This window comes from Acidicapsa acidisoli (assembly GCF_025685625.1).
GTDB lineage: Bacteria > Acidobacteriota > Terriglobia > Terriglobales > Acidobacteriaceae > Acidicapsa > Acidicapsa acidisoli.
Window position 1 is genome coordinate 1,211,102 of sequence record NZ_JAGSYI010000002.1, and the last position, 461,373, is coordinate 1,672,474.

The window sequence follows — 461,373 nt, forward strand, 5'->3', positions numbered from 1 at the left end:
GCGCTGTTGCTGTAGCCGCTAGCCGCAGCAATGGCTTCAATCGTCTCTGAAGAGGAGACCGTGATGGGTCCGGAGTAGACGGTGGAGCTTGTCGTTGGCGTTGTTCCGTTCGTGGTGTAGTAGATCGTCGCGCCATCCGTCGCATCGCTGATGGTCACCGTCTGGATCGAGGTATACGTCCCGGCGGCGGGTGAAAGCACCGGCGCGGCTGCTGAAATGTTGATCGTGTATGTTGCGGAGGCTACGGCGCTGTTGCTGTAGCCGCTGGCCGCTGCAATCGCCTCAATCGCCTCCGAAGAAGAGACCGTGATGGGCCCGGAGTAGACGGTGGAGTTTGTTGTCGGCGTAGTTCCGTCGGTGGTGTAGTAGATCGTAGCGCCAGTCGTTGCATCGCTGATGGTCACCGTCTGGACCGAGGTATACGTCCCGGCAGCAGGCGAGAACGTCGGCGTCGCCGCAGCCGGTAGCGTGGTGTACTCCCAGAGGTCATTCAGAAGGCCGGAGTTGCCGTTCGCGTAATAGGCCTGGCCACCCAAAAGCCAGAGATTGCCGGCTTTATCGGTCCAACCGACTGGAATATTTCGTGCTCCAGGCTCGTTGCCAGCAGCGGGATCGCCAAGTACACCATATACGCCGAGTTGACCGGGAGTGTCACTGCCGTTCATCCAGGCCCACTCCCCGGTCGACGGCACGTACTCCCAGAGGTCATTTAAGTAGCCGTTCAAGACCCGGTAATCCGCGCCGCCAAAGAGCCAGAGATTGCCACTCGTGTCTATCCAACCGAATCCGTACGCGCGGCCGCTCGGCATATTACTGGCGTTGGGCACCCCAAGCGTTCCATAAACGCCGGCTTGATCCTGAGTGTCGCTGCCGTCCATCCAGGTCCACTCCCCGGTCGTCGGAGTGTACTCCCAGAGGTCATTCAGTTCGCCCTCGTTGCTGTTCGCATCGGAACCGTCGCCACCAAAGAGCCACAGATTGCCGTTCGGGTCCGTCCAAGCGACAGCGCCAGTTCGCGCTCCCGGTTCGCCTGCACTGCCCAGAGCTCGATAGGAGCCGGGCTCGCCCACCGTATTGCTGCCGCCGACCCAGGTCCACTCCCCAGTCGGCGGGGCATTTGGATTGGTCGATGGAGTGTACTCCCAGAGGTCATTCAGTCCGCCCTCATTGCTGTTCACATCAAAACCGTTGCCACCAAAGAGCCACAGATTGCCGCTCGCGTCCCTCCATCCGACCGCGGCCATCCGCGCTCCCGGTTCGCCCCCAGCGCCCAGGGCTCCGTAGGAGCCGGGTTGATTTCCCGCACTGGTGCCGCCGACCCATGTCCACTCCCCGATCGATGGAGTGTACTCCCAAAGGTCGTTCAAACGGCCACCACCGGTGCCTCCGGAGAGGCCGAAGCCCCCGAAAAGCCAGAAGTTACCACTCGCGTCCGTCCAACCGACCGCCCATTCACGCCCTCCCGGCATATTGCTGGGCCAGGGTCCGTCCTTCAAATAGTAGACGCCCTGTTGACCCGCTGTATTGCTGCCGCTAATCCAGGTCCACTCTCCGGTAGATGGCGTGTACTTCCAGAGATCATTCAGATACCCGGCGCGCCCGTTCACATCAAAGCCCTCGCCACCAAAGAGCCAGACATTACCGTTCGAATCCATCGATGTGACGGCACCAGCGCGAGCCCCCGGGAAGTTACCGGCAGCGGGCACGCCCAGCGTTCCATAGACGCCGGGTTGACTCGCCGAGTTGCTGCCACCCATCCAGGCCCAGGCTCGTGATTGCGCTTGTACTGTATGACAGAGGCTCAGCAAGCTGATGACAAGAAGTGTCATACCTAGCCCAATGACATGTTGGCCCCGTTGCCCGCCACGGCTTTTCATGGATATGTACCTTTCCACCGATCTGAATACGCAGCCTCGCGGGCGTCATTCGAATCGTTGTAGGCATAAGGTAGCGATCTTTAAGATGATGCGCATCTCCCATTTGGGAGATACTTTGTGGTGGAACGCCTAATCGCCGGGCTGACCGAGCACAGGAATGTATCTCACTGGGCCTCTCTCTCCAACTTGAGCACATCGAGGCTGTCAGGGCATCGATGAGTGTGAGCCGGATAGACGGTCAAGCCCCCGACCTCTTCGCCGCGTCTCAGAGGGTAGGGCAAAACATCTTTATCATTTTTCTGCAACGTGGGATTGTCGGCAGAACCAGTGTTTTTGATCTTCCAAGTGCATGTGTCGTTGTTTACTTGCGAGAAACTGACGGCGACCATCCCGTCGCCGATAGTCTGACCACGGTTCCCATTCTGCATCCGCAGCGATGGCCGCGAAACTGAGAACAGATGCTGCCGTAATTGCGAGTAGCGCCCTATTTTTCATAGCTCTCTCCTCTTCCTATTGACCTAGTGCTGGAAGACAAGACCAAATAATCCACTCGGATTATCTCGGAAACAGGCGCGATACTCCTGGATAACAGGGGGATTGTGCATCTGACCGTGCATCAAAGAATCCGCTGCCAATGTTCCGAAATAGAGCTTTGCGTTAGGGTCGCTGGCGCTCTGTCCCTGCGTCCAATACCGCTTCGCATCTGATACGCTCGATCCGTTCGCACCCGCCTGCCAGTCAATATTCTTGTCCGCATCGGCTAGATCGCACGCTCTCCCCGGAGCTGCCGTTACAATGGCTCTCATCATGGCATGAATTGAAGGCAGGGATTTCCGGCAGTCTGTATAGGTTCTCTGCGCGCTCGCATTATGCCGTTGACCGACACCGAGCGTCGCCATGATCGACTGCTCCGGGTCTGGATTATTCGCGATCAAGCCATGCTGCAGATCATAACGAAACGATCGCCAATAAATATCGAGGGCATAGGCAGGAGATGAGTCATACGCTTTCTTCTGAGGTGGGGAGTTTTCTGTCCATTGCCAGTCAAGGTTTACTGACGCATCGGCGCAAGGGCTCTGCGCGAAGGATTCTGAGGTCGGAATCAGCCCAAGGATGATTAACACAGTGACCACAGCGACGTTTGAGAGCGGACGATTTACAGTACCCCCTTTCGGTCCGATAAGACTTCGGCTATTGTGGCTTGGCGAATGGATCGTTCGGATCGGAATGGGACTGTTTGTACTGCTGCTGTAGAAGCGCAAGCAAATGTGAGAAGGCACGTGCTAGGCGTTGCCCTTTGTCTTCATCAACCGCAAATTTCATGCCAAAGCCGTGAAAGGTCAGAGCCGTCGTCCAACTCCCGTCATCGCGTTGAACATTGGCGGTGACGCAATCACCCGCAACGGTGCAAGGCACATTCACTACATAATTGATCCCGCGCTCGCCGACTGCATGGCAGTCAACGTTATAGCTTGCAAAACTGACTTGTGTTGGGGCTGACTGATCGGATCGATATTTCCAGGATTTACCATATGTTGTGAGATATGACAGCGTGACTTGACTACCTGATATTGTAAGTGAGTAGCCGTTATCTGTCTGATCTCCAGAGCCGTTGTCGGTAAATGACTGGGAGCCGAGGGCATCATTGATATATCTCAGTGTGTCCGCGATTGACGGCCCATCAAGCGGGCAGGGCGTGGCCTGTGGCTGGTTCTGCGCGAAAAGCGACGCGTTCCAGACAAGCCCACATAGCACAATAAAGACCCGCAGAGTAAATCTCAACATTCTCGACAGATTCATTCATCACCTCAATGTCACCAAGGTCAATAACGCTTGCAAAAGTCAAATACGGTCAAAACGGCTGAGCATTGGCACACAACTCCACAGCATGACGGAGTGCATTCACCGCCCGCTCAGCACCGGTCTGGTCAGAGAAGTACCCCAGTGTTACCCCAGAGGCTCTTTGGTCATAGTTGATACCTGTCGTATGAATCATTTTTGCCCTATTTCGTGTCATCAAATCGACTCTTACACCGGAAAGATGCGGTTGGTCGGAAGGTTCCGAGATTGATATAGACGAAGGATCAATGTCAGATAAAGTAAAAACTGAGTGAAGCTCGCTGTGTATATCTTCCGTTTCGCTCGCTAGGTGGATCATCGTAAATTATTCGTTATATCGACCTCACAGTCATTCACAACGCTAAATGATGTAACTTCTTTCTGACCGAAAACGCTACCGTTGGTTCCTGGATAAGGCACCACTGCTCCAGTTGCAGTGGGTAGGAAATTTGCAAGCCATTTCAGCGTTTCATCGAGCGACGGAGAGTTCTTCGCCGGAGAAACTGCTTGCGGCGTAACATTCTTCGTCGCTTTGGTCTGCGTATGGAGGGGCGCGACGCCACCCATGCCCGGAACTGTTGCGAACAGAGCGAGCAGAATCGCTGATTTCATCATTCTTAATCCTTTCATTGAGGCATTTCTCGCCTCGATCTAGCCCGACTTGTGATGCCTTGATGACGTTCACCGGCACTTTCGTGAATACGCCCGAAGTAAAGAGAATCTCCAGTCGGCTCCGATTTGAGCGGGGCTATCTGCAGTTTGCAGCCACGTCCTTAATCCCCTGAAGAACTCTCCGCGCTTGAAATTCTCCGTCAGGTCCGAAAGAAAAGTATCCTGGCAAGAAACTCGATAGGCCACGGATTGCCCAGACATTCTGTCTACCGGGCGTCACGATTTGCTGTACGCTCAACTGATTGACATTTTCAATTAACGGTCCAATGAAATAAGACTTTCTCGAAACATAGTCACTCCAACTGCCTCCGCCTGTCTCTTTGGAGTCAATGTCCACTCCGCACGAGTCAACTGAAGCTCGGTAGCTGACAGTAAACGGAATCCAGCCGGCCCCTTCGTCGTTGGAATAAGTGAATTCATATTCATCAATTAGGTCTGCGAGCTTCTTGACATCGGTATTTTGAGTGGCCGCTTGGCGCTGCGTTGCCAACGACGCCGTTGTGACAGGGGTGTCTGATGCTGGCGATGGGCTAGTTGAATCTGAAAGTGGAATTACAGTTATTTCGCCAGCATAGGTCCATGGACCCGAAAAATCGCCTGGCACTTTCCATTGCAGCCACTGGCCAGTTGTCAGTTGATCGGGAACGAAGGCTATAAGCGTTTTGTCGTCCTTCTCGATGACAGTTCCACTCACTGAGACCCGCTGGCCATTTTGAAAAATGGTGAGATGAATTCCTTTGGCAAGCAGAGTAAAATGTCCCTGAATTCCGTTGGGATATATCTCGCGCCATCCTCCGTCCGCTTCTTCGAACCAGTCTCGTCGATTCTGTCCGGCAGAATCTTTTGTGTTCATGTAGTACCAAGAGAAATGACGGAGTTGCTGAGCCAGCAGAAATCCTGCGGAATGCAGAAGTAACAACCCCAAGGCAAAAGAACGAACGAATTTAATCATGCTTGACTCCAAATGATAACTTTCGATGCGCTCGCTTCTCATTAGCCATAGCTGTCCTCAGCCTACCGGCACTTTCTTGAATATGGTGCCGAAACGAAGAAAGTCTCCGTAAGGGTTGTATTGTCTGACGAGATAACGTTGCGTATGTGCTGGGCTCGGTGTTGGTCCGTGGCCGCCTGAGTGTCCGATATATACCCTTCCAGGAAGCCGAGAAATGAGAGGTTTCCGCCTCGGCACTTGTTCTCTGCCGCCTGGTCAGAATTGCGCTGCTGAGCTTCGGCTATAGCCACTGAGTTGGTCTCGCTCTCGCAGATGGCATAGACCTGCGAGAACGTAACTACCTTATAGCTTTTTCGGGCGGCCCCTTCCCCGACTCGGCATGAGTACGTGCCGTCAACATATACCCACCGGAAAGTCTCCGCATGCGAATATTGGGTTGCCAGAAAGACCATTAAAGCCACGATTAGCAATCGCGACCAACGCTTGTTCATGTGGAATCCCCTTTCAGTAAGTTGCTAGATTGCGACAGTCACACCAACTGCTCCTTCAGCGAAAATTCGGCTCGCCGTGGTTTTGTGATTCGTTGAATGAACAGATGCAGATGCTTCGACATACATCTGACGATCTCAGTTAGCTTGACCTGCAATGCCTCCTGTCGAACAGATCACGTCATTCGAGTTCGATTGCGGCGATTTATTGGTTCCTCGGATGATTGGCACACTTGGCGAAGCGCAAGCCCAATAGTGTGGCGTTCCTTCGGTCGTCGTGCCTGCTGTATGGGAATCATTGGGTTGCAATCCGAAGGTCTCAGCCCCATTGGGCTGGCCATTAGGATATGGCTGTCCCGCAGCAACCTGAATCAAATACGCGCACTTGTTTGTGAATCGGTAGGTTCCGTTCGTCGCGCTGACGTTGAGACAGTAGTTCACGAGCACGCCTTTCGGACCATTCTGTTGCGCTATGGAGTGATTGAAACAAACACCCGCGAAAAGTGCTGAGATTGCGATTGCTCGATACCATTTACCCATCGTGCTTCTCCTTTGTGATGAAATACTCGCGTTCCCGAAGGCCCGCCAATCCGCCAAAACGGAGTTGTTGTGAAGGATCATGATGCCGTTGGCGGGTTGCCCGAACGCCCCGCCCCGTTCATCTCCGGCGCAGCTAGATGAACTTCCCGAGATAAGTCCACTGGGAATCGTCCGGGTTCATAAAGCGGAGCCAGTTGGGGTCTTTGCCTTGGACAAATGGGTCGGGGATAAACACCAGTATGTCCTTGCCTTCGTTTTCAACCACGAGGCCGCTATTCCCATCCACATTTACAGCGGCATTCATAACCGTGAAGTATGTCTGCTGACCGGATTCATAAAGCTCCACCCAGTTGGAAGGGCCGATCTGAGTCCACGTTCTACCTTGCTGGCCGGGAGGGTCAGACTCATAATTCCAGCAGAACTGTCGCGCTGGTTGAGCGGCAATGAACTGCGCAAGAGGAGCCCATTCCGTATCGCCGGGGTGCATCAAGCGAAGCCAGTCCGGATCGGTTCCGTTTGCCGTTGTGTCAGGAATGAAAACCGATATGTCCTTTCCATCGCTCTCAACCACTTGGCCGCTATTTCCTTCCAAGTTCGCATTGGCTTCTATCGCTGCAAAATGAGTATGTTGTCCAGCTTCATACAGCTCTATCCAATCGCAGTCCCCGATCTGCGTCCAGATTCTGCCCTGCTTGCCTACCGGGTCGAATTGATACTTCCATGTGAACTGCCGCGGTGATGAATTAACTCCATGCATGATTTTCTCCTGTGCTTGCTTTCTGATAGCGAATGTGTCGACGAATCAGCATTAAAACGCTGCCTTCTTCCCGCCGCAAAGGGTAATCGCATGGCTGAGGGCGTTGATAAGGTGAGTTGCATTATCCGTATTGTCAACCGGCAATGCCAAGCCTATCCCTCCCGCTTGAGCTTGCACTGTCACATCGAGGCCCTGATCGGGGAATGATCCATCGTCAGAGTGGATGTCGGGCTGAGTCTTCGCACTTGTGGGATCGAGGAGTTGAAGGTTAACGGTCCACTGTCTCAGCTTAGGAATTGGCGTCGTCGTCAGCTCTCTTGTTGGCGTTAGGACTAGCTTTGATTCGACCTCAACGCTGCAATTGTCTGCATTACTAAGCGAACTGCAGCTCTGCTTATGAAAATTGGTCGTGTCATATTCAGTACAACCATGACTAGCGAGAAAGGCCGTTATATAATTTATCGTCTCTGCCAGAGGCGGTGCATTTTGAGCCGTCTGTGCTTGAGTTCCGGTGGGCGCCGCGTTGATTGCGATGAACACGGCGAGTATCAATCCAAGCAAAATCTGTTTATGCATCGTTTCTTCTCCGGCGTCATCCAGAATTTCTGGTGTAGGGTACAGGTGCAAGTTTCCCCCACATGCGCAACTGCCGCATCTCCCATTTGGGAGTTATTTTTGGGCAAGCAGATTGCGCCCAATGCCTCGACAATTCGTTTTGGGAAGGGGTGCCTTCCCTCGCTTCAGCCGAGCTTGCCGTCTTCCGCTACCCATCCCTGCGGGCCTGTTCCTGCCCGCAACGCCGCCCCTGATGTGCTGAAACGCAAGAACAACGGCAACAGCAAAAACGGCTAGGGGGGCCAGCCCCACCCGCGCCCGCAAGCCGTCTCCCCAATCTTCCGCGCTGCGTCACCCACCGGGCACAGCACGCCCGTCGGGACCCCGTCTCCGCTTGTGCAGACCTCCGCTGCGCTTCGCCCTTTCCACTTCCGCTGCCGCTCTCGTTGCAAGAGTGGGGATACCCCTCGGCTTGCAGTTGCTACCCCCCGCCTTCGCCAGGAGGCGTTCGGCATGTAGGTACATGCCACGCATGGCATGAAAAGCAACGGCCTAAGCCAAGGAGGAAATACCCCATGAACACCATCGCCACTACAGCCACCGCCACCCCGTCCACGCAAAACCCCAAACAGGCGCAGCAAAAGCAGACCGCAAAAGAGGCCATTGCGGCCAACGTACAAGCGCTTATCGAGCAGTTGGAGCAAGGACACTCGGAAGCTCTTACCGCCTATCTCACAGCGATGGGGCGATTCAGGACGTATAGTTTTGGCAATATTTTGGAGATCGTGAGACAAAAGCCGGACGCCCAAAGAGTAGCGGGGCTGTATGCGTGGAACCAGCTAGGCCGCAGGGTCAAGAAGGGAGAACGCGGCATCCGCATTCTTGCTCCGGTGATCGGCGTTCGCCGCAAGAAGGACGGAGAGGCCGAGAAGGACATCCGCACCCAGAATGAAGCCGTGCTGGTCGGATTTCGTTCGGCATATATCTTCGACGTGAGCCAGACCGAAGGCAAGGAGCTTCCCGAACTGTCGGAGCGCGTCACCGGCAGCGTCGGCGAATACCGGGAGCGTCTGGTCGATTTCATCCTTGCTCAAGGCATCGAGCTTGAGTTCAAGGAGAGCATCGCCCCGGCCTTGGGGGTGAGCTATGGAGGCAAGATCGTCATGCTTCCCGGCCAGTCGCCAGCGGAGGAATTTTCAACTCTGGTTCATGAGGCGAGCCACGAGCTTTTGCATCGGTCCGAGCGACGCATCGCTACCACCAAGACGGTACGCGAGACCGAGGCCGAGGCAATCGCCTTTGTCGTAGGGAAAGCTATTGGCCTGAATACGGGGCGGGCGGCGGCTGACTACATTCACCTATATTTTGGCAACGCGGCGCTCCTCACCGAAAGCCTTGAGGTCATCCAGAAGACCTCCGCCCTCATCCTCGCCGCGCTCGAAAGCCCCGCAGCGGAAGCCTCAGCCGAAACAGAACCCGAACTGGCGCAAGCCAGCTAACCAGCTCTCCGTCTACGGGCGGGCGATGCCAGTTTGCCCGCTCATTGACCCAACGTGTGCCCAATCGCTCGAAAGGAGCAACTTGTCATGAATACCACTATCGTCAATGCCACCGAGTACCGCGATCTTCCGCTTGCAATGCTTACCGAGTCAACCACCAACCCCCGCCGTGCTTTTGCGGAGGATGCCTTGAAAGAGTTGGCAGCCAGTATCCGCACCCAGGGCGTTCTCTCGCCTCTGCTGGTACGGCCTTTGAATGAGCGCATCTTTGAGATCGTGGCCGGAGCACGGCGTTACCGCGCCGCACAGATGGCCGAAGTTGCTACGGTGCCCGTCCGCATCGTCAACCTCACCGACGCCGAAGCGATGGAAGCCGCTCTGGTCGAGAACCTGATTCGCGCCGATGTGCATCCGATGGAGGAGGCCACCGGCTTCGCCCGGTTGCTGGCTCTGGACGAGCCAAAGTATTCCATCGAACAACTGTCCGCGCGTACCGGGAAAAATCCCGCCTACGTTGCGGCTCGCCTCAAGTTGGTAGACCTCGTTCCCATCGTGGTCGAAACCTTTTATCGCGATGAGATCGGCGTCGGTCATGCGCTCCTGTTGGCAAAGCTCCAGCCCGATCAGCAAGAACGGGCGCTCGTGGCTTGCTTCAAAGAGGATTGGAGCGCGGGAGGGCAGAAGGCGAAACGCATTCTTCTCCCTGTCCGCAGTCTCCAGTTCTGGATTGAGTCGAACATCCTGCTCGTCCTGAAAGAGGCTCCTTTCGACAAGCGGGACGCACAGCTTGTGCCAGCAGCGGGAAGTTGCGTGGACTGCCCGAAGCGGACGGGACACAACAAGCTACTCTTCTCCGAACTAGGCAAGCAGGATTCGTGCAGCGACCCGAGTTGCTACCAATCGAAGGTCTCAGCACACCTTGCCAAGACGATTGCAGCGAAGCCGCAACTCGTACAGATCAGCACGGCTTACGGCGTACAGAAGGAGGGCAGCACCACGCTTCCGCGCAACAAGTACACCGCCATCCGCGACGACAAACCGAAGTCGAAAGAAGAGGCTACGCGCCCGGAGTTCAAGGTGTGCAAGTTCACTGCCGAAGCCATCATCACCGAAGGCAGCGACGTTGGCACCGTCCATAAAGTCTGTGCCAATTTCGCCTGCCCGGTGCATCATCCGAAGAAGCAAGCCGGCGCGGACGATGCGAAGTCGAAGGCTGAACAGGAGAAGCAACGCAAAGAGGCCGCGATTGCCAACACCACCGGCGTCCGCGTACTCGCTGCCATCGCCGCCGCCGTCCCGGTGCGGCTGATGAAGCGCGACCTGCTGTTTGTGGCCGAGCGGTTGGCCAGGCTGGTAGACGAGCCGCGTTTGGAAATCATCGCCCGTCAGCACGGCATCAAGAAGGCGAAGGACAGCGACTACATTACCAAGTTGTTTGCTGCCTACCTCCGCTGCGCGGAAGAAAGTGTGCTGGGCAGTGTGTTGGTCGAACTGACGATCCTGCTGTCCGCCACCCGCAACAACTCCGCTCAAACCCTACGTGATGCTGCCACGGCGTATAAGGTGGACGCCGAAGCCATCGCCCTCAAGGTCAAGCAGGAGTTCGCCGCGAAGGACCAGGCGAAAGCAGCGAAAAAAGATGCGCCAAAGCAGCCAGCCAAGCAACAGGCGAAGGCAGCGAAGAAGCCCGCAGCGGCCTAAACCTCAATCCAACCGAAGCATCAGAGCGGGGTCTGCAATTACAGGCCCCGCAATTTTTGTGTGCCTGCCCGTCTACCCGCCCTCTTTCGTGGCTCCTGCCATCTGGCAGGAGCGCCATTATGGTCCCGCCCGACGGGCATGAGCGCGCCTCCTAACGGCGCGCCGCTATTCATCAGATTGGGAATTGATACAGCGGATCTTTGCAGTTCTGGCCCTCTGCAAATTGGCTTGGAACCCGCTCCTTCCCCCAAATCTCTTGTCCTGCTTTCTTAGGGTGAGTGGCAAAGTATTCGTTCCTTCGGCCGAAGTATCGATCAATGGCCTCCATCGCAGCCTCTACGGACTGGTAATCGCTGTTGTGGATGATGGCTCTCGCCATTCCACTGAATACCGACTCAATCACATTCAGAAACTGCGCGCAGGCGGGAAGAGGCGCGGTCTTGACTATTGGGAAGCCTTCCAGCGCGGCCTTCTGATTGATCTCATCCAAATATGCGCCCAAGTCCTTCGACACATGCCAAGAGGCGGCGTCCCATGACAAATAGATTGTGCTGCACGTGCGGTATTCATTCCGCAGAAGATCAGCCATCTTGATCATCTCAGCGGTATTTTTCTTTCGAGAGTATAAGTGGGTGACCTGGTTTCTCGATAACTCAAGTGCCGCAGTAAGGATTGTCCATCCCTTTGATTTCTGCCACTGTGGAACTACATACTGTTCGTCAGGGGCAACTTGTTTCACTCCGCCTTTTTGCTTAATGGCGAACGGGCCGTATTCGTCAATTGAGAAAAATGCCTCATCTGGCTTCAGCTCCGAGAGGATTTTCTTGATGGCGTCCACCTTAACTCGGTACTCAGGATCATTGCTGGTGAGAACTACGCGCGCGTGCCGCCACTTCCAACCAGCCTCTTTGATGATTGTGTGAATAACCTCACAGCACATCGGATGTCCTTCCTCGGCGAGTACGCTACGGAGATCAGCCATTCTCCATGTAGTGCGGTTGATGCCGTAAGCAGCGGGCGGCGAGTGCAACAGGGAGAACACCGCGCTTTTGTTGGAATCTATTTCAGATTTTTTGTCGCTCCGCGTCGTTCTTGCAAAGAGGCCTTTGGTGCCGCCTCGTTGAAACAAGCTCCAATAGCGAAACCAAGTTCCACTTGAGATTTGAAGGAAGGAGCAGGCTGGCCCCCAACTGATTCCACGCAGATGACAAAGAACTGCCAACGCTTTGTTTCGCATTGGCAGTCCTTCCTTGGGGGCCGTCGCTAGCAGAACCTCCAATTCCCGCAGGGATACTTTGTTCAGTTCCTTCGCCAGTACTTCTACAGGTATGGCTCGTCTCAGCACGCCTCTAATCCATTCGGCCACTTGTTCCTCTGTATTGCCAGTCCACCGAGGACGGTCGCCGGAGGATGCCATTGCCGAAATCGTCCGGTGCGTTAGCTCCTTGTTGCTTTGACGTATCGAGGGCGCGATTACCATTCCGACGCTGGGTTTCGAAACCTGAAGAACTGCTCGGGGCTTCTCCAGTTCTTCTGATCGTGGTTGCCGGCCTGGACTAGTATTGAGTCTCGACATAATGCGCGCCTGACACACATATGCGTTGACAGTCGAAAAGCTGCCTTTGAACCCGCGCTCCTCCGTCAGATACTGCCAAATCATCCTGGCGGAAACCTGAGTGCCCTTTGGTCGCATTTCGTTCTCTCTGACGATGCGATCGACCGTTGAAATCCACGGTCCCAGAGGGAGCGTTCCAGCAGGTTGCATCCGGTTGCCTGGCGGTGATACCAAGCTCAACATCCTCTGCAACATCTTTCTGGAAATCATCAGTTGCAACGCGATTTGTCCTTGCGATCCACTTTTCTTCGAAGGTCGCTGGCGGGCAATGCTCCACTGAACCGTGTCTTTGTACATTTGTTACCTCCTGATGGGGCTTAACCTGAAACTCACTGCGCTTTTTTTGATTTCGCCGCATGTCGCTTTTGGTCAAAGGCGTGAGCGGACCACTACAACAATCGGCGGCGCGGGTTGAAGCCGGCGTCTTCGAGCTTTCGCCAACTTACGCCGCAACAGTGTCGCGGGGTATCCTAGCTGGGACAGCCAGCCGCACTTCAGCGGCGTTTCAAATGGGCCGCAACACAACTCAAGATTATGGACCTGTCCAGATGACAGACGACAAGATTGTTGGCACGATGACCATCCGCGAAGCCGCCGCCCTCTGGTCAGACCCGCGGAGGCAGCATCTGAAGCGTTGGGCTGAAACGTTTGGAGTCCCGCTTCAGGATTTGCACCCTGGTCATGTCGTCACCTTCCAAAAGGACCGCGGGGAAGAAACCACGTCAGCACAGGTTGACACGGAAGTCGCAGCACTCCTAACACTCCTCAAGCAGATTGGCCTAGGTGGGGAGATCGAGCGCCGTAATCGGCCGCTCAGTGAAACCGGGGAGTTAACGCCTGCCGAAATCAGGGCGCTGCCCGAGCCTGCTCAGAGATATATTGAGAGCCTTAAGCAGGAGATTTCAGACCTTGAGTCCGCCAACGACCGAATGGAGAATCGAATTCGAAGAACCAACTGGGGCCGAAGCAGATAGAGGAATCGATTCTCTTTAAGATGGCTTATCGCGTCCGGTTCATCGCATTCCCAGTATTCATCACGCCACGGACTGCACCGACCAATGCGACCGACATCGTTATGACACCCTTTATTTCCAGCCCAGGCAGGTCTTTCATCTCCCGCGTAGCATCAACGCCGCTTCTTTTCTAAGAACTTTCCATACTCTGTTAGAGGCCTATGCTGCGCACCCATGTGCAGAACGATGGAATCGATGTCATTCTCGGGAATATCCTTGGCATTCCGGAAATATAATACGCGTTTGCGAATCGCCAAATGCGGAGCAACTTGCAGATTCGACCCATCAGGTTTGCAAGTAGCCGGAACAAGCAGATACTCGCCATGCTTTGTGTAGGACTCCTTGAACCGTGCCAGATACGGTGAGTCACTTGCAGGAGTCATCCGATTCATGCGAGTTGCAGTAAAGAATGAGGCGTCACCCAGTTGTAAACCTGCCTTTTCGTACCGCTTGATGACGTTCTCCAGTTCTATCGTGATATGGACCGTATATCTCGGATCCTCGCCAACGATATCCCCTTCGATAATTGAGATTCGAAGTTCCTCAAATTCATCCCGCAAACCATAGCGCTGGAGCCATTGCTTGAAAATCTCTTCAGCTGGCTCGGGGTTTAGAAATGCAATCCCTAACGCTGGAGGTGAGTTCTCCCATCCACGAAAAGCTGTCGCTCGCCATTCAGCTTTTTCCCAGAGTGGAATGTCGATCGGATTCTCAATGAAAGTAACGAAGTCAGTTTTCACTTCTTTCTTCGGCATTGCTTTATGCTCACCAAGTGGCGGCTTCTCTGCTTGCGGCACTCCCAGCAGGCGCCTGTGAAGTCGCTTGTATCCTTCGTCCGTTTCGATGTTGAAGAAGCTGGCCCCTTGCAAAGGAACTGGAATGAAATTGCGGTCAGAATTTCGCATCACGACTGGAACAAACTTTTGGTTGTCCGCGCCTTGGTTGTAAAGGTGCTGGTAGATGAGATTGCCCTCCCATTTGACGCCCAAGCCTTTGTCGGGACTTTCTCTACCCATCACGCGATTCAAGAATGTTTCGGTGCAGACAACCAGCACTAAGCTCGCGCCTGCAATCTTGCGATCCATCCACCGCGGCCATCCCTCAGGCGGTGACACCTCGTATTGATCGAGAACACAGTCGATGCCATCGGCGCGAAGGCGATTTGAAAGCGCAAGTACCTCCTTTATGTGTTCTTCGCTATCCCAGCTATAGCTGACGAAGACTTCGCCGACCTCAGTTATCTTTGCGTCATTCATAGAGGCCCATCCAGCGCTTGTTGGTTATGTCGTCTTGCTCCGATAGATTGCAGCAATCAGAGGAGGTATCGGTCGTCCACTTGACGTGTCTGGCCGAGTGCCGTCAACGTTTGCAAAATCTCGTGAACGCGGGTGCGACTGGCTGGCTTGAAACCCGATGCAATCTGCTGCGGTGTCTGGAATGGCGTCGCACGCAGCGCATCTTTGATGACGCGGAATTGATCGGTGAGAGTCGCAGGCCAGGGTTGCTTGCTTCGCGCGGCCGTCGGGACTTCGATGGGGATGAAGCCGCCGAGCGCCTGCTGAATGGCCGGAGCGTTGGGCACCTGAAACTCAGGACGGAGCCAGCGAACGATGCCGGATGACTCCTCGGTCCGGCGCTGAGCGTTGAGGGCTACGACGTTGGAAAGAATCTGTTCGGTGCTCAGGTTGGGCGACCAACCGTAAGCAGCAAAGACGGCCTCATCCAACTCGTCATGAATCTGGCGGAGAATTCCAATCAGGCCCATCTCGTAAGTAGCGTGATCCTCGACGGTCAATTCCTTGTTGCCCCGGAGCTTTTCAAGGACGTTGTACATCTCTGTGAGCGTGAGTGTGGGGTGAAGTTGCTGCTGGCGCTTGCGGTGCGCGTCAAGGCGCTCGGCTATTTCGCCGATGCTCTGTTGCTGAGTTTCGCTCGCGGCGGGAAATGGGAACGGGTCGAAACAAGTTGTCTTCACATATACCGGTCGGTCTTCGAGTGTACTTCCAGCGGCAAGAGCCCATGACAGATGAATTCGACTGGACAATACACCAAGCGAATGGGCGGCTGAAAGAGCGATATTGACGAGTTTGTTGTCTGGAAGAACACTCGCATCGAGGAATACGAAGATACGGTGTTTTGCAGTCTCGACTGTGGAGATATAGCGAGGCAGTCCCTTGAGTGCGGGGCGAAACGCTGATCGAGGCTCCCCGAAAATCCACCATTTCTCTTTGTAACTAGCCCGTCGATTCTGATCCCTCTCCGGCTTTACCAAGTCATAGACACGTTGATACACCTCTGGAAAATGCCTTCGAACCTGCTCGCTGCTGAGACCGAAAAGATCGATCACCATTACATTTCGCGAAACGCCAGTAAGATCACGCCCATTTAGGTATGGGCGAATGTGCTTTTCAAGACCGGAAATACGGCCAAGTCCGATCGCTTGCGCCTCTTCAGTAGTGACTATGAATCCGCTCCCGTGCAATGACACTCCCCTGGAACTAAGATCTGCGTTAGCATCAAGCGGCATTGCACTCGATACGTTGACGAAGATTGTTAGGTCCGCGAAGATACGTCCGGTTTCCTCCGTCAGTTCCACGTCAGTACCCTCTGCGCTTGTGTCTCCTTCTCTCTTGACGCGGTAAAGATGGCCGAGGTGTTCGCCTCTCTCTCCCACGGTCATAGCAATGCGGACGGCCGCGTGATCAGTTGCCGCTTGTCCATCGCTGAGAGCGGACTTGAGCCAAGGGTGATCAGGAATCGCAAAGATCAATGAGAGCGGTGCGAGCTTTTCGTCGGAAGCCGCGCTGAGATTCTGTGCGACCACTTTTCGATTAAAGACCTGGGGAAGGCTGTTGGTGGTGATAAATCCAAAGCGGCGAATCTTTCCGGCGCGAGCAAGCTCGGCGGCGCGCTGCCACCAATACATGACAAAGTCCGCACTGTCGGGAACCAAGTCGTAAGCTTTGCGCAGCGCCTTGACGTAGCCGTCGCCGAGTTCTGCGCGAATATCTTTTCCGCCAATAAAGGGCGGATTTCCGACGATGAAATCCGCTTCCGGCCACTTGGCTTGTTTCACGTCGGTATATTCATAAACCGCGATGCGAGCTTCCTCATCGGGGATGTCCTGCCCGGTCGCCGGATGTCTCTTGGTTGTGACGCCATCCCACTGGGTTACCGCGTTGCCCTGCTTATCAAGCAACGTCACCCTTTTCTTCCAGGTGAGAAGTGCGTCAGCTTCCACGATGTTGTGAAAGTTGCTGATGACGGGGATGGGCGGCTGTGCGTCGCCGCGCGTGCGGAAGTGCCATTGCAGATAGCCTATCCAGAGAACGAGATCGGCAACGACGGCTGCGCGGGGATTGAGTTCGAGACCGAGGAGTTGGTGCGGGTCCACGGTGAGGCCGGTGTGTTCGAGCGACTGCTGCGTGTCACCAAGCGCGTGGAGGGTTTCAAGAATCTCGCCTTCCAGACGCTTCATGTGTTCAAGCGAGACATAGAGGAAGTTGCCGGAGCCGCACGCGGGATCGAGGACGCGGGTGGAGCAGAGTTGGCGGTGAAATGCGCGCGCGGTTTCAATGGCCGCATCTCTGTCACCTGCGTTAACCTGTTCGGTGATGACTGCCTGGCTGCTGCGCCAGTCGTCCCGGAGCGGCTCTACGAGTGTTGGAATGACGAGCCGCTCGACATAGGCGCGCGGGGTGTAGTGGGCTCCGAGCGCATGGCGCTCATCGGCATCAAGTGCGCGTTCGAGCAGCGTGCCAAAGATGGCCGGCTCGACATCGCGCCAGCGCGAGTCGGCGGCTTCAATGAGCAGGCCGAACTGATCACGTGTGAGTGGCAGGGCTTTGGTGGATTCGAACAGCCCGCCATTGAATTTGAGGATGTGCGCCCGGAGAATTGGAGAGAACCCGCCCTCGTTCATGGTTTGCCAGAGAGCCTCAGCCATGGGAGGAAAGTTGCCGACATCATCTCGGAGACTTTCAAGCAAATTCAGCCAGCTGCGCTCCGGAAGCAATTTCACATCTTCCGCAAACGACGTAAAGATACAGCGGGTGAGGAACTCCGCAACCTGCTTCGGAGGATGTTGAAGTTCGAGGTTGCGTGCGAGGACGGCCAGCTTGCCGGCGACCTCGCGAGTGACTTTGGCCGTTTCGCGCGACGGGTCCAGGGAAAGCGGATCGAGCCAAACGACACGAAGGCGCTCCTTTGTTTCTACCTGCTCCAATTGCTCATGGAGAATGCGGAAGGTGCGGGGATCGGGGAAGGGCAGATACGCTTTGCCCGTTAGAGAGAAGTCGGCATAGAGTTCGATGGAGTAGCCAACATCGACAACCACTAGAAAGGGGGCCAACCTTCCGAAACCGGCAGTGCTTTTGCGTACCGTTCGGCCTGGCCGCGGGCTGCAAGCATGGCCTCATCCCAGCCGTGCGTTCCACGAATGGCCGTGCCGCGCTTCATTCGACGGGGCTCCTTGACGGAAGCCAGCGGTGGTGCAGAATTTGACAGGGGGGTTGCTGCCCTGCTTGGCTTCGAGGACGAAACAATTGCGCTTGTACAGGTCGATATAGTTTGTGGTCGAGGAACCATCCAGGTTCTGAAAGTAAACGGCCTTGTCGATCACATAGGAGTTGGCATCCTCGTCTGCTTGACTGGGGTCCGGACGAGGCAGGTCCAGATAGTCGCAGAGTTCGGAGAGGAACAACGTATAGTTGGCGCGCTCCGCAGCCGATGACTGCTGCCAACGAGTGATGAAGTTACCGGGGTTGAGTGGCAAGGCATTTCCCATTCATTTTTCAAGTAAACGTATTGTAGTCTGCGGAAAGGTTACGTGTGCATTGGCGATACGTATACCATTGAATTCAATTACGTAGATGCCATGGCGACGCTTCAACAGGCACTCCAAAGAGCCCGCAAAATGGTCAAATTGCAAAGGTATCGCTTGCGTCAATATCATTCCATAATGGAACTATATTGACACTTATGGCCTTGCACCTCATACTTGATCCATGCCGAGTACTCGCATGGACGAGTTGTTTGCTCTTGCCGAAGTGCAGGACGGTTTGTTTACGTCCAAGGAGGCTCGCTCTCTCGGAATTCAGGATTCCGTCCTAGTCAGATTGAGGCAGCGCGGTCGGTTAGAGAGAATGAGCAGGGGGGTCTACCGGATCGCGCACTATCCGGCAGAGCGGTTTGCCCAGTACCGTGAGGCAATCCTGTGGGGGCAGGCAAGTAACGGACCTGAGCGCATCGCTTTGTCTCATGAGACAGCATTATTATTGTATGGAATCTCGGACGTGAATCCTTCCCGTGTGAACCTCACAGTTCCTGTGTCGGCTCGAATGCGCCGGGTTCACCCAAAGTGGATCGCCATTCATCGCGCCAACCTCGCAACGGAGGACATCCAACAGTATGAAGGGATGCCGGTCACCACGGTAGAACGCTCGATCCTGGATGTTCTGACGACCACTCGCCGGACAGACGTTGCACACCAGGCAATCACCGATGCTCTCCGAAAAGGACTGCTTAATACGACTCAGGCGAGAGTCCTTCGGCAGCGGATCAATCGTTCGTCACACTCTGCGTCCCTTTCAACAAACGCAAACAAGGTGAAGGTGAATGAGCCCTCGACCACCTGAGCGCCTTGAAAAAACGTTGGCGCGAGTCGCACGCGAGCAGGGATTGGCGCAAGAACGCCTTCGCAGGTGGGTCTCCTTTCTGGCCCTATGTGGCGTGCTGGAAAGAGCAGTCCATGAGGGCTTCCTGGACAACTACTACCTTAAGGGCGGCGTTGCCATGGAACTCCGCTTTGCAGAGGGAGCGCGCGCTACAAAGGATGTAGACATCGGCCTCGCCGGTGAACGGACAGAACGCCTTCAAGCCTTCCGTGACGCGCTGGCGTTGGGATTCGATGAATTCAGTTTTCAACTGAAGGGTAAGCCGCTGAACATGGACAATGCAGACGCGCTTCGCCTCGAACTAGGTGTTCTATACCGCACCCGCGCCTGGCAAACCATTGACGTTGATCTCGGCCCCGCAGGATCGGGCGCAGTCGACTTTGTGGAGCCGACTATTCCTGGCCTTAGCGCCATGGGTCTCAGAATCCCATCGCCGGTTCGCTGCCTAAACCTGAGCGAGCAGATCGCGCAGAAATTGCACGCTTGCACTGGGCCTTATTCGAAAGGGCGGGCTCGTGATGTTTTGGACATTCTGCTAATTGATCTTCTGGGCAAGATGGACGCGAAGGCTGTACTGACCGCCGCCGAGCACGTGTTTGCGCAGCGAGCGACCCACAATTTTCCACCGGCAATCGAGATTCCAGCAGACTGGAGGCCAGAGCTCGAAGCCCTGGCGAAAGAGCTTGGCTATCTGGTAACCTCTGCGGCAGAGATCGAAGCCCGATTCCGCATATGTGTGGACAGAATAGTGAGCGCCAACTAAGGCGCTGGAATTCAAGTTGAAAGTGTTATCCTCAACGGCATGATGCGGCACAGTGAGCCCCGATTGCGGATTCCGCAGGAATGGCCTGGTGGCGACCAGCCTGTTTCAGGCGCTTCACAAAAGTTCTGACAAACTCACTGACCAGCATTGAGCCATTCTCTGCGCGGGCCACAAGATGCGTGGCCAAGGAAAGATCCTCTTCCAGCAGGGTACAAAGGGCCACGCCGTCCTTTGCGGCGCTCGCTGGCACCGCGAGGAGACAGGAAGGCTGCGCCACCAACTCGGCACACCATCTCGCACGCTTCTTCCGCGTTCGCGACGTGGTGAATGCGTTCCGGCCCAATTCCAAGGTCTCGGGCGCGATTCTCAAACGCGTCATATAGTGCCGGGTGAACTTGCCGTTCAAGGAAAATCCATGGCGTCGAACTCAAATGGCTCAGCTTGATGACTTTGTCGTTCGCGCATCTGTGCCCTTCAGGCAGCACGACAGCGAATGGCGAACTACTGAGAGGCGTGGTAGTAAGGTCCTGATCTTTGGGAGGGTTTGTGATGACCGCGAGATCACATTCGCCGGAGCGTACACATGCTGGCAACTCGCCTGCATATCTTGTTGACAGATCAACACGCAGGTTGGGGTAAAGCGGAAGTTCCATTGAGCGGAGGATATCGACCAACAGCCGGTCCGCATACGGTGATCTTCCCACCACAATCCGGTGGTCTCTCCCCTGCATGGTTTCGCGGGCATCAAGGACGGCGATGTCCGAGTGCGCGAGGGCCAGTCGGGCCTGTGCGACATAAGATCTGCCAGCATCGGTTGGAAAAACGCTCTGGCGCTTGCTGTGACTGCGCTCAAAAAGACAAGTGCCGACATGCCGTTCAACTTTTGCCAGGACGCGGGTCACGCCGGGTTGGCTCAACCCGACCTTCCGGGCGGCACGATGAAAGTTCAGCTCTTCGGCAAGAGCAACTACTGCGCGGAGATCGTCAAAATGCAGCGAAGGACGGTGTCGCATAGGAAGATTGCCTCAATTGAACAATTGGAACCAGGCTTTACAAATCTTCCAAGAACGTCCAGGTTTTCCACTAAAGCGTCCTCTTTTCCACAATTCTCCAGAGATCGCAGCCTATTGTCAAGTTTGATTCCTCCTGCGAAATGGCTTCTCAATCGATGTGATGCGTTTTGGTTATCACCTCCCATCGAATTGGCATTGGACAGCCAGGCCGAAACAAAGGCAGAGTTGCCACAAGGCTCGCCCACCGAGCTGGATGGAGATACAGCCATGCGAAATACGACCAGGCCCCGCCATACCGCCGCTCCCTCTACAGCACAGGCTCCAAACAAAGCCACGAGCTTCTCGGGGAATCCGCAGGCGGAGGCGCCGGAGATGTTCAACATTCTGCTCGCTCTCGAATCGGCCCGCGGCCTGCTTTCGGTTCGCGATGTGGCAAGGCTTCTTGGCAAGTCCATCTTCACCGTTTACCGGTTAGCGGAGCAGCGGAAGATTCCGTCCCTGGTGATCGGTGGCTCCCGCTGTTTCGATCCATCGGTGCTGGCGTTGTGGCTCTCAAAGAAGGAGCCTTCGCTTGCGACAGCAGCTAGACGTTTCAAGACAGCTTGAAGGATTGAAGAAGCCTTAACCAGGGTTCTGCCCGATCCGGTGTGCGTTGGTACTGCAAACGCACCGACCTGGTCGCGCGGCGGTAGCACTGGGCTCGAGACCCTGCCATCACGACTTAGGGTTGGCGTGGGCGGGATTTCCTACTAAGTTTCTTCAACCTCGTCTGATTCGGCGACAGGGAAGAACCCGCACCGCTGCAACATTGGATCACCCGTGAAATGGTGGAAGACGATCAGCGGTTGTATGTCTTCAGCCGGTTCTTCGTTTTCAAAGATGATCACCTGCTGCTCTAGGACGCGCGTTGCCAGATCTCTGTAGAATCTATCCTTCAACCGAAGACGGACGTCAGGCGTCAAATCGGCATCCGCCTGTGCATGATCCTTGTCTCTGAATGTAATGAGGGGAGAATCAAGAACCACCAGCCCGGGATGCGGTAGACCAACTGATGCGCAATAGCTCAAGAGAGCTATGGTGAACGCAGCGTGCGTGAGCGCACGGGATCCTTTGCCCTGTTCGCGGCGGCGTCTGATCCCAATGAAGAAATCCTCCGCCTGCGTATCAAACGATACCGGGCCTTTCACAGGAAACTGCCATGCTTCGAGTATCTTTGAGAACTCTCCTGTAAATGCGGTGATAGCGGCAGTCGGGAGGTCTGCCACCGCTCGCTTACCAGGTTTTATCCCGCTGAGCTGATTTGTGGCGGTCTCATACCGACTTTCCAGTGCGGCAATTCGATTGTATGTTTCGATCTTCTTCTTGACGTCGAAGCGCAAGTCGCTGAGTCGGCTGTATTCGCTCTCCGATTCCTTGACCGATAGCCTCAGTACATCGTCAATTTGACGGTTAGTCTCATTCCATAATTCGCGCCTCTCCTTCATGTCCTTGCGCAACCCTACCGCCTCGCGAGAGAGATCTTCTATCGTCGAAATGAGTTCCTTGCGAAGCAGTTCAATCTTGGCCTTCTCAACTTCGCATGATTGTCGAATGGCCTTAACGTCGAGACTCAGAACACGCGTTTCCTCATGAACGTGTGAATTCTGGGATGCACCGCAGAGTGGACAGGTCTCCGTGCTGAGCGGCGGGAAAAGTGACCCCGCCTCCCAGAGGGCATCCAACCGCGATATGTCCGACTGGTAATGCTTGTCCAAGAGTTGAAAACGTGCTATCTGAGTTCTTAGTTCATCAGACCTGGCACGATCGATCGCTTGAGCATCTAGCAGAGCCCTCTTCTCCTGAAGCTGTTGATCTAGAGCCGAGCGATTCGCATTCCATAATTCCTTTGCAGCTGCCAGAGCCGTATTGAGCCGCTCAAGTTGTTCAGACAATTCGTCTGCTGCCGCCGGATTCTCTCCCAGATCGTCGCGATATTCCTCCATCAATTTTTCCAGCAGCGCGAGTTGCCCTTGTAGCTCAGCTTTCGCGACGGCCAGCTTCTTCTGTCGGACTAAGGCTGCGTCATCGTGGCCGGTTAAGAACAGCTTGAACGTATTTGACTCGGCGGTTTTCTGGATGTTGTCTCCGCTATGGATTGGCGAAAGTCGTTTTATGATTTCTTCTTCGTTAACCGCCACAAATCGAGCGAGATTTCGGAACGAGAGGTTCTGAAGCTCATTCTCGACATTCTTCCGGATCTTCTTGCCATCCAGTCCGGACAACCTCATTAGAAAAGCGCTAATGTTGTCTGGAGCGCTCGAGTTCAGTCGATCGCCCAAAGCCTTGGGTGTGGCCCCTAGGTCACCTTCACGGAGCTCGAATTCGCCCCCCTGCAGGTTCCTGCTCAAAAAGAAACGTCCCTCTGCGGACTCGATTTCGAGTTCGACTGAGCTGTATGCGCGTGCTTCTGGTATGAGGTCCAGGCCTGCCGCGCCAAACATGTAGTCAATCGTCTGAAAGAGAAACGACTTGCCCGTGTCCGAGGCACCTGAGACTACGTTCAAGCCCGGCCCAAAGGTGATCTCGGCGGGTGGCAGGCCCAGGCCCGTAATTCGCATGGTGCGAAGCTGGAATCCGATCATTGTTCCGCACCCATCGCATCAGGGAAGTGGAACTCCGTCGTCCATTCCGCAAATCGCGTCCTAACGAATGCCCGCAAGTCATCATTGCTCATGTCGCCAAAAGTAGTGGCGATCCAATCTGCTCGTTCACGAAGTGCCTGCACATAGGGCGAGCCAAGCTGGTCTAAGAACGGCTGTGCTGAGTCTCCCGCGCAATATTCGATGCCATTTTCGGTCGCCAAGCGGTCAATCAGATTGCGGCTGAGTAAGAGAAATAGGCCATTCTGCACGATCGTGTGACGAACCAATAATTCGCCATTCCTCTGTGGAACTCCCGGATGGAGACTGTCTGGACCGCCGGCATCCGCAGAATGAACGAGCAGATAGTCGTATGCCATCAGCCGTTGGAGATCAGCGGGCACAGGATACGTGGCAGTCAGCACTGAGAGTGCTCGCAGGCCAGTTTCAAGAGCACTGTTGAAGGGGCTAGTCGCCATCGTCCCCTCCTTTCTCTTGCACCCATATCAATCTCTCGGCATTCGCGAGCTGGTGGCAAATGCCGTGTAAATCCCGTACTTCGGTTTTACCAATTAGCGGAGAGCTAGTTATCGAGAGCTCGGCGGAACGGTTCGTGGTGGCGACTAACCTCGTGAACCCGCATGTGTGGGTGGATTCGCAGGTATCCACCACACCGGCATAGACTTGATCCTGCAACTCTTCAAACTCTCTGCCTGGGAGCTTGTCACGGGAAAAATTGCGTAATGCCTCCGCCGAATAGAAAGCTTCGCGTGATCGGTGATAATGCCTCAAAAGATTCTGCGGGAGTTCATCTGTTTGAGTCAGCAACTCCTTCCGGTTGTCACTGTACGCTTCGAACAGTTGTTCGACGTATCTTGTCTCGTCTGTCGTGGGCTTTTCGGGAGGAGGTGCCGCAGCAGGCCGAGGCGGAAGGCCGAGCCCAAAGCGAGCTGTGAAGTAAGGGGTCTTCAAATGCTGGTTGATCGCGTCGAGCACGGGCAAGTATCCGAAAATTGAAAAATCAATTCCCTCGATGTGAGAGAGCAGCGCACCGCTCAAGGGAACCGGCGTCTCAGTAATGAAGTTCGCGCAATATGTAGCCCACGCCTTGAGAAGTTCCTGCTTCAAGACAACTGGCCTACGAAGAAGCGAAGCCAGCTTGGTTCCAACATCCCTTGGCGCTACGAACCTATACCTTCGCGGAAGCGAGTATTCCCCGACCATTGTGTAGTAGCTTAATTTCCCCAATTCGCCCCATACATCGGTCGGAGTGAGGGGCTTGTCATAATGTTTGCATTGATAGTTGTCCCAAATTGCTCCGCCCTCTTCGACGATTCCAATGACGTCGCAGCCCTTATCGCCCGAGCCGCTTGCGTGCTCGACCTTGGCGTATCCCGGGAGACTGCTCGCCCACTCATTGATGAAATCTTCCCACTGGTCAGCAGAAAATAGCGCCACTCGTTCGATGGGAGGAATCGGCTGCCCAGTGGCGACCACAAATGGATCGAGTTTTGCAAGAGGCGGATGCAGCTCAATTGGGGCTGAGCCAGGAACGTTTGCCATGTGGTTTGTTGTGGACTTCCGTGATAAACGATCTTACGGGCCCGAGGTCCCTGACGGCAAGCCATTTAGTTTGAGTCCGCTTCGATGATTCTCCGATCCAGGGACTGTAGCGGGACTGGTCCCGGGATACGGGCCGGGCCTAGCAATTGAGGAGCCGCCATAACGATGAGCACATAATCGGCCAACTATAAAAATAGCTCGTGATTAAGTGAGCGGAAACCGACGAAAGCACTTCTGGTTTCGAATAGCTCAAGGGAGCAATTCACCTGTTGGCAGAGAAGCGCGAAATGTTCGACCCCGGGCAACCGGTGGCTACTCGCTAAAGCATCGCCGCCAGCGTTGACGATTCGACCTTCTGGCGCAGATCGTCGAGACGCAGCGACTTGAGGTACTTCTCTGTGGTGGCGATGTTCTTGTGTCCGAGAAGTGTTTGCAGCGTCTTGATGTCGATGCCGGACTGGAGAATCTGCGTGGCGAATGTGTGACGCCACTTGTGCAGATAGAACTTCTGGCAATACGGCCCGTCACTGCACTTGCCCTGTCGGGTCTTGCAGCGTTTGCAATTCAACTTCGCGCGGTAGGCAATCTCCTTGCCAAGTTCGAGCAGGTGCGCGTCGGGCTTATCGCCGCCGTAGTTTGGCCGCTTCGGATGTTTCGGTGTGGGGAAGATCAGCACGGAGTCCGGCTGTTTCTTCTTATGCTTGCTGAGCGACTCCAGAAGCGCATGTGGAATGGGGACACTTCGCTCCTCGTAGCTCTTGGGAGTGAACCCGAATTCGGGCCTGGGGCGGACGCTCAGTGTGCCGGCCTGCCAGTTCACATCTTCCCAGGCCAGGCAGGAGAGCTCGCGAGATCGAAACCCGGAGCAAAGGAAGACCTGAAAGACGAGCCGTTCCTCGGGAGTGCACGCTTCGAAAAAGCGAGTCAGCTCCTCGCGTTCGTAAATCTCAACGCGCTTGTCGATGGTCCGCGGCCAGTCGCCCTTGCGAAGCTGGATGTTCGCGCCGGCATGGCGCATCGCCTGAAGCATGACGATGACGCGCTTGTTGATGGTCTTTTGATTGAGATCCTCGCCGCGGCCGGCGGCGAAGAGCGCCATCGCGTCCGAGCGCCCGAGCCGATCGACATAATGCTTCTTGCATACCTTTTGGAACCAGGCAAGATCGCCGGAATAGGCGCGGAAGGTAGCATCGCCCTTGGTGGCCTTCACCTCAGCCAGGTAGGCTTCGACGGCAGCACGAATCGTCGTTGATGAGGAGGCGGCGACAGGCTCTTCTTCCGGCGCCTCGATCTCGCCGGAGAGGATTCCAGAGTGGAGCTGCCAGGCGTCCAGCGCTTCACGCGGCGATGTCCCGACCGGACGGGTGCGGCGTTTGCCGTCCTCCCGCCAGTCGAGGTAGAAGGTGCCACCGGTCGAGCGCCGTGGCGTGCCGTCGATCAGAACGAGCTCCGGCTTTGGCCTCCCATTGACCTTGACCACCGGGAAAAATTGCCATTTGCCGTCGTGTGCGAGATACTTCTTGAGGTTGGCTTTGCGTCCAGGTTTACTATCCATGTTTACTATCCACCACGCAATCGAGATGGCGCCGGAATGGCAAATTGGGGACCGTCGGGGAACCCTGTTTTCGAGTTCCAGTATAGCAAGATGGATAGTAAGTTGGATAGTAAGCGACCGCTAGCAGCGTAAGTCATTGATTTTAAAGGGCGGGAGTAGTTCAGTGGCAGAACGTCAGCTTCCCAAGCTGAATGTCGCCGGTTCGATCCCGGTCTCCCGCTCCATAAGAATCAATGACATACAACGAAGCTATATAGATCTCTGCTCCAATTACATCCGGAAGAGGCTTTATTCGTTGATCGGCTGCCGGCAGCCTGTTCTCCACCCGCGTCTGCGCGTACACGTTCTGGTTTAAATCGAGGGTGAGTAGGCAGCGGTCAGAACTCATTGAATGATCAGGCGAAAGCCGGATGCAATGATATAAACGCGGGCTTCCATTGATTGCCAGAAGACTGCGCTTCAGCCGCGACAGTTGACATATTCCCTGAGCATATGGCTGAATACAAACAGATGCAGAAGCTCACTCACTATTTGGCGAAGCTTGTGTTCTCCTCCGAGCCGATCTCCTGTTGTTCGTGTTGTTGTTGACTTCTTGTCTCTATCCTCCAAATCAAAATTGATTGCGTGAGCGCGTAAGGTGCTCAGTCTCGGTTTCTGTTAAGCCAACAGGCCTTAGCTGAACGCTCGGGACTGCTCCATCTCTATCGCGCGATCTTTCTCGTGCACAGCGAGTCAGTGCCCGCGCAGTCGGACCCAAATAATTAAACGAGAAAGCCGGTTAAGACCATGAATCGACAAATTGCATTTGAACAAGGTCGTTGTTGTCCTATAACTCAGTTCGCTGAATGAAGAGGATACGCTCTGCCTCATAGACATGCGGGCGTAGTCATCCCAAAAAAAATTTGACCGCAGACGTTTGCATCGAAGCGGTCTATGACAGAGCTTCGCGAGCTACTGTCTTCTCTCGCAATCTGGAGGCAATGAATGTTTGTTATACGTTTCGCAATTTTTCCTAAATCCAAGGGGAAACACTTCTTCCTGTGTGCCGTGTTAATTGCTGCTTTGATGACCACAACTGTCTCTGCTCAGGTTGAAAAAGGGATCATTACTGGCTTGGTAAGAGACAGTTCCGGAGCCGTCATCCACAACGCGCAGGTGACACTCCGCAACAGCGCGAGCGAATTGACCACTATCACCTCGACCGATGGAGAAGGCCTGTATGTTTCTCCACCGCTCGATCCCGGCAACTACGATGTCAAGATCGAGGCGCCAGGCTTCCAGGGTGTGCTCAAACACGTAAGGCTTGAAGTCGCGCAACGCATCTCTGTCGACGCCGCACTGGCTCCGGGAGCAGCTTTGGAGACCGTGCAGGTAGATTCGACAACCGTGCAGTTCGATACGGATACATCAACTGTGTCGAACATTCGCACGGAGCAGGCCGTTCATGATCTTCCATTGAATGGCCGTAATTTCGCTGAACTTCTGGGTTTGGGGGCGGGAGTCGTTCCAGGGCAATCACAATTGTCTGGCAGCATTCCCTACGTGCAGCAGCGAGGACCATCCTCGTATGCCATCAACGGGCAACGCATGACGGATAATCGCTTTCTACTGGACGGTATAGGAGACAACGAAAACAACAACGGTCTGGGGATTATTGTCTTTCCGCCGATCGACGCAGTCGAAGAGTTCCGCGAAGAAACTACCGATGCCGACGCGCGTTATGGACGCGCCTCCGGAGGCGTCGTCAACCTGGTCTACCGCTCGGGTACCAGCCAGTATCACGGCGAAGTGTTTAACTTCTTTCGCAATTCCGCACTCGATGCCAAGAACTATTTCGATACAGGAGTCAAGCCGGGGTTCCGTATGAATTCATTTGGCGCTACCTTCGGCGGCCCACTCATACACAGAAGCAATCCGAAGACTTTCTTCTTCGCCGATTACGCTGGCCAGCGCACCAGCCAGGGCCTGACGAACGTGGACACCGTACCGGCATGGGGTCCGCTGGGCGTGGGAGATTTCTCCCGCTACTCGCAGGTGGTTCGTGATCCCATCACGCAAAGTCCATTTCCTGGCAATGTGATCCCCTCTGCTTATCTGGCAACACAGCAGGCCCAGGTCGGTCAGAACGTTCTGGCCTTATTTTCGAAAAACAGCGTTAGTCCCAACCTCGCTAACACCACGACCGCCAACAACTTTCTATATAGCCCTCAGCGTGTGGATAACTCGGATGCCTTTGACGCGAAGGTAGACCATCAGTTTACGGAGGCTGACGGCGCCTTTCTGCGTTACAGTCAGTCCAATGACAACATCCTTCAGCCTGGAATTCTGCCTGCGCCGCTCGTAGGCGCAAACACCAGCGGCCCAGCGCAGCAGCCGGCCCATCAGGCGGTGCTGAGCGAAGCCCATGTCTTTTCGCCGACCACTCTCAACACGGCGCGTTTCGGATGGTCGCGCATCTTTATTGGCGTTCATAATTTCGATGCCGGACTGAACCTTCCAACCGAACTTGGCATTCCCGGTGTTATCGTTCCCAGCGATCTACAGGATAGCGATGGATTGCCGGTATTCAGTATCTCCGGTGCATCTTCGATCGGAGATGCAGCCAACAGCCCCGCACAGATTGGCACCAATAACTACCAGGTGGATGACAATGTCACTCTGGTGCGCGGCAGGCACTCGATTGACGTGGGCGCCGAAGTGGTTCGCCTGCAATACAACATGTATCAGACTTCAGCAGAGCATGGAACACTGAGCTTCACTGGAAACTACACAGGCCTGGGACTGGCCGACCTGCTGCTCGGCGCGCCTACCTCGGGAACCTACGCGTACCAGGCCGGAACCCGCGGTTTCCGTCAGCTTGATCTGGCTTTCTATGTGCAGGACAACTACAAGATCAGCAGCCGTCTGACGCTGAATTTAGGCCTTCGTTACGACAATTTTCTGGGCTGGCCTTGGACCGAAGTACGCAATCGCATGTACCAGTTCGATCCCACTCTATCGACAACGCAGGTCTTTCAGGTCGGCACCAACGGCATTTCAAGAAGCGCCGTCAACGGCAACAATACTAACTTCGAACCACGCATCGGATTTGCCTACAAGCTCACAGCGAAAACGGTCTTCCATGCCGGCTACGGCATCTACTACGCAGCGCCCGATGTGAACAGCGTCTCTGGCTTGTCCATCAACGCGCCTGATATCAACTACTGGGCATTCAACAACACAGCCTATGGTGCGACTGGCTTCAATTGGCTCTCGGATGGTTTTGTTCATTCCGCACCAACCACTAACGCTCCTAAGGGCGCTCCCTTGTACTCAGTGAATCCCAAGGCCAGAACTCCGTATAGCGAGCAGTGGCACGCCAACTTGCAGCAGGAAATCGGGTCCGCGAGCCGAATCACTCTTGCCTATGTTGGAAACGTCGGCATTCATCTGGATGGGCTATTGGACATCAACCAGGCGACACCTGGAACTACGCCCATCGCCTCACGCCGTCCATACCCATACTTCGCGCAGATCAATCAGCTTCAAACCAGCCTGATCTCAAATTACAACAGCCTGCAGGTGACAGCCGAGCGGCGCACCAAGGATTTGTCCTTCCTGGTTTCCTACACCTACAGTCACGCTCTGGACGAGAACTCCGGCAGTCCCGGCAGCATCGTGAACTCTTACAACAAACATGCAGACTATGGAAATTCAGATCAAGACATTCCGAATCGTTTCGTCGGCAGCGTGAATTACTCGTTGCCGTTCCAGGGATCAGGCTGGTTGCGTCCTGCCATTCAAGGATGGCAATTAAACGCTATTCTGTCCTACTCCGACGGCATTCCGTTCTCCGTGCTGGCAGGCTCGAACTCACTGGGCGTCGCCGACAGCATCACGCCGCGAGCCGAACTCGTCGGCCCGGGCAATGGATCGCTTTCTCCAAGCCAGCGCACATTGAAACAGTGGTTCAACACCGCAGCCTTTACGAATCCCAGCACGCAGCAGTGGGGCAACTCCGGACGCAACATTCTGGAAGGTCCGGGAACCAAGGATGTGGACTTCTCGGTATTCAAGAACTTCACCTTGCACGAAGCGAAGACCCTGCAACTGCGTTCGGAGTTCTTCAACCTGTTCAATACTCCGCAATTCAACAACCCGAACGCCACAGTCGGTAACGGCTTTGGAACCATTAGCTCGGCAGGATCTCCCACAACCCTTCAACGGATCTCGCGCGAGATCCAACTAGCCGCAAAAATCAACTTCTAGAACCTATACACAAAAAGGAGCAGACTTACTTTCCATGCCCATCCATCGAAGATCCTTATTGCAGGGACTCGCGCTTGTTCCTCTGGCGAGCGCCGCAGGAATCCCCGTTTATTCTCAGTCAAAGCTGCCGAAGCTAACCGTACAGGATGTCGAAGTCTTTCGCGTGAAGGTGAACAAGCGAGGCAACTGGACCATCGCGCGATTGCAGACGAGCGGTGGTGTAACAGGTCTCGGCGACGCTTCGCAGAGCGGCAAGGACGATCAAACCCTGATCTATATCAAGCAGTTTGTCAATCTCCTGAGAGGACAATCCATCTTCGCTGTCGAATGGTTTCGCAAGGTTACTGTTCCGGCGATTGCACAGTATGGCAGACCCGCAGCGGTGGCCGCGAGCGCGCTCGAACAATGCCTTTGGGACATTCAGGGAAAGGCCTTTTCTGTCCCAACTTACGATCTGTTCGGCGGCCGTATTCAGGATCGCATTCGTCTCTACGCCAACATCAATCGTTCCACGGAAGAACGAACCCCGGACGGCTTCGCGCGCATGGCGGAGAAGGCGACGGCTGCTAGTTTCGATGCCGTCAAGCTGGCGCCGTGGGATGAAATGCCTATCGGTCTGACCGATAAAGATCAGATCGAGCAGTTTCTAGCTCGTGGCATCGCATGCGGAGCAGCGGTTCGCGATGCGATCGGTCCCAAGCGCGATCTTCTGATGGACGTCCACAGCCGATGCAGCCTGGAAGATGGATTGGATCTGACCAGGCGGCTCGATCCGTTAAAACTCTTTTGGCTGGAAGAGGTCACACCGGCGAAGCCCGTTGAAAATCTTGCACAGATCAACAAAGCGGCGAAGATGCAGACAGCAGGCGGCGAATCCATTGTCGGAATCGAGGGTTTTTATCCTTACATCAAAGCCGAGGCTGTTGGCATCGTTATGCCCGACGTCAAGGTATGCGGAGGAATGCTCGAACTGAAGAAAATCGCAGCAATGGCAGAAGGAGCAGGACTGATCGCTTCTCCACACGGACCGGCAAGTCCTGTTGGGAATCTGACGGCCGCTCACGTGGTTGCCACGGTGTCTAACTTCAACATTCTTGAGTTCTCTTATGGAGAAGTTCCCTGGCGATCTGAGTTGATCGATCCACCCGAGCAGGTGGTCGACGGCGCACTAGCGCTGTCCAATCGTCCGGGACTCGGCGTCGTCTTGAACGAAAGGACCGCCGCGAACTACGCCATTTCTTAAATTCCAAGCGGACTTTTCGTCACAATCCATTAAAGCGGCAGCGCTCGCCCGACGCGCCGCTCCAATGGATTGCTATCATCGCAACGGGCAATTGTTCGGTTTCCCTACTTTTATCAGCTTGAGATCGGCTGAATTGGAATGTCCATCAATCTGCCGGCAGGTTCTCTTTGATAATCTGAGCTACTTCATCGATCGATGTCTGTTCGCTGAGTTGCGCGACTTCCTGGTCAGATGCAACATGCTCCAGACCCATGGTTTCAGCCATCTGCCGGTCCACGCCGAGTACGGCTGTTATCTCCCTCTCCGTGAGCAACAGAAGCTGCAGCATAAGTTGATTGCGCTCTTCGGCCCGGCGGCTCATGCGCGATTGACGCATCAGAATAAAGCTGGCCACAAGAATCGCCTCAAATGCGAACAGAACATCGAGCAGAGGAAATGGGGAAGGATCGAAATGCGGAAGCGCGCGGATCGGGAGCGTGTTCCAGGCGATCCATGCGGCGAAGATAACAATATGGGCAACAACGTAGGTAAGACTCCCTATGAATGAAGCCATGCTGTCGCCCAGCTTTTCCGAATGTTTGCGTTGGTCCAGAAACTCCTGCTCATGCTTGGCAATGAGATCGACGTGCTGCTGAAGATGGCCCAGTGCGGGAGGCGTCTGTTTGCTCTCTAACATTCGTCGGCGATCTCCTCCGGTCTGGTGAATGGACGGCTCGGTCGAAGATTTGGCAGGCACGAGAATCAACCGCCGCCTCACAGATACCCCGGAACTTCCTCGACCATTCAAATCTCGCATTTTCTCTCTCGTCTCAGACTTGCATTTCTCAGGTATCGAGTTCTGTGCGCTTCTGAGCAGTTCCCAGAACAATTTCCCAATCCGGAACATCTGAAGTCCCAGCAAATCTCGACTGAAGAAGAGCTGCTGAGAACAAAACGTCACTCACCGTCGTAATTCCTATTGCCTTCCCATAGGAATTTGTGACAGCATTCCTATGGGTTTCTCATAGGAATGTTTCGGGAGACACATATGGGAGAACGGGCAGACGTCTGGCAGGGAACGCTGGCATTAATGGTCTTAAAAACAATTGAAATGATGGGGCCGCAGCACGGCTACGGAATAGCGCGGCGGATCGAGCAGACAAGCGGAAACCTGCTGACCTTGAATTACGGCACGCTCTACCCTGCGCTGCTGAAGCTGGAACAGGAAGGCTGGATCACATCGGAGTGGGGAGTCTCCGAAAACAATCGCAAAGCCAAGTTCTACAAACTCACCCGTGCCGGACGCAAGCAACTGGAAAAGGAAGCGAAGAACTGGCAGCAGACAACTGCCATTCTGGACCGGTTCCTTACCCCCGTTGAGGAGCAGTCATGAAGCCTTTCAGACAAGTCAGGGCGTTTCTTCTGCGCGTCTCCGGAATCTTTGGTGGAGAACGTCGACAGCGTAGCTTTGCAGACGAGATTGATTGCCATCTGCAACTGCATATCGATGACAATGTCCGCCTTGGAATGCCCCCTGGACAGGCGCGCCGCGAGGCCATCTTGAAACTGGGAGGCATCGAACGGGCGCGGCAGAGCTATCGCGAAAGGAGCACTCTTCCCATGATGGATGATTTACTCCGGGATCTCCGGTTTGCACTGCGCCAACTGCGGCGGAGTCCCGGGTTTGCTATTACCGCGATCCTGATGTTGGCGCTTGGAATTGGCGCGAGCGCAGCGATCTTTGCCTTTGTGGATGCGGCTTTACTGAAACCGCTTCCCTATCGCGATCCCACGAAGCTTGTCGCGGTTACGGAACGAGTGAAGCTTTTTCCGCGGGCAAATCTGTCTTATCCGGACTATCTGGATTGGAAGAAGCTTAACACCGTCTTCAGTTCGTTCGATGTGTATAACAGGAATGGCTATATGTTAGGCACATCCTCCGGCGCGGAACCCGTCGCTGGCGCCCGCGTCAGCGACGGGTTCTTTCGCACTCTGGGGGTAAAGCCACTTCTCGGACGCGACTTCTATGCAGGAGAAGATCTGCCGGGCGTGGCGCCCACAGTGCTTCTGACTTATTCGGCCTGGAAGCTACGCTTTTCCTCCCGGCAGGACATTGTCGGTCAGACAATCAATCTAAGTGGAGTTCCAACTACGGTAATCGGTGTACTGCCTGAGAAATTTCAATTTGCACCGCACGGAGCCGCTGAGTTCTACACCCCATTTCAAGGCAAGAAGGGATGCGATCTGAATCGAGGGTGTCACTCCCTTTACGGCATCGCCAGGCTAAAGGATGGAGTCTCGATCAGCAGCGCGCTGGCAGAGATGAAAGCAATTGCGGCACAGCTCGAACGACAATATCCAGATACAAATCGCGGACAGGGTGCAACCGTTGAGCCCCTTGCGGACGTGATTGTTGGCGACATTCGCCCGATTTTGTTGATGCTGCTCACAGGCGCGGGTTTGCTGCTGATGATCGCGTGTGTGAACGTGGCCAGCCTGCTGCTGGTGCGCTCAGAGAGCCGGAGACGTGAAATCGCGGTTCGCGGAGCGCTGGGAGCTTCGCGATTGCGGCTTGCGCGGCAGTTCGTAACGGAAGGAATGGTGCTGGTTCTCATAGGTTGCGTCCTTGGGATTGGCTTGTCCGATGGCGCGATGCAATCGCTGCTGGGACTTATCCCGAAGGCAATGCTGCTCAACATGCCGTATCTGGTCGGGCTCAAACTTAATCGCGACGTACTTCTCTTCAGTGCGGGTGTGGCTTTTCTTGTGGTGATATTGCTTACCGTCATTCCGATGCTACGCGTAGCGCTTCATGGAGATCGTGAGGGACTCACGGATGGAAGACGCGGCGCATCGGGAACCCTTTGGCGTCACTTTGGCGCCAACCTTGTCGTACTGGAACTCACCATTGCCGTCATCCTGCTGGTAAGCGCAGGACTGCTCGGCAAGAGTCTTTATCGGCTGCTTCATGTAGATGTGAACTTTGAGGTAAGTCACCTCGCGACCATAGAGGTTATGGCGCCGCAGGCTCTCTATCCAAAAGACGAACAGTTGGTGCGACTTGGCCGGGAAGTTGTTCGGCGCGTCTCGGCTTTGCCTGGAGTGGAATCCGCGGGGATCACGAGTGTGCTGCCGGTTACATGCAACTGCAATACAGACTGGATACGTTTTGTGGGCAAGCCATACAATGGCGAGCACAACGAAGTAAACCTGCGTGACGTGAGTGCTGATTTCTTCAAAGTACTGCATGCGAAGCTCCTCAGCGGCCGTTACTTCACGGATGCGGAAGACGCGAGCAGGCCAAAGGTTGTCATCATCAACGAATCGCTGGCGCGGCAGTACTTTCCTGGCGAAGATCCAATTGGAAAGAAGATTGGCGGAGTTACACTGGCGCCGGATTCATTGAAAGAGATTGTGGGCGTCGTGGACGATATTCACGAGGGATCGCTGGAGTCACCAATCTGGCCCGCAGTCTACTACCCAATCAACCAGGATACCGACAATGCTTTTTCAGTCGTGGTCAGAACATCGCAGTCCGAGACATCGTTGCTACCGCAGTTGGTGCGCGCAGTTCGCTCGATTGATCCCGGAATTGGGACCGCCTTCGAGTCAACGATGGAGCAACTCGTCGAGGACTCGCAGTCAGCGTACATCCACCGCTCATCGGCATGGCTGGTAAGTGGATTCGCTGCGCTGGCGCTTGTGCTGAGCGTGGTCGGCCTGTATGGCGTGATCGCCTACTCCGTGAGCCAGCGGACACGAGAGATCGGCGTACGCATGGCTCTCGGAGCGCAGCGCAGCTCTGTCTACCGGCTCGTCATGCGCGAAGCCGGTCGCCTGACGTTTGCAGGTATTGGCCTGGGATTGGTTTCTTCCGTCGGCACTGCGACGCTCATGCGTAAGCTGCTATTTGGCACCGCTGCATGGGATACGGCGACACTGGCTTCGGTGGGCGCCGTGCTCGGGGTAAGCGCGATGCTCGCTAGCTATATTCCTGCGCGCCGCGCGGCTTCTGTGAATCCAGTGGAGGCTCTTCGCGCAGAGTAGAACTCCACATCATTCACACCTCAAAACGATCTGCGGATTGACTCTTGCTGCGCGGCGCGCCGGAAGCCAGCACGCAAATAGCGCAACCATGGCAAGGAACAGCGGTACGAGAGTGAACGTGACAGGATCATTGCTCCGAATGCCATAGAGAACACTCGTAAATAGCTTTGAGAGGGCAAAGGCCGCAGGCAATCCAATGACTACGGCAATCGCAGCGAGCAACATACCCTGACGAAGGATCAGTTGCTGAACCTGTGCGGCCTGCGCGCCCAGCGCCATGCGTATGCCGATTTCGCGAGTACGGCGACCGACGGAATAGCTGATGACTCCGTATAGACCGACGGTTGCAAGAATCAATCCGATCGCGCCGAAGACTCCAAAAAGTGTGGCCGCAAGACGAGGCAGAAAGAATGCATCGCGCAGATGCTCCTGGATGGTTTGGATGTTATAGACGGCGATGCCCGGATCAAGAGCGCGAATCTGACTGCGCACGACGTTCACAATCTGCGCTGGATTGCCTTCGGAACGAACGAGGATACAGTACCCCATGAAGGCTGGATCGTAAGCAACGGTTTGATCCAGAGAGCGGAATAGAACAGGCCGAGTTTCTTCACCCAGCGTGCGCGACTTGATGTTACCCACCACGCCGATAATTTGATAAGTAATACCACCGCCAGACACGCTCTGACCGATCGGATTCTCAGACCCAAATATCTTTTGCGCAAAGGCCTGGTTGACGATGGCGGACCTGAGGCCAGCCGTCTCAGCTTCGTTGGTGAAATCGCGTCCAGCGAGGCGAGGTATGCCCATGGTCTCAAAATAGCCAGGTGTGATCATGTACAACTCCACAATCGGGGCGCCTTGTGAATCTGCCGAATCAGATTTGGGCTTGACCACAGCATGGAAGCCATCACGTCGGCCGCCTCCTGTGAGCGGGACAGTATCCGTGACGACCGCGGATGTGACTCCCGGCTGGGACGCGATCTTCTCGCGGATCTGGTTGAGAAACTGCACGGTCCGCTCTGGGGAGTAGCCGTTCAAGCGCGGATCAACAGATACGCTGACTATTCCACTGGAACGAAAGCCAATATCGATGCTCGCAGCTTGTTGCAGGCTGCGCAGAAAGAGGCCAGTAGCACTCAGAAGAACCACGCACATGGCGATCTGAATAACAATGAGCACATTGCGCAATGGAAATCGTCCGCCCGGGCGAGCAAAGGGATCCTCCCCCTTCAGCGCGTTCGAAAGCAGAGGACGAGAGGCTGCCCACGCCGGGATAACTCCGAAGAGAAAACCAGCGCCAACACTGAGCGCGAACGTATAGGCGAGGACGCGCCAATCCACGCTCAAAGTAAGATCGAGCGGCACCGGTGCGGGAAGCCGGAATCTCGAAAGCGCCTGAGTAGCCCAGAGCGAAAGCACGATGCCAAGTACTCCGCCACCGAGAGCGAGAAGCACGGATTCGAGGATCATCTGCCGAAGTATGCGCACCCGCATTGCTCCAAGAGCGAGCCGCACCGCCATCTCCCGTTGGCGGCCGACAGTCTGTGCAAGCAGAAGATTGGCCACATTGGCGCACGCTATGCAAAGCACAAGGAGCACAACGACGCAGAGTGTCGTCAGAAAGAGCAGCACCGAGGACTTGTCGCGAGGCGGCAACGAGCCTGCCTGCTCAAAGCGGAAGTTGTTGCCCTTGTCCGTCGCAGGATAAGCAACAGCCAAGCGCCGAGCAAGTGTGTCGAGTTCCGCAGCGGCTTGCGTTCGGCTCACTCCGGGCTTGAGTCTCGCAATTACTTGCAGCCAATGCATGTTACGCAAGGCACGGTCAGACAAATTAGGGACGAGGTCGGTGACATGACCGAGCGGCACCCAAAACTCGGAATCGAGAATCAGATCAATTCCGCGAAATCCCACTGGCGCAACGCCAACGACGGTGTACGGACGGCCTGAGAGTGTTACCGGCTTGCCTGCAATTGCAGGGTCTGAGGCAAAGCGCTGCTGCCAGAGGCGATAGCTCAGCACGATGACCTGACGATCCTCTTCCTCGCGCACAAAGCCTCGGCCAAGCGTCATCGGAATCTGCAGCACATCGAAGAAATTTGCCGACGTAGCCTGTCCCCAAACGCGTTCTGGCTCGCCGTTCCCGCCAATCGACGCAGGCACTAACTCGTTGTAAGCAGCGACTCCTGAGAATGACCGGGCCTGGTCGCGGACATCTTTGAAAAGCGGCTCAGGGAAGTTGTTGCAGCACCGGTCGCCATCATGCAGGGTATGCAAGGTGAGCAGCGATGAGGGATCTCCGACCGGCGCGGGGCGAAGAACGAACCGGCTGACCATGGAAAAGATCGTGGCGTTGGCTGCGATGCCAAGACCGATGGATACGATAACCGCTATGGCAAATCCCGGCGACCGCGATATCCGCCGGAAGGTGTAGGCGAGGTCTTGCTGCAGGATTGTCATGGGCGCACTCCGAGATGATCGAGATACGCCCGTGAGAGATGTTTTGTTCCGTGAAGCGAAGAGAAAATTAAGACAGAGCCAGCAATGACGCTCGCCGCCGTGGCAACCCCATCCCTGGTTGTTAGTTATTGCGAAGGGCAACCATCGGGTCGATGCGCGACGCTCTTCGCGCCGGTAGATAACCCGCGATCAAAGCCACCAGTCCTAACACAAGAATCATTCCTCCGAAAGTCGCGGGATCCGTGGGAGCTGTACCAAAGAGCAGCGCGGCGATGCCTTTGGCTACTCCAACTGAAGCTGCGGTGCCAGCCGCGATGCCGATTAGCGCCAGGCGGATTGTCTTGCCAACAACTCCAAGCTGTACACGGCCAACGGATGCTCCAAGAGCCATGCGAATGCCGATCTCCTGAGTACGTTGCGTGACCGAGTACGAGATAACGCCGTAGATGCCAAGCGCGGCAAGAATCACGCCGAAAACTGCGAAAGAGACGACCAGCAGAACGAAGAATCTTCGTGGTGAGACAGCGTGGTCGACGATGGTCTGAATCATTCGAAATTCAGCAGCGGGCTGATTGGGATTCAGTTGTCGCAGCTTAGTCATCACACTTGCGGCGAGAGTCTCCGGCGGCAGCTTCGTGCGCACCACAAGTTCCGCGCCGACCGGCTTTTGTTGCAAGGAAGAGAAATACACCTGCCAACCGGGCTTTCCTTCGACATTGGCCTCGTGTACATCATCAATGACGCCGACAATGCGGAGATCCATGCCATTCATGAAGACCATACGCCCAATCGCATCCTGATTTGGAAACAGCGCTCGTGCCACAGTCTGATTGACAACGATGACTTGCTCGCCTTTTGGGTCGTCGGCCCAGGTAAAATCCCTGCCGTGAAGGCGCATACCCATTGCCTGGAAGTAACCGGGTGTAATCATGTAGACGAAGGCTCCGGGAAGTTCACCGGGAGCATAGTGCTTTCCCTTAATCTGCGGGCTCCCCCAGCTTCGATTGCGTTCCAATGGTAGGTAATCCACGATTCCCGCCCGTTCAACTCCAGGAATCGCACCCACTTCAGCAAGTATCTGCTGAAATATGACGCTCACTTTCTCGGGAGTGCTACCGTCGTAGTCCACTTTGATCGCTGCAGCATGGCTTGGCTCAAAGCCTAAATCGACGTCGAGCACGCGCAGAAAACTGCGCAGCAGCAGGCCCGCTCCCACCAGCAGGACACATGCCAGTGCGACCTCCGAGATCACCAAAAGCGATCGCATTCTTTCGTGCTTGGTACCTTCGCTCACACCCGGACCTGAGTCCTTAAGCGCCTCCTGCACATTGTTCCGTGAGACCTTGAGCCCAGGGACACTGCCGAACAAGACCGCCGCGAAGACTGCTATGCCGACTGTCCAGGCGAGCACTGCGCCATCTACACGCACGCTGTTCAGCATAGGCAGCGCGATAGAACCTTGATGCGCCAGGAAATATGTAATTCCGAACGCGAGAGCCAGGCCCAGCACCGCACCAGCGCCCGAAAGCACCATGCTCTCTGTAAGCAACTGACGAAGCAGTCGAATGCGCCCAGCTCCGAGAGCCAGCCGCAGGGCAAACTCCTTGGTGCGAGTAGCCGCACGCGCCAACATCAGATTCGCAAGGTTCACACATACGATCAAGAGGATCGCGCCCACGGCGCACCATAGCACGATCAGCGGAGGCCGCAGTTTGCCGCTGACATACTCCTTCAGAGTCATGAGCTTCATCGGGCGATCTTTGTACGCACCAAGCGATTCGGGATACTTGGGGCTGAAGTACAAACGCGGCGTGACAATGTTTGCATCCGCCTGCGCCTGCGCCACGGTCACTGAAGGCTTGATACGGCCCACGAGCGCGAGCGTATTGCCCCATGGGCGTATTTGATCCAGAATCACCGGAGTAAAAAGATCGACTTTCGCGCCAGGAGAAAACACGGAACCGAAATCGAAATTCTCCGGCAATACTCCGACGACAGTTACAGGCGTTCCGTCCATGTCGATCGCTTTTCCTACAATCGATGGGTCCGCTGCATACTGACTGCGCCAGAAGGCATTGGAAAGCAGCGTGACGGGCCGCGCACCGATGCGGGTTTCGTCTTCCTCAAAGAGTCTGCCCATTGTCGGCTCGATACCGAGCATCTGAAAGAAGTTGCCGGTTACCATGATGCTGGTTGCGGGCTTGGGCTGACCATGACCAGTGAGTTTCACATTGTCGCTCGACGAAAATGCGAAGTAACCCGCGACATTCTGAAACGCATGATTCTGCTCACTAAACTCCTCATACGCATCCGCCGTGTAGGTCTCGCACGAAAAGCCGCATTTGCTCGCAGCAGGCGCCATCCAAAGCAACTGCTGCGGGTCGCGAAATGGAAGAGGGCGCAGCAATATGGTGTTGACCACACTGAAGACCGCGATGTTCGCTCCGATACCAAGAGCAAGAATTAATACGGCAATGATTGTAAACGAGTGCTCGCGCCGAAGAGTGCGAAGCGTGAAGATCAAATCCTGCATAAGAATGTCGAGGCCGGGCAGGCCACGGGCTTCGCGCTGAAGTTCTTTTGCTTGCATAACTCCTCCAAAACGGATCATCGCCTGGCGGCGTGCCTCTTCCGCGGACATGCCGCGGCGTACGTTTTCCTCGATCGCAAAGCCCAGGTGGGCTTCCAACTCTTCATTCAGATCGCAGTCGAGCGGTCTTTTGAGGAAGAACGCACGGAAGCGATTGAATGCGCGGCGAATTGAAGCAGGCAGTGACTTTGGTTGATCACCCGAGCGTTGATCGATCACCGGTCACCGCCTTCAGCTTCCATGGTGAGCACGCGGCCCATTAAATCAGAGAGCCGCTGCCAGTAGGCCGCGTCTTTGGCCAACTGCTTTTTTCCCGCGCGCGTGATCGAGTAAAACTTGGCTTTACGATTGTTGTCAGAAACGCCCCATTCGGCGGCAATCCATCCCCGGTGCTGAAGCCGGACAAGCGATGCGTAGATGGTTCCCTGATTCAGCAAGACCGCATCATCGCTGATCTGCTCAATGCGACGGGCGATACCATACCCATGCTGCGACCCCATCACAGAAAGTGTTTGCAGAACCATCAGGTCCAGCGTTCCCTGGAGTAAATCCAACTTGGATTCCGTCATCCATCGCTCCTGTGCTTTGACCACACGAGTATGACATATTTCCTGTGCGTATACCACAGGAAATATGTGACAATACCACACGAATGACTTTTAGATGTCGGAACGGATGGCAGTGAAGAGAGGAAGACGAAAACAGGCCTTGCATCCATGAGTATCCGTCCGATTGATCAGTTGCACCGAACCGGAGTGGGCCAGAGCTATCTGTTGCGCAAGTACAAGACCGATGCCTGTACCATCTGGCTTTGTCGTGTAAAACGGAACAAATAGATTACTGGCATTGGTCAAGCCCGGTCCATTATCGAGAATCGTGATCACGGCCTCGTCCTGGCCTATCTCCCAGCTTATTTCCACGCAAGGCGCAGCTTGCGATGTCTCGGAGCTGGCACCATTGCGATTGCCGGTCATCATACTCGCGTCGGGGCTGAGCGACGCCTCGGCAGCATTGCGAACAAGATTGATGAGCGCCTGCGCAAGCTGATCGGGATCGGCCAGCAAAGACACATCCGAGGTACCCCGAACACCTACAACGAGGCGCGTTTCAAGCTTAGCCACACGTCTGACAATCGAGGCCAGCGAGACAGATTCGAGCCTTGGTGCCGGCAGTCCCATCAGTTCGCGATATGCTTGCAGAAATCTGTTCAACGACTCCGCGCGATCCTCAATCACCTCAAGCCCGCGTGCGAAATCGTCATCCACGTCAGAGTTATCCCCCCCCCCCGTCAAACGGCTGCGCAGGCTCCCCGCAATCGATTTAATCGGTGTCAGCGAATTATTGATTTCATGCCCAAGCACGCGAATGAGCCTCTCCCACGCAAGCCGCTCCTCCTCGCGCAAAGCTTCGCTGACATCGGAGAGTACAAAGAGCGCGTGAGGAACGCCCCGCAATCGAAAGCTCGTACGCTTGACGACCCAGCGCGCCGACTGCTGCGAGTTCGACAAAGAGAGAAGATCGTTGTCTTGCGCGCGCAGCAACCGGTCGAGGTCGTGCTTGCTCGAGTTCTGTTTTGCGGCGGGTCGGCCTTCGCCTACGGGAGGCCGAAGGTTAAAAGCTCGTTCAGCTGCTGCATTCAGGAGCTTGAGTCTTCCATCCGGATCGAATGCCAGCACCGGTGACTGCATAGACTTCATCACGCGCTCAACCAGTGCCATGGCTTCCATTGCACCTACTCGCTGTGCCTGCAACATGCCAGCCAGGGCATTGATTTCCAGCGCCAGATCACCCATCGCATCGTTACGCCGCCCGCCTCGAGCACGGAACGAATAATCGTTTTCGCGCAATGCTGCGATCACGTTCGCTAGCGTCTGCAAGGGGCGAATAATGTGCTCCAGCAAAAGCGAGACGACGAACAGCCAGGCAATCACAATGGTCGGTAGAGCGATCCATTGGATCGACGCATCGACATGGTGCTCATTCAACTCAAGAGCAATCAGGCCGAGGTTCGGAATGCCCATCAGGTAAAGCCAAAGGCGAAGCCGCCGCTCAAAGCTGAGCCGTTGCCGCGAACGGCTTAAAGGAAGCCGCTTGCGCTGCGTGGCGGACGACGCGATTGGCAGATGGTCGTCGAGTTCCTGATAGGCCGGAGGGTCGTTATAGACCATATTTTTCGATACGCCGATAAAGCGCCCCACGACTGAGTCCGAGCGCTTCGGCGGCCTGGCTCACATTACCACCGGCACGCGCTAGCGCTTTGCGAATCAGAATTGCCTCGACTGCCTCAAGGCTCATGTCGTCCATCGTCTGCGCACCTGCGACGCGCGGCGTGTGCAATGCAAGATCGGGAGCGTCAATACGCTCGCCGCGAGCCATCAGCACGGCCCGCTCGATGGTGTGGTCGAGCTCACGGACATTCCCGGGCCACGCATACTGCAGCATCAATTGCAAAGCCGCTGGTTCGATGCCATGAATGGCGCGGCGATATCGAGTGGCATGGCGGGCAAGGAAATGGCCTGCAAGCGCGGGGATATCTTCGCGACGGTCTCGCAGCGGAGGCAGACATATCTCAACCGTATTCAGGCGAAAGAGCAAATCCTCGCGAAAGCGCCCTTCCGCACTATCCTGGCGAAGATTGGCGTTGGTCGCCGAAAGGATGCGGACATCCACCTGCTGCGTTCGCGAAGATCCGACACGCTCCAGTTCGCCGGTCTCAAGCACACGTAGAATCTTTGCCTGTTGCCGGATGGGAATGTTGGCAATTTCGTCGAGGAAAAGCGTGCCGCCATTGGCTAGTTCGAAGCGCCCGATGCGGTCGGTGCGGGCGTCGGTAAACGCGCCTTTGACGTGGCCAAAGAGTTCGCTCTCGAAGGTGCCTTCCGGCAGTGCGCCGGTATTCACTGCGACCAGCATCCGCGGTGCACGCGCCGAAAGGCGATGAAGCAACTGTGCAATCACCTCTTTGCCCGTCCCGTGCTCGCCGGTAATGAGCACGTTGGCATCCGAAGGACCAACGCGCGACATCGTATCCAGCACCTGGCGCATCGATTCTGCAGTCGCAATGAACTCCGGAGCGCCAGGCGCGCGTAGAATGCGATTTTCCGCTTCCAGCCACTGCGTGCGTCGCTGGCTGCGATGCAACTCCATCTGGGTCCGCAGAATACTGAGCAGACGATGATTCTCCCACGGCTTCTGAATAAAATCACTGGCGCCACGGCGCATCGCTTCCACTGCGAGATCGATGTTGCCCCAGGCAGTCATGACGACAACGGGCAGCTGCGGATCAATCTCCTTGATGCGAACGACAAGATCCATACCCTCCTGACCGGAGGTGGTATCCCGCGTGTAATTCAGGTCAATGAGAACGCCGTCGAAGCTCTCATGAATGAGAGCTTCGAGCAGCAGAGCGGGAGTGCGCACCATCTCCAGTTGGTAGCCCTCCGGTTTGAGCAGCAGACGAAGAGCCTCAAGGATTTGAGGCTGATCGTCGGCGATGAGAAGCTTATAGGGCTTTTCGATTCCGTCACTCGTTCTGTTACCGCTTGCCATATTTATCGCCAGTGTTTCAGCCCGCATCTGCTACTGTCCAGTTGGGCCGGGAGCAGCCGGGTTTGTAGGGGCCGGAGTCGAGTTAGCTCTCTTGGCCTCTTCGATGGAGATACCATAGGCTTCGAGTGTTGTCCCTGTTGCGCGGAGCATCTCGACGCGAGCCTTCGCGTAGTCGGTCTCCGCCGTAACCAGCGCATTTTCCGCAACTGCAAGGTCGTGTTCCGCCGAGAGTGTCTGCTGGTTGGAACCGGCTCCCAACTGTTGCTCTTTTTGATAGATATCGAGCGTCTTTTGCGCCAGGTCACGTGCTTCACGAGCTGCCTCTACGCGGCTGGCTCCCTGCTCCAGAGCGAAACGGGCATTGCGCACTTCGATGCGCACGCTCTTCTTTTGCTCTTCCAGATAGAGTTGTGACTGCCGATACTCGAGCTCGGTGCGATACTGGTCGGCCTTCGCGATGCGGTTACGAATCGGAATGCCAAGCTGAAAGCCAACTTGATACTCGGGAGACGAGTAATTAAACGCATCTTGCCACGCCCCGGGAAAACCAGTACCGGGGGTGGTATATCCCGCAGTTGAGCTCAGGCTAGGATTCAGAGGCCCGGATAGTCCGGTACCACTCAGAAAGCCGTATACATTTAGCGAAGGCAGCAGGTTGTTGCGCGCGGTCTTGCGGCTCAGCTCACTGCTTCGCAACTGAATAGCCGACTCCTGCACTTCAGGCCGTTCCTTGAGCGCTTCGGCGATCAGATCCTGCACACTCTCATTCGTCTCTACCGTGTCGGCCGCGATGTGGTCCGTGGGAATCACCGGCATATCTTCAAGGACCGGATCGTCGAGACTACGCGTGATGGCGTTCTTCATGTAAAGCTCTTGCTGCTCCAGATTCGTGCGGGCGACGGTCAAGTCCTGTTTGCGAGTAGCCACATCCCCCTGGGCCTTGAGCACATCCATCTCAGGGATGGCCTGCAGTTCGAACTGTTTGCGGCTCTTGTCCAGCGTCTGCTGGGCGAAAGCAACCGATCGCTCATTGACCTGCTCGGTATCGTAGGCCGCTACCAGATTCCAGTAGAGATTGCATATCTGGGTAACTGTCGCAATCACCTGGGCACGAAAGGCAATGTCCGTTACTTTGTTGGTGTTCTTGGCAATGCGCAGATAGCGAAGATTCGGGCCGAACCCAAAACCTGCCAGAAGCGGCTGTTGCGCATAGATTTCTGCAACAGACGTGAACTGAGGGTTGAAAGTATTGTTGGGGCTGTTCGTTGATTGGCGGTTGTTGTTCCACGTCGCCTGAATGCTTCCGCCAGTCGGAAATGCCTGCGAATAGGAGAAATTTGCAGTGATGGTATTCAGGTGAATCAAAGGCACGCCATAGACAATCCGGTTCGCCAGCAACTGAGTTGTGTGATCTACATCCGATGTTACAGATATGAACGGATCGTAGCTCGAAACGTTAGTACCAACTCCAAGTGCCGACTGCACGAGACCACCCGCACCGGCACCTGCTCCGCCGGCGCCGCCCGTAGTGCCTCCGGCTCCGCCCCCAGTGCCAGCGCCAGCGCCGGTACTGACACCAGCTCCTCCCGGCGTCCCCGAAACAACGCCGGTATTCACACCGCGCGCCAATCCGCCTGCGGCTGTACGCAGGACATCCATCTGTGCGATCGGCAGGTTATAACGGGCGATCACCATGTCGAGATTGTCATCAAGCGCTAGGTCAATGGCATCGCGCAGCGTAAGGTAAATCTTTCCGTCGCGAATCATCGAATTGAGTTGGGCCGAATTGGCCATATTGGTTGGAGGAACGGTCTTTCCTCGATAGGAATCAAAGGGATTCCGGGACCTTTTCAAAAAAAGATCGAAGGGGACAGTGACGGTCGAGTTCGCTGGTTGGCTGGCTGGTGCATTCTGCGAAGCAGGTGCGCTGGGGACCGCACCCTGGGGATTCTGCGCCAGTGCCGGAGTCACCATCTGCGCCACAAGAGACGCGCAGGAGATAAGGGCTACCGCCCGTGCGAGAGATGTAGAAGCGCGCCTGATTTCGAGCGACTTCATCGATTGATTCTTCCCTTTTCGGATGGATTCCCTCACGATTGCACCCCTGTTGCCGCGGTCTGCGCGAGCCCCGCCGTATCGGAGTAGAGCCATCCGTCGCGGAGTTCAATGATGCGCGAGCCGTATTTAGCATTCTCTTCCGAGTGCGTCACCTGGATGATGGTCGTGCCTTCTTCGTTCAGCTTCTTGAATAACTCCATGATCTCCTTTGCCTGTCCGGAATGCAGGTTGCCCGTCGGCTCGTCGGCGAGCAGCAAACTGGGCTTGTGAATAACAGCACGCGCAATTCCAACGAGCTGCTGCTGGCCGCCTGAAAGCTGACTGGGGAACAGATCCTTCTTGCCCACGATATTGAAACGGTCGAGAGTATCGGCCACTAGCGCCTGGCGCTCAAGCCGGGGAATGTCTTTGTACGAGAGCGGCAGATCGATGTTTTCTGCAACACTCAGGTCGTCCAGCAGATGATAGCTCTGGAAGACCATGCCGGTGCGCTTCCGCGCGAGATCGGCGCGCTGTTTACGATTCATGCGATGCACAGCTTCACCTTCGAAATAAAACTCGCCGCGCCACTGATCGTCGAGCATTGCGAGCACGTTGAGCAGTGAGGACTTCCCTGCCCCGGATGGTCCCATGACTGTGACGAACTCGCCGGGTCGAATGATCAGGTTCACATGCCGCAGCACCCATGTTTCGGTGTGTCCGGTCTTATAACTGCGCTCTATCTTGTTCAGTTCAATCATGATGTTGTATAACTCCCGTTCTTTGGTTGCTGTCGGCTTGAGATTATTCGGATCGAAGTGCTTCCATGGGATCGACAGAGGCTGCCCTGCGCGCCGGAATGGCAGCTGCAAGGATCAGCATCAGCGCGCAGATCAGGATACATGCGAGCAAAGTTAGCGGGTCTCCGGGCTGGACGCCATAAAGCTGACTTACCACCAGCCTGGAGAGCCCGAAAGCTGCCGGGAGAGCTACCGCGACACCGATAATCGCCGTCAGAGCCATCTCGCGCAGGACCAGTACGATGACATTGCTGCGCTGTGCGCCAAGAGCCATGCGGACGCCTATTTCGCGAGTGCGCTGTGCAGTCGCAAATGCCAGAACACCATAGAGCCCGACCGACGTCATCAGCAAAGCTAGCGCTGAGAAACTCGCCGCCAGCAGAGCCAGCGCGCGCTGATCGGAAACACTGCGATCCACTTGTTCCTGCATGGTGCGCATTCCATCGACGACCAGCTTGGGGTCGAGGCCATGAATGCGATTGCGAATCGCGCTCTCAATCAACTCCGGCCGCTGAGCCGTGAAGGCGTAGATGCGCAGACCACCCGGATGATCTTGTTGAAGGTAGGGCTGGTATACGGTGCCGCGGGGCGCATCCCGCAGATTCTGGTGCTTGATATCGCCCACCACGCCAACAATCGTTATTTCCAGCTTCGTCTTGTTTCCCTGACCTTCGCCGAGCAGACGTCCCATCGCATTTTGCGGCGATCCGTAAAATCGTTTGGCAAAGGTTAGATTGACGACCGCAACCTTCGTGCTGCCCTTCACGTCGGCAGTTGAAAACTCGCGGCCCGCCAGCAGCGGTTGTTGAAGCGTCGCGAAGTAATCCGGCGTAATCCTCGGAGATTCAAAGTTCATGTCCTCTTCTTCCGGGGCGACATGTCCCTGCACGGTAAAGTTGGAGCCAGTTGAATCTCCGGAGATCTCGGGATCGGATGTTCCCGCGACATGCTGCACTCCGGGAACTTCGCGTAGAGCATCGAGGGCGCTCGTCTCCACCTGAACGACACGATCTTCGCCATATCCGGCAATCGAGGGATCAAGACCGAAGTTGATCAAATGCGTAATCTCAAATCCAATATTTTGCGCGCGGAGATTGGTAAGTGTTCGCAGGAACAGTCCCGCACCTCCCAAAAGAAGAACAGTGAGTGTTATCTGAAAGCCAACGGCGACCTTGCGAAAGAGCTGCGTCTTCCTCGAAGCAGTGCCCGTGTTTTGCCGAAGCGTTTCGGCCAGCCTGGGACGAAGGAACTGCAACGCCGGTGCCGCGCTGAAAGCGAGAGTTACAAGGATCGAAAGCACCAGCGTAAAGCCCAGAATTCGCCCATCCACGGCCGTAGAATAAGGCGCATCCGTGATATCATCGCTTCCGGTCATCAGCCTGACTAAAGTTCGCGCGATCAGAGGCGAGAGCGCGACACCAGCGATTGCGCCACACGCTCCCAACACGCCGCCCTCAACGAGTAATTGCGAGATAATCCGAGTGCGAGCTGCGCCTAGCGCGTATCGCATCGAGATCTCACGGACACGTCCAGCGGCCCGCAGCAGGAGCAGTGTCGCAACATTGACGGCGCACATCGCCGCCAGCACGCCCACCATACCCATCAGCACAAGCAAGGGCGTCCGCAAATCGTCGCGCCCAGGCATGAAACCAGTGGAGTCGTCCACCACAGAGAGATGCGTCTGGTTGAGAAACCTGTCCTTGAAGTGCGCAGATGCTGATTGGTAGCCAGTCAGCTCTTGCGCACGCAGTGCATACCAGAGCGGAGACAAACTCGACTCTGCCTGTTGACGGGTCACACCCGGCTTCAAACGCGCAATCAGAGTCAACCAAACGGACTTGTGGTTGTTGAGATCATCGCGCGGCGCAACCCATGGCATGGCAACTTCCACCATGCTGATCGGAAGAAATACTCCAGGCTTGTTGCCCTCGAAAGCGCTGTTAAATCCGTCCGGCGCGACACCGACAATGGTGAATGGATGACCGTTGATCAGCAGCGTCTTCCCCGCAACATCCGGGGACGCATTGAAGTGAATGCGCCAATAGTCGTATCCGAGAACAACGACCGGATCGGCGTTCTTTGCGGTATCATCCGCATCCGTAAACAGCCTTCCTACGGCAGGCTTGAGATCGAGCAGGCTAAAGTAGTTGCCACTAACGACTTCTGCATCCTTGTTCTCAGCCTGATCGTGCCAGGAGACACCCACACTGGCTGCCACCCCCGCCGATATGCCCGTAAAAACCGAGTTCCGGTCGCGGAGATCCTTGTACATCGGATAAGAAAAATAGTTGTGGATGTCTCCACCGAAGCTGCTGGCTGAACCCGAAAAGCCTCCCTTCCATTCGAAGCGCACCAGTTCCTTGGGATTCTGCACAGGCAGCATACGCAGCAAGACTTGATCGAAGATCGTAAAGATCGCTGTATTCGCTCCTATGCCGAGCGCCAACGTGATGACGACCGTAGCCGCGAATCCAGGGGCGCGGATGAGCTGTCGCATTGCGTACCGAATGTCGTGAAGGAACGAGTTCATAGTCAATCTCCTGCCTATCCTTTGCGTTTGCTACTCAATGCGAAGTGCTTTCATCGGTTCGATGGAGGCCGCCCTGCGCGCCGGTATGAAGCCCGCTGTAATCGCGCAAAGAGCGAGCAAAATAGTTGCAGCAGTCAGCGCAATTGGGTCATAGGAACTTACACCGTAGAGTTGGCTCTTCATGAAGTAACCAGCCGCAAGAGCGGACGGGATGCCGAGCGCCAGCCCCATTCCGATCTGCACTAGGACGCTCCGCAACACAAGAGAAACAACGCCGGGCCGCGTAGCTCCCAGAGCCATGCGAATACCGATCTCACCAGTGCGGCGCGCAACGAAATAGGAAGTTACGCCGTAGAGTCCGACCGAGGCCAGAATCAATGCGAGAACTCCGAAGAGCGTAGTGAGACGCGCGATCAGGCGATCCTGATTGAAGTTTCCCGCAACCTGAGCATCCAGCGAACGAAGATCGATCACAGTGAGATTGGGATCGATCGCCGCAAGTGTTTTGCGAACGATCGACTCGACGTCTTCCTGTGGCCGGTCGAAGCGAAGCACGATTGAGTCGATAAACATCGACTGCACTTCGCCGCCAATCATCCCCGGCTCTTTATAGGCGGTCAACTGCTGCGTCAAAGGGCGCAGATACACTGGCCGAACCTTCTCTCGCGGGTTATTCATCTTGAAGTCCTTGAACACCCCGACAATCTCCCAACTACCCGAGTACGGCACAAAATCTATTCCGAAATGTTTGCCGACGGGGTCCTGGTTGGGATAGAAACGATTGACAAATGTCTGATTCACGATAGCGACGGGTTGCGACGACGCTGTGTCCTGCTCGGTAAACTCGCGTCCGCGCACCATCGGCACTCCAATGGTTTTGAGATATCCGGCATTCACTCGGTCCCATGTGGAACCGCAGCGTTCGCCGGGCCGCGGTGCTGGATGGCCCTGTTGAATAACACACTCGCCCCAGTTATCGCCTTCCAGCGGACTGTAAAGCGCCAAGCCCACGCCGGATATGCCCGGCAGCGCTGAAAAGCGCGACTCCATCTCGCGATACAGTGCTGGCAAGCGATCGATCGTATAGCCTGCGCCAGAGGGATCGAGGTGCAGCACGTAACGGTTGGTGGTGGCTATGCCGAAGTCCTGATGCTCAAGATTGGTGAGTGACTTCGTCATCAGCACTGCCCCAACCAGAAGTACCAGCGACAGCGCGGCCTGGAAAACCACCAGCGTCTTTTGCGGCAACGAGGATCGGTCGCTCGTGGAGCGATTCGAGCCGCGCAAAGCCTCGGCCGGCTGCGCATGGGATGATAGCCACGCAGGCGCGGTGCCGAACAGAAGACCCGTGATCAGTGAAATCAGGAATGCGAATCCGAGGACCATCGGAGATGGACTGGCCTCAATCGGCAGATTCTTCGCATCCGGAAACGCGAGCGTGAGAATCAGGTGCGAACCCGCGTAAGCGACCGCAAGTCCTGCCAGTCCACCGATGCAACTCAGCAATACGCTTTCCGTGAAGATCTGGCGGATGAGGCGGGAGCGTCCCGATCCCAGCGCCATGCGAATCGTAATCTCCGTACGCCGCGCCGTAGCTCGCGCCAACAGCAGATTGGCGATATTGGCGCAGGCAATCAGCAGAACCACCGTGGAGAGAATCATCAGCATCTTCAGGCCGGTTCCGGTCTCCTGCTGCAGGCTCTGAATCCCCCCACCGCCGGGAACAATCGTGACATGCTGTTTGGGAATCTCCGCCGAGCCGCCATTGTCGGTATACGCAGGACGAGTCGTAAGCCACTGTCGCAGCGCCGCAGACAGTTTCTGCTGCAGTGGGACAATCACCGTTCCAGGACGTACTCTGCCGATCGGGTAGAGCCAGTTCGAATCAGGATGATGCAGAATCGCGCCTGGTCCAGAAACAAGAGGCTCAGTCGACAACGGAAGCCACAGAGCCGGCGGATTGTCCGTAATCCGATCGCCAAAGAAGCCGCGTGGCGCAACGCCGATTACGCTGAACGGATGGGCCTGGATCGTGATCGTCGAGCCTACGATGGAAGGGTCGCCGGCAAATTCACTCTGCCACGCCTGATAGCTCAGCACGGCGGTAGCATTGGCTGCCGGAGTGTCGTCGCTTTCCAGAAGTGTTCGGCCCAGATATGGGCCAACGCCAAGAGTCGTGAAGTAGTTGCCGGAAACATACTCGCCGACCAGCGCTTTCGAAGTGCTGTTTCCACGACGTACGCTGTATATATTTCGTCCGGCCTGCATGGCGGCAAGTTGTTCAAACTCCGGCGCGGAGCTCTTCAAGTGCAGATATAGATCGTACGAGTAGATATCGAAGTCGCCATTATCCCCGACAAATCCACCATTGACACAGCAGTCATCGGTATCGCCGATGCGATAGAGTTGCTTGGGATCGGATACAGGAAGTGACTTGAGCAGAATTCCCTGCACCAGCGTGAAGATCGCCGCGTTGGCGCCGATGCCAAGGGCCAGCGTGATCACCGCGGTGATGGTAAACCCGGGCGATTTACGCAACTGGCGCAATGCATAGCGGAGATCCTGCAAAAGTCGATTCATGTATGCTCCTCTAGCTTGTTACTCAGTGCGCAAAGCCTGCATTGGTTCAACGGAAGCCGCGCGGCGCGCCGGTAGCCAGCTTGCCGCGATAGTTGCAATCAGAATCGCTGCGACGGCAAATACAGTAGCTTGCGTGCCATTCATGATCACGTTGGCCGAATGCACGGAAGCATCGATTCCAGCGTCGGCCAGCAGTTCGCTCACCACTGGCCTCAAGAGCCAGCTTGCTGCTCCACCGACAACTACGCCCACGGATGCAAGCATCAGGCCACGGCTTAGAAATGTCAGCAGGATGCGCGCGCGATCCGCGCCGAGCGCCATACGCACACCAATCTCGCGCGTCCTCTGCGTGACCTGATAACTCAGCAACCCAAAGAGGCCAATCACCGTCAGCACCAGCGCAAATCCGGAGAAGCCCCCAGCCAGCAGCGAGAAAAAGCGCGGTTCCTGAACAGTGTCGTCAATCACCGCCTGCATCGTAGTCAACTTCGCTACGGGAATTTCCGGATCGGCTCGTGTCACTGCCTGCTGCGCGAGCTGCGCCAGATTCACGCGGGCAGCAGTGCGCACAGCAAAGGTCGTAGGAAACCATCCATTGAGTACGCCGGTGAACTCGTCGGTAAGCTGGACCATGGGCGCATATACCATGACGCCCTGCGCCTCCACCAGAGAACGACTGCGCACATCGGCCACCACTCCAACGATGCGCCAATTCTTTTCTTTGCCAATACGAATGTACTGGCCAATCGGCGAGCGTCCCGGCCACCACTTTTTAGCGGTCATCTCGCCGACTACAACTACGAGATCTCCATCGGCGCGGTCGCTATCCGCAATATCGCGTCCAGCGAGCAATGAAACGCCCATCGTCTCGAAATAATGCGGAGTTACTGCGCGAAATTCAATAGTCTGGCCCAATTCAGGATGGCCCGCGGGAAATCCGCTTGTATTAAGGCCGCGATCCAGAGGCAGTCCGTTCACAGCGGCAACTCGGTCCACGCCAGGCCTATGGCTCAGTTGATCGAGCACGGAGGCCACAAACTGCGTCGTCTTGCGCGTACTGGCATAGCGTTCCCCACGCAGCGTTACCTGAAAGACCGTCAGTTGTTTGGGCTCGACGCCCGAAGGCAATGAACGCAGGTTGGCGAATGTTCCAAGCAGTACGGAAGCCATCGAAACCAGAACCATTGCAAGCGCGACCTGCGCCACCATCAAGCCGCGTGAGAGGCGCGCATGAGAGACAGTCTCGCCAATCGACATTCCGCCAAGGCGCATCTCGCGGCTCCGGCCACGCAGCAGGATCCATGCGGGAAGTATCGAAAAGAAGGTCGTCGAAGCGAGCGCCACAAGCATCACCACTGCTGAAGTCAGCCACTGGCTTGGCTCTCCATGCAACGCAGGAATGGCAAGCGGCGCGGCATGGAGCAGCACATAAGTGGCGGCGTGAGTCACGAACAGCGCTAGCACTCCTCCGCCGATTGCCAGCAGAATTCCCTCGCAGGCCAGCAGACGCAACAATTGCGCCTGCGTTGCGCCCAGCGCCGCACGCAGCGCAATCTCGCGCGAGCGGCGCAGCGAGCGAGCGATCATCAGACCGGCCAGATTGAGGCACGCCAACAGCAATACGGCTGCTACAGCGCCCATCAGCGTAAGCAGGCTTCGGCGCACTTCGCTCACGACAACATCCTGTAGCTTCCACGCGCGAAGCTCATGCAACTCGTTACCGCGATCCAGCCACTTCCTATAGCCGGGATATCGCTGGTAGAAGGGTTGCTGCAACGCATTCAACTGCTGCTGCACCTGGTCAAGCGTCACACTGTTGCGTAGCCGCGCGATCATCATGTAGTTGTCGCCTTCATATCCCGGCTCTTTCGAACTCAGCTGCAACGGCTGCCAGAGATCAGGCGACCCCGTGATGCCCAGTGCGGATTCGCTGCTGGCAACAAAACGAGCGGGCGTCACGCCAATGACTGCAAAGCTCTCCTGATTCAAACGAATCGTCCGTCCAACAACAGATGGATCGCCATTGAAGACTCTTATCCAAAGGCTGTAACTCAACACAGCGGCCTTCGCGCCGCCAGACCGATCCTCCTCGGACGAAAAGCCTCGCCCGATGGCGGGTGTTATGCCAAGCGTGCGGAAGTAGCCTTCGGACACGCGCAGAGCATTGACCTGAACCGCACGGCCACCATTGACAGAGAGGTTGGCCGCATACATGCTATCGTCCATCACCGTCGAAGAGGAGAATGCCCCACTGTTTTCGCGCACGAAATCCGCCGCACTGCCGGCCTGCTCGGCGTTCGGCTTCTCATGCGGAAAGGTCCACGCCACGCCCACAAGCCTGTCCTGATCGGGATACGGCAACGGCTCCAGCAACACCATCTGCACCACGCTGTAAACCGCCGCTGTAACGCCGATGCCCAGCGCAAGCGTGAGCAGCGCAGTGAGCGTAAAGCCCGGCGCCTTGATCAACTGGCGCAGCGCGTAGCGAAGATCCTGAAGAAATCCCGTCATGTAAGTTATCTCCCCTTCTCCGTTTCTATGAATTGCTCGCCAGTTTCATTCGCCTTGTTCACTCACCACGAAGCGCCAGCATCGGTTCCACCGAAGCCGCGCGCCGCGCCGGGATCCAACTGGCGAGCAGCGCCGCGCCAAAGAGCACCGCAGCCACGAGTCCGACTGCAGTGAAGTCAATAGAGCCTACCCCATATAGCGTGCTGTGCATGGCCTTGCCGACGAAGTAGGCGCCGATAAGACCGAGTCCAAGGCCAATCAATGCCAGCACGGTGCCTTCTCGCAGGATCAGACCAACTACGTTGCCGCGGCTTGCGCCAAGCGCCATCCGCAGCCCTATCTCGTGCTCGCGCTGCGCCACCGTAAACGCCATGACGCCGTAAATTCCGACTGCGGCCAGAACCAGCGCAACGCAGGCAAAGCTGCCATACAGGACCATAGTGAATCGGTCGCCAGCCAGCGTCCGGCTCTTCACCTCTTCCATCGTGTGCATCTCAGCCAATGCGATCTCCGGATCGACAGAATGCACAGCATCCTCCAGGCTTCTGGTCATCAGGAGAGGATCGCCCGCTGTGAGTACACCAAACGTGGCAGCATCCCAGGGAATCTGCCAGAAAGGGATCTCGATTTCGGGGCGTCCGTCGCGCAAACCACCACCTTTTACATCGTGAAAAACTCCCACGATCTGCCATGGAACCGCCGCTCCCAGCTTTGTCACGCCAGGAATCAACTCTTCCACCATCAGTCGCTGCTGAAGCGGATCCTTATCCGGGAAGTACTTCTTGACAAAACTCTCGCTGACCATCGCCACGCGCACACTGCCCGCGATATCGTGATCGGTAAAGCTGCGACCGCGAATCACCTGAATCCCAAAAGTCTTGAAGTAGTCAGGAGTGACCATACCGAAGGCCGCGCCGGGCCGTTGCGATGGATCGGCAATATCCGGTGCGCCCGCAATGGTGAACGGCATCCCGAATCCCGCGCCTTCAAGTGGCAAGCCGGTTGAAACAGAAGCATCCAGAACACCCGGAACGGCCATGATCCGACTCAGCATCTGGCGATAGTAAGCAGTGATCCGCACGGGATCTTTGGATCGCGCTTCGGGAACCGGCAAAAAGAATGTCTGAATGTGAACCGTGCTTACGCCAAGGTCAACCTGGGTAAGATTCCAGAAGCTGTGAATGGCAAGTCCCGCTCCTGTAAGCAGCGCCAATGCAAGCGCTATTTCGCCGACTACGAGTATCCGGCGCACTCCGCGACGGCCTGCACTGGTTCCCGTTCGTCCGCCTTCTTTCAGCGCTTCGCCAGGATCGACGCGGGTCGCATGCCACGCCGGACCGCAGCCAAAGAGCAAGCCAGCCAGCGTGGAAACGCCAAACGAAAACAGCAGAATCGGAACATTCAAAGTCAGGTCCGCCTCCGAAGGAAGCGTGCCCTGCGGCATGATCGCCACGAGTCCGCGTAACGCAAGCCACCCCACGCCTACGCCGAGCACACCACCGATCAATGCCAGCAGGAGATTCTCCGTGAGAAACTGAGCAAAGATAGCGCCGCTCTTTGCTCCCAAAGCAATGCGCACCGCAACTTCCTTCTGTCGCGTGGTGCCTTTGGCGAGCAGGAGATTTGCCACGTTAACACAGGCAATCAACAGCACAAAGCCAACCGCACCCAATAGGAACCAAAGCATCTGAATGCGTTCCTTGGGTAGAAAATCATTCTTCAATGGCTCGACAAACGAGCCCCAGCCCTGATTGCTCTTGGGATATGCCTTCGCTATGTTTGCCGTAACCGCGTCCATATTGGCCTGCGCCTGTTTGATCGTGACGCCCGGCTTCAAGCGGCCCATCACCAGCAGCCAGTGAAAATCATGATTCAACTGCTCCGGCTTAAAGACCAGAGGTACAACAAGGCTCGCGTTCAGGCGATCCGGCTGACCGGCCGCCATCACACCCACGACCGCATACGGCTCGCCATCGATCTTCATCTGCTTGCCTATGATGTTCGGATCGGAGCCGAGTTTCTTCCAAAGCTTGTTGACCAATACGACGACGTGCTCGTTGCCCAGCTTGCCTTCATCGGGCAGAAGGTCCCGGCCATACAGAAAATTAACGCCCATCATCTTGTAGAACCCGGGCGTAGTCTTCTGGCCCTCGACATATTCGGGCTGATCTTTCGTAGCCAGGTTGAAGCTACCGCCGGTAAAGGCATTCAAAGACTGAAAGGCAGTGCTCTGATTGGCCCAGTCGGTATAGTCACCCGCCGAAACACCGTTATGAAATGTTTGAATTTTGGACCAAACCATCACCAGTTGATCCGGCTCGGGATAGGGCATGGGCGCAATAATTGTGGCATAGACCGTGGTGAAGATAGCCGTGTTGGCTCCGATGCCCAGCGCCAGTGTAATCACAGCGGTGATCGTGAAGCCCTTCGATTTCAGCAATTGGCGCACGGCATAGCGAATATTCTGCCACAGACTTGTCATATGCATCGGCTCCCTTCCACGTGCACGAATTTCCTATTCGCTTCTCAGGGCCACGATCGGTTCAATCGAAGCAGCATGGCGTGCTGGCATCCAGGCGGCAAGGAACGATGCGGCAGCCAGAACCGCCGTGACCGTTCCAAACGTCAGACCGTCGTGCACTTGCACTCCGTACACGTAGCTGCGCGCCAATGACACGGCAAACCAGGCCATCACCATTCCGCAAACAAGGCCTGCGCCAACCAGCAGCAACGCACGGCGTAGAACGAGCTTAAGAATATTCGCCTTCTGCGCTCCAAGCGCAAGGCGAACTCCAATCTCTCGTGTTCGCTGCGCAACTGCAAACGCGAGCAACCCGTAAAGCCCGACCGAAGCGATCAGCAACGCCAGTCCTGCAAAGCCTTCCAGCAGATAACTGGTCAACGTCTGGCTTCCAAACGAGTCTTCCACCGCTTCATGAATAGTCTTCACATCAGTCGTTGTCGCGTCGGGAGCAACTTCATGCAGCGCCTTATCAAACCGCGCTCGCAAAACCTCCGCGGGAACACGAGCGCGAATCGCCACCTGCATGAATGCCGTCGCGAGATTGTATAGAGGCGCTCCGGGAGTCATCTGAGCAAGGCAAAAATACATCTCGGGAGTCGTGGCCTTCGTAACATTACGTTGCTTCACATCGCCGATGACACCGACAATATGCGCATCTCCAAAGCGCCCCTTGCTGATCGAGACGGAATGCCCGATAGCGTCCTGCCCACTCATGTATCGATTCACAAAAGCTTGATTCACAACTACAACGACGGGCGATGTCGCAGTGTCATCCTCAGAAAAGAACCTACCCCTCAACATCGGAATTCCCAACGCTTCCGTCACTCCCGCCGATGCCAGTCGACCATCCGCACGCGGCATCTGCGATTGAGGGACCTCCTTATGATCGAGGGTCGCCCCAAGGCTAATCATGAATTCGCCGCGCATTGGAAGTACAGAGCTCAACGCCGCGACTTGCACTCCGGGAATTGCGCGCAGCTTGTTTAGCAATGGAATATAGGACGTTTGGACGATATTGATGCTGCCTTCGGTATCCTTCTCTTCCAACCCTCCCGCGGTAGGATTCAGAATAATTCCGCCCGTGAGCACATTCTGTTGAGTGAAGCCCAACGGAACCTGCCGCAGCGCGTTAATGGTTCGCAGAAATAGGCCAGCACCCGACAGGAATACCAGTGTCAATGCGAGCTGAGCTACGACCAGAGCCTCGCGTGTCCGGTTGTGACTTGTGGAAGCCGTGCTGTTGACACCATGAAGTTGTTCTTGAACGTTAGCGGAGGTTGCGCGCAGCGCCGGAAAAATCCCCACAAGTAGGGCTGTAAATATTGTCAGCAGTCCCAATCCAGCGACTACTCGCCACTCAAGGTGAACATGGTTCGTCATCGGCAGGCTTTGCTTGATCTGGTGCCACAACAGCTTGAGAGTGACCTGACCGGCTAGAAGTCCAAGAGCGCTTCCCATCATGCTCAGTAACAGGCTCTCCACAATCGATTGCTGCAGCAGACGCGACTTGCTGGCTCCCAGCGCTGCGCGGACAGCCTGTTCTCGTGTTCGGGAAACCGCACGCGCCAGCATCAGGCTGGTAACATTCAGGCACGCTAAAGCCCAGACTCCGAGCACAACGGTATACAGCAGCCCTAATGGCTTGCGCGCACTTTCATTGAGCGAGTTCTGGTAATCCTTGACCTGCACATTGGCAGGTATTCCGCCTTCAGGGACTTCCTTTGCAATCAACGTCTGAGCACGATTCAAATTTGCAGCCAATTGCGCCATCGTCATTCCGTCAGGTAGACGAGCGAACAGGTCTCCCCATCGTTGATGCGATCCGCTCATCGCAGCGCGCTCAGCCGCATTAATTGCCGCGGGAGACCATACCTGCATCGCTTCCCCAAAAGGAAAGGAGAATCCCTTCGGCATGACGCCAACGATGGTGTACGGATGGCTCTTGATGGCAAGAGTCTTGCCGACGATCATCGGATCGGCTCCAAAGAGTTTGCGCCAGACATCTTCGCCGAGCAGCACTACATGCTCTCTCCCAGGATCGTTCTCATCCGGTCGAAAGCTGCGACCCAGCATTGGCTGCACACCAAGCATCCTCGTCAGCCCCGCAGTGACATCCACTTTCTCCACCTGAAAACGACCACCCGGACCGACAACACTGGCCATCTTCTGGTCCAACACCACGCCCGTTTGCACCGTCGAACCAGCAGCGTCACTGAGCTGCTGAAGGTTCGCGTAGCTCAGTTCCATCTCGAATCCCTGATTGACCGGCCCTTGAATAGCTACAATTCGGCCAGGCTGCGCATACGGCAATGGCCGCAGCAGAATCCCATCAATCAGCGTGAAGACCGCAATATTTGCACCCAGCCCGAGCGCCAGCACCGTAATCGCCGTGAAGGTAAACCCCGGCGATTTGCGCAACTGGCGCAGTGCATAGCGAATGTCCTGCATGAGCGAAGCAAGCATGGCAACAACCTCGGGCTGAATTCAGAAGGGGGAGGGCTCTGAATTGGCGGTTAAACTTCCGCGAGCAACTGGTTCAACTCCCCTTCGGCGACAACCTTGCCGTCGAAGAGATGAATCTGGCGCTCGGCGTGCGCGGCAAATCGCGGATCGTGCGTCACCATGCAGATCGTCGCGCCTTCGGCGTGCAGCTCCTGCAACAGCTTCATCACCGCTTCGCCGTTCTTCGAGTCCAGGTTTCCGGTAGGCTCGTCCGCCAGCAGGATCGACGGCGAACCAGCCAGCGCGCGGGCTACAGCGACACGCTGCTGCTGACCGCCCGAGAGCTGCGCGGGATAATGCCGCATCCGATGCGCCATATTCACGCGCTCCAGCGACTCCTGCACCTTCTTCTTGCGCTCGGCTGAGGGCATTCCGGTGCGATAAGTCAGAGGTAACTCAACATTTTCCGCGACCGTAAGATCGCCGATAAGATTGAAGCTCTGAAAGATAAAGCCTATCTCCTGATTGCGAATGCGCGAACGGTCCGCAAAATTGAGATTCGCAACCGCTTTGCCGTTCAGCGTGTAGCTGCCAGCGGTAGGCGTATCGAGGAGTCCGATAATAGAGAGCAGCGTCGATTTGCCGCAGCCCGAGGGCCCCGACATGGCGACATATTCGCCGCGCGCGATGCTAAGGTGAACGCCGGACAGAGCATGGGTCTCAATCTCGTCCGTATAAAACACCTTCGTCAGGTGCTCGATTTCAATGATGGTCTGGCTCATGCTGTCAGTTCCTCTCTTTTCCGAATTTGCTCTAAATCAATTCCTTGGGGGTTACTCCAGGCGAATTCTGTCGACGGCGTCCTGCCTGCTCATATCCGAGAGGATGACGGTGTCGCCCGCCTGCAATCCCTCAATCACCTGGATCACATTGACCGAAGCCCGGCCCACCTTCACCGGGACTCGCACTGCTGTCTTACCGTCCTGACCGAGCTTGAAGAGGCTGATCGTACTGTTTTCGTTGCCGAAAGCGGGCCGCCCTACATAAAGCACGTCATTCAGCCGATCCAGATCCACCGTCCCATCCACGCTCAACTGCGGAACCGCTCCCGCGGGCAGCGGTCCTTCCAGCGTTACGTCAACGACGCGCGTTCCGTTCAATACCGAGGGATCGATTCTTGTTACGTGGCCCTTGACGATGCCGTTATGGGTATCGACCTCAGCCGGCTGGCCTATCGCGATATCGTGTGCCTGGGTCTCGGCGATGTTCAAAGCAGCCTTGAGCTTGGCCGGTTGCACAACCTCGGCGACGGAGGTTCCTGCTGTTACATGCTGGCCCACCGTCACCGGCGTCGCGAGCGTGGAAAGCACTCCGCTGATGCCGGCGCGCACCTGCAGCTCATCCTCCTGCTTCTTATAGAGATCGTAGAGAGCCTGGGCCTGGTCGACCTTAGCCTGAGACGAGGCCAGCTGAACTTCAATCGCCTTGGTATTCACGTCCAGCTGCTGCTCGCTGATCTCCCGCTGGGCCGTGAGTTGATCGGCCTTGTTCTTGGAGGCATTGGCAACCAAGCCGGAGACCACGCCCAGTTCAAACAGCTTCTTGTCCGTCTGCGCCTGCAACTGGTCTTGGGTAAAATCTGAATTCACCTGGGCCGCAGTCGCCTTTTTGTCCATCAAAGTGCTCTGCAGCGTCGCCTGCAAGGCCTTGTAGTCGGCCTTGGCGCCTTTCAATGCCTGCTCCGCACTCAGAAGCTGCTGTTGCAGCTGAGGATCAGCCAGATCCATGAGAATGGTGTCCGGCGTAACCTGCGTGCCAGGAAGCACGCGGATGTGGACCACCGTCGCGTCCGTCTGCGCGGGAATCAGCTGGATACTGTCTTCACGCGGAACCAGCGTACCCGGACCACGCACCTGGCGCTCGAATGAACCCCGCTTGACGGTGTCGGTCCAGACCGTCGCCCGGTCCACCGAGGGAGCGGCGGGCTTGAGGCGGTATACAAAAAATGCGATTGCGGCTACTACAACCACCGTCACTGCCGCCCAGATCCACTGTTGACGACGCTTCTTCTGCTTTATGTCAGGTCTTGAAATATCCATCGCGGCAACAGTAGATGCACGTCTGTGGCCATCTAATATCTCGTAATATCAATAACTTGCACCCCAAGGTGGGCGTCTCGATGTCCGTGTGCGGATTCAAGTGTCCATTTTCGGACAGACCCCGGCGCATCGCAGACACGCCCCCGAACCGGGCGGCCCGGTCACAGCCGCCCGTAAATTCCTCCCAAAAAACAAATCCTCCACCCCAGAAGCTCTTTCGCCTCTGGAATGGAGGATACTTTCCGCGTCAGGTCAGCAACCCAACGCCGCTTAACTTGGTTGCAGCCTAGCGGTTCACCTGAACAATCATGTTGAGGTCCACCGGAATTGCCTGATTGTCCAGCTTGGCGGGACGGAAGTGAGCCTGGCTTACACCCTCAACAACGCGGGCATCCAGATCCGGATCGGCCGACTTCACCACGCGAATATGCTCCGCGTTACCTTTCTCATCGACCCTGAGAGCAAGTACTACCTCGGCGCCATTGCCATCGTTTCGCAGCAATGTGCTGGGCGGGATATGAATGTCCCCTGAGCCGATGACTGCCGGTTCAATGACACCCGTTGAGACGCGCCGCCCCTGCGGTGCGTCGGTGGCGTCGGTCTTTGGCTGGCTGGCGACTGCCGATGCGCTGTACAGCATCGGGGAAAGCAAAAGAGTAGCTGCAAGAATAGAACGCATATGATTCCTCCCCAGGATCAAATATGACCGGATAAGTACCCGTCACCATTGTGTTACTAAAACAGAACAACTGTCAACAAAAAATAAAAATGCATATTATTTTCAACATTTTACGTATTTACAAGCCTATCGAAAACAAAAATCTCCTGATTTGGAAGAGGCTATCCCGAATCACCCCAGACTCCTGTCAGCAGACTGAAGTCGGCGACGCGTGACTCAGATGCTCGCCCCACGCCAGAATCACACCTGGAATTGTCATGAATTGAATTGCAGTGAATTGCCATGCGCGAACCGAAGACGGGAGTAATATTTATGCATGAGGCGCTTCCCTGCTGCCGTGATGTGGCTTTTTGCAGTCGCATTCCCCGTCTGCGCACTCGGCGCGAGTTCCCATGGCGGCTTTGGAGGACACGCAGGCGCGAGCCACGCCGCATCTGGATTTCGAGGATCGGGATTTTCCGGCCAGTCATTCCATGGCCCGGCATTCCGTGGTGGATCATTCCAGGGCAGATCTCAGGCTGGACCGCGGTATGCCGCTCCTTCCGGACCTTACCGGTTTACCACCGGGTCCCGCTTCTCGGGAAATAGACAGGGAGTCTATCCCGCCTCGCGCTTCGGCAACCGGGCTGGGATGAACGGCCGGTCAACATACGCATCCGGACAATATCGCCGCTCGCGTTACCGCGAGCCTTACCGCTCGGCCTTCGCATTTGGAGGTCTGCCGTGGTACGGCCCGTGGCTGAATCTCTGGGGACCGGATTTCCTCGATGATCCGGATGACTCCGCTTACGACAATGGGGCAATCACACCCTATGCGCCGGATTACGGCGGCCAGGGCTATGACTATCCGCCGTCCGATCAGGACCAGATGGCGCCGCCGACAAACTATCAGCCCTTCTACGGCACGCAGCAGCCAGATCCCCGATCAAACGCGCCAGTTAACGAAGAGGCTGTGACGCTCATATTCAAGGATCACCGGCCGAACCAGGTTATTCACAACTATCTACTCACCGGGACCACTCTCACCGTCTGGGACCGGAATCCCCGGAATATTCCAGTCAATGAAATCGACATCGCCGCGACAGAAAAAACAAATCGCGAAGCAGGAGTCGATTTCTATCTCCCCGGCGACTTTAAGCCGTAGCCGATTTCCCGACTATGGCTCGTCGCGGTAGATCCCGACCTGCGGCGTTCTGCCTTCCGAGAGCTTTGCGCGAAACATGCCCGGCGTGTTGAAGCTCCAGGCAAGCTGGCCATCCGGAGTGATCGCAATCACCCCGCCGTCCCCATGAACCGCAACCAACTGCTTCTGGACCACCTCATCCACCGCGGCCTGCAAGGGCATGTGTTCATACTGCACCAAGGCGCAAATGGTTCGTGCAACCGTGAGGCGAATGAAGTACTCTCCCACGCCCGTCCCTGAAACCGCGCAGGACTGATTCGAGGCATAGGTTCCAGCGCCGATAATCGGCGAATCTCCCACACGGTTCCAGCGCTTGGCTGTTGTTCCGCCAGTCGAAGTACCTGCCGCGACATTGCCGTTACGATCCAGCGCAACCACGCCGACCGTGCCATATTTGTGGTTATCGGGAGTCTCGATAAAAGCCACAGGCTTTGCCGGAGGCGCAGGCGCTCCTTCTGGCCGTTCCGGCACGGGCACGCCCTGCTTCTTCAACTCCTCCACAAGCTGTTGCCAGCGATGTTCGGTGAAGAAAAAGCTCGGCGGAACCTGTTCAAGATGGACCTGCGCGGCGAAATCATCCGCGCCTGCTCCCACCAGCATCACATGCGGCGATTTCTCCATGACAGCGCGAGCGAGCGAAATGGGATGGCGCGTGCGCCGCACGTCGGCGACCGCACCCGCCTGCATCGTTTTGCCGTCCATGATGGCAGCGTCAAGCTGGTTGGTGCCGTCCGCCGCAAAGACCGCCCCGCGCCCCGCATTGAAGAGCGGATTGTCTTCAAGCAGCTTGATCGCAGCCTCAACAGCATCGAGCGACGACCCACCCCGGTCGAGCACCGCGCCAGCAGCGTTGATAGCTTCCGTAATGCCCGCGCGGTAATTAGCCTCAGCCTCAGGCGTCATGGATGACCGTTCGATCACTCCAGCCCCGCCGTGCACCACCACCGCCCATTTGTGCTGGCCCGGCGCAGTCTGGCTCGGCCCAGACTGTCCTTGAACAGCAATGGAACAGCCAACCAGAGCCACGCAAGCCACCAAACCTCTCAGTACAAAACGCATTCGCCGCAACATAGAGACTCCATAGAACTCGCAGAAACCCTATCTTCGATAAACAACGCCGTCCTTCATCACAAACCGGACCGATTTGAGCACTGAGATATTCTCCAGCGGATTCCCCGGCACCGCGATCACGTCCGCAAAAAATCCTGCCTTGAGCTGGCCAATCTGGCCCTCCCAGTCGAGCAGCCGCGCGCCGTTGATCAGGTCGGCCTTCAGCACATCGGCAGCGGGCATCCCATCCTGCACCATCAGCTCCAACTCGCGAGCCTGCGTGCCATGTGGAAACGGCCCCACATCCGAACCCACAGCAAACGGCACGCCCGCAGCCATCTGCCGTTTGAACTGCTCCGCATGAAACTTCTGCAGCGACCCCTCAGCCCACTCCGCTGGACCACCCGCACCATGCTGCTGAAAGTATTCGCTGATCGTAAACGTAGGCACCGCGTAGATCTGCTTCTCCTTCATCATGCGCATCGTCTCGTCGCTCAGATAAAACGCATGATCGATCGACGCGACACCGGCTCTGGCCGCATACAACGCGCCCGGCTCGCCCGTGCAATGCACACCTACGCGCGTCCCCAGGCGAGCCGTCTCGGCAACCGCAGCCTCCAGTTCGGCTGCGTGTACTGATACGGCGTGGTGAACTTTCCCTCACTCAGCCGATCCGTTCCGGTCTCGTAAATCTTGGCAAAATCCGACCCCTCCTTGTGCTGCTCGCGAATCACCGCCACCAGTTGCGTGGCATTGTTCGCGTAGTCGGCGTTCGAGGAGACATGCTCCGCAGGATTGAAGTGATTCGCATCCTCATGGCCGCCGAGAATGTCGATCGCATTGCCGCTGACGCGCATCCGCGGCCCCGGAATGAGACCTGCATTGATGGCATTGCGCACAGCGGTATCGGCAGACCCAGCGCCCTCGGTGCCCATATCGCGCTCAGCCGTAAAGCCGGCCATCAGATCATCGCGCGCCGCCAGTTCCGCCAGAATTGTCCGCTCCGGAACAGATTCCTCCACCGTTTGCAGGTCTTCTGCGCCAGGATGGAGGAAGAGATGTACGTGCGCATCGATCAAACCAGGCATCAGCGTCGTGTCGCCCAGATCGAGCACCTCCGCGCCCGCCGGATGAGACACCGACGCCCCAGCTTCTGCAACCTTGTTGCCGCGAACCAGAACTTCCCCCGGAGTGATCAGCGAGCCATGTTCGACATCGAGCAGATGAGCCGCGTGTAGAACGATGGTCTTTTCCGGAGCAGCCTGGGCATTGGCCAGCGCCGTTAAGCCGCCAAAAAGCGCAAACAAAAACGCAAAAAAAGAGAATGCGCGTCGGACCTTGAACGTGGACATGCAAGCGATACTAGCACGCTTCCAATGAGCCTCCTGCACACCGGCTCACGGGCTACGTTTTGATCCCCGCCAGCTCCCGCGCGCGGGCAAATATCTTGAAAAACATCGGCGCTGTGAGCTTGCCGGTATTGGTGTTCTGCAACGAAGGATGATACGTCGCGAGCAGATGCACACCGTTGGGGAGCTTGTACTCAGCCCCGTGGCTGAACTCAATTCCCTTGCGCGACGCAAGCGCGCTGGTTCGGATGAGATGCGCAACGAAGGCATCGAAACCGATCTTGCCCAGGCAGACGACCACTCGCAAGCGAGTCAGCAGCGCGATCTCCTCATCCAGCCAGTGAGCGCAATTGCGCTGCTCCTCCGGCGTAGGCTTGTTATCCGGCGGAGCGCAGCGGACAGCCGCAGTAATCCACATATCCTTCAGCCTGAGCCCATCCTCGCGGCTATAGGCATTCGGTTGGGAGGCAAAGCCAGTCTCATACAGCACCGGAAACATGAAATCTCCTGAACCGTCGCCGGTAAACGGCCTTCCCGTTCGATTGGAGCCGTGCGCGCCCGGAGCAAGACCCAGCACCAGCACCCGCGCCTCCGGATCGCCAAAGGACGGCACCGGACGGCCCCAGTAGCTCCAATCGCGCCATTGCCGGCGGCGAACCCGGGCAATCTCCGTGCAGTACTCACGCAATCGCGGACAACTTTCGCAGGCGACGATCTGGGCATTCAGAACTTCAAGATTGGCAGCGGAAGACATCTGCACATTGTAGTTTCCGGCCCGGAAAAGCGAAGAAATGACTAGATAGAGGGGGAGGTTGGTGCCGATTTGTTGGCGGGACGGCGCGACCCGTTCCGTCTGCATCTTAATTCTTCAGGAGGATCAGCCAATGGAGAACCATATTCGTTTCAAGGGCGGAAAGAAGCCGCCGACCACCGGGTTCGCTACTCCGCACGTTCGTGGTGTCGCCGAGGATGAGCCTGACGAAGAGGTGAACGATTCCTTCGGCTCCATCCATCCTGCCGATACGATGGACACCGATCCGGACAAGGACCCGGAAGCCGGCGGCAAAGGGATTGGGGAGAAGGCGGCAGAATAGGAATCATCCTGTTTGGGCTGTTTTTGGTCGATTGCCTAGCTCTCATTGCTCGTTATCAAGCTCCGATGTGGACACCCCGCAATACCCACGCAACCTCGGACAGCTTCCACAACTATCTGGTGATTCAGGATTTCAAGACTCGCAGCGCCGGGAATTCGTCCATTTTGGTAGCCTGCCAATCCCAGAAAGCGCAATCGCCGTGATCTGTCGTAAAATGGCTCCGTTTTGAGAAAACCTTTCCCAGCAACTCCCAGCTATTCCTTGCTGCCCAGGGAGATTTCCATCCGCCCACGCCAGAATGCGCGAATTCGAACAGTACAGGGGACCAAAAACATGAAGCAAGCGACTCGCCCAGCAACCCGATCGGTTTTTGTAACCGGCCTCGCCCTCCTCGCCGGTATATTTGCTCCAGGCATTTCAGAGATGACCATGCAAGCCCAACAGGCAAAACTCCCCGAAGTCAACGGCATGGCTGCCGTCACCATCACCCGCAAGCCCACGCCGGGCGCAACCAAGCCGGAATTCACTTCCGTCACCCTTCTGCCTGGCCGTGGTCTTCTCGTTCAGCAGATTACCGCCTACTTCCCCGGCAAGGGCGAAGTGAACGTGCTGGCCGCACCCCTCGGCGATCTCGACCAGGCCGCCGCAATCTTGAACGACAAAGACACGCCCAACGGCGACCTCTCCTACCGCCTCGGTGCGGCATTCCTGTTCCCCTATCCCAATCGCATTCGCGGCAAGCTCTCAGCAGACGGCAAGACGATCACCACAGAGTGGCACGGCCACACGCTCACCTTGCCGGCCAACAGCAGCGGCACCCTGCCCGGAGCCGAGCGCCACGCCATGCATGGCCTGATCCTGAAGACCAAAGTCGAAGACCTCAAGGTAAATCAGACAGCGGACGGCGGCAGCGTCTCCGGCGTCATTCATGGAGGCGATTTCAACGGACACTGGCTCTCGAAGAGCGATCTGGTTATCAAGGTCACTCTCACCGCCGACGGTGTCGACGCCTCGATCGTCGCCCACAACGTCGGCAGCGAATCCGAACCGGTGGCCATCGCGTGGCATCCGTACTTCAACCTGCCCAGCAACGACCGCAAACAGGTCCACATTCAGATCCCGGCCAGCGCCATGGCCGCCGTCGACAATTACGACAATGTATTTCCCACCGGCAAAATCGTCCCGGTCGCCGGAACAGCCTATGACTTCCAGGCTGCTGGCGGAAAGGCGCTCGGCGGTCAGTTCCTCGACGACAACTTCAGCCATCTGGAAAACAATGGCGGCCCGGTCGTGGTCACCATCACCGACCCGGCAGCCCATTACGGGGTCAAGATTGAAGGGTTGACACCAAATATCAAGACGATTCAAGTCTACGCACCGCCAACCAAAAACTTTGTCGCCGTGGAACACCAGTTCAACTTCGGCGATCCTTTTGGCAAGGAGTGGGGAAACATGGACACCGGCATGGTGACCCTGGCTCCCGGCAAAAGCACGCAATGGCATGTTCGCCTGAAGGTCTTCGTACCGTAGAAAATACTGCGTCGAAGAGAATTCCGGCCAGTTTCTCGGTGCACTCCGGCCTTGACGAATCCCCCGTCGAGACCGGAGCAGCCTCCTGTCGTCCTGTCCTGAGTTTTTGCGTCTTTTCTATGCAGGATGATTACCGCTACATTTCGCTGTCTTTGCTGTGGCGCGCGTACGCTTTCGTTGCCTGACTCCATGGAACTTTGCCCGGTTTGCTGGTGGGAGGACGACGGCCAGGATTCCGACGACGCTTCTGAGGTCCGGTCCACCGTAAACGGCGAGTTGAGCCTGAGCGAAGCCCGCCAAAACTACAAGCTTTGCGGAGCTGCCCATCCACGCTTCGTCCGCTACGTCCGCCCTGCGCTGCCCGAGGAAGAATAGGCTATTTACGCTGACCGGGCCAATTCTCCGGTCGCCGGTTTGACCGTCCCGGCGAACCCTCTTACCATTATCTAGAACGCCCTCTGCCCGCAGCCGTCGTTTCGCGGACATGCAACAGTCGTCAGGATTCGCACCTGACTGATTGAATGCTGTTTCGTCCGGCAGTTCCCAGCAGGCAATGAGGCCCAAGTATCTGGAAGGCAAAATTTTGAGCTCCGCAGAGACAATCGAAAATACCCCCCAATCCGTCGCCGAAACCTCCCTCCTGTCCCCGGAAGGCGAAAACACCGAGCACACCCACCACGATCACGACGGTCATGATCACAGCCACGACGGACACACCCACGGCCCGGTCCTGAACCCTGAATGTGTCCGCGAAGTCAAGATCGAAGCCCCCGTCGAAGAAGTGGACAAAGCCTTTGCCCGCGTGTTGAAGGAGTATAAGAGACACGCCAGGATTCCCGGCTTCCGCGCTGGAAAAGTGCCGGAAAGCGTCGTGCGCCGCCGTTTCGCCGAACAGATCAAGAAGGACGTCGTCGAGTCCCTGCTGCCTGAACGCTTCCAGGCCGCCATCGCAGCCGCCGGAATCGTTCCAGTTTCGCAGCCCCAGTTGACCGGCCTGACCCTCGAAGAGGGCAAAGCCCTGGACGGAACTGCGGTCTTTGAGGTTGTTCCCGCATTCTCTCTCGATGGCTACCAGGACGTGACCGTTCCCAAACCAACCGTCGAAGCCACCGAAGAAGAATTCCAGCAGGAACTGAAGCAGCTCCGCGAATCCCGCGCCACGGTCGAACCGGTTGAAGAGGACCGTCCTCTGGTCGATGGAGACTGGGCCCAGATCAGCTACAACGGTCAGGTGCAGGTGGGCGAAGGCGAAACCGCTCCGCCGCTGGCAGGTCAGGATGCTCTGGTCGAAATCGGAGGCGCAGAGACGCTGACGGCGTTCACCGAAGCGCTGCGCGGCTCCAAGGTAGGCCAGGAGTTGCAGGTCGAAGTGACCTACCCCGCCGAATACACCGAAAACAACCTTGCCGGCAAGACCGTCGCCTACACCGTCGAAGTCAAGGCGATCAAAAAGCGGAATCTTCCCGAACTGAACGACGAGTTCGCCACCGAACTGGGCGATTACGAGAACCTGGCCGCCCTCGAAACGCGTATCCGCGAACACTTGCTGGCCGCCAAGCAACGCCGCTCCGAGCAGGAAGTCCGCGAAGCTCTCTTCGCGGCGCTGAATGAGAAGTTCGCCTTCCCCGTACCGGAATCCCTGGTCCAGCAGCAGGTGGATGCCCGCCTCGACCGCGGTCTGCGCGCCCTTGCCTCTCAAGGTATGGACACGGAGATGATGCGCAAGCTGGACTTTACCCGCCTTCGTGCCGCACAGCGGGATTCTGCGGTCAACGAAGTCAAGACTTCGCTAATTCTCGACCGAATCGCCGATACAGAAGATATAGCTGTGACCGACGAGGAGGTCGATCACGAGATCTACATGGCCGCATTGCAATCGCGCGAGCCGGTCGAGACGCTTCGTGCCCGTTTGACGGAAGATGGTGGCCTCGCTAGAATCCGGGAACAATTGCGGCGCGAAAAAACAGCAAGTCTGCTGTACAACCGGCTTCCCGCAGCTTAGTTCTGCGGGATTTCTTCCTCCCCCGGGAAATATGGGCGGGGCTTTTTGAAAGAACCGGCAAGTTACTGAATAATTAGCCGGGAAAGATAATCTTGAGCGGGGTAGCACCGCGCCCCGGCGCAAAAAGTGAGAGAATAGCGCAATGGCATTAGTCCCCATGGTGGTCGAGCAGACGAGCCGAGGCGAGCGCGCCTACGACATATACTCCCGTCTGCTCCGCGATAACATCATCTTTCTAGGAACACCGATTGACGATCAGATTGCCAACCTTATCGTTGCGCAAATGCTGTTTCTCTCCGGCGAAGACCCAGAAAAAGACATCCAGCTCTACATCAACTCTCCCGGCGGCTCCATCACAGCCGGTCTTGCCATCTATGACACGATGCAATTTATCCGCAATAACGTCGTGACTTATTGCATCGGCCAGGCTGCCAGCATGGGCGCTTTCCTGCTTCTGGCGGGAACCAAGGGCAAGCGGTTTGCCTTGCCTAACTCGCGTATCCTTATTCACCAGCCCTCGATGGGCGGGTTGAGCGGTCAGGCCACGGACATCGACATTCATGCCCGCGAGATTCTCCGCATTCGCGAAATCACCAACACGCTGATGGCCAAGCACACCGGCCAAAGCCTCGACCGGATCGAACGCGATGTTGAGCGCGATTTCATCATGACCGCGCATCAGGCCAAAGAATATGGCATCATTGACGAAATCATCGACCGGCCCCGCACTTGAAGCTTTAGAAAGACTCGCTCTGGAGGTAGTAGTCCAATGAAAACGCGCACGGGACCCGAAGATACACTGCGCTGCTCGTTCTGCCATAAGTCGCAGGACGCCGTGGCCAAGCTGATCTCATCACCGAGTGACTATCCGCGCGCCTATATCTGCGACGAGTGCGTAGGCGTCTGCAATTCGATCCTCGAGGATGACCGTGGCGAAGCTCATCCGACTACCTCTCCGGCACACCTGCCCAAGCCGCAGGATGTGAAGACCTTTCTCGACGAATACGTCATCGGGCAGGATCAAACCAAGAAGAAACTCGCCGTCGCTGTCTACAACCACTACAAGCGGATTCAAATGAATCACGCCCGCAACAACGAAATCGAGCTTTCTAAATCCAACATCCTGCTGATCGGGCCGACCGGCTCGGGCAAGACCCTCCTGGCGCACACCCTGGCCAAGATGCTCGATGTTCCCTTCGCCATCGTCGACGCCACCACCCTCACCGAGGCTGGCTATGTCGGCGAGGACGTTGAAAACATTATCCTGAAGCTGCTCCAGGCCGCTGACGGGGATGTGGCCCGCGCCCAGACCGGCATCATTTACATCGACGAAATCGACAAGATCGGCCGCAAAGACGAAAACCCCTCGATCACCCGCGATGTCTCCGGCGAAGGCGTCCAGCAGGCTCTGCTGAAGATTCTTGAAGGCACGGTAGCCAACGTTCCCCCGCAGGGAGGCCGTAAGCATCCCCACCAGGAATTTACCGCTGTTGATACCACCAACATTCTTTTCATCTGCGGCGGCGCGTTCGTCGGCATTGAACGCATCATCGGACGCCGCGTCGGCAAGAAGGCTCTCGGCTTCAAAGTCACCACTGACGCCGAGACCGAAGCTGCATTCGCCATCCGCTCCCAGCGCGATACCGAGTTGCTGCGCCAGACTGAACCACAGGACCTCATCAAATTCGGCCTCATTCCCGAGTTCGTCGGCCGCCTGCCAGTCATGGGCGTGCTCGATGAGTTGGACGAGTCCGCGCTGGTGGAGATTCTCACCAAGCCGCGTAACGCAATCCTCAAGCAGTACCAGCGGCTCTTCGAGTACGAAAACGTCCATCTGCACTTCACACCTGAGGCCACCAGCGCCGTAGCTCGCGAAGCTTTGCACCGCAAGGTGGGAGCGCGCGGCCTGCGCATGATCCTGGAAGAATTGATGCTCGACCTGATGTATCACCTTCCCAGCAACAAGCGTGTGCGAGACCTCGAAATCACCAAGGATATGGTCGAGCGCAGGGATCTTTCGCTGTCGCTGCTGGAAAAAGCCGGCTGATCCACTTATCACTAAGCTAGCTTTTGTTGAAGCTGCTGAATCTGAAAATCAAAAGAGGTTGCCACAAATCTGGTAACCTCTTTTGATTTTTCTGAAAGCTCCGGGGTTTCCCAACGTTTCGCAAGAAGATCAACAACCCGGGTCGCTGTACAATCGATTTGTGTTGGCAAACTCGGCGTGCGACCGTTCGCCAGTTCTGGCATCCGATCTACTAAGAGGTTTGAATGACTAATTCCCCGCGGGAAAAGCTCGAATCGCGCAAACTGCCCATGATGCCCATTCGGGACATGGTGATCTTCCCGTATATGGTGACTCCCTTCGTTGTGGGGCGCGAATCGAGCGTCCGTTCGTTGGAAGAGGCATTGAACGGTGACCGAAAGATCTTTCTGGCCACGCAGCACGACGCCAGCGTGGACGAACCCAAGGCGAAGGAAATCTACCAGGTCGGCACCATCTGCAACATTGTCCAGTCGGTGAAAATGCCCGACGGCAATATCAAGGTGCTGGTGGAAGGCGTAGAGCGCGCCAAATCCACCGATGTCACCGACGCTGATGGCTTCTTCGTCGCCACCGTGCGCAAGGGCAAGAGCAACTTCGAGATGACACCCGGCCTTGAGCAGCTCATGCAGCGCGTCACCACGCTCTTTGAGAGCTACGTCAAGCTTCAGCAATCGCTCAACTACGAAACCATGATCGCGAGCGTGCGCATGGATGAGCCGGCCAAGCTTTCCGACGTCATCGCCGCCAATCTGCAGCTCGGAATTGAAGAAAAGCAGGAACTCCTCGGCATTTTCGATCCAGCCGCCCGCCTGGCCCGCATCGCCGACGTGCTCGACGTCGAAATCGAGAAGCTCGACCTCGACCGCAACATCCAGTCCCGCGTCAAGCGCCAGATGGAGCGCGCCCAAAAAGAGTACTACCTCAACGAAAAGATCAAGGCCATCCAGAAAGAGCTTGGCCGCGGCGAAAAGAGCGAATTCGACGAACTGCGCAAGAAAATCGAAACATCGGGCATGCCCAAGGAAGTGATGGAAAAGGCCAACCAGGAGCTGGCGAAGCTGGAAGCCATGCCACCCATGTCCGCCGAATCCACCGTGAGCCGCAATTACCTCGACTGGCTGCTCGCGGTGCCGTGGAAGAAGAAATCCAAGGAGACTCGCAGCGTCGACAAGGCCGAAAAAGTGCTCAACGAAGACCACTACGGCCTCGAAAAGATCAAAGAGCGTATCCTCGAGTTCCTCGCCGTGCGCCAGCTCGTCAAAAATCCCAAAGGCTCGATCCTCTGTTTCGCCGGACCTCCAGGTGTCGGCAAGACCTCGCTCGGCATGTCGATCGCCAAGGCCACCGGTCGCAAATTCGTACGGCTTTCCCTCGGCGGCGTGCGCGACGAAGCCGAGATTCGCGGCCATCGCCGCACCTACATCGGAGCGCTGCCCGGGCAGATCATCCAGTCCATGAAGCGCGCCGGCACCAAAAACCCCGTCTTCCTGCTCGACGAAGTAGACAAGATGGCCAACGATTTCCGCGGCGACCCAGCCTCGGCCCTGCTCGAAGTCCTCGACCCGGAACAGAACACCACCTTCCAGGACCACTACCTAGACGTCGACTACGACCTCTCCGAAGTCCTCTTTGTGGCGACGGCCAACGTCCTCCACACCATTCCCGCGCCGCTCCAGGACCGCATGGAAATCCTGCGCCTGCACGGCTACACCGAGATGGAAAAGCTCGAAATCGCCCGCAATTACCTGCTCAAAAAGCAGCGCGAAGCCACCGGCCTGACCGAGCAGAACCTGACCTTCCACGACGACGCCATCGTTTCCATCATCCGCGACTATACCCGCGAAGCCGGCGTCCGCAACCTCGAGCGCGAAATCGGCAACGTCTGCCGCAAGGTCGCCCGCCGCGTCGTCAAAAATGGCCTCAAGCACAAGGAAGAAATCTCTGCGGCCAACATTTCGGAGTTCCTCGGCGTAGCGCGCTTCCGCGACTCCGAAGTGCACGACAGTCCCGAAGTCGGCCTAGTAACCGGCCTCGCCTGGACCGAAGTCGGCGGCAGCATTCTCACCACCGAAGTCCAGGTGCTCGACGGCAAAGGCAAGCTCACCATCACCGGCCAGCTCGGCGACGTCATGCAGGAGTCGGCGCAGGCCGCGCTCTCCTACATCCGCGGCAAATCCAACGCGCTCGGCCTGCCACGCGACTTCTATCGCAATCTCGACATTCACCTGCACGTTCCAGAAGGCGCAATTCCCAAGGACGGCCCATCCGCCGGCATCACCATCGGCACCGCCCTGGCCAGCGCCCTGGCCAAGATCCCGGTTCGCCGCGATATCGCCATGACAGGCGAAATCACCCTGCGCGGCAAGGTCCTGCCCATCGGCGGCCTCAAGGAAAAACTGCTCGCAGCACAGCGCGCAGGAGTCTTCGAAGTGATTCTGCCCAAGGCCAACGAAAAGGACATTCCCGATCTTCCGGAAGCTCTGAAGTCCGCCATGAAGCTCCACTTCGTCGATCAGATGGATGAAGTCCTGAAGATCGCGCTGCAATCTCCGCTCACCGCCTTGGTCGAGCCGGATGCGGCGGCCATGGCAGCCATTCCGCCCGGAGAATTGGCGACCGGACAGACCGCGCGCCAGTAAGGCAGTAAGAAACATCTCCTCCGCTTTTGCCAAACCAGATCCAGTAAGGCGAGGGCGGAGGAGATAATAGATATCGAATTGTTTCCCTGATTTCCGAAGTCTCCGAGACCGTCGAAATGCTTGACTTCCGCGCCTGGATCATCGCCGGCCTGATTCTTCTCTCGGCCGTCGGAGCGTACGTCATCTGGATAACCCGGCCCCGCGCCGTCTACAACGCACGCTCGCTCTCCGCCTCCGGACACAGCGCAAACTCCCCAAGCCAGCCCGCGACCACCAGCCTGCATGTCGAGGGCTGCAAGGAAGACTTCATCGTCAGCCCCGGTGAACTCGTCGAGCCGACAGTAATTCCCGGCGCGTCTCTCGACCAGTTCCGAACCGCCTACGGACCCGAAACCAAGCGGCAGGCCCAGGGCATCTGGTCATGGAAGCAGGAGGCTTTCTGGCTGACGGACGGCGACTTCGGCCCGCAGAATCCCTCGAATTTCGTGCAAATCTCCATGAATTCCAGCCACGTCGTCGAGACACTGGACGGAGTTGAACTGGGCCTGGACTCCTTCGGCACCATCTTTCGCAAAATGCAGGACAAAAAAGTTGAGATACACGAGCGAATCGCGCACGGCGATGGCAAATGGACCTTTATCGTGACGATTTATTCAGCCTGCGGCCACAACTTCCGAAGCGAGTACACCCGCACTATTTCCAGCGACCCCAGAGTAGACCGCCAGATCTCCCCACTCGCTCCCGTTACCGGAGCCAACGGACAAAGCGCACAACCCGGCCTCTGGCGATCCGATGTCTTCATGAACAAAGTGGTCTATGACTACGCAATGAAACCATCCGGCGGCACCGATAACTCCACCGAAGGCACCCCATCCGAACACGACTGAGCCGATTCCGTATGCGGAGAGCCGGGTCCTCGGTAGAATTGGTCCAATGCCCTACTGGTACCGGCGAGTTTTCCTTCTCGCCATTCCCCTGATCCTCTCGAATCTGACCCAGCCACTGCTCTCCACCGTGGATACCATCCTCTCCGGCCATCTACCGGGACCTGCCGCGCTAGGCGGAGTTGCCGTGGGCGGCATCTTTTTTAACTCCATCTTCTGGACCTTCGGCTTCCTCCGCATGGCGACGACGGGCCTCATCGCGCAATCCCACGGCGCAGGAGACGAAGACCGACTGCTGCATCACTTCGGGCGCGCCTTTCTTACGGCTCTCGCAATTGGAGCCTTGATTTTGCTGTTCCAGAGTCCGCTCATTTCGGTCTCGCTCAACCTGCTGGGAGCCAGTCCCGACGTACGCCAAAATGCCCAGATTTATTGCGCAATTCGCATCTGGTCTGCCCCCGCGTCACTCGCCAACTACACCATCCTCGGCTACCTCCTGGGCCGCCAGCGCGCCCGAACAGCATTGCTACTTCAGGCAGCTATCAACCTGGTCAACGTCGCCGTCGCGCTCCTGTTGGTCGTAGGCTGGCACTGGGGTATCGCCGGAATCGCAACGGCAACTCTGACCGCTGAGTGGACCGGCTGCCTGCTCGGCCTCGGCATCATGTTTGCGAGCGGCGTTCACCCCAAGCATCACCGCTGGAGCGAAATCATGCACGGCCCCAGCCTGCGTCACCTTTTTGCCCTCAACCGCGACATCCTGCTGCGTACCTTAAGTCTGGTGGCCGCTTATGTATGGTTCACTCGCACCGGCGCGCGTTCCGGTGACGCTATTTTGGCCGCCAACGCCGTCCTCTTGAACTTTCACATGATCGCAGCCTACGCGCTGGACGGCTTCGCCAATGCCACGGAAGCCCTGGTTGGCGAAGCCATCGGCGCAGGACGACGCGCGGATTATCGCGCCATTTTGAAGGCCTCATCCTCTTCAGCCTTCGTTGTCGCCGTGTTGATTTCCCTCGCATATCTTGTCTTCGGAAAGCAGATCATCGCCGTTTACACGAACCAGGAGCCGGTTCGCGTGCTGGCCGCGCAATTCCTGCCCTGGGCAATCATCCTTCCCATCATCGCCGTCTGGAGCTTTCTGCTGGACGGCGTCTTTATCGGCGCCACCCGCGCTCCCGAGTTGCGCGACAGTATGTTGATTTCATTCGCCGGGTTTCTGGTCCTGGCCATGGTGCTGAGTTCGCGCTTTGGCAATCACGGCTTGTGGTGCGCCATGCTGGCATTTATGGCGCTTCGGGCAATCACGCTCGGCCTGCGGCTGCCACGAATCGAACGAAAAGCCTTCGCTGCCGAAGAAGCCCCGGCTCGGGTATGAACAGCGCGCCTTCTCGCTTCAATGCGCGGCAATTGCCGCAACTCCTGTATTCTGAAGCAGGTTGACTGGACACTCTCCGGCTTCCCGGAGATGCTCAGTTCGCGATGCGCTACCAGACACAATTCCTTCTCTCGGCGATGGATGCCGCCCAGTTCCCCACCTCGACTACCCCGGAGATTGCTTTCCTGGGACGGTCGAATGTCGGCAAGTCCAGTCTGCTCAATGCTTTAGTGGGCGAAAAGGCGGCCAAAGTCTCGTCGACCCCGGGCCGAACGCGCGCCATCAACTTCTTCGCGCTTGGAGAAGAAGGCTCGGCAGGACGCCACAAGCTGGTCTTCGCTGATCTTCCCGGTTATGGCTACGCTAAGATATCTAAATCGATCTCGGCGGGATGGCCCGCGTTCATCGAGCCCTATCTTGCTCTGCGCGAACAACTTAAGCTGTGCATCTGCCTGGTGGATTCGAATATCCCGGCGCAGGAGAGCGATCTGCAACTGATCGAGTGGCTGCGTCATGCAGGGCGCAACTTTGCTGTTGTCGGCACCAAGGTCGATAAGCAAAGCGGCAACGAACGAACCCGGAATCTCGCAACTCTGAAGCGCGCCCTCGGCATAGATGAGTTGATTTTCCTGTCATCAAAGACAGGGTATGGGCTCAAAGATCTCTGGAAGAGGATCGAAGACGCTGCGGAAATCGGCGTCGCATAGGCGGGACCGCCTATGTAAGCCGACGGATTTCTTACGTAGAGTGCTTGATCTCCAGCATCAATCGTCAAACTTATTACATAGAACGCCGGTCTTTTTACGTTAAACCTGCTGCTCGCGCAATGCTCGTTGTCCAAAAGCTCTGAAGGCTCTCAGGAACCTCCGTCCGCGATCGTCACTTGCATCGTCTCGTCGCCTTGCATGGCGACCAACCGCTCAACCTCCACTTCAAACCGGACTTTTTCTTCGGCAGTGAAAACGACACCGTGCTGTTTCTGCATCCGTCTTCCCAGGTAGCGCGGCGCGAGCCGAAGCCATCGCCGGCGCAGCACGTCCTCGGCGGGCAATGCGGCCAGGGCGCAGGCGTCGATGCGCGGCAGCCAACGGGCGGCGTTATGCGGCGCGGAGGTTGAGGGAGTGATCGACCAGGTAACGAAGTTGCCCGAAAACTTGCCTGAATCAGTTCCGGTTTCCGGAAACGCGATTTCCGTTGATCCCTGGGCAACAAACCGCTCAGCCTGCGGACGATCGAGGGCGGCTCCGTCATCGCAGGACGGCCACGGAAGAAGATCGGGCAGAACTCCCCGTTCAAGCATCTGCTCTGCCAACAGGCTAGGTTCCACAGCAACTCCAACCGAAACCGTCTGACGTTTGCGGATTTCATTCTTAAGGATACGCAGCGCCTCGTCGAGGGAGGTCACCAGGAAGTCGATGACGCCATCGCGCATTGCCTGACGTAGCGCGGCAGGATCAGCCGACGCTCCGAGCGAAGCCGCACCGGCGATGTTTGCCGCGTACAGCAAGTTGCGGCCAGTCGAGTGATCGCCGATCTGATTGCCGAGTTGGCCCGCATAGAGGAGTTTTCCGCCCATACCGGACTGCGCCTCCAGCGGGAACGCGAAGGCAAGGATGGCGTAGAGACGAAAGACTTCTTTGACCTTGCTTTGCTCGCTGGTCAAAGTCGGCAGTGTCAAGTCTGGCGGTGTCAGGTCTGGCAGTCTGGAGATGTGAGAGGAATCCGGAGGCATTTCCCTAAGTCTATAGGCGCTATCACTTCGGAGGCACGGTCCTGTGCGATTCGGCTCGAAACCCCTTTTTACCAGGTTGAATAGGGCTGGCCGTCGCTGCCATTTTCCTGGTCGCCGGAGTGCACATCGTCAATTCCAGGATCGCTCTGGTCGATGGAATGCAGAGCGTCACTTTGATCCACTACCCAACTGTCGGTAGCCCGTGTCATCGGGTCCGTAGGAATCGATTTCAGGTAGCCGTTGTCCACCAGATCCTGCAGCGACTGCGGGGCCTTCTGCTTATCCATCGTGTAGGAATCGATGGCGTTCCGCATGATGTGCAAATCTTCCTTGAGCACCGCTTCCTTAGCGGCCTTGACCGCGGCGATGTAGTTGGGCACAGCAATGGCCATCAGCACGCCAATGATGAGCATCACCACCATCAGCTCGATCAGCGTAAATCCGGACTCCGTTGCCTTTCTTCTGCGCATCGCCCTTTGCCTCACCACTCGATACCTTACCAATCCGAGTATTTCGTCCCGTCGAGTGCCGTTCCGGTTGATTTCGAGTAGACATCGAAAACGCTCTGCCCGCCGTAGGAGTCGCTCTTCGGGTCGTCCTGCATGGAGTGCAATCCCCACTCCGCCTTGCCCGTCATGGGATCGACTGGAATTCTTCGTAGGAACTTTACTTTCTTGCCCTGAATATCCACGCCTTTGACCAGCTCTTCGAGATCAGGCGGGTAATTTTGGCTGTCCACCTTGGTCTGGAACGCGCCTTTGTCTGCGGCATCCTTGTAATGGTCAATTGCGTCCCGCATCTGCCAGAGATCGTAGCGCAATTCGCGTTCCTTATCCCGCTGCACTTTGAAGCGGGCGATGGGCACAGCCGCCGAAGCCAGAATCCCGAGAATCGCAACGGTCACGATCAGTTCGACGAGCGTCAGACCCCTCTCGCCGCTCCGGCTTGACTTCCCTGCACCGCGTTGGAAGAACCTCAACATTGGCTAAGACCACTTCTCTGTATGAGCCTCTGTTAGTGAATGACGATATGGGCGTTCTGAGCGCTCGTCGCAATTGGATGTTGGGCCGAATCCAGCGCTCCTGGCCGTGTGATGACCAGATCGCTCTGTCCCGCCTGCTTGGCCTGGAATGTCAGCACACAAACCGAGCCGGAGCCGCTGATTCCCGCCGCTCCCGGCGGTCGCGATGCAGCGATCGTGATCAGCCCTGGTCCGTCATCGCGATGCACCAGCGCCACGGCCTGGCCGTCCTTGCCCAGCAACTCTCCACTATCCACATTGATGAGGGTCAGTTGGGATGCATCGTATTGAATCTGAAGCGGAACGGAAGCAACATCCTTACCGCCGTTTAACATCACCGGGACCTGAAAATTTGTCCCAGCCGCAGGACTTGCAGGCGGCGTAATCACAAAGCTGACCGAGCCGGTTGGACTGACAGGGGTGGCTGGATTGCCCGCAGCCATGGGCGGACCGCCGGGAGCCAGCGGCAAGGTGGCCGCCTTTTGCATTGCTTGGTCGATGGTTGCGCCCGCTCCGGCCCTGGCTGGCGCGGAGCTGCCAGACAATGTGGGCACATCCGACGCATTCTGCTGGCGAAGCTGCGCCAGCGCCGACGGAATTGCTGCTTCCGCTGTCTGCCCCTTCAGCGGAGCGACATTGGACACCGAACGGCTCGGACGCATACCTGGGGTTTGTTGCGCTGCGGCATTGGAAGCGATGCCGCCGGCCCCAGGAGCCTGTCCGGGCCTGGGCGCGCCATCGTCGAGGTGTCGAAGCTCGATGGTCTGGCCGGCGCCGGTGTCAATACGCCGCAGATTGAGCGGCGAAAGCTCCTGGCCACGGACGACGTGCGGAATCAGCACGAAGACGATCTCATCGTCGATGACCTCGTGCTGCTTGGAGCCGAAGACGTACTTGAGAAGTGGCAGCTCGCCTATGCCGGGAATGGCGCTAATGCTAATGAGATCCTGCTTTTGAAGAATGCCGCCCAGAATGGTCGCTTCCCCCTCACGCATCCGTATCGTCTGCTCCGAGGTCTTTTGTGCGATGATCGGCTCGGTTACGCCGCTGATCGTCACATTGTTGGCCTCGGAGCTATCCTCGATCTTCAACTTCAAGGTGACGTCGTGATCGAAATGGACGGTGGGAGTCATCTCGATATTCACGCCTACGTCGATGTACTGGAACTGGGTGTTGACGAGCGAACTGGTGATGGCTGTGGTGGCGCCGGTCTGGTAGGAGCCGGTGGCTATCGGGATACGCTCGCCGATCTTCATCGTGGCCTTCTGCCCGTCGGTGGCGCGGATACGCGGATTCTGCAGAATTCTGCTATTGGAATCGGTCATGAGCAGGTTAGCAGTGGCCGCTCCGACCGTAATTCCGAAGCTGTTTGCATTGAGATTGGCCAGGTTATCCAACGTCAGCCCGGCGGTTGTGCCGCCCGTGGTATTGGTCGTTGTGGTTGTGGTGGTAGTAGTGGAGGTTGAGGAGGTCGGCGGCTGCAATGCGAAGCTGATGCTGCCCGGCCATGTCAGACCAATGTTGCGCAGCTTATCCTTGTCCACTTCCATGATTGCGACATCGACTACGACTTCGGGCCGCGCCTTGTCCAGATCGCTGATGATCTTCTGCGCCAGCGTCAGTTCATCCGGAGTGGCGCGCATCACGATCGCGTTCTGGCTGGGCACGCCATAGACCTTGGCGTTGGCCATTACGTTCCGCAGCGCTGTCTGGACATCGTTCAGATCGTTCTGCTGCCAGGCGTTCGAGAGGTAAAAGGTTTGAACGGCCTGCTCGTCGAGCTCCGTGTGCTTGGAGCGGTTGTTCTGGGCCACAAAAATGGTGTTGTCCGTGACGGGACGCCAAAATGTGTTCGAGAGAGTGCCCACTATGCGCAGCGCATCCATGAGCGAAACGTTCGTCAGGTCCACCTGAATGCGCTTGCCGTTGTAGTCCGGATCGAAAAGCACGTTGATGCCGGCTGCCTTGCCCACGGCCTGATAGACAACCTTGCTGTCTTCGGTCATGTGAAGCGTGAGCGGCTCATTGGAGACTGGTTTTAGCCGCGCCGGAGCTCCCGCGTCTTCGATCTCCTCCGCAGCCGGCTCGCTCAGGCTGGTTTCACTGCGAACCGGCAAGCCCGACTGCTTGGCACGAATCTTGGCGACCTCTTGAATGGCTGCTTCATTTCCCGGATCGATCTCCGCAGAGCGCAGAAACTCGGCGAGAGCACCCTGCTCGTCGCCCTTTTCGAAGAGCTTGCGGCCCTGGGTGACATGCACCGAAGAAGCGGACTGACGAAGCCGATAGTAAGCGGCGCGCATGCGCAGGTCATTAGGGGCCTTCGCATAGGCTTTGCGAAATGCTTCATACGCCGCGTCGTAGTCCTCGCGTGACTCGGCTGCCTGGCCCGCTGCATAGAGCTTCTTTGCCGATTCCTTGGCGAAAACCGGGCCGGGCACAGTGCTGCAGACCAGGGCTACACTGAGCCCGACAGCAATGACGTTTCTGCAAACTTTGAGCGGAATAGCGAGGCGATTCATCAAACTCCCATGCAACTTCACAGAACCTGATTCGCGGGGGTCGATCAGGAACGAAATCCGTTTTCCATGCTGGTCCCTATGGACTATACCGCATAAAAGGCTTGCGGTTCCCCGCTTCTCATCGTCAACCTGACCAGAACCATGAATCCCGATAGAACCCCAGAGACCTTCTCTGGCTTGGGCTCTGGCTAGAACCAGGGCTCGTTGCAGAACGCAGGTTGCCGAAAAAATCGGGTTAGTAAACGCGCTACTCCAGCGATGCCTCATTCTAGCAAAGCTCCGCTCGGCAAGGCGTTAAATCCAAGCCAGTGCTAGGATTAAGAGGCAACGAGTTGTATAACAGGAATTCCTCAGAATGTCGCGCCAGTCCAGCCACGTGATCGTTCCCGCAGCCAAGCCGGCCGCGAAGGCCGCCAAGCCTCGCGACCCGGTCGCCAGCGGGCAGCGGGACGCAGCTTTCAATCGCAGCGCGAGTTTCAACTACTTTCTGGTGGAAAAGATCGAGGCTGGCGTATCCCTGCGCGGGACTGAAGTGAAGTCCATCCGGGATGGTCAGGCCAACCTGAAGGACGCTTACGGCCTCATCAAGGACGGAGAGGCGTTTCTGCTCAACGTCCATATCGGCCCCTATTCCCACGGAAATATCGCAAATCACGACGCACTCCGGACCCGTAAATTGCTGATGCACAAAGAAGAGGTGCGCAAGCTACAGATCAAGACGCAGATCAAGGGACATACGCTCATCCCAGTGCGCCTCTATTTCCGCAATGGCCGGGTGAAGTGCGAACTGGCTGTCGCCAAGGGCAAGCAGGACTGGGACAAGCGAGAGACGGAGAAGCGCCGCGAGGCCGACCGCGAATCCCGGGCGGCGATCAATGAGAGCAAGCACAAGATGGGCCGGTAGACTCTGCCGGGCTGAAATGCACGCCGATTTTTCCTTCTGCCGTGCTTAAAACCTTGATCTCGATCATCCTCATCCCTCGTCCGGCAGTGGAATAATGTTGGTTATGAAGACACATCTGGTTTTTACGAATCCGGCTGCAATTGAGACTGAAGTGCTGGCTGTTGTGGCCGGCGACGCACAAACCGCAAAGGGACCTGATGCCAAGCCCGATCTGGCGCTGCTCACCGGCGACGCCGGCGTCAAGGCCGCGGCGGCAGCGGTGCTGGCATCGGGCGAATTCAAGGGCGGCGCGAACGAGACGCTGCTGATTCACGCGCCTGCGGGCCTCGCGGCAAAACGCCTGCTCCTTGTCGGCGTCGGCAAGCTGGGTAAGGCGAACGCGCATTCGGTACGCAGCGCCGCCGGAACGGCGATCCGTTTCGTCAAGCCGCGCGGCATTCGCGATGTGACCTTTGTTCTGCCCGAAGCTGCGGAGCTGGCGCCGGGGCCCTGCGCGCGAGCTACCGTCGAAGGAGCGCTGCTGGCCGACTACGATCCGGATACCTACCGTTCCGACCGTAAGGACCAGAGCGTTTCCACATTCACCGTCGCGGCCCATGCAGGCCATCCTGCGGATGATGTAGAACGGGGCTTCGCCGAAGGCAGGATCATCGCTGAAAGTCAGAATTTTGCCCGCGAACTGGTCAATGAGCCGGGCAACAAGCTGACGCCCACTATTCTCGGACAGCGCGCGGCGGCCATGGCGGCGGCCAATGGATTGAAGGCCGAGGTCTACTCGACCGAAAAGCTGCACGAGCTGAAGATGGGGGCTTTCTGGAGCGTTTCTCAAGGTTCGGAGGAGCCTCCTGCGCTGATTGTGCTGACTTATGAGCCCGAGGGCTACGATGCCAAAACCTACTCCGGGCCGGTGCTTGGGCTGGTAGGCAAGGGTATCACCTTCGATACGGGTGGTATCTCGATCAAGCCTGCGGACAAGATGGAACTGATGAAGTATGATATGGCCGGTTCGGCGGCGATGCTGGGCGCGATGGCCGCTATCGGACGGCTCAAGCCAGCGGTCAAGGTGATCAGCGTCGTCTGCTCGGCGGAAAACATGCCCGACGGCAAGGCGCAGAAGCCGGGCGATGTACAGACCGCGATGCCCTTCAAAGACGGCGAGCCGGGACACACGATCGAGATTATCAATACCGATGCCGAGGGTCGGCTCGTTCTGGCCGATGGACTCACGTATGCTCGCCAGCTTGGCTGCACGCACCTGATCGACGCGGCGACGCTGACCGGGGCCTGCGTGGTCGCTCTCGGGCCGGTCAATGCCGGTGGCTTCTCCAATGACGAGGAGACTTACGGGAAGTTTCACGCGGCGCTGGAGATCTCCGGCGAAAAGGTGTGGCGGCTGCCGCTGGGCGATGAGTACATGGAACAGATCAAGTCCGATATCGCCGACATCAAGAACACCGGTGGACGCTGGGGTGGGGCGATTACCGCGGCTGAGTTCCTGCATGTCTTCGCGGATGAGACGCCGTGGATTCACCTGGATATCGCAGGCATGGCCTGGTACGAGGACACCAAGCCGTATATTGCGAAAGGCCCGAGCGGCTTCGGCGTGCGCAGCATTCTGGAGTGGGTGCGGAGTTACGCGAAGTAACTACAACTTATAGTCACGAAACGCGGGGAGCTATCCGTTTTGGATAGCTCCTCGTGTTTTCGACCACGGATTGAAACTACTTCGCTCCGGTCCCCTTGTAAACTACGCCGGCTTTCATCACGAATTTCACATCCTGCAATAGCTTCACATCCGCTAGCGGGTTGCCATCCACCGCGATAATGTCGGCCCACTTTCCTGCGTCAAGCGAACCGGCGCGGTCTGTCCAGCCCATCAGATCCGCGCCGTTCAATGTTGCGGACTGGATCGCCGCGAGTGGAGTCATTCCCAGGTCGCGCACGTAGACTTCTACCTCATGCGCATTGAGTCCATGGGGATAGACGGCGGCATCGGTGCCGAGCGCGATCTTCACTCCTGCTTCGTAGGCGCGGCGGATGTTTGGCTTGGCTACGGCGATGGCGTCCTTCATCTTCTGCTGGTAGAAGACTGGCAGATGGCCGGATTCCATCATCCAGTCTTCGAGATAGAGGGTAGGCACGAGATACGTGCCGTCCTTCTTCATTTCGGCGATGCCTGCTGCGTCGATGAAGCTGCCGTGCTCGATGGAATCAATCCCGGCCTCGGAAGCCCAGAGAATGCCCTGTGCGCCGTGGGCATGGGCGGCGACTTTGAGGCCGAGACGATGCGCGTCCGCCGCGATGGCCTTCATCTCCTCCAGCGTGTACTGCGAGGCTTGCAGGCTGTCGCCCTTGGAGAGCACGCCGCCGGTGGCGCAGATCTTGATGACATCGACACCGTACTTGATGTTCTGGCGCACTTTTTGCTGTACGGCGGCGATGCCGTCGGCGACTCCGTCTCCGGTGAGGTGATAGCGGATCGGCAGCAGGTTTTCGTCGCAATGGCCGCCGGTAATGCCCAGCGGAGGCCCGCTGACCTGCATATGCGGTCCCGGCACCTGGCCTGCATTGATGGCGTCGCGCAGGTCCACGTCCACATATCCGCTTGCGCCTACGTTGCGAATGGTGGTGAAGCCCGCCATCAGCGTGGTACGCGCATTGACCACTCCATTGATGGCGTCCTTGGCGTCGGTCCCGGTGAGTTCTCTGTATGGATCAAAGTCAGGGTTTCCGGTGATGTGGGTATGCACGTCGATCAGTCCAGGCAAAACCGTGAGCGAACCGAGGTCGATGACCGTGTCGCCGGTGCTGGCCGGGGTGGAGGCTGTCGACGAAATTGCGGTAATCCGGTCGCCGGTGACAATGATCGTCTGCGAGTCCAGCAGCTTGCCGGTGTGAACATCGAGCAGATGACCGGCGCGAATGAGCGTCCGCCCGGCGGGGGCACTGGACGACTGTGCGAAAGCAGCCGATGTCAGGCCCAAAACAACAAGGCTCAGAACAGTCAGGCTCAAAATCAGAGATAGGGACGGGCGAATGCGCAAGCGGAACCCCCTTCGAATGGTGTGCAATGGAATGGGCAAAGTGTAGCAAGTCGAATGCGGGCTGGCTAGCTGCCCATTTCTTTGCTAATTCGAAAGGGTGGTCAGGTAGGCGGCGAGTTGGTCGAATGTTCCGTTCCAGCCCTCGGCCATTTCGTCGTGCATGGTATCGAAGACCCTCTGCTCGCGTGGAGTGGGATTGATCGGCAGCCACACGATCTTAACCAGCGTCTTACCATCCTGCTCGGCGAAGGTAATGGTGGTGAGCAGCTCCAGCGGCCAATCGGGAACGTAAGGATGGCGGGTGATGTTGCCATGCTTATTGGAAAAGGTGTTGATCAGAACGAGCCATTGCGGCGTCTCGATCTCCTTAAAGACCCACTTGCCCCACATCTCGGAGCCACCGGGCGCCCTCATGCAGTAGTGAAAGGCCCCGCCTGGAACCAGATTCAGGTAGCTGACCGGAATCTTAAAGCCGCTCGGCCCAAACCAGTGCTTCAGGTGTTCCGCCTCGGTCCACATGCGGAAGACCAGTTCGCGTGGCGCGTCGAAGATGCGAGAGATTACGAATTCGGTGCCATCCGCAGGCTGCTTCGTGCCAAAACGCGCGCTGGTGCTCTCATTGCTGGGGGACATGATCGCTCTCCTTGAGTTTGCATCCATCATAATCAACGGATGGCGCTTTGCGGCGTTCCAAACGGGTCAGCTATGCGGGGATTGGCACGACCCAGCCGACGGCCTGTAGCATCCAGAGAGTGTCAGCTCCTCCGTCCAAACTCGATACTCCCATAACCTACGTGCGCGGCGTTGGCCCGCGCGTGGCTAAGACGCTTGAAGAAAAGGGCATTCTGGTCGCGGAAGACCTGCTCTATCACCTGCCCTTCCGCTACGAGGACCGCCAGCATCCGCGCAGCCTGGACGAACTGAAGCCCGGCGAGATGGCCTCGGTGATTGCCGAGATTCGCGGCACGGCGCTGCTCCGGACCAAGCGGATGCCGATCTTCGAGATGACCGTGGGCCAGGGCAATCTGGCGATGAAGTGCATGTGGTTCAACGGAACCTATCTGCAAGGGCGCTTTCACGCCGGGCAGACCATCGCTCTCTTCGGCAAGGTCGAGCCTTCGCGCTCCACGCGAAATATGAAGATGATTCAGCCGCAGTTTGAGCTGCTGCCCGGCGCGGGCGAGGACGAAGAGACTCGGCTGCTCGAAGTGGGCCGCATTACGCCGGTTTATGAGTCGCTCGGCGGCAGCATTCTGGCTTCGCGCTGGCAGCGGAAGGTCATCTTCCGCCTGCTGGAGAGTATTCGCGGCGCGGTTCCTGAATGCCTGCCCCATGCCATACTCGACCGGCTGGGCCTGCCCGACCGCGGAACGGCGCTCGCCCACGCGCATTTCCCGCCCGACGGCACCACACAGACGGCCCTGATGGAAGCGCGTACCCCGGCGCAGCGGCGGCTCATCTTTGAGGAACTGTTCTACCTCGAACTGGGCCTTGAACTCAAGCGCCGCAAAGGCCACAAGCAGCCCGGAGTCGCCTTTGCCACCACCGATCAGGTCCGAGGAGCCATTCGCGAGGTGCTTCCTTTTCATCCCACAGCGGCGCAGAAACGGGCGCTGGGTGAGATTGTCGCCGACATGCGCGAGCCGCATCCGATGCGGCGTCTGCTGCAGGGCGATGTCGGCTCGGGCAAGACGATTGTGGCATTGCAGGCGATGCTCGTGGCAATCGAAAACGGCTATCAGGCGGCGATGATGGCTCCCACGGAAATCCTGGCCACGCAGCATTATCTGGCCGCGAGAAAGCTGCTCAGCCGCTCCTCGAAGGACTATAAAGTCGTGCTGCTGACTGGCTCGCTCGACCAGGATCGCAAGCGGCAAGTGCGGGGGCAGATCTATCGCGGCGAAGCGCAACTGGTGATCGGCACGCACGCGCTTATCGAAGAGAAGGTCGAGTTTGCCCGCCTCGGCCTCGTCGTTGTCGATGAACAGCACAGGTTCGGTGTTCTGCAGCGCTTCCGGCTGATGAAGAAGCCGAATGAGGCGGAGCCGGATGTGCTGGTTATGACGGCTACACCGATTCCGCGCACTCTGGCGCTGACCTTATATGGAGACCTCGACGCCAGCGTGCTGGACGAGCTGCCGCCGGGCCGGACGCCCATTGTCACGCGTCGCGTGGCCGGAGAGCGTCAGGAGGATGTCTGGGAGTTTGTGCGCAAGCAGGTTGCGCAGCAGCGACAGGCGTATATCGTCTACCCCATCATTGAGGGCGCGAAGGACGATCAGCCAGAGTTGGATTTTGCCGCCGCCGATGCCGATGCTGAAGTTGCATCCACGCCGCTCCCGGCGAAAAAGGCGCGCAAATCGGCGAAAGGTAAAAAGGCCCTCCTATTTCCCGGAGCCGAGGAGCCGGCAGCGGCGAAGCAGGATCTGCGTTCCGCCACGGAGATGTATGACCAGCTTCGCGGCGGCGCGCTACGCGACCTGCGCGTCGGTCTGCTGCATGGCCGCCTCGACGCGGATGAAAAGGATGTCGTGATGCGCCGATTCCAGCGCGGCGAGATTGATGTTTTGGTTGCTACCACGGTGATCGAGGTCGGGGTCGACGTGCCGAATGCAACCGTGATGGTTGTCGACCACGCCGAGCGATTCGGTCTGGCGCAGTTACATCAGTTGCGCGGGCGTGTAGGCCGTGGAGCGGCTAAAAGCTACTGCATTCTCATGACGGGAAAGCGAGTCTCGGAACAGGCCGAGGAACGGCTGGCTGCGATGGTGCGAACGCAGAATGGCTTTGAACTGGCCGAACTCGATCTGGCTATGCGCGGGCCGGGCGAGTTTTTTGGAACACGCCAGGCTGGATTGCCCGGGTTTCGCGTGGCGAATCTCGTTCGGGATCGCGATTTGCTAGAACTGGCCAAGCAGGAGGCTTCGCGGTTTGCCTCGGCTCCTGAAGACTCCATCACGGAAGCGGAACGTAAACGGGTCTGGGATCACCTGCGCAACGCATGGCAGCGTCGTTACGGGTTGATGGAAGCAGGCTAAGCGCATCGCGGGTCTGTTTGGAGAAAGCTAGCCCTCGGGGGCTAAAGCCCGCGTCGATTGTTTGGACTTTATGTACGGGCCGAAGCCCGTACCCTTCAAACTGACCTACAAGCCAAACTTACCTACAAGCGGTTCGGGCGTATCGTGTTGCAGCCCCGATCCGGCCCCCAGCCGGGTCTGGACCCGATGACACGCCTAGGCCGCTTCGGAAGCGCCGCGCCTTGCCGCGTTCGCTTCAACTGAATTGCTCTGAATCTCAAGGTCTACGCTGATGATCTCTTCGCCGCAGTCTTCAAAGTGGCTGCGGGTGCACTGGCAAAGCTCGGTAAAGCGCAAATGCGCCAGATGGCTGAGTTCTAACCCCACGGCGATGAGAATGGTGTACATCTCGACGCAGTGTTGCCGTTCAAATTCGAAGAGAATATTGATCGTGCCTGAGTCATCCGCCCCACGGCTGAGCACCCAGCCTCCGCAGCCGAGAATGGCTCCGGTGAGGGTCTGGATCAGCCGCGCCGGTTCTTCCATCGTCCTGGCCCGCATCATCATAGCCCAGGGCGAATTCGGTTTTGGTCCGGCTTTGGGTAGACGTATCGGATTCATCCCTGCGTTTATCGGATCACTCCCGCGAGTCTTGACCCTCTGTACTGGGTTGCGACGTTGATGGCCCGTTTTGGAACAAGTCACGATTGTGTTAGCCTCCAGGCAAGATGCTTGTCGGCACGGGAATTGACCTCACTGACATACACCGGATTCAGAAGTCGATCGATCGCTTCGGCAGCCGATTTCTGGATCGCATATTTACGACCCGCGAAAAGGCCTATTGCCTGCGCAAACGCAATCATGCAGAGAGTTTTGCCGCGCGCTTCGCAGCCAAGGAAGCCGCCGCCAAAGCCCTCGGCACCGGCATCAACTATGGCGTGAACTGGCTGGAGATTGAAGTGACCCGCGAGCCGAGCGGCCGTCCGGGCCTCGAATTTCATGGCCGCGCCGCCCAAATCGCAGCCCGCCTGGGAGTCACCAACGCGGTTCTCTCCCTGACCCATTCCGACGCACTTGCGATGGCTAGCGTCGCGCTGGAAGGCTCATCGGCGCGGCCTGCCGATCTCTTCAATTCATGATGTCTTCACAGATCTAATTTTTGTTCTGGTTTTTGCTCTGGGTTCTTGCTTCGGGTTCTTGCTCCGGGCGGCGAACTTGTTGAAGAACATAAGTATTTTAGGTATGCGGACTTCCGGTGCAGGTCTGGTATTCTCACTCAATTGAGGAACGATAGCGATGCCGAGCCAGAAAGAACTCCGTTGGTCGCAGCTGAAGGTGGGTATTCTGACCCTTTTCGCGCTGGCCGCCCTCACCGCCATCATATTCATCCTCTCTCGTTCGACCGGCGGGCTCTTTACGCGCAAGCTCAACCTGCGGGCGTACTTTGAAAACGCCAATGGGCTCAAGGTGGGGGCTCCCGTGACCCTGGACGGCGTCACCATTGGCAATGTGGTCGGCGTGCGCATCGTTCCCCACCATGACCCGGATGCCGTCGAAGTGGTCTGCCGGGTTGGAACGACTTACCTGCCGTCGCTGCATACCGACTCCACGGTAGCGATCAATCAGGCCGGGGTGCTGGGCGATGCGTTCATCGACATCTCCTCCGTGCACGCCACGGGTCCTGAGCCCAAAGACAACGCAACCCTGAGCACCAACCCCATTCCCGGTATTCAGGACGTGATTCGGACCAGCCAGGATTCAATTCAATCCATCAATAAAGTAGTCGCCAAGGTCGGCGTCCTGCTCGACACGCTCAATTCCGGAAAGGGAACCGCCGGGATGCTGCTGAACGATCCGGAAGTGGCCAAGAAGATCTCTCGCACAATCGATCAATTGCAGATTCTTTCGGCAAATATCTCCAGTGGAAAAGGCACTGTCGGCAAGCTCATCAACGACGACGATCTCTATAATCGTCTCGACTCCACCGTCGCCAAGCTGGATAACATCACGACCCGCCTCGACAACGGCGAGGGCTCGGCGGGCAAGCTGCTGAAAGACGAAGCTCTTTACAAGAACCTCAACTCCGCCATCGCCAATGCGAACGAACTGCTTGCCAACATCAACTCCGGCAAAGGCTCTCTGGGCAAACTGGCGAAGGACCCGGCGCTGGCCAATAAGGTTGAGGAGACGCTTACGCACCTCAACGGCGTCCTGCAGGGAATGCAAGAGGGCAAAGGCACCTTGGGTCAACTGGCGCAGAATCGTTCGCTCTATGACAATCTGGACAAGACGCTGAACGATACTGGCCAGTTGATCACAGCTATCCGCAAGGACCCGAAAACCTATCTGACGATCCACGTCAAGGTTTTCTAGAGAATCTTCATCAGCGGTTTTGAGCGTATCGGCTCATAGAAAAACAACACGAGCGACTACGTGTCTGCTCCGTGTTAATTTTCTATGGAGCAGTTCCTGCCAGATCGGCTGCCATATCTAACGCGGACGGCCCTGCCCGATTCGGCTGCTCCCACCTCTGAGGAATCCGATGAAACCTTCGTGCGTCTCCCGCTCCCGCCACGTTTTCGTTCTGCCTGCCTCAGCCTTGCTCGCAGCATTGTGTCTTTCGCCTGCCTCCGTCCACGCCCAGATCAGCCTGACCGATTTGAGCTTTGCTCCCGCAGATAACTCGGCTCCAACGCCGCCTCAGTCTGTGAAGAGCCTGGACCTCAGCGCCATCGACAAAACGGCCGATCCCTGCACCGACTTCTACCAATACGCCTGCGGCAACTGGGTCAAGAACAACCCGGTGCCCTCGGACCAGATACGCTGGGCGCGTTCCTTTTCTCTGCTTCAGGAGCGCAACCGCTATCTGCTCTGGCAAGAACTCGACAACGCCGCCAAATCTCCCAAGACTCCCTTGGAGAAGAAGTTTGGCGATTACTTTGCCGCGTGCATGAATACCGACCTTGTGGAAACAAAGGGTCTTGCGCCGTTGACGCCCGCTCTGGACAAGGTCGCCGCCTTCTCGAACGCCAAAGAGCTTGCGGCGCTGATGGGAGAACTGCTCGCCGCCGGCAGTCCTGCTCCGCTTTTCCAGTTCGGAGTAGCCCAGGACGAGAAGGACTCCAGCAAGCAGATCGCGCAAGCCTCGCAGGGCGGGCTCTCGCTTCCCGACCGCGATTACTACATCAAGGACGACCAACGCTTTGTCACGATCCGCGAACAGTATGTGGCCCATCTGAAGAAGATGTTCACCCTGGCTGGCGATTCGCCCGAGAAGGCCGCCGCGGAAGCCGCCGCTGTGCTGCGCATCGAAACAGCTCTCGCCAAAGGCTCGACCAGCAGAACCGAGATGCGGCAGCCCGAGAATCGTTATCACATCTACACCATCGCAAAACTGGAAGAACTGTCGCCCAGCTTCGATTGGCCGGTGTATTGGAAGTCGATCAGCATCGGCAAATTCGATACGCTCAATGTCGCTACGCCTGAATTCTTCAAAACCGTCAACCAGCTTATCGAAACCGAGCCTGCGGATGCCTGGCGGGCTTACTTCCGCTGGCAGGTCCTGCACGTAGCGGCTGCCAATCTTCCCAAAGCCTTCTTCGACGAGAATTTCGACTTCTTCGGCAAGACGCTTGCCGGACAAAAGGAGCCGACTCCGCGCTGGAAGCAGTGCACTGCGATGACCGACCAGGCTCTCGGCGAAGCGGTCGGCCAGGATTGGGTCAAGGAAAACTTTCCTCCCGCGGCCAAGGCCAGCATGGACAAGCTCGTCGCAGCTCTCGAGAAGTCGCTGGGCGACGACATCAAGACTCTGCCCTGGATGGGCGACGAAACCAAGAAGGCAGCCGAGGAAAAGCTCAGCCTCATCCGAAACAAGATCGGCTATCCGGAAAAATGGCGCGACTACTCCGCTCTGGAGGTTGAGCGCAACGACCTGCTTGGCAACCTGCGGCGAGAGGCGGTCTTCAACCGCAATTACCGTCTGGCCAAGCTGGGCAAGCCCGTCGATGAAAAGGAGTGGGGCATGACGCCGCCGACGGTCAACGCCTACTACTCTCCTTCGATGAACGACATCAACTTCCCTGCCGGTATTCTGCAGCCGCCCTTCTTCGACTTCACCATCGATCCGGCGGTGAACTTCGGCGGCATCGGCGTCGTTATCGGTCATGAGATGACGCACGGCTTCGACGACCAGGGCAGCAAATACGACGGCCATGGCAATCTGCGCGAGTGGCAGACCGCCGAAGACCGCAAGGCCTTTACCGAACGCACAGACTGCGAAGCCACTGAGTACAGCGGCTTCGATGCCTCGCCCGCACACGATGGCCTGCCCGCGCAAAAGCTCAACGGCAAGCTCACCCTCGGCGAAAACACCGCAGACAACGGTGGCCTGCGCATTGCCTATATGGCGCTGCTCGACACGCTGGCCTCGGAGGGCAAGAGCATCGACGACAAGATCGACGGATACACGGAGGCGCAACGCTACTTCCTCGGCTTCGCGCAGGTCTGGTGCCAGAATCAGACCGACCAGTCAGCCCGCCAATCGGCCCTCACCGACCCGCACTCGCCCGGCCAATGGCGAACCAACGGCTCCGTTCAGAACTTCGAAGAATTCGGCAAAGCCTTCGGCTGCAAGAAAGGCCAGCCCATGTATCCTGAACATTCCTGCCGCGTCTGGTAAGCCTTCCCGGACGCTGCGTTCGTTGATGCGGAGTTGTCCGTCCTGATTTCAAACAAGTCTCGCTCAGGTCTCGAAATCGAGACCTGAGCCGCATTCCAACACGACTTCAAACGCCTGCCGATTTTCGCGATACCGGATTTTTCTCTGAAACGTCCAAAGCACAAGTAACTCCATGGGGTGACCGTTTTCAGGGCTTTCGTATCACCCCGCAACTATGCACAATGGCCCCGCACCTTCTACAATGCAGCGAGGGACCCCATACCCACCCAGCTCTGCTGCGGAACATGAAACCTGACGGTACGGGCGGAAAAGCTTGGGCTGGATCAGGACGAAGGAATCGCATGACGTTCAGGAAATTCGGCAAGACAGTGCTGACCGCTGCCCTTAGCTCGGCCATCGTATTCAGCCTTAGCTCTTGCGTTCGTAGTTTTACAGTTGGCTATCTGTATGTAACGGGTACGAGCACAGCCCAACCCTCCAGCGCAGGAATCATCAGCGGCTTCAAAATCAATAACAATAATGGCAAATTGACTGCCTTGGATGGCCTGCCGGTCGCCAGCGGCGGAGCCAATCCCGTTCGCGCCGTCCTCCTGAGTGGCGGAAACTTCGTCTATGTCCTGAATCGCGGCACAAATTCGAGTGGTGGTTCGGTCTGCACAGCGACCGACCCATGCGGAAGCCCGAACATCACCGAATTCGCTGTCGGCGGCAACGGAATCCTGACTCCTCAAAACACCTTCTACACCCAGGGATTCAATCCCGTCCGTCTTATCTCGGATTCGACCGGAGCCTTTCTGCTGGCACTCGACCAGAACGCGCCCGGCACCAATCCGGCCGCTCCCAGCAGCGCTCTCAATCCGAATCCGTACTGCGTGTCGCAACTGGGAACCCCGACCTGCGGCGATATCACCATCTTCTCGATCAACTCGACCACGGGACGCCTTTCGCTGGTCACCAATGCGCAGCTGACCTCTTCAAGCGGCAGCCAGGTCACCTACTTCCCTGTTCCGGCGAATCCGATCGACTTCACCATGGCTTCGGGCTATGTGATGACGCTGGCCGGCGCGCCCAGCCCAAGTCCCACCTCTGTTGTCACCACTCCCACGCTCGGACAGACGGTTTACCCCTACACCTACAACTCCACCAACGGTCAGTTGTCGGAGAGCCAGAGCACGGTTCAATACATCACCAACGGCCTGGGTAACCCGGTTGGCCAGGGCACTGCGATTGTTTTTGCCGGCAGCAAAGTCTACGTTCTGGACAACGAAGTTCTCGCCAACGGCGTGCCCGGACAGATTCTTCCATACACAGTCGGCACCAACGGCGCTCTCCAGTCGCTGGTCGGCGGCGCGGTGGCAGACGACGCCAGCGAGACCAACCCCGTTTACCTGATGGTGGAATCCAAGGCCAAGTATCTCTATGTAGCCAACCAGCAGGGCGCCAATATCAACGACGGGGCCGGCATCGTTGCCTACGTTATCGACCCAACCTCCAGCCAGCTCAGCGAGGATTCCGGTTCTCCCTTCCTCGTTGAGCAAACAGGCGTCAGCTCACCGTCTGGCACTGGCGCTTCGCCTCAATGCATCTTGGAAGATCCTTCGAACCAGTACGTTTACACGGCAAACGCAGGCGACTCAACGGTCACGGGCAAGGTTCTGGACCCGAACTCGGGTGCATTGACTCAGATGCAGGGCTGGTCCGGTCAAATCGGTATCAACGGACCCGCCACCTGGTGCATCGTAACCGGCCGCACAAACTAGCCTGGTCCGTTTGTGCCTCACCTCACGGAAGGGCCCGCCCATACGCGGGCCTTTCTGCTAAACCTCAAACCTGGCAATCAGTCCGGACTCAGCAAAACGGGAACTGAAGTGCCAAAGTCTAACAACGAAGGAAACACATGAAGTTCGGCAAAGTCGGCCAGGTCGTACTGGTCTCCGCCATCGCACTCTCAGTGGCCACCTTATTTACCGCCTGCAGCACTCTGACCGTAGGTTTTTTGTATGTTCCCACTACCCTACAAAACCCGGGGCAGATCGAAGTGTACGAGGTCAACTCGGAGTCCGGCGTCCTGCGTACCATCCCTACTTCGCCTTTTCCTTCCGGCGGAAGAAATCCCCTTGCGGAAGCCGTATCGCCAGACTTCAACAATCTCTATGTTGCCAATAACGAAGACAACAATATCGTCCAGTTCGGAATCGGAAACGACGGCAAACTTTATCCGCAAAGCACCGTGAATACTCCGGGCACCTTCCCAGTCGCTTTGGGCGTCAACGGCACCTATGCTTACGTTGTGGACAACCTCGGTCCAACCGCCGGATGCAGCCTCACCAACCCCTGCCCCGGTTTGATCGCCGGCTATACCATCGCACCGCAGACCTCCACTGTGAACCCCGGCTCTCTGGGCCTTGCGCCGGCGAGTTGCGCTACCGTTCCGGCCCCGTCGCCGCTGCCTGACTGCACCGACGGCAATCCGATCACGAACAGCAACGGCCTGCCCTACGTGTCGTTGCAGCTAAGCGCCAACGATCAGACAGTGCTCACTCCAGCAGCGATCAACATCACGGCCAACGGCAACTACGTGTATGTGACAGCCTATAACCCCGCGACCAGCCCGTTTCAGGGATATCTCTTTGCGTTCTCCGTGGGTGCAGGCGGCAGCCTCACGCCGGTTCCGCTCGGCGCGAACTATCTGCTCAACGGGCAGTCCACGCAGATGATTCCCCTTCCGGTGGGGTCTGAGCCAATCACCCTCACGAGTGATTCCGCCAGCCAGTACCTCTATGTCGTCGACGAATTGAAGAACCAGATTGACACATTCTCCCTGCAATCCGGAGGTTCGCTGACGCTTCTCGGAACCACTCCGACGGGAAACAAGCCCTCCGCAGCCGCCATGTTCAAGGACAGCTTTCTGTATGTCACCAATTCGCTCGACTCCACCGTCTCCGCATACTCCATTGCTTCGGGGAGCCTGACGCAAATTGCGAATTATGCCTCGTCGCTCAATCCTGTGGCGATTACAGTCGATCCGAAGAACATCGGATTTCTCTACACGGTGAACTATCTCGGCAACTCATTGAGTGGATATCAGATCAACCCCGCTACCGGAGTACTCATCAATACCCAGGCAACTCCCTACCTGTCGTCAGCCCAGCCGTCTACCATCACCGGCATCCCTCACGGCGGAACTGCTACCAGCGGAACTGCCAAGTGATGCGCGCGAACCAAGCGGGTCCAACCTTTCATCGCGGAGATGACTCCTGCCGAAAGCGCGCGTCCAATCAGAGACTTATGGATTGGACCGCATTCGGCCAGCCGCCTGGTCGGGGGCCCGCGGGGACAGCAGGCAGCTAGCCCGGCAGGTCACTAGCCGAACGCCGTCTTGAGCTTTTACAATCGAGACGGACAACACCTAACCCAGTTTGCATACGGCCAGGCGACAAATGGCCCACGATGAAGGAAACAGATGAAGTTCAACAAAGTCGGCCAAGTATCACTGGTCTCAGCCATCGCACTTATACTGGCCAGCACATTTACAGCGTGCAATCCTGTCACGATTGATTACGTATTCGCTGCCGGCAACAAGGAGAATCCCGGGCAGATACAGACATTCCTTGTCGACCGCGTCTCCGGCGCCCTGAGCGTTCAGGGCTCTACGATCTCCTCCGGCGGCGTTGATCCGGTCTCCATGGCTGTTTCGACGGATTTCGCGAATCTCTACGTCGCCAACCAGGGCGACAGTTCCCTGGTGCAATTCAGCATCTCGAGCAGCGCTGCGCTCGCATCGGTAAGTACCATCACGCTAAGCAGCGAAGGAAATACTCCGGTTGCAATCTCCATGAATGCCGCTGGAACCCTGCTCTACGTTGTCAATAAGTACCAGCCGGGCTGCAGCACCGCTGTGACCGGCGCTACGACCTGCAACGGCGGCGCGCTAGCCGTATTCCCAGTGAGCACGACTGGGGCGCTGGGTACGCCAGTCACCAACGGCAGCCTCAACTACTGGCCTGTCGGCATCAATCCGACCGCCGTGAATCCCCTCGCCAGCGGAGCGGCGGTCTATGTCTCCACCTACGATCCGACAGCAGGCCTCGGATATCTCTACGGATTCACCTCGACCAGCGCCGGCGCTCTGGCATCCGTCGTTGGCAACGCCAAGATCAGCGGTACACCCTTCTTTGCAGGCGTAAAGCCGGTCGGCATCGCCAGCACCCCAACCAGCCGCTTCGTCTACGTCACTGACTTCGCTCAGAACGAACTCATTGCGTACAGTGTGCTCGGCAATGGTGTTCTCCAACCGCTGATCAATGGTCCGTTCAAGACAGGCAACCAGCCGTCGGCGATCACCGTCGATCCGCGGGGCATTTTCATCTACGTCTCCAACGAATTGGATAACTCCGTCTCGGCTTATGACATCGCCTTGCCCACAGGAACTCCCTCTGCGGCAGTGAACACCACAGGCAGCGCGACCAACGTCACGGGAACGCAGCCGGTAGCTATTCTCGTCGATCCCGGTTATGGACGCTATGTCTATACCGCCAACTTCCTCGATAACTCGGTCACCGGGTTTCAATTGAACGCCAGCACCGGAACGCTTGCCCCGGCACAGAGCGGTCCTTACCCGACAGTTGGACAACCCGCTGCACTCGCGGCCATACCGCACGGCAACCACTCCATCGAAGTCGACCAGCCGTAGGTCAGCTTCACTTCAAACGTAAGCTGGTTCGAAAACAGCAAGGGCAGTCTCCCCATCCGGAGACTGCCCTTTTGCTTTAGCTGCCCCTTGGTTCGGGAAGCCAACCTTACTGAATCGTTGCTTCACTTCCCCGGAGAAATTCCGCGAGTCATGCACCCATCCATTTGCGAAGCGCCTTCTGCGCGGGCTTCTCAATCAGATGCAATGCCAGCAGTCCGAGTCCGATCAGAATTGCATAGCTGATCCAGGGATCAAATCGATCCAATCCAAACCGCGGCAATAACCCGCTCTGATGCAACAGATTCCAAAGATTGAAGTGCATCAGGTAGAGGCAATAGCTCGACTCGCCAACAAAAACGAATACCGGAAAACCGAAGAGCTTCGACAGCGGATTAATGCCCGACAATCCTATGATCAAGCAACCGAATAGCGGCATCAGCAGGCCATCGTGGATCAGCGCATAGGGAACGAGCGAGCCCAGGCACAACACTCCGTAGATGCCTGCAAAGCCGAAGAGCCCGATCCATAGCCGAAGCTGTCCGGTGCGCTCGACGCACTCGTCCAACCCGGCAAGCATCACCCCAAAGGCGAAGCTTGGCAGATGAGGCAGAGGCGTGAACTTGAGTGCCTGCAACCAGGGAGCCGAGGAGAAGCGGTCGACGTGCGCGATGCCATCGGGATTGAACAGGACATAGAGCGTGCCGGGAATGAGCCCCAAACACCACAATGCCCCGAGCCGCCAATAATGCACGCCAGTCCGAACCGGCTTGCGCACACTCGCCAGCCAGGGAAAGAGCACGTAGTACGCGGCTTCCGCGGACATCGTCCACGCTGGCGTGTTGCCGAATGTCGCAATCTCCGGAATCCAACCCTGCAAGAGGATCGGCGTCAGGATCGCACCCAGCCAGAACATGAAGGGAGTGTGTGCCGCGGGCTCGGCGCGAAAGGTCTGCCAACCGATCACCAGGCTCAGCAAGTAAATCGGATAGAGCCGCGTCAGACGCGCCTTCCAGAAACGCACTTTGTCCAGTTTGCCCTCGCGCGCTCGTCCCGCGTAGTTATACGCGAGCACAAAACCGGAAAGCATGATGAAGAAGCTCACCGACAGATAGCCGGCATTGACCACGGGTGAAAGCGGGCCGAACCAGTCTGGATTGGAAAAATGGAAGAAGACGATATTCAGAGCCGCGAAACAGCGCAGACCTGTCAGTGCGTCCAGCCGGGCTGGTTTAGGGTTATCCACTAGCAATTAGACGACTATCTCTGAGGCCAGGAGTCGGAAAGAGATCACTATGAGGGAATCAGGAAGTCACAAGCGAGCCGACCTTTTCTCCCAACGCCACCCGGCGGATATTCCCAGGCTCATTCATGTTGAAGATGATCATCGGCAGATTGTTGTCCTTGCATAGACTTACCGCAGTCAGATCCATGACCTTCAGGCCCTGCCGCAGAATCTCCATGTAGGTGATCTCGTCGTATTTCACGGCGTCTTTGAAGAGCACGGGATCGGCGCTGAAAATCCCCTCGACCTTGGTGGCCTTCATCAACACATCCGCCTTGATCTCCATCGCTCGCAGCGAAGCGGCGGTATCCGTCGAAAAGAAGGGATTTCCGATTCCAGCCGCAAAGATCACGACGCGGCCCTTTTCGAGATGCCGCACCGCGCGACGGCGAATGTATGGCTCCGCGATCTGGTCCATGGCGACGGCGGTCATCACCCGGCACTGCACGTCATGCTTCTCGATCGCATCCTGAAGCGCGATGGCGTTGATCACGGTCGAGAGCATCCCCATGTTGTCGGCGGAAACGCGGTCCATCTCTTTGGCCTGCTCGGCCACGCCGCGAAAGAAATTGCCGCCGCCAACGACAATCGCAACCTCTACGCCGAGGGCGCGGACCTCTACGATTTCGTTGGTGATTTCAATAACGCGTTCCGCATCGAGGCCAAAACCTCTGCTGCCTGCCAATGCTTCCCCAGAGAGTTTGAGAACGATCCGCTTATACATGCTTTTTCGAGTATCGCATACCGGCTTTGGATTTCCGCAGACCGTTCCCTCTCAGGGTGGGTGACGCCATTACTTCCATGTATGGGCGACGATGGGCAGATTGGTTACTGGCCAGTGATCTACCTGGGCATTGATGTTCTGCGTCACTGGAACAGAGGAACCTGCGTCGGAAACCCCGATATTCCAGCCATCGATAACAATTCGCGGAGCTTCGCCTTTCAGATCGGACTCGGCCGCCTCGATGGTGATAGCACGGCTCTCGCCCGGCACCAGCGAGACGTAGTTATCACTGTAGTAGACAGGCAGAACGCGATCTGCGACGTTGGCCAGCGGGTCAGAAGGGTTTGGGGCTTTGCCGCGACGGAGCTGCAGGTGGGCCATCAGCGCTACTTCCGTTCCGGGGTTGCGCAGCGTCACGGTGATACGCACTTTGCCTTCCACATCGCGCCGTGCTGCTTTTGCTTCGAGCTTCACCGTCTTCATAGTCTCCAATGCCTGCAAGTCATCGGGGTGGTCAGGCACGCTACGCCAGTAGAAGTTTTCCGAGAGCAGTTTGCCATCGGCGTCTTTCAGCTCCAGCTTCACAAAATGGACTGCGGAGACCGACGAGGGCCACTCGACCGAACCCAGATCAATTGCCGTATACGCCGGTCCGGTCACCGGGTATTCATGCTCATACACACGCGAACCGTCGAGATTGTAAATGGCGATGTGCGCAGTCGCCTTGGCGATTCCAGTTGGCAGGTTGTTGATCACCTGCACGTCACCGTTGCTCTCGTTGAGCAGAATATGCACCATCTCCCCAGCCTTCTTAACCGCAAACAGCGCGGCATTCGGCTCCAGATCGTGGTGGTAAAGCTGCCAGACAAAGCTCGGCTGCGCCGGGTTGCTCATCCAGGTAATGACGGCCGTCGACGGGTTGAAGAGCTTCGCTTCCCGCCCTTCGTACATCGCCCGGTACGCCTCATAGTTAGCGAGCTGGCTCTTGCGGACGAAGTCGGCCAGATTGGCCACCTTGCCGTAACGATCCGCCAGCGTTTTGGGATAAGTATTGCCTGCCTGCGCGCCACGGGCGAGGTCATGCTCGGCCCAGTCGTCGTTGATCTCCTCCCAATCCTTCTGCGGCATCATGCCCTGGATCGACTCGATGGTCGGAATCGACGAGCTGCCGATCTCCGTCTTGAAGGCTTCGCCGAAGACGTAATACTCGCGTGGCGTACGCCAGCGGTACGGTCCACCGGAGTTCACGCCTTGTCCCGACGTCGAGCTCGGCTGATAGCGTCGTGTCGGCTCCAGCTCCGCCATCAACACCCGAAGCTGGTCGTCAATCTCCTTCGGCGGAAAGCCCTCGTTGCGCGCGCACCAGACTGCTATCGAAGGATGGTTGCGATAGCGCAGAATCTTGTCACGCACATTGGCCATGTACGTCGGCAGATCGTCGGGATTTGGCCCATCCGAGGGATTGGGCTGGAAGAACTCATCCCAAAGCAGAATGCCGTATTTGTCGCACAGTTCGTAGAAGTCTTCGCCGGTCGACTGCCCTACCCAGTTGCGGATGAGGTTCATATTCGCCAGCGCGTGCATCTTGATTTCCGCTTCAAGGCGTTCGCGCGGGATGCGCTTCATCGCTTCGTCGAGGCCCCAGTCACCGCCGCGAATGAAGACTCGGACGCCGTTGACGGAGATGGTCAGATTCTCCGAATCCGGCACGAAATAGGTGATCTGGCGAACGCCGAAGGAGATGTTCTGCGCGTCGGAGGTCTTGCCCGCTTCATCGAAGCTCAGGTGCAGCGCATACAGGTTCTGCGGTCCGTAGCCGTTGGGCCACCACAGCTTCGGATTCTCAACGTGCAGCGCCGGAAAAGCCTCCGCATCCAGCGAGACGATCTGCGATGCATGCGGAGCGAGTTCAACTTCCTTCTCAACAGAAACGTCGCCAAAATGGGCCTTCAGTACTCCCTTTTGCGGCTGATCCGTCACATTTTCGACCGTCGTTGAGATCGCCACATCTGCCGAGTCGGTCTTCGGAAGCGGAAGGGCCGTCGTCACCAGCGGGTCTTTCACCACCACTGGCCCGGTCGAAGAGAGAAAAACCTTCGCCCAGATGCCCGAATCCCGGTCGCGAATGCCAGGGAGCCAGTCCCATCCAATCGTCGAAAGAAATGTCGGACCGTCGAGCGCGGTGATGCCGCCATTGGTCACCATGCCGTCGGCGATGGTGTGCTCATGCGGGTCGCCGGGATGCGGCTGAGGCTTCACCAGCACGGCAATTGCGGCCTTTTCGCCCGGTTTTACAAACTCCGAGATATCGAAAATGCCGCGCTTGAATGCTCCGCGCATCGTGCCCAGGTACGTCCCGTTGACCCAAACCTCGGCTGAGAAGTTGATGCCGTCGAGATTGAGCCAGACATGACGGCCGCGGTACGCTGCCGGAATCTCAGTCACGGTTCGGTACCAGTACGAGGTCTTGTTCAGGCTTTCGGGAATTCGGTCTGGACGGTTGTTTTCGCCATACAGCGGCTCGGGATAGACGCCATTTTTGACGAGCGTCGTCAGCACCGTTCCAGGCACCACTGCCGGAAACCAACCCTGCGTCTTGTAGTTCAGCTTCGAAATCGCCGCGCCCGCTCCTGATCCCGCCTCTGCCACCTTCGCCGAATCCTGCAGCTCCCAGCCGGAGGAAACTTCCACCTTCGCCGGAACTGCCGCCTCGGAATGGGCCTGTTGGGAACGCACATCGGCGATAGCCGGCGAGCTCAACAGCGCGAGATTTGAACCGATCAGAACAGCGAGCGACATGACTCTCTTCAACAAAATGGGCAAAGAACTGGTCCCTTCTAGAGTTACTTCGTTTACCTCGTTATCTTAAATTGCACGCACCAGTTGGCGACAGATTCCGGGTTTCTCAATCTCGGGTCACGCCACAAAACAAAACGGCCCGAAGCTTTCGCCCCGGGCCGTTTCCCTGCAATTTATCGGCAGACTTACTCTGCTGAGCCTTCGACCAGCTTGGTCGTCGCGACGGTCCAGTTCGGGTCGCCCACCTTGAAGCGCGCAAAGCGCCGCACGGTGATGTTTTCGCCGAGCTTGCCGACCTTCTGCGCAATCAGTTCCTTGATCGAAACGGACTGATCCTTGATGAAGGGCTGCTCCAGCAAGCAGACTTCCTCGTAGAACTTGGCCATCTTGCCCACGACCATCTTTTCTGCAATGTTTTCCGGCTTGCCAGAGGCCATTGCCTGCGCCTTGTAGATTTCCTTCTCGCGCTCCAGATCCTCTGGCGTCACATCTTCGGGCCTGACGTAGCGCGGATCGCTGGCTGCGATGTGCATGGCGATGTCCTTGAGCAGGTCCTGGAAATCGTCGGTGCGGGCGACAAAATCGCTTTCGCAGTTCAGTTCGACCATCACACCGATCTTGCCGCCGGCGTGGATGTAGTTGCCGACCGCGCCTTCGTTGGTCGAGCGCGAAGACTTCTTCGCGGCGGACGCCATGCCGCGCTTACGCAGCACCACAAATGCCGCCTCGATATCGCCCTTGGACTCCTGCAGCGCCTTCAGACAATCGCCCATGGGCGCGCCGGACTTCTCGCGCAGTTCCTTTACCAGACCCGCACCAATTTTCTCACTCACCGTCGTCATCTCCACTCCGTTCGTTTCTTCAATACTCATTTGATTCGGCTTTTGTCCCAGAGCTTCCGGCACAAGAAAAGCGTGGCTCGGAATATTCGGCGGCCACGCTTCTATTGTGCGTGCTCGCAGCACGCAGAAGATTACAGTGCTGTTTCAGCCGTCTCAGCTTCTTCTTCCAGCGCCGAAACTACGCCGGGAGCCTTGCGAATTCCGCCGCCTAGTGCAGCTTCGAGGTCAACCACATCGCCGACTTCCTCGCCCTCGCCGCTGGCGTCGAGCGTAACCAGTTCCGCAGGCGCTTCCGTCTCGGCAACCTCGGCAAACTGCTTGTCGCCCACCAGGTTCACGCCCTCGATTGCCGAATCGGAGATCTTGGAGGTGAAGAGGCGGATGGCGCGCAGCGCGTCATCGTTGCCCGGGATCACGTAATCCACAACCGTCGGGTCGCAGTTCGTGTCCACAACGGCGACTACCGGGATGCCCAGCTTCTTGGCTTCCTTCACGGCGATCGCTTCGTTGTTCGAGTCGACGATGAAGATCGCGTCGGGCAGCCGCTTCATGTTCTTGATGCCGGCAAGGTTGGCCTGCAGGTGCTTGCGCTCCCGCTCCAGCTTGATGACTTCCTTCTTGGTCAGCAATTCGTAGCGGCCATCGGTAGCCATTTCGTCGAGTTCCTGAAGGCGCTTCACCGACTTCTGCACGGTCACCCAGTTGGTCAGCAGACCGCCGAGCCAGCGCTGATTGATGTACGGCATTCCGGCGCGGTTGGCTTCCTCTGCGATCGCATCCTGAGCCTGGCGCTTGGTGCCGACGAAAAGAACCGTCTTGCCGCTGGCGCACAGGTCGGTGACGTACTTCGACGCGTCTTTGAACATCTTGAGCGTCTTCTGCAGGTCAATGATGTAAATGCCGTTGCGCTCGCCAAAGATGTATTCCTTCATCTTCGGGTTCCAGCGCTTCGTCTGATGCCCGAAGTGAACACCCGCTTCGAGCAGCTCCTTCATGGTAATCGTGGCCAATTGAGCTCCTTATTGCCGTTGCATCCGGGCTGGCGTTCGCCTGGTCCGGATTGATCCTGCTTAAGCAGGAGATTGAACTGCGGAATGCCAAATGTGAAGCGTGAGTGTGTAAAACCGCCGCACCCACACTTCACACTCCACACTATCTCTTGCTGAACTGGAAGCGTGCGCGCGCACCCTTCTGACCGTACTTTTTGCGTTCCTTCTGGCGCGCATCGCGGGTCAGAAGGTTTTCCGATTTCAACAGCTTGCGCAGCTCGGGGTTGAAGACCACGAGAGCGCGAGCTGAACCCATTTTCACGGCATCGGCCTGGGCCGAAACGCCGCCGCCCTTGACCGTGGTGACCACGTCAAAGGTGGAGAGCAGTTCGGTGAGCACCAGAGAGCGCTTCGCTGCGGTACGCTGCTGCTCGGTCACGAAGTACTCCGTGTAGCCCTTGCCGTTTACCTTGAACTCACCCGTTCCGGGGCGCAGAAAAACACGGGCAATCGCCGACTTGCGGCGGCCCGTTCCGTAATACTGAACCAAATCTGCCATGTGCTCTCTTCCGCCCTATCCGGGCCTCAAACCTTTTTGGGGTGCCCGTCCTTGCCACCTTTTGCGTGGCAAGGACGGGATTCCATCAAACCTTACGCGATAACTTCCAAAACTTCCGGTGTCTGCGCCTCGTGGGGATGCTTATCGCCGCGATAGACCTTCAGTTTGGTGCCCATCTGGCGGCCCATCTTGTTCTTCGGCAGCATGCCCTTGACGGCTTCTTCAATGATCTTTTCGGGACGGCGATTCAACAGGCGCGTGAACGACTCTTCGCGCAGACCGCCGGGGAAACCGGTGTAGCGGCGATAGAGCTTCTGCTGCGACTTCAGGCCGGTCAGCACGATCTTCTCCGCATTGATGACGATGACGTGATCGCCGGTGTCAATGTACGGAACATACTGGGGGTTAAGTTTTCCGCTCAGCACATCGGCGGCCTTGGTGGCCAGGCGGCCCAGCGTCTTGCCGCTGGCGTCCACGACGAACCACTTGCGGTTGATCTCTTTCGCGCTCGGAATATAGGTTGACATCTCGCTCCCGCTTTCAAATCCCTAAAATCTTGCGTGCCAACACGACCCAGCACGTCTCAAAATCAGCAAAATCCGCCCACGCCAATTGGCTGGGCTGCATCGAAAACCCACGGCTAAACAAACCTGTTCGCGTGAGACCCTTCCGGGCTCTTGACCTTTTTGGAACCGGCCCGTTTCACGACAGCCGTATCCGAAAGGTGGGTGCGCTCTGCTCCAAATCTAATTTCTGAGGAAGTCCTTGATCCGGATGAACAACCGCAAGATCAATTGGACTCAAGCCCAGCAGACGCAACACCGCGCAAGGACTTCAGAATACCCGAATTTGAATGGGGAGTCAACGGATACGCCCGCAAAGTCCATCCGTCATTCAGATCTAGATGACCATCGCGAATCTTATTATTTCCGGGTGCCGATCCGGCTGAAGATTTCGTCGAGTTCGACATACAAGGGAGTGCCGGAAACTACCAGCCGCCGCGCTTCCGTCCACTCCGCGCCCGAGCACATTCGCCCGGTCCGGGTTTTCGGGTCGACGATCCACACAGTCTCCACGCCCATGTCCCGGTAATCCTGGGCGCGCTCCTGGGTGTCGGAATAGCTGTCATCCGGCGACAAAATCTCGATGACAAGCAACGGCGGATCGGTCAGGACGTCAGGCTGCGGACCTGATCTCAGGATAACCAAGTCCGGAACGCGGACGCGATCTCGCGAAACCTGCACCCGCTGTTCCGTGCTGACAAGAATGCCCCAGTCAGACTCGTGGTTACCAAACCAGATTGCCAATAGCGCCTGAATTCGTGCGTGCTCCCATTTACCCACGTTCCGCTCCCGAATCTCCCCGTCCACGTACTCGCGATCAGGGCGATAGCTGGTTCCGAGATAATCGCAGAGCGGAATGTGTATGGTGGCAGCCATAATTTCGGATCGTAGCATATTTTCTGACGCCATTCGATGACTCATGGCTCGATACTCCCCGTCTCCTGTTGACTCAAAAACTAAGGATCGATAGGTTCAATAGCTGGAGCTCCCTATCAAATTTCACCGACATGGGGAGGCCATGGACAGGGGAACGATAGTAAGGCTCGATAATCTATGATGATTGCACCAGCCACTGAAGTGAACCCACAGCATCGGAGCATTGACCGAATTGACTGGTACTTCTTTGCCTTGCACGATCGTAATTCCCTGTTATAACGAAGCTTCTCGGCTCAAAACGGAAGACTTTGCGCAATTCCTCCGGGACACCGAGGGGATTTCATTTCAGTTTGTGAATGACTGCAGCACCGACGCGACCCTGGCCATTCTGGAGCAGTTTCGCATCGGCCGGGAGGACTGCGTTCATGTCCTGAACAAGCTCGCCAACGGCGGCAAAGGCGAAGCGGTGCGGGATGGGATGCTGGAAGCGATCCGGCGCGGGGATGCAAGCGTTGTCGGATTCTGGGATGCCGATCTGGCGACTCCTCTGGACGCGATCTTCGACCTCCTCCACGAACTCGAAGTAAATTCCAATCTCCAAATGGTTCTTGGTTCTCGCGTCAGGCTGCTCGGCAGAGAAGTGCACCGTCAAGCGGTGCGCCATTACCTGGGCAGAATCTTCGCGACCATCGCGTCAAGTCTGCTTTCGTTGGCAATTTATGACACGCAGTGCGGGGCCAAGCTCTTTCGGGTAACACCGGAACTGGAGCAGTTGCTCTCTGAGCGATTCTGCTCGCGCTGGGTATTCGACGTTGAAATTCTTGCCCGGTATATCGTTCAAAACAAAAATCATCGGGAGCGATTGCATTCGTCGATCTACGAATACCCATTGAAGCGATGGGAAGATGTCGCCGGCTCGAAGGTGCATCCGTCGGACTTCGTCCGCTCTTTCTGGGATGTCCTTAGGATTTACAACAAATATCTGCGATAGCGAATCAGTGGCCTGCGCTTACCAGCATCAGCGGATCGGGCGTGATGCGGCATCCTCTGCCCGTTTCCGGAGTCCAGATCGAACCATCCGCATAAGTCAGCGAATCGAGCGTGATCGATTGGACTGAGGTGAATCCGGAAAGCACCATTTCGGACGATAGGCCCTCGTTCGCTTCCACGCTGGCGGTGGCGTCGGGATGGAACGTGATATCGAGCGTCCTCTTCAAATCCGACCCGTCCAGCTCCTGAGAAGCCGGTACCGTTCGCCATTTCGCGCCGGTTCCGTGCACCGTGACCCTCGCACGCGAAACCCCGACCGGTTCTTTCCCGCTGCCCAGGATGAGGCGAATTCGCTGGGCAACGCCAGGCTGTGGAGCGGGCGTTCGGCCACTTTGGGTGTACCGCATGCTGCCGCCGCCCTCGTGCCGTGCACGCATTGGAACCGGGCAATCGAGATCTGCCGGCGCTTGAAACACATAAACCGTCGGCAGTCCTGCCAAGGGAGCGGGTGCAGGGTTTGGCGTCGGAGATTGCGCCCCCGACGTCAACGTACCGAGCAGAACTGCGAACGAAAACGCTGCAAGTCGATTCATAACGGCTCCTTTCGGAGATGCGTTCGAGATTCGCTACCTTTTTGACGTTCGAAGCGTGCTGCCGCATCCTTCAAAGGACACCAAAAAGATACTCCGACGCTATCTGCGAATCAAATTCCAACCCGTCGCGTGCCCGTCCCTAAGTTCTGAGTCAGGTTCTGAGTCAAGTTCTGACCAATCGCCGCTGCAATGCCTCCAGCGTCTGCCCCTTGGTCTCGGGATAGAACAGGAACACCACGATAAATTGCACCACGGTCATGACGGCGAAGAAGACAAACGGCGCGCCGTGGAACCTGCCCGCCAGGATCGGGAAGATCAACGCAATGGCCGCGTTCATGATCCAGTGGGAGCTGTTGCCGACGCTCTGTCCTTTGTTGCGCACCACGTTCGGAAAGACTTCGCCGATATAAACCCAGATCACTGCTCCCTGCGACACGGCAAAGAATGCGATGTACACAACCAGCAGCCACAAGAGCATCGCCTGGTGCGAGTTGGTCAGGAAGACATAGGCAACTCCGGCCAGGCAGGATGCGCAACCCGCTGCGCCAATCAGCAGAAGCGTCTTGCGCCCGAGCCGGTCGATCAACGTCATGCCGATCAGGGTGAAGATCAGGTTCGTTGCACCAATGGCGATGGCCTGCAAATCTCCCGACATCTGTGTGAATCCGGCAGCGGCAAAGATGTTGTTGAGGTAATAGAGGATCGCGTTGATGCCCGCGAGCTGATTGAACGCGCCGATGGTAATGGCCAGAAACAGCGGGTAGCGATATTTCCACTGGAAGACCGGCTCATTGGCCACGGCATGGCTCTCGCGCAGCGCCTGCTGGATATCTGCAAGCTCCGCCTCGGGAGCTGGGTCGCCCATCAGCTTCAGCACTTCAAGCGCCTCGTCGATGCGGTTCTTCGAAACCGACCAGCGCGGGCTGCGCGGAATCCCGAAAAGCAGCGCCAGGAAGAGGATCGCAGGGACTGCGGCGACTCCTAACTGCACCCGCCACTCCCAGGAACCGAGATGCAACAGCCTAATTCCGAAGTTCGACGCGTAGGCAAGTAGAATCCCGATCACAACGTTGACCTGAAACGTGCCGACCATGCGGCCACGCCACTTTGCGGGAGCAAGCTCCGTAATATAGACCGGGCCAAGCACGGACGAAGCGCCGATTCCCAATCCTCCAAGGAAGCGGAACACCAGCAGCGCCGGCCAGTTCCACGCCAGCATGCAGCCCAGTGCTGAGATCACATAGAAGACGGCCGTAATACGAAGAGTCTCGCGACCGCCCAGCTTTTGCCCGACCGCGCCGGCAGACATCGCGCCCACCACGGTGCCCGCAACGGCTGTAAAGACGGTAACTCCCTGCGTCGTGTCCGAAAGGTGATAGAGCCGGGTAAGCGCGTCAATCGCGCCCGCGATCACCGCCGTGTCGAATCCAAAGAGCAGGCCGCCAAGCGCGCCGCTCACTGTCGCCTTCATTAAATAAAAATTGGGTCGCATCTATCTCCCGTTTCCGCAGCTCCCGTTTCCGTAGCTTCCGTTTTCCTGGCTCTTGCTTCGGATACCGTCGTACGAAGTCTGATGGACGGCCTTGGCCATGAACGTCCGTTGCTGGATCAACGGCCATCATACAGGCTGACCCGCTACGGTCGGCGAGGGATGCGAAGGATTCAATTACCGGGGCTCTCTTTGGCTTCCGGCTCGGCTTCCGATCCACTCGGGTGGCCGACAGCATGACTTCCCGGAGTCACCGCGAGCAGACGGCATCGCTGCTTGGCCGCCGCTCCCCAGGCCAACGGCAGATCGCTCTCCAGGTACGCGCAATCGCCCGCATCAAGGGTCTCGCTCAAGCCGCCAACTTGCAGCAGCAGGCGGCCATCGATCACATATACCAGCAACGCGCCTTCGGCATGGATCTCTGCCCCGGCCAAAGCAGAGCCAGCCGGCAAGTCTACGAGCCAGGCATCCATCTTGCGGTTCCGCACACCGGGATTAAGCGGAATTCGGACGGTAGGATCGTTGCCGCGGCCTCGCCCCTGGTTCGTAACCTTCCGCGTAATGGAGAGCGAATGCTCTCTTGAGTCGTGGAAGAAATGTCCAAGACCCACTCCATAGACCCGGCAAATGGCAGCCAGGGTAGTGAGCGTCGGCACCATGCGGTCGGTCTCCAGCTTGGAAAGCAGCGCCGTTGAGAGCCCGGTCTCTGCGGCGAGCCGCGCCAGCGTCAGCCGTTTTTCCACGCGCAGACTGCGCAGCTTCGCGCCGATGCAATACGGTGCAAGAAACCACTGTGCATGGGAAACAGTTTTCGTCATAATTCCCTATCCCGGCAGCCAGTGCCTGTTAACAGGCCCTAAGTCTTCCACGAGCGTCTCGTGAAATTCCGGAAGAATTTCTGAAATCTGCCCGACTTTGGCGATCCTCTAAGGTCAAATCTCGACAGGTATCTTCGACTTATGCAGTTAGAATGGCGGCAGGCAACCTTGTAGAGTGATCACCCCTTCCAGCCCCGAAAGGATGCGATTCCGTGAACGCTAGCTGCAATAACTCCCTATCGCTTTCTCTGCGTCTTCGCTCTCGACACTCTTCCGCGACGCGCGTGTTTCCGTCGATGATCGCTAGCTTGTTGGTTTCGGCTGCAGTGATCCTTCTGCCATCAGCAGTCCTGGCCGATTCTGTAACGCTTAAGAACGGAGATCACTTGACCGGCACCGTAACCCAGTTAGCAGGCGGCAAGCTCACCGTCAAGACCTCGTACGCCGGAGATGTGACGATCACCTGGGATGAAGTGACCAGCGTCCAGCTCGACAAGCCGCTGGTGATGCCAGTCGAGACCAAACACGGCAAACAGGTCGAAATCAACAAGGTAGACATTACAGGCATCGAGCGCACGCCCTCGGGCTTTGTCGTCACCACGGCAACCGGAATGCGGCCCGTTCCGCCCTCGGATCTCACCGCGCTCCGCACCGCCGCAGCGCAACAGGCTTATGAAGCCTCTCTGCGGCCCAACTTCCTCCATGGCTGGATAGGCTCCGCCAACCTCAGCCTTGCGGTTACAGGCGGCAACAGCGAAACAACTTCGATTGGCACCGGCGTCAATCTCTCGCGGCCCACAAAAACCGACAAGACAGCTCTCTACTTCAACACCGTCTATACCCATGACAACGTGCAGGGCATCACCATTGCCGACACCACAACCGCCGGGCTACGATACGACCATAACGTCAATCCAAAGCTTTTTGGATTCGGAACGCTGGACTTCGACAGAGACGCGCTACAGGATCTCGACTTGCGCACGGTCGTCGGTGGCGGATTTGGCTGGCACGCTATCGCCAAACCCAACCGGCAGCTGGATGTCCTTGGCGGCGCTGTCTGGACCCACGAGGATTACAACTCCAATCCTCTGATCGCAAGCCCCGCGATACATAACAGCTTCGCCGCGCTGGACTTCGGCCAGCAGTTCACCGAAAAGTTCGGCAAATCGACCGTCTTGACCGAACAAGCCTACTTCTTCCCGGACGTCCAGGACATCAGCCAGTATCGCGCCACGGTAAATGCCGGGTTGAGCACCCGCATCAACGGCTTCCTGAGCTGGCAAACCTCCTACAGCGATGTCTACGTCACCAATCCTCCGCCGGAGACCAAGAGCAACGACGTCATCCTCACCACCGGGATAGGATTCACCTTCACGAAGAAATAACAGCTTCGCGCCCTCGAAGGGCCGCACACGGAATCGTCTCCGCACCGGCCCTTCGCAGCTCCGGACCTTCTCTCTACTCACCCATCCCCGGCTTCTTCCCAAATATCCCTCAGGCAAGCCTCCAGAACTGTTGGGGATGGCGAATCATCTTCCAGTCAAAATGGAGATGGCATCTCGCAAGTATCCATCTTCCGTCGGTATTGTCGGATTTTTGCGTGGACAGCTCTCCATTTTGGGCTATGCTTATCTCCAATTATCCGAGCCGTTTATCCTGCGTCACTGATTTTTTGATTCCAGCTTCTCTGGACTTGCCCTCTCCTTGGTTTCCCACGTGGCTTGCCCTGCGTGGATGAACTCGCGCGCAAATTTGAGGCGCGGATCATCCTATGTCGACCTTGGCCTGTTTTCATGACAAAGGCTTGATTGGGGATCACCGAATGACCGTTCCCAAGCCAGAGATGGCGATCCATCCCGATAGCTTCCGTTACACTTTTGGCTCCTATTGTCTTCTTCCTGACGGAACACTTCTTCGAGGTGCGGAGGAAATCCACCTGCCTCCAAAGGAACTCGCAGTTCTGCGCGTTCTGATCTCGCACCCCGGACAGATCGTGCCTCCGGAAAAGTTGCGTCTCAGCGCCTGGGGCGATACTCATGTCTCAGCCGACAGCCTTCCTCGCTGCGTCTCATCTCTCCGCGCTCATCTGGATTCGGAACTTTGCATTCAGACCATCTACAAGCGAGGCTACCGTTTCACTCTGCCCGTGCATCGAATCGACCCGGCCTCCCATTCGGAACAGTTCCCCGCAAGGAGACACACAGACCGACCGGATTGGCCAGACCGACGAATCGCTCGCCCGACAAGCCTTCCACGGCTTGCAATTTTGCCCTTCACCACGGCAGAGGACGTCCCTGTTTTCCTGGGAACCGGCATTGCCGAAGAGACCATGATCCGGCTCGCTCGCACTCACAGCCCGGAGGTGGAGCTGATGGCGCGCGACTCTGTCTTCCATCTCGCCGCCCGCGGAGCGAGCGCACGGGAGGTCGGTGCGACTCTCGGCGCGGATCTGGTCCTCGCGGGATCGATCACGCCGCTTCCCTTGCACTTCCGCCTGCGCATCGAGATGATCCGCGTCGCCGATGCCATTCAGCTTTGGATTGAGGATTTTCTCGTTCCGCGCACCCTTCTCGCCTGTGCCGACACCCGCACGGCCGGGCGCATCTGCGCCAGAATCCGTGATACATTTGCGACGGCCATCGCTCCCGCAGTCGCGCCTTTTGCCGCCTCGAATGAGGCGACGCCACTATGGAAGCACCTGGGAGCATCGAGCGGCAATACTGCCCATGACTCTTCGAGTTGCTCGTCAACCCGAGTCTGCGGCAGCTCCACAGCGAACCCTGTCTCATAAATGGCCTCATAAACGGCGTCATAAACTCGGCGGCCACATCGCCAAAAGCGCAGGAAATTCCCTAGTAAAGCGATATATCTAGCCAAACGACCCCTCTGGGCTGTAAATTTCTTCGGGATGATCCGCAATCATTTTTTGGCGTCTTAAACCCGATCCGTGATTCCTGTTCCGTGCCGCGAAGCACGCCGGTTTTCGTCCTATCACCCCGTCGCACCAAGCTCGAAGGAGAAACACGCAATGAACCGCCGCCAACTTCCAATCTCCAGACTCCGCACGCATCTGGCCTGCCTTCCATGCCTTCTCGGAACCGCAGTGTTTACGCTTGCACTCTTCCTTGGGACTTCGCCCACATTGCTGCAAGCCCAGCAGCCGGATTATCTGAACACCCAGCTCACCGCGCAGGCACGCGCTCACGATCTCGTCTCACGCATGACGCTGGACGAAAAGGCCTCGCAGCTTGAAGACTGGGCTCCTGCAATCCCACGCCTCGGCATACCCGATTACCAGACTTGGAATGAAGCCCTCCATGGCGTCGCCCGCGCCGGTTACGCGACCGTCTTTCCGCAGGCCATCGGCATGGCGGCTACCTGGGACCCGAAGATCGTTCACTCCATGGGCGACATCGTCTCCACTGAGGCTCGCGCCAAGTACAACCAGGCGCAAAAGGAAGGCAACCACCGCATCTTTTACGGCCTCACCTTCTGGTCGCCCAACATCAACATCTTCCGCGATCCGCGCTGGGGACGCGGGCAGGAGACCTACGGCGAAGACCCATTCCTCACCAGCCGAATGGGCGTAGCCTTCATCACCGGCGTGCAGGGCGACGACCCTGACCATCCGAAAGCCGTGGCCACCAGCAAGCACTTCGCAGTGCACAGCGGCCCTGAATCCACGCGCCACACCGCCGACGTGCATCCCAGCCCGCGCGACCTGGAAGAGACTTATCTGGCCGCATTTCGTGCGACTGTTATCGATGGCCATGTTAAGTCCGTCATGTGCGCCTACAACGCCATCGACACCTACGCCGCCTGCGCCAACAAGAATCTCCTCGTGGATCACCTGCGCAAGGCTTGGGGCTTCAAAGGCTTCGTCGTTTCCGACTGCGCCGCCATCATGGACGTGACCAACGGCCACCACAACGCGCCGGACATCACCCACGCCGCCGCCATCTCGCTCGAAGCCGGAACGGACCTTTCGTGCAGCATCTGGGCTCCGGGCTTCGACACCCTTGGCGACGCCGTCCGCCAGAAGCTCGTCTCTGAAGACCTGGTTACGCAAGCCACCGAACGTCTCTACACCGCCCGCATCCAGCTCGGACTCTTCGACCCACAAGGCGCAAACCCGCTCGACAAGGTGCCATTCAGCGCCAACGACTCCGCCGCGAACCGCGCGGTTTCCCTCAAAGCCGCCGAAGAAGCGATGGTTCTGCTGAAAAACGACGGCACGCTGCCCCTGAAAGCAGCACCCGCCAGCATCGCCGTCGTCGGTCCTGAAGCCGACCTGATCTTTGCTCTCGAAGGCAACTACAACGGCATCCCGCATCACCCGGTCGAACCCGTAGACGGCATCGCCGCGCAGTTCAGCGGCTCGCAGATCCATTACGCGCAAGGCTCAACGCTCGCCGAGGGCGCCAAAGTCCCGGTTCCGCGCACCGCATTCGGCACCGGCCTCAAGACTGAATTCTTCGCCACGCCCGACTGGACCGGCCGCCCGGTCGCAACCATGACCGATCACGACATTCAGGCCGAATGGGGCGATTCGCTTCCCGTTCCCGAGCTGCATACACACACCTACTCCGTCCGCTGGAGCGGCAAGCTTTCTGTCCCAGCCGCCGGACACTACACCTTCTCCGTCGAACCAGCCGACGCCTTCCCGTATTCGCCCAAAGACAGCTTCCGCCTGACCCTCGACGGCAAAGTCCTCGCTGAAGGCGAACTGCGCAAGGCGCTGGATCTTTCCGCAATGGGCAACTTCAAATCCGCGCCGGGAGCAAGCCCGAGCGCGCCACCGATTATGAACGGGGGAACGCCGGTCGTCGTCTCCGTGGACTTCACCGACACCAACCCGCACGACTTCCAGCTCGAATACAGCCACTCACGCGATCAGTCCGGCGGCGGACTGTACCTCAAGTGGGCAGCGCCCGCGCAGGCCCAGCTCGACGAAGCCGTCGCCGCAGCGAAACAATCCGATGTCGTCGTAGCCTTTGTCGGCCTTTCGCCGCAACTTGAGGGCGAAGAGATGCCCATCAAGATCGACGGCTTTGCCGGAGGCGACCGCACCAAGATCAATCTGCCCGCCGCCCAGCAAAATCTGCTCGAAGCCATCGCCGCAACCGGCAAACCCGTCGTGGTGGTGCTGATGAGCGGCAGCGCCGTCGCCCTGCCCTGGGCGCAGGAGCACGCCGCAGCGATTCTCGAAGCCTGGTATCCCGGCGTCGAAGGCGGGACGGCAATCGCACGCACTCTGGCTGGTCTCAACAATCCAGCCGGACGCCTGCCCGTCACTTTCTACAACTCCGTCGACGACCTGCCCGCCTTCACCGAATACAGCATGAAGGGTCGCACCTATCGTTACTACACCGGCAAACCGGAATGGGGCTTCGGCTACGGCCTCAGCTACTCCAACTTCACCTACAGCCCGGTTACGCTGTCCTCAAGCAAACTGCAGGCTGGCGAACCACTAACTGCCACTGTCAGCGTCACCAACTCCAGCGCCCTCGCAGGAGACGAAGTCGTCGAGGCTTACCTGAAAACTCCAGAGAACGGCGGTCCAATCCACTCGCTTGAGGGCTTCGAGCGCGTTCATCTGCAAGCCGGAGAAACCCGCGACGTAACGCTCCACTTCGATCCCCGCGCGCTCTCCAGCGTGGACGAAAAAGGAGAGCGCAGCATCCTTCCCGGCAAGTATGAGCTGACTCTCGCAGGAGCCCAGCCCGGCGAAGCCAAAGCAAAGTCCGAAACCACCTTCACCATCACCGGAACCCAGCCGCTGCCACGCTAGCAGTTACGCGGCAGAACATACTAGATAAGACAGCCCCCGATCTCCTTGTCCGAGATCGGGGGCTGCCTCTCATATGTATAAATTTGAACTACTTACCTCGTCACATTGTCGTTTCGCCTGGCTCCGATTCGCGAATTTGTACAACCGCGCGATACCTCCAGGCATCGATTTAAGTAGAGCGGGGTTGCATTCAGAGACGCATGTCTCTCTTGAAGATGGTTCCGAGAGCTGCGCACGACAGCCCCCTTTCCTGAATTGAGGAGACCTGATGCTGCCTTCGAATCCAGCCACAAAAAAACGAGCCTTGAAACAAGCCTCGAACAGTCGAGCCTCGAAAAACCTGCTCCGAGCCATCATCTTCGTCCTTCTGCTATCTTCCATGCCGCGCCTGTATGCCCAGGCCGCGCTTCTGCTGGAGCAGCCATATGGAGTTTTCGGCACGCTCAATCCTACCGGCCACACCGCGATCTATCTGGAGCGCGTATGCGCGGATACGCCGGTTCATCTGCGAATGTGCAACGACGGCGAGACTGGCGTGGTAATCAGCCGTTACCACGGCATGGGCGGATACGACTGGGTGGCGATTCCCCTGATCCCGTATCTATACGCCGTGGACGATCCTGCAAAAGTGCCAACAAAGGTCGACCCGGAAATCGTCCGGCGCTTCAGAGATCACTATCGCGAAGCTCTGCTTGGCACATTCGGCGACGCTCTGCCGAAAGGCAACGCGTTCCGCGACGGCTGGGTGCAGTTGGTAGGCACGGCTTATGACCGCCGCACCTATGCCTTTCGCTTTGCGACTACACCGGAGCAGGACCGTCAACTCGTCGCTCGCGTCAATGCGCTCTCCAATGTTTCGCACTTCAACCTCGAATACAACAATTGCGCCGACTTCGATCGGTTCATTTTGAACAATTACTTCCCACATCAATTCAAGCGCACCATTTTTCCGGATGTTGGCATGACCACTCCGAAACACATCGCATACTCCCTGGTGAAGTACAGCAAGCGCCATCCCGAGACTCAGCTCACCATCCTGGAAATTCCCCAGGTTCCCGGTAACCGGCATGAAAGCCGCTCCATTCGCGGCGTGGATGAGTCCTTGGTCACGGATGGATATGTGATCCCGATTGCGGTCCTCAATCCCTACATAGGTGGAGGCTTGCTGGCCGACTACCTCGTAAAAGGCCGATACAATCTCGTCCCGAAGAATCCCGCTACGGTCGGTCCGGAGCATCTTGACGCGCTCACACAACCTTCCGATCCGGCCTCGACACCTGCATCGACCCCAGCTTCGTCTGAAACTGGTTCGCAGGAAGAGAATCCACCTGACTCCGTGCAGCCAGCGGCTAGCGTACCGAACGAGGATGCCTCTGCTCCGGCGCATTCAACCCGTCCGGCGCAGGCTCCATCCACGCCTGCGTCGCCTACAAAAGTTCAGCCCTGAGCCCAAAACCGCCGTGGCCGGAAACGGAAGGTTTCCAGCCACGCGATCCCACACCCTTTAGCCCTGCTAAGGACTACTTTTCAAGCTGCACTACTTTTCGAGTTCCTCCAGGACATCAGGCAGAATTTGCGTGCCCTCGGCTCTCACCGCATCCAGTTCGTTCGGATCCAGCCCCAGCGCCTTCAGGATCGTCGGCGCAACCTGGGTGGTCGCGGTCTCGGCCGATACCGTCTTTGCCCGGAAGTGTGGATTGGCAACCAGAAGCATGACATTGGTATCGTCATGCGCGAATCCGCCGTGGTCGCCGATCATCGCGGTGCTGCCCGAGTACGTGATTCCCAGATTCGGCGTTACGATGATGTCCGGGCTTCGCGGGTCTTGGCCAGGCTCGAGACCGCCGATGTGATAGTTCGGCGCCAGGGTCGGCCCATACAAAATCTCCCCCAGTCCGAGCGCTGTTGCGTTGGCTTCGAGCAAATCCACGGCTGCGGTGACGCTTTCGCCCTTTTTCAGCCACAGGACGGATACATCGTCTTCTGTTGCGCCGATGCCGGTTGGGTTGAGCGGCGACTCCGAGAAGGGAATGGCAGTGCCCAGCAGCGTTGCCGGTGTATTGGCTCCGTCGGCCACGTACCGCGTGGGGTCGATGGGCGACTCGCCATGCTTTGCCGTAACGATAACCAGCGTCTCGTCGTAGATGCCCCGGTCCTTGAGCGCGTTGACGATGTCGCCGATCGAGGCGTCTACAAACTCGATCTCGCTCAGCAACTCTTCGCTGGGCACGGCCGCCGCGTTCTTATATCCACCCGCGCCGACGCCCGGCTCATTTAACGATTGCCCATAGTAGACCGACTGGAAGTTCATGCCGAAGACGGCTGGCGTAACCGACGGCGCTCCGGTGTGCGTCTTGCCTTCGATCTCATTCAACAGCGCTTTCACGCGCAGCGCGTCATAACATTGCACGTTCAGGAAACTGCTCGTCCATCCGGACAGAGCTGACGTATCCCGAACCGTGGCGCAGGAAACGCCCAGCGCGGTCTTGACGCCGGGCAGCGGAACCACGTTCGACGCCACTTCGGGCACATACAGGTCGTCCACATTTTTGCCGTCGCCGGGCCCGTTCACGAACGCGTACGACGGACGCTTGTCGATCCACGCCGTGTACCCGCCTGCCTTGTGGACCACGCCAAAGATCGTGTTGGTCCGGATGAACTGCCAGGGCCACACTGGCAAGCAGCCTGTCTGCGGGTCTCGCACCAGCCTCTTGTAGTCAATGGAAGCAGCCGTGCCGTCGGTCAGGCTAGCGCCCGGCGCGCCGCCGTTCAACTTGGTCGCGTCGATATCGATGCCCTGGGTGTTGTCGGTCGTCGTCCCGGTGGGTATCCCGTAAGGCGTGCATGGACCTGCCGCCAGTCCGCTGGCCGTCGCTACTGCCGGCGCGTCGAGCGAGCGGTCATAAGCCACGTCGTAGTAGATGCCGGTTGTCTTGGGAGTTCCGCCGGTAATCAGCGCGGTCAATCCTGGGAAGGAGTCGGAGGGCTTCGACGACGTAGCACCCACATAGCTGATTCCTCGGCGACCAAGCTCCGCCAGATTGGGGCAGTACGGATCGCCGCCGTTCGCACCCGCGATACCGTGAGTGCAGTTATAGAAATCCACCTCGTGCATGCCGTCAATGCTGAGCAGCACCACATGCTTGATATTGCGTGAACCAATTCTGCCCTTTTCTTCCGCCATTCCCCATATAGACGAGGTCAACGTGACCGCCGCCACAACACCAGCCAGTACAAGCGTTTTTGCTCTCATATCAGTCCCCCGCGCGAGCTTAGCTGCGAGGACATTACTTTGGCGTCTCTTCTTTGTGAAAACTGGGTAAATCCTCGCCTGCAACTCGCGCAAGCTTCGTAAAATCAGAAACCGCTTCATTGGAGCCATGCGGAATCTACTAGAATCCTCCCGAGCTTCGCGCGGTACTCCCAATATTCCAAAGGAGTTTTCTTTTTTTGCACAGGAAAGAAAACAAAGTAACATGAATTCGTGAGCCGAAAAGGAAGCCGCACCACCGTTTCCAGCAAACCAGACATCCGAACCGTGGCCGCGCTCGCCAAGGTTTCGATCGCCACGGTCTCCCGCACCATCAACTCCTCTCCGGCTGTCAGCCAGAAGCTCTCCCAGCGAGTCTGGCAGGCCATCGAGGAGCTGAACTACTTCCCTAACACCCACGCACGGAGCCTGGTCTCAGGCCGCAGCCGCATCCTGGGCATTATTGTCGAAAACATTACCAATCCGTTCTTCCCGGAACTGATCTCCAGTTTCGAAGAAATCGCCGTCGCCCACGGCTACGAAATTCTGGTCAGCTCCACTAACATCAACAGCGCCAGCCAGCTCACAAGCTGCGTCCGCCGCATGCTGGAGCGCAAAGTCGAAGGCGTCGCCGTACTCACTTTCGGCAGCGAAGAGTCGGTCCTCGACCAGCTCTCGATCCACAACATGCCCATTGTCCTCGCCGAGTTCCACTTGGACGACCCCAAAGTCAGCACCATCCTGCTCGACTACTCGGCAGGCATTCATGCCGCAGTGGCTCACCTGGTTCAGCTCGGCCACACCCGCATCGGCTTCCTTGCTGGGCCGCATACGCTGCACTCCGCGATCACACGCCTCGAAGCCTTCCAGCAGACCATGCGGGAAGCTAATCTCAAGGTCCATAAGAGCTGGATCATCGAGTGCGACCATACGCTCAAAGGGGGCGTCGCCGGTTTCGGCAAACTGATGGCGCTCCACAGCCGTCCAACTGCCCTCATCTGCTCCAACGACATGACAGCCATCGGCGTCCTGCGCGCTGTCTACATGGCAGGCCTGCGCGTGCCGGAAGATCTTTCGGTGATCGGCCTAGACGACATCGACTTTGCCGAATTCACGCTGCCTCCGCTCACCACCATCCGCCTCTCGCGGCAGGAGCTGGCCAAAGCCGCATTCGACGCCTTGCGTCTGCAAGCTGAAAATGCAGCCAACTCCGCCAACGGTTCGGTGATCCAGCGCGAGTTCCTGGTTTCGACCAGCCTCGTCGTTCGCGGTTCGACGGCCCCGCCTGCTGCGGAAAACTCCAAAACACCCGCCAAGAACTAAACACAGGGAAGTTCAGTCGGGGACTTTTCCTCGCTGCGCATTGCCTCGACCGCATTATGGCTTCGCCATGCCGCCGCGCCCCGATCCGGAAAGATCTCCGGCGCGCCAAACCGGATTACCGCCATAAAATCATCCACTTCCAGCACGCGCAGCAGATGAGGAAGAAACGATTCGTCCCCAAACCAGCAGAGATCGCGCTCCGTTCCCGCGCCGCTCCGCTCGTAGAAGATCGCAGCGGGCGTCACCCGCACCCGACCCTCCACTGCCGGGGCAAACAGCGTTGAGTGAAATCGGATTACCTCGCTCCCATCCGTGCTCGTTCCCTCCGGAAACAGCACCACCGGCACACACTCGGCCAGCCGAAGCACCATCTCGTCCGCCGCGTCCCACGCGCTGGCCCGGCTGCTGCGATCGACAAAAATCGCCCCGCCCATCTTCGACAGCGGTCCAAAAAACGGCCAGCTGCCGATCTCTTCCTTGGCTACAAAGGCGCACGGGAGCGCGACGCTCGCAATCACAATATCCAGATAGCTCAGGTGGTTGGCAACGATGAGCGTGCTTCCGGCGGCCATATCGCCCTCCACCCGATAATGAATTCCCATCGCCGCCAGCACCAGGCGACCACAGAAATGCATCCACTCCGCGCGTTGTTGCGCAGTCACCCGCCTGCCCCGAAGGAAGGCAACGAGGCTCGTACCCTGAAACCGCAGGGCACAGAAGAGAAGAGATGCGACCAGTAGAAAGCCGCGCCGGGCGGCCCGCCAGCTCACTCCGCTAGCGGCGCCAGGAACCGGTTCCGCGCAGACGACGAAATCGTGCGCAGATCCAACAATGTCAGGAAGTCGATGGTCCCAAACTCCCGATCCCAGGCGGGCGCACTGCAGATGCGCGCCCCGATAGCAAGATAGGTCTTCAAAAGCTTCGGGACCTTGGCTGGCTCGGACGCTGGCGTCAGATCTGATTCTTTCGCAGAACCAGACTCCGAATCTTCATGCTCGCCCGGGCAGATAAATCCCTCGGCGGGCAGCGTCTGCAACTCTGCTGCCGCGCGGTAGTTGGTCAACTGGCGATACATCTGCCAGCCCTCGCGCGGGTCCACCGAGTTCAAAGACGAGCATCCGATCAGATAGCGCAACTGCATGTCCGTAGCATACTGCGCAATACCGCGCCACAGAAGCGTTAATACTTCCGGCGTCCGGTGTTCGCGATCAATCGACGCCCGCCCCAGTTCCAGAATCTCCCCGCGCATCGCCTCATACGGCGCAAACCCGAACTCCTGCTGCGAGTAATAGCCGAGATTCTGCTCCGCCGTAATGCCCGACTGCATGCGGTAGGTGCCGACGATCCTGCGGTCGACTTTGTCCTCGACCAGGAGATGTTCACAAAAAAGGTCAAACTGGTCCGTGTCCAGCCCAGTTTCATACGAGGCGTCGAGTCCCTTGCCCAGTTCGATATTGAAGACCTTGAAGCGCAACCGACATGCCGCGTCCCGATCCTCTATCGACTGCGCCAGACGCAGCCTGTACCGTCCCACCTCGGCATGAACACGAGGAAACGCGGGACAGGGCGGAGCGAGCAGTGGAACCGAGAATTCCGGCGCGGACGCGATACCAACTCCGGAAGTGGCACCGGAGACGGAAACCTCCCACAGGGGCGAAGCAGAAGCCGCCAGCCCGGAAGGATCTTTCAACCCTGTCTGAGTGTTCACGGCAACAGTATGGCCCGGATATTGCGAAAGGATGGTGAACGCAGTGCGAACACAATGCAAATTCTGACCAAAGATGTAAGCAGAAGCAACACAGCTCCAGCGCTATTCCATGCTTTTCCGATAAACGATAAACCCGGAAAGGTCAGCCACCCGATCATAGAGTTTTCTGGCAGTGCTATTGGTTTCGTGAGTCAGCCAGTACACCCTCGTCGAACCGGCAAGTTTTGCCTGCCCATAGACCGCATGGATCAGTTTTTGACCAACTCCCTTGCCTCGCAGCGACGGGACAGTGAAAAGATCGTGCAGATAACACGTCGGAGCGATCGAAAGCGTGGTGCGATGAAAAAGATAATGAACAAGACCGACCAGCTTGTCTTCTTGTTCCGCCACAAGTGCATGAACCGGCTCATAGGCGTCGAAAAAACGCGCCCATGTCATCTGCGTGATTTCTTCCGGCAGAGCCGTCGAACCCGAGCGGCCATAAAACTCGTTATAGCCCTCCCAGAGAGCACGCCACTGAGAATAATCCGTGCGAAGAACGGCGCGGATCGTTACATCTTCTGCCACTTGCTCTCCAAAGATGACCAATTTAACCACGCAACGTTTCGGATTCAAACCCAAAGGAAAAGCCGAACCGCATTCAGCGATTCGGCCTCATCCCTCATCAATCCAACTCAACCACCGGCGATCGAAGGAATCACCAGCACCTCATCCCCGTCCTGAAAGGCGTACTTCTCATTGCCCAGGAAGCGAATGTCTTCTTCATTCACATAGAAGTTAATGAACTTGCGCACCTGTCCGTCTTCGCCGCGCAAATGCTGGCGCAGCGCCGGAAAACGCCCTTCCAGATCCTTGACGAGTTCCGGCAGATTGGCAGCAGCCGTATCGATCTCCCGCACGTTGTTGGTGTGCTTCTGAAATGCATTGGGCAACAAAACCTTAACCGACATACACCGCTCCCGCCAAGCCAGCCGCCCGGCCTTCCTGTTCTTCTAAATAGGCCGCAAAGTCCGACATGCGCGGACGAACCGCAGCATCCTGTGCATATGCTCCCTGCAATACATCGGTCGTCTTCAGCCCGTTGCCGGTGATGCAGCTCACTGTCAGCTCATCGGGCTTGATGCGCCCATGCGCATAGAGCCGCGCTGTGACCGCCGTCGTCACGCCGCCTGCAGTCTCCGTAAACACGCCCTCGGTCTCGGCCAGTTCCTGGATCGCCGAGACAATCTCCACATCCGAAACATCCTCGGCCCAGCCGCCAGAATCCCGAATCACGCGAATCGCATATGGCCCATCCGCCGGGTTGCCGATCGCCAGCGAGCGAGCAATCGTATTCGGCCTCTGCGGCTCGATGTTGTCTGCGCCGCCTTTTACCGCCGTCGAAATCGGCGAGCATCCGGTCGCCTGAGCGCCGAAGAACTTCACCGGCTTGTCTTCGACCAGCCCAAGAGTGACGAGTTCCTTGAAAGCCTTGCGAATCTTGGTAATCAGCGACCCGCCCGCCATGGGAACAACGACGTTATCCGGCAACCGCCAGCCAAGCTGCTCGGCAATCTCGAACCCAACCGACTTCGAGCCCTCGGCGTAATACGGTCGCAGATTCACGTTGACAAAGCCCCAGTTGTACTTCTCCGCGATCTGCGAACAGAGCCGGTTGCAATGGTCATAATTGCCATCAATCCGGATTAAAGTAGCGCCATAGACCTGGGTATTCAAGATCTTCGCCGGTTCCAGATCGGAAGGCACGAGGATGTACGTCTTCAACCCCAACCGCGCCGCGCCGGCAGCGACCGCGTTGGCCAGGTTGCCCGTCGAAGAGCAGCCGACCGTATCGAATCCAAAGGCCTGCGCATTGGCCAGCGCCACGGCCACCACGCGATCCTTGAAGCTCAGGGTCGGCAGGCAGACAGCGTCATTCTTGATGTAGAGATTCGTTGCCCCGATCCGCTTCGCGAGCCTTGGAGCGGCCATCAGCGGAGTCATGCCCGCAGGCGTGGTTGGAATATAAGTATCAGAAACCGGCAGCAGCGCCCGATAGCGCCACATATTCAACGGACCGGCGGCAATCGCATCGCGCGTGAACCGGCTGCGCGCGTAATCCAGGTCAAAATCGACTTCCAGTGGAGAAAAACACTCATCGCAGATAGAGAGCGGCTGATTCCCGTAGCTCTTGCCGCACTCCCGACATCGCAGTTCGTAGGCCGTAGTCAAAGTTCCCTCGCGTATGCGAGAGCGGTTGGAAACGAGTACAGCGACTCTTCCACGACTAACGGCGACGTTTCACGGCTCTTGGCCTGAGCGAACCTGAGAGGGTGCAGTTGCGAAAATGCCTTTGACCCGAAGGCCAGTCCATTTTCCGAATCTCATGTCCCCCGTTACCGGGCGAGAGTTGACACCGTGATCCAGAATTGCTCCGGCCGGTTGTCGTGGCGTCGCAGGGCTCGTCCCTCAACCACTCTTCATGAAATCCAGGTTCATTCCCGATAGGAACGAACCAGAATATGTATATGGTATAGCAGAGCTTGCGCCGCAACGCAACTCGCCTTGCAGCGAATGGTGCCCACAGCTTCTTCAACTGCCTGAATCAGGAATCAAAACTGCAGATCAGTTCGTGTAGAACCGCACATAATCCACCAGCAGCGAAGCAGGAAAAGTAGTCGAAGCATTTGGATTTTTCGGCCAGTCTCCACCCACGGCCAGATTCACAAGCAGGAAGGCGCTATCGCCCGAATCAAACGGCCAAACTGCCCCGCTCAAGCGACTCAAACTCGCTGGATTCGTGTAGGTCACATACGGGCTGGCCGGATCATCGATGTAATACGCCACTGAACCGGGCTTCCAGATCATGCCGTATGTGTGCCAGCCCGCCGCCGTCTGTCCCGCCGGAAAGTGATACAACGTGCCAAGTCCCACATCCCCGGTAAAGCCTGTCCCGTGCACGGAGCCCTCGTTCCAATCCGGCGTCAACGCAGCGTTGACCCGCTCCATGATGTCCATCTCGCCGCAGGCAGGCCAGTCCACCGTGGCGATGTTATTGCCAAGCGTCCAGAACGCCGGCCAGTATCCCTGCCCCTCGGGGACCCAGATCTTCGCTTCCAGCCGCCCATACTGCAGGCTGAACAATCCCTGCGTCTTCATCCGCGCCGAAGTGAAAACACCCGGCGCAGGCTGCCGCGCCACAACATGCAGATATCCGTCCGTGCCCACGTACGCGTTCGGATTCGCCGGATCACAGGGCGCAGCGGTCGAGCCCCATGCACAGTAGTTCTCCAACTCGTGGTTGCCGAATCCGCTGTTCCCTGTGTCATACGTCCAGACCGCCGGGTCCGGCTGCTGATTCGAGCCCGTTGCATTCGTGAACTCATCGCTCCACACCAGTGTTCCCGAAGCAATGTCAGGCGCAAAAACCTTCGTCGCGACCGCGCTGGGCTTGTCTCCCGTAAGCGTCGCATAGGCGTTGAGCGTCAGATTCGAAGCCACCAGAAACGGAGCCTCGTATACCGTAGAAGACGGAGTTGGCGCGCCGCCATCCACCGTGTAATGGATCGTCGCACCCGGCGTAGTACTGGCCAGGGAAACGATCTGCGCGCCCGCCTGCGCGGCCTTCGTCGTAATCGCCGGAGTCGCTACCTGAGCCTGCGCCGGAGTTACCGGCCCGGTCGAGTTCGAACCATCCAAACCACCCGATCCGCTTCCGCCTGCCCAAATCAATGCAGTCAGGAAAAGAGAAAGTCCACCCAAAAATCCGCCCAAGAGACCACCCGATCGTTCGCCCGTACCCATGCACAAGCGTTAGTATGCACCGAAAGGACTCTCGCGGCGCACCCTCAGCCCTTGTAGCATCGGCCAGCGACGCCAGTCAAACGATTGATCTAAATCTACCCAGACCAGCCCTGATCTGTCCGGACCTACCCGGCCAATGAGGAATCTCCCTCAGTCTCAGGGAAATACTGCCGAAAGGCCAGTTGCACCCGTTCACTCTTCGACCGAGCGACTGCCTGCTCCACCCGCGCCCGCACAGTTGGCGAAGTATGCACCCGGCTGATCGCCTCCAGCGCCGAAGCAGCCTGCCGAACATCCTTTTCAATGACGCCGAGCAGGAAATCCATCGCTTCCGGCAGGCGGGTCAGCACAATTGCCTGATCCAGAACCGATCCAAACCACGTGTCCGCTCCCATGCGCCGACGATCGATCAGCGCTGTCAAAGCCGCCGATTCGTGAGTCTCCGCCAAGGCGTACGCCGCTTCTGCTGCCGCTTCTTCCGCGTCGTCAAGGAAGTCCGCAACCAGTGAGATCGTGCCCAGTTTGTCGTTGTGTTCCATGCCCAGCAACGCCGAAAAACATGCCCCTAACACTTCCGGTTCTTCCTTGCGCATCAGAACCCTAAGTTTCAGGAGCAGCGCGGCAGTCGACCCGCCAACCTGCCCTATGGCGCGTGCAGCTTCCATACGGACGGTCTTGTCCTGATCGAGCAAAGGCTCCAGCAGAATATTCAACAAGGCAATTTCGCTCAGATCATGGCACCCTACGAGCGCCTGTGCGCAGGTTGAGCGCAGCGCGCCAGCCGTATCGGAGTGGCCACCCCAGACCGGCTCCTCCTGCGTGTGCCGCAACCCTTGTAAATACACCGTTGCATCGCAACACTTCAACTTGACCAGCGCCTTGACGAGCGCATTCTTTGCCCAGCACTGAGGATCGCTTTTCACCGCGTCGGAAAAGAAGCGCTCGAAGGCCGACAGCACATCCGGCAGTAAATCCACCAGTTCGTGATCGGCGACGATCTTGGCCGCCTTCGCTACAAGGTAGTTATTCTCACTTGTGAGGGCATGTTTAACTCTTGCGACTCCCTCTCGATCCGGAACCCGCCCGCTCATCGCTTCGAGCTGGGCGAGCTCGCGCTCAAATGACCGGTTGACAGGCATGCGAGCCCCGGTGCGGCTGATTGCTGCCTTTAGCATGATCGATCTTTACCCCTTTTCTTCCGAACACCCTATCCCCGGCTCCGGAACTTCACGCCCCGAGTACTTTGCCTGCAAATGAATCACTTATATTGCGTTCTTACTTCTTACTCTGTTCCGGTCCGAAGGATAACTCTCCGGTCAATCCGGCCAATCGCGCGCCCAATTTACCTCTCGGCTCCAGCATACTGAGCTTGATTTTCCAAATCGGTACACTCCGGATATCAAAAGAGTAACCCTAACCAGGGTACTTATGGTGAAAAAGATTAGTTACCCCGTCCGAATCGTTTTCTCAATTCCCAAAAGTAACCGCGCCCATTTGTGAACTTACTCGGACTATGCCGTCACCGCCCCGACGAAGAGCCCATGCAATCAATGGCATCAAGTGCAATCCACGCCTCAAAGAGCTTCTGCGTGTTTCGATGCATATTTGGGGGCTGGACGTCTAGCCAATAGATAACGTACTTAGGTTAAACTCCGGGGTCGTAGTTCAGGTTGGGTCCGAGCCATCGTTCGACTTCCGCCACGGTCATTCCCTTGCGCTGGTGATAGTCGGCCACCTGGTCCCGATCTATCTTGCCAAGCGAGAAATATCGCGACTCCCGATGCGCGAAATAGAGTCCGCTGACGCTCGAACCGGGCCACATCGCGAAGGACTCCGTAATCAGCATCCCGGTCTTCGCCTCGACGTCGAGTAACTTCCAGAGCGTCCCCTTCTCGGTGTGGTCCGGGCATGCCGGATAGCCTGCGGCCGGTCTGATGCCCCGATACTTCTCCTGAATCAGCTCCGCAGGGCTAAGGTTCTCTTCGCGGCCGTAACCCCATTCATCCCGCACCCGCTTGTGCAGACATTCGGCAAAGGCTTCCGCCAGACGGTCGGCGATGGCTTCCGCCATGATCGCGTTGTAGTCGTCGTTCTCGGCTTTGAATCGGTCGCACAACTCCTTGAGTCCGATGCCGCTTGTAACTGCGAACGCTCCAATGTGATCGGGTAGATCGGTCTCCCTGGGCGCGATGAAGTCGGCCAGCGAACGGCAGGGCTCACCACCTTCTCGATCGTTCTGCTGGCGCAGAAAGTGAAATCGCGTCAACGTCTTTGTGCGGGTGCCATCGGTGTAGACTTCCACATCGTCGCCAACTGCACTCGCCGGAAAGAGGCCATAGACGCCGCGCGCCACGATCAACTGCTCCTTCACGATGCGATCCAGGAGCGCGTTGCCTTCGGTGAAGATCTGTCGCGCCTGCGCGCCTTGCTCCTCGTGGTCGAGAATGCGCGGGTAAACGCCCTTCAGCCCCCAGGTGTGGAAGAACGGCGTCCAGTCGATGTATTCGCGCAGCGTTGCCAGAGGAAAGTTGTCGAGCACGCGCACACCGGTAAACTCAGGCACGGGGAGGTCTTCCACGCGCCACTCGATTGGCGTCCTGCGTGCTCGCGCGGTCTCAAGGGAGACGAGCTTCGGGCGCGGCGAGGCGTGAGCCTTGCGCAGCGCTTCGTAGCCTGCACGATGCTCCGCTACGAACGCGGCCTTGCCATCCTCGCTCAGTAAGCTGGTCGTCACCGGCACCGCACGGCTGGCATCCAGCACATGGATCACCGGTTCGCTGTAGTGTGGCGCAATCTTCACGGCGGTGTGCGCCCGGCTGGTTGTCGCGCCGCCGATGAGCAGCGGCAACTTGAATCCCTGGCGCTCCATCTCCTTGGCCACATGCACCATCTCGTCCAGAGATGGCGTAATCAGCCCGCTCAGGCCGATCAGGTCCGCTTTCTCGGCTTTAGCGCGTTCCAATATCTTCTCGCATGGGACCATCACCCCCATGTCGATGACCTCATAGTTATTGCATGCCAGCACGACGCCAACGATGTTCTTGCCGATGTCATGCACATCGCCCTTTACCGTCGCCAGCACAATCTTTCCCTGCGCCTTAACCACGTGACCAGCCGCTTCCATCTCCAGCTTTTCGGCCTCCATGAACGGCGTCAGGTATGCCACGGCCTTCTTCATCACGCGCGCGGATTTGACCACCTGCGGCAGGAACATCTTTCCCGCTCCGAAGAGATCCCCCACCACGCTCATGCCGTCCATCAGCGGGCCTTCAATCACCAGCAGCGGGCGGCCCAGCTTGGCGCGTGCTTCCTCAGTGTCGATCTCGATGTACGCGTCGATCCCCTTGACCAGCGCATGCGAAAGACGCTCCTCCACCGTGCCGCCGCGCCATTCTTCGGCCTTCTTTTCACTCGCAACAGCGCCGACGTGCTTCAATGATTCGCCGAACTCTACCAGCCGCTCCGTCGCGTCAGGACGGCGGTTCAGCAGCACGTCTTCGACCAGCACCTTCAGTTCAGGCTCGATCTCCTCATACACTTCGAGCATCCCGGCATTCACGATGCCCATATCCATGCCGGCCGCGATGGCATGATACAGAAACGCGGAGTGCATCGCCTCGCGGACCTTGTTATTCCCGCGAAAGCTGAACGAGATATTCGAGACGCCACCCGAAACCTTCGCATGGGGCAGATTCGCCTTGATCCAGCGAGTAGCGTTGATAAAGTCGACCGCGTAGTTGTTGTGCTCCTCCATACCGGTGGCAACGGTGAGGATATTCGGATCGAAGATGATGTCTTCCGGCGGAAATCCAACCTCAAGCAGAATTTCGTAGGCTCGTTTGCAGATGCGGATCTTGTCCTCGTACGTCGCCGCCTGGCCCTGCTCGTCGAAGGCCATCACCACCGCCGCCGCGCCATACTTCAGCACCGTCGCGGCATTGTGGCGAAACTTCTCCTCGCCTTCCTTGAGAGAGATCGAGTTTACGATGCCTTTACCTTGCAGACACTTGAGCCCTGCCTTGATGACCTCCCACTTCGAAGAATCCACCATGAAGGGAACTTTGGCGACCTCAGGCTCGCTGGCCAGCAACTGCAAGAAGCGCGTCATCGCGGTAACGCCGTCGATCATGCCCTCATCCATGCAGATGTCGAGAACATTCGCCCCATTCTCGACCTGCTGCCGGGCAACGCTGACCGCTTCTTCGTACTTGCCCTCTTTGATGAGTCGCGCAAACTTCGGCGAACCGGCCACATTGGTCCGCTCGCCGATCATGATGTAGACACCGGCCTGTTGCGTGAATGGCTGCGATCCCGACAAACGGAGCGGCTTCGGTACTGAGACTACGGCTCCGTTCAAGCGGCAACCTCATTCCGGCTCAACTGCCGCGGAGGCTGGCCCTCAAGCGCCCTGGCGATAGCCGCGATATGCTCAGGCGTGTTGCCGCAGCAGCCGCCGGCGATATTGATCAGCCCTCCCCGCGCAAACTCTCCGAGATAACGAGCCATGTCCTTCGGCCCAAGATCGAACCCAGTCTCCGATAGCGGATTCGGCAGACCGGCATTCGGGTAGCACGAAATCGCCACATCCGCCTTCTCCGAAAGCTCCTCCAGAAACGGATACATCAGATCCGGCCCAAGCGAGCAGTTGAGTCCCACCGAGAGCGGCTTCACATGCTGCACCGCGTTCCAGAAGGCCTCCGTGGTCTGCGCCGAGATCAGCGTCTCGCCGCCGCGCCCCACCGCCGCCGAAATCATCACCGGCAGATCCCTGCCGTTCGCCGCGTGACCATCCTCATCGAACACCTCGCGGATAGCCACAAGCGCCGCCTTGGCATTCAGCGAGTCGAAGATCGTCTCCACCAGCAGCAGGTCGACGCCACCGGCAATAAGCGCCCGCACCTGCTGAGCGTAGGCAGTCTTCACCTGATCGAAGGTCACCACCCGGAAGCCTGCATCTTCAGCATCCGGCGAATTCGAGAGGGACACAGTCATTGGCCCAATCGCCCCAGCCACGAACCGTTGCACCCCGGTCGCGCTCCCGACACGATCCGCCCACTCCCGGCACTGCCGCGCCGACTGCTCATTGATCTCCCAGGCCAGATCGTCGAGAAACCGATCCTCGATGATCTTCTGGTAGAACGCAGGGTCTTTCCGGCCGCCATGCTCGCGCGGATCGTCCACAAAGAATTCGCTCTGGGTAATGCTTGTCGCGCCAAAGGTATTCGTCTCGATAATGTCCGCCCCAGCCTCCAGAAACCGGCGATGGATGTCGCAGATCATCGCCGGCTGCGTCAGCGAGAATAGGTCGCCGTTGTTCTTGAGATCCTTGGTCGAGTCCTTGAAACGCTCTCCCCGGATATCCGATTCCGTCATGCCATAGGTGCGGATCGTCGTGCCCATCGCACCATCAATGATGGCGATACGGCTCTCCATGATTTTCTGAAGCGGATGTTTATGCACTGTTTTCATATTCTTCCTGATGACTCTTCCCTTTGACAGGTCGCAAGCAACGCTAATCGACCCGATTTCGCGTCTTCCTGACCGGCAAAAAAGTAAGTGGCTAACCTTCCAGAATATACGGCTCGTCAATTTCCCTGTACACGAGGTCACTGCGACACGGGGTCAAGGTTGCAATTTCCGCTCGAATAATATAACTGTTATATCAATGCGGTTCGACTTCGACCCGACAAAGAGCCAGAAGTTAAGGTCAAATCCACAGCGCGGGATTGGCTTCGAAGAAGCGCAGGAGGTCTTCGTGCGTCCGTACTATCAGGATCAGCGGTCGGACGATCCGAGTCGCCGCAGTGCAAAATGCAGTGACATACCGTTCATTTCGTGCTTATCTACTTGGGCAGGAGGTAAAGAGAAGATGCGAAAACCCAATCATCGTATGGCAAGGACCGCAGCTCAGATGCTGCGTAGAGGGACATCAAAATGCCAAAGGCTTGCTGGTCGAGTTCTAGGTGAGCGTCGCACACGGCGTAGCTGAGTTCAACAAGCCAGCATTTGGACTGAAAAATACGAGAGGGAAAAACGTGGCTTGTGGATGCGGAGAGCGATTTCAGCGAGTATTCCCGGCAGTGAACAACTTTTCAGTGTATTTCGACGCAAGGCGCACAACCTTCCCCACGAGTTGGCGGTCGGACGAGTTAGCTGTGTGCCTCTCTTGCGGTGAAATTGTCGCTCATGTGCCAGACGCAGAATTGGAAGAACTCCGCCGTGATGCCGCTGGAGCCCGGTGAATAAGAGCGTCGGCCTTTCTAGACCGAGGCTTCGCATACCGCGCTATCGGATGGGTAGGACAGCGCTCGTGTTCGTTGGTTTTCGAAGTACGCGGGGACGGTGAAGGCGAGTTTTAGCACCTGGTAACGCTTTGGAAATCAACTCGGGAAGAACAGGAACTTTATGTCGAAAACACTTGATTCCCCAAAAACGATGACTGCCGACGAGATCGCGGAGACGGCTGATAGAGGAGAGGACATCTCTCGCTTCTTCAAGGAACCAGGAAGGACGATGTCGCCAATTCAGCGCGTCAATGTGGACTTTGCCTTGCCCATGCTTCAGGAGTTAGATCAGCAGGCGCAGGAGTTGAACATCAGCCGGCAGGCGGTTATCAAATCGCTGCTGCGGCAGGCGCTGGATCAGCACTATTTGGCGCGCAAGGCAGGGTAAGTCAATCTCTACTGAGAGGAAGGCAATAATTACGTTGACTAACCCAACTTTGGCCGCTTGAAGACTGTGTGGAGTATCAGTGGATTGACTGGATTTTCCGCTGATTCCTCCGTCCACGCACTAGGAAGAAATCCAACCAACTCCCAGCCCTGTTCACCCACCCCATTCAAATATGCATGGATGATTTCGATTGCATCTGGAGGACGGGCAGCGCTTTGCGTCTCCCACGTTGGCCTAATGGTCCTTATTTCGTAAACCCATTCGGTCATCTGATTCCCCAAGAGTTGCTGCGCTTCCCGATGGAGCGCACATTAGTCATAATGAAGAAATCCCGCTGGGGGCGGGGTCCTCTATTCGCTGCTAAGATACCACAAATTCAATCCAACGTGTTAACCGTAGACCTTCGTTGGGAAACTGAATGGTTTAGTCCAGCGTTATACCTGTCGATGCGCGCATTTCTAAGAGCACAGAGTAAAGCAATGACATCGTTATAGCGATGTTTATGGTCATGCTCCACACCAGGCAGCCGGTGCGGAGGGTGCTTACCATCAAGGCAATCTTCGCCTGAAGGTCCCAAAGCGGCGCTCCTTTTCAATTCATCAGCCGCCCACGGAAGATCGTTTGCTAAATTAATGGCTCGCTGCCGAAGACTGGTTAATTCGTCCTCTGCCTTTTGGAGTTCTTCATCGGGATTCGTCATGCACAGGCTTATACAGCCGCGCCTACCTAATGTCCAGCGATTCTGTGGCACCTTTTCCTTCAATCGAACCGGCGTGGTGCGCTAAATATATTTATGCTGACTCAATCGCTGATGCTTGGGCGAGTCAACGTAATTATTGCCGGGAGGAACGCAAGGATTAAACGAGCTAGGGCTACTTCGCCGTCAGCGCCGCCACCGGCACCAGCATTTCTTCCTTGCGCATCACCAGGTTGGTCGCGTTCAGGCTGGCCAGTTCAAAGCCGTGTCCATGCGTAATCGCATCCGTCGGGCAGGCCTCCACGCAGTAGCCGCAGAAGATGCACCGGTTGTAGTCGATATTGTAGGTCTTCGCGTAGCGCTCGCTGGACGAGATGCGCACTTCCTTCGTATTGTCCGCTGCCTCGATAAAGATGCAGTTCGAAGGGCACGCCGCCGCGCACAGGAAGCAGGCCACGCACTTTTCCAGGCCATTTTCATCCCGCTGCAACTCATGGGCGCCGCGGAAGCGCTGCTCGAACTTCGCTCCACGCAAGGGTCCTGGCCCGTCTGGATAATTCTCTACCTGCGTCGGCTCCAGCATCTCCTTGAAGGTGATGCTCATACCCTTGGCAATAGCTCCGATGTTGCGCACAATCGACATACGCCCAGTATACGATGGAACCCGAGAGGGATTCATTATGCGCAAGTTGATTTGGACCTCGGCTCTTTTCCCGGCTTTGGCCGTTCTGGCAATTCTGAGCCCGTCAGATTTACGCAGCCAGGCACCCGCACAGCCCGCGGGCGAAATGAAGATGGACGCGCACTCCACCCCATCCACCTCACTCAAGATCACCTACGCTGGAAAATCCGAAGATTTCACTCCCGCGACCCTCGCCGCGCTGCCCCACACCACCATCACCGTCTACAACGAGCACGCCAAAGCCTCCCAGACGTACTCCGGCGTGCCGCTGAGCACACTGCTCGCCCGTCTCGGCGTCCCCGAAAAGCCCCGCGGCAAAGACTTCCGCCTCTACCTGCTCGCCGAGGGCACCGACGGCTATGGCGTGGTCTATTCCGTGGGCGAAGTTACACCGGACGTCCATGACGGCACTACCCTGGTCGCCGATACGCTGGATGGCAAACCCCTCGCCGACAACGGCCAGTTTCAGTTAGTGACCACCGGCGAAAAGCGCCCCGCGCGCTGGGTCCGCAACCTAGCTTCGATTCACGTACTCACCGCGCAGGAATAAGCAACTACTTCTTCGCCGGAGGCGGCAAAGACTGCCCACGGTTATTCGCCGGAGGAGTCGTCGTCGGCCGCCGCACCGGCCTCGTCTTCGCAGTCATCCCGATCAGCTCCCGGCAAATCGCCGAATCCTGCCCCCGCGCCAGCTCCGCCAACGCCGGATCAGCCTGTCCGGGATTCGCCTTGCACAATCGCTGCTCCATCTCCTCGGCATGGGGCGAACTCAGCCGCTGCGTCTGCTCCAGCCCGCTCCCGACGTCCACGCTGTACTCAAAGACATAATCCTCCGCCGGCTTGGTCTTCCCGTAGTCGTAATGGTTCCAGGTGGCCAGCACATCCCGCCCCGGGGGCTCCGTCAGCAGTCCGTACACCTGCGTCCGGACCACGCCGTCCACTGTTCCGCCGCTCCAGAGCGCCGCCGCCTGGTCGCCTCGCAGCCAGCGCGCCCGCCACGCATGATCCACGTAGTTGTAATACAGCGTCGTGAAAAAGGTTGAAGGCGCATCGCATCCCCAGCAGTCGTCATACACCAGCCCCAATTCGGGCACCAACTGGCTCGCGCCGCCAAAAGTCGTCCAGTTCAAAATTCGCGGATTGACCCCATGCAGCAGTGGCTGCACCGCATGTTTCGACAGCGCAATGCTCCAGACCGTAAACGTGTCGCCCGGCGGAGCCGACTGTGGCGTCGCCCGCAGCGAAGTCACCACCACCGCCGAATCCCACTGCACGCCAATCTCGCGGATCGCCGTCCACTTCTCCGCCGTCAGCTCCCGCGTCACCCACTGCACCATTGGAGCATCCTTGGAATCGTGAAAATCTACCCAGTGAAAAGCCTCTGCCCCGGTCTGCGCCATAACCGGACCGGCTGCAAATGCCAGAGCGCCAAATACAACCGCAGGCCATCGCAAAGGTCTCCAGGAAGCTGAGAGGCGCGCAATGAAATATCGAGGGAATGTCATCGGCCTCTGCTGACTTGCGGATCGAGAGGCTCTACGCAGGAATTGGCGCAACCGAAACAATCGCATGAGTCTAGTATGCCCTGCCGCACGGCGTAGACACTACGCCAGGCCTTATCAAACCAGTATCGTCCCAGTATCCTCCGTACCGCTTCCAGCCGCCTCGCAAGCCAGTCTTCAAAACAAAATGCACGCAGCTTTCTGAATTTCTTTGACAGTTTTACCCAGGCTGGAGTACTTTCCCCCATAAGATGCTTAGGGAAGAACAAACCGACTCCGGCGACCTGATCCAGGGCACCCTCGAAATGCTTGTCCTCAAAGCGCTGACACGCGGCCCGCTGCACGGCTACGCGGTCGCTGAGTGGATTCACCAGACCTCGCAGCAGCTTCTTAAAGTCGAAGAAGGCGCGCTCTATCCCGCGCTGCATCGGCTTGAACTACGCGGCCTGCTCAAAGCTGAATGGGGAGCATCCGAGAACAATCGCCGCGCCAAGTTCTACCAGCTTACCGCCGAAGGCAAGAAGAAACTGAATGCCGAATCGCAACGTTGGGCGCGGCTTTCCGCAGCAGTAGCTTTTGTGATGCAAGCGTCTTAGTTACATTGCCCTGACCGCATTTCAAGGAGACACCGCATGGCTCCCAACCTGCATGAATTCCTGGGACGGCTCAAATCCCTCTTCCGCAAACAGCGCCTCGACCGCGAGATGGCCGAAGAGTTGGAGTTTCATCAGACGCTGCTGCGCGAAAAGCTTCTCCGTCAGGGCGTCCCGCAATCTCAGGTTGATCGAGCCACGCGACAGACCTTCGGCAATCCAAATCGCTGGCAGGAGCGCCTGCGTGAACTCTGGCAATTCCGCACCGCCGAAAACCTCCTGCGCGATGTCAGCTTTTCCCTTCGCCTCTTGAAGAAATCCCCAGGATTTACCGCAATCGCAGTGCTAACTTTGGCCCTGGGAGTAGGCGCAAACACTGCGGTATTTTCCCTCATCAACGGGCTGTTATTACGCCCACTTCCAGTGCCGCACGCGGAGCAACTGGCCGTCCTTAGCTTTGAAGAGGGAGGGCCGCAGCCGGAATACGAATTCTGCACACCTTTCTTCCGCAGCCTTGAGACCAGGCACGACGTTTTCTCGGACATCTTCGCCTACAATACCGACACTCTCCAGGTCAGAGGACAATCCGGCAATGAGAACATTCATGGCATGCTTGTCAGCGGACAGTTCTTCACCGCGCTGCAAACACCGCCGCTCCTGGGGCGCTATCTCACCCCTGAGGATGACCAGCCCGGCGGCAGTGTCACAGGACTGGCCGTCGTCCTCAGCGAGAGTTTCTGGGAAAGGTGGTTCAATCGCGCTCTCGACGTCGTTGGCCGCAAGCTGATCATCGCGAACGTCCCCTTCACCGTGGTGGGAGTCATGCCTAAGCGTTTTATAGGAGCCGACCCCACCCAGAGGCCGCAGATTTTTGCTCCGCTCTCCGCCGACCCGATCATCGATGCGCCAAGGAATCATATTGACGATGGAATCCATGCATGGTGGCTGACCGTTTTAGCACGCCGCCAGCCCGGCGCAAGCCTCGAACAGGCCAACGCAGCCTTGCAGACAATATCGATTCCGATTCTTCATGAATCATCCTCTGATCCGCAATTCATCTCGGAAAAAGAAAAGGGGCATTTTCATTTCGCCGCCGAATCGGGCTCGCGCGGATTCACATTTATCCGTACCCTGTTCCGCAAACCCCTCACTATCATGTTCTGGATGTGCGGAGGGATTCTGTTGCTGGCATGTTTGAACCTCGCCAGCCTGTTGATGGCGCGCAGCGCAGCGCGCGAACGGGAGCTGGCGACCCGGCTCGCAATGGGCGCGACACGACGCAGGCTCGTACAACAACTCATCGTCGAAAGCATGTTGATAGCTGTAATTGGCACGGCTGTCGGAATTGCCGCCGCACCGACCGTCAGCCATTTCCTCGCCGCAATGCTTTCCAGCGGCGAGAGCGCAATCCAACTGGATGCCTCGCTGGACTTCCGCGTGCTCGCATTTGCCGCTCTGATCGCCGTAATCTCGACCCTGCTCATCGGTCTTGTTCCAGCGTTGCAATCGACTCGCCGCGATCTCAATGACCACATCAAGGAAGGCCAGCACGCCAGCCATTTGCAGGAACGGCGCAGCATCCTGCCGCGAATACTGCTCGCCTGTGAGGTAGCTCTGGCATTGGTGCTCGTCGTCGGCGCGGGACTCCTTGCAACCAGCGTGGTGAAGTTATATGAGTCCGGCACAGGATTCGACCCCAAGGGCCTCGTCAATATCGCCTTCAGCATGGATAAACAGGGGCTTCAAGGCGACCAGTTGATGCAGCTCTATCAGCAACTTGGTGACAACCTAAGCCATCAACCGGGCGTAAGGAATGCCAGCTTCGAGTTCATCGTGCCGCTGTCTCACCGAGGCTGGAACGGAAGATACGCAGCACCCGGCCAGAGCGCTCACATGATCTGGCTGAACAGCGTTGCGCCACGGTACTTCGAGACGATGCGCATCCCGCTCTACCAAGGACGCGACTTTACGTGGGGTGACACCAAAGCCTCGGGGCTGAAAATCATTCTGAACGAAGCCGCCGCTAAGCAGTTCTTTCCCGGACGCAACGCTGTCGGGCAACAGGTCATCTATTCGCGCACCAAGACTTCCTTTGAAGTTGTCGCGATCGTAGGAGACGCGAAGTATCGAGATATTCGCACGCCTGCGCCTCCTGCTGGCTATGTACCCATCATGCAGGACGAACAGCCCAAGCCATCGTTGAATGCCGTGGTGCGCATCGATGGACCGCAGACTCCGCTGGTTGCGGCAGCCCGTTCCATAACAGCGCGGCTCGCTCCGTCGATCCCGGCTCCAACCATGACAACGATGGACGATGTAGTGGATAACTCCATGAGCGCGGAGCGGATGATGGCGCTGCTCACAGTATTCTTCGCCGCCTGCGCGCTGCTTGTCACAGCCATCGGCCTCTACGGCACACTCGCATACTCGACCGCTCGCCGCACCAGCGAAATCGGCATCCGCATGGCGCTCGGCGCGCAGCGCGCCAGAGTCGTCGCGTTAGTCTTCCGCGAAAACGCCGTGGTTGCCTTTGGCGGCTGCGGCGCCGGGCTCATCGCGGCGATCCTCGCTTCGCGCGCGTTGGCCAGCTTCCTCTACGAAACTTCGCCGCGTGATCCCTGGATTCTCTTCGGCTCTGTCGCTGCTTTGACCGCCATCGCCAGTGCAGCTTCCCTGTTGCCCGCGCTCCGGGCAGCGAGGATCGAGCCAATCAGCGCCATCCGCTGTGAATAACCCATCGGAGACCGATTACCGAATAGTAACTATTTCTAACCTATTCATTGACAGAACCATTAACTGTGCTACTCTTAGATTGCGCTCAGTTGTTTGGTTGTGAGCCATTCTCGCTCTCCGGCAGATTCCACGATTCGGAGAACTTGGCCCCGATACCTGGAAAAGGATATTCGCAGGGCCATAAAAGCAAGACTGCCCCGCAAGTTTTATTTCTCCAAGCCCCTACAGCGTAACCGCTCTGTTCTTAGCAAGTTGAGCGGACAGCAGATTGCAGGAACAGATAAGTTCCCAATCAGAGGCAGCGTGCGGCAGGGCCGGATTGAGTCATCGCAGTATTTACTTCCACTCAATCACCAGGATTTATTCCTACCCGGTACTACGCATCATTTCAGGTTTCTCTTCCGGCGCTTGAAGCCGCCGCAGAGCATAGAGCAAGGCCCACAGCAGAGCTGTATGCGGCCGCATATAAGGACTAAGTGACTCAGTTTTCAGACTTTCAAATCTCCGACGCGCTCAAGAAGCGCATCGCTGCTCTTAATTTCATTACCCCGACTCCAGTTCAGGCCGGCGCAATTCCGCCCGCCTTGGAAGGCAAGGACGTCCTCGCCACAGCCCAGACCGGCACTGGCAAGACCCTCAGCTTCATCGTTCCGATCCTCGAGAAGCTCGCCAAGACCGAATCCCGCTCCGCGACAGCATTGATTCTGCTGCCCACCCGCGAACTGGCTATGCAGGTTGAGACGCATTTCCGCAATCTCAACACCAACCCGGCCAATAACGTCGCGCTCGTCTGCGGCGGCATGGCAGAGGGTCCGCAACTCCAGCTTATCCGCCGCGGAGCACGCCTCATCGTCGCCACTCCCGGCCGCCTCGAAGACTATCTCAAGCGCAAGCTCGTTAAGCTCGACCAGGTACAGATTCTTGTCCTCGACGAAGTCGATCGCATGTTAGACATGGGCTTCAAGCCGGCCATTCAGCGCATCGCCGCCTGCCTGCCCCAGGGCCGCCAGACTCTCTGCTACTCGGCAACGCTTGATGCTAATATTCGCGAAATCGTCCGCGAGTATCTGAAAGATCCGGCCCGCATTGAAATAGGTTCCGTACTGAAACCATCCGAGAATGTCGAGTTACAGACATTTGAAGTAGAACAGGATAAGAAGCACGAGCTACTTGAGCATCTGCTTGAAACCGGCGAAGGCAGCTTCCTCGTCTTTGTTCGCACCAAGCACGGCGCCGACCGCGTAGCCAGCCGTCTGGTTCGCTCCGGACATTCAGCGACGCAGATACACGGCGATCGCTCTCAGGCGCAGCGCAACTCGGCACTTAAGAGCTTTTCCGAAGGCCGCCATCGCGTCCTCGTCGCTACCGACGTGGCGGCGCGAGGAATCGACGTGAAGCACGTTGCGCACGTTGTCAATTACGATATCCCGAAAGTTGCCGAAGACTTTGTCCATCGCATTGGTCGTACCGGCAGAGCTTCCAGCAAAGGTATCGCTTCTACGTTTGCATCTGCCTCAGAACGCAGCGATTTGCGCAAAATCGAGCGTTCGCTTTCAATTTCCATGAAACGATTTCGAGTCACCGCGCCACAAAGCGCGTAGACTATTCGTACCCGCGTAGTCTACGGGGTTTTAACAAACTGAAAAAGGGGAACACTAATGGCTGGAGATCTGCAACTTACCTGTAGCGACTGCGGACGGGAATTCACATTTACTGCTGCTGACCAGACGTTCTTCCAGGAACGGGGATATTCGACGCCGAAGCGCTGCAAGCCTTGCAGACAGGCCAAGAAAGCCGACCAAGCCGGCGGCGGAGGCTTTGGCGGAGGTGGCGGAAGCAGCTACGGCGGCGGGGGCGGTGGTTATAGCTCGCGTGCATCTACCGGAACGGCAGTTATCTGCTCTGGCTGCGGCCAGCAGACGACAGTTCCTTTTGAGCCTCGCGGAGATCGTCCGGTATTCTGCCGCGACTGCTTCCAGGCGCAAAAGGGTGGTTCAGGCGGCGGTGGCGGACGTGGACGCGGCGGCAATGATCGCGGCGGACGCGGCGGCGGACGTTACTAAGCTGCTCAAGTAGTTACAACACGAAGGAAAACAAAAGGCCGGTGTGCATTCAGCAGACCGGCCTTTTTGTTTTTGCCGCACGGTGATCTTCTTAAGATGCCGCGCCCGCTTTCGCTGCGCCCTCAACCTCGATCAGCTTACCGCTCTTCACGTCATAGATATAGCCGTAGATCGGAATCGACTTAGGAACCAGAGGGTGGGTGCGAATGCGAAGTACGTCATCGATCACTGCCTGCTTCTGATCGGGAATCGTCAGCCATTCGATAAATTCGCCCGCACGTGAACCAGGACCCTTCCCTATGTCGCGGAATCCGCTCGCGCCAAGTTCAGCGGTTTCGAGACTGTTACTGAGAAGTCCTCGCATAACTTCGTTGGTGAAGAACTCCATCCCGCAATTTGTGTGATGAATCACGAAGAATTCCCGGGTGCCCAGCAGCTTGTAACTGATTACGAGCGAGCGAATGGCGTCATCGCTGGCGCGTCCGCCTGCGTTTCGAATCACATGCGCATCTCCCTCGCGCAGGCCTGCGAACTTAGCCGGATCGAGACGAGCATCCATACAGGTAAGTACCGCGAATCGCCGGGCCGGTGGAAGGGCAAGATTCGCCTTTTCACCGAAAGAGGTGCTGTATTCCTGGTTGGCTGCGATCACTTCGTTGAGAACCGTACTCATAGGTGCACTCCTGTCTGTCGTGGTGTTCATCTGCGTTCACGTCGAGCATCTGGATGCAAAGAGGAAGACTGGGCGGAAGATATCGACTCAGCGCCTGCATGGATCGACGCGAGAGGATGTAACCTCAGGGAGAATTTGGATGAGCGATGGATTGTGCCGAATGACGTTGCAGGCTGGCTTGCCGCTCACCCAACTACTGGATGTGGGAGCAACAACAACGAAGAGCTGAGATCTTCATGCAGCGAAGGTATACGACGCGCGCGAAGCCGTCAATCTCCCGATTCACTTACCCTTGTAATCCTTGAATAACTCAGGAAACTGAGCCTTGAGCGCTTCCACCTTCGGCTTGTCGCAGACCAGGATATAAGGATTCTCCTGATGATAGAGCGCATAGTCCTGGTGATAGGACTCTGCGTCATAGAATCCCTTCAGTGGCGTAACCTCCGTCACAATCGGCTTCGGAAATACCTTCGCTCCGTCGAGCTGCGCAATATAAGCCGCGCTGATCCGGTGCTGCTCTTCGCTGGTATAGAAGATCACCGAGCGGTAAGACGTGCCCACATCCGGCCCCTGCCGGTTCAGTTGCGTCGGATCATGCACGACGGAAAAGAAGATCTGCAACAACCGCCCATAAGTGATCTTCGACGGATCGTAAACCACCTTCACCGATTCGGCGTGCCCCGTATTCTCCTGGCCTACCTGCTCATAAGTGGCCGTCGAAGCCGAACCGCCTGAATATCCGGCAGTCGTATCGAGCACCCCCTTGACCCGCTCAAAAACTGATTGCGTGCCCCAGAAACAACCGCCCGCGAAGACGGCAGTCTGCTTGCCCGGCTTAGCTGCCAGCGCAGCGTCGCTTGCCGGAGCCGGAATGGAGACGCCGGTCGCAGCATTGCATCCCACACAGGCCAAAGAAGCAATCAAAACCCACCAGATAGCGCGGCTAAGTGTACTAAAACCAGACATACCAATCTCCTTCAGAAATCCTCTGCCCTATCAGATGGACACTTTCCTTGAAATGTTACGCCCGGCAGCCAATTAGTCCCCCGTCTGTCTTTCGCCGAGAGTGCCCTAGTTCCATTTCAAGTCCCATCTCAAGTTCCATCTCCCCGTTCGCCGACGCCTGAACCGGACCCGTGGCAAAGAATGATACGGACCGCAAATCGACCCTCAACTCTCTGCTACCATTAGTACGATTGTCGCCACCCCCTCGGTTCTGTCGTGAGGAGATGGCGCACACCAGAAGGAGAATTCATATGCCTTTAGTCTCGATGCGCCAGCTACTCGACGAAGCCGCCAAAGGCGGATACGGCGTCGGTGCCTTCAACGTAAACAATATGGAGCAGATCCAGGCGATCATGGCTGCCGCGACCGCGACCAACTCTCCTGTCATCATCCAGGCCAGCCGCGGAGCTCGCCAGTACTCGCAGGACAATTACCTCTATCACCTCATCCTGGCCGCGGCGGAACTGAACCCGACGATTCCGATCGCCATGCACCAGGACCACGGCAACAGCTTCGAAACCTGCAAGAGCGCCATCGAGCTGGGTTTTACCTCGGTCATGATGGATGGCTCCCTGAAGGCTGACGGCAAGACCCCGACCGAGTTCGAAGAGAACATCGAAGTCACCCGCCGCGTCGTCGAATTCGCCCATGAGCGCGGTGTCACCGTGGAAGGCGAAATCGGCGTCCTTGGCGGCATCGAAGACGGCCACGGCGCAGGCGGCTCCGGCCTCGATCACGTCACCGATCCCGACCAGGCTGTCGAGTTCGCGGAGCGCACCGGCGTCGACGCGCTGGCCATCGCCATCGGCACCAGCCACGGCGCTTACAAGTTCAGCAAGAAGCCGGATGGCTCGGTGCTCAAGATGAACCTGCTCATCGAGATCCACAACCGTCTGCCCCGCACCCATCTCGTCATGCACGGCAGCTCGTCGGTTCCCAAGGATCTGCAGGACATCGTCAACCAGTACGGCGGACACCTCAAGGAAACCTGGGGAGTGCCGGTCGAAGAGATCCAGCTCGGCATCAAGCACGGCGTGCGCAAGATCAATGTCGACACCGACAACCGTCTGGCGATGACCGGCGCAATCCGCAAAGTGCTCTGGGAGACCCCGGAGAAGTTCGACCCGCGCGACTACAACGGCGCCGCTCGCGCCGCAATGCAGAAGGTCGTTGCCGCGCGCATGACCGAGTTCGGCCAAGCCGGTCACGCGGGCGACTACGCTCCCAAGACCATCGCCGAGATGCGCGAAGGCTACGCCAACGGAACGCTGGAAACCCGGCCCTCCCTGGCTGCGCACTAAGCAGCAGACGGTTTACAAACGATAGAACGGCCACTCCTCATCCTCGGAGTGGCCGTTTTCCTTTCCCTTCCATCCGCCAGCCTCAATGGCGCCGAAGGTCCATCGCATCGATTCCAGCTTTTCCTGCGCCAAAGCTGCAGTTTTTGGTACGCTTCCGGTAATGAAACTCCCCCGGCTTCGCATCTTCCCCATCCTATGGCTGTTATGTTGTGGGGTCTCCGGCGCAGCTCAGTCGTTTGCGTTCAAGACGATTCATTTCGAGGGAGCCAGCCAGTACACTGATGCTGAACTGGCCACCGCCGCCGGTCTCCAGTCAGGCGTCCCCGTCACCGCAGCCGCCTTGAACGAACACACCACGCAGTTGCTCGATACCGGCCTCTTCGAGAACATCAGATTCGCCTACAACGATCGGGAGTTGACCTTCCAGATCACTCCCACATCCACGCTGTATCCCATCCGCCTCGAGAACTTCCCAGTCAACTTCGCCAACAATCTGGACAACCGGCTCCGTGCGCGCGTGCTTCTCTATCGAGGGAAGGTTCCCGGCTCCGGCACCCTGCTGACCGGAGTTACTGAAGCATTGCAAGAGGAACTGGGAGCCATGAGCATCTCCGCCGCTGTAATTCCGAAGCTGTATACCGATCCGAATCTCGACAAGATCACAGCCATGAGCTTCACAATCGTCGACCCTCTAATCCTCGTGGGAAAGATCAGGACTGGCATCCTCTCAGCCAAACTCGCGGACGAGGTGCGATCGGTCCTCGCAAAGTCCACCGGCTCAGCCTACAGAACAGAAGACAGCACACTCCAGTTGGAAACAGACCTTTTCAACTTGTATGAGGGTCAGGGCTATCTCGACATAAAGGTCCACGCAACGGCTATGCCGAATCCAGTGATCGATAAGAACGGGGTGCATATCCCGCTTACCGTATCCATCGACGAAGGCCCTCAATACAGACTGGCCGGCGCGCAGCTCGCAGAAAACTCCTTTCTGTCGCAAGCGGAATTCGACCAACAGCTTGGGCTCCGTCCCGGAGATGTCGTCGATCTCGCAAAGCTACACCGGAGTTGCGATTTCTTCAAACGGCAACTGCACAACTATGGACATATGAGGGCCAAGGTCACCGTTACACCCACGGTCGATCGCGCGCATGGCACAATTGGCTATCAAATCTCCGCCGACCTCGGCCCGATCTACACCATGGGCAACCTCAACGTCGCAAACGTAAGCGACGACCAGCGCGCGATCATCATCGGTGCTATACGTTTGCCCCAGGGCGAAGTCTTCAACGAGGGAGCGCTTCTCAGCATGACAAGCACACAAGGCCTCAATCCCGCCTTCGAGCACGCCTTTGTGTCCCAGAGGCTGCTTTACACGCTCAACCTCAACGACGATACGCATACCGTGGACGTTGAACTCACTCCTGAGAGAAAAAACTGAGGACGATCATGCTCCCGGTCATCGTCTATCTCGTGCTGGTAATCCTCCTGCGCGCCTCTGGTCATTAGAATTTTCCAAAATATTACCGTTGCGGATATATCCATAACGGATGTATATTCGCAACATGATTGTTTCGACCCCTCTCACGCCCGCCGTCTTCGCAATCCTCCTGTCGCTTGCAGGGGGCGACCGGCACGGCTACGCCATGATGAAGGACGCGCGCGCTCCCGAAGGCGGCGGCATCGCAATGGGTCCCGGCACGCTATACGGAACGCTCGAACGACTGATGCGAGACAACCTCGTTGTCGAAACCGACACCTCCGACAACGAGCGCCGCCGCTACTACCGCTTAACCGACGCCGGACGTCTCGCCCTCGAAGCCGAACTCAACCGCATGGACTCCGCCCTTGCCGCCGCACGGCAACGCGGTTTGCTTCCGCAAGGAGGCCGTTCATGACGCTCCCTTCTGCGCACAGACCCAACCAAATCGAATCAGCCTATCAACGCGCCATCAGCCTCTATCCCCTGCAATTCCGCCAATCCTACGAAACCGCCATGATGCAATCGCTGCGCGATGCGCTCGCCGACCCCGTTCTGTCCAGGCCCGCATTTCTGCGCACGCTCCTAAAGGACCTGATCCAATCCCTGATCAAGGAGAATCTCGCCATGCTGCGTGAAACTGTCTCGCGTCCAGTGGTGCTCTACAACGCGCTCATTCTGATCGCCCTCTTCAGCGCACTGACCCTGGGCTTCGTAATCATTGAACAGAACTCTCTGCGCCAGTCTGCCAACGACCCTCAGTTAGGCATGGCCACCGACCTCGCCAGCCGTCTCGCTCGCGGAGTCTCCATCGCCGCAGCCGTTCCAAACGACCAGACTGATATGGATGCCAGCCTGTCCGCATTCGTCATTGCCTACGACGAGCAGGGGCAGGTGCTCGCGTCCTCCGCGCAATTGAATGGAGCCGTGCCGCAATTGCCGCGCGGCGTTCTCGATTTTGTGCGCAGGAATGGGGAAGAACGCGTGACCTGGGCGCCACGGCGCGATGTCCGCATTGCCTCAGTTGTTCGCCATGTGTCCGGCGCGCAAGGTGGCTTCGTGCTCGCCGGCCGCAATCTCCGCGAAATCGAGTCCCGCAAGGACCTCGTCCTAGAGCAGGCTGCTCTTATCTGGCTCGGTCTGCTCGGCATCATCGTCGTTGGAACTTTTCTCTTCGGCTGGCTGACGCGTGCGCCCAGGCCCGCAGCGGCCTGAGTCAGCGCTAGTAAGTCACAGAACTCCGAGCACGTCGCGCACAGCACGCACCACACGTTGCTTGTATCCCTGCCAGCCCAGCTCCGCCGCACGCTCCTGCGCGGATTCGCTCATCTGCTGTAACAGTTCTCTATGTCCATGTAACTGAAGCAATCGGGCAGTTATCGCCTCGGCGTCGCGAATTGGAACGACAAACCCATCTATTCCGTCCCGCATAATATCCGTTCCTCCCGAGTTAGGCGTCGTGATCACCGGAAGCCCCTGCGAAAGCGCCTCGCCTTGCACCAGCGCCAGCCCCTCAAAGAGTGACGGGAAGACAAACACATCATGGCGGCGCATCTCGGCAAGTATCTCCGAGTGCGGCAAAGATGGCACCCAGCGATGATTCTCGCAATTCTTATCCAGCAGCGCCGATTGTCCCACCTTGCGCCCGACTACCGTTAACGTAACAGCCTTGCCGGCCTTCTCGACGGCCTCAAAAAGATAGGCAATTCCCTTCCTCTGCGTAAGTGAACCAACATACAGCACTCGCAAAGGCTGATCGGATTTTGTAACTTTTTTCACGGCGGAGATACTCGCCGGAACCCCGAATGGGTTCACAAGAATCTTCTTTGTATCCGGAAACAGTTCGAGCGTGTTTTTTACAAACGTGCTGGGAACAATCACCGTGTCGGCCAGGCTCAGTTCCTCATCCTTCAGCGCGCATTTGGCGTCGCTGTCGGCCAGCGCATTGAGCGTTCCCCTCCATTCAGGCTGCAATTCAGCCTCTTCCGCCGAGATATTCCGGTTCGCGCGCCAGTACCCGATCGGTAAGTCGTAGATGCACTGCACGCCTAACTCATGCGCCTGCCGAAACTGCCTCAGCGCTCCGTCCTCATACGCATACACTGCGCGAATTCCCGGAATCTTATCCATGCTTCGCGCGACATAACCATCCAGGTCGCGATATACCCCATCGATCGAGTAGGGATGGCGCGAATCGGCGATCAGATGCCTCTTCCCTGTCCGTATATACAGATTGCGCACTAACTCGCGAAAAGGCCTCGTGCGAACAAACTCTGTCGGAATCTGTATCCGCGCACGCCGTTCAAACGCCGCCCGCACAGCCTTCGGCGCGGCCTTTGCCAATCGGCTATCCGGCCGCCAATCCACGCATGTAAAGAAAGCCGCGAGTAACTCGTCCTCGTGCAGCGCACTTACCACGGCAGCCGCATTGGCATTGCCGGTAGGGTGGCTGACGACAACCGTCCGTGCGCTTGCTCGACTTACTCCCATTCAATGGTTCCCGGAGGTTTGGAAGTAATGTCATACACCACGCGATTGATCCCGCGCACCTCATTCACGATCCGGCTGGAGATGCGTTTCAGCACTTCATACGGCAGCGGAACCCAATCCGCCGTCATGCCATCCTCCGAGTGAACCGCGCGAATGGCGCAGGTATTCGCATATGTCCGCTGATCGCCCATCACACCCACGCTGCGCACTGGCAGCAACACGGCAAAGCTCTGCCAAACCTGCGAATACAGCCCCGCAGCCTTGATCTCGCTAACGACTATATCGTCCGCTTCCTGCAAGATTGCTACGCGTTCAGCGGTAACTTCCCCCAATATGCGCACCGCCAGCCCCGGTCCCGGAAAGGGCTGCCGCCCGAGAATGTCTTCCGGCATGCCGAGATCGCGCCCGATCCGTCGGACTTCATCCTTGAAGAGATCGCGCAGCGGCTCAATCAGCTTCATCTTCATCTGTTCCGGCAAGCCGCCGACATTGTGATGGCTCTTGATCGTCTGCGAAGGCCCGCGCACGCTCGAAGACTCAATCACATCCGGATACAGCGTCCCCTGCACCAGCCACTCTACGCCGCCCGACTTACTGGAACTAAGTTGGTCGGCGATGCGGTGGGCCTCGTCGTCGAAAACCGCAATGAACTCCCGACCGATGACCTTCCGCTTCGTCTCCGGATCGGTAATCCCAGCCAGCTTCTCTAGAAACCGCTCGCTGGCATCCACCGGAACCAGGTTCAACCCCAGCTTGTCGCGTAGATTCTTCGTTACCTGCGCAAATTCGTTCTTCCGCAACACCCCGTTATTCACGAAAACACAGGTAAGCTGGTCGCCGATCGCCCGATGCACGAGCACCGCCGCCACCGACGAATCCACTCCGCCCGACAGGGCGCAAAGCACATGGCCCGACCCCACTCTCTGGCGAATCGAGGCCACCGTCGTCTCAATGAAGTGATGCGGCGTCCAGTCGCCGCGCGCGCCGCAGATTCCAAAGACAAAATTACGCAAAAGCTGCGACCCGAGCGGCGTGTGGTGCACTTCGGGGTGAAACTGCACAGCCCAGATCCTGCGATCTTCATTGGCAATCCCCGCCAGTGCATTCGACGTAACGGCTGTGCGATGGAAGCCGGCCGGCAGTTCCAGCGCTTCATCGCCATGACTCATCCACACCTGAATCTTCGCCGGCAGTCCAGCAAAAAGCGGCGTCTCCGCATCCTCAACCGTGACCTCGGCGTGTCCGTACTCGCGCTTGTCCGCCGAACGAACCTTCCCGCCCAGGTGATGCACAATAAACTGCAATCCATAGCAGATGCCGAGCACCGGCAACTCCAGCGCCAGAATCGCCGGATCGGCGTCCGGAGCATCCGCGTCATAGACCGAAGACGGCCCGCCCGACAGGATGATCCCAATCGGCGAATACGCCTGAATCTCGGCAATCGAAGCCGTGCAGGGCAGCACGGCGGAAAAAACATTCAGCTCGCGAATACGGCGCGCAATCAACTGCGTGTACTGCGAGCCGAAATCCAGGATAACGATACTTTGGGTGTCCACTCCCTAGTGTGTCAGGGACCGCACACCCTTTGCAAGCAGTTCCCTGCTCCCAAAGCCGGCGCTCCTAAACCTCAATCGCCACCACCTCATGATCGAGCACCGAAGGGACAGTGAGAGTCAGCGTCAACCCGGAACGTTCCACCGGAACGCTCGCCCCGGCCACCAGCAGTCGCGCCTCTTTCGCAGGAATATCCCCCAGCAGCCGGAGCCGAATCCTCTGCGCACCCACCGGGAAAAAATCCCGATACGGACCCTTCATCGCCATGGGATTCGTCAGGTTCACCAGATGAATCGTAATCGACCCAGGATTCCGCCATGCTGTCACATCCACAAGCCCGGGACCAGCAACCTCGACCATCGGCGCTTCATCATGCGCCCAAAGCAGAGCATTCCGCATCATTTTCAAGTGGTCTTCGCTCAAGACCTCCCAGAAAGTCCGGTCAATATCGAATGGGAAATAAGCCACCCGCCCGGCAGGCTTGTGAATATATAAGCAGGAAATATCCGTGCTAGCCACGCGTGGATAAACCTTCTCCATCGGCAGATCCGGATAGCTCGGAATCAGCGTAAACGGCGTCTCGGCAAAGGCTGCGCGCGGCGTTACCTCCAGCCGATTCACCCCGTTCACAATCCTCGGAGCATCCTCCAGCCCGGCAAATAAAGCATTCCCCGGCAGCCGCTCGTGTTCCAGCCGAATATACGAGTTCTGCATCGGCCCCTCAGCCTTGCCGGTCCAATCCACCCCAAAGATGTCTGCGAGGCCAAAGTTCTTTCGCCGCACGCCCAGTTCATCGTAAAGACTGGTCTCATGCGTTGCCACCACGCTCCCGCCACTGCGCACAAAGCTGCGGATCTGCTCGCACTGCGCATCGCTCAGCGCCGCAATATTCGGCAGAATCAGCGTCTTGAACCCGGCCAGCCGGTCCTCATCCAGCAATCGGTCATGCACCATCTCAAAGGGAATGCGCGACTCGATCAGCGCCTGATACCACCCCAGCGCATAGTTCTCTACCCTTGCATCAACGTGTTGGTCTCCGTAATACCAAGCCGTCTGCTGCGAATACACCAGTCCTACCCGTGCCAGCGGCTTCTCATGTGTCAGGTAGCGCTGATTCTCCTCCGTCCACACGTACAGTTCTTCAACACCCTTGAGCCAGCGCTCATCATGCAGAGTCGCAGAAAACTTGCTGCACCACGGCCGCATCCCATTGGCCACAGCATCCAGCACCCAGATCCGAATCTCGGCCTTGCTCGTAACGCTGTCCTTCCAGCGATACGGCTCCTCCAGCCCCACGCCAAAGAGCCCGATCACCGGCTTCGCGCCCATCGTCGCGCGAAACTCCTTCGCCGTCTTGCCAATCAGCCACGGAGCAGCCAGCCCATGCCGCGATTGCCTGTCGGCAGCCAGCATCGGCGCTCTCCGGCTCGTCTCAACCGCATCCAGCGGAATGAGCGCTCCGCTCCCGTTATTCGGAATCATCGCCGCCTCGGGATTGATCTTCCGGATCTCTGAGTTCCAAAGATCCAGCAGACTCACCAGCCGCTCCCGGCTCCACGTCAGATACGCCCGCCGCACAGGATCAGTCCCCAGACCACTTGCACCCGCGCCACGCGGAAGATCGAACCCCGTCGCCGCCTTGAAATTCGCAGCGCAGTGCTGGCAGTAACACTGCCCCGACCCATCCCAGCGATTGAGAAAAATCCCATCCGGGCGATACCGCGTCATGATCTCGCGATGCACCGCCGTCATGAACTCGAAGTTGTACGGCCCCCACGCGCACGTCACCCACATCTCGGGCGTTGCCCAGTGCCTGCGCGGCTTGTCCTCCGCATCCACAGCAATCCAGTCCGGATGCGCGGCCTGCAGGTCGTCATACGTTGCATGCGGATCGGTCCGCACCAGCACCGACATGCCCATCTTGCGGCAACCCGAGATCAACTCTCCAAGCACATCGCGATCGCCAAGCCACTTGCTCCGATGATGAAACGGAATCTCGGTAGGATAATAAGCCACACACCCGCCGCCGCTGAGACAAACCGCATCCGAGCGCGTGCGCTTGAAGTAATCCAGCCAGAATGCAAGATCAAAATGCGCAGGATCGTCTTCGACCAGCGTCAACTGAAACCAGCGCATCGGCTTCGAGGCCCACGCAGGCACAGTCTCAACCCCGGCCGCCAGAGCAGCCTCACCCCACAAAGTGCGCGGCGCAACCTGAGTAAACGCAACCCCAGTTCCCGCAACAGCCGAAGATTGCAGAAACTCCCGACGAGTCAGAGCTAGTGACTTCATGCGTCCAATGTTACCCGATTGCTTTCGGCGAGCGTCAAGAAGTGAGACTCACGTTCCATCGCATCCTGTCTGGCCAAAGGCCCGTTGCATGCTTATCGGTACGAATGTATTTACCATGAGCGAATCAGACAGCGTACGATTCCGAATCCGAGACTCAAGCCGATTACTGTACCTAACTTTGTCCTGCGTGTTCCAAGCAGGAAGATCGACAGGCCGACCACCGCAACGGCGATCCAATCGAGATCCGCAAAGGCGTACGTTTTTGCGTGAAACAGAACGCCACGGGCGAGAAACAAGGCGAGATCGACCATAGCAGCGAACACAACTGCGATGACGAGATTCAGCACAGCTTTCATACTTCGATTGTGTTGCGTCCATCTGACAAGAGGAGTGCCCGCGAATACGAACAGAAAGCATGGCAGAAAGGTGTATAGAGTCGTCAGCAGGAGGGCTAAGGTACCCATAAGGATCGAACCATGGAAATGGTGAAAGCCCGCCATGAACCCGACGAAGGCCACCACGATGATGAGCGGGCCTGGTGTGGTCTCCGCGAGCGCAAAACCATCGAGCATCTGTGGCTGGCTAAGCCAGTGATACCTGGATACCGCCGCGTGGGCCACATAAGGGATAACAGTGTAGGAACCTCCAACCGTGACGAAGGCAGTGCGCGTAAAGAACAGACCAAGTTGAGCCCAAAAGGGAAAGCCCCGGCCGAACAAGTAGAGAGCCAGGAATGGAGCGAGCCATATTCCCAATCCCACCGCGGTGATCTTTGCAAGCGATAGGAGAGCCTGCTTCCGCATGGCAGGGTTCGCAATCGATGCTTCGTAGACAGGCATCGACCGTGTCGACGATACAGAGCCGCGACGGAATTTCGCCAGAATGAAACCCATGACAATAGCCGCACCCATCACGAAGGGTATCGAAGCATGCAGCCAGCTCATTACCGCGAACGCCCCAGATGCAACAACCCATTGCACCGGCTCAACCAGCGAACGCTTTGCGAGTCGAGTCAATGCGAGCAGGACAAGAGCCAGCGCCGCGGGCCTAAGACCGCTGAACATGGCAGCGATCCAGGGCAGGTTCCCAAACCGGGCATACACGATGCTCAGAGCCAGCAGCACAACCATGGACGGCAAAATAAACAGCACGCCGGCGACGACGCCCCCTTTGATTCCATGCAGTCTCCAGCCAAGATAGATGGCTAGCTGCTGGGCCTCCGGACCTGGAAGAATCATGCAATGTCCCAGCGCGTGAAGGAAATCCTCGTTATCGATCCACCTTTTACGTTCCACGAGATCGTCGTGCATGATGCCGATGTGAGCCGCTGTCCCGCCAAAGCTGATGAGGCCCAACCGAAACCAGAACCGCGCCGCTTCCGAGAAACACGGGGCGGTAGATAATTCTTCACATGGATCGATTTTTTCTGTAACCACCTAGACATTATAACGTCATATTGTCTAGGTTGTCATAATGAAATCGAAACCTGCCAAGGGGAAATTACGATGAGCCGAGACCTGACATTCTGGGGTAGAAGAACACAGAATAGCCTGAGAAGATATGCCACGGTGCCCCTTCGATTAATTGTGGGATATGGCTTTTTTGCACATGGAATAGCCAAATGGAATAAAGGCCCCGATGCATTCGCCGCGATCCTGTATGCGGTTCATGTGCCTGCGGCTCACCTCATGGCCTGGCTCACGATCCTTACAGAGATCTTCGCCGGACTCGCGATTCTGTGTGGCGCTTTCGTGTTCTGGGTGAGTTTTCCGGCGATCCTGCTGCTTATTGTCGCGATTCTGACCGTCCATCTGCCCTATGGATTCAGCTCCATCAAGCTGATGAAGATTGTCGATGGACGCGCACAATTTGGACCACCCGGATACGAGTGTGACCTGCTTTATGTTGCCTGCATTGTGACTCTTGTGCTGTCCGAGCCCGGTCCGTGGTCTGTCGATGCCTACCGCCTTCGCAAGGAGGGCGGTACTTTGGGCTGAGAAGCTTCCGTCTTCGAATGGCGAGCCAGGCGGGTGACGAAGCGAATGAGGTCACCACGGTACGAGAGCATCTCGTAGTCGATCGGCTTGCCGTCCGTCGTGAACGAGGTTCGCTCGATACGGAAGATTGGAGATCCTTCCGGAACGCTGAGAGCCTCCGCCACGTGTGCCGAAGCCGTTGCAGCCTCCAGACTGTATTCCGCCTCAATGAGAGGGACTCCATACTTTTCTTCAAGCAACGTGAAGATCGGCATCACTCGGAGGTCGTTGCGAACGATCTCTCTTCCGATTTCGAGAGGAAGATAAGTCTCGTCAAAGGACATTGGAATGGAGTCAGCCAGACGCACCCGTTCAATTCGAATCACGCGCGTCCCCCTGCTTATACCAAGATGCCGGGCCACCCCTACACTTGCGGCAACCTCACTCTGACTTATCACACGGGCTGAAGCCTTGCGTCCCTGGGTATTCATGTCTTCTACAAACCCGGTCAACCTGGTCAACTCGTGTGAGAACCTTGGCGCAAGCACAAACGTACCGAGTCCCCTCCGAATCTCGACAATGCCTCGTTGGGTGAGGTTTTGCACTGCGCGACGGACTGTAATCCGACTTACACCAAAGCGGGCCAGCAACTCGTCTTCGGATGGAAGCCGATCGCCAGCCTGATAATCTCCTCGCGCGATCTCGGAAGCAAGAACCTCTTCGACCTTTCCATAGAGCGGAGCGTCAGCCATAAAGACAATATAACGTCACGGCCGTGGGTGAACTTGCCTATGCAGCAGCCGTAACAAGAAACACGCCAAGGTGCGATAGACAGAGAAGGATACCCAAATCGATTCTCAAGCTCCCGCGCATTGAACAATTCAAATCGGCGGACTGAACAGCCTGACTTCCCGCAGCTCCCAACGAACTTACGATCATGCGATCATTCCGAGAGTTTTCCGTAAATCTCAAGAGTTAGCTTGATCGATGAGAGGAATTTGTCGCTATTTCCTATTCTCGGCGTTGCCAATCGACGCCGAGTGATATACTTCGGCGGTCGTTCCACAAAAGAAAAAAATGCCTGGGATGCTGTGTAACTTGCAGTCATCCGGAATTGCTATATGCCGCTGTTTATCGATGAAAGATTAAACAGGCCGGCAATCTAGCTTAATCTCATTCAGGAGTTACCTCACCTTGGTTACTGCGCCGCGGCCTGTTCGCCCCTCAACCCTTGCGATTGCTTCTTGCCATCCCGATTTCCTGAGCACACGCAGGCTGGGCAAGTTCATAGTTCTGTGCCTTGCGCTCGCCGCGGCGGTTTGCGGGACAGGTAAGGCCGCATCTGCGCTGACGAAGACTGCCACAACTACGACCCTTGCAGTAACTTCGGGGGGTAATGAGGTGACTACAGTTACCTCGGGCAGCGTGGTGACGTTGACCACATCGGTAAAAGTGGGAGCTACCGCGGTGACAACCGGGCAGGTCGATTTCTGCGACGCTTCGGCGACTTATTGCACGGATATTCATGTGTTAGGGACGGCGCAGTTGACGAGCGCGGGAACGGCCACGCTGAAGTTCCGTCCGGGCATCGGAAGCCACAGCTACAAGGCGGTATTTGCGGGAACGAATACGCAGGCTGCCAGCTCGTCCAGTGACTCCGCGCTCACGGTGACCGGAACGCCGGTTACGTATGCGACGACGACCACGATCGGAAAAAGCGGGAGCTGGGGTAAGTACACGCTGACGGCCACGGTTACGGAATCGGGCGGAAAACCCGTACCGACCGGGACTGCGAAATTTCTGGATACAAGCAATGGAAATGCAGTGCTGGGAACGGCGAATCTTGGCCCGGCTACATCGGGGGTGAGCTGGCTCAATCCGCAGACGCCGAGCGTTGGCTTCAAACCATATTCGGTTGCGGCCGGTGACTTTAACGGCGATGGAATCCTCGATATGGCCGTGGCGAATATTGGCGATGGCACTGTAACCATCCTCATGGGCAAGGGAGACGGCACATTTACCGCCAAGCCGGGCACCTTGGCGGTTGCGAGCGCAGGGTACGTAACCGCGGCGGATTTCAACGGGGACGGCAACCTCGATCTCGTGGTCACGAGCTTCTCGATTGCGACGACACTGGCGATCTACCTTGGCAATGGAGATGGCACGTTTACACAGGCGGCCAGTCCGACAGTTGTGCCGTTCGCAACGGATGTGACGGTAGCCGATTTCAATGGCGACGGGATTCCCGATATGGCGGTGTCAACTGAGAGCAGCGGAGGGATTTCAATCCTTCTCGGGAACGGCGATGGGACCTTCACTTCAAGCCAGATCACTGTTTGGGACCAAGGCTGCGTTGCGGACATTGGAAGTGGAGATTTCAATGGAGACGGCAAAACGGACCTTGTTCTTACGAGCAATTGTGAATACAACGGCGGCCATCCCATTGCCATTCTTCTAGGGAACGGGGATGGGACTTTTACGACCGGGACGTATCCGCAGACGGGAATTGCGGCAAACGCAGTGGTGGTTGCGGACTTGAATGGGGATGGCAGGCCGGATCTGGCTGTGCCGTTTGGCGAAGACGGTTCGATGCTAACCGTGTTCCTGAACAACGGAGATGGAACGTTCACGTCCAGCGAATATGGCCCTTCGAGTGGCGGCAATGAATCCTCGCTTGCAGCAGGGGACTTCAACGGAGACGGAATCGTCGATTTGGCCGTGCCGGGCTTAAACAATACGGTTTCGATCTTTCAGGGAAAGGGAGACGGAACTTTTACTCTGCTGCCGACGACGCCGGCGACAGGCGGTTCTCCGGTTTCCATTGCTGTCGGTGATTTCAATGGGGATGGCAGCGCCGACCTGGTAACAACCAACGAAGACGACAGGACGGTGACGGTATTGCTCTCGCAGCCGTCACAGACAGCGATCGCAACCGCGACCAATGTTGTGGTGGCTGTCCCTGGCCAGCATCTGGTCGATGCCAGCTACCCCGGAGATATGAACTACAACGCAAGCGTATCGGGCACAACGGAACTCTGGGGAGAACCGCCTGCGACGACGACAACGATGTCGATTACGACGGGCCGCTCCCCTGTTACAACGGTCTCTTCTGGCAGTATCGTGACGCTTACGGCGACCGTCAGCGTGGGCGCGACTCCTCTGACGACGGGGCAAGTAGACTTCTGCGACGCATCCGCACCGTACTGCACCGACATTCATGTGATTGGCACGGCACAACTCAAGAGCAATGGGACTGCGGCGTTTGCGTTTGTTCCCGGCGCCGGACAACACAGCTATAAGGCATTGCTTCTGCAAAACGGCTGGGGCGGGATCAGTTCCTCCAGCGCCATGTCTCTGACGGTCAATCCCGAGACAGGTGTTACCTATCCAACCACGACTACGATCGCGCAGAGCGGCACGGTAGGCAACTACACTCTGACAGCGACAGTGATAGAAGCCGGTGGCGTGACAGCGCCAACAGGAAGCGTGTCGTTCCTCGACACCAGTTATGCAAACGCAGTGCTCGGCAAGGCGGCTTTGGGGGCTGCTACGCCGGGGCTGGCGTGGCTGAACTCTCAAACGCCGGCGACAGGCACAGAACCAGAGGTTGCGGTGGCTGCGGATTTCAATCTGGACGGCAAGGCGGACCTGGCGGTAGTGAATCTATCGAGCAGCACGGTCACGATTCTGCTGGGCAACGGCGATGGGACGTTCACGGAAGCAGCGAACAGTCCCACGGTGGGCACGCAACCTAGCGCCATTGCCACCGGTGACTTCAACGGTGATGGAGTACCGGACCTTGCAATCGCCAATCAAGACCCGACCAACGCAATCACCATCCTGCTTGGCAAGGGCGATGGATCGTTTACCGCGGCAGCAAGTCCCGCTCTGGGCCAGTATCCAATGTCGATGATAGTTGGCGATTTCAACGGGGACGGAATTCTGGATATTGCTGTTTCCAACTTCGCGAATTACTACGGTCAGAACACTCTTACGATCCTTGAGGGCAAGGGCGACGGTACCTTTACGCCGGTGGTCTCCGCCGGGATTCCGGGCTCGCCTACTGCATACCTTATTGCTGGTGACATCAACGGGGACGGAATTCTGGATCTGGTTGGCCTTACAACAGACGGCTTCTCAATCGACGCCTATCTGGGCAATGGAGATGGGAGCTTCCGGAACGGAGGATCGATTCCTGTCCAACCCGTTGTAGACGATATGGCCCTGGCCGATGTAAACCGCGATGGCAGGCTGGACATTATCGCGGCGAATTCCATCCAGGGAGCCATCACTGTCTTCCTGGGTAATGGCAACGGCACGTTCTCGCAAACCGGAATTACTACGTATCCGACGCAAGGTACTCCCCTGCACATCCGGGTGGCCGATTTCAACGAAGACGGCCTGCCGGATGTGGTTGGTGCATTCGAGAACTCCGACATACCCATTCTGCTCGGCAATGGCGATGGTACCTTCACGTCGATCAGCCCGGTTCCCAACAGTGGAAATATCTATACCTACATCACGAACATTGCGCTGGGGGACTTCAACGGCGACGGCAGACCTGACGTGGCTGGCGTGGAAGCCTACAACAATGCGCTGACGATCCAATTGAGTCAACCCGCACAGACGGCCTCTGCAACCGCCAACGGAATTTCGCCCGCTGGCCCGGCTCCGCACCTGGTCGATGCACGCTATTCCGGCGACAGCAACTACACAACGAGCACTTCGGGGACAACCTCGCTCAACGTTCAAGCGCCGATGCCTGTAATCTCGCCCGCATCCGGAACCTATACGTCGATCCAGTCGGTGACAATCACCGACACGGTTCCGGGAGCGACGATCTACTACACGATCAATGGAAATCAGCCGAGCACCGCTTCGACCGTCTATACGGGATCGATCACCGTCTCGGCGCAGTATGAAACCATCCAGGCGATTGCGGTTGCTACGGGCTATGAGACGAGCGCGATAGCGACAGCAAACTACACATTGAATCTGCGCGCTCCCGCCGCGCCGGTGCTGTCACTTCCCGCGGGAAACTACCCTGGCGCTCAGACTGTGACGATTTCAGACGTGACACCCGGTGCTGTCATCTACTACACGACAAACGGATCGTGGCCGACGACAAGTTCCGCGCAATATGCTGGCCCCATCACCGTTTCCTCGTCAGAGACACTGGCGGCAGTCGCAGCCAATGGATACGCTTTAAGTCCGCCAGTCAGTGCGCAGTACCTCATAGACTCGTCTTCGAGTTCTTTTATCTACACTGTCGCCGGGAGCGGGATCTTCGGGTATAGCGGCGATGGAGGTCCGGCAACCGCCGCTGACTTGAATGATCCCGTTGGAACCGCCCTGGATACCGCGGGCAATCTCTACATTGCAGACGCAGACAACAACGTGATCCGCAAGGTCAGTGCCGGCACCGGTGTTATCAGCACAGTGGCCGGCACTGGAGTCGCTGGATACAGCGGCGACAGTGGAGCGGCAACGTCGGCAGCGCTCTCTTCGCCGTCGAATGTGGCGCTCGACAGCGCGGGCAACCTGTACATCGCGGACTCCGGTAACAACGTAATTCGCAAAGTAATGGCAACGACAGGAGTCATCACCACTGTTGCAGGCAACGGAACGTCCGGGTATAGCGGCGACAATGGTGCTGCGGCAAGCGCGGAATTGAACTATCCCACAGGAATCGCTTTGGATGGCTCCGGCAATCTTTATATTGCCGATTCGTACAACAATCGCATCCGCGAAGTTACCGCGAAGACCGGGACGATTACGACCGTCGCCGGGAACGGACAATTTGGCTCAACTGGAGATGGCGGTCCTGCAACGAGCGCGACGTTTGAATTTCCAAAGGGGGTTGCCACCGACAGCGCTGGCAATCTCTATATTGCCGGCTACTATGACAATGTCATCCGCAAGGTAAATGCCAGCAACGGAGTAATTTCGACTGTGGCTGGCAACGGCTTCGGAGCTGGCCGTGATGAAGGCGGCTACACCGGAGATGGCGGCCCCGCAACCAACGCGGAGCTGTACTGGCCAGAATCCGTGGCTGTGGACGGAGTTGGCAACCTCTACATAGCCGATAGCTATAACCAGGTCATCCGGAAGGTGACAGCAAGCAGCGGCATCATTACGACTATCGTTGGAAACGGATACTCTTGTCGCTCGCTTGGAGGGGATGGCGGACCGGCGACCGATGCAGCGCTCTGCTATCCAATGGGCGTTTCGCTCGATAGCGCCGGAAATCTGTATATTGCCGACAGCTCCGTAAGCCAAATCCGGAAAGCGACGGTTTCCAGCATTCCTCCGACCGCGTCAACGGCCTCGCCTGTGTTCTCCGTAGCGGCAGGAACCTATGCCACCCCTCAGACGTTGACGATCACCGATTCCACGCCTGGAGCCGCCATCTATGTAACGACGGACGGAACATCGCCCACTACCTTCGGGGCTGAATACAACGGACCCATCAGCGTATCCGGGACAGTGACGGTGCAGGCGCTGGCACTGGCGCCGGGAAATCTTTCGAGCACTCCCGTCAAGGCGAAGTATACGATCACATCTCCGCCCGCCGCGGTGATCTCTACCGTGACAGGAAACGGCGTGTTCGGCTCCTCCGGGGTTGGAGGTCCAGCAACCAGTGCGCAGATAGGCCTTCCTCAGGGGCTCGCGTTCGATGGCGCCGGAAACCTTTATATCGCGGACGCCGGGAACAGCGTTGTCTGGATGGTGTCAGCGAAGACCGGCGTCCTCTCAATTGCCGCAGGGAATGGAACATTTGGCTACAGCGGGGATGGCGGTCCGGCAACCAATGCTCAGTTTGATTCGCCCCAGGCCGTGGCAATTGACAGCGACGGCAACCTTTATATCGCCGACTCCTTTAACCAGGTAGTCCGAAAGGTGACAGCCAGCACAGGAGTGATCTCAACTATTGCGGGAATCCATTACCAAATCGGCACTCCGGGGCAGATTGGCGATGGCGGCCCGGCAACAGCCGCGTTTCTAAATAGTCCCAACGGTCTGGCGCTGGATAGCGCCGGCAATCTGTATATTTCGGACGCCGGCCACAATGCGGTTCGCATGGTCTCCGCGAGCAGCGGCATTATCACCTCGGTCGCGGGAAATGGAAATGACGGCTTTAGCGGCGATGGCGGCCCGGCCACGAGCGCAAGCGTTGAGAATCCCAATGCGCTTGCGATCGACAGTACCGGCAACCTGTACATTGCAACTTCTTACGTCGGGAGGATTCGCAAGGTTGCGGCGGGAACTGGAATCATCACAACGGTGGCCGGAAATGGCGATGTAAATGGCAGCAGCGGCGATGGCGGCCCGGCGACCAGAGCGGAGGTATATCCGCAGGGTCTGGCGGTCGACTCATCGGGCAATCTCTACTTGTCAAATTGGGCTGCCACGGTCCGAGCGGTAGCAACGAGTACGGATGTCATTGCGAGAGTAGCCGGAAACGGATACCCAGGCTACAGCGGCGACGGCGGCTCGGCAACTATCGCCCAAATCGTAAACCCTCAAGGACTTGCATTCGATGCGGCAGGCAACCTCTATTTTGCAGATACCGGCAATTTCCGAGTCCGGAAAGTTACCTTCTCCGGTGCGACAGCTACCCCTGTCTTCAGTGTCCCGGCGGGCACCTACACAAGCATCCAGAATGTGACTATCACGGATAATACACCTGGCGCGACCATCTACTACACCACGGACGGGACGACACCAACAACAGGCTCCAGCGTGTATAGCGGCCCGATTACTGTCTCGCAGACAGAGACCCTGGAAGCTCTTGCCGTAGCTACGGGTGACGCTCAAAGCGCGGTGGCCACGGCGGCTTACACCATCCATCTCCCGGTCGCCCCCACCGTGACGGTCACTCCATCGTCGGCGAGCATCACAACCGCTCAGGCGTTGACGATCACGATTGCGGTCAGCGGGGGAAGCGGCAATCCCGCTGCTACCGGCGCAGTGACGCTGACCAGCGGAAGCTATAGCGCGCAGCAGATACTCGCCAACGGTTCGGCCACCTTCACCTTGGCCGCGGGAACGCTTCCGGTGGGCAGCGACACGCTTACGGCTGCTTATACTCCGGATGCCTCCAGCGCCAGCGTATACACGACCGCAACGCAATCGGCAACTGTGACCGTTACGACTCCAATCGGCACGGCAATCCCAACTGTCACAGTGACTCCATCAGCCACAGCCATTACCGACGAACAGGCTGTCAACGTAACAGTCAGCGTCACGGGCGGCAGCGGACAAGCGACGCCATCCGGAACCATTATCCTCGCAAGTGGTCCATATAGGACAATATGGACGCTGGCAAACGGTTCGGCCACCTTTCACATTTCTGCCGGGACATTGAGCGGTGCCACCAACACGTTGACAGCTACCTACTCAGGCGACGCAACGTATGACAGCGCCAACGGGACAGCCACCATCACGGTTTCCCAGGTAGTGGTTGCGATACCCGCTCCATCTCCGGTATCTCCCGGAAACGCCGCAACGGCGACAGCGACGTTTTCGGCAGGAAGCGCATACTCAGGAACAATGAATTTGGCCTGTTCCCTGACCGGTTCTCCCGCAGGCGCGCAGAATGCGCCTACCTGCAGCCTGAGTCCTGCAAGTGTAACGATTGCATCCGGTGGCACCGGAACCACAGTGTTGACTGTGCATACAACGGCAACGACAAGCAGCGCTCTGGCGCGACCATCACGGCCGAACTCCTGGGGGCTTGGCGGCGGTGCAGTAATGGCCATTGCGCTCATCTTTGGCGTTCCATCAAGGCGGCGTCGCTGGAGTGCGCTGATGGTTCTGTTGTCTGTAGTGGTGACTGCAGGGGTTGTCGGCTGCGGCGGCGGCCAGAGTTCCACGCCACCTACGAGTCCCGTTACTCCCACTACAACCGCCGGCAGCTACACCTTTAACGTGACGGGCACAGACACAGTCAACGCAAAGATTACCGCCTCGGCAAGTGTCACTATTCTTGTTCAGTAATGTATGAGACGATTCAAAACCGGAACAGGGTGTTTCACCTCCCACATTTGGCGATGGAACACCCTTCAGGACCGCGCTCCGCGATAATGCCGCCAAAGCGCCGAAAAGCTTCTCAACCGCACCACATGGAAGAAGTCGTTGCCGATGAGAAATCCGACAAAGACCAGCACATACACCACGTGCAGCGCATCCGGCCCAAATTCATCTGCGAACGGCAGCGGCGCAGCCGAAAAGACCATATCCAGCACAATCAGCATGATCTTCACAATCGCCAGCACCAGGTTCACCTCCAGCAATTTGCCCGAAAGCTCGCTGCCCAGACTGAAACCCCGCGCCAAAGCCCGAAAAGCCGCCCCCGGCCGCAAGTCGCCCTCCAGAAACAGCAGCAGCGGAGCCACAGTCAGCGTCCAGCTCACCAGCGCCCAGAGAATGAATATCCCCAGCGAAAGAAAGATCAGCCAGCACAGATAGCCCACCAGATCCGGCTGCGCGCCAATCGTAATGTGCGTCGCAGAAGCCCACCCCACTCCGCGATACCAGAGCCAAAGGCAGCCAATCAGAACGACCATCCAGAGCCCTTGCAACCCAATCAACCCCGGCAACGCCCAAAATACGGACATCCTGGGTCGACCCGCCGCAGCCTCCAGAGCCTGCATCCGCGCCAGCACCAGCATGCGCCCCAGCCCCGAAACAACCGCCCAGCCAACCACCCCCGCCGGCAGCAGCCATCGCAACTCCGACGCCACAGCAGGCTCATACCGCGCCACAGCATCCGCCAGAATCACCGAAGACAGCCAAGGATTCTGCCAATCCAGCCGGTCCAGACCTACCGACGCCGGCGGAATCTCCACCAGAATCCGTTGCACCTGCACCCACACCACCGCCAGAAATGGCACGCCGAACAGCCATCGCCACGCCACCTCGATCACGGTCAGCGACGGATGCGCCCACACAAACCCCATGTGGCTCACCAGCGACTGCGTTGCGCGAAGTTTCCCCGTTTCCTGCGGAACCGAAGGCACTACTTCACCACCAGATTCACCAGCTTGCCGGGCACAATGATGATCTTCACCGGCGTCTTGCCCGCCAGCCATTCGATGATCTTCTCGTGCGCCAGCGCCGCAGCCTCAATCGTCGGATTGTCCGCGTCCGCCGCCACGCGAATCACCGCGCGAAGCTTCCCGTTGATCTGCACAGGAATCTCGATCTCATCCTCTTTGGCCAACGCCGCGTCGGAAACCGGCCAGGGCTTGCGCAATATCTCACCCTCGCCGCCAAGTTCAACCCACAACTCCGCCGCAAGAAACGGCGCAAACGGCGCAAGCATCAGCACCAGCGACCTCAACAGCTCCGCCACCACCGCGGGCGGAACCTCACCCGACGCCATCGCGCCCTCCGCGGCAACCAGCTCATTCACCAGCGACATGATCGCTGCGATGCTGGTGTTGAAATGCCACCGTCCTGCAAAATCGAGCGTGACCTTGGCAATCGTCTGATGCAGCTTCCGCAAAAGCGCCAGCGAAACACCCTCGGGCGCAGCAACCGAATCCGAATTCGCCTTCGAAGCAACGGGCGCAAAGCGCGTGACAATGCGGAAGACGCGGCCCAGAAAGCGGCTGATCCCCGCAACCCCATCCTCCTGCCAATCCAGGTCGCGATCCGGCGGAGCAGCAAAGAGCGCGTACATGCGCGCAGCGTCCGCCCCATACCGCGCCACCATCTCGTCCGGAGAAACCACATTCCCCCGCGACTTCGACATCTTCGCGCCGTCCTTGATCACCATCCCCTGCGAAAACTGCCGCGTAGTCGGTTCATCGTTGACGATCAGTCCCAGATCCCGCATCACTTTCGTCCAGAATCGCGAGTAGATCAGATGCAGAATCGCGTGCTCCACCCCGCCGATATACTGATCGATCGGAAACCAGTAATTCGCAATCTCAGACGAAAACGGCGCGCTGGAATTCTTCGCGTCCGTGTAGCGATAGAAGTACCAGCTCGAATCGACAAAGGTATCCATCGTGTCTGTCTCGCGCGTCGCAGGGCCGCCGCACTTCGGACAAGTCGTATTCAGAAACTCCGGCACCCGCGAGAGCGGCGAACCGCCCTGCTGCGTAATCTCGATCTGCTCCGGCAACAGCACCGGCAACTGATCGTCCGGCACCGGAACCAGCCCATGCTCCGGGCAGTTCACCATCGGAATCGGCGTACCCCAATACCTCTGGCGGCTCACGCCCCAGTCCCGCAGCCGGAATGTTACCTTCGCCTCGCCAAAACCACCCTTCACCGCAGCCTGCTGCAGCTTCTTCTGCGCCTCACCGCAAATCAGGCCGTCGTACTGGCCTGAATTCACGAGAACGCCCACCTCCGAAACGAAAGGCAGCTCTGACTCGTCCTCCGACTCGCCAACCGGGCGAATCACCCGTCGAATCTCCACGCCATACTTCGTAGCAAACTCAAAGTCCCGCTCATCATGCCCCGGCACGCTCATAATCGCGCCCGTCCCGTACTCCATCAGGACATAATTCGCCACCCAGATCGGCACCCGCTCGCCGTTATAAGGATTAATCGCATAGTGCCCGAGAAACACGCCATGCTTCTCGACTGCACCCAGATCGCCTGCTTCGCGAGCCGTCTTCTGCTTGTCGATCATCGCGCTGATCTCGCGCTCCAACGCGACATTGCCGGCCGTCAGCGCCGGAACTAGCGGATGCTCCGGCGCAAGCTGCACGCTGGTCGCGCCAAAGATCGTGTCCACCCGCGTCGTGAACACGCGAATCTTCTCGCCGCCGCCTTCTACAGTGAAATCAACCTCAGTGCCCTCGCTGCGCCCGATCCAGTTGCGCTGCATCGTGCGCACCTTCTCCGGCCAGCCCGGCAACTTGTCCAGACCGTCCAGCAACTCTTGCGCATACTCCGTAATCCGGTAAAACCACTGCTCCAGATTGCGCTGCTCGACAATGTTGTCCTCATGCCGCCAGCAGCAGCCGTCGATCACCTGCTCATTGGCCAGCACCGTCGCGCACAGCGAGCACCAGTTCACCTTGGACTGCTTCCGGTACGCCAGCCCGCGCTCGTACATCCGCAAAAAGAACCACTGATTCCAGCGGTAATAATCCGGCAGACAAGTCGTGATTTCGTTGGCCCAGTCGTATCCCAGGCCAAGCCGCAGCATCTGCCGCTTCATTGCGGCAATGTTCTGCAGCGTCCATTCGCGCGGAGGCGTGTTGTTCTTGAGCGCGGCGTTCTCCGCCGGCAGGCCAAAGGCATCCCAGCCCATGGGATGCAGCACGTTATACCCCTGCATCCACATGTACCGGGCCAGCGCATCGCCGATCGAATAGTTGCGCACGTGCCCCATATGCAGTTGCCCGCTGGGGTAGGGCAGCATCTCGAGAACGTAGTATTTCGGCTTGCTCGTGTCCGTTTCAGCCGCGTACAGAGCAGGATTCGCCGCCCACTTCGCCTGCCATTTTGGTTCAATCGTCGCCGGGTCGTACCGAAGTTCTTTTTCTTCCGCCATAAGGCTTTAGTTTATATGGAACCCCGCGCCGATCAACCAACCCCTTAATCCAATCAATGCGATCCATCACTGAGCGCAAGGCACCTCATGCAACTCCTCGGTCACAATCTCATAGCCTTCAGGCGGTTGAAATGTCGCGGCATCCGGCTCACTCTGACTCAGCTCCGTCAGCTCCCTCGTCCTCTTGCCCATGCGCGGGTCATCCGTTACCTGCCGGACAGCCAATCCGAGGGGCTGTGCCGTCCACACTTCCATGGTTCGCACCAGCGGAGCGTCGTTCCCGATAGCGCCAACCGGTATCGTGTGCGTAGTCCGGGTTCCCTTGGCCGCTACACCTTGAATCGTCTGCGTGCCCAGATCTTCCTGTAAGGTTTCATCGGCAGAAGCTCCTGGCCGTGCCGGCAAGGACTCGCCAATCCTGCTACCTCCGATTTCAATAAGCGTTGTTGCCGTCCCGGTTGGCCGCTCCGATGGCGCGATTCCAGCCGTCCCCTGCGGCAGCCCCGAGGTCCAGCATGTCGAACCTGTCTGTCCCGTCTGGCGCGGAGGCATTGGCTGCACTGTGGCGCTTTTGCCGGGAACCGTCCAGCTGATATTCGTCCGTGCTACCGGATCGAAGACATGAAATGAGGTGTGTTCCGGCGCCTGTCCCGTAGCCGGAGTAAAGGTCGCGTTCAAGCGCCGCCGCTCCGAATCTACCGCAATCGTCTCCATGGACTCGCGTGTAATCGTCGTCCCATTGGCCAGGGTCTGCACCGACGTTGTCTTGAACTTAGCCGTGTAAGGCTGACGCACATGCTGCACCGCGCCTATCCCAAGACCGGTTCCCAGACCAATCCCGGTCCCACTCTGGCCGAAAACCGGCATCCCTAGACACACGACCGCACAAACTCCCAGCATTCCCACCCTGGCGATTCGCATAACTCCAACCCCCAGCCGACAAATGGAAGAACGCAATCAGTCTGTCACCAGATAACTCGCGATGCAAGTTAGTTATCTAAAATTTTGGCAATAATTACGCTGACTAACCCACGTCCCAACCCCGCGCGGCAAAGAAAACCGGAAAAGCAAACTGCCCCTCTCCGGTTCTTGTTCAATGCTACCGAATAGATTGGCGCTATTGAGACGGATTCAACCAGCGCCACTCCTCTTCGGAAATTGTGAATACAGCTTGTCCGCATTCGGCGCAGACTTCTATTTTGTGGAATGTTAAAGGTGGCGCGGCACCAATGGCGCGACCTTCATATTGATCCGAGAATAATTGGAGTTCTGTATATCGGATGCGCTGCTTAGGTGAAGAACAAGAACATGCCATTTTGCGATCTTCCTTTCTAAATTAGGTTTAGGCTAAACTGAGAGCATAAAGTAGAAAACCGCCCCTGCCAGGGCGGTCCTCGGGTTCGATACTCACACGCGAATCATCGCATGGAGTGTTCCCGAAATGCAAGATAATTGCGAATCTGAGTCAATGCTTAGTTTGGTCTATCAGTTTTTGGTAAGTCTCGAAGAAGCGCTTCAAAATAAGCCTGTTCTCCGATTGTCTCCAATGCCTTCCATAGCCCCGAATGCCCCTCTCGCGCCGCCGGTTCAAGAAGAGCCGTTGCAACCTTCCCCTTCAACTGTTCTGCGCTAATCATTCCGTTCTGCTCGATTACTAAAGCGTAGACAGAGTTCTCTATTGTTTGATCTTCGATTTTTGTGATGATGCGCCGGATTACTTCCCTAAGCTGCTCGTACAGCGCGGCCTTTTGCTGTTCGTCGGTCATTCCGCATATTTCCTCTGAATTCCACAATTATAGTCTGCACAAATCGCATGTGACACCTTGACTAACCCAATCACTTCGGCTATTCTGGGTTAGTCAAGGTGACGAAATGTACATGCCCCAAACATTGACGGAAGCGGTTCGCTACTACCAAGACGAGCAAACCTGCATTGACACCGTGGCCGCTTTGCGCTGGCCAGACGGGAAACCTGTGTGCCCGAAGTGTGGCGTTGCCGAAGGGGAGCGAAAGCACTATTGGCTGGATACTCAGAAACGCTGGAAATGCTATTTCTGCCGCAAACAGTTCTCCGTCAAGGTGGACAGTGTTTTTGAGGATTCCCCTCTTGGACTCGACATTTGGCTAGTTGCGCTATGGATGCTATGCAACTGTAAGAACGGAGTAAGCAGCTACGAGATTGCGAGAGAGACAGGCATAGCGCAGAAATCCGCTTGGCATCTCCTGCACCGGCTTCGCTATGGACTCCAGTCCGAAGACGGCGGCAAGCTCGGATCGGGCGGAAAGATTGTCGAAGTAGACGAGTCTTTCATAGGCGGTAAAGCCCGCAACATGCACCCTACCAAGCGCAAAAAGGCGATGGAGTACCGTCACAAGGGTAAGACGGTCGTGATGGGGTTCCTAGAGCGCGGCGGCAAGGTTCGTACCGAAGTCATCGAAGATCGGGATAAGAAGACGCTGCACGGAAAAATTAAACAACATATAGAACCCGGCGCAAGGATCATGACTGATGAGTTAGTAGCCTATTTCGGCTTGGATGAAGACTACGCGCACAAGGTCATCAACCACGCAGAGGAATACGTTCGGGGCCATATCCACACGAATTCGATGGAGAATTACTGGAGCCTAGTCAAACGCCAGCTAAACGGCACATACATTTCCGTCGAACCGTTTCATTTGTTCCGCTATCTCGACGAACAGACTTTCCGGTACAACCATCGCTCCACAAAAGAACACCCCGTCAGCAATGCCGATAGATTCGCTCTTGCCTTATCGCAGATCGCGGGAAAGCGGCTACAGTTCAAAGAATTGACCGGCAAGGTGGATGGGTCATTCTGAGGGCGCAAGGAAGCAGAATCGCGGCAAGCGGAAGCGTTAGGCTTCCGCTTTTTTGCGCTCTATAATTGCGCGAAATTCATTTCAGATCGGAGAACATAATGGATGATTCAAAGCTAGAAGAGTTACGAACCATTCACAGGGAACTAGCGCGATTGATCGGCAATCACCAAGAAGCAATCGAAGGATTTGCTATCGTGATTGCCGCTCTTCGGAAGACATTGCAGGGTGATCCAACTCTTTCAGAAAAATATGAGGCGAATTTTCAAGTCCTACAAGCCGACGAATCCTCTCGACCCACGCCTCAACAGGCTGGGATGGTTCAGGGGATACTAAGAAACTTGTCTGAGTGGTAGGAGATTCGAAGTCCGTTTGCATTTTGGCAAAACTCCGTGCGATGATGTCGCTACAGAGATATGCCACACCGGAAACCCGCCCTGGCAGGCGGGTTTTCTATTTGTCGCTAGTATATCGTTACTCGCGATGTAGCAGGCGATTCCGTTTACAGACTCCGCACGTCCCGCCTTCCTTGGCGCAGTGTTTGCAATATTTGCAATTCTTACAAGCGTTGCAGGGATCGTTCCCATAACAAGTTGCAAAGTAGGCATCCGCTGAAAGAGTCACGCAAAGAGCCAACATGACCACAAGGGGCCACACCCGGAGAGTTCGTCGCATATCTCACCTCGGAAGGTAGGGTGCGAGAATACTACTCCCGATTCAGGAAATGCATGAGAGGAATTATCTGGCCAGAATTATGCGCCGTGGATGCGCTTTTCTGGTCTTAGAAACCCCGAAACATCTCTTCCAACTTCATTTCTAGAGCTTGGGCAATCGCATACAACGTATCGATCCGAGCGGCTACCGCTCCATTTTCAATCTGACTCAAGTGTGCTCGTCCAATCTCCGCCATGTCGGCAAGCTGTGTCTGAGACAGGCCGCGCTTTTCCCGCAGGTCACTGAGGCGACGACCAAGCCGGACGGGGAAAGAGATTGCCATTCCCCATGTTTTCTGGTAAGTTCGCCCATACTGTTCGGTTTACCGAACAATGAAATTCCCAAAAAAGGTCGCACTTATGAATCGCGTCGCGGTCATTGCGCTGCTCGCCCTATGCCCTTTTGCGGTTGCTCAAGCTCCGCAACTCCATAGCGGCTCTACCGTCTTCATCGAACCGATGGATGGATACGAAACCTACCTCGCCGCAGCAATCATGAAAAAGCATGTGCCAGTGATTGTGGTGACAGACAAAGAAAAGGCGGATTTCGTGATTACCAGCACCGTCTCACACAAAGAGAATTCGCAGCCGGGAGTTGTGATTAACAACCGCGTATCCGCTAACACTGGGAGCAACAACGGCAATAATGACGCTTGGAACAAGGGATGGGATTCCGGTAGCGGTTACGCTGCGCAGCGCGCTGCATTGGGACATACTATTGCTAGCATCTCAGTGGTAGACGCCAAAACATCTCAGATCGTATTTGCCCACTCAGCCGGAAGTTTCCACGCTAATCAGGTACAGAAGACGGCTGAGGATTGCGCCAAGCGCCTGAAGGACTTTATCGACAAATCCGAAAAGCCCAAGAAATAGACGTAATGATCCGTTACGCTGGCTTGGCTGGGCTATCAGCCGGAACGTATTTGAATTTCCTATGCTTAGAGACTCTTTCCGGCGCGGCGTTCGCTAGACGATGTTGCATCTCCGCGCGGGGTACGGATACCAACTTGGAGAGCGCTTCGGAGAATCCTTTAGGCGTGGTCGCGGGCTTTTCTGCCATGCCTAATACTTTACCACTTGCAAAATTTTCTGGAAATGGGGCATACTGCTGGAAGTGCCTATGACGGCACCCCGTTCTGAATCGAACAGAGTACCGTCAGGCCACAGTAGAGGAAAAGGGGCATCACTAGCGCCTCCTTTCTATTGGGTTCACCTCCGTCACTTTTCAGGGCGATTCGGTAGGCCGGTCCCAACCCCGTTGCGTAGAACCCCGCCGAATGCGGGGTTTTGCTTTTTGCAACTCTATATCCGATAAATAAGCCTTCCAGTAATGCCTTCCGTCAATCTCTACGGTGTAGTCCCGCAGTTTCCATCTCGACAGCGCATTGGTGACAACCTGGGAACCAGTTACCACCCCTGCCTTCTGAAGCTCCGCTCTGACCTCTCGTGGCAGCATCCCGGCGTTGCCGCTGGCCATCACGATTTCCTTCACCACCTCTATGATCTTCGCCCGCTCCTCGCGCTCCATTCTCACTCGCACTGGCTGCGATGTAGAATTGCTTTCCTCAGCTTCCAGAACACCGTGCAAAGATCTTAGGAGCCGATCAATATGCTCCAGTTTTGTCCTCAACGCTTGCCGCTCAGTATGAAGGGTCTTCAGCCTTTCCTGCACTGCGCTTTTGAACTCTTGCCCTTCCATGTCTCCAATATAACCACGTTATAACTACGCTAATGCGCATATCGTCCTCCGTGTCGGCAATGGCAGACCGAAAGCGCAGTCTTTCGATCCAAGAGCAGATCGGCAAAGCTGTTCGCAAAGCGCGGGGGTTGAATAGAAAGCAATCAGACGTCGCCCGCAAGGCTGGCATCACACGCTCTTATTTAAGCGATATTGAGAATGGGAAAGTTGATGTATCTGTATTTGTTCTCTATCTGATAGCTAAAGCTATTGGGACCACGCTCTCGGAGCTTTTGAGGGACGTGGGTTAGTCAGCGTAATTATTGCCAAAATTTTCCTGGGGTTTCAGATCTAAGCCAGCAATTCCGGCGGGCATGTAAGAAGCATTCAGCACGCATCCATAACCAACGCGTAGGTAGACGCATCGGTATGCGTGGGCCAACCAACCCAGGCCGGAACGGCCACATAAAGAACCACACCAGACGCGAGCGTATCGCGATTGGACGGAGAACAGCAGCTCAAAAATCTATCTTTGCGCTAATTTGTGTCAGTCTTGTGTCGAATGAATTCAGAGTTCTTGCAGGTCGCAGTCACAACAAGTTAGGTAAATTCAAATGCCCCAACTGCGCACCCTATATTTTGGATTTGAAACGGAAAGGAGAATCTTCGATCCCGGTGCGGACTTACCGATGTCGAACATCTCCAGGACGAATCGCGGTATTGGCGGCAACCACGGCCATCGGATGCACTGTATGGATTTCCCTGGGCCGGGCAAATACCGGCGGCGCCGGATAGCACTGCGCGCAGAAGACCCCATATCTGCTGCGGTGCGCGTGGTTCTCACAAATGTAGTTCTCGCAGGCAAATGAGCATTCAAAGTACCCCGAGCACTTGTGGAGTGGGGTACCCGGAGGGCTGCAACCTTGTCCGTGGTGCATGCAGGAAGCCATTTCACGCCTCACTTTCCACTACGCAGTCAGCGTATCACTCTTTTGGGGTATTCGGCTAACTTAGGTCACAGATTTTTTATTACCAATCGAGTATACGTATTCATCCCGCAGAACAGGTGCCCGTAGCTGTCCGCTATGTTCGAGACATGGCATATGGCCCCATGAACAAAGGGTCCCGGCGCGGTCTCGCTACCTGGACTACCCTTCAAAAACGATCCGTGCCAGCCGGGTTCAGAGGCCCATCCCTTCCAATAACTTGCGGCGTAGACCGGCCCTGCGCCTGTAACTTAAGACTCTCAGTAACCACAATATAGTTACCTAAGTGCAGGATTTATTCCACTAGGCTTTTGAGTACACGAACATTACGCTCATCATCGCCCGGCTCATCCACCGGAGTCTCGGCAATAAAAGCGCAGTGACCAAAGCGTTCGTCGTTCAGCAGCCTGCGAAACGGCTCGACCCCAATCGTTCCCTGTCCAATATTCTCGTGCCTATCCAGCTTTGACCCGCGCGCAGCCTTGGCGTCATTGCAATGCCAGACGCGCACCGATGCAAGTCCCATCGTCGCTTCGATCTGGGCGACCGTCGCCTCGTATCCTTCCGGCGAAACAATGTCATAACCAGCCACGTGCGTATGGCAGGTGTCGAGGCAAACGCCAACCGGCGCCGTCGCCCGCAGCCGTTCCACCAGTTCTGCCACCTGCTCAAAACTGCCGCCAAGCGAGAACTCCGCTCCTGCTGTGTTCTCAATCAGTATGTGGAAGCCCGTTCCCTGCCACGCCAGCCCGTCAATAGCCCTGGTGATCGACTCTGCGGCAAGCACCAGCCCCTCTTCGCGCGTCATTCCCTTCCACGAGCCGGGATGCAGCACCAGGTACTCGGCGCCAAGTTGCAGCGCGCGTTCAATCTCCCCGCGAAATGCCGCGATGCTCTTCTGTCGCACCTCTTCATTCTGGCTGCACACGTTGACCAGATAGCTGGTATGAATCACCAGCGGTCCAACGTCGTATTTGGCGCGCAGTTCCCGCATGCGCTCGCACTGCTCCGGTGCAACCTTGGGAGCCCTCCACATGCGCGGGCTGGAAGAAAAAATCTGGAATGTGTTGGCCCCAATCTCGCGGGCGCGTTCCACCGCTGTTGAGGCTCCGCCGCCCGTTCCAAGGTGAATCCCAATTCGTCGAATACCGATGTTTTTGTCCGTAGAATGCATAAAGGTTAGTCTAAACCGGCACAATCCCGTGCGGAACCCGCGCGAAATCAGACCGCCGCAGTGGACTGAGCAGCAGCCCGCCTGCGATGATTTCGCCATGCGAACTGTAATCACCGCTGCCCGCCTCTGGGATGGCTCCGCCCTGATTCTCAACCCCATTCTGGAGATCGCCGACGGTCGAATCGAGTCCATCCGGTCTCAATCCGAAGGCGAAATTCCCGCCGGAGCATCCCATAAGGATTTCCCCGGCACAACGCTGGCTCCGGCATTTCTCGATGTGCATATCCACGGCGCAGCCGGCCACGACGTGATGGAAGCTACGCCCGAAGCGCTGGCGAAGGTCAGCGGATTCCTGGCCTCGCGCGGTACGGGCAATTTCCTCGCCACCACCGTGACCGCTCCGATTGACACGACACTGCGTTCGCTCGAAGGGCTGTCCAAACGGATCGACGATGCCAAAGGCGCGGATTGGGCTGGCGCACGGCCCTTGGGTATCCATCTCGAAGGACCATTCCTGTCCCATGCCAAGCGTGGCGTGCATCCGCCGGCGCATTTGCTTGCGCCGGATATTGCGATCTTCGACCGATTCTACGAGGCTGCGGAAGGCAAGATCCGGCTGATGACGCTGGCTCCCGAACTGCCCGGAGCAGCCGAATTGGCGGCTCATGCGACGGCACGCGGCGTGCGCATCTCCATGGGTCACTCGAATGCGACCGCTGCGGAGACGAGGACAACGATTGCCGCCGGAGCCTGCTCGGCCACGCATACTTTCAACGCGATGCGGCAGCTCGATCATCGCGAGCCAGGCATTCTCGGCGCTGTGCTGACGACCGATTCGCTCTATGCCGAACTGATCTGCGACGGCATCCATGTCGATCCGTCGCTGGTGCCGCTTTGGTGGCGGGCGAAGGGCGGAAGCCGCGCGATTCTGGTAACCGACGCAATGTCTGCCACGGGCATGCCGGAAGGCGAGTACATGCTTGGTGGATTCGCCGTCCAGGTGGCTGACGGTCGCGCAACCTCAAAGGATTCTCCTGGCGTGCTGGCTGGAAGCGTGCTGACGCTGGACCGGGCGCTGAAAAACTTTGTCGCCTTCACCGACGCTTCTGTCGAAGAGGTGCTGCCGCTGCTCACGCGCAATCCGGCGGCGATGACAGGATTTGGCGAGGCTGCCGGGACGCTGCGCGTTGGTGGTGCGGCGGATTTGGTGGCGCTTGGTGCGGATGGCGCGCTGGTTGCTTCCATAATTGGAGGCCGGATTCAGAGTGCGTTTTCGGCTGGGAATTGAGTGTGGAACAGGTGTAGAACAAATTGTTCCACGAGGAACAATTTTGGGGCGGTTCCGGGGTCGAAAGCTGTCAAGCGGGAGTTATTGAAACTCATTTGGTTTCTGCGAGATAAGTTTGCGTTGAATTTGAGGCTTTTGTGCCTCTGATTTGAGCCTGATTTTCGCATATAGCGCTGGCGCTATATGGACCGCCAGCCCAGGTCTCAGAAACGAGACCTGGGGCACCCGAATTCGCAACCGGCACCCGCACCCGTCCAGACGATTCTCGCGAATCAGATAGCCTCATCAGGACATCAGAACTCGTACCGACGGATTGGTCGGTCGATTCACGCGATATAGGTCCGCGATGCTGATTCCTGATACGCCTCTTCCCTGCCCCCGGAGAGAGATATCGATAGGCCGGTCGATCCAACGATCCGTTCGCCTACTGGTAACGTTCGCACTGTTGATCGTCCGGCTCAGCGCCCGTGCGGCCGGACCCGAAACGCCTAACAGAGATGAAGTCGCATGGCAAGCACCAAAAAGTGAACTCATCTACGAAGGGATGGTTTCATACGGGAATTACCGTCTATTCGGCGCGGCGGAGAATGCAAAGCTCTACGCAGCTGGAGTGGAATATGACCGTGAGATCCGGCCCAATTTCCTTGGGGCGCGTCTTGACTACGTCGTGGAGTTTTTGCCGGTTCTGCTGCTATCTCAATCGGCTAAGACTGACTTCTGGGGCAACCCATTGAGCAGGGAACGAATGATCGTACCGGGCACCGGGATCACCCCGTTCGGGTTTCGACTGCTCTGGAGAGACGGAAGGCGCGTGATGCCTTACTTCGAGACAAAGGGAAGTGTGTTGGGATTCACCCAAAAGGCACTATCGTCCGACGCTACCTATGAAAACTGGAGCTTTCATCTCACAGGAGGACTCAAGCTCAAATTGCGCGGCCGCTACGATTTGCGCCTGGGAATGCTTAGCGACCTTCACTTCTCGAATGCATTTGTGGTTCGATCCAATCCGGCGCTGGATGTAATGAACGTCAACATAGGGGTCGTTTATCACCTCGGTAACTCAAGCGCAGCTCGCTAATGCGCATAACTTGGATTGTTTTCCTTGAAACCGAATCTAAAAGCATTGCTACGGTTGTCAGTACCTCAAACTGCTCTAAGTCCGCCGCCTCTGCAGGTCTCAAAACGAGACCTGGGGCAACCTCATTGCCTCTTGTCCAGACCTGCGCCACCCGCCATAATCTCAAGTGTCCATTTGAGAATCTTAGTTGCCTACTGTATTTTAGGAGCCTCCTTGGAGGATTCAAATATTCAGATCGACAATGCCAAGAGTGGAGAATATGTGACAAGAAGAAGAAACTCTGGTGACAATTCTCCTCAGCGAAATCACAAAAATCGCATATATGATGACGACGACAATCAGCGCTAAATGTGAACAGGTTAGCGCATTCGTGCGAGGCTCGTCGCGACGTAAGAAGCTCTTTCCCTAAGACGGAACTGTCTTCGGAGATGCTGGAGTGGGCTCAGGAATTGTGAGACCGATCGATTTACACGACCACCAGAACCAACCAACCTTACATGATTCTGGAGCCAAGCATGGTCAGGCCAAGCCGCAGTTCTTTCATAACTGTGCTCATTGCACTCTTTTTCGTTGCCGCCTCGGCAAAAGTACAGCCCCAACCCACGCTGCAACCGCTGCCAAAACCGTGGCCGATTCGGGTGGTCATTGTGGTTACCTCTCCCGAAGAGTTCGAGCTTTGGGGCGCCCGTGAACATCTGAGTGAGGCGTTCGATGTGCCGGGCGTTCCGCAACCCGTCCACGCCAATGCCGAACATACTGTGCTTGGTATCGTCAGCGGTGCCACGCTTATCAATGCCTCGGCGTCGATGATGGCCCTCGGGCTAGATCCGCGGTTCGACCTCACACACGCATACTTCATCGTCAATGGCATCGCGGGCGTCGATCCGGAAGATGCCTCCATCGGTTCGGCAGCCTGGGCCAATTTTGTGGTCGGCGACGTCATGAGCGAGATCGACATACGCGAAGCTCCAACCGGCTGGCCCTATGGTCTCTTCCCCGCCGGCTCTACTCGTCCTAGTCCAACGACGGTCGGCCCCGGATTCAACCTGTTCGCGCTCAATCCAAAGCTGGTGGCCTGGGCATTTGAGCAAACCCGGGGTCTCAAGTTACCGGACGACTCGGCCTTGGCCGCTTTTCGCGCGGCGTATAGCGGCTACCCGAACGCGCAGCGCCCGCCATTTGTGCTTCTCGGAGATGACTTTGCGTCCGACCATTACTGGCACGGTAAGATCCTGACTCAGTTCGCCAATGATTTTGTGAGGCTTTATACCGGCGGCAAGGGGAACTTTGTGATGGCGGAGATGGAGGATTCCGGTATAGTAAACGCCCTCGCGCGGCTAGACAGCATTCATCGCGTCGATATCAATCGAGTCCTGGTCCTCCGCACGGCCAGCAACTACTCGATGCAAGCTCCTGGCAGCACCGCGCTTGACTCTATCGCATCTCCGTATCCAGACGGCGGTAAATTCGCCTACCAATCCGCGTGGCTCTGCGGTAGCACCGTCCTCCACTCCATTCTCAGTCACTGGGATATAGCGTTCGAACGTAATCCCGTACTTGATGTACAAATAACTTCAGCGCAGCAGCGTGAGATGCCTGATAACGCTAAGGGGTTCAAGCATCTCCTGTTTGGAATCCTGCAAACCCCAGTGTGGCGCGGCTTCAGGCAAGTCGTACGCCATCAATCCGTAGATCGCTGGAATCTATTGGTGTTGGGTTGTATTGCTGCGATATCCATGTGGCTCATCTTCAAGAGACGCACAAATGCCGCTTCCCGAAGCGCCGATGAAAACGAAAGATCTTTGTTGGCCTCTGTCTCTGGACATCACTCAGCACATGCTGTGAATAAGATCGATGGACTTTTCTCGGAGCTTCAAATCGATACGATGAGACTCGCCAGCGATCTTCGGAAGTTTTTCAATGAACTCGCCCCAAAACCAGACACAGACTGGAACTCCGGCGATAAAACAGATCCTGATTGGCTGGCAGGTAAGATTGCGGCGCGAAGGGATCTGGTTTCACCGTGGTCTGCCAAACTGCAACAAGATTATTCAAAAGAATTTGCGCCAAGAGTAATTGATCTAATGCATCGCCTCGTTGAAGCGGATCTGGACGTCTCGGCGATTCAACCCTACGCCGCATACGTAGAAAGTGAACAGAAGATGTTGATTGTTGCCCGCGCTCTTGATGACCTAGCGGTTGAATTGAACTATCACGGAATCAACCTTCCAGACGATGACTCAGATAGCATTTCCAAATACGGAAACATGAACCTCTCTCAATAGCGGCGGACTTTTAGCACGGCGCGAACCGGTTACGCGTCAACTTGCTCTCGATATGAATCGAAGTGGAACTATATATTTAATTGCCTTGATCCGTTGGGACGCTCGTCGGGTACGAGCGTCACTTTCGTGCAATGGTCGCTGTCTTTGCAACCGTCCAACGGTCATTATGCTCATGCCAAGTAAATCCTCCTTGAGCTTTGCACATTCATCGGGTTGAAGCGGAGACCCTTGGCGGCTACCGCAACGGTGAGAAGCGGACGCTTACCTTCTATGGTTAGGCAGGAGAAAACAAAAGCAAGGGTAGACTGTTGGCCACTTATTCCGGCTTAGCGGGCAGGATGTTATTGTCCTTGGCGAACTGATACCAGTCATCGGCGAGACCTTGTTGGCCTTGCTGCAGTGTGATTTTTCCGGCGCATATCAGCTCATGGGTGCGGTTTTCAACGATGTCTTTTGTGTGGAACCCGACGACTCCGGTCTTATCGACGGGCTGGGGCCATAGGTTCGCTATGCAGTCTTTGCATCCGCCGTTTTCGAGCGAGATGAGATGGTCGCCCTCCACGGTGTCATCGCACTCTGTAACGCTGTATTCCGTACATACTTCCTTCTTCAGCTTTTCGAAGTCTTTGATGCTCGACCGGATTGGCTCGGTGCGGAAGTCCGCGGCGCAGAGGTTGCGCTCCACGCCGTCAACCATGTGCGGTGTCTTGGTCAAGTCGGCTACCGCGGCGGGGTCGGCTACGCCCGGAGTTACTTTGGGGTCTGGGAGCGGGGCAGACAGCGTCACCGAAATCTCGTGGGAACGATAGCTAGCCACTTGTGTGGAATCTGTCTGGGCGAAGCTGAAGGGCAGCAGGGCCAGGATAACCAGCGCGGATCGAAGAATCATTGTGATTTCCCCGTGAGTGTAAGTGTGCGGCAATACTACACCTTACATACATCCCGCGCAGCAGTTAGTTTTCAGGTTTTATGACTGGAGATCGCGTTGGACGAAAGATTCCCTAGCCGGTATTACAGACTGCGGAATAACTTCGAAATCTAGATGAAATCATCTCTCCGAGGCTAAAGCCTCGACTGACTCTGTTGGCTTTATGCTGGGGTTAAAATCCCAGCCTCCCTCCGAGCCAGTTTTTCTGCAGCCTGTAAAGCCGGATGATTGGCTTGACTTTATGGCGTGGCTGAAGCCACGCCCATTCAAGGCAACCACCCTATTCCGCGTTCTTTCAAGATAAACGTATTCCGCGGTCTTTTGAGACAGTCCGACTCCAGTTCAGCCGGTTTACCACGCGGTGTTCAGGTTGAGGATGAACTTCTGTCCCATCCTTGTTTCTCCGTTGGTAACACTTCTTATGGTTTGCATTTCGTCTTCTAACTCAGTGACGAAGTAGGCGCGCTTGGCCCAGGGATCGCAGACGACCGCATCTTCGTTCCATGCTCTGAAGTTGCATTGCTGGCCGAGCGCACCCTGGAGCCGTCCGGCTACCACCAGTACATGGTCTTGTTGGTAGACGCCCATCAGTTCTACCGGACGGATTCCGAGACGGGCGAGTTTGTCAAAGGCCAGGGCCGCCTGTTCCTGGCAGTTTCCTGCGAGATGTTGTGCGACCAGCAGCGCTGCGGCTTTGATGGAGGCCGCGTCGTTTAACCCATAGGTATTCAGGCCACCTTCGTTTGCCTGCATCAGGCCGGTGTCGAGCCCCTGGAAGCGTGTTTCTGTTACCTGTTCGCCGTGGATCAGGTTGCTGTAGTTCCGGTTCGAGGCGGCGATCCCGAGAGCGGTGATCTGTTGGACGACTACTTTTGCGGCGAGCAAGTTCGGGTGCATGGCAGGGCGTCTCCTGCGGAGAAGTTTACACCGGAGTTGACGTCGCACAGTCGCATTGCCGGATTGCAAGAACGCATTCCGGCGATCGAGCATCAGTCCCAGGAACCTGGTGGACGAGAAAGATGGAACCAATTCGCGGGATTTGCGTAGTGATGTGCAACAAGGGTTTATCGAGTGTTCAGGAGGACGCATGGAACCTGTCATCGGTTTGGACTGCCCGCCTGCGATGGAACGCGCTTCCCTTTCGCCAACTGCCCTTATCTGGCAAGACATTCTCGCCCAGGCTATGACCGGCGAACTGATTGCCGCGATGAATTACACCTCGTTGTCGGAGATATGTGACGATCCTGAAGAGATAGCCGAGGCGCTGGAACACGCGCAAGGGGAGCGTGGTCATGCTGCCGCCTTTGCCGCCGCGGGCCGCGGGATCGGAGTCGACGTACCGAACAATGTCGACGCGAAGCACTGGAAGCGGCTGCGCGAAGCTTTTCTGCGCTGCATTGCAGATCGCGATTTTATCGGCTGCCTGATCGTGCAGGAGATCATGCTGGAGTCCTTTGCTGTGGCAAGCTATGCGCGCGTGGGCCGAGTAGCGATGGGAAGTCTGGGCAAGACCTTTGCCGCGATTGCGGCCGAGGAAGAAGAGCACATCGACCATGCCCTGGAGATTCTCAGGCTGGAGCGGGCGCTGGACAGGAAGGGATTCGACGACAAGGTGCACCAGCTGCATCTGGAAGTGATGACTACACTTGCGGAGATGATGGCGAGGGATTGCAGGACCGGGCACTGCGAAGTGTGTCATGGAAGCTGCGTGAAGCCATCGCTCTTTGAGGTGAGTCTAAGCGCGGTTGAGCTGCGCGGAGCGTCGCTGCAGCAGTATCTGAAGACGCTCGACATGCTGGGGCTGCCCGGGGAGGTGACGCTTCGATGGGTTGCTCAGTTGCCGGTGTAGTCGCTCGCGAACGGGCTATCTCTGATGATCCTGAGGCCGTCGATTTTGCGCTGATTGGGCATCAGGAGAGTTGGAGAGCAGCCTCGGATGTGCTGGCCTTTTTGCGCGGCCCCGAGCGCACACCGCTGCCGGACGATGAGATTCGCGAGATTCTGCCGTGGATTCCGCCGCGGGCTGTTTGCCATGTCGAAGTCGGCTCTACCTGCTGCCTGGGCAACGGGATTATGCCGAAGGCTCATGTGCGCGGGCTCTATATCGACACTTTCATTCCTCCGGATCGTCTGGGCGCCGCGTACGTGCATGAGAATATTGCCCGTGTTCGAGGAGCGGCAGCGTATGCGATCCGGTCTGGTGCGAAGATCGTGAGTCTTGGTGGGTTCAGCTCCATTTTGATTGAGGGTAACTTCGACCGGCTTCCGGAATTGCGTGGGACGGTATTTACAACAGGCAATTCGCTGACGGTGGGCTTCATCGTTCAGGGCGTACGGAAGATGTGCGCACTGGAGGGCCGCGATCTTAGCGGGTCGACGCTGCTGATTGTGGGCGCGACGGGAGATGTTGGTTCAGGATGCGCGCGATGCCTGGCTCCGCTGGTGCGGCGAGTGCTGCTAAACGCACGGAACGCGGAGCGGCTGCGCAGGCTTGCTGCCGAGCTGGAGGCTGATGGCGTCGAGGTGGAATACGCAACAGATCTGCAGTTGTTCTCACGAGAGGCGGACGTCGTGGTCTGCGCGGCTAGTCTGGCGTCTCCGTCACTGCTGCTGGACCGGATAGCACCTGGGGCGATTGTTTGCGATGCCGGGTATCCGAAGAATCTGGCCGCGAGCGCGCAGATGCCGGGGGTCAAGGTTTTCTTTGGGGGTTTGGGGCAGATTTCAGGGGGGATGAACTTCGAGCCGGATTTTCGCGGGATTCTGAATCGGCATCCCTTTCCCGACGTGGTTCACGGATGCCTGCTCGAAGGGATGGCTCTGGCGCTGGAGGGCCGGTTTGAGCCCTTTTCGCAGGGTAGAGGGTTCATCACTCCGGAGCGGGTGACGGAGATTGAGATGATTTCTGCGCGGCACGGAATCCATCTTGCGCCGCTCTACAATGCCGATGGTCCATTGGGTCGATAACTTCAAGAGAGCCGGGATGCGCATTGCAATCGTCTCTGACATTCACGGCAACTCGACTGCTCTTGAGGCGGTGCTGGCGGATCTGAAGCTGACCGCGCCGGACGTGGTCTTTCACGGCGGCGATCTGGCCGATGCGGGATCAAGCCCTGCGGAGGTGGTGGATCGCGTTCGCGAGCTTGGCTGGCCGGGGGTTGTTGGCAATACCGACGAAATGCTCTTCCGGCCGGAGGCGCTGCGCGAGTTTGCGCGGAACTCTCCGGGGCTGCAAGGGATGTGGGCTGTGATTGAGGAGATGGAGGCGGCAACCCGGGAACTGCTGGGAGAAGACAGAGTCGCCTGGCTCGCCAGCCTGCCGCGCAGCCAGTTCTATGGTCCGATGGCGCTGGTCCACGCCAGTCCGGAGAGTCTTTGGCGCGCGCCTTCGCCGGAAGCCAGCGACGCGGAGCTGGAGTCAGTTTACGGGGCGCTGGGCAAACCGGTCGCCGTCTACGGGCATATTCATCAGCCATATATTCGCGGGGTTTCCGGAAGGATAATTGCGAATACGGGCAGCGTGAGTCTGTCATACGACGGGGATTGCCGCGCTGCGTATCTTTTGCTGGATGAAAATGATTCAGTCGTCAATCCGACTATCCGGCGTGTGGAGTACGACCTTGAGACAGAGCTTCGGAGACTGGCCGCGTGCGGGCTGCCGCATGTCGATTGGATTGCGAGGACGCTGAAGAGCGCTCGTCCGCAGATGCCATGAAATCTGTTACTTATGGCGTTCGTGCCACGCCCGCAGTGAGACGTTGCGCGCGCCAGATTGCGCCTTCGACCGCGACTACGCCTTGTTGCGAAAAGGGCATGTCGGGGGCCGCTTGCTTGAGGAGGTGGGTGAGGCGGGCACGCACTATCTCCATTTTCTCGAGAACGCTGCCGGTGAAGGCTACGGGGATCTCCTCGCTGAGACCGTGGCGCTGGCGGAGTTTGTGCCGGACGAGCAGGATGAACTGGGCGAGGTCTGCGGCGGCCTGAAGCAGCACGCGGGTAGCGACCTCGTCGCCCTCTTCGGCTGCGGTGGAGATGAGAGGAGCGAGGGCTGAGAAATCCGGGCCGGGGATGGCGTTGCCGAGGTTGACGAGCTCTTCGAGAGTGTGTGTGCCCCACGCGGCGCCAACGCGATCGAGAATTGTGGTGGGCTCGCCGCGGTCGTAGGCGTGCAGAGCCTGGCGGATGCCATGCAGGCCGATCCAGTAGCCGGAGCCTTCGTCACCGAGGACGGAGCTGTAGCCGCCTGCACTTTCACGCTCGCCGGAAGCGGTGCGGCCGATGCAGTTGGAGCCGGTTCCGGCGATTTGCAGGATGCCGGGGCCTCCGCGAAAGGCTGCGTCGAGCGCGATGATCTCGTCGCCCACGACCTCGGAATTCTGGATGCCGAAGTCGCGGAAGACCTGCGTGATCCATTCGCAGACGCCGGGCATGATGGCGCTGGCTACCCCGGCGGAAGCTGCGTCGACACGGCTAACTCCGGCGGCATCAAAGACATCACGCAGCAGGGCGCGGAGATTGGCTTCGGCGGCTTCCGCTCCGACGCGCAGGCGCTTGATGGAGCCTCCTCTGGCCCGGCCCAGCACGGCGTCGCCGCGTGCGATGACGGCGCGGGTGTTGGTGCCGCCGCCGTCGATTGCCAGCACGAGCGCTGCAGAATTCACACCTACGGAATCATGGGAAGCGACGAGGCTCAAGCTTGGATACTCCTTTGAGAATCGGACGGCGAGACGGATCGATTATTGCACTGGATTATTGGACCGGGTTATTGCCGTTATCGCGCAGCGTTCCTGCGAGAATGTTGAGGTCGCCGTCGGACTTGGGCGGGTTGAGGCCGAGAATGTGCGCGATCCAGGGATAAAGATTCACGTTTTCGAAGGGTGCGACGGTCTTGCCGTGGACGATATCGGGACCAACAGCGAAGAAGCTAGCCTTCATCTCAGGCATGGTGTGGGGATCGTAGCCGTGCTGGCCTGCGATGGGCGGCGAGTCCGGTTTACCCGCATCTGGCGCGTGGGCGCGGATGGCGTACGGGCCGGTAGGAACGATGACCGGGTCGCCTTCGCGAGGATTATTGCGGTAATGCAGACCTGCGGGCACGTCCTTCAGGCGGTAGACCTGGAACTTATCCGATGCCTTCTTGAGCTGGTTGTAGACTCGGACGCGATCGGCTTCGGTCTTGCCGTAGAGCAGCGGGCCGACGGTTTCAAAGCCTGTGAGGTCGGCGAACTGGTCGAGCGTGATCCACGGCCCCTCGGTTTTGGCCATTCCGTGATCGCTGACGACGGCCAGGTCAATGGGCAGCCCGGTTGCGTCCAGCGCGGCGTGCAATTTGCCGATGAGGCTGTCGACTTTGGCGACCGCCGCTTTGGTTTCGGGAGAGTCGGGGCCGTATTGATGGCCGGCGTGGTCTACATCCGAATAGTAAAGCGTGATGAAATGCGGCCGCGTTTCCTCGGGCTGTTTGAGCCACGCGAGTACCTGATCGATACGGGCGGACTCGTCAACTTTGTCGTCGAAGTGGAGGTAATCGGTGGGGAGTTCGCCGGCGATTTTGGCTTCGGAGCCGGGCCAGAAGAGGCAGGCGGAACGCATGCCCTGCTGCTCGGCGAGCGACCAGAGCGGCACGCCGCTGTACCAGGTGCCGTCCGTGACGGCCTTCGGGTCGTTGATGGCGTAGCGGGCCAGCTTGCCGTCCGTGGCTCTGGATTCGTCGTAGAAGCTGTTGGCTACGAGGCCGTTGTGTTCCGGGTAGAGGCCGGTAACGATGGCGTAGTGGTTGGGAAAAGTCAGCGACGGATAGCTGGGAATCATGCCCTGTGGCGCCCAGACGCCCTGTTTGCCGATCGCCAGCAGATGAGGTGCGCCGTATTTCTTTGCGTAATCCCAGCGGAAGGCGTCGAGCGAGACCAGGACAACGTAATGCTGTTTGATCGCCTGCGCGGAGTTTGGGCCGTGATCGGTATGAACGACGACCGGCGCGTGCGTCTCCGGTGGCATGGAAACGGCCAGCTGCTGGGCAACTGTCGCGAGCGCCAGAGCAAGCGAGGAGATCGAAACCGCAACGACATTTCTAAAACGAATCAGCAAACTCAACCCTCAATTCAAGCTTATCGCATGGCTAGCTTAATCGCATGAATTGACCTGCCGGTTGGGCGCAATGAAGTCGTGGCCGGATTCAATCCGGCTCGACGAGCGATTTCAGTCTCAAGAGTGCGTGATCCCACTCCTGGGACACGTGGTCGAGGTATTGCCGGACTTCTGCGATTGGCTCGGGATCGAGTTCGAATAGGTTTTCGCGGCCAGTGCGGACGGCATTTACGATGCCTGCGTTCTCCAGAACCCGCAGATGCTTGGTGATCGCCTGCCGCGTGATTCGGGAGCCTTCGGTGAGCTGCGAAATCGACGATCGGCGGCCGTCGCTGAGCTTTGCCAGCAGAGCCAGCCGCGTCTCATCTCCCAGCGCGGCAAAGACCGAGGCGTGCGCCTGCCGCCGGGCCGCGATGCTGCTACGACGCCTTGGCGACATGGTCCTCGATGTTCTTCATCTGCTGCTTCCAGCCGCCTTCATTTCTTTGGAAGGCTTCGAAGCGCCGATTTTCCGGGATCTTGTCGAAGCCTGATTCTGTCAGAAGCAGCAGCGTGCCGGTGGCTGTCTCTTCCAATCGGAACTCAACCAGCGTGGGTGTCTCGGTTGAGTAGTCGATATTCGGATCGACGGCGTAGGGATGCCAGGTGAAGGAAAAGAGACGTTCCGGCTCCATGGTTTGCACGGTCGCTTTCCAGGTGATGTGTTCATAGCCGGGCCAGGTGATCTTGCCGACCGCGACCTGGCCGGGGATGAATGGCCCTTCCAGCCGGACACGAAACCACTCGCCAAATTCACGGTAGTCGGTCAGCGCCCGCCAGACACGCGCAATCGGGGCTTTGAGTTCAATTCGCTTCTCGATGCGATCGCTCATGATATGCAACCTCTCAGTTGCATATTAAACAGACGCCCGCACTTGCGCAACCATTTTGTTGCATTTTATGCAATTGTAATAGGCGCTCTCATCCGATGAAGTGCGCACCCAAAATGCCCTTACATCTGGCCGCAGCCGAGTCGTGGCAATCGCGGCGGCGGAAAACGGGTATGCTATCGTTTCTGTAGAGCGGGCCATTGCAATGTTGGTCAGACGCTGGGGCCCCCGTGTTACCTCCCCAACTATGAATCTTCATTCTTATTCTCTGGACGAACTTTTGTTGAAGCGGCGCGGCCTGCGTCGCAAACTTTCTGCGCTTGACGGCTTGAAAGAGATTCGCATTGCGGTTCTGGGTGGCACAACCACCAATGAACTTGTGGATCTGCTTGAGATTCTGCTGTTAAGCAGTGGCTTTCGGCCAACCTTCCACCAATCGGAGTATGGCCGGTACTACGAAGATGCGGTGCTCGAACCTGAGTCGATTGCCGAGTTCAAGCCGGAAATTGTATATGTGCACACCTGCTCTTTGAATATTCAGAGCTTTCCTCCGGTGTCGTGCAGCGAAGAGGCTCTTCCTGGATTTGTTGACGCGGAGATGAATCGCTTTCGCGCCATCTGGCGCTCGCTGGAGGCGAATGTCGGTTGCCAGATCATCCAGAATAATTTCGAACTGCCCGCCTCGGCGCTCCTTGGCAATCTTGATGCGGTCAGTCCAGGCGGAGCTTCGCGCTTTATCACAGAATTGAATCGCGCCATTGCAGCGGAAGCCGCTGCGAATCCGAGACTGTTGATGCAGGACCTGAACGCGATTGCAGCACGTGTCGGCATGAATCAATGGTTCGATCCGGAGCGCTGGTTCAGTTATAAGGTTGCGAATTCCGTGGAAGGCTCGTTTGCGATTGCGACTTCGCTGAATTCAATGATTCAGGCCATCTATGGGCGCAGCCGTAAAGTGCTGGTGCTGGATCTCGATAACACGCTGTGGGGCGGTGTGATTGGCGACGATGGAGCGGACAAGATTGTCCTTGGGCGCGAGACACCAGTTGCCGAAGCTTACACGGCATTTCAGGAATACTGCCTGCGCCTGCGCGAGCGCGGCATATTACTTGCTGTGTGCTCCAAGAACAATGACGATATTGCGCGATCGGGCTTTGCGCATCCGGATTCGGTGCTTAAGCTCGAACATTTCTCGGCGTTCAAGGCCAACTGGGAGCCGAAGCACGAGAACATCCTTGAGATAGCGCGCGAGTTGAATCTCGGCGTGGATAGCTTTGTCTTTGTGGACGATAACCCTGCCGAGCGGGCGATTGTTGAGGCACAGATTCCGGGCATTGCGGTGCCCGAGGTTGGCAGTGATGTGGCAAAATATGCCGCGATTCTCGATGCCGGCCGCTACTTCGAACCTGTTTCGCTGGGCAAGGAAGATCTTGTTCGCGCGAAGTTATACGAAGAAAACGCGCAGCGCGCGCAGCTGGAGCAGAAGTTTGCCAATTACGGTGAGTATCTGGATTCGCTGGAGATGACGGCCGAGATCGACGTCTTCAATGCGACTTACATGGAGCGCATCGCGCAACTTACCAATAAGACCAATCAGTTCAACCTCACAACTCGCCGCTACACGCTGGCTGAGATCGAGTCCACTGTGCCGGATGGCCACCATATCGGCATCTACGGCAAGCTGACGGATCGCTTCGGAGATAACGGGCTGATTTCGATTGTACTGGGCCGTATCGATGCGGACGATGCTTCGACTCTGCATCTCGATCTTTGGCTGATGAGCTGCCGCGTTCTCAAGCGAGAGATGGAGATCGCGATGCTCGACGGCATCGCGGAGCGCGCTCGCGATCAAGGCATCGTCCGCCTGCTTGGAACTTATATTCCGACTGCGAAAAACGGTATGGTCAAGGACCACTATGAGAAGCTGGGCTTCTCGCCCGTTGCATCGAATGATACGGCGCAGGACGGGCACAACGATTCGACGACATGGTCGCTCGATATAACAAACTACCAACCACGCAGCCGCCATATCCGAATTGTGGAGAGAGTCAATGCCTGATATTTTGCCGGATATTCAAGAGACATTCCGCGACATTTTTGACGATGAGAGCCTCATCATTACACGGGAATCCAATGCTTCCACGGTCGAGGACTGGGATTCCCTGGCGCACGTCAACCTGGTTACAGCTATCGAGAAGAAGTACAAGATCAAGTTTGCGTTGGCTGAGTTGCAGTCGCTCAAGAATGTCGGCGACATGATCGACTTGATTGAGAAGAAACTCGCCGCAAAGTGAGGCTAACTTAAAAGAGACGACTTTCCTTAAGACTCCATCAGTTGTGAAAGTGCGGACAGAGTGCTGCTCAGATGACTCACGTCCTACATATCGATGATAGTTCAATTCCAATTAGCCGGGGTCAGGTTGAAGAGGTTTTCGCAATTAGATGGAATCCGCGGACTCGCTGTGGCATCAGTTGTTGCCTGCCACCTTGTTCAGCTCCTCCCCATCGGGATCGGCAGGAATCTGCTCGTAAGCGCAGTGTATCGCCTCTTGATCCCGGGTTGGCTGGGCGTCGATGTCTTCTTCGTATTGTCGGGCTTTCTAATCACAGGCATCATCCTCAAGGAGCGCGCTCAGCCTGATTTCTGGAGCAGTTTTTATCTCCGCCGAGGATTTCGGATTCTTCCGGCATTTTTTGTTGTCTTCACTTTGACACTAGTTGCAGCTCACTTCTTCCTTTCCGCGATTCATTTATCGACAATCTATGTGCTGATGGCTACATTCTTTCTTGCCAATTGGGCACCCAATCAGATGCCATTTCTGATCCATATCTGGTCGCTGGCGGTTGAAGAACAGTTCTATTTTTTGTGGCCACAGGCTTGCACGCGTTTGAACAACGGCAAGATCTTCAAGCTTGCCCTGGCGTTGGCTTCATGCAGTTTATTGCTTCGCATCTGCTTGGCTTTTGCCCACGTCAATTCATACACTCTTTACGAAATCACGCCCACTCGGATCGATGGAATCTCGCTTGGTTCGGCGCTTGCTGCTGGAATTACGTTACCGCGCGTTCACCTCTTCCTCACGCGCTGGTGGCGTCGCATTGCGGTGATTGCAGCGGTTGCACTCCCGGTAGTCTTCGCCCTCCTCGGTGGAAGGCTGAACGGATTTGAAGCAAAGAGCCAAATGCTCGCAATTCCGCCGATGATCATTCTCACTGCGATGCTCGTCTTCGGGGCAGTGGAATCGGCGCTTCCCCCAGCGATTGGGAGACTCTTCGATAACCGAGTGATTACTTACCTGGGGAGGCGGAGTTATGGACTCTATCTCATTCATGAGGCGATTAGAGGGGGCATCGATGAGAGCCGCAGCCATGGCATGCTTGCTGCGCTGCCGTCTGGCGTAGGCGTCAACGCAATGCTGGTTCTTTTTGTTCTCGTGGCATCGCTGATCTTGACGGAAATCTCGTGGCGCCTGATTGAATCTCCGGCGCAGACTTTGAGGCTCAGGCTTATGCGCAACAAAGAAGACAGCACTCGAGTCCTCCGTCCTTCAGAAGAATTGGAGATCGCCCAGTTAGTGGAAGAGAACCGTTTGCGCACCCCGACCCAATAGCCTTCCGGCTCTCATGCGAGCCGGAAGGCTAAAGACGAGCAAGTGAAGTCCGCACAGTTCGCGTATGGATGATTTATTGGACTAGAGCGCATACGCGGGTGCTGAGATAAGCGCAATCGAAGACCCTTCGTTGGCGACATTCACGGTCATCTCTGCTGTAAATGCGCGTTTCTGTCTGCCAGTATGACTTCTCCTCAGAACTGGAAATACAGGAACGAGGCGCTTGCGTCGAGCATAAGAATCGCAAAGGCAAACAAGCCTGTTAACGCTATGCACCAAACAGCGGTGGGCCGCCAGGCGAGCTTTGGCAGCAGGCTTGGCAGTCGAACCGTCTCGGGGCCGACCTGACCGAGAATCTCCTGCGTATTCGGAAGAGCCCACACGGCAAAGAGACAGAATGCAACGGTAATCAATGCTCCCGCGGGCGTTCGCAGCATTGGAGAAGAGCTTGGGATTTCGTGATTCCAGGCGCTGCCCAGGTAGGCTGGACCGGCTCCGTGAAGACCGACCATGGTGCTGAGCACATACATCGCATCATGGACGTTGTTCGCCCGGAAGAACACCTGCCCGACCAGGACCGCGAGGAATGTGATCACGACCGCAACTGGCACGGGCAGTTTGCCGTGAAGACGGCTGCCCTTTGGCGTAAACAGGCGCCATGCGTGGTTGATGACCAGATATAGCCCATGCAACAGGCCGAAGATCAGGAACTGCAATCCCGCTCCATGCCATACTCCGGCGATAAACATGGTCGCCATCAAGGGGTAGAAGACCATCGGAATGAAGCCTTCCAGAGTGGCTTGCGCCTTGCGCGAGACTTTCTTTCCCTTGTCCATGCGGCGGCTGTTTACGCTGCGGAGAATGGGTGTATAGAGGTACTCGGCCAGATAGCGCGACAGCGTCATATGCCAGCGCGTCCAGAAGACGATGACGCTGGAAGACTTGTAAGGCGAGTCGAAGTTGAGCGGGAACTCGATTGAGAACATGCGCGCCAGGCCCAGCGCCATATCGGAGTAGCCTGAGAAATCGAAATAGAGCTGCATCGCATAGCAAAGCAAGGCGAGCCATGTGGAAGCGAGCCCGAAGCTTGCTGGATGGGCATACAAGGCGTTGGCCAGCGGTGCAACGCGGTCGGCCACCAGTACTTTCTTGATCAGACCCATGACGAACCACGAGAGACCCAGCGCAACGTCGTCCAGCCGCAGTCCCTTCATCCTGCCTTCTTCCAACTGCGGCATGATCTCGCGCGGATGAATGATCGGGCCAGCGATCAGATGCGGAAAGAAGGTTACGAAGACCGAATAAGTCAGTGGTCCTTGTTGCTTTGCCGCTCCCTGGCGCAGGTCGATGAGGTAGGCGATCTGCGTGAAGGTAAAGAAGGAGATGCCCAACGGCAGGATGACCTGTCCGAAGTCATGCTGAATCAGACCATATTGACGGAAGAAGCCCAGCAACGGAAAGAGATACTTGAACCAGCCAAGGAGCACCAGATTGGCAGTGATGGCCGCGAAGAGCCATCGGCTACGCGCAGGCTCGCTTTTCTTCTCATCCCCGACGGCGAGTGAGAACAGGAAGTTGAGTGCGATGGACGCTGTCAGCAACAGCAGGAACTTGGGATTCCAATAGCCGTAAAAGAATAGCGATGTGAGCGCGAGCCAGACCAGCAGAGCACGCCGGCCAACATAACTCAACAACTGATATCCAATCAGGCTGATGGGCAGGAAGAGAAAGATGAAGGGACCGGAGGAAAACAGCATCGTTTCAGCGGACTCCTCTGGTCTGTGCGGCTTGCAGACGTTCGTTGATCTGGTCCGCAATCATGGTTGAAAGTGGCACGGAGCCTATTGGATTCACATGGCGACCGCCGCTGTAGAAGTCGGGCACAGGGAGCGCGCTGATCTGATTGTCGATGACGCCTGAGAGTTCGCGCGGATAATACTTCAGGCCGGGATCGCATTCGGAGAGGAGCATCGAGTCGACCAGCACAGTGGTGCCGTTGACGGCATACTTCGAGCGGAGACCGCTCACCCATGCCCGATTTGGCGGGCTCAAACGCGGCAGATTCGCGCAGGATTCCGGTGTCATCGTGTGATCCTTCAATGCGGATTGGCCGTGCGTCTTGAATCGCAGAAGTTTTGTCTCCGGGGGAAGAGGCTTGGCGACGACACTGTCCATTGCCCAGCGCGCGCCATGAATAGCCCAGGAAAAGAAGTCTTCGGGATGACGCATCAGCGCAACCATGCTCAACAATTTGTTTGGTTGGCGAAAGCGATACGTCACCGCTTCAAAGGTGGAGACCTGGGTGTTGCTGCGCTGACTTTGCGGATCGAGGTCTTCCGGCGCGTACAGGAAGACGAGAAACTGAGGCGCGGGATTGTGTTCGAGGAATTGGTCCAGGACCATGGTGCCATTGATCATGGTCATGCCCTCGGTCTCGCCGATGTTGCAGGTGCTCAGCCCGGTGCGCTGTTGTATCAACTCCGGATTGACGCCGATCATGGCCGTGGAATCGCCGTAAATCGTGATGCGGCAATCGGCATTGCGAAGTTGTGCGCCATAGCCGAGGGTCATCAGAAACGGATCGCCCGAATGCGCGGCAAACCTCTCGCTCGGCACAACGAGGATTGCGAACACAATAATCAGGATCGGAATCAGAACCAGTGGTGCGAGATAGAACAAGAGGCGAAAGCGGCTGTGGACCGGTGCGGGGGCAGGGATTTCCCCGCCTGTATCGTGCTTGATGTCAGATGCGACCATCGTCTCCACTCTGGCATTTAAGGTTGAAATGGCGGGCTCGTTGGTGGTGCCAATGCCCTAATTATAAAGGAAAGGCCAATCCGGCTGAAGCTTTCCAGGCAGTATGGCGGGCCGAACGATTTCTGCGTCCAGTTGCGTCGGGCATTATTAGCAGCCGGGCCGGGTTCGTTCCCAAACGCGATCAGATGCTTTCAGTGTCCGAACCGCGCCGGCTGTGGTATACGTTTTCACATGCCGCGCTCTGTTCAAAAACCTGCCTTGAAACTTGACCTGAAATTCCTGCTGAATCTGCCTCGAATCGCCTTGCTTGTTTCCGCCGCTTTCACCGCGTTGCCGATGGCGCATGGCCAGGCCCTGGCGCCTACGCCGCCGATGGGCTGGAACAGCTGGGATGCCTATGGGCTGACGATCGATGAGACCGACTTTAAGGCCAATGTCTCCGTGCTCGCGGGAATCCGGCAGTTTGGCTGGCAATATGCAGTGATCGACGAGGGGTGGTACATGGCGGACCCCTTTGGCGGCACGCCCGAAAAGGAGAAGTTTCAACTCGACGCCGACGGGCGGCTGATTCCGGCTCTCAATCGCTTTCCCGACGCGGCGAACGGGGCCGGGTTGAAGCCTCTGGCCGACTGGGTGCATGCGCAAGGACTCAAGTTCGGCATTCACCTGATTCGCGGAGTGCCTCGGCAAAGTGTGCGCGAAAAGCTGCCCATCGCCAACTCGCAGTTCACCGCCGCAGATGCGGCCGACACTGGCGATGTCTGTCCCTGGAATGAGGATAACTACGGCATTCGCGACAATGCCGCCGGGCAGGCCTGGTATGACTCGATGATTGCGCTGTACGCGAGCTGGGGTGTGGATTTCCTCAAGGTCGACTGCATCTCCGACCACCCGTACAAGCCAACGGAGATTCGCCAGATCGCCGAGGCTATCAAGAAGACGGGCAGGCCGATTGTGCTGAGTCTTTCGCCGGGACCGACGCAGCTCGAACATGCAGCCGAGGTCGGTCAATACGCGCAGATGTGGCGCACCTCCGACGATCACTGGGATGTCTGGTCCCATGTACGGAAGACAGGCGAGAGCGAGTTTCCCATGGGCACACTACAGGCCTTCGACCGCCTGGCGGCTTGGCAACCGTACATTAAGCCAGGAAACTGGCCGGACGACGACATGCTTCCCTTTGGCTCACTGACGCCGCATCCTGGTTGGGGCGAGCCGCGCGAGTCGCGGCTGACGCATGATGAGGAACGAACCGAATTTACGCTATGGGCGATTTCGCGTTCGCCATTGATTCTAGGCGCAAACCTGACCAAACTCGACGATTTCACCCGCTCGCTGATTACGAACAAGGACGTGACCGAGATGAACCAGGCGATTGCAGGAAGCAGCGACTCGCCCGCGCATGGACCCGGCGTGCGCATCTGGACTGCGACTACGAGCGGCGGCCATCCAAAGGCGTATGTCGCGGTCTTCAACGTTAGCGATGCCGCTACGCAGTTTGATCTGGCTTGGCCGACGTCTTCTGTCCAACAGCCGAAACACGTCTACGATGTCTGGAATAAGAAAGAGTTGCCCGCGACGAGCCGTGTGCTGGTGAAGCTGGCTCCGCATGCGTGTTCCCTCTTCCGCCTCGACTGATGCCGATTTTTCACGGCCGCGCGGTACGAAGCAGCGGTTCCAGATCTTTGGCGGCACCATGGCCATGCCAGCAGATTTGTCCCGATGCATTCAGCAGAACGACGTATGGATCTTTATCGGCGGTCACGCTGAAGTAGCTGCGCCAGAGCTTGTCGTCCTGCGTAAGCACGAGGAAGTTGTCCTGCTCGGCTGCGGAGATTCCCTTCCGCATGCCGCTCTTGATCATGCCGCGCATAAAGCCTGGAGCCCGCTCCAGCATGGCCACTTGATAGACCGCGATTCCCGCAAGCGCCGGATCGCTGCGAACGGCCTTAGCCCATGCGCCGCATCCATCGCCCGCTTCCCTGCTGAAGCAGGCAATCAGGACAACCGCGTGGCCACGTATGGCGTCAGACAGCTCGATGCGCTTGCCGCTCAGGGTCTCACCGGCAGTGGACGGCAGCCCCTGCGCTTGGCCGGACAGAGCGGCCAGCAGTATCAAACCGGCGACGAAGAGATTCGACCACTTCTGACCGAGATTGACGGCGATGGGGGTGCGGCCTCGCATGGATCTCAAATTTGGGTGGGTGGGGTGCTCAGTCCAGGCTTTCAACCGTACGGGCTGCTTCTGCGGAGTGAGGGGAGGACGACACTCCCGGCACAAGACATTTCGGCAAGCCGTGAAATGCACCTTACCGTATGCGTACCGTATTGAAGGAATGTGAAATTTGATCGTCAAGCTAAGCCTTTTTTTGTTTGATTTATGGTGGGCGCTGCAGGATTCGAACCTGCAACTTCCACGGTGTGAATGGCCCCCTAAGTCCTTGTAAGATCACGCAAGCATCAGAACCAGCGTATCGCATAACGTATCGCGTTTGGCAGATGCATTCGTACCCAAAAACGCAATCAGGGCCACCCTCACTGCAAAAGGCTTAGAAGCCATGTCTTCGGTCCAAAATGTAAAGTATCTATTGATCGTCTCAGGCGTTCCGTGCCGTTGAACGCAAAGCAAAATGCCAGAGACACGATGCTCTCTGGCATTTTGGGCTGCTGGGAAATTTCGGTTCTGCTATCGGAGCTAAAAGACGTATTTTGCTGAGAACTGCATTTGACGCGGTTGCAAGAGTAACGCGCTTCCGCCGCCGATGTAGACGCCAAAGTTGGCGCTGGTGCCATCTGTTTGCAGGGGATTTGAGGAGTTGCCGGACGCCTCGGAATTGAAGCGGTTGGTGTTCAGAACATTGAAGACTTCCACAGACAGACGCAGTTGCTGTTCGCGGAAGACATGGAAGTTCTTAGCCAGGCCGTCGTCGAGAGAAAAATACCCGTCAGCGCGATAGTTGTTACGCTGTCCACTCTCGCCAACGTAGGCGAAGCGTAGATTTGCATGCGCCTGTGAGGAACTGATGCCGTTGAGCGCGGTTTCGACCTGGTTGAGAGGATCGTAGTGGTGTCCGCCGGTGGGGATTTTGCCGATGGCGACCATATTGCTGGAGAAGGCGAAGTTGGTTCCCCAGTTGCTTGCGGCAACGGCGCTGAAGGGGAAGCCAGTGCTGTAGTGTACAAGGCCATTCAATTGGAAGCCCCCGATGATTGAGCCGAGCAGCCTGCTCTTATTGAAGAACTGAGCGCCGTGGCCGAATGGAAGTGGGGCGGTGTAGTTGGCGGTGATGTTGTGGCGGACATCGAAGTCGGACGGGGCGTACCACTGGTGAGGCGAAAAGGTGTTGATGACCGGACTTCCAGAGGAGCCGTTGCGCTCGGGATCGGAGCCCTCGTCCATGGATTTGGCGTATGTGTAATTCACGTCATATTCGAAGCCGGACTTGAGGGCTTGGCGGATGGATAGCTGGAGAGCGTTGTAATTGCTGGTCCCGGTGCTGGACTGAGCGTAAATGGAGGATGTCTGGGGATAGAAGAAGCGGAAGCTCTGTCCACCGGGCGAGGCGGTCGAATCTGTGTCTGCGGCAAAGAGCGCATTGGTTTCGTTGCCACGGTTGTTGGCGAAATAGGCGTAGTAGGCCTGGGCACCCTTGTAGCCATTGAAGGTGAAATTGGGGAAGACATTGTGGAAGTAACCCGTATCTGGAACAGTGGAAGGATCGACACCAGCGTCCACCATCTTGTCGTACGCAGTTGCAGCCTGGAAGTAATACTGGCTGCTTCCGGGATCGTAGAGATTAGTGGGCATGGCGACGTCAAGGTTCTGGATCAGGTGACGACCGAGGCGTCCAACGTAGGACGCGGTGACTGTCATATTGCGTGGGAATTCATGTTGAACGGACAGATTGAAGGCTTCCGCGTAGGGAGTTTTCTGCTTTTCGTTGATGCTGTAGTCGAAGGTAAACGGGCTTTCAGCGGGCGTAAATGGAAGCTGCAGCGAAGTGGTGGCTCCGGCGACCAATGGAACGCTGTTAAAGCCGGTGAAGCGGGGATTTGAGTTGATGTCGGTAAAGGTCTTGAGGTTGGTCTGCGAGAGCGACAGCAGCGACTGTGGATTGGACTGGTAAGAGTCGATCACGCCTTCGCCGAAATGATCATAGGCAAGCGAGAAGCCACCGTGGGTAGCTGTTTTGTTGTCTTTGGTGGACCAGGCAAAGGCGAAGCGTGGAGCGAAGTTTAGCTTCTGTGCGGTCCAGAAGTTGGGCTGGCCGTTGGGAGAGCCAGAGGCACGGAAGGAAATATCGGTGTCGTATCCGGTGCCCTCATTGGCAGCTGTGACGCGATTGGCGAGGAAGGTATTGAGCGGGATGGTTGGCGCGATCTGCTGGCCATCCTTTTCATAGGGAACCCCAAGATAAACGTAACGCAGGCCGAATGTTAGAGTGAGCTGAGAGGTAGCTTTCCATTGGTCCTGGAAGTAATATTCCTGCTCGACGTTGCGGAATGTGTGAGACGGGACCACACCGGCCGCTTGAGGCACAAGCTTGTTGCCCTGTACGCGGAACTCTGTTCCAGACTGGGATGTCTCGATCGCTCCGACGTTGGCGATGATGGCCTGATTATAGAAGTTAGAGAAAGATGCGGAGACTGTACTGCAATCAACGCAATTGAATGCTCCCGGATCGAGGCTACCGCCCTGGTTGGCAATTGCAGCAGTGGCGAGAAGGTTTGGACTTACATTGGCATAGGAGAGCAGTGGCGCATCGAAGTACTGGCCGTTGGAGATTAAGTAGATGTTGGTGCCGAACTGGAGGGTGTGTCTTCCCTTGACGGCGGTGAAGTCATCTGAGAAGTTGTTGGTGGTAATGGCAAAAGTCTTTGTTGTAGTTTCGGCCGTCAAGGTTGTGAACGCGCCGAAAGAAACATACGGCTGGTTGAATGCCGCGGTTCCGCGCGAGGCATTGCCGAGACGAGTGAATCCATAGCGCGCATTGTTGGTCATGTGGTCGTTAATGGACCAGACGTGACCTGCGGCGATGCCTTTGTTGTTCCCGTAGACCTTGGAGGGTGCGGGCAATCCGGGAAACTGGAGCGGGGTTGCCTGGTTATCGTTTTGAAGATTCCCGCGTGCGAAGAATGTCTGGCGCGAGTTGATGTTGTAGTCGAGGCGACCGATGTTGGTGATCTGAACGAGCGGCGCGGGTGACGTGAAGTTATAAGTTCCAGTGTTATATCCGTCTCCGGTAGCGTTGGAGTTTGCCTTGGGAAATGTATTGAAGTAGACGACAGCTGCGGCATTGGTTGCCGGGGCATAGCAGTACGTGGAAGCGCAGGCGGAGTCTGATGCACGGCCATCCAACGTTGCAATTTCGGCTGGAGTAATGGTCTTGTATGTAGTTCCATTCTGACAAGTGGCTGAAGTCGGGCAAGCCTGATAGGTAACATTGCCGGTAATCAGGCCGATATCATTTCCGCCTGCGACGAAGACGGAGGGGACGGTCTGGGAGACGAGAATATCGCTGGCCTGGCGGAATCCCTCGTATGCGCCAAAGAAGAAGAGCTTATCTTTCTTGATGGGAAGACCGAAGGACGCACCGTAGGTGTGTTCAAGTACCTTAGCGGCGATGTTGGGCTCACCCGAGTTGAGTTCGGCTTGCTTGTTGAACCAGTTGTTGGATGTGGTGCCGGGATCGCGGTAATACTCATAGGCGCTGCCATGGTAGGCGTTGGTGCCGCTCTTGGTGACAAGTGAAACCTGTGCTCCGGAAGAATGGCCGGCATCCGCGTTGGCGTTGGTGGTCGTGACGCGGAACTCTTCGACGGAATCGCGCGTCGAGCGTAGTGCGCCGTTGAAGGCGTAGCCGAATACCTGATCGTTGTTGTCCACGCCATCGAGGGTGATGTTGGTTTGGTCCTGGCGGGCTCCGTTTACGATGCCGGTGCGAGGGTCCTCGTTCAATCCGCCAGTTTGCGCCCCGCTGTCGAGCGCGAGCACTCCAGGCTGCAGTGAGAGCAGGTACGTAACGTTATTTGCGAGGTATGGGAGGTTCTCTACCTGGGCGCTGTTGAAGGCCTTTCCGAGCGTGGCGTCGCTGGTGTTGACTTCAGCCAGGTTGGTTTCGACCGTGACCGTTTGTTCGGTGGCACCGATGGCTAGCTTGACGGGCAGTCTAACAGGAGTGGATACGAGCAGTTCCACCTTTTCATCCTGCTCGGCGAAACCAGCGGCAACGATCTGGACTTCATATGTACCCGGTTGTACTTGTTCGAAGGAGAACTCGCCTTTGGATGACGACTGCTTAGTTTGTTTACTGCCGGAAGCCAGATTGGAGATCGTAACAAGGGCTTCGGAAATCACCGCACCCGTGGCGTCAGTCACAGTACCCGACAAAGAGGTGGTGTTGGTCTGTGGATAGATCCTCGAAGGACACAAAATGGCCAACAACGAGATTGCGATTAGTGCGGTGCCATATCTGACGAGGCGAGTCTGCATTCACATTCTCCGGGAAAAAGGTTAGAAAGACGGGGTGCGCTGTAAGAGCGAATGAGTTCGCACCATTGATCTCGAAAGCTGAGAAGCCGCGTGGCTTATTGTCCTGTAACTTCAGCAGGCTGTCTTCACGTACACCACGGGCCGGTCCTCGGATGAGGACTGCCGTCAGGAGTAAGTTAGTGCTCCGCTTATTGCGATAGTCCTAAGACGGTCAAGGGTTACGGGGAATAGATGGAATGAACCTATGATGAGGTTTACATATTATCGTCGTGAAATCCATAGAGATAAAGAATTACGATCTTCAGGACAAGATCGCTTTATATAGACGCAATGTGTCCGCACACAATGAATCTCTCGCATCCCGAGCGGGATGCGAGAGAGATACTAATTTTGTGGATGCCAGATTACTTAGGCTGATTCCACTTATCGCGCTGTTGCTCTTCCTGGGTATGCTTGTAGACTTCTTCCATCGTTGTGCCGAGTCCGTGATCTTTCGGCGAGAGTGGCCAGATGGTGAAGTCGCGCGTGGCTAATCGATGGGGAGCGATGCTCATTGATTTAAGTCCATCTTCGAGTTCGAGCAATGTGCCGAAGGTGAGATCGAGAGGATGCTCGTCGGGGTGGTAGATGGAGCCAATCGGAAAGTCGAGAAAGGGCGTGCGGGACTGCTCGATATGGTTGCCAAGGATATGCGCTATGGGTTTGCCTTCACTGAATTTGATGAGGCGCTCGGTGCTGGCCTTGAACGCGGCGAAGTCGCGGATGTAAAGGCGGCCGGGATAAAGGCTGTCGCCGGTGAGCAGGATGCCGGTGCGGCGATCGTAGAGTGCAATGCTCACGATGTCATGCCCGGGAATCGGAATGATGGTGAGCACGCGGTTGCCGAGGTCTACTTCGCCAAGATCGTTGGGCCAGGAGGCGATGTGAAAGAATGCCTGCGTCTCGGCAATCTTTGCAGGGATAAAGGTGATCGGGATGGCGGGATCGTTGAGGGCCTGGATGGCCGAGTCACCCCAGGTGTGGTCGTCGTGCGAATGTGAATGCGTCACAATGACGGGGATGCTGGCGCGATGATTGCGCTCGAGCCAGTTATGCACGACTCGCTGAAAGGCGGGCGCAAGATTGCCATTGCGTGAGCCCGTATCCCAAAGCAGGCCACGGTCCTTGCCGAAAAAAAGAAAGAGGAACGGCATCTCCGCATCGGTGCAGCCGGATTGGCGAAGGATGTAGAGATCGGGATTATATTCGTGGACTTGCCACTCGGGTATCTCCATGCATTTGGGGCCGCCTGTCATCCACTTCTCTGGCAGTACTCCACGCTCAAGATCGCCGCCGTTGGGTTCGGGGAATTGCGCCTTGGCGCTGAAGGCGACAATGGACATGAGTGCCAGGATGATGAGCCGAAACTTCATGTGTTCCTTTCTGGATTGTGGGTGCTGAGATATTAAAGAGGTGTGGTGATGAAACGCGCTGCTCTCTTCGATGGAGAGCAGCGTCTCTGGTCGTGCTTTGGAATAAATCAGGCGATGATGTCGTGGATGACGTTGCCTGAGACGTCGGTCAGGCGATAGTCGCGGCCGCTGTAGCGATAAGTGAGCTTGGTGTGGTCGATACCGAGAAGATAAAGGATGGTAGCGTGGATGTCGTGAACGTGCACAGGCTTATCGATGGCTTTCCAGCCGAATTCATCGGTAGCTCCGTAGGTAAAGCCTTTCTTGATGCCGCCGCCGGCGAGCCACATGGTGAATCCGTGTGGGTTGTGATCGCGGCCATTGTGGGTTTGGCCGCCCATGAACCCGCTGCCCATTTCGACGACCGGAGTGCGGCCAAATTCGGAGCCGGCAACAATGATCGTATCGTCGAATAGGCCGCGGGCCTTGAGGTCCTTGATTAATGCGGCGAAGGGCTGGTCGGAGTCCTTGGCGGTCTTGCGATGCATTTCGATGTCGAAGTGATGATCCCAGGGATCGCCTTTTGCGTAATAGATCTGGACAACGCGGACACCTTTTTCGATCAAGCGGGCTGCGGTGAGACATCCGCGTGCGGTGCTTCCTTCACCGTACATCTTGAGGACAGCGTCGCTTTCCTTGCGGACATCGAAGACATTGGGAGCTTCGGTCTGCATGCGGTATGCGGTTTCCATGGCGCCAATGGTGGCTTCGAGCTGGCCATCGTGCGCTGCGCCTGGAGCGGTCCTCATGTTGAGCTGATCGAGTTGTTCGAGGAGGTCGAGTTCCTTGCGCTGCTGCTTGAGATCGAAGCCTTCGTTGTGGATGTTGGCGATAAGCTTTTGGGGATCAAATTCGGTCTTCTCGACCTTGTCGGAGACGTATGTGCCCTGATGGACGGCGGATAGGAATGCGGAACCCCAGAGCGGCGGACCGACGGTGGTTGGAACTTCGGGGCAGAGGACGACGAAGCCGGGAAGGTTCTTGTTTTCCGTGCCGAGACCGTAGGTCATCCACGAGCCCATCGAGGGGCGGCCGGCAAAGTTTGCGCCGGTATTCATCATAAGCAGGGCCGGCTCGTGATTGGGAATCTCAGTAAACACGGAGTTAACGAAGCACATATCATCGACGCATTCGCCGAGATGGGGGAAAATCTCGCTGACTTCCTTGCCCGATTGCCCGTACCGCTTGAAGGTGAAAGGCGACTTCATGATGGAACCGGTCTTACGTTCGTGGGCAAGATCGCCACCGGGCATGGGCTGACCGTGATACTTTTCGAGAGCAGGCTTGTGATCGAAGCTGTCAATCTGCGAGAGACCACCATTCATGAAGAGGAAGATGACGTGCTTGGCGCGAGGCTTGAAGCCGGGCTCATCAATCATCCAGGAGGCCTTGTTTGTTGGCGCATCGGCACGGGCAATAGTGTCGCCGAGCAAGCTAGCGAGTGAGAGCATACCGAAGCCCGCGCCCATCTTGCAGAGAGCTTCACGGCGGGTGATCGGCTGAGAGGCGGGCTTATGGAACATTCAATTCTCCATCCGGCGGTAGGTTGTGACTTCGCTAATGTTCGAATCAGTCGAGGAATTGAAATTCGTTGGAGCTGAGCATGATGCGCGCGTACTGACGCCATGCGGTGATTGGCTCTCCCGCAACGGCATAACCGGCTCTTTCAGGAGTAGTGCTGAGAAACTTGAGGCCGAGTTCAAGCTCTTCGTCACTCGGCTTGCGCTGGAAGACGAACTGATAGAGCTTGACGATGCGGTCTTTGTCTGTGGCCTCGGAGTGGACGCGTTCGGCTAGAATTCCAGCCTGTTTATAGACGAAGAGATTATTCATGAAGTAGAGCTGCTGCAGCGGGACGTTGCTGGAGAAGCGCTGCTCTGAGGTGAAGTTAGGATTCGGGAAATCGAAGATCTGGAGATAGTTGTTAAGGCGATAACGGCTGACTTTGCAGAAGACGGTGGGCTCAGAGTTATCTTCGGAGAAGTCGGATGAGGGACCGGAGGTCTTCTTGGTATCCAGGTCCCCGGAGACAAAGAGCATGGTGTCGCGGATCTCTTCGGCATCGAGACGCTGGCGATTGAAGTGGGAGTAGAGGCGGTTAGCGCCGTCTTTCTCGTGGGCTTCGGCGGATTCGGCGACAGAGGTCTGATAGACCGCAGAGAGCATGATCTCGCGCTGAAGTTTCTTGATGGAGCGGCCGTTTGCGACAAATTCATGGGCTAGGAATTCGAGGAGCTCGGGGTCAGTTGGCTCTTCGCCGACGTAGCCGAAGTTATCAGGAGTGTTTACGATGCCGGAGCCGAAGTGCCATTTCCAGATACGGTTAACGATAACCCGCATAGCAAGCGGGCTGGAGGCTATGTCATTAGCCAGTTCGAGACGTCCGCTTCCATTTGAGTAGGGCTTGGTGTCCCTGGCGGCGAGGACGGTGAGGAAGCGGCGTGGGACAGTGTCCCCAAGGGAGTGGGGATTGCCGCGCACGTTGAGCTTTACGTCCTGAATCAGCGGCTTGTCGGCCATGCCATGAACGTAGGGATAGTTTTCGGGGCCAACCTTCTTTTTGAGATCTGCGATCTCTTTTTGCTGGGCTTCGATGTAGGCCTGCCGGATGGGCCCGAGGCGGCTGGCCAGATCCCAACCTGTGAAAACGAGGATGCCGGGAACGAATTTGGTTTCCTGGTCGCCGGAGCGAGTGACGAAGAGGTCGCTGTAGAGTTTGGCCTCGTCGATGGGAATGGTCTTAAGTTCGAGGGCACAACCAGGGCAGAACTGATCATCGGTTTCGAATTCGCTAGGCTTGGCGTCGTGAACACGATGTCGGGGAACGTCGTTCTTGTCGCGGACGATCTCGTTCTGCTCTTCAACTTCGCGATCGTGCTGCCGAACGCGGAGGACGAGGCGCTGGAAGCTCTCGGCGAGGGCTTTGGCTTCGTCTTCGGTGCCGCCGTCGGCGGCGAGCATTGCCTGCCAGTCCTTGAGATAGTCGTATTGAACCTGCTTGCCCGGGGTGAGGTAATCGACCCAGCGGCGCAGAACTTCGGAATCGAGCTTGGCCTTGGAAGCGGCTTCTTCGACCGTGGCCTTGGGCTTGCCGAGGACGTTCCACGCGGCAACCATATAGCTCGCGGATTGATTGGCGAGAGCATCGGCGAACTGGCGGGTTTCGGTGCGGGTGTACTCCTGGTAATCGATCTGAAGCTTTTCGAGTTTAGCCAGGTTACTTTCGTAGGCAGCGGCCTGTGACTCTGAGACGGTCGAGTATTCCTTATAGGTGGAGTTAGCGAAGATGCCGATCATCGCGTAGTAGTCTTTCTGCGTAATCGGGTCGTATTTATGGTTGTGGCAGCGGGCGCAGGCGACAGTCAAGCCCAGGGTGCCGCGAGTAACAGCATCGACGCGTTCGTTGCGCTCATCAGCGCGGCCCTGGATTGGCTCGGCCTGGTCCCAGACCCAGGGCCCGGCGCCTAGAAAGCTTGTCGCGGTGAGGTAGTCTTCCTGATCCTGTTTGGTCTTTGCAGGGATCTTGTCGCCGGCGATCTGGAGTCGGAGAAACTCGTCGAAAGGCATGTCCTGATTGAAGGACTTGATGACCCAGTCGCGATAGCGATAGGCGCCGTTGAAGGGCATGTAGCCGCGTCCCTTGGGATCGAGTCCTCGTACGTCGTCTTCAGCGTAGCGGGCGACGTCGAGCCAGTGGCGTCCCCAGCGCTCGCCGTATTTGGGCGAGGCCAAGAGGCGGTCGACGAGGTTCTCCCAGGCCTTGGGAGACTTGTCATTTTCAAAGGCTTCGACTTCTTCGGGGGTCGGCGGCAAGCCGGTGAGGTCGTAGGTTGCGCGGCGAATGAGCGTGCGCCGATCTGCCTGCGCGGAGGGCTTGATGCCAGCGTCGAGCATCTTGGCGAGAACGAACTTGTCAATCGGGGTCCTGGCCCATTTGGCGTTTTTGGACTCGGGAACGGGAACGGGTTTGAGCGGCTGGAAGGACCAGAAGGCGCGCTGCTTGTCAGTGATGATGCCGGTTTTGACAGAGGCGGAGAAGACGGTGCCAGGCGCGCTCTTGGGCCAGACTGCACCGTGCTTGACCCATTCGGTGAGGTCGGCGACTTCCTGCGGGGTGAGCTTGCCGCCTTTGGGCATTTTGAGGGCCGTGGTCTGGTGGACGGCGGTGATGATGAGGCTCTTGTCGGGGTCGCCTGGAACGATAGCCGGGCCGCGGCCGCCACCCTTGAGAAGAGCTTCGCGGGAGTCGAGCTTGAGACCGCCGGAAGTGGCGTCGCCGTGGCAGCTCAAGCAGTTATTCGCGAGGATGGGCCGGATGTTGTTTTCGAAAAAGTCTGCGTCGGACAAAGCGCCCTGCGGGTGGGGCGCAGAGATGGTTACAGAGGTGTTGACAACTGCGGGCTGGGACTGTGCGACCGGCGCGACAACCGGTGTCATAGGCGCGGAATCAGCTTTGGCCACAGTATCTGTTGATGCGGATGTGCCTTTGGCTCCTGCTTTGACCCATTCGACGAGTGTATTGATTTCGGACTGCTCAAGGGAGTGCTTGGGCGGCATCTTCAGCTTACCTGTTCGGCGGATGGCGTTGATGAGGATACTGGTTTCGGGGTCGCCGGGGATGATGGCGGGGCCGCGGCCGCCGCCTTTGAGAATGGCGCCGTAGCTATCGAGACGAAGGCCGCCGGATTGAGATTCCTGGTGGCAGGAGTAGCAGTTGTCGTCGAGAATGGGCTCGACGCGCTGAGTGAAGAACTCAGGCGTACCGGGCGCGGGCGATGCGGCCTGCTGAGCACGAACCGGGTCGGTGACGGATACCGTGACGGAAGCGGTGATTAAGACCGCCGTTGTGGCGAACAGGATGGGGGTTCGGCCTGAATTGATTGCAAGCCTCATAGCGAATCTCCGCGTAGCAAAGCTTCGTGGAGAGGTTGCAATTCGTCTTGCCGGGAGGAGGAACCATAGGCCTGAGCCTTGACGAATTCGCGTAGATCCTGGAATTCGGAGCTCTGCTTCCTGATCGCGATTGGATCACTGGATTGGGGCAATGGCATATCAAGAATCACGTTGCCTTCCTGACAATTGTCGCGATGAGCTCCGAGGACAACCAGACGCGTACCAAGAAGTAGTGCTTCCGAGGTATTGTGCGTTACAAAGAGTACGGTAGGCCGGGTTTCCTGCCAGATCTCGCGCAGTTGTTGCTGAAGACTGGCACGAGTTGAGGGATCAAGAGCGCTGAAGGCTTCATCCATAAGCAGGACCGGTGGCTTCATCATGAGGGCTTGAGCGATGGCCACGCGCTGCTGCATACCTCCCGATAGCTGATGGGGGTACTTATTGAAGTCGGCTGCGTGCAGGCCCATGCGCAGGAGTTGGGCTTCGGCCTCCAGGCGCAGGTTTCGGCGAAATTTCCAGAAGGACGGGAGCAAGCGACCTAACCAGCCGCAGAAGGCGTTCTCAGGACCATACATGACGTTTTGCATCATGGTGCGATCGGGGAAAAGCGAGTATTTCTGGGGGACGTAGCCGCAGCGGGAATCGATCCGCGTGACCTGCTTGCCATCGACAACGATGGAGCCGCTGGTGGGAAATTCCTGGCCGAGGACAAGGCGAAGCAGTGTGCTTTTGCCGCAGCCGGTTTCACCAAGGACGGCGACGAATTCGCCGGCGAAGATGTCGAGATTCAGTTTGGAGAGGACAGTCTTGCGGCCGCTGGAGGCGACCGGGTATGAGACTGAGACATCGCGAAGGGCAATCTCGACCGGCGCCGACTGCTTCTCCATGCGTATCTCCTTCACCAGGACTTTGGCGGCTAGCACCATGGATGTAGCCTCCGATTGGCGACGCGGAGCAAGACATCCATGCCGAAGAGGAGGACTGCGACCCAGAGCAGATAGGGGATGATGATATCCATGCCCATGTGACGACGCATGATAGCGATGCGATAGGCGAGGCCGTCGGTGGAGGCAATCATCTCGCCTGCAAAGAGAAAGAGCGCGAGGGGCTTGAGGTTCAAACGAACGCTGTTGATGACCTGCGGCAGGATCTGCTTGAGGATGACACGATAGGCGACGTCGAGATTGGAGGACTTGAGGGTGAATGCTTTGACTGCCTGCTCACGCGGAACGGATTTGGCGATGTTGTAGGTGTCGAGCATGAGCGTAGGTCCTACGCCGATGACCATGAGCATGATCTTGGACCACTCGTCGATGCCGAAAACGATGAAAAGAATGGGCAGCAACGAGAGTGCGACTATCTTGTCGAAAAAGAGGACGAAGCGCAGAAAGAAGGCTTCAGCGTAGGGAAAAACAGCCATATGGAGGCCGATGAGGATTGCCGGGACCAGCAAAGCGATGGCGATGAAGAAGCGGCGGGAACTGGAGATAGTATCTTTCCACAGCATGCTGTGGGTGATGCGTTGATACGTGGTTGCGCTGGGGTCGAGGGCGTCATCTTCTTCAGCAGGTTCGAGGACGGAGGCCTGGATTCCCTGCCAAAGCTGTGCGCCGGAGGGAATGACGCGATCTTCTGGGTTTTCCTTGTGGCGGATGACTGAGAAGTGTGTGTAAGTGAAGATGCCGACAAGGAACAAGACCCAGGAGAGCGATTGCGTCCACAATCTGCGTGGGCGGCCCTGGATGTCCACGATGTGGCCGATGACAGGGATGGTCGACATAGCTTACAGCTTCCCCTGTTCTGCCATGCGCATGTATGTCGAATCCATGCGGAGGCGGACGCGGTCGCTCTTGCCTTGCACGGAGCCGTCTGGATAGCGAATGGCTACATCATTGACGGAGGCGATGTTTTGGCCGAGCAACTGGTGACGAAAGCAGAACTGGCGAACGAGATCCATCTTCTGCTTGAGCGTAGGGCTTTCCGAAAAATCGACCGCGGACTTGGGGGTAGAGAAAAGGTAGGTGGTTCGCAACTGTTCTTTATAGGACGCTACGCTGTCTCCGGAGGCTGCGGCGCTACCGGAAATGGCTGCTTGCGAAGCGGCACCGTCGGCGGCGAGCTGTGCCAAGGTTTCATACCATGCTCCGGTGATGGCCTTGGCGAAACGCGCGCCTGACCCATCGGGACGACTGAGAATGTCGGTTCGGACGACAAGGAGATCGAGGATTTCGCCTGGGATCCTTGAAGAATCAAAGAGAGGCTTAACGTTGCCTCCCTGGGCGAGGATCTGTGAAACAAGGGGCTTCCATGTAACGGCGACTTGATTTCCCTGATTGCCGAGAAAGGCGCCAACGAGGTCGGAGTCGCTGGTGTTCATGAGGCGCAACTGCGGAATCTGGGAGCTGAGGCCATTGAGGTCCATGGCGCGCTCGAGCAGGTATTCTGATACGGTCTTTTGCACGAGCATGATTCGCTTGCCGGGAAGTTGCGCAAGGGTGAGGTTGTTGCGGGCGAGGACGGCATCGTTGCCGTTGGAGTAATCGCCGACGATGAGCGCGGTGGAGTCGACGCCAGCGGCTGCGGGCATGTCGAGCGCTTCCATGTTGGTCATGGTGCAGGCGTCGATGTTCTTGCCTACGAATGCATCGAGAGATGCGGCATAATCGAAGCGCTGTACCTTAATGACAACGCCATATTTATCTGCCCAACGCTTGAGGATGCCCGACTTAGCCATGTAGAAGTAGGGGTTCCAACCGGCATAAACCGACCAGCCAACGGTGAATGTGGGAGCGGCAGCGTGGGCGGGAGTGGCGGAGAAGAAACCCACCGAGAGAAGCAACGCGAGAATCGGGGCCAGAGCTGGGGCAGTTGGCCTCGTCAGGATTGCATCGGGCAATATTCGAAAGGCTCTGATGGCCTTCGCAATCCAAAGATTTTGAAAATAATCGAGGATACTAGAAATAGTTCTCTCATGATTGCGATTATGCATACGAGTAAGGTATCGCAACCTCTTATGAAAAGAGGATATATATAGATTTCATTTATGATGGCCATAAAAGCAAATCGAATTGATAGGCTGTCGCCACGTTTAATGCTGATTTCGTGCGCGCCGCAATAGGAATTGGCGGGTATGAATGCCATTGCAAGAGCGTGCGCGCATATAGCTATGTCGTGTGTTTCGTACTAAGGACGAGGGCTGTGCCTGGGGCAGGAATCGGAGCACTACCTCAGGCTGCAGGCACTCGCAGTCGCCAAACCTTGGCTCCGGTCAGGAAGGTAAGCCAGACCGAACCGTGAGCGTAGCGGATGCTGTCACCCCCTCGCCCTACCCACTGTTGGACGACCTTATTTTTCGCGGGATCGATGCGGGTGATGGGATAACCGAAGACGGTGGCCCACACTGATCCACCACCGTAGGCAATTTCTCCCCCGAGGCCGGGAATGCCGACGGGGATGGTTGCAAGCAGCTTGCCGGTCGCCTCATCGACGCGGGAGACGGTGCCGTCGCCTTGATTAAGAACCCAAACTGATCCTTCACCTACAGTGAGAAAACGAGGCTTCGGGCCGATCGGTGTGATGCCAATGACCTTGTTGGTTGCTGGGTCAACACGCACAAGCGAATTACCTTCATTGCTTGCGATCCATACGGAATCGCCTGCAAAAATAGGGTTAAATGAGCCTTTGGGGATGGTGATTCGTGCCACAACTGCATTGGTTGCCGGGTCAACCCGGTCCAGTTCGCCAGCAGCCGAAGTTACGAGCCACACGCTTCCGGCGCCGGTGGTGATGCCGCCCTCCGAGTCCGCAGGGGCGGCTGGAATAGTGGCTTGAATCGCGCCTGTTTTGGGTTCGGCACGGACGAGGTTGTGCGAGCCGCAACTCGGGATCCAGAGACTGCCAAAGCCAATGGCGAGGCCCGAACACGGCTTTTGCAGCGTGATCATGGCGTCAGGCTTGTTGGTGGTGGCGTTGAGCCGGACGACGTGGTTGACGCTTGAACTGGTGACCCACAGGGCATCGTCGGTGACGGCGAGCCAGTCCGGGTGACCACTGACCAGAAAGACCGCGTCAGGGACGATTTCGCTCATCGGGTGCTGCACGCCAGGCTCGAGCGCGCCGGTCTTCTTGGGAAAGCCGTCATTGTCTTGCGCTACGCAAGACAATGACGGGAAGACAAATATCGCGAAGGCAAGAGTGCACCGGCTGATAGATCTGAGTTGCTGAGACACAGCGAAGACGAGGTGAGATAGATTTCGCATGATTGAGAATTACTCTACGGGCGAAATGCATTTCGACGCAAATTGGTTCTGAACCTATACGATGAAGCATCTCAGACCGCAATCGCTCCGCCAAGGGATCTATGCGAACCGGCTCTTCATCTTTGTTACCGGGGGAACCGATCGCACACCATTGGTCGCGACCTCAAGAAACGTGTGGGCCGCTCGGGTAAGCATCTTGTCCTTGCGAAAAACAAGCGCGAGTTCGCGTTGAATCCTCATGCCTTCCACTCTCATCGTCTTCAATAGGCCTGCTGCCTCGTCGGCACACACGTTGGTGTGGGGTAGAAATCCGATGCCGATCCCTGCCCCAATCAAGCGCTTCTGCAGCTCGCTTGATTCCAGCTCCATTGCGATGCGCGGCTGTACGTCACGACTTTGAAAAAAATGGTTGATCCTTTCCCGCTGCCTGCCGTGCTTCATCATCAGCAACGGATACTGGAGGATTTCATCCAGCTTGACCGTGTCTCTTTCCGCCAGAGGATGGGTCAATGCAGTTACGAGAACCACCTCATCCTTGTGGATGCTGTGGATCAACAGGCGGCTATCCTTGACCGGCATAGAAACGATGCCGAAGTCAACCTCGCGGCTGAACACAGACTCCAATGTGCGGGAGCGCTCGGAACGGACAATGCTGAGATGAACCCGGCTATACAGCTTCTTAAACTGCGCAAAGACCGAGGGGAGAACATACAAACTGATTGCTTCGCTAGTGCTGACGGAAATTTCACCTCGGGGAGAATGGTAAAGCTCGCTGATCCCGGCGAGAATGTGGCTGTGGCACTGTAAGCAGTGTTCGGCAAAAGGCTCAAACAGCCGACCGGCCGCGGTAAAGGTAACTTTGCCTCCCTCCCGATCGAATAATCGTGCACCTACTTCATTTTCCAGTGAGCGGATCTGAGCGGAGATGGCCGGCTGCGTAACTCCGAGGTTGTCGGCAGCTCTCGAGAAACTCTTCAAACGGCTCACAAATTGGAAGGTCTTGAGTTGCTCAAAGTCCATATTAGAGATACCCCGCAGCGTATTGCACCTAAGAATCAGAAATGAAGGATTGTAGGGAACGGGCTTTGGATCAGCATAAACTATTCCTATTCACCGTACAATGCAAACCGATACTGTTGTCCGGCAGTCATGGCAGAGATCCAGGATGAAAGCAGGTGAAAGAATGCTCGTTTGGGCCCGCTTCACAGCATCAAGTTGCAGTGAAACTGCTTGCCGTGTTTGGCCCGCCGTCCCGCGTTTGAATAGGCTGCCATTGTCCTTATTTATGCGCCGTAGAAATATGGGCAATACCGCCGTTATTGCCACATATTCAGCAAGATTTCCCTTACATGTTGCTCTTTTCGAGTGCAAGAATACGATTAGAGGAATTCATGAGAATCAGGCATTGCACCATGCTTGGGGTTCTGTTTTGTCTTCAATGGACATTGTTATGGAGCAGCACCCCGCCTGCGCACAAGACTGTTTACGATTACTCCCTGGTAGGTTTGGACGGCAAGGAAGTGCCTCTATCCGCATATAAGGGGAAGGTTCTGCTGATTGTGAATATCGCGAGCAAGTCTATTTACAAAAATCAAATCAGCGCGCTCGGAGAGATTCAGAAGGCTTACTCGGACAAAGGTCTGATTGTCGTCGGCATTCCTTCCAGCGATTTCGGAGCCCAGGAATTGGTGGACAACACAGCCATTCAGCACTATTACATCGATGATCAACATGTTGTTTTCCAGATTTTTTCGAAGGCCTCACTGCGCGGCAAGGACTGCATTCCTCTGATCCATTTTCTGACGGACGCTAAGGAAGGCACAGGTGGCGGAGAAGTCCATTGGAACTTTACGAAGTTTCTTGTGGATAGACAGGGACAACCGGTTCTTCGCTTTGAAACTGATAGTGATCCCGCTGATCCGGAGTTTCGCGTCAAGTTGGAGCAGGTGCTGGACGGTACTTTTAAGAAGAAGGACTCGGCGCCCAAGGAGAGCAAGCAGGCATCGGATGACAACGATGATGACGGCGAATGATTGCCACTCTTGTGCATCCATGCTTACATGATTGAGACGAAGCTGGCCGCTACCTTTTGCCTTCAAGATAGGCGCGCCAGCCACCGAGATGTGTAATCTCCTCGGCGCCTACGATTCCGGATGGTTCGCAGAGGAAGCCTTTCACGCTCGTGTCATCTTCGAGATGAACGGTGCCTAGAGACAAAGGTGCAGGAATCCCATTGAGGAATGTGCCGACTGTATCTTCGGGCATTGCCCATACTTCGAGTTCGATGCCGAAACCGGCGAAACCGGGCGCATAAACGAGCCCTGGTTTTGCAGGCGTGGAGTTTGGCAGCACATAGAGTTGATAGCTGGGAAGTGTGCGGACGGTGCGAACGAAGCGCGCTTTGCGGGTTGTAAGTTGCCAGTTTAATGGCTGACCTGAGAGATGCGCTCCCACAACTGCCAAGAGGATGCAGGCATTCGGCGCAGGGCTGGCTGATATGGCGGGCGTCTGGGCAAGAAGACGTTCCGAGCCACCGATAGTCAGGACTTGTTCGCGATGCAGTTTATCGGCAATAGCGAGCAATCCGTTGTCGGTGAATGCGCGACCGATCAGCGATACTCCGAAGGGCAGACCGTCTTCTCGTAAGCTTGAAGGAATTGCTACGGCGGCCAGGTCGAGCAGATTGACGAAGTTGGTATAGTAGCCGAGGTTGGTGTTCAATTCGATCGGAGCCGCCTGAACTTCCGCGATCGTATAAATCGTTGGAGTCGTGGGCAAGAGCAGTATATCTACCGAGTCGAAGATGGCTTCGGTGCTTCTGCGCAGTTCACGCAATCTGTATTCCGCGAGGAAGGCATCGACCGCGCTGAATCGTTGCGCTCCGCTAACAATCTTTGCGACCGTGGGGTCCATTGCATCGGCGTGCTCGAACGCGAAATCGTGAAGCGCGGCAAGTCGTTCGGCGACCCATGGCCCACTGTAGAGAAGATTGGCGGCGGAGCGGAATGGCTCGTAGTTGAAGCGCACCAATTCGCCACCCAGGCGCGTCATCGCTTCGATTGCCTTGTCATAACTTGCCCGCGCTTGTTGATCCCCGAAGAACTCCAATGTGTCTTCCGTCGGAACGCCGAATCTGAATCTGGAAGCGACCCAGGGAGTGGCGCCTTCGCCGGGGTTCGCTTTGCGGGAATATGGATCGCTGGCGTCGAAGTTGGCGATGATACTCAGAACGCGAGCGGCATCGGCACAAGTCTCCGCGAAGACGGAGACGCAATCCAGAGTGCGACAAGCGGGCAGAAGACCTGTGGTGCTGACGAGTCCTCGTGTGGGCTTCATGCCGACCAACTGATTGAATGCTGCCGGCACACGGCCAGAGCCTGCAGTATCCGTGCCTAAAGAAAAGCTGACAAGACCTTTGGCAACAGCTACCGCTGAGCCGGAGCTCGAGCCTCCGGAGATAAACTGTTCGTCAAAGACGCTGGAGCAGATGCCGCAGGGAGTTCGGGTTCCGACGAGGCCGGTGGCAAATTGGTCCATGTTGGTCTTTCCGATCAGGATGGCACCGGCATCGAGAAGTCGCTGCACGGCCGCGGCCATTTCGTTAGCGATTCGCGAGTAGGCGGGGCATGCGGCCGTGGTGGGAAGGCCCGCGACATCAAAGTTATCTTTGACTGCGAATGGAATACCGAAGAGCGGGAGTTTGGCTAAATCACTTTGATTTTCGAGTTCTCTTGCTCGCGCCAGGTTGTGCTCTTCATCGACGAGTGTAATCCAAATGGGACTTTTTCCCTCGGCGCGTATCTGCGAGTAAATCTCGCGAACGACTCTGGTAGGTGAAGTAATCTTATTCTTATAAGAAAGATCAAGTGAAGTAATGTCCACAGCGACTGGCCTCCTGCGATTAATCGGGTCGCACAACGACTAACGTTTGTCCAGCATTGACAAGCTTTCCGGGCGCGCAACGAATTTCTTCCACAACTCCGGTCGATGAGGACGGGATGACGATTTCTGCCTTCATAGCTTCGAGGACGACAAGCTTAGCTCCCGCGACAACGTGCTGACCGAGCTCGACTGCTATCTGGAAAACGCTGGCTGTCATAGGCGAGTTAATTGCTTCGGCGCCATCTGGCACGTGGCCATTTGAAGCAGCAAGATCCGGCGTCTCGGGAGGAGTGTTGACTTCAAGTAGGCCATTGACTCTCCAACGTTCTCTCTCTGCGTGAAAGGCTTCGCGCTGGGTGGATCGGAAAGCGTCAGCTTCCTCTGCGATGGAATGCAGGAAAGCTTGATACCTGTGCAAATTGAAGCTATTCTCTTCGGTCCTGAGGTCGAATCCGCCGTGGAGAATGCGGCTGCGCAGGTCGAGAAGTTCCTCGCCGGAGACAGGATAAAAGCGAATCTGATCGAAGAATCGCAGTGCCCACGGAGTGCCAGGCGGGAATGTCTTTGTAGTGCGATAAGTATTCCACACCTGCACGGTGCGGCCCACGAGTTGATAGCCGCCGGGACCTTCCATGCCATAAACACACATATAGGCGCCACCGATGCCGACGGCGTTTTCCGGGGTCCAAGTTCGAGCAGGATTGTACTTGGTGGTGATAAGGCGATGCCGGGGATCGGTGGGTGTGGCGACAGGAGCGCCGAGATAAACGTCGCCGAGGCCGAGAACAAGATAGCTGGCTGCATGCACGATGTTGTACACATCATCGACAGAGTTCAGCCCATTGATACGGCGAATGAATTCGATGTTATCGGGGCACCATGGAGCATCGGGACGGACCGAATTCATGTACTTCGATTGAGCCAATTGTGTCGCGGGATCATTCCACGAGAGTGGCATGTAGACGGTACGAGAAGGCACGGTTACATTGGGGTCCTCGGGCAGCTCTCTGTCGATGGAATCGATCGCTTCGAGAAGCGCGACGCGCGGCAGTTTGCGATTGTCGTAGTGAACCTGCAGGGAACGCACGCCGGGGGTAATGTCGATGATTCCGTTGAGTTGGAGTGCGCGAAGCTTCTGTTCAAGAAGATGCACGCGGAATCTCAAGGCCAGGTCGAGAACCTTATCGCCGTATTCGATGAGAAGATACTTGTCCCCATCGGCACGATAGGCGGTTGATGGCCTGCGTACGTTGGATGTCTGAAGGATTGCTTCTTCGTCGCTGGAGTTCTCGGGCAAGAATGACGGTGATCCAGCCAGGTTCTTGATCGTATGTTCGATGTTAGCTTCAAGTTGACGAGCCTGCTCTTCGCTAACACGATGAAAGCGAATGGTGTCTCCGGCCTTGAGTTGACCCAACTTCCATAACTCGGCTGAGACGACAACAGCGGGACAGACAAATCCTCCGAGACTGGGGCCGTCGGGACCGAGGAGGATGGGCATGTCTCCGGTGAAGTCTATGGCGCCGATTGCGTAAGCGTTGTCGTGGATGTTGGATGGATGCAGGCCGGCTTCGCCACCGTCTTTGCGGGCCCATTCCGGCTTGGGGCCGATGAGTCGAACACCTGTACGATCCGATTGATAGTGAACGCGCCAATCGGTCGAGAAGATCATCTCGATGTCTGCTTCAGTGAAAAATTCCGGAGCGCCATGCGGGCCGTACAGGACTGCGATATCCCAGTGACGATCGTATCGCGGGATCGCTTCGGCAGAGAGAGATTTTGTCGGTTGGTCGAAGCTCGGCGGTTTGAAGTGGATGACATCGCCGGCGCGCAAGGCACGTCCGGCGTGGCCTCCGAAGCGGCCGAGCATGAAGGTGCTGGCACTGCCCAGGAACCCAGAAGCCTCAAAGCCGCCATGGATTGCAAGATAGGTTCGAGAGCCGTGGCCATTGACAGCTGAAAATTGCAATGTGTCGCCGGCCGCAACCGCCATAGAGGTCCACAACGGGACAGGGACTTGATTGACCTTGGCGCTCATGTCGGCGCCACAGATGGCGATGAACCCATCGGCATTGAAGCTAACTTTGGCGCCGATGCCGGTCATTTCGAGCGCTGGGGCGTGATCTTCATTGCCGACGAGCCGGTTCGCAACACGCATGGCAAAGGAGTCCATGGGACCTGATGGCGGTACGCCGACATGCCAATATCCCAAGCGACCGGGATAGTCCTGGATCGTGGTCTGAGTTCCAGGTTCGATTACTTCGAAAGCGTGGCGGGCGACGTTGAAACTGCTTAGCGAGGAAGTAGTGATCTCACCGGCGATGAATGCCGGCGAAGATACAACGGCCTTAAGATAGCGGAGATTTGTTTCTGTTCCGAGCAGAGAGCAGGTGTCGAGTGCCGCCATCATCTTGAGGACTGCTTCGGCGCGATCAGCACCGGTGACAATGATCTTGGCGATCATCGGATCGTAATAGGGAGTAACATCAGTGCCGCACTCCACCCATGTTTCGGTGCGAGCCAACTCGGAGTTTGGAAAGATGACTTCGGATAGCTTGCCGGGCGCAGGCTGGAAACCTTTGGCCGGATCTTCCGCATAGATGCGGGCTTCGATGGAGTTGCCTTGAGGACTACGATCAAGAGAGGTTAGCGGAGGAAGTTCATTGGCAGATTCCAGGATCATCATTTCGACGAGATCGAGGCCTGTTACCTGCTCGGTGACTCCGTGCTCGACCTGGAGGCGGGTGTTTACTTCGAGAAAGTAGAACTCATTGGAGTCGACATCGAAGAGGAACTCGACGGTACCCGCCGAGCGGTAGTTGACGGACTGCCCCAACAGTCGCGCCGATGCGAAGAGCTGCTCTTGTACGGCAGGCGCGAGACCGGGCACTGGTGTTTCTTCAATGACCTTTTGATGACGGCGCTGAGCGGAGCAATCTCGGGCTCCAAGGGTGAGTATTCCTCCCCGGTTATCGCCGAAGATCTGCACTTCAACATGCTTCGCATTGGCGATGAACTTTTCAAGGTAGACACTGCCGTCGCCAAAGCTGTTGCGGCTCAAGCGAACGACAGAGTCATACGCGTCTGCAAGCTGCTGAGCCTCGAAGCAGACGCGCATCCCGATGCCGCCTCCACCTGCGGAGCTCTTCAGCATGACTGGATAGCCCAGCTTTTCGGCAGAAGCCAGGGCGTCTTCTTTGTCAGCAAGCAAACCTGTTCCAGGGAGAAGGGGAACGCCGCAATTGACAGCTATTTGCCGCGCGGTGTGCTTGAGGGCGAAGGCATTCATGTGGTCGATGCCAGGGCCGATGAAGACGATGCCTGAACTGGCGCAGGCGCGCGCGAATTCAATGTTCTCACTGAGGAATCCGTAGCCGGGATGGATGGCCTTGGCGCCGGATGCCTTGGCTACTTTGAGGATAGTATCGATGGAGAGATAGCTTTGTGCGGCTGGCGCGGGACCAATGCAATATGCTTCGTCGGCGTCCAGCACGTGACGCGAATTGGCATCAACCTCGGAGTAGACGCTAACTGAGGCGATCCCCATCTTTTTCAGTGTGCGTAGTATCCTGCAGGCGATAGCGCCACGATTGGCGATCAGCACTTTATCAAACATTTTTATCCCAGATGAGGATTTGTATTGGAGTCGGATTGTAACCGTTGCAAGGATTATTGAGTTGCGGACAGTTGCTGATGACCATGAGGACATCCATCTCGGCGCGAAGCTCGACATACTTGTCGGCATCGGAAACTCCATCCTCGAAGGTGAGCTTGCCGTCGGGAGTCACGGGGACATTCATAAAGAAGTTGATGTTGCTGGCGATATCGCGCTTGTCCATGCCATGGTTCCAGAACTGCAGGCCTTTCAGGAAACTGTTGCGGCACGCGTGCATGTGTCCCTTGGCAAGATCGTAACGGACCATGTTGCTCTCCGTTGCGCAGGCTCCTCCGAGGGTGTCGTGACGGCCGCAGGTATCGGAGGTAATAGTAAGCAGCACACGGCCGTTGGTTGAAAGCAACGCGGTCCCGGTAGTGAGATAGATATTGCCCTGCTCCCGAATGGTGTCCTGGGCGCTGTAACGGTCAGAGTAATCTTGAGCATTGTAGAAAATCGTATCCACGGCCTGATTGCCCTCGAGATCGACGATACGCACATACTGGCCTTGGGCAATTTCAAAGACGAAGGGATCACCGGCCTCCACGACAAAACTGTGCAGCGCCGCCTCTGGCATGAGGGAGCTAGGCTTGAGATTTGTAGTATGCAAATCTTCCTCGCAAAAATTACAGAAAGTATAGTTCGGTCAGGACGAAGCCACGAGTGTTCTCAGGACACAGAATGCGACAGGGATCGTTCCGCATGGGAGTGGGGACGCGGCTGATGCTCAACTCCACGGGCTTTGGAGCATAGCTGGACGAAGTATCAAGAGGATGCGGAGACGAATTGAGAAGGACAAGAACGTTCATCTCCGAGCGCAATTCGATGTAACTTCCCTTGGCAGAGTTGTTGGCGACATACTGAATGTTGCCAAGGTCGTCGACCACGACTTTACTGAAAAAATTGACGGTGGCGTGCAGATCACGTGGCCCCATGCCGTACTTGCCAAGTTCTATAAGGAACCCATCGCGCGCGTTTTGATACCATTCGTTGCGCGACTGCTGATATGTTGTCTTGCCGTACTTTCTTTCGATCAAAGAGGAATTGGAGATGCCAGCAATAGGGTCGTGCCAACCGACGGTATCTTTGGTGATCGAGCAAAGTACGCGTCCCATATCCGAAAAGAGCACATGGCCTGCAGTCAGTCGGGCGGTGTGCTGGGCTTTCAGCGTATCAGGAAGATTGAATCGTTCCGATGGGTTTTCAAAATTAAGGAAGTAGGCTGCGACATTTGCGCCTCCTTCTGTATCAGTGATGCGAAGGGCTGTTCCACGCTTGAGTACGTGCGACCAGGTTGCTCCGCCTGGAAGGACCTCACTAAATAGCAAAGACGATTCCATATACACTTCCCCCGTTTGCGCAAATACCGAATAAATCGGAATGCGCACACCGTAGCGAATAGCTGTGTTGGATCGATACCCCACAGGAGGGGGGCGCAATGGCGGAATCTACGATTGGAGGGTCGGTGGACCGCAGCAGACATCCATGAAGATCATGCGCAATTGAACCTTAATCGGGATACGTCGTAATGTTCTGCGCAGGGTCATGAAGCCAGAGTAGCACGAGTTGGACGAGGTGCAAGTGAGAAAATTGCGACGGTTTTACCTCGCAGCGAATAAGCTGTCGCTCGCCAAGATATCGATTTATCTGGAGATCAAATACCTGGAGGTCGCCCGCGGCTCGACCTGTTCAGTGTAAAGCTGACCCGATACTGCACCAGCTTAGACTCCTTTCTGTTTTGCCGGTTTGCTTCATTCGATGACGCCAGGACCTACTCTTGGAAAACCCAGCGCTTCGGCACAGCTTGCTGGATTGAAGTAGCAGCATTCCTCAAAAGTGCCTCACCGCACAGAGCCTGTTGCTTTAGAGCCTGTTGCTTTGGCTATGTGTCCAGATGCGTCACCGCAGGCATTCATCTTCCTGAATCGCGATGGAGGATTCCTCGATCCGAATAACTTTCGTAAGCGGGTCCTAGCTCAGCTTCGCGAACCGCTGAAACTACCAAAGCTGACCTTTCAAGTCATTCGACGGACGATGGCAATGCTGAGCCAGACGACGGGTGCGTCGAAGCACACCGTTGCATCGATGACCGCTGATGGGCATCCAGCTTTGCTTTAGCCCGAATATCGAATCCACATGGATTCATCTATGTGGAAACTAATTGGAACAATCTGGAGCAGTGGAAAACCAGATTATTTTTCGTAAGTTGTTGATTCTATGGTGGGCGCTGCAGGATTCGAACCTGCGACTTCCACCGTGTGAAGGTGGCACTCTACCGCTGAGTTAAGCGCCCGTTTGCCGGATGAGGCAGGGTCGGGTTTGGTCGCGTGATATGCCTCAGGGATGAGGCGGCGTCCACTACGGTAGAGTATCATCAGCAAGCTGTGCACTTCAACGCGCTGCCCCGGCGGGTCGGACCGGCACTTCTTGCCTTTGCATCATGCGCCTGCGCCTCCTTCCAATGCGATCTGCACCTGAGCCGCCCCGATCCGGTGAACTGCACGGAAAGCCGCGGCTGGCCGAGTCGGCGGCAGGGCTTGGCGGATCGTCCGGATTGGGTTCCGGAGCAGGTTCCGGAAGCCCGAAATCAGGGCGGGAAAATGCTGTTCCAGCGCAACAATCTGTGGTAAACGGTGTCCCAGAGGATATGGCAAGCCTGGCGATCGGCAATCCGGGTATGAACTCGGCGCGAAACTCGGGGCGAAGCTTCGATTCGGGGCTGGGCCTGGGACCGGATCTGGCTTCCGGCGTCCGGGCTGGAACGGTTGAGCGTTCCGATGCCGAAATCATGCTGGCGGTCGCCGCGGGCGACGAAGTCGGCTACAACTACCTCGTTACCAAGTACCATCGCCAGATCATTCATTTTCTGTACCGGATGGTTCGCAACGAGGCGGTTGCCGAGGAATTGGCGCAGGAGGTGTTTCTGCGCGTGTACCGGTCGCGGGAGAGCTACCGGGCGGAAGCGAAGTTCAGCACCTGGCTGTACCGGATCGCCACCAATCTGGCGGTGAACCACGCGCGCGACACGAAGAACGAGCGCACGGCACAGACACTGGAATTGGACGCGCCGGATGCCGAGTCGGGTTCGACGCCGGAGGTTGCCGACGACGACCTGAACGTGGAGCAGCGGATGCTGCGGGAAGAGCGCATGGCGGCCATCCGGGCGCAGGTATCGGCGTTGCCTGAGCGGCAGCGCATGGCCGTGCTGATGCACAAGTACCAGGAGATGGATTATCGCCAGATCGGCGACGTTTTGAAACTGAGCGAGTCGGCAACCAAATCGCTCCTGTTTCGCGCCTACCAGACTCTGCGCGAGCGTTTGAAAGAGTTTGTTTAAGATTGGGAGCACGAAGCCGGGAGACACCGGCAGTAGGAGGGAGCACCAAGATGAATTGCCATGATATGAATGCGAAGTTGCCTGATTTGCTCTTTGGGGCGGAAGAGCAGTCGCTCGAGGATATAGACGCCGTGCGGGATGCCGCGGCCGAGGATGCGGTGAAGCTGCATCTTGCCGAGTGTGCGGACTGCCGCAAGCAGTTGGAAGAGATGCGTGCGACGATGGCGCTGCTGGACGCCTGGGAAGCGCCCGAGCCGAATCCCTACTTCCTCACGCGGCTCAATGCCCGGCTGGACGAAGAGCGCGAGGCGGCTCCGGCGAGCTGGTATGAAAAGCTGCGGGCGCGGCTGGTTTATAGTTCGCGGCTGAGCCTGCGTCCCGTGGCGGCGATGGCGCTGACCGTGGCGGTGCTGATCGGCGGCGGCGCTTACCTCGGTCTCAACAACTGGGATCAGCCGGTGGCGCAGCCTCCGGCGCAGGCAGCGGTCGTCCACGATCTGCAAACGCTGGACAACAACGCGCAGCTTTTGGATCAGCTTGAGTCGCTGTCGGGACAGAACGACGACTAACCGGAACATTGACATCGCCGAGAATGCGGTAGCGGAGTTCGTTGCCTGACAGCGACCTCCCGGAACCTTAACCATACGAATCCAACGAACTTGAAAGCAGAGAAGAAGCGTGAAAACCAAGGCCAGGGCGAGAGTTGCTCGACGCGCGGCGCAAGCTGCATGCCTTGGGATTCTTGTTTCTCTGGCTCCATGGGCGCTGGCCGGGCAGCATGGCGGCTATGCGCCGCATTTTTCCGCACCCCATTTTTCTGCACCAGCACAGCACTCGGCGCCGCAATCGCGGCCTCAGTCTCATCCGCCGGGGGGCCAGCAGTACCGTCCCCAGCAGCAGGCGCGACCGGGCGGCAACGCGCCGGCTCGTCCTCAACCGAATTTCGGGCCAGGCCGCGGACCCACCAATCCGGCGGCCAATTACAGCGCGCGGCCGGCCTATAACGGTTCGCCCTATGCCATGCGTCCCAATCCGCAAGCCGCCGGGCATTTGCCGCAATGGATGGCCCAGCATCAGAACATGCCCATGGGCCAACAGGAGCGCATGCTTCGCCAGGAGCCGGGCTTTAATCGCCTGAGCCCCGGAGAACAGCAGCGCCAGATCCAGCAGCTTCATCAGTTGAATGAGATGCCCGAGGCGCAGCGCGAACGGCGGATTGCCCGAGCAGAGAACTTTGAGCGTCTCTCTCCGGGAGAGCAGATGCAGGTGAGACAATCTGGCCGCATGTTGGACACACTGCCTCCGGACCGCCAGACGATGGTGCGCCAGGCCTTTCGCGACCTGCGTGGCGTGCCGGTCGATCAGCGCGACACGGTTCTCAATTCAGCGCGCTACGCAGCGTCGTTCTCTCCGCAGGAGCGCGGCATTCTCTCCAACCTGCTGCGCGTCGAGCCGTATGTGGGGCCGCGCTAAGGTCGGTCTCTGAGACTTCGGGCGGAAACGCCAGCCGGGATTTCCTCTTTACCGCAGCAGGTTCCGCGCCAGGAAGAAGACATTGGCCGGCCGCTCCGCAAGGCGCCTCATGAAATACGGATACCACTCCCGCCCGAACGGAACGTAGACCCGCACGTTGTATCCTTCGCGAACCAGCCGCCGTTGCAGGTCGCGCCGAACACCGTAGAGCATCTGAAACTCGAAATGATCCGCGCCGATGCCCCGGTTGGCGGCGAAGCTCTTTGCGGCCTCGATCATCGCCTCGTCGTGCGTGGCCAGGCCGTGATAAATCGGGCTTGAGAGTAGAATTCCGGCTAGCCGCACGTAATTGGTGTCGGTATCCGTCTTTTTGGGGAAGGCGACTGACGGCTGCTCCTGGTAAGCGCCCTTGCACAGCCGCACGCGAATGCCGTTTGCAATGAGCTGTTGAATATCGGCCTCGGAGCGATACAGATAGGCCTGGATCACGATGCCGATGTGGCCGCGATAATCCTCGCGGGCGTGCAGGTGCTGCACCAGGTCGAGCGTGACCTGGGTCAGATGCGAACCTTCCATGTCAATGCGGACAAAGTTGCCGGTCGCCCGCGCGTGCTCGGTGAGACCTGCGGCGATGGTGTAGGCCAGATCCGGCGATAGCTCCAGGCCCATCTGCGTGAGCTTGACGCTGATGTTGGCGCTTAAATGCTGTGCGGCAATCGCATCGAGCAAACGGTGGTAAATTTCGGCGGCCTGATACGCCTCGGCCTCGGTGCTCACGCTTTCACCCAGCGAATCCAGCGTGACTGTCATGCCTTGTTTGTTTAGTCTTTCGGCGGTGCGCAAGGCGTCTTCCACCTCCAGCCCGGCGACAAACCGCGAACTGAGCTTGCGGCCCGCGCTTGAGCTTTCACTGAAACGGCGCAGGGTTTGATTGGTGGAAAGAGCGATAAAGGCGGAGCGAAGCAGCGGCATCTTTCGTAGATTCTCCGGGGGAAGGTCTGAACCTGCGCTATGCGGGTCGGGCCAAAATCCAAATTTGACCTGAAATACCAGTTTCGCACATGGAGCAGCTGGGAAGTTCGCGAAGTGCGCTTCATAAAAATGCCGGAGGTACTCTTGCGGAATCTGCGCCAGGTCTCGTCAAGACTCCACGAGAGAATGCCATTCTCGTTATTCTCGATTGGGAGGCTGGTTGACCATGCTTGAATCTTCCTGAATGTGGGAATTGGGGTATACCGACTTCGCGGGAAGCGGACGACGGACTTAAATAGAACTTAATTATTTGCGGTTTGCGGTGTGAATGAATTCAAGCATCACTTGCGAAATTTGATTGGCGGTAAAGTCACGATTCAGAACTTGATGAAGGATCGGCTTAAAGATACAAGTATATAATTGCCTGATTTAGAGCCTGCTTCCACGCTAGCCATGGACGTCGCAGTGTTGTCGGAAGAGTTCGTGCGTAGTGACAAATTGAGGTTTAGGATGCTCCTGATTCAGACAATAAGCTGTTGCTGTAATGCAAGATTTTCTAACGACAAATCACGTTGAAAAAGAAATCGGACGGCAAGGGAAAACCAAAGCCACAACAAACCTGGCATGAATTTAGTTTTACACGCTGATATTTCAAATCAGAGATCAGAAACATCTCGTTGATTTAATAACAAATCGTTATTTTGGCGAGGCGCAGCGCGAATTCGCTGGTCTCACGGAAACGAAACAGATAAGAGTACAGCAGGATGATTCGGCAAGCTTATGGGCGACTGGGAAAGAACTTGTGACAGAGAACTAGCGACTTTTGCCGAGATGCAGTGTGAGAGCGCTCGCACGCTACACTTGGTGGAATGCGCCCGCCGTTCGCGGGTGTACGAGAGGAATGTTGCAATCGAGTTCCTTGAAGGGGCAAAGGGTGAAGCAGGGGATGGCTGGGACAACCGATGCCTGGCTGTGCTCCTTCTCGAAAACCAACTCCTTCGGATTCCAGCTACAATGCCTGGCGAATTCGATGCGATGCTGGTGCGTCTGGGGATCAAGGCAGAGCCGGGAGCGGACAAGCCAGTCGATACAAGCGTACTTCGTGAGGGCTACAGCACGACCGATCTATCCGGCTTTACGGAAGAACTGCGGCGAAGGCTGCGGCGGCTGGAACGGATTCATCGCGTGCTTGCTGATGAGAACTTCGATTCAGCTGCGTGGGAGAAGCTGATGCGCATTGCACGCGAGGTTCCAAAGCTGACACTCGCACGGTATGTCTTTATGCCGGATGAGGTTGTACGCGAGGTGAAGCGGCAGTTGCGGATGGGCCGCGGCGCGGAAGCTACGCTATCGCAATTTAAACAGACAGCCGCAGCCCATTGGGCCGCTGAGCCTTTGGATGCCCCGGTATTTGAGACGGAAATTGTGAAGAGACTGTGCGCGGACCGCGCTACCTACTGGATCTCTGAGCAGTGCGGCTCGGAGCTAAACGCACTAGTGGAGTATCCACTGACGAGCGCGGCGGTAGCGATCAAGCTGCCGGGCAGCGACCTCGAGATTGAGATCAAGCGCGCAGGGATTCGCGGCGATTGCTTGATGAGTGTGATCACCGAGCGCAATGGCACGTATGCACCAACGAGCCATAGGCTCTTTGGTGGATCTCTAGGCTGGCTTGCGCAGCGCGAGACGACGGCGGCTGGAATCTTCTCGCGCATCTTTCGGCTGGTGCACGGAAGAGAGGCGCCTAGTTCAAGGACCGTGCAGAATAACTCGATCGTGGGCATTCCAGCGGCGGATGGCGAGGTTCATCTACTGGATTACCTGACCGACGAGAGTAGCTTTGGCGCGGATTTCGGGAGCATGCGCGCTGCCATGCAGACCTGCATCGATGCCTTCCCGAGCGATACCGGAGTGGCAAAGGCATCGTATGCGAGCGAGGCTGGACGGACGCTCCAATTCATTGGGCAGGCGCTTCCGGAACAAGCGATCCTGACAGGCAGCAGTTCTTACAGACTAGACCGCATCCTTCTCTATCTCTCCGACACAGGACCGGAGGCTTACTTCCGCATTGGGCTTGGGCGCGACCCAAATGAAATCGAGGAGCAGTGGCTGGCAGTAACGGTGCTGGAGGAGATTCTGGGAACGGTGCGGCTGCCTGAAGAACCTTATGTCGGTTATGCGCAGTATGTTCGGGATTTGTTCGCTATTGCGGAGAATCGCAAGCGGGCCAACGAGAACTTTCTTTCAGTGATGCAGCAGGTTGGAGAGTGCTGGGGCACGCTGATCGCCGTGCGGGGATTCACCGATGGCGAGTCGTTTGTGTTGCGTAATGCCGGGCTGAGGAGCGTGTGGAGAAATGGCAGCTGGCAGATCCAGTACACCACGATGGACCATGATGACCTGACAGTAGCGGGAAGCCGGTATCCGCATCTGTGGCTGTGGCGCGAGCTGTCGGGAATGACCTTCGACGCGATCCATATTCTAGGCGGGATTCTAGGCGGGCAGATGGACGATGATTGGATTCCGGGAGAGGTGGGAGCTCTGCGCCAGATTTTTCGCGTATGTGACGCGGTGGCCGATGCGGGATTGGAAACGCTGCGACAGGCGGCCCGCGCGGCTTATGACAAGACACAGCGTGCGCTGGAGACAAACGACAGCCTTCGCGCACTGTTCAACGAGAATTTTCTACGCGGGTACCGGGACTTCGATGAGTTGGCTGCGAGTTATCCCACAGCAAAGCCGGAGGAGATGGACCGCTGGAAGACAGACGCGGCGGAAACGCTCAGACGCAAGGGGCACGATGAGGAGCTGGTTGCGGAGACGATCCGGGCCGTTGGCCACTTCCGCATTTTCTTCGAAAAGACAGCTTTTCTCTATGAAAGGTAGCGCCGTTTGAGCTGTTCGTAGAGGCATGCTTCCGGATAAGCGGCATCCTTGTTCCGGCCCTCACGGCGCCAGAGCTCATTCCATAGGTGGATAGCGCGGGTCTTCTTGTCGAAGCTCCACTGCACTGCGGGATCGAGCATCTGTTCCCAAACAGAAAAATGCACGGGGCAAAAGACCTCCCAATGCTGGACATGCTCCTGGAGCGCGCAGGCTTCGATGGCCTGACGCAGAAGCGCAGGGCCGCACTGACTCCATTTGAGCTCTGTGACGTCGAAGCGCTCGCACGCTTCCCAGGCATACTGTATGACCGGACTGCCCGGCGGCGCTTTTACCGCACCGACATTAACCAACTGGCGGCCGTTGATGCCCTCGCTGGAGAAGACGTATTCGCCGGAGAAGTCGAAGGGCTGGACACAGATTGTGTCGGCATCGACGAACCATCCACCTTTCTCAAGCAGGAGTTTGTAGCGAAAGAAGTTGGCGAAACCAGCATAGGTTTTGTGTTCGCGATAGGTAAAGATGCGCGAGGCAGGTAGAACAGCGTTGGCGTCGAGAACCACAGTTCCGGGAGGAACGCCTGCGATGTCCTGATACGCGTAGAGATGAAACGGATGTCCGTGACTGAGAAACGACTGAATACACATCTGCTCCATCACGGAGAGACAATCACCAATCCAGAGCGCCTGTATGTTTTCCGCCATTCAGTTTGCGTTCCCCTGAATCTGAATGGTCGCATACTGAGTGTAATTGAGGCCCAACGAGGGTGAGGACAGCAGGACGTTGTAGATACCCGGCGTGGGCACGTCGAAATCGACGGCATAGACGCCATCGCCCCGATAGGTGGCTAGATCGCGGCGTTGCCACATGGAGCCCATCATGAGAATAACCACATCCTTTGCCTGGGCTTCGGGACTTCCATTATCGGCAAGCGTGAGGCGGAAGGCCAAACGCGCCGACTGCCCGACGGGCGAAGAGGAGGCAACGCGCGGCTCGACGTTGAGCCGGGGGGGCTTGACACGGGCGAGAGCCGGGTCGGCGGCGATGGGGAGATCGAAGCAGGCGACGATACGCGGACGATCAACGAAGAGAGCGAAGTCGTACGATCCCTCGGCGGGAAGTTTTGCCGTGGTCTCGTAGACGCCGGGCGCGTGCTCGCGCAGGTTGCGGTCGATGGAGAGAACTGCCCTCGGCTCATGGCCATAGTTGCTGACATTGCCCATAGGCGCGGCGGCCCCTTCCATATAGAAGTAGACCGAAGCATCTCCGGGGTTGGCAACGAGAACTGCATTATCGCCCGAAGCCTGCACGATGCTGTCTGCTGGACTGAAGCGCAACATGGCGCCGGGAGCGTGACGGCCCCCGGAGAAATCAGCTACAGATATCTCCGCGCCGGGCTGCCCGAGCGAAGCGAGCGTAATCATCAGCACAGCGTCTGTGCCACGATGGCGAATGTGCGCCTGCTTATCGGTAAAGCTGATGCGATCAGGGCCTTTGTCGAGCTTGCCTTCCTGGATGATCTGATTGGAGGCCGCGTCTGCGACATAGATGAAATCGTCGACGGGATTGACCGCGAGGGCGTATCGTCCACCGGGAGCAAAGCGTATTTGCCCAAGCCCCGGCGAGGCGGTCATTGAGCCGCGAATCTTGCCGGTGACGCCATCGATGACGACGATTTTGCCGTCGCCTTCGTTGGAGACATAGGCTTCCTTGGCGAGGCTGGAGTAGTCGATCCAGCCGGGCTTGGATCCGACGCTGAGATCGGCAGTTTTGGAGAGAGTGCGGACATTGATGATGGAAACGGTTCCGTCGTCGGGATTAGTGACGAAGGCCGTGGAGCTGTCGTCTGTGAAAGCCATGTGATGATAGCCGCGACCGGTCCGAATACGGGCACGGACTTTCAAGGTGACGGCATCTACAACGGCAACGCCAGAGTTGTTCTTGCCATCGTCATAGGCAACCCAGAGATATGCCTGGTCGGGCTGCAGAACGGTGCGCGCGGCCTTTGGGATGTCGGGGACGGTAGAAACGATGCGCCAGATTCCCGTATCGATGACGACAACTTTGCCCGTGGAGGGAATGGAGACATACAGGCGATCTCCGTTGGCGGTGAGAGCCCAATCTTCCCCTGGCCCGTCCAGCGGCACCATTGCGAGAAGCCGCGTGTCTCCGTAGCCGAAGCGGGGATCAACGACGGTGATGGTCGGATCGCTGTTGAGCAAGGCAACGTAAAACGAGGTGAGATCGACCTGCGTGTGGCTGAATGTGCTGCCTTCAGCAAAGCGCTTGACCTCACCGGCACACTGCGCCTGCGTTGGAGCAGTTGGCGTATAGCGGCGATCAATCCAGGCCGCGGGCGAAGCGCCGGGCATGGGTGAGCCTGTTGTGACGTCTGTCATCTGCACGCGTACGGCGACGTCTTCAAACTCGCGCACTGTCCCGTCACTGGATTTAGCGTGGTCGATAGGATCAACGCTGACGGTGACATGCGCGCCGTTCTGCGTGATGGTTTGCGAGAATGCGGCGGGCGGATGTTGCGGCGCCTGCGCAAATGCGGTCGCGCTCAAAGTGAACGCGACCGCGATGGGTACAACAGCGTTAATTTTCCCGAGAAACATTCGTTGGCCTAAACAACCCTTATTGTGGATTCTTGACAACCGGCGCTTTGGGGATGAACCGGTCGAGATCGTTCGTATTGATCTTCGGTGCAGTAATCGTTGGTGGAGGCTGGACTGGGCAGAGCACCGAGGTGGTCTCGACGCCACCTTGCGTGGAGGTGATGGTGATGGAGTTTGGAGCCGTGGTGTTGGCAAGCGCCCTTTGCCACTGACCCGTACTTGGGTCAACCGGAAGCGTGATGGGCGCAGAGCCGATGCCGGTTACGGTGACCGAGGTCGCCAGTTGATTGTTCGACGGGTTGACGGTGTTTACACCGGCGAGATTGAGCGTGGAGCCCGACTCGCAGAAGTTAGTGACCGTAACTACATCCTTACCCGGTGCGCCGACGCGCAGCAGACCCCACATGCCGTTCTGGAACTGTCCAGCGATGAATGTGCGGAAGAGATAATCGCCCTGCACGTTGTGGGCGCCGCCAGCATGCTTAAGCACTACGTCAAAGGACGAGTTAGCTCCGAAGGTATCGCGCGAGCCTGTCCACTGCGAAAGCGGGTTATAGTCGGCGATTTGGAGCGAGCCTTTCGAGTAGGGCTCTTCCTGCCAGGCGTCGCCGTGAAGTTCAAATACCTGCTCGTTGAGTCCGGCGGGATGGAGAGCGCGCAGGCGGAAGGGCGTGCCCGCGCCGGAAACAAAGACAGGCGTCTGCGGATCCGCGGTCACAAGCGTATTGGACTGTGAGCGGGCGATGCCCAGCGGTGAGAGCGAGGGCGAGTTGACGAGGTATCCGCCATCTGCATACCGGTACGATAACGGTTCCGTCCGGTAGTTGAATGCGGTGGCTCCGCCAAGGTCGGCGAGGTCATCCTGAACGATGGCTACGCCTTCACGGAATTGGGTGTGATCGGACTTGGTGACGGTGGCGCCGGCGCGAGTGTTCTGATCGACGGTCCACGTGGAGCCCTGCGGCTCAATGATCAGGGCGCCAATCAGACCGTAGTTATCCTGCATGAGTGGGTCAGAGGGTGCGAGATCCACGGCGCCGAATTCCACCGGCGTGTAGACAGCCTTTCCGTATGAGTCGTGTGTGACTTTGCCCGCATACCAGGTGTACGTGACCTTGTTTCCAGGCGTAGCTGTTTCGACTCCGGAGTTTGAACCGATATTGAAACCGTCGCCTTGGGTCACGTCGTAGGCCAGCAACTGCGGATGCAGTCCGACGTTCGTTGACGTCTGCAGTGTGATGTTGTTCATCGGCCCGCTTGCAGCAATGCCGCCATTGAGGCTCACGTTGGAGGGCAAAGCGTTGGTGAGGGTTACAGTGATGCAGTCGCCAGCGGCAGCGCGCAGGATCAGCGGTTCACGATGCGCAGTGTCTTTCAATTCGCCGTTAGCATCGAGGTCTTCGCTGAGGACGTACATCAGAGCATCCGGATCTTCCTGGAGAACTCCGTTGTTCGCGGCGCCGCGCGAGTTATAGACGAGCTGTTTGTTGGGAAGGCCTGTTTTTGCGTAGATCGCGGTGATGTTGAAGGGCTTGGTCGGTGCGGTGGATGGGCAGGCAAACGGCGCATCCGGAGGAGGAATGGGCTTGCTGTTGGGGAATCCCTTTTTCTGAGTGACGTTGAGGGGCACCAGGTTAGGCTGGACGGCTTTGTAGGTGCGTATGAGGCCCCAGTTGCCGTACTGCAGGCCACTCGTGTCAGAGGTAGTGATGTACAAAGAGTCCGCGCGTGGGGCGTTGCCGGTTATCGATGGCATGTGGACGAGAAACTCGTAGTGCTCTGAGATGCCCATGCCCTGCGTGCTGCGGAAGCCCGAGGAATCGAGTGAGGGCTCAAATTGCCAGTTAAGCCCGTGGATATGGAAGGAGTGCGGCGCCATGTGTGCGCCTACCAGGTTGCGAATCTGGACGTTGTCGCCTTCATAGGTGCGCAGGAGAGGCGTATACGGATCGTCGGGCTCGGCGCCGGGCTGCTGTGGCGGGAATTTGAATCCGGCGCCGGTGCTGGCAGTGCATGTGTCCGCCGCGGTGATGGGCGTGCCTGCCGCGGGCTGGCAGTTCAGTGCCTGATCGTTCCGGTCCATTGACTTGAAGACGTAGGCTAAATCGGTTCCATTCGGGGCTGCCGGTTTGCCCGACGGCGGCGGAGCTACTCTGTAGGGCAATGGCTCATTTTCATAATTGAGCGAGTAGGATCCCTCAAAGAACTGGTTCGTAATCAGGTCAGGCGTAGGCGGACATCCGGGAATGGAGGTGCAACCATCCGGCGGAGCAGGCGTATTGAAGGCGTCGTTGTTGTTGCCCGCATCCCCAACCGCCCATCCCCAGGGGCCACCGGGATTGGGCCGGCCGGGGATGCCCGGGCCGTAAGGCTGGTAGGCCTTGGGTGTGCTGGTGCTGGTGTTCAAGTAGGCAAGCTGACGGTCCTGGAACTCCAGCAGGAACTCGCGATAGCTCTTTGCGGAGTCCGCGACATTGATGTTGGCCTGGAAGGTCGTGGGGCCGCCGTCGAAACGGCCGCCGAGCTGATCGCCGGTAGTGGAGTCATACCACTTGGAATTTCTCGGCTCTATAACCAGCCCTGCATAGAGACCTACCTGCTGGTGCGTAGAGGGACCGAAGTGATCGTGAGTGAAGACGGTGCGCAGCGTTCTGTCTTGACTGTGGCCGTCCTTGATTGGATCGGCATACCAGCGCTGGATGGTGGCCTGAGCGCCTACAAACTGGCCTGGGAATTGCTGGGCGAAGTAAGGAATTTCTTTTGCGATGAGATGATTTCGTTTCGTGGCGTCGGTGGAGTAAAGGCCGCCGTCATCATTGATGTTCTTGATCAGATGCTCGACCTCTTCATTACTGAAAGTGCCGTCTTCGTAATTGAAGCCGTTGCCTGCGCCGTCTGAGGCCGTGACGTCGAACTTCACAAGGTGAATGTGCTGACCGATGATGTCGGTTGGCGTGCGCACCTGGAAGTTGTCCAGCTCGTAGTAGGTGGGCACAAGGTTGGCGAGCCAGTACTCGACTACCTGATCAGAGTTGGCGCGGAAGAAGAGGGGTTCGGGCCGGCGGGTTCCGTCCAGGTTGGGCTTTACATCGCCCCAAAGCGAGATGATGCGCTGCTGCGGGTAATGCCAGCCTTTCTTGTTGAGGACAACATCCATCTGGATATCCGCGGCTTTATAGCGAACACAGCCCGCCTGATGTTTGGAACAATCAGAGTTGGGGATCGGATTGCCGGCGATATCGATGGCGGGGTCCGCGTAGGGCGCACCGGGCTTGGGTGGCTGGCCATTCAGGATGAAATTACCCGGCTGGCCCTCCGGGGTAAAGCTGGGGTGCTTGCGAATGGAGTGAGCCGCCATGGCGATCTTCTCGACATCGGTTCCCTGCTCATCAACTTCCACGGCGAGTAGCTTGTCGTTGTCCTTGGTAAAATCCCAGGCGTTGTGGTGCTCGTAGAGTGTTCCCTGCTCCGAGAGGACCTGTGAGCGCGGTAACCCACCATCAAGATACTGCTTCTGACCGCTGGCAACCATCTGATTTCCGTTGGCGTCCTCTTCGGGAGCGAAATCGAGAGGCGGATGCAGAGGGCGCTGGCCGGCGATGCCAGGCACGAAGAACGGAAATCCTGGATTCTTCTCCTTAATGTGAGGATCGTCGATATCCTGCTTGCTAACCAGGCTCTTGTAGCCCACTGGCTTGGCGCCAGCGGGGCCGGCGGGACAAGAGCTGCCCTCGAGCTGTACATAGTCCGAAGCGTTGTAGACCGGACATATCTGCGTGCGGATGGGCATAGGCGCCATGGCCAGCGTGGGCAGCGGAACAATGGCCGGAATCGGCGTGCCTTCCGGAATTTCGCCATCGGACAGTGCGCGGTTCCAACCTGTTTCCGGGGCTCCCTTCTCATCGAGCACTGTGCCGTTTTCAAAGACGTCGTGTACGCGCCAGAGACTCCACATGCCCTGCGCAAAGTGCGGATAGAAATGGCAGTGGAAGATGGAGTCACCGACAGTCTGGTTGAGATTGCCGCTGCCGAAGTAAGTCATGTCGAGCGTGTAGGCTCCGCCCGGACTCAGCATTTGGCTGTCGCGGTAGTCGCTTTCGTCGCTGTTGGGACTGTGCAGCCACTGGTGCGCGTGTTGGTGATGCACATGGGTGATGTTGGCGCCCGCGTGCAGAATGCGAAAGACGACATGATCGCCCAGGTAGCTGTGATAGACGTTGGAAGGATCGTCGGGATAGAGAGCCTTGGTTGCTTTTAGCTGTTTAGCATTATCGGCTGGCATGTCGACTACCATTGCCGGATCGGCGACGGCCCACGAGCTCAGAAAAAACTCCTCGAATTTGCAGGTTGCGCACTGCGCCATGGGGCCGACATGGATGCGGTTTGCCCACACCTCCGGGCCAATTGCGGCCATGCCGTAATTAATGGCGAAGAAGTCGCGCGAAGCTTGCAGCGCAAAGCGAGCGCTGCACTCCTGCGTTGACGGGTCGCAGGCCGGATTTGACGGGTATGGTCCAAAGACGTCGAAGGCTTGCGTCGCCAGCGGATCGTCGTGATAGTGAATGGCAAACTCGCGGTACGGCTGGAATCGGTTGGGATAAACGGGATTGGGCAGAAAACTCGGCGAGGGGTTGTTGGTCTCGAAGCTACCCGCTTTGGGTCCGGTGATGATGGCCGTCAGGTCGCTGTGGACAATCTCTGTGCCATTGAGCATGTTGAGAATGGGCACACCCGAGCCGTCTTTCGCCTGGTAGTTGATCACCGGGTGAAGATCGAGCGTCTTGAGCAGGCCGCCCTGATCGACCGCGTTGCCCGCAAGATTGGTCTGCGTAACATCCGCTGTAAAGCCTCCCGCGCCAGTCTTTGTAAGTGTCCAGATCTTATAGGTCTGTCCGCCCGAGGTGAAGGTCTGTTGCGGACTGCCTTTCGGCGCGAGGCTCATGCCGGAGGGTAGCTGACCAGCGTTGTACGTTGTCTCGTCGAGTTCGGCGCGGGTTACCTGGCTGCGGTAATACTCCGCAGTGGGTGGCTCTACGACGAGAGCGCCGAACAGCCCCTGCATCAACTGGCCACCGAATCCGTCCTGATAACCGACGTTGGCCGCTGTGCTGTAGAGCAGGAACGCACCTTCTCCAACAGAGCAGAACTTGTAGGTGATGGTCTGGCCTGGAGGCACGAGGCCATTTGGGTTACGGCCATTCCAGCTGGCGTCGTCTTCAATGACTTCTTGCGATTCCGTGCCCATGACGTGCACGCCGGCGAGGCGCGTGGCCGATTGTGAGGTCTGTGAAACAGCAGCGTTCGGATCGGACTGGGTCTTGAGGCTGCCAGCCTGATAAGGAAGCGGCGGACCGCCTGGAGCTCCCGGCTCCAACGAAAGAGACGGGACATTGGCGAGCAGATTTTCGAATTCGACTGCCATGCAGTCGCCGACGTTCATGCGCAGCACGATGGGCCGCGGCCGCTTGTCCGGGCGCAGCATGACATTCCCCGGAGTGAGAGCCGTGCTATTGGGATTGTTGCTGACAACGTCGCTCCGCAGGGCGAATATCATTCCCCCCGCCTGGAAGGCGCCAAGACGGTTGTTGTAGAAAGCCTGATCGATGGCCACAACCTTGGCGGTGATTGTCCGCTGAGCCGCGGACTGCATTGCCAAGCTCAACAGAGCTACTCCGGAACACACCAGCCGAACGAAGTTGCTTATCTTCATGGTCCCCCCGAGGCCTGCAAATCTAGAGAAATATAGTGCGGGCGGGTCGCTGCTCCTCTGTAACTCATTGTTCGAGCTACAAGCTCTTGGAGGCAGAACACGCGACGATCCTACTTATGTATGAGGTGCCCAGTATAACTACACCAGTGCGAAAGTCAATGTAAAGTCTGGCGATTTTCCTGCAATAGAGTTACAGAAGTACCTGAACATCAAGTCGTGTTGCCGGTATGTGTTGTGGCCACTTTTACGTTACGAAAATCCTCCGCCCAATCTGTTAACGAGAGGATTTATCACTGCCCTCGCGTTCCGTGACATCGACCAGCGAGTGGCTGTGCGGATCGAGCTCCATGATGCGTATCTCGGTTGCGCCGATGTGCCGATTGGGGCCGAAAGTAATCGGTCGCGGAAGTGCCGTGCGGGCGTCTTTCACATCTTCGAGCGCTGCAAGCAGAGCCTCACGATTCGTATCGCGTCCCGCAGACTTAAGCCCCTCAGTAAGAAGGCTGGCGGAGGCCGTTGCCCGCTCCCATATCCATCGCGTAAGACCACTGAATTGATTGGACGATGGCTCGTCTCTGAGAGCGATGTAGGTCTCACCGTTACTTCGGCCACGAAGTTGAAAAGATTCGGCAAGAAGCGCCCCAGGAATCAGGACGGCAGAAGCTCCTGCTTTGTCGATGTCCTGTAACGAACCGGGGCCGGTACGCAGCCAGTAGACGACGGAGCGGTTGTCGGACTCAATTTGGCTTACTATACGAGGATGCTTTCCTTCGGACTGCAACAGGGTTTGCAGTCGGTGCGCTGTCTCCTGCGAGACCGCGTCTGCGGAATCCACAATGACTTCATCCTGTTGTGCCGAGCCAAAATGCTGTGAGGCGAAACGAACAAGCGCGTCTACTTCCCCTCCTATGCCGTCATCTAGATAGAAGACATACTTCTTCTGGCTTGCGCCAATGTCAGGGAAAGAAGCGTAGATGGCGATTGTGGGCATCTTCATACCGCGTAGCAGCGGCGCAATCTCTGACTCGGCGCCCGTCAAATCCGCCAGCACGGCGAAGACCTGCTGTTGTGAAAGAAAACTGCGAACTGCGTCTGCTCTTTGTGCCGGATCCGGCGGTAACTCCATGAAGACCGGATCGATTCTTCGTCCGAAGACTCCGCCGGAAGCACTGACCGGATTAAATACGTCCAGGAGGGCCTGACGGGTCATTGCGGTGAGGCGCGCATCAATGGAAGCAGGCGGGAGAAGGACTCCGATGCGGATGCTGGCAGCGCTCAGGCCGGGATCGGGCGTGTGTCCCAAGCGGCGGATATAGGCGATAAGATCGGCTGCATCTGCCTGCGAGAGTTGAAAGCGTGGCATCGCCTCATTGAGTGTATTGCCGCCGGAGTCGATTCCCATGGCGATGGCACGTATGAGCAGGCGTTCGTTGTACGAGGGCCGCATACGGCCGTCTGCATTGGTGATCCGGTAGGGCTTCGTGAGGACGTCCCAGGTGATGTTTGAGGGAAAGATGCCACTCTCGGGTTTTCCCTTACCGTCGGCGCCGTGGCAATTGGCGCAGGGAAGAATGGAGCCATTGACCTCAGTGTCACCCGCGAGTGTGGCTGTGATGGAGCCACCCGACGAGCTTGTGCCATGCTCATAAATTTGTCGGCCCCGCTCTTCTTGCGGTGCCAGCGGTTCCTGAGCATTGAGCGAGATTGCCAGGCAAATTGAAAGAATGTGAAACGCCCATTTACGAAGCATCGCCTGTCTATTCTTTATCGTTGAGAACGCTGTCGACAATCTCCTTCAAGCTGGCGGGCGTGCATGAAGGCGCAAAAGCTTTCTTCCAGAGACCGGTCCGGTCGTTTCCGATGAGGAACAACGTTGAATGGTCTTCTCTGTGGGCGATCTTCGGGCCGAGTTTGCTGAGCGCGAGATCGACATTCTCCTTTTTGCCGGTGAGAAAGAGCCAGCCGGGGCGCGCATGAAATTGCTCTGCGTATAGTTTGAGTTTTTCCGGAGTGTCTGTCTCTGGATCGACGCTGAACGAGAGCAGGAGAACGTCCTTTCCGAGATGGTCGCCGAGGCGTTCCTGCAGACCGGCGAGAATGCCAGACATTTTGGGGCAACTGCCGGTGCATGTACCGAAGAAGGTATTGATGACAACGACCTTATTGTGGAGAAGGTCGGAGTACAAGCGAACGGAGTCGCCGTTTTGGGTTACAAGTGGAACGTCCGTGAAGTATTCGCGAGCGGCTGCAGCCTGAGTGTCTTCGCTCTGCGCGCTAAGAGGGAGCACTGCGGCAAACGCAAAAGACGTTATCACTATGAAGAGAGCAATGCGCCGGATAGTCATTACGGCCTCGCAGCGGCATGGTTTGTTGTTGCGGATGCGAGGCGCGCATGAATCAGGTCCGCAATTTTCGCCGGAGGTAAGAGCGCTGAAGCCCGCGCCCAATCCGTGGAGCCTCCGACGCCGATGAGCACAACAGGAGTGTGTTCTTGCTTATCGGCGGTGAAGATCTCGAGCGCCTTGAGAAGCGAATCGACATCGTCCTTCTTGCCCGTTAAGAGAGTCCATGCCGGACCTACATTACCAAACTTATGACTCCATTCATCGAGCTTTTCGGGAGTGTCAGTGAGCGGGTCAATACTAATGGAGATGAGACGTACTTTGGAGGGATCTGCATCCTGGATCAGCCGGCTGAGTTTGGCGAAGCGGGCGCCCATCAGCGGGCAGATGGTGGTACAGGTGGTGAAAATTGTGTTAATGGCAACGACCTTTCCTTTCACCAGGTCGGTGTAAAAGTGAACCGTATGGCCATGCTGATCGATGAGTTCGACGTTTGGTATGAGCTTGTCAGATAATGCGGCGGTCTGGTTCTGCCCTTGCAGACATGCCGCAGAGCCGGATAAAACAACGACGGCGAGGAACAGGGAAAGATTGCTGCGTGTGCGGCTCAAAATTGGGGAGTTACCTCCATTGGCAAGAAATTGTCAGGCTGCAAGTATGACGCACGCCTACGGATAAATCAACAGGAAGCACGATGAAAGTCTGGATGTCTTTCTGTGTTACATTCTGGAGGAACGAGTCACAGCTCATCATTGCAGCACATGATAAAAATTACCCCCAGGTTTCCTATGCAAGTGCATTGGAGTTCTCAGCGCGGCGATGCGCCATGCGAGTTTGCACGTTTTGTCGAGGACTGCACAGTTGCACGGGCGGCAGAGATGGATTCGATTCAGATCCCGATCAGTGAGTCCTTCTCGACCGCGCTGGAGTGGGCTGTTGCGGCTGGTTCCGTCTGCACCAGGATACGATTCAGGATTGGTGGAGACCTTACATGTCTGCTGGATACTCTACGTGGCCGGGATCTGATGGAAGCTTCCGATGCTTTGAGCGGAAGACTGATTGTGCATTTGCACCTCCCCGATAACGGCGAAAAGAAAGACGCGAGTTTTCGTTCGGCTGAGGAGTTTCTGGGCAACCTGCGCGGTGCCTTTTCGGAAAGGAGCGCACCGCAGTTTGACATTGAGGGCGACTCCGCAGGGGCAGCCTATCTGGCGATAAAGCAGGCTGATTGCTTATGGAGAACGGTGGACCGTCCAGAGCGTGCGTTTGCCGATGCTCTGCCGGTTCTTCATTTTGGCAAAGAGGTTGGACTGCGCTGCAGTGTGATTACAGGCGAGACCCGGGAAGAAGCGATAGAGGCGGCAGCGAAGAGTCTGCCCGAAAAGCTGGCAGGAAGGTTAGAGCAACACGCATGCTGGATGACCTCTGTAGTGTGGCGGAGCATGGAAGCTGGAGAAGACAACATGGGAGCTTCGGTAATGATTGGCTCTTACGGAGAAGTGGCGGCGGCGATTTCCGACTACAGGAAAAGTGGTATCTCTCAATTTCTTGTACGGTCGTCTGACGGAAGTGATGGCCTGGCCCGGTTTGCATCCGAAATCCTTCCACCACTACGCGCTAGTGTGCGCGGACGGCAAACTGCATAAGCCTATGCGACTCCTGCTGGCTGCACCACATCGCTATCCCGTATACGGCCCGGCCGGTAGCGGGCTTCATCCCAAGACATATCCTTCGGGATCGGGGTACCATTTGCATGATCTTCTGGCCAAGGGCCTGGCGGAAAGAGGACACGAGGTCTTCTATTTTCTGGCAAAGGGCCATGAGACGGAGTTGCCCGCGGGCGTGCTTCCATTCGAAGGGTGGAAGAACGATGTCGAACTCTATCACATCCCCATTGGCGGCGTGGGGTTTGTGGAGCCGGCGACTGCCGCGGCTGCGGAGCGAGGTATACCCTGCCTTTTGACCTGCCATATGAAAGAGGGAACGCGACGAGCGGGGCCAAACTGGGTTTTTGTGTCGCAGGCTCTGGCGCGCGCTCACGATGCCGAACGTGTGGTTTTGAACGGTATCGATCCCGCCGACTTTATCTTCTCTGAGACGAAAGAAGACTACTTTCTCTTTATGGGTGCGATGAACAAGGCCACAGACAAAGGCCTGGGCTTTGCGCTCTCTCTGTGCAGGAAAGCCGGGGTCCGTTTGATTGTTGCGGGAACGGCACTGAACTACGAGACGATTGAATACGTCGCAGGGCTTTGCCAAGATGCCGGTGCGGAGTATCTGGGCGATATACGCGGGGCGCGCAAGGCCGAACTACTCGCTGGGGCGCGAGCCGTGCTTTTTCCGTCGCGTCTGCCGGAAGGCTGCCCGCTGGTAATCCTGGAGGCCATGATGTCTGGAACTCCGGCTATCTCCGCACCCAGCGGCGGAGCGGTGGAGATTGTTACACCAGAGACCGGGATATTGTGCGATCTTGAGGACGACTGGACAGTCGCACTCGATCACATTCGGACGATCTCTTCGCAAAGCTGCCGCGAGATCGCGATGGAGAAGTTTCATTATCTGCGCATGACGGACGACTATCTACGAGAGTACAGCCGGGAGCGTGAGGGATTCGCCGGCTAACTCATGAACCGGCTGTGTTTCGAGCCGCCGGTATCTTGGCCGGCTCTTCAGATACTCAGCGTTTGCCAGCATCTCCTCGCGCCGCACATAGGCGCAGGCAAACGGTGAGGACCGGTTGTAGATCATCAGGACGTCTGCGATATGTTTCGCTCGCCGGGTGCCGCTCATCTCAAGCATGGGCAGCATTGCCGCCTGATCTTCAGTGACACGGAAGTAGTTGCCGGTTGCGTCGCGAAAATCGCGATCGTCGATGTGATCCCAGAGCCAACGTTTCCATGTGCGAACCGCGGTCCCCAGCCAATCGTGAGTGCGGAAGTCGATCGTTCCATCGGGATAAGCTGGCCACCTGCCGGGCATCATGGCATGATCCGAGATCCAACTACCGTAGGTCATCCAACAGCCGAAAGTGCGATAGGTGCCCCGGATGATCTTCAGGCTGTCCTCGGTGGCGAACCAGTCATCGCCATCGAGAACGATGAGGATATCTTCAGGATCGTCTCCGCTGCGCTGTACACCCTGAATCAGATTGACCATGCTGAACTGCTGCGTGGCGTTGACATGGATGTGAATACGGGAATCTGATTCGCGCGTTTCGTATGCGCGCTCCGCCGTGCGGTCTCCGCAGGGGTCGATGGTCACATAAGCTTCCCAGTCCGTGCATGACTGGGAGCGAATCGATGCGAGGCATTTGCCGATGTACAGCTCGGCGGGTCCGCAGTTGACGATGATCTTCATCATGGTTGCAATCCTGTCCGAATTAATCCGCAGCGGCGTCCGCGGGCGCGGGTTTAGCGAGCAAGCGCATGTAGGGAGTCCGACGTTCGATCAGCTCTCCGTTTCTCAAGCCTTCGCGGTTGAGCGACTCATCCTGTGCATATTGCGGCACTTTGTTGTATGTCATAATCGGAGCTGCGATGTGGCGCGCCTTTTGGGTTCCACACATTTCGAGCAGCGGAATCATGATCATCTGGTCCTCGGAGACGCGCACGTACTCGCCGGAGTCACTGCGCAGGTCCTCATCTTTCAGGCAGTCCCAAAGCCACTTCTTCCAGGTGCGCACAGCTGTGCCAAGAAAACGGTGATGACGGAAGTCGGTGGTCCCTTCGGGATAGGCAGGCCACAGGCCGTCATAGCCGCCAGTTAGCCTGGGGACGTTCGATCTCCAGCTACCATAGGTTACCCAGCAGTTGAATTTCTCGTAGGTTTCCGCGACGATGCAAAGCGCATTGCGATCCGAAAACCAGTCATCTCCATCGAGACAGACGATGACGTCTTCTGGCTCGGGACGGCTGCGCTGAATGGCGTGAACCAGATTGTGCATGGAGTATTTGCGGGTCTGGTTGCGGCGAAGATGAAAGCGAGCATCGCCACGCGCGGCGCGGGCCGCGTGCGTATAGGTGTCGTCTCCGCAGGCATCCACGGTGACCCACGCTTCCCAATCGGGATAACTCTGCTCGCGCACAGAGGTGATGCATTTTCCGACAAACTCGGCGCATGGCCCGCAGTTAATGTAGACCTTCAGCTTCGTCATTCAAACCTTTTTTGTTTCCGCAGTTGAGGCAGATATATCATCGAGTTTTGTTGCATGCAAGCGGGACCGGCAATCGCTGGCTGTAGTGCCCCTGGACGCGAGGCTGTCGAGGAGTTGACTGCGATGCTGCGTGCAATGCGTGCTCAGGACAAGCGCCTGCCCGTTCCGGCGAATGCTATTCATTTCCTCCCGGTTTCTTTCGTCGAGAACGTATCGAATCTTGTCTTCGAGAGTTTCAAGCGTTGTGGCAATGTAATGGACGCCTTCTATAAAGCCAAGCTCGCGAAGAGGCTCCTCAACAACGGAGTCTGTTACGAGCAGCGCCCCCGTTGCAGGAATCTCAAAGTGCTTGGCCACGACATACCGGTAGATGGCAGCATCCGTGAATCCGGCGAGATACTGGTGGATTGTAGCCGCATAACCGGGTCCCACGCGCGGATCGTTTGCGTAGTCATAGTCCTCGAAATATCCAGGGTGCTCAAGCTGTTCGATTGCGTCCCATCCCTGTTCCATCAGTTGCTTCATGCGGGTTCGCAGCGGATACGGCGCTCCCACAAACCCGCTGAGTAGGATTTTGCCCTTTGGAGTTTCATTCAGAGGCAGCACAAAGTCGGACGACGCGGCGTGCGGAACCCAATGGACCTCTTTTTGACCACGGAGTTCCGGGTAGAAGTCATCAAAGACATATGCGTAGGGCGTGAGCACGCGGTCGCAGGACAGCAATGCCCGCAGGCGGTCCTCCCGCTCCGACTCCGCCCCCCACAGAAGATGCAGATCATCGATAAAGATATCCATCCGGCAGCCCATTGCTTTCAGCGCCGGAGCGATCGCATTCACCAGCCCGTAGCTCTCCCAGAAAAGTACGTAATCGGGCAGAGCGCCGCATAACTCTATGAGTTTGTCTTGAGGCGATTGGCTGCACTGTGTCAGAACCCATGGTTCTACATGCCGCCATCCATGGATGCCAATCAGGTCGCGCATCGTAAAGTGAAATTCCCGGCTGACGTAGCGGCCAAGCTCGCGGATCCAGGAGACGAGCAGCTTCATGCACGCTCTCCTTGCCGCCAAAGAATCTGTTCAACTCGGTGCGGCTTCCCTACAGTAACGCGATGAATTAAAGGTAGGCAGAACAACGCGCTCATGCTACCTCCACCGGCAGCTCATCTCTGTGAGAGTCAGCGCATACAGTGGACCGCTTATCTGGCGCGAGAAACAATGCGGAGGCGCCAAGAATTCCCAGCCCACCATAAAAAATGATGGATCGCCGCGAAAGGTAAGCCAAAGCAAACGCTGCAACCAGCGGCGCTGAAAGGCGCGCGACGCCGTTGACCATAAATTGAGCGGCCATATAGCGCGAAGTGTTCCCGCCAGGACGTGCGAAAGAATGCACACCCGTAAAAAAGGAGATGACCATGCTGCCAAGAGTTGCGGGACCGCGCAGGCAACGAGCAAGGATAAGCATCGGCCAAGAGTACGGAGCGGCGGCCACGATGACGGGGTCAAGCCCCCAGAGCAAGGCGACCAGCGAGAAGGAACGCCAGATGGATGTGCGTTCAAACCATGTGGAGAGAAAGCCTCCGCAGAAAAACGCCGCAATGCTGGGAATGATATGGATGAGCAGCGCGGTTTGCAGATATCCAAAGTGAAGATCACGTGCGAAGAATGCCGGGATAACGCCCTGATAAAATAAGTTGGAGAAGGAGTAGACGAAAATGCACAGCAGGTAGTAGAGGAACCATTTGTCACGCAAAGGGGAAAGAGCCGCTTGCAGTGGGGGAGTTTGCGGATCGTCGACTGCGTCGGCTTCAGCACCGCTGCCATCGCCATGATCGGGCAACATGCGAAAGCAGAGGAATGCTGCCGCACATACGATTCCGCCGAAGCCGATCTCGATACGAATGAGAGTGCGTACCGACAAGACACTCGCCGTGGAAAGTAGGGCTGAGGACAAGAGCGTGGCGGCAAGAAATGCAACCGATCCGTACTGTCGCATAGTTCCCGAGACATGCGAACGGCAATTAACGGGATAGACGATGCGCATGATCGAGGGTACGGCAGGGCGCATGGCGAAATCGCAGATGGAGACGATACCCAGCATAAAGAGAAACCACCCTGCTGTCGGCATACATGCCATGACAATGGCCGCGACTGCGGCGGTGAATCCTGGCGCGAGGACAAACGGTTTCTTGGGCCGCCTCGCCATCACCGACCCCATCAGCACAGAGAGAAATAGTCCGCCCGACGCCATGGCGAGAGGCATCTGCAATTGAACGTCGGTCGCGTTCATCGATTCGACGGCCATCACCGGCGCGTTGGCGGTGATGCCCTCGAAGACAGCATAGAGAATGGTGAATGCGAGATGAAAGCGGAGGGCCCGCCGCGAGCAGGGGGGTAAAGCCGGTGGAGTGAATCCAGCGACTAAACGCCTGGCAAGACTCGCGGACGAAGTCCTTGTTTGAGTATTCACACAGTTGCCGAAAGACATGCACGGACTCAGAAATAGTACTTGAGGGCTAGAACAAGCCGCCGCGTCGGATTATCCGCAGTGTATTGTCCCAATTGATTATTGACCTGGTTCCCGGATGAGTCGAAGACGGCATTGTTGGAAACCGTGGTGAATTGAGGATGGTTGAGAGTGTTGTACGACTCGAGACGAAACTGAATTCTTCGTGTTTCGCTGCCTCCGACGCCGAAGTTCTTGAATATCGAAGTATCGAAGTCCTCGATGCCCGGCCCGACAAACGGCGCCTTGGATGCATCGCCAATGCCATCCTCCGCCCTGATGGGCGGATGGATGCACGATGTATTGAACGCGCGGGAGAACGACTTGTCGCCGTGTCCCAGATTCGGATTGCACGACAGGTCGACGCGGCTATCGACGCCGACACCATTGGCGCCGGTGATGTCGACGGGAGTAAGGAAGTTGTATGTGATGGCCGTGGGCTGGCCGCTGATGAAGGATGCAACGCCGGAAAGAGACCATCCATCAAGCGCCTCATGCACGAAGCCTCGCGCTCTCCTGCTCACAGAGGGAATGGGGTACACGTAGCTCAGTGAGAGGTTCTGTCTGGCGTCGAAGCCGGCAGGACCGTAATCGCGCGCACGTACGTTCAGATTAGGATTGACAGCCGTCGTTGGGGTATCGGCAATGTCGAGCACCTTTGACCTTGTGTAGGCGACACTGAAAGTTACCTTGCCAGAGACGCGCTTGGTGACACTCACCTGCAGCGCATTGTAGTTGGAGTTGCTGTTGAACTCCATATTCTCGATGCTGGCGAAGCCGGTATATTTGCGCAGGAAATTGGGCGGCAGGAGAATGCCGTTGAGATAACTCGAAGGCAAAAAGTCCGTGCCGTATTGCGTGGCGTTCAGATCCTGAATCTGCATTCCGCGGCGCATGATATTGCCGATATACGCAACATCCACCAGTGTTCCAAACCCGGCATCCTGCTGGATTCCGAAGCTCCAATTGGCAACCTCCGTCGGTTTCCAGTTATGATTCATCCCGAATACGGTGTTCGGGCTCAGGCTAAGCGGCGAAGCGAGAAGACTGGCGATGGTGGTGTAGTACGTGGTGGGTGTATTGACCACGGGAGGCTGCGCGGCGAGTTGCGCAATCTCATCATCGGGAAAGCGGTCATAATACAGGCCCACTCCGGAGCGAACCGCGGTGCGGCCGTTGCCGAAGACGTCCCACGAGAAACCCAGGCGGGGAGCAACCTGGATGGGCGGCGTGTTCAAGATAGCAGATCCTGGGTTATATACAACCATGCCTTGATTCGGAGTACCGCCATCGCTGGGCGAGAAGGTGCCGATCTTCACCGCAGGATACGTCTGGCCAGTCTCGGGATCGACGCCAATTTCTTTCCCGCTGGTGGAGTTGACAGCCGGCTCAATGAGGACTGGCTGGTCGGTGGAGTTGTAGACCTTTGGATCGAAGGCGGAGTACTGGACCTTCGCGTTATAGCTTGGCAAAAGGAAATAGAAGCGGATACCGGCATCGATCGTTAGCCGCGATGTGGCTCGCCAATTGTCCTGCGCATACCACTCGACGCGCCTGTCTCGCACGTGCCCGCCTGGATGACCTGTGGATTCGGTATAGCTGTCGGTATTGCCCAGAACCGCGTTGGCGAAGGTGTAGCCGCTATCCAGGGGATTGTTAGCGTCAGTGTTGAACGAAAACGTGCCATTGAACGACGTGCTGTTCGACTCGTTTACGGCCGAATATTCGATGTATGCGCCGAATTTCATGTTGTGCACGCCGTGCGTCCACGAGAAGTTGTCCATCCAGACCCACACATTGTTCCGCCCAAAGTAAGGAAAGCGGGGGTCGATGAAGAGCTCGGGCGCATTGGGAATGCCGCTGAAGGTTGCGTTGGGCACGACGTCATCGGGGTTCGAGGCCGGAAAAAATTGAGGGATATTTACAGGAAGGTTGGATCGCTGATTCGCCAGGAGCCCGGCACTTGTTGCAGGACCTTCGGTCTGCACGCCACGGTTGGCGCCAAAGGTCACTTCGTTCACCTTGTTCTCGCTGAAGAGATGGATGAGCGTGCCAACGATGCCTTGGCACGGGATTTGATAATTGATCGGGAGTTGAGGCCAACTCGGCGAGGCGAGCACAAAACCAAAGCTTCCAAGCGTGGACTGATAGTCCCTGATTCCCCGAACGTAAGCGAAGGTTTTTGGGGAGATATTCCAGTCGACGCGTAAGATCATATCGCGATGAGGCTCACCCAACTGCGCCTGAAAGACATCGTTGTAGCTGTGCGTCGGATCGAAGGGGCCGGGGGTGGGAAAGAGATTGAGGAGTTCCTGTCCCTGAGCGCTGATGCGCCCGGCGGGGATTTTATTTCCTGGAAAAGGTTGGCCCGTGAGCGGGTCCTTGACCACTATCAGCTGGCCATTCTGACCATAGGATTGCGAGAAGTCACCCGTGCGCTCGAGCTGAGTCGGAAAAGTCTGGTAAGAAACACTGGTTGGGACGGTACGGGCAAGGATGTCCTGAGACCAGAAGAAGAAAAGCTTGTCGCGTCCCCGGTTGAATTTTGTGCCGGGAAAAATCACCGGACCGCCAATCAGGTAACCGGGATTGTTATAGCGGTACCTGGAGCGAGGCAGACCTTCACGATTTGCAAAGTAATCATTTGCGTTCAGGTCTTCGTTGCGGAAGTAGTAATACGCGCCGCCATGAAACTCGCGTGTTCCATTTTTTGTAACTGTGTTGATTGTTCCACCAACGCTCCGGCCGTATTCCGCCTGGTAGTTGGTGAGAAGGATTTTGGTCTCGGCCACTGCCTCTGTACTGGCCTCAAGAAATGGGCCGGTGCCTCCACCCAGAGACAAAGTAGAAATTCCATCGAGGTTCAGATTCAACGATCCCTGCCGGTTGCCGTTGATAAAAAGGCCAATCAGAGCACGATTTCCCGGGGCTTCGCGAGTTGGATTGGCAGTGTCCAGGACGCCGGGAAGAAGGTGCAGCAGGCCGAGATAGTCTCGTCCTTTAAGAGACAACTGTTGAAGTTGAACGGTGTCAATTAGTCCGGAACGATCGGAGCTTTCAGTTTCTACCGGGGCTTCATTGGCTCCGACAACGATGGTTTCCGAGATCGCGCCGACCTCGAGGGTGACTGAGTGAATAACAAGATGTTCTCCGGACGAAAGTGCGAGATCGTTTTGCTCAAAGATATTGAAACCCGCGTGCTCGACCTTCAGGCTATAGTTACCCGGGAGGACATCGAGGAATAAGAACTCACCGGCGTTATCGCTTTTAATTTTAAGAGTCTGTCCAGTATCGACTCGAATGAGAGTTATGTCGGCACCGCCGATCATCTGCGCGCTGGAATCCTGAATCTTGCCCGAAATCTCGCCGGTCAATCCCTGTCCGTTCGCGGTGGCAGCCGGCCATAGGCTGGCGCATACGACAAAAACTCCCAGCATGACTCGCATATTGCGGAGCAGACTTCTCCCTATCGCGATACAACTCATGCGCAACACGACCTCCTTTTTATGTAACTAGCAACAAAATGTAGCACTCGTCTAAGACAGGGAATCGCTAAGCCGCCCCATCCGCCCAGTAGCAAGATCGAATGATGAAAACATTCGTTACCGTGGAGTTATGCCCGATCTTTAGAGAGGAAGCGGGTTTAGGCCGCATTATGCGGGTGATTTTTCAACGAATGTGGATCGATGAATTATAAGCATCTCTAACAGGAAAAAGCGAAGAAAAACATTACACGGGAAATTACGAAAGTTTGCTCGAATGCAGACCGAATGTCACTCTAGAGCGAGACTCAAGAACAATGCTATGCAGTCTGCTTGAGACTGCATAGCATTGCCTTTTCAGATTAGCGCCTTGTATTGGAAAGTTGGGCCGGCGAAGGTCCCTGCGTCAACTTTGATGGAGGTGATGGCGCGAGCCTGTTCTTTCAAACTTTCCATTGTCCCGATCGCGCTGCGTAGAAGTTCAGGATGACCATTGAATACCTGATGCAGGCAGCGCAGCAGGTTCGTGTAGCTGGCATTGAAGGCGTCCACCGCAATCTGTGCGCCACTACCCGCAGGATATGGTTGTAGGCCCGGATTCGTCTCTAATGGCTGCACTTGTCCTGGGTCGAAGACCACGGCCGCCCCGCCGTAGATATAACGTTGCTCCGGCGGGCTGTCAGGGGTCGCGCTGGGGTTCTTAATCAGCCGCCTGCCATGGACAATCTCGGCGAAGCGATAATAATGGGCGTAGTCGTCCTCGAGGTCGAGCGGCTCTAAATCTGTACCCTCGCCCTGCTCAACAATGATTTTGATGGCGCGTCGCGCCTGATCAAGATTCGTGATGGCAAAGAGCTCTCTGCCAGGCCACCAGCCCGCAACAACCTGCCGTGAAACATCTCCAGTGAAGAAGGATTCCTGCAACTGACGGCTAATCTGGTCATAGAACATCCCAATCGTGATGGGCTGGTCTTTTTCCATGGCGAGCGCTTTGAACCGTAGAGGGGTTTCCGGTTCCTCGATACCCATGAATACGTTGCGCACATGCTCAATCGACATAGGTGCAAGCGAAACAATGAGGCCTGCATCGACGCCGCCGGGAAGCGGACCGGGATACTTCGGTACAAATCCGGGGTGGTCAATGACAGGTGCGCCTCCGATCGCATTCAGCAAATTGCAGGCGATCGTCATATGCAGCATTTCCTCTATCACCACCGATCGGATAATGGCTGCGAGCTCTTGATTTGCGCCAGGGCCGAGAGAGTAGAGCGTGTACAGGTAGACAGGAATGGTAGCGTGTTCCAGTTCCACAGCGTGCTGCAGCGCCGCGCGTACTCCCTCGATGCTGCCGTCCAGCATTTGGAGCAGATCTTTCTTGAGCAGAATCATTTTGCCTCCTGGGCATCGGAGCGTGGTTGACCGAGCCGGCGTGACATGGCGACCGCTTTGCCACCCTTCATGAGTAGCGATGACGGTACTTCGAGAGAAGAAGACTGAGGCTGGGCTGTATCGGAAACGGGTAACGCATCCACCTTGCGCACACCGAGCAGCGGCTTTCCATCCGGACCCACCTCCGTCAACCAACGCAGAATAGCTTTACGCTTGGCGCCTGACAGATCGCGCGTCACTGGCATTACGTTCGGGTCGCTTTCCTCCAGTCCAAACGCCATGCGCAGCAATTGCACGTTGCGGTTAGCACAGATATCGTCATAACTCGCAAGGTTGAGAAAACGCGCCATGACCGGGTACAGGTTCGCGTATTGCTGGAAGATTGGCTCCATGCTCCCGTACCATGTGATCGGTTCGTCAGGCGTGAAATCATCCCAGAGCAGCATGCTGATAAACTCTTGCTGGTCCTGGTCGCTATACTTTTGTGAAGCGGGATAAGCCCGAATACCGTAGACTTGCCCATCGATATAATCACGCGGATTACCCGGAGCCGTCGTCTCGATCTCCAGGCTGGCCCGGCCTTCCGGGTTCGTTTGGAGCGTCTTCTGAAAACTGATTGCTTCCGCCGGAGTGCCCACGTCCGGCCAGACTCCGGGCTGACCTTGTAATTGGCTGTTATCAAGGACGACCGTGATCGAGCCGCTCACCATTGGCTCACCCCATTGAGTCATCCACAGATCTGCTTTCACAACGTCCCCGGGATCAGCGCGAAACACGAACTGATCTGCACGCACATGCTGGCCGTTCGCTGCTTCCTGGAGCACCGTCACCGTTGGGCCACCTCCGGGTGGTGTGAACTGGATGGCCAAAGGGCCGCTTTGGATCGCTGCCAGCTCTGCTTTGTTAAGAGGACGACTAAAAGGTATCGCGCTGATGCCCGCATAGCGCGTGTACCAACCTGTGTCTAGGTAATTGATGCTGCAGAGCGGTTGCCAGCCTCCTGGCGATTGACAGGCTACAGTCAGAGTGCCAAGGTTGGATTGAGGGCCTCCACATCCGTCAGTAGGCAGGGCGTTGCCCAGGTCAACCAGGAGCTTGGAGGTCGCTTCGTCAACGACAGCGGTACAGTAATTTACTGAGTATCCCTGTGCTCCGGTCGGAGCTAGATATCTTCCTAACGTGAATCGCTTTGGCTCGTTCGCAGCATGAGGACCAATTGAGCCCACGATACGCCCGTAGGTGAAATCAGGCGAGGTGTGGTCCATGTTGTAGCCGTCGACGATGAAATGAATGCTGAGGCTCCTGTCTGTCGATTGTGCCCGCAACTGCTGCAGAAATGGGGACGTGAGTGTTTCAGACCATTTCACATTGGTCAGCACGGATTGATAATAGGTCGAAAAGAAGCCATCGCCGACCTTGCTCACATCGCTCCCGATATCTCGCTGCCAGATGTCGATGAAAGAGGTCACGTCCATTTCACCGGAAAGCGCATCGTTGCCTTCTGCGTCGCAAATTCTTACCTGAAGGCCCCAGATCTGAGAGACCATCTGTTGCTCGGAGTCCAGATCGACCATCTTCGCCGGCATTCGGGTCGCTGTGTCCGTTACGCGAAACGAAAGTACGCGATCACCGCTGACTTCGTCTCCGCCTAAAAAAGCCGTTGTGACAGCACAATCGATCAATCGGAAAACAGCATCGCCGGACGGGTTCCACCAGCCGTTATTCGCTCCTTTGCCCCACTCCTGGTACTGCGGCTTGAAAGTCGCATTATTGAAGTGAGTTGGATCATTATTGACCGTCGACGGCGCGGCTTTGAACCTGCCAGCAAAATTCAATCGCAGAGGATTCAAGTAGCTCATTTTGGAAGTCCTTGCATGATCGGGTTAATGGGATATTCGGGACAATGCTAAATGCAAATAGCTCCATTCCGGGATACAACCGTCACGTGTTCATTTGAATAGTTACCAAAATATGGTCATCTCTGTTTTCGTCAAGAAAGATACCATAAGTGCGATCTAAGAAAACAAAAGCTACGCGCTTGCATCTGGATTACACACAAAAATCGGTGTGGCCAGTGTAGTTCTTTTCCGGTCAGGCAGAGAAAACCTAAGTACCCGACAAAACTTTCGCACTATTGTCATCTGAACGGAGATGATTCCTTGAATTCGGGTTCACAGTTCCTCGGGTACGTGTTACTGGCAAGAATGCGCACATCTGTTAAAGAAAGATAAAGAGCGCAGCGTTGTCTTGTAATTCGTTACGCGAACTGATCCCTGCATCAGCGATGCAATGGTGGATTGAAAGCTTCAGCTACAAAGATGAGTGCGTAGTGTGGATCGAGATTGGTTTCACGGCTGGCACCCCTTTGCGATCCAGGATTGGAAGAGTTCGACCTGAGTGGAAGAAAATGTGTCATAAGGTGTCGGCGGCATCTGCTGAGTGCTGATCTGTGTGTAAATCAGGCTTGCATTCGCCTTGACGTCCGCATAGTTCGTCAGGTCCAGCCGCCAGAGCATGGAAGCACGGAACGGAACAAACATAGGGGCTATGTCCTTCTGGGCTGATGAAAGAGACGGCCATTGACCGGCGGTCGCAGACCTTGCACGAGGCAGGTCCGCTCGCCGCCGAAAGAAAGACCGGATTCGGCGACATACATCGCGCTGTCATCTCCGAAGGCGATGCTGGTCGGGAAGTTTAGTTCCTCTGCGATAACGTTCATTCAGTTACCCTCGCACCAGCACCCAGAAAGAGAAGCCGCAGATGACGCTGCCAGCGGTGAACTGCAGAGCGCTAAGAGGCAACACCCGTCGGATGCCAGCTCCAAGAAGGAGACCGGCGCACGACATAACGCTGCGGTCATACCGATCGTCAACGCGGCCATTAGTCGGAGGCGCCTTGACCGCGCTCAAGCCGATGCCTGCAATGAGGTTATCGATGCTCATAAGCAGAGGCAGGCCCACGATCATTCCGGGCCTTCCAAAGAGGCGTGCCGCATCGCGATTGAACCAGGCGAGCGCAAGGATCACCACGCCGCAAAGCAGCAGGATTACGGGGACGCTTTGGTCCTCGTGGCGAAGCAGGGCTGACCAAAGGAGTGCGCCGAAGCTCATGCCAGCCAGAGGCGCCAGGGTCTCCGCGGTAGTGAAGCTAGGGCGTACCAGCGCCGTTGTTCACGTCCATGGTGTTGTTTAAATTGCTGGTTACTTCAGTTCGAAGCCGGATCATGGAAACCCCACACTATTGCTCGACTGGGTGGTGCGGTGGTTGTAGCGCCGTCACAGTATGATGGGTGGCAAATTGGGCGTCAAGAGAGTTTTCCTCGTTTCACCGCCAGGCTGCGTCGTTTCGGTATCCGGACGTAACGTCCGGGTTTTTGCGATCTCTGGAACCCAGTGTGAGTTGAAGGCCCGCGCTTGCATAGATCCCCGGAGAGGGGAAGCCAACGAACTCCTGGTACTTGCTGTCAAACAGATTCTCGGTGCGCAATATCATGCGCAGGTTATTACGCAACCTGGCGTCTAACGTTGCGGTGCTTACGGTGTACCGCGGAACGGAGTCGTACTGCGGTACGGGCACCTGATAGTCGAAGCGGCGTCCTACCCAGACGGTTGACCATGTCATAAGCAGACGTGAGGAAAGCGGGGTGGTCACGTGCAAGTCTTCGCTCCAGCGCGGCACGTCGCGAAGCTGCTCTGTCGTGTCCTCCAGACCTGCATCGATATAAGAGACCGAGCCACCGAAGGTGGTGCGATGCCACTGGGCGTTCGCTTCCAGCTCCACGCCACGGCCAAAGGCTGCGCTACGGTTGACCAGCCGGAAGACTGAAGGACTGAAGTCTATGAGGCCCTTGTAGCGAGTATTGAATCCGGAGAGCGCCACGTTGATATGTGCGGGCTGAAAGCGATGCTCGATACCGGCATCAAAACCTGTGCTGAATTCCGGCAAGAGAGAAGGATTGCCCACCAATGGACTTCCGAGAGAATAGAACGAGGGCAGCTTGAACCCTTGTCCCCAACTTGCGCGAAGCCTCGTGGCGCCGAAGGTGTAGCTGGCGCCCGCGCGAGGCGAAAGCACCGTGTGGTAGGTATTGCTTGTTTCCACACCCAGGCCAGCCGTGAAGACGAATCCCGATTTCATGACTGTCGCATTGAAGGAGAGGAAGCCCGTCGGACGCGTCAGCATGTAAGAAGCAGGCAAAACGGCATCGATGGTGCCGGTGCTCTTGCCGGACTCATAACGGAACTGTCCAACGCCGTCGAACTGGAGCCATTGACGCGGTTGAAAGCGCTCCACGAACACAGCCCGCTGACGCAAGAAGCGCGTGTCGCCTTGCTGCTGAGGGACATAAGCCGGTCCCGGAGGAATGCTGTCGAAAATAGCCGGTGTATTGTTGTATGCCACTCGAGAAAAAATGTCATAAGCCATAGTGGAGAACCACTGTGCGTTGACCTGTCGCTGGTAATGCACGCCGCCCACCAGTTGATCCGCTTGATCGGTCTCAATCTGACGAGAGAGTGCATACATGGGGCCGCCGCTGCTCACGGGAAAGCTGTTCGAACCCAGACGGTCCCAATAAAGAAAGCTGTCCGCGTGGGCTTTTGAGCCGAGGTCCAGATCGGCGCGTAACATTGAATCACGCCGTTGAAAACCGTCGTCGAGGACCTGTTGACCCATTCGTTCATATCCGCCGCTTAACGAAACGGAAAGTTTTCCTGTACGCAACGAAGTGGACGCCAATGTGGAAGTGGCGCCGAAGTTGCCGCCATCCGACTGCAGCCGAAACATTGGCTGCTCGAGCGGTGGAAGAGTCGTGATACTGATGACTCCTCCCACCGCCTCCGAGCCATAGACCGAAGACAGCGGCCCGCGCAGGATATCCACGCTCTGAACATTGTCGGTACCGAGAGTGGCGAAGTTGAATGCTCCACCGAGCAGATCGCCGATATCGTTCACGGGGGTTCCGTTGAGGAGAACTAGAGTGAAGTTCGGTTTAGCCGAACGCAGGCTGACGGTTGTCAGCGACCCCTTCGACCCTGACTGAGAGAGATGCACCACACTCGTCGTGCGCAGAAGTTCCGCAAGGTCGTGTGATTCACTTTGCTCGACGGTGCTCTGTGTCAGCACCGTGTCGGTTCCCGCCAGGATTTCGGCGGGTACGGGTTCAGCGACAACGGTCACGGTTTGCGTCAAAGATGGCTTTGCGGGCGCTGCTTGCGGTGCAGGCTGCTGCGCCCGCATATCCATGTGCGCAAGAAATAATAAGCAGGAGAACGATGATGGAAGGAAAATACCACTGACTATTCGCGACACAATGGCCAGCATTCGCTGGCTGAATGAACGACGAAGATAACTTGAAATCATGCTTTGTCCATGGTTGACAGCAGAGCCGAGGTTGCCAGTGTGCGCTGTCCCAGCGTTATATCACGAGCGGGAACTTGCCGGAGGCAAGCCATCGTGCCGTCAGATAACGCAGGGGAGAAGGAACTTGCGTTCAGCATTCCTATGAACATCTCTTCGCATTCCCACACTTGTTGGTGAGGACTATGACGCGCATGATCCCTCTGAGGAAACCCGCAATAGTTTAATTCTTAGACCGTCCCATAATAACCCAACCTCCTGAGCCGATAGGGACCACCCATCAGGGAAAGTCTGGTCCACCCCACGACTGCAAGGGTACGGGTACTGAACCAGGACCATTTTGGCATCGCACCTGGAGATCACCCGGGCTCACCAATCTGGAGTTTACATTGAATTAAAACTGGGATGATTCATCAGAAATAAGAAGGTTGAACGCCACTCAATAAGATTGACCCGCAAAGGTCATAGCTCCATCCAGCCTCATTCGGGACCAGGGGATCGGAGGTTCGTTTTGCATCCCGCTTTACTCTGTCGTGATACTGAAAGAGGGCAGGGCAATCAACCGCGCCTCTCGCCTTTATTTGCATCAGAACGGGACAGCCTGCCCGCCGTTGAAGAAACCAAGCTCCTGCCATGCTGCGGCGTGGGTCAAACTCCTACGCGGGCGACAACGAAGTAGCGCCCGGCAATGTTACCAAGTTGGGTCCGGTAATGATCGAGCTGATCATTATGCCTGCCGCCCGCACTGCGGTTGGCGGAATTATCCAATGGCCAAAGGTTGGGGAAATTGTCGGCTCCGCCGAATTGCAGCTCATAGACATGATCGACGTCGGTGCCACCCCTTTGATGGCCCAGTGTATCAAGCAGGTTGCGCATTCGCGCTTGCTCCTGCCTCGGTTCGTCGGCGTGGGGAATGTATCGGAATACCTTGTCCTGGTACATCCAGTTCCCTCTGGCCACACCGATGCGTTCCTGGACGGTTCGACCCCGCGACGTGTAGCGAACATTCGTGGGGCCCTTATCGCGACTCACCGATTTTGGGTCGTCTGCATTGGGGATGTCCAGCGTCTCGGGATAAAGATCGATCGGCTTGTGCCAGTCAAAAGGCAGCGCATTATTGGGACTGAGTCCGTTGGGCGCGGTTACATGGCCGTTCGCCTGGTTCAGCAGCCCCGCTAGCACATCGTCGTCCTCAACGTTCGCATCGTCGTCTTCCTCCTGTTCATTCAGCAGTCCATCGATGCCCTCAAGCTTGCCAATCGCGCCCAGAATCCAATGGGGGCCGGGGTTGGGGCTGTAGCTGATGCCACCAGCCCATCCCAGGCCAAGATCTACCGCGTTCTTCAGTTGCCAGGTGTCGCGCCACAGTTCAAAGCGGCCGAGAAGCTTGAGCGCTGCCGTGGCCTGCAGTCCGAACGAGAGCTTGGCATGCCCTTTCAGGGCGATCTTCGCGGCCAAATCGATCTTATCGAGGGAGCTTTTTGAGATGCGCACCTCGAGCGGAAGCGGGAAGTAGGTCAGCTCGGACAGGGCTCGAGCGGTTTTATCTGCCCGCAGGGTCGCGGATGACTGGGTAAACCGAGCAACAATCTCGACCATCGCATCCAAGCCTCCGGTGAGCGACGCGTCTCCGCGCGCGGTGAGACCACCTTCGATTGAGGCCACTTCAAACTTACTAAGGAAATCGCCCGAGATTTTCAGCTTGCCATTGGCGATTATGCCGACGTGCGCGCCCGCGTCAAACTTGAAGCGAGCACGGCCTCCGATGGCAAATGTATTCACGTCCGCATGGCTCTTTTCGTCAAGCAGCGGATGCTTGATGGGCGATGAACTGGGGGTGCTGCTGATCAGGTGGGTCAGGCAGATATCGGTCAGCATGCCGGGGCCGTAGTGTCCGTCCAAGGTACCCTTCAAACCGCCGCTGACCTTGGCACTCGCATCGACCCAGCCGAACTCGCCGAGGGGAATCGATTGCGTCCAGATGCTGCGCTCTTTGAAGTTGATGGGTTTAAAGAGGTCGCGCTGTGCCGATTTGTATGGCACGAGTTCTCGATCGCGCAAGCGGACGCAGGTCGGCTCGGCAGGCGTTGCTGTGGCATCGGGAGCTCCTCCTTTCACCGAGCTGGCGGGTGCTGTGGGGCTGGTTGCAGGCAGATGCTCTACGACATCGACATGGACCGTTGCTTGATCCTTCATCAGTACAGATGGAAGCTGTTGACCCGGTTTGAGCCTAGCGAACGAGAAGCTGAAATTTTGCTCCTTTGTCAACGGATCGTCGAACTTGAGATGAAAGAAGTTGCCCTCAATCTTCACGGTGGGGTCGTAGGAGCCGAGCGGCAAGGAACACTTGTGAAGGTTGTACACGGCGGCTGTTGTGTTTGTTTCAAGCCGCATCTTCATATCGTTGCAGGAGAAGATGAGGCGCAACACGGGGCCGCTCTCAGGGGGTGCCGGCGGCGTTGCGGGCTGAGTCAATGAACCTGTCGGGCCCGCCTGCTCGGTCAATGGGGCATTGGTTTTAGGTGCGGGAGGTGGAGAAGCGGTGAGGCCAGCCGCAGGAGCCGGTGTGCCCTGCTGCAACATCTTGCCAGTCTCACGGCGGATGGTCTGCGGCGCTTCCACGCCACCTGGCGACTGCTGAAGCACATGTGTGATCTCGTGCGCAAGCAGCCACCCTCCAGCGTGACTGCCCGGTTTATATTCACCGGGTGCGAAGACGATGTCTCGCCCGAGAGTATAGGCCCGGGCGCCGATGGACGTGGCGGAGCGAGCATCTGCAGGGTCGGTGTGGACGCGAATATCAGCGAGCGACCGTCCGAAACGCGGCTCGAAGAACGAGCGGTCCGCAGGGTCGATTGGGCGACCGGGCCGCTTGAGAGCAGAAGTGATCATTCCTGTGGGCACGCTGTCCTGCTGCGCCGGGAGCATGCTGGAGGACGCCGCAGGCTTGGCGTGAACGGTATGCTCTTCGTCTTCCTCATCGCCACAAGTCGCGCATTTGCGCTGCACCCCCGTTGAAGCGAGACTGACGGACGGTACTCGACCCGGCCCAGGCATGCGCATCACCTGTTCAGCCACTCGATCAGCGTCGCGTTCCAGCGGGTCGTCAACGCGCCCGAGCGCGAGTTTGGTCTGAATTCGACCAATCGGTGGCCACATCGGCGACGTCCTATGCACGGACGCAGGATGGCCCGGGGTAGAAACGGCTATGCGGCTGAAGTCCTGGAGCGGGCTCGGAGGAGCGTGAAGATGCTTCTCGTGAGTTTCCGTGAGATGGCTGGATTCGTGGAGCGGAGTTCCGGCCGGCCGCCCGGAACGGGTGGCTGACTCTGAGCTGGAGCTTGAAGCGGACTTGGCAATCAACGGAGCATACATGGGGAACTCCGGATGAGAGTGTGCGGACGGCAACATTCACCTTGAGTGGGAAACGATCGCGGTTCTTCAATCCGTCATGCAGTCCGTGTGAGGTATTTTTCCACAAATGCTGAAAACTGCAAAGGTAAAGATTCCGTAGATCTATCAGAACCTCTGTGCATAGCCGGCAGATTGAGTATTTCCCCTGCCACTTCAGCATCCCACATCTATCTCGTTTCAGAATCCCCGCGCAAGGCCGCAAAAAAATTCGCAACACAGAGCAGAGGATGCGGGGAAGCAGCCAAATAGGGGGAAGAGGACCACTGATTTGAGGAAGACAAGGAGACAGGTCAGGGTATCTATCGCTGTTGTCGGTCTGAAACGTCGAGTACAAACTGTGATCCCGGTGCGAATTCCATATCGGAGCCACTTGTTGTGAATTTGATTGCGAACAACAGTCCCGCGACGGCGCCTGTGGTCGAACCAATCGCGGCTCCTCTACCCCCTCCCAGCACCGCACCTAGAATTCCCCCCGCTGCAGACGCAACTGCTGCCGACTCAATTGCTTTCTTTTTTGATGATTTGCCAATCGCTCGGCCTTCCTCATCCACATTCTTCACCCCACTCGAGTTTGAGACTTCCTTGAGATCCGCTCGAATGAAATGAGCCACTCCGCTAAGGGTGATCGTTTCGAAGGCAAAAGAAATCTCTGCTTTGTCTTGCTTGGCCGCTCTTTTAACGCTGTTGATGTGGCCTTCGATGACCGCATTCCTGAACCCGTTCGGAGTCAACACCTGGGCTGAAAACTTGTCTCCCTTATGGGATGTCTTGGTGCTAATAGGCGACAGGAGCCTGACCGTCATCTCGAAATCTTTCAACCCCAACGGTGAGCCAACGCGAGGCTGCTGTGTATTCTGCGCAACAGCCAACTGGGCACCGCTCAGCAAGAACGTTAGAAGAGCTATTCCAACTTTGATGTTCACGCCGCCTCCTCATAGTTCATGGCAGAGCCCAGGTCAGCCTGACCTTCATAAGTCCTTTTCCATAGACATTCAATACAACTTTTTCCCATTGATTGCTTGGAGCAGGTGCAACGGCAATCGAAAAATGTTTCGAGTCGGATATTTGCACCATACACATCACGCCGGGAAGTGGTGAACCGCTCACAGACCCGAAATTCGCTCTTCCATTCTCGATCACAATCAATTCGGGGCCTTGGACCTCTCCCTGCCAAGTCATGCTTCCGGAAGTAGGCCCAATGTATGGGGAGTTTGTGTGGGGAACCGTTGCAGCATGTTCCGAGTTTTCTTTCACTATCGCTTGCGAAGGCTCGCGTCGAGCCGGATCGAGATCGTGGCCCAATGTTCCCGACGGTGTGGAGGGCACCTGGTTTCGGTGCAATAACGTTGGATCTGCAGGTTCTTCAGTAGTCGCAACGGAAGGACTTCCTGCCGGTCGCAATGGACCCGACAGAGAGGTTTGGTCGATAGCGTTCGCGGGGCTATTGGTTTTTTGCTTCTCTTGAATCTCGGCCTGATTTCTCTCCTGGTTGGGAGGCTGTTCCATTTGATTCGCATGGGGTTTACTGCCAGGCGAAAGAGAATGTGCCGGCACGCTGCTTGCATTGTCCGGAGTGAGCGGTGTGTTCTGTTTCACCGGTGGAACTGATGTGATTGCAGGCGCTTGCTGCAGATGTTGCTGCTCAGGCGGAGGAAGCTGTGCGTTATGAGACGACGACTGCGAATGTGTGATGTCGGTCTTGGGAATCGGCTTCTGCGTCCAGCGGCCAACACTCTTGAATGAAGGCAGCCAATGAATTCCGGCGGCAAGGAAGACGGCCGCCAGGAGCGCAGCGGCAATTAATTTAGGAGTTGTGTGATGGCTGTTGGAACTGTTGGAAGGAAGGACAACCGGCCGGCTTCTTTTCCGCTCCCGCTCGGCGCGCACGGCCCTGGAACGCTCCTGCTCGGCAATGGCGCTCATATTCGTGACCTGGCCCTGGCCGTCGCCAGCGGACTGCCGGGGAGAGGCATCGAAATCTTCGGGACGAACGGGCATAACATTACCGCTTTGACACTACAAGCTTCAACAATGCACGACCCACCGCTCCATCCCCTGCAACACTGCGAGGATCCACTTGCATTTGCGTACTATTCGCGGCGGACCGCGTCATCCGCTGCTGTTATCGAGGCGTGCATTCATAGCCCCCACAGGATCGAAAAGAATCATTCCGGCAACAGTAGTAACGCGGCTGCCTCCGGTATAACGTTGCCACTTCTGTTTCTCCGAGAGCCGAATATTTACTGTTGCGCCAGCTTGCACCACGAGTTCAATGCCTGCCGAAGTACGCTCCAGCGTTGCGTGAATGTGAAACTCTGTCGCCGAGAGATCAACGGATTGCTTCGTGTCGTCCATTAAGATGTGGAATTTCGGCTTCTTGAGAGGATAAGAATCGATCAGCAGACCCGGACCCAGCTTTGCCTGGGTTGAATCTTGAGCATTTGTACCGTGTATCTTGTCCTCTATTTTCTCCTCAGGCGCCGTTGATGGATCTGGAGGCTTGGTGCCGTGTATCCTTTCCTCTACCTTCTCTTCAATCTCGCTGATCAAATTCGTTGCCCAATTCTTGTGCGGCGCCTTGTCTTGAATCTGCTTTTCCGGCGGCGTCTCGACTTTGACAGGCGGCTCAGTTGGGGTCTTATCCTCATCCGGCGGGACGACCGGCGCAGTAGTCTCAACAACTATCTGGGGCTCACTCTCATTCTGAAGAGGCGCCTCGGGCGTGGTCTTTTCCTGAGCCGTTGGTACAGACATTGAACTCGCGTCGATCTTCTTGCGAAGGTCAGCCAACTCCGCATCTTTCGCGTTCAGCGCGTTCTGCAGTCCTTCGACTTCCTTGTCTTTGCCGCTAAGGGTACTCTTCAGGCCAGCCAGCTCCTGGTCTTTGCCACTCAGCACAAGTCTCAGCTCTTGTATTTCTCTCTCCAATTCGCTTGTGCTATCGTCTCCAGGTCCGCCTCCCGAATCCGACGGGCGAAAAACGTGTCCGCACTTCACGCAACTCCTGTTACGATCGGGATTTTCAAATCCGCACTCTGGGCATATCTTCATGGTCACTCTCAATTCCATTCAGTAGCGCGGGCCGTCTGCCTAGCCACACGCTCCCATTCACTCCATCCGAACCCGACGGGATACCAGGCAGGATGCACGTATGCTAACGCGGACCCAACAGGCGGGTACTCATCGACCCGTCTTGGCCCACTAAGATCAATCCCGCCTGCACGAGGACGCGCGCGCCCTTACCGTACTCGACCGTGTTCGTACTTCCAGGAATCTTGATACTGAGCCTGGCCCCGTCGTGAACGGCCAAATAGATCGAGCCATCGGAATCCCGCTTGAGACTGGCATGAATACGGAACCGGGTTTCTGACAGGTTCAGCATTTTCATCCCGGTTTTGAAGGCCAGCCGATACGGAGGAGATTCCTCGGTAATTTCCTCGAGTGTCAGTTCCCGCAGTTTCTGCGGAGCAGCACTAGTCGGCGGATCGACGATGTCCCGCAGCGGCCCCCTCCAGGACTGCGGCGCCGGACGTGTATCCGGATTGGTCGCACAGATTGTATCCTCAACCAACCTTGCCAATGTCGAATATTTGGCCGCGAGCAGAGGATGCGCGCGTACGCTGCGGATATCTTCGGAGTCGACATCGCTCGACTTCAGATCGAAGGTCGAGCTTTCCTGGTTGTAAGTCCAATCGAGAGCTTCTTCTTTGCAAATTTCCGGGTCACCCAAAACGATGAATTCCTGAATGAGAATCGCCATTGAAGTGCGATCGGTTCCTATCTGCGGAACCTTTCTTGTCCAAACTTCTTTCGCAGCGTACCCGGCTGTGCCCTTTCCCAGCTCCGATATTTCCGCGCGGCCATGAACATAGCGGTCGAAATCGACGAGAGCCATATCTCCCGCATCGTCGTCACTGTTCTCCTTCCCCATGTGTCCTAATGTCCCGTGGATGCCATCATTTACGACTACATTCCCCGGGGAGATGTCAGCATGGACAAACTCTCGCCTTTCCATATTCATAACCGCCGTGGCCAACCCGTATGCCCATGTAGCACGGATGCTGACGGGAGGCCACCAACTGGGTGGATACTGCGTATCCGCTTCCGCTCTCGTCCTCAACTTGCGCCAGCTTTCTCCGCCGACGTTCCTCATGAGAACGGCAAACGGCATACTCGGCGCAAGGGATGGCAACATCCCAAATGGTGCACCTCCCAGTGCGTCGGCCTTCGACTTGTTCAGATCTGCAAGCTGCAAAGCTACCAGATAATCCGATCTGCGGCGACGAATGTCATCGGGTTCCCAGAAGCATTTGATCCGAAAGTTTTCTCCATTGCGTTCATCTGTCGCCAGGTGAACGATTCCCTCACTTCCGCTCTCAAACTCCGCCCGCGACGATTCTCCAGCGATGTGCAGGCTGCGATTCTCGAATTCAATCGTCTTACCTTGCAGCGCCCGAGCTTCTTGTCTGAGTTGCATTTTATTCATATCCGAACCATTTCTCCTGACGCAGTGGCGCGCTGGAACTCTCCTGCTGCAACCGTTCTATCCATTCCGGCCCCAAGGAAGCCCTCTCTCGACTCCATGTTTCTTCCCTGCGTTTTCACGACTGCCCGCAACGAATCAGGATCAGCGAAACGTTGTCTGCAAAAAGCAATTGCTGTGAGTCTTTCTTGAAGAGTTCGTCCGCAAAACTGCATGCCTTGTGAAGTATCTGCAATGCTGCATCAGCCTGTGTCGGCTCCGCGGTATTCAAGAATTCCTGCCCCATAAGCTCAGACACTTTGGCTGAGACAGACTGCTGGTGACCACGCACAAGGCCATCGCTCGAAACAATAAGTGATTCCCCGGCTTGCAACGTAACAGATTTTGTTTCGATCATTTCTCCCGAACCGTCGAAATGCGCGCGCGAACGTGGACCTGGCCCAAGCGCCTGGGCTATTGCAACGACCTCCGGATTGGTTTCAAAAACCGGGCACACTTCGCCGTCGCGACGAATATGTTCGACCGAGCCATCGCCGACCCGCAACAACTCGATTGCATAACTGCCTCCGTTTGCAATGGGCTGAGCGATTCCTGCGATCAATGTCGCAGACAACGCAGCAGGGATTGGGGATGCTTTGGCGCGCTGAGTCGCCTCCAGAATTCTAACTGCTGTCTTGCTATGCAATGAGTCGCCGCGGACCGCGTCAAAGATATATCCATCGGTTCGCTCCAAAAGAGCCGTCGCCAGCTCATCAAGTGAGTCCTGCGTTCTTCGCGCGGCTTCAATCAGATCGCTCACAGTGACTGCCTCATTCGACTTCATTTGCTGAATGACGAACTCGCAGAATCGCCTGACGATAGAGTTCGCCGCCACGCGCGAGCCCATGGAGGTACTCACTCCATCCGCCAATGCGAAAATGACAGAGGGTTTTGAGGCTTGGACAGCCGCAACAGCAGCAAAAGTGGCATCCTGGTTTTCCGACTTATCCGCGATCTTAGGGCCGATGTAACTCGCATGCCAGAGCGTCAAGCCCTCTTGCCTAAGGCTGCCGCCCTGCTCGTTTTGGCGGCGGAATTCCACTTCGCAGGGCAGGTCGAGATTCACCTGACGCTGCGCTTGCGCCGGCTCAAGCGCCGTTGCGCCCGGGGTGATTCTTTGCAGTGCCGACTCTCGGTATTTTCGCGCAACAATCCTATTCATGCGCCTGAACCGCCGGTTTCTGGCCAGTAGCGTTTGGCCCACTGCAGCCAGTGCACGGCATAGATGGGCTCCATCGACATCGAAATGCTTTGCGGTATCGAGAGCGGAACGTAGAAGCTTGAAAAACATCCCCGGGGCAACACCATCCGTGGAGCGCGCGGCAGCTGCGCAGACAGAATAAGGCCAGCCGTCGCAAGGCTGGTGCGACTCGCAGAACTGCTCCAACTGGTGCAGTGACGGCCGGTTGCAGTTAGCCAGCTTGAGCAGGGCAGCAAATGGCAACTCAAACTGCTTGCCGAGTGCCGACTGCTCATCCGCGCGTTCCAAAAGAAGCGAAAAGAGCTGTACCACTCCTTCCCGGTCCTGGGGCGGACCAATCTGGAAGCGCCCGTATGATGAGCGCCTCTCGACAAGGTTTGTCGTACTCCGATTCATCTGTGCGCATTCCCGCCCGGCTTCACCGTGGCTTAGCCACCAATTGAGCAACCGATGTTGAATCGACGATTGTGCTGCCTACATCGCTGAGAAAATCAGCGATTCCTCCAGGATCAATCTGGATGGCGTGCTCCGGCCGGGAGGCAATGGACCTCATAACTTCGAAGTGCTGCTCCTCCATTCCCACACCCACCGAAACGACGTCGACATTACCGTTTTTCACGGAAATTGATTGGAGCGCTTTAGCCGGTTCCATCACATCCCCTCCCGTGAATTCGCCGTCACTGAGCAAAACGCAGAGAGGGTTTGGAGCTTTCTCCTCTTGAAAAGCGCGGATCTCTTTCCGGCACCGCTCGAGTGACTGCTGCAGCGCGTCTTTCGCCCATTCCAATGCGAAATGCATATTGGTTGCGCCGTCGTCGCCAAGAAACACGAGACTGTCTATGTCGATTTCCCTAGGACTTGCGGCTATGGCCATTTGCCTGACCGAATCTCCGAACGCGCAGATATTCATCAGAAAGCGGTATCCGCTGCCGCCCAGGTTCATCGACTGCATACTGGTCACCATGTCCTGGACCGCCTCGGTCACCTGCTCGCACTTCCCCTCTTCCGCCATGCTTCCGCTGTTGTCGATCAGCATGACGACAATTTGCGGATGCATGGAGCTTGCTATCTTGCTGCCCTTCGCAAATGCCATCGGCTCGCCTCCTGTTCTATCAGACTTTTACTCTTAGGCCGGCATTTCGCAACCAGCACTCGCTCCCTCGCTGCTTCACTATGACAACGCAACCTGGCCTTCGCTGCCTTCACCTAAATCAAACCGGCATCGGTCAATGCTTTCTTAATCTGCCGCTGTGCCAAAAACCAGCTCCTCCAAAGCGCGAGCAAGGAAACAACCAGCGAAGCACCGGCCAGGTACAAGGGAAGCTTGCCTGCCAAGGCTGTTTGGCCGGAATGAATGACTACCTGCTCACCGCTTTTTCCTGATTCAGCTACCGATTCGCTGGTCGTGTTTACGGCGATTGCGTTCAGAATGTCCTTCAAAGCCATTGCGCTTTCTGAAGCCACTTGAGCGGCCGCTAGTTCATCTTTCGCCGCATTGAATCGCGCCTGCAAGTCATTCCGCCTTAGCGCGAATGCATCCGCACTTTGATTCGCTCCTTTCCATCCTGCAGGTGGCGCGACCCCTGTTTTGCGTGCGACCTGAATCGCTGCATCCAGGCTTTGCAACATTTCTTTCGCCGCGTTCTCGAAAGTACCGTTCGCTACTCCGGAATCGGTTTGTCCGTTGTTACCATTTGGCTGGGCCTTGGGGGCTCGCGTCCTTTTCCCCGAATCAGCCTGCCCGGTCGGTGTGCTTGTCGGCTTGCTTCCCGCATCTTTCTTAGCCGATGTGCTTTCAGTCGAATCATTGGACTGTGGAGACACACTGCTGGGAGTCGGTTCCGTCTGCGATTGACCTGAAGATTCATGAGGAACGGTCAGCACGAGGAACAACCCTATAGTTCCGAGAACTGCTCTCACAGCCGTCGTCGCGTGGATCCCTCTTCTTGCAGCGCCGATCACTAAGATTAGAGGACTCATCTGTCTCACGATGCCCCCGGGACTCTGCTCTCTACATGCGTTACAAATGCGCTCGGAAGCGCCTACGGTTCGATGCTTTCTCCATAATGCGTTGGTAGCTTGAATCGCAGACGGCAATCGCTCTCAGTCGCCAACACACCTTTGGCATTAAACGAGACGATAGCCAGAGGCGCATAGAAGTGTTGCACGCCTTGCGGCCCACGCGCTTCCGGTTCGCCCTCGTGGAAAGGCCATTCCACGTTACCTGAAGCCACGCGCGCGGGAATCGTCCAGAAATCGCCAGTGCGATATGAGCTTGCCGTTTCTGTTTTTTTGAATTGAATCTGAATGCCGTTCTCCAGATTCAACCAGAAACTTCCGTGCTCACCTTCCCTGATCATGGCGGCGCCCTGCTGCAGCTCGAGACCACCCCTCCTGGCATCGCCCTCTTTGTGGTCCCATCGCCTGAGCAACGGATGCTTACTCTGATCCTGGCCGACTGTCGACTTCGGCAGATCACTGAGCGTGGCTTGCAGCTTGCCAGGAATCACCTTTTCGATGCGCAGCAGCGGCTCCGCACGCCTCTGTAACTCGTAGTCATCATCGACAATTTCCACCCAGTCACCCACTTGCAGGCCAGACCGGGCATCGCGCCCAAACCGTCCCAGTGTTACCACCTTCCCATTCACCTGGCGGACGGGAAAAATGACAGAGCCGTTTTCGCGCGAAAACTTGAATGTAGGACCGCCATTCGCATTGCAACTGCCGCCCTGGTGAATCTCGATTCGGTATAGCTGATTCGTTGAACCACGATACCGAGATTCTGGCGAAAGCGTTCCCGGCTCGGTGCCAACCCCTTCTTGGGGTTCTATGGCACGCGCCCGGAGGCGCCCGCGGTGCTTAGGCTGCCAGTTTTCAAGGATCGCCTCCCAGTGCTCCTTTACAAGCCCACATGAGGGATTCTTGCCATACTCCGCCAACTCCTGAACCGCCACTTTCCACACCAGCTTTGCGCGAGTCGTCGTATCGGTGCCCAGCAAAGCTACCTCGCGAATGGATTCCTCTTCTATGTCCGTCCTGTGTACTTCCCATGCGTCCAGATAAATGAGACATGGTACTTTGTTCTTCTTCTGCATTACGAATTCGCCTGGACCTGCCTTTGCTGCATAGCAGACGTAGCCGGTGTTCTCGCAGGGCATTCCGCCGACGTAATAGCGGCCCGGCCCAATGAGAAAATCTCCCTCGCCAGTAAGCATCCCTTTCAGCACTTCCTGGTCCTCTCTAGATGGAGCACCATTTTCAGAAAGAGGAAAATCTCCCTCGGCAAGGATTTTGAAACCGCAATTATCCTCGGGGCCGCCATGGGGCCCAATAAGGTCGGACGCCAGGCCTCGCAGGAATCCCCAAAATATATCGACCTGCTCGTTCCAATCCGCATCCAACTGCGGACGCCCCTGTTGCATCATCACGCGCGTGAATTGCTTGCGAGGATCATGTTTGTAGCGAGTGAAATCACCTCTCATGCTCACTCCTCCCGTGTCCAGTTTCTAGCGGTCCTGCCGAGGTCGTGCTCTGCTGCTGTCGTCCATCCCTTTGGCCCCATGGCCTCTGTCATTGCAAACGCCGACGGAAGGCTATTGCTTCTCGGATTCCTTCTTACGGAGAAAATTGCAAATCAAGTCGCATACAATATTCCAGCTTCCATCCCCGCGGGCGTGTATTCTTCGAGCCTCGCGCGCAGATTGCATTCTCTCTGGGCTTCAAACAGGTCGTGAAAGACTCCCATCTGAGACCGGTCTTCCGCGCCCGTTTTCAGTTCGACAGCGCACGTGTCTGTCAGCCGACAGTACTTCGGCTGGCCATAGCACGTGCTGGAAAATTGTGGCTCAACCCGCAATCTTTCCTCCGCATGCATGTCCTTCGCATCAGCATGATCCACGCCGTCCTTTTTCAAGGTCACACTGACACCGCTGTTCGTCAGGTCAGGCTGGCAGTCATACCTTGGCGGAGTGCGTGATCCGGGCGGCACGTAGCAGAAGCGCATGCAGCCAAGCTGGCGGCGGGCAACCAGTACTTTCCCCGCAAAAATGGCGTTCTCGGCTAGCTCAATGGCGTGGCTTTCGACTCTCCCGAAGATTGTAGAGCGCTTGATTGTAAGCGTAAATGGAGCCACGGCTTCTCCCAAACCGTGGATCGCGGCTTCACTCTCGCTGGTCGCGTCGACGATGCTATCGCTGATGTGCAACCGGTTCGCCCCCGTCTTTCTCTCTTTCCCGCCGATCCCCTGGATGGACCCGAGAATGCTGTGCTCGATTCGGATTGCCGCCGAAGTTTCTACCAATTGCAGACTCGGTTCTCCCATCCTGCGCGGGGTGCAATCTGGATTTAGGGCCCATCCCGGCACCAGCGTGGAATGGCGCAAGGTCAATTGCTCGATCCTGCCACGAACCTCAATTCCGCGCCCTGTGACTAGGAAGCCATCCAGGACAAAACTGCTGCCTGATCGCCCGCTCACCGTCAACGCATCCGGGCGAATGGCCTGCAGGTCATGAAGAGCGATAACCGGCCGCGCCCCATTCGCTGCGCGCAGTTCAAGATACTGGTTCTCGGCCAGTTCAACATGCACCTGCTCGCCGTAAACGCGGCTATCGTTGACCTGGATCACCGCGTGAGCCGGCTTGTCTTTAGCCCACTGCGCATGAGCCGCGTGAATGTGCGGAAACTCTGCGTTCGCGCCAACGCAGTATATCTTGCTGTTCGGATACATTCGCATGGAACGTTGATATTCACCGCCCCCCATATCGGCACTGAACGCGTAGTAATAGGAAACGACAACATCATGGTCAGGCAACTCGGTGGGCGGAAAGGCAATCCTACCCAATTCTGGATCAACGGCGACATAACCATGTCGGGGCCGATACTTCCACCCGCTCAGATCCGCTGGAACAACTTTTTCCGCAGGAATAGGTTTTGTCGGATCACAGCCTGCCCAATTCCCTGCCCAGATAGCTACACTACTGCCATCACCGTAATATCGAGGTGATGCCATATAGCTTGTCACGTTGTCTTTTAATAGTGGTTCTGCAAATGCCTCCCGCCGGATGGGCGTAGGAAGATCCGATTCACCGGCGATATCGGTAGGAGCGACCGCCAAGACAGGGTGGTTATAAAGTTGAACGTCGTTCCCAAGGATACTAAATGTGAAGCAATGATTGCCTGCCTGCTCCGCGCGGAAGGCGCGACTTCGCGTGACAGGATATACCTTCATCCTCCAAACAAAAAGCGCGATGCTAGGGACGTTAAAACGGTCCGCACTCCGTGGCAAGTTCATCCCTCCCAGTCCAAGCGTGCGGCCCTGGGATTCGAACGAACTTCCAAGCAGAGAGAGCGGGCCGGTATCATGGATATCCAGCGTTCGCCCGCGTTCCAGGCGTAGATGATCAAGGTCTTGTGTCACACTCAGAGAACGGCCGCACTCGACTACTCGGGCCGGCCATCCTGATGCTGAATTCGTCATCTGTTCCAGAAGAGCGAGCGTTCCTTTGCGACGGCGGAAGCCGATCGTATCGGCCACATCTTTGCGCTGAACGAGAATTTGCGCTGCCGCTGCGTTCGTTGCCCCATGCATAGCTCTGTGACCGATCAGATCTCCGATGTACGGTACCACCCAGTCTTCGCATGTCTCGATAAACCAGTTCGCATAGAGCTGCGCAATATCCGCCTCGACGAGATTCACCTGCGTTGCGATCACCTGCAACAGCTGTTGCAGTGGATATCCCTGCGCGGCATCGCGCTGCCGGTACAACGGCGGCAGCAAATCGTAGAGGCGGTCAACACTTGTGCTCATGAGCTGACCTCCGTGAGGATGAGGGTATCGGGAAGGTCCGGGCTGAGGTACGCTACCTGCGCCGGTTGCAGCACCCCTCTTTCGTCGGCTCTGGCGCCACGGACCGTGATTTGCTCCATGGGCGGCCGTGTCGCAAGCTGGACCAACTTGGTCGAAAGCTTGCTGGCATCTTCTGTATCCGACTCGCTGATGCTATCCAGCGTTGTCACCTTGACGTATGCCACGCCATCAATCTGCTGGATGGCTGCGATCACTTCGCTGAGAAAGACGGACTGCCCAAGTTTACGCTGGTCAAAGGCAAATGCAGTCAGAAGTGCGGTTCTTATCTGTGGCGCTACGTCTTCCCACTGGTAGCCGTCCTGCAGTTGCACCTGCGCGCTCATCACCAGCAACATGAACTCGGCCACTCCGATCTCGATGGGAAGATGCGGATCGCCCAATTCCTTGAAAGATTCGGACAGGTTGAGGAACGGCTCAGAAGTTTCATCCAGCAGAGTTCCTTCACTTCCCGCCACTGTCAGATAGACGATCTGGCTGTGGCCGTCAGAGAGTTGCGAAGCCGCTGCTTTACCGATGGCAGCGAATGTACGCGCGTAGTCGGCGTAGTCCTGTATTGAAACCAAGCGGTCCAAGCTGGTCACAGCCAATGGAGCATTGCCTCGCCCCTGATCGGTCGTTTCGCTATCGGCTCCTGCCGTCGACGGCAACGGATTATTCACACTCTTCACGCCGAGAGGACGCGTTGCCAGCATTGTGATCCGCCCGCTATCCACGTTGCCCGGTGTGCCGATGCCCGAGCGATAGGTTGCCCTGACATTCGCTACTCCTGTGGGGAGACGCATCCCGTGAACGCCATCTCCGAACTGAATCGTCGTGTTCCCGGAGGCGTCGGTCTTTGTTATGTAACTGCGATCCGATGGACCGGCATTCGCAAGCGTGTCAACCTCCTGCCACGGGATATCATTGACCTTCACCTGCAGCGTACTCTGCGCCCCTCCCGGCGTACTGGCGGGAACATAGGTGACCTGCGGATAATGAAGCGCGAACTGCTGCATGGACTGGGAGCCATTTCCGCTGCCTAGAACCTCGCTTCGCGATTCACCATGGGTAGCGCGGACTACGTTACCGGAGACGGTTACGCTGTTGCGCTTGTATGTGTAAGAGAGCGGCTGCGCGAGGTTGAGGAAGGAGTGTGTTGTATCGCCTGGCAAAGGTTGAGTTGTCGGCGGCGGCGTGGTTGCACTTCCTTCCGCAGTGGTTTCAGAACTGGACGCAGGCGCCGGAGGGACGGGAACCTCTTTAACCCCTTGATCAACGCCTGCGAGCATCACCAGCTCAGTGGCTGTAACTCCGGCCGTCGGCGTATCGGTCCGCTCGCCCTGTACGATCATCCATCGTCCGGAGTCAAGATCACTGTAGAGATCACCTAATTCGATTGTTCCACCTGAGACATCCTCGGTAACCGGCTCCGGCGCAAGACTAAGCTGTTCACTCTGGGTCGAGATTGTCGCCGGACGCACGGCGGATAGCATTCGGTCAGTTGCCGGATCCAGCCACTCGTCGGCCAACTTCAACTGCGTAACCTTGGACGACAGGTTATATCTGGTAATCGCGACTCTCTGGGTTGAGGTCACAGTGGTGAAGCGCGGTGCTTTCCAATCCGGGCGCTCGATCACCACCATGCTTCCTGGAAGAATCTGGTCGTAGATGGAATCAAGGGCCAACACTGTACCATCCGGCGCAGTCGCCGATTCATATCGGATCACAATGTCCTTCACCGCAGAGATAGAGGTTCGCTGCCCGCTCGTCGCTGTTGAAGCCGTCTGGCCGGCAGGCACCAGGATAGGCTCACCGCCGTCGACAGTGAGACTGAGTGCCTCAGTGTCTTTCGCATATGCGAGCTTGAATGTTGGAAGCGACGGCGAGAATACTACCACTAGCTCGGTATTCTGCTCGAGCTTCAGTTCGACGCCCCATGAACCGATCTTATTGTCACCCACCTTCTGAGGAAGAGAAAACGTCCGGCTCGCGCTCGTCGTGGGATCGGTTATCTTGATGAAGATCGTCGCCTGCCCACGCGTTTTCATTGCTTCAAAGGCGCGGCTGTCTTGCTGTTCCTTTTCCACCTGAGCCGCTGAGCTGATCACCATCAAGATGACGAGGCTTCCAGCGAGTGGCCATTCTTCGGCCCCGGTTACCACTCCGGTGCTGTCGACAATCGGTTTGAGTGGCGCAGTACTGCCAAACGGAGACGCTTGCACCCTGAGCGCAAACACTTGCCCTGGCGCCGGCGGAATGGTGGTATTCGCCAGGCTGGCATAAATCTGCGTTTGCAGCGGCGGATGCAGCGCGCTCAGCAACGCTGGAGTCGTATCCGCACTCGGTGCAAAGACCTGTGACACGCTTCTGTCAAGTTCGAGCGAGTTGGCCGGATGTCCCGCAGGAGGAATCATAAGGGGCTTCAACAATGCGACTGACGTCTCCGTCAACGAGGTTGAGACGGGAAAAGACGTTGAGGCCGATGGTGTCGCCGTCTGCAGGACGACCAAGGTACGCTTCTGATCAAACTGCTGTTCCACCGTTGCGACGCGCGATAACACTGGATCACTAGCTACGATCGCCACAGGATCATTCAGCTTCAGGTTCGTATTCACGCCGCTTGCATAAAATTGCGTAGTGCTCGCGGTGATCACCTGCGGCTGCGTCAGTCGCGGCGTTAGATTATTCCAGGCGCCCTGCGCCGAGAGGTCCCCCTCTATTTCAAAAGACTGCGGCAGCGCACCCTGTGCCGCGGGCTGGCTCTGCACACGGCTTCCAGCCGGAATCGTTGCGGCCGTCGCGCTGTTTGGATCGACAGTGTACGCGAGGTACACGCTTGCCGATACTCCGGGGCGAAGTGCATATCCGACCAGTTGCGCGAGATTAATGACTGACTGCCGTTCCGTGGCTGTGCGCAGGTAGCCTTCATTGGCAATGCGCTCCTGGTAGAAAGTGAGAACGTCCGCTATTACTGCCCAGGCATCGAGCAATGCCAGGGCCGGATCATCCGCCTCTCGCGTCCGTAAAGCTGCCAATGCGGGAAAATTGGGGCTCGAAAGACCGGCCTTCATCGTTTCGAAGAAGGTCGCATAAGTCCTGATTCGATACGTAATCGCACTCAAGCCGGGTCGATTCGTAATGGCAACCGGTGTGATCGCCTCAACACCCGTGCAGCACCCGCATGGCAGTTGTTTCATCGTCCACCTCGCAGATCTAGCACAAATCTGCCGTTTTCCGGCCGCGCCGCGTCATTGTCGAGCCGCGCCACTTCGAGCGGCCCGATTGGCAGGACTCCGTTCTCTATCTCGTGATTCGGCTCCTGGTATAACCGCTGAAGTTTGGTGACGATCACACTCTGCACCCCAGTCGCCGCCTGGGCCCTCGCAATCAGCGCACTGAGATAAATGTTGCCTCCAAAAGTCAGGTTGTCGGGATGGAAGAACCCTCGTCCGCCGCTGGCAAAGACGCGATTGCTGAAAAGATCCAGCAGCACAGGTTGGACATGTGCGCGGGAGTAATTCGAAAGCAGGTTGACCTTGATGGCGACATCGAGCGATACGTAGCTCGGAGGCGCCACGATCAGATCGTGTCCAATGCGGCGATAAACATAAAGATACCTGTGTATCTCTTCGAGCAACGCCTCATTGACCTGCTCCGTGCCTACCGGGTCAATGGCCACATGGACCTCATAACGAATTCCGGTCCACTGAAGTTCTGCTGCGGCGCGCTGCACCTTCGGATTGCGTTCCGCCAACGCCGCATAGTCATCCGCGGTGACGGCGCGCTCCAACTGCTGCTGGAAAGCCCCAGGAGCGAACAGCTTCACTTCATCAATCGATTCTGGGGCCGTGCCGCCCACTGCGGCCAATGGGTTCCTAGGCGTCAATGTCATCCCATTCAGCATGCCGTTGGAAAACGCGACCTGGACCATCGTCTCAGCACCTACGTTTCCAGACGCACCATTACCTATTCGATAATCGGCCGCAAACGATTCGCCCGCTTCCGGCGCCCGCCCGCATTCCCCGTCGCCGAACCGCAAATGCGCAACGCCTGCATCGTCCATCTCAACAACGTAGTCAAAGTCTTCGCCGCTGCTGTTCAGCAGATCTCTCTGCGGATTCCAGGATCGTAGATACTGCCCCATTTCGCTCGTCAATGCCGTCAATGTCTTCGCAGCAGGCTTAGCCGGGTCATACGAAGAAAGCAGTTTGAGCGTGGAAGGAGATAGCTCTGCGCGAAAATTATCTGATTGCATATCCGCCGGACTGGACAGGCGCGCCGCGAGCTTCGCAGGGTTCTGCAATTCGTCAAAACTGAACAGGGGACCGGAGCCATCAGACAGCCCCGGAATGCTGCGCAGTTCAATCTCAGGAATCGCGCCGCGAGGATCCTGGATCAAGCAGTCAGATGCGGGCGTCTGTGCGCTGAGTGGCGCGCTAAACGTGAGCGGTGTCTGCTGCAACATGGGTTGAAACATTCCACCGTCGACTTCAATTTCCGAGCCCCTTCCGATCCCTGTGCATACCTGCCGGGTAGCAGCCAGAGGAACCGTGCCGAGACTTTCATTCACCACCCAGCTTCCGTGGTCGGCAAGAAATACATTTCCTCGCGCGACGCTCACATCTGTAATGTACGGACAATCTGGAGCTGGACCAACCACCGATAAACATAGTGAGAATGGAAGTGCATCATCCGCTCCCCACTCAATATCAACCACGTTGATTCCATACACGGGGTCCTCGTTCATTTCAACTTTCGTGAGTCTCACAAAATGTCGATGCGCAGGATCTGCATCGGCTGGCGAGCCCGTGCCAGGTCCAATCACTTCTTCAAATAACAGCACATCTCCCACACGCAAGTGCAGCCTGCGCTCCTTGGCCGCGTCGGGGGATGACGCCGGCACTTCATCGATCAGGGTCGCATGCGTGCTTCCTGCTGGCAAACAGCACAATTCATCTCCCCAGGTGTAAAAGCTGATCTGATCGTGAGCGGCATAGATGAACAAAGGATCATTGTCCATCGGCTGGAACACCAGGTATCGGCTATTACGCAGGTTGGGCAACTGCGAGAATGCGAGGAAAGTATTCGCCGGTGGGGACTGTCCCTCATATGCTGCGAGAAATGAAATATCGGTGGGAAGGAGCGGTGGATTTATGACATCCTCGCTCGCCGTGATGCAAACCCAAGTCCGAGCATTGCATCCCTCATGCATCGGATAGTCGATCAGCCGCACATGGCGCCGCACTGAGATGCGTTGCCGCGCCGTGCTCAGATATGCTTCCGTGGCCACGGCATCCTGGTAGTAACTGAGATAGTCGGCCACATACGCGAGGATTTCGATCAGCACAATACCTATATCTGCTTCATGCTGTTCCTGCCAATCCGGCAGAGTCAGCGCAAGGCGATCAAGAATCAACTGACGAAATGTCCCGTAGTCTTTCGCCAGATAATTGATCTCTGGTGTAGCAAACTCCAGTGGTGGGCAGGGATTGTTTGGCTTGCAATCAACCGGGCTCACGACACCGACAGCAAATTTGAATTCCGCACGGGCATATCTCGCATCAAATCCCTCGAGCGGCCGATCGGTCGGTTGCCCTTCATTGTCCAATGCGACGAGCCGTAGCGTGTAGCGCGAAGAATCTCCGGGGCGATCGAGGGTGACTTGCAGACTATCATCTCTCTCAGGATCGTCTTCCCTGCATAAACGTACGTCGACCACTTTCAAGGCTCGACCTGTCACGCCCCCCGTAATCTGCACATTCTCCAGAGCAATCTTTTCGGGAGCAGCGCGGAAGAGATAAACCGTCAGCCGGAAATTCTCTTCACTCGCCTCGATGTAATCGATTCCGTTCGGGCCGCGCGCACGCAGGTCCGCGCGCCGTTGCGGTTCGCGACATGCCAGCGAAGTAGCGAGTGTCATGACTTACATCGTTCCTGTTATCTGCACAGCCACCGACTGGTTGGTGCTTCGACGAATGTACTGAAGGTTGATGTTCAAGGTGGAATCCACACTTGTAACTTCCAGGTCCTTGACCTGGAGCAAATCTCCCAGCCAGCGTTGCAAGGCTGCCTGCAGGGTAAATTGGAGCGCCGCAGCCATCTCCGGGCTGTTCGGAGCGAAGACCATCTGCCGCAGTCCGCAACCGAAATCCGGCTGGTTCACGCGCTCACCAGGGCTGGTGAATAGCAACTCTTCGATCATTTCCCGCAGATGGTCGTCATCATCCGCAACAGCGGTACGCCCGCGACGATCGAAATGGAATGGGAAATCGATATTCATGACGGTCAGACTCCGATCACCCTCTGCTGCACGTACGTTACGTTGGGTGGACCCGCAGGGATTGCCGTCGCGCTGAAGCAAATGCCATTTCCCGGCCCCGTGGCCGGCGCCTGCAGCAAAACAAACTCGGCATCGACCATTACGCGAGTCGAGATGTTGGCCCATTGGACCGGAACGCAAGGTTGGGGAACTGGCCCTCCAGGTGTGGGTATCTGAAACAAACAACCTTCGACGGTCAACTGATCGCTCTCGGTGGCTACAAATTGTCCGTTGACCATAACTCGGCTTTGGCTGGGAGGTATGGTCACCGGAGCAACGTGAGGGCAATTCATCACCGCACCCGTATGCAAAATGAATCCCGGCATCGCTTGATCTCCTTCCCTACTTCAGTACCGTGAGCCCACCTGTGTTGATGTCTACGGCAGTGCCCATCAACGTGATCATCGCGCCTTTGCCGTTCGAGATCGTGATTCCTGCATCGTTGATGAGGATGGCTGCTCCCGTATTCGAAATGATTGAAATACCTCCCGTAGGCCCCGGAACATCGCTTATGACAATCGAGTTCCCCAAATTGCTGCCAAGCACGATCGGAGGCGGTTCGGGCGGCGCCGAATTTGCCAGGACCGGGACGTCCGCCGATGAACCGCGCCAACACCCCGTCCACATCGCGAAGTCGGAATCTCCCTGTTGGAATTCAATCCATACTCCGGAACCGATCGGCGGAACGAAGTACAATCCCATGCCTGTTCCGGCAAGAGGGCTTGCCGACTCCGCCCAGATGCAGGGATCGGAGCCAAGTGCGTCCGGCACACTGACGAGCAGCCTCCCTGATCGATCGGCATCCACATTGCTCTCGACCACTCCCTTGTACTTGCCATAGAACTTCCTTCTGCTGCTCGTTCCTGTCGTCCCGCTCATGGCATCACCCTCGGTGTCAATGAAATCATCCCGTCGCGTCCAACGCTGAAGCTCTGCTTGTACTCGCCGCGTTTTATGTTGTGGGTCACACTCTTCACGTAATAGAAGCCGTCGTACGCGACACCCGCACCTCGCACCGATACCAGTTGCCGCGACTTCAGGATGTGCCCGTATCGCAATACATCCAGTTGTCCTGTGCCGGATATCGAATCCGATGCCTCCGCGGTTTGCGCCATCCCCATAAGCAGCGCCTGCGTAGAAGTCCATTTGGATGAATCGGGAAGTGGTCCTTGCCGCAGCGGCATCGCCGGCCTTAGTGCAAGCGGCGGCCGCAAAATACCTATGTCCGGCACGGGAAGATCGATTGTGATTTTCGTAATTGGCTCGGTAACACCGACCGTCATCTGCTGTTTCGACAGTCCGTCATACGTGAAGCTGAGGGATTCAACATTGGTGTCCGCATCCATGTTCACGCTGAGTGCCGGTTGTGGCACCCCTATCCGAATTTCGGGTCCCCAATATGCAATGCTCATGCCGGGCAACGGGCCCGGTTCAATATAGAAGACGTAACCGGCTTCCTGCGCCAAAGCCTTCGCATAGTTAAGATCAGTGCCGGTCTGGATCGGAATTCTCTCCGTCGGACTTGGAATATCCAGAAGGACCGGCGGAATGGGAAGAGGAACAATACCGTAAAGCACATAGTTCAAGCAGAGTAACGCAATACGCGCCTCCGCGGGCATTCCCGGATAACATGTGTTCTTCTCCTCCAGGTCCATCAGCAGGGAAAGATCTTGTCCGGTGATTGTCAACGTGGATTGCCCCGGCTCGTTGCTTGGCGTCACAGTATGCTGCGTAATGATGCCATCCATCAATACCGTCGGCACATTATTTGTCGTAACTACAAGGATGACTCGTATCTTGGGATCGAAATAGCCTGCTGGAAGCATCGCTGTACTGAGCAGCGACTTTTTGCTGAGGGCAAAGGTGATCTGAAAACCACTCGCTTGCCCTGCTGCGGACGTCACCTGCGCGCTCAGCAGAGCGTCCATGACCGGTTGGGGCGCCGGCACTGGCACCACAGGACCAACCAGCAGCGATAAGTAGAAGCCTCTAAGCATTCGGCGACGTCGACATTCCTTGCGGCAAAGTGATACGAAGTTGCCGGCCAATGGTTTCGGTTAACTCTTCCGGACGCATTGCGTTGTTTGCATCACAAAGCCTCCAGAATGCGGTGGGATCTCCCAGGTATTGATTTGCAATGTTGTCCAGTCTCTCGTCCTGCGTCACGGTGTGCATTTGAATCAGAGAAAACTGATCGGCAGAAGGCACAAATCGACGGGTCAGATAAATGATCGTAATACCAGCGGGCGTTTGCATCGTCGTCGTGGGCAAGCCGTAGTAACGGCTCGTGGCCGGATACAGCGTGGCCTGAACACTCACGGGGGTCAATAAGCTTTGAGCGCTACTCATGGAATTCCTCTCAATCCAAGTGCGCTAAGCGTACCTTGCGGACTCTTCGTTGCCAATTGCCCTTTCTGTTGCAGATAGGTCATAAACAAGCTGCCTCCCTTGTGCGCAAAACCGAGGTCGTTTACTGTCAATACGCGCATTCCTAAACTCACCTTGGCGCGGATCGGATTCAAATTCGGATCAAACGCTTCTTCCGTGATGCTGAACTCCGTGAGTCGCACCGGCAACACGCGAATCTGGCTCCATACAAAAAGCGACAGCGGCGCTTCCATCGGGGCGATTTCCAACACGCCCATCTGCGCCTGCGAATCGTTGTCAAGCAATTGCTGGACGCTGGGATAGACCATGATTTCAAGCGCCGCGAGTTGCGGATAGATTCCCAATTGCGCAACCGTGCTGGTGGGAGTCGCGACCTCCATCTGATCCGTCGCATCAATCTCGGCTTCGAGCTTAATCGTTTCCAGCGGCGGTGCTTTCAGCCGCAAAGCCTCCAGCCGGTCTCCCGGCTCCGGACCGATTCCCTGCAACTGCAGTGAACGCGTCAGCGTGTCGGGGTTATACTGCAGCACGATCGTCTGCACAGGCATACCCGTGTCGGGATCAAGCAGGACGATTCCGCCCTTCAGCAATTGCGGAGATCTGGGAAAACTCGTCATGGAGTCATCCTTTCCTCCGTGGCGGTCGCTGTCGCAGACACCGAATTGACTGGCTCTCGTTCATCTTTCTCCGGGGTTACGCGTACAGGCTGCCTTTCGGCAAGGTTCCATTCGGGGCATCGTTGTATTCAGGAGCTTCGCGAGGTGGTGCTGTCAACGTGAGAAAGCAGAGCTCTATCAATGCGTCGAAAATTGACTTGGTTAACTCAAGCCATACCTCGCCGCCAAGCGGATTGACTTGCCCATGCCAAATCCGCTGCTGAAGCTTGTATTGCTCGAACGTCATGAACCGCGGCATTCGCTCCTTGCCGCTGAGCTGAAGCTGATGACACGTGGGGATGCGGAAGTTTTTAGCAGCCTGCGCCGTTCCCGATCCTGCACCCACAGCCTTTCTCAACATTCCTGGAATCTCATCCAGGGTGACAACTTTATCCTTGCCGCCAATCAGGACGTGGTACTGTCCGGACGCATCGCGCCTCAGTCCAATGGTAGGTTTCGGTACCAGCGGCGTATTCGAAGGTCCCGATACACTCACGCTTACACTGCCGCGTTCAAGGTCCACTGTCAGGTCAAGGCCGCCGGTGGTTGGGGGCGGTCCCGGTTGACTTGGCTGACGCTGAAGAATAGCTCTGTCCGCTGAACCCGAAAGCAGTGACTCACCGGATGCTCCATGGCTCTGCATGATCCAGGAGCTCGTATTGTCGGCAGCGCGCTCTTGTGGCGAATCGCTGTCCCCTACACGCAAATCGCCTGCCGCCTGCACCGTACCCGAGGACTGTTGCACGACGTGCGCCAATTCGTGGGCAATGAGCTTGCGCCCTTCATGCGTTCTTGAAGCGTACTGTCCGCGATCAAAAACCAGCTTGCTACCGACTGTGTAGGCCGCAGCATTGACGCTCCTTGCGGACTCGGCCGCTAGTTCGTCGCTGTGCACGCGAACCCGGCTGAAATCCCGGCCGAAGCGTGATTCCATAAAGCTGCGCGTCGGAGCATCAAGAGCCTCGCCAGGAGAACGCAATACCTCGTGCACGATCCGAGGCGCTGCTGGTTGTGCCAACTGAGCTGTCGGGCTTCTCTGCAATGTCAGGTGCTTCTTTTTGCACTCATCGCACTTCCCTCCCATCGCCTGTTGTCCACACGCACACTTCCGCTGCAGTATCCAACCCTGCGATTGGGATGGAATGAATGCGTTGAAATGAACTGCTCGCGCGACAGGGCCTTCTCTCATCTGGACTTTCCAATGCCTCCATAGACCGACTTCGCGATCTGTGTTCCAAGCATTCGCGGCGTTGAGTTGCGAGCGGGTTGGAACGCCCCTGCCCGCACTCGTTGAACAACCTGTCCCTGCCGAAACTCCTGGCTGACGCCATTGGCCTTTATCAGTCGGCCCAGTTCTGCCTCCACTGCAGCCTTGACCGCCGCTCCCTGTGAACCCGGTAGCTGAATTCCCTCCAGTACCAGCCGGTCGATGTGCAATTTCACGTTCATGCCACTTCTCCCGTAGTCTCAAGACAACGAAAATCCGCTTCGTTCACCGCTCGATCCATCTTGATCAATTCGCTGCGAATGGACTGAAGCACCATGCTCATCGTCACCCGCTTTCCTGCCTGCGCGGCCAAAAAAGCTGCATTGATCGCCGCATTGTGAACGCTGCCGCCAGTCAGGTTCACACGGGCCAGACGATCGTAGTCGAGATCATCGACTGGAGTCTGCGACGGAAAGGCCTTGCGCCACATACGTCGTCGATCGGCCAGGTTAGGGAAGGGGAAGTTCACGATAAACCGAAGTCGCCGTGTGAATGCCATATCTAGTGCGCTCCGCATATTCGTTGCCAGAATGGCCAGCCCACAGTAGGCTTCCATGCGCTGTAGCAGGTAGTTGACCTCGATGTTCGCATATCGATCATGGCTATCCTTCACTTCGCTGCGCTTCCCGAACAGCGCATCGGCTTCGTCAAAAAACAGGATGGCTCCGCCATCTTCTGCTGCATCAAAAAGCCGCCGAAGATTCTTTTCAGTCTCGCCGATGTATTTGCTTACCACTGCCGAAAGATCAATGCGATAGAGGTTCAGGCGAAGATCATTGGCAATGACTTCGGCCGCCATGGTTTTGCCCGTGCCGCTTTCTCCCGCGAATAATGCGCTGATCCCAAGGCCCCGATTCATGCGGCGGCCAAATCCCCAGTCGTTGTATACCTTGCTTCGCTGGTTCACCTGCGCTGCAACTTGATGCAGCAACATCATCTCTTCCTCAGGCAACACAATGTCATCCCATGTTGCCTTGGGATCCAGCCGCAGGGCCAATGCATCGAGGTGCGGACGCACGCGCACTCGACAGGCATCCCAAAGTTTCTGTGAATAGGATGTATCCGTCGAGTCCGTCTCGGAGACAGCCATCTGTCCAATTTGAGAGATGTCGGAAAGATTGAGGCTGAACTGACCGGATAGCGCTCCCGGAATCTTACTGCCCTTGGGACCAATCACACTCTCCCACGCACACTTCTGTTCTTCCTGCGTGGGCTTGGAAACCTCGATGGTCCACGAAGCGCGGCCCGGGCGAGGCAGAGTCTCACGAACTGCCAGAAGCAGGAAACCATCACAACGTGCCAGCAGCCTGCGCATGGCCGTCGCCTGCGGCTCAGAGTCCATCTCCTGCGCGTCCAGGTAAAGTGCAAGAGGCAGAAGTAGATTCTCTCTTCTCCAAAGACGCGCGAACGCCTCCAGGTCTGTCGGTTGGGTCGGCACTGCTTCGCAGGAAATTCGATAGAGACGAAGTCTCGCGTCTGCGGCCGCATGCAAGGCCACTGTTTGTTTGCTTAAGGCGTCGGGCCCAGACAGTTGCACAATCGGTCGCGCCCCCATTTCCAGTGGACGCATCCAGCTTTGCACGATCTGTTCCACAACCTGTCTCTGCGAAGGCGCGAGATCTGAGGCGGGACCTGCATATCCGGCAGGGGTTAGATAGGGGGCCAGACGGTCATCAAGATAGTTCAGACCTTTGAGATACCCGACAACGCGCTCATCTGCGCGCAAAGCACACATTGTCAAAGGTTCCGCACCGGGCTGGTTGATCTCAATCAGCTTCCAATAGCGCAAGGGACGCTCGGGTGAAAAGGAATCCCATGCAGGTTCATCAAAGATTGAAAGCGCCAGCGCGAATGTGGGATGGGGCAGCCCGAAGTTCGACTTGGACTTTGCACAGAGCGCCGAGATGCCCGGATCGAACTCCGCTGCCGCGCACAAGAGCAGCACATTCTTTTCAAAGCTTGAGAGGCCCAGGTTCTCGCACAAAATCGTTAGAGACGGGAAGAACGTCTCACCTGGCTCGATTGATACCTCCTGCTCTACGAAATGATCCAGGGTTTCGACTGGTTCATTCGGCAAATCATCGGGGGTTTTCCGATTTTCACGACTCCCTCTCGCCGCGGAATCATCCTTCTGAATATTGTTCAACCGCAGACGCAGCCACTCCAAAGCTGCCGACAAATAGCGCGCGTTGGCGTCTTCCCATGCTCTAGCATCCATCATGGAATCGTGACCTTTTGCGACGCATCAAATTCTGGAATTGCGGTCGTACGATCCACCAGCTGACTATCCACTCCATCCACGCGCAGGCGGATAAAGTAAGTTCCCGGATCCACGCCAGTTATGACGAAACTGAGCTGGCTCGTCTGATTCGCCACCGGCGAAGATTGAATCTCCTGGCTTCCCACCATCAGAGCCACCCGCTGCTCTGGACGCACTTCAGGGGAGCACGTAAGACTGCACGTGACCACGCCGTTCTTGGCACGCTTGGCCTTCATTGGAAGCTTAGTCGTGATTGCCGGAGACAACGCGAGCGGCATCGCATTGCTCGTTTGATCGATTTGCCCCTTGTTGCTGATCACCACGCTTACCATGTAAGCGCCCGCGGGCCAGATAGCTGGATCATTCGGCGCAGGCGCGCCAGCTTGTACATCGCTGCGAAGGAGAACCGTAATTTCTGTGTCCGTTGCTGTCGAAGCACTCACTGTAAGCGGCGTGGTTAAGAGCGGGTGTGAAAACTGAACGCTGATCTGGTTGCCGCTCAACTTGTAGCCTGTGAGCGTCAGTGTATCTCCAAGCTGCGCCGTAGTCTGGTTCGGTGGCAAAACAATTTGCTCGAGCGTAGGAAATGGCGAGAGCAGATTTGTTTGTGATTGAATGCCGCTATCGCCCTGTCCCCGTTGCAGTACCGGCAAAGCAGCCACCACCGCGCGCGAGCTCTCAATCAGCACCACTGCCGCCTCGTATGCAACGGACAATCGATATTGTGTCTGGAAGCCCGTCCATAGTTTGGCAATCTCCTCCACCGAAAAGGGCTGCAAGGTAAATCGGACCCGTTCGAGTTGAAGCCAAAGATCGTTATTGGCAAGGGCCGTCTTAATCTCGTCGGAACTCAGCAACGGATGATCATTTAAACAGGCCATCGCCCTTCCCATCAGTTGATGGCTAAAGGGGCGCTGGGTATCGTTGTCCCGTCCAAACGCTGTAATCAGGTAATAAAGATTCAATCCTAATGGAGGCTGCGCTATTTCTCCCGGTTTTACGCGACCAGGCATGTCCATATTCCGCCACGCGCCGCTGGGCAAAACATGATAGAGAAAGATGTTTACCTGGTTCGCAGTGTTTCCATTCACGCGGGCTCGGTCCAACGGCTGCATCGTGACAACGGTATCCGCCAGATCTGGGTCAGCCGTCACTCCCGCCGTCAGCAGATTGCGCAGCGTGGCCGTGACCGCGGCGATGGCGAGCGGATTACTCATGGCGACTCTTCCCCGAACGTCTTCGCAGATATTCTTCCAGAGAAGGCACAGCTGAAGACGTTGGACCAGGCTGCCTGTGTTCCGCAACCGCTGCGGCGCGTACCTCGATCCTGCCGATGGTCACCTCAATCACCGGTTCGCGTGCTGGTTGCCGCTGTTCATGAAAACCGGCACGCGTCTCACGCGGCTCAAGTTGTCGCAAAGAAGGAATCGGTACGAGAGTTACTGCCTCTATATCGCGTCTCAAATAATTCTCACCCTCCTCAGAAGACGGCCGATTTACGACCGGAACTTGAGGAGTATCTTCATGCGGAGGGGGTGACGCTGGAGTCGCAGTCATCGCGGACCTTCCCACCTCCTTTCCCGAAATACCGCGCGGCGACGGAACATTATTTCCAGAGATTATTTGCCTCTCCTCTTCGTGTCGCGCGGGCTGATCTAGCTGCGACGCCTCCTTTACTCTCCCCGACATGGTTTCCACGACGCGCTCAAGCCTTGTGGCCACATTTACCACTGGCACTTCATCCTTCAGCGGTGAAGGTACCCGGTGCAGTATCGTCTTCTCAGCCAGCTCCGCTTTCGCTTCTGACGAGACATGGGGCGGGATTCGTTTCTGCCCGGCTGCCGGAGCTTCGCGCTCCCGCACCCAAGAGTCATTACGTGTCGCGACACCTTCCGCGCTCACCGGCAAATCTTGTCCATCAAGCGGTGTTCTCTCCGACACGTGCGGCGCAGACAAGGCTTCGCCAACGGGTTTTGATGGAACCGACACTTCTCGCCTTGCCACGGGAGGCATCACTTGGCTGGCCAGTTTCACCGGCAGAGTATCTGCAGCCGCCATTTGCACATTCTCCGAGGATGGGGGCGGTTCAGCGCGGATCGAGTCTGTTCTTGAATTCTCCTGCCCAAGCTGCAACGGCGTCTCCCTGGCATGACTCTCTAGTTCCGTCATCGAAGTTGGAGTCCACCCCGGCTCCGCCGACGCGGGTCCGAAAATCGAGACAGTGTGAGGCTGCAGCGCTGCCTGGTGCTGAAAGGTCCGGGACAACAGATTGGAAAGATAGCCGCTCATTCGCTCATCATCTCCAGGTAACGCTGACGACGCCATGAACTCATAGCCAGAATGTCGGCCTCGTGCCAACCATAAGCCCGCGCAAGACAATGGATTTCCCGCATCAAGCGAATCGCCCAGGCATGAATTTCTGTCCAGAGAAATGAAACGATATCAAAAGATGTCTGCCACTCCTCATTGCATGCCCCGCAAACTAGATTTAGCCTGACGTCACCGAGCGGGTCGACTTCCCCCAGCCGTTCGTCCAATGCGGCTACTATCCTTTGCGGCAACTCGGTGGCGGCCACCGCATTTCCTTCAAAAAGCGCCGAATCGACCACACGCTCCCGGAGCAGTCTGATTCTGTCGTCGAAGCCGTCCAACTCCTGAACCGCCGCTAAATCCAGGCTCGTAGGAACATGGAAGGCGACCTCGTATCCATCCCGGCGCAAGATCTCCGGCTCAACAGTGTTCCCCTCATGAATCGGTGGGACGGCGATATCCGTCACGCTGAATTCAAATTCCATTCTCGATTCACATCCGGGACACACAGCCAACCCCGTCAGCCGCTTCCCGAAAACCTGCTCGCGCAATGCCAGCAACCGGCGATCGCGCTCTCCGATTTGCAACTGCGCAAGCGCTGCTCTGGAGGCATCGGGATAAGCCGCCGCAAGAAGGGCCAATGCCCTTGCTGTAAGGTTGGGCTCCGCCATGCCTGATTCCCAGGCGGAGAGCAGGCCTCGGGAAGTGAACGCCTGCATAAGCTACTGTGCCGGCAACGTAAACGAGGGCTCGGTTGGCTCGGGTACGGCATCGTCCCGTTCCCAACCTTCGTTCTCGAGCTTGATGTGCTGGATCGCAACCGCATTCGCGTTCGCGTCCAGATCCGGCAACGCCTGATATTCCGAAACCCAGCATCGGTAAATCTTGTAAGCAATCGCGAGTTGACCCGCCTCGTTATAAAACTCGAGGAGTAGATCCTTGCGAAAATCCTTCAAAGAAACTTCCTTGCCGAGACCGGATCCATAATCCCATACCTTATTCGCCCACTTCTCGAACTCGGTATCGTGGGTGACACCACGCTCCAAGGTAATCGCATCGTATTCCGTGCGTCCGGGAGACTTGCGGCTGCTGCTGGGATCGCCGCCCTCGCGATGCTTTACCACTTCGGTCGATCGCTTGAGACCCGATACCTTGCTTATGCCCGCAACATATTTTCCATCCCACTTTACGCGGAACTTGAAGTTCTTGTAGGGGTCGAATCGATAGGAATTCACTGTGAATTGGGCCATGGACTCACTCCTTGCAAGTTAGGTCGCGATGGTTCCCGCGATTTGCTGAATCTGAAGCACCACGAACTCCGCCGGTTTCAACGGGGCAAACCCCACAATGATATTCACCACCCCAAGGTTGATATCATTCTGGGTCGTTGTACTGTCATCGCACTTCACAAAGTAGGCATCGGTAGGCGTCTGCCCTTGAAAGGCGCCTTGCACAAAAAGGTTTTGCATGAAGGCACCCACATTCAGACGAATTGCCGACCAGAGTGGAGCAGCATTAGGCTCAAATACGACCCACTGAGTTCCGCGATACAAGCTCTCTTCAAGGAATAGCGTGAATCGACGCACTGGAACGTACTTGTAATCATCTTCCAGTTGATCGGCTCCACGCAGCGTGCGCGCACCCCAGACCACGCTTCCCGCCTCTTTGAAAGTGCGCAAGCAATTAATTCCCAGTGGATTAAGCTGACCATTTTCATCGTTGGTCAAATTCACATCGAGCCCCACAATACCACTCAAGCCTGCATCAAGACCCGCCGGAGCCTTCCACACTCCGCGTTGTGCGTCCGTCGATGCCATGATGCCCGCAATCATTCCGCATGGCACATAGGTGTTCTGCTGTCCCTGGCTCAATATGTCCGATTCGATTACCCGCGGAAAATAGAGCGCTGCATTGCGCGCACGATCTCCCGTAAGATTCAGGGCGGCTAATCCATTCATCGCTCGATCGGCAGCGCCAATCGGGTTTTCACTCCATATACTTGGTGAATCTACGATCAGCATCGCTCGGCGCTTCTGGTAACAATAATCCAGCGCCGCCGAATACACATTGAGTGAGGTGTCCCCACCGGGCACATCAGGCGGAATGCACAACAGGTTGAAAAGATCAGCTCCCTCCAGCGCATAGAGTCCCGTCTTACTCGCCTGGCCATTGGTCGGTATGTAGTCTGTGTCTTGCAGCGCAGCGCCGTCAGATCCGCCTAGTGCTAAAACAGGGGCAGGCGGGGCAGCGGGAGCGGCCGGAGCAGGTCCTGCGGGCGCAGCGGGAGCGGCCGGAGCAACAGGTGCAGGGCCAGCCGCAGGCCCGGCAGGCGCAGCCGGGGCGGCAGGCGGCGGGGCAGGATTCGTTGCTGGCAGGTCCGGAACTCCAGGCGACTTCATCGGTACGACTACAAGCTCCGAACTCTGCGCCAGAACGCGATCCACACGCCGCGCCCTGGCTGCCGCAGATAAACCTGTATCCGGCTTGACCGTAACGTTCAGGTATCTTTCCTGCATCGCCACTTGTCCGTTAGACATTTCAATAACGGTCAAATTGAACAGATCGCCTACTTGCAATCCGTATCTACTCGCTACATCCGCTGTAATGAGATTGGCATCGACGCTCGCTGTCAGGCCATTCATTACAGTTGCCCCGACGGCTTGACCATTCGCCCACGTACCCGGACTTGACGCGTTCAGCTTCAAACCAGAGACAGTCAGCTGTGCTGTCGCCTTGCTGGGATCCCCTCCGAAAATCCGGACGATGATGGCTTGGCCGCCGCCGTTCTGATAAAAATCGTTGACCGCGTAGCTCATCGGGTAATCGACAGCAAGCCCGCCAAACAGCTGCTCGAAATCCCCGAAGTTATTGATCGTCGTAGCTCCGTTCAACGGCCCGCTCAGCGCACGACCAAGAAACGCTGTGATTGAGGTCGCGACACCTGTGATGGTGCGCACGCCGCTTGGGATTTCTTCGATGTAGACGCCCGGATAACTCGTCGAAACTGGCATGCAAACGCACTCCTCTGAATAGAGATGAGCGACACAGACTCAAGCGCCGAATTCTGTTGTGGAGGTAGCGCGAACCGAACCGATGAGTGGGCTACGGACCTGCGTGGGGATGTCCGGCTTTGCTGACCGTTAGTAAGAGTTACTATGAACACCGCAACGTGTCAAGCGAAAAAGACAATTACTTCACGAAAATCCTATGTTCGATTCGTAAAGCGACGATCATTTCCATGAAACGGTGCGGCAGACCCCTGATTCCATAACGCTTGGCATCGTGGCTGTATATGAACTTACTTCAGGCGATCAAGAAGGATACTTCGCGACCCGCCGCAATGGCGACGACCTCGAGTCTGGCCGAACGGCATTGCGCCTGTGCGGCTTCGGCTTCCCCTTCACAAGATCCAGGATCTCACGACCATTTCTCCAATGCGGCATTTGTACATTGAATATTTCCCATCCCCATCAGCGTCAATTCATGCCAACTTTTCAGTTCATGAGTAAGTTCTCTAAATCGGCTGATTAAATAGATAAGAAACACATGGAGTCACGCACAGACCTGTTCGGGGATGCGAAAACACTCGTGCTTTCAATTTATAGAAACGTTCTGATGAAATCGATGTAACATCCGAAAATAAACCTGGAGGCGATCTGATGCTGAATTCCACAACGCTTGAAGTTGCGATTGGAATGGCCCTGATATATCTGCTGCTCAGTCTCTTTTGCACCGCTATCAACGAGGCGATAGCCGGCATACTCGGTTCGCGAGCAAAGAACCTTGAGAAAGGAATTCAGAGCCTCTTTTCCGGCGGCGCGTTGAAACTGGCTGACAAGGGTCCTGCTCAGACCTACGCGCAGGCAATCTATGACCATGGCCTGGTGCAAAGTCTTTACAGAACTGACAAAGCAACAGGCGTGGCGCAGTGGATTCGAGGCGGGAGCCAACTTCCGTCCTACATCCCGTCGCGAACGTTTGCAATTGCCTTGTTCGACATTCTTTTCCAGCGCGACAAAACCTCGAAGTTTGCAGACGCTGCCAGACCCGCCGGCGAACAGCCAGCGCCACTCGACCTTGGGACCATGCTGAAGATGCTCCGCGATCTTCCCGACAGCAAAGCAAAGGAGGCCTTTACCGCGCTGGTACGCCAGTCTGGCGGAGACATCGCGAAAACGAGGCAGGCATTCGAGCAATGGTTCGACGACGGTATGGATCGTTGCGCCGGATGGTATAAGCGGAGGACTCAGTTCGCGCTATTTATACTCGGCCTTATTGTGGCTCTGACCTTGAATGTGGACTCCATCGCTGTTTCGCGCGCTCTATGGACCAGCCCCGCGCTGCGCTCCTATGCCGTGACAGTGGGAGAGCAATACGGCAAAACACAACCCGCGGCTGGGGAAATCACGAAGAATCTCGCCGATTTGCAGTCCCTCGCGCTACCAGTCGGCTGGAACGGCAGGCACTACACATTCCTCAGCACGGACGGTGAAAGCGACAGCCTGCTGTTCGCGATTGCGGGATGGCTGCTTACTGCGATCGCCATGACACTAGGCGCGCCATTCTGGTTCGATCTGCTGAATCAATTCATGGTCGTCCGCTCAACGATCAAGCCGAGAGAAAAGAGTGAGGTAGAGGGATCAAAGGATTCGCAACCGAGTTAGCTGCAGTTTGGATGACGACAATGTTACTCGGCCACGGGATTAGTTATTTGTGCCCTGGCAATAGGGGAACCGCTGTTTGCGGCTCACGCTCTCTTCAAGACAGTGCATGAGCCCACGTCCACACACCGCCAGAACTATTCTGGTGTTTTGGGTCCGTGATGATACATATGCTTGCTCAGATTGATGTGTTCGATACGAGAATAGTTCTCTTTCATGTTGCTTACGCAAAGCGCGTCACGTCCATCGTTTGAGATCGCTACCCGGGCGTCAGTGATTCCTTTGACATCTGCCTCACCAGCCAGAACCTGTTCCGAGTGAACAGGAATGTGTCCGGTTTTGCGATTCGAGATCAGCCATAGCGATTCGAAGTTGATGCTGTGCTATACTCCCCGTGCGGTCGGCATTCGTCCATCCGATTAAGGCTGAGAAGCGCGAGGTGAGGCAGTGTTTGAGAAGCCCCTCTCAAAGCCGACTTCATTGAGCCCCCATACTGGGGTAGCTCCTAGATTGCTCGCGCTGCGCCCGCTTGTCAGTAGTGAGAAGACCACGTCCGCAGGAGTCGTTTCAAGCCGCGATCTATACAGCAATCGAGACATGAGCCGCGTTCGGCTGTCCGGCGCCGATTCATCCGCTGAAACAGCAGTCTTCAAATCGCACCCATCCTTCGCTCAGCCGAGAATTCAGGCGAAGCTTCGTGTCAGTGAGCCTGGCGATCCCCAAGAGAAGGAGGCAAACGCACTGGCTGAGAGAGTCGCGGACGTGAGCGACGTGACATTATTCAGATCACCGCGCGGGGCATCTTCCGATGACGGCATGGGCGGCACTAGCGAATCGGGTACTGGTTCAGGCTGGTGGGCTGAGGTGCATCGTTCAGCGGCCGGGAACCAGGCACCGCAGGTGGATGCTGGACTGCCAGGTCGCTTACATTCCCGCCTTGGCCGCGGCATCATGCTTCCCGCGCAGGTACTCTCACATATGGAGTCGGGTCTGGGCGGAAACTTCGCCAACGTGCGAGTGCATACTGACACGCAAGCCTCAAGCCTGAGCGACGATCTCGGCGCGCATGCCTTCACCTATGGGCGCGACATCTTTTTTGCGACTGGCCAGTTTCAGCCTTCGAGCCCATTCGGACAACGGTTACTTGCTCACGAGTTGACGCACGTGATGCAGCAGCAGCGCGGGCCCAGCGGACGAGTCGATCGGAAGCCAAAAGAAGTAAAAACGGTGGGAGTAACCGTCAGTGTCACGGTCCACGAAGAGATGTCACCACAGGAGTTCAAGATCCGTGCAGTGATGCAGTTTCTTCAATGCGATCGTGCCGAAGCTGAACGCAGGGCCACGGCTTGGAATTATCCCGAGAAGAGCGATATCGGCCAAAACGGAATCACCTCCAGAACCGTGAACAAGCCGATACAAGTGATATTCCACTCGGCTGACATGTCTGCTGGTGAGAAGGCCGCCGAAGGCAAGCGGACTGCCGCGATCAATGCTCTTCCACCCGATCAGCGACGGGAAATGAATGACGAAGTCGATCGCCGTTTCTGGAACCATTACCAGTACAAACCCGGCTCGCCTCTCGGCAAGGGTCAGTCGGAAGAGGGCATGCGCCAGGCGTGGCTACGCACCCGTGATAGTGTTCTGCAGGACCAGGAGAATGTAGCTAAACTCGATCCGAAGATACTGGGCTTCCTGACGGCAGATGGAAAACGCCGAATTACACCGGTGGAGTATAAGACCGCACTGCGTATTGCGGGGAAGCTCAAGGAGTTCAGCAGCGAAGACTGGGAGCTATACAAACGGCGCATCAATGCCTCGACCGACAATTTTGAGGTACTTGAGCGTGCGATCGACACTTTCAGAGCGAGGCAAGCCACCGAGAAGGCGGTCCGCGATCGCATCAGCGGCAAAGAGAATCTATACCAGCAAGTCAAAGCCTTCGAGAGCCTCGAATCGCGCATGATGAGGGTGAATCCTCGGAACGACACAGCCGAGATCGATAAGCCAGGAAACCTGGCCCGGTACGTCGAGGCCAGCAAGGCACTGGACGCCTCCCTACAGGCCGCTGGCTTTGCCAGCGTGCAGGATTTCAAGGCTGCCAACGAGGCATTCCTCGAGGTCTTCCGCAAACGTGCAGTCGAACTTACCATGCTCGTCCTGCAGGCAAGTGAGCGTACGGTTGCGAGCGAACGCAAGCGCTACGAAGATCCAAAGGTACTGGCCGATTTGTTTGCGAAATTGGCACCCGTGCGGACGTCCGTCAAAGAGTCTCAAGAAGCTGCATCAGCGTCGATGCTTACGCCGATGCAACTCAAGAGTGACTCTCCCCTCAATCGATCACAAGAAGCGGCTCTGGGCCGCATGATTGAAGCAGATAATCGAACGAAAGAGGCGCGCGAGGGGCTGGCTAACCAGCACCCAATGCTCAAAGACCCTGAACTCAGCAGCTATTCGCTGAGTGTCGATAGCCCCGCCAAACTCGGAGAGGCACTTCGCAGAAACGCCGACAATAGGCAGGCTTCGATCGTCAAGACTCGCGTGGCGATTCTGGACGAGCCGGAAAAAGTCTTCAAGCTCGACCAGATTGTCGCGCTCACCAGCAAGGAGTTGCAGATTAGTTCTGACTCCATCTATGCGATGGTCGTCGAGGATCACAAGAAGGAAGTTCCAATCACAGACGTTCTGAAGGCGTTGGCCATCGGCGCGCTGGCGCTCGGTCTCGGCGTCGTCTCATTCGGAACGGGCACTGTGGCTGTACTTGCGGGCGCCGGCGCTCTCGCAATCGGCGTGGCTGGTGCTGTGGAGGAATACGGGAAATACGAAGAAGGCGTGGCCGCAGCGCACACCGACTTTGATACGGCGCTGAGCGTAAGCAGCGAGGAGCCAAGTGCGGTCTGGCTGGCGATCGCATTGATGAGTATTGGCCTTGACGGGGTGCAGTTGGCAAGTGCCTTTAAAGCTGCGCTTCCCGCGGCTCGCGCGCTTAAGAGCGCAGGGGATGCCGCGAAATTTGAACTTGAATTGGCGAAGGCGACCGAACTGACTGAGGGCATGCGCAAAGCTCTCAGTCGCGCCAAGGATACTCATATCGATTATCTCAATGCGCTCGAAGAACTGGCCGAGGCCGAGCGTACCGCACCTGGCCGGCTACTTGCGATAGGCGATAGCGAGAAAGCCAATGCCAGGATCAAGGTTGCGTATTACGCAATAAAGGGAAAGATCAATGACTTCGAAGTATTCATGCGCGAATTGAAGCTCGGCAAGCTGGCCAAGCGATTCGACGTCAGTTCTCTAACAGAAGAAGAGTTGGCCGCATGGAAAGCCGCCTTCAAGACTGCCCAAGAAAGAGTGGCAGAGGATGCCACCAAATTCAGCGTCAAGGTTCCTTTTAAGAGGGCGGGAGACCGGCTGGTCACATTTGACGAAAGCGGCAAGATGCTGCTCGACGGCAAGCCGGTCACAGAGGAACAATATAAGAGCATCTACAGGAATCTCGGCCTCCAGCATGTGATCAAGGGGCACGCCCCGGAGAAGCCTTTGATCGACGTGATGAACGAAGCGGCGAATGTCACGATAAACAAAAACGGCAAAGTGATCGGCGGCCTTTCGGGACGTTTCCGTACCGACGAGGTGCTGCTGCGATCGGTTGAGCGCGCCAAAGCCGCCTGGAAGGCCAATCCTCAAGAGCAGATATTTCTCGACGCTTTGCCCAGCGACGGCCGCAGCTTCGCCAAGGCCGACATGATACCACAAGGTGCACAGACGATGCTGCCTTTCGATGCGCCGCCGGGCGTAGTCGAGATCCAGGTTAAGCGCATCCTCGCAGTCTTTGAGCCGGATGGTACGTTAAAGACGATTTATCCAATAGGATACTGATGAGCGATATCTTTCAGATTGACTATCGAAATCCACACCTCGCCGTTCCACAGCCAGACCTGTATGAAGACTACGATGTCGTCTCGGCCTATTACGACTATGAACCGGCAGGTCCCGCTGTCACACTCCGAATCTGCGACTACAATCTCGACCTTAATGGACGGCTGCTCATCGACTGGATGTGCTCGTCGCTGAAGTTAGCTGAACGCATGATGGCTGGCGCTCCCGACGACTGGCCCAGTTTGCGCGAAACGTTTCCCAAGTCACCGCCGAATGCACGCCTTTACTCCTGGATTGCTTCAGACATCGCATATCAGCCACCCGCTCTGGTGTTTGTTGTCGACGGTGAACGTGTCATGGTTTATACGCGGAGCAGCGCCAGTGTGAGCGGCCCAAAGCTGGTGCTGCTTGAGGGAGACCGCGAAGCGCCTTGTATTGTCGACTTGGCAACGGTGCTGACGGCCATTGCGACCTGCCTCTCTCTTTACCTTGACGACTTGGTCGCGGCCTTTCCTTTCCTGCTTGAGGACGAGGTCTACAAATCGCAACGAAACAGGATCGCCGCCCTTTCCGGCCTGACGTTGAACTGATGGCGACCATCGCCGCCTGGTTGAGCCGGGTCTTCGTAGACAAGGGACTTTCGAAGATTGTCTGCCGCGAAGATTCCCTCCGCAGAAGACCAAACGGACGGGTTCCAGCCTGCATTGCGTCGAATTGAACAGGGTTGACTTAGTCTTCTTACTCGAGCCAGATGTTTTCGAGGCCAAGTCAAAAGCTAGTGAATGGTCATGAGTTTGCCTGCTCTTTGGGGCCAGTTTGCTTTCACGGACTTCACGACCAGGCGCGACTATTCGAGCGCGTTTGCTCATGACGATTAAGCCCGCTGCCATCGCCGCCGCCCAATTGCCGTCGTGCCAAATCAGTGTCAGAAATTCACATGGCTGGATTTCTCTCAGTGAAGCTTGCCAACATCGTTATGGATCGTGTCGCTCGGCTCATCATCGGGCGTGTCAACGCTTAGCGAGCAAGAGGCGCTGCCGCTGCTAGCTAACGGTCTATTAAACAAACAAGTTGCATTTGAGTTGAGGATCACCGAGTACATCGTTCAATTACATCGCGGACACATTATGCGAAAAATGGAAGCGGGCTCTCTTGCAGCCTTAGTCAGGATCGCCGACACGCTCAGCCCTTATAACCGGGAGCACCAACAGATACAATAGGCCACCTGAACCAGACCAAAGCTTTCTTCATTGCGCTTCTTCTCGCTCCAGCGTGAAGAACGCTGCCTGGAAATCGCCGCGCAGCGAGATGCTAACTCCGTGGTGCATCCAATAGTCCCCGCTGGCTCTCTGTACAGCGCCGTCAGCTAGCTTGCCTTCGTGCGCATGAAGGCTGTACACCGCATTTGGATCAAGCCCGCGCAAATAGAGCTGCGGATAAGGTTGGCCCTTTTGGCTTGAATGCAGGAAAGCGAAGATGGCCGCTTGATGGCCATCGCGTGCTACTGATTCGGTCACCGAATACTCGCTTTCTCCAACGGGAGAGATCAACCGGTATAGAGCGCCGTCCTGTACAGTGGTCCGGACCGCCTTATATTCGCCAACCAGCCTCTTTGCTGCCGCAAAATCCTCGGTCGTCCACTTATTCAGGTTTGCGCCAATGCCAAGACCGCCCTGCATCGAGGAAAGAAACCGATATACAAGCGAGGTCGACCGGCCGTTCATCCCGCTCGGAGAATCAGTCACCCAAGCCATCATTACGCCAGGGGCGTAAGCGTACGTAAAACCGTCCTGGATGCCGAGGCGATCGAATGGATCGGTGTTGTCGGACGGCCAGGCCTCATCGGTCAAGCGCAGGATTCCCAGATCAACGCGCGCTCCACCACCAGAACAGGACTCAATTTCCACGTGCTGATGCTTCTCCCGCAGGTCGGCGAGAATACTGTAAAGATTGTGCACATACTTTACGTAGACCTCCTTCTGCTTCTCAACCGGTGCCGCCGGCCACCCTGGCTCGGACCAGTTACGGTTGTAGTCCCACTTTAGAAAGGAAATGTCATTCTCGCTGAGCAGCTTATCGAGAAAGCCATAGACATAAGCCCTGACGTCATCGCGAGCAAGGTTCAGGACAAGCTGATGGCGGCCCTCGGTTCGTGGGCGATCGGCAAAATTCAAAACCCAGTCCGGATGCTTCCGATACAGATCGCTGTTCGGATTGACCATCTCCGGCTCGACCCACAGCCCGAAGTCCATGCCGAGCGAGTGCACTTTATCGATCAAAGGCTTCAATCCCTGCGGAAACTTCTGTGGATTCACATACCAGTCGCCGAGTCCCGCGTGATCGTCTTTCCGCTCACCAAACCAACCGTCGTCCATCACGAAGCGCTCGACTCCGATACTGGCAGCCTTTTCCGCCAGGGCCTCTTGCCCGGCCTCGTTGACGTCGAAGCCTGTTGCCTCCCAGGAGTTATATAGGACGGGCCGCAAACGACGATGTGGAGCTCCGGGGACGATGGAATCAAGCTCGAATCGGTGTAAGAGACGTGACGCGCCGCCGATCCCCGTATTCGAATATCCGCCATAAAACCTGGGCGTCTCCAGGGACTGACCAGGAGCGAGGACATATGAGAAATCAAAGGGAGTATTTCCGCCCGTTATGCGAACCCGGTTTTGCCAGTCTGTTTCAACGTTGATCTGCCAGGAACCGCTCCACCCAAGCGCGCCAAACCAAACATCGCCGACGTCCTGATCCGGCTGACTGGAGCGCTCGATGGCGAACCAAGGGTTTACCTCGTCGCCGGTAGAGCCGCGACGGCTCTCGAGGACGACCTTCCCGGGATGCAATGCTGTCTGTTGCAGATTCCATTCTCCCGCCCAACGCCCAGTGAGGTAGCGCAGCTGGTAGTCATTGCTAGGACCCAGGTTCCAGGTCGCTGCAAAGACATCTTCAATGGTAAAAGGCAGCTGGGTTCGATTCTCGATACGAGCTGAGCGCGCAAGAATATCTGTTTCCTCGTCCATCTTATAGGTCAGGTCGACCGCCACATCGCGGCTGATGTCTTTGAGCGTGATGGTCAAGGTATTGTTCTGAATCGTGTGCGATACGTAATGCAGCACCAAATCGCGATTGCCATCCGGAAATGTGATCTTCAGATTGGGCACAACCACCAGGCCTCCGCCCCAGCCGGCGAACTCCTGTGGAGTGGCGTTCACCGGCAGATCAAACGCTGAGGTGCCTCCATCCGCGCGCGCTGGCGGCATGGGATCGGCAGGGCGCAGGCGCTTTCCCCAATAGAGCGACTGCAGCTCTCCATTCTGATTGACACCGAAGACATACGAAACGCCCGCGCCATCCATGCGGAAGGTGTGTGTTGTGTCATCGTACTGAATCCGCTCCGATTCAGTGCTAGCGGATTGGCCCAGCGCTGGACATCTGGGCGCGATCACGGGAACGCAGAATGCGACCGCCAGGAAAATACCTAATCGCCGATGTTGTGGCGGCCCAAAGACTCCAGATTGGAAGAAACTTCTTTCACGCATCTGATTCCTCGCTGAGTGCTCGTACCGTCATCCGGCTTCGCGCTCTCCAAATATTGCAACAGGAATTGGGTGTTCCATTTTCGCTGGCAAGTGGATCTTAGTGGTCCGCGATTGATATCGGACCGTCAGATCCGCCTCCCGGTCAGCCATCACAATGGCGGAAGACAAGTGGCCGTTCTGCCAGAAGATTGAGACAGTGAAGCCCCCCCGTGCTCGGAGTCCGCGCACGGAGCCGGTAGGCCACTTGGACGGCAAAGCGGGGAGCAGATGGAGCACACCGCTGTGCGATTGCAGCAGCATCTCGGCAATGCCTGCGGCTCCTGCGGTGTTGCCGTCGATTGCAAAGATATTGCTTTCTGCCCCAGCCACTCCGCCTCGCGAATACGTTAGCAGCGAATCATCCGCGGCATGAGCAATGAGCCCGCGCAGATGAAGATGCGCCGCGTCTCCATCTCGAAGGCGCGCGTAATAGTTGACGAGGTTGGCGCGACTCCACTCCGTGTCCTCCCAGTTTGGTTGGTGAATGCGTCGTTCGAGGGTGACACGCGCTGCGGCTGCCAGAACCGGGGTTTTGTCGGGTGAGATCTGATCTTCGGGGTAGAGCGCGATTAGATGGGAAGTATGCCTATGGTTGGGTTCGGCCTCGTCAAAGTCCTCGAGCCACTCCTGCAGTTGGCCATATTTGCCGATCTGCAATGGTGGCAGGCGATCTCGGGCATTGACCATCTCAGCTCGCAATTTCTCATCAATGCCAAGCGATTCGGAAGCCTGAATGCAGGCTGAGAGCAGCGAATATACCAGGACGCGGTCGCAGGTTGGTCCCATCGAGTCCGAGCACGGTTTTCCTGTGTCGGGAGCCACAAACCAGTTTTCCGGAGAGTTGGATGGGCCAGTCACCAGCCATTTCTTCGTAGGATGCTCAACCATATACGACAGGAAGAACCTGGACGCGTCGCGCAGGACTGGATAGGCCTTATCGCGAAGGAACGCCTGATCGCCAGTGAAGCGGAAATGCTTCCAGAGTTGCAGAGCGATCCAGACGCCGCCCGTCACGAACATTCCCCAGCCAAGGCCCCATCCGGGCGCCGAGTATCCCCAGGCGTTTGTAACTACATGAGCGACCCAACCCTCCGCGTCATACATTTGCCGTGCCGTCTGGGTACCGCTGACGTGCAGCCCCTCCACCAGTTTTGCGAGTGGAGCATGGCATTCGCTGAGATTGCCCACCTCGCATAGCCAGTAATTCTGTTGCGTGTTAATGTCGAGGTGAAAATCGTCGGTCCATCCCATTCCGGCGGCGAGTCCATCGTTCCAAATGCCCTGCAGGGCGAGTGGTAAGGGAGAATCTTCGCGCGAGCCTGCAATGGTTAGATAGCGGCCATACTGAAAGAAGAGCGCACAGAGTTCTGGATCGTCGCCGCTCGCCACGAGCCGTTTTCGCCGCTCGTCGATGGGTAGCGTCGAGATTCCTCCACTCCGGCCCAGATCAATCGACACGCGATGATATAGAGCGCCATAATCCGCAATATGCGTTTCCCGTAGGGATTGGTAAGACCGCCCGCTAGCAGCATCTATGGTTTTGACGCATTCCTGCTCGGGCCTTCCTCCACGAAAGTCGCTTGCGACAGCTATCAACAGCGTGATGGCATTGGCAGCCTGAACCGTGATTTTCCCATTGGCGCTATGAATATCCCCGGATTCAGGGATGACCCGAACCTGACATTCGAACTGTGTTCCGTGTCTCCCATCACTATGCAAACTTTCCCAGGCATTTCCCTTGAGGGCCAAACTTCCAGCGCCGACAGTAATCTCTCCCGGCAACCATGGCTCTCCAAATGCGATGTTGCAGGAAAGCCCGCCAGGTTTGGTCGAAGTCATTCGGACGACGATGACTCCCGCCGGGTGTGAGGCAAATACCTCGCGATGGAAGATCACGTCGCCAGTAGCAAATTCGACCCGCGCGATGGCTTCATCAAGATCAAGAGAGCGACGATACCGTGAGATCTCACCTGCGAATATTGTTTCGATCTCCAGGAATACCATCGGTACAGCAGTACCGAATTGGCCCTCACTGCCCAACAGGTTTTTCCGGCAGAGTTCTTCTGCTTCCGTGTAACGCCCTGCGAAGAAGAGGCTGCGAATGTCGGATATGGACTCTCGCGCTGCGGGATTTACGTCGTGGACACCGGGTGTCCCCGACCACAAAGTACTCTCAGTCAGGTGCAACCGCTCACGATTCGTACCTCCAAAGACCATGGCCCCAAGCCTGCCGTTTCCCACCGGCAATGCCTGCAGCCACCGATCCGCTGGACGCTGAAACCATATCGGCGTCTCCCTGATTTCCGGTACGGCCAAGCCGCGGTTGAGTGCGGCGGTGGCCATTGCGCCAAGCAAGAAATCCCGTCGACTTGGTTTCACACGAACTTCCCTTCCACCGGTTGATCAATAGGTTGAGGTACAGGTTCACTCTACAGCGAGATCGGTATGAACGCGTGTACGTTCACGCACATTCCAAACTTACACACCGCTTCCCTAGCCTGTCAAAATCCATCCTTCACGGTTTTTAAGCGATCCGATGTGCGAAACTGTGAGCGACGCCAGACATGAAATCAACAAACAAACACGGCAAAGCGGCTGGTATTCGTGATATCGCGGAGGCTTTGGGAACATCGATCGGCACGGTAGATCGCGCCCTCCATGGACGTAGCGGTGTAAGCGCCCGTACCAAGGCCAAGGTGTTGCGCATGGCCGAACAACTCGGATACAAGCCCAACATCGCAGCCAGATCGCTCAAGCTCAACCGGAATGTTCGTATTGCTGCCGTATTCCCCCGCGAAATAGCAGCCTTCTTCGATCCTCTGCGTGGGGGCATTCAAGCTGCAGCGGACGAAGCTGTCGGAATGCAGCTTACGCTGGATTTCATCGACTATCCCCGCCTTGGTTCAGGCGATGTCGCTGCCCTGGAAAGTGCGGCGTCGAAGAAATATGACGGGATTCTCTTCACGCCCGGACGCCCTCGCGAATTGGCCGGTGTTATTCGCCGTATCGTTGGACAAGGCACTCCGATGCTCTGCGTCGCCAGCGACGCACCTGACAGCGGCCGCATCTCTTCCGTCACGGTGGATGCCTACATCAGTGGCGCGCTTGCAGCGGAGCTTCTATCGCACAAGCTCCAAGCTCCGTCTCGTGTCGCAACCATCACCGGCGATTTGGCCACCTTTGACCACGCGGAGAAACTTCGTGGATTTGCCGCAACCCTCGCAATGCTTGCTCCCCATTTGACCCTTCTCCCAGTGGTTGAGTCTCACGAAAGCCCGGAAGATGCCTATCGGCAATCCATTGCACTGTTAAAGGTCAAAACGCGCCCCGACGCAATTTACATCAGCACAGCAAATAGCCTTCCAGTGCTACGGGCGCTTGAGGAGCTGAAACTTCTCGGCCGCGTGCAGGTAATTGCAACTGATCTTTTTCCGGAGCTCGTACCGCTTTTGGAGTCCGGAAAAGTGTTGGCGACGCTCTATCAGCGCCCGGAAGCGCAGGGCAAGACCGCATTCGAGACGCTTATCGCTCACCTTACGGATAAGGACAAGCCAATCAAGGTGCACCGCTTCGCCCCGCACATCATTCTGCGCAGCAATCTTCCGCTTTTTGTCGGCAGGCTCACCAACGTAGCGGGTTCTTAGCCAGTTAGCCGCTTATCAGTTAGCCGGCACAAATCGAATGGCGCAACCGCCGCCACTCGCCAAGTGTAAGACGAGGGTATCGCTGCTTCGCACGCTCTGCTGGCGTATGGAAATATGTTTAGGATTCTGGCCGGCGTCTGCGGCATCTTCATAAAGCTCCGCCTTGTACGTGCCTTTTCCGAGAAATTGCAGAGGGACGCGCAGGTCGCGTGACGTCCAGTTCGTGAGACTCCCAAGATACCATTCGTCGCCGTGACGTCGTGCGATGGTCACAAATTCACCTGGCTCACCATTCAACACCCGGATAGCATCCCATGTCGTGGGCACGTCCTTAATGAAGCGAAAGTCTGGCTGATTCGCGTACGCCGATGGTGCGTCGGAGACCATGGCAAGCGGCTCGTCGAATACCACATAAAGCGCAAGTTGCTGCGCACGCGTCCCCATGACCATCGGGTTCTTGTCACGTGCAACGAAATCCTCGCGCGTCACATTCTCAAAGCCGCCAGGGGTGTAGTCCATCGGACCGCTCAACATGCGGGTGAACGGAAACGTTGTTCGGTTGACTGGGCCATCGCGACGGCCCGCCTTGTTGTTTTCGAGACCAAGCACTGCTTCGTAATCGAGAACGTTCGGATACGTTCTCTGAATGCCCCAGGGCTGTGTCGCACCGTGAAAATCCACCATCAGATGGTGTTCGGCAGCAAGCTTTGCTACGTCGTAATACCACTGGATTCCCTCCTGATCGTTGCGAAGGACAAAGTCGATCTTCACACCCGCAACTCCCCACTTTTCATAGAGAGGGAACGCCTGTTGCATTTGTTCTGCGACGGCCTTGGAATACAGCCATATCCAGATCTTCACGTGCTTCTTTGCAGCGTACTGCACCAGTTCAGGCACATCGACATTACCGCGCATCTTTGTGATGTCGCGATCTGACCAGCCAGCATCGAGCATCATGTACGGAAACCCGGATTCTGCTGCGAAATCGACGTAGTATTCCATGTTTTTCGTGGTGTATGCGGATTGGCCATCCGGTCCCAGATCGCCATTCCACCAGTTCCAGGAAGCCTTCCCCGGGTGAATCCAACTTGTGTCCTCTATGCGGTTTGGAGGGTTGAGATCGGTGATGATGTTGGACTCCACGAGTTCGCCTGGAGTGTCGCCGATCAGGATTACGCGCCATGCGCTATTGTGGGGCAGAGTCGCATCGACGGCTGGCCCTTTTCCGTCCAATGTTGGGGATATCTTGCTGACGAGATAGTGGCCGGTCCAGTTGCCCGTTGGGTTTTCCAGATACATCGCGGCGTTGCCTTCCAGATCTGCTTCCCCCACTGCAGCCCATGCCAGGCCAGGCATGTGCAGCAACATTGGCGCGCCGTTGAGGATGTAGCTTGAAACGCCGCCCTGATTGCTGAGGGCGCTGAGAACCTGTGGCACATATTCACTTTCATAAGCACTCTCATAGTTCGGCAGGCGCAGTGCCCAGGCATTTGCATCCATTACAGGCCGAAACTCGGTATCCTCCTGCGTCAGCCGATACCGTGATAGTCCGGATTGTTCTGGGACGTGATACCGAAACGCCAGACCACTGTTGTAGACTCTCGCCTCGATCTCGAATGTGCGGCCCGAGCCGACGCTTTCCCGAACGTGGATTGTGAGACTGTTGTACGGATCATGAACCTTAGAAGTCTTACCAGCGAGCAGGCTGTAATCGTCCGCGTCAGAACCGGTGGCGGCACTCGTGATGTGTACATTGGCGCCTAACGGCGCTTGATTCTCCAGTTCGAGGCGCAACGCTGAGTCTTCAAACACTTGCTTTCCATGGAATGTAACTGCGTAAACGAGTTGGCCATCTGTTGCCCCTGCCTGCTGACCGCTGCCAGTTTGCACGCTGAAATGTACAGCGATCTGATGGTTTGGCGAACTCACTTCGACCGGGCTCGACTGAGCAAGAACTAACATCGAGCCAGAAACTGAGAAAAGTGAAATCAGGCAAAACGCAGAAGACCAGAACTGCAACATAAGTTTCTCCCTTGGGAAAGAATAAAGGTCGATCACGCGGCCAACATATACACAAGAACGGCTTCCCGTAAAGAGAAGCCGTTTCGTTGATTGTTCTGAATCGTTAGAACACGTACTTCAATGCCAATTGGAAGAACCGCGCATCCGGTGTGTTGTTCTGGAAGAACTTCGGCCCTGAAATCAGACCGCCGTTCGCGTTCATGGAACCATTCGGGGTTCCGAGCGTTGGGTGGTTCAGTACGTTAAAACCGTCCGCCCTGAATTGCAGTTTCTCTTCGCGCCACACTGGAAAGTCTTTGAACAACGACATGTTGACCTGGTAATAGCCAGGGCCATACACGTTGTTTTGCGGGCTTCCGAGGAGCGCGATCGCAGTTGCTCTGTCGGTCACTGGCGCCTGGAACTTGACCGGAACGCCGTCCGGATTCACCGATCCGACCGGATGTGTTGCATCCGAGATCATTTCACCGGGCAGGGGGTTACGGAATGCGCAAGGGTTGATGTAATTCAGCTTGGTCTTAACCTTCGCGGGGCATGAGGTAAGGCTTGGATTGCTAGGATCAGGCGCTCCGCCTCCGCCATATGGACTGCGCACAGGGAATGCGCGCGCGCCGCCTCCAGATGCAGTACTGATGTTGGGAGATACAGTGAATGGAGTACCGGTTTGCGCAGCGTAGGTCAGGCTGGAAGACCATCCGCCTGCAATTTCGTCGAGCCAACGAGAAGAATTGCCCAGAAAGGCCCGACCGTGTCCAAACGGCAGCTCATAATTCCCGTTGATCGTAAAGCGATTCCGAATGTCAAAGACTGAGTTGGTGAATTCATCAATATAGGGAATCAGAGCCTGCTGACGATCGCCGATAGCGCTGAAGAGACCGCCTGCATCGCTTGCATCATCCAGCGCATGCGACCACGTATATGTCGCGAGGAAGGTTAGACCGTGCGAGTAGCGCTTCTCTACCTTTGTCTGGAGGGAGTTATAGGTGCTCACGCCTCCGAAATGCACCTCGCCGACGCCACCTAGATCCGGGAAGGGGTTAAACGGATTCGTATTGGTGCCGGGTCGCCACAGGCCCGGCGCAGTGTTGGGAGCACCATACATTTCAAGATGGCGAGAGAGGTTGCCGACGTAGGTCATCGTGAACGACATGCTGGGTGAGATCTGCTGCTGCACACCGAAGCTGTAGTTCATGGTGTATGGGGGTTTGACCTTCGGATCGATCGAGTGGAAGCCGGGTTGAGAAATGAAAGTTTGCAGTTGACCGTTGTTTGTAGCTGGTAGCAAACCGGCCTGCAGCGAGACCCCCTGGGAAGCGACCGACGGACAGTTGCCCTGTACGCACGTAGGGGCGTAGAAACTCGCCTGGTTCGAATACGGGAAGTTCGCTCCAAGGTTTCCATTGCCTTCTGACTGAAGACCACCGAAGAAGAGGCCAAAGCCCGCGCGGACAACTGTCTTGTCCATCGGGGAATACGCAAATCCGATTCGGGGAGCAAAATCGGTCTTCTGCGACGCCACCAGACGATCATTGTCCACAAACTGTACGGTCACATTGTCCTTGGCCAGTGCATTTAGAAAAGGTGCGCCCAAAACAATGTTCTGCTGGCTCCTGGGGAATTGAACCACACCAGAACCCGTCCCAATGCCTAGCGGCCCAGTAACTACGAAGTTCGCCTGCTGTCCGCCATTCTCTTTGTAGGGTTGGAAGAAGTCATATCGAATACCCAGATTCAAGGTAAGTTTCCGCGTCAGCTTCCAGTCGTCCTGTACATAACCCGCGTCGTACCATTGCGCGTCGTTCACGTTGGGAGAGACGGAGATGGCCGCGTAATTTTCCTGATCAACAAGCATGTCGGCTACTGCCGATCCAGTATTAGCGACACCGACAAGACCTGTGAACTGCCCGTTCCAGTGGTATTGCCCAAGATCCGCGGGTGCGTAAATGTAGTAGAAGCGTATCGCCTGGAATGAGGCTCCAAACTTTACAGAGTGGTTCCCCCAGATCTTAGTCACGTTGTCGAGAATCTGGTAGACATTCTGTGATTCACGACTAATGCCAGTCGACCCCCACTGCTGGATGGTTCCGTTGACATAGCCCGATGGAAGACCGTACTGTCCGGGCTTCAGGTACGACGGTTGAGGCCCAAGTCCCAGAGAACTATTCAGCGTGGGATTGTCAGCATTCGGCTGCTGAAAGTTAAAGACGCCCCAGTTGTAACCGAAGCGGAACTCATTGGTCAAAGTTGGCGTGAAGATGTGAGTTTCGCTGCCCATGAAGTTCATGGCCAGGTTGGTGTCATACTCTCCGCCGTAGCCACTGCCGTCAAGCACGGGTCCGAGCGGCAAGCCGTTCGTCTTGATCTCGTGCAGGTAGCTATACCGTGCGTAGCTCTGGTCCCTGGCACTGATATTCCAATCCAAACGCTGGTCCCACTGGATTGTGTTGTCGCTATTGCCCACGTTCACAAGATAGTTGTTATACAGCTTGCCGTTGTTGGCATTAGGAGCGGGGTAAAGACTGAGAATATTCTGGGCAACGGAATTGATCTGATTCGCGCAAAAGACGTTCTGCTGACCATTGCAGACCACGGGTTGATTTGGATCGGCTGTGTTCGGCTCATACAACTTGGTGGGCGCTCCAACGCCTGTAAGATCGCCGTTCAGCAGCTCAGAAAAATTCCCCTGACGCTCGAGCGCTGAAGGGACGTTGATCGGCGTCGGGTTACTGATCGAGATACGGTTTACTTCCATATCGCCGAAGTAGAAGAGCTTGTTTTTCCAAATGGGCAATCCGAGCGTCGCTCCGAATTGATTCTGGTGATAGGGCGGAGCCACCGCATCGGGACCTGCATTCCAGTTGATTGCATCAAGATTCGTATTACGAAAATATTCCCAGACATCCCCGTGGATTTGATTCGTACCGGACTTGATGTTCGCCTGCAGGACCGCGCCAGCAGAGTGGCCAAACTCCGCGCTGAAGTTGCTTGTTTGCAAGCTGAACTCGGACAGGGCATCTGGCGGGGGCCTCATAATGTAGCTCGACCCGTTCAGGAAGTCGACCAGGTTGGTGTTGTTGTCGACGCCGTCGAGAATAAAGTTATTTTGCTCGGCACGCTGACCATTTGCGACGAAGTCGCCGCTGCCCGATCCGCGCGTGTTGCCGAAGGGCGGTGCAACGCCATCAGTCAACTGAGCCATGTATACCCAGTTCCGACCGTTCAGGGGCGTGTCGTTGATCTCCTTGGTGCTGATCACCTGGCCGACCGCGGCGTCCTGCGTCTGGAGAATCACCGCTTCGGCGTCGACTTTCACCGTCTCGGTAACAGCGCCTGTTGGCAGCTTGAAGTTCAGGTTAAGCCGTTGCTGAATGTCGAGATGCACGTTTTCGTTGCTTACTGTCTGAAACCCCTTCGAAGACGCGGACACCGTATAGTTGCCGATCTTCAGAGGGGAAAAAACAAAGACACCGCTGTTGTTGGATTCGGTCTCCAGAGCCAAACCGGTATCGATGTTCGTGGCAGTGACTTGAGCGTTCGCAATTACCGCGCCGGTGGAGTCCTGCACCACGCCCGTAATGGAGCCCTGATCGGTTTGAGCTAAGGAATAAGCGGAAGCCAGCAGCAGCAACGCTGCTACTGCGGACGCCAGAAAGCTAGGTCTCTTCGAAATACTAGGCCTCAAGAGTCGATTCACCATCGGTCTACCTCTCCAGTGTTGGGCAGGATTTTGTCTGCCCCTGCCTCGTTACTGAATCTTCTTAATGTGTACGTACACGGAATGCGGGAAAATGTTCCTGTGTACGTTACCGCAAAAATGTAATCTCAAAATGAAAGACTTGTCAAGAAGGCATTTTGAGAGGCACGCTCGCGCCGAAAGGCGTCTCGCACCATCTGCCTCGCCCAGCCCTCTATCCCATTTGGAATCTGTGGGGAAAACGACAATACAGCTGCAGTTTCTCGGACGGCCCCGTTATCGTTACCTTTTTAGATCTGATTGGTTCATTAAATTGAGAATTGACAGTACTGGAGATTAAGTTCAACATTGAACGGTATTGTGTACGTTACCGTACAAGGTCGCCAGGATTGGATCATTCTTTTCGCACCTTGAGCGTCGGACCAATCCTGCCCATGAGTTTGGAGGAGGCGGAGAGTGCAAGTTGAGACTGCAGCAGAATCGTTAGATCCTCTATCGTCAGATTGCGGGTACGATCAGCAATACTTTGCCCCCGGTCGGGTCAACCTCATCGGTGAACATACCGACTACACGGGCGGCCTGGTTTTGCCGATGGCGATCCCATTTCAAAGTACCGCCTCCATCGCTACGAATTGCAATTCCGCGTATGAATTCACAAGTAACCACTTTTCCACGCAACGCCGCCTGCATCTCGATGAAGAGGTTAACGCGATCGGCGATTGGAGTGATTACTGTGTAGGAGTACTCCAACAACTGAGGAATCGCGGCATCGAGATCGCGCCGTTTCGCCTTCACATCGGAGGCAACGTTCCTATAGGGGCCGGGTTGAGCTCATCCGCCTCGATTGAGGTGGCTACCATCATGGCGCTTCTGGCGCATGCCAAGGCGACAATGGCGGTCGAAGAGATGGCCATCCTTTGCCGTCGAGCGGAGAATGAGTTTGTGGGATCGCCATGCGGGATCATGGACCAGTTTGTCATCCTTGCCGCGCATTCTGCTCATGCGCTCTTGTTGCATACCAGCAGTCTTCGTAATGAGCATCTGTCGCTACAGAGCAAACATCTTTCTGAAACCCGGATCATCGTCGTGAACTCCATGGTGAAGCACTCCATCGCTGCCGGCGATTATGGTGTGCGGCGGCGTGAAGTTGAGTCGGGCCAACAAATTCTGCGAGAACACTTTCCGGAGCTTGCCGATCTTGGCCAGGCGTCCTTGGGACAGCTGGAGACTCGCAGGGCGTCAATGTCTCCGGAAAGCTATCGTCGTTGCCGCCACATCATTTCTGAAAACGATCGCGTGCGAGGCGCAAGGGCAGCGATCCTGGCCGATGACCCAGGTCTGCTTGGCGATTTGATGACGCGTTCCCACGTAAGTCAACGGGACGATTTCGCTTGCTCATGCGAAGAAATCGACTTTCTAGTCGATTGTGCGCTCAGGCAACCCGGCTGTTTTGGTGCGAGGCTAACCGGAGGAGGATTCGGCGGATGCACGGTCAATCTTGTAGCTGCTGATCACGCAGAAGCGTTTGTTGCCGCCGTGACCCGCGACTACAAAGGCGCCTTCAAGATAGACGCCGCCTCCTACGTCTGCGAAGCTGCGGCTGGCGCCGTGGCTCAAAACTCATCAAGCGACTGCTTGTGAAGGGGACTTCTCCTCAATTATGCGAGAGAACAAAACTGTAAAGAATCGCGGAATCCTCATAAGCTCGCTCTCTCGATGGAGGCCCGCGTCATATATTCCTGTTCCCAGACTTCACATCCAAACCAATATCCTCGCGAAGTCAGCCCGTTACTTGACAATCGCAAAGCGCGGCTCCTACAGTGACGGTAACGTACACGGTCGGCAGAATCGCGTATGACTCATCCGGGTCGTGTACGCACTCAACTTCGGCCGTGAGGGGGATCCCATGTGGCAGGATGCGGTGGACGCAATGAACCCAGACAATCAGACGCCGGCCGATTTACCTAAATTGGAACTGCCGCCTGCGCCCGCAGCGGAACAAGGGCCCGTCAAGGCCTGGCACGCACCGGTCTCCATGCTCACCTACATGCCGGCAGACCCCGACCCCAATCCTCTTTTTCTCGAGAAGCGCGTCTACCAGGGCAGCAGCGGTCGTGTCTATCCACTGCCGGTAATTGATTACATTGAACGAAACCCGCATCCTCACTCCTGGGACGCCGTACACATCGAAAACGAATTCCTGCGTCTCATGATCTTGCCCGCTATCGGCGGCCGCATCCATGTTGGCGTCGATAAGCGCACCGGCTATGACTTCTTCTATCGCCAGAACGTCATCAAGCCTGCCCTCGTCGGCCTCGCCGGCCCTTGGATCTCAGGAGGCGTAGAATTCAACTGGCCTCAGCATCATCGCCCCGCCACATTTATGCCCGTGGAAATCGCCATCGAGCGCGATCCTGACGGTTCGGTCACAATCTGGTGCAGCGACCACGATCCCATGGCCCGCATGAAAGGCATGCACGGCGTCTGCCTCTATCCCGGCAAGGCGTACGTCGAGCTCAAAGTTCGCCTTTACAACCGTACTCTCCAAACCCAGACCTTTCTGTGGTGGGCCAACGTTGCCACCCACGTCCACGAGCACTACCAGTCGTTCTTTCCGAAAGATGTGCGCTACGCTGCCGATCATGCCAAGCGTGCCGTCACCGAATACCCCTTCAGCCATGGCCTTTATTACGGCATCGACTATGGCGAGCGCGCCCGCACTGGCGTTCCTTCCGAAGAATTGCCCAGCCAGTTCGTCCCCGATGGCTCCTACCCACCAAACGACCTGGGCTGGTACGCCAACATCCCCGTTCCCACCAGCTATATGATCATGGGCTCCCGTGGAGACTTCTTCGGCGGCTATGACCATCGCAGGCGCGCCGGCACTGTCGCGTACGCAAACCGCCACATCGCTCCCGGCAAAAAACAGTGGACCTGGGGCAACCACGACTTCGGCTACGCCTGGGACCGGAGCCTCACCGACAGTGACGGCCCTTACGTCGAGCTCATGTCCGGCGTCTACACCGACAATCAGCCGGACTTCTCGTTCCTCGCGCCTGGCGAAACTAAGACTTTCAGCCAATATTGGTACCCCATCGGCGACATCGGCGTCCCCGACCTCGCCAATTTGCACGCCGCTCTCCGCGTCGAGAAATCCAACGGATTCGTCACCCTCCACCTTCAGGTCACCGAAAATCTTCTTGAAGCGGGTCTCAACGTCCGCATCGGCAAATCGGAAATTGCGCGCTGGACCGGCAATCTTACGATCGCCGATCCGCTGCATCTGCAGCTCCCCACCAACGGGTCCTCCGGTTCTCTCGAAGTCATACTCACAGAGGGTGCTCGCCGCGTACTCCGCTATGCGCCGGACGAAATTGTGCCCGTGCCGTCTCCGACCGTCGCCACCGAGCCGCCCTTACCCGAAGGAGTGGCCAGCAACGACGAGCTTTTTCTGAACGGCCTCCACCTTGAGCAATATCGCCACCCTACCCGCGCGCCAGAGATCTACTGGCGCGAGGCCATTAAGCGCGACCCCGGCGACAGCCGCTGCAATCTTGCGCTGGGCCGTTGGTACCTGAATCGCGGCGAATTCGACCAGGCCGAGAAACATCTCCTTGCCTCCATCGCCCGCCTCACTATGCGCAACCCCAATCCGCCAGACGGCGAGCCACACTACACCCTTGGCCTGGCCCTCTCTTATCAGGAACGTCCAGATGAAGCTTACGACGCCTTCTATAAGAGCACGTGGAACGCCGCCTGGCGCGCTCCCGCTTATCACCGCCTTGCTGAGATCGACTGCACTCGCGCCGACTGGACAGCCGCGCTCGATCATCTCGACCGATCCCTCCGCGCGGAAACCGACAACCTTAATGCCCGCAATCTCCGCACGCTCGTGCTACGCCGTCTCGGCCGCATCGCAGATGCTGCAGCCTTCCTTGCGGATACCCGCGCCCTCGATCCTCTTGACATCTTCAGTCGCTGGCTGGCGACGGATGTGCCTCCTCAGGACGGCCAACTTCTGCTTGACCTCGCCCTCGACCTCGTGCGTGCAGGCTTCCTCGGCGAAGCGCTGTCGATGCTAACCGCCGCAACCCCAGGCACAACCGCCGGCGTCGAGCCGGTGCTGCTGTATTTGCAGGCCGACATTCTCCATCGCATCGGGCGTCTCCGCGAAGGCGCTGCCGTTCGCGAGCGCGCTCGCCACGCTGATCCGGCCTACGTCTTTCCCAGCCGCCTTGAAGAACTTTTCCTGCTTAGCAAAGCGGTGCAGGAAAATCCAGGCGATCCGCATGCACCCTACTATCTCGGCAATCTCCTGTTTGACCGCCGCCGCTACTCCGAAGCCATCGTGATGTGGGAGCGCGCCGTTGCACTTGAAACCTCCTTCGCCACTCCCTGGCGCAATCTCGGCATCGGGTACTTCAATGCGCTCCACGATCCCGTTCGCGCTCTGCAGGCATTCGCGAAAGCCCGCTCCGCCGCGCCATCCGATGCTCGCATCCTGTATGAATATGACCAGCTCCTGAAGCGCACTGGCCATGCTCTCACTGAGCGATTGGCCGGTCTCGAAGCTAATGCAGCGATTGTTCAAGAACGCGATGACCTCTCGGTCGAACTCACTGCGCTCTACAACAACCTCGATCAGCCCCATCGTGCTCTCGATCTTCTCCTCAGCCATGAATTTCAGCCATGGGAGGGAGGCGAGGGTCTTGTGCTGTCTCAGTATGTTCGTGCCAATGTGCTGCTGGCGCATCGTTCTCTGCATTGTGGAGAGCCTGCGGCGGCCATCGCCAACCTGCTTGCCGCATCCAACCCGCCCGGGAATCTCAGTGAAGCCAAACACCTGCTGATGAACCACAGCATGATTGACTACTGGCTCGGCATGGCGCACCACGATGCAGGCAATCGCTGCGAAGCCGAACATCACTGGACCCGCGCCGCTCGCCAGAAAGGCGACTTTCAGCAGATGCAGGTACAAGCCGTCTCGGAAAACACCTACTGGAGCGCCTTGGCCCTGCGTCGGCTCGGCTGCGAGCAGGATGCTTTCCGCGCCTTTCGAGCAATCCTCGACTACTCCGTTCGTCTTCAAAGCCAGACGCCGAAGATCGACTACTTCGCCACTTCCCTGCCCGCCATGCTTCTCTTCGAGGAAGACCTTGCCCGGCGCCAGACCATTACGGCTCGCTTCCTTGAAGCGCAAGCGCGACTCGGGCTCGGCGAGCAGGCAGACGGTCTCGGCCTGCTCGAAGAAGTACTCGCCATGGACAACGCCCATACAGGCGCGATCGATCTGCTCCGGTTCCACAGGAGATAGCGATGCACGGTCCCTCACTACCCGCCGCTCCTCATTCCTCCTCGGTCACGCCGCGGCGTAGCCTCTACATCTGGGGCATCGCCCTGATTGCTGCATTGGGTGGTCTGCTCTTCGGCTATGACTGGGTCGTCATCGGAGGCGCCCGGCAGTTTTACGAGGTCTACTTCCACCTCACCTCCGCCTCTCTGATCGGATGGGCGAACAGTTGCGCCCTGGTCGGATGCCTGCTCGGTTCTCTTGCCGCAGGAACCCTCGCCGACCGCTATGGGCGTCGCCGCATTCTCTTCGCCGCAGCCGTACTCTTCGCTGTCTCCTCTGTACTGACTGGCTGGGCTTGGTCCTTTCACGCCTTCATCTTCTGGCGCATCCTCGGCGGCACCGCCATCGGTCTCAGCTCCAATGTCTCGCCCCTCTACATTGCCGAGATCAGCCCTGCAGCCCATCGCGGACGCCTGGTCAGCCTCAACCAGTTCGCCATCGTCGTTGGTATCCTTCTCGCTCAGATCGTCAATTGGCGCCTAGCCCGCCCAGTGCCCACTGGCCTGCCGGCCCACTTGCTGCTCCAGACCTGGAACGTGCAGTACGGATGGCGCTGGATGTTCACCGCAGTCGCCGCGCCTGCGGTCGTCTTCACCCTCGCTTCGCTTTTCATCCCAGAGAGCCCCCGCTGGCTCTGCGGCATCGGCCGCGCCCGCCAAGCCCATGCGATCCTCGAGCGCATTGGTGGCCCCGACTACGCCCGCGCCGAAATAGCCGGCATCGAATCCGCGCAGCGCTCCGACGCCGCGTTGCCACAATCTTCCTGGCGCGAGCTTCTTTTCCCCGCGTTTCGCAAAATCCTCCTCGTGGGCATCGCGCTCGCTGCGCTCCAGCAGTGGACCGGCATCAACATCCTCTTCAACTACGCGGCCGAGGTCTATCGAAGCGCAGGCTACGGAGCCAACGACATATTCCTCAATATCGTCATCACCGGCACCATTAACCTTGTCTTCACTGTGCTCGCCATGGTCCTCGTCGACCGCCTTGGCCGCCGCCTCATGATGCTCGCCGGCTGCATTGGCATCGGAGTCTCCCATCTTTTCTGCGCCTGGGCCTACCACGCCCAATGGCGCGGCACAGCGGTCCTCCTGCTCACCCTGAGCGCGATTGCCTGCTATGCCCTCACCCTGGCGCCCGTCACCTGGGTCCTGATCGCCGAGATATTTCCCCGCCGCATCCGCTCGCAAGGCGTCTCCACTGCCGTCAGTGCCCTGTGGATCGCCTCCTTCCTTCTCACCTATACTTTTCCCCTCCTGATGCAGCTTGAGGGCACAGCCGGCATCTTCCTCACTTACGGCGTCATCTGTCTGGTTGGCTTTGTTTTCGTCGCTGCCTTAGTTCCTGAGACCAAAGGACGCACCCTCGAGCAGATCGGCGCTGACGTCACCCAAGCCTGAGGGTCTGCTCCATCGTGCCGCCATCCTGTCATCACTATCGTCATTCGAGATACGTGTACGTACACTTTACTGTTATTTTCTATAGCGCACTCTATTCGCTATTAATTCCGATATTGACAAATCGTGTTCGTACACGTTTATATATTTTGGCGCCGGATTTTGCTCCCCTCCGGCGCTGAGAATAGTTGGCCCTTCGGCTGCTGTTTTCACCTCGAACCTGCGCCGGTCTGGCGCGGTATCGTCGACGCTCCCCAACAGCGAGCCCACCCCTCTGCGGACCCCGGCTCGCGAGGTCACGCCATGCGAACCTTTCTTTCTGTCGCAACCGCCGGTCTCCTCCTTAGCTCCCTCCTCGCGCCCGCCAGCGCCCAGGTTAACGGCGTCGGCCACAAACCCTATCTTGGCTGGAGCACATTCAGCGAGCAGACGATTAACGGAAGCTTTCTTACCCAAGCCAATATCCAGACCCAGTCCGACGCCCTCAAGGCTTCCGGAATCGAGGAGCACGGCTTCCGCTACATCAACATCGACTCTGGATGGCAGGGCAGCTTCGACGGCAATGGCAGGCCGATCCCCAACCCCACTACCTTTCCTGACATGAAATCCCTCGTCGACCACATCCACGCCAACGGCCAGAAAGCGGGCATCTACTGGATCCCCGGCATCGAGCAGCCAGCTGTCGACGGCAACTATCCCATTCTCGGCACCGGCTACCACACCCAGGACATCGTGGTCATGCCACTCGCCCAGGGCAACGCGTTCGCAGGACCGTTGCCCAATCCCTACCACGACAAAATCGACTTCACCAAACCCGGCGCGCAGGAATACATCAACTCCGTTGTCGATCTATTCGCTTCCTGGGGCATCGACTTCATCAAGCTCGACGCAGTGACACCCGGCTCTTATTCCAACAACCTCTCCATCGACAATCGCGCCGACGTACAAGCCTGGTCGCAGGCCATTGCCCAAAGCCGCCGTCCTATCTGGCTCACTGTCTCCTGGCAGCTTGATCAGGACTACCTTGACGTCTGGCAGCAATTCTCCAACGCTCGCCGCATCGACGACGACGTCGAGTGTGAAGGCGGCTGCGGAGGCTATCTCACCAACTGGCCCCGCATCGTCCTGCGCGAATACGATGACGTTGGCTGGGAAAACGCCGCCGGCCCGACCCTCGGCTGGAACGACCTGGATACACTGGACGTAGGCAACGGAAGCGCCGACGGCCTCACCGACACCGAAAAACAGACCGCCATCACCATCTGGGCCATGGCCAACGCGCCGCTCTACCTCGGCGGCGATCTCACCCAGCTCGATACCCTGCCAAGTCCGCCTTCACCAACGATGAGCTGCTCGCTGTCGATCAGTCCGGACATCCAGCGATCCAGAAAACCGGCGGCTTCCATCCCGTTTGGATTGCCGATGCCGGCGACGGCGACTACTACGTCGCTCTCTACAACTTCACCGCCTTCCCCGACCGCGTGGATGTGCGCTGGAGCGATCTGGGCTTCAAAAACGCCATTGCCGTGCGCGACATCTGGAATCACACCGAACTGGGCGCATTTCCGGGCGAATTCAGCACCATGGTTCTCGGCCACGGCGCGCGCCTTCTCAAGGTCACTCCCTTCGGCGAAATCGAGCATCTACCAGCTGGCGTCTCCTATGAGGCAGAGGCAGCTACGCTCACCGGCTCTGCAGCACCCGCTCCCTGCCCCGCCTGCTCCGGAGGCGTCAAAGTCGGCAATATCGGCGGCGCCAGCCAGGTCATCTTCAACAATGTTTCCGTGCGCAAGAGCGGCATTTACCGCATGCAGATTGATGCCATGACACAGGGCCCGCGTACCCTTGAGTACTCAGTCAATGGCGCCGCGGCTGAATCCCTCAACATGGGTGGCGGGAGCTACCTGCTGCCGCAAAGCTCCACAGTCCCCGTCGCGCTCAACTCCGGCAACAACACCATCACGTTTCTGAATCCCTCCGGCTACGGCGCCGACCTCGACCGCATTGTCATCTCCGGCGACGGCAAGGAACCCGCGCCCACCTTCACCACCTACGAGGCCGAAGGCGCGCAGCTCGCCGGCACCGCAGGCTTCAATTACAGCACCCGCGCCTCCGGAGGCGCCTATGTCGGCAGCTTCGGCGCCGGCTCCGCCAACACCATTAGCTTTAACAACGTCACCGCTGCAGCCACCGGTACGTATCAACTCGAAATTGACTATGTTACCGATGGCCCACGCACCGTCTATGTATCCATCAACGGCGCGACACCGCTGCAGCTCACCTTCAACGGCAACAACTGGTACGACCCTGTGCCTTACGTTTTGCCCGTGCAACTGCTCGCCGGCACCAATACCATCGTCTTCTCCAACCCCAATCCCACCGGCTACGCTCCCGGCATCGACGTCATCATCGTCTCCGCCGGAGCCGACACCGCTCCGCAAATCGCTTCTGATTCCGCACGCTGCCGCCGCACCGCAACACTATCGGATACGACGCCCGGAGCCATCCTCTACTACACCACCGACGGAACCACGCCCACGCAGAACTCCACCGTCTACACCAGCCCCATCCTTGTACCGAAAGGCGCCACTCTGCGCGCTATCGCCCTCGCTCCCGCCTACCCGCCGAGCGGCGTGGCTGTAGCCGCCTTCCCGTCCACCGACGATGACACTTCCGGTACGTGCGAATAGCACCCGCCGCATGATCGCAAACAGCAAGGTCGGCCCATCCGAGGCCGTCCTTGCTGTTCCAGTCTGGAAGTTACCACCGGTCTGGACCATCTCGGGGCGCAGTTCGCGGACTGCGTGGAATTTCCCCTTCCTAGGCAAATCCCAGGCAAATTTTGCTCAAAACGCACCACCTCTATTTAAGCGGGTTCGTCATACACACCGATCTCAGCAATATGAGGCCTCTCCTTGGGCTTTCCAACAGTAGACGGACCCTCTGCGATGAGACGCACGGAGTACGATGAATTGTCGTTGACGCTGGGTTTCGCCATCTGCCAGAGGAACCCAATTCTCGCCAATCCAGTGTTGAAAATGGCAGCCGCGGACGTGACTTTGCGGATAGTCATCCCCATCTGCCGACGGGTTCCACGAGCGAGACGACATTGAAGCTCTCCCGCCTTCTTAGATTTACTTCTAACCAGCCCGAGGTTTACCCCTCATCCAAATACCACTCGAATGGCTTGCGAGCATATCTGCGGCACAATCACTCGCAGCGCAGTGCGACCATGGGGTCGACGGCGAGGGCTCTGCGCGCGGGAAGCATGCAGGCGAGTGCAGCCACCAGAATGAGCAGCCCGGACGCGGCCAAAACCAAGATCGGATCGCGCGTTCCACTCTCGATCCAGCGGGCAATTAGACGATCCAGACTGAAGCTAAGTGCAAGACCGATGACTATTCCCAAGCCCACGCTGGTTCCGGCCGAGAATGCGACCAGGTACAGCACGTCGCGGCGCCGTGCTCCGAGGGCGACGCGAACGCCGAGCTCACTGGTGCGCTGCAGGACCGTGTAGGAAACTACGCTGTACAGGCCCACCGCAGCCAGAGTCAGCGCCAGAATGGAGAACGAGCCAAAGAGCATGGAGATGAGACGCGCCCTCGCATACTCCGGCTCACGCTGAATCCAGCCTTCGAGGTCCCGCACATCGCTGAAAATCTGCTGATCCGGATCAAGCGAGGCGATCTGCTGGCGGACGCTGTGCAGCATGGCAAGAGGCTCGCCCTGGGTGCGCACCAGGACCTGGGTAAATGGCAATGTCATCAGTGTGTAGGGTGCGTAGACCGCGGGCGCCGTGGGTTTCTCCAGCCCGTCATCCAGCGAATCGGCGACAACTCCAATGATCGGCAGCCATCCGTCGCTTCCGGTTGCGGTCAACCGGCTGGGAGGAGTGTTTGTGATTTGCGATATACGGACCGAATGCCCGATCGCATCTCCGCCTGAGAGATAGTGGCGGACGAATGCCTGATTCACAAGGACCAATGTGGCTCCGCGCACGATCTCGCTTTGCGCCCAGGAGCGCCCACTAAGCAGCGGAATCTGCAGCGTTGTGAAGTATTCAGGGCTGACGAATTCTACGTGCGCCTCTTGCATCTGGGAGGCCGCTTTTCCCAGGATTTCGACAGGAAGGAGCCAACCGCTATCCGGCGGAGTGGCATTGGTCGATATTCCGGCCCCAACCACGCCGGGCATTTCTGCGACTTTCTCACGAAGCTGCTCAAAAAAATGGGTGCGGTCGGCCCATGTAGTGTGCACATTTTCGCGCAGCGGAATGATGACCGACATCACGTGCTTCGGCTCATACCCCAGCGGCACGATATTCATGCGAATGAATGCCTGAATGGCAGCGCCTGCCGCCGTCATAAGCAACAGAGTCAGCGCGATTTGTCCTGCAATCAGGGCTGCGTGCAGGCGTCTGCCTTTCACGCTGCCCGTCAGCCGCCGTGTCCCGGCCTGCATCACCTCGCTGATTTCCGGCCGCGCCAACTGCAAGGCAGGAAAGAGGCCAAAGACGATTCCGCTCAGCAATGCCAGGCCTACGCTGAAAAACAGGACGGCGAAATTGATGTGGAAGTCAGCTTCATATGGGTAGGAGTGGTCCGGCAGGCGAGGGATGATAAATCCAATGGATTGGTAAGCGACAAAGATGCCCAGCCCCGCTCCTGTTACGGACAAGAGCAGAGATTCGGTGAGGAGTTGGCGTATGATGCGAAACCCGCTGGCTCCTACCGCCGAGCGGATCGCAAATTCGTGTTGGCGCGCCGCGCCCCGTGCCAGGAGCAGAATCGAGACGTTTCCGCAGCCGATGGCGAGCAGCAGCGCGACGGCCCCAAAGAGCAGGATCATCGTCTTCTTCAGGTCTCGGGTGTATGTCTCCGCGAGACCGCGCACGCTGATTTTGAATTGCTTGGGGAAGACATTCGGTGTCTGGTGGTCGAACTGCTGGTAGAGCGGCCGGAATTCGCCCTCCGCGGCGGCCATGCCGATGCCTGACCTCAACTTGATCTTGGTTCCATACCGATGGGTCTGATCGGATTCCAGCTTCAAGGGAAGATAGAGATCGCCGTCCATCCAAGTGAAGCGCGGCGGCATCACTCCTAGAATCGCATAGGTCTTGTGCGCGAGTTGGATAGTCTTTCCGACGACGGCAGGATCGCCGCGATAGTGCCGTTGCCAGAACTTGTAACTCAGCACTGCCACGGACTGAGGATCCTGTGCGTCAGGGGCGTCGGATGAGAAAATGTACCGGCCCAACAGGGGCGTCAGGCCGAGGAACTGGAAAGCGGTCCCGGACACCATGATCGCGTTGACGTCTTCGGGCACATCACCGCCGGTGACCGTCTGGCTCGTAAAGTCGAAGGCAGCTATGTCCTCGATGGCATGTGTCTGCCGAAGCTGACGAATCTGCGGACCAGTCAGCCCCCAGGTTCTATCATGGCCAGCGTTGTCCGTCATCCAGACGTCGCAGATCCGATCGATTCCCGCGTAAGGCCAGGGGTGAAGCACCGCGTCATAAAGGATGCTATAGACGGCGACGGTGGCGCCTATTCCGAGCGTGAGTGACAGGACCGCGGTGAGGGAGAATCCCGGGTTGCGAAAAATTTGCCTGAGGGCAAAGCGGAGATCCTGCAGCAGTATTGGCATCGAAGCCTCCTGCGCGAAAAGGACACGAAAGCTACCGGTCTATTGGATCGTGAGCACTTGGACTGCCACTTCTTTGACCGCTAACTATTCTGCGCCTGAAGATCCGCACATGTGCAAGTGTTCGCAGAGAGCACCGGACCGCTACCAAGAGATACCATACTTTCAATAAGTTGAGTTTTCCTGTCTGGCCGGGGAGAAGGAACTTTCGAGGCCGATCTTTCGACTTACGTCTGATCGCTTTCGCATGCAGAGTATCCGATTCCGGACGAGACTGTCCATAAACGAACAAATCTGTTGAGCCATTGACCGTCTTCCATTTGGCGGCCAATCCTCTGATTCGCTCCTGCACCTTCCCGGAGGAAAGCTGCAAAGATCGTGTGCGGAGTTGGGTGCAGGCACATTCGCGTGTTAATCTCCGGCGTGATTCCGACGCTGACAACGGAACGTCTGATTTTGCGGCAATGGCGCGACTCGGATCGCGAGCCGTTCCGCCGAATAAATGCGGACGCAGCGGTGATGGAATTTATGCCCAGACGGCTGACCGCAGAGGAATCCGATATGCTGGCAGACCGCATTCAGAGGCGGCTGGCGGAGCGTGGCTTCGGTCTTTTCGCAGCCGAACTTCGCGAGACGGGCAGTTTTATCGGCTTCATCGGGCTTTCGGCTCCAGCGTTCGAGGCTCACTTCACTCCATGTGTTGAGATCGGCTGGCGATTAGCGCGCGAGTTCTGGGGATCGGGATACGCGACCGAGGCTGCGTACGCAGTGCTCCGATTGGCCTTCCTGTCGCTAGAATTGCCAGAAGTTGTGTCCTTCACAGCAGCTTTGAACGTGCGCTCGCAAAGGGTGATGGAGCGGCTGGGAATGGTACGAAACACAAAGGATGATTTCGATCACCCGCTCCTTTCAGCGGGTGATCCGCTGCGTCCGCATGTGCTTTATCGTTTGGCGTGGGTAGACTGATTGCCGGATGGAAAGGCTGTATCCGAGCGGGGCTGAAGTGCTGGCTACAAGGATTGTGTTCGCCCCAAATGCCTGCTAAGTCGCCTTTAAGGCAACTTTCATTCTCGGTTGACAAAAACGGGCCAACCCATAATTTCAGCCCTTCATCGACCTGGAAACGTGCTCAGTCGATTTCTCTCCAACTGAGAAGAAATAATTGGCAGTATCCGGAGTTCCGACGAGATGTTCGGAGTTCCGGTGACGCTCACTTACGCCTCCAGCCACTGCAACCGTCGGGGTTTCCAACCTAGAACCCGCTTCGCCTTCGCATTCGAGGCCCCGCTAAGCTTCGTCGCGTAATACACCACATCTTCCCCTGCGATTGCGGTCACTTCTGTCTCGCTCCTATGCGGCGGCTTCGGAGCACCCACAAACTTCGCAAACGCAGGCAGCCATACGGCCTGCGGCGAAGGGTCATCATCTACAAGGTTGTATACTCCCGGCTCGGCCGTCAGCGCCGCGACCGTTGCAACCGCCGCATCGTTGATATGCACAAACGACGAAACGCCCTCGCCTCTACCCACTACCGGATTCTGTTGCCGCATGACCATGTTCGCCGCCGCCTCGCCGGGGTAGTACCACGTCTTCGGGCCATAGAAGAATCCATACCGCAGAGCCACACCCTCAATTGCACTAGAACTGAAAAGCCGTGTTTCCAATTCCGTATATGTCCGCGCACTCGCCGCCACACTGGGACTTGCATTTATATCCAATGGAGACGACTCGTCCGCCAGTGTCCCCTCCGCCGCCTTCAAAAAGAATCCGCTCGACTGCTGTAGATACCGCCGCGCACCACTTGCGATAGCCGCTCGAAACAAATTTCCTCCTCCCTCAATCCTTAGCCTCCTGTCGCCCGCTGCATACTTCGGCATATCACTCTGTTCCTTTGGCAGCGACGTCAATTCATCGATTACTACTTCCGCCTTTGCCTGCCGCAGCGCCGCCTCCACCTCCGCTCCATGAAACGCGTCCACAATAAGTGCCTCGGCTCCCTGGCTCTCCAAAATCTTCGTCCGCGCCTCGCTCGTTGTCATTCCTACTACGGAGTGTCCATTCTTCAACAACTCCGCAATTAACGGTTCGCCGATCGCTCCGCTTGCACCCGCAACGAATACACGCATCGCCCTCTCCTCTCAACCCCATCGCCCAACGATCAAAGGTTGGTATGAACATGATATGAGCATAAGCAACACACCAAGTTAGCCCGCAACGCGGAATAACCGATCTATAGAATTCCCTGACGATGAGCGCGGTACTGACTTCATTGGCGACGCCGCTGTATGCCGTTGTAGATGCACAGGGTTATTTTGTCTGATGAACATTCCCGATGGCGACTACGACTTGCACGTATGGGTCGAGGGGCAGAAGCAGAGTTCCCTGGATCGGCTTACCCACAGCGTTCATGTTGCGGGAGCGGTCGCGAATCTCGGCGAGATCCGTTCTGCCTGCCCTGAACCGCAGCAACATCTCGATAAACTGAGCCGCCCTGCGAACCGAATGCTCCACCTTATGTATTGACTCGAGGACAACTGCAATGCCTATGCAAGCTGTGTTCGCTGCCCTCCGCGCCACTATGGATTGAGGAAGCGAAGTAGAGCTTCCTCGTCATGCTGGCTAAGCGATGCGCGAACGCGCATGTGGCGAACAATGGTGCCAGAGATTCGCGGCGAAAAACCTTCCGGTGCTGCGTGGCGACGCGAACAGTTCTGCTGAAATACCTGCTCACCCTCATCTTGAGGATAATTGGTGGATTTTGCAGGAGTCGTTTGTTTCGCCGGAGCCGTTGCGCTGTTCTGCTGTGCCGTAAACCCATTCAACGAAACAGAAGCAAGAACCCCAATGCCAATGAGAACGCGCTTTACATTCATTCCTGCTTTCCTTTCCAGGCCGGAAACAGGAACCGGTAGACCAGTCCCGTCTCCCAGATATTTGTATTGCCGGTAGCGGAGAACTGTCGCGAGTAGCTGGTGAGAATCCGAGTGTTATGGGGTAAGTTGTAATCAAGACCGAAGTCTGCCCTCTGCGTATTGGCTGAAGGCAATCCATCGCTCACAACCGTGTCCCTGCGAAACGTCTGCTGCATGCGAAAGATTGGCTCGATGCGACCAACCCAACTGTTTAGCCCTCCGAAGGCCTGGGTGCGGTAGTCGGCTTCTACCCAGTATCCCTGGGCATGGTGACCACGTGAAAACTCTGAGCGTAATCGAAAGGCAGTGCCCTTGGGCTCCCACCAAGCATGGGCACCGTAGAAGTTTTCATGCGTCCCCTGCAAAAGGCGATCATAGGAGAGCCCGACTTCAAGGCGCTGATTCGGAAGGTAACGGCTGGCGCGTCCGCCCGAACCCCGGACGGCCTGAAACTGTTCATTTTTTTGTGCGAGTGGAGTAGAAGTAGGCGTAGTCGATCGAGTACTTGTTGCGTCGAATGGCGTTGCCACGAAGCATGCCGCCCAGTCCCTCACCAATCGAAAAAACGCCTAAGGGCGAGATGAGCGGGCCATCCTGAAAGTTGCTGATCCAGATCGGCGAGAGCCGCTCATTGTAGGTGTTGAAAGGGATCAGATAGTCACCGGCTACAACTGTGAGATGAGACGAGACTAGGAAATCCCCTCTGCAAATATGTGAGACCGACGAAGTGTGAGTGATCGTAGCCCGGCTGACCACCGCCGTTTGGCGAGAAGCTCTCGAGAAGGGCTGCACGCGACTCCACGAGAAGGCGCGAGCCCATTGGTGCGGCGATCAACGGCTCAATGATAGGCAGGTATGACGTGTTACCACCATTCGTGCTGGAAAAGAATCCAACTCCTCCCGAGAGCAGAGGAGTGTCCTGCGCGGAACCAGAATGCACAGCAGCGAGAATAGCCCACGCGACTCCCATCATTCGAATTCTACGTAGGGCGCGACCAGTCTCCACGTATCGAGTCGGTCGGAACATATTGCCTAACTTAGCCGAACGCTCAGGATCACGTGTCACGTGAAAGTCTGGCGATTGTCACTTGATTGTCACTCCACGCAACACTTCGCGAATAAGTGTAATTTCGCCTTTAGGAAATCACGGGCAGGCGCGGCGATTCACAACTATGTCTTAATTCCCTGACAAATGCGAGACGCAACAATCCGGTGACAATCCCCTTACAGCGGCATGACAACCACGTGACGACACTTGATTAAAGTCCGATTCAGTTCCTTGTATTCCCTTTCACTTGCGACTGCGAACGGTATATGGCGCGAATTGAGGTGGGAGGCGCAAGCCGGGCGGCAAGAGGAGCCGCACCTAAGCATTCTGTGAGGATAATCTACTTGAAACCACGATTCACAGCACCAGTCATTCTCGCTCTTTTGCCAGTCATGGAGCTCACCTCTGCGCAGACTACTCATTCGCAGTCTGCGCCACATCGTATCGAAGTGACCTCCAAGCGATTTTACTTCACGCCGGGTGAGATCACCTTGAAGAAGGGCGAGCCTTTCGTAACAGTGCTGAAAAGCGCAGATGTTCCACATGGGATTCGCTTCGGAGTAGAAGTCAAAGCAGGTATGGGCCCGATCAGCGAAGTTGCGTTCACACCCAACAGCACCCACACCTTCGTTGGTCATTGCTCTGTATTTTGCGGCTCTGGCGACGGCAGCGTGGCGTGGGCCCAGCATGTTACGGAGTAAACGCATGTGGGGAAAGGTCTTTCTCATCCTCGGTTGTATCTTCTGTGGACTGTTGCTCTTTATTGGAATGGTTTTAGCCTTGGTCGACTTCAAAGCTGATCCTCCGAGAAAGAGCGAAACGCTGGTCATGGATTGGGCCAAGCACACAATTTTAGTACGCGGTAAGTCTGAGAGTAATCCGCTCAAAGATACTTCTGCGGGAGTCGCTGACGGGAAGGAAGCGTTTTCGCATTACTGTGTTGCATGTCATGGAAAGGATGGTCAGAATACGGGCGTGCCTTTTGCCGACCGAATGTCTCCACCGGTTCCTTCGTTGGCCGGCAAAGAAGTGCAGTCGTACTCCGACGGACAGTTGAAGTGGATCATCGACTACGGGATCTGGCCATCGGGAATGCCTGGATCGAAGAACACACTGAGCGATGAGGAGATCTGGTCAATTGTCATTTATCTACGCCACTTACCGCCGGCGGGAAGCCTGGGGGAACCGGAGATGTACACACAGTAACGCCATGGGTTCCCTTCCCTCAGCCTGCCGATAGCCCTGCGATGTGAATTTACTGTTCCGCTTTCACGCCACTGATACGCTTCGATAGCTTTCGATTCACTCCTGGAGTGGCGAAACAAGATTGGACCTCTTTGATGATCGCTTCATCTAACTCGCTCCTACGAACACTGCTACGGCTTAGCCTTAACGGCGCGATGATTGCCGCAGCCTTGTGTCCTCAATTACATGCACAGACACCACAAGGGCTTTCCCAAAGCGCTGACCCGTTCTCGGGTCCTCAGTTGCCTGCCGGCAGCCCCGACTCTGGCACTGGGGCGAAAACCGACCCTATAACTGGACTAAACGTTCGACCGAACATCGGAGTCGACGGCGCTTCGGCGAGTGACAATTCGACTGAAAACGATGAAACTCAACCTCTCAGTTCCACGGTGTCCCTTTCAACCGATCAGATCATGGCCGTTCTACAAGAACAACCAGACGCGCTCGTGGAATTGAAATCGTTAGTGGCCGACCTCGCAACACAGCAAGGCACGCCTGTTCAGCCTGACTCAATCAGTGACGAGATGCTCTATAGCAAGATTGCATCCAGTCCACAACTACGCGCCAACATTACAACGTTTCTCCGTGCACGCGGGTACCTCTCCGATGCCGACTTGCAAAGCTTTGCTGCAAGCGACTTCGAAGGTGATGGCATTTCAATGCCAATAAATAACCAGGGGGCGAGGCTAGATACCCATGGGACGAGCCTCGCTTTCGGGTCACCAGCGAACCCATTTGGTCAACAGGGGCTTGGAACAAGCAATTCGAACGGAAACAATACCAGCTCTAGAGACGTGTCCGGCAATGCGAACCATGGCACAACCAGCCAGCCCCAAGTGCTGCACTTGCCGACACCTTACAACCTGCTTTCGTTGCATGACTTGTATACGCAGTTACCGCAGGCGGACAGCTCCCTGAAGAGATTTGGCTCTGACGTCTTTCTTCGACGTAACGGAATGGCGGCTAATCAGATTGCACCCAGTGGGCGTGAGATACCGTTGGATGTTCCAGCTGGACCAAGTTACGTTGTTGGCCCCGGGGACAGCCTGTCTATCGATTTATGGGGCGGCATCTCGCAGAACATCACGCGGACGATCGATCGCGAGGGTCGCCTTGCACTGCCGGAGTCGGGTGCTGTTCAGGTCGCCGGTCTCACTCTAGAACATGTGCAGAGTGTCGTTTCGGACACGCTGAAGCAGCAGTATCGGAATGTTCAGGTCGCAGTGACGGTTGCTCATCTTCGTAGCATCCGCGTTTACGTAGTGGGTGATGTTCAGAGGCCTGGAGCCTATGACATCAGTTCCCTTTCAACTGCACTGAATGCCCTATACGCAGCGGGCGGCCCAACACGTGTGGGATCGCTGCGTATGCTGCGACATTATCGCGGCAAGCAGTTGGTGGGGGAAATCGATCTATACGACTTCCTGCTGCATGGTGTGCAAAGCGAGGATCGTCTGCAGGCCGGAGATACAGTCTTGGTACCCCCGGCAGGCCCGCAGATCGCTGTCTATGGCGCTGTAAAGCGGCCTGCGATCTATGAGTTCAAGAGCGGGGCCACACTGGCGGCTATACTTGACGATGCCGGCGGCGCTACGGTTGCCGCTGAGCTCGGCCATATCGAGATCGATCGCATTGACGCGAATAAGCAGCGTGAGACAGTCAGTCTGGACTTGCCTGCGGAGAGTGGCGTGGACAAAGCACGAGCAGCTATTGCCGCCTTTCCAGTCTTTGACGGCGATCGCGTTCATGTTTCCCCTATCCAGCCTTACAGCCAGCAGGTCGTTTATGTGCAGGGGCATGTGCTTCGGCCAGGCCGAATGTCGTATCACGAGGGCATGCATATCAACGATGTGCTGCATAGTTACCAGGACATGCTTCCAGAGCCCGCAGACAAAGGGGAAATCATACGCCTCATGGCGCCGGATCTTCATCCAGAGACGATCCAATTCAATGTTCCTGAGGTCTTGATCGGCGACAACAACCTTACCTTGCATCCCTTCGACACGATCCGAATCTATGGCCGTTATGAGGCGGACGCTCCGAAGGTAACGGTGGGCGGCGAGGTGCTGCGGCCTGGAACTTACTCGTTGGCAAAGGGCATGACCGCAGGCGAGCTCGTCCGCATGGCCGGCGGATTCAAGCGAGATGCCTTATTGGACAGTGCCGATCTAACGAGTTATCGCATTGAGAGTGGCAGGAAGGTTATTAGCGAGCACACGTCTGTCAGCATTGGCGACGCGGTCAATCATCATCAAGCCGCTACGGATGTGCCGCTCAAGCCAGGGGACGTTCTTACCATTCATCAGATTGCGGGATGGAGCGATATTGGTTCGTCGATCACCATCGAAGGCGAGGTATCACATCCAGGCAGCTATGGTATTCAACAAGGTGAGCGGCTCAGCTCGATCCTTCGACGTGCAGGTGGATTTCGAGAGACGAGCTACCCCGCAGGAGCAGTGCTGCTACGGGAGGAAGTACGACGGCTTGAGGAGAAGAGCCGCGATGAACTGATCCGGCAGATCGAGACTAGCTCGACTGCAGCCCGCATCAGCCCCAATCTAGGCTCGAGCGATCAATCGGCAACGCTTCAACTAATTGCTCAACAACAAGATCAAGTGCTTGCCCGATTGAGGAGTCAGCCACCCGCGGGTCGGCTGGTGATCCATATCACGAACGATATCGCTAGCTGGGAGAACACGGCGGCAGATATCGAAGTACGTTCGGGAGACGTGCTCCGCATTCCCAAGCGACCGGGCTTTGTGTTGGTGAGCGGACAGGTCTATAACAGCACAGCAATCACGTTTTCCCCAGACAAGACTGCGGCCTGGTATCTGCGCCGCGCTGGTGGAGCGACAGAGATCGCCAACAAGGGCCATATCTTCATCATCCGCGCCAATGGCTCTGTGGTAGGTCGCGGCTCCTCCGGATCCTGGTTTGACCACGACGTACTCGCGACGCGACTCGACCCGGGAGACGTGGTCGTGGTACCGCAAAAAATCATCGGTGCTTCCCTCTTCTGGCGCAACCTGCTGACCATCGCACAGTTCTCGTCGTCGATCGCAATCACCGCAGCCGTGGCAGGTTTGCTATGAGTCCGATATATCCATCGCAACTTATAGCACCCGAAGCGGAAGACCAAACTACGGATGTTCGGAGCGCCGAAGTCACTGCGCACGCTCCGAACTGGGTCAGCAATGCCTCCCTCTTGTGGAGGAAGCGGCGGGTATTGGCACGCACTGCGGGAGTGTCCTTGGTTCTCGCGCTTGTAATTGCTTTCACGCTGCCTAAGCAATATGAGTCGGGGGCACGCATTATGCCTCCGAGCAACTCCATGGGCGGAGCTGCCGTACTGGCAGCACTTGCGGGGCGAGCAGGCGGAAGCCTCGGTAGTCTTGGCGCCCTAGCAAGCGGGTTTCTGGGTGGTGGGGGCAACACAGCACTTTTCATCGACTTGTTGCGAAGCGGTACCGTAAGCGGGCATCTGATCGATCGCTTCGATCTTCAGCGTATCTATCACAAGCGATATCGGATCGACACAGCGAAATATCTGGCACATCATACAAAGATTGTCGACGACAAGAAGAGTGGTGTGATTACGCTGACCGTGACTGACACAGATCCTGCTCGAGCACGCGATATCGCACAAGGCTATCTGGATGAGCTAAACCGGTTGGTGAATAGCACCAACACCTCATCCGCGCACCAAGAACGACTCTTCATTGAGAAGCGGCTGCATGGTGTTCAAGAGGATCTGCAGAAGGCGCAACAGCAGTTAAGCCAGTTCTCAAGCACACATGCAACTATCGACATCAAAGAGCAAGGTCGCGCAATGGTAGATGCTGCCGCACGGCTGCAGGCGCAGTTGATTGTAGAGCAGTCTGGGCTCGACTCACTACGGCAGACATACGGCGATGGAAATGTGCGCATTCGCTCTGCGCAAGCGCGCATCTCTGAGTTGCAAGCGCAGATCGCAAAAATGGGAGGATCATCGAAAGCGATTCCTGCCGATGACAGCGCTACTGTTGACGATACCGCTACAGCAAGCCGCAGTGAAGACCTCTATCCTCCGCTGCGCCAGCTACCGCGTCTGGCGGTGCCATATGCGAATCTCTATCGCGGAGTGCAGGTGCAGGAGGCGGTATACGAGTTGCTCACGCAACAATATGAGTTGGCTCGCATCCAGGAAGCAAAGGATGTTCCCGTAGTTAGCGTGATCGATGCGCCCGGTATTCCGGAGAAGAAATCATTTCCTCCGAGACTGCTTCTCGCACTTCTGATCACTGCGATTTCGGTGGTCATTGCTTCGGCCTTCATCCTCTTCAGAGATCAGTGGATGCACGTACCCGCCGATGATCCACGAAAGGCACTTGCACTAGAGATCTGCGATAGCATCCATCGACGGCTGGCGGCGTCAATGCAATGGAGGAAGGCGACGCCGTGAGGTCACATCTTTCCAATGCAGCCTACGGGATCCTCGATTACGCAGCTTATCCAATTGGAATGCTGATCGTTGCGCCCGTGGTGTTGCGCAACCTGGGTGTTGAACTGTATGGGGTGTGGACACTCGCAACCGCCGCTGCGAGTGTAGGCGGAATCATAGCCTCTGGTTTCGGAGATGCCAACATTCAACACGTGGCCAGGCAAAGAGGCGCGCGTAACAAAGCGGCCGTCGTCCTAGCAGTGCGCAGTATGATGGGAATCAACCTTGCACTGGGAATTGTGTTTTCCGCTATTGGATGGATGATCTCTCCTCTTGCTGCTGCGCACATGACCCTTGGTGATACCCAGTTACAGCAATCGTGCATTTGGTCGCTTCGAATTGCAAGCCTGCTGATGGCAATACGCGCAGTTGAAAGTGTGTGCATCAGCACACAGCGCGCATTTGAGCGCTACGGAGCTGCGATTCGTATCAGCATCGCAGCGAGACTGTTGGCGCTAGCTGCGGCGGCAGGATCGACTTTCCTATTTCATAGCGTGATCGCGATGATTGTGGCTACGGGATGTCTAACGGTGGTAGGCTTGTGGCTGCAGCTCGCCCATCTTAAGCGCTTGTTGTGGGCGAAGTCCCTGACGCCTGTGTTTGATCATGGAACTGTTCGATCCCTGTTTGGTTTTGGCATCTTCAGTTGGTTGCAGGCCGTTGCTGGAGCCATTTTCAGTCAAGTAGACAGATTGATTCTCGGTGTATCTTTAGGGGCTGGAGTTGTCGCCTCATACGCATTAAGCGCGCAGATGGCGCTACCGATCTTCGGTTTTGCGGCATCAGGATTGCACTTTCTCTTTCCGTATCTTTCGCATCGACTCTCCTCGTCACATTCAGCTTCCCTTAAGAGCCCTCTAGTCGTAGCCTTCGCATGCAATGTGATCTTCGTTGGCGTCAGCACAACCTTTTTGCTGTTGTTCGGCGAACACATTCTCCGTGCATGGGCGGGATCCGCGATCGCGCAAGATTCTGCTCCAATATTGTCCATGATTATATGGAGCTCCGCACTGTTGGGATTGAACGTAACCGCGACCTACGCTCTACTGGCCCTGGGCCGCGTTCAGATTGTCACCTGGTTTAATCTGGCAGGTGGCGCCGTCATGTTGTTATTGATGCTTCTGCTTACGCCACGTATGGGCATCAGAGGTGTAGCCATCGCCCGATTGAGCTACCCATTCATTCCGCTATTACTGTACATTCCATTGGTTCGTCACCTTCTAAGCAAACCGCCTGCACATGAAAACAGTCCCTCACTGGAAGAATTCTCTGAGCCTGTGGAGGTGGCTTCATGAATGTGTTGATTGCCCTTGCTTCGAGTTCGGGTCAGCTCTCCGGCGTGCAGCGCCACGCCATCAATCTTGCACGCTGCCTGCTTTCGCGCGATGAGATTACTGCAGTTCACCTCGTGGCGGCGCCGTGGCAACGCGACTTTATTCAGGACTCGACGCCGTCCATGGACATGCGACTGCATGTCCATGGCGCGCCCATCGGCAACAACGCGTTTAGTAGAAATCTTTGGTACCTGTCCCAACTGCCATCGTTGGCAAGGCAGCTTGGGGTTGACATTGTTCATCTCGCATATCCGGTGCCGGTCCGGCGTGGGGCCTACCATTGCCCGACAGTTGTTACCCTTCACGATCTGTACCCACATGACATTCCGGACAATTTCGGTTTTCCCAAGGTTCTCTTCAATCGTCTTGCGCTACGCCGATGCCTCACCGCCGTCAATGCTATTGCGTGTGTATCTCAGTGCACATTGTTTCGCCTTGAAACGATTTATCCCAAACTCGCATCGGCAAAGTCTCTGGTTGTCAACAACTCTGTCGAGCTACCAACACTCCCTCTATCAAATACTTCTCGTCCGCGATGGGGAGACGAGCCTTTCCTGCTTTGCGTCGCGCAGCATCGCCGGAATAAAAACGTCGCGCTCGCTCTGCGAGTCTTTGAACGGCTCCTGCGTACCAACCGGCTTGGCCCACAAACGAGATTGGTTATTGTAGGAATACCAGGCCCGGAGACATCGACGATCCAACAGTTCGTCGCAAGTGCTGGCCTCAGGCAAAACGTCGTCTTCCTCAATGGAATCTCCGATGCACTGTTGCAATGGTGCTATCGCAAATGCCTATTGCTACTGGCTCCCTCCACGATCGAGGGCTTCGGCCTTCCCATTGCAGAGGCGCTACAGGCCGGTTGCCCAATCGTCTGCTCCGATATTCCGGCCTTCCGTGAGTTAGGTGAAGATCACTGCCACTATGTACCACTCGGTTTCCAAGAGGTCGAGGCGTTTTCGGATGCTGTATGTGCAGCAGCTGGCCGACAATCCCGAGAGCCGCTTGCAATGCCCCACCTTTCCGCCGAGGTGATTGCCGCTCAATACTTGCAACTTTACAGTGCGCTGCTATCCGCACCCGGCGCAGAGCTGGGCGTACAAGATGCGCAATATTTGTCCTCATCAGAAAGACACTTTCGCACATGACCTCCAAAGCACGACGTAAGACAGCAAACTTCCTTGACATCCCGGTTGAGCCACTCGCTATGGAGAGCGCAATGGCGCATTCAAGAGGAGTGTAAGCTACGGGACCATCAACCATGCTAAGCCGATGTATCGTATCGCACCCGGCAAATGAGCCGCAACGTAGCCACGTGCGTCTGGCTTATGGATCTGAACGCGCTCGAACGGTCATGGTTGCTTCACAACGCAATATTGTTTGCCGACGTATCCCGACGTTGGCGCCTGCTCCAGATAGACAAGGTTGCCATTAAAATCGCTGGCCGCCGTGTTTGTGTATCGGATGTCAACGATCTTGGCAGACCCAAGCGCAGAGCGAACAGCACGCTCGGGAAGACAATGCATTTGCATGTTGCCTGCGCTGAGTCCCATAGCTGCTTTGACTCTGGAGCGGACGCGAACAATTTGGCGGGTTCGCATCAGCAAAGATGCGAGGAAGCCCGTCGAAAAGGAGTCTTGTACCCCGAATACTAGTACCCCGCCTGGTGCAAGCACCCTGACAAATTCTCGCAGGTATAGCTCTGACATATATTGCGGTATGTGTTGGAGGACGATATTGCTGTAGATAAAAGAAAAACTGTCGCCTGTGAAAGGAAGTCTTGTATCAGAACTAGCGACGTAACGGCAATGAGCAAACCTGTTGAGGGTCTCCGCCTGATCAATCATCTGTTGTGAGATATCGACGCCGACACAGGAGGCGAAACGCCGGGCAAGAGCCTGTGTCAATCGGCCAACGCCACATCCAAAATCCAACGCCGAACCTTTGCAATCAGGAAGACAGCCAATCGAAGCCAGATAAGTCATGACAGTGTTGATTTCAGACTCGCCAGTGGCCATGAACTCGGCGACGTCCCATTTACGCCCTGCTTTTGTGCTATCAGTGAGAATGGCCCACAGAGCATCGCGCTCGGCTAAGTGTTCCCAATCATTCCTAAGCTTATCGAGGGTTATCATAGGCCTCTTTTTTCTGACTGAATGCTTCGTTGTCCAGCTCTGACAGTGCAGTGAGCGTCTCGAATGAGGCCGATGGCATGATCGAGTTATTCGTGCGGAACTCCGCGATAATTGCGGAGAACATTGCGATGGCCCACAAAGGTAACGATAGGTCGAACGCCTCGGTATCAGCAAGTCCGCGCACAACGACAAAGACCAGCAATCCGAGAAGGAGTGCGCGCAATGGAGACTTGGACAATCTCTTGATCTGCCGAAAAAAGCTGCCATAGAGTGCGATAAGCAAAAATATGCCGACGACGCCGTAAGCATAGAACTGCTGCAGCAACTCGTTGTGTGCGTGGCGAGCTTCAAACTGATCGCTCCCGAAAGGAGGGATCACCTTCCAGACCGAGTGAAATCCATGGCCTATCCAGGGTTGTTCCAGTGATTTGTCTAGAATGAACGCCCAGATACCGAGTCGTCCCGTTAGAGTTTCTGCCTGGTTTCCTGCGTTGGTATAGACATCGTAATAGGATGTAAGCAGCCCCCAGAAGATGACGAAGACGAGAACTGTGCCCAGCAGCAGCGCGATCTTAGTCTTTCGACTTATCGACTTATCCCACATGAAGATGACCGCTTCGCCCGCCACAAATGCGAAGATCGTTGTCTTGGACAGGCTGCGAAGAAGAGTTATTGCCAGAAATGCCGTCGGCAGCTTCCACCGACCTCGCTCTGCACGCATCAGGTATTGAGCGAAGAAGACGGCGAAGGCGCAAGCGTAGCCAATTTGATTTGGACCAAGAAACTCGTCGTCACCCAGCCGGAGATCTGATTGTGCGGGCATTATCCAAGCAATAAGCGCGATGCAACACGCTCCGTATACATACCCCTTCATGATGCTGGAGGATATATCAACGGCGGCATCTGTTCGGAGTAACAGAATCACCATCGCCAAATCGGCGGCCATCGCACACCAGAAGGCTACGGCTGCAGGCACCGACGAGGTTGCACTCCAGATCAGACTGACTCCGGAGAAGCCGAGAAAGCACAATACCCAGCGGTAACATGGCAGGCGCGTGATGGAGGCCAGTGTTCTCGGGGCATTGCCGATGGAGTGAAAGACGACGATTGCCAAGAGAATGTAGTTGAGCCCGAGGCTGAGCATCACCCCTGTCTGAGGGTCCGCGTTCAGGACGTGTGTGGTAAGGAGTACGAAGAAGAGACGGAAGGAGAAGAAGAACCCAATGACCGCTGGCAAAAGCTTGACCGCTCTTGCTGGGACGTTGCGTGGGTTCAGGTCCTCAACCACTATCTTCCTATTTCTCCATGCTTGCCCGGGAGCGAAGTTTCGTTCGTCTCAGCAGCTGATTCAACGGTGTTTCAGACTTTACTGCGAATCGCTACACAACTCTTCGTCACTGGCGCCTGCACGCCCCAATCCGATTTGATCTCATTCAGAAGCATAGCCGCATGAAGCTCTGCAATTGTCAGGGAACTGTCACTCATTTGACACAACATTTTAACTCGACCTTACGTAAGAAGAGCAAACAGGCTGTGGACGATAGTTCTTCCATCTTGTCTTGCATACGACCATCAGCGAGTGCGCAATTCAGCGGCAAATAAAACATCGCAACGGTGGTCGGTGACCTACAAGAAGCACCATTTCTACCAGCTCGACCGTGCCAAGCAAGAGACTTGGCCAGCGGAGCCTAAAGCTGTCATTAAGCAGTCAGTCCCTTGTAATGCTCGGTTCGTTGTTCGCATCATCAACAGGCGCTGGGTTGCGCCACCGTGGATTCAATATTATAGAGAAATAGGAGCGATCGACCGGCACCCTCTGCACAATCAGTCGCAGATTCCTGAAGCGTCGCAGGCACAAGGAACGTATGTACTATGGCATCGATCCATCTTTCGTCATGGACGCCACATAATCAGACTCTTCGATTAACCGTCCCTCACGAAGCAGCAAGACGCGATCAGCGAAGCCTACGGCGTGAAGGCGATGCGATACAAGGAGCACAGTAATTTCCGAGGACTTCAGATTCCCGAGCAACTCCCGCTCATTTTCGTAATCCAGCGCAGATGTCGACTCATCCAGGAGCAGGAGAGTGACGCCTCGAAGGATCGCCCGGGCAAGACCTAACCTCTGGCGTTCTCCGCCCGAGAATAGAACTCCGTTGTCGCCAACGCGGGTCTCCAGGCCCTGAGGCTGCTCGGATACAAATTCGCTAAGTCTGGCTACCGCAAGCGCATTCATCAGCTCATCATCGCTTTTTTTCGGTAACCCGAAGAGCAGATTGTTTCGTATTGAATCATCCAAAAGAGCGATTTCCTGGGGAACATAGGCAACGCTTTTGCGATCAACCCGCACGGTGCCAGACGCGGGCTGAAGGATGCCAGCAATGATATTCAGGAGAGTGCTCTTGCCGCTTCCTGAAACTCCGCGAACCACAATCCTCTCTCCATGGCGAAGGTAAAGAGTCACGTCCCGCAGAATCTGCTCGCCCTCATCGAAAAAGAAGCTGACTTGAACCAACTCGACTACCACACCTATGGATGGCAGTCGTATCTCTGGAGTCAACTTACGATGCAATAGGCAATCACTGAGTTCTCGGTTGATGGCCTGAAGGCTATCATAAGAACCTTCCGTGAGACCTGCCATGAGCGCGATCTGGCCGATCAGCGGGAGAAGGCGTCGAGACAATACAAAGTAAAACACGAGCAGTGAGAGCAGTTGACGTACATCACCATGGCCCAATTGAACGACTATGACAACAAACAGAAAGAGCAGCACTACTCCTTGGTCTGCGAGGATTCGCGATATCTGGGGGAGAAGTGCAAGGCGCAGATTGCTTGCGCGCAGACGGCCAACCTCCTCTCCGATCCGGTCGTGGAAGAAAGACTGATTTCCGTATGTGCGTATCTCTTTTCCACTCGAGAACATGTCCGACAAATTTCTCTGAAGTAAACGCAATGACTGTTCACGATTGGAGGCGGCCAGTCTGAGCTTGTTGCGAAGAAGGTAACGATGTACTCCGTAGAGCAGAACCACTGCGGTCCCGAGGCCGCATGCTGCTTCGGGATTCTGATAGACAACAGCAACGGTCATGAGCGCAACGACCGTGACCGCGGCTGTCATTTCAATATAAAGATGGTAGAAATTGGCAGCATCCATCGCTGTGACTGAGGCGTACTTCAGCAGCTCGCTGCGATTGCGCATGACGAACCGACTCCACAGCATTTCACTGTAGCCATAGGTAAGTCGAAGAAGGATATCTGAATAAAGACTTTGAATGTAACCAACGACCGCACGTGTTGAAAGGAGGTCCAGGACGACACGCAGAACGACGAGAGCCGAGGTGGTTAAAGCAGCGACAAGAACCGTTTTGGGCATCCACCAGTGATGATGGGCAGACACTCCGCCCTGCAATAGCAGGAAGAAAAGATACATCGCACCGGCGAGAAGCAGATCGCAGAGCCCCACTGCGATCCTCTCTGCGATGAGCATTGCAAAGACAATGCGTTGCCGAGCTCCAAGCAGCTGAAGCGCCGAATGCAATCGTTCGCCAAAGCGAATGGGGAGGTCCTTATCTGCTGCGACGAAAGGCTGAGTCACGGTTGGGTTTCTCTATCCCACATCCTGCAACACATTGGCTTGCTGGACCACCACTGGTCTGAAGCGAAAGTCAGATCGTGCTCTCCTCGCTGAGCCAGTCCGGTTGTGCGGTCAAGGGTATTGGACGATCGAACTGGGCACGCGGACGATGGGTCGCTCATGAGCTGAATTTACTAAGCCGCAGATCCAGGAGTGTCAGCGGCCTGTCGTCACAATGTCATCAATTTGTAACCGATTCAGTCCAAGGGCAGCGAAAGAGTGCACGAGAAAGCCTATGCAACATTTCATTGTCCTGGAATTCGATTGCATGAAGGTGGCACATACATTCAATGGAAGATCCGTCGCCTACAGAGCGCTGTCAAGCAAAGTCCTCGCCCGCAATCGCTGGCATAGATCAGGGACTGCGAATCTGAGGACCAGGAAGGCTCGATAGAGTTGCACGCCGCTTGCGTGAATTTGTGCGTTTGTCCGTTCTTCATGTCTCGTAACCGAAGGTTCCAGTTTCCGCCGTCAAGTTCGCTATATGCCAGCCACCGGCCATCGGGAGAGACGGAAGGGTACCTTGCATCCGTCATACCAAGAGATTGGATCTTTCCCGCTTGATCCGTCGTGAATAAACCTGGCGGACCTTCGGATGCGCCTGAGAATACGAGTTCTCCGTTTGGCAAGAAGGACATTTCAAGCACATTGAGTTCTGGAGGAGTTACAGGTCTGTCCGCCTCGACCGGGTGACTCAAATCACGAACCCAGATTCCCGCTCGACCATGATTCTCACGGAGAAAGGCTAACCACCTCCCATCAAAAGATGCGACCGGCGACTCAGCCTGCCTGATGCCTTCACTCCACTTTGCCGAGGAGACGATTGTCGTTTCATGGCCCGTCTGCTCTATCCAACGTTCGCCGTTTGCAGTAGTCATCGTGAGATAGTCATCACGGTTTATGTCGCTGAATTGGACCGTGCCGAGACGGTCGACCGCTAAATGATATCCATCCGAAAGCAATGCTATGAACAGAACCGAATCTTCTTGAATCGCTGGATTGGCCGCCATCAGTACGGGTTTCGGCAAAGGGATTCTCCACTGATAATCCGCATAAAGACCCTTCTGATGGCGAAGGTTCAAAACAATACCGATCGCCAGGAGTAGTGAAAGGGCAACTGCCCACGCCCGGTTTACGGACCATTCCACTTCACGCTGCCGCTCGCGGAACAAAAGTGCATACGCGAAAACGCAGAGCAGTACGAGCATGTAGAGTCTTGGCACTCGCAACAATGCGAACCATCCATCCCTTCCCTCGTCTATTCCTCTGACAAATCCCGCCGCTGCGTATAGAGGTAGAATAATCGCCACCCAAAGGGCGGACTTCTTCCCCTGAAGCGACCCCAGAATCAGAGAGATGGGAAGAATCAGAAGCGTGAAGAGGTAGGATGCTGGCGAAGTCGAGATTGCAAGGCTGGCCAGGGTAATGGCTGCCCACTCGAGACGAATCTGCGACGGACGACTCTCGTTCGGGACTGCAAGGAGCAATGACGGGGCCATGATCATCATCTGTAATAGGGGATGCAGAACCGCAAAGAGCCACGGCGCATTCATTGCAGGATGCTGATTCAACTGCGGCTCGTATACAAACAACCGATGCAGGAGGGATCCGAGAGAAGAGAGTTGCAGGTTGTATGGATCAAGCCCCTCGCCGCGGAGAACCGACGGCAGCACCTGGACCAGATAAGTCCGATTTAACTCCCAGCCGAATGCAAGGACGGACACGATTGCCGTGCACAACGAGCCTGCAACTCCGCCGGCAAAGGCTCTGCCGTTTCCCTTTCGTAGGAAGTACAGCAGGTAGAGCACAGGAAAAATCTTCAGGCCTGCGGCGATTCCAACGACTATACCCGCCAGGAATCGCCGCTGACGAACGTCCAACCAACACGACAGCGTCAACAGGAAGAGTAGTAAAACGTAGTACTGTCCGAAGGCGAAATTTATCGTCAAAGGGAGGCTCAACGTGAATACCAGAGAGATCCGGCGCCACGGAAGATACGTTAGAGCATGCAGAAGACTTAGGGTCGCGAAGAGCAGTCCAAGATTAAGGATGAGCCAGCAACGCTTGGCCGCTAAAGCAGGCATTGAGGCGAGTGGATACACGGCGAGGGTGGAAAAAGGCGTGATGGGCACCATGCCGACGGTCCGCTGCGCGATGTCGCGGTGATCTTTCTGGCGCTGCAACCATACCCACTCAAATACACGCGACGTATCATAATGCTCTGAGAGAAGACGCGCGGTCAGATAGTAATTCGGAAAATCGGTGTTCAGCGTATACCATGCCCGCGGCAGGATGCGCGTGCCGAGATTTGCTGCAAGCAACGCGACCAGCATCCACTCTCCAATGCGAAACCATTGACGAGACTTCGAACGATGGTCGGATTCGGAGAGTGCCGGGCTTTCCTTTGATGCGTGTTTCCACAGATTAGTCAAAGTCATCGTACGTCTCGAATGTTCTTGCCGACGACTGGTGAATTTGTGAGTTCGCGCAAGAGAAATCGCGACAGTCTAACGCCGCGTCCAGTTTCCCTGCACAAGCAGTTACCGATTGGCCACCGACTGAGCACGCACGGAGAATCCAGGGTCCACCTCGGTTTGCGGATATTCGCGCAAACCAGTGAGTTGCAGCATGATGTGCCAAAGAAAGGAAGAGTTATTGCGAAGATAGCGCCAAAACAGGTGACGTGGGTCTTGAATGAGCCGGTGCAGCCATTGCAGTCCCGCACTTTTCACCCACTGCGGAGCATCCTTGATGCGGCCTGTGTGAAAATCAAAGGCTGCCCCTACGCCGAACATCACGGTGGAATCTAACAGGGGTAGAAACCTCATCATAAAACGCTCTTGCTTCGGGGTGCTAATACCGACCCAGATCAGGTCTGGTTTCAAGTCGCGGATTCGGCCAGCAAGAGAATCTTCCTCTTCCTGATTCAAATCTCGATAGGGCGGTGTATGAGTACCGATGATACGAACCCATGGATAGCTTCGAACTAGCCGGTCACGCAGGTCCTCTGCCACCCCCTCCTTGCCACCGTATAAGAAGTGCGTGAAGTGGGCGAACTCCTTGCGACGGAAGATTTCCAGCATCAAGTCCGGGCCTGCGACTCGCTGCATACTCGAGAACCCCTGCCAGCGGCCCATCCATACCGTTGGAGTACCATCAGGTACCATAAGCGTGGCGCGGACATACACCTGGGCGAGACCTGGGTCCCGCTGTGCCTCCATAATGCCATGCACACCGATGAGACAGACGTAGCCTTTGCGGTGTGCCTGCAGTTCTTCTGCGATGCGCCCCAGTGCGCTCTCCATGTCGAGCGGGTCAACGGGAATTCCAAGAACCTTTACGGATTTGGATATTGTTTCGGTCTTCATATGAGATGCTATCTCTCTCCTAGGGATAAAAATGACGCGGGACGCAATGTGGCATGGGCGAGCCAATCTTCGTCCGCATCGCCGCCGGTAAACGAGATATCTGCGTCTGCAAGTGAAGAGTCAGGATCGTTGCCAGCAAGACAACGCGCGATGGAACGTCGCAGCGCTCGAATAGATGAATGGGGAAAGAGGCTCATGGGGAGAGCTCATTCCTGTACTGTCGCCAGAGAATTGACTCGCAAAGATAACGAATCCCCTCGAAAAAGTGAAAACGAAACCTGAACGAGATATAGCGAAGTTCTCGCAAGTAACGATGGATGCGTGCCAAAAGTGTCTCGCCTGCAACAGGATGGGTGATTGCCGGCGGCAGTCGACGGGGCAGTAGAGCCTGGTACGGGGAACGCTTCGCGGGCACTCCGGCTGCCTCAAGCTCTTTTTGCAGCAGGAGATACAACTTACTTCCGGGAAAACTCGCCAGAACCGTACGCCGCCCATACATATCCACCCAAAGTCTCGCTGCTGCGGGAAGGCGATCCACAGTCCAGCAGGTCAATGCCTCCGGCGCAAATGCTCCCGTCAGGCAGGAGATGAGATGGACAACTAACCCCAACCGCGCACATGTTCCCTGCTCATCTGCAACTTGCTGCCTCAATCTGTTCCAGAAGGCATTGTCGTGGCGACGCGCGACCACATGACGGCGAAACTCGATTACATGTGCAGTGCGCGAAAACTCGCTGCATAAGTGCTTGTAGAGGTGAAGTCCCTGCCCAAGGAACAAATCTACAGGCGAGAGGACCGGCATGGACACTCCGTGAAAGGAAATCCTCCGCGAGCGGGACAGAAGGGATGCACCTATCTCTTGGACCGTCTCAAGATGCAATTCCGCCGATCGGCTCATTCCGGTTTTGTACAGGCCCTTCATCCCAGATGGTCGGTCTTCTTTTCCTTTGAACTCCCAGCTTCTACCACTGATAGCATTGAGCCGATAGCCTGTGTCCTCAAGGATTCGCCGCGCTTCTTGAGCGCTCTCTTCCGACACGAGAAAGTCCAGATCGAGTTGCGACCGCAAATGCAGCTTCGGTACAGAGATCGGCGACAGCGAGAAACCTTTGAGCACTGCGTATGAAACATGCGCCCATTGAAATCGACGTTGAATCCCTACTGATTCCGCGATCATTGCATTGATTCGCTCTGTGTTGTCTGCCAGATTCTCCTTAAGGCGTGCAAGGACAGGCGACGGGAGGACTTCCAAGAGATCCAGCTCACTCAAACGGTCTAAAAAATAAAGCGCGAGCCCGCTGGTGTCCAGCCAATGCAACAAGTCTTGCCATTCTTTGCGAGACAGACCTAGAAGCCGCACATATTCCGTCGGTAAAGTCTCACAGAGAACGAGCAGCACGGCCTCACGCAGTTGCTGCGCCCGATTTAGAGAGCGTTTCCTCGAAGCTAGATGGAATGAAAGCATAGTGTTAATGCGTGTACATCTCCGGTTCTCCGAGGCTTCCCGACTACGGCAAGTGGCGCAACTAAAACAGAATCGACCAGATCTCGTCGTCGCTCCGGGTGTTCTAGCCCGACGTTACCGAAGCCCAGATGCGGTAGATAATCCACTTCAATCGGCCGACTGTGCAGACTGCGCAAGTTTCTTGCCCAGCGGCGGCACATGCGGTAACATGCGATCTGCAGAGGGTACGCCAATGTCCTGTTCGCCCCAATCGTGACTGACGACGCAGTAGCGGGAGAATGCCTCGTTACGATTGGCAATCCGATGGTAGCGTCGTGGAGCAGATTCTTCAGAGACCCGCGATGCATCGGGAATTGGTCCATGGCCCAGTTCATCGCGAAAGTCTCTCCTGCGGGGCGAATCGGCTTAGAGTTGGCGAACAGTATGAGGAGCACGAACGTGACAACGATAGAAGGACAGTTCACCTCATGCGCTTACTCCACAACGTGCAGGGTCAGCTTCATAGACCCGTGGCCAGAGCCACAGAAGACGGAACAGTGACCGACAAAGGTACCAGTCTTGCTCGGCGTAAAAGTAACCTCGCTGGTCTTTCCTTTCCCAGCTTTGACTTCGACGCCAAGTTCTTTGAACCGGATGCCGTGTGGGACATCGGCGCTAGTCAGCACCAATACGACCGCTTCCCCTTTTTTCACAGTGATATCTCCGGGCGTAAAGTCGAACCGCTTCGCGGTCACTTCGATCCGGCGTGGTGCAGACTGAGCACTGCTTGGTTGAACAAGCATCAGGGCCGCTGCTAACATTGCGGCAAATACGATCGACAAATTGATCTTAGGTTTCAAGTAGATCTCCTCGATTTGAGCTTTAGATGGCACCGCTCCATGTCCTCTCCCTCATGCCCCGCGGTCTTTTCTCATGCCAGGTCTGGTGCGCCCTCGCAAGCAGAAAGCGAGGGCCGGGAGTTGTCTTGACTCTAATCAGGTCGCGCCAGCCGGTTGTCATGTCTCTGTAAGCCAATTGTCACCGCATTGTTGCGTCCCATACTTGCGTAGAGGCTGACACATAGAAGCCGCGAAGCGTGGTGGACGCGTCAATTGCGGGGATCGACGAAGCCGGTTTGAGCCATTTCAAACGAAATGACAATCAACAGACGGTCCAGCGACACATGGCACCCTAAGATCCGCCAGATTTAATGGGATGTTTCGATCGAATCACGACGCAAAATCTCGCGCGATTGAACGCGACAACCAACAGCCTGTACTAGAAGGTTTTGTCCGCCTGGGAAAAGCTCATTGCCATCGGTCTTCTGCAAGTTCGCGGCTTGATCGGTAATTTTCTGCGATTATGCGCGGCAATCAGGATATCTAGACTTGACAGTACTACCAACAGTGCGGTTTCTTTGTCGCAAGCTGAGTGCTGTCGCGCCGGTCACAATCAGTGCCATGGAGATCAACGGCTTTACACACATGCGGATTCGTGCGCGTGCCTCTCTGTTGACCCAGCGCACTTGTGCCTATGGGACAAATTTGTACCCTGCGCCATACACAGTCTGAAAGTACCGCGGATCGGCCGAATCCAGCTCGAGTTTCTGCCGTAGCTTTACAATCTGGTTATCCACGGTTCGCGGAGTTGGATAGGAGTTACATCGCCAGACCTCTGTCAGCACCTCCACGCGGCTTATAACTTTTCCCGCGTTTTCGATAAAGTACTTCAATAGTTTGAACTCCAGAGCTGTAAGTGCGATTTGCTTGCCTGCGCGCCGCGCGCTCATCCTCGCGAAATCGATCTCGCATTCGCCAAAGCTGTAGGAGCATTTTGCTGTCTCTTGACTCCGCGTCCTTCCCAAGATAGTCTGCACTCTCGCCAGCAGTTCGCGGGGACTGAACGGCTTGGTCACATAATCGTCCGCACCCGATTGCAGCAAAAGGACTTTGGCGGCTACATCGCTTATTGCGCTGACTACAAAAACCGGCACGCCTGGCTGTTCTGCTTTCATGATCTTGCAGAGGTCGCGACCAATTATGTTTGGCAGGCCCAGGTCCAACATGACCGCTGCCGGCCTCGCAGAGTGGAACGCGTCTAGCCCTGACAGGCCATCACCGCAGACGATGACGCCGTAGCCCTGTTCACGGAAAAGTCTTCGCAGTACCTTTTGCATCTGCGGGTCGTCTTCAATAACCAGAATCTGCTCATCGCGGGTCCGCGTGTCGAGCACACCAGAATCTGTCGATGCCTTTTCGGTTGGGGACATATCTCTATTGTTGCTCCACCGCTATCTTTCCAAGATGGAAGGTAATGGAAAATGACAATGTTCTTACAATGGCTTGACAGATTACAGAGCCTGGTTTGGTCTTTAGATAAATCAACCAAATCCAACTTAGGAGATGCCATACGACCTCGCGTCTGAGTTTGGTCATTGAGAGATTACAGAACCGGGTGAAGACTTTGAATCTTGTCAATCGCCCAGTCGATCAGTCTCGCATCCGCAGAATCCGTCTTTCGCACATCCCGGAGAGTTGCAAGAGACTCGGTGTCGCCCTGCCATGCAACAATCCTTATCGCTCGATTCCTGAGATCTTTATTCTCATTGCGGAGAGCTTTCCGTACATCCGGCAGCACGTTCGGACCGCCCTGCACCAGCATCCATTCCGCCCGGTTCTGGACCTGAACGTCGTTCGATCCCAAGGCCTGCACCGCGGGAAGCGCGTTCAGGCCAATCCGATCCCACAACTGGAATGCCGCCACGATGCTGTCAAACTCTGCAGAATCCTCACCTGGACGAAACGCTAGTTCCTCCAGAGCCTCCATTGCCCGTGCCCCTTTCAGCATTGACATCGCCTGCACCATCTTCATCTGGCACCGGAAGTACCCCATGATCTCGTCAGTTTCCGCTTGCGTCAGTTTAGGCTTTCCGCGTCGGACGTAGTCGTCGCCAAGCCTGACGGCTGCGATCATCTCCAGCCTAAGCTGCTTCGGAATGGCTTTGAGGGCCACATCCGGCTGATGCCGCGCCAACGCCAGAGCTGCCTCACCACGAACCGTCACATCTCCATCAGACAGAATGGGCAACAACGCCTCCGCCTCAACGTCACCCTGTACCCGGCTGATCGCGAGGAGTGCCTGCCGGAGCACCTGTGGGTCCTTGTCCTTCAACAGAGGCAGCAGATTGTTTGCAGGCGCTCCCAATATCCCCAACGCCCACGCGGCATTTGCCCGCGCATCCGCGTGCTCCGACCGCAGTGCTTCGGTAAACACAGAGATGGGTGCATGGGGGCGAGCCGTTACCAACGCGAGCGCGGCCGCCCGCGAGACGTGATCATCAGGATCCAGCAGCCAGCGAGCAAACTCGTCCTGCAATGGAAATCCCCTATATCGCGAGAGCTCCAAGATCGCTTCCGAGCGCGTACTGCTCTCGCCAGCGTTGGCCTTCATCGCCAACGCAGACAGCCTGGATTCAACTGGTCTTCCAACAGCATCCGCACCCAGGCGCGGATAGTCCACATTGATTCCGTCTACTCCGGCGCTCACAGCGGACTTCATCGAAGCCAGATCCATCTCGTGTTCGTTGGCGGAAAAGTTCGCCACGACCGCTTTGCCCTGGTCGTGATATGTCTTCACCTGCTCGCCGGTCACACCCGGCTGAACCCACACCGTTCCGTCGCTCGCGTTGGTCGCACTCGGATGCAACTTCTTCACATCCTCCCATTCACCGTTGAACTGAACGCGCTCCAGCATGCCTTCGCGTTGCAGCAACTCGAGCACGTCGCCCCCGATGCCCTTGGTCTTGATATCCAGGATCAAGCGGATGTCCCGCTGCCGCGCCAGCCGCAGGGCATCTTCAAACAGGGCGATCCGCATTCCGCTGAATCGCTCGCCCATCCACCCACCCGCATCGAGTAGTCGCAGATCGTCGTAATAGGTCTTTTCCGGATCGCCCTCGCCATCCGTAAGCCGCTCCAGGACTCCGTCATGGTTCAGCACGATCTTTCCGTCCAACGTCCGCCGAAGGTCGATCTCCACCACGTTGCAACCCAATAGTGCTGCCTGTTCCAGCGACTCAAGCGTGTTCTCGGGTACATCCTCGTTGGCCGTACGGTGGCACAGCAATTCCGGGTGCATGGGCTGCAATGCTCCTGCCTGGACTGCAGTCGCTGTAATAACCGTGAAAAGTACAGTACTAACTCGTCTCATTACCGATACCCCATATCTATCAAGCGAATTAAGAATCGCAGCCTACAGCTTGACCGGCACGCTTCGATCCATCGGGCCAATGAGCGACCAAAACAGAAGCGCCGCCACAACGGCCAGGACCGCGATCCCGGTCAGCACAGGTGGATATCCGAAGCGCATGAACAGAGCTCCCGCTCCTGCAGTTGAGGCCGCCCCTACCAGCGCATTGCAGAACAGCGCCATCGATGAAGCGTTGCTTTGTTTCTCTTCTGGCACCTTGCTCATCAACAGGTTGTATAACCCCGGAGAACTCATCCATTGCATTCCGAAAAAAATGAGGTAAAGGACTACCGCAATCTCAGCGTTCTGTGTTCCGGCGAGCAAGCCCAGGGCCACTGCCGTCAATAGCTGAGTTACGACAACACCATTGACAGTCCCAAGCGTGCGAAAAACTATTGGCGACAGGAGTGTGACGCAAAACTGCATCACCTGCGCCGCAGAAAAAACTAATCCGATCCGCAATAGAGGAACATGCAAGTCGCGCGAAAGATAGACATTGGCAAACGGTGTGAAGGAAGTGACCACGACCGTCCACAGCGCCATTGCGGGCAGAAATCGTAACAGGAACCGGTCCACTCTCAAGAGTCTGCGCCAGGTGCGGTTTTCCGCCACGTTCGTGACCGGCGTAGTTACCTGAAGCGAAGGCAGCCGCATTACCGCAAACAGGCCAAGCGCGGCAATCCCGGATGAAACGAGGAGAATCAGCCGCTTTACTTCAATCGGCTGCATCCCGAATCCGGCCCTGCTCAACCACTGCGGCAGATAGCCGCACACGACTCCGCCCAGAATACCGGTGCCGACACCTGCGGAGAATATCAGACTGAAAGCTGACGGGCGGTTCGCCTCCGTCGTAGTCCGAGCCACTGCCGGTAGCATGCATACGCCCCACGAGCACATCGCCAAACCTGACAAAAAACCCAAGATGATCTGCCAAGCTTCGCCCGTAGCCGTCGCACGCAAGGCGCACAGTAATGGTGCAATCACAAAGCAGCCGATCAGAACCGGGCGAATCCCAACCCTGCGGGCTAATGAGCCCGCAGGCAGTGTCCCTGCAACCGAGCCCAGCATCGCCGCTCCATTCACCAGCCCGATCGATCGATCATTGAAATGGAGGTCGAGCAGATATAGGTTGAACATAAAAACGTAGATCAACATTCCAAAATCAAAGAAAAACGCAGCCGCAAAGACCACCCAGAAGCCTTGGCCCAACTTCTTTTGTCGAAGCCAGGCGACAGGATTTCCCCAGAATCGATTGACGTTCTTATCGCGCGATGGCGCAGGATTGGACTCCAGCAATCGCTCCACTAACGCCCCTCTCGTACCAGGGTCCGAAGCCGGTCGATGGCCCAGTCCAGATCGGTATAGAGAAGCTCCAGCACGTCGATCGTCAACAGCCGCTCGATTGTCGAATACGAAACGGCGAGTGAATGCGGCGTCCCATACAGTGTTTGTCTCAAGGCGTGGCGGGCCACATCCTTGCGGTAAGGTCGAAGCTCAGGCGGGCCGCCTGCACGCCGATTGAGAAAGACGAGAAAATCCACCCGCGCCGACTGCGCACAAACCATCTTTGGAAAGAACGCCGTCGGCAGCTCGATCGACGGCTTGCCGACTAGTCGCGGCGTAATATCCTGTCCCTGCAACTCAGGAAACAATTCAGCCGCCGTGGGCCTGAAGCGCACCTGATGACAGGCGCCAATCACAGTTCGGTCCGTTCCGGAGTTCAACAGAAAGCTTGCATCGTCGCATACGTATGTCCAACCTGCCCGGGCGCAGGCATACGACAACGTTGATTTACCCGCACCCGAGTCGCCGCATAACATCACCCCGCGCCCGTCCAGTGCCACGCACGCCCCATGCACGGGAGTTATGTGGCGTACTGAGAGATGGGGCCCTGGCGCCGCCGCCAGAAACAAAGACCCCACGAAAAGCTTGTGCCGCATAGCCCCGCTTGTGACCGCTATATGGGTACAGTTATGCTCCAAGTCGGCGATCATGAAGTTGTCCTCATTCGCGAACGTCAGGATCAGCGGCCAGTTGAAACGGTACTTCGGGGGCGGCGGGCACTCAGTTGTCCCGCCTTCTGTCACGTGCACGTAAATGCGCACGGGCTCCGTGGAATGCTCCTTCTCGAACATTCCCCATTGTTCGGAGGCAATCTCAAACACCTCGGGTGAATTCGTGATCACTTCCACGGGGAAACCATGGAGATAGAAGACTTCCTTCAGTTGAAGCTTGGGCTCTTCTCCTGGATGCTCGATAGAATCCAACTGCTGCGAAGACAAGGCGTTACACGCGGACTCGATTTCTTCAATGGTCATCATCGGTTGCCTTCTCCGGAAATTGAAATGTGCTGCGCGGTGCGGGGCTGAACCCGAACACACCGGATCAGTAAATGTATTTCAGTGCGAACTGAATAATGCGCGGGTGTGGCCCGCCTTGTTCACCCGTGATCTCGCCGAAGGAAGAACTCGCGGTTGGATTCAGCAGTGTGGGATCGCTGTAGCCCAGACTGGTGTTCGGATTGCCGAACTGCGGCGTATTCGTGAGGTTGAAGAACTCCGCCCTGAACCGGAAGCTCTTGTTCTCCGTCACTGGAATGATTCGTTCGACCGCCATGTCAAGGTTGTGTTGCCCAGGACCTCTCACAAGTCCAACACTGCTGTTGCCGAAGTTTTGATCTGCCAGGCTTGTCCCGTCTGGAGCTTCAGGTGCACGTGTGAAGGCGTTCGAGTCCAGGTAACGTCCACTTCCAACCACACGCGAGAACAGCGACCCATGCGTCGAAGGATTGCTCCCTGTGGCCTGAGCCCGGTTGTTAAAGTTTCCATAAACCGAGCCGGCGTTTCCGTCAAAGATACTGAGTGCAGCGCCCGATTGAATCAGACCGATGCCAGAGAATTCCCAATGCGAAAGGAGATAGCGCGGCAGCGACGGGGTCGATGCGAACCTCGGCACGACCCAGGTGAAGTTGACCACTGCTCGCTGGTCGCGATCGTCGCCTGCCAAACCATACGACGATTGCCGCAGATGGTGCTGATCGTTGGTCGGAAGCTGGGTCTCGAAGGTATCGTTCCCTCCTTCACCATTTAGCTCGTCCAGGTTCTTCGACCACACATAGGTTCCTTGGAGTTGGAATCCATGCGCCATCCGTTTCGTGATGCTGGTTTGCAGTGAATTGTAGTTGCCGATGAAGACCGATTCTGCGAAGAGCGATCCCTGAGGCACACCCTGGAAGGGCTGTCGCGCAGCGACATTGTTCACCGAGTTCGTCGTCTCCCCATTGATTGGATTTTGCGGACTCGCAAGCAGCGACTGGTTGAACTCGATCTGTCCCGGCCGATGCACCGACCACGTCCCCACATATCCCACCTCCAACAGGTAGTCGTGTCCAGGCGCATACTGCACGTTCAGGTTGTACTCTTCGGTTTTCCCATCCTTGATGTTCGGATCGGCTCCCTGTGTGAACGGAAGAGGTGAGGCGGAGCTTCGCGCCACGAAGATCGGATAACTGGAAGTAGGCAGCACAAGAGGATCGTAAGGACTCTGCAAGGTAGCGGCACCATTGGCAGCTCCCTGTACGATATTTCCTGTCGAATACGGCGGCTGAGATAATCCGGACTCCACAATGCCGGTCGAGTGCTGATCGAAGTAAATTCCATAACCTCCTCTCAATACCAGAACCGGCTTTTCCGTCATCTGCCACACAAATCCCAGTCGCGGCGAAACATCTCCATGCGGGGTCTTCCACAGTCCCGCAAAAGAATTCTGCACTACGCCAGTCGGTATCTTGCTCTGAAAATTCGAGGGCACGGTAAACCCGCTGAATGTTCCCGTGGCAGGAACCGGTCCCTGCACAGCGATGTTCGCGTCGAAGTTCGCCAACCGGCCACCGGTTTCCGTCGGTGCTCCAAAAACCTCATATCGAAGACCGGCATTTATAGTAAGCCGCCGCGTCAGCTTGATATCGTCCTGTGCAAAGCCCGCGAAGTCCGTGAATCGGACGTTCCGACGGAAAATACCCCCTCCCGACTGTGTTGTCCCAACATTGCTGAATCCAAATGGGCTGCCGTTCTGCGCCGCGCTCTGTCCCAGGAGAAAATCATCGAAACTCGGGATTTGCAGCAATCCGTCCGTCTCGTTGGGTGAATTTACGTCTACTTCGTGACGCCTGAACTCCGCTCCGAATCGCATGTTGTGACGACCCGTGGTGCGAGCGATCGTATCCTGATAGATGAACGAGTTTGTCACCTGCCACTCCGACGGGGTGCCCGCGTCGCCGATCGTAAGACCTGCGACCATCAGTCCGGGACCGTTCAACGCAGGCCCCATCGCGCCCGTCGGAGTGCCTATTCCGATCGACTGGGCGGTGAGAGGACTCTGTACCCTCGACAGTCCATCAAACCTGGTGTAGCCAAACCGCGCGATGTTCAGCAGATTCGAGTTGAAGACGTGGGTATCCGCCAGCACGAACATGGTGTTACGGCTCAGATCATTTGTGGGCCAGCCTGGAACATTCGCTGCTCCGTTGGGCGAGAACGCCAGAGTCTCTGGAGCACGCGCATAAAAGAACCGTCCCGCCAGAGTGTTCTTATCGGTAAGTATTTGGTCGATGTCGACCGTGAATTGATCCTCCCGGTAATGTGCCGGAATCGCATATGTCGAGGCCCCTAAAGGCAATTGATCCGAAGCGTCCGAGCCGCTGTTCGGCACTGCAACCTGCGGACTTGGCACTGCAAGATTTCCGTTTGGGAGCTTCGCATTCAGAATTGCCAAAGCTACGGGGTTGATGTTCGACCCGTCGCAGGCAACCTGCGTCCCGCCGGCCACCGTCAGGTAGCCCGATGCCGGCTGCCCCTTACTGTCCAGATGTCCCGCGGGGCAGAACTGCGCTCCAAGTCCCGCTGCGGACCGGTCAGAGGTGAGCAATGGATAAACATCGTTCTGTTCATCGCCCAACCCATTCACTTCGGTCGATCCCTGGTATGCCCCAAAAAAGAACGTCCGATCCCGAATGATCGGGCCGCCAGTCGATGCGCCAAACTGGTTCTGCTTCAGATCTGCCCGCGGCTGGCCATCCAGCTTCGAGAAAAAGTCATTAGCGTTGAAGATATTGTTACGCACAAACTCCCATGCGCTGCCGTGAAACTCGTTCGTTCCGCTCTTGCTGACGAGATCAACGTTCGCTCCCGACCCACGTCCATATGCCGCGTCGAAATTGGCCGTTTGCACACGGAATTCCTGGATCGTATCGGGAGCCGGAATGGCAGTGCCAACGATCGAGCTTTCTGCGTTCGAAGCCGAGTTTTCGTATAGGTTATTGGCGTCGATGCCGTTGAACTGAAGATTGTTGTTGGTCGCTGTCGCTCCGTTGGAAGCAACATTCAGCGTCCCGTTTCCCAGTGCGGTCGCGACCGGGAGATCGACCACGACACCCGGCGCAAGTCCGAGGATTTGCGTGTAGTTGCGACTTGATAGCGGCAACGCCTCGATCGCAACTCTGTCTACCAGACCTCCAATCGTAGAGCTTTCCAGGTCGGCCACCTCGGCGTCTCCGCTTGCCACTTGCACACTCGCGCTGGCCGTTGGAAGAGCCAGAGTCAAATTCAATGAGGCAGTCTCGCTCACGGTCACTTCGATCAACCGCGATGTCTTTTCGGCGAACCCAGGCGCCTTGACCGTGGCCGTATACGTTCCCGGCGGCAGAAGGGGCAGACGAAACAGACCCTCCGACGTCGTCCTTACGGTTCGGGAAAGATGGGTCGCATCATTCACCGCAAGCACCTCCGCATCGGCAATCACTCGACCAGAAGGGTCATACACCACACCGGAGATGGCGCCAGTCCCTGGAGTTTGTCCAAAGGACGTGCCCGTCAAAACGAGCAGAAGCATCATTGATCCAGCAAGTAATCTCCGCATCCAACCCGCGGTCATAGAATTGTCACTCAATTGACTCTCTTTCATGGCTTCTTGTTCCATTGAGGCTGAGTATGAGGAGTTCGTCGCCGCGACTTGTTATCGAATTGTCACTTTTTTGCATCAATCTTTGCTGACGGCCAGAACGTGACGACACGAATCGCAATTCGTCAGGTTCCTCTCAAGGGCGGTTCCGTGACAGAATGACGATCTCTACGGAAGTTGTTGATACCTGAGATTCCCCTCGGAACGTTGAAGTCGGAGGCGCCTCTAAGGAGAAGATCCGTTCTGCGGATCGGCAAACAATCTGGGCGCGGCAAACACTCCTGCACCGAGACCGAATGCCCTCTGAATGAAGATGCGACGATCGCTGATGACATTCCTTGTTTTGAAAATGGATCAGCGGACAGCGGAGCAACGCCTGAAAACACGCACCAAGCCATGCACTGATTCGAGGAGGGATGGACGGAACCGGATACTGAGGGAGGAGCTTGGACGCTGAAAGAGCAGTCTATTGTCGCTAGTTCGACCGAGCGGCATCCGCATCCGCTTGTTCGAGGGCTTAGGCGACCCACGGGACTTCACTGAGATTTTTGTCCTGGACGCCGCTGACTTCCTACACTCCGGCCGGGTGTTCCTGTATCTCCTGCTTTACTCCGATAGGATGCTCTTTCTCAAAGACCACTCATACAGGACAGGCAGAAGCAGCAGCGTCAACAAGGTTGATGTGAAGATACCGCCGATCACCACGGTAGCAAGTGGTCGCTGAACCTCAGCGCCGGTGGATGTCGAGAGCGCCATCGGGATGAAACCGAAGCTCGCAACGCAGGCTGTCATTAGCACTGGGCGAAGCCTGCGTCGTGCCCCAGCTAACACAGCATCGTAAGTTGTCCGGCCAGCTTCACGCGCCTGATTGATCGAGCTGACCAGCACAACTCCATTCAACATGGCTACTCCGAACAAAGCGATGAAGCCGACGGATGCTGAGAGGTTCAGGTTCATGCCGCGCAGCCAGAGCGCCGTAATACCGCCAACCAGAGCGAATGGGATATTGCCGACTACCAGCAACGCCTGCGCGAAGGATTTGAATGTGCAGTAGAGCAAAATATAGATAAGAAGAATAACAATCGGAATGATGATCATCAATCGCCGGGTTGCGCGTTGCTGATTCTCGAACTGTCCACCATATTCGATGGAGTAACCCGCGGGCAGCTTCACCTGACGTGAAACGTTCGCCTGCACCTCTTTAACGAAGCTGCCAAGATCGCGCCCGCGCACGTTAGACATGACGACCATCCGGCGTTGCCCTTCTTCACGATCGATCTCGATGGCTGCGCGTACCACTCGCACCTGTGCCACTTGATCAAGTTTGACCTGCGCGCCTCCAGGTGCTAGCAAGGTGATCTCCTGCATAGACTGGGGATTGACCCGGTACGACTCCGGCAGACGCATAGCAATGTCGTATCGCTTCTGCCCTTCGATGAGCTGCGAAATGACGGCCCCGGAAGCGCCGGCTTCGACCGCCTGCTCTACGTCGGTAACATCCAGGCCATAGCGAGCGAGGGCACCACGGTCTACGCGGATGGTGAGTTCGGGGACGCCTGACGTAAGTTGAATTTGCGCATCGGCAGCCCCGCGCACGCTGGACACGGCGCGGAGAATTTGCACTGAAAGCGAATCGAGTGTATCCAAATCATCTCCGAAGACTTTAATGGCAAGGTCCGCCTTGACTCCCGAGACTGTCTCATCGACGCGCATCGCCATCGGTTGGGTGAAGTCGTAGGCAAGGCCCGAAACCTTTGCAAGTTCCTTGTCGATTGCGTCGATTAGCTCTTCTTTGCTGTGGAAGCGATGCCATTCACTCATCGGGCGCAACAGAAGGTAAGTATCGCCTTCGTTGATGCCCATTGCTTCAGTTGCAAAATCCGGGCGACCGATCTTGATGACCACATCGGCGATCTCAGGAAATGCACGCAGCTTCTGTTCGATATGCTTGCTGATTTCTACTGAATCCGTCAGAGAGATGCCAGGCAACTTGCGCGTTTCAATCAGGATCGAGCCTTCATCAAGTCGCGGCATGAACTCCGTCCCGATGACGGTGAGCGACCACAGAGCCGCAACGAGAATCAGGACTGCAACGGCCACGGTGGCCTTGCGGTGTCGGATGACAGTAGCGAGCAGACACTGGTACCGGTCAGCAAGCCGCTCCAGCCACCCGGTGGAAATTCGTGTGCTCCTGGCAGGCAGACCTTTGCCGAAGGCAAACGTGGTAAATACCGGGATAGCTATGAGCGCCAAAAGCAGCGCTCCGAAGAGCGCAGAGCAGACCGTAAAGGCCATTGGCCGGAACATGCGGCCTTCGAGGCCTTCAAGGAAGAAAATGGGGACATAGACTGCAATGATGATGATGACGCCGAAGGCCATTGGCCGGGCTACATCATGGGCAGCCTCACGAACAGCCGCAAGTCCGGATTCACCCTTCCGGCGCTCTTCCAAACGACGGATGGAGTTTTCCATCATGACCACAGCACCATCCACGATCATTCCGAAGTCAATTGCTCCGAGGCTCATGAGATTGGCGCTGAAACCGAAGAGGCGCATGTTGATGAAACTGACCAACATTGCCAAAGGGATGATGGATGCCGTAATCAATGCTGCGCGCACATTGCCGAGGAAGAGGAAAAGTACGACCGTAACAAGAATGAAGCCCTCGAAAAGGTTTTTCTTGACGGTCTGAATGGTGCCGTCGATTACGCTTGACTGGTCATAGAAAGGAACGATCTTGACTCCTGCTGGAAGGTGTATGTTTTTGATCTTTTCCTTGACAGCGGCGATGACTCGCTTGCCATTCTCACCCTTGAGCATGATGACCATGCCGGAGATTGTTTCTCCGTTGCGCAGCACCGCTCCAAGACGCGGCGCCGGACCGATACCCACCTTTGCGACATCGCTCAGCAGGACCGGAACGCCACGACTCGATAGCAGGACGATGTTGCCGATGTCCTCGACGTTCTGTGCACGACCTTCACCGCGCAGAGTATATTGCTCATCGTTGTGCTCGATATAGCCGCCGCCAAAGTTTGTGTTGTTCTCGTTAACCCGCTGCGCGACATCGTGGAGCGTCAAACCATACTGCGTCAGTAAAGCTGGATCGACAGTGATCTGGTACTGCTTGACTTCGCCACCCCAGTTGTTGATCTCGCTCACACCCGGCACAGTGCGAAGCTGACGCTTGATCTGCCATTCCTGCAGGTCCTTGAGTTCCATCGGAGTCAGGGGACCGCTGAGGGTATATTGGTAAAGTTCCCCAAATGCGGTTGCTGGCAAACCCAACTGCGGCTGAATCCCTTTCGGCAACTGATCTGTCACCTGCTGCAGCCGCTCGTTCACCATCTGCCGCGCGAAGTACATCGATACGGAATCATCGAAGACTACGGTAATGATGGAGAGACCGAGTTTCGACAGAGAGTGGACCTCCTGCTGTTTCGGCATCCCCATCATGGCCTGTTCGATGGGATAGGTAACGAGTTGCTCAACCTCGGTTGGCGGCATGGACGGAGCGTCAGTCACAACTGTCACCTGATTGTTCGTGAGGTCGGGGAACGCCTCGACAGGCATGGTATAGAGCGCGTATCCGCCCGCCGCAACCAGAGCGACAATCAGCATCAGCACGATCCAGCGAGCGGAGAGTGCAGCATCAATGATGCGATTTAACATGCCTAGTCTCCAATCGAGGATTTGAGGAGCTGCGATTTGGCGATGAAGCTGCCGTGAGTGACGACCCGCTCGCCTGGCTTCAATCCCTGGAGGATGCGGACGTTGCCGCGCACGTTTTCGCCTGTCTGTACGGCCCGCACCTGGAATCGATCCGCCGCCAGGCGAACAAAGTCGACATCCTGGCCGTTGACCTGTTGAATCGCCTCCTGCGGCACAAGGATAGTGGGGATGCCGGCCCCTGTGTCGAACTCCGCGCTTGCCAGCATCTCAGGGCGAAGGCGATTGTCGGTGTGCCCGATCTCGATGCGTACCTCGGACTGGATCGAACTCCTGACCAAGGTTTGTAATCCTCCCCGGGTAGGCCGCATCCGGCGCGTCCGGCAGTGTGATGGTGGCGGTCTGCCCGACACGCAACTTGGACAACGTCGCCGCATCGACTGAGGCCAGCATCCACAATCGACTGAGATCACCGATCACAAAGGCGTCCGTGGAAGTAGAGATGGTTGAGCCGGGTGTAACGTTCTTTGCAATATCCGTCCACTTGCGGGGGCTTTGATGGGGATCAAATCGGCGTCGTCCGAATCGCTGGCTGTCGTATCTGCTTTGATCCCGAGAATCTCTTCGATGTGAGCCTGTTCCCGATGTACATTGTTGTCGGACTCGCGGGTCGCACTCTGGGCGTTCACCAGCTCCTGTTTCGCGATCTAGACTTGTGAGACCGATTCAGCTTTGAGAGCGTAGAGCCGTTGACTGCGTTCGTAGTTCTTCTCGGCCAGTGCTTCGGCAGACTGCAGGCGCGTGCGTTCGGCCACGGCATTGGCGTAAGCTGCGCGGGTCTCATGCACATCGTGGCTGTGCATACGGGCGAGCACCTGGCCCTTTTCGACGAAGTCGCCAAGATTGAAGTTGACCTTCTCCACTCGGCCTTCAGCGAGGACGCCCACGCGCCAGATCGCGTTGTCCGGCAGAGCGATATGCCCTTTGGCCCGCCGGCTCACGACGGTGGTGCCCAGTTCGACTGGCGCGGCTTCAATCTTCTGTTCAGTCTGTGCTTGCGCCGATAGCGTCACCTCATCCGACGCGCCTTTGTCCTCGACTGTTGCCGTTGTTTCACTCTTTGTATCCTGTTGTGGACTATGGCATCCACAGAGCAGGCAATACGACATCGCACATATCCATGCGACTCCTCTTTTGATCTTCACTGATCCGCTCCTTCGGCATAGTTCAGTGCGGCAATGCTGAGATGAAAGCCTTCCAGGGCGCGTATGTAGCTGAGCTCCGCGTCCACACGTGCTCGTTCCGCATCGATCAATCGAAGCAGGTCGAGTCCCCCAGCCCGGTATGCGGCCCGGCTGATATCCGAGATTTCGATGGCCTGCTCTCGCAGAGGCTTAAACGTCTGAAGATACTGATCACGGCGCATCTCGTACTCTCGTTGCGCTAATTCGAGCTCGGCCGCCAGCCTGTTGTGCGCCGCTCGATAATCTTCTCGTGCGGCCTCCTCCTCCGCATGAGCCGCCTCGACAGCTCCCTGATTTCGATTGAAGAATGGAAGATCGAACTGAACTCCGGCCACCGGAGAATCGAAATTCGTGTCCCGCTTATAGCCGCCAGTGAAGAGCAGGTCAGGCCTGCCGTTTGCCTTTTGCAGCCGAGTCTTTGCTTCCGCCCCGGCAATCACTTGTTGGGCAAGTTGGCCTTCCACTCGAAGCGACGGAGCGTCTGTTCCGGATGGGAGTGATTTCGGTTCCTCCAGCGTTTCGAAGTCCTCTGAGAGCGCCCAGGAACTGTTCGGGGCGGCATTCATCTCCTGCGCCAGTATCAATAGCGCCTTTTCCGAGTCGAGCCTTGCATTGGCCGCCGCAGCGCAAATCTGCTCTCCTTGCAGGCGGACCCGCAACAGATCCACCTCCGATATCTTGCCCTCACGGAAGCGCGCCTCGTGATACTCGATCACATGCCGAAAGTAGTCCGCATCCTGGGCATACAAAGCAGCGAGTGATTGCGCAGCCTTTGATTTCCAGTAACTTTCGCGTACCGTCAGTTCGATCTGCCGCCGTTCAAGTTCAGCCTGCAGGCGGCTCTGCTCTATACTCTGCTGCGCGACGGCGATGCGGCCTCCGCGCTTACCGGAGGTCTCGAAAAGCTGCTCTCCTTCCCAATCGGTCTGGGAGTTCTCTCCGATGTTGAGGTGATCGGTAAAATCCTCTTTACGAAATAGAAAGCGGGGATTAGGAAGCAGGCTTGCTTGTGAGCGCAGCCGCTCCGACGCCGCAGTGCGATCGTTTGTCGCTCGCAGTTCTGGACGGTGTGAGAGCGCGTAGCTGACCGCATCCTGCACCGAGAGAACTGTCTGTCCATGACAGAAGCTAGCCCACGAGAGCATTCCTATAAATACACACGAGAGAGACCTTCTCATCGGTAGGAGTCCTGTTCTAAATTCGCGAAAGACCGCTGGACGTACTTGCGAATCGAGAAAGCGCCAACAGCAACTTCGCGAATATCTAGTTGAAATATCTTTTGACTACGGACATCAGTTCGTCCGCAGCTTCAATCTGTGAGGGGAGGGGTTTCTGCTCGGGGGAAAGGACATGGAAGCGCAAATGCCCCTCGATCAGTTCGGCCATCAAGCCGTTCAGAGCCCCGCGGCAGGATGCCACAAGTTGCAAGATTTCCTCGCACTCTCCCTCTGCCTCAAGAGCCCGCTCAATGGCTTCGGCTTGTCCCTTAATCCGACGAATGCGGGACAAGAGTTTTTTCTTATCTTTCGAAGTGTGTGACAATGAGCACCTCTCATGCAAATAATATACTCCCTTATAGTATATAAAAATCAAACCCTAAATGAAGTTTGGCGCTGACAGTGATGAAGATGAGCACAACAGAGTCTGTATCCTGAGTTCCAGCTACGCTATGTTCTGCCGTCCTCCCTTCATTCCATTGGCTCACCTGCGCGATGTTGGGACAGCTGGATTCAGGGCCAATCGAGAAGAGCTTCGCGTACTGCGTTAGTGTCTGGCGTAGAACTGGGCAGTAGCAACCGGAAGATCGTGATCTTGCCTTCTCCGACAAACAGATGACAAAAGTTTTACTTTCAGCTGACACCCGCTTCGATTGATAAGGTTAGGGTGTTTGGCCAAGGAGGCTCCTGTATGGATATGTGGAGCAATATGAGAACCGCAGTCAATCGGCGTTCGTTCATGAAGAACGGACTGTCCGCAGCCGGCATCGGACTCCTGGCCAATAGCTCATCTGTTTTTGCAGACGATGATGATCATGAAGAACACGATCGCCGCCTCACTCGCGGAGATGCAGCTCTGCTTCGGTTCGCGGCAGCAGCGGAAATTCTGGAGACGGACTTCTGGGTGCAATATAACGAACTGGCTGGTATTCAAGACAGCGAAGAGCCAAGTGGGAGCGGGAATGCAGCCTTCACCGCTGCTCTCTCGGTGCTGGACTCCGACATGGCCCAGTACGTACACGACAATACCGACGACGAATTCACCCACCAGAACTTTCTCAACGCGTATTTGGCTTCCAAGGGAGCAGAAACAATCGATCTTGAACGGTTTCGCACTCTACCGGGTAGCACAGCGACGGGGTCCAGCGGAAAACTACGAATTACAAACCTGATGCAGCTCACCCTCGATACCAGCTGGTGGACTCGCTACCGCAGCAGTACGAATAATCCTGACCTCGATCCCAACTTCACATTCCCGCAGGCGATCCCAACCCTTGCGAAAGGACAGCATACGGCAATACCTCGGACCGATGCCGACACCGCAGATCCAAACTTCCTCCAGGCCATCGCAAATACTGCGGGTTTTCACTTCCCAACAATCGAACAAGGCGGCAACAGCCTCTATCCCGCAATGGCGCAGAGAGCCACTAGCGTTGAGGTCTTGCGAATTCTGATCAGCATTGGCCCCACCGAAACCATGCATTTTCAGACCTGGTCGGACAAGGCGGGCAACGCGCCTCCCCTCACCGCAAAGGATCCAGTCACAGGGGTATCGGTGACTTTTCCAAATCTGAATGCTCCTCCGTTTGGTGGCGAGACTTTCCAGACAAACCTGATCATGCCGGAGCCATGCCCATTCCTGAGCCGCAAGCTCCCGCCATGCTCGATCATCCGTCCCACAGAAACAAGGGGGATTGCCGGGAACGTAGTCAGCTTCCTTACGGCAATGGGGCTCTTCGTCGGTCAACCGCCAGCGTTTTTCAGGTTATTGCACGATCTGGCGGCGGACGCGGACGCGGCCAGACGGGAACGATAAGCCTGCGTTGCCCATCAAACTTCAGTGACGAAAGCGCCAGCAAGTAACTCCGACGTGGGATGCGTCCGTATCGCATAGAACCACGTCTTTCAGATGGCACGCCCTCAGGCCACATCGGTATTTTGTGGCCGGGGCGTGCTCAACACACTGTGCGAGCACGCAAAGCCAGCTCCTATAATGAATCGCAGGTATTTGATTTATAAAATCCTATTCGGTGTTGCACAGGGCGACAATCAGCGACCGGCTCGAGCGTTGTCTATTTCGGCCTGCAGTTGGCGTGTAAAACCTCCTGACAAAGAACATCGTTATTGCTGCGGTCACAGCCAATTAGAGATATGACAAACCCATGACCTCCTTGTGACATCTTCTCGCGGCCAGAGCAGTACGGTGGGCTTGGGGTGGGTCCATAGCGGCTAACCTACTGCTGAAGACATGAGCTGGCGATGAGCGACAGCCAACGAGCGACAACCGTAGAGTATCGGGCCCCGCACCGGAGACGGCGGCGTAATGTAGAGAGAATTCTGGTCATCTATGACGATCCAGGATCACCGCAGACAGTGCGCAGGATCTTGGAGGGAGCTGGCTACGAAGTTAGTATCGCCGCCTTTGATCCAATCGCAATGGACGACCTCTGCGCCACTGAGCCAGAGCTTATCGTTCTCGATGTTTGTCTGCCAGGGAAGACGACTCAGAACCTCTGTCGTCAGATTAGGGAAAAATCCCAGCATGTTTCAATTCTCGTTTTGAGCGCTATCAGCGATGTTGAGGAAGTGGTTCTACTTCTGAAGATTGGGGCTGACGACTACATGACCAAGCCGTTTAGCGCGTTGGAGTTCCTGGCTCGAATACGAGCGGCTATGCGCCGTCACGGAAACTATTAACACTCTCGCTGAGTGACGGGGAAAGGGCTGGTGCGATGTGAAACGATCTTCATTCGGAGCGCACAAAACCGGAATGTGATCCGAAACGGCATTGTTGTGAAGTAGATTATTTGAGGGCAATTTCGGTTCATACCTTGCTTCCTGGAAGTTATCATTTATTCGAGACAGCCTGTCCTGCATCACGATCAGAGAATCATTACTACGCTGAATTGGAGGACTATGCTTTGCCTATTGAGATTCCATGGATGAATCGGATCTGCTACTACGTCGTCCTCTGCGGACTGCTCTGGGTTACGGCACCGATGGTGTTTATTGTCCACGCGAAGATGGCTGCTTCTATGCAGATGCCCGATACATACTTCGAGCAGCGGCAACCACTAGAGTTGCAGGAAGAAGCTTGGCCCAGGGAATTCCCGTGGCCTGGCCCGTTATCGCGCAAGCCCGGCCCGCTGTTCTCGTTGGCTGCGGGAGATCGTTCAAAGCAGAGCGCCCCTGGTGAATAGGCTGGGGTTGGCCACAAAGCCGAGTTCCACTCGCCGCCGGTTCTGGCTGGCGATGTCGGGCTTCGCCCTAGCACTGGTGTTGGCGCCGTTTTCCTACCGGATTGAAAGCCGGCTGGAGACGGCAGTCCATATCCAAGGCGGAGAAGCTGAAGCGGTCGACCGGAAACTAACCGAGGACTTTCGTTCACCGTACGCTCACCGCGTCGTCGTGGTGGTTCAAGGGCTTCCCGATCCAGACTCGGCGAAGGGGATAGAAGCGCTGGATTTCATGTCGAATGCACTTCGTGCTGAATCGGGGGTTTCGGGTGTTCTGTCAAGAATGGATTTGTCCGATCCGGTCTTTCTAGGAAAAGGCGGCGGAACTTTAATCATCGTCGGGCTCGATCCAGGCAATGGTTCGGTCGAAGCGCTGGTCCCTAAGCTGCGCGCGCAAACTCGCTGGATGGAGAATCAACTGCGGGGACGGTTCCCGGCGATCAAGCTGGAATTGACAGGTGAGACGCCGCTCAATTTCGATCTGCGAAAAGCGAGTGCCGACGACGTGAGCCATGCCGAAGTGAGGGCGTTGCCGGTGACTCTGGTTCTGCTTCTACTGGCGTTTGGAAGCCTGATCGCGGCGCTTCTTCCGTTGGGCGTAGGAGTGCTGGCTATCGCAATGACTATGGGCGCGGCCGCGTTTCTTTCCAGCAGAATGGACCTTTCGATTCTGGTCGAGAATCTGGCTACGATGCTCGGCCTGGGGTTGGGCATCGACTATGCGCTGCTGATGGTCAACCGATTCCGCGAGGCCTTGGCCGAAGGCCATGATGTGGAGAAAGCTGCCGATATCGCGGCAGGACAGGCGGGTCGCACCCTCGTTATTTCGGCTTCCACTGTCGCGATCGGATTCGCGGTCTTGTTGACGGTTCCAATCAGCGAGTTGCGCTCGATAGGGGCTGCGGGATTGCTGGTGGCCGGGATGAGCGTGATGTTATGTACATTCGTTCTGCCCTGGGTGCTGGGCTTGCTGGGCACGCGCGTCAATAGCTGGAGGCTGAATCTCTCATGGCGTCGGAAGGGCAGGCAAGGCGGCATCGTGAGTGGGCAAAATGCGGCCGAGCAAGGTAGGCATTCAGAATCGCTCTGGACACGTTGGGGAAGCCTGGTCACCGGCCGTCCGTGGACAGCGCTGCTGTTGTCCGGATTGCCCTTGCTTTTGCTCGCGTCCCAGGCTCGACGAATCTCTCCCGGGCTTCCGCCAGGTGATTGGCTCCCAGCGACTGCTGAGTCGGTGCAAGCATTTCACTCCCTGGAAGGTATGGAACGGGCTGGAATCGTAACGTCGCTTCGAGTGGTGCTGGAGTTGCCGCCGAACGCTCCCGTTCGCTCGCAAGCCGGCTGGTCGGCCCTGGGCCGGCTGACCGCGACTCTCGCGGCAGATGCGAGGGCGGCAGAAGTGATCTCACTTCAGACTTCGACAGGAATGTCGGAGAGCGCGGAATCGGTGGACTTTGTTACGGAAGACACACGCAGAAGTTTTCTGAGCAGCGACGGATTAGCAACTTTGATGGAAGTGCTGCCGGCGGCCGGAGTCACGTCCAGCGAACAGGTACGATGGGTACGCGAGCTTCGCTCCGCAGATGTGGCGAAGATTACTGGCGTGCCCGGCGCTGTGTTGCGCGTAGGTGGCATTGGCGGCCTCAATGCAGATTACGAAGATGTGGTTCGAAAGCGGCTACCGGCGGTGATTGAAGGAGTCGTAGGGGGCAGTTTTGTTGCTTTACTCTTGGGTCTGCGGTCTTTGTTCGCGGCGGCGAAGGCGGTTTTGTTGAATCTGCTGTCGGTGGGCGCGGCCTTCGGCGCTTTGGTGCTGGTCTTCCAGGATGGACACGGAAGCAAGCTATTCGGTGTCGAAGCCGCCACGGTCAGCGTGTTCCCGATGGTACCGATTCTCACTTTCGCCATCGTCTTTGGACTAAGCATGGACTACGAGGTATTCCTGGTTTCGCGCGTTCTCCAAGAGAGGCGGCGCGGACTGCCGGAGAGATCTGCCGTGATCGAAGGGTTGGCGAGCACGGCAGGGCTGATTACCAGCGCAGCCGCAATTATGATTGCGGTCTTCGCGGCGTTTACCATGGGGAGCTTTCTGGTCATCAAGATGCTTGGTTTCACGCTCGCTGTAGCGGTGTTTATTGACGCAACGGTGGTGCGAATGGTGGTGGGGCCGGCACTGCTCCAACTTGCCGGGGACTGGAACTGGTGGCCCTTTGGATTGCAGGGTTCTGCGGCTGCGCCGGTAGTGGAGCGCGACCGATGACGCACATTGATGAGCGTACAGCGGCCCCCCTCGCAATACCTCCTGATCGTCGCTACTCTCCCCTACCGGATTCGGAAAGAAAAGATGAATCGGGGAAGCTGGTTGTGCTGACCTCGTCGCAGAGATCCGTGACCGCCGGGCTCCCGCGTGATTAGAATGGATGCTTCCATCGCGCGTCTCATCCGCGTCTCGTCAAGGAGAACCGAATGGCCGATAACACCGTCCTCGTCCCCGCAACAGAACTCGCCGCAAAGAACAAAGCGCACTTCCCCGACGAGAGCTCCGAATACCGTCAGGCTCGCAACGAACTCCTGGCCGAGGAGATCGAGCTTCGACGCCATATCGAACGCGTCGCAGCACTCCGCCGCGCCCTGCCCCTCGGAGGCAGGATGCCCGACGACTATACCTTCGAAGGCCGTGACGGCGCGATCCGCATCTCTCAGCTCTTTGGGGACAAGGACACCCTTGTTATCTACAGCATGATGTTCGGCCCGCAACGCGAGCGCGCATGTCCTATGTGCACTGCAATGCTCACATCGTGGGAGGGTACCACCAGAAACCTGCGCGAGCGTGTCGCCCTCGCCGTCACCGCTCGCTCGCCAATCGAACGCCTCCTCGAGTTCAAGAAAGAACGTGGCTGGCAGAACCTGCAGATCTACTCTGACACCAAAGGTGACTACACCCGCGCTTATGTCAGCGCCGACGATGGCGATATCCCCGGCCTCAGTGTCTTTCGGCGCAGCAATGGCGCAATCCACCACTTCTGGAGCGGTGAGATAAGCGGCGAGACGGCCGACCCCGGCCAGGACCCGCGCGGAGCCCCGGACCTCGATCCCTTATGGACGATCCTCGACCTTACACCCACGGGCCGCGACGCCATGTGGTACCCAAAACTCGAATACGTCAGCCTCACGACGATCAAGTAAGGTTGAAGCCATCGTCCGGCGGCCTCTCTGTGCCCATCACCGCAGAGGTCAGCCAGACGATGGGAGCGTCGTCCAGATATATCGGTGGCGATGCTGAATTTGGCGCGCGCTGCCCGGTGCTCTTCTCGATTGGTACGAGCATACGTTGAGACTGGCAGGGCTGTTCACGCGACTACGAGCGGCTCAACACTACCCTCATAAGATTCCAGGAATACATCCACCTTCGCACCGCTCAGTCGCCTCTCACTCCCACCTCCGTGGCGCTTGCCCTGATTTTCGAGCAATTCACCTGCCCAGGCAGATTTTTGTTGAATCCTGTGTCAATTTCAGAAAGGATAAAAGCAGATTCTCCCCGAACGCCTTTACGCGGTAGCGCTTTTTCTAGATATACGACTCGCGATTCATCAACTCTTTGAGTCCGGAAGACGATTGCCATCCCTGCGGACCGAAGTTCAACCAAAGAAATACGCCGTTCTGTTGAAGGGGCCGACAACCCCCTTTACACATTCACCGGGTCAATCCCGCCCGGGCACGATAAGAAGCACAAGTCCAAACCTTTTGGAGACATAGCCGTGAAACGATCCCTATGGGTATCGATGCTTTGTTGCATTCTTACCTTCGCCACCCTTGCATTTGGCCAGAACGCTACCACTTCACTCCGCGGCATCGTAAAAGACTCGAGCGGCGCGCTTGTCTCAGACGCATCCGTCACCCTCGTAGATCAGGCCACCAACAACACCTACCACGCCGTCTCCAACGCTACCGGCTTTTATGTCTTTCCACTCATCCCTCCAGCAAACTACCTCATTACCATCACCTCCACTGGATTCGCCACTCAGACCCGCACCGCCGAACTGCTCGTCGACCAGCCAGCTACCCTCGATGTCATGTTGAGCATCTCCGCCAACACCGTCACCGTTGACGTCAGTTCTTCCGCCGAGACGCTTAATCTGACCGACGCAACCATGGGTAATGCCGTCGGCAATACCACCATTGAAGCCCTCCCGATGGATGGCCGCAATCCTATCTCTCTGCTCAGCCTGCAGCCCGGCGTCCTCTACCTCGGTTCCTCCACCACCGATAGCCGTCAGGGCGCCGTAGCCGGCGGACGCTCCGACCAGGGCAACGTCACCCTGGACGGCCTCGACGATAACGACCAGGTCAACGGCACAGCTTTCACCGGCATTTTGCGCTCCACGCTGGACTCCACCGAGGAATTCCGCGTCACTACCTCCAACGGAACCGCCGCCTCCGGCCGATCCTCCGGCGCACAGATCAACCTGCTAACCAAGAGCGGGACCAATCGCTACCACGGCTCACTCTACGAGTACTACCGCCCCACAAACACCGTCGCCAACAACTTCTTCAACAAGAATGACGAGCTCTCTTCCGGCGAGCCGAATGTCCCGCAGAAATATATCGTGAACACCTTCGGCGGCAGCATCGGCGCTCCTATTCTGAAGGACAAGCTCTTCTACTTCTTCAACTACGAGGGGCAGCGCGTCGGCACGGATGACGTCGTAGGGGCCACCGTGCCCACCACCACGTTCATGCAAGGTGAGCTGAGTTATCCCGACAGCAGCGGCAATACCCAGATCCTATCGACCGCGCAGGTAGCGCAGCTGGACTCTCCATGCACCGGCAACACCTTCAACGGAGCTCCTGTTTGCCCCAACGGTCCCGGTCCCAATGCCGCCGTGCTGGCCTACTACAAAGGCGTACCCACCGCGACCGGCTCCATTCTTGGAGACGGCTACAACTCCGGCTCTTTTTTCTTCGTCTCTCCCGCACCAAGCACGCTCAACACCAGCATTCTCAAGCTCGACTACAACCTGAATAACTCCAACCACATCTTTGTCCGTGGCAACCTTCAGAAGGACACCGCCTCCGGGGCTGAGAACCTTCCCGGACAGCCACCCGCAACCTATACCGACGACAACACCAAAGGTATCTCCGCCGGCTACACAGCGACTCTCCGGTCCACCATGGTTAACGACCTGCGCTACGGCTATATCCGCCAGGGCTATCAGATCAGCGGCGTCGGCTCCGGCGATTATGTCGGCATCTACGGGCTCACGCAGCCCACTGCCCAGACGCGCAACTCCATCCTCCACGTGCCGGTCAACAACATCACGGATACCTTCACCTGGACCAAGGGCGCGCATACGATTCAGTTGGGAGGCAACTGGCGCGGTATCTCCAACGAAAGCATCACCGACGCGAATTCCTTCGACGGCGCCAGCACCAACCCCTATTACGCGAATACCTCGGATCTGCCGCTGCCCGGCAACATCAACACCAGCTACGCCAGCGATTCGTGGATGTTTGCGTGGGCCAATATGATGGGAATTGTTCCCGAGGTCTTCAATGTCTACAACTACCAGATCACCGGACGTACCTCGGGCACGGCCTTGCCCGATGGCACCGCCATTGCGCGCGACTTCCATTCCAACGAGTTTGAGTACTTCGCGATGGACACCTGGCACCCCCGCGCCAACCTCACCGTGACCCTGGGCCTCCGCCACACCATCCTGCAAACCCCCTACGAGACCCACGGCCAGCAAATCTCACCCACGATCGACACCGATGCCTGGTACAAGCAACGCGAATCCGCCGCGCTTCAGGGTCAGATATATGAGCCCACCGTCTCCCTGGCTCCTTCGGGCAAGGCCAACGGAGCTCCGGGATATTGGGCCAAGCAGAAAGCCAACATCGCGCCGCGACTTGGTGTTGTCTACTCTCCCGATCCCAAGACTTCGATCCGGGCCAGCTTCGGCATGTACTACGATCACTTCGGCGAAGCGCTTGCCAATACCTTCAGCCAGGAAGGCTCGATCGGTCTAAGCGCCGGCATCTCCAACGGGGCAGACGAGCTCGGCTTTGAGAACTCACCCCGCTTCACCGGTCCTCACAGCATTCCCGACATTCCGCTGCCGCCTTTTTCCCCCACGATCAGCTTCCCGAATCCACCGCCAGTTGATGGCTTCGGCATCGACTGGGGCATCGACAACCATCTCAAGACCCCCTACGCCGAATCCTTCAACGTCTCGCTGCAGCACGAATTCCCCAAAGGCTTCGTCTTCGAAGAAGCTTACGTCGGACGCCTGGGCCGCCATCTTCTCCAGCAACTCGATCTCGCCGAGAACGCCGATTATGTCGACCCCTCGGGCGGAGGCGACTACTTTGCCAACGCCAGAATCCTCTCTACCGCAGTCGACGCAGCGCCCTTCGGAAATGTCGTTGACTACCGTTCTCAGCTCGGTGAACCTGCAGGCACCTCAAGTTATCAAAAGATGAATGGTAATATCGCAGCCATTCCGTATTTCGAGAACGTTTTTCCCTACATGAAGAACCTAGACTATGCGGGAGAGAGCGCAACCCAAGCCATCTTCAACAACGCCTGGGCTCCTGAGCGCTACTCCAACGGCGAAACCTTTTCACTGGTCATGCTTGATTTCGCGCCCTACGGCTTTTTCCCCAACATTCCCACTCAATCCCGTTTCTTCAGCAATCAGTTCTCCTCGCTCTATGCGTGGGATACGATCGGCACCAGCTCTTACAACGCGTTGCAGTTCACCCTCCGCCATCCCAGTTCTCACGGTCTGACGGTCGATGCCGGTTACACGTTCGCCAAATCCCTTGATCTTGGCTCCGAAACCGAACGCACTAGCCAGCTCGGTAATACCGACAATGCCTATACCAACTTCGCCATACAGAACACCTGGAATCCCAAGCTCAACAAAGGCCCGTCGGACTTTGACACCCACAGCCTGGTTACAGGCGACTGGGTCTATGTACTGCCGGTGGGCCGTGGAAACGCCAATTTCAGCAGCATGAACCGCTTTGTGGACGCCTTTGTGGGCGGATGGCAGTGGGCCGGCCTGATGCGCTGGACCAGCGGTCTGCCCTTCACCCTCGAATCGCCCGCGTACCCTTCCAACTACAACAATCCGGGCTTTGCGTTCAACGTAGGCAACGTCAAAACCCATAGAAACATAACCAATGGCGTTCCTCATGTCTTCGATCAGGCGACCGTCTCAGCCGTCAACTCAGGCATCTACTTCGGGCAGACCATTCGCCTGCCTTACGCCGGCGAAGCAGGTCAGCGTAACAACCTCCGCGGAGATGGATATTTCGACATCGACTCCTCAGTCAACAAGAGCTGGGCGCTCGGCGACTGGGCCAAACTTAAATTTGCCGCCGAGGTCTACAACGTCTCAAACACCGATCGCTTCGACGTCAGTGTTGCTGGCCTCAATGCCCGAACCGCCAGCACTCTCCTCGGTACCTATAGCGGACTTCTAACCCAGTACCGCCGCATGCAATTCGGCCTTCGTCTGGACTTCTAACCCATCCCTTCACAATACGCAGGCTGTGGGGCACTCGCCCCACAGTTCAACTCCCATCAACCAACCTGACTAAAACCCTCCAACGAGCTGCTAGGTTTCCTGATAGAGCCTATAGCTCTCGTTGGTGATTGCGGGATAAGCTTTCATACGGATTTTTCCTTGATCTGTTGCGACTTCCCACTCGCCAGAAGAAGAACTTACGCGCTGTGCCTCAAGCATCTGCTTTTGCGTCATTCTCCGTGTACCCGGCTCAATGCCAAATAGCGCGACCGGACCGTGCAGAAGCGCCACCAGGTTGGCGTGTTGAGCATCGAGTGGGACCAGTCGCAACGGCATGTCGATCGAGAACTCCACGCGATCGCCGTCTTTCCATTCGCGATCCAGCTCTGCCCAGGCGCCAGCCCGGAGTGCCGATGCAGCAGGTTTTCCATTGACGTGAACGACGGTTTGCTTTCCCGCCCATGCAGGCACTCTCAGGGCGATGACGAATCGTTCCGACCGATCCATCTTCAAGCGCAGCGCGGTCTCGCCAATGTTGGGATAACTCGTCTCCTGAGTCAGTGTCACCCGTGCGTTGCCCTGCCGCCATGTTACACGCGACGGAACGTACAGGTTGACGTAGATGCCCTTTGGCGCGCGGAAATACGAACTAATTCCATAGTCGGCCGTCAATTGCGGAAACGTTCCGGAGCAGCAGGGCCACTTCTGTTCGTAGTCTATCTTCTTGGCGTCCATGTTGTAGTCGGCGTAGTAGAAGCTGATGCCATCCGGACGAATCGGTCTCGCCCCGAGGATCGTGTTGTAGAGCACCGCTTCCATGCTGTCGCCGTAGGTACTCTCGCCCGTGACGCGCATGAGATAACGCGCAATCTTAAAGTGACCGTAAGCGCCGCACGGCGTCTCGAAACTGCTGTGTGAGGTATGGAGTGTCTTCGCCAGTTCGTCCGTACCGGGATTACGGAAGCTTTCATCCGGGCCCCATCCGCCTGTGGCGAAACTTTGTTCAACAACAAATCGGAAACCGTTCCGCGCAGCATCGAGATGCTTAACGCTGTTGTCCGTCAGATACGACTGCATAGCGGAACACAGCGCATTGACGTGACTGTAAGCATGTTGACCGGGAAGCACATTGCGATTTTCCGAGAGTGGACCCAAATACGTGTCGTCCTGAAGGAAACGCTGTGCCAACTGCCGATAGCGAGCACCTGCGCCACGCTGATAGCCAAGATAGAAATTCTCGGGCAGCGTGTAGGTTTCATCCCAGGTAAATGCGATGTTCTTATGCGGACGAGCCATCATTTCTTCCCTGTTGAGCGCCTTCTCGGGAAGCCAGGGCAGCACTGCGTCTGTGGCTTTGTTCAGAACTGCGAGCGCCATAGGATCACCCGCAAACTGATGCGCGTCGATCAAGCCGCAGTTTGTCTTGTCGAAGGTGTAAGCAGGAATGCAATAGCCGTCATAGAACTTGGTTGTCACGGTTGGCGCAAAGCCGGCCACGAGTCCATGCACCTTCTCCTGCACCGCCTTATCCCCAGTCACGGCGTAGGCGCGCGCAAGGCCAGAAAGGTACTGCCCAAAACTGTGCCCCGGAATGTAGCCAGTCATGTTACGGGGAGGGTCGAATTCGCCGGATGGGGAATACCAGCCGCCCATGTCTTCGCCCGGAGCAGCCTGACCAGCAAGCTGGCGAAAAGGCTTGAGCAGATTGTCGTCCGGAAGATTCAAGAAGAGAGCCACATTTTGACGGAACTGCTCCAGCATGGGGCCATCGAGAAGCTGCACATCGGCATATTCGAACTGTATGAGCTTTGTCGCCGCCTGAGCAGATTGAGACTGATCAGCAAATGCCGCAGCCACACTACTTCGCATTACGGCGGTCCCCGCCGCCAGTGCTGCACTGGTCTTTAGAAATTGACGCCGATTGCCAATCTTCATCTGTATCTTCCCTGCCTCATTGCAACGCAGAGGCTGCTGAGCGAGTAACCGTTTACTTCAAGGTGTCCATCGAACTGGCTGCGCGTGTACCACTCCGGTTCAAGTGGAGTATACAAGGGTTCCTGGTTTTGTCATAGACACACCTGCCAGCGAACCAGGACGTTTTCGACTGTCTCAATCTACCGCAAACGTTCTCTTGACAACGTAGTTTTTACCTTCGACCATCAGGGCACAGTTACACTCGTTTCAGTTCCGTTATAGCTGATTTCGCGATCAATGCTTGTGGACAAACCACCGCCTGCTCCGTGGCCATCTGTTACGAAGACAACCTGAAAATGGCGTTGATCTATCATGCCGGGGAACGTTCCAACCCGTTCACCAATTGTAAGTCTATGGGCCGCTTCATCCCATCGGAGGGGTATGATTGAGTGCTCGCCTTTCTGGTAATCGTAGCTGTCTCCAGAGTCTTCGTATAAATCAAAACTGCCGTTCGCGCCGCGATACACTCGGAGTTCTATCGGGCCGCCGGGGTTCTGCGTGGCGTATTCAATTTCGGGGCCGAGAGGAAGAATAGAGCCAGCACGAACAAAGAGGGGCATCCGGTTCAGAGGCGCATCGGCTTCAATCTCCTGACCGCCCTTCGTCGATGCTCCGGTCCAGAAGTCATACCAAACGGGCGAATCCGGCAGATACACCGTGCGATGAGTCGCGTTCTGCTTCATTACTGGATTGACCAGGATCGCAGGGCCGAACATGAACTGATCCCCGATATTCCAGGTCTTCTGATCCGTGCGCCAATCCATCACCAGCGGCCTTTGGATGGTGTAGTCCTGGTCTGTCACCTTCCACGCAAGCGAGTAAATGTAAGGCATGAGACGGTAACGCAGCTTGTCGTATTCAATTAGGATCGGTTCGACCTTGTCATAGGTCCACATCTCGTTGTGCGGCCTGTGTCCATGACTGCGAAAGATAGGACAAAAGGCTCCAAACTCGAACCATCGTGCGTAGAGCTCCTGATAGGCAGGCTCTTGAATCGCGCCGTCATACGCAGGCCAGTACCCGCCGATATCGGTGGTCCAATAGGGATATCCGGAAAGTGCAAAATTCAATCCGGCGGCGACCTGATGCTGCAAGCCCCAGTACGTGCTGTAGACATCGCCGGACCACACCGTGGCGCCTACGCGCTGCTGGCCAAGAAAGGCAGACCTGGTAAGTAGAAAGACACGCTTCTGATGCGTAGTGTCAAGCCAATGCTGCTGGATGCCGCCCGTATGCACCAAGGGAAATACATTGGTGTATTCGGCGCCATTGCCAATCGCAAGCTTCTTGTTTCGCAGGATCGCGTCACCCATGTGCGGCCAGTATTCTTCCGGCTCCGCGCTATCCAGCCAGAATGCGTCCCAGCCCTGTGCGAAAAGCTTACCGGCAAGGTTGTTCCAATAAAAATCGCGCGCAGCAGGATTCGTGGCGTCGTATACATGCGCCTTCGGCACGTCGAATTTCTGAGCCGCCAACCCTTTGAAGTTCACCGAAGCCGGATCAAACAGCCCCCAAACTGAGATCATGGCGTGCATGTGCTCCTGATGCAGCGTCTCAAGATCTTTGGGAACATCGTGATAGTTGGTGTTGAAGATCGGATCGCCTTCGGTCTTCCACCAAAACCAGTCCTGAACGATTGCGTCTAGCGGGATATGTTCGCTGCGGTAGCGTTGCGCGATTTCAAGAATCTCATCCAGAGAGACATACCGGTCTTTGGATTGAAAGAAGCCATAGGACCACTTGGGCAGCATCGGAGAGTGTCCCGTCATGTTTCGATACTGATGAATGATGCCGTCCATCTCCGGGCCATAGAGGAAGTAATAGTCCACTGACTTACCAGCTAGCGAGTTGAAGGAGAACTCCAGAGGGAAGCGGTTATCTTCATAGCTCAGAGATGCTGTGTTCCAAAGAAGCGCGTAGCCTTTGCTCGATATAAGGAAGGGGATGGCGACGTCCGTGTTGTTCTGGCCCAGCTCCACCGTGGCTCCGCGATAGTTGAACATCCCGTTCTGGTGTTGCCCTAGGCCGTAGATGCCCTCCGTGGCGTCCGGAGAGAACCTGTCTGTGATGTGATACGTCTGCTCCCCGTTGACTGAGTCCGGCTCATAGGTCCGCGGTACACTGCCTCCTTCGCGCAGCAGGCTCGCTCCTCGAACGCTACTGTACGTTATGTTTCCGTGAACGAGAGACAAGCTAACGACAAGTTCTGCCGTGGTCAGAGTTGCAGCGCTGTCACTCTTCGCGAACTGGAATCTGGCGCCTGGGCAGGATTGCGCAGAGTCGAGCATCCAAGGCCTCGGCGAGTCATTGGATATGGACCCATTGGGAGTTGCGACTACATGAATGACAGAGTCTCGGCATACGGTGATCGTGAGATGTTCTTCTCCCACCGTCACACTCAGGCCGGCGTCAGTCTGGTTGACCGTGATCGTCGGTTGGTCCGGTATGGATTGGCCAGGCATCTGAGCGTGGATGCCGTGGATGGCTCCAAAGACTAAAAAGACTGTGATACCAGGCAACAGCCGCACCTTCATCCGCTGCCAAACTTTCCGATATTTGGCTTTTCGCTTATTCATGTTGCGCATTCACACCTCGAGGCAATCGCAAATCTCAGTGTTTATAAAACAAGCAAGAGATCATGGTCGCTGCACGACATCTATAACCGTGTCATCGCTCCAGGCCTGTGATCCGCTTTGCGTCAGTTTGTGAGCTTTCTCATCCCAATGAATTCGCGTCACCTGGCTCTGGCCTTTCTCATACGCATACGTCAGCCCGTCGTCGTTGTAGAGTGTGAAATCAGCGTCCGCTCCAGGAAAGACTTTTACGTGGGCGATGCTCTGCTTGTCATGAGTACTTTCGACAACGCTCCCAAGCGGCACGATCGAACCCGCTTTCACAAAGAGAGGGATTGTATCGATGGGGGCGTTTACCTGAATCGTCTGGCCCCCGTCGAAGCGTTCACTGGACCAGTAGTTGTACCAGGCTGTGCCTGCCGGCAGATAGACGCTCTTCAAAGTTTGACCTTGAGACGTTACAGGAGCTACCAGGAAAGCTGGTCCAAACATATACTCGTCTCCCATGTCCGCCACCTTCGGGTCATTTGGAAAGTCCATGAACAACGGTCGCATGAAAGGCGCTCCAGTCTCATGCGTGTAATAGCCGAGAGAGTAGATATACGGCATCAATTCGTAGCGCAGCCGGAGATACTTTTCAAGGATCGGCTCAGCCTGCTTGCCATAAGACCATACCTCATTATGGGGCCGTGTGCCATGCGTTCTGAAATTCGGCTGAAAGACGCCGTATTCGTACCAACGCACATATAACTCGGGATAGTCGTCATAGCCACCTACCTCGTCCCGCGCATCGGAAGGGTCGATCAAAGGTTTATTCACGGGTACATGCGTCTTCGGAAGTCCCTGCCAGCCACCAATATCGTTTCCCCAATATGCAATTCCAGAAGCGGCAACATCAAGACCGGTTGGGACTTGCCGCTGCAGCACATCCCAGGTGGGGAAGATATCGGAGGACCAGAAGATAGCTCCGTTGTGCTGCGCGCCGAGATAGGCGTCGCGTGATAGGATCAACGCTCGCGTATCGGGCATGTCCTTGCGTATGCCGTTATAAAACGCAGCGGTATGAAAGAGGGGATAGATATTGAAGTATTCTGTTCCCGGTCCAATCTTGAAGTAGCTGCCGTTCGGAGGCAGGTCAGGTTCTGTCTCGTCTGCCCAGAACGAATCGAAACCCTTGCTTGCGATATCTTGATGGATCACGCTCCAGTACCATTTGGCTGCATCGGGGTTGGTCGAATCGATGTCCGATCCCTGGGCATCATAGGGCATTCCATCTTCTGGCCTACCGTCGGCATGATGCAGAAAATAGCCATTGTTCTTCACGGTTTCGTAGTAGCGTGTGCCCGGCTTGAATCGCGGCCAAACGCTGATCATCGTCTCGATATTCATGGCGTGAAGTTGACGATTCATCTCCGCTGGGTCAGGCCACGCCTCCTTGATGAAGTCCATCTGGCCCATGCCCGTGTAATAGAACCAATCAAGCACTAACATATCGATCGGTAAGTGGCGATCACGATAGCCTTTGGCAACTGCTAGCATCTCCGCCTGCGTCGAATACCTCTGTTTGCACTGGATCAATCCGTAAGCCCACTTCGGCAGCATGGGAGTATCACCTGTCAGCAGCCTGTAGCCGGCATAGATCTCATCCGTTGTCTGGCCCGCTACGACAAAGAACGATACTCGCTGGCCGATCTGCGATATCCACTTAGTCTGCTCATTGAATCCGGGGAGAATTGCGGTCTTCGAAGGATTATCCCAGAGCAGGCCATATCCTTTGTTGGTTACCAGGAAAGGAACGCAGAAATTTGGTCCGCCTGCCGATTGGTAGTCAGCCCAACACTCCACCTTGTGCTGCCGGTGGTCAAGATAGCCTTCCTGATTTTGCCCGAGGCCGTAGTAGTGTTCGTCATCGGGCGAAGCAAACGTAGCGCCCACCCGGTAGAACTGCGGGTCCTGGGAACGGCGGTCGTTGTTGAGCTGACTGTCTCCGTCCTTATCGTTCAGCTCCGCCATCTCCCAACCCTGCATCTTCAATAAGGGCTTTCCATCGGCGGCCGTGATTATCAAATAAGGTTCTCGTCCCACACCGTTGTAATTTTTCTTTGGACCGCGCCAGAACGACCCGTCTGGCCTCTTCTGAGGAGGAGCCGGCGCCGCAAGGAACAATGTCATCCGGGGCGAAGTATAAGTATCTCCGGAGGCCGTCGCTTCATGAGCCCAACCAGCAGCGGCAGGCTTGGCTACAATTCCATAGCCCGGCTCAGCCGTAGCCTGATCCTTGAGCGTGCTCATGGTTACACGCAGGATATTTGGAGCATAAGGTTCAAGGGCCACCGTGGTTCCTTCGCGCTCCAGAACTAACGCGGTATTCTGCGCGCGCAGAATACCGCCCCCTAACATTACAGTCAGAATGAACAGCAGAACTCTACTTCGACTCACGGCAGAAGCCATCTCGGGCAATTCTCCTTTAGATAAGAGTGGGATTTAATTGAGGCCATTGCAGCGAACAGCAACAGGGAAAAATGAGGAAGGAGTGTCATCCGGTGAATGACACGCACCCATTCATCATTTCTCCCTGATGTCTGGCCAGCTCAGAAACTCGCGCGTAAATGCAGTTGCAGACTACGGGGAGGCAACTGATTGGTCGCTTTCCCAAACGAACCGCTGGACAGATCCGAACTCACAGAAACCAGATTGCTGCGGTTGAAGAGATCAAAGACTTCACCCTTTGCCTCGATCTTCAACTTCTCTCCAAAAAACCAGGGAGTGGAGAAGAATTTCTCAAAGGTGAAGTCAAGGTTGTTATATCCCGGCTCGTCGTAAGTATTGCGCCCTAGATTTCCTTCTGTTCCGAGGGTCGGCACAGGAAATGCTGAGGCAGGAAATAGCCCAGTGAGAAATGCCTTCTTGCCCTGACCGCTCAGGTGGTTCCCGAAGGACGGCGCGTTCGGCACATCATAGTTCGATCCGTCCGCGTTATAGTCGCCGCCGGTATTGCCAATCACCTTCCCAGTTGAGTCATAGACCGGATTGAAGGCAGCGCTTGTGTAGACCGTGAAAGGCAAGCCGGTCTGCAGTATCCACACACCGCCGAACTCCCATCCACCGAGAATGTTCCTTTCCAGCGCATTGGGATAATGGCTTGGCACCATCCACGTGCCGTCGGCCGAGAACTGCTGGTGGACATCAAAGTCGGCGCGGCCACGCTGCCTCGCAAAATTGCCGTTCTCGATGATATCCGATGTAATGCCTCCCGTGATGGCTCCGCTATCCAGGGAGCCCGACTGGCTGAGAATATCCAGCGCCTTGCCAACGGTGTAGATACCGCGTAGCGCGAGGCCATGCGCGAGACGGCGTTGCACCAAGGCACTGCCGTATTGGCCAACTGAGTTACCGTTCGAAGTGGCGTAGTTGATTCCGCCAAAGTTTGGATTGAGACGTGTCAGCGTTCCATTGTTGACGATCAGGTCTCCGGAGAAGCGGTTGAGGTCTTGATTGAATATCGGCAGGTGATGGGCGACCGACGCGGAATAGTTGAGTTCAGCGATGATACCTCCACCAAACTCCTGCTGCACGCTGAGAGACCAGTCTTCTACCTGAGTAAGTTTGTAGTTAGGCGAATAACCACCCAGACTTGCCCTCTGACCAACGACTCCGCCACTTGAGTTGAGCACAACATTGCTGGTGTTCACCACCGGGCACGCTTCCGTAAAGCCTGTTGGAGCGCTGCAAAGCTGGAAGACAGGCGTCGTCCCCTGTTGTACGTTAAGAGACGGCGTAAAGAAGTTTGGCAGATTGCCCGCCGTTATGTCTGTGATGTGAATGTAAGGCGGTTGATCGGAGAAGATCCCAAAGCCGCCGCGCACGGCTGTCCTGCCCTTTCCAAAAACATCCCAGGAAAACCCTACGCGTGGATTGATGCCCCAAATACTGTGGTCGAGCACATTATTGCCCTTCGCCAGTCCGGTCACTCCGTCCGCTATCTGAGCATTTGCCGTAGGCCCCTGGCCAAGTGTGAAGTTAGTCAATTGAGGCGAAAGGATGGAAAAGAAATTTGCCATCGAATCGTACCGGACACCTGCGTTGAGCGTAAATGTTCGCATCAACTTCCAGTCATCCTGGATGTAGACTCCGGTATAGAGTGCGCGGTAGCGCCGGTTATAAGGCGCTTCCTGCTGCGTTGTCAGGTTGACAGGAGTAGCCGATTCGCTGATTGCCTCGTCCTGGACAAAGTCGAGAAGATTGTTGAAGTTATAGGTCGGACGATCGAAAGCGCCGTCCTGGGAATCGGCTTCGCGAATATTGAACTGGTCAAAGCCAAACTTGAGAGTATGAGTTTTTACTGTCGCCGTCATCACGTCGCGCCAGCCGAGTGTGGATTGGGTAAAGTTTCCAGGCCCCCAATTAGAAAACCCTTGCAACCCAGTCACGTTGATGTAAGGAATCGCATTGGAAGGTACTGGCAGATTGGAGCCATAGGGACGAATAATATTTGCCCCTCCCTCATTAAGAAGATGCGGGGAGAACGTGTGGGTCCAGTCCACGTTGACAAAGTCGGAACTGTTGGCTTGTGGGATATTCAGCGCAGGCCGGGGCGTCGCGCCTGCTGACGTGTCATAGGTTCGAATCGACGTAACATAAACGCGATCCTTGGCGCTGATATAGTAGTCACCTCGAACACTCCACTGGTATCCGTTCTTGGGAACGGAAAAACTGATGTTAGCGAGACCAACTGCATCCAGAGTCGAAGGGATACCTGCCGGTGGTGCGAAGAATCCGGGATTTTGTGCTTCGAGTTGACTTACGGTAAGAACGCCACTCGTTGGAAAGCTCAGGGGCGGAGCCATTGTAAGAACCTGGTTGGCCACGCTATTTGGGAGGTTAGCCGCGACCCAAGCGTCAAAGTCCTTCGTCTCAACCGTATACTGGCTGGCGCTCGTGGTACTGGAGCGGAGCACGTCAATAGCGCCGAAGACAAACAGCTTGTTCTTGATAATCGGGCCGCCCATTGTGGCACCCATCTCATTGCGCTCGAAACTCGGAACGGAAGTTTCAAACTGAGTAAGAGCGGTTAAGGCATTATTCGTGAAATAGTAGTCGAGCGTTCCGTGGAAGTCATTCGAGCCTGAATTGGTGAAGACATCGACCGTTGCGCCGCCGTTCCTTCCCTTTTGAGCGTCGAAGTCGTTGGTCCTGATATCTACGGATTGCACAATTTCTGGATTTGGGGAAATTGAGGTTCCGCCACCGCGCGATGGGGTGTTTGTGTAGGCGCCGTCAATCTCGTATCCGTTCTGTTCCTGACGCAGCCCAGCCGCATTGATGTTGATGGCGTACTCATTGGTGTAATTATCTCCGGACGTTACCGCGCTTCCCGTCATCCCTGGTGTCAGAGCCGATAGGCTGTAGACGTTCTGGCCAGGGAGGGGCGTCTCCTGCACCGTCTCCTCTGCGATTACGGCTCCGGTGGTCGCCGATACTGTATTGATGGTCGACTGATCGGCAGATACTGTGACATCGGTCGAGACAGACCCGACCTCGAGTACAGGTGCAAGCGTCCGGATCTCCCCGACCTGTAGAGTGAGGTCCTTTTGATCCCAGCTCTTGAAGCCGCTCATCTGAATCTGCAGGGTATATGTCGATGCAGCTATGCTGTCGATACGGAAATAGCCATCCTGATTTGTTGTAGCGTTCTTCGCCACCCCTAACCGCGTGTCCGTGAGGGTGGCTTTTGCACCTGCGACCACAGCTCCGGATTGGTCTCGCGCCGTCCCTTCAATGCCGCTCAAGAACTGAGCGGATGCCGATAACGCTCCCCAAGCTAATAGGAGGAAAACAAAGATTGATATTCTCTTGACAGATTTCAAGTTGTTCATTGGCTCTCCTTTGAATCATTCCAGCAATCGTTTACTTCACTTGTGATTTCCGTGAGGGATTATTCCGTATGAAAAATGTTGCATTTCCCTGCTTGCTGGAGAAAAAGCGATTGCCGTGTCACTTCGCGCGGCCAGTAAAGGCTTTCCCAAATACGCGCAGAAGCATAGCATGCCGCTGAGTGGTTGGGAAGAGCCATCCTGCATCCTGTTGGCCACAGCGATTTGTAGCAATCTGGAATCGACGGCCTGACCAGGCGCTCCACAAAGGCATCGGTGACTGGCGTGACCGTATTTTCGCCTACACGCCGGAATAGTGCGGTAATCGCCTAAGCACGGAAGGCTCCGCTCACGAGTTGACCCCAACTCCAATCCCGATTGCTCAAACCATGAGCAGTCTCTTCCATATCCAGCGGAATGACGCCCGCAAAGGCAGACTGGCATACGGGAAGGAGGTTGCACCTCATGTGCCCCCTTGACGTCAAATGTGGAAAGCGACACGCTTTGCTCCTTCGGGCTTCCATAGCTGCTGCTTGATTGAGCGATGCAGATGAAAGCTCGCCATGTTTGTGCGATTCATGTCGACGGGCACTCGGCGGAAACAAAGCCAAGATCGCCCATCTTCGTCCAATCAGTTCTTTCGTCCAACTCCGGTTTCAACTCACATGCGCAATGAACTATCGATCGTGGAGAGAGGCTTTTCAAGTAGGACACTGTGTATTACAGTGTGAAGGCAGATTGCGGAACTGTTTCAGCACTGACGAAACAGTTCCGGCTGTGGAGAAAGCCCCGAAACGCACAGCAGGCGTGGCCGGTCACCCACATTCCTCGGCGAACGACATGCTGTCCGTCGTCCGAGCGCCAGACGGCAGAGATGGCGGTCGTGACGCTTCGCGGCTGGTGCACGATGGGTGGCGTCACTGCTACTTGAAAAGTGTCCGATCATGGACGCGCCTGCACCATGGAGTGGGACGTAATTATGGGTTCGACAACAGAAGCAATTCCGCGAGAGCAGGTTTCTGGCGACGACCTTCCCCTCGATGACCTTCAAAAATCTTCCGTCCTTCAGGAACTGGAAACGATTCTGAGCAGTCCGTTTTTTCAGGCCAGCAGACGATGCAAACAGTTCCTCTCCTATGTTGTCCACCATCGGCTGGAGGGCAATCATGATCGGTTGAAGGAGCGCACGATTGGAGTAGAACTCTTCCAACGACCGTTGGGATACGCAACGGGAGACGATCCGGTCGTCCGAGTACAAGCGGGCGAAGTGCGCAGGAGGCTGGAGCAGTATTACCATGCAACACCCAGTCACTCTACAGTCCGTATTGAACTTCCCGTTGGATCCTATGCACCCAGGTTCCGGTGGGCTGAACCCCAGCAACTGGAATCTCCCCAGAATAACCCGCAGCCGCAGGACACGCTCCCGCCACCTTCGCACGAGCAGGAAGCATCTCAGGCAACGATACCCGTGACGGCGGACCTGGTGCAGCAGCCGGGCAACCGCAGCCGTCGTCGCTGGGCTTTACTGGTAGTGGCATTCGCTGTGGCAGTTTCCGTGGCACTCATCGCATGGAATGTCTACCGGGCAAAGGCGTCAAAAACTGTTCTGGAAGAATTCTGGTCTCCTCCCATCGCCTCGTCCGAGCCGTATCTGATCTGCATGGCCAAACCTACGGTTTACCTTCCGTCAGCAAAACTTTACGACCGGCACTCCAAGACACCGGGAAAGTTCCAAAACATCTTCGAAAGGCTCACGCAAACGCCTGCTTTGCAACCAGATGACAAGCTGGTCTGGGGAGATATGGAAAAATATCCTGACTATGGCCTCGCAACAGGAGATGTTTACGCCGCAATTCGACTCTCTACCCTGTTGGGACAAATCGGCAAAAGAAGTCAAGTGCGAATTGGAGACAGCTACTCCTTCGAAGACCTGCGCTACTTTCCTGCCATCGTTATTGGGGCGTTTAACAACCGGTGGACGATGCAAATGACATCAAACCTCCATTTCGGATTTATCGCAGAGGGCGGAGAGTCATTCATCCGGGAGCAGGGTCCGTCAGGGCGGCAATGGCGCTCCAAATCAGGCGCAAATGGTGCTTCAACGGAAGACTTTGGCATTGTTACACGGCTCCTGAACTCCAAAACAGGCCAATTCGTCGTGGCTGTGGCAGGAGTCAAGTCGTACGGCACGCAGGCAGCCGGCGAACTTGTTACAAGTGAAGAGTATCTTGAGAAAGCTCTACGGGCGGCCCCGCCCGACTGGAGGCGGAAAAACATCCAAATTGTAGTCCAGACGACAGTAACCGACTCGATTTCAGGTCCCCCTCAAACCGTTGCCGTCTATGTTTGGTAGCGAACGGACGCAGAAGACAAACCAGACCAAGCCAATTTCTCCTAATCCAATCCGCCGCCGGATGATATACCAGGGTGAACCGCAGCAAAAAGAAGTCGATGGCGTCCGTCAACCAGGTTTCGTCGCAGCGGATATTGACTCTCGAGCGTCCAGAACAGTTATCTATACCAGAACGATAGCTTCGGAGAACGTTCTCGCCGTATTGTGAAGAAAACAACGTCCGTGAGGAATTGACCAAGAGAATGTTTACACGCCGCGGGTTTCTCAATTTTTCGTCCGCAGCCTTGATCGGAGCGATCTTACAGCGAGCCGGCGCGCAGCAGACAGGCGGCATGGGAGGGCGTGTCGTCGCTCCGCAGAAAAAGCCTCAGCAGTCCGGCCGCCCATTTGATGCTCGATTCATCGACGTAGCAGCCTCGGCGGGACTGACCGCTCCCATGATTTACGGTGGTGTCGATCATGACGAGTACATTATCGAAGCGAATGGCTGTGGATGCGCCTTCCTGGACTACGACAACGACGGGTGGATCGATATCTTCCTGCTTAGCGGCACACGGTTAGGCGGCGCTCCCGTCGGGACATCCAATCGACTCTACAAAAACAATCGCGATGGAACCTTTACCGATGTAACACGGCAGGCTGGACTGGAAGCGGCCGGTTGGGCCAACGCGGTCTGTGTGGCGGACTACGACAACGATGGTTATGAAGATATCTTTTGCACCTATTTTGGTCAGAACCGGCTTTACCGCAATCTCGGAAACGGAACTTTCAAGGATGTGGCCAAAGAAGCGGGTTTAGAGAATTCCAAAGCCAGATGGGGTGCCGGATGTTCGTTCTTCGATTACAACCGCGATGGCCACCTCGATCTCTTCGTTTCTAATTATCTTGAGTTCGACTTCGACCACGTCCCACGGCCAGGATCCGGTGCGAATTGCAATTTCAAGGGCATTCCGATCGAATGCGGCCCGCGAGGCCTTCCCTTTGGCAGGCATTCTCTTTATAGAAATAATGGAGATGGAACGTTCACAGATGTGAGCATGGAGGCCGGTATAGGGAAGCCGTGGTCAAGTTATGGAATGACGGTCGTGGCAGCCGATTTCAATGAGGACGGCTGGCCTGATATCTATGTGGCCTGCGACTCGACCCCCAGCCTCCTGTTCATCAACCAGCACGACGGAACCTTTAAGGAGGAAGGCGTCGAACGTGGCGTTGCGCTCAGCAATGACGGTGCAGAAGAAGCGGGCATGGGAATAGGCATAGGTGACTATAACCTCGATGGCCACTTGGATCTCTTCAAGACACACTTCGCGGATGATACGAATGTACTCTATCTCAATGATGGGACGGGCAATTTTGATGACCGGACTCTGCAGTCGAAGATAGGCGTGGAGACCCGCTTCTCGAGTTGGGGAGCAGGCATCGTCGATCTCGATAACGACGGCTGGCCCGACATATTTTTTGTAACTGGAAGCGTCTATCCCAATGTTGAACAGAAGTTACCGCAATACCCCAACAAGTCCCAGAGAATTCTCTTCAGAAATCTGGGCAACGGAACTTTCGAAGAGATTGCCAACGCTGGCCCGGGAGTTACAACACCCCATTCGAGTCGCGGCTGTGCATTCGGCGATTTTGACAACGATGGAGACATGGACATCCTCGTCCTCAACATAAACGAGCCGCCCTCACTGCTGCGCAACGATTTAAAAGTATCCCATCACTGGCTTAAGGTGAAGCTTGTCGGCGTCAAATCCAATCGGAGCGCTGTGGGTGCCCGCGTACTGGCTCGGTACTCAGGTCATCTGCAAGTTCAAGAGGTATTGAGCCAGTCAAGTTACTATTCCTGTAACGACTCCCGCCTCCATTTTGGTCTGGGACAAGCAGTTACGGCGGATCTCGAAGTTCGATGGCCGAGTGGAACCGTTGAAAAATATCCGGGAGTGAAGTGTGATCAACTCATTACGATTCGTGAAGAGCACGGCATCGTCCCCAATGTTGGCTGGGCACGCTGATTCTGTGCCTTCGGAAAAGTGCAATGTCCTGAACGCTCGGCGGAGAGTTGGTACTTCCACGTTTCGCGCCAGTTGCGCGCTCTTCTTCGTATTATTTGCGTCTCTTATTCTTCAAAGTCAAAGCGGTCCAGTAACTTCCATCGCATCGATTGAGTCGTTGATCCGTAGCCGGGAGTATGACCAGGCGCTGCAGAAGACAATATCTGCGCTCAAGGAATCACCGAACGACTACCGTCTCTGGACACTGGAAGGTATTGTATTTTCGATCAAAGGGAAGAATCAGGAGGCGTTAAGCGCCTTTGACAAATCGCTGCAACTTTCACCAAACTACGCGCCAGCCTTGAAAGGTGAGGTGCAACTCCTGTATCAAGCCCAGGATAAGCGAGCGATTCCCCTACTCGAAAGGATACTCAAAGCCGATCCAAACGATGAGACCGCGCACGAAATGCTTGCAGTATCAGAGGCGCGACAGAGTCAATGCAAAGTTGCGAATACTCAGTTTCTTCTAAGCGCGCACGCCATCGACACTCATCCCAACTCGCTGGAGACATACGGTAACTGTTTGGTGCAAACCGGAGAATCTCAAAAGGCGATCCCAATATTCGAGCAGCTCGTCACATTGCTTCCACAACGGACTTATCCAAAATATGATCTCGCGGTCGTAATGGTCGAGACCAAGCAGTATGAGGCCGCTCTCAAGGTATTAGAACCTTTACTAGCCGTAGAGCCATCCGACCCTGATATCCTGAGTCTCGCCTCTGACGCATATGAAGCAGTCGGCGAAACGCCCAAAGCAGTGTCTCTCCTTCGCAAGGCAATTGTGCTCAGTCCGGCTACTGCCAGTTACTATAACTCCTTCGCCGAACTGTCTCTTAATCACGAATCGTTTCAGGTTGGAATCGACATGATCAATGCTGGCCTGCAGCGAATTCCTAATAATCCGTCGTTGTATATCTCACGTGGTTTGCTCTTTGCCCAGATGGCGCAGTATGACCGGGCTGAAGCCGACTTTACGACGGCCGAACACATGGACTCGAAATTAAGCATCACATCTTATGCCATCGATCTCGCAGAACTTCAAAAGAACAACTCCGCGAACTCTCTACCGCAAATTCGCGCGCAGCTTAAGCGCCATCCAGACAGCGCCCTGTTGCATTTCTTGCTGGCGAAGCTTCTTTCAAGCTCAGGGTCCGATGCAGACAGCAAGGTCCCTGAAGAAGCGATACGATCGGCGCTGTTGGCAGTAAAGCTTAAGCCAGATTTGACGGAAGCGAGAGATCTACTCGCGAGCATGTACTCGCGTTCTGGCCAATACGATCTTGCGATCGAACAATGCAGGCTTGCTCTGCAAACAAATCCGTCCGACGAAACCGCGATCTATCATCTCATCGTTGCATTGCGCCACTCCGGCCAAACAGAACAGCGCAATGAGATTCCGGCGCTAGTAAAGCGCATTTCTGAACTACAGGCCGCCTCCCGTAAATTGGAAACTGACAGGAAGCGATTCACGTTTGTAGAGCAGCAGACTGCGCCAAAGCAATAGGCAGTCCGGGAAATCAGAGGTCGAAGCGTCTTTCGCCACTCCTTGAATAAGAGCGCACGATGCAATGCCTGTTCTAAGTTGCTAGACAGATGCTTGAGACGTGATCGGCTGCCTTCCGCTATTTTCCTGGCTTTAAAGATCCGCCTGCTTTGTCCTGTTCCAAGTACTCAACATATCCAAGCAGAGCTCCCCAATGGTAAAAGCGGTCGCTATTGGAAACATCATCGCCTGTTCCCAGCATAGCGTTGTAGTTCTCGTGAACATGGCCCTTCTCGCTCCACTCCTTGAGAAACAAACTATAGGATTTTCGCGCGAACTCTGTACGCACGGTTGCGTTGTCGTAGTTGCACAGCCCCAGGTAGACGAGATAGTTCATCGGTCCCCAGATTCTGCCGCGCCAGTAATTCTGGTCGTTAAAGGCCGGGTCATCCCGCTCGATGGATGGAATGACCCACTCGCCCCAGAATTCATTGGTGTTTAGCATGTGCTTTTCGATCATCGCTTTTGCTTGTTCTGGGGTAGCAGCATGAGCCAGCATGGGGTAGAAGTTAGTCGGCGAAAGGCGCGTATTGAATTGTCCGGTATGTAGATCCTTATTGAGGAAAATTCCTGCTTGGTCATCCCAGAGCGTCGCCAGACTAGTCCTGTAATGTGCACCTCTTTCCTTTAGCTCCTTTGCCTCCGCAGGCTTGTCCAAAGCGTCAGCAATTTCTGCGAGAGCATCGCAATCGGCAATATACATGCCCATCAGCCCCACATCGGCATACTCCAGTAGGTGAGACTGGAAGTTGTAGGTTGTCGAGTCGTACATCGGACTGTTATCTAGGCCAGATTCAAGAATCGCACCGGCGCGCTTGCCACGCGCGCCGTCGTCCAGGTTGCCTGGCTTGTTGTCCCCATCGCTGCCCCATGCCAGATACCCCTGGATATCGCGATGTTCGGACCACCAGCGATTCCAACGTAGCAGAGGTTCAAAGGCCTCTTCGATAAACCAGCGATCATTGAATTTCTTATAAAGGCCAAGAACGGTGATCGAGCCCACTGGAGGCTCTGAACGGTCGAAGCTGCTCCAGCCTCCAGCGCGCGCGTAATTTGGCACGAATCCCTTATCTGTCGATTCGCGAAGGGTCTCAATCGCATCGGCATAAGCAAGATCTCTATCGCCGATACCTGCCATGGTGGCTGCGAAAAAGGTGTCCCAGTCGAAGATCACATACCCGCCCCAGTCCACGCTCCACACGCGACTCACAGGCGAGATAACTCGCTGCCTGCTCGGCTCATAGATCGTGTCCCAGCCCAGCGTCGTCTCAATTGCGTCAATGATCGGAGCATTCGAGCCTGCCATGGAAATGGACTGGCGGTACGCTTCTTTTTGCTGCGCAATGAGCGCCTCGATCTCGCTTAGCGTGCGGCGCTTGCCCGTGCTGAGGCCAACCGGTTGAACCAGATCGGACGCAAAAAAGGGTCCGCCCATCGGAATATCGAGATACTCACTATCCGATTTAACCTCCGTGTCCGAACATGTGCAGTAGACAGGGATAACTCCGGACGTACCCTGCGTCTGGATGAAGCCAGGGCGCTTCAGCGCCGTGCCTGAGCGATTCCAAAGGAAGTCGACTGAGAAGACAATCGTCGGTGGGAGGGCTGATTTGGCCGCCACAGTCAGCGGAGTCGCAAGAAGTACCAAGTCACTTCCGTCCCTCGCGCTCTGAATGCTCAGCATGTGCCCCCTCCAGGAGATCTGAAGGTCGGTATAGCTGCCGTCCCACGAGTGTGCGCCGGGAACAACCTGCTCTGCGCCCGGCGTAAGTCTGCCAATCAGCACGTCCTTGAGAAACGCGTCTCCGTATTCAGTCGAGTTGTGCTTGAGCCCGACATGAATCGCCAACCCTTCGGGGAGCAGCACCTGGGTCGTCACGCTGTTAACGTCCCAGGTGTTCCAACCCTGCGCCAGTCGCTGTTGCACCTGCTGGTAGCTCTTTGACGCCGGTCTTGCACTGCCCGGTCCGCCGGCTGATCTCGACGTTTTGTTGGTCGTAACAGCATTGACCGCCTGAGCCAACGCGCAATAAGGCCCGTAGCCGAGTAGCAGGCATGAAATGAGGTAAGGTGCGGCAACTGCAATTGCTTTAATTGCGGTTTTCATCATGATTCTCACACATTGTCTAGATGACTGCCGAAAATATGTTCAGGTCATACTCGCGTCGCGCATTGAGCAATGGTAAGCGGCCGCAAATTATATCCAGAACTGCTTCTTCGCTTCATAGCTCGTGGCCGGTCTGTGTCAGCTTTAGAAAAAATTCTACTCTGAGCAGTACCTGCCCCGTCTTGTCCAGGGAAACTATCGACTTCGCTGGAGGACTTTTCAAGTAGGACACGGTGTATTACAGTATGCTGGCGGAGTTGGTGGTGTGGCGCGAGGTCGCCCAATTGCTTTTTGCTGTGAGGTTTGAGCTCAGTTCGCGAAGCTGAAAAGCCAGGGTGACTTATTTCCAGTCGAGCACACACGCCATACAACTTCCATCCAGTCGGAGGCAAGTCCAGCCCTTCGGCCAAAGCTCGGATGTGAAAAATCATCCCCTTCTAGTTTGCGCATCTGGCATACAATGATCGCGTTGCCAGTTATCTCCATTCGCGCGGATGCCGGGTTGGATCGTCCGGCAGTCAGGGCTGACAGACGCACGCCGGTAATTGTGGGCGTGTCCCTGTTTCTCTTACTTGCCTTTTCCACCGCAACCGTCTTTGTGCGCGAGGCCTGGGCTCCGCAATCCTTTCAGATCGGCATCTACGCCCTTCTCGCCTTGTATCTTCTTGCGGGTATTCGCCGGGGGCGAGACTACCCGGACCGTGGCATGATGTCATGGCTCGTGTACATGATCCCTCTCTGGGGCATCCTGCAGATCCTTGTGCATACCACCGCTTCCACCGTGGAAACACGGGAAGCTGTCTTGCGCTGGGGCGCTCTCGCGGGCGTGTTTTTCCTCACGCAAAATATCGCCGTCAATCGCACGGCTCGTCGAAACTTGCTCAGCGCGTTTCTCTGTTTCGCGACGGCGATGGCTTTGCTCTGCCTCACACAATTGTTCACCTCCGAAGGTCGCGTTCTCTGGGTTTTTCCGACCGGATATCCGGATGTCTACGCAACGTTTCCCTCATATAACAATTACGCACAGTTTGTAGAACTCGCCCTGCCGATCGCCCTCTGGCGAGCTCTACGGGAGGGTTGGCGATGCTGGTGGTATGGGCTTTCCGGAGGCTTTCTCTATGCATCGGTGATCGGCTCTGCTTCACGAACCGGCGCGATCCTTTGCACGGCGGAAGTGTTCGCGATGCTTGTGATTGGTTTGGTGAAATTGCGAGATCCAGAGACCGGCCTGACTTCGCGCTCAACAGCAGCAGTCCTGTTGATGATTCCTTTGCTTGCGATTTCGCTCACTGCCGCTGTTGGATGGGAGAGGGTCTGGCTCCGTTTTCAGCAGAACGGCTCCTATCTCGCGCGTCGGGAGTTCCTTGCGGCTGCCACCGATATGACGAGACAGCGGCCGCTGACCGGTTACGGCCTCGGCACCTTCCCGGAGGTTTATCAGCGATACGCAGTCAAGGATTTTCCGTTTTACGCCAATCATGCCCACAACGACTGGGCTGAGTTTGCCGCGGACGGCGGAGTTCCTTTTCTACTGATAGTATTGATTCCCTTCGCCGCTTGCATTCCCGCGGCGATTCGAAATCCATGGGGTCTGGGGCTAGTCACGATCCTGTTGCATGCATGCGTAGATTTCCCCTTTCCCCGGCCGGCTGTCTCAGGCTGGATCTTTGCCATCCTCGCGCTCCTTTCTATAACGCGAACCGAGGACCGGCTCATGCAGAGCAAAGCCGCGCCCCCAATCCCGACAGGCTCACCTGCAAAAGGGTCTGCATAGCCGGTGTAAGAACGACCGCAGCGGCTAAGTTACGATGAGCTATCTCCCAGAATCACACGAACTGGCCTGGGAGCCTGATCGACTGAGAACTCGTGGGCGCAGCATCTGGCGAAGAGATTCGGTCGGTCGTGAGATAACGCAGAAAATACCAGAACACAACGAACGCCGCTGTAAAGATTGAGATCACAATCAACCGGCGTGCCAGGCGCTTCTTGCTTCGCGTGCTCATGAGCTTTGCAGGACGATGAGTGCGACTCGATTGAACCACCGATCCGGAGCCGGATGCAGAGGAGTTAGAAGCAAAAAAACGCAGCCTGCACTTTCGGCAACGAAAGGCCTCCCGCCCGCGAATGCTCTGGAAAGCGTCGCTCCAGCGGAAGCTCTGCGATGCGCGTATCTCGTAACTACCACAGGTTGGACAAGTCATAGCTTACAGATGAGCCTCGATTTGAGTTGAAAGTACTACGAGAGTTCCCGAAATCCGCGGTGTTCCGAGAGCGCGTCGATATCCAAGCCGCAGCCGGAGGAAGGAAGCCCCAGACGGGACAGAGAATGCCACTGTTGAATGCTTCAATTCATCGCTCGAAAGATCCGGAGAGTCGAGGAGGATATCATTCGACTTCGTATCTACTATCTGCCACCGGATTCCCGTAGCAGGTGGGATATCGGTAGTGCGATAGGCGTAAGTCATCGTGTAGCTGCCAGGAGACAGGACCATCGCTTGTTCGGCAACGGTGCAATCCTCCGGCTCGTTTCCGCTGAATTCGATCTCCAGGCCGGAAGAACCTGGCCAGGAATTGAGCCCCGGATACTCGGGAAGGGACCAGTCGAAGGTGACCGGCAATGGTTCCCGAACGAAGTTGGCATTGTTCGGCAAAGTATTGTCGGCCACAGCCCAATGCTCCTCAACCAACAAGCGCCATAATGTATTGGCCGCTGCCGTATTATTGGCTGCGACCAGCCGATTTACAACAGAGAAAAGCTGAGAACGATCGGAATTTGGATCACCGAAGCGGGCAAGGCGCGCGGCAACGATGGCAACAGCTTGTAGTTGGTTCTTCGCAAGCAAGAATCCGAGATATTGACGAATCAGCTCAGGCCTTTCGTTCAGGATAGCCATCGTGATCGTCTTGGGATCTGGTGACACCCGCCAGCAGAGTTCAAATAGCGGACCAATGTCGTCCGCGGGCATTTCGGCAGCACTGCGAGCCCACTTCCAAAATGCGGGCAAGTTGTCGCGGCGAAAATAATAGTTAGCCAGACTCCAGCGGGGCAGATAGGTATGGTCCACCTCAAAGGCAGCCAGCAGCATTTTCTCAGCCTTGGCATAATCGCCGTCTGCCTCATATTTCAGCCCCAACTCAATATCTCCCTGAGCGTTGTAGTGGTTCAAGCCCACCGCAGTGGCCAGCAGGTCACGGGCATGCTCGCGATCGAATTGAGCGAGGCGCATATAGTACTCCCAACCGTCTGGCACCAACTGGATCGCCGAACGAACTGACTCCTCGGTGTCCTCACGGAACAAGCGATCGGCTCGGGCGAATTCCAGAGAACACCAAATTCCGACGCAGCATGCTCCAGAGATGGCTATCTGAAGTGCGACATTTACCGAGCGGCGAAAATGAGACGTCATAAGTCAATCCGCAAGCATAACACCTGAAATAATGCTGTCAACACACGGAAATTCACTCCCAGTTCCATTTTGAAACTCACGCTGGCCCACCTATTCCGCAGTGTGCAACCGTCCGCGGGATACGACGACTTCAGCTCAAACTCAACAATATATAGCTCTTGCCCTCAGAATCGCCTTCGTTTGCATTCTTACTAAGTCATTCTGCATGACATATGTATTACGCCACTAATTGAATTTAAAGGAGAAGCTGCTTGATAGCTGCATCGTTCAGGCGTATACAGGAAGTGCCACGCGCGATAAGAGTCACCGTAACTGCATTGTGCGGTGGGGAGGCAAGAAATGTTCAAAAAACTGCAGGTCTTAGCAGTTCTGTTGTGCACGGTCTCCTATTCGACTGCCGGGACAGTTTCGATTGGAACTGCCAGCGCTCGTGGAGACATTCGCGTAGACAACTATCTCGTCAAGAGTAATACAACGCTCTTTGACGGATCGGTAGTGGAAACCGGACAGGCTACCGCGGATCTGCGCCTCGACAAAGACACCCGGATTACGATGTCAACAAATTCACTCGCTACCTTATACAGAGATCATCTGGTGCTGCAGCGAGGAAAAGGCGAACTGGCAGGCCCCACTTCGTTTCAGTTTGAGGTAAACGGCCTGCATGTAGTTCCGAGTGAGCCGGATTCGCGGGGCGTGGTGTCATTGACGACGGGAAACACCGTCCAAGTCGCGGCGTTGAATGGTAGTTTTGGGGTTAGTAACGATCACGGCGTCCTCTTGGCGAGAGTTCACTCGGGCTCACTGGTCTCCTTCGCGAAGCAAGCGGCCGAAAACGTACAGGCAGTCACTGATATGCCTGGCATGGTCAGCTACGAAAATGGCCATTACTACATCACTAGTAGTGAAGATGTTACATATGAGATCACTGGCAAAGCCCTCAAGAGGTATGTAGGAACCAAAGTTGTGATTTCCGGAGTATTGCGGGGTGAAGCGACCAAAGGGGAAAAATCTGTTCCCGTGATCGATCTGAAATCAATTGAGCTTAACGGTGGCGAGATGGCTCTGGGCACGATTATCCTCATTGGCGGTGTAACTGTTGCGGCCGCCGCAGGGATCGCAGTCTGGGTTTACGAAGCGAACCAATCCCCAACTCCAGCAAGTCGCTAACCTAACGTTGGCGACGCAAGACGCTATAACTCTGTCACGTAAACCAGCTTCGTATCATGATCGCTCTTTACTCCGGGCAAGCGAAATCCATGCTCCAGCGCGTCCACGAGGGATGATAGATTCCCCATCTCTCGCTCTGGCTTCAGCGTCTCACCATCCATGGAACGCATCTCTCTTGCACGCTAACTTCGCTTATCCGCTTTCGGCGTATGGTGTCATACAAGTGGCATATTATGTCTTACGCAATTTCTTGCACATGCGTGATATGGTTTGTGTGAAAAACAACTGTACTTTGTCCGTGCGCTACATCGCACTTCGCTGTAAGTCAGCCCCGGATGAAATACTTCCATCGCTAAATAGCCTGCACACTTGATCTGCCTTGGATTCTCCCGAATGCCTGGGACAGACGGGGGCGAAGCCCGGTCAAAATTCGCTACCGGCTGTGGATATCTGGTCGGGCGTAGCCACGACAATATCATCTCCTTTCATCGTCGACTGCTCACTGTCCGTGAGTAACTAGAGTGGTCGGCAGCCTCTGAACAATAACTGACTCTGGTATGACAGTTCTGAAACCGCGGTCACGCATGATAAGTGTCCGGCTGTCCGAAGAGGAGTATTCGGCGCTTAGGCGGCTTTGTTCCGATACTGGAGCGCGGAGCGTTTCAGATCTTACTCGTGACGCCATGCGTGCGTTGCTAAATCGTCCGCAACCAGGAGATGAGGGAGACATAGATATGGCAGAATTTCGCGCACAAATGAGAAGCCTCGACATTAAGGTAGAACGACTGGCTGCGGAGATCACAACGATCAAGACGGACAGTGGCCATTAGACAAATTTGTCAAGGTCCCATCGAGTTTCTTGAATGGTTCGTGTGCCGCAAACCGGCATCCGGGAGCCGCTTATGAGATATTCTCTCCTCTTGCTTTTCGCCTTTACCTTCACCGCTTTGGTCTCCGCACAACAGCAACCAACTGCTGGCCACGTAGGCGCTGGGGCTAGTTCTCTCAGCGAGGACTCCAATCTTCCAGTAGAGAAGATTGGCAACAATGACCTGATTGGCATCACTGTTTATGATGAACCCGAGTTGACACGCACTGTCCGCGTTGGTTCCGACGGCGAGATCAGGTTACCGATGTTGCAGCGCCATATCCAGGCCGCCGGCATTTATCCTGCAGAACTTGAAGCTGCAATTACGAATGCCCTTGTAGAGGAGAATGTCCTTGTAGAACCCATTGTGACCGTGTCGGTAATTGAGTATCGCAGCCGGCCAATCACCATTGCGGGAGCGGTGAAGAATCCGGCGACATTTCAAGCCATCGGCACCGTGACCCTGCTTGATGCCATTTCAAGAGCAGGAGGACTTACCGATAATGCTGGTTCGGAAATACTGGTGAGCCATCCTGCAGGGAAAGGGGACGACAAATCGCCCATCCTGACTGAGCGCGTTTCAGTAGCCTCCCTGTATCGTGCCGAAGATCCAGCATCGAACTTAACCCTGCAGGGCGGAGATAACGTTCGTGTTCCCGAGGCCGGCCGAGTCTTCGTCGCGGGCAACGTTAAGAAGCCAGGCGCGTTCTACATCACGGATGGCTCCGAAAGCAGCGTGATGAAGGCGCTGGCTCTTTCAGAAGGTTTGGATAGTTTCGCATCTCATAAGGCATATATCTACCGTGTTGAAGGCGGCAGCGGCGGCAGGAACGAAATACCCATAGAACTGAAGAAGATTTTGAATCGCAAGTCACCGGACGTACCGCTGTTGGCAAACGACATCCTTTACATCCCAAATGCGACCGGCACGCAGGCCAGTCTTAAGGTCTTGCAAACAAGCGTCGGTCTCGCTGCCGGCTTCGGCACCGCACTGCTCTATCTATCCCGATAGGTTCTTCGAAGGGTATCCATGCCTGATCAAGCGCGCCTGGCGGAAATAATACCTCCAGAACAGTCCCAAAATCTCTCCGCAGTATCCTCTTACCCGCCGATTGCTTCTCGGCAGGAATTTGAACCGGAGACGCCTGCAGTTCCCTTGACGCACTACCTGTGGATTCTTCGCAGGCATCGCTGGAGGATCGCCGCATTCGTTGCGACCTGCATCCTTGCTACCGCTGTAGTCTCCGCGCGGTTGCAACCGATCTATGAGTCGACAACAACGGTGGACATCGACCGCAAGGCTCCATCCGAAGTTGTTGGGCAGGACTCGACACGCGTGGGCGCCGACGACACCGAAGCATTCCTGATGACGCAGATCAAGCTCATTCAATCAGACTCAGTGCTGCGCCCGGTGGCGGAGCAGTACCATCTGCTGAATCTCGAAGGCCGGTACTCCCACGAAAATCCGAAGAAAGCCCAGGAATTAGCAGCGGCGCCGGTTTCCCTAAAGCGGCTTAAAGTGAGCCGTCCGACTGGAACCTATCTTCTTCTCATCAGCTATCGAGCCACGGACCCGCGCCTTGCCGCAGACGTCTCCAATGCAATTGCGAACTCCTATCTCGCTCACACATACAACATTCAGATTCGGTCCTCTGCCAGCTTGTCGTCATTCATGGAAAAACAACTCGATGAACTGAAGGCAAAGATGGAGCAGTCCAGTCATGCGCTTGCACAGTTTGAGAAAGATCTGGATGTCATCAACCCGGAAGAGAAAACGAACATTCTCTCGGCGCGGCTCCTGCAATTAAACACGGAGTACACCAATGCGCAGGCGCAAAGAGTCGGCAAGGAAGCCGCATGGAACGCCATAAGATCCGGGTCAGTGGAAGCTGCTCAGGTATCGTCGCAAGGGGAATCGCTTGCAAAACTAAGCGATACTCTCAATCAGGCACGCCAACGCTTCGCGCTCGTCAAGGCGACCTACGGCACCACCCATCCTGAGTACCGCAAAGCTGCTTCTGAACTAGCCGAAGTAGAGAAACAGTTCGAAGACACGCGAAACAATATCGTCGAGAGAATAGCGGTGGAGTATCGTCAAGCGCTGAATCGCGAACAAATGCTCCAAAAGACCGTTACCGACACAAAGGCTGAATGGGATCGTCTCAACTCCCGTTCGTTTGAGTATCAACAGTTGAAGCGCGAGGCGGAAGCCGACAAGAACTTGTACGACGAACTTATTCGGAAAATTCGCGAATCGGATATAAATGCCGGCTTTCAGAATAACAACATCAGCATTGCCGATACTGCGCGGCCGCCACTGCATCCTGTGTTTCCCGACATGACGCTGAATCTCCTGATGGCCCTTCTCGCTTCGACTCTACTTGCGATCGGAGCTGCGGTGCTGCTGGATTCCATCGACACGACGCTTCGCGATCCTCAGGAGGCAAGCCGGTTTCTCGGCGTGGACGTCATTGGGACGCTGCCCGTTGACCGCGTCGCCGCTCAACTTCCGAGACCGGCCGTCCCCATACGGACTGAGGCTTTGATTCCGAAAGTTGTTCCAGGTCGCAATCGAAACGGCTACTACAAGACGACCTCGGACTTTGAAGAGGCTGTTCGAACCTTGCGCAATACCATTCTACTGTCCGACTTCGAAGGAAGGCTCCGTTCGATCGTCCTCACAAGTGCGACCCCCTCCGAGGGCAAGACAACTATGGCAGTCCACCTTGCGATTGCGAATGCCGATCAGGGTAAGAAGACGCTGCTTGTAGATGCCGACCTGCGGCGCCCCAGCCTTCATGCCAAATTCGGGCTTGCTCCGCGAGAGGGTCTTTCCAATGTGTTAACAGGGGAAATGGCATGGCGAGATGCAGTTGTTACGATTGAAGGCAAGCCCAACCTGACTCTGTTTCCTGCCGGGCCCGGCTCCCATCGCGCCGCCGATCTCATCGGCCCAAGGCTCTCGTCTTTGCTGGATGAGTTTGCGAAGGAATACGACCTGGTGATCCTGGATTCACCGCCACTGCTGGGCTTTGCGGAGTGCCTCCAAATGGCCACCGCAGCCGACGGAGTGCTCATTGTCGCAAGAGCGGGTGAAACCAGGCGTAAAGCCGTGGCCGCCGTGGTCTCAGTATTGCATCGGCTACGCTCCAATATTATTGGCGTGGTTCTTAATCAGGTGAGCCAAAGCACATCTTCCGATGGTTACTCCTACTATGGCTATTACCGCTATGGCCACTATCGTTACGGGCAAACCGAGAAATCGGAAGTATGACCGGGTCCACGCCCTCGCCAAGCGAAACGGCAAATCCAAACGACGATAGCGTTGTGTGTCGCTCAGGCAGCGAGACCTTTCCTTCTTTTGAAGCACAGACTCATTACACTCTGGGAGATTCTGCAACATCATGGCAGCGATGCCAGGTGACTCAAGATCTCCCGAACCTTGATTTTTTGCGCGCAGTTGCAGTCGGACTCGTCTTTGCAGAGCACATGATGAATGTGATGAAGATCCGGGGCCTCGGCGATATAGGGCACTTCGGCGTCCTTCTATTCTTCGTCCACACATCCCTTGTGCTGATGTTGTCCATTGAGCGTCTCGGCCTTTCTGGCCAAAAGCTATTCACCACATTCATGGTTCGAAGGATATTTCGAATTTATCCACTGAGTATTTTCATCATTCTGTTGTTTATAAGCTTCAGTATCCCTTCCGTACCCTGGGCGGGGAGATTTGTGCAGCCGGGCTGGCAAGAACTTATTTCCAACTTTCTGCTCGTTCAAAACATCACACAAAGCAGGTCAATCAACTGCGTTCTCTGGTCATTGCCTTTTGAAGTGCAGATGTATGTTGTTCTGCCGCTCATTTACTCGTGGACGCGCCATTTCCCATCTCTACTCAATATTTTTGTGATATGGCTTGCAGGCGTTGGTGCTGCCGGCCTCGAGTATGTTCTGCGAAGCGGCAAGTGCGACCCCGATTTTCTGCTCCTTCGTTATTTTCCTTGCTTCCTGGCAGGCGTCTTTGCATGGAGGCTCATGGCGAACCGGACGAAATCGCTTCCAGGGGGCCTTTGGGTATTTGTTCTCATGTTCCTTGTCGCGCTTTACCGATTGGTAGATGCGCTACGAGTTTATGGCCCGAACTTGTTTGTCCCTCTGAGTGGCGCGCTCAGAAATGATCACCGGATCTGGTGGCCACCATACCTTGACCTCGCAAGCGATTGGGTATTTTGCTGTCTGAGTGGAATCGCAATTCCTCTCTTCGCGAACATCTCAAATGACCGGCTGAACAAACTTAGTAAGAAGATCGCCCAATATTCCTACGGCATCTACGTGTGTCACATTCCCATCCTTTGGCTTTGTTTCATAAGACTGCATCTCGGATATTTGGCTGCCAGCGCAATCCTATCCATCTTCCTGACGGCGCTCGTTTCGTTTGCCCTCTACCACTGCATCGAGGATCCCGCCATTCGATTTGGAAAGCTTCTCACCACGCGGTTAACCGATGGCATTGCTCTCGCATGAGGCTCATTTCATGAATACCCACGAGCCTCAACTTTCTCCGAGTGCAGAACCGTTTGTTCACGTACTCGGTTCGCGCGTTCATCTCATCTCTGTTGAGCGTACAGTCGATCACATCGAACACTGGATCGGGATGCGGGATCAACGTTGCCGTCAGGTAATCGTGACTGGTTTCCATGGGCTGCTGGAAGCTCACAAGAGTTCCCGCATCAGGTCGATTCTCAATGAAGCAGAGCTTTGGGTGCCGGACGGGATCGCTCCAGTCTGGCTGGCCAGGATGCGTGGACACCGCAATGCGGTCCGGGCGCCGGGCGCCGAAATCATGCTGGAGTTTCTTAGGCGTGCGGCGCAAAGGAACTTGAGCAGCTTCTTTTATGGCGATACAGAACAGACTCTTGCCGCGCTGTGCGAGTCGGTGGCCCGTCACTACCCGGGCCATAGGATTGTCGGCAGCTATTCTCCGCCATTCCGCCCGCTCGCGCCATCTGAGGATGCCGCAATCCTCGACCGGATCAATGCAGCCCGGCCGGATGTTCTTTGGGTCGCATTGGGAATGCCGAAGCAGGATATCTGGATCCATGACAGGCTCAAGAAACTCAACATATCGGCCGCGATCGGCGTTGGAGCCGCGTTCGCTTTCGTCGCCGGGACCGTTCCTCGCTGCCCCGAGTGGATGGGCCGTGCAGGGTTTGAATGGGTCTTCCGCTTTCTCAAGGAACCTAAAAAGCTTTGGCGTCGGGACCTGCTGGACGGCCCCCAATTCCTCTTTCACGCGGGATTGGAAATCATCCGGAGTGGACCGCAAATGACACAACGGCAATTACTGCAAAGTGATCCGCGCGGAGCCAATTTGCACACCCTGGAGAACCGATCAGTCAAGTGAAACGTGCCGGAGTCATTGCGCGCCTGCTCCACGGAACGGGTGCGGGAGCCGTCGCATATGGTCTGGGGATTGTCAGCAATCTGCTTCTCCTGCCGCTGTATCTGCGCCTGTGGTCTGTTGCAGCGTATGGAGAGTGGATGGCTCTTTACTCCGTGGTGAATTATCTGGCCAACCTCGACTTTGGAGTGACAACGGCCGCAATCAATGCTGCGACGATGGCATACGCAGCGAAGGACTGGGACACTTTCAAGCGCGTACAGGGCACGGCATGGACCACTTCTCTGTTGATCGCAGGACTCGGCGGTGTTCTCGTCATCACCTCTTCCCTTTTCTACTTCCGCGTCAACCGATGGCTCGGCCTGACTGTTCTGAGTCAGCGCGACGCCCGCCTGGTCTTCTGCGGCCTGGCTGTCTCACTCCTCGCCAATATCCCGGGACGTCAACTGATTGCCGTGTACATCGCAATCGGAGAATTCGCGAAGTACCAGTGGATTTACAACGCCTTTGCTCTCCTGACGTGCATCGATACAGCGATTGCATTGAGCATGGGCGCAGGTCCTGTAGCGCTCTCCGTGGTAATCGCGTGCAGCACCCTGTTCACAATAGTCTTCTCAGCCTGGTTCCTCGACAGGCAGGGCATCGGCTTGCTGCCGCACATCCGGGACTCGGACTGGCGCACGGCCAGGAATCTTGCAGCGCCGACGAGCCAGTTTGGGCTTTCCATGATTGCAAGCGCACTTACCTTGCAAGGCCCGGTGGTCATACTGAGCCACGCTTTAGGAGGTCCTGCAGTCGCACTATTCACCACGACGCGAACTGTCTCGAATGTGGTCCGCGGGACAGTAGTTCTGCTGCGAGCGCCACTGCGCCCCGAACTTGGAGCGGCTTCAGCCCGACCCAGCAAGGATTCGTTACGTAGGCTATTTCGAATTGCGGTCGGCATAGACGCGGCCATCTCAATTAGTCTGTCCGCAGTTCTTTGGTCGGGAGGCGCGTGGCTCATTCAATTCTGGTCGCACGGTCGCATTCACACAGATCCAATGCTTCTACATCTGCTGCTGATCGTCGTCGCTCTGGAGGGCTTTCTCCAGGTCCTGGCGATATCGGGGACATCGACCAACAGGCTCCAGGCGGTGTCGCTCGGGCAACTTGCAACTGCGATCATTTCTCTCATCCTCGCCATCGCGCTCCTCGGACGAATGGGTCCGTCAGCAATCCCTTTCGCAACAATAGTTCCTCTGATTGCGATCATGACACCGCTGGTCGTACGAAATGCGCGAAGCGAGGCGCACCTGACGCTTCGGTATGTGGTCGGCCGTCTCCTGCTCCCCTTTCTTTTACTTGCCGCATTCACCATCGCATTTCCCGCGTGGATCACGAGCCTGGGGATAACTCCGACATGGCTCGGCGCCGTTATCTCTGCGGTGGGAACCTGCATTTTGGCCTTCTTCACTGCCGGCTCCGTGTTCCTCACATCGGACGACCGAAATGAAGTACGCAAGCGTCTTCTGCATCTATTCAGAAAAACCCATCATGGAGTTTTCGCCCGCGAAACGCCAGCTCCATTCTCCCCTGCATTCGAGGATGAACAGAGTACTGCCACTCCCGCTCTTTGGCCGAAAGGATAACGGTAGCTGAGATGTTTATGCGAGAAATGGCTCGAACAACGTTCGCATCCGCGGTCCATAAGTTGAATACCGTGAAGGTGGGCCATCGGATAGCTGATTCGCGGCTTGCCGCGTGGGTATGCGGCGAAGGTGCGGTGGTCGCAAAGCTTCGCTTCGGTGCCCAGGCAGTTGTATTCGTGAACGAATACAATGGCCGATCCATGTATCTGTGGGGAGAACATGACCCGCGGATCACTGCGGTAATCAATGCGGTGCTACGGAATGGCGACACGGCCTTGGATATCGGCGCCAATTTTGGTGTAACTGGCCTTTTAGCCGCGAAGCGCGTTGGGCCAGCCGGAACTGTGCATCTATTTGAACCCCAACCGCTTGTTGCATCGTGCCTCCGAACTTCATTACTGATCAATGGCTTCGCGAATGCAGTGGTGCACGAGTGTGCGCTCTCGGATCGCAAGGGCTCAGCTGCGATGACAGTATTAGACACGACGAACATGGGCATGACAACACTGTCTCCGCCTAATCGGGACACTAACACTCCATTACGCTCCTTCAGTGTTCGAACGGAGAACGCCGGAGAATACGTACACGCGCTCGGGTGTAAGAAGGTAGCCCTTATCAAAATCGACGTAGAGGGCCATGAAGCCGTGGTCCTTGCATCCATGAAGGACTGGCTCTCCGAGGTCCGGCCGCCAGTCATCTTGTTCGAGTGTCACCTGAATGGAGGCAGCTTTCAGGAACAGCATTCGGTCCGCATATTATCTGAACTCGGCTATGAGTTCCTCGGCTTTGATACGAAGCCTCTCTGGCATACACGTCTGTATGCCATAAACGGAATGCGACATCCGGTCGGCTATGATTTCGTCGCAATCCGTTGGCAGGAGCTGAACGAAGACCGCAGAAAAGTGTTGGAAGCCATGATGGCCAGGCGCGATGGATAACCATACGAAGAATGCCCGCCTCAAGGTTGCAATCGGCCATCCGCGCCTGGGCCGCGGGGGATCAGAAGCACGCGTGATGTGGCTGATCGAGGCGCTGAAGAGGGACTCTGAAGTGACAGTCGTGACGACAGGCGGCTGGGACTTGGCGGCCCTGAACGGCTATTACGGGACATGCGTTCGAGAAGACGAAGTTAAAGTTCGCATCGCCCCCGTTCCGCGATTGTTTCGCAATCTAAGCGTCGCAGCCCTTCGCGGCGCATGCTATCAACATTTTGCGCGCCAAATCGCGGAGGAATACGATGCACGAGTTAGCGCGTACAATCCCACAGACTGGGGACTGCCAGCGGTGCACTTCATCGCGGACTTCAGTTGGGATCGGGAGCTTCGCGAACGACTCGATCCTCCGTCGCCGGGCCTGATATACCGCGATTCCGTTGTGCGCAAAGCCTATCTGGGAATCGCTTCCGCATATGGCAGCCCTTCCGGCAGAGATGTGCTACGGGACGATCCGGTGATCGCCAATTCCCTCTGGACGGCCAATCTCATGAAGGAGTCTTTCGGCGTGGACTGTGCCGCAATCGTGTACCCATCCGTCTGGACAGAGTTCCCCGATATTCCATGGGAGCAGAAGGAAGACGCCTTTGTGATGATCGGGCGCATTGCGCCGGAGAAGCGGCTTGAACTGGCGATCGCCGTTCTGGAAGCTGTACGGCTTCGTGGCCACGTAATTCGGCTTCACCTATGCGGGCAAATTGGGGATGATCTCTACGGGAGACGCATCGCGCGCCTCTGCCAGGAGCACGCAGACTGGGTTGTTCCCGAGGGAAAGGTAAGTGGAAGTAGAAAGGCTCAGATTCTCGCTAGTTGCCGGTTTGGAATCCAGACGCGTGCCGCGGAGTCCTTTGGCATCTCGGTTGCAGAAATGGTCAAGGCCGGCGCGATTGTCTTCGCTCCCAACGATGGCGGACAAACCGAAGTCGTCGACCACTCTGATCTCCTCTTTGCGGACATGGCCGATGCAGTGGAAAAGATCAGCGCGCTGTTATCAAGTCCTGAGAAGCAAGTGGCTTTGCGTGCCCATCTGGCGCAGCGTTCTGAGATCTTCAGCTCTGCAAAGTTCATGGAAGCGGCTCGTCAGCAGGTAAAGAGAACGCCTTTTCACCCACACCCTGCTCAAAGCTGCCGCCATCGTCAGAAGGTCGTCATAGGCCACCCTAGGCTGGGATTTGGCGGCTCGGAATCCACGGTGATGTGGTTGATCGAGGCGCTGAAGAGGGATTATGAAGTAACAGTCGTGACGACCGGAGGCTGGGATCTGGCAGCCTTGAACAACTATTACGGAACTCGGATCAGGGAAGACGAGGTCAAAATTCGTCTCGCCCCGGTGCCGTTTCTGATTCGCCATCTAAGCGCCGCAGCTCTGCGGGGAGCGTGTTATCAGCGTTTTGCGCGTCAGATCGCCGGCGAATATGATCTTCGAATCAGCGCGTACAATCCAACGGATTGGGGCCTACCCGCAGTGCACTTCGTGGCTGACTTCAGTTGGCATCGCGAGCTTCGCAAACGGCTCCATCCTCCGTCGCCGGGCTGGATTTATCGGGAATCGCCGGTCCGCAGAGCCTATCTGGGGATCGCTTCCACATATGGCAGGCCTTCCGGTCGGGATGCATTCCGGGACGATCCAGTCATCGCCAATTCCCGCTGGACTGCCAGCCTCCTGAAGCAGTTTTGTGAAGTCGAGTGCAGGGCCGTCGTGTATCCATCTGTCTGGACAGAATTCCCGCATGTTCCGTGGGACATGAAGGAACAGGCGTTTGTCATGATTGGCCGCATCGTGCCACAGAAGCAGGTAGAGCGGGCCATCGCCATCCTGGAAACCATACGGCAGCGCGGGCATGCAATTCGGCTTTACCTGTGTGGTGAGATTGAGAACGATTCTTACGGGAGGCGAATCGCGCAGCTCTGCAAGGAACGCGCCGACTGGATTGTTCTCGAAGGGCGCGTCAGCGGCAACAGAAAAGCGCAGATCCTCGCCAATTGCCGCTATGGAATCCAGACTTGCGCCGCGGAGTCCTTCGGCATCTCGGTTGCAGAAATGGTCAAGGCAGGCGCAATTGTCTTTGCCTCCAGTGACGGAGGCCAGACTGAAATCCTCCGTCACTCCGGCCTGTTGTTCTCATGTGTCGATGAAGCGGTTGAGAAGATTCAGGCCGTCCTTGAAAAGCCATCACTCCAATCTGCAATGAGAGCCCACCTGGCGGCCCAGGCACAAAGATTCAGCTCAACGACTTTCATGCGAGAAGCGCGCGCCTGCATTGAGAACAAGCCGGCCGTAGATTACACAATCAGTTACAACGCCATAAGCCAAAGACCATGATGCACCGAATTTCACTCGTCGTCGCTACCAAGGATCGGCCTGACGACTTGCGAAAGCTCATGGAGAGCTTACGCCGCCTAACGATTGCGCCCACCGAAATTGTCGTGGTTGACGCCAGCCGCGAACCCGTCGAGCCCGTTATAGCCGAGTTTCCCGAGCTGACAACACGTTATCTTAGGCATTGGCCGCCATCGGCTTCAGCCCAGCGAAACGCGGGCATCCGAGCCTGCGAGCCTTCTGCGACACTTATCGGCTTTGTCGATGACGACACCACATTCGAACCACTCGCGTTTGCAAACATGCTCAGCTTCTGGAGAGATGCAGCGCCGGATATCCTCGGAGCAGCCTTCAATCTTCGCAACTATCCCCGGCGAGGCAGCGCCATCCTGAAACACAGCGTTTTGGCCAAGCAGCTCGGCTTATACTCCGCCAGACCTGGCACCGTATCTCTCAGCGGTTGGCAATCGATGATCGGTGAAATTGACGAGACGCAATTCGTGGACTGGATTCCCTCCACAGCCGTGATCTTTCGTCGCGAGGTATTCAGCAACAATATCTTTGACGAGGCTTTTGACAGTTATAGCTATCTCGAAGATCTGGACTTCACTTATTCCATCAGCCGCATGGGCCGGCTAGCCGTTGTGGCAAATGCAGGATTCAGCCACTTTCCATCCCCAGGTGGAAGAGTATCCGCGCGGCAGTTTGGGCGTTTCGAGGTCCGCAACCGCATCTACTTCGTCCGAAAACATCGCCTTTCACTCTCTCGGTGCTATCTAGGCCTTGCCATTCGCCTGGTGATGTCCGTTTGCAGCGGCTTATTGCAGCGCAATACAAGCCTGCTCGAGCGCGCCCTGGGCAATATTGAGGCGCCATTCTTAGTTGGAAACCATACCGCATCTTCGAGACCGCAGTCGACATTCGAAGCTTCGAGAAAAGCTCCCGATCAACTTCAACACCTTCGCTTTCAGGACCGCGAGGAACAACCATCGTATGGACAAAAGCGATAGCAGGCTCGCTATACCGGAAGAGTCTGAGAGAACTTCGGCGCATCGTTTGAAGTGTCGTTATTTCCTGATTTCGGCAGATCGTCCAATTAAAGAGTGGTATCCGCCTGTATGGGATGATTCGTTACCCATCGATTGCCGTTACTATGGGCAAGTCCTGGCGGAGATGGACCGGCTCTTGCCTGAGGAATATCTTCAAGACCCTTTGCATCTCTATCTGACTTACAACCACCACGCACTTCCGGAATACGGTCCCCGCGTGGCGGTATTACTTCTTGGAGAAGAGTTCGGCCTGATGCCGCGGTATATACGACATGTACGAGCCGTGTTTAAGACCCATCGACTGCGACCTGTATTCGGTTCGAGCACATGGTGGAAACTCGATCATCTCCATTTCGTTCTGTGGCTGAAATTCATACGAAACTGGGCGCTCCATTTGCGATCCCGCTGGGAATCCACATTTGTGCCTCGGAAGTGGCCTCAGCGCGTGCACTCCAGAATTCATGCGCTGGACGTTCCTGAGGGATATGGTCAACAGCAAGCATTGCCTCAGAAGAAAATGCACGACCGTCCTTTTCACTGCTTCTTTGCGGGTGGAATCAACCTGGAAATGACTTTCTGGCGTAAATTGATCCCATCTCCAAAAGTGATTTCCAGACGCAAGATGTTCCGCGTAATTGCGCAGATGATAGAGCGCGACCCCCACTTTTGCTTCGACGGAGGAGAGGTTAAGAGCTCTCCTGTACACCGCCCGCCAGAGTACGACAGCTATTCGCAAAGGTTGATGGATTCGAAGATATGCCTCGCACCCCGAGGCACGGTCTTAGACTCCTTCCGCTTTTTCGAGGGCCTGCGCGCTGGTTGCCTTGTTGTGTGCGAACACCTGACCGATGAGTGGTTCTACGATGGCGCTCCCGTCCTCCGAATCAAGGACTGGAGCGATCTTCCGCGAGTAGTTGAACCCTATCTCTACGACAATGCCTCACTCGAAGAGGCCAGACTGCGAAGCCTGGGCTGGTGGAGAGATAAGTGCGGAGAGAAGGCTGTTGGACGAGTGATGGCAGAGTATCTAGTCAAAGCTGGAGACGATTAACAAGGCAAATGCGCTGCATATTCATCTTCAACACGCACATGCAGATTTCCTATATCCCATGCCAAGACTTCAGACCACGAGGCAAACACCGACTCGCATTAAATCATGATGGAGTACCTTCGACCTTGATAATCACCTTCGTCCATTGCACGACAAAAGGCGTCATGGCTGCTGAAAATCGTCAATCGCTTCCCACTGGTGGACAGAGATGGCGATGACCTCGTTTTCCTATGCCGCTCCGCAGAGATCCTCTCGCTTTCTGCACGCGCCCGCCTCTGCGCTCATCCTGTGGACGTGCCTTTGGGTCAACCTGAATACGGGTTTAGGGAACATCTTGCCGCCGTCCAATCTCAATGACTGGCAACTCTGTATACGTGCCTGTCTCCCGTACGCAGTGCTTCCGCTCTCCGCCTTTCTCCTTCTTGGGCATAAAAAGATTCAGATTCCAAGAAGTGCACCATCGCGGCTCCTGATGGTCTATGGCGTCTTCGCTGCGCTCTCCGCTATCTACTCACCCGACCCGCAGTGGTCCTTATATTGGTCGATGGATTTCCTCGCTACCATACTCGTAGCGTGGACATTCGTCGATCGTCGCAATCCTGTTGGATCCGTCCGGCAGATGCTTCAGGTCACATGGGTGGCAACGTTTGTAGTCGCCGCGATCATCGGGTATCAGGCTCGAAACTCCGTATTTGGTGAAACAGCGACAGGCTATGGCGTTCTTGCGGAATTAAACGGACTTTCACGGTCATCCGGGGTAGCACGGTGGGCGGCGGTTCCAGGCCTCGTGTGCCTCGTAAGGGCGTATCACAGTCGCCGCGTCAGCCTCTTTCTATTCTTCATTTGCGCTTCAGCGGCGTCCTTCTTCATCGTGTACCGGATGCAATCGCGCGGCGCGGTTTTTGGCTCAGTGGCTGCGCTGCTGTTCGCTCTCCTCGTCTCGTCGCGTATGCGCCGTTATGCGCTTCCGTTTGCAGTCCTGGCCATTCTTGTAATTTTCCTGCTGGACACTCCCGCAGCTCTATCAGACCAGATTGCCACATATCTGGAGCGAGGTCAGTCCCGAGAAGAGTTCCTCAGCATGACCGGAAGGACGCGCGCCTACGAACATGGCCTGGTTGCATTCGAGGACTCTCCTCTATTTGGCCGTGGTCAGTGGACAGATCGCCTGACCATCGGAGAGCACGTCCACAATTCCTATCTTCAAGCTCTGCTCAACGCAGGAATCGCTGGCGGCATTCCGTATTTCGTCTCATGGTTCGCAGGATGGATACTGTTCTTCCGGGTGCATAAGAGGAGTGATCGACTCAGTCCGGAGGATCGCATTTGCGTGCTGGAGTCCGGCACGGTGATGATGTTCTTCACGGTCCGTGCCATACCGGAGACCACCACGGCCAGCTTCGCGGTGGACTTGCTCGTAATGGTCGCAGTATATGTCTATCTTGAGACGCTTTCTATCTCCCTGGTTCGCAGATCGCTTGTACGACGAGCGCCTGTCCCGTCGTACCTATATGTTCGAGAAGACGCAGCTCGCCTTAGGGCGGCGGGCTAATTCGAACGTTTCGGTATTGTACAACATTCCCGCGAATACGATCACGCATCATGTCACATACTTTATTCACACAACTTGATGCAGAAGGCAATGCGAAAGACTATCCTGCAACACGCGAGATCCCGAATGGCCCCCGGCTCAAGGTTCTGGTCAGCGCCTATGCCTGCAGCCCTTCGAGAGGATCGGAATATGGAGTGGGATGGGGATGGGTAGAGGCTATATCGAGATATCACGATCTTTGGGTACTCACAGGATCGGACTGTAAGGATGAAATCGAATCGGAATTAATGCGAAGGCCGGAGCTTCGGAGCAGGATGAAATTCCACTACATCCCCCGGTTACGATATAAGACGGTGGAAAAAGTCTGGCCTCCTGCATACCTATACACATACAGGAAACAGTGGCAAAGGGCAGCGTACGAAGTAGGCAGAGATCTCCACAAGGGCATACGCTTTGATATCGTTCACCAACTCACTTATGTTGGATTCAGGGTACCCGGTTTGTTATGGAAGCTCGACGCGCCATTTGTATGGGGTCCGATCGGTGGACTTGAACAGACCACATGGGCGCTTCTCCCCGCGCTCGGAGTTCGCGGCGCACTTTACTTTCTGGCCAGAAATCTGCTCAACGACCGGGACAGGCGATTTTCAAGAACTCCAAAACTGGCATTCGCCAGAGCTGAGGGAGGAATCATCGCGGCCACCACTGGAATTCAAAAAGAAATCAAACGATTCTACGGCCAGGAATCGACCGTCGCCTGTGAGATCGGACTACCACCCGTCACCAGAAACACACCGGCTCAAAGAACCTCCGCCGAGCCGCTCGCCATCCTTTGGTGCGGCAATCTCGTTCCCGGCAAGGCACTTCCATTTTTGCTCGCGGCGCTGCAGATGCTTCCCCCCGAGCTGAACTGGAAATTGACGATCATTGGCAGCGGACCGTATTCGACAAAGTGGCGGAGGATGGCATGTGCAATTGGCATCCACGACCGCTGTGACTGGCTCGGCCAGGTTGCTCGCGAAACCGTCCTACGGCAAATGCAGACAGCGCACGTATTGGCTATCACTAGCGTTTACGATCTCACATCCACTGTCCTTGTTGAGGCGTTGGCGAATGGACTTCCAGTAGTCTGTCCGAACCACTGCGGATTCACCGACGCAATTCACGCAGATTGCGGGATCAGAGTTCCAGCCTGCTCAAGGCTCGAAATCATAGCGGGCATTCGCGACGCCTTGATCCGGATGAACGATGAAAGCTTTCGGTTTCCGCTCGCCTGTGGCGCACTTCGCCGCAGTCTCGAATACCAGTGGGATATCAAGGCCAGAGCAGTTAACAACATCTATGACAAGAAAGTATCTTCCTGGCAATCCGCCGCGAAACAACTTCCCGAGAGGCAACGCCAGCCCGTCAAATGGGCTCAAAACTGACCGCCATTCTTCTCCAGAATAAAGGAATGCCGCACCCGCCAATCGCGGCAACGGGCACTGTTTGCATGGCATCGTTGAAGACGTATTGACCCACGACTACTCTCAGCAGAATCCCAACAATTATCGGAACGTTGCACAGAGGCTGCTTCAGATCGATGACATTAGAAGCCACTCTCTCGGCCCAAAGACAGAACTCCAAGACCTTCCTGGCCTTTCTGGATTGGTTATGGAGGCAAGAATTCCGAATACTGCGTCTCCGGCTTTACCGTCTCATTCGGGAATGGATGGATCAGACGCCGTACGAGTTCGAGGTTCGTCGCCGGTTGCCGTCTGTCACGCTCAAGCCGCTGGACCTGATTCTGGCGAGTTACAATTCGCGCGGAGAGAAGAGTACTATCCTGCAAATTGGCGCTTGCGATGGCGTAACGAATGATCCTATCTATCACCACGTCGCAAAGGGGATGACGCGCGCAATTCTCGTAGAACCGAATCCCTACTCATTTGCTCGCTTGCAACACACCTATGCGGGACTGCCTAACGTCACTCTCATCCAAAGCGCGATTGGTTATCAGAATGGCGAGGCATATCTCTACCGAGTCAAAAGAACCGACATCTCGGATTCTGATGCCGATTTAACACTTCAAATAGCTTCATTTTCCCGGAAGCACTTGGAAGCCCATGGTACGAAGCCTTATGAGATCGAGCGAATTATTGTGCCCTGCCGCTCTCTCTCCTCACTCGTGACCGAACTTGGCCTGTCCAATATAGACCTCCTGCAAATCGACGCAGAAGGCTTCGATGCTGACGTGGTCCGCATGGCGTTGAAATTGCCGATACCGCCCGTTTGTATTCATTTTGAACATACACATTTAACCTCAGCCAATCGCAGACCACTATTTAACTTGCTGACTGCGAATGGCTACTTGCTTGGGCGCGACACCTGCAACATCCTGGCACTCCAGATGACCTTCATAGAGGAATTAAGTATCGATCATGATGGCGCCACCTCCGGACAAGCGAAAGGCCAACTCTCACCCTGAGTACCCCTTGCCGATGATCCTCTTGCGCTAAGAAATTGATATACCGCGATGTATTCCCTCCTCTTCCTCGGATTTGTCTCGTTCGCTTTGACGCTATTCCTGACGCCACTGGTCAGGAACCTGGCGTGGCGCTTTGGAATCGTAGACCAGCCCGACCAGCAACGAAAGTTCCATAGCGCACCGATTCCAAGACTCGGCGGTGTGGCCATTGTCGTTGCGGTGTTCGCTGCATACGGCCTGCTTCTAGCAGTCAGGTTCAGTTCTGGCGCAATCGTCGGCGAAGATCTGCCCCTTGTCCTCCGTCTTCTTCCTGCCCTTGCCATCGTCTTTGGCATCGGACTGATGGATGACATTGTCAATCTTCGTCCATGGCAAAAACTTGCAGGCGAAGTGGTTGCCACGATACTGGCGTGGTTTGGCGGCGTGCATGTGAGTGTCGTCGCGGGATACTCCTTTCCCAGCGTCGCCGCGAGCCTTGCTGTTACAGTCTTGTGGATCGTCACGTGCACAAATGCAATCAACTTGATCGATGGTGTCGATGGCCTCGCGACCGGAGTCAGCATCTTCGCTGCGCTTACAATGCTGATTGCTGCCGTCCTCGATCACAACTTCCCAATGGCCCTTGCCATCATGCCGCTGGCCGGAGCACTGCTTGGCTTTCTTCGTTACAATTTCAATCCGGCGAGTATCTTCCTCGGCGACTGTGGCAGCCTGACTCTCGGATTCCTGCTTGGGTGCTACGGCGCAATATGGAGCGAGAAGTCGGCCACATTGCTCGGCATGACCGCACCGTTACTGGTTCTCGCAGTTCCCCTGATGGATGTCGGTCTTGCGATTGTGCGGCGCTTCATCCGTGGGCAACCTATCTTTGCGGCCGACCGCGCGCATATTCACCACAAGCTTCTTTCCAGAGGCCTCACACCTCGGCGTCTTGTACTCGTCATCTATGCCATCTGCAGCATTGGCGCCACGGCGTCTATTCTCCTGACGATCAACCACGGTCGTAACCGTGGCTTCGTGATTGTACTTGTCTGCCTCGCCGCCTGGCTCGGATTGCAGCACCTCGGCTACAACGAATTCAGTGTCGCCGGCCGGATGGTTCTCGGGGGAGATCTTCGCAGTGTTATCAGTGCTCAACTCGCGCTCGAAGCATTTGAACACGAAGTCAAGGCAGACATAACACTCCAACAATGTTGGGATGTCGTTTGCCAAACCTGCCCTCTGTTTGGATTCTCCGGAATAATATTCCACTTTGACGATACAACACAGCAGTGGGGAATCAATACCGGATGGCAGGCCCGCATCGATTTCCCTGGCCATGGATACATCAGCCTCTGGCGCGAGTATGGCGCCAGAAGCCGAGGAGCGTCCGCAGTCATCTTCATTGACTCTGTCTCACGCGTCTTCAACCAAAAGCTGAGTAAGTTCGAAACAGTTCAGCATGAGTAAGGAGCAATGCCCATGTCGACAAAGACACGATTGTGCTATCTCTGGTGCGCACTGACCAGTGGACTATTCTTCATTTCCATTCTCCCCGGCGGCAGTTGGACATATAAAGCTCTTTCGATCTACGACTCGAATCGGTGGTTACACTTTCTCGCTTGCGCAACAGTTGCCGCTATTCCCGTTGCCGCTTGGAGACTCAAAACCAATCTGCTGCTTTCTCTCGTCATAGGGTCCTTGGGCATTGTTCCCGAAGTCATGCAGCAGGTTCTTCCAGGGCCCATCGCACGTCCCCATAATATTCTCGCGGATCTCTTTGGATTCGCCGCGGGCGTCCTCCTTGGCTTGAACATCCGCGTCATGCACAACTCTGCAAGGTCGCCCAATAACGTAAGTGCCAATCCCTCTCAGTCGACGATGCTTTAGTCATCACTGCAGCTTCGCCGCAGAGGCTTTAGAATTGCATGATACGCAGACTCTCACTCATCCCTTTGTCCTTCACTCTATGCCTGCCATTGGCGCTCCATGCACAGAACGTGCAGGTTCCATACAATCAATCCAACCCTGCAAAGTCTGCGGCATCAGCCAACGATTCCGGATCGCAATTAGATGCGAATCCGCCAACGAATCCCCAGAACAGTAGAGGCGCCAGCTCCTCAGATAATGTTGCGATTGGCCAGGCGTGTCCTACAGGGGCTGCAGTACCCAACACGGCAGTCACAAATGACACGTTGAATGTTGCTTGCTATGCAGGAGCCGATGCTGGTGCAAAGATTAAGAGCTGTATCGAAGCGCTACCTGCCGGCGGGGGTATTTGCGACGCAACAACACTCACAGGGAGTCAAACGATCTCCAGTACCATAACCTTGCCCAGAAATACGACTTTGAAGCTCGGTAGAACTTCCTATACCGCTTCTGTTGTACCCGTCTTTATCCTCAACGACAACTCAGAACTGGCGGGAGCTGGATGGCGCGATGTGGCAGGATACGGGACTACGATTACGCTATCGGGCACAACCGGCGGACAAGGGTTACGTCTTGCATCCTGGGGCAATGACTCGAAGATTCCCGGTGGCTCAGCAGCTAAGGTACAAATCCATGACATCGAAATAATTGGTACATCAACATCGGACGGCAGTATCGGCTTTGACCTTCAAGGTATGCAAATGGGCAACGTCGCTCGGAACCGTGTACAGAGCTTTCAGACGGGCATCCGCACCGGATGGAAAACCTGGCAATGGAATTGCGATTGTTACAGCAGGTTTGACGACAACCAGATAGTTAGAGCTCAAATTGCAGTCGATATGCAGGCATCCACCAATGCCAACACCTGGATTGGTGGCAACTTCCAACCATTCCTCAAGGGGGGCATCGGATTCAAGCTCGGCGGATGGGCCAACCGGATAGTTGCTGCCGACGTCGAGAACTTTCCAGGCGGAGTCGCCTTCGACTTTACAGGCGCATCCAATGAAGTCACCCCGTTGGACGTCGAAAGCGGCGGAGATTTAGCTAAATTCGAAGCGACTGCATCCAGCAATACCGTTCACGGCGGCTCGGCTGCATCGCTGAACGGTAATTCTGTCGTTTACAGCCCGGGTACGGATACAGAATTCAACCTCGTTTATGGGATTAAAAACGTTGCACCGTGGCCTGTCACCTGGGGTTCATTCAAGTACGACTTTGGACAAGGATCGTCCCCAAATTACTACCAGATTTACGCCCACCCATCTTGTTCCAACTGTGGTTTGGAATTGATGTATAACGCAACGACTCAGGCCCAGTCTGTATATGGCTTGGCAGGTCATGCCCCATTCACCCTTGGCGCGTTGCGAAGTTATGGTGGCATCAAGAGCGGAGGGACGCTCTCCACCCATTCCTTACCGGACCCAAGCGCACCGACCGTTACACATATCGGCGCCCCTGGCACAACCACGTACCGATACGCCATTGCTTGTCACGACTATAACGGGGGCGTGAGCGCGGTCTCCGTAGCGGCTCAGACAACTACAGGAAATTCTGTTCTATCCTCTACCGACTACAACAACATCACATGGAATTGTGGAGATGGGTATATGAGTGCCGATATTCTGAAATGGAACGGCTCAGCGTGGCAACGGTTGAAGGCGAATGGCGCTAGTGCAGGGCCCACTAGTTCACTCAAATATCCATTCAAAGATAATGGGCAATCGACATCATCCTATATAGCTCCAACCCGCAATACCACTGGCGATATGAGCATTTCAGGAGAGTTCACAGCATCATCCAATGTAGCTTCACCAGCGTTCGCAGGCACAGCCGCTGCAGGCCTGTCCGCAGGTCCAGCGGCAGGAGCCGGCAATTTCATTGCCTGCGCTCCATCGCATGTGTGCGATCAGTTCAGTGGTACGGTCACATTGACAACGGGAACCGGCCCAGCAATTGGCGTTCTCTACACGGTAACAACGGTCTCACGCGCACATCTTCCCAACTGCATTTTCACGCTTGGGTTGTCGGTACCTCCTTACACGGCCATCACTTCAATCTTGCCGACGTACTCAACAACGCAGGCTTCCCTCAACACTGGATTGGCCCTGACAGCCTCCACAAGCTACACAAGCACCTATATCTGTGGAGGCAGATAGCAACAGGCTACGAATTGATGGCGCCACAGAAGCCCGGCCTCGCCACTTGAGCGGCAGTAGCCGATAAATTACAGAATCACAGAGTAGCCCACAGGACGCGCGAAAGCGGCGTCCTGTGGGCTACCGCAGTTTTTGGGCCACATCACTTGCTCTGACTGACATCAAATGTTAAACCCGGCAACTCATCCAAAGCACACGGCAGGATATCGGCCAGCCAGATCGCTGGCTCCATCGGTCTACTACTCTCTATTTATTCACTTACCGACCAGCGGACGTCCCTGGTTCGTTGCAATGTCTGATTCGCTGCGAGCACTCAGCTGTAGGCGGCGGAACGTAGAAGACCAGGCTTTGCCACAGCCTTATTCACAACCTCGATATCACCGAGTTCTACCTCCAATGAAAAGCACTGAGTAACTGCAGAAAGAGTAAGGATCACCTTGGATTGCTGACGAAGCTCCGTCACCAATCCTTCAACTCCGGCAAAGACGCCGTTACGCACCCTAACTTGTGTTCCAACAGTGACGCGGGGATGGGGTCGCAGGAGAAGTCCGCTTGCCAGTCCTATGCAAATCTGGTCAAGTTCTGCACAACTCACCATATTACTTTCGTCATCGCCCAGAACGCGTAGCACGCCGGGCGTGGAGATGACAGAACGCCTGCTCTGCGGCAGGAACCGAACAAACAAATAACCCGGAAAGAGCGGGCGTTCCGCTACTACGATCCGATCCGTCCACTTTACACGCTCCGTATACAGGGGTAAGTAATGCTCCAGAGAACGCACGCCGAGGTGCTGAGCAACCAGTTTTTCATGGTTCGAGACTACGTGTAGAACATGCCACGGATCGCTATGCATAGCTCACTCCCTGGTGTGACTTGTGCCAGCGCACAATCTTTGTTTCAACTGGAAGTCGCAGATACCGATTACATCTTTGGTATAACTCTTACGAAATACGCCGGGTATTTCAAGGTAATTCATCCCTCGTGACGTCTCAAAAGGGAAGCCTTTCCGCGTAAACTCTAGTCGGCATTTCACGTGGCCGGATGATAAATGGGATGCGGGAAGAATGTTCTGCACTGTTTCAGTGATGTACTTCAGGAGCGGTCCAAGACTGGGAGATCGTCGCGGTGTTGCTCATCTCGCCTTTGATGGACGCTCGTTTCATTTTCTGTTCATCGGACCAGCCTTCCCGATAACCGACTCTCCATCCGCTGTTCCATCCCCAAAAGTACCCTACAATCGCCAGAAGCAATCCTCCGGTCGCTTCCAAAGCCCATTTCCACATAATCGATTCCACCTTTACGGACCGGACAACCAAGTTCCGCGCATAATTAAGTTTTCGGAGCATGCCTTGGATGCTCTGGCGAGTAAATGGCACTGAGATGACTGAAAGCATATTACGTCGAGACTATGCCATTCGGAACGGACAACATACGCCGGGATAGTCAAGACACACGACTATATGCGTCACTGAGGTAGCTTTCGCCACGAAGATAGTTAGCAAGCGAAGTCTCGGAAGTGGAGTCTGCATCGGACCGGTCGAGGATACGGAAAGCCAGCGGTCCGTGAATTCCACGAGACTTGGTTTTACATCTATGCGCCTATCTTCGTCACAGGGCCTCCTCTTGTCTAGGTTTGGACAATCTTTGGCTTGGGCAATCTCAGCGACATCACATTTCGCAGGCGCTCTGGGGGTTCGCTAGTACCCACTGTAGGTATCTGACTTAAGGTTGAACCTGTTTTTGAAACGCCTCAGGAAATCAAATTTAGGCTTGGATCCGGGTCTCCAGAGGCTGCACTCTTCGCCCTGAGACGGCCTGAACTGGCTAGCATCCGAATTTCCGGGAGAGCAGGCTGCATTCCTTTCGTTTTAAGTTGTAAGTAATAGGTTATTAGGGGTTGACGCGCCCGATCAGGCATCTGTAAGTTGTTACCGAAGGGAAAACATGTGACTTCAGTAATGACCGAGAGAGCCGTTGCGCAGCATAGACTTGATAGTTGGAAGTCAATCGCCCGACATCTTGACCGCAGTTGCCGAACGGTTCAGAGATGGCATTCCGAGTATGGCCTACCGATTCATCGGCTTGGCGGCAATAAGAGCGCGATCTTTGCGTACGCCGAAGAATTGGATGACTGGATGAGGAACCGCGGCCGATTCCTGACCAATGAACCCTCGGAAATCCACGAGAACTTATCACTTCACGCATCCCTCGTGCAGAAAAAGAGCGTTCACGGCAACATACCGCTCGATTTCTCGCTAATTCCTGGTCCTCGGAAGGCGCGCTCTGCCGAATTGGTGGCCCTTGCCAACAGGATGTGGGAAACTCTCTCGCACAGGAATCTCGGTGCGATTGCACGGTTCTTCCGGGAAGCTATCGATCTCGACCCTGGCAATGCTGAGGCATTTACAGGCTTGGCGAATGCTCTGATTGCAGGGGGTATGCTGGGCATAACTCGCGCTTCAGTTGGGTACTCTTCCGCCGAGGCGGCCTTGCAGTGGGCGCTGGAGATTGATCCAGAACTGCCCGCGGCAAAGTGTGCTGCGGCCTGGCTTAAGATGGTCTCAAAGCGAGACTGGCAAAGCGCTCGCCGTGGATTCGATGCCGCCTTAAAGCATCATCCCGCATGCACAAGTTGTATGGGAGGCCGGGCAATGCTTCACATCGCGGAAGGAAGCCCAAAGGAAGCCTCCGCCCTGCTGCTTGAAGTCGCACAGCTTAATGCTTTAAGTTCCCTTGCGATGGCGTTGTATGTCTGGAGCCAGTATCTCTCGCGAGAACACGCAAATGTTCTCCTGCAGATTGAACAAGCCAAAGCCAGCGGTCAATACGGGCTCGTATTCGATGCCGTGGAGGCGCTGGCCTCGATCCAACTCGAAGATTTGGAGGCTCAGATTGAGCGCATTGAAGCGATGGCAGCGGACTCTCCGAGAAATGATGTTGTACAGGGCGCTCTCGGTTACGTTTACAGCGCGACAGGCCAACGTCTGCGAGCAAGCGAAATCCTCGATGCCATGGCATATAGGGAGGCGCACGAGCAAGGACACGAACCCTATGCGAAAGCGATTATTCTGGTTGGCCTGAATGAGCCTCAGAAAGCAGTGCAGTTACTCGAGCAGTCTTATCGAGAAGGCTCCCTCTGGAGTCTTGGATTCCTATCTGATCCGATCCTTGACAAACTGCGCGACAACCCTTACTACCAACTTTTCTTGAGTAAAGTCAGCTATCCGGCTCATGAAAATGCCCTTCCGCGCCTTGGATTTGTCAGCTGACAATTTGACCGCTCCTTGCGTGCATGGCCTGACGCTGAATCATGCTTTTCATTCGCCTCTAAGGCGTTGTCCTTTGATGTTCCGCCGCCTTCATCCTATCCCGTAACTTCGCCTCAGATTCCGCACTCCAGTACTTGCAGTCAAGCTGCAGGAACACCGAAGTGTAAGGAATGGCCATTCCTGTTTTCAATACCAGAACGTGAAAGCTCTTTCCGGTCTCGCCTACTCGATCGATGAGCGTCTGGTGGAGAATCGCATCCAACGGAAGTCCGCTGAGATGTGCCTTCAACTCGTCTCGGTACCGGCTGACGCCTGGAGCATCCTGCTCCGTCAGAAAACCGAGTTCCTTATCGGTATGCACGATTGGACGAATGTGTTTTGTGCTCTTGAGCGAGTCCAGCACATAATCAAGCACTGCCAGATGGTCCGCGCTGGTATCGATCGTCTCCACTCCAGGCGAACTCTGCAACGGATAAGCGGAATCGACAATCACAATCCAGTTACGATGCCCAAGCAAAGGCAGCTCGTCCTTGACTCTTTGCTGCCAATCGCTCTGTGCGTAGCTGGCTAAACTTCCACAGAACATCGCAAGCATTCCTAGAATGATTTTGATCTTCACTACATTCTCCTGGTTTCGGTGGCTTGGGCATTCATCGAAATCTTGGCGATAATTCACCGCTTGCGATCATAAATCCTCAGCCTCGTGCCAGCCGCTCACCAGCCGCACAATTGACTCGTTGCTTCTTCGTGGCAATCGCGCGAGGCTTCCTTCTGCCTCCCCTTGTTCTGGCAGCTTACGCGGTCCGATCTGGACAGTCATGCCGCCGGAACAATACTCAATGGCAGCCGATGCCCGGTTGCGCGCGTCATAGCCTCTTCGCACCAATTCTTGCAACGAATATCGAAGTAGGGAATCCAATCTAACTGGAGAACATCCAGCCTGAGCACGCCCGCGCTCCCCGACTGCTGTTGCAACCGGGCCGTAGAAGCGTGGCCGACGATATACCTGGCCCTCCGGGTGGAGATTGCATTTTAGAGGAGCACCGTTGCTCTCATGAAAGTGTGTGTCTCAGCATAGACCGAAGCGAGGAAACAGAAGAACAGCATGTGGATTGTCAAAATTGCTTTGAGCCGGCCCTATACGTTTATCGTATTGGCATTACTCATTCTTATCCTGAGCCCGGTCATTATCTTAAGGACGCCCACGGATATTTTTCCGGATATCAATATTCCAGTGGTCGCCGTCTCCTGGACATACACCGGCCTTAATCCGGAAGAGATGGAAGGGCGCATCACCAGCGTTTTCGAACGCGTGCTCACCACGACAGTTGACAATATTGAGCATATCGAGTCCACGACGGTAAACGGAACAGCGATCGTCAAGTTATATCTGCAACCGAGCGCCAGTATTGATCGGGCCAACGCACAGGTTACCGCGGTCTCGCAAACCATTCTGCGTCAGTTGCCTCCAGGCAGCCTGCCACCATTGATTCTCAATTACAGCGCATCGACTGTTCCGGTTCTGCAACTCGGGCTTTCCGGCAAGAACCTGACCGAGCCGCAACTGAACGACATGGCGATGAACTTTCTGCGCCCTCAGTTGGTAACGGTTCCAGGCGCCTCTGTGCCGTATCCCTTTGGCGGAAAACAGCGCCAGATCATGGTGAATCTCAATCAGAACCTGATGCAGTCCAAGGGACTGTCGCCGAATGATGTGCTCACCGCACTCGGCAATCAGAACCTGATCCTGCCCGGCGGCACAGCCAAGATGGGCCAGTTTGAATACGACGTGGACCTGAATGCCGACGTCAAGACTGTCGATGAGCTTAATGATCTTCCCATCAAGACCATTGGAGACACGACGATCTACATGCGCGATGTCGCGACGGTCAGCGACGGATTCGCGCCGCAGACCAACGTCGTCCGGCAGGATGGCAATCGCGGTGTGTTGCTGACTGTTCTCAAGGCAGGCGACGCCTCGACCATCGATGTCGTCAAGGGCATTCGTCAATTGCTGCCGCGCGTGGAACAGACCTTGCCGCCAAGCCTCAAGATTCAACCGCTGTCGGATCAATCGATCTTTGTGCAGGGAGCCATCAACGGCGTCGTTCGCGAGGCCGTGATTGCCGCGGCGCTGACCGGCCTGATGATTCTGATCTTTCTCGGAAGCTGGCGCAGCACGGTCATCATCGCCATCTCTATTCCGCTGTCCATCCTGACGTCGGTGATCGTTCTCAGCCTCTTGCATGAGACCATCAACATCATGACGCTGGGCGGCCTTGCACTTGCCGTCGGCATCCTTGTGGACGATGCGACCGTCACCATCGAAAACATCGAGCGCCATCTGGAAGAGGGCGCAGAGCTTCACGAGGGTATTCTCGAGGGCGCTGCGCAGATTGCCGTTCCCGCGCTGGTCTCGACGTTGTGTATCTGCATCGTCTTCTTGCCCATGTTCTTTCTCAGCGGTGTCGCGCGATATCTCTTTGTTCCATTGGCAGAGGCCGTGATCTTTGCCATGATCGCGTCCTACATTCTGTCGCGTACGCTGGTGCCCACGCTGGCCATGTATCTGTTGAAGGCCAAGCATCATGGCGGTTCCAAGTCGCGCAATCCATTTACTCTTTTTCAGCAGGGATTCGAACGGGTTTTCGAGAAAGTGCGGCTGGCCTATTCGTCGCTGCTGACGCGGCTTGTCTCGGCGAGGAAGTTCTTTGTTCCTGGCTTCGTTGCCGTATGTCTTTGCGGTTTCCTGCTGATTCCCTTCCTCGGTCAGGACTTCTTTCCGGATACCGATAGCGGACAGTTCATCCTGCACGTGCGCGCCAAGACGGGAACGCGCGTCGAAGAAACTGCCAAGCTGGTCGATGAGGTGGAAGCAAGGATTCGCCAGACGATTCCGGCGGCTGAGATGGACAACATTCTCGATAACATCGGCTTGCCGATCAGCAGCATCAACTACATCTACAATCGATCGGGACTGGTTGGCGAGGCCGATGGGGATGTGCTTGTTAGTTTGAAAGAAAAACATCATCCCACCGCGGATTACGTGCGCACTCTTCGAGAGCAACTGCCGCGCGCGTTTCCGGGAGTGATGTTCTACTTTCTGCCGGCCGACATTGTTACGCAGACGCTCAACTTCGGATTGCCCGCGCCGATTGACATCCAGATCGACGGACCAGACATTGTCGACAATAGCCGTGTTGCGGACAAGATGATGACCGAGCTGAGCCATGTACGCGGCATCGCCGACCTTCGTATTCAGCAACAGTCCGACTACCCCAAGTTTCACGTCGTTGTGGATCGAACCAAGGCCGCGCAGGGAGGATTCACCGAGCGCGATATTGCCAACAGTATGTTGATCTCGCTGAGCGGCAGCTTCCAGGTAACGCCGATGTTCTATCTCAACTGGAAGAACGGCGTTTCGTACAACCTGGTTGCGCAGACGCCGCAGTACGATATTACGACTGGCCAAGATCTGCGCAACATTCCAATCAGTGGACCGAACCAGAAGCGGCCTGCAATTCTCGCCGATGTTGCCTCTATCCAGCGCACCGATGAGCTTGGTTCCGTTAATCACTACAACATTCGCCGCGTGCTCGACGTCTATGCTTCCGTTCAGGACAGAGATCTGGGCTCTGTCGGCCGCGAAGTGAGCCGCATCGTCGACGCAAACAGGAAAGCGCTTCCGCGAGGCAGCTTTGTCACGCTGCGCGGTCAATATGGCACCATGCGCACGTCTTACATCGGCCTCATCGGCGGACTGGGCTTCGCGATTATTCTGGTTTACCTGCTAATCGTCGTGAACTTCCAATCATGGCTCGATCCGTTCATCATCATCACCGCGCTACCCGCGGCATTGGCCGGCATCGTTCTGTTTCTCTTCATCACGCATACCACGCTCAGCGTTCCCGCACTTATGGGAGCCATCATGTGCATGGGTGTTGCGACGGCCAACAGCATCCTCGTTGTCTCGTTTGCTAAAGAGAGGCTGAGCCATCACGGCGATTCCTTCACAGCGGCAATCGAAGCAGGTGCAACTCGCTTCCGTCCGGTGATCATGACTGCATTGGCGATGATTATCGGCATGATTCCCATGGCGCTCGGTCTCGGCGATGGAGGCGAACAAAATGCGCCGCTAGGGCGCGCCGTGATCGGCGGCCTGCTCTGCGCAACAGTAGCTACGCTCGTCTTTGTTCCGTCAGTGTTTGCCCTGCTGCATGGACGATCCAAAGCTGCGAACCCACCGCTTATCAACGAGTCTGACAACGAGCCCATTCACGCATAACCGCGATGCACGCGACCGGAGATACCCATGAGCACTGTAGATCATAATTCGTCTGAAACTCCCAAGGGCGCAGCGAGCCAGTCCGCATCAAACCAGCCTGCATCGAAGCGCTCGTCCCCGATGTTGTGGATCGGTCTCACGGCTGCTGCCGTCATCCTTGGAGTCGTCATCTATTCGGGCATTCACCAGCGGGTCCAGGCAGAGACCACATTGGGCAGCCGGACGGAGCGGGCGGCAGTTCCGACAGTCAATGTCATACATCCATCGACCGCTGGAGTGAGCCAGGAAATCGTGTTGCCAGGCAATACGCAGGCCTTCAACGACACGCCCATTTACGCCCGCACCAATGGCTACCTCAAGCAGTGGTACGTGGATATCGGCGCACGCGTCAAAGAAGGTCAGCTCCTCGCGGAGATTGAGACCCCCGAAATCGATCAGCAACTGGAGCAAGCACGCGCAGACCTGAAGAATGCCCAGGCGAACGCGCAACTGGCGCAGATCACGGCGACGCGCTGGCAGAACCTGCTTAAGACGAACTCCGTATCCAAGCAGGAGACGGACCAGGCGGTCAGCGATCTCAGCGCAAGGCAAGCCACGGTCGACTCCATGACTGCCAACGTACATCGGCTGGAGCAGTTGCAGTCCTTTGAAAAGGTCTATGCGCCCTTCACTGGCGTGATCACCGCACGTAATACGGACATTGGCGCGCTGATCAATGCGGGAGCGGGCGGCGTACCGCAGGAGCTGTTCCACATGGCTGCTGTGAACCGGTTGCGCGTCTACGTCGCGGTTCCTGAAGTCGATTCGGAAGCTGCGCAGTCCGGGGCCAAGCCCACGCTTACCTTCGATGAGTTTCCCGGCGAAACATTCCAGGGAACGATCGTGCGCAACTCCGATTCGATTGATATGGCATCGCGCACCTTGAATGTCGAAGTCGATATCGATAACGCGCAAGGACGCATCAAGCCAGGCGCCTACGCCTTTGTCCATCTCAAACGCCCTGAGGCCGCTCACGCTGCCGCGCAGTCGCTCACTATTCCGGCAAACACCCTGCTCTTCCGTTCGGAAGGCTTGCGCGTGGGCGTGGTTCGCAATGGCCACGCGGAGCTTGTTCCCATCACTATCGGCCGCGACTTTGGAGCCACGGTTGAAGTGGTCTCCGGTCTTCATCCGGAAGACGAGGTCATCGTGAACCCATCGGATTCCCTCGCCAGCGGCAATCCGGTTCAAGCCATTGCACCGCAGGCCGGAGGCGCAAAGTGAATCGGGTTCTTGCGACTTGTCTCATTGGTTCCTTCAGTCTTGTTGTCAGCGGATGCATGGTCGGCCCAAAGTACGTCAAGCCGTCGGCGCCTACCGCACTGGCCTACAAAGAGGCGCCGCCGGAATCCTTCAAGGAATCCGATGGGTGGAAGCAGGCTCAACCAGCGGATCAGAAGATACGCGGCAAGTGGTGGGAGCTCTTTGGCGATACGCAGCTCAATGCACTGGAAGAGGAGCTGACCGTCTCCAACCAGGACCTGAAAGTAGACGAGTCCCGGCTGCGCCAGGCTCGCGCGATGATTCGCTTTAACCGGGCCTCTGAGTTCCCGACTATCTCTACTTCGCCGAGCGTCGCCAACGAAAGGCTCTCCCCCAATCAGCCCTACTTTCCGCCGCAATACGCGAATAATGGCACTGGCGCTTTCACCTTGCCCTTTGATCTTTCGTATGAAGTGGATTTGTGGGGAAGGGTTCGTCGAACGGTAAGCGCGGCGCGCGAGGAAGCGCAGGCTACAGCCGCGGACCTTCAAACCGCCAGTCTCAGCTTACACTCCGAGTTAGCCTACGATTACTTCGAGTTACGCAGCGCGGACGCACAGAAGCAATTGCTGGACGACACGGTGAAGGATTACACCGACGCTCTGCAACTCACGCAGAATCGCTTCGACGGCGGGGCAGCTCCCAAGTCGGACGTGGCGCAGGCAAAGACACAGCTCGACGGAGCACAAGTGCAGGATACCGATGTGACAGTGATGCGCGCGCAGTATGAACATGCCATCGCAACGCTGATCGGCAAGCCACCCGCCGAGTTCAGCATTACGTTCGCGCCGCAGACTCCACTAAATCTCCCTGTAGTACCCGTCGGGCTGCCTGCAACTCTGCTTGAGCGCCGTCCCGACATCGCCGCCGGCGAACGCCGCATGGCGGAAGCCAATGACCAGATCGGCATTGCGCGCGCCGCGTTTTATCCAACTCTGATGCTGAACGCTTCGGCTGGATTTGAGGCGACTACGCTCGCCAATCTCTTCACCTGGCCCAGCCGCATGTGGGCGGCTGGACCGCAGATGTCGCAGACTCTCTTCGATGCCGGACGACGCCGCGCTGTCTCTGAATCTGCAACCGCCAGCTATGACGGCACGGTCGCTTCCTACCGTCAAACAACACTGACCGCCTTCCAGGAAGTGGAAGACAATCTTGCGGCCCTGCGCATTCTGGAAAGCGAGACGCAGCAGCAGCAAGAGGCCACCGCATCCGCAGCGGAAGCATTGCAGCTCTTTACCAATCGCTACCAGGGCGGCGTGGACAACTATCTGCAAGTGATCACAGCGCAGACCGTGCTGCTCAACAATGAGCGGAATGACATCGACATCAAGCGAAGGCGCATGGATGCAAGCGTTCTGCTGATCAAAGCCATTGGCGGCGGATGGGATACGACTCAGTTGCCGAAATACTAGGTCGGCTTCACATCAGTTCTGCGCGTCACGCGCAGTTCGTGAGGCCGCTTGCTTCCAAAAGTCGACGGGGGAAACAATATGCCCCCTCATGGCGGCTTGATGCGGTGCTGGTCCTGGGCTATACTTCCCGTGAAACTTGCTCCCCCGTCCCAAAACATTGAACCCCTCACAGGCTGCCTGCTCGGAATGCGGCGATTGGACCGAAACCAAACGGGCGGGAGTGTGAGTCGCGCATCTATGAGCAGTTCGGCGGGAGCCGAAGTGACTCTTCGATCTCAGCGAAACTAAGACACTCTCCAGGGAGGGGCAAATGGAGAAAGACGTTGACGATCTCTTGAGTGGTGGCGGTGGCGGCGATGACGACGACCGGGGCGGCGAGCGGAAAGTCGTAAAGCTCCTCAAGGGCGAAAGCATCGAATCTGTTAAGAACGAAAAAGTAGTTCTGGTGATTCTCCGGGGCTCGTGGTCAAGTGGCGCCCATCAGGAGCTTATCTGCGTTCTGGAATCAGGGAAGCTCATACGGATCTCGCGAACTAACGCGGCTGATACCTTCCAGATAGGAGCTGACTCGACTCATGTAGACAAAGAGGGGATAGTGCACAGCATGCCCGAACTTTGTAGCAATAAGACCCATCCGAGCAAGCAGCCATTTACCGTGCAACACCTCTACCAGGTATTCAGGAACACACGCAGATCTATGCGGTTCTACAGTCGGGGAGACTGTCGGGATTTCGCGCAGTCGATTTACAAGGACTGCACGGGCTATGACCCGGCGACTGGAAAATTCAAATCGGACTCCCACTCTCTCGAAGACAGCTCTGAAGGTTTCTGAACAACGACTCCCGATTTCGCCGATGTCTTTATGGCCAGGAATTCACGGCCAGGAAGGCGTCAGGAAACGAATCGAAAGATATCCGGTTCGGATCCTTTCTATTGTTGTACGTGCAACAGCCGTCAACTGCGGAACAGTCAGTCCATGGCCGAAGCTGATGACCTCGGATTCATCGTGGACGATATTCCCGGTAGAGATAGCAACGTGACCTAACAAGCCTCCAATTAACCCCTCAAAGAAGACCAGATCGCCCGCGCGGGGCCGCCACCAGCTTCCAGGAAAGGACTTCCAGTCTGTCCACAACTGGGTGACCGACGAGGTAGTGAAAGCGTAGGGGGTTTTATCCGCCTTGTTATCGATCGTCTTTCCGATGATTGACTTGACATTCGCTTTGGTGAGATATCCGCGATTGACCGCCAGCAGCAGCGGCCAGGTATAGCAATTGATGGCCAATTCCGAGGTCGTTCCCAACTGGGCGGCAGGGTTGGCGATATCGCCGGTGGCCCATGCATAGAGTGTGTTCGGTGAAGGCTCCCAGTAATACTGCTGACCGATGTCTGCCACGGCGTCATTGAGAATGTCTGCCTGCGTGCTCATTGCCCAAACTCCCCCTCCGGCGGCATTACTGTTCGAACGCATGCCCGCGGACGCAGATCATTATAAACAAACGGAGTTAGCCCAAGGTCAACGGCATAATCTACCCTGGAAGGCACGGCCCGCTCTGGGCCCGCACCTTGCACATTTTATTTCCGGGAAAAGCAACTATGGCCGTCGAAGAATATTCTTGGACGGCACCGATGCGCTATCGGCCTCCCCAGTCTCAGGCAGGCCACTCGACGATCTTCCCGAAGCGGTTTTTGCGGCGCTCCACACTGGCCCGAATCACCGAATAAACCTCGCTCATCGCCACTGGGTAGGTCAGGAATGCGTCTCCCTCGTGCCGCGCGCCAGGCACGGAGCCCTGCGCGGTGTGGAATACGACCGCGATATTGGTCGTCTGCGGATCACGGCGAAGCCTGCGGCAGACCTCAAATCCGTTCATGTCCGGCAGATTCATATCGAGTAGAACTGCGTCGACCGAGAGCCTGCGCGCCGTCTCGATGCCCTCGGCGCCAGTCAGTACGTGCGTCGCCTCGAAGCCGGCAAGGCCCAGCAATTCGGCGAGGCCCTCCGCATGAGCCTCGTTGTCGTCGATCACGAGAACCTTAAGAGTCGCCGTTTGCGGAGACTCCGTAAGCTGTTCCATCGATACATCTCCGACTACAAGCATACCCCCGCTTAAAGAGTTACGAAAGCGACTGCGTTCGATCTTTGCAGTGGATAATTTTCTCCTTTTATTCGCCTATAATCCATTTTATGGAGATTGCCGGGTACCGCCGCGAAACCGATCTGTCAAAGATGGGGCCGGCGCTGCTCATCGCCAGCAGCCTCATTCTCGCAATTCGCACCGCGAAGTGGTCGCGCATCGCGTGCGACACGGCCTCCCAGCCGGAATGGGACGCCGAAGTCGAGCAGTCGGTTAAGATAGCGCACCGCATTCTGTCGCATCTGCTGACCAAGTCGCCGTTTCTCTTTCCGCAAAAAGATGTGCCGTGGGATCAGCCGGGCAAAGATGAGTCGCCGAAGTGATTTGCGCAGCGAATCGAAGATTCTCTACAATCCGACACGCACGCCAAAATAGCGCCAGGATCGAGAACGAGGGCTCAGCCTATGCACGCAAGATTGCGAACGTTGGTCCTGGCGGCGCTGTTGAGCCTGCTCTGCGCATCTGCTATTGGACAGAACGGATTCCAGGTCAATTTTGAAGCCGTTCGCAAATCCATCGTCTTCCTCTATGCGCGGGGTGCCGACGGCCGGACGCAGCCCGATGGAACCGGATTTCTGATCGGCATTCCAAGCAAGACAAAACCCAATCGCAAGTATATCTTCCTGGTAACGGCTCGCCATATCGTCGATCCGTTCTGGACCGGGTGCCCAGCCAAAAACCAGGGCATCGTCGCGCGATTCAACAAGAAAGTCTTCGACGCAAAGACGGATGAATCAGGAACCGTGGACTATGACCTGCCCGGCGATCCTCTGAAGGGCTTCAAGTGGATCATGCCCAACGACGACTCGGCGGACCTCGCGTTCATCCTGTTGAACGCCGGCAAGATCGATGCGTTAGGCGCCGACTATAACGTCATTGGATTGAACGAATTCCCGAAAGCCGTCGAGCTCGACACCATGGATACGGGATCGCAGATTGTATCTGCCGGGTTGTTTCCAGGAGCCTCGGGGAAAAAACGCAATTATCCCATCTTCAAATTTGGCTATGTCTCCAGCCGTCCGCAGGAGAAGATTGGCTTCAAAGGCTGCCCGAACGGCCGGGAAATTCAAGCGTCGGAATGGATGATCGCGGCGAGTCTCGTGCCGGGTAACAGTGGATCGCCCATCCTGTATGTGCCGAACGGTGCAAGCAGCGCGTCCAACGGCCCCAGTAGAGCTGTTGTGATCGGGGTCCAGTCTACGTCCTTTATCGGGTGGGATATCGCGGGCATGGCTCCGATTCAGTTTCTGAAGGATGCGCTGAAGATCTCCAACTTACCAGACCTGGATCTATCGGAGATTGAGAATTAGCTTTCCTCACCATGATTCAGCGCAGGCAAATATATCTATTGCTAACTTCGCGGCGCAAACGATGACCGGAGTTACATCTCCCACCGCATTAAGTTATCTCCTCCGCAGCCCGGAACCGCGGAGGAGCGAGCAGAATAATCTATCTTCCTGGAAGCTCGTCAATTACCGGCGATTCCACCACGAAATAATAAATCGTGCGAGGGCCCGGTCTAAGCGTGGGCCCCCGCCGGAGAACACAGGCAACAAAGTCCGCTCCTTGGAACCTGAAACTGGTGCGGATAAGACCGGGATTTCATTCGTTTGATCGACGGAAGTTTGAAGACGAAACAGTTCCCAGTCTGAAGCGATAAGTTCGCCCCACGTCAAGGAATGGTGCCATGGACTTGAGTTTCCGCTCTGGCACATCAGTGCATCTCTGAAAACAAACATCCTGGCGACAGGCTCCCATTCCTCCCGCCGCACGCTCCAACCTCGGTTCAAAGCCGGTAAGATCGCGTCCAACTGCGCCATCGACATTCTCCGACGTACCGGATATGTACCTCTGATGTGCGATTCTATGTCACGAAATAAAATTCTCCTGTTTAAGATTAGACAAAAACGAGACAGATCGTACTTCTGTCCCATTCTGGTAATTGCGAGTTACATGTTTTGGAGACATAAAGCAACAGATTCTCTGTGGCCTTAGCGATGACATCCCATCTCGTCTAAAAATTCTCGACTCTCCACTGGACTCCTGAAAGATGTAACTTCCTCCTCTCAGATGCGCGCCTTACCTATTAGCAGTCGGGAAACATTTTCTCCAGCCAACACGAAAAGACATTGCACGCAACTCACAAAGTTCTTGCCGTAAGCGTTGTCACAAACGACCTCTGCGGAACCGTTTTCCCGCCGTGTCTCTTCGCCAATCTGGCATGCTGCCGGGAATAGTTTCTTCCCAGCCGCCTGACGATCTACAGTAGTTGGAGACGGAGACGCAGGAAACCAGTTGACCATGATTGCAAACCAGACAAGTGACAGCGCGGGCGCAAAGTTTCGCAGTGCTGTCAACCGGGAAAAACCGCTTCAAGCGGTGGGAACCATTACCGCGTATACGGCGCGCATGGCCGAGGCCACCGGCTTTCAGGCGCTCTACCTCAGCGGCGGCGGCGTTGCGGCCAATTCCCTCGGCATACCCGATCTCGGCATCAGCACGATGGAAGATGTGCTCATCGATGCGCGACGCATTACCGACGCGACCGCGCTGCCACTGCTGGTCGACATCGACACCGGCTGGGGCGGAGCATTCAACATTGCGCGCACCATCCGATCGATGATCAAAGCGGGAGTCGCAGCGGTGCACATCGAGGATCAGGTAGGAACCAAGCGCTGTGGCCACCGCCCAGGCAAGGAACTGGTCGCCGCCGAAGAGATGGTCGATCGCATCAAGGCCGCCGTGGACGCCCGTACCGATCCGCAGTTCGTTGTGATGGCCCGCACCGACGCGCTGGCCGGCGAAGGCCTGCAGGCGGCTCTTGATCGCTGCGCTGCCTACGTGGAGGCTGGCGCGGATATGATCTTTGCCGAGGCGGTGACGGATCTCGCCTTATACCCAAAGTTCAAAGCGGCTGCGGGTGTTCCGATCCTCGCAAATATCACGGAATTCGGCCACACACCGCTGTATACAAAGGACGAGCTCGCATCCGCAGGCGTGGATATTGTCCTGTACTGCTGCGCGGCCTATCGCGCAATGAACGCCGCCGCGCTCAATGTCTATGAGACGATCCGCACAGAGGGTACGCAGCGCGGCGTAATCGACACAATGCAGACGCGAGAGGAACTCTACCGGTTCCTCGGATACCACGAGTACGAGCAGAAGCTCGACAGATTGTTTGCGAAAGCAAAGCAGTCCTGATTGGATTGAAATGGGAGAGATGCGATGAGTGAAGTCTCGGCAGTTGAGCAGCCGGTAGCATTCAAGCCAAAGAAGTCCGTGGCACTCTCGGGTACGCCAGCGGGCAATACGGCGCTCTGCACAGTGGGAAGAAGCGGGAATGATCTGCATTATCGCGGCTACGACATTCTCGATATCGCGAATACCTGCGAATTCGAAGAGATCGCGCATCTACTGGTGCACGGCAAGTTGCCCAACGTTTCGGAACTCGCGGCATACCGCGCAAAACTGAAGCAGCTTAGAGGCATTCCCGTCGCTGTCAAAGCGGTGCTCGAACAGATCCCCGCAGCCGCGCATCCGATGGACGTGCTGCGCACCGGCGTCTCGATGCTGGGGTGCGTCCTGCCGGAGGCCGCGGACCACAGCCAGGCTGGCGCGCGCGACATCGCCGATCGCCTGATGGCCTCGCAGGGCTCGATGCTCCTCTACTGGTATCACTACGCCGTCAACGGACGCCGCATTGATATCGAGACTGACGACGACTCCATTGGCGGACATTTTCTGCATCTGCTGCATGGTTCAGCTCCATCGCAGTCATGGGTGCGTGCGATGCACACCAGCCTCAATCTCTACGCGGAGCATGAGTTTAATGCTTCCACCTTTACGGGCCGCGTCATCGCCGGCACCGGCTCGGATATCTTTTCCTGCATTACCGGCGCTATCGGCGCGTTGCGCGGCCCAAAGCATGGCGGCGCAAACGAAGTCGCCTTCGAAATCCAGAAGCGCTACGACAACCCCGACGAAGCCGAAGCGGACATTCGCCGCCGCGTCGAAGCGAAGGAAGTCGTCATCGGCTTTGGCCATCCGGTCTACACCGTCTCCGACCCGCGCAACAAAGTTATCAAGGAAGTGGCGCGGCAGTTATCGGTCGAAGCAGGCAGCATGAAGATGTTCGACATCGCAGAGCGGTTGGAGTCAGTCATGTGGTCGACCAAGAAGATGTTTCCCAACCTCGACTGGTTCAGCGCTGTCAGCTACTACCAGATGCAGGTGCCGACCGCAATGTTCACGCCGCTCTTCGTGATCGCGCGCACGGCAGGATGGAGCGCGCACATCATCGAGCAGCGCATCGACGGCAAAATCATTCGTCCTTCGGCCAATTACACCGGCCCCGAAAATCTCAAATTCATTCCCCTGAACGAACGAAAGTAAGTCTCGTCCGAGTAGCAACTCAACGTAGTTGGAGAACATGTGTCCGCACCTATCAGTAATGAACGCCCCAATCCTGACAAAGTAATTGTCGATATCGTCGACTATGTCCAGTCTTACGAGATACAAAGCGAGTTAGCCTACCAAACTGCGCGTCATTGCCTCATCGACACCCTCGGCTGTGGACTCGAAGCGCTTGAGTATCCGGCATGTACCAAGTTACTCGGCCCTATCATTCCCGGAACTATCGTGCCCAACGGCGCGAAAGTCCCCGGCACACAGTTTCAACTCGATCCAGTGCAGGCCGCTTTCAACATCGGAACCATGATTCGCTGGCTCGACTTCAATGACACCTGGCTAGCCGCTGAATGGGGCCATCCATCGGACAACCTCGGCGGCATCCTCGCCGTCGCCGACTGGCTCTCGCGCACGGCAGTTGCCTCAGGCAAGCCGCCGCTGCTCATGAAGCAGGTCCTCACCGCGATGATCAAAGCGCACGAGATTCAAGGCTGCATTGCGCTCGAAAACTCGTTCAACAAAGTTGGCCTCGATCATGTCGTGCTCGTGAAGGTAGCCTCCACTGCGGTCGTCGCGCAGTTGCTTGGCCTAACGCGCGAAGAATGCATCGCAGCCGTCTCGCTCGCGTGGGTCGATGGACAAAGCCTGCGCACCTATCGCCACGCGCCCAACACTGGCTCGCGCAAGAGCTGGGCCGCTGGAGACGCAACGAGCCGCGCCGTGCGTCTCGCGCTCATCGCAAAGACCGGCGAGATGGGTTATCCGTCGGTATTGACCGCCAAGACATGGGGCTTTTACGATGTCTCTTTCAAAGGCCAGGAATTTCGCTTCCAGCGGCCCTATGGCTCCTATGTGATGGAGAATGTCCTCTTCAAGATCAGTTACCCCGCGGAGTTTCATTCGCAGACCGCTGTCGAAGCAGCCATGACCTTGCATGGCAAGTTACTAGCGGCGGGCCGATCCGCTGAAGATATTCAACGCATCACCATTCGCACGCACGAAGCCTGCCTGCGCATCATCGACAAGCGCGGCCCGCTGAACAATCCCGCTGACCGCGACCATTGCATCCAATACATGATTGCAATTCCGTTGCTCTTCGGCAGGCTTACGGCCGCTGACTACGAAGACCGCGTAGCCTCGGACCCGCGCATCGATTCACTGCGCGAGAAGATGGAAACCGCGGAAGTACAGCAGTTCACCGCCGACTACCACAATCCCGAAAGGCGCTCAATCGCCAACTCATTGCGCATTGAGTTAGCCGATGGCACAGTGCTCGAAGAGACCGTCGAGTATCCGATTGGTCATAAGCGGCGGCGCGCAGACGGCATCCCCTTGTTAGAGGCAAAATTCCGCACCAATCTCGCGCGACGCTTCCCTGCGAAACAACAATCGAAGATACTCTATGTATCTCTCGACCAGTCAATCCTCGAGAAGATGCCAGTGCATGAGTATGTCGATTTATATGTGATCTAAGGATTCGCCGGCGCGCCTTCTGCACCATCCGCCGGCTTGCCTTTCGCGCGCGCCCTGTCGAGCTGTTCAAAGATCGTGGCATTCTCAGCCTTGTGCAGGCTGCTCGTCTTGTCGAACTCGACCTTCGCCTCGTCCTTCCGGCCCATCGCCTGATAGAGCCGCGCCAGCCGCCAGTGCGCATTCACGTCGTTCGGATTGAGCTTTGTGGCGATCTTGAGTTCGCCAAGCGCATCTTCGCGATGGCCCGCATCTGCATTCAGTATCCCCAGATCGAGATGCGGCAGCTCCATCGCAGAGTCCAGTCGAATCGCCCGCTCAATCAACGGACGCGCGGCGTCCACATTGCCCAGTTGCACCTGAGCGTCCGCGAGATAAGCAATCGCCTGCACGCTGTCCGGAACATTGGCCAGCTCCGCCTGAAACTCCGGCGCTGCTTCGTCATACTGGCCCTGGCTCCATAGCAGATATCCCAGGCCGAAGTGCACATTCGGCACCTTCGGATCTGCCTTGACCGCCGCGCGAAACTGCTGAATGGCTCCGGCATGATCCTTCATCTCATCCATCGCCTCGCCTGCAAGCATATCGGCCTCGGCCGACTCGGCATTCAACAGCAATATCTCGTGATATGTATCCAGAACGCAGGGATACTGCTTTGAAGCAAGACAGCTCTGCGCCAGCATCAGCCGAAAAGGAAGGTCCTGCGGGTCGGCTGCCGTAGCCTCCTTCAGAGCAGGCACTGCAGCCGCATACTCTCCCAGCCCATAGCGTGCTATGCCGATCAGCGTGGTAAGGCGCAGCGCCTCCGGCGACGAAGGTGACGCGCTCTTGAGCAGCGGAGTGAATATGTCAATCGCCTCGCGTAGCGCGCCGGACTTGAATAATGCGAGACCGAGGTTCATCTTCAATCCCGGCATTGCAGGATCGAGCGCGAATGCCTTGCGATACAGCGGCACAGCCTCCTTGTAGTGCTCCTGGCGGCCTTCGAGAAAGCCAAGATGGGCGTAAGCCTCCGCGTAGGCCGGCCGCGTCTTCAGGACGGCGCGCCACGCGCTTTCCGCCTCGACGGTTTTGCCCTGCTGTTCAAGGGCAAAAGCTGCCTGGCGCTGCTGCTCCAAAGTATCTGCCGTCTGGCCCTGACATAGGGCGGCCGCTACCATCAGCGCCACAATCAGAACAAGCCGCGGTTGAACAGAATGCTTCACGCACGTCTCCAACGGCATTGTCGCCTGCCAGAAGCAGGGCGCGCAATGCCGCGCGAAGAAAGAAGCGCAGCAATGGTTAACCCATTGCTGCGCCAAAGGGAAGGTAACAGATTAGAACTTAAACTTCCCGCCAAGCTGCAAGGTACGCGGACCGTAGTCGTTGGTTACCTGACCAAAGTTCCCGTCATGCGAGCCCGTATCGACGCCCTGGAAGCTCGTGTGGTTGAAGGTATTGAAGGACTCGAAGCGCAGCTCTATCTTCGGGCCTTCGTGAGCCGTGAGTGGAATGGACTTGAACAGGGACAGATTCCAGTTGAAGATTCCCGGCCCTGTGACCGAGTCCTTTCCTGCGGTGCCAAAGCCCTGGTTCGCGCCGCCGGCCCAGGGTGCAAGTGGATCGGCAAAGGAACTGGTGCTGAACCACGCGCCCACCTTCTTCGGATAACTCACCTTCGCCACCAGGTCCGGACGGTTGTTGGTGCCGCCGCCCAGGCCGAGCGTGTCGGAGCCGGTATACGTGACATACAGAGGCAATCCCGATTCCGCGACCGTGATTCCCGAGATGGACCAGCCACCCAGAGTCTCGCGGGCCAGAGTGTTCGAGCTCTTCGCGAAGAATGGAAGAGTGTAGATGTAGTTCACATTGAAGATGTGACGGCGATCGAACGATGTGTCCGAACCGTAGTCATACTTCGGGTTATACGGATTGGAGAGCCCGTTGAGATCGTTGCTCACCTCGTCGATGTTATGACCGTAGGTGTAGGCCACCTGCGTGGTTAGCCCATGCCGGTTCTCCAGTCGGATGCCGGCCTGGAACGAGCTGTATTTGAAGTTGGTCTCGTTCTCCTCCTGGGTAATGGTGCCGAAGCCGGGGTAATTTCGATACTGGTTTGCATTCAGGGTCAGGAACGAGCCGGGCACTGCTGGATTAGGCAGTTTGCCAGCTACACCCTGCCGGTCGTAGTAAGGATTGCCGGGGCTTGCCGGATCCTGGTTGGCCAACGGCAAGGTATTGACCGACCGGTCATCGTTCTGGTCCCAGCCCAAAGAGCCGACATACTGCACCACCGCGACAACGGAAGGGGCAATCTCCCGCTGGATTCCGAGGCTGAAATTCGCCGTCCCCGGAGGGGGATAGTTGTACTTGATGCTCGTCAGGTTCGAAGGAAAGGTTTCGGAGGTCGTGACGCCGGTTAAAGCGCTGGTGTTGGGGTTGGAAAAGTAAACGTTGTTTGCGGAGGGAATGTACGCAAAGGGCGGATTCAAGGCTGCGTTGTAAACATCGTTGCCCTGGACGCGCTCGTAGAACAATCCAACTCCACCTCGAAGCACTGTCTTTCCATTGCCGGTAAGATCGTCGGCAAAGCCCACTCGGGGTTCCACGGTATCGTAATAGTTCTTCACGTTTCCGCGCGGGAAGCCATTCACTCCTGCTTCCTCAATGCCGTTGAGATAGAACGCCTGGCTCCCTGTGCCGCTGAAGGTCGAAAGCGACGAAGGTGTCAGAGTACCAGCCGACGTGACCGGATTGCCGAGCGAAAACAGATAGTCCGCGGGCACAAAGTTTGCGAACTGGTTGTAGCGTTCAAAGGCATGCGGCAATCCATCGTAGCGAAGCCCGATGTTGAGGGTCAGGCGCGGCGTGATGTGCCAGTTGTCGTTCACGTAGAAACCGTAGTTGTTATTGACCCAGTGCTTGCCCGCAAGATACTGCAGCTGCGAAAAGTTGGAGGCCTCGCCGAGGAGGAAATTGATATACGAATCCCCCGAGAACTGGCTCGAATTGAACTGAGCAGTCCCATTGGTGTTGGCCTGCAGTTGCTGGTTCTTGTAGTCGTGCAGAATGCTGGCGCCAAACTTCAACTGGTGCCGCCCCTTGGTCCAGGAGAGATCATCCCTGTACTCGAAGCCTTCGTAGCCGTTTTTCCACGGATAATAGCTCGGGCTCCAGTTCACATTCAGCGGCGAGCCCTGCAGGTCGATCTCCGGCATCTTGGTCAGGAAGTTGTCGGCGATCGGGAAGAAGCTGGTAGCCGTCCATCCGCTGGGCTGCGCAAATGTGCCGCTCCCGTTGATGGGCGTGAGGGTGATCTTGTTGCCGCTGTACAGAAACGCGGTTTCGTTGAGCAGGTTGGGCGAATAGGTCTGGGTCAGCTTGATCACCGCCGTATACGACGGATTGGTCATGGCTGTGCCCACGGTCGGATACGTGCTGTCGCCCCACAACGGCGGGAAGTACGACTGCGCCAGCGTGTCATGAAGATAGTGGCCCATCAACTGATACTTGCTGCTGATAGCGTGGTCAATGCGAACCACGTCTTCGCGGACTTGGGTCGGCTGCGGGATGGTAGCAATGTACTGAGTGCCGTTGTTGTAATTCGGCTTCGGAAAGGTGCCCTGGTTGAGCAACAGGACCGCGTTCGGGTCGATCAGGTTGGCGGGAATGACATTGCCTGGGAAGGGACTCCCGGCCGTCAATCCATCGGCACCATAGAGGGCAAGTTTGGCAGGATCGGTGGTTACTGGAACGACCGGGGTTGGTCCACCGGCTGGAATCGTATAGGCCAGTGACGATCCGGCCGTCGGGAAGTTATTCGCCAGAATCGCGTTGCTGATCGAAGGCGAACTGCCCTGAATCAGCCTGCGCCACTCTTCATTCACAAAGAAGAACGTCCTGTTGCGATCGTTGTTATACACATGCGGAATCCAAACCGGCCCGCCGATGTTGCCGCCCGGCTCGTTCAACTGAAACTTCGGTGTGCTCTTGCTGAAGTAGTCGGAGGCGTCGTAGTCCGTATTGCGGTTGAACTCATACACTTCCCCATGGAAGTCATGCGTGCCGGACTTGAGCACCATGAGGATCGTTCCGCCGGAGCCAATGCCGTAATCAGGGCTGTAGTTGCTATCCAGCGTCTGGAACTCGGCCAGCGCATCCTGCGAGGGCAGGTTCATGAAGCAGCCGCCGCATCCGCGATCATTCTGCTCGCCGCCATCGAGAAGGTAGATGTTATGCGTCGAACGGGTTCCGTTGAAGCTGATGCCATTCGCGGAGGTCAGCGCGTTGACGCCTCCGAATGGAGGCAGGTTGTTCGAGACGCCCAGCCCGAGCGCGGCAAGAGAGGTCACATTGCGGCCGTTGGTCGCCAACTCGGAAACCTGCTCACCGCTCATCAGCGTGCTGACTTCACTCGTTTCGCTCTGCACCTGCAACGATTCCGCCGCCACCGTTACCGTCTGCGACTGGCTGCCCACGGTGAGGGAAACATCTTCTTCGAGGGATTGGGCGACGTTCACCACGATGTCCGTCTTGGTGTATTTCTGGAATCCGTTCGCGGAAGCGGTCAGCGTATAGGTGCCGACGCCGAGGTTTGCGAATCGATACGCTCCAGCGCTGTTCGATACGCCTTCTCTGACCTGACCGGTTGCCGGGTTGGTCAGCGAGACGGCGGCATTCGGAACCACCGCTCCGCTGGCATCGGCAACAGTTCCGTTGATTGTGGCGTTGTCCTGTCCCCTGGCCGCGAACGGCATGCTGAGCAACATTGCGACGAATACTAACCAGAACGGCCGAGATCTCCATGTGGGTCTCGCTGCGTTGCGACGATTCTGGAATGGGAGATGAGTCATAGTCTGCCTCCTGAGCAAACGTTTTCTAAAAGGTCCTTCGGTTCGACTCCGTGCTTTTGTTTGTGCGTTCATTACACGGTTAGCAGGTCTGGATAAGTGCTGATTTGGCAAGATGAGGTACGGGAAGTTTCACTTGCCGGTCCAAGTTTCTTGTCGTTCCCTACACGATGGAATCGTTTTCAGGGTCTTTCGCTGAAAGCCGTATCCATTTCCATTCAAGCTGTGCGCCAAAGAGAACGATTGCGAGGAGGATGCATTCCGCAGGCAACTCTCGTTTCACCTGCTTGCCGCCTGGCCCATTATTCGTTATGCCTGCCGTGATCGCAGTCCTGACAGAGGAATGCTTCCGCCTCCCTCCATACGCACTGTGCTCAACTTCGGCACCAACGACATAAGAAGCCCCGCAGACAGGCATCGCAAGCAACAGAGAATCGCGTTCATCCCCGCCCAGCAATCGTTTTCTCAAGCGACAAATGTTTACGCCCTTTGCTGTTACGTTGTCAAGCGGAAATCGCAAAGCGGATCTCCTGTGAAACTGTATCCGGCGCGCGGGGCGAGTTGTTGAATCACTGGAAGTAGCGAGTTTGCTGGCGAAAAGGCGTTAAGAGAGCGTTTACTCTAATATTTACTTCTTTGTGAAAAATCGAGAAATTTCCTTCTGTCGGAAGGAAATCAGGGCGTCACCGGATCGCTCCCGAAAAGGATGTGCGCCTCCGACCGGAAGAGGTGATACTGGGCAAAATCAACGTCGTTCAGCAGCGTCTGCAAAGCGTTGGGGCCTTCGGGCGACGTGACCCAGACGGAGACACTTTTTATTGGGCAGATGTAGTTCCTGCCGCCGATCTCCACCGGGGCATACTCCACCATGATGTTCGAGACTCCGACCGGATCGGCGGGATCGAGATCCGCCACTAACGTCAGCCGGAGAATGGAGCCGTCCGCCGGATTGATGGCGATCTCTCCATGGTAGCCGGACATCTTCCGGAACTCCCGATTCTCCCGCGTGTTGTCCTCAAAGCAACAGAACGCTACTTGATAGTGGGATTTGTTTCTCGGCACAGAAAAGTGGAAGACAGCTTCTGGCCCGCTCGCGCCCTGCTCCCAGCGGCTCCACGTTACCGTGCCGTTTCCAGCATCCACCAGCGTATTGCTGAGGATGGGTCCGAAAACCCCATGAGTCGTCAGTGTCCGTGCATTCGGATCGTACTTCCCGCGCTTGACGCGCCCCGCGTCTACCACTTCCGCACCGTCGCGATAGAGCACGGTCACGCTGGTCTTGTTGACTTCGTGGATCGGCTCGTAAGGAACCACGATCCGGGCCATGTCTTCCAGACGGCGCGAAGGATTGTCCTCGTACAAAACCGTGTCCCGGCGGGCAAAGAAGTTCGGCAGCTTGTGCAAAGTCTCCTTGGCGTAATTCACGGCCCGGTCCATGATCCGGGACTGCTCCGCAAAATCCGGCGTCGGCCGAGTTGGGATTTCCGCCGCGGGCGGATCGAGAAAGGTCGACAGGTCGGCCAGCACTTCCAGCGATCTTCGCGATTTCTCGCCCGGCAACCGCGCCTGCCAGCGGGAAAGCCTGGCCGGAGTCAGACGTTCGCTGAGTTCCATTCCGCTGATCGTTTCGGCAACCCGGCTATCCCGTTGGCCGCGAGCCTCGTTCAGCGCACTCTCCAACTGCGCGACAGTAACCACGCGTTTCGCGGCCCAGGACGGCAGTGCGATCCCGGTCAGCAACAACAGGATGGCTATCCTACGCATCGCGCAATACCCTCCCGGCCGTCGCCAAAATCTTAGGCGCTCGGAGAATGCCTGTAAAGCAACCTCCTTCCGGACAACTGCCTTACAGTCCTGCAACAACGATCCGCGGTACGAAGGCTGCGCGGCGAGTCCCGATCGCCGATACTTGAACCTGGCCCCAAAAGTGGCCTTGAAGGATGAATCGAGATGAGTGAATACGTAATGTTGAAGGCAGCCGATGGCTTCGAGTTGAACGCCTATGTGGCCCGGCCCGAGGGTGAACCAATCGCCGGACTGGTCGTCGTGCAGGAGATTTTCGGGATCAATCCGCATATTCGTTCCGTCGCGGATGGCTATGCGAAGGATGGCTTTCTCGCAATTGCTCCGGCGCTCTTCGATCGCATCGAGCGCGGAGTCGAGTTAGGCTACGAGGGTGCGGACCGGCAGCGAGCCATGACCTTTGTCCCCAAGCTCAATCCCGACAAATCTCTCGAAGACATCGCAGCCGCAATCGAGTTCCTGCGCGCCGAAACCGGCAAAAAAGTTGGCGTAATCGGCTATTGCTTCGGCGGAACGATGGCCTGGCTTTCCACAACCCGGCTCCATCCCGCAGTGGCCGTCGGCTATTACGGCGGACACATCGGTAACTACGCCGCGGAAACGCCTGTTGCCCCGGTAATGCTCCACTTCGGCAAGCTCGACACCCATATCCCGGCATCGGTCGCGGAGCAGGTGAAGGCCGCACATCCTGAGGTTGAAATCTTCTGGTACGACGCGGGCCACGGCTTCAACTGCGATGCACGCGACTCCTACAACGCCGCCGCCGCGCAGGAGGCGCGTGCCCGTTCCTTGAGTTTCCTGACGAAGCATCTGGCATAACGCTTCTCGTCCAAGGTTTCATATTTAAGGCCGATGCAGTTTGTCGGCCTCACCTAGCTTCTGAGCAACCACGCCGGAGCCTTCCTTTATGGAATAGAAGCGGTCCACCGCCAGATTGGTCAACGTCTCAACTCGCCCGTCTGGCCACAGGACTTTCGCCTTGTCCACGCGATCATGGCTACCCAGCCCGAAGTGAATCCGCAGGTCGTTCTGCGAAAGATAGCTTCCGCTGCTGATCACCTCGCCAAGCTGAACCAGCTCTCCGGCAGTCGCCTGTACCCGCGCATTCAAAGCTAGGCGATTGCATTGCACGCCCTCCAGTTGAAAGCTGATCCAGTGGTTCTTCGGTCCGCCCTCAGGCCGCAGAATCATCGCCTTGCCGACCAGATTTTCCACCACTGCTTCGATCTTGCCGTCATTGAAAAGATCGCCAATCGCCATCCCGCGGCTGACCTGCGGAATCTGAATCGCCGGGCCAACCTCCTTGCTGATGTCTTTGAATTTTCCGTCGCGCCCGTTCAAAAAAAGCAGCTTCCGCTCCCGATACCGCACCCCCATCGGAACGCTGTCGACCTGCGGATACACATGCCCGTTGACGACAAAAAAATCCTGCCAGCCGCTGTTGGCGAAGTCGACAAAGGCATCGCCCCAGCCCACATATCCCCGCGTGCCACGCATAATTCCCGACGCCCCTGAGATATCTGTAAAATTCATGCCTCCGTCATTGCGATAGAAAGCGGCGTATTCGTTGTCAAAGTGCGAGATAACGAGAGACATACGTCCCGTATGCAGATAATCGCCGATGGCAATACCCATATTGGCCTGCGCCGCGCCATTCTCATTGAAAGCCACACCGGACGAATTACCGGCATCCACAAAATTGCCTTTGCCATCACCCTGGTAGAGATAGTTGGGCCCGGCATCGTCCGTTACCAGCAGATCGAGCTTGCCGTCGTTGTCAAAGTCCGACCAGATTGCGGTAAGTCCGTAGCGGCGCTCTTCATCGCTGACTCCAGCCTTCTTCGAGACATCAGTGAACGTCCCGTCCCGATTGTTGTGGTAAAGACTGTCCGGCGCGCCCTTCAGCCCGCGCGGCCCACACTGCACATCGATGCCGATGTATTTGCAGGTGTCTTTGGAACCGAATGCAGCCATATCGTCCAGATGAAAATCGACATAGTGGGAAACAAACAGATCGGCCCAGCCGTCGCCGTCATAGTCTCCAAAAGCTGCTCCGGTCGCCCATTGTTTGTCACCACTTAGCCCCGCGCTTTTCGTCACGTCCGTGAATGTTCCATCGCCGTTGTTGCGATAGAGCACCACGCCGTCAAAGCAGGTCACCAGCAGATCCGGCCATCCGTCATTGTTGTAGTCGCCGACCGACGCGCCCATCGCCCAGCATGGATATCCGACCCCGGCCTTGTCGGTGACATCGGTAAACGTGCCGTCGTGGTTATTGCGGTAGAGCGCACCCTTGGACTTAACGCCATGCAGCGCCATTTCCACACTTTGCGCATTGGTGAAGTAGATATCCAGCCAGCCATCGCCATCGTAATCAATCAGCGCCACCCCGCCGCTCATCGACTCCACAATGTACTTCTGCTCAGGGCTGGACATGTGCTCGAATTGAATCCCCGTCGAGGCCGTAATGTCGACCAGCTCCGGATAATTGACCAGTTCAGAAGCACTGGCCTGGGCCTCAGCCGTCTTCGCTGTTTGCGCCGACGCGTGTCCCGCGCCGCCCCAAGCCAGACAGCCGATCGCAACAACTGCGCAGAGACTTGCAATTCCCATGAGGAATCTGGGTATCGCGATTCCGGCAGCTTCCGTTCGCTGTCCGCAACAGTCTTTCATGCTTCTCCGCGCAGCAACTCGCGACGCCAAATTCGCGCATCAAAATGCAGCCCGCATTCTAAACACCGGACTGTCTCTTCTGCACCTCCTCTATCAATCCAATGAAAACGGCGGGCATCGAAGGAAGCCCGCCGTCTCCTGTTCAGCGAATCGTGTCCAGCAAATCGGCTCAAAAACTACCAGGAATGACCGTGCCGACCGTGATCGTCATCTGACTGAGGAGTGAACGAAACTCCGCGCAACACCTCGGCAAATCCGGAGCGGCGCACGGTGACGAAGCTCTCCTTCGCGGCAACCGTCGCGCTCGTGTTGCTGAGGCGGTCGGTGACAGCGACCAGGTTGTTCGGATCAGCACCCGTATCGCCGCCGCCGCTTACCGTGGAAGTGATCGCCCAGACCGTTACAGTGCCATCCCTGTTGACCCGGCCAGTAATATTGCGCAGGCCATCGGTCGCCGGCGACCACGGAAGACCCGTGACCGAGTTGGTACCGGTCGGATATCCGGAGACCGTGTATGGCGTACCCAGCTTCAGCCCGTTCTGCAGCGTATAGGCGAGGCTCCATTTGCCGGTGTTCGAGTTGAAGACCCACTTCTGCAGGCCCGCCGTCGTTTGCGCCGCAGCATGCGTGTAGAGGTCCGTACCGCCCGTGAATCCATCGCCCTCGTCGGCCACATAAACTGTGTTCGCGTCAGCAAACCAGATACCGAACGGAAAGCTTACCCCGGTTGCAGACTTCGCCAGAAGAGTCGGAAATCCAGCGAGAATGCACATATTGCTCGGCAATCCGCTCGCTGCAAGCGTCCCCGGATTGAAGACAAGCGGAGCGGTCGGCAACGTCGCCGCAGCCGACGGCAGGCCGACGCCCTTGGGGCAGGCAGTGCCGGTCGTGTCCAGAAAGTAGACAGTGTTGACGCCGTTGCTGCCGCTTCCCTTCGAGTAATAGAGAACATTGTTGAAGAGCGCCAGACCGCGGAAGTTGTCGTCCTTGCCGATCTTGTCCGCCTTGTCGTCCAGCAGCGTGACCGAAAAGCTCCCGGCAGGCGTTGGCTGACCCGGATCCTGCGAGACTTCCGGAGCCTTCAGCGCTTCAATGAACTGCGTTCCCGCGCCCAGCACCACACCCGCTGGCTGGGGATTGGAACCATTTCCGGCATTTCCCGCCGTGTAAACCACGTCCAACCCATCCTTGTCGTTCAGGATGGCCGCGCGGCCATTGTTCCCGCTGTACGCATTGGTTTCCGTAAAATGCATCCGGCCATGCGCGTCCACCACCGCCACCGCGCGAAAGTAAGGAATGCCCACGGGATTGGTCGGATCATCCACCCCTGGAGTATTAGAGTTCGACGCGTCAATCGTGTTGACCGGCGCAACGTAGTCGATGAAGCTCAGGTACTTTCCGCTGGTCGAGAGATTCAGTGCGCCTTCCGACTTGGAGCTGAAGCTGGTGACCAACTGGTCGCTCGTCGGCTTAATTCCGCGCTGCAGGCTGTTGGGCAATTCCAGCGTATCGATCAGCCAGCCTTCCGGCGTGATCTGGTCGAGAAGCAGCCGTGACGTGATCCCAAAGCTGCCGTCATACGCGTCATTGTTAAAGACGTACGGGTAGGTTCCGTCATTGATAGCGCCGGTGCTGGCGCTGCAGCCTCCCTGCGTGCTGGCGCAGTTCGGAGGCAGAATTTCGCCGACCTTTACATTCGACGCCTTGTTGTCATATACGCTGCGGCTGACCACCAGATTGCCGGGCAGAAACCGGAAATCCGAGTCTCTGTCGTGGTCCGCCTGCGCTTCCACAACCGCCGTTGCGGCAATCGAAGTCAGCGCGAACGCGAGAATGCTCCCCGTAAAGAAAAGCCGACGATTCAGAGGCTTCAACTTATCAACTGTCATGTACCGTCTCCTGATGCGCGGAAATATAGGAATTCCGTCGCCGCACAAGGCTAGCAGCGAACTATTAAGAATCGGTTACTGAGAAAGGCTTCTTTTGCAGCCCCGGAACAAGCTCTAAAGACGGATCGGACTGCCCGCAGCGTCGGGCTTATGTACACTGCGTTGACGGTGCCAATATCGATCATCAATTCATGAAACTTGAGCCGCTAAAATCCGTCTGAATTGAAAGGTCCTCGAACCAATAGGTTCGCGGATGGATTCAGTTGGATTTAATTAAGGAGATCTACATGGAGAAGTTTGCTTTATTGGCCGCCTTGCAGGCGAAACCCGGAAAAGAACAGGAAGTCGAGAATTTTCTGAAGGCCGCCCAGCCGTTGGCGAAGGCCGAACCGGGCACCATTCGCTGGTATTCCTTCAAGATCGGCCCGAGCACCTTTGGCATCTTTGACACCTTTGCCGATGAAGTGTCCCGCGACGCCCATCTCACGGGCGAGATTGCCGTGGCATTGATGGGTCGGGCGGAAGAACTCTTCGCCGTTCCACCAAAGATCGAGAAGCTGGAAATCCTCGCATCAAAGTAGAATTGCGGCACCGCCAATCAGGCGCGAAAGAGAGATCTCCCCAATGCGATGGAAATCAACCGGGGCCAGGATTCTCTCTTTCGCCTTCGCTCTTTTGCCCATGTACCCACAGCCCGCGCACCCGCAAGCGACGAACCAGCCGCCATCTCCCAATGGCCCTCCGCCAAACTGGGGACCGGGCCGGCATGAAACCGTCAGCTCTACGCAAACCCTGACAATCGGCGGCGCAGCCTTGCAGGTGGATTTCGCCGCCGGACCGCTCGATCTATCCCCAGCACAAATCCTTCCATGGATTCAGCGCGCAGCCAACGCCGTCACCGTTTACTACGGGCGTTTCCCCGTTCCGCGTGCCCGCATCCTGATCGTTCCCGTCGCGGACAAGGAGGGCATTCTGCAAGGCACCACCTGGGGCGACATGCGCGGCATGCCCGGCTTCACCCGCATCCGGCTCGGCCAACACACCACCCAGCAAGATCTCGCCGAAGACTGGACCATGACCCATGAGCTGGTCCACATGACCTTCCCTGGTATGCCCGACGATCAACACTGGATGGAAGAAGGCCTTGCCACCTACATCGAGCCCATCGCCCGCGTACAGGCCGGCGAACTCGCCGCAACCCAGGTCTGGCGCGACATGATCGACGGCATGCCAAAAGGAGAACCCGCCCCTGGCGACCGCGGCATGGACCAGACCCACACCTGGGGCCGCACATATTGGGGAGGCGCGCTCTTTTGCCTCGTAGCCGATGTCAACATCCGCAAACAAACCCAGAATCGCAAAGGTCTTCAGGACGCATTGCGGGCGATCGTCGCCGCAGGCGGCACCATCGACCACGACTGGCCGCTGATGCAGGCCCTCGAAGTCGGCGACAAAGCTACCGGCACCACCGTCCTGACCGACCAGTACAAGCAGTGGAGCCAGTCTCCCATGCCGGTCGATCTAGCCAGACTTTGGAGCGATCTGGGAGTCCGCGCTGCGGGAAAAAGCGTTGAATTCGACTCCCACGCGCCGCTCGCCCATGTCCGCGACGCCATCATGGCCCGCTGACGCCTTCACATCCCGACCAACGCAGTCGTCAGACCGTCGGCCACTCGACCGGACGAACTGGCCCGTTGTAGCGCCCGAGCAGTGCATTCCAGCGGATGATCGCCATCTCCCGCAGCATATGAACTCCGTCCCGCAAGTAGCTGACGTGGGTCCGCTCATCATGCCGCCACGTAACTGGGACCTCCACAGTGCGCAGATGACGCTTGCCGGCAATAAAGAGAATCTCCGGATCGAAGCCCCAGCCTTCGATCGTCTGCAACTGGAAAACCGTCTGCGCCGCGCGGCGCGTGAAAGCCTTGAAGCCACACTGGGTATCGGCAAAGTGCAGTCCCATCACCATGCGTGTAATCAGATTGAAGCATCGCCCAAAAAACTGACGATAGACCGGCTGGCGATGAATCTGACGGCTGCGATCCAGCCAGCGCGAACCGATTGCGATTTCTGCGCCGTTGTTAATGGCGTCAAAAAGCCGTTCAGCTTCGCGAATCGGCGCCGACAAGTCAGCATCGGTAAACATCACAATCTCGCCCCGCGCCTGCAACAGACCGTGGCGCACCGAGTAGCCCTTGCCGTGATTGCCGGGATTTTCCAGCAGCCGCACCTCGGGAGCGGTGATCGAAAAATCTAGAACCTGCCTGGCCGTCGTGTCGGTCGAGCCATCGTTGACAACAATGACTTCCGCATTCCAGCCTCCCGAGCGAATACAGTCCACTACCTCCCGCAAAGTGGCATCTATGCGGGCGCTTTCGTTATAAGCGGGAATGACAATGCTCGACGCAGGGTGGCCAGACACGAAATCAGACACGGAATGAGGAAACCTTTCCGGCTGGCGGCAATTGAGTCAGGCCAACACCCTGCCATCATACCGGAGGGCGGATTCTCGGGGTGCAGCCGAAGCCGATCGACATTCCCGGGATTTAACGGCTCATACCCGGCAAAAAAGTGAGCCAAGCCATTCAATTTGCACAGGAAACCACTTTTTCGGGTAGGCTAAGAGGAATCCGGTTATTCTTGGAGTCGGAGGCCCATGGGCATGACCAAAGCAGACCTTGTCGAGAAGGTGACACAGTTAGGCGATCTCACCCGTCGCGACGGCGAAGTGATTGTCGAGACCATCTTCGACTCAGTGATCGCGGCCCTGCAGTCAGGGGACAAGATCGAGATTCGTGGCTTCGGCTCCTTCCGTATTCGGGAGCGGAATCCCCGCATCGGCCGCAACCCAAAAACCGGCGACCGAGTAGACGTCCCGGCAAAGCGCGTACCGTATTTCAAGCCGTCCAAAGAACTCCGCGATCTCGTCAACCCAGACGAGGCATCGGCGAGCTAGTGGCATTGCCTCGCAACTTCCCTCCACGGAGGGAAGTGCAGCAGCCGTCGTACGCCGGATAGCGAAAACGCAGACTCCGGCTATTGTCAACTTCATTTAGCTCCAGATTCCTTCAGTTCTAGACCGGCGGCGTGAATCCGCTCCGGCATCTCGGAACTTTGATCGGACCTCATCCGATCCAACTGGCATAGAATGAATCACGGATCTGGCGCCCAGGCAACTTAACCGACGGCTCGGCGGGGCTCAACTATCCCCGACAGGGCTATTATTGGCCCTGACAGACTCCAGGGCCATTGATCGAGGTTGTCACGTCTAAGAGTCTAATGAAGCTGCGGCGCCACCCCCTCCATGCGAAGCGCCGGAAAGTGAATTCCTGAAAAGTGAATTCTGGAGAAAGCCTCGGAAACGCCAGCCAATTCCGCAGCATCCCAACGGGCCCAGCGCTTGCGCGCGGCCATGGGGGTTCATTCTCTCAATTTCCTCTCTTCTCGGCCTGAAAACGGAGCCATCTCCAGATGGGGCTCGTCCCTTGTGAATGGATGCCGGATCGCGTGGGAGAAGACGCCATCGGAAGACGACGCAGCCCAGATCGTGATCTGCCTGCACGACGCCGGCACGGGAGGCCGCGAATTTCAGCCGTTGGTGAAGCGCTGCCCTCCCGGCAGCCGCATGCTCCTGGTCGACTGGCCAGCCCATGGGCGCTCCGGCGACCCGGCACGTGACGCAGCCGGAACTCCCGCGCTGACAATCGAATCTTGCGCCGCAATCATCGAGTCGCTGATTCAACAGCTCGATATCGAGAGGCCAATCCTGCTCGGCTCCGGATTCGGCGCTGCGGCGGCAATTCACTTCGCCGCCAACCACCCCGGCGAAGTGTTGGGATTGGTGCTCAGCCTGCCGGCAGGACTCGTTTCCCCAAGCGGCGCAGGGCCGTTTTCACAGCGCGGAAAACGCGGTGTCGGACGCCTCTTGCGCAGGATGCAGAACGCTTCGGCCAGCAGGATTGGGAAGGAAGCAGAAGCCGCAGCCCGTCGTCAGGCGCTCCGCACAGAAGCGCTGCGGCCAGCGATGCTTCCGATTCGTGCCGCAGCCGCAACCTCGCTGGCGCGAGCAAAGGCCAGTCTTCGCAAGGCCGTCGACTCTCTTTCCTGCCCCGCGCTCTTCGCCCTCTCGCGCGACAGCCAGGAATGCCCGGTGCGCAAGTATCTAGCCCTTCTAGACCCCTCACTGGCCTTGGCGACGCAGCATCAGTTCACCGTTTTTGCCGGAGCCTTCAACCCCATCTGGGAGGAACCGGACCGCTTTGCCATCGCGCTCGCCAGCTTCATCCAAGCCCGGCTTCCGGTCGAAAAGCACACTCACGCATGGCTTCTGTTTGAGGTCGATTGGCCCACGAAAGACAACAATCTCTGGCGGTGCGTCCATCCGGACTGTGTCGCCGAGCGCGTGCTGCCCACCGGACGTGACGCCAATGCAGCGTCGCAGCGCAAATAAGCGTCAGGTCAGGGTCTCGTCAGGTCACGGTCTATTGCAGGCCTCATCGGATTCCGATCACGGCCATCATCCTGCCCGCGTGGCCGCCAGAAGCTCGATGCGAATAAAACAGCTCCGGCTGGCAAGCGGTGCAGCCACCCACAACCGCTATGGAACTCTCAGGAATCCCCGCCGTCATCAATTGCCTTCGATTCGCTTCCGTCAGGTCGAGGTGCACCCCATCTTCGCCGGAAGAGAAAAGCTCATCCGCATACGAAAAACTCTCCGAGAACTTCGCCAGCACCTGAGCGCCCACCGTATAACAGCACGCGCCGATTCCCGGCCCGATCGCCGCGACCAGATCCGCAGGCTCCGAGTCGAACTCCTCGCGCATCCGCGCCACTCCCGATTCGACAATGCGGGCGACCGTTCCACGCCATCCGGCATGAAAGGCAGCTACAGCGCGTCGCTTCGTATCCGCGACCAGCACGGGGATGCAGTCGGCGGTCTGAATACCGATCAAGACGCCGCGCTGATTGGTGAGGATCCCATCCGCCTCGGGAGCACTTCCCTGTTCGATCCCGGCCCAGTCGCGCGGCGCGATAAGACTCCGATTGGAATGGATCTGGCGCACCACAACCAGCGGAGTCGCGCGGCTGCCAGTAACGGCCTCGACCCAGCGCAGTCGGTTCTCATGCACATTCTCGGCGACGTCCGCCGGGGTGAAACCGAGATTCAGCTGGCCGTGATCGGATCCCGCAGAACTTCCCTCTGGCATATAGGCACAGCTCACTCCACCCCGATGCGTGCTGAATCCATGCCAGAGCCAGTCAAAATTGTTTGAGGCCAGACCGCTCGAAACCGGACTGCTCCAGGCCGGAACTCGAATCGAAGCCACGCCGTTTTCAGCAACAGTGAGCGCGACGTCTTTAACTTTGGGAACAACCTGAGGAATCGGCATCCTGCACTCGATTGTAGACGGAACAGGCAACGGGAAAGACGACGGAAAAAGCCCCAAACGAGCGTTGGGCCCGCTTTCCAGCGGGCCCACTCGAGAGGCAATGTAGATGGGAGTTTCTGTGGATCAATTGAGGGGAGTCCGTTTCCGGACCAACAACGAAGTTTGAAGCGCTTTGGTGGGGAAGTGCTACAGCGGTTGCCTCTGCTTGTTACTAAATGAGATGCTGCAAAAAAGAAATAGTTGCCCCTGCGTTCGCGAATTATTTTGCAATGCGGGAAAAATTTGGGCCGAGGCCAGTTCCCTGTTGCCGGAACAGGAACCCCGGTTGCTAAATCGACAAATCCCGCCTTGCGCCACCAGTAACCTGACTGCAAGCTCAAATATATGAAGAAGGTGTATCTCTCTCTGGTCGCGATTCTGCTCTTCGTCGGCGCGATCTATATTTGGGAACACCGCAGCGATTACAGTCTCTTGCGCGAATGGCTGCCTGCCCGGCAGACAGATGGCGTCATCAATACTTCAACCAGTCAGCAACTAGAGTGGCGTCCCGTCGATGAATCCTCTCAGGGGTTCAAACTTGAAATGCCCGGCGACCCACAGCGCGTCGTCGTTCAGGCGACCAACGAAACCGGAAACCAAGAGCCGGTCAGCATGCTGCTCGTCAAACCGGACTCCGAACGCACCTACGCGATTGCATGGGCCGAAAAACCGCCTGTCGCCCGCATGAACGATCTCGTTCCCGACAAAACTCTCGATCAGGCTCGCGACGGCGCAATGAACAAAACAAACACCACCCTCGTCAGCGAAATCCGCAGCAATCCTCAGGGATTTCCCGGCCGCGACGTTGTCACCCGCAATGCAGGCGGCGGAATTCTAGATACGAGATTCGTCTATGCTGGCGCTCGCCTGTACATGCTGATCGCGACAGCGCCATCCGCCTCCGCGCGCCATGAGGAGGATGTATTTCGTTTCTTCAACTCCTTCGCCATCGCCAGCAATACCCAGATTCCCGAGACAATTCCAGCGGCCACCCAATAGCGGCCTTCACCTGGCCGACCGCATGACCTTGGCAACCATGTAGGTGATCAACCCAACCGGCAGAAAACGTACCAGGAACGCCGTAGCCTGTCCCGCAAAATAAGGAACAATCGTCCGTTTCCCGCGCACTAAAGCCTCTAAGCCAAGCCGCGCCACCTCTTCCGCAGGCTGCATCCTCCGGCTGATCATCTTTTTCGCGCCGGGAAAGTTGTCCCCACCCGCCACAACAAAGAATTCGCTTTCCGTAGGCCCCGGACAAAGCGCCGTCACGTTCACGCCAAACGGAGCCACTTCCTCCGCCAGCCCCAGCGCAAAATAGCGGTCGAATGCCTTGGTAGCCGCGTAGGTGGAAAGAAACGGCACAGGCTGAAAACTGGCAGTCGAAGCCAGCATCATCACCCATCCGCGCCCGCGTTCCACCATCCCCGGCACAAAGAGACGCGTCAGATGCACCGCCGCCTCGCAGTTCACACGAACCTGGCTCAACTCCTGTTCGACCTCGGAAGCAGCAAACTCTCCGAACTGGCCGAGTCCCGCATTGTTCACCAGAATGTCAACCTGCAGTCCCGCGCCCGCCGTCACATCATAGATTTGCTTCGGAGCCTCAGGTTCAGTGAGATCCGCCGTCACAATGCGAACTTCCGTCCCCTTCGCGGTCAGCTCAGCAGCCAGAGCATCCAGCCGATCTTTCCGGCGCGCAGTAAGAATCAGCTTCGCGCCATTGCGCGCCAGTTCTCGCGCCAGCGCCACGCCAATTCCTGCGCTCGCCCCAGTCACAAGCGCCCATCTCCCCTTGAAATCCTGCATGTCACCCATGCGTGGATCATAGCCGATGAAGCGCGAACCAGAGGTCTGTTGACCTCAGCCCAAAGATTCGATTTGATGAGACTCGTGCGCTCAATCAGGTGGATTTGGAATGCCGACAAGGCAAAAGTAAATCTCCTCAAACACGGCATCGCCTTTTCTGAGGCTGCCTTGGTATTCCGAGATCCGTTACACGCATCAAGGCTCGATCCCCATCCAGATGGAGATCGCTGGCAAACGATGGGGCGCATCGGACCATTTCTAATCCTCGTCGTGCACACATTCCCGGTAGAATGGGAGGGAGAAGCTGCTGCAATCGGTAGAATCATCCGTGCCCGAATCGCGACCTCCCGAGAAAGGAAAGCTTATGAAGACGGAGACTTCTAGCCATCTAAGCGCAGAGCAGTTCGCCCGGCTACAGCGCCTTTCCGCCCTGCCAGACGAGGCCATCGACACCACCGATATCCCGGAAGTCACCAATTGGACCGACGCCAAAGGCGGACTGTTCTTCACCGGACCTGAGGATAAGGTGGCCGTTGGACTCGATTCCGACCTGGTGGGCTGGTTCGAATCTCACTCGTCGTCAGGAGAAGAATCCGAGACACGAATCAATCAGGCTCTGCGAGCCTACGTGACAGAGCAAGCAAAGAAAGCTGGTTGACGGCAAGAACGATGACTGGCCTCATCATTCCGCAGTCCCAACCTCAACAAACTCCTCATTCAACCAGTCGGTGAACGCCGAAAACTCCTCATCCCGCCCCAGAAAATCCCGCACCATCTGCCGCCCGGGCCGCGAACCGCCCTGTTCGATCACCTTCCTGCGATACTTGGCCGCCGCCTCGCATCCCAGCAGATTCGCTGGATCAAACTGCGCAAAGAAGTCCAGCGCAATCACCTTGTCAAAGGCATACGTGTAGTAATTCGACGAATAGCCGGTAAGGTGACCGAAGCTCGCATACATGCGATTGCCTTCAATCCACTGCCATGGCTGCAGGCTCTGGTACAGCGACTTAGTCACGCGATCCAGATCGATGCCCGCAGGGTCCTGGTCGTGCAGATCCAGCGAAAGCGTCGTGTAATAAAGCTGCGAACGGACCCAGTCCGCGCGCCCAAACGCCCCGGCCAGCTTCATTTTCTGGATCAGTTCCGCAGGCAGCACCTCGCCCGTTTCGTAATGCCGGGCAAAACTCTGCAACAGCGCCACGTCGCGGAAGAATTCCTCCAGCATCTGCGATGGAACCTCGATAAAATCGCCCTCGGTCGCAAATCCCGAAAGTCCGGCCCACTCCGTCTGCCCGCCCAGAATCGCATGCATCAGGTGCCCGAATTCATGGAAGTACGTCACCACATCGGAGTACTGCATCAGCCCCGCATCGACAAATTTGCCCGTCTCATCGATCTCCGGCCTGGGGAAGTTGCAGATCAGCCCAGCCTCCGGCAGATACCGCCCGCGCACACCCGTCACCACCGGCGTCGCCGAGAACCACTTGTCCTTCCCTTCGCGCGGATGCATGTCCAGGTAGAAGCGCCCCACCTGCGTCTCGCCATCCACATCCAGCACGTCAAAAACCGAAACATCCTCATGCCAGCCCCTGACCGCAGACCGCCGAAAGACCACGCCAAAGAGCTTCGCCGCAGTATCCAGTACTCCCTGCTCGACGCGTACATAAGGAAAATACGGCCTCACTGACTGCGAATCGAAAGCAAAAGCCTCGCGCCGGTACTGCTCATACCAATAGCCCCGGCTGGCCGCGTTCATGACTTTGAGATCCGGCTGCTGGCGCTGCGCAAAATCGAAGACCATGCTGTATTCGCGCTCCGCTCCGGCGCGGCTGGCCTCTTCGAGCTTCGCGATAAAGCTGCGCACATTGGCCGCCGAACCCATCATCTGATCCGCCGTCGCCAGATTGGCCCAGCTTGTAAACCCGAGCAGCGTCGCAATCTCCTGCCGCGTAGCCAGCAGATCCAGCAGAATCTGCTGATTCACCGGATACGCCCGCGTGTTGTACGCCAGGAACATCCGTTCCCGCAGCGCATCGCTCTTGGCAAAGGTCATCACCGGCTGCATATCCGGCTGATCCGTGGTCAGAACGAAATGCCCGTCGCATGTAGGCGTATGCCGCGCCAGATAATCCGCAGGAAGGCCATCCAACTCCCCGGCCTTTTCCACCACGACAGTCTTCGCGCCCTCCTGAATATTGCGGCTGAACTGCAGCGACAGCAGCGTCGCCTTCTCATGCAACTGGTGCAGATGAGCCCGCGTCGCGTCATCTTTATCCACGCCAGCCAGCCGGTAGCTCAGCAGGGTCCGCTCTACATAATGCTTCGTGGCGTCGCTCGCGCCAGCAAGGTCGACCGCCGAAAGCGCCGCATACACGTCGCGGTTCAAACTCAGCGCCGTCCCGGCCTGCGCGATCCGCTGCGCCTCATCCTGCGCCTGGTCGCGAACCTCTTTCTCGGACGCCACTGAGTTCAGGACGCCAGCCTGCGCGCCAGCCAGACTCAACTGCTCCAGCGCCACGTCATACAGCCGCAGCGAGTTTTCCGGCGTGCGCTTGTCTTGCACCGCGAGCAATCCGGCAATTGCCGCCTCATGCGCCGCAAGGCGATCCGTAACCCAATCGCGCAACCCCTCTGCCGTGAGCGGCTCTCCGTCCCACGCATGAATAGCGGAACTAATATCCAGCACAGAATCCCCAGGAAGGCTCGACGCGACGCTCATCTCGAAAAATCCTCCAAACCTCTAGGTTGCCACATTCGGGCGATTCCTGCCGCGCATTACTCCGCCCGCAGCGCCTCCATCGGATCAACCCCAGCCGCCCGCCGCGCAGGCCAATACGCCGCAACCAGACCACTCGCAAACAACAGCAGCGTCACCGCACCCAGCGTCCAGGGATCGTCCGGCTTCACCTCAAATAGAAACGTCCTCAATCCACGGCTAGCTACATAAGCAATGCCCAGCCCCAGCCCAAGCCCGGCAATGAGCATCCAGGCCGCCTGCCGCAGCACCAGCCCCATCACATCCCACCGCTGGGCTCCCAGCGCAATCCGCACCCCCATCTCTCGCGTCCGCTGCGCCACCAGATAGGCCAGCAGCCCATAGATTCCTGCTACGCACAGCAGCAGCGCCGAGCCCGCAAAAATCTCCAGCAGTTCCACCGCCAGCCGTTGGCTCCCATAGGAGTCCTCCACAATCTGGTCCATCGTTGTAAACGTGCTCTCCGCCAGATCCGGGCTCGCTCTTCGTAAAATCTCTCGCAGTTCCGGAAGCATCACAGCCGGGCTCTGATCGGTTCGCACTGCCAGATCCATCGCCACCCCTTCCGCGCCCTTGTAGAATCCCGTCTTCGGCGTAATCTGCGGAATGCATACCTCGACCTCCGGCCTCGGCGGAGCTGTGACGGAGACCTGCCGCTCATCCTCGAACACACCCACCACTTGCGCTCGCCGTTTCGAATCCAGGCTCATCAGCTTTTCGCCCAGAATCCTTCCCGGGTCGTCCTGGTCTCCGAAATACTCCTTCACGAACGCCCGATTCACCAGCACCACGGCCTGCGAACTCGCCGTATCCTGGTCCGTAAAGAAGCGTCCGCGCACCATCCGGAAGCCGAAGACTCGCTGCATCTCCGGACCCACCGCGCGAAACTCGGCGCGAATATTACTCCTGCGAATATCGTCCGCGCTGGCCCCGGCGCGGCCCAGGCTGAACTCCATCCGGACGGCATGGTCCATCGGCGCCTGGCTCATCAACGAGGCCGCTTCCACACCCGGCAGCTGCTTCACGCGGTCCACCAGCGGCTGGTACAGGTCCGTGGTCATATTCCTGCCGACAAATCGGTACGACGGCACTGTCATCTTCGCCACCAGCACATGATCGGTGCGGTAACCCAGCGGCACATGCCGCAGCGCATAGATTGTCCGCAGCAGCAGCCCGCAGCCCACCAACAGCGTCAGGGACAGCGCAATCTCTGTGATCACCAGCACCGCCCGCAAGCGTTGCGGCATCCTGCCCATGTCTTGCTGCGGCGATCCCTGTCGCAGCACTGGCTCAATGTGCGTCCGTGACATCCCAAACGCCGGCCACGCCGAAATCAAAAACGCGCTCGCAGCCGTAAGCGCCAGCAGCCCCGCCAGCACCGGCACATTCGGCGCAAGCTGCGCACGGATGCCAAACTCCGTCGTCAGTCCATGCTCGAAAAGCTTCAGCATCGCCGCCGACAGGCCCAATCCCAGCAGCGAACCGCAACTGCTCAGCAGCAACCCTTCCATCAGCAGTTGCCGCGCAATCTGCCACCGGCTCGCGCCCAGCGCGCCGCGCACCGCCATCTCCCGCTGCCGGCCCGTCGCCCGCGCCAGCATCAGGCTCGTCACATTCACGCATGCAATCACCCAAAGCAGCGCCGCAGCGCCAAAGAGCGCCAGCAGCGCCTTTTGTACCTTTGCCTCCACCAGCGAATCGGCATACCGCGTCAGTTGAATCCCCGTCATATCCTCTGCGTCGATCGCGTTGGCGTAGGACTTAACTACGTCGGCCTGGATGACATTGAGCTCCGCCCCTGCCTGCGCCAGCGTCACCCCCTGCTCCCGGCGGCTAATCGACTGGTAATCGGGATTCGCATTGTGAGTCCGCACAGTGTCTGCCGTGCCCAGAACAAGCCCCCGCCATACCACCGGCTGCTCGTATCCAAAAGGAAAGGTGAACCCGCGCGGCATTACCCCAATCACCGTGTACGCCTCGCCGTCGACCCGAACAACCTTTCCGACAATCGCCGGATCGGCGCCGTAGTTTGTCCGCCAAACCCCATCGCTCAGCATCAGACTATGCGCGTCCTGCGCCTCCACAGCGCCGCTCGCACGATCCTCCCGGAACTCCCGTCCCAGCGCCGGATGCACCCCGAGCGTCTCCAGCAGATTCCCGCTGATCGCCGGGGCATTCACATGAATCGTCGCATCGCCCGCATTCAGAAAAGCGGTCTTCCTCACATTGGAGTCGTAAAACGCAATTTCGCGAAAAGTACGGCTTCGCGCCCGCCATTGCGCGATGTCCAGATACGGACTTCCATTTCGTGCACCCCGCTTCCCGCTTTCCTGAATCACCGCCAGCTCGTCCGGATGCCGGTAGGGCAAACTCCGCAGCAAAACCCTATCCACCACCGTAAACATCGCGCAAGCGGCCCCAATCCCCACCGCCAGCGTCAAAATCACGGCAATCGAAAACCCCGCGGACCGCCGCAGCACGCGAACCGAGTAGCCGAGGTCGCCAATCAGCGCCTCCAGCCATCCCCAGCGCCAGAAGCCATGCGTCACATCCCGCACCAGCGCCACATTCCCAAACTCCCGCCGCGCCGACGCCTCCGCCTCTGCCCGCGACGCCCCGCGCTCCATCCGCGCTGCAACGTCCATCCGCAAATGCGCCTGAATCTCCTCCTCCAACTCCTCCTTACGCCGCTCAAACAATCTCCGCCCAAATCGCCAGAAGCTCACGCCTCGCCTCCCTCTACCTCACCTAAGATTCCGCCAATCACCTGCACCATCTGCTTCCACCGCCCCACGTCGCTCATCAACTGCTGCTTTCCCGCCGCTGTAATCCGGTAGAACCGCGCCCGCTGATTGCTCTCCGTCTGCTTCCACTCCGACTCGACCCACCCCTGCCGCTGCAGCCGGTGCAGCGCCGGATACAGCGACCCTGTCTCCACCTGCAGCGCCTCGCCCGACTGCACCCGCAAGGCCTGTACAATTCCATACCCATGCGCCGGACCCCACTGCAACGTGCGCAAAATCAGCATATCCAGTGTTCCCTGCAGCAGTTCAATCCGATTCTGATAGCGGTTTCGTCCCAACATAGATGTAGGCAATCTACGGCCATAAGCCATAGACTGTCTACATCCTTTTCGACCATGATCCGGTGCCCGAATTTTTCGTCCAATCGCAATTTCTGTTCACCAATCCCCCGCTTCGCGCCGAAGTCTTCCCGGCACAATCACTTACCGATTACTCTTCGTACTTGCTTTAGAGGCCGGACCGTTTTAAGATGCCGCAATTGCCGTATGCTGCATCACGCCTCCATTTCGCCTGCTGCGTACTTACGATCCCGAGCCGGGCGCGTCTGCGTCGCCCTCCGCGGAAGCACAGTTGCCGAGATTCTCGCCCGCGCCGAAACCGCTCTCGCAGAGTCGCAATTCCTCGAATTCCGCCTCGATTCCATTGACCACCCCGCTGCAGCCGTGGCTCCCATCGCGGAATTCCTCGCCGAACGCAAGGACATCGCCGCCATCGCAACCTGCCGCCGCAAACCCTACGGCGGCGGCTTCAGCGGAACCCTCCAGCAAGAGCTGGCCATCCTGCGCACCGCCGCCGAGTCTGGATTCGCCCTCGTCGATCTCGAAATCGAGTCCGCCGAGGAATGCAGCCCCTCAGATCTCGAAAAGCTGCGCGAAACCGACGCCGCCCTGCTCATCAGCTTTCACGATTTCCAGCATTCGGTCGATCCCGAGCAGGCCTTCGAGCGCATTCAGCGCTTCGAGCCCGACTTCGTCAAAATCGTCAACACGGCGCACACCCTCACCGACAGCTTGAATCTCCTCCACTGGATCACCCAGCGCTCCGTCGACGCCCAGGTGGTCGGCATCGCCATGGGCGAGGCCGGCGTCGTCAGCCGCGTCCTCAGCCTGCGAGCCGGCTCGGCATTTACCTTTGCCTCCGCGCCCGACGGAGCCGAAACCGCGCCAGGGCAGATGACCGCTCGCACCCTAAAAGAGCTCTATCGCATCGATCAGCTCGACCAGGCCACCCGCATCTACGGCGTCGCAGGCAATCCCATCGCCCACTCGCTCTCTCCACTCATGCAGAACAGCGCCTTTCACCGCGAGCGCATCAACGCCGTCTATCTGCCCCTGAAGACCGAAACCATCGGCGACTTGCTGCACCTCGTCCGCCATCTTCCGCTCAGCGGCATCAGCGTGACCATGCCGCTGAAACAGCAGGTACTGCCCCATCTGGCCAATGTCGACCCACTCACCGCCAAGCTGGGAGCCTGCAACACCATCCGCATGGGAGCCGACGGCAATCTCTACGGCTTCAACACCGACGTGGCAGGCATAATCCGCCCGCTCGAAAAGCGCATGTCCCTCCGCGGCGCACGCGTGCTCGTCCTGGGTGCCGGTGGCGCGGCCCGCGCGGCCGTCTACGGCCTCGTGGATAAGGGCGCCGAAGTCTCCATCTGGAGCCGCAAGGAAGCCAGCGCCCGCGAACTCGCAGCAAGCGCCGGAGCTCCAAACGGCAAAGCCTCATCCCCGTCCCAAGGCAAAGCGAAATGCATCCCACGCCAGCAAATCGCGGCCAGCGAATTCGACGTGCTCATCAACGCGACGCCGTGCGGCATGCACGGCAACGCGCACCCACTCCCTCTGGAAACGGAGGAGTGGCGCGCGCGGCTGGTCTTCGACCTGGTCTACAACCCGCTAGACACCCCGCTGCTCAAAGCCGCTCGCGCCCGGGGCATCCACACCATTCAGGGCGTGGAAATGTTCGTTCACCAGGGCGCACGCCAGTTCGAGCTGTGGACCGGTAAGCCCGCTCCCGAGAACGAGATGCTGCGCGTGGTGCTCTTCGCGCTCCACAAGGGCCACTAGTCCCTCTATCCTCCGCAAACGCCTCTGACCTGCTCCAGCGACAAACAGCAGCCCCGGACGATGTCCTAAAGCCATGTCCTAAATTGCTGTATCCGCGTCATGGCGTCCGAAGCCGGGCCGGTCTAACTTTGTTTTTGTCGGACTCCGAATTCGTAACTCCGGAATCCAAAGTTTGTAGGAGGAACACATGAAGAAACTGACCACTGCCGCAGGGGCGCCGGTCGTCGATAACCAGAACATTCAAACCGCAGGCCCGCGCGGCCCGGCGCTGTTGCAAGACGTGTGGTTCCTTGAAAAGATGGCCCACTTCGATCGCGAAGTGATCCCTGAACGCCGCATGCACGCCAAAGGCGCTGGCGCCCACGGAACATTCACCGTCACCCACGACATCACCAAGTACACCAAGGCAAAGATCTTCTCCGAAATCGGCAAGACGACCGACATGTTTGCCCGCTTTTCGACGGTCGCAGGCGAGCGCGGCGCAGCCGACGCCGAGCGCGACATCCGCGGATTCGCCCTCAAGTTCTACACCGAAGAGGGCAACTGGGATCTGGTCGGTAACAACACACCCGTCTTCTTCCTACGCGACCCCCTGAAGTTCCCGGACCTGAACCACGCCATCAAGCGCGATCCGCGCACCGGCATGCGCAGCGCCAACAGCAACTGGGATTTCTGGACCTCTCTCCCCGAGGCGCTTCACCAGGTCACAGTCGTGATGAGCGACCGTGGAATCCCGCGCAGCTTCCGTCACATGCACGGCTTCGGCAGCCACACCTACAGCTTCCTCAATGCGAAAAACGAGCGCTACTGGGTAAAGTTCACCTTCAAGACCCAGCAGGGTATCCAGAACCTGACCGACGCTGAGGCCACGGATCTCATTGGCAGAGATCGCGAGAGCCATCAGCGCGACCTCTACGAGAGCATCGAAAAGGGTGACTTTCCGCGCTGGACCCTCTACGTCCAGATCATGGAAGAGAAGGACGCGGCCACCTACCACATCAATCCCTTCGATCTCACCACCGTCTGGCCGCACGCGGACTACCCGCTCATCGAAGTCGGCTTCTTCGAACTGAACCGCAACCCCGACAACTTCTTCGCCGAGACCGAACAGGTAGCCTTCGCGCCCTCCAATATTGTTCCCGGCATCGGCTTCTCGCCGGACAAGATGCTCCAGGGCCGGCTCTTCTCCTACGGCGACGCGCAGCGCTACCGGCTCGGTGTCAACCACCATCAGATCCCGGTCAACGCACCGAAGTGCCCCTTCCACAGCTACCACCGAGACGGCCAGATGCGCGTCGACGGCAACAGAGGTGGAACCATCGCCTATGAACCCAACACCAAGAGCGAGTGGCAGCAACAGCCTGACTTCACGGAACCGCCGTTGGCCATCAGCGGAGACGCCTACCACTTCGACTTCCGCGTCGAGAATGACTACTACACCCAACCCGGAAACCTCTTCCGCATGTTGAGCGCAGAGGAAAAGCAGCGCCTCTTCGACAACACCGCGCGCGCCATGGGCGACGCGGAAAAACACGTCAAGGACACTCACATCGCGAACTGCACCAAGGCTGATCCAGCCTATGGCGCAGGAGTGGCGGAAGCGCTCGCCCGTCTCGCAGCCGGCTCCGAAGTCGTGCTCGCGTAACAGCTTATATGCCATAAATATTGCACGTAATGTAAGCCGAACTCAGGTCACGCAGGAGAATCCGCCTGCGGGGCCTGAGCCGGAACCCAAAAAATATCGAACCAAGTGCAACCACCCTAGTGGCGGATCAGTTGAAGGGTACGGGCTTTAGCCCGTACATGAATCGAGCAAGCTCAAGGGGCTTCAGCCCCTGAGGGAGAATCAAGAGCGAAATCACCCAGCAACCCGAAACGGGACACATTCCGTCCCGCGCCTCTCAACTTGCGATCCAAAGTGAACCACTCCTCTAGTCCCATACCCCGGTTCTCTATATATTGGTAGGGGATAGGTTTACGATGAACGATCCGCAGAACCTCGGTTTGGGAGAATTGGGTCAGCGCGTCCAGGCGATGAGCGACCCAGTCGCCGATTCGCGCCTGCGCCCCTACCAGGGAACGCCGCTTCCCGTCGGCCCAGCCTCGAACGGACGCACAATTCCGCCCTACGAGCCTATGGAAGATCTGCGTTCGGCTCCGCCACTTCCCCCACCCGTTTCTGCGCCATCCCCGGGGGCCGCACCAATGCCCGCCCCCTATGTAAGCCCGCAGTTTCAATCGGCGAATACATTCCCAAGTCAGATTCCGAACTCGGCCGCAAACCCGGTCTCGATTCCAGTCTCAAATCCGGCGCACAGCCAGTCTTCCGGCCAGATTCCAGCATCGGCGCCCGTCTATCCTTGGGAAACGGTAGCTTCTCACACCCAAGCCGCAGACCAGACGCCGTTCGCGCCATCCCAGCCGGCCTCGCCATCCCAAGCTGCGTCTGCAACGCAAAACCTGCTCGACGACCCGAATTTCCCGAAGTCCGGCTTGCAACGCGCCATCAATGCCGTGCGCTCGACCCTACCATTCGTAGCCAAGCTGCTGCCGCTGCTCGATGGCAACTTCGTCACCGCCGTCAGCGCGCTCGTCGCCCCGCAGCCAAGCCACCATCCTCCTCCGCCACCGGTCCGTGTCGACCTGGAACCGATCGAACGCGGCCTCGCCGAGGTGCGCAACAGTCACCGCGAGTTGCGCAGTCAGGTGCAGGATCAGGGAACCTCGCTCAAGCGCGTGGAAGACCAGCTCGAGCGAGTCCGTGAAGCCACCGACCGCAACACGCTCGAACAGCAGGAGATGGTCGAAGACCTGCGCGCTGTCGGCAGCCGCGTGAGCATGCTGGCGATCATCGGCCTCGTTCTTCTGCTCGGTTCCTTAGGCCTGAACGTCTGGTTCCTGATCCAGTTGCAGCACATCCTCCGCTAGCCGGCGATAACCAGTCCCAGCCCACGCCCCGACCCGGGCCCTCCCGCGTCGCACTCACCTTCCGCAATCTGGTCCTTCCGGACAAATCCCACGCTCTTTCGACGTGGCAAATAAATGCGTGACGACAAGGAACAGTATTTTCCTTGCGAGCCTGCCTGCTTTTTTCCAAAAAGAAGCCTCAGAAGCTCCATTTTTGGGCTTCCGATGCTCGACAGCATTGTTTTTCACTATAATGAAAACAGTTTCGACATTGCGAATACAACTTTCCGCATTTGTGCTTCCTTTCTGGAATTTCGGGATGCGAGACATTGCCAGTCGTATTTTGTACCCGCTACTATTCGCCATAGTTCAGTTCCCTTCGAGACTCAGGAACCAACTGCTCGATAACGGATGCAGGTTCATTTGGCTGCGCGAACTCTTTGGACGATGTAAACAGTCAACAAAAGGCGGCGATTACCCACGCCACCTCATGGAGCGTGTACGTTATGGCATGGTATGCCTATTGCATCGGTGAGAAACAAGCCTTTCCTGAATTAGCCCGCCATCGCAAACCAATCCCACTGGAGTCCGTACTTGGAGTCAGTGGCAACCAGGTTTTCCTCTATCCAGCCAGTGACTTAGCGATCGTCGTAAGCGAACACAACCCGGCAGAAACTCTAAATCAGAAGGCCGGCGTCGATCACGCCAGAGTTATCGCTGACTGCTTCAAACATTCCACAGTGTTACCCTTCCGTTTCGGTACAGTCTTTCAGGACGATGAAGGACTTCGTAAGTCCATCCGCTCCAATCAGCGCCAGTTTCAAGGCAACCTTGAACGGCTGCACGGCAAGACCGAAATGCATCTCAAAATCTATGTAGACGCTTGTTGCACTAAGGAAATGGATAGAAATCTCCCACTCGAAGGTGTGGGCAAGGAGTACCTTTCCAACCTCCGCGAGAACGCCACCAGGCAACGCGAACGCCAGACCAGGGCGCGGGCGGTGAGCTTCCAGATGCACCGCATGTTCTCTCCTTTGGACGAGGAAGTGAGCTGCCGGATGACGGAAAGCGGCAAAATGCTGCTCGACATTGCGCACCTGATCGATCGCAAATGCGTCGAGCGCTACCAGAACAAGTTCGCGACCACTAGCGCCATGATGAAGGAGTGCCAGTTACAGCTCTCCGGACCATGGCCGCCCTACCATTTCGTGCACCGTTTGACTCGCGGCGCACACACTCCGGCCCAAACCCCGGCGAATGCTTCCGCACCGGCTCCGGCGCCAGCCGCGCCACAGTTGGAGCCAGCACTGGCCGCCGTCTAACCCCTCCCAAACACAAAGAAGCCCCGGCCAAAAACCGGGGCTTCTTTTATTGCTATTTCCTGTCTTTCTATTCCGC

At 56.7% G+C, this 461,373-nt stretch carries 332 protein-coding genes, 2 tRNA genes, 4 pseudogenes and 1 riboswitch (2 of these 339 only partly in view); of the genes and pseudogenes, 138 read left to right on the plus strand and 200 right to left on the minus strand.

The window, feature by feature from the left end; all coding sequences use genetic code 11:
* From OHL23_RS15025 to OHL23_RS15060, 8 genes are all read right to left on the minus strand, one after another.
* A protein-coding gene (locus OHL23_RS15025) for a chitobiase/beta-hexosaminidase C-terminal domain-containing protein (protein ID WP_263352726.1) crosses the window boundary here: on the minus strand, nt 1-1,829 show its 5' portion. It extends 1,120 nt beyond the left edge of the window; only the first 1,829 of its 2,949 coding nucleotides appear in the window; it begins with the start codon at nt 1,827-1,829; its stop codon lies off the left edge, out of view.
* A 566-nt stretch (nt 1,830-2,395) separates the two neighbouring features.
* Nucleotides 2,396-2,776 carry a hypothetical protein gene (locus OHL23_RS15030; protein WP_263352727.1) on the minus strand — a complete coding sequence of 127 codons (381 nt, stop codon included), beginning with the start codon at nt 2,774-2,776 and terminating at the stop codon, nt 2,396-2,398.
* A 292-nt stretch (nt 2,777-3,068) separates the two neighbouring features.
* Nucleotides 3,069-3,677, minus strand: a complete 609-nt coding sequence (locus tag OHL23_RS15035) for a hypothetical protein (protein WP_263352728.1) — start codon at nt 3,675-3,677, stop codon at nt 3,069-3,071.
* Nucleotides 3,678-4,031: 354 nt separating this feature from the next.
* Complete coding sequence (locus OHL23_RS15040) at nt 4,032-4,346, minus strand: hypothetical protein (RefSeq protein WP_263352729.1); 315 nt, start codon at nt 4,344-4,346, stop codon at nt 4,032-4,034.
* Nucleotides 4,347-4,464: 118 nt separating this feature from the next.
* The gene (locus OHL23_RS15045) at nt 4,465-5,340 is read right to left on the minus strand and encodes a hypothetical protein (RefSeq protein WP_263352730.1); all 876 of its coding nucleotides are present in this window, start codon (nt 5,338-5,340) and stop codon (nt 4,465-4,467) included.
* Between the two features lie 626 nt (nt 5,341-5,966).
* A complete protein-coding gene (locus tag OHL23_RS15050) occupies nt 5,967-6,368 on the minus strand; it encodes a hypothetical protein (RefSeq protein ID WP_263352731.1) in 402 nt (133 codons plus the stop codon).
* A 133-nt stretch (nt 6,369-6,501) separates the two neighbouring features.
* On the minus strand, nt 6,502-7,125 hold the full coding sequence (locus tag OHL23_RS15055) for a hypothetical protein (RefSeq protein ID WP_263352732.1): 624 nt from the start codon (nt 7,123-7,125) through the stop codon (nt 6,502-6,504).
* A 51-nt stretch (nt 7,126-7,176) separates the two neighbouring features.
* A complete protein-coding gene (locus tag OHL23_RS15060; RefSeq protein WP_263352733.1) occupies nt 7,177-7,701 on the minus strand; it encodes a hypothetical protein in 525 nt (174 codons plus the stop codon).
* Nucleotides 7,702-8,255: 554 nt separating this feature from the next.
* Here OHL23_RS15060 and OHL23_RS15065 point away from each other — a divergent pair.
* Together OHL23_RS15065 and OHL23_RS15070 are read left to right on the plus strand one after the other, a co-directional pair.
* Nucleotides 8,256-9,179 (plus strand): ArdC family protein, encoded by a 924-nt coding sequence (locus OHL23_RS15065; protein ID WP_263352734.1) that lies wholly within the window; start codon nt 8,256-8,258, stop codon nt 9,177-9,179.
* An 87-nt stretch (nt 9,180-9,266) separates the two neighbouring features.
* Nucleotides 9,267-10,880, plus strand: coding sequence for a ParB/RepB/Spo0J family partition protein (locus tag OHL23_RS15070; protein WP_263352735.1), 1,614 nt, complete (start codon nt 9,267-9,269; stop codon nt 10,878-10,880).
* A gap of 172 nt (nt 10,881-11,052) precedes the next feature.
* Here the strand turns inward: OHL23_RS15070 and OHL23_RS15075 are convergent, their stop codons facing one another.
* Complete coding sequence (locus tag OHL23_RS15075; protein ID WP_263352736.1) at nt 11,053-11,862, minus strand: transposase; 810 nt, start codon at nt 11,860-11,862, stop codon at nt 11,053-11,055.
* Nucleotides 11,863-12,851: 989 nt separating this feature from the next.
* On the opposite strand from OHL23_RS15075, the gene OHL23_RS15080 reads away from it, so the two are divergent.
* Complete coding sequence (locus tag OHL23_RS15080; RefSeq protein WP_263352737.1) at nt 12,852-13,469, plus strand: hypothetical protein; 618 nt, start codon at nt 12,852-12,854, stop codon at nt 13,467-13,469.
* A 152-nt stretch (nt 13,470-13,621) separates the two neighbouring features.
* Here the strand turns inward: OHL23_RS15080 and OHL23_RS15085 are convergent, their stop codons facing one another.
* From OHL23_RS15085 to OHL23_RS15095, 3 genes are all read right to left on the minus strand, one after another.
* Nucleotides 13,622-14,764, minus strand: coding sequence for a toll/interleukin-1 receptor domain-containing protein (locus OHL23_RS15085; protein ID WP_263352738.1), 1,143 nt, complete (start codon nt 14,762-14,764; stop codon nt 13,622-13,624).
* Nucleotides 14,765-14,820: 56 nt separating this feature from the next.
* Nucleotides 14,821-17,859, minus strand: a complete 3,039-nt coding sequence (locus OHL23_RS15090) for a class I SAM-dependent DNA methyltransferase (protein WP_263352739.1) — start codon at nt 17,857-17,859, stop codon at nt 14,821-14,823.
* A gap of 63 nt (nt 17,860-17,922) precedes the next feature.
* Nucleotides 17,923-18,294, minus strand: a complete 372-nt coding sequence (locus OHL23_RS15095; protein WP_263352740.1) for a type IIL restriction-modification enzyme MmeI — start codon at nt 18,292-18,294, stop codon at nt 17,923-17,925.
* A gap of 235 nt (nt 18,295-18,529) precedes the next feature.
* Between OHL23_RS15095 and OHL23_RS15100 the strand changes: the two genes are divergently transcribed.
* Nucleotides 18,530-19,144, plus strand: a complete 615-nt coding sequence (locus tag OHL23_RS15100) for a type IV toxin-antitoxin system AbiEi family antitoxin domain-containing protein (protein ID WP_263352741.1) — start codon at nt 18,530-18,532, stop codon at nt 19,142-19,144.
* Nucleotides 19,125-19,946 (plus strand): nucleotidyl transferase AbiEii/AbiGii toxin family protein, encoded by an 822-nt coding sequence (locus OHL23_RS15105; RefSeq protein WP_263352742.1) that lies wholly within the window; start codon nt 19,125-19,127, stop codon nt 19,944-19,946. The genes OHL23_RS15100 and OHL23_RS15105 overlap by 20 nt, the downstream gene beginning before the upstream one ends.
* Nucleotides 19,947-20,080: 134 nt before the next feature.
* Here the strand turns inward: OHL23_RS15105 and OHL23_RS15110 are convergent, their stop codons facing one another.
* Nucleotides 20,081-20,959 carry a LysR family transcriptional regulator gene (locus tag OHL23_RS15110; RefSeq protein WP_263352743.1) on the minus strand — a complete coding sequence of 293 codons (879 nt, stop codon included), beginning with the start codon at nt 20,957-20,959 and terminating at the stop codon, nt 20,081-20,083.
* A 267-nt stretch (nt 20,960-21,226) separates the two neighbouring features.
* On the opposite strand from OHL23_RS15110, the gene OHL23_RS15115 reads away from it, so the two are divergent.
* Nucleotides 21,227-21,565 carry a helix-turn-helix domain-containing protein gene (locus OHL23_RS15115; RefSeq protein WP_263352744.1) on the plus strand — a complete coding sequence of 113 codons (339 nt, stop codon included), beginning with the start codon at nt 21,227-21,229 and terminating at the stop codon, nt 21,563-21,565.
* A 143-nt stretch (nt 21,566-21,708) separates the two neighbouring features.
* Here the strand turns inward: OHL23_RS15115 and OHL23_RS15120 are convergent, their stop codons facing one another.
* From OHL23_RS15120 to OHL23_RS15135, 4 genes are all read right to left on the minus strand, one after another.
* A complete protein-coding gene (locus tag OHL23_RS15120; protein ID WP_263352745.1) occupies nt 21,709-23,580 on the minus strand; it encodes an SMC family protein in 1,872 nt (623 codons plus the stop codon).
* Entirely contained in the window at nt 23,577-24,056 is a 480-nt protein-coding gene (locus OHL23_RS15125) for an ABC-three component system middle component 2 (protein WP_263352746.1), read from the minus strand. Before OHL23_RS15125 ends, OHL23_RS15120 begins: the two co-directional genes overlap by 4 nt.
* On the minus strand, nt 24,046-25,140 hold the full coding sequence (locus tag OHL23_RS15130; RefSeq protein ID WP_263352747.1) for an ABC-three component system protein: 1,095 nt from the start codon (nt 25,138-25,140) through the stop codon (nt 24,046-24,048). The genes OHL23_RS15125 and OHL23_RS15130 overlap by 11 nt, the downstream gene beginning before the upstream one ends.
* A gap of 319 nt (nt 25,141-25,459) precedes the next feature.
* Nucleotides 25,460-26,695, minus strand: coding sequence for a tyrosine-type recombinase/integrase (locus OHL23_RS15135; protein WP_263352748.1), 1,236 nt, complete (start codon nt 26,693-26,695; stop codon nt 25,460-25,462).
* Nucleotides 26,696-26,844: 149 nt separating this feature from the next.
* On the opposite strand from OHL23_RS15135, the gene OHL23_RS15140 reads away from it, so the two are divergent.
* The 3 genes from OHL23_RS15140 to OHL23_RS15150 all read left to right on the plus strand — a co-directional run bounded on the left by OHL23_RS15140 (nt 26,845) and on the right by OHL23_RS15150 (nt 32,186).
* A tRNA-Gly gene (locus OHL23_RS15140) sits at nt 26,845-26,919 on the plus strand.
* Between the two features lie 760 nt (nt 26,920-27,679).
* Nucleotides 27,680-30,943 (plus strand): TonB-dependent receptor, encoded by a 3,264-nt coding sequence (locus OHL23_RS15145; RefSeq protein ID WP_263352749.1) that lies wholly within the window; start codon nt 27,680-27,682, stop codon nt 30,941-30,943.
* Nucleotides 30,944-30,977: 34 nt separating this feature from the next.
* Complete coding sequence (locus OHL23_RS15150) at nt 30,978-32,186, plus strand: mandelate racemase/muconate lactonizing enzyme family protein (protein ID WP_263352750.1); 1,209 nt, start codon at nt 30,978-30,980, stop codon at nt 32,184-32,186.
* Between the two features lie 145 nt (nt 32,187-32,331).
* On the opposite strand, the gene OHL23_RS15155 is transcribed toward OHL23_RS15150, so the two are convergent.
* Nucleotides 32,332-32,862, minus strand: coding sequence for a DUF1003 domain-containing protein (locus OHL23_RS15155; protein ID WP_263352751.1), 531 nt, complete (start codon nt 32,860-32,862; stop codon nt 32,332-32,334).
* A gap of 351 nt (nt 32,863-33,213) precedes the next feature.
* Between OHL23_RS15155 and OHL23_RS15160 the strand changes: the two genes are divergently transcribed.
* Entirely contained in the window at nt 33,214-33,558 is a 345-nt protein-coding gene (locus OHL23_RS15160) for a PadR family transcriptional regulator (RefSeq protein WP_263352752.1), read from the plus strand.
* The gene (locus tag OHL23_RS15165) at nt 33,555-36,212 is read left to right on the plus strand and encodes an ABC transporter permease (RefSeq protein ID WP_263352753.1); all 2,658 of its coding nucleotides are present in this window, start codon (nt 33,555-33,557) and stop codon (nt 36,210-36,212) included. The genes OHL23_RS15160 and OHL23_RS15165 overlap by 4 nt, the downstream gene beginning before the upstream one ends.
* 9 nt (nt 36,213-36,221) lie before the next feature.
* On the opposite strand, the gene OHL23_RS15170 is transcribed toward OHL23_RS15165, so the two are convergent.
* From OHL23_RS15170 to OHL23_RS15240, 15 genes are all read right to left on the minus strand, one after another.
* A complete protein-coding gene (locus OHL23_RS15170; RefSeq protein WP_263352754.1) occupies nt 36,222-38,672 on the minus strand; it encodes an ABC transporter permease in 2,451 nt (816 codons plus the stop codon).
* Nucleotides 38,673-38,793: 121 nt separating this feature from the next.
* Entirely contained in the window at nt 38,794-41,481 is a 2,688-nt protein-coding gene (locus tag OHL23_RS15175) for an ABC transporter permease (RefSeq protein WP_263352755.1), read from the minus strand.
* A complete protein-coding gene (locus OHL23_RS15180) occupies nt 41,478-41,831 on the minus strand; it encodes a PadR family transcriptional regulator (RefSeq protein WP_263352756.1) in 354 nt (117 codons plus the stop codon). Before OHL23_RS15180 ends, OHL23_RS15175 begins: the two co-directional genes overlap by 4 nt.
* A 90-nt stretch (nt 41,832-41,921) precedes the next feature.
* A complete protein-coding gene (locus OHL23_RS15185; RefSeq protein WP_263352757.1) occupies nt 41,922-43,460 on the minus strand; it encodes a sensor histidine kinase in 1,539 nt (512 codons plus the stop codon).
* The gene (locus OHL23_RS15190) at nt 43,420-44,811 is read right to left on the minus strand and encodes a sigma-54-dependent transcriptional regulator (RefSeq protein WP_263352758.1); all 1,392 of its coding nucleotides are present in this window, start codon (nt 44,809-44,811) and stop codon (nt 43,420-43,422) included. The genes OHL23_RS15185 and OHL23_RS15190 overlap by 41 nt, the downstream gene beginning before the upstream one ends.
* A 30-nt stretch (nt 44,812-44,841) precedes the next feature.
* The gene (locus tag OHL23_RS15195; RefSeq protein ID WP_263352759.1) at nt 44,842-46,869 is read right to left on the minus strand and encodes a TolC family protein; all 2,028 of its coding nucleotides are present in this window, start codon (nt 46,867-46,869) and stop codon (nt 44,842-44,844) included.
* A gap of 32 nt (nt 46,870-46,901) precedes the next feature.
* On the minus strand, nt 46,902-47,609 hold the full coding sequence (locus OHL23_RS15200; protein ID WP_263352760.1) for an ABC transporter ATP-binding protein: 708 nt from the start codon (nt 47,607-47,609) through the stop codon (nt 46,902-46,904).
* A gap of 43 nt (nt 47,610-47,652) precedes the next feature.
* Nucleotides 47,653-50,178, minus strand: coding sequence for an ABC transporter permease (locus OHL23_RS15205; protein WP_263352761.1), 2,526 nt, complete (start codon nt 50,176-50,178; stop codon nt 47,653-47,655).
* Between the two features lie 30 nt (nt 50,179-50,208).
* Complete coding sequence (locus OHL23_RS15210) at nt 50,209-52,758, minus strand: ABC transporter permease (RefSeq protein WP_263352762.1); 2,550 nt, start codon at nt 52,756-52,758, stop codon at nt 50,209-50,211.
* Nucleotides 52,759-52,776: 18 nt separating this feature from the next.
* On the minus strand, nt 52,777-55,269 hold the full coding sequence (locus OHL23_RS15215; protein WP_263352763.1) for an ABC transporter permease: 2,493 nt from the start codon (nt 55,267-55,269) through the stop codon (nt 52,777-52,779).
* 58 nt (nt 55,270-55,327) lie between these two features.
* Nucleotides 55,328-57,751, minus strand: coding sequence for an ABC transporter permease (locus OHL23_RS15220; RefSeq protein WP_263352764.1), 2,424 nt, complete (start codon nt 57,749-57,751; stop codon nt 55,328-55,330).
* Between the two features lie 33 nt (nt 57,752-57,784).
* Nucleotides 57,785-60,256: an ABC transporter permease gene (locus tag OHL23_RS15225; RefSeq protein WP_263352765.1), complete on the minus strand. Its 2,472-nt coding sequence runs from the start codon at nt 60,254-60,256 to the stop codon at nt 57,785-57,787.
* Between the two features lie 50 nt (nt 60,257-60,306).
* Nucleotides 60,307-61,017 (minus strand): ABC transporter ATP-binding protein, encoded by a 711-nt coding sequence (locus OHL23_RS15230; protein WP_263352766.1) that lies wholly within the window; start codon nt 61,015-61,017, stop codon nt 60,307-60,309.
* A gap of 51 nt (nt 61,018-61,068) precedes the next feature.
* Nucleotides 61,069-62,271, minus strand: coding sequence for an efflux RND transporter periplasmic adaptor subunit (locus tag OHL23_RS15235; protein ID WP_317891690.1), 1,203 nt, complete (start codon nt 62,269-62,271; stop codon nt 61,069-61,071).
* Nucleotides 62,272-62,620: 349 nt separating this feature from the next.
* Complete coding sequence (locus OHL23_RS15240) at nt 62,621-63,013, minus strand: energy transducer TonB (protein WP_263352768.1); 393 nt, start codon at nt 63,011-63,013, stop codon at nt 62,621-62,623.
* Between the two features lie 316 nt (nt 63,014-63,329).
* Here OHL23_RS15240 and OHL23_RS15245 point away from each other — a divergent pair, with 316 nt between their 5' ends.
* Complete coding sequence (locus tag OHL23_RS15245; protein ID WP_263352769.1) at nt 63,330-64,157, plus strand: hypothetical protein; 828 nt, start codon at nt 63,330-63,332, stop codon at nt 64,155-64,157.
* Nucleotides 64,158-64,169: 12 nt separating this feature from the next.
* On the opposite strand, the gene OHL23_RS15250 is transcribed toward OHL23_RS15245, so the two are convergent.
* From OHL23_RS15250 to OHL23_RS15265, 3 genes and pseudogenes are all read right to left on the minus strand, one after another.
* A complete protein-coding gene (locus tag OHL23_RS15250; RefSeq protein ID WP_263352770.1) occupies nt 64,170-65,267 on the minus strand; it encodes an isoaspartyl peptidase/L-asparaginase family protein in 1,098 nt (365 codons plus the stop codon).
* A gap of 27 nt (nt 65,268-65,294) precedes the next feature.
* A pseudogene (locus OHL23_RS28875) lies at nt 65,295-66,598 on the minus strand (amidohydrolase family protein).
* A 52-nt stretch (nt 66,599-66,650) separates the two neighbouring features.
* Entirely contained in the window at nt 66,651-67,454 is an 804-nt protein-coding gene (locus OHL23_RS15265; protein WP_317891691.1) for a uracil-DNA glycosylase, read from the minus strand.
* A gap of 25 nt (nt 67,455-67,479) precedes the next feature.
* Between OHL23_RS15265 and OHL23_RS15270 the strand changes: the two genes are divergently transcribed.
* The 6 genes from OHL23_RS15270 (at nt 67,480) to clpX (ending at nt 73,268) form a co-directional block, all read left to right on the plus strand.
* Nucleotides 67,480-67,689 (plus strand): hypothetical protein, encoded by a 210-nt coding sequence (locus tag OHL23_RS15270; protein ID WP_263352772.1) that lies wholly within the window; start codon nt 67,480-67,482, stop codon nt 67,687-67,689.
* 333 nt (nt 67,690-68,022) lie between these two features.
* On the plus strand, nt 68,023-69,219 hold the full coding sequence (locus OHL23_RS15275; RefSeq protein WP_263352773.1) for an aldose 1-epimerase: 1,197 nt from the start codon (nt 68,023-68,025) through the stop codon (nt 69,217-69,219).
* A gap of 126 nt (nt 69,220-69,345) precedes the next feature.
* A complete protein-coding gene (locus OHL23_RS15280) occupies nt 69,346-69,594 on the plus strand; it encodes a CPCC family cysteine-rich protein (RefSeq protein ID WP_263352774.1) in 249 nt (82 codons plus the stop codon).
* Between the two features lie 208 nt (nt 69,595-69,802).
* A complete protein-coding gene (tig, locus tag OHL23_RS15285; RefSeq protein ID WP_263352775.1) occupies nt 69,803-71,221 on the plus strand; it encodes a trigger factor in 1,419 nt (472 codons plus the stop codon).
* Nucleotides 71,222-71,363: 142 nt separating this feature from the next.
* Entirely contained in the window at nt 71,364-71,954 is a 591-nt protein-coding gene (gene clpP, locus OHL23_RS15290; protein ID WP_263352776.1) for an ATP-dependent Clp endopeptidase proteolytic subunit ClpP, read from the plus strand.
* Nucleotides 71,955-71,990: 36 nt separating this feature from the next.
* Nucleotides 71,991-73,268, plus strand: a complete 1,278-nt coding sequence (clpX, locus tag OHL23_RS15295) for an ATP-dependent Clp protease ATP-binding subunit ClpX (protein ID WP_263352777.1) — start codon at nt 71,991-71,993, stop codon at nt 73,266-73,268.
* A gap of 11 nt (nt 73,269-73,279) precedes the next feature.
* Here the strand turns inward: clpX and OHL23_RS15300 are convergent, their stop codons facing one another.
* Nucleotides 73,280-73,471, minus strand: coding sequence for a hypothetical protein (locus OHL23_RS15300; protein ID WP_263352778.1), 192 nt, complete (start codon nt 73,469-73,471; stop codon nt 73,280-73,282).
* 21 nt (nt 73,472-73,492) lie between these two features.
* Here OHL23_RS15300 and lon point away from each other — a divergent pair, with 21 nt between their 5' ends.
* From lon to yihA, 4 genes are all read left to right on the plus strand, one after another.
* A complete protein-coding gene (gene lon, locus OHL23_RS15305) occupies nt 73,493-75,907 on the plus strand; it encodes an endopeptidase La (RefSeq protein WP_263352779.1) in 2,415 nt (804 codons plus the stop codon).
* A 116-nt stretch (nt 75,908-76,023) separates the two neighbouring features.
* Nucleotides 76,024-76,794, plus strand: a complete 771-nt coding sequence (locus tag OHL23_RS15310; RefSeq protein WP_263352780.1) for a hypothetical protein — start codon at nt 76,024-76,026, stop codon at nt 76,792-76,794.
* 46 nt (nt 76,795-76,840) lie between these two features.
* Nucleotides 76,841-78,169: an MATE family efflux transporter gene (locus tag OHL23_RS15315; RefSeq protein WP_263352781.1), complete on the plus strand. Its 1,329-nt coding sequence runs from the start codon at nt 76,841-76,843 to the stop codon at nt 78,167-78,169.
* Between the two features lie 104 nt (nt 78,170-78,273).
* Nucleotides 78,274-78,876, plus strand: a complete 603-nt coding sequence (gene yihA, locus OHL23_RS15320; protein ID WP_263352782.1) for a ribosome biogenesis GTP-binding protein YihA/YsxC — start codon at nt 78,274-78,276, stop codon at nt 78,874-78,876.
* A 149-nt stretch (nt 78,877-79,025) separates the two neighbouring features.
* On the opposite strand, the gene OHL23_RS15325 is transcribed toward yihA, so the two are convergent.
* From OHL23_RS15325 to OHL23_RS15340, 4 genes are all read right to left on the minus strand, one after another.
* On the minus strand, nt 79,026-79,901 hold the full coding sequence (locus tag OHL23_RS15325) for a hypothetical protein (protein WP_263352783.1): 876 nt from the start codon (nt 79,899-79,901) through the stop codon (nt 79,026-79,028).
* A 68-nt stretch (nt 79,902-79,969) separates the two neighbouring features.
* A complete protein-coding gene (locus OHL23_RS15330; protein WP_263352784.1) occupies nt 79,970-80,371 on the minus strand; it encodes a type II secretion system protein in 402 nt (133 codons plus the stop codon).
* 26 nt (nt 80,372-80,397) lie between these two features.
* Nucleotides 80,398-80,883 carry a type II secretion system protein gene (locus OHL23_RS15335; RefSeq protein WP_263352785.1) on the minus strand — a complete coding sequence of 162 codons (486 nt, stop codon included), beginning with the start codon at nt 80,881-80,883 and terminating at the stop codon, nt 80,398-80,400.
* Nucleotides 80,884-80,915: 32 nt separating this feature from the next.
* Nucleotides 80,916-83,444 (minus strand): cohesin domain-containing protein, encoded by a 2,529-nt coding sequence (locus tag OHL23_RS15340; protein ID WP_263352786.1) that lies wholly within the window; start codon nt 83,442-83,444, stop codon nt 80,916-80,918.
* 355 nt (nt 83,445-83,799) lie between these two features.
* Here OHL23_RS15340 and smpB point away from each other — a divergent pair, with 355 nt between their 5' ends.
* Both smpB and OHL23_RS15350 read left to right on the plus strand, forming a co-directional pair.
* The gene (gene smpB, locus OHL23_RS15345) at nt 83,800-84,348 is read left to right on the plus strand and encodes an SsrA-binding protein SmpB (protein WP_263352787.1); all 549 of its coding nucleotides are present in this window, start codon (nt 83,800-83,802) and stop codon (nt 84,346-84,348) included.
* 103 nt (nt 84,349-84,451) lie between these two features.
* Nucleotides 84,452-85,993, plus strand: coding sequence for a leucyl aminopeptidase (locus tag OHL23_RS15350; RefSeq protein ID WP_263352788.1), 1,542 nt, complete (start codon nt 84,452-84,454; stop codon nt 85,991-85,993).
* 76 nt (nt 85,994-86,069) lie between these two features.
* On the opposite strand, the gene OHL23_RS15355 is transcribed toward OHL23_RS15350, so the two are convergent.
* A complete protein-coding gene (locus OHL23_RS15355; protein WP_263352789.1) occupies nt 86,070-87,392 on the minus strand; it encodes an amidohydrolase family protein in 1,323 nt (440 codons plus the stop codon).
* Between the two features lie 84 nt (nt 87,393-87,476).
* Nucleotides 87,477-88,025: an SRPBCC family protein gene (locus OHL23_RS15360; RefSeq protein ID WP_263352790.1), complete on the minus strand. Its 549-nt coding sequence runs from the start codon at nt 88,023-88,025 to the stop codon at nt 87,477-87,479.
* Between the two features lie 119 nt (nt 88,026-88,144).
* On the opposite strand from OHL23_RS15360, the gene recG reads away from it, so the two are divergent.
* Nucleotides 88,145-90,430, plus strand: coding sequence for an ATP-dependent DNA helicase RecG (gene recG / locus OHL23_RS15365; protein WP_263353250.1), 2,286 nt, complete (start codon nt 88,145-88,147; stop codon nt 90,428-90,430).
* A gap of 195 nt (nt 90,431-90,625) precedes the next feature.
* On the opposite strand, the gene OHL23_RS15370 is transcribed toward recG, so the two are convergent.
* The gene (locus OHL23_RS15370; RefSeq protein ID WP_263352791.1) at nt 90,626-91,030 is read right to left on the minus strand and encodes a hypothetical protein; all 405 of its coding nucleotides are present in this window, start codon (nt 91,028-91,030) and stop codon (nt 90,626-90,628) included.
* A 107-nt stretch (nt 91,031-91,137) separates the two neighbouring features.
* On the opposite strand from OHL23_RS15370, the gene acpS reads away from it, so the two are divergent.
* The 6 genes from acpS (at nt 91,138) to OHL23_RS15400 (ending at nt 99,783) form a co-directional block, all read left to right on the plus strand.
* Entirely contained in the window at nt 91,138-91,548 is a 411-nt protein-coding gene (acpS, locus tag OHL23_RS15375) for a holo-ACP synthase (RefSeq protein ID WP_263352792.1), read from the plus strand.
* A gap of 157 nt (nt 91,549-91,705) precedes the next feature.
* On the plus strand, nt 91,706-92,782 hold the full coding sequence (locus tag OHL23_RS15380; RefSeq protein ID WP_263352793.1) for an MlaD family protein: 1,077 nt from the start codon (nt 91,706-91,708) through the stop codon (nt 92,780-92,782).
* Nucleotides 92,783-92,951: 169 nt separating this feature from the next.
* Complete coding sequence (locus OHL23_RS15385; protein WP_263352794.1) at nt 92,952-95,090, plus strand: M13 family metallopeptidase; 2,139 nt, start codon at nt 92,952-92,954, stop codon at nt 95,088-95,090.
* A gap of 341 nt (nt 95,091-95,431) precedes the next feature.
* A complete protein-coding gene (locus OHL23_RS15390; protein ID WP_263352795.1) occupies nt 95,432-96,850 on the plus strand; it encodes a lactonase family protein in 1,419 nt (472 codons plus the stop codon).
* 137 nt (nt 96,851-96,987) lie between these two features.
* On the plus strand, nt 96,988-98,301 hold the full coding sequence (locus tag OHL23_RS15395) for a lactonase family protein (RefSeq protein ID WP_263352796.1): 1,314 nt from the start codon (nt 96,988-96,990) through the stop codon (nt 98,299-98,301).
* A 252-nt stretch (nt 98,302-98,553) separates the two neighbouring features.
* A complete protein-coding gene (locus OHL23_RS15400; protein WP_263352797.1) occupies nt 98,554-99,783 on the plus strand; it encodes a lactonase family protein in 1,230 nt (409 codons plus the stop codon).
* Nucleotides 99,784-99,931: 148 nt separating this feature from the next.
* Here OHL23_RS15400 and OHL23_RS15405 read toward each other — a convergent pair whose 3' ends face one another.
* The 8 genes from OHL23_RS15405 to OHL23_RS15440 all read right to left on the minus strand — a co-directional run bounded on the left by OHL23_RS15405 (nt 99,932) and on the right by OHL23_RS15440 (nt 108,417).
* Nucleotides 99,932-101,026, minus strand: coding sequence for an acyltransferase family protein (locus tag OHL23_RS15405; RefSeq protein WP_263353251.1), 1,095 nt, complete (start codon nt 101,024-101,026; stop codon nt 99,932-99,934).
* 58 nt (nt 101,027-101,084) lie between these two features.
* Nucleotides 101,085-101,789, minus strand: a complete 705-nt coding sequence (pyrH, locus tag OHL23_RS15410) for a UMP kinase (protein WP_263352798.1) — start codon at nt 101,787-101,789, stop codon at nt 101,085-101,087.
* 69 nt (nt 101,790-101,858) lie between these two features.
* The gene (locus OHL23_RS15415) at nt 101,859-104,588 is read right to left on the minus strand and encodes a glycoside hydrolase family 2 protein (RefSeq protein WP_263352799.1); all 2,730 of its coding nucleotides are present in this window, start codon (nt 104,586-104,588) and stop codon (nt 101,859-101,861) included.
* Between the two features lie 185 nt (nt 104,589-104,773).
* A complete protein-coding gene (tsf, locus tag OHL23_RS15420) occupies nt 104,774-105,430 on the minus strand; it encodes a translation elongation factor Ts (protein WP_263353252.1) in 657 nt (218 codons plus the stop codon).
* A 131-nt stretch (nt 105,431-105,561) separates the two neighbouring features.
* Nucleotides 105,562-106,440 (minus strand): 30S ribosomal protein S2, encoded by an 879-nt coding sequence (gene rpsB / locus OHL23_RS15425; RefSeq protein WP_263352800.1) that lies wholly within the window; start codon nt 106,438-106,440, stop codon nt 105,562-105,564.
* 142 nt (nt 106,441-106,582) lie between these two features.
* Nucleotides 106,583-106,978 carry a 30S ribosomal protein S9 gene (rpsI, locus tag OHL23_RS15430; RefSeq protein ID WP_263352801.1) on the minus strand — a complete coding sequence of 132 codons (396 nt, stop codon included), beginning with the start codon at nt 106,976-106,978 and terminating at the stop codon, nt 106,583-106,585.
* A 92-nt stretch (nt 106,979-107,070) separates the two neighbouring features.
* Nucleotides 107,071-107,505 carry a 50S ribosomal protein L13 gene (gene rplM / locus OHL23_RS15435; RefSeq protein ID WP_263352802.1) on the minus strand — a complete coding sequence of 145 codons (435 nt, stop codon included), beginning with the start codon at nt 107,503-107,505 and terminating at the stop codon, nt 107,071-107,073.
* 396 nt (nt 107,506-107,901) lie between these two features.
* Nucleotides 107,902-108,417 carry a Uma2 family endonuclease gene (locus OHL23_RS15440; RefSeq protein ID WP_263352803.1) on the minus strand — a complete coding sequence of 172 codons (516 nt, stop codon included), beginning with the start codon at nt 108,415-108,417 and terminating at the stop codon, nt 107,902-107,904.
* A gap of 247 nt (nt 108,418-108,664) precedes the next feature.
* Here OHL23_RS15440 and OHL23_RS15445 point away from each other — a divergent pair, with 247 nt between their 5' ends.
* The gene (locus OHL23_RS15445; protein WP_263353253.1) at nt 108,665-109,408 is read left to right on the plus strand and encodes a glycosyltransferase; all 744 of its coding nucleotides are present in this window, start codon (nt 108,665-108,667) and stop codon (nt 109,406-109,408) included.
* Between the two features lie 4 nt (nt 109,409-109,412).
* Here OHL23_RS15445 and OHL23_RS15450 read toward each other — a convergent pair whose 3' ends face one another.
* From OHL23_RS15450 to OHL23_RS15460, 3 genes are all read right to left on the minus strand, one after another.
* Nucleotides 109,413-110,000 carry a hypothetical protein gene (locus tag OHL23_RS15450; RefSeq protein WP_263352804.1) on the minus strand — a complete coding sequence of 196 codons (588 nt, stop codon included), beginning with the start codon at nt 109,998-110,000 and terminating at the stop codon, nt 109,413-109,415.
* 163 nt (nt 110,001-110,163) lie between these two features.
* Complete coding sequence (locus OHL23_RS15455) at nt 110,164-111,492, minus strand: sugar porter family MFS transporter (protein WP_263352805.1); 1,329 nt, start codon at nt 111,490-111,492, stop codon at nt 110,164-110,166.
* A gap of 170 nt (nt 111,493-111,662) precedes the next feature.
* Nucleotides 111,663-112,307: a helix-turn-helix domain-containing protein gene (locus tag OHL23_RS15460; protein ID WP_263352806.1), complete on the minus strand. Its 645-nt coding sequence runs from the start codon at nt 112,305-112,307 to the stop codon at nt 111,663-111,665.
* A 386-nt stretch (nt 112,308-112,693) separates the two neighbouring features.
* Between OHL23_RS15460 and OHL23_RS15465 the strand changes: the two genes are divergently transcribed.
* The 4 genes from OHL23_RS15465 to OHL23_RS15480 all read left to right on the plus strand — a co-directional run bounded on the left by OHL23_RS15465 (nt 112,694) and on the right by OHL23_RS15480 (nt 119,545).
* On the plus strand, nt 112,694-113,692 hold the full coding sequence (locus OHL23_RS15465; protein WP_263352807.1) for a DUF481 domain-containing protein: 999 nt from the start codon (nt 112,694-112,696) through the stop codon (nt 113,690-113,692).
* A 437-nt stretch (nt 113,693-114,129) separates the two neighbouring features.
* Nucleotides 114,130-115,098: a winged helix-turn-helix domain-containing protein gene (locus OHL23_RS15470; RefSeq protein ID WP_263352808.1), complete on the plus strand. Its 969-nt coding sequence runs from the start codon at nt 114,130-114,132 to the stop codon at nt 115,096-115,098.
* Between the two features lie 237 nt (nt 115,099-115,335).
* A complete protein-coding gene (locus OHL23_RS15475; RefSeq protein WP_263352809.1) occupies nt 115,336-118,098 on the plus strand; it encodes a glycoside hydrolase family 3 C-terminal domain-containing protein in 2,763 nt (920 codons plus the stop codon).
* Between the two features lie 268 nt (nt 118,099-118,366).
* Nucleotides 118,367-119,545: a hypothetical protein gene (locus OHL23_RS15480; protein ID WP_263352810.1), complete on the plus strand. Its 1,179-nt coding sequence runs from the start codon at nt 118,367-118,369 to the stop codon at nt 119,543-119,545.
* A 90-nt stretch (nt 119,546-119,635) separates the two neighbouring features.
* On the opposite strand, the gene OHL23_RS15485 is transcribed toward OHL23_RS15480, so the two are convergent.
* The gene (locus OHL23_RS15485) at nt 119,636-121,351 is read right to left on the minus strand and encodes an alkaline phosphatase family protein (RefSeq protein WP_263352811.1); all 1,716 of its coding nucleotides are present in this window, start codon (nt 121,349-121,351) and stop codon (nt 119,636-119,638) included.
* A 231-nt stretch (nt 121,352-121,582) separates the two neighbouring features.
* Between OHL23_RS15485 and OHL23_RS15490 the strand changes: the two genes are divergently transcribed.
* A complete protein-coding gene (locus OHL23_RS15490) occupies nt 121,583-122,671 on the plus strand; it encodes a LacI family DNA-binding transcriptional regulator (RefSeq protein ID WP_263352812.1) in 1,089 nt (362 codons plus the stop codon).
* Here OHL23_RS15490 and OHL23_RS15495 read toward each other — a convergent pair.
* From OHL23_RS15495 to OHL23_RS15535, 9 genes are all read right to left on the minus strand, one after another.
* Nucleotides 122,668-123,441 carry a lysophospholipid acyltransferase family protein gene (locus tag OHL23_RS15495; protein ID WP_263352813.1) on the minus strand — a complete coding sequence of 258 codons (774 nt, stop codon included), beginning with the start codon at nt 123,439-123,441 and terminating at the stop codon, nt 122,668-122,670. The two genes, OHL23_RS15490 and OHL23_RS15495, sit on opposite strands and share 4 nt — an antisense overlap.
* Nucleotides 123,438-124,379: a GNAT family N-acetyltransferase gene (locus OHL23_RS15500; protein WP_263352814.1), complete on the minus strand. Its 942-nt coding sequence runs from the start codon at nt 124,377-124,379 to the stop codon at nt 123,438-123,440. The genes OHL23_RS15495 and OHL23_RS15500 overlap by 4 nt, the downstream gene beginning before the upstream one ends.
* A gap of 102 nt (nt 124,380-124,481) precedes the next feature.
* On the minus strand, nt 124,482-125,000 hold the full coding sequence (locus tag OHL23_RS15505) for a GNAT family N-acetyltransferase (RefSeq protein ID WP_263352815.1): 519 nt from the start codon (nt 124,998-125,000) through the stop codon (nt 124,482-124,484).
* A gap of 53 nt (nt 125,001-125,053) precedes the next feature.
* The gene (locus OHL23_RS15510; RefSeq protein ID WP_263352816.1) at nt 125,054-125,329 is read right to left on the minus strand and encodes a MoaD/ThiS family protein; all 276 of its coding nucleotides are present in this window, start codon (nt 125,327-125,329) and stop codon (nt 125,054-125,056) included.
* Nucleotides 125,319-126,590, minus strand: coding sequence for a threonine synthase (gene thrC, locus OHL23_RS15515; RefSeq protein ID WP_263352817.1), 1,272 nt, complete (start codon nt 126,588-126,590; stop codon nt 125,319-125,321). Before thrC ends, OHL23_RS15510 begins: the two co-directional genes overlap by 11 nt.
* Nucleotides 126,591-126,739: 149 nt before the next feature.
* Nucleotides 126,740-126,847, minus strand: a riboswitch (SAM riboswitch).
* 136 nt (nt 126,848-126,983) lie between these two features.
* The gene (locus tag OHL23_RS15520) at nt 126,984-128,120 is read right to left on the minus strand and encodes a chitobiase/beta-hexosaminidase C-terminal domain-containing protein (RefSeq protein WP_263352818.1); all 1,137 of its coding nucleotides are present in this window, start codon (nt 128,118-128,120) and stop codon (nt 126,984-126,986) included.
* Nucleotides 128,121-128,287: 167 nt separating this feature from the next.
* Complete coding sequence (locus OHL23_RS15525) at nt 128,288-129,337, minus strand: hypothetical protein (protein ID WP_263352819.1); 1,050 nt, start codon at nt 129,335-129,337, stop codon at nt 128,288-128,290.
* Between the two features lie 470 nt (nt 129,338-129,807).
* Nucleotides 129,808-132,519, minus strand: coding sequence for a methionine synthase (gene metH, locus OHL23_RS15530; RefSeq protein WP_263352820.1), 2,712 nt, complete (start codon nt 132,517-132,519; stop codon nt 129,808-129,810).
* Nucleotides 132,516-133,631 (minus strand): homocysteine S-methyltransferase family protein, encoded by a 1,116-nt coding sequence (locus tag OHL23_RS15535; RefSeq protein ID WP_263352821.1) that lies wholly within the window; start codon nt 133,629-133,631, stop codon nt 132,516-132,518. Before OHL23_RS15535 ends, metH begins: the two co-directional genes overlap by 4 nt.
* Nucleotides 133,632-134,567: 936 nt before the next feature.
* Here OHL23_RS15535 and OHL23_RS15540 point away from each other — a divergent pair.
* Complete coding sequence (locus OHL23_RS15540) at nt 134,568-134,834, plus strand: hypothetical protein (protein ID WP_263352822.1); 267 nt, start codon at nt 134,568-134,570, stop codon at nt 134,832-134,834.
* A gap of 872 nt (nt 134,835-135,706) precedes the next feature.
* Here OHL23_RS15540 and OHL23_RS15545 read toward each other — a convergent pair.
* Nucleotides 135,707-136,174, minus strand: coding sequence for a NuoI/complex I 23 kDa subunit family protein (locus OHL23_RS15545; RefSeq protein WP_263352823.1), 468 nt, complete (start codon nt 136,172-136,174; stop codon nt 135,707-135,709).
* Nucleotides 136,175-136,211: 37 nt separating this feature from the next.
* Between OHL23_RS15545 and OHL23_RS15550 the strand changes: the two genes are divergently transcribed.
* Nucleotides 136,212-136,763 (plus strand): molybdopterin-binding protein, encoded by a 552-nt coding sequence (locus tag OHL23_RS15550; protein ID WP_263352824.1) that lies wholly within the window; start codon nt 136,212-136,214, stop codon nt 136,761-136,763.
* Nucleotides 136,764-136,767: 4 nt separating this feature from the next.
* On the opposite strand, the gene OHL23_RS15555 is transcribed toward OHL23_RS15550, so the two are convergent.
* Nucleotides 136,768-137,667 (minus strand): hypothetical protein, encoded by a 900-nt coding sequence (locus OHL23_RS15555; protein ID WP_263352825.1) that lies wholly within the window; start codon nt 137,665-137,667, stop codon nt 136,768-136,770.
* A gap of 299 nt (nt 137,668-137,966) precedes the next feature.
* Between OHL23_RS15555 and OHL23_RS15560 the strand changes: the two genes are divergently transcribed.
* The 4 genes from OHL23_RS15560 to OHL23_RS15575 all read left to right on the plus strand — a co-directional run bounded on the left by OHL23_RS15560 (nt 137,967) and on the right by OHL23_RS15575 (nt 143,104).
* Nucleotides 137,967-138,311, plus strand: coding sequence for a PadR family transcriptional regulator (locus OHL23_RS15560; RefSeq protein ID WP_263352826.1), 345 nt, complete (start codon nt 137,967-137,969; stop codon nt 138,309-138,311).
* Nucleotides 138,312-138,347: 36 nt separating this feature from the next.
* The gene (locus OHL23_RS15565) at nt 138,348-141,041 is read left to right on the plus strand and encodes an ABC transporter permease (RefSeq protein ID WP_263352827.1); all 2,694 of its coding nucleotides are present in this window, start codon (nt 138,348-138,350) and stop codon (nt 141,039-141,041) included.
* A 476-nt stretch (nt 141,042-141,517) separates the two neighbouring features.
* Nucleotides 141,518-142,642, plus strand: coding sequence for a DEAD/DEAH box helicase (locus OHL23_RS15570; RefSeq protein WP_263352828.1), 1,125 nt, complete (start codon nt 141,518-141,520; stop codon nt 142,640-142,642).
* Between the two features lie 57 nt (nt 142,643-142,699).
* A complete protein-coding gene (locus tag OHL23_RS15575) occupies nt 142,700-143,104 on the plus strand; it encodes a CxxC-x17-CxxC domain-containing protein (RefSeq protein ID WP_263352829.1) in 405 nt (134 codons plus the stop codon).
* Between the two features lie 91 nt (nt 143,105-143,195).
* On the opposite strand, the gene OHL23_RS15580 is transcribed toward OHL23_RS15575, so the two are convergent.
* Both OHL23_RS15580 and msrA read right to left on the minus strand, forming a co-directional pair.
* The gene (locus OHL23_RS15580) at nt 143,196-143,777 is read right to left on the minus strand and encodes a beta-class carbonic anhydrase (protein ID WP_263352830.1); all 582 of its coding nucleotides are present in this window, start codon (nt 143,775-143,777) and stop codon (nt 143,196-143,198) included.
* A gap of 282 nt (nt 143,778-144,059) precedes the next feature.
* The gene (msrA, locus tag OHL23_RS15585; protein ID WP_263352831.1) at nt 144,060-144,743 is read right to left on the minus strand and encodes a peptide-methionine (S)-S-oxide reductase MsrA; all 684 of its coding nucleotides are present in this window, start codon (nt 144,741-144,743) and stop codon (nt 144,060-144,062) included.
* A 290-nt stretch (nt 144,744-145,033) separates the two neighbouring features.
* Between msrA and OHL23_RS15590 the strand changes: the two genes are divergently transcribed.
* From OHL23_RS15590 to OHL23_RS15605, 4 genes are all read left to right on the plus strand, one after another.
* On the plus strand, nt 145,034-146,083 hold the full coding sequence (locus OHL23_RS15590) for a ketose-bisphosphate aldolase (protein WP_263352832.1): 1,050 nt from the start codon (nt 145,034-145,036) through the stop codon (nt 146,081-146,083).
* A 160-nt stretch (nt 146,084-146,243) separates the two neighbouring features.
* Entirely contained in the window at nt 146,244-147,524 is a 1,281-nt protein-coding gene (locus OHL23_RS15595; RefSeq protein ID WP_263352833.1) for a BamA/TamA family outer membrane protein, read from the plus strand.
* Between the two features lie 124 nt (nt 147,525-147,648).
* Complete coding sequence (locus OHL23_RS15600) at nt 147,649-147,981, plus strand: PadR family transcriptional regulator (RefSeq protein WP_263352834.1); 333 nt, start codon at nt 147,649-147,651, stop codon at nt 147,979-147,981.
* Nucleotides 147,978-148,778 (plus strand): hypothetical protein, encoded by an 801-nt coding sequence (locus OHL23_RS15605; RefSeq protein WP_263352835.1) that lies wholly within the window; start codon nt 147,978-147,980, stop codon nt 148,776-148,778. Before OHL23_RS15600 ends, OHL23_RS15605 begins: the two co-directional genes overlap by 4 nt.
* A 15-nt stretch (nt 148,779-148,793) precedes the next feature.
* Here OHL23_RS15605 and OHL23_RS15610 read toward each other — a convergent pair whose 3' ends face one another.
* The 4 genes from OHL23_RS15610 to chrA form a co-directional block, all read right to left on the minus strand.
* On the minus strand, nt 148,794-150,053 hold the full coding sequence (locus OHL23_RS15610) for a glycosyltransferase family 4 protein (protein ID WP_263352836.1): 1,260 nt from the start codon (nt 150,051-150,053) through the stop codon (nt 148,794-148,796).
* Nucleotides 150,044-151,609, minus strand: a complete 1,566-nt coding sequence (gene guaA, locus OHL23_RS15615; RefSeq protein ID WP_263352837.1) for a glutamine-hydrolyzing GMP synthase — start codon at nt 151,607-151,609, stop codon at nt 150,044-150,046. The genes OHL23_RS15610 and guaA overlap by 10 nt, the downstream gene beginning before the upstream one ends.
* A 64-nt stretch (nt 151,610-151,673) precedes the next feature.
* On the minus strand, nt 151,674-153,899 hold the full coding sequence (locus OHL23_RS15620) for an alpha-amylase family protein (protein WP_263352838.1): 2,226 nt from the start codon (nt 153,897-153,899) through the stop codon (nt 151,674-151,676).
* A gap of 110 nt (nt 153,900-154,009) precedes the next feature.
* On the minus strand, nt 154,010-155,335 hold the full coding sequence (gene chrA, locus OHL23_RS15625; protein ID WP_263352839.1) for a chromate efflux transporter: 1,326 nt from the start codon (nt 155,333-155,335) through the stop codon (nt 154,010-154,012).
* Between the two features lie 132 nt (nt 155,336-155,467).
* Between chrA and OHL23_RS15630 the strand changes: the two genes are divergently transcribed.
* Nucleotides 155,468-155,896, plus strand: a complete 429-nt coding sequence (locus OHL23_RS15630) for a DoxX family protein (RefSeq protein ID WP_263352840.1) — start codon at nt 155,468-155,470, stop codon at nt 155,894-155,896.
* On the opposite strand, the gene phnF is transcribed toward OHL23_RS15630, so the two are convergent.
* Nucleotides 155,860-156,627: a phosphonate metabolism transcriptional regulator PhnF gene (phnF, locus tag OHL23_RS15635; RefSeq protein ID WP_263352841.1), complete on the minus strand. Its 768-nt coding sequence runs from the start codon at nt 156,625-156,627 to the stop codon at nt 155,860-155,862. The two genes, OHL23_RS15630 and phnF, sit on opposite strands and share 37 nt — an antisense overlap.
* 442 nt (nt 156,628-157,069) lie before the next feature.
* Between phnF and OHL23_RS15640 the strand changes: the two genes are divergently transcribed.
* A complete protein-coding gene (locus OHL23_RS15640; protein ID WP_263352842.1) occupies nt 157,070-164,875 on the plus strand; it encodes an FG-GAP-like repeat-containing protein in 7,806 nt (2,601 codons plus the stop codon).
* 65 nt (nt 164,876-164,940) lie between these two features.
* Here OHL23_RS15640 and OHL23_RS15645 read toward each other — a convergent pair whose 3' ends face one another.
* The 4 genes from OHL23_RS15645 to OHL23_RS15660 all read right to left on the minus strand — a co-directional run bounded on the left by OHL23_RS15645 (nt 164,941) and on the right by OHL23_RS15660 (nt 170,161).
* Nucleotides 164,941-165,897, minus strand: a complete 957-nt coding sequence (locus tag OHL23_RS15645) for a hypothetical protein (RefSeq protein WP_263352843.1) — start codon at nt 165,895-165,897, stop codon at nt 164,941-164,943.
* The gene (leuS, locus tag OHL23_RS15650) at nt 165,897-168,395 is read right to left on the minus strand and encodes a leucine--tRNA ligase (RefSeq protein WP_263352844.1); all 2,499 of its coding nucleotides are present in this window, start codon (nt 168,393-168,395) and stop codon (nt 165,897-165,899) included. The genes OHL23_RS15645 and leuS overlap by 1 nt, the downstream gene beginning before the upstream one ends.
* 66 nt (nt 168,396-168,461) lie before the next feature.
* Nucleotides 168,462-169,316, minus strand: coding sequence for a hypothetical protein (locus tag OHL23_RS15655; RefSeq protein WP_263352845.1), 855 nt, complete (start codon nt 169,314-169,316; stop codon nt 168,462-168,464).
* Nucleotides 169,317-169,867: 551 nt separating this feature from the next.
* The gene (locus OHL23_RS15660) at nt 169,868-170,161 is read right to left on the minus strand and encodes a hypothetical protein (protein WP_263352846.1); all 294 of its coding nucleotides are present in this window, start codon (nt 170,159-170,161) and stop codon (nt 169,868-169,870) included.
* Between the two features lie 112 nt (nt 170,162-170,273).
* Between OHL23_RS15660 and OHL23_RS15665 the strand changes: the two genes are divergently transcribed.
* Both OHL23_RS15665 and OHL23_RS15670 read left to right on the plus strand, forming a co-directional pair.
* Nucleotides 170,274-171,233, plus strand: coding sequence for an IS1595 family transposase (locus tag OHL23_RS15665; protein ID WP_263352847.1), 960 nt, complete (start codon nt 170,274-170,276; stop codon nt 171,231-171,233).
* Nucleotides 171,234-171,331: 98 nt separating this feature from the next.
* Nucleotides 171,332-171,586 (plus strand): hypothetical protein, encoded by a 255-nt coding sequence (locus tag OHL23_RS15670; protein ID WP_263352848.1) that lies wholly within the window; start codon nt 171,332-171,334, stop codon nt 171,584-171,586.
* A 425-nt stretch (nt 171,587-172,011) separates the two neighbouring features.
* Here OHL23_RS15670 and OHL23_RS15675 read toward each other — a convergent pair whose 3' ends face one another.
* A complete protein-coding gene (locus OHL23_RS15675) occupies nt 172,012-172,227 on the minus strand; it encodes a helix-turn-helix transcriptional regulator (protein ID WP_263352849.1) in 216 nt (71 codons plus the stop codon).
* A gap of 76 nt (nt 172,228-172,303) precedes the next feature.
* Here OHL23_RS15675 and OHL23_RS15680 point away from each other — a divergent pair, with 76 nt between their 5' ends.
* Nucleotides 172,304-172,816, plus strand: a complete 513-nt coding sequence (locus tag OHL23_RS15680) for a hypothetical protein (protein WP_263352850.1) — start codon at nt 172,304-172,306, stop codon at nt 172,814-172,816.
* A gap of 352 nt (nt 172,817-173,168) precedes the next feature.
* On the opposite strand, the gene OHL23_RS15685 is transcribed toward OHL23_RS15680, so the two are convergent.
* Nucleotides 173,169-173,471, minus strand: a complete 303-nt coding sequence (locus OHL23_RS15685; protein ID WP_263352851.1) for a hypothetical protein — start codon at nt 173,469-173,471, stop codon at nt 173,169-173,171.
* Nucleotides 173,472-173,701: 230 nt separating this feature from the next.
* Between OHL23_RS15685 and OHL23_RS28880 the strand changes: the two genes are divergently transcribed.
* Complete coding sequence (locus tag OHL23_RS28880; RefSeq protein WP_396127367.1) at nt 173,702-173,932, plus strand: helix-turn-helix domain-containing protein; 231 nt, start codon at nt 173,702-173,704, stop codon at nt 173,930-173,932.
* Nucleotides 173,933-174,902: 970 nt separating this feature from the next.
* Here the strand turns inward: OHL23_RS28880 and OHL23_RS15690 are convergent.
* Nucleotides 174,903-175,781, minus strand: coding sequence for a deoxyribonuclease IV (locus OHL23_RS15690; RefSeq protein ID WP_263352852.1), 879 nt, complete (start codon nt 175,779-175,781; stop codon nt 174,903-174,905).
* 97 nt (nt 175,782-175,878) lie between these two features.
* Here OHL23_RS15690 and nagA point away from each other — a divergent pair, with 97 nt between their 5' ends.
* The 3 genes from nagA (at nt 175,879) to OHL23_RS15705 (ending at nt 180,432) form a co-directional block, all read left to right on the plus strand.
* Nucleotides 175,879-177,069, plus strand: a complete 1,191-nt coding sequence (gene nagA, locus OHL23_RS15695; RefSeq protein ID WP_263352853.1) for an N-acetylglucosamine-6-phosphate deacetylase — start codon at nt 175,879-175,881, stop codon at nt 177,067-177,069.
* Nucleotides 177,070-177,613: 544 nt separating this feature from the next.
* On the plus strand, nt 177,614-178,147 hold the full coding sequence (locus OHL23_RS15700; RefSeq protein ID WP_263352854.1) for a hypothetical protein: 534 nt from the start codon (nt 177,614-177,616) through the stop codon (nt 178,145-178,147).
* A gap of 515 nt (nt 178,148-178,662) precedes the next feature.
* Nucleotides 178,663-180,432: a purine-nucleoside phosphorylase gene (locus OHL23_RS15705; RefSeq protein WP_263352855.1), complete on the plus strand. Its 1,770-nt coding sequence runs from the start codon at nt 178,663-178,665 to the stop codon at nt 180,430-180,432.
* A 316-nt stretch (nt 180,433-180,748) separates the two neighbouring features.
* On the opposite strand, the gene OHL23_RS15710 is transcribed toward OHL23_RS15705, so the two are convergent.
* Nucleotides 180,749-181,321, minus strand: a complete 573-nt coding sequence (locus OHL23_RS15710; RefSeq protein WP_263352856.1) for a hypothetical protein — start codon at nt 181,319-181,321, stop codon at nt 180,749-180,751.
* A 390-nt stretch (nt 181,322-181,711) separates the two neighbouring features.
* On the minus strand, nt 181,712-182,257 hold the full coding sequence (locus tag OHL23_RS15715; protein ID WP_263352857.1) for a hypothetical protein: 546 nt from the start codon (nt 182,255-182,257) through the stop codon (nt 181,712-181,714).
* A gap of 190 nt (nt 182,258-182,447) precedes the next feature.
* Between OHL23_RS15715 and OHL23_RS15720 the strand changes: the two genes are divergently transcribed.
* From OHL23_RS15720 to OHL23_RS15730, 3 genes are read left to right on the plus strand one after another with little or no spacing between them, the layout of a single operon-like run.
* Nucleotides 182,448-183,209 (plus strand): long-chain fatty aldehyde decarbonylase, encoded by a 762-nt coding sequence (locus tag OHL23_RS15720; RefSeq protein ID WP_263352858.1) that lies wholly within the window; start codon nt 182,448-182,450, stop codon nt 183,207-183,209.
* Nucleotides 183,185-184,327, plus strand: coding sequence for a hypothetical protein (locus tag OHL23_RS15725; RefSeq protein WP_263352859.1), 1,143 nt, complete (start codon nt 183,185-183,187; stop codon nt 184,325-184,327). Before OHL23_RS15720 ends, OHL23_RS15725 begins: the two co-directional genes overlap by 25 nt.
* A 16-nt stretch (nt 184,328-184,343) precedes the next feature.
* A complete protein-coding gene (locus OHL23_RS15730) occupies nt 184,344-185,075 on the plus strand; it encodes a metallophosphoesterase family protein (protein ID WP_263352860.1) in 732 nt (243 codons plus the stop codon).
* Between the two features lie 10 nt (nt 185,076-185,085).
* On the opposite strand, the gene OHL23_RS15735 is transcribed toward OHL23_RS15730, so the two are convergent.
* The 4 genes from OHL23_RS15735 to OHL23_RS15750 all read right to left on the minus strand — a co-directional run bounded on the left by OHL23_RS15735 (nt 185,086) and on the right by OHL23_RS15750 (nt 188,319).
* The gene (locus tag OHL23_RS15735; RefSeq protein WP_263352861.1) at nt 185,086-186,054 is read right to left on the minus strand and encodes an N-acetylglucosamine kinase; all 969 of its coding nucleotides are present in this window, start codon (nt 186,052-186,054) and stop codon (nt 185,086-185,088) included.
* A 55-nt stretch (nt 186,055-186,109) separates the two neighbouring features.
* Nucleotides 186,110-187,447 carry an alkaline phosphatase family protein gene (locus OHL23_RS15740; protein ID WP_263352862.1) on the minus strand — a complete coding sequence of 446 codons (1,338 nt, stop codon included), beginning with the start codon at nt 187,445-187,447 and terminating at the stop codon, nt 186,110-186,112.
* An 88-nt stretch (nt 187,448-187,535) separates the two neighbouring features.
* Nucleotides 187,536-187,886: an ArsR/SmtB family transcription factor gene (locus OHL23_RS15745; protein ID WP_263352863.1), complete on the minus strand. Its 351-nt coding sequence runs from the start codon at nt 187,884-187,886 to the stop codon at nt 187,536-187,538.
* Nucleotides 187,867-188,319: an SRPBCC family protein gene (locus OHL23_RS15750; RefSeq protein ID WP_263352864.1), complete on the minus strand. Its 453-nt coding sequence runs from the start codon at nt 188,317-188,319 to the stop codon at nt 187,867-187,869. Before OHL23_RS15750 ends, OHL23_RS15745 begins: the two co-directional genes overlap by 20 nt.
* 277 nt (nt 188,320-188,596) lie before the next feature.
* Between OHL23_RS15750 and OHL23_RS15755 the strand changes: the two genes are divergently transcribed.
* The 3 genes from OHL23_RS15755 (at nt 188,597) to OHL23_RS15765 (ending at nt 191,927) form a co-directional block, all read left to right on the plus strand.
* On the plus strand, nt 188,597-190,375 hold the full coding sequence (locus OHL23_RS15755; protein ID WP_263352865.1) for an HAD-IIIC family phosphatase: 1,779 nt from the start codon (nt 188,597-188,599) through the stop codon (nt 190,373-190,375).
* The gene (locus OHL23_RS15760; protein WP_263352866.1) at nt 190,368-190,610 is read left to right on the plus strand and encodes an acyl carrier protein; all 243 of its coding nucleotides are present in this window, start codon (nt 190,368-190,370) and stop codon (nt 190,608-190,610) included. The genes OHL23_RS15755 and OHL23_RS15760 overlap by 8 nt, the downstream gene beginning before the upstream one ends.
* Nucleotides 190,611-190,703: 93 nt before the next feature.
* Nucleotides 190,704-191,927, plus strand: a complete 1,224-nt coding sequence (locus tag OHL23_RS15765) for an acyltransferase family protein (RefSeq protein ID WP_263352867.1) — start codon at nt 190,704-190,706, stop codon at nt 191,925-191,927.
* A 194-nt stretch (nt 191,928-192,121) separates the two neighbouring features.
* On the opposite strand, the gene OHL23_RS15770 is transcribed toward OHL23_RS15765, so the two are convergent.
* Together OHL23_RS15770 and OHL23_RS15775 are read right to left on the minus strand one after the other, a co-directional pair.
* Nucleotides 192,122-193,684 carry an MBOAT family O-acyltransferase gene (locus OHL23_RS15770; RefSeq protein WP_263352868.1) on the minus strand — a complete coding sequence of 521 codons (1,563 nt, stop codon included), beginning with the start codon at nt 193,682-193,684 and terminating at the stop codon, nt 192,122-192,124.
* A 4-nt stretch (nt 193,685-193,688) separates the two neighbouring features.
* Nucleotides 193,689-194,684 (minus strand): hypothetical protein, encoded by a 996-nt coding sequence (locus OHL23_RS15775; protein WP_263352869.1) that lies wholly within the window; start codon nt 194,682-194,684, stop codon nt 193,689-193,691.
* A gap of 258 nt (nt 194,685-194,942) precedes the next feature.
* Here OHL23_RS15775 and OHL23_RS15780 point away from each other — a divergent pair, with 258 nt between their 5' ends.
* Entirely contained in the window at nt 194,943-196,322 is a 1,380-nt protein-coding gene (locus OHL23_RS15780) for a glycoside hydrolase family 27 protein (RefSeq protein ID WP_263352870.1), read from the plus strand.
* 10 nt (nt 196,323-196,332) lie between these two features.
* On the opposite strand, the gene OHL23_RS15785 is transcribed toward OHL23_RS15780, so the two are convergent.
* The 10 genes from OHL23_RS15785 to OHL23_RS15830 all read right to left on the minus strand — a co-directional run bounded on the left by OHL23_RS15785 (nt 196,333) and on the right by OHL23_RS15830 (nt 212,800).
* Entirely contained in the window at nt 196,333-196,869 is a 537-nt protein-coding gene (locus OHL23_RS15785; RefSeq protein ID WP_263352871.1) for a hypothetical protein, read from the minus strand.
* A gap of 510 nt (nt 196,870-197,379) precedes the next feature.
* A complete protein-coding gene (locus OHL23_RS15790; protein ID WP_263352872.1) occupies nt 197,380-201,177 on the minus strand; it encodes a carboxypeptidase-like regulatory domain-containing protein in 3,798 nt (1,265 codons plus the stop codon).
* Nucleotides 201,178-201,581: 404 nt separating this feature from the next.
* The gene (locus tag OHL23_RS15795; RefSeq protein ID WP_263352873.1) at nt 201,582-202,589 is read right to left on the minus strand and encodes an MBL fold metallo-hydrolase; all 1,008 of its coding nucleotides are present in this window, start codon (nt 202,587-202,589) and stop codon (nt 201,582-201,584) included.
* A gap of 107 nt (nt 202,590-202,696) precedes the next feature.
* Nucleotides 202,697-204,151, minus strand: coding sequence for a DUF1501 domain-containing protein (locus OHL23_RS15800; RefSeq protein WP_263352874.1), 1,455 nt, complete (start codon nt 204,149-204,151; stop codon nt 202,697-202,699).
* Nucleotides 204,152-204,197: 46 nt separating this feature from the next.
* Nucleotides 204,198-207,521, minus strand: a complete 3,324-nt coding sequence (locus tag OHL23_RS15805) for a PSD1 and planctomycete cytochrome C domain-containing protein (RefSeq protein ID WP_263352875.1) — start codon at nt 207,519-207,521, stop codon at nt 204,198-204,200.
* Nucleotides 207,518-208,447 carry an ABC transporter ATP-binding protein gene (locus tag OHL23_RS15810; protein ID WP_263352876.1) on the minus strand — a complete coding sequence of 310 codons (930 nt, stop codon included), beginning with the start codon at nt 208,445-208,447 and terminating at the stop codon, nt 207,518-207,520. Before OHL23_RS15810 ends, OHL23_RS15805 begins: the two co-directional genes overlap by 4 nt.
* Nucleotides 208,438-209,301: an ABC transporter permease gene (locus OHL23_RS15815; protein WP_263352877.1), complete on the minus strand. Its 864-nt coding sequence runs from the start codon at nt 209,299-209,301 to the stop codon at nt 208,438-208,440. The genes OHL23_RS15810 and OHL23_RS15815 overlap by 10 nt, the downstream gene beginning before the upstream one ends.
* A 3-nt stretch (nt 209,302-209,304) precedes the next feature.
* On the minus strand, nt 209,305-210,417 hold the full coding sequence (locus OHL23_RS15820; RefSeq protein ID WP_263352878.1) for a putative urea ABC transporter substrate-binding protein: 1,113 nt from the start codon (nt 210,415-210,417) through the stop codon (nt 209,305-209,307).
* Between the two features lie 331 nt (nt 210,418-210,748).
* Complete coding sequence (locus OHL23_RS15825; RefSeq protein WP_263352879.1) at nt 210,749-211,780, minus strand: Vgb family protein; 1,032 nt, start codon at nt 211,778-211,780, stop codon at nt 210,749-210,751.
* Between the two features lie 99 nt (nt 211,781-211,879).
* Entirely contained in the window at nt 211,880-212,800 is a 921-nt protein-coding gene (locus tag OHL23_RS15830; RefSeq protein ID WP_263352880.1) for a LysR family transcriptional regulator, read from the minus strand.
* 371 nt (nt 212,801-213,171) lie between these two features.
* Here OHL23_RS15830 and OHL23_RS15835 point away from each other — a divergent pair, with 371 nt between their 5' ends.
* Nucleotides 213,172-213,813 (plus strand): glutathione peroxidase, encoded by a 642-nt coding sequence (locus OHL23_RS15835; RefSeq protein WP_263352881.1) that lies wholly within the window; start codon nt 213,172-213,174, stop codon nt 213,811-213,813.
* Nucleotides 213,814-213,862: 49 nt separating this feature from the next.
* Here the strand turns inward: OHL23_RS15835 and atzF are convergent, their stop codons facing one another.
* From atzF to OHL23_RS15855, 4 genes are read right to left on the minus strand one after another with little or no spacing between them, the layout of a single operon-like run.
* Nucleotides 213,863-215,662 (minus strand): allophanate hydrolase, encoded by a 1,800-nt coding sequence (atzF, locus tag OHL23_RS15840; RefSeq protein WP_263352882.1) that lies wholly within the window; start codon nt 215,660-215,662, stop codon nt 213,863-213,865.
* 19 nt (nt 215,663-215,681) lie between these two features.
* A complete protein-coding gene (gene uca / locus OHL23_RS15845) occupies nt 215,682-219,278 on the minus strand; it encodes an urea carboxylase (protein ID WP_263352883.1) in 3,597 nt (1,198 codons plus the stop codon).
* Nucleotides 219,271-219,927 (minus strand): urea amidolyase associated protein UAAP2, encoded by a 657-nt coding sequence (locus OHL23_RS15850; protein WP_263352884.1) that lies wholly within the window; start codon nt 219,925-219,927, stop codon nt 219,271-219,273. The genes uca and OHL23_RS15850 overlap by 8 nt, the downstream gene beginning before the upstream one ends.
* Nucleotides 219,928-219,943: 16 nt before the next feature.
* Nucleotides 219,944-220,657 carry an urea amidolyase associated protein UAAP1 gene (locus OHL23_RS15855; RefSeq protein ID WP_263352885.1) on the minus strand — a complete coding sequence of 238 codons (714 nt, stop codon included), beginning with the start codon at nt 220,655-220,657 and terminating at the stop codon, nt 219,944-219,946.
* 538 nt (nt 220,658-221,195) lie between these two features.
* Here OHL23_RS15855 and OHL23_RS15860 point away from each other — a divergent pair.
* On the plus strand, nt 221,196-221,435 hold the full coding sequence (locus OHL23_RS15860; protein ID WP_263352886.1) for a site-specific integrase: 240 nt from the start codon (nt 221,196-221,198) through the stop codon (nt 221,433-221,435).
* Between the two features lie 100 nt (nt 221,436-221,535).
* Here OHL23_RS15860 and OHL23_RS15865 read toward each other — a convergent pair.
* Nucleotides 221,536-221,610, minus strand: a tRNA-Val gene (locus tag OHL23_RS15865).
* Nucleotides 221,611-221,778: 168 nt separating this feature from the next.
* On the opposite strand from OHL23_RS15865, the gene OHL23_RS15870 reads away from it, so the two are divergent.
* From OHL23_RS15870 to OHL23_RS15880, 3 genes are all read left to right on the plus strand, one after another.
* Complete coding sequence (locus OHL23_RS15870; protein ID WP_263352887.1) at nt 221,779-222,654, plus strand: RNA polymerase sigma factor; 876 nt, start codon at nt 221,779-221,781, stop codon at nt 222,652-222,654.
* Between the two features lie 50 nt (nt 222,655-222,704).
* Nucleotides 222,705-223,223 (plus strand): hypothetical protein, encoded by a 519-nt coding sequence (locus OHL23_RS15875; protein WP_263352888.1) that lies wholly within the window; start codon nt 222,705-222,707, stop codon nt 223,221-223,223.
* A gap of 109 nt (nt 223,224-223,332) precedes the next feature.
* On the plus strand, nt 223,333-224,127 hold the full coding sequence (locus tag OHL23_RS15880) for a DUF3106 domain-containing protein (RefSeq protein ID WP_263352889.1): 795 nt from the start codon (nt 223,333-223,335) through the stop codon (nt 224,125-224,127).
* 48 nt (nt 224,128-224,175) lie between these two features.
* Here OHL23_RS15880 and OHL23_RS15885 read toward each other — a convergent pair whose 3' ends face one another.
* Nucleotides 224,176-225,099 carry a proline dehydrogenase family protein gene (locus tag OHL23_RS15885; protein WP_263352890.1) on the minus strand — a complete coding sequence of 308 codons (924 nt, stop codon included), beginning with the start codon at nt 225,097-225,099 and terminating at the stop codon, nt 224,176-224,178.
* Nucleotides 225,100-226,113: 1,014 nt separating this feature from the next.
* Here OHL23_RS15885 and OHL23_RS15890 point away from each other — a divergent pair.
* The gene (locus OHL23_RS15890) at nt 226,114-227,985 is read left to right on the plus strand and encodes a hypothetical protein (protein WP_263352891.1); all 1,872 of its coding nucleotides are present in this window, start codon (nt 226,114-226,116) and stop codon (nt 227,983-227,985) included.
* Here the strand turns inward: OHL23_RS15890 and OHL23_RS15895 are convergent.
* The 6 genes from OHL23_RS15895 to OHL23_RS15920 form a co-directional block, all read right to left on the minus strand.
* Nucleotides 227,973-228,686: a glycosyltransferase gene (locus tag OHL23_RS15895; protein ID WP_263352892.1), complete on the minus strand. Its 714-nt coding sequence runs from the start codon at nt 228,684-228,686 to the stop codon at nt 227,973-227,975. The two genes, OHL23_RS15890 and OHL23_RS15895, sit on opposite strands and share 13 nt — an antisense overlap.
* Complete coding sequence (locus OHL23_RS15900; protein WP_263352893.1) at nt 228,687-230,600, minus strand: YncE family protein; 1,914 nt, start codon at nt 230,598-230,600, stop codon at nt 228,687-228,689.
* Between the two features lie 19 nt (nt 230,601-230,619).
* Nucleotides 230,620-236,310: a cupredoxin domain-containing protein gene (locus OHL23_RS15905; protein ID WP_263352894.1), complete on the minus strand. Its 5,691-nt coding sequence runs from the start codon at nt 236,308-236,310 to the stop codon at nt 230,620-230,622.
* 274 nt (nt 236,311-236,584) lie between these two features.
* Nucleotides 236,585-238,060 (minus strand): cytochrome c/ABC transporter substrate-binding protein, encoded by a 1,476-nt coding sequence (locus tag OHL23_RS15910; RefSeq protein ID WP_263352895.1) that lies wholly within the window; start codon nt 238,058-238,060, stop codon nt 236,585-236,587.
* A gap of 7 nt (nt 238,061-238,067) precedes the next feature.
* Nucleotides 238,068-238,655, minus strand: a complete 588-nt coding sequence (locus OHL23_RS15915) for an SCO family protein (RefSeq protein ID WP_263352896.1) — start codon at nt 238,653-238,655, stop codon at nt 238,068-238,070.
* Nucleotides 238,655-239,263 (minus strand): SCO family protein, encoded by a 609-nt coding sequence (locus tag OHL23_RS15920; protein ID WP_263352897.1) that lies wholly within the window; start codon nt 239,261-239,263, stop codon nt 238,655-238,657. The genes OHL23_RS15915 and OHL23_RS15920 overlap by 1 nt, the downstream gene beginning before the upstream one ends.
* 267 nt (nt 239,264-239,530) lie before the next feature.
* Between OHL23_RS15920 and OHL23_RS15925 the strand changes: the two genes are divergently transcribed.
* Entirely contained in the window at nt 239,531-240,298 is a 768-nt protein-coding gene (locus tag OHL23_RS15925; protein ID WP_263352898.1) for a hypothetical protein, read from the plus strand.
* Nucleotides 240,299-240,302: 4 nt separating this feature from the next.
* Nucleotides 240,303-241,274: a glycosyltransferase gene (locus tag OHL23_RS15930; protein WP_263352899.1), complete on the plus strand. Its 972-nt coding sequence runs from the start codon at nt 240,303-240,305 to the stop codon at nt 241,272-241,274.
* Here the strand turns inward: OHL23_RS15930 and OHL23_RS15935 are convergent.
* The 37 genes from OHL23_RS15935 to OHL23_RS16115 form a co-directional block, all read right to left on the minus strand.
* Nucleotides 241,233-242,012 (minus strand): glycosyltransferase family 2 protein, encoded by a 780-nt coding sequence (locus tag OHL23_RS15935; protein ID WP_263352900.1) that lies wholly within the window; start codon nt 242,010-242,012, stop codon nt 241,233-241,235. The genes OHL23_RS15930 and OHL23_RS15935 overlap by 42 nt on opposite strands.
* A 19-nt stretch (nt 242,013-242,031) precedes the next feature.
* Nucleotides 242,032-242,805, minus strand: a complete 774-nt coding sequence (locus OHL23_RS15940) for a glycosyltransferase family A protein (RefSeq protein WP_263352901.1) — start codon at nt 242,803-242,805, stop codon at nt 242,032-242,034.
* Nucleotides 242,806-243,852, minus strand: coding sequence for a glycosyltransferase family protein (locus tag OHL23_RS15945; RefSeq protein WP_263352902.1), 1,047 nt, complete (start codon nt 243,850-243,852; stop codon nt 242,806-242,808).
* 91 nt (nt 243,853-243,943) lie between these two features.
* The gene (locus OHL23_RS15950; protein ID WP_263352903.1) at nt 243,944-245,272 is read right to left on the minus strand and encodes an MFS transporter; all 1,329 of its coding nucleotides are present in this window, start codon (nt 245,270-245,272) and stop codon (nt 243,944-243,946) included.
* A 26-nt stretch (nt 245,273-245,298) separates the two neighbouring features.
* On the minus strand, nt 245,299-248,793 hold the full coding sequence (locus tag OHL23_RS15955) for a TonB-dependent receptor (RefSeq protein ID WP_263352904.1): 3,495 nt from the start codon (nt 248,791-248,793) through the stop codon (nt 245,299-245,301).
* A 354-nt stretch (nt 248,794-249,147) separates the two neighbouring features.
* Nucleotides 249,148-250,179, minus strand: a complete 1,032-nt coding sequence (locus OHL23_RS15960; RefSeq protein ID WP_263352905.1) for a ferritin-like domain-containing protein — start codon at nt 250,177-250,179, stop codon at nt 249,148-249,150.
* Complete coding sequence (locus OHL23_RS15965; protein WP_263352906.1) at nt 250,176-252,038, minus strand: hypothetical protein; 1,863 nt, start codon at nt 252,036-252,038, stop codon at nt 250,176-250,178. Before OHL23_RS15965 ends, OHL23_RS15960 begins: the two co-directional genes overlap by 4 nt.
* A 489-nt stretch (nt 252,039-252,527) precedes the next feature.
* Nucleotides 252,528-252,719 (minus strand): hypothetical protein, encoded by a 192-nt coding sequence (locus tag OHL23_RS15970; RefSeq protein ID WP_263352907.1) that lies wholly within the window; start codon nt 252,717-252,719, stop codon nt 252,528-252,530.
* Nucleotides 252,720-252,724: 5 nt separating this feature from the next.
* Complete coding sequence (locus OHL23_RS15975) at nt 252,725-252,898, minus strand: hypothetical protein (RefSeq protein ID WP_263352908.1); 174 nt, start codon at nt 252,896-252,898, stop codon at nt 252,725-252,727.
* Between the two features lie 4 nt (nt 252,899-252,902).
* Nucleotides 252,903-253,340, minus strand: a complete 438-nt coding sequence (locus tag OHL23_RS15980) for a manganese efflux pump (protein WP_396127375.1) — start codon at nt 253,338-253,340, stop codon at nt 252,903-252,905.
* A gap of 163 nt (nt 253,341-253,503) precedes the next feature.
* Nucleotides 253,504-255,357, minus strand: coding sequence for a TonB-dependent receptor plug domain-containing protein (locus OHL23_RS15985; RefSeq protein WP_263352910.1), 1,854 nt, complete (start codon nt 255,355-255,357; stop codon nt 253,504-253,506).
* Nucleotides 255,358-256,185: 828 nt separating this feature from the next.
* Complete coding sequence (locus OHL23_RS15990; protein WP_263352911.1) at nt 256,186-258,912, minus strand: eCIS core domain-containing protein; 2,727 nt, start codon at nt 258,910-258,912, stop codon at nt 256,186-256,188.
* Between the two features lie 338 nt (nt 258,913-259,250).
* A complete protein-coding gene (locus OHL23_RS15995; protein ID WP_263352912.1) occupies nt 259,251-259,874 on the minus strand; it encodes a hypothetical protein in 624 nt (207 codons plus the stop codon).
* Between the two features lie 16 nt (nt 259,875-259,890).
* Complete coding sequence (locus tag OHL23_RS16000; RefSeq protein ID WP_263352913.1) at nt 259,891-260,949, minus strand: hypothetical protein; 1,059 nt, start codon at nt 260,947-260,949, stop codon at nt 259,891-259,893.
* A 111-nt stretch (nt 260,950-261,060) separates the two neighbouring features.
* Entirely contained in the window at nt 261,061-261,849 is a 789-nt protein-coding gene (locus tag OHL23_RS16005; RefSeq protein WP_263352914.1) for a hypothetical protein, read from the minus strand.
* A gap of 256 nt (nt 261,850-262,105) precedes the next feature.
* Nucleotides 262,106-263,428, minus strand: coding sequence for a hypothetical protein (locus OHL23_RS16010; protein ID WP_263352915.1), 1,323 nt, complete (start codon nt 263,426-263,428; stop codon nt 262,106-262,108).
* A gap of 124 nt (nt 263,429-263,552) precedes the next feature.
* Nucleotides 263,553-265,070, minus strand: a complete 1,518-nt coding sequence (locus OHL23_RS16015; protein WP_263352916.1) for a protein phosphatase 2C domain-containing protein — start codon at nt 265,068-265,070, stop codon at nt 263,553-263,555.
* A gap of 22 nt (nt 265,071-265,092) precedes the next feature.
* On the minus strand, nt 265,093-265,767 hold the full coding sequence (locus OHL23_RS16020; protein WP_263352917.1) for a vWA domain-containing protein: 675 nt from the start codon (nt 265,765-265,767) through the stop codon (nt 265,093-265,095).
* 113 nt (nt 265,768-265,880) lie between these two features.
* Nucleotides 265,881-266,303, minus strand: coding sequence for a hypothetical protein (locus OHL23_RS16025; RefSeq protein WP_263352918.1), 423 nt, complete (start codon nt 266,301-266,303; stop codon nt 265,881-265,883).
* Nucleotides 266,304-266,716: 413 nt separating this feature from the next.
* On the minus strand, nt 266,717-268,156 hold the full coding sequence (locus tag OHL23_RS16030) for a DUF6519 domain-containing protein (RefSeq protein WP_263352919.1): 1,440 nt from the start codon (nt 268,154-268,156) through the stop codon (nt 266,717-266,719).
* A 152-nt stretch (nt 268,157-268,308) separates the two neighbouring features.
* Nucleotides 268,309-270,480: a hypothetical protein gene (locus OHL23_RS16035; RefSeq protein WP_263352920.1), complete on the minus strand. Its 2,172-nt coding sequence runs from the start codon at nt 270,478-270,480 to the stop codon at nt 268,309-268,311.
* Entirely contained in the window at nt 270,477-273,716 is a 3,240-nt protein-coding gene (locus OHL23_RS16040; protein ID WP_263352921.1) for a putative baseplate assembly protein, read from the minus strand. The genes OHL23_RS16035 and OHL23_RS16040 overlap by 4 nt, the downstream gene beginning before the upstream one ends.
* The gene (locus OHL23_RS16045) at nt 273,713-276,439 is read right to left on the minus strand and encodes a putative baseplate assembly protein (RefSeq protein ID WP_263352922.1); all 2,727 of its coding nucleotides are present in this window, start codon (nt 276,437-276,439) and stop codon (nt 273,713-273,715) included. Before OHL23_RS16045 ends, OHL23_RS16040 begins: the two co-directional genes overlap by 4 nt.
* Nucleotides 276,440-276,442: 3 nt before the next feature.
* The gene (locus OHL23_RS16050; RefSeq protein ID WP_263352923.1) at nt 276,443-276,799 is read right to left on the minus strand and encodes a GPW/gp25 family protein; all 357 of its coding nucleotides are present in this window, start codon (nt 276,797-276,799) and stop codon (nt 276,443-276,445) included.
* A gap of 5 nt (nt 276,800-276,804) precedes the next feature.
* Nucleotides 276,805-277,164 carry a hypothetical protein gene (locus tag OHL23_RS16055; protein WP_263352924.1) on the minus strand — a complete coding sequence of 120 codons (360 nt, stop codon included), beginning with the start codon at nt 277,162-277,164 and terminating at the stop codon, nt 276,805-276,807.
* Between the two features lie 16 nt (nt 277,165-277,180).
* Entirely contained in the window at nt 277,181-277,717 is a 537-nt protein-coding gene (locus OHL23_RS16060) for a phage baseplate assembly protein V (protein ID WP_263352925.1), read from the minus strand.
* On the minus strand, nt 277,714-278,835 hold the full coding sequence (locus OHL23_RS16065) for a hypothetical protein (protein ID WP_263352926.1): 1,122 nt from the start codon (nt 278,833-278,835) through the stop codon (nt 277,714-277,716). Before OHL23_RS16065 ends, OHL23_RS16060 begins: the two co-directional genes overlap by 4 nt.
* The gene (locus tag OHL23_RS16070) at nt 278,828-279,187 is read right to left on the minus strand and encodes a LysM domain-containing protein (protein ID WP_263352927.1); all 360 of its coding nucleotides are present in this window, start codon (nt 279,185-279,187) and stop codon (nt 278,828-278,830) included. Before OHL23_RS16070 ends, OHL23_RS16065 begins: the two co-directional genes overlap by 8 nt.
* Entirely contained in the window at nt 279,184-279,843 is a 660-nt protein-coding gene (locus OHL23_RS16075; protein ID WP_263352928.1) for a hypothetical protein, read from the minus strand. Before OHL23_RS16075 ends, OHL23_RS16070 begins: the two co-directional genes overlap by 4 nt.
* Before the next feature lie 76 nt (nt 279,844-279,919).
* A complete protein-coding gene (locus tag OHL23_RS16080; protein WP_263352929.1) occupies nt 279,920-280,900 on the minus strand; it encodes an eCIS core domain-containing protein in 981 nt (326 codons plus the stop codon).
* A 167-nt stretch (nt 280,901-281,067) separates the two neighbouring features.
* Nucleotides 281,068-281,331 (minus strand): hypothetical protein, encoded by a 264-nt coding sequence (locus OHL23_RS16085; protein ID WP_263352930.1) that lies wholly within the window; start codon nt 281,329-281,331, stop codon nt 281,068-281,070.
* Nucleotides 281,328-283,370 carry an ATP-binding protein gene (locus OHL23_RS16090; protein WP_263352931.1) on the minus strand — a complete coding sequence of 681 codons (2,043 nt, stop codon included), beginning with the start codon at nt 283,368-283,370 and terminating at the stop codon, nt 281,328-281,330. Before OHL23_RS16090 ends, OHL23_RS16085 begins: the two co-directional genes overlap by 4 nt.
* A complete protein-coding gene (locus OHL23_RS16095; RefSeq protein ID WP_263352932.1) occupies nt 283,367-284,626 on the minus strand; it encodes a DUF4255 domain-containing protein in 1,260 nt (419 codons plus the stop codon). Before OHL23_RS16095 ends, OHL23_RS16090 begins: the two co-directional genes overlap by 4 nt.
* Nucleotides 284,619-285,698 carry a hypothetical protein gene (locus tag OHL23_RS16100; RefSeq protein WP_263352933.1) on the minus strand — a complete coding sequence of 360 codons (1,080 nt, stop codon included), beginning with the start codon at nt 285,696-285,698 and terminating at the stop codon, nt 284,619-284,621. The genes OHL23_RS16095 and OHL23_RS16100 overlap by 8 nt, the downstream gene beginning before the upstream one ends.
* A complete protein-coding gene (locus OHL23_RS16105) occupies nt 285,695-286,390 on the minus strand; it encodes a T4 family baseplate hub assembly chaperone (RefSeq protein WP_263352934.1) in 696 nt (231 codons plus the stop codon). The genes OHL23_RS16100 and OHL23_RS16105 overlap by 4 nt, the downstream gene beginning before the upstream one ends.
* 51 nt (nt 286,391-286,441) lie before the next feature.
* A complete protein-coding gene (locus OHL23_RS16110) occupies nt 286,442-286,969 on the minus strand; it encodes a phage tail protein (RefSeq protein ID WP_263352935.1) in 528 nt (175 codons plus the stop codon).
* A gap of 18 nt (nt 286,970-286,987) precedes the next feature.
* On the minus strand, nt 286,988-288,730 hold the full coding sequence (locus OHL23_RS16115; RefSeq protein ID WP_263352936.1) for a phage tail sheath family protein: 1,743 nt from the start codon (nt 288,728-288,730) through the stop codon (nt 286,988-286,990).
* A gap of 648 nt (nt 288,731-289,378) precedes the next feature.
* Between OHL23_RS16115 and OHL23_RS16120 the strand changes: the two genes are divergently transcribed.
* From OHL23_RS16120 to OHL23_RS16135, 4 genes are all read left to right on the plus strand, one after another.
* Nucleotides 289,379-290,383: a hypothetical protein gene (locus OHL23_RS16120; RefSeq protein ID WP_263352937.1), complete on the plus strand. Its 1,005-nt coding sequence runs from the start codon at nt 289,379-289,381 to the stop codon at nt 290,381-290,383.
* A 594-nt stretch (nt 290,384-290,977) separates the two neighbouring features.
* Complete coding sequence (locus OHL23_RS16125) at nt 290,978-294,256, plus strand: eCIS core domain-containing protein (RefSeq protein ID WP_263352938.1); 3,279 nt, start codon at nt 290,978-290,980, stop codon at nt 294,254-294,256.
* Complete coding sequence (locus tag OHL23_RS16130) at nt 294,256-294,846, plus strand: hypothetical protein (RefSeq protein ID WP_263352939.1); 591 nt, start codon at nt 294,256-294,258, stop codon at nt 294,844-294,846. The genes OHL23_RS16125 and OHL23_RS16130 overlap by 1 nt, the downstream gene beginning before the upstream one ends.
* 417 nt (nt 294,847-295,263) lie before the next feature.
* On the plus strand, nt 295,264-295,476 hold the full coding sequence (locus OHL23_RS16135; RefSeq protein ID WP_263353254.1) for a LuxR C-terminal-related transcriptional regulator: 213 nt from the start codon (nt 295,264-295,266) through the stop codon (nt 295,474-295,476).
* 27 nt (nt 295,477-295,503) lie between these two features.
* Here the strand turns inward: OHL23_RS16135 and OHL23_RS16140 are convergent, their stop codons facing one another.
* On the minus strand, nt 295,504-297,795 hold the full coding sequence (locus OHL23_RS16140) for an alpha-galactosidase (RefSeq protein ID WP_263352940.1): 2,292 nt from the start codon (nt 297,793-297,795) through the stop codon (nt 295,504-295,506).
* A 27-nt stretch (nt 297,796-297,822) separates the two neighbouring features.
* Nucleotides 297,823-300,213: a glycoside hydrolase family 95 protein gene (locus OHL23_RS16145; RefSeq protein WP_263352941.1), complete on the minus strand. Its 2,391-nt coding sequence runs from the start codon at nt 300,211-300,213 to the stop codon at nt 297,823-297,825.
* Nucleotides 300,214-300,398: 185 nt separating this feature from the next.
* Between OHL23_RS16145 and OHL23_RS16150 the strand changes: the two genes are divergently transcribed.
* Nucleotides 300,399-301,478: a LacI family DNA-binding transcriptional regulator gene (locus OHL23_RS16150; protein ID WP_263352942.1), complete on the plus strand. Its 1,080-nt coding sequence runs from the start codon at nt 300,399-300,401 to the stop codon at nt 301,476-301,478.
* Between the two features lie 15 nt (nt 301,479-301,493).
* On the opposite strand, the gene OHL23_RS16155 is transcribed toward OHL23_RS16150, so the two are convergent.
* Nucleotides 301,494-303,500: a glycoside hydrolase family 97 protein gene (locus tag OHL23_RS16155; RefSeq protein WP_263352943.1), complete on the minus strand. Its 2,007-nt coding sequence runs from the start codon at nt 303,498-303,500 to the stop codon at nt 301,494-301,496.
* Nucleotides 303,501-303,603: 103 nt separating this feature from the next.
* On the minus strand, nt 303,604-307,197 hold the full coding sequence (locus tag OHL23_RS29190; protein WP_263352944.1) for a TonB-dependent receptor: 3,594 nt from the start codon (nt 307,195-307,197) through the stop codon (nt 303,604-303,606).
* A 453-nt stretch (nt 307,198-307,650) separates the two neighbouring features.
* Between OHL23_RS29190 and galK the strand changes: the two genes are divergently transcribed.
* The 5 genes and pseudogenes from galK to OHL23_RS16185 all read left to right on the plus strand — a co-directional run bounded on the left by galK (nt 307,651) and on the right by OHL23_RS16185 (nt 316,631).
* Complete coding sequence (gene galK / locus OHL23_RS16165) at nt 307,651-308,835, plus strand: galactokinase (protein WP_263352945.1); 1,185 nt, start codon at nt 307,651-307,653, stop codon at nt 308,833-308,835.
* Between the two features lie 265 nt (nt 308,836-309,100).
* The gene (locus OHL23_RS16170; RefSeq protein ID WP_263352946.1) at nt 309,101-312,508 is read left to right on the plus strand and encodes a DUF5107 domain-containing protein; all 3,408 of its coding nucleotides are present in this window, start codon (nt 309,101-309,103) and stop codon (nt 312,506-312,508) included.
* Between the two features lie 2 nt (nt 312,509-312,510).
* Nucleotides 312,511-313,944, plus strand: coding sequence for a sugar porter family MFS transporter (locus OHL23_RS16175; protein WP_263352947.1), 1,434 nt, complete (start codon nt 312,511-312,513; stop codon nt 313,942-313,944).
* 300 nt (nt 313,945-314,244) lie between these two features.
* Nucleotides 314,245-315,198: pseudogene (locus OHL23_RS16180) on the plus strand (glycoside hydrolase family 27 protein); the annotation flags it as partial.
* 158 nt (nt 315,199-315,356) lie between these two features.
* A complete protein-coding gene (locus OHL23_RS16185; RefSeq protein ID WP_263353255.1) occupies nt 315,357-316,631 on the plus strand; it encodes a CBM35 domain-containing protein in 1,275 nt (424 codons plus the stop codon).
* Between the two features lie 176 nt (nt 316,632-316,807).
* Here OHL23_RS16185 and OHL23_RS16190 read toward each other — a convergent pair whose 3' ends face one another.
* Both OHL23_RS16190 and OHL23_RS16195 read right to left on the minus strand, forming a co-directional pair.
* A complete protein-coding gene (locus OHL23_RS16190) occupies nt 316,808-317,014 on the minus strand; it encodes a hypothetical protein (protein ID WP_263352948.1) in 207 nt (68 codons plus the stop codon).
* Nucleotides 317,015-317,151: 137 nt separating this feature from the next.
* Nucleotides 317,152-319,587 carry an ABC transporter permease gene (locus OHL23_RS16195; RefSeq protein WP_263352949.1) on the minus strand — a complete coding sequence of 812 codons (2,436 nt, stop codon included), beginning with the start codon at nt 319,585-319,587 and terminating at the stop codon, nt 317,152-317,154.
* Nucleotides 319,588-319,992: 405 nt separating this feature from the next.
* Here OHL23_RS16195 and OHL23_RS16200 point away from each other — a divergent pair, with 405 nt between their 5' ends.
* The gene (locus OHL23_RS16200) at nt 319,993-320,550 is read left to right on the plus strand and encodes a GNAT family N-acetyltransferase (RefSeq protein WP_263352950.1); all 558 of its coding nucleotides are present in this window, start codon (nt 319,993-319,995) and stop codon (nt 320,548-320,550) included.
* 248 nt (nt 320,551-320,798) lie between these two features.
* Here the strand turns inward: OHL23_RS16200 and OHL23_RS16205 are convergent, their stop codons facing one another.
* The 4 genes from OHL23_RS16205 to OHL23_RS16220 all read right to left on the minus strand — a co-directional run bounded on the left by OHL23_RS16205 (nt 320,799) and on the right by OHL23_RS16220 (nt 323,026).
* Entirely contained in the window at nt 320,799-321,710 is a 912-nt protein-coding gene (locus tag OHL23_RS16205; protein WP_263352951.1) for an NAD-dependent epimerase/dehydratase family protein, read from the minus strand.
* A gap of 181 nt (nt 321,711-321,891) precedes the next feature.
* Nucleotides 321,892-322,095, minus strand: coding sequence for a hypothetical protein (locus OHL23_RS16210; protein WP_263352952.1), 204 nt, complete (start codon nt 322,093-322,095; stop codon nt 321,892-321,894).
* Between the two features lie 65 nt (nt 322,096-322,160).
* Nucleotides 322,161-322,457: a hypothetical protein gene (locus OHL23_RS16215; protein ID WP_263352953.1), complete on the minus strand. Its 297-nt coding sequence runs from the start codon at nt 322,455-322,457 to the stop codon at nt 322,161-322,163.
* A complete protein-coding gene (locus OHL23_RS16220; RefSeq protein ID WP_263352954.1) occupies nt 322,454-323,026 on the minus strand; it encodes a hypothetical protein in 573 nt (190 codons plus the stop codon). Before OHL23_RS16220 ends, OHL23_RS16215 begins: the two co-directional genes overlap by 4 nt.
* 862 nt (nt 323,027-323,888) lie before the next feature.
* Between OHL23_RS16220 and OHL23_RS16225 the strand changes: the two genes are divergently transcribed.
* From OHL23_RS16225 to OHL23_RS16250, 6 genes are all read left to right on the plus strand, one after another.
* A complete protein-coding gene (locus OHL23_RS16225; protein WP_263352955.1) occupies nt 323,889-324,245 on the plus strand; it encodes a cupredoxin domain-containing protein in 357 nt (118 codons plus the stop codon).
* A gap of 4 nt (nt 324,246-324,249) precedes the next feature.
* On the plus strand, nt 324,250-324,750 hold the full coding sequence (locus tag OHL23_RS16230; RefSeq protein ID WP_263352956.1) for a c-type cytochrome: 501 nt from the start codon (nt 324,250-324,252) through the stop codon (nt 324,748-324,750).
* 452 nt (nt 324,751-325,202) lie between these two features.
* On the plus strand, nt 325,203-327,881 hold the full coding sequence (locus OHL23_RS16235) for an SLBB domain-containing protein (protein WP_263352957.1): 2,679 nt from the start codon (nt 325,203-325,205) through the stop codon (nt 327,879-327,881).
* 134 nt (nt 327,882-328,015) lie between these two features.
* On the plus strand, nt 328,016-329,230 hold the full coding sequence (locus tag OHL23_RS16240; RefSeq protein ID WP_263352958.1) for a GumC family protein: 1,215 nt from the start codon (nt 328,016-328,018) through the stop codon (nt 329,228-329,230).
* On the plus strand, nt 329,209-330,564 hold the full coding sequence (locus OHL23_RS16245; RefSeq protein ID WP_263352959.1) for an oligosaccharide flippase family protein: 1,356 nt from the start codon (nt 329,209-329,211) through the stop codon (nt 330,562-330,564). Before OHL23_RS16240 ends, OHL23_RS16245 begins: the two co-directional genes overlap by 22 nt.
* A complete protein-coding gene (locus OHL23_RS16250; protein WP_263352960.1) occupies nt 330,561-331,748 on the plus strand; it encodes a glycosyltransferase family 4 protein in 1,188 nt (395 codons plus the stop codon). Before OHL23_RS16245 ends, OHL23_RS16250 begins: the two co-directional genes overlap by 4 nt.
* A 204-nt stretch (nt 331,749-331,952) precedes the next feature.
* Here the strand turns inward: OHL23_RS16250 and OHL23_RS16255 are convergent, their stop codons facing one another.
* The 18 genes from OHL23_RS16255 to OHL23_RS16335 all read right to left on the minus strand — a co-directional run bounded on the left by OHL23_RS16255 (nt 331,953) and on the right by OHL23_RS16335 (nt 357,893).
* Complete coding sequence (locus tag OHL23_RS16255; RefSeq protein ID WP_263352961.1) at nt 331,953-332,735, minus strand: class I SAM-dependent methyltransferase; 783 nt, start codon at nt 332,733-332,735, stop codon at nt 331,953-331,955.
* Nucleotides 332,719-334,023, minus strand: a complete 1,305-nt coding sequence (locus OHL23_RS16260; protein WP_263352962.1) for an O-antigen ligase family protein — start codon at nt 334,021-334,023, stop codon at nt 332,719-332,721. The genes OHL23_RS16255 and OHL23_RS16260 overlap by 17 nt, the downstream gene beginning before the upstream one ends.
* Nucleotides 334,024-334,605: 582 nt before the next feature.
* Entirely contained in the window at nt 334,606-336,330 is a 1,725-nt protein-coding gene (locus tag OHL23_RS16265; RefSeq protein WP_263352963.1) for an ATP-binding cassette domain-containing protein, read from the minus strand.
* Nucleotides 336,331-336,656: 326 nt separating this feature from the next.
* Nucleotides 336,657-338,807 (minus strand): glycosyltransferase 87 family protein, encoded by a 2,151-nt coding sequence (locus OHL23_RS16270; RefSeq protein ID WP_263352964.1) that lies wholly within the window; start codon nt 338,805-338,807, stop codon nt 336,657-336,659.
* 102 nt (nt 338,808-338,909) lie between these two features.
* A complete protein-coding gene (locus tag OHL23_RS16275; protein WP_263352965.1) occupies nt 338,910-339,737 on the minus strand; it encodes a WecB/TagA/CpsF family glycosyltransferase in 828 nt (275 codons plus the stop codon).
* A gap of 193 nt (nt 339,738-339,930) precedes the next feature.
* Nucleotides 339,931-341,202, minus strand: a complete 1,272-nt coding sequence (locus OHL23_RS16280; protein WP_263352966.1) for a nucleotidyltransferase family protein — start codon at nt 341,200-341,202, stop codon at nt 339,931-339,933.
* A gap of 473 nt (nt 341,203-341,675) precedes the next feature.
* Entirely contained in the window at nt 341,676-342,041 is a 366-nt protein-coding gene (locus OHL23_RS16285) for a cupredoxin domain-containing protein (RefSeq protein ID WP_263352967.1), read from the minus strand.
* A gap of 671 nt (nt 342,042-342,712) precedes the next feature.
* Nucleotides 342,713-343,450 carry a response regulator transcription factor gene (locus OHL23_RS16290; RefSeq protein WP_263352968.1) on the minus strand — a complete coding sequence of 246 codons (738 nt, stop codon included), beginning with the start codon at nt 343,448-343,450 and terminating at the stop codon, nt 342,713-342,715.
* A 173-nt stretch (nt 343,451-343,623) separates the two neighbouring features.
* Nucleotides 343,624-345,390, minus strand: a complete 1,767-nt coding sequence (locus tag OHL23_RS16295) for a HEAT repeat domain-containing protein (RefSeq protein ID WP_263352969.1) — start codon at nt 345,388-345,390, stop codon at nt 343,624-343,626.
* Nucleotides 345,391-345,432: 42 nt separating this feature from the next.
* Complete coding sequence (locus OHL23_RS16300; RefSeq protein WP_263352970.1) at nt 345,433-346,734, minus strand: MFS transporter; 1,302 nt, start codon at nt 346,732-346,734, stop codon at nt 345,433-345,435.
* A complete protein-coding gene (locus OHL23_RS16305; protein ID WP_263352971.1) occupies nt 346,734-347,750 on the minus strand; it encodes an HPr kinase/phosphorylase in 1,017 nt (338 codons plus the stop codon). Before OHL23_RS16305 ends, OHL23_RS16300 begins: the two co-directional genes overlap by 1 nt.
* A gap of 64 nt (nt 347,751-347,814) precedes the next feature.
* On the minus strand, nt 347,815-351,375 hold the full coding sequence (locus OHL23_RS16310) for a TonB-dependent receptor (RefSeq protein ID WP_263352972.1): 3,561 nt from the start codon (nt 351,373-351,375) through the stop codon (nt 347,815-347,817).
* A 618-nt stretch (nt 351,376-351,993) separates the two neighbouring features.
* Entirely contained in the window at nt 351,994-355,059 is a 3,066-nt protein-coding gene (locus tag OHL23_RS16315) for an efflux RND transporter permease subunit (RefSeq protein WP_263352973.1), read from the minus strand.
* Nucleotides 355,060-355,061: 2 nt separating this feature from the next.
* Complete coding sequence (locus tag OHL23_RS16320; protein WP_263352974.1) at nt 355,062-355,397, minus strand: efflux RND transporter periplasmic adaptor subunit; 336 nt, start codon at nt 355,395-355,397, stop codon at nt 355,062-355,064.
* Nucleotides 355,327-355,782 carry an efflux RND transporter periplasmic adaptor subunit gene (locus OHL23_RS28890; protein ID WP_396127376.1) on the minus strand — a complete coding sequence of 152 codons (456 nt, stop codon included), beginning with the start codon at nt 355,780-355,782 and terminating at the stop codon, nt 355,327-355,329. Before OHL23_RS28890 ends, OHL23_RS16320 begins: the two co-directional genes overlap by 71 nt.
* Nucleotides 355,764-356,261 carry an efflux RND transporter periplasmic adaptor subunit gene (locus tag OHL23_RS16325; RefSeq protein WP_263352975.1) on the minus strand — a complete coding sequence of 166 codons (498 nt, stop codon included), beginning with the start codon at nt 356,259-356,261 and terminating at the stop codon, nt 355,764-355,766. Before OHL23_RS16325 ends, OHL23_RS28890 begins: the two co-directional genes overlap by 19 nt.
* The gene (locus OHL23_RS16330) at nt 356,258-357,445 is read right to left on the minus strand and encodes a TolC family protein (protein WP_263352976.1); all 1,188 of its coding nucleotides are present in this window, start codon (nt 357,443-357,445) and stop codon (nt 356,258-356,260) included. Before OHL23_RS16330 ends, OHL23_RS16325 begins: the two co-directional genes overlap by 4 nt.
* Before the next feature lie 118 nt (nt 357,446-357,563).
* Nucleotides 357,564-357,893 (minus strand): metal/formaldehyde-sensitive transcriptional repressor, encoded by a 330-nt coding sequence (locus OHL23_RS16335; RefSeq protein WP_317891692.1) that lies wholly within the window; start codon nt 357,891-357,893, stop codon nt 357,564-357,566.
* 333 nt (nt 357,894-358,226) lie between these two features.
* Here OHL23_RS16335 and OHL23_RS16340 point away from each other — a divergent pair, with 333 nt between their 5' ends.
* From OHL23_RS16340 to OHL23_RS16365, 6 genes are all read left to right on the plus strand, one after another.
* On the plus strand, nt 358,227-359,333 hold the full coding sequence (locus tag OHL23_RS16340; RefSeq protein ID WP_263352978.1) for a ferritin-like domain-containing protein: 1,107 nt from the start codon (nt 358,227-358,229) through the stop codon (nt 359,331-359,333).
* Nucleotides 359,334-359,776: 443 nt separating this feature from the next.
* Nucleotides 359,777-360,214 (plus strand): response regulator transcription factor, encoded by a 438-nt coding sequence (locus OHL23_RS16345; RefSeq protein ID WP_263352979.1) that lies wholly within the window; start codon nt 359,777-359,779, stop codon nt 360,212-360,214.
* 245 nt (nt 360,215-360,459) lie between these two features.
* Nucleotides 360,460-360,717, plus strand: coding sequence for a hypothetical protein (locus OHL23_RS16350; protein WP_263352980.1), 258 nt, complete (start codon nt 360,460-360,462; stop codon nt 360,715-360,717).
* Nucleotides 360,710-363,013 carry an MMPL family transporter gene (locus OHL23_RS16355; RefSeq protein WP_263352981.1) on the plus strand — a complete coding sequence of 768 codons (2,304 nt, stop codon included), beginning with the start codon at nt 360,710-360,712 and terminating at the stop codon, nt 363,011-363,013. The genes OHL23_RS16350 and OHL23_RS16355 overlap by 8 nt, the downstream gene beginning before the upstream one ends.
* Nucleotides 363,014-363,219: 206 nt before the next feature.
* Nucleotides 363,220-363,939 (plus strand): DUF899 family protein, encoded by a 720-nt coding sequence (locus OHL23_RS16360; protein WP_263352982.1) that lies wholly within the window; start codon nt 363,220-363,222, stop codon nt 363,937-363,939.
* A 572-nt stretch (nt 363,940-364,511) separates the two neighbouring features.
* Nucleotides 364,512-368,288, plus strand: coding sequence for a TonB-dependent receptor (locus OHL23_RS16365; RefSeq protein ID WP_263352983.1), 3,777 nt, complete (start codon nt 364,512-364,514; stop codon nt 368,286-368,288).
* 90 nt (nt 368,289-368,378) lie between these two features.
* Here OHL23_RS16365 and OHL23_RS16370 read toward each other — a convergent pair whose 3' ends face one another.
* The 4 genes from OHL23_RS16370 to OHL23_RS16385 all read right to left on the minus strand — a co-directional run bounded on the left by OHL23_RS16370 (nt 368,379) and on the right by OHL23_RS16385 (nt 378,711).
* Nucleotides 368,379-370,223 carry a beta-L-arabinofuranosidase domain-containing protein gene (locus OHL23_RS16370; protein ID WP_263352984.1) on the minus strand — a complete coding sequence of 615 codons (1,845 nt, stop codon included), beginning with the start codon at nt 370,221-370,223 and terminating at the stop codon, nt 368,379-368,381.
* Nucleotides 370,224-370,447: 224 nt separating this feature from the next.
* Nucleotides 370,448-372,838, minus strand: a complete 2,391-nt coding sequence (locus OHL23_RS16375) for a glycoside hydrolase family 31 protein (RefSeq protein ID WP_263352985.1) — start codon at nt 372,836-372,838, stop codon at nt 370,448-370,450.
* A 60-nt stretch (nt 372,839-372,898) separates the two neighbouring features.
* Nucleotides 372,899-375,286 carry a glycoside hydrolase family 31 protein gene (locus tag OHL23_RS16380; RefSeq protein ID WP_263352986.1) on the minus strand — a complete coding sequence of 796 codons (2,388 nt, stop codon included), beginning with the start codon at nt 375,284-375,286 and terminating at the stop codon, nt 372,899-372,901.
* Nucleotides 375,287-375,426: 140 nt separating this feature from the next.
* Nucleotides 375,427-378,711: a TonB-dependent receptor gene (locus OHL23_RS16385; protein WP_263352987.1), complete on the minus strand. Its 3,285-nt coding sequence runs from the start codon at nt 378,709-378,711 to the stop codon at nt 375,427-375,429.
* Nucleotides 378,712-379,687: 976 nt separating this feature from the next.
* Between OHL23_RS16385 and OHL23_RS16390 the strand changes: the two genes are divergently transcribed.
* The 4 genes and pseudogenes from OHL23_RS16390 (at nt 379,688) to OHL23_RS16400 (ending at nt 384,613) form a co-directional block, all read left to right on the plus strand.
* Nucleotides 379,688-381,061, plus strand: a complete 1,374-nt coding sequence (locus OHL23_RS16390; RefSeq protein ID WP_263352988.1) for a hypothetical protein — start codon at nt 379,688-379,690, stop codon at nt 381,059-381,061.
* 242 nt (nt 381,062-381,303) lie between these two features.
* Nucleotides 381,304-383,070: a CRTAC1 family protein gene (locus tag OHL23_RS16395; RefSeq protein WP_263352989.1), complete on the plus strand. Its 1,767-nt coding sequence runs from the start codon at nt 381,304-381,306 to the stop codon at nt 383,068-383,070.
* A pseudogene (locus OHL23_RS28895) lies at nt 383,051-383,890 on the plus strand (tetratricopeptide repeat protein); the annotation flags it as partial. The gene OHL23_RS16395 and the pseudogene OHL23_RS28895, both read left to right, overlap by 20 nt.
* A gap of 84 nt (nt 383,891-383,974) precedes the next feature.
* Nucleotides 383,975-384,613: a tetratricopeptide repeat protein gene (locus OHL23_RS16400; protein ID WP_263352990.1), complete on the plus strand. Its 639-nt coding sequence runs from the start codon at nt 383,975-383,977 to the stop codon at nt 384,611-384,613.
* A 118-nt stretch (nt 384,614-384,731) separates the two neighbouring features.
* On the opposite strand, the gene OHL23_RS16405 is transcribed toward OHL23_RS16400, so the two are convergent.
* Nucleotides 384,732-386,759, minus strand: a complete 2,028-nt coding sequence (locus OHL23_RS16405) for an MGH1-like glycoside hydrolase domain-containing protein (protein ID WP_263352991.1) — start codon at nt 386,757-386,759, stop codon at nt 384,732-384,734.
* Between the two features lie 460 nt (nt 386,760-387,219).
* Here OHL23_RS16405 and OHL23_RS16410 point away from each other — a divergent pair, with 460 nt between their 5' ends.
* Nucleotides 387,220-388,533 (plus strand): O-antigen ligase family protein, encoded by a 1,314-nt coding sequence (locus OHL23_RS16410; protein WP_263352992.1) that lies wholly within the window; start codon nt 387,220-387,222, stop codon nt 388,531-388,533.
* A gap of 430 nt (nt 388,534-388,963) precedes the next feature.
* Here OHL23_RS16410 and OHL23_RS16415 read toward each other — a convergent pair whose 3' ends face one another.
* A complete protein-coding gene (locus OHL23_RS16415; RefSeq protein WP_263352993.1) occupies nt 388,964-389,986 on the minus strand; it encodes a tetratricopeptide repeat protein in 1,023 nt (340 codons plus the stop codon).
* Nucleotides 389,987-390,505: 519 nt separating this feature from the next.
* On the opposite strand from OHL23_RS16415, the gene OHL23_RS16420 reads away from it, so the two are divergent.
* Nucleotides 390,506-391,333, plus strand: a complete 828-nt coding sequence (locus OHL23_RS16420) for a hypothetical protein (protein WP_263352994.1) — start codon at nt 390,506-390,508, stop codon at nt 391,331-391,333.
* A 23-nt stretch (nt 391,334-391,356) separates the two neighbouring features.
* Here OHL23_RS16420 and OHL23_RS16425 read toward each other — a convergent pair whose 3' ends face one another.
* On the minus strand, nt 391,357-391,503 hold the full coding sequence (locus OHL23_RS16425) for a hypothetical protein (protein ID WP_263352995.1): 147 nt from the start codon (nt 391,501-391,503) through the stop codon (nt 391,357-391,359).
* A 414-nt stretch (nt 391,504-391,917) separates the two neighbouring features.
* Here OHL23_RS16425 and OHL23_RS28900 point away from each other — a divergent pair.
* The 16 genes and pseudogenes from OHL23_RS28900 to OHL23_RS16500 all read left to right on the plus strand — a co-directional run.
* A pseudogene (locus OHL23_RS28900) lies at nt 391,918-392,025 on the plus strand (ribbon-helix-helix protein, CopG family); the annotation flags it as partial.
* Between the two features lie 210 nt (nt 392,026-392,235).
* Nucleotides 392,236-393,213, plus strand: coding sequence for a polysaccharide biosynthesis/export family protein (locus OHL23_RS16430; RefSeq protein WP_263352996.1), 978 nt, complete (start codon nt 392,236-392,238; stop codon nt 393,211-393,213).
* Between the two features lie 18 nt (nt 393,214-393,231).
* A complete protein-coding gene (locus OHL23_RS16435) occupies nt 393,232-395,475 on the plus strand; it encodes a GumC family protein (protein ID WP_263352997.1) in 2,244 nt (747 codons plus the stop codon).
* A gap of 146 nt (nt 395,476-395,621) precedes the next feature.
* Nucleotides 395,622-396,722, plus strand: coding sequence for an acyltransferase family protein (locus tag OHL23_RS16440; RefSeq protein ID WP_263352998.1), 1,101 nt, complete (start codon nt 395,622-395,624; stop codon nt 396,720-396,722).
* Between the two features lie 10 nt (nt 396,723-396,732).
* The gene (locus OHL23_RS16445; RefSeq protein ID WP_263352999.1) at nt 396,733-397,602 is read left to right on the plus strand and encodes a WecB/TagA/CpsF family glycosyltransferase; all 870 of its coding nucleotides are present in this window, start codon (nt 396,733-396,735) and stop codon (nt 397,600-397,602) included.
* On the plus strand, nt 397,599-399,230 hold the full coding sequence (locus tag OHL23_RS16450) for a lipopolysaccharide biosynthesis protein (protein ID WP_263353000.1): 1,632 nt from the start codon (nt 397,599-397,601) through the stop codon (nt 399,228-399,230). The genes OHL23_RS16445 and OHL23_RS16450 overlap by 4 nt, the downstream gene beginning before the upstream one ends.
* A gap of 26 nt (nt 399,231-399,256) precedes the next feature.
* Nucleotides 399,257-400,168 carry an FkbM family methyltransferase gene (locus tag OHL23_RS16455; RefSeq protein ID WP_263353001.1) on the plus strand — a complete coding sequence of 304 codons (912 nt, stop codon included), beginning with the start codon at nt 399,257-399,259 and terminating at the stop codon, nt 400,166-400,168.
* Nucleotides 400,161-402,545 (plus strand): glycosyltransferase family 4 protein, encoded by a 2,385-nt coding sequence (locus OHL23_RS16460; protein WP_263353002.1) that lies wholly within the window; start codon nt 400,161-400,163, stop codon nt 402,543-402,545. The genes OHL23_RS16455 and OHL23_RS16460 overlap by 8 nt, the downstream gene beginning before the upstream one ends.
* Nucleotides 402,542-403,552, plus strand: a complete 1,011-nt coding sequence (locus OHL23_RS16465) for a glycosyltransferase family 2 protein (protein ID WP_263353003.1) — start codon at nt 402,542-402,544, stop codon at nt 403,550-403,552. The genes OHL23_RS16460 and OHL23_RS16465 overlap by 4 nt, the downstream gene beginning before the upstream one ends.
* 781 nt (nt 403,553-404,333) lie before the next feature.
* Nucleotides 404,334-404,642: a hypothetical protein gene (locus OHL23_RS16470; RefSeq protein ID WP_263353004.1), complete on the plus strand. Its 309-nt coding sequence runs from the start codon at nt 404,334-404,336 to the stop codon at nt 404,640-404,642.
* A 214-nt stretch (nt 404,643-404,856) separates the two neighbouring features.
* Nucleotides 404,857-406,194, plus strand: a complete 1,338-nt coding sequence (locus OHL23_RS16475) for an O-antigen ligase family protein (RefSeq protein ID WP_263353005.1) — start codon at nt 404,857-404,859, stop codon at nt 406,192-406,194.
* 500 nt (nt 406,195-406,694) lie between these two features.
* Nucleotides 406,695-407,621, plus strand: a complete 927-nt coding sequence (locus tag OHL23_RS16480) for a glycosyltransferase (RefSeq protein WP_263353006.1) — start codon at nt 406,695-406,697, stop codon at nt 407,619-407,621.
* Between the two features lie 155 nt (nt 407,622-407,776).
* Entirely contained in the window at nt 407,777-408,661 is an 885-nt protein-coding gene (locus OHL23_RS16485; protein ID WP_263353007.1) for an FkbM family methyltransferase, read from the plus strand.
* A gap of 48 nt (nt 408,662-408,709) precedes the next feature.
* Nucleotides 408,710-410,110 (plus strand): glycosyltransferase family 4 protein, encoded by a 1,401-nt coding sequence (locus OHL23_RS16490; protein WP_263353008.1) that lies wholly within the window; start codon nt 408,710-408,712, stop codon nt 410,108-410,110.
* A gap of 12 nt (nt 410,111-410,122) precedes the next feature.
* Nucleotides 410,123-410,530: a hypothetical protein gene (locus tag OHL23_RS16495; protein ID WP_263353009.1), complete on the plus strand. Its 408-nt coding sequence runs from the start codon at nt 410,123-410,125 to the stop codon at nt 410,528-410,530.
* Between the two features lie 458 nt (nt 410,531-410,988).
* Nucleotides 410,989-412,725 carry a hypothetical protein gene (locus tag OHL23_RS16500; protein ID WP_263353010.1) on the plus strand — a complete coding sequence of 579 codons (1,737 nt, stop codon included), beginning with the start codon at nt 410,989-410,991 and terminating at the stop codon, nt 412,723-412,725.
* A gap of 313 nt (nt 412,726-413,038) precedes the next feature.
* On the opposite strand, the gene nusG is transcribed toward OHL23_RS16500, so the two are convergent.
* Nucleotides 413,039-413,578: a transcription termination/antitermination protein NusG gene (gene nusG, locus OHL23_RS16505; RefSeq protein WP_263353011.1), complete on the minus strand. Its 540-nt coding sequence runs from the start codon at nt 413,576-413,578 to the stop codon at nt 413,039-413,041.
* A gap of 1,282 nt (nt 413,579-414,860) precedes the next feature.
* Between nusG and OHL23_RS16510 the strand changes: the two genes are divergently transcribed.
* The gene (locus tag OHL23_RS16510) at nt 414,861-415,994 is read left to right on the plus strand and encodes a tetratricopeptide repeat protein (protein WP_263353012.1); all 1,134 of its coding nucleotides are present in this window, start codon (nt 414,861-414,863) and stop codon (nt 415,992-415,994) included.
* Nucleotides 415,995-416,052: 58 nt separating this feature from the next.
* On the opposite strand, the gene OHL23_RS16515 is transcribed toward OHL23_RS16510, so the two are convergent.
* Nucleotides 416,053-416,613, minus strand: coding sequence for an RbsD/FucU domain-containing protein (locus tag OHL23_RS16515; protein ID WP_263353013.1), 561 nt, complete (start codon nt 416,611-416,613; stop codon nt 416,053-416,055).
* A gap of 486 nt (nt 416,614-417,099) precedes the next feature.
* Between OHL23_RS16515 and OHL23_RS16520 the strand changes: the two genes are divergently transcribed.
* The 4 genes from OHL23_RS16520 to OHL23_RS16535 all read left to right on the plus strand — a co-directional run bounded on the left by OHL23_RS16520 (nt 417,100) and on the right by OHL23_RS16535 (nt 423,828).
* On the plus strand, nt 417,100-420,279 hold the full coding sequence (locus OHL23_RS16520) for an efflux RND transporter permease subunit (RefSeq protein WP_263353014.1): 3,180 nt from the start codon (nt 417,100-417,102) through the stop codon (nt 420,277-420,279).
* 27 nt (nt 420,280-420,306) lie between these two features.
* A complete protein-coding gene (locus tag OHL23_RS16525) occupies nt 420,307-421,542 on the plus strand; it encodes an efflux RND transporter periplasmic adaptor subunit (RefSeq protein ID WP_263353015.1) in 1,236 nt (411 codons plus the stop codon).
* Entirely contained in the window at nt 421,539-422,996 is a 1,458-nt protein-coding gene (locus OHL23_RS16530) for an efflux transporter outer membrane subunit (RefSeq protein WP_263353016.1), read from the plus strand. Before OHL23_RS16525 ends, OHL23_RS16530 begins: the two co-directional genes overlap by 4 nt.
* Nucleotides 422,997-423,306: 310 nt before the next feature.
* On the plus strand, nt 423,307-423,828 hold the full coding sequence (locus OHL23_RS16535; RefSeq protein WP_263353017.1) for a hypothetical protein: 522 nt from the start codon (nt 423,307-423,309) through the stop codon (nt 423,826-423,828).
* Between the two features lie 42 nt (nt 423,829-423,870).
* Here the strand turns inward: OHL23_RS16535 and OHL23_RS16540 are convergent, their stop codons facing one another.
* Together OHL23_RS16540 and OHL23_RS16545 are read right to left on the minus strand one after the other, a co-directional pair.
* A complete protein-coding gene (locus tag OHL23_RS16540; protein WP_263353018.1) occupies nt 423,871-424,425 on the minus strand; it encodes a hypothetical protein in 555 nt (184 codons plus the stop codon).
* A gap of 223 nt (nt 424,426-424,648) precedes the next feature.
* Entirely contained in the window at nt 424,649-425,074 is a 426-nt protein-coding gene (locus tag OHL23_RS16545) for a response regulator (RefSeq protein WP_263353019.1), read from the minus strand.
* A 110-nt stretch (nt 425,075-425,184) separates the two neighbouring features.
* Between OHL23_RS16545 and OHL23_RS16550 the strand changes: the two genes are divergently transcribed.
* The 5 genes from OHL23_RS16550 to OHL23_RS16570 all read left to right on the plus strand — a co-directional run bounded on the left by OHL23_RS16550 (nt 425,185) and on the right by OHL23_RS16570 (nt 431,014).
* Nucleotides 425,185-425,457, plus strand: a complete 273-nt coding sequence (locus OHL23_RS16550) for a hypothetical protein (protein ID WP_263353020.1) — start codon at nt 425,185-425,187, stop codon at nt 425,455-425,457.
* An 81-nt stretch (nt 425,458-425,538) separates the two neighbouring features.
* Complete coding sequence (locus tag OHL23_RS16555; protein ID WP_263353021.1) at nt 425,539-426,444, plus strand: S1 family peptidase; 906 nt, start codon at nt 425,539-425,541, stop codon at nt 426,442-426,444.
* Nucleotides 426,445-427,435: 991 nt separating this feature from the next.
* Nucleotides 427,436-428,335: a methylisocitrate lyase gene (prpB, locus tag OHL23_RS16560; protein WP_263353256.1), complete on the plus strand. Its 900-nt coding sequence runs from the start codon at nt 427,436-427,438 to the stop codon at nt 428,333-428,335.
* Between the two features lie 24 nt (nt 428,336-428,359).
* A complete protein-coding gene (gene prpC / locus OHL23_RS16565; RefSeq protein WP_263353022.1) occupies nt 428,360-429,526 on the plus strand; it encodes a bifunctional 2-methylcitrate synthase/citrate synthase in 1,167 nt (388 codons plus the stop codon).
* Between the two features lie 39 nt (nt 429,527-429,565).
* The gene (locus OHL23_RS16570; RefSeq protein WP_263353023.1) at nt 429,566-431,014 is read left to right on the plus strand and encodes a bifunctional 2-methylcitrate dehydratase/aconitate hydratase; all 1,449 of its coding nucleotides are present in this window, start codon (nt 429,566-429,568) and stop codon (nt 431,012-431,014) included.
* Here the strand turns inward: OHL23_RS16570 and OHL23_RS16575 are convergent.
* The 4 genes from OHL23_RS16575 to OHL23_RS16590 form a co-directional block, all read right to left on the minus strand.
* A complete protein-coding gene (locus OHL23_RS16575) occupies nt 431,011-432,216 on the minus strand; it encodes a tetratricopeptide repeat protein (protein WP_263353024.1) in 1,206 nt (401 codons plus the stop codon). The two genes, OHL23_RS16570 and OHL23_RS16575, sit on opposite strands and share 4 nt — an antisense overlap.
* Nucleotides 432,217-432,327: 111 nt before the next feature.
* Nucleotides 432,328-435,843: a TonB-dependent receptor gene (locus OHL23_RS16580; protein ID WP_263353025.1), complete on the minus strand. Its 3,516-nt coding sequence runs from the start codon at nt 435,841-435,843 to the stop codon at nt 432,328-432,330.
* 160 nt (nt 435,844-436,003) lie between these two features.
* Nucleotides 436,004-436,360 (minus strand): hypothetical protein, encoded by a 357-nt coding sequence (locus OHL23_RS16585; protein ID WP_263353026.1) that lies wholly within the window; start codon nt 436,358-436,360, stop codon nt 436,004-436,006.
* 155 nt (nt 436,361-436,515) lie between these two features.
* Nucleotides 436,516-437,604, minus strand: coding sequence for a hypothetical protein (locus OHL23_RS16590; RefSeq protein ID WP_263353027.1), 1,089 nt, complete (start codon nt 437,602-437,604; stop codon nt 436,516-436,518).
* Between the two features lie 186 nt (nt 437,605-437,790).
* Between OHL23_RS16590 and OHL23_RS16595 the strand changes: the two genes are divergently transcribed.
* The gene (locus OHL23_RS16595; protein ID WP_263353028.1) at nt 437,791-438,462 is read left to right on the plus strand and encodes a dienelactone hydrolase family protein; all 672 of its coding nucleotides are present in this window, start codon (nt 437,791-437,793) and stop codon (nt 438,460-438,462) included.
* A 24-nt stretch (nt 438,463-438,486) separates the two neighbouring features.
* On the opposite strand, the gene OHL23_RS16600 is transcribed toward OHL23_RS16595, so the two are convergent.
* Nucleotides 438,487-440,316 (minus strand): CRTAC1 family protein, encoded by a 1,830-nt coding sequence (locus tag OHL23_RS16600; RefSeq protein ID WP_263353029.1) that lies wholly within the window; start codon nt 440,314-440,316, stop codon nt 438,487-438,489.
* Between the two features lie 176 nt (nt 440,317-440,492).
* Nucleotides 440,493-442,205 (minus strand): hypothetical protein, encoded by a 1,713-nt coding sequence (locus OHL23_RS16605; protein WP_263353030.1) that lies wholly within the window; start codon nt 442,203-442,205, stop codon nt 440,493-440,495.
* Between the two features lie 287 nt (nt 442,206-442,492).
* On the opposite strand from OHL23_RS16605, the gene OHL23_RS16610 reads away from it, so the two are divergent.
* Both OHL23_RS16610 and OHL23_RS16615 read left to right on the plus strand, forming a co-directional pair.
* Complete coding sequence (locus tag OHL23_RS16610; protein WP_263353031.1) at nt 442,493-442,786, plus strand: putative quinol monooxygenase; 294 nt, start codon at nt 442,493-442,495, stop codon at nt 442,784-442,786.
* A 43-nt stretch (nt 442,787-442,829) separates the two neighbouring features.
* On the plus strand, nt 442,830-443,834 hold the full coding sequence (locus OHL23_RS16615) for a gluzincin family metallopeptidase (RefSeq protein ID WP_263353032.1): 1,005 nt from the start codon (nt 442,830-442,832) through the stop codon (nt 443,832-443,834).
* 28 nt (nt 443,835-443,862) lie between these two features.
* Here OHL23_RS16615 and OHL23_RS16620 read toward each other — a convergent pair whose 3' ends face one another.
* The gene (locus OHL23_RS16620) at nt 443,863-444,639 is read right to left on the minus strand and encodes a dolichyl-phosphate beta-glucosyltransferase (RefSeq protein ID WP_263353033.1); all 777 of its coding nucleotides are present in this window, start codon (nt 444,637-444,639) and stop codon (nt 443,863-443,865) included.
* 228 nt (nt 444,640-444,867) lie between these two features.
* Between OHL23_RS16620 and OHL23_RS16625 the strand changes: the two genes are divergently transcribed.
* Nucleotides 444,868-445,161, plus strand: a complete 294-nt coding sequence (locus tag OHL23_RS16625; RefSeq protein ID WP_263353034.1) for an integration host factor subunit beta — start codon at nt 444,868-444,870, stop codon at nt 445,159-445,161.
* 456 nt (nt 445,162-445,617) lie between these two features.
* A complete protein-coding gene (locus OHL23_RS16630) occupies nt 445,618-446,655 on the plus strand; it encodes an alpha/beta fold hydrolase (protein WP_263353035.1) in 1,038 nt (345 codons plus the stop codon).
* Between the two features lie 43 nt (nt 446,656-446,698).
* Here OHL23_RS16630 and pgeF read toward each other — a convergent pair whose 3' ends face one another.
* Nucleotides 446,699-447,595, minus strand: coding sequence for a peptidoglycan editing factor PgeF (gene pgeF / locus OHL23_RS16635; RefSeq protein WP_263353036.1), 897 nt, complete (start codon nt 447,593-447,595; stop codon nt 446,699-446,701).
* Nucleotides 447,596-447,979: 384 nt separating this feature from the next.
* Here pgeF and OHL23_RS16640 point away from each other — a divergent pair, with 384 nt between their 5' ends.
* Nucleotides 447,980-448,633 carry a hypothetical protein gene (locus tag OHL23_RS16640; protein WP_263353037.1) on the plus strand — a complete coding sequence of 218 codons (654 nt, stop codon included), beginning with the start codon at nt 447,980-447,982 and terminating at the stop codon, nt 448,631-448,633.
* 6 nt (nt 448,634-448,639) lie between these two features.
* Here the strand turns inward: OHL23_RS16640 and OHL23_RS16645 are convergent, their stop codons facing one another.
* The gene (locus OHL23_RS16645) at nt 448,640-449,449 is read right to left on the minus strand and encodes an SDR family NAD(P)-dependent oxidoreductase (RefSeq protein WP_263353038.1); all 810 of its coding nucleotides are present in this window, start codon (nt 449,447-449,449) and stop codon (nt 448,640-448,642) included.
* A 66-nt stretch (nt 449,450-449,515) separates the two neighbouring features.
* Between OHL23_RS16645 and OHL23_RS28905 the strand changes: the two genes are divergently transcribed.
* On the plus strand, nt 449,516-449,824 hold the full coding sequence (locus OHL23_RS28905) for a BrnT family toxin (protein ID WP_396127377.1): 309 nt from the start codon (nt 449,516-449,518) through the stop codon (nt 449,822-449,824).
* Nucleotides 449,805-450,098 (plus strand): hypothetical protein, encoded by a 294-nt coding sequence (locus OHL23_RS16650; RefSeq protein ID WP_263353039.1) that lies wholly within the window; start codon nt 449,805-449,807, stop codon nt 450,096-450,098. Before OHL23_RS28905 ends, OHL23_RS16650 begins: the two co-directional genes overlap by 20 nt.
* 24 nt (nt 450,099-450,122) lie before the next feature.
* On the opposite strand, the gene OHL23_RS16655 is transcribed toward OHL23_RS16650, so the two are convergent.
* From OHL23_RS16655 to OHL23_RS16665, 3 genes are read right to left on the minus strand one after another with little or no spacing between them, the layout of a single operon-like run.
* Complete coding sequence (locus OHL23_RS16655; protein WP_263353040.1) at nt 450,123-452,159, minus strand: M3 family metallopeptidase; 2,037 nt, start codon at nt 452,157-452,159, stop codon at nt 450,123-450,125.
* Between the two features lie 56 nt (nt 452,160-452,215).
* On the minus strand, nt 452,216-454,921 hold the full coding sequence (locus tag OHL23_RS16660; protein ID WP_263353041.1) for an ABC transporter permease: 2,706 nt from the start codon (nt 454,919-454,921) through the stop codon (nt 452,216-452,218).
* A complete protein-coding gene (locus tag OHL23_RS16665) occupies nt 454,918-455,280 on the minus strand; it encodes a PadR family transcriptional regulator (RefSeq protein WP_263353042.1) in 363 nt (120 codons plus the stop codon). The genes OHL23_RS16660 and OHL23_RS16665 overlap by 4 nt, the downstream gene beginning before the upstream one ends.
* A 204-nt stretch (nt 455,281-455,484) precedes the next feature.
* Here OHL23_RS16665 and aroE point away from each other — a divergent pair, with 204 nt between their 5' ends.
* The 4 genes from aroE (at nt 455,485) to OHL23_RS16685 (ending at nt 461,297) form a co-directional block, all read left to right on the plus strand.
* A complete protein-coding gene (gene aroE, locus OHL23_RS16670; RefSeq protein WP_263353043.1) occupies nt 455,485-457,068 on the plus strand; it encodes a shikimate dehydrogenase in 1,584 nt (527 codons plus the stop codon).
* A 187-nt stretch (nt 457,069-457,255) separates the two neighbouring features.
* Nucleotides 457,256-458,713 carry a catalase gene (locus OHL23_RS16675; RefSeq protein ID WP_263353044.1) on the plus strand — a complete coding sequence of 486 codons (1,458 nt, stop codon included), beginning with the start codon at nt 457,256-457,258 and terminating at the stop codon, nt 458,711-458,713.
* A gap of 335 nt (nt 458,714-459,048) precedes the next feature.
* The gene (locus OHL23_RS16680) at nt 459,049-459,996 is read left to right on the plus strand and encodes a hypothetical protein (RefSeq protein ID WP_263353045.1); all 948 of its coding nucleotides are present in this window, start codon (nt 459,049-459,051) and stop codon (nt 459,994-459,996) included.
* Nucleotides 459,997-460,481: 485 nt separating this feature from the next.
* Nucleotides 460,482-461,297, plus strand: coding sequence for a GvpL/GvpF family gas vesicle protein (locus tag OHL23_RS16685; RefSeq protein ID WP_263353046.1), 816 nt, complete (start codon nt 460,482-460,484; stop codon nt 461,295-461,297).
* A 67-nt stretch (nt 461,298-461,364) separates the two neighbouring features.
* On the opposite strand, the gene pgsA is transcribed toward OHL23_RS16685, so the two are convergent.
* Nucleotides 461,365-461,373 carry the 3' end of a CDP-diacylglycerol--glycerol-3-phosphate 3-phosphatidyltransferase gene (pgsA, locus tag OHL23_RS16690; RefSeq protein WP_263353047.1) on the minus strand. It continues 642 nt past the right edge of the window, so 9 of the gene's 651 nt are visible here — the last part of the coding sequence; its start codon lies beyond the right edge, outside the window — the gene reads right to left on this strand; its stop codon occupies nt 461,365-461,367.

What these genes read in the sequence shown, in the direction of transcription:
- OHL23_RS15030 (WP_263352727.1), bottom strand. Translation starts at nt 2,776, where the DNA reads ATGGCGACGCTCGGTGTCGGTCAACGGCATAATGCGAGCGCGCAGAGA.
- OHL23_RS15035 (WP_263352728.1), bottom strand. Translation starts at nt 3,677, where the DNA reads ATGAATCTGTCGAGAATGTTGAGATTTACTCTGCGGGTCTTTATTGTG.
- OHL23_RS15040 (WP_263352729.1), bottom strand. Translation starts at nt 4,346, where the DNA reads ATGAAAGGATTAAGAATGATGAAATCAGCGATTCTGCTCGCTCTGTTC.
- OHL23_RS15045 (WP_263352730.1), bottom strand. Translation starts at nt 5,340, where the DNA reads ATGATTAAATTCGTTCGTTCTTTTGCCTTGGGGTTGTTACTTCTGCAT.
- OHL23_RS15050 (WP_263352731.1), bottom strand. Translation starts at nt 6,368, where the DNA reads ATGGGTAAATGGTATCGAGCAATCGCAATCTCAGCACTTTTCGCGGGT.
- OHL23_RS15055 (WP_263352732.1), bottom strand. Translation starts at nt 7,125, where the DNA reads ATGCATGGAGTTAATTCATCACCGCGGCAGTTCACATGGAAGTATCAA.
- OHL23_RS15060 (WP_263352733.1), bottom strand. Translation starts at nt 7,701, where the DNA reads ATGCATAAACAGATTTTGCTTGGATTGATACTCGCCGTGTTCATCGCA.
- OHL23_RS15065 (WP_263352734.1), top strand. Translation starts at nt 8,256, where the DNA reads ATGAACACCATCGCCACTACAGCCACCGCCACCCCGTCCACGCAAAAC.
- OHL23_RS15070 (WP_263352735.1), top strand. Translation starts at nt 9,267, where the DNA reads ATGAATACCACTATCGTCAATGCCACCGAGTACCGCGATCTTCCGCTT.
- OHL23_RS15075 (WP_263352736.1), bottom strand. Translation starts at nt 11,862, where the DNA reads ATGGCTGATCTCCGTAGCGTACTCGCCGAGGAAGGACATCCGATGTGC.
- OHL23_RS15080 (WP_263352737.1), top strand. Translation starts at nt 12,852, where the DNA reads ATGTCGCTTTTGGTCAAAGGCGTGAGCGGACCACTACAACAATCGGCG.
- OHL23_RS15085 (WP_263352738.1), bottom strand. Translation starts at nt 14,764, where the DNA reads ATGAATGACGCAAAGATAACTGAGGTCGGCGAAGTCTTCGTCAGCTAT.
- OHL23_RS15095 (WP_263352740.1), bottom strand. Translation starts at nt 18,294, where the DNA reads ATGGGAAATGCCTTGCCACTCAACCCCGGTAACTTCATCACTCGTTGG.
- OHL23_RS15100 (WP_263352741.1), top strand. Translation starts at nt 18,530, where the DNA reads ATGGACGAGTTGTTTGCTCTTGCCGAAGTGCAGGACGGTTTGTTTACG.
- OHL23_RS15105 (WP_263352742.1), top strand. Translation starts at nt 19,125, where the DNA reads ATGAGCCCTCGACCACCTGAGCGCCTTGAAAAAACGTTGGCGCGAGTC.
- OHL23_RS15110 (WP_263352743.1), bottom strand. Translation starts at nt 20,959, where the DNA reads ATGCGACACCGTCCTTCGCTGCATTTTGACGATCTCCGCGCAGTAGTT.
- OHL23_RS15115 (WP_263352744.1), top strand. Translation starts at nt 21,227, where the DNA reads ATGCGAAATACGACCAGGCCCCGCCATACCGCCGCTCCCTCTACAGCA.
- OHL23_RS15120 (WP_263352745.1), bottom strand. Translation starts at nt 23,580, where the DNA reads ATGATCGGATTCCAGCTTCGCACCATGCGAATTACGGGCCTGGGCCTG.
- OHL23_RS15125 (WP_263352746.1), bottom strand. Translation starts at nt 24,056, where the DNA reads ATGGCGACTAGCCCCTTCAACAGTGCTCTTGAAACTGGCCTGCGAGCA.
- OHL23_RS15130 (WP_263352747.1), bottom strand. Translation starts at nt 25,140, where the DNA reads ATGGCAAACGTTCCTGGCTCAGCCCCAATTGAGCTGCATCCGCCTCTT.
- OHL23_RS15135 (WP_263352748.1), bottom strand. Translation starts at nt 26,695, where the DNA reads ATGGATAGTAAACCTGGACGCAAAGCCAACCTCAAGAAGTATCTCGCA.
- OHL23_RS15145 (WP_263352749.1), top strand. Translation starts at nt 27,680, where the DNA reads ATGTTTGTTATACGTTTCGCAATTTTTCCTAAATCCAAGGGGAAACAC.
- OHL23_RS15150 (WP_263352750.1), top strand. Translation starts at nt 30,978, where the DNA reads ATGCCCATCCATCGAAGATCCTTATTGCAGGGACTCGCGCTTGTTCCT.
- OHL23_RS15155 (WP_263352751.1), bottom strand. Translation starts at nt 32,862, where the DNA reads ATGTTAGAGAGCAAACAGACGCCTCCCGCACTGGGCCATCTTCAGCAG.
- OHL23_RS15160 (WP_263352752.1), top strand. Translation starts at nt 33,214, where the DNA reads ATGGGAGAACGGGCAGACGTCTGGCAGGGAACGCTGGCATTAATGGTC.
- OHL23_RS15165 (WP_263352753.1), top strand. Translation starts at nt 33,555, where the DNA reads ATGAAGCCTTTCAGACAAGTCAGGGCGTTTCTTCTGCGCGTCTCCGGA.
- OHL23_RS15170 (WP_263352754.1), bottom strand. Translation starts at nt 38,672, where the DNA reads ATGACAATCCTGCAGCAAGACCTCGCCTACACCTTCCGGCGGATATCG.
- OHL23_RS15180 (WP_263352756.1), bottom strand. Translation starts at nt 41,831, where the DNA reads ATGACGGAATCCAAGTTGGATTTACTCCAGGGAACGCTGGACCTGATG.
- OHL23_RS15190 (WP_263352758.1), bottom strand. Translation starts at nt 44,811, where the DNA reads ATGGCAAGCGGTAACAGAACGAGTGACGGAATCGAAAAGCCCTATAAG.
- OHL23_RS15195 (WP_263352759.1), bottom strand. Translation starts at nt 46,869, where the DNA reads ATGAAGTCGCTCGAAATCAGGCGCGCTTCTACATCTCTCGCACGGGCG.
- OHL23_RS15200 (WP_263352760.1), bottom strand. Translation starts at nt 47,609, where the DNA reads ATGATTGAACTGAACAAGATAGAGCGCAGTTATAAGACCGGACACACC.
- OHL23_RS15205 (WP_263352761.1), bottom strand. Translation starts at nt 50,178, where the DNA reads ATGAACTCGTTCCTTCACGACATTCGGTACGCAATGCGACAGCTCATC.
- OHL23_RS15210 (WP_263352762.1), bottom strand. Translation starts at nt 52,758, where the DNA reads ATGAATCGACTTTTGCAGGATCTCCGCTATGCATTGCGCCAGTTGCGT.
- OHL23_RS15215 (WP_263352763.1), bottom strand. Translation starts at nt 55,269, where the DNA reads ATGACGGGATTTCTTCAGGATCTTCGCTACGCGCTGCGCCAGTTGATC.
- OHL23_RS15220 (WP_263352764.1), bottom strand. Translation starts at nt 57,751, where the DNA reads ATGACAAGTCTGTGGCAGAATATTCGCTATGCCGTGCGCCAATTGCTG.
- OHL23_RS15225 (WP_263352765.1), bottom strand. Translation starts at nt 60,256, where the DNA reads ATGCTTGCTTCGCTCATGCAGGACATTCGCTATGCACTGCGCCAGTTG.
- OHL23_RS15230 (WP_263352766.1), bottom strand. Translation starts at nt 61,017, where the DNA reads ATGAGCCAGACCATCATTGAAATCGAGCACCTGACGAAGGTGTTTTAT.
- OHL23_RS15240 (WP_263352768.1), bottom strand. Translation starts at nt 63,013, where the DNA reads ATGCGTTCTATTCTTGCAGCTACTCTTTTGCTTTCCCCGATGCTGTAC.
- OHL23_RS15245 (WP_263352769.1), top strand. Translation starts at nt 63,330, where the DNA reads ATGAGGCGCTTCCCTGCTGCCGTGATGTGGCTTTTTGCAGTCGCATTC.
- OHL23_RS15250 (WP_263352770.1), bottom strand. Translation starts at nt 65,267, where the DNA reads ATGTTGCGGCGAATGCGTTTTGTACTGAGAGGTTTGGTGGCTTGCGTG.
- OHL23_RS15265 (WP_317891691.1), bottom strand. Translation starts at nt 67,454, where the DNA reads ATGCAGACGGAACGGGTCGCGCCGTCCCGCCAACAAATCGGCACCAAC.
- OHL23_RS15270 (WP_263352772.1), top strand. Translation starts at nt 67,480, where the DNA reads ATGGAGAACCATATTCGTTTCAAGGGCGGAAAGAAGCCGCCGACCACC.
- OHL23_RS15275 (WP_263352773.1), top strand. Translation starts at nt 68,023, where the DNA reads ATGAAGCAAGCGACTCGCCCAGCAACCCGATCGGTTTTTGTAACCGGC.
- OHL23_RS15280 (WP_263352774.1), top strand. Translation starts at nt 69,346, where the DNA reads ATGATTACCGCTACATTTCGCTGTCTTTGCTGTGGCGCGCGTACGCTT.
- clpP (WP_263352776.1), top strand. Translation starts at nt 71,364, where the DNA reads ATGGCATTAGTCCCCATGGTGGTCGAGCAGACGAGCCGAGGCGAGCGC.
- clpX (WP_263352777.1), top strand. Translation starts at nt 71,991, where the DNA reads ATGAAAACGCGCACGGGACCCGAAGATACACTGCGCTGCTCGTTCTGC.
- OHL23_RS15300 (WP_263352778.1), bottom strand. Translation starts at nt 73,471, where the DNA reads ATGCCAGAACTGGCGAACGGTCGCACGCCGAGTTTGCCAACACAAATC.
- lon (WP_263352779.1), top strand. Translation starts at nt 73,493, where the DNA reads ATGACTAATTCCCCGCGGGAAAAGCTCGAATCGCGCAAACTGCCCATG.
- OHL23_RS15310 (WP_263352780.1), top strand. Translation starts at nt 76,024, where the DNA reads ATGCTTGACTTCCGCGCCTGGATCATCGCCGGCCTGATTCTTCTCTCG.
- OHL23_RS15315 (WP_263352781.1), top strand. Translation starts at nt 76,841, where the DNA reads ATGCCCTACTGGTACCGGCGAGTTTTCCTTCTCGCCATTCCCCTGATC.
- yihA (WP_263352782.1), top strand. Translation starts at nt 78,274, where the DNA reads ATGCGCTACCAGACACAATTCCTTCTCTCGGCGATGGATGCCGCCCAG.
- OHL23_RS15325 (WP_263352783.1), bottom strand. Translation starts at nt 79,901, where the DNA reads ATGCCTCCGGATTCCTCTCACATCTCCAGACTGCCAGACCTGACACCG.
- OHL23_RS15330 (WP_263352784.1), bottom strand. Translation starts at nt 80,371, where the DNA reads ATGCGCAGAAGAAAGGCAACGGAGTCCGGATTTACGCTGATCGAGCTG.
- OHL23_RS15335 (WP_263352785.1), bottom strand. Translation starts at nt 80,883, where the DNA reads ATGTTGAGGTTCTTCCAACGCGGTGCAGGGAAGTCAAGCCGGAGCGGC.
- OHL23_RS15340 (WP_263352786.1), bottom strand. Translation starts at nt 83,444, where the DNA reads ATGAATCGCCTCGCTATTCCGCTCAAAGTTTGCAGAAACGTCATTGCT.
- smpB (WP_263352787.1), top strand. Translation starts at nt 83,800, where the DNA reads ATGTCGCGCCAGTCCAGCCACGTGATCGTTCCCGCAGCCAAGCCGGCC.
- OHL23_RS15350 (WP_263352788.1), top strand. Translation starts at nt 84,452, where the DNA reads ATGAAGACACATCTGGTTTTTACGAATCCGGCTGCAATTGAGACTGAA.
- OHL23_RS15360 (WP_263352790.1), bottom strand. Translation starts at nt 88,025, where the DNA reads ATGTCCCCCAGCAATGAGAGCACCAGCGCGCGTTTTGGCACGAAGCAG.
- OHL23_RS15370 (WP_263352791.1), bottom strand. Translation starts at nt 91,030, where the DNA reads ATGAATCCGATACGTCTACCCAAAGCCGGACCAAAACCGAATTCGCCC.
- acpS (WP_263352792.1), top strand. Translation starts at nt 91,138, where the DNA reads ATGCTTGTCGGCACGGGAATTGACCTCACTGACATACACCGGATTCAG.
- OHL23_RS15380 (WP_263352793.1), top strand. Translation starts at nt 91,706, where the DNA reads ATGCCGAGCCAGAAAGAACTCCGTTGGTCGCAGCTGAAGGTGGGTATT.
- OHL23_RS15385 (WP_263352794.1), top strand. Translation starts at nt 92,952, where the DNA reads ATGAAACCTTCGTGCGTCTCCCGCTCCCGCCACGTTTTCGTTCTGCCT.
- OHL23_RS15390 (WP_263352795.1), top strand. Translation starts at nt 95,432, where the DNA reads ATGACGTTCAGGAAATTCGGCAAGACAGTGCTGACCGCTGCCCTTAGC.
- OHL23_RS15395 (WP_263352796.1), top strand. Translation starts at nt 96,988, where the DNA reads ATGAAGTTCGGCAAAGTCGGCCAGGTCGTACTGGTCTCCGCCATCGCA.
- OHL23_RS15400 (WP_263352797.1), top strand. Translation starts at nt 98,554, where the DNA reads ATGAAGTTCAACAAAGTCGGCCAAGTATCACTGGTCTCAGCCATCGCA.
- pyrH (WP_263352798.1), bottom strand. Translation starts at nt 101,789, where the DNA reads ATGTATAAGCGGATCGTTCTCAAACTCTCTGGGGAAGCATTGGCAGGC.
- OHL23_RS15415 (WP_263352799.1), bottom strand. Translation starts at nt 104,588, where the DNA reads ATGTCGCTCGCTGTTCTGATCGGTTCAAATCTCGCGCTGTTGAGCTCG.
- tsf (WP_263353252.1), bottom strand. Translation starts at nt 105,430, where the DNA reads ATGACGACGGTGAGTGAGAAAATTGGTGCGGGTCTGGTAAAGGAACTG.
- rpsI (WP_263352801.1), bottom strand. Translation starts at nt 106,978, where the DNA reads ATGGCAGATTTGGTTCAGTATTACGGAACGGGCCGCCGCAAGTCGGCG.
- rplM (WP_263352802.1), bottom strand. Translation starts at nt 107,505, where the DNA reads ATGTCAACCTATATTCCGAGCGCGAAAGAGATCAACCGCAAGTGGTTC.
- OHL23_RS15440 (WP_263352803.1), bottom strand. Translation starts at nt 108,417, where the DNA reads ATGGCTGCCACCATACACATTCCGCTCTGCGATTATCTCGGAACCAGC.
- OHL23_RS15450 (WP_263352804.1), bottom strand. Translation starts at nt 110,000, where the DNA reads ATGAATCGACTTGCAGCGTTTTCGTTCGCAGTTCTGCTCGGTACGTTG.
- OHL23_RS15455 (WP_263352805.1), bottom strand. Translation starts at nt 111,492, where the DNA reads ATGCGACCCAATTTTTATTTAATGAAGGCGACAGTGAGCGGCGCGCTT.
- OHL23_RS15460 (WP_263352806.1), bottom strand. Translation starts at nt 112,307, where the DNA reads ATGACGAAAACTGTTTCCCATGCACAGTGGTTTCTTGCACCGTATTGC.
- OHL23_RS15470 (WP_263352808.1), top strand. Translation starts at nt 114,130, where the DNA reads ATGACCGTTCCCAAGCCAGAGATGGCGATCCATCCCGATAGCTTCCGT.
- OHL23_RS15475 (WP_263352809.1), top strand. Translation starts at nt 115,336, where the DNA reads ATGAACCGCCGCCAACTTCCAATCTCCAGACTCCGCACGCATCTGGCC.
- OHL23_RS15480 (WP_263352810.1), top strand. Translation starts at nt 118,367, where the DNA reads ATGCTGCCTTCGAATCCAGCCACAAAAAAACGAGCCTTGAAACAAGCC.
- OHL23_RS15485 (WP_263352811.1), bottom strand. Translation starts at nt 121,351, where the DNA reads ATGAGAGCAAAAACGCTTGTACTGGCTGGTGTTGTGGCGGCGGTCACG.
- OHL23_RS15510 (WP_263352816.1), bottom strand. Translation starts at nt 125,329, where the DNA reads ATGTCGGTTAAGGTTTTGTTGCCCAATGCATTTCAGAAGCACACCAAC.
- OHL23_RS15525 (WP_263352819.1), bottom strand. Translation starts at nt 129,337, where the DNA reads ATGCTAAAGGCAGCAATCAGCCGCACCGGGGCTCGCATGCCTGTCAAC.
- OHL23_RS15535 (WP_263352821.1), bottom strand. Translation starts at nt 133,631, where the DNA reads ATGAAAACAGTGCATAAACATCCGCTTCAGAAAATCATGGAGAGCCGT.
- OHL23_RS15540 (WP_263352822.1), top strand. Translation starts at nt 134,568, where the DNA reads ATGTCGAAAACACTTGATTCCCCAAAAACGATGACTGCCGACGAGATC.
- OHL23_RS15545 (WP_263352823.1), bottom strand. Translation starts at nt 136,174, where the DNA reads ATGTCGATTGTGCGCAACATCGGAGCTATTGCCAAGGGTATGAGCATC.
- OHL23_RS15550 (WP_263352824.1), top strand. Translation starts at nt 136,212, where the DNA reads ATGCGCAAGTTGATTTGGACCTCGGCTCTTTTCCCGGCTTTGGCCGTT.
- OHL23_RS15560 (WP_263352826.1), top strand. Translation starts at nt 137,967, where the DNA reads ATGCTTAGGGAAGAACAAACCGACTCCGGCGACCTGATCCAGGGCACC.
- OHL23_RS15565 (WP_263352827.1), top strand. Translation starts at nt 138,348, where the DNA reads ATGGCTCCCAACCTGCATGAATTCCTGGGACGGCTCAAATCCCTCTTC.
- OHL23_RS15575 (WP_263352829.1), top strand. Translation starts at nt 142,700, where the DNA reads ATGGCTGGAGATCTGCAACTTACCTGTAGCGACTGCGGACGGGAATTC.
- OHL23_RS15580 (WP_263352830.1), bottom strand. Translation starts at nt 143,777, where the DNA reads ATGAGTACGGTTCTCAACGAAGTGATCGCAGCCAACCAGGAATACAGC.
- msrA (WP_263352831.1), bottom strand. Translation starts at nt 144,743, where the DNA reads ATGTCTGGTTTTAGTACACTTAGCCGCGCTATCTGGTGGGTTTTGATT.
- OHL23_RS15590 (WP_263352832.1), top strand. Translation starts at nt 145,034, where the DNA reads ATGCCTTTAGTCTCGATGCGCCAGCTACTCGACGAAGCCGCCAAAGGC.
- OHL23_RS15595 (WP_263352833.1), top strand. Translation starts at nt 146,244, where the DNA reads ATGAAACTCCCCCGGCTTCGCATCTTCCCCATCCTATGGCTGTTATGT.
- OHL23_RS15600 (WP_263352834.1), top strand. Translation starts at nt 147,649, where the DNA reads ATGATTGTTTCGACCCCTCTCACGCCCGCCGTCTTCGCAATCCTCCTG.
- OHL23_RS15605 (WP_263352835.1), top strand. Translation starts at nt 147,978, where the DNA reads ATGACGCTCCCTTCTGCGCACAGACCCAACCAAATCGAATCAGCCTAT.
- OHL23_RS15610 (WP_263352836.1), bottom strand. Translation starts at nt 150,053, where the DNA reads ATGGGAGTAAGTCGAGCAAGCGCACGGACGGTTGTCGTCAGCCACCCT.
- OHL23_RS15620 (WP_263352838.1), bottom strand. Translation starts at nt 153,899, where the DNA reads ATGAAGTCACTAGCTCTGACTCGTCGGGAGTTTCTGCAATCTTCGGCT.
- phnF (WP_263352841.1), bottom strand. Translation starts at nt 156,627, where the DNA reads ATGGCTGACGCTCCGCTCTATGGAAAGGTCGAAGAGGTTCTTGCTTCC.
- leuS (WP_263352844.1), bottom strand. Translation starts at nt 168,395, where the DNA reads ATGGCGGAAGAAAAAGAACTTCGGTACGACCCGGCGACGATTGAACCA.
- OHL23_RS15655 (WP_263352845.1), bottom strand. Translation starts at nt 169,316, where the DNA reads ATGCGAATCGCCAGGGTGGGAATGCTGGGAGTTTGTGCGGTCGTGTGT.
- OHL23_RS15660 (WP_263352846.1), bottom strand. Translation starts at nt 170,161, where the DNA reads ATGACCGACGAACAGCAAAAGGCCGCGCTGTACGAGCAGCTTAGGGAA.
- OHL23_RS15665 (WP_263352847.1), top strand. Translation starts at nt 170,274, where the DNA reads ATGCCCCAAACATTGACGGAAGCGGTTCGCTACTACCAAGACGAGCAA.
- OHL23_RS15670 (WP_263352848.1), top strand. Translation starts at nt 171,332, where the DNA reads ATGGATGATTCAAAGCTAGAAGAGTTACGAACCATTCACAGGGAACTA.
- OHL23_RS15675 (WP_263352849.1), bottom strand. Translation starts at nt 172,227, where the DNA reads ATGGCAATCTCTTTCCCCGTCCGGCTTGGTCGTCGCCTCAGTGACCTG.
- OHL23_RS15680 (WP_263352850.1), top strand. Translation starts at nt 172,304, where the DNA reads ATGAATCGCGTCGCGGTCATTGCGCTGCTCGCCCTATGCCCTTTTGCG.
- OHL23_RS15685 (WP_263352851.1), bottom strand. Translation starts at nt 173,471, where the DNA reads ATGGAGCGCGAGGAGCGGGCGAAGATCATAGAGGTGGTGAAGGAAATC.
- OHL23_RS28880 (WP_396127367.1), top strand. Translation starts at nt 173,702, where the DNA reads ATGGCAGACCGAAAGCGCAGTCTTTCGATCCAAGAGCAGATCGGCAAA.
- OHL23_RS15690 (WP_263352852.1), bottom strand. Translation starts at nt 175,781, where the DNA reads ATGCATTCTACGGACAAAAACATCGGTATTCGACGAATTGGGATTCAC.
- nagA (WP_263352853.1), top strand. Translation starts at nt 175,879, where the DNA reads ATGCGAACTGTAATCACCGCTGCCCGCCTCTGGGATGGCTCCGCCCTG.
- OHL23_RS15700 (WP_263352854.1), top strand. Translation starts at nt 177,614, where the DNA reads ATGGTTTCATACGGGAATTACCGTCTATTCGGCGCGGCGGAGAATGCA.
- OHL23_RS15705 (WP_263352855.1), top strand. Translation starts at nt 178,663, where the DNA reads ATGGTCAGGCCAAGCCGCAGTTCTTTCATAACTGTGCTCATTGCACTC.
- OHL23_RS15710 (WP_263352856.1), bottom strand. Translation starts at nt 181,321, where the DNA reads ATGATTCTTCGATCCGCGCTGGTTATCCTGGCCCTGCTGCCCTTCAGC.
- OHL23_RS15715 (WP_263352857.1), bottom strand. Translation starts at nt 182,257, where the DNA reads ATGCACCCGAACTTGCTCGCCGCAAAAGTAGTCGTCCAACAGATCACC.
- OHL23_RS15720 (WP_263352858.1), top strand. Translation starts at nt 182,448, where the DNA reads ATGGAACCTGTCATCGGTTTGGACTGCCCGCCTGCGATGGAACGCGCT.
- OHL23_RS15725 (WP_263352859.1), top strand. Translation starts at nt 183,185, where the DNA reads ATGGGTTGCTCAGTTGCCGGTGTAGTCGCTCGCGAACGGGCTATCTCT.
- OHL23_RS15730 (WP_263352860.1), top strand. Translation starts at nt 184,344, where the DNA reads ATGCGCATTGCAATCGTCTCTGACATTCACGGCAACTCGACTGCTCTT.
- OHL23_RS15745 (WP_263352863.1), bottom strand. Translation starts at nt 187,886, where the DNA reads ATGTCGCCAAGGCGTCGTAGCAGCATCGCGGCCCGGCGGCAGGCGCAC.
- OHL23_RS15750 (WP_263352864.1), bottom strand. Translation starts at nt 188,319, where the DNA reads ATGAGCGATCGCATCGAGAAGCGAATTGAACTCAAAGCCCCGATTGCG.
- OHL23_RS15760 (WP_263352866.1), top strand. Translation starts at nt 190,368, where the DNA reads ATGCCTGATATTTTGCCGGATATTCAAGAGACATTCCGCGACATTTTT.
- OHL23_RS15765 (WP_263352867.1), top strand. Translation starts at nt 190,704, where the DNA reads ATGATAGTTCAATTCCAATTAGCCGGGGTCAGGTTGAAGAGGTTTTCG.
- OHL23_RS15770 (WP_263352868.1), bottom strand. Translation starts at nt 193,684, where the DNA reads ATGCTGTTTTCCTCCGGTCCCTTCATCTTTCTCTTCCTGCCCATCAGC.
- OHL23_RS15775 (WP_263352869.1), bottom strand. Translation starts at nt 194,684, where the DNA reads ATGGTCGCATCTGACATCAAGCACGATACAGGCGGGGAAATCCCTGCC.
- OHL23_RS15785 (WP_263352871.1), bottom strand. Translation starts at nt 196,869, where the DNA reads ATGCGAGGCCGCACCCCCATCGCCGTCAATCTCGGTCAGAAGTGGTCG.
- OHL23_RS15790 (WP_263352872.1), bottom strand. Translation starts at nt 201,177, where the DNA reads ATGCAGACTCGCCTCGTCAGATATGGCACCGCACTAATCGCAATCTCG.
- OHL23_RS15795 (WP_263352873.1), bottom strand. Translation starts at nt 202,589, where the DNA reads ATGAAGTTTCGGCTCATCATCCTGGCACTCATGTCCATTGTCGCCTTC.
- OHL23_RS15800 (WP_263352874.1), bottom strand. Translation starts at nt 204,151, where the DNA reads ATGTTCCATAAGCCCGCCTCTCAGCCGATCACCCGCCGTGAAGCTCTC.
- OHL23_RS15805 (WP_263352875.1), bottom strand. Translation starts at nt 207,521, where the DNA reads ATGAGGCTTGCAATCAATTCAGGCCGAACCCCCATCCTGTTCGCCACA.
- OHL23_RS15810 (WP_263352876.1), bottom strand. Translation starts at nt 208,447, where the DNA reads ATGGTGCTAGCCGCCAAAGTCCTGGTGAAGGAGATACGCATGGAGAAG.
- OHL23_RS15815 (WP_263352877.1), bottom strand. Translation starts at nt 209,301, where the DNA reads ATGTCGACCATCCCTGTCATCGGCCACATCGTGGACATCCAGGGCCGC.
- OHL23_RS15825 (WP_263352879.1), bottom strand. Translation starts at nt 211,780, where the DNA reads ATGCGAAATCTATCTCACCTCGTCTTCGCTGTGTCTCAGCAACTCAGA.
- OHL23_RS15830 (WP_263352880.1), bottom strand. Translation starts at nt 212,800, where the DNA reads ATGGACTTTGAGCAACTCAAGACCTTCCAATTTGTGAGCCGTTTGAAG.
- OHL23_RS15835 (WP_263352881.1), top strand. Translation starts at nt 213,172, where the DNA reads ATGAGAATCAGGCATTGCACCATGCTTGGGGTTCTGTTTTGTCTTCAA.
- uca (WP_263352883.1), bottom strand. Translation starts at nt 219,278, where the DNA reads ATGTTTGATAAAGTGCTGATCGCCAATCGTGGCGCTATCGCCTGCAGG.
- OHL23_RS15855 (WP_263352885.1), bottom strand. Translation starts at nt 220,657, where the DNA reads ATGGAATCGTCTTTGCTATTTAGTGAGGTCCTTCCAGGCGGAGCAACC.
- OHL23_RS15870 (WP_263352887.1), top strand. Translation starts at nt 221,779, where the DNA reads ATGCGATCTGCACCTGAGCCGCCCCGATCCGGTGAACTGCACGGAAAG.
- OHL23_RS15875 (WP_263352888.1), top strand. Translation starts at nt 222,705, where the DNA reads ATGAATTGCCATGATATGAATGCGAAGTTGCCTGATTTGCTCTTTGGG.
- OHL23_RS15885 (WP_263352890.1), bottom strand. Translation starts at nt 225,099, where the DNA reads ATGCCGCTGCTTCGCTCCGCCTTTATCGCTCTTTCCACCAATCAAACC.
- OHL23_RS15890 (WP_263352891.1), top strand. Translation starts at nt 226,114, where the DNA reads ATGCCTGGCGAATTCGATGCGATGCTGGTGCGTCTGGGGATCAAGGCA.
- OHL23_RS15895 (WP_263352892.1), bottom strand. Translation starts at nt 228,686, where the DNA reads ATGGCGGAAAACATACAGGCGCTCTGGATTGGTGATTGTCTCTCCGTG.
- OHL23_RS15900 (WP_263352893.1), bottom strand. Translation starts at nt 230,600, where the DNA reads ATGTTTCTCGGGAAAATTAACGCTGTTGTACCCATCGCGGTCGCGTTC.
- OHL23_RS15905 (WP_263352894.1), bottom strand. Translation starts at nt 236,310, where the DNA reads ATGAAGATAAGCAACTTCGTTCGGCTGGTGTGTTCCGGAGTAGCTCTG.
- OHL23_RS15910 (WP_263352895.1), bottom strand. Translation starts at nt 238,060, where the DNA reads ATGCTTCGTAAATGGGCGTTTCACATTCTTTCAATTTGCCTGGCAATC.
- OHL23_RS15915 (WP_263352896.1), bottom strand. Translation starts at nt 238,655, where the DNA reads ATGACTATCCGGCGCATTGCTCTCTTCATAGTGATAACGTCTTTTGCG.
- OHL23_RS15925 (WP_263352898.1), top strand. Translation starts at nt 239,531, where the DNA reads ATGGATTCGATTCAGATCCCGATCAGTGAGTCCTTCTCGACCGCGCTG.
- OHL23_RS15930 (WP_263352899.1), top strand. Translation starts at nt 240,303, where the DNA reads ATGCGACTCCTGCTGGCTGCACCACATCGCTATCCCGTATACGGCCCG.
- OHL23_RS15935 (WP_263352900.1), bottom strand. Translation starts at nt 242,012, where the DNA reads ATGATGAAGATCATCGTCAACTGCGGACCCGCCGAGCTGTACATCGGC.
- OHL23_RS15940 (WP_263352901.1), bottom strand. Translation starts at nt 242,805, where the DNA reads ATGACGAAGCTGAAGGTCTACATTAACTGCGGGCCATGCGCCGAGTTT.
- OHL23_RS15945 (WP_263352902.1), bottom strand. Translation starts at nt 243,852, where the DNA reads ATGAAGCTGCTCGTCTCCTGGATCCGCGAGCTTGGCCGCTACGTCAGC.
- OHL23_RS15955 (WP_263352904.1), bottom strand. Translation starts at nt 248,793, where the DNA reads ATGAGTTGTATCGCGATAGGGAGAAGTCTGCTCCGCAATATGCGAGTC.
- OHL23_RS15960 (WP_263352905.1), bottom strand. Translation starts at nt 250,179, where the DNA reads ATGATTCTGCTCAAGAAAGATCTGCTCCAAATGCTGGACGGCAGCATC.
- OHL23_RS15965 (WP_263352906.1), bottom strand. Translation starts at nt 252,038, where the DNA reads ATGAGCTACTTGAATCCTCTGCGATTGAATTTTGCTGGCAGGTTCAAA.
- OHL23_RS15970 (WP_263352907.1), bottom strand. Translation starts at nt 252,719, where the DNA reads ATGTTTGTTCCGTTCCGTGCTTCCATGCTCTGGCGGCTGGACCTGACG.
- OHL23_RS15975 (WP_263352908.1), bottom strand. Translation starts at nt 252,898, where the DNA reads ATGAACGTTATCGCAGAGGAACTAAACTTCCCGACCAGCATCGCCTTC.
- OHL23_RS15990 (WP_263352911.1), bottom strand. Translation starts at nt 258,912, where the DNA reads ATGTATGCTCCGTTGATTGCCAAGTCCGCTTCAAGCTCCAGCTCAGAG.
- OHL23_RS16000 (WP_263352913.1), bottom strand. Translation starts at nt 260,949, where the DNA reads ATGCCCGTTCGTCCCGAAGATTTCGATGCCTCTCCCCGGCAGTCCGCT.
- OHL23_RS16010 (WP_263352915.1), bottom strand. Translation starts at nt 263,428, where the DNA reads ATGCAACTCAGACAAGAAGCTCGGGCGCTGCAAGGTAAGACGATTGAA.
- OHL23_RS16015 (WP_263352916.1), bottom strand. Translation starts at nt 265,070, where the DNA reads ATGAATCGGAGTACGACAAACCTTGTCGAGAGGCGCTCATCATACGGG.
- OHL23_RS16020 (WP_263352917.1), bottom strand. Translation starts at nt 265,767, where the DNA reads ATGGCATTTGCGAAGGGCAGCAAGATAGCAAGCTCCATGCATCCGCAA.
- OHL23_RS16025 (WP_263352918.1), bottom strand. Translation starts at nt 266,303, where the DNA reads ATGTTGCAAAGCCTGGATGCAGCGATTCAGGTCGCACGCAAAACAGGG.
- OHL23_RS16030 (WP_263352919.1), bottom strand. Translation starts at nt 268,156, where the DNA reads ATGAGAGGTGATTTCACTCGCTACAAACATGATCCTCGCAAGCAATTC.
- OHL23_RS16035 (WP_263352920.1), bottom strand. Translation starts at nt 270,480, where the DNA reads ATGAGCACAAGTGTTGACCGCCTCTACGATTTGCTGCCGCCGTTGTAC.
- OHL23_RS16040 (WP_263352921.1), bottom strand. Translation starts at nt 273,716, where the DNA reads ATGAAACAACTGCCATGCGGGTGCTGCACGGGTGTTGAGGCGATCACA.
- OHL23_RS16045 (WP_263352922.1), bottom strand. Translation starts at nt 276,439, where the DNA reads ATGACACTCGCTACTTCGCTGGCATGTCGCGAACCGCAACGGCGCGCG.
- OHL23_RS16050 (WP_263352923.1), bottom strand. Translation starts at nt 276,799, where the DNA reads ATGAATATCGATTTCCCATTCCATTTCGATCGTCGCGGGCGTACCGCT.
- OHL23_RS16055 (WP_263352924.1), bottom strand. Translation starts at nt 277,164, where the DNA reads ATGCCGGGATTCATTTTGCATACGGGTGCGGTGATGAATTGCCCTCAC.
- OHL23_RS16060 (WP_263352925.1), bottom strand. Translation starts at nt 277,717, where the DNA reads ATGAGCGGGACGACAGGAACGAGCAGCAGAAGGAAGTTCTATGGCAAG.
- OHL23_RS16065 (WP_263352926.1), bottom strand. Translation starts at nt 278,835, where the DNA reads ATGCTTAGAGGCTTCTACTTATCGCTGCTGGTTGGTCCTGTGGTGCCA.
- OHL23_RS16070 (WP_263352927.1), bottom strand. Translation starts at nt 279,187, where the DNA reads ATGAGTAGCGCTCAAAGCTTATTGACCCCCGTGAGTGTTCAGGCCACG.
- OHL23_RS16075 (WP_263352928.1), bottom strand. Translation starts at nt 279,843, where the DNA reads ATGACGAGTTTTCCCAGATCTCCGCAATTGCTGAAGGGCGGAATCGTC.
- OHL23_RS16085 (WP_263352930.1), bottom strand. Translation starts at nt 281,331, where the DNA reads ATGAACGTGAAATTGCACATCGACCGGCTGGTACTGGAGGGAATTCAG.
- OHL23_RS16090 (WP_263352931.1), bottom strand. Translation starts at nt 283,370, where the DNA reads ATGATGGATGCTAGAGCATGGGAAGACGCCAACGCGCGCTATTTGTCG.
- OHL23_RS16095 (WP_263352932.1), bottom strand. Translation starts at nt 284,626, where the DNA reads ATGAGTAATCCGCTCGCCATCGCCGCGGTCACGGCCACGCTGCGCAAT.
- OHL23_RS16100 (WP_263352933.1), bottom strand. Translation starts at nt 285,698, where the DNA reads ATGAGCGGCTATCTTTCCAATCTGTTGTCCCGGACCTTTCAGCACCAG.
- OHL23_RS16105 (WP_263352934.1), bottom strand. Translation starts at nt 286,390, where the DNA reads ATGGCGGAGCCCAACCTTACAGCAAGGGCATTGGCCCTTCTTGCGGCG.
- OHL23_RS16110 (WP_263352935.1), bottom strand. Translation starts at nt 286,969, where the DNA reads ATGGCCCAATTCACAGTGAATTCCTATCGATTCGACCCCTACAAGAAC.
- OHL23_RS16115 (WP_263352936.1), bottom strand. Translation starts at nt 288,730, where the DNA reads ATGCCAGTTTCGACGAGTTATCCGGGCGTCTACATCGAAGAAATCCCA.
- OHL23_RS16120 (WP_263352937.1), top strand. Translation starts at nt 289,379, where the DNA reads ATGCTGAATTCCACAACGCTTGAAGTTGCGATTGGAATGGCCCTGATA.
- OHL23_RS16125 (WP_263352938.1), top strand. Translation starts at nt 290,978, where the DNA reads ATGAGCCGCGTTCGGCTGTCCGGCGCCGATTCATCCGCTGAAACAGCA.
- OHL23_RS16130 (WP_263352939.1), top strand. Translation starts at nt 294,256, where the DNA reads ATGAGCGATATCTTTCAGATTGACTATCGAAATCCACACCTCGCCGTT.
- OHL23_RS16140 (WP_263352940.1), bottom strand. Translation starts at nt 297,795, where the DNA reads ATGCGTGAAAGAAGTTTCTTCCAATCTGGAGTCTTTGGGCCGCCACAA.
- OHL23_RS16150 (WP_263352942.1), top strand. Translation starts at nt 300,399, where the DNA reads ATGAAATCAACAAACAAACACGGCAAAGCGGCTGGTATTCGTGATATC.
- OHL23_RS16155 (WP_263352943.1), bottom strand. Translation starts at nt 303,500, where the DNA reads ATGTTGCAGTTCTGGTCTTCTGCGTTTTGCCTGATTTCACTTTTCTCA.
- OHL23_RS29190 (WP_263352944.1), bottom strand. Translation starts at nt 307,197, where the DNA reads ATGGTGAATCGACTCTTGAGGCCTAGTATTTCGAAGAGACCTAGCTTT.
- OHL23_RS16170 (WP_263352946.1), top strand. Translation starts at nt 309,101, where the DNA reads ATGTGGCAGGATGCGGTGGACGCAATGAACCCAGACAATCAGACGCCG.
- OHL23_RS16175 (WP_263352947.1), top strand. Translation starts at nt 312,511, where the DNA reads ATGCACGGTCCCTCACTACCCGCCGCTCCTCATTCCTCCTCGGTCACG.
- OHL23_RS16190 (WP_263352948.1), bottom strand. Translation starts at nt 317,014, where the DNA reads ATGACTATCCGCAAAGTCACGTCCGCGGCTGCCATTTTCAACACTGGA.
- OHL23_RS16195 (WP_263352949.1), bottom strand. Translation starts at nt 319,587, where the DNA reads ATGCCAATACTGCTGCAGGATCTCCGCTTTGCCCTCAGGCAAATTTTT.
- OHL23_RS16205 (WP_263352951.1), bottom strand. Translation starts at nt 321,710, where the DNA reads ATGCGTGTATTCGTTGCGGGTGCAAGCGGAGCGATCGGCGAACCGTTA.
- OHL23_RS16215 (WP_263352953.1), bottom strand. Translation starts at nt 322,457, where the DNA reads ATGAATGTAAAGCGCGTTCTCATTGGCATTGGGGTTCTTGCTTCTGTT.
- OHL23_RS16230 (WP_263352956.1), top strand. Translation starts at nt 324,250, where the DNA reads ATGTGGGGAAAGGTCTTTCTCATCCTCGGTTGTATCTTCTGTGGACTG.
- OHL23_RS16235 (WP_263352957.1), top strand. Translation starts at nt 325,203, where the DNA reads ATGGCCGTTCTACAAGAACAACCAGACGCGCTCGTGGAATTGAAATCG.
- OHL23_RS16245 (WP_263352959.1), top strand. Translation starts at nt 329,209, where the DNA reads ATGGAGGAAGGCGACGCCGTGAGGTCACATCTTTCCAATGCAGCCTAC.
- OHL23_RS16250 (WP_263352960.1), top strand. Translation starts at nt 330,561, where the DNA reads ATGAATGTGTTGATTGCCCTTGCTTCGAGTTCGGGTCAGCTCTCCGGC.
- OHL23_RS16255 (WP_263352961.1), bottom strand. Translation starts at nt 332,735, where the DNA reads ATGATAACCCTCGATAAGCTTAGGAATGATTGGGAACACTTAGCCGAG.
- OHL23_RS16270 (WP_263352964.1), bottom strand. Translation starts at nt 338,807, where the DNA reads ATGACTTTGACTAATCTGTGGAAACACGCATCAAAGGAAAGCCCGGCA.
- OHL23_RS16275 (WP_263352965.1), bottom strand. Translation starts at nt 339,737, where the DNA reads ATGAAGACCGAAACAATATCCAAATCCGTAAAGGTTCTTGGAATTCCC.
- OHL23_RS16280 (WP_263352966.1), bottom strand. Translation starts at nt 341,202, where the DNA reads ATGCTTTCATTCCATCTAGCTTCGAGGAAACGCTCTCTAAATCGGGCG.
- OHL23_RS16290 (WP_263352968.1), bottom strand. Translation starts at nt 343,450, where the DNA reads ATGTCCCCAACCGAAAAGGCATCGACAGATTCTGGTGTGCTCGACACG.
- OHL23_RS16295 (WP_263352969.1), bottom strand. Translation starts at nt 345,390, where the DNA reads ATGAGACGAGTTAGTACTGTACTTTTCACGGTTATTACAGCGACTGCA.
- OHL23_RS16305 (WP_263352971.1), bottom strand. Translation starts at nt 347,750, where the DNA reads ATGATGACCATTGAAGAAATCGAGTCCGCGTGTAACGCCTTGTCTTCG.
- OHL23_RS16315 (WP_263352973.1), bottom strand. Translation starts at nt 355,059, where the DNA reads ATGTTAAATCGCATCATTGATGCTGCACTCTCCGCTCGCTGGATCGTG.
- OHL23_RS16330 (WP_263352976.1), bottom strand. Translation starts at nt 357,445, where the DNA reads ATGCTCTCGTGGGCTAGCTTCTGTCATGGACAGACAGTTCTCTCGGTG.
- OHL23_RS16340 (WP_263352978.1), top strand. Translation starts at nt 358,227, where the DNA reads ATGAGAACCGCAGTCAATCGGCGTTCGTTCATGAAGAACGGACTGTCC.
- OHL23_RS16345 (WP_263352979.1), top strand. Translation starts at nt 359,777, where the DNA reads ATGAGCGACAGCCAACGAGCGACAACCGTAGAGTATCGGGCCCCGCAC.
- OHL23_RS16350 (WP_263352980.1), top strand. Translation starts at nt 360,460, where the DNA reads ATGAATCGGATCTGCTACTACGTCGTCCTCTGCGGACTGCTCTGGGTT.
- OHL23_RS16360 (WP_263352982.1), top strand. Translation starts at nt 363,220, where the DNA reads ATGGCCGATAACACCGTCCTCGTCCCCGCAACAGAACTCGCCGCAAAG.
- OHL23_RS16370 (WP_263352984.1), bottom strand. Translation starts at nt 370,223, where the DNA reads ATGAAGATTGGCAATCGGCGTCAATTTCTAAAGACCAGTGCAGCACTG.
- OHL23_RS16375 (WP_263352985.1), bottom strand. Translation starts at nt 372,838, where the DNA reads ATGAATAAGCGAAAAGCCAAATATCGGAAAGTTTGGCAGCGGATGAAG.
- OHL23_RS16380 (WP_263352986.1), bottom strand. Translation starts at nt 375,286, where the DNA reads ATGGCTTCTGCCGTGAGTCGAAGTAGAGTTCTGCTGTTCATTCTGACT.
- OHL23_RS16385 (WP_263352987.1), bottom strand. Translation starts at nt 378,711, where the DNA reads ATGAACAACTTGAAATCTGTCAAGAGAATATCAATCTTTGTTTTCCTC.
- OHL23_RS16390 (WP_263352988.1), top strand. Translation starts at nt 379,688, where the DNA reads ATGGGTTCGACAACAGAAGCAATTCCGCGAGAGCAGGTTTCTGGCGAC.
- OHL23_RS16395 (WP_263352989.1), top strand. Translation starts at nt 381,304, where the DNA reads ATGTTTACACGCCGCGGGTTTCTCAATTTTTCGTCCGCAGCCTTGATC.
- OHL23_RS16400 (WP_263352990.1), top strand. Translation starts at nt 383,975, where the DNA reads ATGATCAATGCTGGCCTGCAGCGAATTCCTAATAATCCGTCGTTGTAT.
- OHL23_RS16405 (WP_263352991.1), bottom strand. Translation starts at nt 386,759, where the DNA reads ATGAAAACCGCAATTAAAGCAATTGCAGTTGCCGCACCTTACCTCATT.
- OHL23_RS16410 (WP_263352992.1), top strand. Translation starts at nt 387,220, where the DNA reads ATGATCGCGTTGCCAGTTATCTCCATTCGCGCGGATGCCGGGTTGGAT.
- OHL23_RS16415 (WP_263352993.1), bottom strand. Translation starts at nt 389,986, where the DNA reads ATGCGCCTCGCTCAATTCGATCGCGAGCATGCCCGTGACCTGCTGGCC.
- OHL23_RS16420 (WP_263352994.1), top strand. Translation starts at nt 390,506, where the DNA reads ATGTTCAAAAAACTGCAGGTCTTAGCAGTTCTGTTGTGCACGGTCTCC.
- OHL23_RS16425 (WP_263352995.1), bottom strand. Translation starts at nt 391,503, where the DNA reads ATGCGTTCCATGGATGGTGAGACGCTGAAGCCAGAGCGAGAGATGGGG.
- OHL23_RS16430 (WP_263352996.1), top strand. Translation starts at nt 392,236, where the DNA reads ATGAGATATTCTCTCCTCTTGCTTTTCGCCTTTACCTTCACCGCTTTG.
- OHL23_RS16435 (WP_263352997.1), top strand. Translation starts at nt 393,232, where the DNA reads ATGCCTGATCAAGCGCGCCTGGCGGAAATAATACCTCCAGAACAGTCC.
- OHL23_RS16445 (WP_263352999.1), top strand. Translation starts at nt 396,733, where the DNA reads ATGAATACCCACGAGCCTCAACTTTCTCCGAGTGCAGAACCGTTTGTT.
- OHL23_RS16455 (WP_263353001.1), top strand. Translation starts at nt 399,257, where the DNA reads ATGGCTCGAACAACGTTCGCATCCGCGGTCCATAAGTTGAATACCGTG.
- OHL23_RS16460 (WP_263353002.1), top strand. Translation starts at nt 400,161, where the DNA reads ATGGATAACCATACGAAGAATGCCCGCCTCAAGGTTGCAATCGGCCAT.
- OHL23_RS16465 (WP_263353003.1), top strand. Translation starts at nt 402,542, where the DNA reads ATGATGCACCGAATTTCACTCGTCGTCGCTACCAAGGATCGGCCTGAC.
- OHL23_RS16470 (WP_263353004.1), top strand. Translation starts at nt 404,334, where the DNA reads ATGGATTCGAAGATATGCCTCGCACCCCGAGGCACGGTCTTAGACTCC.
- OHL23_RS16475 (WP_263353005.1), top strand. Translation starts at nt 404,857, where the DNA reads ATGACCTCGTTTTCCTATGCCGCTCCGCAGAGATCCTCTCGCTTTCTG.
- OHL23_RS16485 (WP_263353007.1), top strand. Translation starts at nt 407,777, where the DNA reads ATGACATTAGAAGCCACTCTCTCGGCCCAAAGACAGAACTCCAAGACC.
- OHL23_RS16490 (WP_263353008.1), top strand. Translation starts at nt 408,710, where the DNA reads ATGTATTCCCTCCTCTTCCTCGGATTTGTCTCGTTCGCTTTGACGCTA.
- OHL23_RS16495 (WP_263353009.1), top strand. Translation starts at nt 410,123, where the DNA reads ATGTCGACAAAGACACGATTGTGCTATCTCTGGTGCGCACTGACCAGT.
- nusG (WP_263353011.1), bottom strand. Translation starts at nt 413,578, where the DNA reads ATGCATAGCGATCCGTGGCATGTTCTACACGTAGTCTCGAACCATGAA.
- OHL23_RS16510 (WP_263353012.1), top strand. Translation starts at nt 414,861, where the DNA reads ATGAGGAACCGCGGCCGATTCCTGACCAATGAACCCTCGGAAATCCAC.
- OHL23_RS16520 (WP_263353014.1), top strand. Translation starts at nt 417,100, where the DNA reads ATGTGGATTGTCAAAATTGCTTTGAGCCGGCCCTATACGTTTATCGTA.
- OHL23_RS16525 (WP_263353015.1), top strand. Translation starts at nt 420,307, where the DNA reads ATGAGCACTGTAGATCATAATTCGTCTGAAACTCCCAAGGGCGCAGCG.
- OHL23_RS16535 (WP_263353017.1), top strand. Translation starts at nt 423,307, where the DNA reads ATGGAGAAAGACGTTGACGATCTCTTGAGTGGTGGCGGTGGCGGCGAT.
- OHL23_RS16540 (WP_263353018.1), bottom strand. Translation starts at nt 424,425, where the DNA reads ATGAGCACGCAGGCAGACATTCTCAATGACGCCGTGGCAGACATCGGT.
- OHL23_RS16545 (WP_263353019.1), bottom strand. Translation starts at nt 425,074, where the DNA reads ATGGAACAGCTTACGGAGTCTCCGCAAACGGCGACTCTTAAGGTTCTC.
- OHL23_RS16550 (WP_263353020.1), top strand. Translation starts at nt 425,185, where the DNA reads ATGGAGATTGCCGGGTACCGCCGCGAAACCGATCTGTCAAAGATGGGG.
- OHL23_RS16555 (WP_263353021.1), top strand. Translation starts at nt 425,539, where the DNA reads ATGCACGCAAGATTGCGAACGTTGGTCCTGGCGGCGCTGTTGAGCCTG.
- prpB (WP_263353256.1), top strand. Translation starts at nt 427,436, where the DNA reads ATGATTGCAAACCAGACAAGTGACAGCGCGGGCGCAAAGTTTCGCAGT.
- prpC (WP_263353022.1), top strand. Translation starts at nt 428,360, where the DNA reads ATGAGTGAAGTCTCGGCAGTTGAGCAGCCGGTAGCATTCAAGCCAAAG.
- OHL23_RS16580 (WP_263353025.1), bottom strand. Translation starts at nt 435,843, where the DNA reads ATGACTCATCTCCCATTCCAGAATCGTCGCAACGCAGCGAGACCCACA.
- OHL23_RS16590 (WP_263353027.1), bottom strand. Translation starts at nt 437,604, where the DNA reads ATGCGTAGGATAGCCATCCTGTTGTTGCTGACCGGGATCGCACTGCCG.
- OHL23_RS16595 (WP_263353028.1), top strand. Translation starts at nt 437,791, where the DNA reads ATGAGTGAATACGTAATGTTGAAGGCAGCCGATGGCTTCGAGTTGAAC.
- OHL23_RS16600 (WP_263353029.1), bottom strand. Translation starts at nt 440,316, where the DNA reads ATGAAAGACTGTTGCGGACAGCGAACGGAAGCTGCCGGAATCGCGATA.
- OHL23_RS16605 (WP_263353030.1), bottom strand. Translation starts at nt 442,205, where the DNA reads ATGACAGTTGATAAGTTGAAGCCTCTGAATCGTCGGCTTTTCTTTACG.
- OHL23_RS16610 (WP_263353031.1), top strand. Translation starts at nt 442,493, where the DNA reads ATGGAGAAGTTTGCTTTATTGGCCGCCTTGCAGGCGAAACCCGGAAAA.
- OHL23_RS16615 (WP_263353032.1), top strand. Translation starts at nt 442,830, where the DNA reads ATGCGATGGAAATCAACCGGGGCCAGGATTCTCTCTTTCGCCTTCGCT.
- OHL23_RS16625 (WP_263353034.1), top strand. Translation starts at nt 444,868, where the DNA reads ATGACCAAAGCAGACCTTGTCGAGAAGGTGACACAGTTAGGCGATCTC.
- OHL23_RS16630 (WP_263353035.1), top strand. Translation starts at nt 445,618, where the DNA reads ATGGGGGTTCATTCTCTCAATTTCCTCTCTTCTCGGCCTGAAAACGGA.
- pgeF (WP_263353036.1), bottom strand. Translation starts at nt 447,595, where the DNA reads ATGCCGATTCCTCAGGTTGTTCCCAAAGTTAAAGACGTCGCGCTCACT.
- OHL23_RS16640 (WP_263353037.1), top strand. Translation starts at nt 447,980, where the DNA reads ATGAAGAAGGTGTATCTCTCTCTGGTCGCGATTCTGCTCTTCGTCGGC.
- OHL23_RS16645 (WP_263353038.1), bottom strand. Translation starts at nt 449,449, where the DNA reads ATGGGTGACATGCAGGATTTCAAGGGGAGATGGGCGCTTGTGACTGGG.
- OHL23_RS28905 (WP_396127377.1), top strand. Translation starts at nt 449,516, where the DNA reads ATGAGACTCGTGCGCTCAATCAGGTGGATTTGGAATGCCGACAAGGCA.
- OHL23_RS16650 (WP_263353039.1), top strand. Translation starts at nt 449,805, where the DNA reads ATGAAGACGGAGACTTCTAGCCATCTAAGCGCAGAGCAGTTCGCCCGG.
- OHL23_RS16655 (WP_263353040.1), bottom strand. Translation starts at nt 452,159, where the DNA reads ATGAGCGTCGCGTCGAGCCTTCCTGGGGATTCTGTGCTGGATATTAGT.
- OHL23_RS16665 (WP_263353042.1), bottom strand. Translation starts at nt 455,280, where the DNA reads ATGTTGGGACGAAACCGCTATCAGAATCGGATTGAACTGCTGCAGGGA.
- aroE (WP_263353043.1), top strand. Translation starts at nt 455,485, where the DNA reads ATGCTGCATCACGCCTCCATTTCGCCTGCTGCGTACTTACGATCCCGA.
- OHL23_RS16675 (WP_263353044.1), top strand. Translation starts at nt 457,256, where the DNA reads ATGAAGAAACTGACCACTGCCGCAGGGGCGCCGGTCGTCGATAACCAG.
- OHL23_RS16680 (WP_263353045.1), top strand. Translation starts at nt 459,049, where the DNA reads ATGAACGATCCGCAGAACCTCGGTTTGGGAGAATTGGGTCAGCGCGTC.
- OHL23_RS16685 (WP_263353046.1), top strand. Translation starts at nt 460,482, where the DNA reads ATGGCATGGTATGCCTATTGCATCGGTGAGAAACAAGCCTTTCCTGAA.